The 461,373-nt window shown below is 41.9% G+C and carries 423 protein-coding genes, 23 tRNA genes, 11 rRNA genes, 1 other RNA gene, 1 pseudogene and 1 other annotated feature (2 of these 460 running past the window's edge); of the genes and pseudogenes, 221 read left to right on the forward strand and 238 right to left on the reverse strand.

Going from position 1 to position 461,373, the window contains the following annotated elements:
• Positions 1-1,192: the 5' portion of a ribonuclease E gene (rne, locus tag ACJ7Z2_RS00305; protein WP_409500412.1), read on the reverse strand. It extends 1,751 nt beyond the left edge of the window; 1,192 of the gene's 2,943 nt are visible here — the first part of the coding sequence; the start codon lies at positions 1,190-1,192; its stop codon lies beyond the left edge, outside the window.
• 450 nt (positions 1,193-1,642) lie between these two features.
• Entirely contained in the window at positions 1,643-2,488 is an 846-nt protein-coding gene (locus ACJ7Z2_RS00310) for a cysteine hydrolase family protein (protein ID WP_409500413.1), read from the reverse strand.
• 126 nt (positions 2,489-2,614) lie between these two features.
• Here ACJ7Z2_RS00310 and ACJ7Z2_RS00315 point away from each other — a divergent pair, with 126 nt between their 5' ends.
• Complete coding sequence (locus tag ACJ7Z2_RS00315; RefSeq protein ID WP_409500414.1) at positions 2,615-3,439, forward strand: helix-turn-helix domain-containing protein; 825 nt, start codon at positions 2,615-2,617, stop codon at positions 3,437-3,439.
• A gap of 84 nt (positions 3,440-3,523) precedes the next feature.
• On the opposite strand, the gene ubiD is transcribed toward ACJ7Z2_RS00315, so the two are convergent.
• A complete protein-coding gene (ubiD, locus tag ACJ7Z2_RS00320) occupies positions 3,524-4,987 on the reverse strand; it encodes a 4-hydroxy-3-polyprenylbenzoate decarboxylase (RefSeq protein ID WP_409500415.1) in 1,464 nt (487 codons plus the stop codon).
• 131 nt (positions 4,988-5,118) lie between these two features.
• On the opposite strand from ubiD, the gene znuA reads away from it, so the two are divergent.
• Positions 5,119-6,102 carry a zinc ABC transporter substrate-binding protein ZnuA gene (gene znuA / locus ACJ7Z2_RS00325; RefSeq protein WP_409500416.1) on the forward strand — a complete coding sequence of 328 codons (984 nt, stop codon included), beginning with the start codon at positions 5,119-5,121 and terminating at the stop codon, positions 6,100-6,102.
• Between the two features lie 46 nt (positions 6,103-6,148).
• On the opposite strand, the gene ACJ7Z2_RS00330 is transcribed toward znuA, so the two are convergent.
• Together ACJ7Z2_RS00330 and ACJ7Z2_RS00335 are read right to left on the reverse strand one after the other, a co-directional pair.
• Positions 6,149-6,652: a hypothetical protein gene (locus tag ACJ7Z2_RS00330; protein ID WP_409500417.1), complete on the reverse strand. Its 504-nt coding sequence runs from the start codon at positions 6,650-6,652 to the stop codon at positions 6,149-6,151.
• Positions 6,653-6,723: 71 nt separating this feature from the next.
• The gene (locus ACJ7Z2_RS00335; RefSeq protein WP_409500418.1) at positions 6,724-7,044 is read right to left on the reverse strand and encodes a zinc ribbon domain-containing protein YjdM; all 321 of its coding nucleotides are present in this window, start codon (positions 7,042-7,044) and stop codon (positions 6,724-6,726) included.
• Positions 7,045-7,184: 140 nt separating this feature from the next.
• On the opposite strand from ACJ7Z2_RS00335, the gene rnr reads away from it, so the two are divergent.
• From rnr to recN, 19 genes are all read left to right on the forward strand, one after another.
• The gene (gene rnr / locus ACJ7Z2_RS00340) at positions 7,185-9,548 is read left to right on the forward strand and encodes a ribonuclease R (RefSeq protein ID WP_409500419.1); all 2,364 of its coding nucleotides are present in this window, start codon (positions 7,185-7,187) and stop codon (positions 9,546-9,548) included.
• Positions 9,549-9,551: 3 nt separating this feature from the next.
• Complete coding sequence (locus ACJ7Z2_RS00345) at positions 9,552-9,818, forward strand: hypothetical protein (protein WP_409500420.1); 267 nt, start codon at positions 9,552-9,554, stop codon at positions 9,816-9,818.
• A gap of 222 nt (positions 9,819-10,040) precedes the next feature.
• Positions 10,041-10,499, forward strand: coding sequence for a division/cell wall cluster transcriptional repressor MraZ (gene mraZ / locus ACJ7Z2_RS00350; protein ID WP_409500421.1), 459 nt, complete (start codon positions 10,041-10,043; stop codon positions 10,497-10,499).
• Between the two features lie 15 nt (positions 10,500-10,514).
• Positions 10,515-11,453, forward strand: a complete 939-nt coding sequence (gene rsmH / locus ACJ7Z2_RS00355; protein WP_409500422.1) for a 16S rRNA (cytosine(1402)-N(4))-methyltransferase RsmH — start codon at positions 10,515-10,517, stop codon at positions 11,451-11,453.
• Positions 11,454-11,471: 18 nt separating this feature from the next.
• Positions 11,472-11,783, forward strand: a complete 312-nt coding sequence (gene ftsL / locus ACJ7Z2_RS00360) for a cell division protein FtsL (protein WP_006249737.1) — start codon at positions 11,472-11,474, stop codon at positions 11,781-11,783.
• 3 nt (positions 11,784-11,786) lie between these two features.
• Complete coding sequence (locus ACJ7Z2_RS00365) at positions 11,787-13,847, forward strand: penicillin-binding transpeptidase domain-containing protein (RefSeq protein WP_409500423.1); 2,061 nt, start codon at positions 11,787-11,789, stop codon at positions 13,845-13,847.
• 8 nt (positions 13,848-13,855) lie between these two features.
• Positions 13,856-15,346, forward strand: a complete 1,491-nt coding sequence (gene murE, locus ACJ7Z2_RS00370) for a UDP-N-acetylmuramoyl-L-alanyl-D-glutamate--2,6-diaminopimelate ligase (RefSeq protein WP_409500424.1) — start codon at positions 13,856-13,858, stop codon at positions 15,344-15,346.
• A 546-nt stretch (positions 15,347-15,892) separates the two neighbouring features.
• Positions 15,893-17,287: a UDP-N-acetylmuramoyl-tripeptide--D-alanyl-D-alanine ligase gene (gene murF, locus ACJ7Z2_RS00375; RefSeq protein WP_409500425.1), complete on the forward strand. Its 1,395-nt coding sequence runs from the start codon at positions 15,893-15,895 to the stop codon at positions 17,285-17,287.
• A 20-nt stretch (positions 17,288-17,307) separates the two neighbouring features.
• Complete coding sequence (gene mraY, locus ACJ7Z2_RS00380) at positions 17,308-18,390, forward strand: phospho-N-acetylmuramoyl-pentapeptide-transferase (RefSeq protein ID WP_126301076.1); 1,083 nt, start codon at positions 17,308-17,310, stop codon at positions 18,388-18,390.
• Between the two features lie 276 nt (positions 18,391-18,666).
• Complete coding sequence (gene murD / locus ACJ7Z2_RS00385) at positions 18,667-19,968, forward strand: UDP-N-acetylmuramoyl-L-alanine--D-glutamate ligase (RefSeq protein WP_409500426.1); 1,302 nt, start codon at positions 18,667-18,669, stop codon at positions 19,966-19,968.
• Positions 19,968-21,146 (forward strand): putative lipid II flippase FtsW, encoded by a 1,179-nt coding sequence (gene ftsW, locus ACJ7Z2_RS00390; protein WP_126301078.1) that lies wholly within the window; start codon positions 19,968-19,970, stop codon positions 21,144-21,146. The genes murD and ftsW overlap by 1 nt, the downstream gene beginning before the upstream one ends.
• A 120-nt stretch (positions 21,147-21,266) precedes the next feature.
• Complete coding sequence (gene murG / locus ACJ7Z2_RS00395) at positions 21,267-22,322, forward strand: undecaprenyldiphospho-muramoylpentapeptide beta-N-acetylglucosaminyltransferase (protein WP_409500427.1); 1,056 nt, start codon at positions 21,267-21,269, stop codon at positions 22,320-22,322.
• 76 nt (positions 22,323-22,398) lie between these two features.
• Positions 22,399-23,826, forward strand: a complete 1,428-nt coding sequence (murC, locus tag ACJ7Z2_RS00400; protein ID WP_409500428.1) for a UDP-N-acetylmuramate--L-alanine ligase — start codon at positions 22,399-22,401, stop codon at positions 23,824-23,826.
• Positions 23,827-23,915: 89 nt separating this feature from the next.
• The gene (locus tag ACJ7Z2_RS00405) at positions 23,916-24,827 is read left to right on the forward strand and encodes a D-alanine--D-alanine ligase (protein ID WP_040080614.1); all 912 of its coding nucleotides are present in this window, start codon (positions 23,916-23,918) and stop codon (positions 24,825-24,827) included.
• Positions 24,827-25,618 carry a cell division protein FtsQ/DivIB gene (locus tag ACJ7Z2_RS00410; RefSeq protein ID WP_021279753.1) on the forward strand — a complete coding sequence of 264 codons (792 nt, stop codon included), beginning with the start codon at positions 24,827-24,829 and terminating at the stop codon, positions 25,616-25,618. The genes ACJ7Z2_RS00405 and ACJ7Z2_RS00410 overlap by 1 nt, the downstream gene beginning before the upstream one ends.
• A gap of 23 nt (positions 25,619-25,641) precedes the next feature.
• Entirely contained in the window at positions 25,642-26,913 is a 1,272-nt protein-coding gene (gene ftsA / locus ACJ7Z2_RS00415; protein WP_126301083.1) for a cell division protein FtsA, read from the forward strand.
• A gap of 32 nt (positions 26,914-26,945) precedes the next feature.
• Positions 26,946-28,193, forward strand: a complete 1,248-nt coding sequence (gene ftsZ, locus ACJ7Z2_RS00420; protein ID WP_409500429.1) for a cell division protein FtsZ — start codon at positions 26,946-26,948, stop codon at positions 28,191-28,193.
• Between the two features lie 31 nt (positions 28,194-28,224).
• Positions 28,225-29,145, forward strand: coding sequence for a UDP-3-O-acyl-N-acetylglucosamine deacetylase (gene lpxC, locus ACJ7Z2_RS00425; protein ID WP_006249725.1), 921 nt, complete (start codon positions 28,225-28,227; stop codon positions 29,143-29,145).
• Positions 29,146-29,317: 172 nt separating this feature from the next.
• Positions 29,318-31,000 (forward strand): DNA repair protein RecN, encoded by a 1,683-nt coding sequence (gene recN / locus ACJ7Z2_RS00430; RefSeq protein ID WP_409500430.1) that lies wholly within the window; start codon positions 29,318-29,320, stop codon positions 30,998-31,000.
• Between the two features lie 46 nt (positions 31,001-31,046).
• Here the strand turns inward: recN and ACJ7Z2_RS00435 are convergent.
• Both ACJ7Z2_RS00435 and gltX read right to left on the reverse strand, forming a co-directional pair.
• A tRNA-Ala gene (locus ACJ7Z2_RS00435) sits at positions 31,047-31,122 on the reverse strand.
• 79 nt (positions 31,123-31,201) lie between these two features.
• Positions 31,202-32,641, reverse strand: a complete 1,440-nt coding sequence (gltX, locus tag ACJ7Z2_RS00440; RefSeq protein ID WP_409500431.1) for a glutamate--tRNA ligase — start codon at positions 32,639-32,641, stop codon at positions 31,202-31,204.
• A gap of 174 nt (positions 32,642-32,815) precedes the next feature.
• On the opposite strand from gltX, the gene ACJ7Z2_RS00445 reads away from it, so the two are divergent.
• The 4 genes from ACJ7Z2_RS00445 (at position 32,816) to ACJ7Z2_RS00460 (ending at position 33,267) form a co-directional block, all read left to right on the forward strand.
• A tRNA-Val gene (locus tag ACJ7Z2_RS00445) sits at positions 32,816-32,891 on the forward strand.
• 48 nt (positions 32,892-32,939) lie between these two features.
• Positions 32,940-33,015, forward strand: a tRNA-Val gene (locus ACJ7Z2_RS00450).
• A 52-nt stretch (positions 33,016-33,067) separates the two neighbouring features.
• A tRNA-Val gene (locus ACJ7Z2_RS00455) sits at positions 33,068-33,143 on the forward strand.
• Positions 33,144-33,191: 48 nt separating this feature from the next.
• Positions 33,192-33,267 (forward strand) — tRNA-Val (locus ACJ7Z2_RS00460).
• 153 nt (positions 33,268-33,420) lie between these two features.
• Here ACJ7Z2_RS00460 and mltF read toward each other — a convergent pair.
• From mltF to ACJ7Z2_RS00485, 5 genes are all read right to left on the reverse strand, one after another.
• The gene (gene mltF / locus ACJ7Z2_RS00465) at positions 33,421-34,914 is read right to left on the reverse strand and encodes a membrane-bound lytic murein transglycosylase MltF (protein ID WP_409500432.1); all 1,494 of its coding nucleotides are present in this window, start codon (positions 34,912-34,914) and stop codon (positions 33,421-33,423) included.
• Between the two features lie 129 nt (positions 34,915-35,043).
• Positions 35,044-35,120, reverse strand: a tRNA-Arg gene (locus ACJ7Z2_RS00470).
• A 71-nt stretch (positions 35,121-35,191) separates the two neighbouring features.
• Positions 35,192-35,268, reverse strand: a tRNA-Arg gene (locus ACJ7Z2_RS00475).
• A gap of 13 nt (positions 35,269-35,281) precedes the next feature.
• Positions 35,282-35,376: transfer RNA gene (locus ACJ7Z2_RS00480), tRNA-Ser, on the reverse strand.
• Positions 35,377-35,584: 208 nt separating this feature from the next.
• Positions 35,585-36,136, reverse strand: coding sequence for a hypothetical protein (locus ACJ7Z2_RS00485; RefSeq protein ID WP_021280149.1), 552 nt, complete (start codon positions 36,134-36,136; stop codon positions 35,585-35,587).
• Between the two features lie 92 nt (positions 36,137-36,228).
• Between ACJ7Z2_RS00485 and ACJ7Z2_RS00490 the strand changes: the two genes are divergently transcribed.
• Positions 36,229-37,080, forward strand: a complete 852-nt coding sequence (locus tag ACJ7Z2_RS00490) for a thymidylate synthase (protein WP_006249565.1) — start codon at positions 36,229-36,231, stop codon at positions 37,078-37,080.
• 53 nt (positions 37,081-37,133) lie between these two features.
• Here ACJ7Z2_RS00490 and lysM read toward each other — a convergent pair whose 3' ends face one another.
• Positions 37,134-37,577, reverse strand: a complete 444-nt coding sequence (lysM, locus tag ACJ7Z2_RS00495; protein ID WP_006249564.1) for a peptidoglycan-binding protein LysM — start codon at positions 37,575-37,577, stop codon at positions 37,134-37,136.
• Between the two features lie 238 nt (positions 37,578-37,815).
• On the opposite strand from lysM, the gene ACJ7Z2_RS00500 reads away from it, so the two are divergent.
• From ACJ7Z2_RS00500 to ACJ7Z2_RS00540, 9 genes are all read left to right on the forward strand, one after another.
• On the forward strand, positions 37,816-38,253 hold the full coding sequence (locus ACJ7Z2_RS00500; RefSeq protein ID WP_409500433.1) for a DNA polymerase III subunit chi: 438 nt from the start codon (positions 37,816-37,818) through the stop codon (positions 38,251-38,253).
• The gene (locus ACJ7Z2_RS00505) at positions 38,247-38,690 is read left to right on the forward strand and encodes a GNAT family N-acetyltransferase (protein WP_409500434.1); all 444 of its coding nucleotides are present in this window, start codon (positions 38,247-38,249) and stop codon (positions 38,688-38,690) included. The genes ACJ7Z2_RS00500 and ACJ7Z2_RS00505 overlap by 7 nt, the downstream gene beginning before the upstream one ends.
• A complete protein-coding gene (locus tag ACJ7Z2_RS00510) occupies positions 38,687-39,427 on the forward strand; it encodes a Fic family protein (protein ID WP_409500435.1) in 741 nt (246 codons plus the stop codon). Before ACJ7Z2_RS00505 ends, ACJ7Z2_RS00510 begins: the two co-directional genes overlap by 4 nt.
• A gap of 1 nt (position 39,428) precedes the next feature.
• A complete protein-coding gene (locus ACJ7Z2_RS00515) occupies positions 39,429-39,599 on the forward strand; it encodes a hypothetical protein (protein ID WP_409500436.1) in 171 nt (56 codons plus the stop codon).
• Positions 39,589-40,182, forward strand: a complete 594-nt coding sequence (locus tag ACJ7Z2_RS00520) for a zeta toxin family protein (RefSeq protein ID WP_409500437.1) — start codon at positions 39,589-39,591, stop codon at positions 40,180-40,182. The genes ACJ7Z2_RS00515 and ACJ7Z2_RS00520 overlap by 11 nt, the downstream gene beginning before the upstream one ends.
• 148 nt (positions 40,183-40,330) lie before the next feature.
• Positions 40,331-40,513 (forward strand): hypothetical protein, encoded by a 183-nt coding sequence (locus tag ACJ7Z2_RS00525; RefSeq protein WP_409500438.1) that lies wholly within the window; start codon positions 40,331-40,333, stop codon positions 40,511-40,513.
• The gene (locus ACJ7Z2_RS00530) at positions 40,479-40,916 is read left to right on the forward strand and encodes a hypothetical protein (RefSeq protein ID WP_409500439.1); all 438 of its coding nucleotides are present in this window, start codon (positions 40,479-40,481) and stop codon (positions 40,914-40,916) included. Before ACJ7Z2_RS00525 ends, ACJ7Z2_RS00530 begins: the two co-directional genes overlap by 35 nt.
• A 223-nt stretch (positions 40,917-41,139) precedes the next feature.
• Positions 41,140-41,718, forward strand: a complete 579-nt coding sequence (locus ACJ7Z2_RS00535; RefSeq protein ID WP_409500440.1) for a hypothetical protein — start codon at positions 41,140-41,142, stop codon at positions 41,716-41,718.
• Positions 41,719-41,733: 15 nt separating this feature from the next.
• Positions 41,734-44,598 (forward strand): valine--tRNA ligase, encoded by a 2,865-nt coding sequence (locus ACJ7Z2_RS00540; RefSeq protein ID WP_409500441.1) that lies wholly within the window; start codon positions 41,734-41,736, stop codon positions 44,596-44,598.
• Positions 44,599-44,667: 69 nt separating this feature from the next.
• Here ACJ7Z2_RS00540 and ACJ7Z2_RS00545 read toward each other — a convergent pair whose 3' ends face one another.
• The 9 genes from ACJ7Z2_RS00545 to nudE form a co-directional block, all read right to left on the reverse strand.
• Positions 44,668-45,261, reverse strand: coding sequence for an SGNH/GDSL hydrolase family protein (locus ACJ7Z2_RS00545; protein ID WP_409500442.1), 594 nt, complete (start codon positions 45,259-45,261; stop codon positions 44,668-44,670).
• A gap of 58 nt (positions 45,262-45,319) precedes the next feature.
• On the reverse strand, positions 45,320-46,774 hold the full coding sequence (gene gnd / locus ACJ7Z2_RS00550; RefSeq protein WP_409500443.1) for a decarboxylating NADP(+)-dependent phosphogluconate dehydrogenase: 1,455 nt from the start codon (positions 46,772-46,774) through the stop codon (positions 45,320-45,322).
• A 78-nt stretch (positions 46,775-46,852) separates the two neighbouring features.
• A complete protein-coding gene (locus tag ACJ7Z2_RS00555; protein WP_409500444.1) occupies positions 46,853-47,545 on the reverse strand; it encodes an aspartate/glutamate racemase family protein in 693 nt (230 codons plus the stop codon).
• Positions 47,546-47,550: 5 nt separating this feature from the next.
• Entirely contained in the window at positions 47,551-47,889 is a 339-nt protein-coding gene (locus ACJ7Z2_RS00560) for a n-acetylglutamate synthase (protein WP_126301098.1), read from the reverse strand.
• Between the two features lie 27 nt (positions 47,890-47,916).
• Complete coding sequence (locus ACJ7Z2_RS00565; RefSeq protein ID WP_126301099.1) at positions 47,917-48,468, reverse strand: hypothetical protein; 552 nt, start codon at positions 48,466-48,468, stop codon at positions 47,917-47,919.
• A 44-nt stretch (positions 48,469-48,512) separates the two neighbouring features.
• Positions 48,513-49,211, reverse strand: coding sequence for a 6-phosphogluconolactonase (gene pgl, locus ACJ7Z2_RS00570; protein WP_409500445.1), 699 nt, complete (start codon positions 49,209-49,211; stop codon positions 48,513-48,515).
• Positions 49,212-49,411: 200 nt separating this feature from the next.
• A complete protein-coding gene (gene zwf, locus ACJ7Z2_RS00575) occupies positions 49,412-50,899 on the reverse strand; it encodes a glucose-6-phosphate dehydrogenase (RefSeq protein WP_409500446.1) in 1,488 nt (495 codons plus the stop codon).
• A 78-nt stretch (positions 50,900-50,977) separates the two neighbouring features.
• Positions 50,978-51,796 carry a 3'(2'),5'-bisphosphate nucleotidase CysQ gene (cysQ, locus tag ACJ7Z2_RS00580; protein ID WP_409500447.1) on the reverse strand — a complete coding sequence of 273 codons (819 nt, stop codon included), beginning with the start codon at positions 51,794-51,796 and terminating at the stop codon, positions 50,978-50,980.
• A 13-nt stretch (positions 51,797-51,809) separates the two neighbouring features.
• Positions 51,810-52,352 (reverse strand): ADP compounds hydrolase NudE, encoded by a 543-nt coding sequence (gene nudE / locus ACJ7Z2_RS00585; protein WP_409500448.1) that lies wholly within the window; start codon positions 52,350-52,352, stop codon positions 51,810-51,812.
• Positions 52,353-52,488: 136 nt separating this feature from the next.
• On the opposite strand from nudE, the gene ACJ7Z2_RS00590 reads away from it, so the two are divergent.
• The 3 genes from ACJ7Z2_RS00590 to hslO all read left to right on the forward strand — a co-directional run bounded on the left by ACJ7Z2_RS00590 (position 52,489) and on the right by hslO (position 55,006).
• Positions 52,489-53,463 (forward strand): hypothetical protein, encoded by a 975-nt coding sequence (locus ACJ7Z2_RS00590; protein ID WP_409500449.1) that lies wholly within the window; start codon positions 52,489-52,491, stop codon positions 53,461-53,463.
• Positions 53,453-53,869 (forward strand): ribosome-associated heat shock protein Hsp15, encoded by a 417-nt coding sequence (gene hslR / locus ACJ7Z2_RS00595; protein ID WP_409501090.1) that lies wholly within the window; start codon positions 53,453-53,455, stop codon positions 53,867-53,869. Before ACJ7Z2_RS00590 ends, hslR begins: the two co-directional genes overlap by 11 nt.
• Positions 53,870-54,112: 243 nt before the next feature.
• The gene (gene hslO / locus ACJ7Z2_RS00600; RefSeq protein ID WP_409500450.1) at positions 54,113-55,006 is read left to right on the forward strand and encodes an Hsp33 family molecular chaperone HslO; all 894 of its coding nucleotides are present in this window, start codon (positions 54,113-54,115) and stop codon (positions 55,004-55,006) included.
• A 73-nt stretch (positions 55,007-55,079) separates the two neighbouring features.
• Here the strand turns inward: hslO and hisIE are convergent, their stop codons facing one another.
• From hisIE to rsmC, 12 genes are all read right to left on the reverse strand, one after another.
• Positions 55,080-55,733, reverse strand: coding sequence for a bifunctional phosphoribosyl-AMP cyclohydrolase/phosphoribosyl-ATP diphosphatase HisIE (gene hisIE, locus ACJ7Z2_RS00605; protein WP_409500451.1), 654 nt, complete (start codon positions 55,731-55,733; stop codon positions 55,080-55,082).
• Positions 55,734-56,405: 672 nt separating this feature from the next.
• The gene (gene hisF, locus ACJ7Z2_RS00610; protein ID WP_154703402.1) at positions 56,406-57,179 is read right to left on the reverse strand and encodes an imidazole glycerol phosphate synthase subunit HisF; all 774 of its coding nucleotides are present in this window, start codon (positions 57,177-57,179) and stop codon (positions 56,406-56,408) included.
• Complete coding sequence (hisA, locus tag ACJ7Z2_RS00615; RefSeq protein WP_409500452.1) at positions 57,161-57,910, reverse strand: 1-(5-phosphoribosyl)-5-[(5-phosphoribosylamino)methylideneamino]imidazole-4-carboxamide isomerase; 750 nt, start codon at positions 57,908-57,910, stop codon at positions 57,161-57,163. Before hisA ends, hisF begins: the two co-directional genes overlap by 19 nt.
• A 12-nt stretch (positions 57,911-57,922) precedes the next feature.
• Positions 57,923-58,405, reverse strand: coding sequence for an endonuclease domain-containing protein (locus tag ACJ7Z2_RS00620; protein WP_409500453.1), 483 nt, complete (start codon positions 58,403-58,405; stop codon positions 57,923-57,925).
• Positions 58,406-58,480: 75 nt separating this feature from the next.
• On the reverse strand, positions 58,481-59,326 hold the full coding sequence (locus tag ACJ7Z2_RS00625; protein WP_154703404.1) for a BRO family protein: 846 nt from the start codon (positions 59,324-59,326) through the stop codon (positions 58,481-58,483).
• Positions 59,327-59,424: 98 nt separating this feature from the next.
• Positions 59,425-60,015 (reverse strand): imidazole glycerol phosphate synthase subunit HisH, encoded by a 591-nt coding sequence (gene hisH / locus ACJ7Z2_RS00630; RefSeq protein WP_409500454.1) that lies wholly within the window; start codon positions 60,013-60,015, stop codon positions 59,425-59,427.
• Positions 60,016-60,038: 23 nt separating this feature from the next.
• Positions 60,039-60,653: a DUF6904 family protein gene (locus ACJ7Z2_RS00635; protein ID WP_409500455.1), complete on the reverse strand. Its 615-nt coding sequence runs from the start codon at positions 60,651-60,653 to the stop codon at positions 60,039-60,041.
• Positions 60,654-60,750: 97 nt separating this feature from the next.
• Entirely contained in the window at positions 60,751-61,839 is a 1,089-nt protein-coding gene (hisB, locus tag ACJ7Z2_RS00640; RefSeq protein ID WP_409500456.1) for a bifunctional histidinol-phosphatase/imidazoleglycerol-phosphate dehydratase HisB, read from the reverse strand.
• Between the two features lie 101 nt (positions 61,840-61,940).
• Positions 61,941-63,008 (reverse strand): histidinol-phosphate transaminase, encoded by a 1,068-nt coding sequence (gene hisC / locus ACJ7Z2_RS00645; protein WP_409500457.1) that lies wholly within the window; start codon positions 63,006-63,008, stop codon positions 61,941-61,943.
• A gap of 29 nt (positions 63,009-63,037) precedes the next feature.
• Positions 63,038-63,478 (reverse strand): GNAT family N-acetyltransferase, encoded by a 441-nt coding sequence (locus ACJ7Z2_RS00650; protein WP_409500458.1) that lies wholly within the window; start codon positions 63,476-63,478, stop codon positions 63,038-63,040.
• An 11-nt stretch (positions 63,479-63,489) separates the two neighbouring features.
• Complete coding sequence (gene rhuM, locus ACJ7Z2_RS00655; RefSeq protein WP_409500459.1) at positions 63,490-64,482, reverse strand: RhuM family protein; 993 nt, start codon at positions 64,480-64,482, stop codon at positions 63,490-63,492.
• A 21-nt stretch (positions 64,483-64,503) separates the two neighbouring features.
• Positions 64,504-64,625: a sequence feature (His leader region), on the reverse strand.
• A 129-nt stretch (positions 64,626-64,754) separates the two neighbouring features.
• Positions 64,755-65,744 (reverse strand): 16S rRNA (guanine(1207)-N(2))-methyltransferase RsmC, encoded by a 990-nt coding sequence (gene rsmC, locus ACJ7Z2_RS00660; protein ID WP_409500460.1) that lies wholly within the window; start codon positions 65,742-65,744, stop codon positions 64,755-64,757.
• Positions 65,745-65,873: 129 nt separating this feature from the next.
• Between rsmC and ACJ7Z2_RS00665 the strand changes: the two genes are divergently transcribed.
• Both ACJ7Z2_RS00665 and rimI read left to right on the forward strand, forming a co-directional pair.
• The gene (locus tag ACJ7Z2_RS00665; protein WP_409500461.1) at positions 65,874-66,296 is read left to right on the forward strand and encodes a DNA polymerase III subunit psi; all 423 of its coding nucleotides are present in this window, start codon (positions 65,874-65,876) and stop codon (positions 66,294-66,296) included.
• Complete coding sequence (rimI, locus tag ACJ7Z2_RS00670) at positions 66,289-66,726, forward strand: ribosomal protein S18-alanine N-acetyltransferase (protein ID WP_409500462.1); 438 nt, start codon at positions 66,289-66,291, stop codon at positions 66,724-66,726. Before ACJ7Z2_RS00665 ends, rimI begins: the two co-directional genes overlap by 8 nt.
• 48 nt (positions 66,727-66,774) lie before the next feature.
• Here the strand turns inward: rimI and typA are convergent, their stop codons facing one another.
• Positions 66,775-68,622 carry a translational GTPase TypA gene (typA, locus tag ACJ7Z2_RS00675; protein ID WP_409500463.1) on the reverse strand — a complete coding sequence of 616 codons (1,848 nt, stop codon included), beginning with the start codon at positions 68,620-68,622 and terminating at the stop codon, positions 66,775-66,777.
• Between the two features lie 190 nt (positions 68,623-68,812).
• Complete coding sequence (locus tag ACJ7Z2_RS00680; protein ID WP_409500464.1) at positions 68,813-69,496, reverse strand: YggS family pyridoxal phosphate-dependent enzyme; 684 nt, start codon at positions 69,494-69,496, stop codon at positions 68,813-68,815.
• Between the two features lie 70 nt (positions 69,497-69,566).
• Here ACJ7Z2_RS00680 and ACJ7Z2_RS00685 point away from each other — a divergent pair, with 70 nt between their 5' ends.
• Positions 69,567-70,106, forward strand: coding sequence for a KdsC family phosphatase (locus ACJ7Z2_RS00685; RefSeq protein ID WP_409500465.1), 540 nt, complete (start codon positions 69,567-69,569; stop codon positions 70,104-70,106).
• 76 nt (positions 70,107-70,182) lie between these two features.
• Here the strand turns inward: ACJ7Z2_RS00685 and ACJ7Z2_RS00690 are convergent, their stop codons facing one another.
• Together ACJ7Z2_RS00690 and rpoH are read right to left on the reverse strand one after the other, a co-directional pair.
• Positions 70,183-70,491 carry a DUF3144 domain-containing protein gene (locus tag ACJ7Z2_RS00690; RefSeq protein ID WP_154703417.1) on the reverse strand — a complete coding sequence of 103 codons (309 nt, stop codon included), beginning with the start codon at positions 70,489-70,491 and terminating at the stop codon, positions 70,183-70,185.
• Positions 70,492-70,631: 140 nt separating this feature from the next.
• Positions 70,632-71,591, reverse strand: coding sequence for an RNA polymerase sigma factor RpoH (rpoH, locus tag ACJ7Z2_RS00695; RefSeq protein ID WP_409500466.1), 960 nt, complete (start codon positions 71,589-71,591; stop codon positions 70,632-70,634).
• Between the two features lie 165 nt (positions 71,592-71,756).
• Here rpoH and ssrA point away from each other — a divergent pair.
• Positions 71,757-72,123: a transfer-messenger RNA gene (ssrA, locus tag ACJ7Z2_RS00700) on the forward strand.
• A gap of 119 nt (positions 72,124-72,242) precedes the next feature.
• Here the strand turns inward: ssrA and ACJ7Z2_RS00705 are convergent.
• From ACJ7Z2_RS00705 to ACJ7Z2_RS00770, 14 genes are all read right to left on the reverse strand, one after another.
• On the reverse strand, positions 72,243-76,556 hold the full coding sequence (locus tag ACJ7Z2_RS00705) for a S6 family peptidase (RefSeq protein ID WP_409500467.1): 4,314 nt from the start codon (positions 76,554-76,556) through the stop codon (positions 72,243-72,245).
• Positions 76,557-76,797: 241 nt separating this feature from the next.
• Positions 76,798-77,613 carry a serine O-acetyltransferase gene (gene cysE, locus ACJ7Z2_RS00710; protein WP_006250292.1) on the reverse strand — a complete coding sequence of 272 codons (816 nt, stop codon included), beginning with the start codon at positions 77,611-77,613 and terminating at the stop codon, positions 76,798-76,800.
• Between the two features lie 30 nt (positions 77,614-77,643).
• Positions 77,644-78,654, reverse strand: coding sequence for an NAD(P)H-dependent glycerol-3-phosphate dehydrogenase (gpsA, locus tag ACJ7Z2_RS00715; RefSeq protein WP_126301127.1), 1,011 nt, complete (start codon positions 78,652-78,654; stop codon positions 77,644-77,646).
• Between the two features lie 105 nt (positions 78,655-78,759).
• The gene (gene secB, locus ACJ7Z2_RS00720; RefSeq protein ID WP_006250294.1) at positions 78,760-79,260 is read right to left on the reverse strand and encodes a protein-export chaperone SecB; all 501 of its coding nucleotides are present in this window, start codon (positions 79,258-79,260) and stop codon (positions 78,760-78,762) included.
• Positions 79,261-79,280: 20 nt separating this feature from the next.
• A complete protein-coding gene (locus ACJ7Z2_RS00725) occupies positions 79,281-79,733 on the reverse strand; it encodes a rhodanese-like domain-containing protein (RefSeq protein ID WP_126301128.1) in 453 nt (150 codons plus the stop codon).
• A 101-nt stretch (positions 79,734-79,834) separates the two neighbouring features.
• A complete protein-coding gene (gene tig / locus ACJ7Z2_RS00730) occupies positions 79,835-81,133 on the reverse strand; it encodes a trigger factor (protein ID WP_409500468.1) in 1,299 nt (432 codons plus the stop codon).
• A 288-nt stretch (positions 81,134-81,421) separates the two neighbouring features.
• Positions 81,422-82,606, reverse strand: coding sequence for an elongation factor Tu (tuf, locus tag ACJ7Z2_RS00735; RefSeq protein ID WP_006249832.1), 1,185 nt, complete (start codon positions 82,604-82,606; stop codon positions 81,422-81,424).
• 59 nt (positions 82,607-82,665) lie between these two features.
• Positions 82,666-84,768: an elongation factor G gene (gene fusA, locus ACJ7Z2_RS00740; RefSeq protein ID WP_126301130.1), complete on the reverse strand. Its 2,103-nt coding sequence runs from the start codon at positions 84,766-84,768 to the stop codon at positions 82,666-82,668.
• 101 nt (positions 84,769-84,869) lie between these two features.
• Positions 84,870-85,340: a 30S ribosomal protein S7 gene (gene rpsG / locus ACJ7Z2_RS00745; protein WP_006251653.1), complete on the reverse strand. Its 471-nt coding sequence runs from the start codon at positions 85,338-85,340 to the stop codon at positions 84,870-84,872.
• A 130-nt stretch (positions 85,341-85,470) separates the two neighbouring features.
• Entirely contained in the window at positions 85,471-85,845 is a 375-nt protein-coding gene (rpsL, locus tag ACJ7Z2_RS00750; protein WP_005543325.1) for a 30S ribosomal protein S12, read from the reverse strand.
• A 120-nt stretch (positions 85,846-85,965) separates the two neighbouring features.
• The gene (gene rfaC / locus ACJ7Z2_RS00755; protein ID WP_409500469.1) at positions 85,966-86,925 is read right to left on the reverse strand and encodes a lipopolysaccharide heptosyltransferase RfaC; all 960 of its coding nucleotides are present in this window, start codon (positions 86,923-86,925) and stop codon (positions 85,966-85,968) included.
• Between the two features lie 67 nt (positions 86,926-86,992).
• Positions 86,993-88,030, reverse strand: coding sequence for a lipopolysaccharide heptosyltransferase II (gene waaF, locus ACJ7Z2_RS00760; RefSeq protein ID WP_409500470.1), 1,038 nt, complete (start codon positions 88,028-88,030; stop codon positions 86,993-86,995).
• Between the two features lie 110 nt (positions 88,031-88,140).
• Positions 88,141-88,557 (reverse strand): MliC family protein, encoded by a 417-nt coding sequence (locus tag ACJ7Z2_RS00765; protein WP_020824267.1) that lies wholly within the window; start codon positions 88,555-88,557, stop codon positions 88,141-88,143.
• 63 nt (positions 88,558-88,620) lie between these two features.
• Positions 88,621-89,949: a LysM-like peptidoglycan-binding domain-containing protein gene (locus ACJ7Z2_RS00770; protein WP_409500471.1), complete on the reverse strand. Its 1,329-nt coding sequence runs from the start codon at positions 89,947-89,949 to the stop codon at positions 88,621-88,623.
• 292 nt (positions 89,950-90,241) lie between these two features.
• On the opposite strand from ACJ7Z2_RS00770, the gene ACJ7Z2_RS00775 reads away from it, so the two are divergent.
• From ACJ7Z2_RS00775 to ACJ7Z2_RS00805, 7 genes are all read left to right on the forward strand, one after another.
• Positions 90,242-90,580, forward strand: coding sequence for a ComEA family DNA-binding protein (locus ACJ7Z2_RS00775; protein ID WP_409500472.1), 339 nt, complete (start codon positions 90,242-90,244; stop codon positions 90,578-90,580).
• Positions 90,581-90,743: 163 nt separating this feature from the next.
• Entirely contained in the window at positions 90,744-91,634 is an 891-nt protein-coding gene (gene asd, locus ACJ7Z2_RS00780) for an archaetidylserine decarboxylase (RefSeq protein ID WP_409500473.1), read from the forward strand.
• 168 nt (positions 91,635-91,802) lie between these two features.
• Positions 91,803-94,079 carry a bifunctional glutamate--cysteine ligase GshA/glutathione synthetase GshB gene (gene gshAB / locus ACJ7Z2_RS00785; protein WP_409501091.1) on the forward strand — a complete coding sequence of 759 codons (2,277 nt, stop codon included), beginning with the start codon at positions 91,803-91,805 and terminating at the stop codon, positions 94,077-94,079.
• A 320-nt stretch (positions 94,080-94,399) separates the two neighbouring features.
• Entirely contained in the window at positions 94,400-95,377 is a 978-nt protein-coding gene (gene manX, locus ACJ7Z2_RS00790) for a PTS mannose transporter subunit IIAB (RefSeq protein ID WP_006251954.1), read from the forward strand.
• An 11-nt stretch (positions 95,378-95,388) separates the two neighbouring features.
• Positions 95,389-96,189, forward strand: a complete 801-nt coding sequence (locus ACJ7Z2_RS00795; protein WP_409500474.1) for a PTS mannose/fructose/sorbose transporter subunit IIC — start codon at positions 95,389-95,391, stop codon at positions 96,187-96,189.
• Between the two features lie 13 nt (positions 96,190-96,202).
• Positions 96,203-97,039, forward strand: coding sequence for a PTS mannose transporter subunit IID (locus ACJ7Z2_RS00800; RefSeq protein ID WP_154703429.1), 837 nt, complete (start codon positions 96,203-96,205; stop codon positions 97,037-97,039).
• Positions 97,040-97,131: 92 nt separating this feature from the next.
• Positions 97,132-97,617, forward strand: a complete 486-nt coding sequence (locus tag ACJ7Z2_RS00805; protein WP_409500475.1) for a DUF986 family protein — start codon at positions 97,132-97,134, stop codon at positions 97,615-97,617.
• An 84-nt stretch (positions 97,618-97,701) separates the two neighbouring features.
• On the opposite strand, the gene tpiA is transcribed toward ACJ7Z2_RS00805, so the two are convergent.
• Complete coding sequence (gene tpiA / locus ACJ7Z2_RS00810; protein WP_154703431.1) at positions 97,702-98,493, reverse strand: triose-phosphate isomerase; 792 nt, start codon at positions 98,491-98,493, stop codon at positions 97,702-97,704.
• A 158-nt stretch (positions 98,494-98,651) separates the two neighbouring features.
• On the opposite strand from tpiA, the gene truD reads away from it, so the two are divergent.
• The 8 genes from truD to ACJ7Z2_RS00850 all read left to right on the forward strand — a co-directional run bounded on the left by truD (position 98,652) and on the right by ACJ7Z2_RS00850 (position 104,215).
• Positions 98,652-99,671 (forward strand): tRNA pseudouridine(13) synthase TruD, encoded by a 1,020-nt coding sequence (gene truD, locus ACJ7Z2_RS00815; RefSeq protein WP_409500476.1) that lies wholly within the window; start codon positions 98,652-98,654, stop codon positions 99,669-99,671.
• Positions 99,672-99,840: 169 nt separating this feature from the next.
• Positions 99,841-100,629: a 5'/3'-nucleotidase SurE gene (gene surE, locus ACJ7Z2_RS00820; RefSeq protein ID WP_409500477.1), complete on the forward strand. Its 789-nt coding sequence runs from the start codon at positions 99,841-99,843 to the stop codon at positions 100,627-100,629.
• Entirely contained in the window at positions 100,616-101,200 is a 585-nt protein-coding gene (locus tag ACJ7Z2_RS00825; protein WP_409500478.1) for a YqaA family protein, read from the forward strand. Before surE ends, ACJ7Z2_RS00825 begins: the two co-directional genes overlap by 14 nt.
• Before the next feature lie 17 nt (positions 101,201-101,217).
• On the forward strand, positions 101,218-101,712 hold the full coding sequence (locus tag ACJ7Z2_RS00830; protein WP_409500479.1) for a LysM peptidoglycan-binding domain-containing protein: 495 nt from the start codon (positions 101,218-101,220) through the stop codon (positions 101,710-101,712).
• 12 nt (positions 101,713-101,724) lie between these two features.
• Entirely contained in the window at positions 101,725-101,925 is a 201-nt protein-coding gene (locus ACJ7Z2_RS00835) for a hypothetical protein (protein ID WP_006249474.1), read from the forward strand.
• Between the two features lie 18 nt (positions 101,926-101,943).
• Complete coding sequence (locus tag ACJ7Z2_RS00840) at positions 101,944-103,224, forward strand: peptidoglycan DD-metalloendopeptidase family protein (protein ID WP_126301143.1); 1,281 nt, start codon at positions 101,944-101,946, stop codon at positions 103,222-103,224.
• Positions 103,225-103,287: 63 nt separating this feature from the next.
• Positions 103,288-103,656, forward strand: coding sequence for a hypothetical protein (locus tag ACJ7Z2_RS00845; protein ID WP_409500480.1), 369 nt, complete (start codon positions 103,288-103,290; stop codon positions 103,654-103,656).
• On the forward strand, positions 103,649-104,215 hold the full coding sequence (locus tag ACJ7Z2_RS00850) for a DNA-3-methyladenine glycosylase I (protein ID WP_409500481.1): 567 nt from the start codon (positions 103,649-103,651) through the stop codon (positions 104,213-104,215). Before ACJ7Z2_RS00845 ends, ACJ7Z2_RS00850 begins: the two co-directional genes overlap by 8 nt.
• A 47-nt stretch (positions 104,216-104,262) precedes the next feature.
• Here ACJ7Z2_RS00850 and acpP read toward each other — a convergent pair whose 3' ends face one another.
• Positions 104,263-104,493 (reverse strand): acyl carrier protein, encoded by a 231-nt coding sequence (gene acpP / locus ACJ7Z2_RS00855; RefSeq protein ID WP_006249478.1) that lies wholly within the window; start codon positions 104,491-104,493, stop codon positions 104,263-104,265.
• A gap of 186 nt (positions 104,494-104,679) precedes the next feature.
• A complete protein-coding gene (gene rpe, locus ACJ7Z2_RS00860; protein ID WP_409500482.1) occupies positions 104,680-105,357 on the reverse strand; it encodes a ribulose-phosphate 3-epimerase in 678 nt (225 codons plus the stop codon).
• 193 nt (positions 105,358-105,550) lie between these two features.
• Between rpe and ACJ7Z2_RS00865 the strand changes: the two genes are divergently transcribed.
• The 5 genes from ACJ7Z2_RS00865 (at position 105,551) to ACJ7Z2_RS00885 (ending at position 108,471) form a co-directional block, all read left to right on the forward strand.
• On the forward strand, positions 105,551-105,823 hold the full coding sequence (locus tag ACJ7Z2_RS00865; RefSeq protein ID WP_006249480.1) for a type B 50S ribosomal protein L31: 273 nt from the start codon (positions 105,551-105,553) through the stop codon (positions 105,821-105,823).
• 8 nt (positions 105,824-105,831) lie between these two features.
• Positions 105,832-105,957, forward strand: coding sequence for a type B 50S ribosomal protein L36 (ykgO, locus tag ACJ7Z2_RS00870; protein ID WP_006249481.1), 126 nt, complete (start codon positions 105,832-105,834; stop codon positions 105,955-105,957).
• A 179-nt stretch (positions 105,958-106,136) separates the two neighbouring features.
• Complete coding sequence (locus tag ACJ7Z2_RS00875; RefSeq protein WP_006249482.1) at positions 106,137-106,910, forward strand: amino acid ABC transporter substrate-binding protein; 774 nt, start codon at positions 106,137-106,139, stop codon at positions 106,908-106,910.
• Positions 106,911-106,992: 82 nt separating this feature from the next.
• Complete coding sequence (locus ACJ7Z2_RS00880) at positions 106,993-107,709, forward strand: amino acid ABC transporter permease (protein ID WP_006249483.1); 717 nt, start codon at positions 106,993-106,995, stop codon at positions 107,707-107,709.
• 9 nt (positions 107,710-107,718) lie between these two features.
• Positions 107,719-108,471, forward strand: coding sequence for an amino acid ABC transporter ATP-binding protein (locus tag ACJ7Z2_RS00885; protein WP_006249484.1), 753 nt, complete (start codon positions 107,719-107,721; stop codon positions 108,469-108,471).
• A 215-nt stretch (positions 108,472-108,686) separates the two neighbouring features.
• Here the strand turns inward: ACJ7Z2_RS00885 and ACJ7Z2_RS00890 are convergent, their stop codons facing one another.
• From ACJ7Z2_RS00890 to ubiE, 12 genes are all read right to left on the reverse strand, one after another.
• A complete protein-coding gene (locus ACJ7Z2_RS00890) occupies positions 108,687-109,220 on the reverse strand; it encodes a YggT family protein (RefSeq protein WP_006249485.1) in 534 nt (177 codons plus the stop codon).
• A gap of 106 nt (positions 109,221-109,326) precedes the next feature.
• Entirely contained in the window at positions 109,327-109,668 is a 342-nt protein-coding gene (locus ACJ7Z2_RS00895) for a YggL family protein (protein ID WP_409500483.1), read from the reverse strand.
• A gap of 23 nt (positions 109,669-109,691) precedes the next feature.
• Positions 109,692-110,441 carry a tRNA (guanosine(46)-N7)-methyltransferase TrmB gene (gene trmB / locus ACJ7Z2_RS00900; protein ID WP_154703442.1) on the reverse strand — a complete coding sequence of 250 codons (750 nt, stop codon included), beginning with the start codon at positions 110,439-110,441 and terminating at the stop codon, positions 109,692-109,694.
• 9 nt (positions 110,442-110,450) lie between these two features.
• Positions 110,451-111,401 carry a beta-ketoacyl-ACP synthase III gene (locus ACJ7Z2_RS00905; protein ID WP_409500484.1) on the reverse strand — a complete coding sequence of 317 codons (951 nt, stop codon included), beginning with the start codon at positions 111,399-111,401 and terminating at the stop codon, positions 110,451-110,453.
• 145 nt (positions 111,402-111,546) lie between these two features.
• Complete coding sequence (gene hemB / locus ACJ7Z2_RS00910) at positions 111,547-112,566, reverse strand: porphobilinogen synthase (RefSeq protein WP_409500485.1); 1,020 nt, start codon at positions 112,564-112,566, stop codon at positions 111,547-111,549.
• Between the two features lie 80 nt (positions 112,567-112,646).
• A complete protein-coding gene (tatC, locus tag ACJ7Z2_RS00915) occupies positions 112,647-113,402 on the reverse strand; it encodes a twin-arginine translocase subunit TatC (RefSeq protein WP_409501092.1) in 756 nt (251 codons plus the stop codon).
• Complete coding sequence (gene tatB, locus ACJ7Z2_RS00920; RefSeq protein ID WP_409500486.1) at positions 113,389-114,018, reverse strand: Sec-independent protein translocase protein TatB; 630 nt, start codon at positions 114,016-114,018, stop codon at positions 113,389-113,391. The genes tatC and tatB overlap by 14 nt, the downstream gene beginning before the upstream one ends.
• A gap of 3 nt (positions 114,019-114,021) precedes the next feature.
• A complete protein-coding gene (gene tatA, locus ACJ7Z2_RS00925; protein ID WP_409500487.1) occupies positions 114,022-114,270 on the reverse strand; it encodes a Sec-independent protein translocase subunit TatA in 249 nt (82 codons plus the stop codon).
• A gap of 110 nt (positions 114,271-114,380) precedes the next feature.
• The gene (ubiB, locus tag ACJ7Z2_RS00930) at positions 114,381-116,018 is read right to left on the reverse strand and encodes a ubiquinone biosynthesis regulatory protein kinase UbiB (protein WP_409500488.1); all 1,638 of its coding nucleotides are present in this window, start codon (positions 116,016-116,018) and stop codon (positions 114,381-114,383) included.
• A gap of 70 nt (positions 116,019-116,088) precedes the next feature.
• On the reverse strand, positions 116,089-117,099 hold the full coding sequence (locus tag ACJ7Z2_RS00935) for a YhcG family protein (RefSeq protein WP_409500489.1): 1,011 nt from the start codon (positions 117,097-117,099) through the stop codon (positions 116,089-116,091).
• A gap of 85 nt (positions 117,100-117,184) precedes the next feature.
• A complete protein-coding gene (locus tag ACJ7Z2_RS00940; RefSeq protein WP_409500490.1) occupies positions 117,185-117,817 on the reverse strand; it encodes an SCP2 domain-containing protein in 633 nt (210 codons plus the stop codon).
• Positions 117,818-117,964: 147 nt separating this feature from the next.
• Positions 117,965-118,765: a bifunctional demethylmenaquinone methyltransferase/2-methoxy-6-polyprenyl-1,4-benzoquinol methylase UbiE gene (gene ubiE, locus ACJ7Z2_RS00945; protein ID WP_409500491.1), complete on the reverse strand. Its 801-nt coding sequence runs from the start codon at positions 118,763-118,765 to the stop codon at positions 117,965-117,967.
• Between the two features lie 296 nt (positions 118,766-119,061).
• On the opposite strand from ubiE, the gene corA reads away from it, so the two are divergent.
• A complete protein-coding gene (gene corA / locus ACJ7Z2_RS00950; RefSeq protein ID WP_409500492.1) occupies positions 119,062-120,015 on the forward strand; it encodes a magnesium/cobalt transporter CorA in 954 nt (317 codons plus the stop codon).
• Between the two features lie 148 nt (positions 120,016-120,163).
• Positions 120,164-121,969: a DUF4153 domain-containing protein gene (locus ACJ7Z2_RS00955; protein ID WP_409500493.1), complete on the forward strand. Its 1,806-nt coding sequence runs from the start codon at positions 120,164-120,166 to the stop codon at positions 121,967-121,969.
• 44 nt (positions 121,970-122,013) lie between these two features.
• On the opposite strand, the gene ACJ7Z2_RS00960 is transcribed toward ACJ7Z2_RS00955, so the two are convergent.
• Positions 122,014-125,031, reverse strand: a complete 3,018-nt coding sequence (locus tag ACJ7Z2_RS00960) for a glycoside hydrolase family 2 TIM barrel-domain containing protein (RefSeq protein ID WP_409500494.1) — start codon at positions 125,029-125,031, stop codon at positions 122,014-122,016.
• 175 nt (positions 125,032-125,206) lie between these two features.
• Here ACJ7Z2_RS00960 and menB point away from each other — a divergent pair, with 175 nt between their 5' ends.
• The 4 genes from menB (at position 125,207) to ACJ7Z2_RS00980 (ending at position 129,999) form a co-directional block, all read left to right on the forward strand.
• Positions 125,207-126,064, forward strand: a complete 858-nt coding sequence (menB, locus tag ACJ7Z2_RS00965; protein ID WP_006249501.1) for a 1,4-dihydroxy-2-naphthoyl-CoA synthase — start codon at positions 125,207-125,209, stop codon at positions 126,062-126,064.
• Between the two features lie 82 nt (positions 126,065-126,146).
• Entirely contained in the window at positions 126,147-128,549 is a 2,403-nt protein-coding gene (mrcB, locus tag ACJ7Z2_RS00970) for a penicillin-binding protein 1B (RefSeq protein WP_409500495.1), read from the forward strand.
• A 171-nt stretch (positions 128,550-128,720) separates the two neighbouring features.
• Positions 128,721-129,227 carry a Dps family protein gene (locus tag ACJ7Z2_RS00975; RefSeq protein WP_409500496.1) on the forward strand — a complete coding sequence of 169 codons (507 nt, stop codon included), beginning with the start codon at positions 128,721-128,723 and terminating at the stop codon, positions 129,225-129,227.
• 58 nt (positions 129,228-129,285) lie between these two features.
• Positions 129,286-129,999 (forward strand): tRNA1(Val) (adenine(37)-N6)-methyltransferase, encoded by a 714-nt coding sequence (locus tag ACJ7Z2_RS00980; RefSeq protein WP_409500497.1) that lies wholly within the window; start codon positions 129,286-129,288, stop codon positions 129,997-129,999.
• 110 nt (positions 130,000-130,109) lie between these two features.
• Here the strand turns inward: ACJ7Z2_RS00980 and ACJ7Z2_RS00985 are convergent, their stop codons facing one another.
• Positions 130,110-131,114: an ornithine carbamoyltransferase gene (locus tag ACJ7Z2_RS00985; protein WP_409500498.1), complete on the reverse strand. Its 1,005-nt coding sequence runs from the start codon at positions 131,112-131,114 to the stop codon at positions 130,110-130,112.
• A gap of 284 nt (positions 131,115-131,398) precedes the next feature.
• Here ACJ7Z2_RS00985 and ACJ7Z2_RS00990 point away from each other — a divergent pair, with 284 nt between their 5' ends.
• Complete coding sequence (locus ACJ7Z2_RS00990) at positions 131,399-132,733, forward strand: anaerobic C4-dicarboxylate transporter (protein WP_409500499.1); 1,335 nt, start codon at positions 131,399-131,401, stop codon at positions 132,731-132,733.
• An 80-nt stretch (positions 132,734-132,813) separates the two neighbouring features.
• Here the strand turns inward: ACJ7Z2_RS00990 and ACJ7Z2_RS00995 are convergent, their stop codons facing one another.
• A complete protein-coding gene (locus ACJ7Z2_RS00995) occupies positions 132,814-133,224 on the reverse strand; it encodes a DoxX family protein (RefSeq protein ID WP_021279633.1) in 411 nt (136 codons plus the stop codon).
• Positions 133,225-133,346: 122 nt separating this feature from the next.
• A complete protein-coding gene (locus tag ACJ7Z2_RS01000; RefSeq protein WP_126301165.1) occupies positions 133,347-134,024 on the reverse strand; it encodes a phosphoribosyltransferase family protein in 678 nt (225 codons plus the stop codon).
• 116 nt (positions 134,025-134,140) lie between these two features.
• Between ACJ7Z2_RS01000 and ACJ7Z2_RS01005 the strand changes: the two genes are divergently transcribed.
• Entirely contained in the window at positions 134,141-134,953 is an 813-nt protein-coding gene (locus tag ACJ7Z2_RS01005; protein WP_409500500.1) for a Cof-type HAD-IIB family hydrolase, read from the forward strand.
• A gap of 47 nt (positions 134,954-135,000) precedes the next feature.
• Here the strand turns inward: ACJ7Z2_RS01005 and ACJ7Z2_RS01010 are convergent, their stop codons facing one another.
• The 3 genes from ACJ7Z2_RS01010 to rplU form a co-directional block, all read right to left on the reverse strand.
• Positions 135,001-135,921, reverse strand: coding sequence for a DMT family transporter (locus tag ACJ7Z2_RS01010; protein ID WP_409500501.1), 921 nt, complete (start codon positions 135,919-135,921; stop codon positions 135,001-135,003).
• A gap of 100 nt (positions 135,922-136,021) precedes the next feature.
• Complete coding sequence (gene rpmA / locus ACJ7Z2_RS01015) at positions 136,022-136,279, reverse strand: 50S ribosomal protein L27 (RefSeq protein ID WP_006249511.1); 258 nt, start codon at positions 136,277-136,279, stop codon at positions 136,022-136,024.
• A 20-nt stretch (positions 136,280-136,299) separates the two neighbouring features.
• Complete coding sequence (rplU, locus tag ACJ7Z2_RS01020) at positions 136,300-136,611, reverse strand: 50S ribosomal protein L21 (protein WP_006251992.1); 312 nt, start codon at positions 136,609-136,611, stop codon at positions 136,300-136,302.
• Positions 136,612-136,888: 277 nt separating this feature from the next.
• On the opposite strand from rplU, the gene ispB reads away from it, so the two are divergent.
• The 7 genes from ispB to mutM all read left to right on the forward strand — a co-directional run bounded on the left by ispB (position 136,889) and on the right by mutM (position 143,722).
• The gene (gene ispB, locus ACJ7Z2_RS01025; RefSeq protein WP_409500502.1) at positions 136,889-137,884 is read left to right on the forward strand and encodes an octaprenyl diphosphate synthase; all 996 of its coding nucleotides are present in this window, start codon (positions 136,889-136,891) and stop codon (positions 137,882-137,884) included.
• Positions 137,885-138,090: 206 nt separating this feature from the next.
• Positions 138,091-138,825, forward strand: coding sequence for an epoxyqueuosine reductase QueH (locus ACJ7Z2_RS01030; protein ID WP_409500503.1), 735 nt, complete (start codon positions 138,091-138,093; stop codon positions 138,823-138,825).
• 455 nt (positions 138,826-139,280) lie between these two features.
• Positions 139,281-140,216, forward strand: a complete 936-nt coding sequence (gene fabD / locus ACJ7Z2_RS01035) for an ACP S-malonyltransferase (RefSeq protein WP_409500504.1) — start codon at positions 139,281-139,283, stop codon at positions 140,214-140,216.
• Between the two features lie 16 nt (positions 140,217-140,232).
• Positions 140,233-140,697, forward strand: a complete 465-nt coding sequence (locus ACJ7Z2_RS01040; RefSeq protein WP_409500505.1) for a hypothetical protein — start codon at positions 140,233-140,235, stop codon at positions 140,695-140,697.
• A gap of 20 nt (positions 140,698-140,717) precedes the next feature.
• Positions 140,718-141,440 (forward strand): 3-oxoacyl-ACP reductase FabG, encoded by a 723-nt coding sequence (gene fabG, locus ACJ7Z2_RS01045; protein WP_409500506.1) that lies wholly within the window; start codon positions 140,718-140,720, stop codon positions 141,438-141,440.
• Between the two features lie 112 nt (positions 141,441-141,552).
• Positions 141,553-142,848, forward strand: coding sequence for a branched-chain amino acid transport system II carrier protein (gene brnQ / locus ACJ7Z2_RS01050; RefSeq protein ID WP_409500507.1), 1,296 nt, complete (start codon positions 141,553-141,555; stop codon positions 142,846-142,848).
• 49 nt (positions 142,849-142,897) lie between these two features.
• Positions 142,898-143,722: a bifunctional DNA-formamidopyrimidine glycosylase/DNA-(apurinic or apyrimidinic site) lyase gene (gene mutM, locus ACJ7Z2_RS01055; RefSeq protein ID WP_409500508.1), complete on the forward strand. Its 825-nt coding sequence runs from the start codon at positions 142,898-142,900 to the stop codon at positions 143,720-143,722.
• Positions 143,723-143,757: 35 nt separating this feature from the next.
• Here mutM and dtd read toward each other — a convergent pair whose 3' ends face one another.
• Genes dtd through proA form a run of 3 tightly spaced genes read right to left on the reverse strand, consistent with a single transcriptional unit; the run spans position 143,758 to position 146,252 of the window.
• Positions 143,758-144,192 carry a D-aminoacyl-tRNA deacylase gene (gene dtd / locus ACJ7Z2_RS01060; protein ID WP_126301174.1) on the reverse strand — a complete coding sequence of 145 codons (435 nt, stop codon included), beginning with the start codon at positions 144,190-144,192 and terminating at the stop codon, positions 143,758-143,760.
• Complete coding sequence (locus tag ACJ7Z2_RS01065; protein ID WP_006251985.1) at positions 144,167-145,012, reverse strand: virulence factor BrkB family protein; 846 nt, start codon at positions 145,010-145,012, stop codon at positions 144,167-144,169. The genes dtd and ACJ7Z2_RS01065 overlap by 26 nt, the downstream gene beginning before the upstream one ends.
• 1 nt (position 145,013) lies before the next feature.
• Positions 145,014-146,252 carry a glutamate-5-semialdehyde dehydrogenase gene (gene proA / locus ACJ7Z2_RS01070; protein ID WP_409500509.1) on the reverse strand — a complete coding sequence of 413 codons (1,239 nt, stop codon included), beginning with the start codon at positions 146,250-146,252 and terminating at the stop codon, positions 145,014-145,016.
• Between the two features lie 305 nt (positions 146,253-146,557).
• Here proA and mutL point away from each other — a divergent pair, with 305 nt between their 5' ends.
• The 6 genes from mutL to hflX all read left to right on the forward strand — a co-directional run bounded on the left by mutL (position 146,558) and on the right by hflX (position 151,912).
• Positions 146,558-148,471: a DNA mismatch repair endonuclease MutL gene (gene mutL, locus ACJ7Z2_RS01075; RefSeq protein ID WP_409500510.1), complete on the forward strand. Its 1,914-nt coding sequence runs from the start codon at positions 146,558-146,560 to the stop codon at positions 148,469-148,471.
• Between the two features lie 41 nt (positions 148,472-148,512).
• Complete coding sequence (locus ACJ7Z2_RS01080) at positions 148,513-148,803, forward strand: nucleotidyltransferase family protein (protein WP_409500511.1); 291 nt, start codon at positions 148,513-148,515, stop codon at positions 148,801-148,803.
• Positions 148,803-149,162: a DUF86 domain-containing protein gene (locus tag ACJ7Z2_RS01085; protein ID WP_409500512.1), complete on the forward strand. Its 360-nt coding sequence runs from the start codon at positions 148,803-148,805 to the stop codon at positions 149,160-149,162. The genes ACJ7Z2_RS01080 and ACJ7Z2_RS01085 overlap by 1 nt, the downstream gene beginning before the upstream one ends.
• Before the next feature lie 50 nt (positions 149,163-149,212).
• Entirely contained in the window at positions 149,213-150,166 is a 954-nt protein-coding gene (gene miaA / locus ACJ7Z2_RS01090; RefSeq protein ID WP_154703465.1) for a tRNA (adenosine(37)-N6)-dimethylallyltransferase MiaA, read from the forward strand.
• 68 nt (positions 150,167-150,234) lie between these two features.
• Positions 150,235-150,507: an RNA chaperone Hfq gene (gene hfq, locus ACJ7Z2_RS01095; RefSeq protein ID WP_126301178.1), complete on the forward strand. Its 273-nt coding sequence runs from the start codon at positions 150,235-150,237 to the stop codon at positions 150,505-150,507.
• A gap of 19 nt (positions 150,508-150,526) precedes the next feature.
• A complete protein-coding gene (gene hflX, locus ACJ7Z2_RS01100) occupies positions 150,527-151,912 on the forward strand; it encodes a ribosome rescue GTPase HflX (protein WP_154703466.1) in 1,386 nt (461 codons plus the stop codon).
• A gap of 220 nt (positions 151,913-152,132) precedes the next feature.
• On the opposite strand, the gene ACJ7Z2_RS01105 is transcribed toward hflX, so the two are convergent.
• From ACJ7Z2_RS01105 to ACJ7Z2_RS01120, 4 genes are all read right to left on the reverse strand, one after another.
• A complete protein-coding gene (locus ACJ7Z2_RS01105) occupies positions 152,133-165,827 on the reverse strand; it encodes a YadA-like family protein (protein WP_409500513.1) in 13,695 nt (4,564 codons plus the stop codon).
• A 506-nt stretch (positions 165,828-166,333) separates the two neighbouring features.
• The gene (locus ACJ7Z2_RS01110; protein ID WP_126301180.1) at positions 166,334-166,564 is read right to left on the reverse strand and encodes a hypothetical protein; all 231 of its coding nucleotides are present in this window, start codon (positions 166,562-166,564) and stop codon (positions 166,334-166,336) included.
• 7 nt (positions 166,565-166,571) lie between these two features.
• On the reverse strand, positions 166,572-167,315 hold the full coding sequence (locus ACJ7Z2_RS01115) for a hypothetical protein (protein ID WP_126301181.1): 744 nt from the start codon (positions 167,313-167,315) through the stop codon (positions 166,572-166,574).
• A gap of 171 nt (positions 167,316-167,486) precedes the next feature.
• Positions 167,487-167,825 carry a P-II family nitrogen regulator gene (locus tag ACJ7Z2_RS01120; protein WP_126301182.1) on the reverse strand — a complete coding sequence of 113 codons (339 nt, stop codon included), beginning with the start codon at positions 167,823-167,825 and terminating at the stop codon, positions 167,487-167,489.
• A 283-nt stretch (positions 167,826-168,108) separates the two neighbouring features.
• Between ACJ7Z2_RS01120 and dnaK the strand changes: the two genes are divergently transcribed.
• The 4 genes from dnaK (at position 168,109) to ACJ7Z2_RS01140 (ending at position 173,550) form a co-directional block, all read left to right on the forward strand.
• Entirely contained in the window at positions 168,109-170,007 is a 1,899-nt protein-coding gene (gene dnaK / locus ACJ7Z2_RS01125) for a molecular chaperone DnaK (protein WP_409500514.1), read from the forward strand.
• Between the two features lie 139 nt (positions 170,008-170,146).
• Positions 170,147-170,449, forward strand: coding sequence for a hypothetical protein (locus ACJ7Z2_RS01130; protein ID WP_409500515.1), 303 nt, complete (start codon positions 170,147-170,149; stop codon positions 170,447-170,449).
• Between the two features lie 165 nt (positions 170,450-170,614).
• The gene (gene dnaJ, locus ACJ7Z2_RS01135) at positions 170,615-171,754 is read left to right on the forward strand and encodes a molecular chaperone DnaJ (RefSeq protein WP_409500516.1); all 1,140 of its coding nucleotides are present in this window, start codon (positions 170,615-170,617) and stop codon (positions 171,752-171,754) included.
• Between the two features lie 287 nt (positions 171,755-172,041).
• Positions 172,042-173,550 carry a catalase gene (locus ACJ7Z2_RS01140; protein ID WP_409500517.1) on the forward strand — a complete coding sequence of 503 codons (1,509 nt, stop codon included), beginning with the start codon at positions 172,042-172,044 and terminating at the stop codon, positions 173,548-173,550.
• Positions 173,551-173,612: 62 nt separating this feature from the next.
• On the opposite strand, the gene ACJ7Z2_RS01145 is transcribed toward ACJ7Z2_RS01140, so the two are convergent.
• The 7 genes from ACJ7Z2_RS01145 to rluC form a co-directional block, all read right to left on the reverse strand.
• A complete protein-coding gene (locus ACJ7Z2_RS01145) occupies positions 173,613-173,834 on the reverse strand; it encodes a sulfurtransferase TusA family protein (protein WP_006248546.1) in 222 nt (73 codons plus the stop codon).
• 20 nt (positions 173,835-173,854) lie between these two features.
• Positions 173,855-174,883: a YeeE/YedE thiosulfate transporter family protein gene (locus tag ACJ7Z2_RS01150; RefSeq protein WP_409500518.1), complete on the reverse strand. Its 1,029-nt coding sequence runs from the start codon at positions 174,881-174,883 to the stop codon at positions 173,855-173,857.
• 108 nt (positions 174,884-174,991) lie between these two features.
• Positions 174,992-176,326 carry a cation:proton antiporter gene (locus ACJ7Z2_RS01155; protein WP_409500519.1) on the reverse strand — a complete coding sequence of 445 codons (1,335 nt, stop codon included), beginning with the start codon at positions 176,324-176,326 and terminating at the stop codon, positions 174,992-174,994.
• A 110-nt stretch (positions 176,327-176,436) separates the two neighbouring features.
• The gene (gene dapE / locus ACJ7Z2_RS01160) at positions 176,437-177,585 is read right to left on the reverse strand and encodes a succinyl-diaminopimelate desuccinylase (RefSeq protein ID WP_409500520.1); all 1,149 of its coding nucleotides are present in this window, start codon (positions 177,583-177,585) and stop codon (positions 176,437-176,439) included.
• Positions 177,586-177,672: 87 nt separating this feature from the next.
• Complete coding sequence (locus ACJ7Z2_RS01165) at positions 177,673-178,023, reverse strand: ArsC family reductase (protein ID WP_409500521.1); 351 nt, start codon at positions 178,021-178,023, stop codon at positions 177,673-177,675.
• Entirely contained in the window at positions 178,023-178,880 is an 858-nt protein-coding gene (gene folP / locus ACJ7Z2_RS01170) for a dihydropteroate synthase (protein ID WP_409500522.1), read from the reverse strand. The genes ACJ7Z2_RS01165 and folP overlap by 1 nt, the downstream gene beginning before the upstream one ends.
• A 109-nt stretch (positions 178,881-178,989) precedes the next feature.
• Positions 178,990-179,952, reverse strand: a complete 963-nt coding sequence (gene rluC, locus ACJ7Z2_RS01175) for a 23S rRNA pseudouridine(955/2504/2580) synthase RluC (protein ID WP_409500523.1) — start codon at positions 179,950-179,952, stop codon at positions 178,990-178,992.
• 108 nt (positions 179,953-180,060) lie between these two features.
• Between rluC and ACJ7Z2_RS01180 the strand changes: the two genes are divergently transcribed.
• On the forward strand, positions 180,061-180,963 hold the full coding sequence (locus ACJ7Z2_RS01180) for a mechanosensitive ion channel family protein (protein ID WP_134916436.1): 903 nt from the start codon (positions 180,061-180,063) through the stop codon (positions 180,961-180,963).
• A 97-nt stretch (positions 180,964-181,060) separates the two neighbouring features.
• Positions 181,061-181,558 carry a ribonuclease E activity regulator RraA gene (gene rraA, locus ACJ7Z2_RS01185; RefSeq protein ID WP_021279661.1) on the forward strand — a complete coding sequence of 166 codons (498 nt, stop codon included), beginning with the start codon at positions 181,061-181,063 and terminating at the stop codon, positions 181,556-181,558.
• 47 nt (positions 181,559-181,605) lie between these two features.
• Here rraA and ACJ7Z2_RS01190 read toward each other — a convergent pair whose 3' ends face one another.
• Positions 181,606-182,967, reverse strand: a complete 1,362-nt coding sequence (locus ACJ7Z2_RS01190) for a patatin-like phospholipase family protein (protein WP_409500524.1) — start codon at positions 182,965-182,967, stop codon at positions 181,606-181,608.
• Between the two features lie 199 nt (positions 182,968-183,166).
• Here ACJ7Z2_RS01190 and ACJ7Z2_RS01195 point away from each other — a divergent pair, with 199 nt between their 5' ends.
• Complete coding sequence (locus tag ACJ7Z2_RS01195; RefSeq protein ID WP_409500525.1) at positions 183,167-183,718, forward strand: NADPH-dependent FMN reductase; 552 nt, start codon at positions 183,167-183,169, stop codon at positions 183,716-183,718.
• Positions 183,719-183,787: 69 nt separating this feature from the next.
• On the opposite strand, the gene ACJ7Z2_RS01200 is transcribed toward ACJ7Z2_RS01195, so the two are convergent.
• On the reverse strand, positions 183,788-184,696 hold the full coding sequence (locus tag ACJ7Z2_RS01200; RefSeq protein ID WP_126301235.1) for a LysR family transcriptional regulator: 909 nt from the start codon (positions 184,694-184,696) through the stop codon (positions 183,788-183,790).
• A gap of 90 nt (positions 184,697-184,786) precedes the next feature.
• On the opposite strand from ACJ7Z2_RS01200, the gene ACJ7Z2_RS01205 reads away from it, so the two are divergent.
• From ACJ7Z2_RS01205 to ACJ7Z2_RS01225, 5 genes are all read left to right on the forward strand, one after another.
• Positions 184,787-185,848, forward strand: coding sequence for an NADH:flavin oxidoreductase/NADH oxidase (locus ACJ7Z2_RS01205; RefSeq protein ID WP_409500526.1), 1,062 nt, complete (start codon positions 184,787-184,789; stop codon positions 185,846-185,848).
• A 183-nt stretch (positions 185,849-186,031) separates the two neighbouring features.
• Positions 186,032-186,691, forward strand: coding sequence for an NAD(P)H-dependent oxidoreductase (locus tag ACJ7Z2_RS01210; RefSeq protein WP_409500527.1), 660 nt, complete (start codon positions 186,032-186,034; stop codon positions 186,689-186,691).
• A 135-nt stretch (positions 186,692-186,826) separates the two neighbouring features.
• Positions 186,827-187,744: a DMT family transporter gene (locus ACJ7Z2_RS01215; RefSeq protein ID WP_409500528.1), complete on the forward strand. Its 918-nt coding sequence runs from the start codon at positions 186,827-186,829 to the stop codon at positions 187,742-187,744.
• 180 nt (positions 187,745-187,924) lie between these two features.
• Positions 187,925-188,842 carry a lysophospholipase gene (locus tag ACJ7Z2_RS01220; protein ID WP_409500529.1) on the forward strand — a complete coding sequence of 306 codons (918 nt, stop codon included), beginning with the start codon at positions 187,925-187,927 and terminating at the stop codon, positions 188,840-188,842.
• 10 nt (positions 188,843-188,852) lie between these two features.
• Positions 188,853-190,211, forward strand: a complete 1,359-nt coding sequence (locus ACJ7Z2_RS01225; RefSeq protein ID WP_409500530.1) for an NtaA/DmoA family FMN-dependent monooxygenase — start codon at positions 188,853-188,855, stop codon at positions 190,209-190,211.
• A gap of 71 nt (positions 190,212-190,282) precedes the next feature.
• On the opposite strand, the gene ACJ7Z2_RS01230 is transcribed toward ACJ7Z2_RS01225, so the two are convergent.
• Positions 190,283-191,215, reverse strand: a complete 933-nt coding sequence (locus ACJ7Z2_RS01230) for a LysR substrate-binding domain-containing protein (protein ID WP_409500531.1) — start codon at positions 191,213-191,215, stop codon at positions 190,283-190,285.
• 126 nt (positions 191,216-191,341) lie between these two features.
• Between ACJ7Z2_RS01230 and ACJ7Z2_RS01235 the strand changes: the two genes are divergently transcribed.
• From ACJ7Z2_RS01235 to ACJ7Z2_RS01265, 7 genes are all read left to right on the forward strand, one after another.
• Entirely contained in the window at positions 191,342-192,358 is a 1,017-nt protein-coding gene (locus tag ACJ7Z2_RS01235) for an MBL fold metallo-hydrolase (protein ID WP_409500532.1), read from the forward strand.
• Between the two features lie 190 nt (positions 192,359-192,548).
• Positions 192,549-193,691: an NADH-dependent flavin oxidoreductase gene (locus tag ACJ7Z2_RS01240; protein ID WP_409500533.1), complete on the forward strand. Its 1,143-nt coding sequence runs from the start codon at positions 192,549-192,551 to the stop codon at positions 193,689-193,691.
• A gap of 11 nt (positions 193,692-193,702) precedes the next feature.
• A complete protein-coding gene (locus tag ACJ7Z2_RS01245; RefSeq protein WP_409500534.1) occupies positions 193,703-194,380 on the forward strand; it encodes an alpha/beta hydrolase in 678 nt (225 codons plus the stop codon).
• Positions 194,381-194,424: 44 nt separating this feature from the next.
• Complete coding sequence (locus ACJ7Z2_RS01250; RefSeq protein ID WP_409500535.1) at positions 194,425-194,565, forward strand: hypothetical protein; 141 nt, start codon at positions 194,425-194,427, stop codon at positions 194,563-194,565.
• Positions 194,565-194,909, forward strand: coding sequence for a phenylpyruvate tautomerase MIF-related protein (locus ACJ7Z2_RS01255; RefSeq protein WP_409500536.1), 345 nt, complete (start codon positions 194,565-194,567; stop codon positions 194,907-194,909). The genes ACJ7Z2_RS01250 and ACJ7Z2_RS01255 overlap by 1 nt, the downstream gene beginning before the upstream one ends.
• Complete coding sequence (locus ACJ7Z2_RS01260; protein ID WP_409500537.1) at positions 194,896-195,753, forward strand: DsbA family protein; 858 nt, start codon at positions 194,896-194,898, stop codon at positions 195,751-195,753. The genes ACJ7Z2_RS01255 and ACJ7Z2_RS01260 overlap by 14 nt, the downstream gene beginning before the upstream one ends.
• A 114-nt stretch (positions 195,754-195,867) precedes the next feature.
• A complete protein-coding gene (locus ACJ7Z2_RS01265; protein ID WP_409500538.1) occupies positions 195,868-196,851 on the forward strand; it encodes an NAD(P)H-dependent flavin oxidoreductase in 984 nt (327 codons plus the stop codon).
• Between the two features lie 83 nt (positions 196,852-196,934).
• On the opposite strand, the gene ACJ7Z2_RS01270 is transcribed toward ACJ7Z2_RS01265, so the two are convergent.
• Complete coding sequence (locus ACJ7Z2_RS01270) at positions 196,935-197,483, reverse strand: TetR/AcrR family transcriptional regulator (RefSeq protein WP_409500539.1); 549 nt, start codon at positions 197,481-197,483, stop codon at positions 196,935-196,937.
• Between the two features lie 271 nt (positions 197,484-197,754).
• Between ACJ7Z2_RS01270 and ACJ7Z2_RS01275 the strand changes: the two genes are divergently transcribed.
• Both ACJ7Z2_RS01275 and ACJ7Z2_RS01280 read left to right on the forward strand, forming a co-directional pair.
• On the forward strand, positions 197,755-198,756 hold the full coding sequence (locus ACJ7Z2_RS01275; RefSeq protein ID WP_409500540.1) for a lipocalin family protein: 1,002 nt from the start codon (positions 197,755-197,757) through the stop codon (positions 198,754-198,756).
• Positions 198,757-198,818: 62 nt separating this feature from the next.
• A complete protein-coding gene (locus ACJ7Z2_RS01280) occupies positions 198,819-199,670 on the forward strand; it encodes an aldo/keto reductase (RefSeq protein WP_409500541.1) in 852 nt (283 codons plus the stop codon).
• A gap of 10 nt (positions 199,671-199,680) precedes the next feature.
• Here ACJ7Z2_RS01280 and ACJ7Z2_RS01285 read toward each other — a convergent pair whose 3' ends face one another.
• The gene (locus ACJ7Z2_RS01285; protein WP_409500542.1) at positions 199,681-199,887 is read right to left on the reverse strand and encodes a helix-turn-helix transcriptional regulator; all 207 of its coding nucleotides are present in this window, start codon (positions 199,885-199,887) and stop codon (positions 199,681-199,683) included.
• On the opposite strand from ACJ7Z2_RS01285, the gene ACJ7Z2_RS01290 reads away from it, so the two are divergent.
• Positions 199,870-200,193, forward strand: coding sequence for an antibiotic biosynthesis monooxygenase family protein (locus tag ACJ7Z2_RS01290; protein ID WP_409500543.1), 324 nt, complete (start codon positions 199,870-199,872; stop codon positions 200,191-200,193). The two genes, ACJ7Z2_RS01285 and ACJ7Z2_RS01290, sit on opposite strands and share 18 nt — an antisense overlap.
• A 172-nt stretch (positions 200,194-200,365) precedes the next feature.
• Positions 200,366-201,355: a zinc-dependent alcohol dehydrogenase family protein gene (locus ACJ7Z2_RS01295; RefSeq protein WP_409500544.1), complete on the forward strand. Its 990-nt coding sequence runs from the start codon at positions 200,366-200,368 to the stop codon at positions 201,353-201,355.
• A 60-nt stretch (positions 201,356-201,415) separates the two neighbouring features.
• On the opposite strand, the gene ACJ7Z2_RS01300 is transcribed toward ACJ7Z2_RS01295, so the two are convergent.
• A complete protein-coding gene (locus tag ACJ7Z2_RS01300) occupies positions 201,416-201,967 on the reverse strand; it encodes a TetR/AcrR family transcriptional regulator (RefSeq protein ID WP_409500545.1) in 552 nt (183 codons plus the stop codon).
• Between the two features lie 131 nt (positions 201,968-202,098).
• Here ACJ7Z2_RS01300 and ACJ7Z2_RS01305 point away from each other — a divergent pair, with 131 nt between their 5' ends.
• The 4 genes from ACJ7Z2_RS01305 to ACJ7Z2_RS01320 all read left to right on the forward strand — a co-directional run bounded on the left by ACJ7Z2_RS01305 (position 202,099) and on the right by ACJ7Z2_RS01320 (position 205,741).
• Positions 202,099-202,941 (forward strand): N-acyl homoserine lactonase family protein, encoded by an 843-nt coding sequence (locus ACJ7Z2_RS01305; protein ID WP_409500546.1) that lies wholly within the window; start codon positions 202,099-202,101, stop codon positions 202,939-202,941.
• Positions 202,942-203,375: 434 nt separating this feature from the next.
• Positions 203,376-204,020, forward strand: a complete 645-nt coding sequence (locus ACJ7Z2_RS01310; protein ID WP_409500547.1) for an NAD(P)-dependent alcohol dehydrogenase — start codon at positions 203,376-203,378, stop codon at positions 204,018-204,020.
• A 147-nt stretch (positions 204,021-204,167) separates the two neighbouring features.
• Positions 204,168-204,785, forward strand: a complete 618-nt coding sequence (locus tag ACJ7Z2_RS01315; RefSeq protein WP_409500548.1) for a hypothetical protein — start codon at positions 204,168-204,170, stop codon at positions 204,783-204,785.
• Positions 204,786-204,787: 2 nt separating this feature from the next.
• Complete coding sequence (locus tag ACJ7Z2_RS01320) at positions 204,788-205,741, forward strand: hypothetical protein (RefSeq protein ID WP_409500549.1); 954 nt, start codon at positions 204,788-204,790, stop codon at positions 205,739-205,741.
• Between the two features lie 128 nt (positions 205,742-205,869).
• Here ACJ7Z2_RS01320 and ACJ7Z2_RS01325 read toward each other — a convergent pair whose 3' ends face one another.
• Complete coding sequence (locus tag ACJ7Z2_RS01325; RefSeq protein ID WP_409500550.1) at positions 205,870-206,853, reverse strand: GlxA family transcriptional regulator; 984 nt, start codon at positions 206,851-206,853, stop codon at positions 205,870-205,872.
• 99 nt (positions 206,854-206,952) lie between these two features.
• On the opposite strand from ACJ7Z2_RS01325, the gene ACJ7Z2_RS01330 reads away from it, so the two are divergent.
• Positions 206,953-207,801, forward strand: a complete 849-nt coding sequence (locus tag ACJ7Z2_RS01330; RefSeq protein ID WP_409500551.1) for an MBL fold metallo-hydrolase — start codon at positions 206,953-206,955, stop codon at positions 207,799-207,801.
• A 14-nt stretch (positions 207,802-207,815) separates the two neighbouring features.
• Positions 207,816-208,316 (forward strand): isochorismatase family protein, encoded by a 501-nt coding sequence (locus ACJ7Z2_RS01335; RefSeq protein WP_409500552.1) that lies wholly within the window; start codon positions 207,816-207,818, stop codon positions 208,314-208,316.
• 101 nt (positions 208,317-208,417) lie between these two features.
• Here the strand turns inward: ACJ7Z2_RS01335 and ACJ7Z2_RS01340 are convergent, their stop codons facing one another.
• Positions 208,418-209,329: a LysR family transcriptional regulator gene (locus tag ACJ7Z2_RS01340; RefSeq protein ID WP_409500553.1), complete on the reverse strand. Its 912-nt coding sequence runs from the start codon at positions 209,327-209,329 to the stop codon at positions 208,418-208,420.
• Between the two features lie 108 nt (positions 209,330-209,437).
• Here ACJ7Z2_RS01340 and ACJ7Z2_RS01345 point away from each other — a divergent pair.
• The 4 genes and pseudogenes from ACJ7Z2_RS01345 to ACJ7Z2_RS01360 all read left to right on the forward strand — a co-directional run.
• Positions 209,438-209,602, forward strand: a pseudogene (locus ACJ7Z2_RS01345) (SDR family NAD(P)-dependent oxidoreductase); the annotation flags it as partial.
• A 198-nt stretch (positions 209,603-209,800) separates the two neighbouring features.
• On the forward strand, positions 209,801-210,295 hold the full coding sequence (locus ACJ7Z2_RS01350) for an NAD(P)H-dependent oxidoreductase (protein ID WP_409500554.1): 495 nt from the start codon (positions 209,801-209,803) through the stop codon (positions 210,293-210,295).
• Positions 210,296-210,361: 66 nt separating this feature from the next.
• Complete coding sequence (locus ACJ7Z2_RS01355) at positions 210,362-210,634, forward strand: YciI family protein (RefSeq protein WP_409500555.1); 273 nt, start codon at positions 210,362-210,364, stop codon at positions 210,632-210,634.
• A 115-nt stretch (positions 210,635-210,749) separates the two neighbouring features.
• On the forward strand, positions 210,750-211,313 hold the full coding sequence (locus ACJ7Z2_RS01360) for a flavin reductase family protein (protein ID WP_409500556.1): 564 nt from the start codon (positions 210,750-210,752) through the stop codon (positions 211,311-211,313).
• Positions 211,314-211,392: 79 nt separating this feature from the next.
• On the opposite strand, the gene ACJ7Z2_RS01365 is transcribed toward ACJ7Z2_RS01360, so the two are convergent.
• Positions 211,393-212,124: a GNAT family N-acetyltransferase gene (locus ACJ7Z2_RS01365; RefSeq protein ID WP_409500557.1), complete on the reverse strand. Its 732-nt coding sequence runs from the start codon at positions 212,122-212,124 to the stop codon at positions 211,393-211,395.
• A 209-nt stretch (positions 212,125-212,333) separates the two neighbouring features.
• On the opposite strand from ACJ7Z2_RS01365, the gene ACJ7Z2_RS01370 reads away from it, so the two are divergent.
• From ACJ7Z2_RS01370 to ACJ7Z2_RS01395, 6 genes are all read left to right on the forward strand, one after another.
• Entirely contained in the window at positions 212,334-212,654 is a 321-nt protein-coding gene (locus ACJ7Z2_RS01370) for an ArsR/SmtB family transcription factor (RefSeq protein ID WP_409500558.1), read from the forward strand.
• 80 nt (positions 212,655-212,734) lie between these two features.
• The gene (locus tag ACJ7Z2_RS01375; RefSeq protein ID WP_409500559.1) at positions 212,735-213,946 is read left to right on the forward strand and encodes an NADH:flavin oxidoreductase/NADH oxidase family protein; all 1,212 of its coding nucleotides are present in this window, start codon (positions 212,735-212,737) and stop codon (positions 213,944-213,946) included.
• A gap of 114 nt (positions 213,947-214,060) precedes the next feature.
• Positions 214,061-215,173 carry an S-(hydroxymethyl)glutathione dehydrogenase/class III alcohol dehydrogenase gene (locus tag ACJ7Z2_RS01380; RefSeq protein ID WP_409501093.1) on the forward strand — a complete coding sequence of 371 codons (1,113 nt, stop codon included), beginning with the start codon at positions 214,061-214,063 and terminating at the stop codon, positions 215,171-215,173.
• Between the two features lie 212 nt (positions 215,174-215,385).
• A complete protein-coding gene (locus ACJ7Z2_RS01385) occupies positions 215,386-216,444 on the forward strand; it encodes an NAD(P)-dependent alcohol dehydrogenase (RefSeq protein ID WP_409500560.1) in 1,059 nt (352 codons plus the stop codon).
• A gap of 79 nt (positions 216,445-216,523) precedes the next feature.
• Complete coding sequence (fghA, locus tag ACJ7Z2_RS01390) at positions 216,524-217,354, forward strand: S-formylglutathione hydrolase (protein WP_126301260.1); 831 nt, start codon at positions 216,524-216,526, stop codon at positions 217,352-217,354.
• A 252-nt stretch (positions 217,355-217,606) separates the two neighbouring features.
• Positions 217,607-218,326, forward strand: a complete 720-nt coding sequence (locus ACJ7Z2_RS01395; RefSeq protein ID WP_172595337.1) for a hypothetical protein — start codon at positions 217,607-217,609, stop codon at positions 218,324-218,326.
• 53 nt (positions 218,327-218,379) lie between these two features.
• On the opposite strand, the gene lldD is transcribed toward ACJ7Z2_RS01395, so the two are convergent.
• Positions 218,380-219,525: an FMN-dependent L-lactate dehydrogenase LldD gene (lldD, locus tag ACJ7Z2_RS01400; RefSeq protein WP_409500561.1), complete on the reverse strand. Its 1,146-nt coding sequence runs from the start codon at positions 219,523-219,525 to the stop codon at positions 218,380-218,382.
• 610 nt (positions 219,526-220,135) lie between these two features.
• On the opposite strand from lldD, the gene rppH reads away from it, so the two are divergent.
• The 5 genes from rppH to trpS all read left to right on the forward strand — a co-directional run bounded on the left by rppH (position 220,136) and on the right by trpS (position 224,198).
• Positions 220,136-220,783 (forward strand): RNA pyrophosphohydrolase, encoded by a 648-nt coding sequence (gene rppH, locus ACJ7Z2_RS01405; RefSeq protein WP_409500562.1) that lies wholly within the window; start codon positions 220,136-220,138, stop codon positions 220,781-220,783.
• Position 220,784: 1 nt separating this feature from the next.
• Entirely contained in the window at positions 220,785-221,573 is a 789-nt protein-coding gene (locus tag ACJ7Z2_RS01410; RefSeq protein ID WP_409500563.1) for a sulfite exporter TauE/SafE family protein, read from the forward strand.
• Positions 221,574-221,580: 7 nt separating this feature from the next.
• On the forward strand, positions 221,581-222,378 hold the full coding sequence (lgt, locus tag ACJ7Z2_RS01415; protein ID WP_409500564.1) for a prolipoprotein diacylglyceryl transferase: 798 nt from the start codon (positions 221,581-221,583) through the stop codon (positions 222,376-222,378).
• A gap of 65 nt (positions 222,379-222,443) precedes the next feature.
• Complete coding sequence (locus ACJ7Z2_RS01420; RefSeq protein ID WP_409500565.1) at positions 222,444-223,112, forward strand: phosphoglycolate phosphatase; 669 nt, start codon at positions 222,444-222,446, stop codon at positions 223,110-223,112.
• 54 nt (positions 223,113-223,166) lie between these two features.
• A complete protein-coding gene (gene trpS, locus ACJ7Z2_RS01425) occupies positions 223,167-224,198 on the forward strand; it encodes a tryptophan--tRNA ligase (protein WP_409500566.1) in 1,032 nt (343 codons plus the stop codon).
• Positions 224,199-224,263: 65 nt separating this feature from the next.
• Here the strand turns inward: trpS and ACJ7Z2_RS01430 are convergent, their stop codons facing one another.
• Positions 224,264-225,019: a M48 family metallopeptidase gene (locus ACJ7Z2_RS01430; RefSeq protein WP_006248513.1), complete on the reverse strand. Its 756-nt coding sequence runs from the start codon at positions 225,017-225,019 to the stop codon at positions 224,264-224,266.
• 55 nt (positions 225,020-225,074) lie between these two features.
• On the reverse strand, positions 225,075-225,602 hold the full coding sequence (gene ppa, locus ACJ7Z2_RS01435; RefSeq protein WP_006248512.1) for an inorganic diphosphatase: 528 nt from the start codon (positions 225,600-225,602) through the stop codon (positions 225,075-225,077).
• A gap of 216 nt (positions 225,603-225,818) precedes the next feature.
• Here ppa and ACJ7Z2_RS01440 point away from each other — a divergent pair.
• The 12 genes from ACJ7Z2_RS01440 (at position 225,819) to ACJ7Z2_RS01495 (ending at position 232,349) form a co-directional block, all read left to right on the forward strand.
• Positions 225,819-225,894, forward strand: a tRNA-Lys gene (locus ACJ7Z2_RS01440).
• Positions 225,895-225,916: 22 nt separating this feature from the next.
• A tRNA-Lys gene (locus ACJ7Z2_RS01445) sits at positions 225,917-225,992 on the forward strand.
• A gap of 20 nt (positions 225,993-226,012) precedes the next feature.
• Positions 226,013-226,088 (forward strand) — tRNA-Lys (locus ACJ7Z2_RS01450).
• 93 nt (positions 226,089-226,181) lie between these two features.
• Positions 226,182-227,216 carry an endolytic transglycosylase MltG gene (gene mltG / locus ACJ7Z2_RS01455; RefSeq protein ID WP_409500567.1) on the forward strand — a complete coding sequence of 345 codons (1,035 nt, stop codon included), beginning with the start codon at positions 226,182-226,184 and terminating at the stop codon, positions 227,214-227,216.
• A gap of 10 nt (positions 227,217-227,226) precedes the next feature.
• The gene (tmk, locus tag ACJ7Z2_RS01460; protein ID WP_409500568.1) at positions 227,227-227,847 is read left to right on the forward strand and encodes a dTMP kinase; all 621 of its coding nucleotides are present in this window, start codon (positions 227,227-227,229) and stop codon (positions 227,845-227,847) included.
• On the forward strand, positions 227,847-228,824 hold the full coding sequence (locus ACJ7Z2_RS01465; RefSeq protein ID WP_409500569.1) for a DNA polymerase III subunit delta': 978 nt from the start codon (positions 227,847-227,849) through the stop codon (positions 228,822-228,824). The genes tmk and ACJ7Z2_RS01465 overlap by 1 nt, the downstream gene beginning before the upstream one ends.
• Positions 228,825-228,941: 117 nt before the next feature.
• Positions 228,942-229,178, forward strand: a complete 237-nt coding sequence (locus ACJ7Z2_RS01470; protein ID WP_126301270.1) for a type II toxin-antitoxin system ParD family antitoxin — start codon at positions 228,942-228,944, stop codon at positions 229,176-229,178.
• Complete coding sequence (locus tag ACJ7Z2_RS01475) at positions 229,179-229,361, forward strand: type II toxin-antitoxin system RelE/ParE family toxin (RefSeq protein ID WP_409500570.1); 183 nt, start codon at positions 229,179-229,181, stop codon at positions 229,359-229,361.
• Between the two features lie 104 nt (positions 229,362-229,465).
• Positions 229,466-230,254: a TatD family hydrolase gene (locus ACJ7Z2_RS01480; protein ID WP_409500571.1), complete on the forward strand. Its 789-nt coding sequence runs from the start codon at positions 229,466-229,468 to the stop codon at positions 230,252-230,254.
• 9 nt (positions 230,255-230,263) lie between these two features.
• Complete coding sequence (locus ACJ7Z2_RS01485; RefSeq protein WP_409500572.1) at positions 230,264-230,785, forward strand: DUF1523 family protein; 522 nt, start codon at positions 230,264-230,266, stop codon at positions 230,783-230,785.
• A 74-nt stretch (positions 230,786-230,859) separates the two neighbouring features.
• Entirely contained in the window at positions 230,860-231,561 is a 702-nt protein-coding gene (lpxH, locus tag ACJ7Z2_RS01490) for a UDP-2,3-diacylglucosamine diphosphatase (protein ID WP_154703511.1), read from the forward strand.
• Positions 231,558-232,349 carry a glycosyltransferase family 2 protein gene (locus ACJ7Z2_RS01495; protein ID WP_154703512.1) on the forward strand — a complete coding sequence of 264 codons (792 nt, stop codon included), beginning with the start codon at positions 231,558-231,560 and terminating at the stop codon, positions 232,347-232,349. Before lpxH ends, ACJ7Z2_RS01495 begins: the two co-directional genes overlap by 4 nt.
• Positions 232,350-232,571: 222 nt before the next feature.
• Here ACJ7Z2_RS01495 and rrf (ACJ7Z2_RS01500) read toward each other — a convergent pair.
• From rrf (ACJ7Z2_RS01500) to ACJ7Z2_RS01550, 11 genes are all read right to left on the reverse strand, one after another.
• A 5S ribosomal RNA gene (gene rrf / locus ACJ7Z2_RS01500) occupies positions 232,572-232,687 on the reverse strand.
• Between the two features lie 123 nt (positions 232,688-232,810).
• Positions 232,811-235,708 (reverse strand): 23S ribosomal RNA (locus ACJ7Z2_RS01505).
• Between the two features lie 324 nt (positions 235,709-236,032).
• A tRNA-Ala gene (locus tag ACJ7Z2_RS01510) sits at positions 236,033-236,108 on the reverse strand.
• Between the two features lie 56 nt (positions 236,109-236,164).
• Positions 236,165-236,241, reverse strand: a tRNA-Ile gene (locus ACJ7Z2_RS01515).
• A gap of 75 nt (positions 236,242-236,316) precedes the next feature.
• Positions 236,317-237,856: ribosomal RNA gene (locus ACJ7Z2_RS01520) — 16S ribosomal RNA — on the reverse strand.
• Together the 16S, 23S and 5S rRNA genes with 5 tRNA genes alongside form the textbook arrangement of a ribosomal RNA operon.
• Positions 237,857-238,057: 201 nt before the next feature.
• Positions 238,058-238,134: transfer RNA gene (locus tag ACJ7Z2_RS01525), tRNA-Pro, on the reverse strand.
• A gap of 24 nt (positions 238,135-238,158) precedes the next feature.
• Positions 238,159-238,234: transfer RNA gene (locus tag ACJ7Z2_RS01530), tRNA-His, on the reverse strand.
• A gap of 29 nt (positions 238,235-238,263) precedes the next feature.
• Positions 238,264-238,340 (reverse strand) — tRNA-Arg (locus ACJ7Z2_RS01535).
• A 158-nt stretch (positions 238,341-238,498) separates the two neighbouring features.
• Entirely contained in the window at positions 238,499-239,221 is a 723-nt protein-coding gene (gene wecG / locus ACJ7Z2_RS01540) for a lipopolysaccharide N-acetylmannosaminouronosyltransferase (protein WP_409500573.1), read from the reverse strand.
• Positions 239,211-240,479, reverse strand: a complete 1,269-nt coding sequence (locus ACJ7Z2_RS01545) for a WzyE family oligosaccharide polymerase (protein ID WP_409500574.1) — start codon at positions 240,477-240,479, stop codon at positions 239,211-239,213. Before ACJ7Z2_RS01545 ends, wecG begins: the two co-directional genes overlap by 11 nt.
• Positions 240,472-241,542: a TDP-N-acetylfucosamine:lipid II N-acetylfucosaminyltransferase gene (locus ACJ7Z2_RS01550; protein ID WP_409501094.1), complete on the reverse strand. Its 1,071-nt coding sequence runs from the start codon at positions 241,540-241,542 to the stop codon at positions 240,472-240,474. The genes ACJ7Z2_RS01545 and ACJ7Z2_RS01550 overlap by 8 nt, the downstream gene beginning before the upstream one ends.
• 186 nt (positions 241,543-241,728) lie before the next feature.
• Between ACJ7Z2_RS01550 and glnA the strand changes: the two genes are divergently transcribed.
• Positions 241,729-243,150, forward strand: a complete 1,422-nt coding sequence (gene glnA, locus ACJ7Z2_RS01555) for a type I glutamate--ammonia ligase (RefSeq protein WP_409500575.1) — start codon at positions 241,729-241,731, stop codon at positions 243,148-243,150.
• 43 nt (positions 243,151-243,193) lie between these two features.
• On the opposite strand, the gene rffA is transcribed toward glnA, so the two are convergent.
• From rffA to wecA, 5 genes are read right to left on the reverse strand one after another with little or no spacing between them, the layout of a single operon-like run.
• A complete protein-coding gene (rffA, locus tag ACJ7Z2_RS01560) occupies positions 243,194-244,339 on the reverse strand; it encodes a dTDP-4-amino-4,6-dideoxygalactose transaminase (RefSeq protein ID WP_409501095.1) in 1,146 nt (381 codons plus the stop codon).
• Entirely contained in the window at positions 244,326-244,970 is a 645-nt protein-coding gene (rffC, locus tag ACJ7Z2_RS01565) for a dTDP-4-amino-4,6-dideoxy-D-galactose acyltransferase (RefSeq protein WP_409501096.1), read from the reverse strand. Before rffC ends, rffA begins: the two co-directional genes overlap by 14 nt.
• The gene (gene wecC / locus ACJ7Z2_RS01570) at positions 244,967-246,214 is read right to left on the reverse strand and encodes a UDP-N-acetyl-D-mannosamine dehydrogenase (protein ID WP_409500576.1); all 1,248 of its coding nucleotides are present in this window, start codon (positions 246,212-246,214) and stop codon (positions 244,967-244,969) included. The genes rffC and wecC overlap by 4 nt, the downstream gene beginning before the upstream one ends.
• A gap of 45 nt (positions 246,215-246,259) precedes the next feature.
• Complete coding sequence (locus tag ACJ7Z2_RS01575) at positions 246,260-247,066, reverse strand: LPS chain length-determining protein (protein WP_409500577.1); 807 nt, start codon at positions 247,064-247,066, stop codon at positions 246,260-246,262.
• A gap of 10 nt (positions 247,067-247,076) precedes the next feature.
• On the reverse strand, positions 247,077-248,141 hold the full coding sequence (gene wecA / locus ACJ7Z2_RS01580) for a UDP-N-acetylglucosamine--undecaprenyl-phosphate N-acetylglucosaminephosphotransferase (protein WP_126301282.1): 1,065 nt from the start codon (positions 248,139-248,141) through the stop codon (positions 247,077-247,079).
• A gap of 141 nt (positions 248,142-248,282) precedes the next feature.
• Between wecA and hemL the strand changes: the two genes are divergently transcribed.
• The 4 genes from hemL to ACJ7Z2_RS01600 all read left to right on the forward strand — a co-directional run bounded on the left by hemL (position 248,283) and on the right by ACJ7Z2_RS01600 (position 251,780).
• Entirely contained in the window at positions 248,283-249,563 is a 1,281-nt protein-coding gene (gene hemL / locus ACJ7Z2_RS01585) for a glutamate-1-semialdehyde 2,1-aminomutase (RefSeq protein ID WP_409500578.1), read from the forward strand.
• 251 nt (positions 249,564-249,814) lie between these two features.
• Positions 249,815-250,093, forward strand: a complete 279-nt coding sequence (locus ACJ7Z2_RS01590; RefSeq protein WP_409500579.1) for a type II toxin-antitoxin system RelE/ParE family toxin — start codon at positions 249,815-249,817, stop codon at positions 250,091-250,093.
• A 9-nt stretch (positions 250,094-250,102) separates the two neighbouring features.
• Positions 250,103-250,393 carry a HigA family addiction module antitoxin gene (locus ACJ7Z2_RS01595; RefSeq protein ID WP_409500580.1) on the forward strand — a complete coding sequence of 97 codons (291 nt, stop codon included), beginning with the start codon at positions 250,103-250,105 and terminating at the stop codon, positions 250,391-250,393.
• A gap of 187 nt (positions 250,394-250,580) precedes the next feature.
• Positions 250,581-251,780, forward strand: a complete 1,200-nt coding sequence (locus ACJ7Z2_RS01600; protein ID WP_409500581.1) for a hypothetical protein — start codon at positions 250,581-250,583, stop codon at positions 251,778-251,780.
• Positions 251,781-251,849: 69 nt separating this feature from the next.
• On the opposite strand, the gene rpoC is transcribed toward ACJ7Z2_RS01600, so the two are convergent.
• The 8 genes from rpoC to fkpA form a co-directional block, all read right to left on the reverse strand.
• A complete protein-coding gene (rpoC, locus tag ACJ7Z2_RS01605) occupies positions 251,850-256,133 on the reverse strand; it encodes a DNA-directed RNA polymerase subunit beta' (RefSeq protein WP_409500582.1) in 4,284 nt (1,427 codons plus the stop codon).
• 327 nt (positions 256,134-256,460) lie between these two features.
• Positions 256,461-260,486, reverse strand: a complete 4,026-nt coding sequence (rpoB, locus tag ACJ7Z2_RS01610; protein ID WP_409500583.1) for a DNA-directed RNA polymerase subunit beta — start codon at positions 260,484-260,486, stop codon at positions 256,461-256,463.
• 349 nt (positions 260,487-260,835) lie between these two features.
• Positions 260,836-261,780, reverse strand: coding sequence for a hypothetical protein (locus ACJ7Z2_RS01615; protein ID WP_409500584.1), 945 nt, complete (start codon positions 261,778-261,780; stop codon positions 260,836-260,838).
• A 70-nt stretch (positions 261,781-261,850) separates the two neighbouring features.
• Complete coding sequence (tusB, locus tag ACJ7Z2_RS01620; RefSeq protein WP_409500585.1) at positions 261,851-262,126, reverse strand: sulfurtransferase complex subunit TusB; 276 nt, start codon at positions 262,124-262,126, stop codon at positions 261,851-261,853.
• Positions 262,127-262,135: 9 nt separating this feature from the next.
• Complete coding sequence (tusC, locus tag ACJ7Z2_RS01625) at positions 262,136-262,507, reverse strand: sulfurtransferase complex subunit TusC (protein ID WP_409500586.1); 372 nt, start codon at positions 262,505-262,507, stop codon at positions 262,136-262,138.
• A gap of 1 nt (position 262,508) precedes the next feature.
• Positions 262,509-262,886 (reverse strand): sulfurtransferase complex subunit TusD, encoded by a 378-nt coding sequence (gene tusD, locus ACJ7Z2_RS01630; protein ID WP_154703523.1) that lies wholly within the window; start codon positions 262,884-262,886, stop codon positions 262,509-262,511.
• A complete protein-coding gene (locus tag ACJ7Z2_RS01635; protein ID WP_409500587.1) occupies positions 262,886-263,542 on the reverse strand; it encodes a transcriptional regulator in 657 nt (218 codons plus the stop codon). The genes tusD and ACJ7Z2_RS01635 overlap by 1 nt, the downstream gene beginning before the upstream one ends.
• Before the next feature lie 96 nt (positions 263,543-263,638).
• On the reverse strand, positions 263,639-264,364 hold the full coding sequence (fkpA, locus tag ACJ7Z2_RS01640; RefSeq protein ID WP_006248451.1) for an FKBP-type peptidyl-prolyl cis-trans isomerase: 726 nt from the start codon (positions 264,362-264,364) through the stop codon (positions 263,639-263,641).
• Between the two features lie 87 nt (positions 264,365-264,451).
• Here fkpA and ACJ7Z2_RS01645 point away from each other — a divergent pair, with 87 nt between their 5' ends.
• The 4 genes from ACJ7Z2_RS01645 to ACJ7Z2_RS01660 all read left to right on the forward strand — a co-directional run bounded on the left by ACJ7Z2_RS01645 (position 264,452) and on the right by ACJ7Z2_RS01660 (position 268,961).
• On the forward strand, positions 264,452-264,673 hold the full coding sequence (locus ACJ7Z2_RS01645; protein ID WP_006248450.1) for a SlyX family protein: 222 nt from the start codon (positions 264,452-264,454) through the stop codon (positions 264,671-264,673).
• A 57-nt stretch (positions 264,674-264,730) separates the two neighbouring features.
• Positions 264,731-265,423: a 5'-methylthioadenosine/S-adenosylhomocysteine nucleosidase gene (mtnN, locus tag ACJ7Z2_RS01650; protein WP_126301292.1), complete on the forward strand. Its 693-nt coding sequence runs from the start codon at positions 264,731-264,733 to the stop codon at positions 265,421-265,423.
• A gap of 154 nt (positions 265,424-265,577) precedes the next feature.
• On the forward strand, positions 265,578-266,915 hold the full coding sequence (rimO, locus tag ACJ7Z2_RS01655) for a 30S ribosomal protein S12 methylthiotransferase RimO (protein WP_409500588.1): 1,338 nt from the start codon (positions 265,578-265,580) through the stop codon (positions 266,913-266,915).
• Positions 266,916-266,924: 9 nt separating this feature from the next.
• Positions 266,925-268,961, forward strand: coding sequence for an adhesin (locus tag ACJ7Z2_RS01660; RefSeq protein WP_409500589.1), 2,037 nt, complete (start codon positions 266,925-266,927; stop codon positions 268,959-268,961).
• Positions 268,962-269,039: 78 nt separating this feature from the next.
• Here the strand turns inward: ACJ7Z2_RS01660 and ACJ7Z2_RS01665 are convergent, their stop codons facing one another.
• Genes ACJ7Z2_RS01665 through ACJ7Z2_RS01675 form a run of 3 tightly spaced genes read right to left on the reverse strand, consistent with a single transcriptional unit; the run spans position 269,040 to position 272,641 of the window.
• Positions 269,040-270,296 carry a NupC/NupG family nucleoside CNT transporter gene (locus ACJ7Z2_RS01665; protein ID WP_409500590.1) on the reverse strand — a complete coding sequence of 419 codons (1,257 nt, stop codon included), beginning with the start codon at positions 270,294-270,296 and terminating at the stop codon, positions 269,040-269,042.
• A 12-nt stretch (positions 270,297-270,308) separates the two neighbouring features.
• Positions 270,309-271,097: a 4Fe-4S cluster-binding domain-containing protein gene (locus ACJ7Z2_RS01670; RefSeq protein ID WP_409500591.1), complete on the reverse strand. Its 789-nt coding sequence runs from the start codon at positions 271,095-271,097 to the stop codon at positions 270,309-270,311.
• 2 nt (positions 271,098-271,099) lie between these two features.
• A complete protein-coding gene (locus ACJ7Z2_RS01675) occupies positions 271,100-272,641 on the reverse strand; it encodes a YjjI family glycine radical enzyme (protein ID WP_409500592.1) in 1,542 nt (513 codons plus the stop codon).
• A 225-nt stretch (positions 272,642-272,866) separates the two neighbouring features.
• On the opposite strand from ACJ7Z2_RS01675, the gene ACJ7Z2_RS01680 reads away from it, so the two are divergent.
• Positions 272,867-273,697, forward strand: a complete 831-nt coding sequence (locus ACJ7Z2_RS01680; RefSeq protein WP_409500593.1) for an alpha/beta hydrolase — start codon at positions 272,867-272,869, stop codon at positions 273,695-273,697.
• A 106-nt stretch (positions 273,698-273,803) separates the two neighbouring features.
• On the opposite strand, the gene rplL is transcribed toward ACJ7Z2_RS01680, so the two are convergent.
• From rplL to ACJ7Z2_RS01715, 7 genes are all read right to left on the reverse strand, one after another.
• Entirely contained in the window at positions 273,804-274,172 is a 369-nt protein-coding gene (gene rplL, locus ACJ7Z2_RS01685; RefSeq protein WP_006248748.1) for a 50S ribosomal protein L7/L12, read from the reverse strand.
• A 58-nt stretch (positions 274,173-274,230) separates the two neighbouring features.
• Entirely contained in the window at positions 274,231-274,722 is a 492-nt protein-coding gene (gene rplJ / locus ACJ7Z2_RS01690; protein ID WP_025235143.1) for a 50S ribosomal protein L10, read from the reverse strand.
• A gap of 285 nt (positions 274,723-275,007) precedes the next feature.
• A complete protein-coding gene (gene rplA, locus ACJ7Z2_RS01695) occupies positions 275,008-275,697 on the reverse strand; it encodes a 50S ribosomal protein L1 (protein WP_025218160.1) in 690 nt (229 codons plus the stop codon).
• A gap of 4 nt (positions 275,698-275,701) precedes the next feature.
• Complete coding sequence (rplK, locus tag ACJ7Z2_RS01700) at positions 275,702-276,130, reverse strand: 50S ribosomal protein L11 (RefSeq protein ID WP_006248758.1); 429 nt, start codon at positions 276,128-276,130, stop codon at positions 275,702-275,704.
• A gap of 234 nt (positions 276,131-276,364) precedes the next feature.
• Entirely contained in the window at positions 276,365-276,928 is a 564-nt protein-coding gene (nusG, locus tag ACJ7Z2_RS01705) for a transcription termination/antitermination protein NusG (protein WP_006248760.1), read from the reverse strand.
• A gap of 1 nt (position 276,929) precedes the next feature.
• Positions 276,930-277,343: a preprotein translocase subunit SecE gene (gene secE, locus ACJ7Z2_RS01710; RefSeq protein ID WP_006248761.1), complete on the reverse strand. Its 414-nt coding sequence runs from the start codon at positions 277,341-277,343 to the stop codon at positions 276,930-276,932.
• A 113-nt stretch (positions 277,344-277,456) separates the two neighbouring features.
• Positions 277,457-278,479 carry a LacI family DNA-binding transcriptional regulator gene (locus ACJ7Z2_RS01715; RefSeq protein ID WP_409500594.1) on the reverse strand — a complete coding sequence of 341 codons (1,023 nt, stop codon included), beginning with the start codon at positions 278,477-278,479 and terminating at the stop codon, positions 277,457-277,459.
• Between the two features lie 230 nt (positions 278,480-278,709).
• Between ACJ7Z2_RS01715 and ACJ7Z2_RS01720 the strand changes: the two genes are divergently transcribed.
• Positions 278,710-278,979, forward strand: coding sequence for a PTS sugar transporter subunit IIB (locus ACJ7Z2_RS01720; RefSeq protein ID WP_409500595.1), 270 nt, complete (start codon positions 278,710-278,712; stop codon positions 278,977-278,979).
• Positions 278,980-278,991: 12 nt separating this feature from the next.
• Positions 278,992-280,347: a PTS ascorbate transporter subunit IIC gene (locus ACJ7Z2_RS01725; RefSeq protein ID WP_409500596.1), complete on the forward strand. Its 1,356-nt coding sequence runs from the start codon at positions 278,992-278,994 to the stop codon at positions 280,345-280,347.
• Positions 280,348-280,441: 94 nt separating this feature from the next.
• Here the strand turns inward: ACJ7Z2_RS01725 and dprA are convergent, their stop codons facing one another.
• Positions 280,442-281,590 (reverse strand): DNA-processing protein DprA, encoded by a 1,149-nt coding sequence (gene dprA, locus ACJ7Z2_RS01730; RefSeq protein ID WP_409500597.1) that lies wholly within the window; start codon positions 281,588-281,590, stop codon positions 280,442-280,444.
• An 88-nt stretch (positions 281,591-281,678) separates the two neighbouring features.
• On the opposite strand from dprA, the gene def reads away from it, so the two are divergent.
• Entirely contained in the window at positions 281,679-282,191 is a 513-nt protein-coding gene (gene def, locus ACJ7Z2_RS01735; RefSeq protein ID WP_409500598.1) for a peptide deformylase, read from the forward strand.
• Positions 282,192-282,284: 93 nt separating this feature from the next.
• Positions 282,285-283,211: an ADP-glyceromanno-heptose 6-epimerase gene (gene rfaD / locus ACJ7Z2_RS01740; protein ID WP_006248766.1), complete on the forward strand. Its 927-nt coding sequence runs from the start codon at positions 282,285-282,287 to the stop codon at positions 283,209-283,211.
• Positions 283,212-283,278: 67 nt separating this feature from the next.
• Here the strand turns inward: rfaD and fabA are convergent, their stop codons facing one another.
• Positions 283,279-283,809, reverse strand: a complete 531-nt coding sequence (fabA, locus tag ACJ7Z2_RS01745) for a bifunctional 3-hydroxydecanoyl-ACP dehydratase/trans-2-decenoyl-ACP isomerase (protein ID WP_126301301.1) — start codon at positions 283,807-283,809, stop codon at positions 283,279-283,281.
• Between the two features lie 112 nt (positions 283,810-283,921).
• Positions 283,922-285,559: an AAA family ATPase gene (locus ACJ7Z2_RS01750; RefSeq protein WP_154703535.1), complete on the reverse strand. Its 1,638-nt coding sequence runs from the start codon at positions 285,557-285,559 to the stop codon at positions 283,922-283,924.
• A 92-nt stretch (positions 285,560-285,651) separates the two neighbouring features.
• Between ACJ7Z2_RS01750 and matP the strand changes: the two genes are divergently transcribed.
• Complete coding sequence (matP, locus tag ACJ7Z2_RS01755; protein WP_126301303.1) at positions 285,652-286,098, forward strand: macrodomain Ter protein MatP; 447 nt, start codon at positions 285,652-285,654, stop codon at positions 286,096-286,098.
• 65 nt (positions 286,099-286,163) lie between these two features.
• On the opposite strand, the gene ompA is transcribed toward matP, so the two are convergent.
• Positions 286,164-287,267, reverse strand: coding sequence for a porin OmpA (gene ompA, locus ACJ7Z2_RS01760; protein ID WP_409500599.1), 1,104 nt, complete (start codon positions 287,265-287,267; stop codon positions 286,164-286,166).
• A 421-nt stretch (positions 287,268-287,688) separates the two neighbouring features.
• Between ompA and ACJ7Z2_RS01765 the strand changes: the two genes are divergently transcribed.
• The 12 genes from ACJ7Z2_RS01765 (at position 287,689) to ACJ7Z2_RS01820 (ending at position 302,433) form a co-directional block, all read left to right on the forward strand.
• Positions 287,689-290,781, forward strand: coding sequence for an FAD-binding and (Fe-S)-binding domain-containing protein (locus tag ACJ7Z2_RS01765; RefSeq protein WP_409500600.1), 3,093 nt, complete (start codon positions 287,689-287,691; stop codon positions 290,779-290,781).
• Between the two features lie 328 nt (positions 290,782-291,109).
• The gene (locus tag ACJ7Z2_RS01770) at positions 291,110-291,535 is read left to right on the forward strand and encodes a hotdog fold thioesterase (protein WP_409500601.1); all 426 of its coding nucleotides are present in this window, start codon (positions 291,110-291,112) and stop codon (positions 291,533-291,535) included.
• A 152-nt stretch (positions 291,536-291,687) separates the two neighbouring features.
• Positions 291,688-293,313 carry a membrane protein insertase YidC gene (gene yidC, locus ACJ7Z2_RS01775; RefSeq protein ID WP_409500602.1) on the forward strand — a complete coding sequence of 542 codons (1,626 nt, stop codon included), beginning with the start codon at positions 291,688-291,690 and terminating at the stop codon, positions 293,311-293,313.
• Between the two features lie 208 nt (positions 293,314-293,521).
• The gene (locus ACJ7Z2_RS01780) at positions 293,522-294,535 is read left to right on the forward strand and encodes a TRAP transporter substrate-binding protein (RefSeq protein WP_409500603.1); all 1,014 of its coding nucleotides are present in this window, start codon (positions 293,522-293,524) and stop codon (positions 294,533-294,535) included.
• Positions 294,536-294,560: 25 nt separating this feature from the next.
• The gene (locus ACJ7Z2_RS01785; protein WP_409500604.1) at positions 294,561-295,070 is read left to right on the forward strand and encodes a TRAP transporter small permease; all 510 of its coding nucleotides are present in this window, start codon (positions 294,561-294,563) and stop codon (positions 295,068-295,070) included.
• A gap of 9 nt (positions 295,071-295,079) precedes the next feature.
• A complete protein-coding gene (locus ACJ7Z2_RS01790; RefSeq protein WP_409500605.1) occupies positions 295,080-296,360 on the forward strand; it encodes a TRAP transporter large permease in 1,281 nt (426 codons plus the stop codon).
• A gap of 12 nt (positions 296,361-296,372) precedes the next feature.
• Positions 296,373-297,392, forward strand: a complete 1,020-nt coding sequence (locus ACJ7Z2_RS01795; RefSeq protein WP_409500606.1) for a zinc-binding alcohol dehydrogenase family protein — start codon at positions 296,373-296,375, stop codon at positions 297,390-297,392.
• 10 nt (positions 297,393-297,402) lie between these two features.
• The gene (gene uxuA, locus ACJ7Z2_RS01800; RefSeq protein WP_409500607.1) at positions 297,403-298,476 is read left to right on the forward strand and encodes a mannonate dehydratase; all 1,074 of its coding nucleotides are present in this window, start codon (positions 297,403-297,405) and stop codon (positions 298,474-298,476) included.
• Positions 298,476-300,077: a mannitol dehydrogenase family protein gene (locus ACJ7Z2_RS01805; RefSeq protein WP_409500608.1), complete on the forward strand. Its 1,602-nt coding sequence runs from the start codon at positions 298,476-298,478 to the stop codon at positions 300,075-300,077. The genes uxuA (ACJ7Z2_RS01800) and ACJ7Z2_RS01805 overlap by 1 nt, the downstream gene beginning before the upstream one ends.
• 9 nt (positions 300,078-300,086) lie before the next feature.
• Complete coding sequence (locus tag ACJ7Z2_RS01810; RefSeq protein WP_409500609.1) at positions 300,087-300,767, forward strand: GntR family transcriptional regulator; 681 nt, start codon at positions 300,087-300,089, stop codon at positions 300,765-300,767.
• Complete coding sequence (locus tag ACJ7Z2_RS01815) at positions 300,768-301,715, forward strand: sugar kinase (RefSeq protein WP_409500610.1); 948 nt, start codon at positions 300,768-300,770, stop codon at positions 301,713-301,715.
• Between the two features lie 76 nt (positions 301,716-301,791).
• Entirely contained in the window at positions 301,792-302,433 is a 642-nt protein-coding gene (locus ACJ7Z2_RS01820; RefSeq protein WP_409500611.1) for a bifunctional 4-hydroxy-2-oxoglutarate aldolase/2-dehydro-3-deoxy-phosphogluconate aldolase, read from the forward strand.
• A gap of 81 nt (positions 302,434-302,514) precedes the next feature.
• On the opposite strand, the gene tpx is transcribed toward ACJ7Z2_RS01820, so the two are convergent.
• A complete protein-coding gene (gene tpx, locus ACJ7Z2_RS01825; protein ID WP_409500612.1) occupies positions 302,515-303,012 on the reverse strand; it encodes a thiol peroxidase in 498 nt (165 codons plus the stop codon).
• A 146-nt stretch (positions 303,013-303,158) separates the two neighbouring features.
• On the opposite strand from tpx, the gene ACJ7Z2_RS01830 reads away from it, so the two are divergent.
• From ACJ7Z2_RS01830 to accA, 3 genes are read left to right on the forward strand one after another with little or no spacing between them, the layout of a single operon-like run.
• Complete coding sequence (locus ACJ7Z2_RS01830) at positions 303,159-303,893, forward strand: 1-acylglycerol-3-phosphate O-acyltransferase (RefSeq protein WP_409500613.1); 735 nt, start codon at positions 303,159-303,161, stop codon at positions 303,891-303,893.
• 1 nt (position 303,894) lies between these two features.
• Positions 303,895-305,319: a multicopper oxidase domain-containing protein gene (locus ACJ7Z2_RS01835; RefSeq protein WP_409500614.1), complete on the forward strand. Its 1,425-nt coding sequence runs from the start codon at positions 303,895-303,897 to the stop codon at positions 305,317-305,319.
• 53 nt (positions 305,320-305,372) lie between these two features.
• Entirely contained in the window at positions 305,373-306,326 is a 954-nt protein-coding gene (gene accA / locus ACJ7Z2_RS01840) for an acetyl-CoA carboxylase carboxyl transferase subunit alpha (protein ID WP_409500615.1), read from the forward strand.
• A gap of 95 nt (positions 306,327-306,421) precedes the next feature.
• Here the strand turns inward: accA and ACJ7Z2_RS01845 are convergent.
• Positions 306,422-306,497 (reverse strand) — tRNA-Thr (locus tag ACJ7Z2_RS01845).
• Positions 306,498-306,615: 118 nt separating this feature from the next.
• Between ACJ7Z2_RS01845 and pdxY the strand changes: the two genes are divergently transcribed.
• Positions 306,616-307,476 (forward strand): pyridoxal kinase PdxY, encoded by an 861-nt coding sequence (gene pdxY / locus ACJ7Z2_RS01850; protein WP_409500616.1) that lies wholly within the window; start codon positions 306,616-306,618, stop codon positions 307,474-307,476.
• Positions 307,477-307,562: 86 nt separating this feature from the next.
• On the opposite strand, the gene ACJ7Z2_RS01855 is transcribed toward pdxY, so the two are convergent.
• The 5 genes from ACJ7Z2_RS01855 to ulaG form a co-directional block, all read right to left on the reverse strand.
• On the reverse strand, positions 307,563-310,889 hold the full coding sequence (locus ACJ7Z2_RS01855) for an autotransporter domain-containing protein (protein WP_409500617.1): 3,327 nt from the start codon (positions 310,887-310,889) through the stop codon (positions 307,563-307,565).
• A gap of 244 nt (positions 310,890-311,133) precedes the next feature.
• On the reverse strand, positions 311,134-311,853 hold the full coding sequence (locus ACJ7Z2_RS01860; RefSeq protein ID WP_409500618.1) for an L-ribulose-5-phosphate 4-epimerase: 720 nt from the start codon (positions 311,851-311,853) through the stop codon (positions 311,134-311,136).
• Positions 311,850-312,710 carry an L-ribulose-5-phosphate 3-epimerase gene (locus ACJ7Z2_RS01865; protein WP_409500619.1) on the reverse strand — a complete coding sequence of 287 codons (861 nt, stop codon included), beginning with the start codon at positions 312,708-312,710 and terminating at the stop codon, positions 311,850-311,852. Before ACJ7Z2_RS01865 ends, ACJ7Z2_RS01860 begins: the two co-directional genes overlap by 4 nt.
• Positions 312,711-312,767: 57 nt before the next feature.
• Positions 312,768-313,514 (reverse strand): HTH-type transcriptional regulator UlaR, encoded by a 747-nt coding sequence (ulaR, locus tag ACJ7Z2_RS01870; protein ID WP_409500620.1) that lies wholly within the window; start codon positions 313,512-313,514, stop codon positions 312,768-312,770.
• Between the two features lie 83 nt (positions 313,515-313,597).
• Positions 313,598-314,689 carry an L-ascorbate 6-phosphate lactonase gene (gene ulaG, locus ACJ7Z2_RS01875; RefSeq protein WP_006253601.1) on the reverse strand — a complete coding sequence of 364 codons (1,092 nt, stop codon included), beginning with the start codon at positions 314,687-314,689 and terminating at the stop codon, positions 313,598-313,600.
• A gap of 382 nt (positions 314,690-315,071) precedes the next feature.
• Between ulaG and ACJ7Z2_RS01880 the strand changes: the two genes are divergently transcribed.
• The 4 genes from ACJ7Z2_RS01880 (at position 315,072) to ACJ7Z2_RS01895 (ending at position 319,849) form a co-directional block, all read left to right on the forward strand.
• On the forward strand, positions 315,072-316,868 hold the full coding sequence (locus ACJ7Z2_RS01880) for a PTS ascorbate-specific subunit IIBC (protein WP_040080535.1): 1,797 nt from the start codon (positions 315,072-315,074) through the stop codon (positions 316,866-316,868).
• A gap of 79 nt (positions 316,869-316,947) precedes the next feature.
• Entirely contained in the window at positions 316,948-318,609 is a 1,662-nt protein-coding gene (locus ACJ7Z2_RS01885) for a bifunctional metallophosphatase/5'-nucleotidase (RefSeq protein ID WP_409500621.1), read from the forward strand.
• A 15-nt stretch (positions 318,610-318,624) separates the two neighbouring features.
• Positions 318,625-319,092 carry a PTS sugar transporter subunit IIA gene (locus ACJ7Z2_RS01890; RefSeq protein ID WP_409500622.1) on the forward strand — a complete coding sequence of 156 codons (468 nt, stop codon included), beginning with the start codon at positions 318,625-318,627 and terminating at the stop codon, positions 319,090-319,092.
• A gap of 76 nt (positions 319,093-319,168) precedes the next feature.
• Positions 319,169-319,849 carry a 3-keto-L-gulonate-6-phosphate decarboxylase UlaD gene (locus tag ACJ7Z2_RS01895; RefSeq protein ID WP_409500623.1) on the forward strand — a complete coding sequence of 227 codons (681 nt, stop codon included), beginning with the start codon at positions 319,169-319,171 and terminating at the stop codon, positions 319,847-319,849.
• 62 nt (positions 319,850-319,911) lie between these two features.
• On the opposite strand, the gene ACJ7Z2_RS01900 is transcribed toward ACJ7Z2_RS01895, so the two are convergent.
• The 6 genes from ACJ7Z2_RS01900 to ACJ7Z2_RS01925 form a co-directional block, all read right to left on the reverse strand.
• Positions 319,912-321,054 carry a glycerate kinase gene (locus ACJ7Z2_RS01900; RefSeq protein WP_409500624.1) on the reverse strand — a complete coding sequence of 381 codons (1,143 nt, stop codon included), beginning with the start codon at positions 321,052-321,054 and terminating at the stop codon, positions 319,912-319,914.
• A gap of 9 nt (positions 321,055-321,063) precedes the next feature.
• Entirely contained in the window at positions 321,064-322,443 is a 1,380-nt protein-coding gene (locus ACJ7Z2_RS01905; protein WP_409500625.1) for a GntP family permease, read from the reverse strand.
• 121 nt (positions 322,444-322,564) lie between these two features.
• The gene (locus ACJ7Z2_RS01910) at positions 322,565-323,659 is read right to left on the reverse strand and encodes a CdaR family transcriptional regulator (protein WP_409500626.1); all 1,095 of its coding nucleotides are present in this window, start codon (positions 323,657-323,659) and stop codon (positions 322,565-322,567) included.
• Positions 323,660-323,774: 115 nt separating this feature from the next.
• Complete coding sequence (locus ACJ7Z2_RS01915) at positions 323,775-324,227, reverse strand: DUF302 domain-containing protein (protein WP_126301322.1); 453 nt, start codon at positions 324,225-324,227, stop codon at positions 323,775-323,777.
• A gap of 20 nt (positions 324,228-324,247) precedes the next feature.
• Complete coding sequence (locus ACJ7Z2_RS01920) at positions 324,248-325,000, reverse strand: esterase family protein (RefSeq protein ID WP_409500627.1); 753 nt, start codon at positions 324,998-325,000, stop codon at positions 324,248-324,250.
• A gap of 10 nt (positions 325,001-325,010) precedes the next feature.
• Positions 325,011-326,195, reverse strand: a complete 1,185-nt coding sequence (locus ACJ7Z2_RS01925) for an acetyl-CoA carboxylase biotin carboxylase subunit family protein (RefSeq protein WP_409500628.1) — start codon at positions 326,193-326,195, stop codon at positions 325,011-325,013.
• A gap of 292 nt (positions 326,196-326,487) precedes the next feature.
• Between ACJ7Z2_RS01925 and ACJ7Z2_RS01930 the strand changes: the two genes are divergently transcribed.
• Positions 326,488-326,919, forward strand: a complete 432-nt coding sequence (locus tag ACJ7Z2_RS01930; protein ID WP_409500629.1) for a PAS domain-containing protein — start codon at positions 326,488-326,490, stop codon at positions 326,917-326,919.
• A 70-nt stretch (positions 326,920-326,989) separates the two neighbouring features.
• The gene (locus tag ACJ7Z2_RS01935) at positions 326,990-328,546 is read left to right on the forward strand and encodes a sulfite reductase flavoprotein subunit alpha (RefSeq protein WP_409500630.1); all 1,557 of its coding nucleotides are present in this window, start codon (positions 326,990-326,992) and stop codon (positions 328,544-328,546) included.
• 57 nt (positions 328,547-328,603) lie between these two features.
• Here ACJ7Z2_RS01935 and rpsQ read toward each other — a convergent pair whose 3' ends face one another.
• Genes rpsQ through rpsJ form a run of 11 tightly spaced genes read right to left on the reverse strand, consistent with a single transcriptional unit; the run spans position 328,604 to position 333,579 of the window.
• Positions 328,604-328,861: a 30S ribosomal protein S17 gene (gene rpsQ / locus ACJ7Z2_RS01940; protein ID WP_006249356.1), complete on the reverse strand. Its 258-nt coding sequence runs from the start codon at positions 328,859-328,861 to the stop codon at positions 328,604-328,606.
• Positions 328,861-329,052: a 50S ribosomal protein L29 gene (gene rpmC / locus ACJ7Z2_RS01945; protein ID WP_005711179.1), complete on the reverse strand. Its 192-nt coding sequence runs from the start codon at positions 329,050-329,052 to the stop codon at positions 328,861-328,863. Before rpmC ends, rpsQ begins: the two co-directional genes overlap by 1 nt.
• Positions 329,052-329,462, reverse strand: a complete 411-nt coding sequence (gene rplP / locus ACJ7Z2_RS01950; protein WP_006249357.1) for a 50S ribosomal protein L16 — start codon at positions 329,460-329,462, stop codon at positions 329,052-329,054. Before rplP ends, rpmC begins: the two co-directional genes overlap by 1 nt.
• A gap of 13 nt (positions 329,463-329,475) precedes the next feature.
• Positions 329,476-330,183: a 30S ribosomal protein S3 gene (rpsC, locus tag ACJ7Z2_RS01955; protein WP_006249358.1), complete on the reverse strand. Its 708-nt coding sequence runs from the start codon at positions 330,181-330,183 to the stop codon at positions 329,476-329,478.
• Between the two features lie 20 nt (positions 330,184-330,203).
• Positions 330,204-330,536 (reverse strand): 50S ribosomal protein L22, encoded by a 333-nt coding sequence (gene rplV, locus ACJ7Z2_RS01960; protein WP_006249359.1) that lies wholly within the window; start codon positions 330,534-330,536, stop codon positions 330,204-330,206.
• A 10-nt stretch (positions 330,537-330,546) separates the two neighbouring features.
• Positions 330,547-330,822 carry a 30S ribosomal protein S19 gene (rpsS, locus tag ACJ7Z2_RS01965; protein ID WP_005539416.1) on the reverse strand — a complete coding sequence of 92 codons (276 nt, stop codon included), beginning with the start codon at positions 330,820-330,822 and terminating at the stop codon, positions 330,547-330,549.
• 30 nt (positions 330,823-330,852) lie between these two features.
• A complete protein-coding gene (gene rplB, locus ACJ7Z2_RS01970) occupies positions 330,853-331,674 on the reverse strand; it encodes a 50S ribosomal protein L2 (RefSeq protein ID WP_006249360.1) in 822 nt (273 codons plus the stop codon).
• An 18-nt stretch (positions 331,675-331,692) separates the two neighbouring features.
• On the reverse strand, positions 331,693-331,998 hold the full coding sequence (rplW, locus tag ACJ7Z2_RS01975) for a 50S ribosomal protein L23 (RefSeq protein WP_006249361.1): 306 nt from the start codon (positions 331,996-331,998) through the stop codon (positions 331,693-331,695).
• Positions 331,995-332,597 carry a 50S ribosomal protein L4 gene (rplD, locus tag ACJ7Z2_RS01980; protein ID WP_409500631.1) on the reverse strand — a complete coding sequence of 201 codons (603 nt, stop codon included), beginning with the start codon at positions 332,595-332,597 and terminating at the stop codon, positions 331,995-331,997. Before rplD ends, rplW begins: the two co-directional genes overlap by 4 nt.
• A 15-nt stretch (positions 332,598-332,612) precedes the next feature.
• Entirely contained in the window at positions 332,613-333,242 is a 630-nt protein-coding gene (gene rplC, locus ACJ7Z2_RS01985) for a 50S ribosomal protein L3 (RefSeq protein WP_006249363.1), read from the reverse strand.
• A 25-nt stretch (positions 333,243-333,267) separates the two neighbouring features.
• Entirely contained in the window at positions 333,268-333,579 is a 312-nt protein-coding gene (gene rpsJ / locus ACJ7Z2_RS01990) for a 30S ribosomal protein S10 (RefSeq protein WP_001181005.1), read from the reverse strand.
• Between the two features lie 443 nt (positions 333,580-334,022).
• On the opposite strand from rpsJ, the gene ACJ7Z2_RS01995 reads away from it, so the two are divergent.
• The 8 genes from ACJ7Z2_RS01995 (at position 334,023) to prmA (ending at position 341,173) form a co-directional block, all read left to right on the forward strand.
• Complete coding sequence (locus tag ACJ7Z2_RS01995; protein WP_021280505.1) at positions 334,023-334,664, forward strand: TfoX/Sxy family DNA transformation protein; 642 nt, start codon at positions 334,023-334,025, stop codon at positions 334,662-334,664.
• A 160-nt stretch (positions 334,665-334,824) separates the two neighbouring features.
• Positions 334,825-336,219: a class II fumarate hydratase gene (gene fumC / locus ACJ7Z2_RS02000; RefSeq protein ID WP_409500632.1), complete on the forward strand. Its 1,395-nt coding sequence runs from the start codon at positions 334,825-334,827 to the stop codon at positions 336,217-336,219.
• A gap of 125 nt (positions 336,220-336,344) precedes the next feature.
• Positions 336,345-336,455: an LPS translocon maturation chaperone LptM gene (gene lptM, locus ACJ7Z2_RS02005; RefSeq protein WP_006248213.1), complete on the forward strand. Its 111-nt coding sequence runs from the start codon at positions 336,345-336,347 to the stop codon at positions 336,453-336,455.
• Between the two features lie 105 nt (positions 336,456-336,560).
• Positions 336,561-337,811, forward strand: a complete 1,251-nt coding sequence (lysA, locus tag ACJ7Z2_RS02010) for a diaminopimelate decarboxylase (protein WP_409500633.1) — start codon at positions 336,561-336,563, stop codon at positions 337,809-337,811.
• A gap of 13 nt (positions 337,812-337,824) precedes the next feature.
• The gene (locus ACJ7Z2_RS02015; RefSeq protein WP_409500634.1) at positions 337,825-338,454 is read left to right on the forward strand and encodes a glutathione S-transferase family protein; all 630 of its coding nucleotides are present in this window, start codon (positions 337,825-337,827) and stop codon (positions 338,452-338,454) included.
• A gap of 70 nt (positions 338,455-338,524) precedes the next feature.
• On the forward strand, positions 338,525-339,970 hold the full coding sequence (gene tldD / locus ACJ7Z2_RS02020) for a metalloprotease TldD (protein ID WP_409500635.1): 1,446 nt from the start codon (positions 338,525-338,527) through the stop codon (positions 339,968-339,970).
• Complete coding sequence (locus ACJ7Z2_RS02025; protein WP_409500636.1) at positions 339,970-340,281, forward strand: hypothetical protein; 312 nt, start codon at positions 339,970-339,972, stop codon at positions 340,279-340,281. The genes tldD and ACJ7Z2_RS02025 overlap by 1 nt, the downstream gene beginning before the upstream one ends.
• 10 nt (positions 340,282-340,291) lie before the next feature.
• Entirely contained in the window at positions 340,292-341,173 is an 882-nt protein-coding gene (gene prmA / locus ACJ7Z2_RS02030; protein ID WP_126301330.1) for a 50S ribosomal protein L11 methyltransferase, read from the forward strand.
• 175 nt (positions 341,174-341,348) lie between these two features.
• Here the strand turns inward: prmA and ACJ7Z2_RS02035 are convergent.
• From ACJ7Z2_RS02035 to frdA, 12 genes are all read right to left on the reverse strand, one after another.
• Positions 341,349-341,424: transfer RNA gene (locus tag ACJ7Z2_RS02035), tRNA-Trp, on the reverse strand.
• A 64-nt stretch (positions 341,425-341,488) separates the two neighbouring features.
• Positions 341,489-341,565: transfer RNA gene (locus ACJ7Z2_RS02040), tRNA-Asp, on the reverse strand.
• 10 nt (positions 341,566-341,575) lie between these two features.
• Positions 341,576-341,691, reverse strand: a 5S ribosomal RNA gene (rrf, locus tag ACJ7Z2_RS02045).
• A gap of 76 nt (positions 341,692-341,767) precedes the next feature.
• A 5S ribosomal RNA gene (gene rrf / locus ACJ7Z2_RS02050) occupies positions 341,768-341,883 on the reverse strand.
• Positions 341,884-342,006: 123 nt separating this feature from the next.
• Positions 342,007-344,904: ribosomal RNA gene (locus tag ACJ7Z2_RS02055) — 23S ribosomal RNA — on the reverse strand.
• A 324-nt stretch (positions 344,905-345,228) separates the two neighbouring features.
• Positions 345,229-345,304, reverse strand: a tRNA-Ala gene (locus tag ACJ7Z2_RS02060).
• Between the two features lie 56 nt (positions 345,305-345,360).
• A tRNA-Ile gene (locus ACJ7Z2_RS02065) sits at positions 345,361-345,437 on the reverse strand.
• A 75-nt stretch (positions 345,438-345,512) separates the two neighbouring features.
• Positions 345,513-347,052: ribosomal RNA gene (locus tag ACJ7Z2_RS02070) — 16S ribosomal RNA — on the reverse strand.
• Between the two features lie 456 nt (positions 347,053-347,508).
• Positions 347,509-347,856 carry a fumarate reductase subunit FrdD gene (gene frdD / locus ACJ7Z2_RS02075; RefSeq protein WP_021280522.1) on the reverse strand — a complete coding sequence of 116 codons (348 nt, stop codon included), beginning with the start codon at positions 347,854-347,856 and terminating at the stop codon, positions 347,509-347,511.
• Positions 347,857-347,869: 13 nt separating this feature from the next.
• Complete coding sequence (gene frdC / locus ACJ7Z2_RS02080) at positions 347,870-348,262, reverse strand: fumarate reductase subunit FrdC (protein WP_409500637.1); 393 nt, start codon at positions 348,260-348,262, stop codon at positions 347,870-347,872.
• Between the two features lie 9 nt (positions 348,263-348,271).
• Positions 348,272-349,003 (reverse strand): succinate dehydrogenase/fumarate reductase iron-sulfur subunit, encoded by a 732-nt coding sequence (locus ACJ7Z2_RS02085; protein ID WP_409500638.1) that lies wholly within the window; start codon positions 349,001-349,003, stop codon positions 348,272-348,274.
• 15 nt (positions 349,004-349,018) lie between these two features.
• Positions 349,019-350,821 carry a fumarate reductase (quinol) flavoprotein subunit gene (gene frdA, locus ACJ7Z2_RS02090; RefSeq protein ID WP_126301331.1) on the reverse strand — a complete coding sequence of 601 codons (1,803 nt, stop codon included), beginning with the start codon at positions 350,819-350,821 and terminating at the stop codon, positions 349,019-349,021.
• A 332-nt stretch (positions 350,822-351,153) separates the two neighbouring features.
• On the opposite strand from frdA, the gene epmA reads away from it, so the two are divergent.
• Positions 351,154-352,137, forward strand: a complete 984-nt coding sequence (gene epmA, locus ACJ7Z2_RS02095; protein WP_006251156.1) for an elongation factor P--(R)-beta-lysine ligase — start codon at positions 351,154-351,156, stop codon at positions 352,135-352,137.
• Positions 352,138-352,222: 85 nt separating this feature from the next.
• Entirely contained in the window at positions 352,223-353,113 is an 891-nt protein-coding gene (gene rarD, locus ACJ7Z2_RS02100; protein WP_006253360.1) for an EamA family transporter RarD, read from the forward strand.
• A 10-nt stretch (positions 353,114-353,123) separates the two neighbouring features.
• Here the strand turns inward: rarD and ACJ7Z2_RS02105 are convergent, their stop codons facing one another.
• On the reverse strand, positions 353,124-354,248 hold the full coding sequence (locus tag ACJ7Z2_RS02105; RefSeq protein ID WP_409500639.1) for an MFS transporter: 1,125 nt from the start codon (positions 354,246-354,248) through the stop codon (positions 353,124-353,126).
• Positions 354,249-354,468: 220 nt separating this feature from the next.
• Between ACJ7Z2_RS02105 and ACJ7Z2_RS02110 the strand changes: the two genes are divergently transcribed.
• Entirely contained in the window at positions 354,469-356,478 is a 2,010-nt protein-coding gene (locus ACJ7Z2_RS02110) for a BCCT family transporter (protein ID WP_126301335.1), read from the forward strand.
• A 64-nt stretch (positions 356,479-356,542) separates the two neighbouring features.
• On the opposite strand, the gene ACJ7Z2_RS02115 is transcribed toward ACJ7Z2_RS02110, so the two are convergent.
• Positions 356,543-357,010 carry a methyltransferase family protein gene (locus tag ACJ7Z2_RS02115; protein WP_409500640.1) on the reverse strand — a complete coding sequence of 156 codons (468 nt, stop codon included), beginning with the start codon at positions 357,008-357,010 and terminating at the stop codon, positions 356,543-356,545.
• A 1-nt stretch (position 357,011) separates the two neighbouring features.
• A complete protein-coding gene (gene murJ / locus ACJ7Z2_RS02120) occupies positions 357,012-358,586 on the reverse strand; it encodes a murein biosynthesis integral membrane protein MurJ (protein WP_409500641.1) in 1,575 nt (524 codons plus the stop codon).
• Between the two features lie 263 nt (positions 358,587-358,849).
• On the opposite strand from murJ, the gene rpsT reads away from it, so the two are divergent.
• Positions 358,850-359,113: a 30S ribosomal protein S20 gene (gene rpsT / locus ACJ7Z2_RS02125; protein WP_006253359.1), complete on the forward strand. Its 264-nt coding sequence runs from the start codon at positions 358,850-358,852 to the stop codon at positions 359,111-359,113.
• A 113-nt stretch (positions 359,114-359,226) separates the two neighbouring features.
• Here the strand turns inward: rpsT and mscL are convergent, their stop codons facing one another.
• From mscL to ACJ7Z2_RS02145, 4 genes are all read right to left on the reverse strand, one after another.
• A complete protein-coding gene (mscL, locus tag ACJ7Z2_RS02130; RefSeq protein ID WP_006251148.1) occupies positions 359,227-359,622 on the reverse strand; it encodes a large-conductance mechanosensitive channel protein MscL in 396 nt (131 codons plus the stop codon).
• Positions 359,623-359,754: 132 nt separating this feature from the next.
• Positions 359,755-360,282, reverse strand: a complete 528-nt coding sequence (gene hemG / locus ACJ7Z2_RS02135) for a menaquinone-dependent protoporphyrinogen IX dehydrogenase (RefSeq protein WP_409500642.1) — start codon at positions 360,280-360,282, stop codon at positions 359,755-359,757.
• Positions 360,283-361,767 carry a TrkH family potassium uptake protein gene (locus ACJ7Z2_RS02140; RefSeq protein WP_409500643.1) on the reverse strand — a complete coding sequence of 495 codons (1,485 nt, stop codon included), beginning with the start codon at positions 361,765-361,767 and terminating at the stop codon, positions 360,283-360,285.
• Between the two features lie 3 nt (positions 361,768-361,770).
• On the reverse strand, positions 361,771-362,382 hold the full coding sequence (locus ACJ7Z2_RS02145; RefSeq protein ID WP_409500644.1) for a YigZ family protein: 612 nt from the start codon (positions 362,380-362,382) through the stop codon (positions 361,771-361,773).
• 364 nt (positions 362,383-362,746) lie between these two features.
• Here ACJ7Z2_RS02145 and fmt point away from each other — a divergent pair, with 364 nt between their 5' ends.
• From fmt to ACJ7Z2_RS02170, 5 genes are all read left to right on the forward strand, one after another.
• A complete protein-coding gene (gene fmt / locus ACJ7Z2_RS02150; protein ID WP_409500645.1) occupies positions 362,747-363,700 on the forward strand; it encodes a methionyl-tRNA formyltransferase in 954 nt (317 codons plus the stop codon).
• 12 nt (positions 363,701-363,712) lie between these two features.
• Positions 363,713-365,191, forward strand: a complete 1,479-nt coding sequence (modF, locus tag ACJ7Z2_RS02155) for a molybdate ABC transporter ATP-binding protein ModF (protein ID WP_409500646.1) — start codon at positions 363,713-363,715, stop codon at positions 365,189-365,191.
• On the forward strand, positions 365,192-365,782 hold the full coding sequence (locus ACJ7Z2_RS02160; RefSeq protein WP_409500647.1) for an ACP phosphodiesterase: 591 nt from the start codon (positions 365,192-365,194) through the stop codon (positions 365,780-365,782).
• An 88-nt stretch (positions 365,783-365,870) separates the two neighbouring features.
• Entirely contained in the window at positions 365,871-366,911 is a 1,041-nt protein-coding gene (locus tag ACJ7Z2_RS02165; RefSeq protein ID WP_409500648.1) for a FecCD family ABC transporter permease, read from the forward strand.
• 9 nt (positions 366,912-366,920) lie between these two features.
• The gene (locus ACJ7Z2_RS02170; protein WP_409500649.1) at positions 366,921-367,715 is read left to right on the forward strand and encodes an ABC transporter ATP-binding protein; all 795 of its coding nucleotides are present in this window, start codon (positions 366,921-366,923) and stop codon (positions 367,713-367,715) included.
• Between the two features lie 61 nt (positions 367,716-367,776).
• Here ACJ7Z2_RS02170 and ACJ7Z2_RS02175 read toward each other — a convergent pair whose 3' ends face one another.
• The 17 genes from ACJ7Z2_RS02175 to ACJ7Z2_RS02255 all read right to left on the reverse strand — a co-directional run bounded on the left by ACJ7Z2_RS02175 (position 367,777) and on the right by ACJ7Z2_RS02255 (position 385,466).
• Complete coding sequence (locus ACJ7Z2_RS02175; protein WP_409500650.1) at positions 367,777-368,883, reverse strand: ABC transporter substrate-binding protein; 1,107 nt, start codon at positions 368,881-368,883, stop codon at positions 367,777-367,779.
• A gap of 186 nt (positions 368,884-369,069) precedes the next feature.
• On the reverse strand, positions 369,070-370,077 hold the full coding sequence (gene lipA / locus ACJ7Z2_RS02180) for a lipoyl synthase (RefSeq protein WP_195913497.1): 1,008 nt from the start codon (positions 370,075-370,077) through the stop codon (positions 369,070-369,072).
• A 14-nt stretch (positions 370,078-370,091) separates the two neighbouring features.
• Positions 370,092-370,745 carry a lipoyl(octanoyl) transferase LipB gene (gene lipB, locus ACJ7Z2_RS02185; RefSeq protein ID WP_409500651.1) on the reverse strand — a complete coding sequence of 218 codons (654 nt, stop codon included), beginning with the start codon at positions 370,743-370,745 and terminating at the stop codon, positions 370,092-370,094.
• A 61-nt stretch (positions 370,746-370,806) separates the two neighbouring features.
• A complete protein-coding gene (gene ybeD, locus ACJ7Z2_RS02190) occupies positions 370,807-371,106 on the reverse strand; it encodes a DUF493 family protein YbeD (protein ID WP_154703577.1) in 300 nt (99 codons plus the stop codon).
• Positions 371,107-371,272: 166 nt separating this feature from the next.
• Complete coding sequence (locus ACJ7Z2_RS02195) at positions 371,273-372,451, reverse strand: serine hydrolase (RefSeq protein WP_154703578.1); 1,179 nt, start codon at positions 372,449-372,451, stop codon at positions 371,273-371,275.
• A 14-nt stretch (positions 372,452-372,465) separates the two neighbouring features.
• Positions 372,466-373,125 carry a septal ring lytic transglycosylase RlpA family protein gene (locus tag ACJ7Z2_RS02200; RefSeq protein ID WP_154703579.1) on the reverse strand — a complete coding sequence of 220 codons (660 nt, stop codon included), beginning with the start codon at positions 373,123-373,125 and terminating at the stop codon, positions 372,466-372,468.
• Positions 373,126-373,216: 91 nt separating this feature from the next.
• Positions 373,217-374,344, reverse strand: coding sequence for a rod shape-determining protein RodA (rodA, locus tag ACJ7Z2_RS02205; RefSeq protein ID WP_126301350.1), 1,128 nt, complete (start codon positions 374,342-374,344; stop codon positions 373,217-373,219).
• The gene (gene mrdA, locus ACJ7Z2_RS02210; RefSeq protein WP_154703581.1) at positions 374,337-376,286 is read right to left on the reverse strand and encodes a penicillin-binding protein 2; all 1,950 of its coding nucleotides are present in this window, start codon (positions 376,284-376,286) and stop codon (positions 374,337-374,339) included. Before mrdA ends, rodA begins: the two co-directional genes overlap by 8 nt.
• 24 nt (positions 376,287-376,310) lie before the next feature.
• A complete protein-coding gene (rlmH, locus tag ACJ7Z2_RS02215; RefSeq protein WP_006248233.1) occupies positions 376,311-376,778 on the reverse strand; it encodes a 23S rRNA (pseudouridine(1915)-N(3))-methyltransferase RlmH in 468 nt (155 codons plus the stop codon).
• A 77-nt stretch (positions 376,779-376,855) separates the two neighbouring features.
• Entirely contained in the window at positions 376,856-377,170 is a 315-nt protein-coding gene (gene rsfS, locus ACJ7Z2_RS02220; protein ID WP_409500652.1) for a ribosome silencing factor, read from the reverse strand.
• A 171-nt stretch (positions 377,171-377,341) separates the two neighbouring features.
• On the reverse strand, positions 377,342-378,211 hold the full coding sequence (locus ACJ7Z2_RS02225) for a DMT family transporter (RefSeq protein WP_409500653.1): 870 nt from the start codon (positions 378,209-378,211) through the stop codon (positions 377,342-377,344).
• Positions 378,212-378,259: 48 nt separating this feature from the next.
• A complete protein-coding gene (locus tag ACJ7Z2_RS02230; protein ID WP_409500654.1) occupies positions 378,260-379,204 on the reverse strand; it encodes a hypothetical protein in 945 nt (314 codons plus the stop codon).
• Positions 379,205-379,298: 94 nt separating this feature from the next.
• The gene (gene uxuA, locus ACJ7Z2_RS02235) at positions 379,299-380,483 is read right to left on the reverse strand and encodes a mannonate dehydratase (protein WP_409500655.1); all 1,185 of its coding nucleotides are present in this window, start codon (positions 380,481-380,483) and stop codon (positions 379,299-379,301) included.
• Between the two features lie 18 nt (positions 380,484-380,501).
• Positions 380,502-381,251, reverse strand: coding sequence for an FCD domain-containing protein (locus tag ACJ7Z2_RS02240; protein WP_006251132.1), 750 nt, complete (start codon positions 381,249-381,251; stop codon positions 380,502-380,504).
• A gap of 11 nt (positions 381,252-381,262) precedes the next feature.
• A complete protein-coding gene (locus ACJ7Z2_RS02245) occupies positions 381,263-383,641 on the reverse strand; it encodes a TIM-barrel domain-containing protein (RefSeq protein WP_409500656.1) in 2,379 nt (792 codons plus the stop codon).
• Between the two features lie 15 nt (positions 383,642-383,656).
• Positions 383,657-384,958 (reverse strand): TRAP transporter large permease, encoded by a 1,302-nt coding sequence (locus ACJ7Z2_RS02250; RefSeq protein WP_006251130.1) that lies wholly within the window; start codon positions 384,956-384,958, stop codon positions 383,657-383,659.
• A gap of 16 nt (positions 384,959-384,974) precedes the next feature.
• Positions 384,975-385,466, reverse strand: a complete 492-nt coding sequence (locus ACJ7Z2_RS02255) for a TRAP transporter small permease (RefSeq protein ID WP_032848867.1) — start codon at positions 385,464-385,466, stop codon at positions 384,975-384,977.
• 225 nt (positions 385,467-385,691) lie between these two features.
• Between ACJ7Z2_RS02255 and ACJ7Z2_RS02260 the strand changes: the two genes are divergently transcribed.
• From ACJ7Z2_RS02260 to ACJ7Z2_RS02285, 6 genes are all read left to right on the forward strand, one after another.
• A complete protein-coding gene (locus ACJ7Z2_RS02260; RefSeq protein ID WP_006251128.1) occupies positions 385,692-386,690 on the forward strand; it encodes a TRAP transporter substrate-binding protein in 999 nt (332 codons plus the stop codon).
• 72 nt (positions 386,691-386,762) lie between these two features.
• Positions 386,763-387,608, forward strand: coding sequence for an SDR family oxidoreductase (locus ACJ7Z2_RS02265; RefSeq protein WP_409500657.1), 846 nt, complete (start codon positions 386,763-386,765; stop codon positions 387,606-387,608).
• A gap of 14 nt (positions 387,609-387,622) precedes the next feature.
• Positions 387,623-389,026, forward strand: a complete 1,404-nt coding sequence (gene uxaC / locus ACJ7Z2_RS02270) for a glucuronate isomerase (protein WP_154703589.1) — start codon at positions 387,623-387,625, stop codon at positions 389,024-389,026.
• A gap of 9 nt (positions 389,027-389,035) precedes the next feature.
• Positions 389,036-389,983 (forward strand): sugar kinase, encoded by a 948-nt coding sequence (locus tag ACJ7Z2_RS02275; protein ID WP_409500658.1) that lies wholly within the window; start codon positions 389,036-389,038, stop codon positions 389,981-389,983.
• A gap of 76 nt (positions 389,984-390,059) precedes the next feature.
• Positions 390,060-390,698: a bifunctional 4-hydroxy-2-oxoglutarate aldolase/2-dehydro-3-deoxy-phosphogluconate aldolase gene (locus ACJ7Z2_RS02280; RefSeq protein WP_409500659.1), complete on the forward strand. Its 639-nt coding sequence runs from the start codon at positions 390,060-390,062 to the stop codon at positions 390,696-390,698.
• 225 nt (positions 390,699-390,923) lie between these two features.
• On the forward strand, positions 390,924-392,375 hold the full coding sequence (locus ACJ7Z2_RS02285; protein ID WP_409500660.1) for a surface lipoprotein assembly modifier: 1,452 nt from the start codon (positions 390,924-390,926) through the stop codon (positions 392,373-392,375).
• A gap of 204 nt (positions 392,376-392,579) precedes the next feature.
• On the opposite strand, the gene mutS is transcribed toward ACJ7Z2_RS02285, so the two are convergent.
• Positions 392,580-395,183: a DNA mismatch repair protein MutS gene (gene mutS, locus ACJ7Z2_RS02290; RefSeq protein ID WP_409501097.1), complete on the reverse strand. Its 2,604-nt coding sequence runs from the start codon at positions 395,181-395,183 to the stop codon at positions 392,580-392,582.
• Positions 395,184-395,332: 149 nt separating this feature from the next.
• On the opposite strand from mutS, the gene ACJ7Z2_RS02295 reads away from it, so the two are divergent.
• The 4 genes from ACJ7Z2_RS02295 (at position 395,333) to ACJ7Z2_RS02310 (ending at position 398,061) form a co-directional block, all read left to right on the forward strand.
• Positions 395,333-395,899, forward strand: a complete 567-nt coding sequence (locus ACJ7Z2_RS02295) for a DUF5358 domain-containing protein (protein ID WP_126301365.1) — start codon at positions 395,333-395,335, stop codon at positions 395,897-395,899.
• 135 nt (positions 395,900-396,034) lie between these two features.
• A complete protein-coding gene (locus tag ACJ7Z2_RS02300; protein ID WP_232019682.1) occupies positions 396,035-396,703 on the forward strand; it encodes a ComEA family DNA-binding protein in 669 nt (222 codons plus the stop codon).
• A 147-nt stretch (positions 396,704-396,850) separates the two neighbouring features.
• Positions 396,851-397,480, forward strand: coding sequence for an FKBP-type peptidyl-prolyl cis-trans isomerase (locus tag ACJ7Z2_RS02305; RefSeq protein WP_126301366.1), 630 nt, complete (start codon positions 396,851-396,853; stop codon positions 397,478-397,480).
• 65 nt (positions 397,481-397,545) lie between these two features.
• A complete protein-coding gene (locus ACJ7Z2_RS02310) occupies positions 397,546-398,061 on the forward strand; it encodes a protein disulfide oxidoreductase (RefSeq protein ID WP_409500661.1) in 516 nt (171 codons plus the stop codon).
• Positions 398,062-398,107: 46 nt separating this feature from the next.
• Here the strand turns inward: ACJ7Z2_RS02310 and ACJ7Z2_RS02315 are convergent, their stop codons facing one another.
• The gene (locus ACJ7Z2_RS02315) at positions 398,108-399,172 is read right to left on the reverse strand and encodes an MFS transporter (RefSeq protein ID WP_409500662.1); all 1,065 of its coding nucleotides are present in this window, start codon (positions 399,170-399,172) and stop codon (positions 398,108-398,110) included.
• A gap of 196 nt (positions 399,173-399,368) precedes the next feature.
• Between ACJ7Z2_RS02315 and mnmE the strand changes: the two genes are divergently transcribed.
• The gene (gene mnmE / locus ACJ7Z2_RS02320) at positions 399,369-400,727 is read left to right on the forward strand and encodes a tRNA uridine-5-carboxymethylaminomethyl(34) synthesis GTPase MnmE (RefSeq protein ID WP_409500663.1); all 1,359 of its coding nucleotides are present in this window, start codon (positions 399,369-399,371) and stop codon (positions 400,725-400,727) included.
• Positions 400,728-401,993, forward strand: a complete 1,266-nt coding sequence (gene tilS / locus ACJ7Z2_RS02325; protein WP_409500664.1) for a tRNA lysidine(34) synthetase TilS — start codon at positions 400,728-400,730, stop codon at positions 401,991-401,993. It abuts the gene before it with no gap.
• Here the strand turns inward: tilS and xerD are convergent.
• The 8 genes from xerD to murI all read right to left on the reverse strand — a co-directional run bounded on the left by xerD (position 401,983) and on the right by murI (position 409,577).
• Positions 401,983-402,876 carry a site-specific tyrosine recombinase XerD gene (gene xerD / locus ACJ7Z2_RS02330; protein ID WP_154703601.1) on the reverse strand — a complete coding sequence of 298 codons (894 nt, stop codon included), beginning with the start codon at positions 402,874-402,876 and terminating at the stop codon, positions 401,983-401,985. The two genes, tilS and xerD, sit on opposite strands and share 11 nt — an antisense overlap.
• A gap of 116 nt (positions 402,877-402,992) precedes the next feature.
• Positions 402,993-403,069, reverse strand: a tRNA-Asp gene (locus ACJ7Z2_RS02335).
• A 10-nt stretch (positions 403,070-403,079) separates the two neighbouring features.
• Positions 403,080-403,195, reverse strand: a 5S ribosomal RNA gene (gene rrf, locus ACJ7Z2_RS02340).
• Positions 403,196-403,271: 76 nt separating this feature from the next.
• Positions 403,272-403,387 (reverse strand): 5S ribosomal RNA (gene rrf, locus ACJ7Z2_RS02345).
• 123 nt (positions 403,388-403,510) lie between these two features.
• Positions 403,511-406,408: ribosomal RNA gene (locus ACJ7Z2_RS02350) — 23S ribosomal RNA — on the reverse strand.
• Positions 406,409-406,657: 249 nt separating this feature from the next.
• Positions 406,658-406,733: transfer RNA gene (locus tag ACJ7Z2_RS02355), tRNA-Glu, on the reverse strand.
• A 168-nt stretch (positions 406,734-406,901) separates the two neighbouring features.
• Positions 406,902-408,441 (reverse strand): 16S ribosomal RNA (locus tag ACJ7Z2_RS02360).
• A gap of 344 nt (positions 408,442-408,785) precedes the next feature.
• A complete protein-coding gene (gene murI / locus ACJ7Z2_RS02365; protein WP_409500665.1) occupies positions 408,786-409,577 on the reverse strand; it encodes a glutamate racemase in 792 nt (263 codons plus the stop codon).
• Between the two features lie 129 nt (positions 409,578-409,706).
• On the opposite strand from murI, the gene ACJ7Z2_RS02370 reads away from it, so the two are divergent.
• On the forward strand, positions 409,707-410,576 hold the full coding sequence (locus ACJ7Z2_RS02370) for an NAD(P)-dependent oxidoreductase (RefSeq protein WP_409500666.1): 870 nt from the start codon (positions 409,707-409,709) through the stop codon (positions 410,574-410,576).
• A 37-nt stretch (positions 410,577-410,613) separates the two neighbouring features.
• On the opposite strand, the gene ACJ7Z2_RS02375 is transcribed toward ACJ7Z2_RS02370, so the two are convergent.
• From ACJ7Z2_RS02375 to htpG, 6 genes are all read right to left on the reverse strand, one after another.
• Positions 410,614-411,105 carry a chorismate--pyruvate lyase family protein gene (locus ACJ7Z2_RS02375; RefSeq protein WP_409500667.1) on the reverse strand — a complete coding sequence of 164 codons (492 nt, stop codon included), beginning with the start codon at positions 411,103-411,105 and terminating at the stop codon, positions 410,614-410,616.
• A 60-nt stretch (positions 411,106-411,165) separates the two neighbouring features.
• Positions 411,166-411,927 carry a uridine phosphorylase gene (udp, locus tag ACJ7Z2_RS02380; protein ID WP_006248264.1) on the reverse strand — a complete coding sequence of 254 codons (762 nt, stop codon included), beginning with the start codon at positions 411,925-411,927 and terminating at the stop codon, positions 411,166-411,168.
• A gap of 181 nt (positions 411,928-412,108) precedes the next feature.
• Complete coding sequence (gene aphA / locus ACJ7Z2_RS02385) at positions 412,109-412,825, reverse strand: acid phosphatase AphA (protein ID WP_126301377.1); 717 nt, start codon at positions 412,823-412,825, stop codon at positions 412,109-412,111.
• A 113-nt stretch (positions 412,826-412,938) separates the two neighbouring features.
• The gene (locus ACJ7Z2_RS02390) at positions 412,939-413,841 is read right to left on the reverse strand and encodes a glycosyltransferase (RefSeq protein WP_409500668.1); all 903 of its coding nucleotides are present in this window, start codon (positions 413,839-413,841) and stop codon (positions 412,939-412,941) included.
• A 107-nt stretch (positions 413,842-413,948) separates the two neighbouring features.
• Entirely contained in the window at positions 413,949-415,664 is a 1,716-nt protein-coding gene (proS, locus tag ACJ7Z2_RS02395; RefSeq protein WP_409500669.1) for a proline--tRNA ligase, read from the reverse strand.
• 136 nt (positions 415,665-415,800) lie between these two features.
• Positions 415,801-417,684 carry a molecular chaperone HtpG gene (gene htpG, locus ACJ7Z2_RS02400; RefSeq protein ID WP_409500670.1) on the reverse strand — a complete coding sequence of 628 codons (1,884 nt, stop codon included), beginning with the start codon at positions 417,682-417,684 and terminating at the stop codon, positions 415,801-415,803.
• Positions 417,685-417,847: 163 nt separating this feature from the next.
• Here htpG and ACJ7Z2_RS02405 point away from each other — a divergent pair, with 163 nt between their 5' ends.
• The 3 genes from ACJ7Z2_RS02405 to recG are packed head-to-tail and all read left to right on the forward strand — an operon-like array spanning position 417,848 to position 420,648.
• Entirely contained in the window at positions 417,848-418,135 is a 288-nt protein-coding gene (locus ACJ7Z2_RS02405; RefSeq protein WP_409500671.1) for a type II toxin-antitoxin system Phd/YefM family antitoxin, read from the forward strand.
• Positions 418,135-418,563, forward strand: a complete 429-nt coding sequence (locus tag ACJ7Z2_RS02410; protein ID WP_409500672.1) for a type II toxin-antitoxin system VapC family toxin — start codon at positions 418,135-418,137, stop codon at positions 418,561-418,563. Before ACJ7Z2_RS02405 ends, ACJ7Z2_RS02410 begins: the two co-directional genes overlap by 1 nt.
• Positions 418,564-418,566: 3 nt before the next feature.
• Positions 418,567-420,648, forward strand: a complete 2,082-nt coding sequence (recG, locus tag ACJ7Z2_RS02415; protein WP_409500673.1) for an ATP-dependent DNA helicase RecG — start codon at positions 418,567-418,569, stop codon at positions 420,646-420,648.
• A 21-nt stretch (positions 420,649-420,669) separates the two neighbouring features.
• Here recG and ACJ7Z2_RS02420 read toward each other — a convergent pair whose 3' ends face one another.
• From ACJ7Z2_RS02420 to ACJ7Z2_RS02465, 10 genes are all read right to left on the reverse strand, one after another.
• Positions 420,670-421,602 (reverse strand): nucleoside hydrolase, encoded by a 933-nt coding sequence (locus ACJ7Z2_RS02420; RefSeq protein ID WP_154703613.1) that lies wholly within the window; start codon positions 421,600-421,602, stop codon positions 420,670-420,672.
• 52 nt (positions 421,603-421,654) lie between these two features.
• Positions 421,655-423,307 (reverse strand): phospho-sugar mutase, encoded by a 1,653-nt coding sequence (locus tag ACJ7Z2_RS02425; RefSeq protein ID WP_409500674.1) that lies wholly within the window; start codon positions 423,305-423,307, stop codon positions 421,655-421,657.
• 219 nt (positions 423,308-423,526) lie between these two features.
• Positions 423,527-424,744 carry a capsule biosynthesis protein gene (locus ACJ7Z2_RS02430; RefSeq protein ID WP_126301385.1) on the reverse strand — a complete coding sequence of 406 codons (1,218 nt, stop codon included), beginning with the start codon at positions 424,742-424,744 and terminating at the stop codon, positions 423,527-423,529.
• An 18-nt stretch (positions 424,745-424,762) separates the two neighbouring features.
• Positions 424,763-426,853 carry a capsular polysaccharide biosynthesis protein gene (locus ACJ7Z2_RS02435; RefSeq protein ID WP_126301386.1) on the reverse strand — a complete coding sequence of 697 codons (2,091 nt, stop codon included), beginning with the start codon at positions 426,851-426,853 and terminating at the stop codon, positions 424,763-424,765.
• A 25-nt stretch (positions 426,854-426,878) separates the two neighbouring features.
• The gene (gene glf, locus ACJ7Z2_RS02440) at positions 426,879-428,030 is read right to left on the reverse strand and encodes a UDP-galactopyranose mutase (protein WP_126301387.1); all 1,152 of its coding nucleotides are present in this window, start codon (positions 428,028-428,030) and stop codon (positions 426,879-426,881) included.
• Between the two features lie 49 nt (positions 428,031-428,079).
• Positions 428,080-429,009, reverse strand: coding sequence for a glycosyltransferase (locus ACJ7Z2_RS02445; RefSeq protein ID WP_126301388.1), 930 nt, complete (start codon positions 429,007-429,009; stop codon positions 428,080-428,082).
• Between the two features lie 6 nt (positions 429,010-429,015).
• Complete coding sequence (locus ACJ7Z2_RS02450) at positions 429,016-429,738, reverse strand: hypothetical protein (protein ID WP_126301389.1); 723 nt, start codon at positions 429,736-429,738, stop codon at positions 429,016-429,018.
• A 30-nt stretch (positions 429,739-429,768) separates the two neighbouring features.
• Positions 429,769-430,494, reverse strand: coding sequence for a hypothetical protein (locus ACJ7Z2_RS02455; RefSeq protein ID WP_154703615.1), 726 nt, complete (start codon positions 430,492-430,494; stop codon positions 429,769-429,771).
• A gap of 17 nt (positions 430,495-430,511) precedes the next feature.
• The gene (locus tag ACJ7Z2_RS02460) at positions 430,512-431,252 is read right to left on the reverse strand and encodes a hypothetical protein (RefSeq protein WP_409500675.1); all 741 of its coding nucleotides are present in this window, start codon (positions 431,250-431,252) and stop codon (positions 430,512-430,514) included.
• Positions 431,253-431,358: 106 nt separating this feature from the next.
• Positions 431,359-433,119, reverse strand: a complete 1,761-nt coding sequence (locus ACJ7Z2_RS02465; protein ID WP_126301392.1) for a glycosyltransferase — start codon at positions 433,117-433,119, stop codon at positions 431,359-431,361.
• 294 nt (positions 433,120-433,413) lie between these two features.
• Between ACJ7Z2_RS02465 and ACJ7Z2_RS02470 the strand changes: the two genes are divergently transcribed.
• The 4 genes from ACJ7Z2_RS02470 (at position 433,414) to ACJ7Z2_RS02485 (ending at position 437,209) form a co-directional block, all read left to right on the forward strand.
• Positions 433,414-434,592 (forward strand): polysaccharide biosynthesis/export family protein, encoded by a 1,179-nt coding sequence (locus ACJ7Z2_RS02470; RefSeq protein WP_126302699.1) that lies wholly within the window; start codon positions 433,414-433,416, stop codon positions 434,590-434,592.
• Positions 434,593-434,664: 72 nt separating this feature from the next.
• The gene (locus ACJ7Z2_RS02475) at positions 434,665-435,768 is read left to right on the forward strand and encodes a capsule biosynthesis protein (RefSeq protein WP_126301393.1); all 1,104 of its coding nucleotides are present in this window, start codon (positions 434,665-434,667) and stop codon (positions 435,766-435,768) included.
• Entirely contained in the window at positions 435,768-436,565 is a 798-nt protein-coding gene (locus ACJ7Z2_RS02480) for an ABC transporter permease (protein ID WP_126301394.1), read from the forward strand. Before ACJ7Z2_RS02475 ends, ACJ7Z2_RS02480 begins: the two co-directional genes overlap by 1 nt.
• Positions 436,562-437,209: an ABC transporter ATP-binding protein gene (locus tag ACJ7Z2_RS02485; protein WP_409500676.1), complete on the forward strand. Its 648-nt coding sequence runs from the start codon at positions 436,562-436,564 to the stop codon at positions 437,207-437,209. The genes ACJ7Z2_RS02480 and ACJ7Z2_RS02485 overlap by 4 nt, the downstream gene beginning before the upstream one ends.
• Positions 437,210-437,296: 87 nt before the next feature.
• Here the strand turns inward: ACJ7Z2_RS02485 and ACJ7Z2_RS02490 are convergent, their stop codons facing one another.
• A complete protein-coding gene (locus ACJ7Z2_RS02490; RefSeq protein WP_126301396.1) occupies positions 437,297-437,926 on the reverse strand; it encodes a tellurite resistance TerB family protein in 630 nt (209 codons plus the stop codon).
• 74 nt (positions 437,927-438,000) lie between these two features.
• On the reverse strand, positions 438,001-438,462 hold the full coding sequence (locus ACJ7Z2_RS02495) for a YchJ family protein (protein WP_409500677.1): 462 nt from the start codon (positions 438,460-438,462) through the stop codon (positions 438,001-438,003).
• A gap of 452 nt (positions 438,463-438,914) precedes the next feature.
• Between ACJ7Z2_RS02495 and mnmG the strand changes: the two genes are divergently transcribed.
• The 5 genes from mnmG to ACJ7Z2_RS02520 all read left to right on the forward strand — a co-directional run bounded on the left by mnmG (position 438,915) and on the right by ACJ7Z2_RS02520 (position 446,076).
• Positions 438,915-440,807: a tRNA uridine-5-carboxymethylaminomethyl(34) synthesis enzyme MnmG gene (gene mnmG, locus ACJ7Z2_RS02500; RefSeq protein WP_409500678.1), complete on the forward strand. Its 1,893-nt coding sequence runs from the start codon at positions 438,915-438,917 to the stop codon at positions 440,805-440,807.
• A 229-nt stretch (positions 440,808-441,036) separates the two neighbouring features.
• Positions 441,037-441,651: a 16S rRNA (guanine(527)-N(7))-methyltransferase RsmG gene (rsmG, locus tag ACJ7Z2_RS02505; protein ID WP_409500679.1), complete on the forward strand. Its 615-nt coding sequence runs from the start codon at positions 441,037-441,039 to the stop codon at positions 441,649-441,651.
• Positions 441,652-441,917: 266 nt separating this feature from the next.
• On the forward strand, positions 441,918-443,366 hold the full coding sequence (locus ACJ7Z2_RS02510; RefSeq protein ID WP_409500680.1) for an MFS transporter: 1,449 nt from the start codon (positions 441,918-441,920) through the stop codon (positions 443,364-443,366).
• A 22-nt stretch (positions 443,367-443,388) separates the two neighbouring features.
• Positions 443,389-445,077, forward strand: a complete 1,689-nt coding sequence (locus ACJ7Z2_RS02515) for a glycoside hydrolase family 43 protein (protein WP_409500681.1) — start codon at positions 443,389-443,391, stop codon at positions 445,075-445,077.
• A gap of 18 nt (positions 445,078-445,095) precedes the next feature.
• On the forward strand, positions 445,096-446,076 hold the full coding sequence (locus ACJ7Z2_RS02520) for an aldo/keto reductase (RefSeq protein WP_409500682.1): 981 nt from the start codon (positions 445,096-445,098) through the stop codon (positions 446,074-446,076).
• Between the two features lie 61 nt (positions 446,077-446,137).
• On the opposite strand, the gene pgtP is transcribed toward ACJ7Z2_RS02520, so the two are convergent.
• The 3 genes from pgtP to glpT all read right to left on the reverse strand — a co-directional run bounded on the left by pgtP (position 446,138) and on the right by glpT (position 450,254).
• A complete protein-coding gene (gene pgtP / locus ACJ7Z2_RS02525) occupies positions 446,138-447,478 on the reverse strand; it encodes a phosphoglycerate transporter protein PgtP (RefSeq protein ID WP_409500683.1) in 1,341 nt (446 codons plus the stop codon).
• Between the two features lie 187 nt (positions 447,479-447,665).
• A complete protein-coding gene (gene glpQ / locus ACJ7Z2_RS02530; protein WP_409500684.1) occupies positions 447,666-448,739 on the reverse strand; it encodes a glycerophosphodiester phosphodiesterase in 1,074 nt (357 codons plus the stop codon).
• A gap of 69 nt (positions 448,740-448,808) precedes the next feature.
• The gene (gene glpT, locus ACJ7Z2_RS02535) at positions 448,809-450,254 is read right to left on the reverse strand and encodes a glycerol-3-phosphate transporter (RefSeq protein WP_409500685.1); all 1,446 of its coding nucleotides are present in this window, start codon (positions 450,252-450,254) and stop codon (positions 448,809-448,811) included.
• Between the two features lie 359 nt (positions 450,255-450,613).
• Between glpT and ACJ7Z2_RS02540 the strand changes: the two genes are divergently transcribed.
• Positions 450,614-452,209 carry an FAD-dependent oxidoreductase gene (locus ACJ7Z2_RS02540; protein WP_409500686.1) on the forward strand — a complete coding sequence of 532 codons (1,596 nt, stop codon included), beginning with the start codon at positions 450,614-450,616 and terminating at the stop codon, positions 452,207-452,209.
• Between the two features lie 64 nt (positions 452,210-452,273).
• On the opposite strand, the gene ACJ7Z2_RS02545 is transcribed toward ACJ7Z2_RS02540, so the two are convergent.
• The 9 genes from ACJ7Z2_RS02545 to yiaK form a co-directional block, all read right to left on the reverse strand.
• Positions 452,274-452,588 (reverse strand): hypothetical protein, encoded by a 315-nt coding sequence (locus tag ACJ7Z2_RS02545; RefSeq protein WP_409500687.1) that lies wholly within the window; start codon positions 452,586-452,588, stop codon positions 452,274-452,276.
• 1 nt (position 452,589) lies between these two features.
• Positions 452,590-452,985, reverse strand: coding sequence for a phage holin family protein (locus ACJ7Z2_RS02550; protein WP_409500688.1), 396 nt, complete (start codon positions 452,983-452,985; stop codon positions 452,590-452,592).
• A 79-nt stretch (positions 452,986-453,064) separates the two neighbouring features.
• Entirely contained in the window at positions 453,065-453,376 is a 312-nt protein-coding gene (locus tag ACJ7Z2_RS02555; protein WP_006249005.1) for a YqjD family protein, read from the reverse strand.
• A 209-nt stretch (positions 453,377-453,585) separates the two neighbouring features.
• Positions 453,586-455,043: an FGGY-family carbohydrate kinase gene (locus ACJ7Z2_RS02560; protein WP_409500689.1), complete on the reverse strand. Its 1,458-nt coding sequence runs from the start codon at positions 455,041-455,043 to the stop codon at positions 453,586-453,588.
• Between the two features lie 124 nt (positions 455,044-455,167).
• On the reverse strand, positions 455,168-456,154 hold the full coding sequence (locus tag ACJ7Z2_RS02565) for a TRAP transporter substrate-binding protein (RefSeq protein ID WP_409500690.1): 987 nt from the start codon (positions 456,152-456,154) through the stop codon (positions 455,168-455,170).
• A 103-nt stretch (positions 456,155-456,257) separates the two neighbouring features.
• A complete protein-coding gene (locus ACJ7Z2_RS02570) occupies positions 456,258-457,535 on the reverse strand; it encodes a TRAP transporter large permease subunit (RefSeq protein ID WP_409500691.1) in 1,278 nt (425 codons plus the stop codon).
• Positions 457,536-458,015, reverse strand: a complete 480-nt coding sequence (locus ACJ7Z2_RS02575; RefSeq protein ID WP_409500692.1) for a TRAP transporter small permease — start codon at positions 458,013-458,015, stop codon at positions 457,536-457,538. It lies immediately after the preceding gene.
• The gene (locus ACJ7Z2_RS02580; protein WP_409500693.1) at positions 458,012-458,485 is read right to left on the reverse strand and encodes a YhcH/YjgK/YiaL family protein; all 474 of its coding nucleotides are present in this window, start codon (positions 458,483-458,485) and stop codon (positions 458,012-458,014) included. Before ACJ7Z2_RS02580 ends, ACJ7Z2_RS02575 begins: the two co-directional genes overlap by 4 nt.
• A gap of 129 nt (positions 458,486-458,614) precedes the next feature.
• A complete protein-coding gene (gene yiaK, locus ACJ7Z2_RS02585) occupies positions 458,615-459,613 on the reverse strand; it encodes a 3-dehydro-L-gulonate 2-dehydrogenase (protein ID WP_409501098.1) in 999 nt (332 codons plus the stop codon).
• Between the two features lie 385 nt (positions 459,614-459,998).
• Between yiaK and ACJ7Z2_RS02590 the strand changes: the two genes are divergently transcribed.
• Together ACJ7Z2_RS02590 and araG are read left to right on the forward strand one after the other, a co-directional pair.
• Entirely contained in the window at positions 459,999-461,012 is a 1,014-nt protein-coding gene (locus tag ACJ7Z2_RS02590; protein WP_409500694.1) for an arabinose ABC transporter substrate-binding protein, read from the forward strand.
• Positions 461,013-461,041: 29 nt separating this feature from the next.
• Positions 461,042-461,373, forward strand: the beginning of a protein-coding gene (araG, locus tag ACJ7Z2_RS02595) for an L-arabinose ABC transporter ATP-binding protein AraG (RefSeq protein WP_409500695.1). It continues 1,159 nt past the right edge of the window; the window shows 332 of its 1,491 coding nt (coding positions 1-332); it begins with the start codon at positions 461,042-461,044; its stop codon lies beyond the right edge, outside the window.

Below are 461,373 nucleotides of genomic sequence, written 5' to 3' on the forward strand. Positions count from 1 at the left end.
CCTCACTTAATGATGGGCTTAAACGCTGACGGCTCATTTCTAACAAACCGAAACGGGAAATACGGGCAAATTGGATTCTCGCACGGTCTTGGCGTGTCGCTTCACGAATACGGTTTTCCACTTCACGTTGGTGGCGAACCGGCGTCATATCAATAAAGTCGATCACAATCAAACCGCCTAAGTCACGTAAACGTAACTGACGGGCAATTTCATCAGCCGCTTCTAAGTTGGTGTTAAGAGCGGTTTCTTCAATATCGCCGCCACGGGTTGAACGTGAGGAGTTAATATCAATTGCTGTTAATGCTTCTGTGACATCAATAACGATAGAGCCACCGGAAGGTAAACGCACTTCACGTTGGAATGCCGATTCGATTTGCGATTCAATTTGATAATGACTAAATAGCGGTACTTCGCCTTCGTATAATTTCACACGGTTGATGAAATCCGGGCGAACAAGGCGAATGTGGTTTTTGGCTTTCTCGAACACTTTTTTGTTGTCGATTAAGATTTCGCCAATATCACGGCGTAGATAGTCACGAATTGCACGCACAATCACGTCACTTTCTTGGTGAATTAAGAACGGAGCAGGGCGAGATTCCGCCGCCTTTTTAATTGCTTCCCAGTGGTGTAACAAGACTTTTAAGTCCCATTGTAACTCTTCCGGTGATTTACCCACACCGGCGGTACGCACGATTAAGCCGACATCTTCCGGCACATCTAAGCAGTCTAATGCCTCTTTGAGTTCTAAACGCTCATCGCCTTCAATACGGCGGGAAATACCACCGGCACGAGGGTTGTTCGGCATTAAAACTAAGTAACTACCCGCAAGCGAAATAAAGGTGGTTAAGGCTGCTCCTTTGTTACCACGCTCTTCTTTGCTGACTTGAACAATCACTTCTTGCCCTTCTTGAATAATATCTTTGATATTCGGGCGACCGTTAAACACATAGTCTGACGGGAAGTATTCTCGGGAAATTTCTTTTAAAGGTAGGAAGCCGTGGCGTTCTGCACCGTAATCCACGAATGCAGCTTCAAGGCTTGGTTCGACACGGGTAATTTTACCCTTGTAGATATTGGATTTTTTCTGTTCGTGACCCGGGCTTTCGATGTCCAAGTCAAATAAGCGTTGCCCATCAACGAGGGCAACACGCAACTCTTCTTTTTGAGTTGCATTGATTAACATTCTTTTCATTGTGTTTTCTCATTATTTTGTTTTTTCTTACACGGTCATTTTGACCATTAATAAGGGAATGGTTTTAGTGTCTATCTCACGACTGTCTTCATTCCCGATAGTGTATTGATGGTTGTCTTACGTTTACTTTGTCTTGTCTTAAAGAAACTGCAAAATCAATTACTTAAGGCTTGTTTATCTCTATTACAAGCGGTTATTTTTGCTTTATTTTTTGCAATTTTCTATTGCTTTTTCAAGCCAAAAATAACGAGCCATTATCGCATTTTAACCCTGAAAAAGGCAAGGTAATTGTTGTATGGTAGCTGTTATTTGTGGAGATGAATATAATGAAAATGAATGGGTGATAAGGAAAAATAATGAGATTTAGTGTGAGTGCTGGAGATAAGCGTGAAATCCAAGCGGTTAAATTTGCAAAAAAAGAGCTAAATTTAACCGCTTGTAAAGCGAATATTATGCTTTTGCCATCATTTTTTTCACTGCTTCTTCAGTGGTCCAGAGGTCATTTGCGATAATACGGTAGTTGGTTAATGCTGCAAGGTAGCCGTCACCTTCAGGAATACGAGGCCCTGCGGTTGCATCTTTCACCACTGTTACTTCAAAACCTTGTTCGATTAATTCACGCAAGTGTGAATCAATACATAAGTTGGCGGCCATACCGGCTAAAATCACTTGGTCGATTTTACGTTTGCGTAATTGCAACACTAAGTCATTGGTTTCTGGGCCAAAAACTTTATGTGGTGAAGCAATTACTGTTTTGCCATCAAAAATGTATGGTTTGTACTCAGGCATAAAGTCCGCACCTGAATTTTCAAAGCCTTCCATGGTGTATTGACCTTTTCTCGCAAACATTCCGCTGTCGTGCATAAAGTGTTCGCCCGGTGAACCAAATTCCCATTTGTGATCGGTAGGGTAGTAATAGTGTGGCGAAACAAAGGTTGGCATATCCACTGCTTTTGCTGCTTTAAATAAACTTTCAATGTTAGCTACAGTGTTGTTTTCTTTGATTGAGTCACCTAACACACCCCACATCACACCTTTCGGGCTTAGGAAGTCAATTTGTGGATCAACTACCACTAATGCCACACGTTTTGGATCAATGGTCATTCCATGGCGTTTTAAACCATATTGCTCCGGCTCAGCATAAGGTGATTTTTCTGTGCCGGCTTGTTTTGCATTTGCTGTTGATGCAATACCTAATGCACCTAATACACTGGCTGCCATTGCAATACGAGAGCCGTGGTTAAGGGCTTGACGGCGTTCTTGGTTGATTTCTTCAAATTGTTCTTGTGACATCATTTTATCCTCATTAATAGATATACAAATTGTAACGATAACTTGCGTTACCGAACGGTTTGCTATTATAGTGACTCTCTTCCGCTTGTTTTAACCGTTCGTCTCAATTGTTTACCCAAGGAGCTTAATGTGGATAGTTTGACTCATCTTTTTAGCCAATTTCAGTTTCGTACGGATTTATTTCATCTAGGTCAGTTGTGCCAAATTGGGACTTTTAATGAAGAGAATAAAGGCTATTTACATTTTGTTCGCCAAGGACGTTTTATTTTAAATCAGGCTGCTGAACGCCCGATTACGATTGAACGCCCAGCGATTATTTTTTCACCGACCAATATTTTGCACAGTTTGCACCCGTTAGATGATAGTGGGTTAGATATCTTCTGCATTAATTTTGATTTTGGCAAAGGGATTCGCAACCCATTAACGCATACCTTGCACAATATTGTGATCTTAGAGTTGGCACAGTATCCGGAATTGGGGGTATTAGCCGATCAAATTTTTAGTGAAGTCAATCAGAAAGGGTGTGGTTATCAGGCAATGATCCACCATTTATGTGCCTATTTTACCTTGAAGGTTGCCCGCCAATGTTTAGAAAAAGGGTACATTCAAACAGGTTTGTTAAAAGGCTTGGCAGATAAGCAACTGGGGAAAGTGCTGTTAGCTATTCATAATGCACCGGAGCGAGATTGGAATGTAGAGGAGTTAGCAAATATGGCATTAATGTCTCGCTCACGCTTTGCGGCTTATTTTAAACAAACGATGGGGGTTTCGCCGATGGATTATCTCACTAACTGGCGATTAGCGGTTGCCCAACATTTATTACAAAAAGGTATGTCGGTGGCATTGGTGGCAGAGCAGGTCGGCTATAGCCACAATGCTGCACTCAGCCGTGTTTTTATGCGGGAATTAGGGGTTTCACCTACCGAATGGTTAGCTCAAAATAAAGAATCGTAACCTGATTGGCAACAAAAAGCAGAATGGTAAAAAGATCAAAAAATTTAACCGCTTGTTATGTTGCACAAGCGGTTAAATGTTGTCTTAGATGCCAAGAGAATCCCAAATTTCATCAATGCGTTTCACCACATTGTCATCTTTTTTGATTGGCGTTCCCCACTCTCTTGAGGTTTCACCCACCCATTTATTGGTGGCATCAATCCCCATTTTCGAGCCAAGCCCTGCAATCGGTGAGGCAAAATCAAGATAATCAATCGGGGTATTTTCGATTAGCGTTGTATCTCGTGCAGGATCGCAACGGGTGGTGATTGCCCAAATCACGTCTTTCCAATCTCGAGCGTTCACATCGTCATCGCACACAATCACAAACTTAGTGTACATAAATTGACGCAGGAACGACCAAACCCCCATCATCACCCGTTTGGCGTGTCCGGCATATTGTTTTTTCATCGTCACCACCGCTAAACGGTAAGAACAGCCTTCAGGTGGCAAGTAGAAATCGACAATTTCCGGAAATTGTTTCTGCAAAATCGGAATAAAGACTTCATTTAACGCCTCGCCTAACACTGCCGGTTCATCAGGTGGTCTGCCGGTGTAGGTGGAGTGATAAATCGCATCTTTTCGCATCGTAATATGGGTAACGGTAAATACCGGAAAATACTCTTGCTCGTTGTAGTAGCCGGTGTGGTCGCCATAAGGGCCTTCCAAAGCAGTTTCTTCAAGGTCGATATAGCCCTCGAGTACGATTTCGCTACTTGCCGGCACTTCTAACTCGTTAGAAACAGATTTAACCACTTCGGTTTTATGCCCTCGCAACAGCCCGGCAAACGCATATTCTGAAAGTGTATCCGGCACAGGGGTGACTGCTGCTAAAATAGTGGCCGGATCGGCACCAATCGCAACCGATACCGGAAACGGTTTACCCGGGTTTTCGGCTTTCCACTCTTGGAAGTCTAACGCACCGCCTCGGTGAGAAAGCCAACGCATAATCAGTTTATTTTTGCCGATAAGTTGCTGACGATAGATGCCTAAATTCTGGCGTTTTTTGTAAGGCCCTTGCGTAATGGTCAGCCCCCAAGTGACCAGCGGAGCGACATCGCCCGGCCAGCAGTGCATAATCGGTAATTTATAGAGATCAACCTCATCACCCGAAATCACCACTTGCTGACAATCTGCTTTGCTCAGTACCTTAGGCGGCATATTTAAAATTTGCTTCCATTGTGGCAGTTGCCCGATCAAATCTTTAAACCCTTTCGGTGGCTCAGGCTCTTTTAAAAAGGCGAGTAACTTACCCAGCTCACGCAGTGCTTTGGTATCTTCTTGCCCCATTCCCAGAGCTACCCGTTTGGGTGTGCCGAATAAATTACACAACACCGGCATTTGATAGCCTTTCGGGTTTTCAAACAGTAATGCCGGCCCGCCTTTGCGTAAAGTGCGGTCGGCAATTTCGGTCATTTCTAAATAAGGATCGATTTCTTGCTGAATGCGGACTAATTCGCCTTGAGTCTCAAGAAAATCAAGAAATTCACGGAGGTTTTTATACTTCATAGCGGTCATATTTTTCGATTTTTTTGCAAGTATATAGAAAAACGCAGATGAAAAATACCCATAAAAAATTTATAGAATTTTTATTTGATTTTGTTAGAATAGTCCAACTTGACTATATAAAAGGAGATATTATGTTTAAGAAAACTTTACTCAGCCTTGCCGTTTTAGGGGCAGGCGTTGCCCAAGCCGATGTGCTAACCAGTGTTAAACCGCTAGGCTTTATTGCTAGTGCCATTACCGAAGGGGTAACTGAAACTAAAGTATTATTACCGGTAACCGCTTCTCCGCACGATTACAGCTTAAAACCTTCAGATGTTACTCAATTACAATCTGCTCAATTAGTGGTTTGGGTTGGTGACGGCTTAGAAGGCTTTTTAGAGAAAAGCATTGAAAAGTTACCGAAAGAAAAAGTGTTGACGCTTGAAGATGTTGATGCGATTGATGAAATTGTTGAGAAAGCAAGCAAAAAAGAACACAAAGACGATGATCACGATCATAAACATAAAGATGAACACGCCCATAAACATGAGCATAAGCACGAACACAAGCATGAGCATAAACACGAAGGGCATGACCACGATCATCACGGGCATAGCCATGATGAAGATTGGCATATCTGGTTCTCAGCTGAAGCAAGTGAGCTAGCAGCAGAGCAAATTGCGGCACGTTTAAGCGAACAAATGCCGGAACAAAAAGCGAAAATTGCGGAAAACCTTGCAAAATTTAAAGCAAATTTAACCGCTAAAAAAGCAGACATTGCGAAGCAATTAGAGCCGGTAAAAGCCAAAGGTTACTACACATTCCACGATGCTTATAGCTATTTTGAAAGAGAGTATGGTTTAAATTCATTGGGTTCATTTACCATTAACCCAACCGTTGCACCGGGTGCGAAAACCATTGCTTCTATCAAGAAAAATATTGAAAAGCACAAAGCACAATGTTTATTTGCCGAGCCTCAATTCACGCCAAAAGTGATTGAAACCTTAGCAAAAGAAACTAAAGTAAATGTTGGCCAGTTAGACCCACTGGGTGCAAAAGTTCAGTTAAGTGCGACCGCTTACCCTGAATTTTTACAGTCGATGGCAGATGAATTTAGCCAATGCTTATCTAAGTAAGCGAGTAAAAACCCCGTTTAATGGCTAAACGGGGTTTTATTTTTAATTACTGCTTAACGATAATTTTTTTACCGTTGGTAAAATCAATTTGTTTGGCAACAGTCAAGTGTCCGACCGGTGTTTCAAGCTTACCAAATACCGCTTTTGCATTTTCCGGTAATTTATCAAAAGGTAAAATCACCGTAATGTTTTCTTTCTTTTTCGCTGAAATGGCTTTCTCAAGTTGTGTTTGAACTTCTTGGAAGAAGAACGCTTGGTCGTTAAGCGTAAATGCAGATATCCAATTTACGTTCTTAATTTTACTTTTACCTACATTGCTAACTTCATAGGTTAATACCACTACATTTTGCTCATTTTGTACGGCGTTTGCTCTTTGTATTAATTGAATTCTTACATTTTGGTTAAATGCGGCTAAATTTGGATCTTCTTTCGCTTTTTGGGTTGTTGCTTGAGGTGTTGCAGCTTTATTATTGGTATTTTCAGCCGCTTGAACATTCAATGCCAGTAGCGAGATGACCGGAAGTGTGAATAACATTTTCTTGATAGACATAATATTCCCTCTTTAGGTTAATTTGCAAAATTTTGAGTAAATTCGACCGCTTGTAACGGGCTAGATTCGGTTTAGGCTTTTTTCAAAAATTCTGATTTCAGCATAATTTTACCGCAATCAACATTATGATCACCGTTAACTAAGCGGATTCCTTTAAATTTTGTGCCTTTTTTCAGCACTTCAGAAGAGCCTTTTAATTTTAAATCTTTGATTAATAATACATCGTCCCCGTCAGATAATAAATTGCCATTACTGTCTTTTACAATCAGCACATCATCATCTTGAGCCGCTTCTTCGCCCGTCCACTCATACGCACAATCCGGGCAAACAAATTGAATCGAGTCGTGGTAAGTATTTTCGCTTTTACATTCAGGGCAAGTTGGGTAAGTCATTTTAACTCCTCAAATCAAATAAAAAGTTAATTATATAACGGAATCAAGCAAAACGCTAAGCGGTCATATTTTGTTGATTTTTTACTAATCAAGCTAAAAGTCAGTTAGAATAGCCTTAATTACACAAAAAGGAGGATACTATGATAGTCGATCCGAATTATCAGCAAGAATTAGAAAAATACGAAAATCCGGTACCAAGCCGAGAGTTTATTTTAAATACAATTCGTGAACATAACGCCCCAATGAGCCGTGATGAATTATTGTCGGCTTTTCATATTGACGATGAAGAAAGAATAGAAGGCATTCGCCGCCGTCTGCGTGCGATGGAAAATGACGGTGAATTGGTATTCACCAAAGGCAAACGCTATGCGTTGCCGGAAAAGATGGATTTAATCAAAGGCACGGTTATCGGCCATCGTGACGGTTACGGTTTTTTGCAAGTGGAAGGACACGAAAAAGGGGCGACTAAAAGCGAAGATTGGTTTATTCCCAACGCCCAAATGGTAAAGGTAATGCATGGTGACTTTGTGCTGGCACAACCAAACGGCACAGACCGCAGAGGTCGGAAAGAAGTTCGCATTGTGCGAGTGTTGGAAGCCCGTAAGAAACAGATTGTCGGGCGTTTTTTCCTTGAAAGTGGCATCGGCTTTGTTGTGCCTGATGACAGCCGCATTAACCAAGATATTCTCATTCCCGATGAACACCGTATGGGGACGAGAATGGGGCAAGTTGTGGTGGTGGAATTACAGGAAAGAAAAGCGAGTTTTAGCCGCCCGGTGGGAATTATCACTGAAATTCTAGGCGATAATTTAGCGCCGGGAATGGAAATTGAAATTGCCCTACGCAATCACGATATTCCGCACATTTGGCCGGAAGGGGTAGAAAAACAAATCCGCCAATTTAGCAGCGAAGAAGTGCCGGAAGAAGCTAAGCAAGGGCGGGTGGATTTGCGAGATCTGCCACTGATTACCATTGACGGCGAAGATGCCCGAGATTTCGATGATGCCGTATTTGCCAAAAAAGAGGGCAACGGCTGGCGGTTATGGGTAGCGATTGCCGATGTGAGTTATTATGTTCGCCCGAAAACTGCACTGGATTTGGAAGCCCTAAATCGTGGTAACTCGGTCTATTTCCCGAATCGGGTTGTGCCAATGTTGCCGGAAGTGCTTTCCAATGGCTTGTGTTCACTCAATCCACAGGTTGACAGGCTCTGCTTGGTGGCGGAAATGTCGGTTTCCAGCAAAGGGGAATTACAAGATTATCAATTCTACGAAGCGGTAATGAACTCCCACGCCCGTTTAACTTACACTAAAGTGTGGAAAATCTTGGAAGGTGATGAAGCTTTGCGTGAACGCTATGCTCCATTAGTGCCACATATCGAAGAACTCTATGCGATGTTCCAAACTTTAATGAAAGCCCGCCATAAACGAGGGGCGATTGAATTTGAAACCATTGAAAATCAATTTATTTTCAACCCACAAGGGCGAATTGAGCGAATTGAGCCGTTAATCCGCAACGATGCGCATAAATTGATTGAAGAGTGTATGATCTTAGCCAATATTGCTGCCGCTCGTTTTGTGGAAAAAGCGAACGAACCGGCGTTATATCGGATTCATGACAAGCCTAGCGAAGAAAAATTGCTTAGTTTCAAATCCTTTGTGCGTGAGTGCGGCTTGACGTGGGACGTAGGACTCGATCCACAGCCTAAGGATTATGGTGTACTACTGGAGCAAATTGCCGAACGTGCCGATAAAGAGTTAATTCAAACAATGTTGCTTCGCTCGTTGAAACAAGCGGTGTATGCGGCGGACAATATCGGGCATTTCGGCTTGGCATTAACCGAGTATGCTCACTTTACCTCGCCGATTCGCCGTTACCCAGATTTGCTGTTACACCGTGCAATTAAATATCTGATTGAAAAAGGCAAAGGCAACACTCGCCACTATACCGATGGCGGTGGTTATCACTACAAGGTAGATGATATGGACGAATTTGGCGACAAATGTTCTGCCACCGAACGCCGAGCCGATGAGGCAACCCGAGAAGTGGCAGATTGGCTGAAATGCGAATTTATGCAGGATCATCTTGGCGAAGAGTTCGATGGCGTGATTTCGAGTGTTACCGGCTTTGGCTTATTTGTGAAACTTAATGAGCTTTTAATTGACGGATTGGTTCATATTTCAACGCTGGATAACGATTATTACCACTATGATGCTGACCGACAACGTTTAGTTGGCGGTAGCGGGATCATTTATCGTTTAGGCGATGCAGTTAGAGTAAAAGTAATCAATGTGAATTTAGACGAGAAAAAAATTGATTTTGAGTTGCTCACCGGTAATAAGAAAACCGGCAAAACCGCCAAGAAAAAAGCAAAAGCGACAGAGGCTCCGGTTTTTAAAGAGCCTAAAACGGTGAAAAAAGCGAAAAAAGTCGCTGAGAAAAAGCCGGCAAAATCTGCAAAAAAACGGACAAAAACGACCGCTAGTAAGTCTCGGAAGAAGTAACAAATGGATTACAAAAAACAGATTTTATTCAGCATTTTATTTGCTTTGGTCATCGCCACTATCAGTTATTTTGTGTTCAGCTATATTCCGTTTGACTGTAGCGATCTGAGCAAACTTAACGATTCACAACGTTTAGAGTGCCGCACTGCGGAAGTATTGGGCGTTTACTACTGGCTACCGCACACTACCACGCTATTTTTCGGCTCGGTGCTACTGTATTGGGCAGGTTATGCTGTGATTTCGCTGGTAAAAGCCATTATTAAACGTTAACAAGCGGTCAGATTTTCGCAAAAATTTGCAAATTCGCTCACACCCCATCTGCAATTATCAAGGTCTATCACGAAAATGATAGACCTTTGTTTTGTAAAGAAACTAAAACTCCTTGATAGATCTACAACTAACCTATAAAATTCCGTCAATTAAGTGGGAAAAAGTGGTGAATAGTGGAACTTTTCCTTAAATTTAACCTCATTTAACTAGGGCAATAACCAAATGTTTCGTGGTGCAAGTTCAATCAGCATTGATAGCAAAGGGCGGATCGCCATTCCGACCCGTTATCGTGCCGAACTTTTGGAAAAGCATCACGGAGTATTAGTTTGCACCGTAGATATCCGCCAGCCTTGTTTATTGCTTTACCCGCTTCACGAATGGGAAGTGGTAGAGCAAAAATTATTGGCTCTGTCTAATTTTGATCCGGTTCAACGTCGTATTCAGCGGGTAATGCAAGGCTTTGCCACCGAATGCGAAATGGATTCGGCAGGACGAATACTGCTTAGCCCTGCACTTCGCCAACATGCACAATTAGAACAACAGATTATGCTGGTTGGGCAATTAAATAAATTTGAGATTTGGCAAGATAAACAATGGCAAGCACAAATTGCCGAAGATCTTGCTTTTGGCAGTTCGGCAGAAATTTTAGACTGCGAAGCATTGAAAAACCTATCTCTCTAGTAATTGGAAATTGAGATGAGCGAGAACCCAAAACATATTACAGTATTATTGCACGAGGCGGTTGATGGTTTGGCTATTAAACCAAACGGCATTTATATTGACGGCACTTTCGGGCGTGGAGGGCATTCTCGCTTGATTTTATCCAAACTAGGTGAAAGTGGACGCTTAATCGCAACTGATCGTGACCCACGAGCGATAGCCGAAGCCCAAACGATCAGTGACCCTCGTTTTCAAATTGAACATACGGCATTTTCTGCTATTCCGGAAATTTGTGAACGAATGGGGCTGGTTGGGAAAATTGACGGTATTTTATTGGATTTAGGTGTGTCTTCGCCTCAACTTGATGAGGCCGAGCGTGGCTTTAGTTTTATGCGTGACGGGCCGCTTGATATGCGAATGGATACTACCAAAGGTTTATCGGCAGCCGAGTGGCTTGCCCAAGTTTCGGTGGAAGATTTAGCTTGGGTATTGAAAGAATTTGGCGAAGAGCGTTTTGCCAAACGGATTGCACAAGCGGTCGTTTCTTATAATAAATCTGCAACTGAAAAAATCAGCCGCACTTTACAGCTTGCTCAAATTATTGCAGATAGCGTGCCGTTTAAAGATAAGCACAAACACCCGGCAACTCGTTCGTTCCAAGCTATTCGCATTTTTATTAATAGTGAATTGGACGAGCTGGAAAAAGCACTCAATTCTGCACTTACAGTATTATCTCCACAAGGACGTTTGTCGATTATCAGTTTCCATTCTCTTGAAGACCGAATGGTGAAACAGTTTATGCGTAAACACAGTAAAGGTATGGAAGTACCGCGTGGTTTACCGATTTTAGAAGCGGAGCTAACCAAAAACATTCCGCTGAAAACCATTGGCAAAGCGATTATGCCGAGCGAAGCCGAAATTGAAGCAAATGCCCGCTCACGCAGTGCGGTATTGCGGATTGCCGAAAAACGCTAACAGTAAATAGGGAAGAATATGTCGAACGAACGTTATCCGTTACATCAAATCATCATTGATGATATTTTTAGCCATAACAAAGTGGCTCTTTTATTGTTGATTGGTGTAGTGATTTCAGCAGTGGCTACGATTTGGATAACCCACCAGACTCGTTTATCGGTGAGCGAACAAGGGCAACTGATTCAAGCAAACCAAAAGTTGGAAAGCCAATATACTAATCTGCAATTAGAAGAAAACAGCAGAAGCAGTCGGGCAAGAGTTGATGCCGCCGCTAAATCGTTCGGATTACAGCCGATTAAAAAAGAGCAAGAAATTATTTTAGTTGAATAAAAAATGGTTAAATCAGTTAAATTAAAACGTAAGCAAGAAGCCCCTGTCGCAAAAGCAGAGCCTCAACAAGCAGAAGGTAAAAAAACACCGAGTTTTTTACCTACTCGCTTTAGAGTGGTTGTGTTTTTTATGCTATTAATGGTTGGTGGCTTACTAGCACAAACCGCCTATATTCAGCTTTTTGACTCTGAAAGATTAATTAAAGAGGCTAATAACCGCTCACTTCGTACTAAAGAACTCCAATTTACCCGTGGACGTATTTTAGATCGTAACGGGCGTTTTCTCTCTATTAGTGTGCCAATGTACTCATTAACACTTGACCCGAGAGAATACTTTGATACTAAGCTGCGTCGTTCTAACGAAAGCTGGCGTGCCTTAGCGATTGAAATGGAAACATCAAAAGGTAAAATTGAGGCAAACGTTAATAAATTTATTGAAAAGAAAAATTTTTCAAAAGAAAAAGTAGATTTTGATCCACGTTCTATTTTAAATACTAAAAGCGAAGGCTATTGGACTCAGCTTGCCCAAGTTACAGGCTTGGATTACAACAGTTTAGTAGAAAAAGTACGGAATAACCCTAGTTCGGCTTTTTTACGTTTAGATAACGAAAATTTAGTAAGAGAACGCCAGAAATTCCAAGCATTAAGCAAAGAAATCGGCCGTTCCTATAATGACATAATGGACGAGCTTTATAGCAAAAACCGCCAGCGATTCCTTTATTTATCTCGTCATCAATCTGAAGCTATTAGCGAATATGCAAAAGAACTAGATATTGATGCATTAGTGATTAAAGTCGAATCACGCCGTTTTTACCCGCTGGCAGAGGAATCTTCACAGTTGATCGGCTTTACTGACAAAGATGATATGCACGGTTCAGAAGGGCTGGAGCGTAGTTTTGATTCCTTACTGATCGGCAAAAACGGTAAACAAATTATCCGAAAAGATGCCAAAGGCAACATTGTGGAAAATATCCGTTCGGAGAAACAGTACGATCCGCAAGATGTTATGCTAAGCATTGATGAAGAATTGCAGTCTATGGTGTACGGTGAAATCAAAAAAGCGGTACAGGAAAATAATGCGGAATCAGGTACTGCAGTTTTGGTTGATGTGCAAACCGGCGAAATTTTGGCAATGGCAAATGCCCCATCATTCAACCCAAATAAGCGGGATAGCTTTAAGCCCGAATTAATGCGTAACCGTGCGATTACCGATACCTTTGAACCGGGTTCAACGGTGAAACCTTTTACGGTATTAACTGCATTACAAAATGGGGTAACTTATCGTGATGAGGTAATCAGTACACGCCCTTTTGTTGTCAATGGACATACAATTAAAGACGTTGCACCAAGAGATAGCCTGACGCTTACTGGCATCTTACAAAAATCCAGTAATATCGGGGTAAGTAAATTAGCCTTAAGAATGCCTGCCAATGCGTTAGTAGATACTTATACTAAAGTCGGCTTTGGTAAAGATACCGGCTTAGGCTTAGGCGAACAGCGAGGAACAAACGGTGATCGTAAACGCTGGGCAGACATTGAACGGGCGACCCTTTCCTATGGATACGGTTTAAATGTTACGCCACTTCAGCTTGCTCGTGCTTATGCGACTTTAGGAAGTTTTGGGCTATATCGTCCGCTTTCAATTACCAAAGTCGATCCGCCGGTGATTGGCGAACGGGTTCTACCGGAAAAAACCACCCGAGACGTAGTGCATATGATGGAAAGCGTTGCAGCTAAAGGCGAAGGCGGACACCGTGCAGCGGTAGACGGCTACCGTGTAGCCATCAAAACCGGTACAGCACGCAAATTAGAAAAAGGCAAATATGTTGAAAAATACATTGCTTATACCGCAGGGCTTGCCCCGGCAAGCGATCCCCGCTTTGCATTAGTGGTATTAATCAACGAACCTAAAGCAGGCAACTACTATGGTGGCTTTGTTTCTGCACCATTGTTCTCACGTATTATGGGTTACACGTTAAAACAACGTAATATTAAGCCGGATAACTTAACTGAAAATACCCAAAGTGCCGTGCGTGAAATTAAATTAGAACGCCCTATCAATTAAGGTTAGCTATGAAACGTTTACTCCCTTTTCTGACAGAACTTGATGCTTGGGTGGAAGAACTCACCGAGCTAAAACAAATGACACTTGACAGCCGACAAGTAAAGCCCGGCGATCTTTTTGTTGCCTTGAAAGGGCATCAAGTAGATGGCAGAAAATTTATTCCGAATGCGATAGAACAAGGGGCTGCAATTATTTTGGCTGAGGCTGATGAAGATCAACCGGAAATTGAGCTTGATCCGAAATTTGCAAAATTTAATCTAGATCGTACCGCTTGTTGCAAGGTTGTTTCAGTACCGAATTTGCCAAAATTGCTATCTGAAATTGCAGGGGCTTTTTACCATAACCCGTCACACAAGCTGACTTTAGCAGGCATTACCGGTACGAACGGTAAAACGACTACCGCTCAATTATTGGCACAATGGCATAATTTATTGGGTGGAAAATCGGCAGTTATGGGTACTATCGGCAACGGTTTGTACGGACAAGTGCAAGAAGCGGTAAATACCACCGGCTCCGCCATTGAAATTCAGCGTAATCTTGCCAACTTTGTTGAACTTGGAGCGGATTTTTGTGCGATGGAAGTCAGCTCTCACGGTTTGGCTCAATTTAGAGCGGAAGCCTTAGATTTTGATTTGGCGATCTTTACGAATTTAAGCCGAGATCATCTCGATTACCACAACACGATGGAAGAGTATGCCCAAGCCAAATTCCGTCTCTTCAACGAATTAAGCACTAAAGCTCAGGTGATTAACGCCGATGATGAAATCGGGCGTGAATGGCTGACACAATTACCGAATGCGGTTGCAGTAAGTACTGCTCCAGAGTTTGATAGCAATCATCGCTTTGTCAAAGCCACGGCAGTGAAATTTACCCTACAAGGAGCAAGCATTGCGTTTGAATCAAGCTGGGGCAATGGCGAGCTACACAGCCGTTTAATTGGGGCTTTCAATGTAAATAATCTGCTTACCGCCTTTGCCGGACTTTTAGCTCTTGGCTTTGATATTCAAGAACTAGTTAAAACCGCCCCGAATTTAGTTGGCGTAGCAGGCAGAATGGAATGTATCACCGCTCCAAATAAACCAATGGTGATTGTGGACTATGCTCACACCCCGGATGCTCTCGAAAAAGCCCTACAAGCGGCTCGTTTACATTGCGAAGGCGAACTTTGGTGCATTTTCGGCTGTGGCGGCGACCGTGACGCCGGCAAACGCCCATTAATGGCAACGATTGCGGAGAAATTAGCCGATAAAGTGATTGCTACAGACGACAACCCTCGCACCGAAGATAATCAAAGGATTATGGCGGATATTGTTAAAGGCTTTAGTAAACCACAACAAATTATCCACAACCGTGAAGAGGCAATCAAAACCGCCATTGAGCAAGCTAAAGCCACAGATGTGATTTTAATCGCCGGCAAAGGACACGAAGATTATCAGATTATTGGCACAGAGAAGTTACATTTTTCGGATCAGGAAACAGCAAGGAAATATCTATTTTAATGTTACTTTCTTTGCTTCGCCAAAGAAAGTAACCAAAGAAAGGCGACCCTACTTCACCGCTGTCTTCGCTTGGTTTGAATTTGCTTAACGAAAAAATTCCAAACTCGCAGCTTTGCTGCTCAAACAAGGAATTTTTCCTACAAATTCAAAGTCGATCAGGCGGTTCAGAAGGGAACCCGGCAGAGCATCATTTTGCAAAATTTTTCAAAAAAATCACCGCTTGTATGGTCGGATCGGGTTCCCTTCTGAGTTGCCCGAACGACTTGAAATTTTTAGGAAAATAACCCGAGCGAGAGCGAAGCGAACATCAGGGTTATTTTTCGTTAAGAAAATTTCAACCAAGTGAGGACAAACGCTTTAGCGTTTGAGCGTTGGCTTCGCCAACGACCCCGAAGGGGCGAGCAAGTAAGCTATGCGAACTTGCGAGTAGTGCAACGAAGCAGGGTGTACTTTCTTTTGGTTACTTTTCTTTGCACAAGCAAAGAAAAGTGACAGTGACAAATACAAAATGCTCGTAATTAATTTTATAAAGAAAAAGATAAATCAATGATAAAACTAACCACCCAACAAATCGCTCAAATCCTAAATGCCAAATTGGTCGGCAATGGCGATATTAGCGTTGAAACAACCAGCACCGACACCCGACAAGCGGTCGAAAACGGCTTATTTTTTGCATTAAAGGGCGAGAACTTTGATGCTCATCACTATCTTAAAAATGCCGTTAATCAAGGCTGTGTGGCAGTTGTGGTAGAGCGTGAATGTGAGATTAATGTGCCACAAATTGTAGTAGCAGATACTCGTCTTGCGTTGGGTGAATTAGCGAAATGGTTAAAAGCCAAGCTGAACCCGAAAACCGTGGCGATGACAGGCTCTTCCGGTAAAACAACCGTCAAAGAGATGACGGCAAAAATTCTGCAAAAAATGACCGCTTGTGAACAGGAAGTGCTTTATACTTTTGGTAACTTAAACAATGACTTAGGTGTACCGATGACCTTGCTTCGCTTAACCGAACAGCATAAATATGCGGTGATTGAGTTGGGGGCAAATCATATCGGTGAAATCGCTTATACCACTGCTATCGCTCAGCCTGATGCCTGTTTGGTGAATAATGTAGCTGCGGCACATTTAGAAGGTTTTGGTTCATTAGAAGGTGTAGCTCAAGCCAAAGGCGAAATTTATCGTGGTCTGAAAGAGAATGGCAAAGCGATTGTCAATTTAGCGTTTTATTATCCGCAATGGCAGAAAGAGATTGGCTCACGAGAAATGCAATCTTTCTCTTATATCGATTCAGATTCGGATTCTTACGCTGATTACTGGGCGGAAGATGTCGAGCTACATTTAAGCGGTTCACGCTTTACGCTACATACCCCACAAGGTGAAATTACCATTGATCTGCCTTATTTGGGCAAACATAACGTGAGCAATGCCTTAGCGGCAACTTCATTGGCGATGTCTGTCGGGGCAACGCTAGAGGCAGTCAAAGCAGGGCTTGAGCAACGTTCAATGGTAAAAGGGCGTTTGTATCCGGTGCAAATTAATGACCACTGCTTATTTATTGATGACACCTACAATGCCAATGTAGATTCAATGAAATCGGCGATTTCTGTTTTGGAAAATTATCCAGCTTACCGTATTTTTGCAGTGGGCGATATGGCGGAATTGGGCGAAGAAAGTGGCAAATGCCACCAAGAAGTAGCTGATTTTGCCCAAAATGCAGCGTTAGATTTAATAGTGAGTTTCGGTAAAGAGAGTGCGGTAATCAGCCAACAGGCAGCACATCATTTTACCGATAAACAGCAAATGGTTGATTTCCTACTGCCGATTATTTTGCAAAAAATCGAACAAAAACAACCGCTTGTATTATTAGCAAAAGGCTCTCGTAGCCAGAAAATGGAAACGCTGATTTCCGAATTGTGTAAACCATTTAACCTAAATTTCTAATTATTTTTAAGGACTAAGCAATGTTAGTTTGGCTTGCAGAACTATTGGTTCAATATAACACAGCGTTTAACGTTGTTTCTTATATTACTTTCCGTGCCATTATGGCGTTATTAACTGCAATGGGGATCGGGCTTTGGATCGGGCCGAAAGTGATCCGCCGTTTGCAGATCTTAAAATTTGGTCAGGAAGTGCGTAATGACGGGCCGGAAAGCCATTTCAAAAAACGTGGTACGCCAACAATGGGCGGTGTGATGATTCTCGCAGCAATTGGCGTGAGTGCGTTACTTTGGGCGGATCTGCGTAATTCCTATGTTTGGTTCACACTATTTGTGCTATTTGGCTACGGTGCAGTAGGTTTTGTGGATGATTATCGCAAAATTGCCCGCAAAAATACCGATGGTTTGATTGCTCGTTGGAAATATTTTTGGTTATCTGCCATTGCATTAGTGGCGGTGTTTGGTATGTATGCAGTGGGGAAAGATACCGCAGCAACTCAATTAGTGGTGCCGTTTTTTAAAGACGTGATGCCACAGCTTGGTTTATTTTACATTGTGTTAGCCTATTTCGTGATTGTCGGCACCAGTAATGCAGTAAACCTAACGGACGGCTTAGACGGGCTTGCGATTGTGCCAACTATTATGGTCGCATCTGCCTTTGCGTTAATTGCGTGGGCAACCGGTAACTTTAACTTTGCACAATATTTACATATTCCTTTTATTCCAAATGCCGGCGAATTGGTAATTTTATGTACCGCCATTGTGGGAGCAGGTTTAGGGTTCTTATGGTATAACACTTACCCTGCACAGGTGTTTATGGGCGATGTTGGCTCACTTTCGCTCGGCGGTGCATTAGGTGTGATTGCAGTATTGGTTCGCCAAGAATTATTATTGGTGGTAATGGGTGGAGTGTTTGTAGTTGAAGCTCTCTCGGTGATTTTACAAGTGGGTTCATACAAATTACGCCAAAAACGTATTTTCCGAATGGCACCAATTCACCACCATTTTGAACTCAAAGGCTGGCCTGAACCACGCGTTATCGTGCGTTTCTGGATTATCACGCTAATGCTGGTGTTAGTCGGCTTAGTAACATTGAAATTACGTTAATTGATTGAATAAGGTGCATTTAGATAATGTGCCTTATGTTATTTTTAAATTACAGAAGAAATGAATGGGATAGAAGAGCGGGTTCCCTTCTGAGTTGCCCGAACGATTTGAAATTTTTAGGAAAATAACCCGAAAGAGAGCGAAGCGAACATCAGGGTTATTTTTCGTTAAGAAAATTTCAACCAAGTGAGGCTGGCAACGAAGCAGGATGTGCTTTCTTTTGGTTCTTTTCTTTGCACAAGCAAAGAAAAGTGACATAAATTTAGAGAATAAAGTATGCAAAAACAATACGAAAACAAAACCGTTACTATTATCGGCTTAGGCACAACAGGGTTATCTTGTGTGGATTTCTTTAAGAAAAAAAATGCCAATATCCAAGTGATTGACACCCGAGCAAACCCTACCGGAGCGGATAAATTAGACGCAACGATTCCGTTGCATACTGGTGGGCTAAATAGTGAATGGTTGCTGAAATCTGATCTTATTGTAATTAGCCCGGGCTTAGCCGTTGCGACACCTGAAATTCAGCAAGCTATTCAAGCAGGTGTTGAAGTGGTCGGTGATGTTGAACTGTTTTGTCGTGAGGCAAAAGCCCCGATTATTGCGATCACCGGTTCAAACGGCAAAAGTACCGTAACGACTTTAACCACCGAAATGGCAAAGCAAGCGGGGATTAAAGTGGGAATGGGCGGTAACATCGGTGTGCCGGTATTAAGTTTGCTGGAAGGGGATTATGAACTTTTTGTGCTTGAGTTATCCAGTTTCCAGCTTGAGACCACTTATTCACTGAAAGCAAAAGCTGCTACCATTTTAAATATCAGTGAAGATCATATGGATCGTTATGATTCGATTGCCGACTACCGCCAAGCTAAATTGCGGATTTACGATAATGCGGAAAATATCATCGTAAACGGTGAAGATGCTCAAACTTACCCGATACAAGCGGTCAAAAAAATGATTCGTTTTGCAGAACAAAATGCGGAATATAGCCTACGCAACCAAATGCTTTATTCAGGTGATGATGCGATTATCCAGACCAAACAGATGCTGATTAGCGGTCGTCATAATGAAATGAATGCGTTAGCTGCAATGGCACTGGCAGAGGCGGCGAATGTTCCGCGTGAAGGTATTGTGAAAGCTCTGCAAATTTATGGCGGTTTGCCACACCGTTTCCAAGCAGTGGCAACTAACGATGGTGTACGTTGGGTAAATGATTCCAAAGCCACCAATGTGGGCAGCACAGTTGCAGCTCTAAACGGCTTGAATGTTGCCGGTACACTTTATTTACTTTTAGGTGGAGACGGCAAGGCTGCTGATTTTTCCGAACTCAAACCATTAATTAATAAGCCAAATATTGTCTGCTATTGTTTCGGGCAAGATGGAGCGGCATTGGCAGAATTAAGTGAACAAAGTGTGTTGGTTGAAACGATGCAAAAAGCGGTTGAAGCAATCCGCTCACAACTGAAAAAAGGCGATATGGTACTGCTTTCTCCGGCTTGTGCCAGTTTAGATCAGTTTAAAAATTTTGAGCAACGTGGTGAGATATTTATGGCATTAGCACAAGGACAGCACGCATAATGTTAGAAAGAATTAAGTCGGAATGGGATAAATGGGTCAGATTAACCCCTTCTAATTCACTTTATGATAGAACTCTGATTTGGTTGTTTTTAGGCCTGCTGATTATTGGTTTTGTGATGGTAACATCTGCTTCACTCCCAGTTAGCACAAGGTTGAATAACGATCCATTTTATTTTGCGATTCGAGATGGGCTGTATATTATTGCTTCAATTATCTTTTGTTATGTTTTTGTACAAATCCCAATTGAAAAATGGGAAAAGCATAACTTGGCACTGTTTTTTATTTCAATCGGTTTTTTAATCGCCGTACTCATTTTTGGTCGCTCAATTAATGGTGCAGTGCGTTGGATTCCGTTGGGTATTCTCAACTTTCAGCCGGCAGAATTAGCGAAATTGGCGGTAATTTGCTATTTTGCCAGTTTCTATGTGCGCAAATATGATGAAATTCGTAAGGAAAAAGCCAGTTTCTGGCGACCGGCAGTGATTTTATTCTTATTCGGCTTCTTGCTGATTTTGCAGCCGGATTTAGGCAGTACCTTTGTGTTATTTGTCCTTACTTTCTCAATGTTGTTTATTGTAGGGGCGAAAATTATGCAATTTATGTTCTTAGGTGTTGTTGGAGCGGTGCTATTTGCTGTACTTATTTTAACCTCTGAATACCGTTTAAAACGTGTTACCTCCTTTATGGATCCGTTTGCTGATGCTTATGGAGATGGATTCCAATTATCTAATTCTCAAATGGCATTTGGACAAGGTGAATTTTGGGGGCAAGGCTTAGGTAATTCGGTACAAAAGCTAGAATATTTACCTGAAGCCCATACTGACTTTGTAATGGCGGTTATTGGTGAAGAATTTGGTTTCTTTGGTATTGCTTGCATCGTACTTTTACTTATTCTATTAACGGTGAGAGCCTTAAAAATCAGTAAAGAATCTTTGGTGTTGGAAGAGCGTTTTAAAGGCTATATGGCATTTGGGATTGCGATTTGGGTGTTCCTACAAGGCTTCGTAAACTTAGGAGTAGCATCAGGTTTGCTGCCAACTAAGGGTTTAACCTTCCCATTAGTGAGTTATGGCGGTTCGAGTTTGGTAATTATGTCGATTGCGATTGCGGTCTTGCTTCGAATTGACCACGAAAACCGTGCCGAGCGAATCGGGCACGCAAAAATTAAAACCATCTAGCCGAGCGGTCTGCAACGTTACAATTTGCAAATTTTTACAAAAATGAGACCGCTTGTATTAGCTGGAAAGCATAAAAATTCAGTAAAATAACACCTTTGTTGAGATGAAAAAGAGTTAAATATGACAAAAAAATTATTAGTGATGGCAGGCGGAACTGGCGGTCACGTTTTCCCTGCAATCGCAGTGGCTCGAGAATTACAAAAACAAGGCTGGCAAATTCGCTGGCTAGGAACGAAAGACCGAATGGAGGCTATCCTTGTGCCGAAACACGGCATTGAGATTGATTTTATTGAAATCTCAGGCTTGCGGGGCAAAGGCGTTGCTGCATTATTGAAAGCGCCGTTTGCTATTTTTAAAGCGGTGATGCAGGCCCGTAAAATTATTAAAAATTATCAGCCTGATGCGGTGTTGGGAATGGGCGGTTATGTGTCCGGCCCGGGTGGCATTGCCGCTAAATTATGTGGCGTACCGGTGATTTTACACGAGCAAAACGCCGTTGCCGGCTTAACCAATGTGTGGCTATCTAAAATTGCCCGTAAAGTGCTACAGGCTTTCCCGACTGCTTTTAAAGAGGCTGAAGTGGTAGGTAATCCTGTGCGTGAAGATTTATCTGCTCTTCCGTTACCGAATGAACGTTTCGCCGAACGAGGCTACCCGATTAACATTTTAGTAATGGGTGGCAGCCAAGGGGCAAGAGTGATTAACCAAACCGTGCCTGAAGTGGCAAAAGTGTTAGGAAATAATGTATTTATCAGCCATCAAGTCGGTAAAGGTAATTTAGCCGGTATCGAAGAAGTCTATCAACAAACCGGCAATGGGATTGCTTCCGAGTTTATTGATGATATGAAAGCGGCCTATGAGTGGGCGGATTTGGTGATTTGCCGCTCCGGTGCATTAACGGTGTGTGAAATTGCCGCCGTAGGCTTGCCGGCTGTGTTTGTGCCGTTCCAACATAAAGACAGACAACAATTTTTAAACGCTCACTATTTGGCGGAAGATGGTGCTGCGGTGATTATTGAGCAAAGTGATTTTACGCCAGAGGCTTTACTAAAAACGTTAGAGCCGTTAATTGCTAATCGCCAACTCTTATTGGATATGGCGATGCGAGCCAGAGCAAAATCCACCCCAACGGCAGCAAAACGAGTGGCGGAAGTGATTATTCAAGAAGCGAATTAACTTACTACAAGCGGTCATTTTTGGTAAAAATTTTGCAAAATTTAACCGCTTGCGAATAGATAGAAAAGGACAATAGATGAAAAATTTCCAAGATAAAGTCAAAAAATTAGTGCCTGAAATGCGTCGTGTCAGCCAAATCCATTTTATCGGGATTGGCGGAGCCGGTATGAGCGGTATTGCGGAAGTGTTATTAAATGAGGGATACCAAATTTCAGGCTCGGATATTGCAGACGGTGCGGTTACACAGCGTTTATCTTCAGCCGGGGCAAAAGTCTTTATCGGACACCAAGCAGAAAATATTGCAGGAGCGAGTGTGGTGGTGGTTTCTACTGCGATTGATGAAACTAACCCTGAAATTATTGCGGCTCGTGAAGCAAGAATCCCGGTGATTCGCCGAGCGGAAATGCTTGCCGAGATTATGCGTTTTCGCCACGGCATTGCGATTGCCGGCACACACGGTAAAACCACTACAACCGCAATGATTTCAATGATCTACACCGAAGCAAAATTAGATCCGACTTTCGTGAATGGTGGTTTGGTCAAATCTGCCGGCAAAAACGCCCATTTGGGGGCAAGTCGTTATTTAATTGCCGAAGCCGATGAAAGTGATGCTTCTTTCTTACACTTGCAGCCAATGGTGTCGGTAGTAACCAACATTGAGCCTGACCATATGGATACCTATGGCGGCGATTTCGAGAAAATGAAAGAGACTTACGTGCGATTTTTGCGTAACTTACCTTTCTACGGCTTAGCGGTAATGTGTGCCGATGATGAAACGGTCATGGAAATTGCCCCACGTGTCGGCAGACAAGTGATTACCTATGGTTTTAGCGAAAATGCGGATTACCGAATTGAAGATTATCAGCAAACAGGCTTCCAAGGACATTACACCGTAGTTTGCCCAAGTGGTGAGCGAATTGATGTACTGTTGAACGTGCCGGGTATGCACAATGCCTTAAATGCAACCGCTGCGTTAGCGGTGGCAAAAGAAGAAGGGATTGGTAATGAGGCGATTCTAGCTGCCCTAGCTGATTTCCAAGGGGCAGGACGCCGTTTTGACCAATTAGGTTCATTCATTCGCCCGAATGGCAAAATTATGTTAGTTGATGACTACGGTCACCACCCAACAGAGGTTGATGTAACCATTCAAGCCGCTCGTTCAGGCTGGGAGGGCAAACGTGTGGTGATGATTTTCCAACCGCACCGCTATTCGCGTACCCGTGATTTATTCGATGAATTTGTGCAAGTGCTGTCTAAAGTCGATGCCCTGATTTTATTAGATGTGTACGCTGCCGGCGAAGCACCGATTGTGGGAGCCGACAGTAAAGCCTTAGCCCGTTCAATCCGTAATTTAGGTAAGGTCGATCCGATTTTGGTTTCAGATACCGATCAACTTGGCGAGGTATTAGATCAAATTATTCAAGACGGTGATTTAATTTTGGCACAAGGTGCGGGCAGTGTAAGCCGCATTTCTCGTGGCTTGGCTGAGAGCTGGAAAAATTAAATACTCTCTCCCCTTGCGGGAGAGAGACCGAAAAATACTTCGTTCAGAAGTATTTTTCAGAGAGAGGGTATATATTTAAAGGATTTCAAATGAGTATTAAAAACGAAAAAATTGCCGTCTTATTCGGTGGCGTTTCGCAAGAGCGTGAAGTTTCACTGAATTCTGGTGCAGCGGTAACAGCTGCATTAAAAAGTTTAGGCTATAACGTAGAAGGCATTGATACTAAAGAATTCCCGATTGAAAAATTAAAAGAAAAAGGGATTCAGCGTGTATTTAATATTTTACACGGCGGTATTGGCGAAAATGGCGTACTGCAAGGTGCGTTAGAGCAAATGGGGATTCCTTACACCGGTTGTGGCGTAATGGCATCAGCAGTGACGCTGGATAAATTCCGGACTAAATTATTATGGAATGCAGTAGGTTTACCAACAGCGGATATGGTGGTGGTTCAGCGTGGACAAGCGGTCGATTTTGACCAAATTATTGCAAAATTAGGCTTGCCGGTATTTGTGAAGCCTTCGTGTGAAGGCTCAAGTGTGGGTGTATTCAAAGTAAAAACCAAAGAAGAATTGGCACCGGCAATTCACGAGGCATTAAAGTTTGATTCCATTGTGTTGGTGGAAGAATTTTTAGCCGGTAATGAATATTCTGTACCGGTATTAGACGGACAAGTTCTACCGGCGGTACAAGTAATTCCGGACGGCGAATTTTATGACTACCACGCAAAATATGTGTCGGATAACACCCAATATGTAGTACCGGCATTAAATGACGAACGCCAAGCAGAGGTCGCCAAATTAGTGAAAGCGGCTTACGATGTGGTTGGCTGTCGAGGTTGGAGCCGTATTGATGTGATGGAAGATGGCGAAGGAAAATTCCGCTTGGTTGAAGTAAATACCAACCCGGGAATGACCAGTCACAGTATTTTCCCAAAATCGGCAGCAACAGTTGGTATTTCCTTTGAAAAATTAGTTGAACGCGTATTGGAGTTAAGTGCTTAATGGGCATCTTCCGCAAGAAGAACAGCACAAATGTGCGTTTGAATGTTCTTAATCCAAAAACACCTGTTTCTCCACGTAAATGGCTAGTATTCATTAAGCCATTAATTGTGTTATTATGTACACTATTTATATTCGGTGTGTATAGTAATTGGCAAAATATACTCGAAAGTTGGGATAAAACACCGATTCGCGCTTATGCATTAACACATAAAACACAATTTACAACAAATGCAGATATTCGTGAAACTTTGTCTAAAGAACCTGCTCTAAAAGGATATTTCGGACAAAATATTCAAGAGGTCAAAGATAAGCTTTTATCTATACCTTGGGTTAAAGATGTGGCTGTTCGTAAACTTTATCCCGACCGATTAAGTATTACTTTGCTAGAACATAAACCCGTTGCAATTTGGAATGATACTAACTTTGTCTCAGAACAAGGAACCGTCTTTAGTTTACCGAAAGACAGAATCGATAAAAATGGACTTCCATTACTCTATGGTCCAGATACGGAAGGAAAAAGTGTATTAGAGGCATGGAATAAAATCCGAGCTGATCTAAATGCCCGCAACTTGGATTTAACCTCCGTTTCTGTAGATAATCGAGGTTCTTGGACAATTAGGCTTTCTAATCAAGTAGAATTAAGATTAGGAAGAGGGGAATGGACTTCTAAAATTGATCGTTTTGTAACAATCTTTCCTGAAATTCATATACCTGAAGGTAATAGATTAGCTTATGTTGATTTACGTTATCCACATGGCGCGGCGGTTGGATTTAGTCCTATAAAAAATTAAACTCAGTGAACACAAAAAATATTATGACAAAAGCAGTAGAATCAAAAATTATCGTTGGTCTTGACATTGGGACATCAAAGGTTGTTGCCGTCGTTGGTGAAGTATTACCTGATGGTGTAATTAATGTTATGGGAGCTGGCGTTTGCCCTTCTAAAGGAGTCGATCGAGGTGGCGTTATTGATCTTGACGCTGCCGTTAATTCTATTCAAAGAGCCATTGAGCAGGCAGAATCTATTGCCGATTGTCAAATTATGGGTGTAACACTGGCGATCTCAGGTCAGCATATTGTTGGTTTAAATGAAGCAGGATCATCAACATTATCTGGAGGTATTGTTACCCAAGATAACATTGAAAGTGCTGTGGATATGGCAAAGGCAATTAAATTACAAGATGGCTTAGAAACATTACACATGATTCCACAAGAATATCACGTAGATAGATTGCCTGCGACTAAAAATCCAATTGGCTTATCGGGTATGCGTTTACAAGTTCAAGCACACTTAATTGCTTGCCATCAAGCTTGGTTAAAAAACTTAAAAAATGCGGTTGAACATGCTAAATTAAAAGTCGATCAAGTTGTATTTTCAGGTCTTGCCTCTAGCTATTCTGTTTTAACTGAAGATGAAAAAGAACTGGGTGTTTGCTTAATTGATATTGGTGGCGGTACGATGGATGTACTAGTTTATACCGATGGTGCATTAAGATACAGTAAAGTCATTCCATTTGCAGGTAATAACATTACTGATTATTTGGCTCGTGTATTTACGACATCTCGCCCTGAAGCTGAAAGCCTTAAAGTAGGTTATGGTAGCGCAATTTCACCTCCAACCCATAATTCAGATAAAAAAATTGAGGTGGCAGGACTAGGTGGACGGATGGCAAGAACCTTTACTCGCGCGCAAGTAGCAACCGTTACATCGCAATGTTATAGCGATTTGTTAAAAGTTGTTGAAGAGGAATTAACCCAATTGCGCCATGAACTTTTCCAAAAAGGCATAAAACAAGAGTTAATTGCCGGTGTAGTCATTACTGGTGGTGGCTCACAAATTGAAGATATTGTAGAATGTGCTAAATCAATTTTTGGTTCACAAGTTCGTGTTGGATATCCACTCAATATTACTGGCTTAACCGATTATGTGAATAAACCACAATATGCAACAGCATTAGGGCTTTTACAATATAGCCACTATAATTATACTGAACAAGGTACAAGTACAGATTCTAATGAAGATATCTTTGCTCCTATTGGTCGTGGAACCAAGAAAATCATTGACTTCTTCAAATCAAAATTTTAATAGTGTTAAAATAAACACGCAGGGAGATAAAAATGTTTGAACCTATTATTGAACAAACGCAAGATGCTATCATTAAGGTAGTGGGTGTTGGTGGCGGTGGCGGTAATGCCGTAGATAGAATGTCTCGCTCTGCCGATGATATTAAAGGTGTTGAATTCTTTGATGTAAATACTGATGCTCAAGTTTTAAGAAAAAGAACCACACGCCAAACTATCCAAATTGGAGCAAGTACAACTAAAGGTTTAGGTGCAGGTGCTGATCCAATGGTAGGAAAACAAGCTGCCGAAGAAGATCGTGAGGCTATCGCTAATGCATTAAAAGGTGCAAATATGACCTTTATTGCTGTTGGTATGGGTGGAGGTACCGGTACCGGAGCAGCCCCTGTTGTTGCTCAAATTGCTAAAGAGCAAGGCTCACTAACTGTAGGCGTTGTAACAAAACCTTTCCGCTTCGAAGGTCCTCGCCGTATGCGCTTTGCAGACCAAGGCATTAAAGAGCTTTCTCAATATGTTGATTCTCTTATTATCATTCCTAATGATAAATTACGTGGTTTAGGTAAGCAAACAACAGCAGTAGATGCATTTGCCGCAGCAAATGATGTTTTAAGTAACTGTGTGCTTGGTATTACCAATATGATTACCAGCTCGGGCGGTTCTACCGGTGCAGATATTAACGTAGACTTCGCTGATGTTCGTACAGTAATGTCTGGTAAGGGACACGCTATGATTGGTACAGGTTTTGCTGAAGGTGAAGTCGGTGAAGGACGAGCGGAAAAAGCGATGAATGATGCTATTTCTAGCCCATTACTTGAAAATGTGGATATTTCAGGTGCAAGTGGTATGCTCATCAACATCAGTGCTGGGACCGATTTCTTATTAGAAGAAGTTTATGCTATGATGGACTTAATTTATGGCTTTGCAACAGAAGATGCTGCAATTGTATTTGGTTGTAACTATTACCCTGAAATGGATGGAAAAGTAAGTGTAACACTTGTTGCAACAGGAATAGGTCAACCTGAGGAAGCTCTACATATGCCACATAAGGCTCAGCCGGTATATGCACAGCAAGGAAATCATGTTCAAGCTACACAGCCTACTCAGCCAAACCATGTGGTACAACAACCAAACTTTACTCAACCGTCAAGTTATGGTCAGCCAAATCAATTTAGTGGTCAACCACAACCACTACAACAACCTGTGGCTCCAAAACCACAATCAGTTGATACAGCACAAATTTTTAACCCAAATTCAATTCCGGGTTTTATGAGAAATAGTCAATAACTTCCACTCATTTCGGAAGTAAGGACAAAATATGACTAAACAAAGAACATTAAAACAAGCAGCAAAAGTAACAGGTATTGGCTTACATAGCGGCAAAAAAGTAACCTTAACGTTACGCCCTGCGCCGGCAAATACTGGGGTTATTTATGCCCGTACCGATTTAGAGCCTGTCGTTTATTTCCCTGCAAGCGCAGACTCTATTCGTGATACACAATTATGCACATGTATGGTAAATGATGATGGTGTTCGTATTTCAACAGTAGAACATTTAAACGCAGCAATGTCAGCATTAGGCTTAGATAATGTTATTGTTGAAGTAGATGCACCTGAAATTCCGATTATGGACGGTAGTTCAAGCCCATTTATCTATCTTTTATTAGATGCTGGAATCGAAGAACAAGATGCACCGAAGAAATTTATTCGCATTAAAGAAACAGTACGCGTTGAAGAAGGCGATAAATGGGCCGAATTAAAACCATACAATAAAGGTTTTAAATTGAACTTCACTATTGACTTTGAGCACCCATTAATCCCCAAAAATGTAGGGAGCTATTCCATTGATTTTTCTGCTGAGAACTTTATTCAGCAACTAAGTCGAGCGAGAACCTTTACATTTATGAAGGATGTAGAATACTTGCAATCTATTGGTCTTGCATTAGGTGGAAGCCTTGATAATGCTATTGTATTAGATGATTACCGAATTCTAAATGAAGACGGTTTACGATTTAAAGATGAACTGGTTCGCCATAAAATGCTGGATTCGATAGGTGACTTATATATGTGTGGTTATAATATCCTAGGTGAATTTAGTGCATATAAATCAGGTCATGGCGTTAATAATAAATTATTAAGAGCTGTATTGGAAAATAAAAACGCTTGGGAGTTTGTTACCTTTGAAGATAAAGCAGAAGTCCCACAAGGTTACCAAGTACAACAAGAAATTTTTATTTAGTCTAAATGGCTTAAAAGACGAACAGAAATGTTCGTCTTTTATTTTGCAAATTTTTTCTAATATTTAACCGCTTGCAACCCGCCTCATTAGCGATTTTTTCGCCCTTATCTATTTACTGTTTAAAAAAACAGTTGTACTATATACCCATACAGTTAATCTTGTGTGGTGTATTATGCTTACTCAACTTACTATTAATAATTTTGCGATTGTTCGCCATCTTATTCTTGAATTAAATGAAGGTATGTCTGTTATTACCGGTGAAACCGGTGCCGGGAAATCAATCGCTATTGATGCCTTAGGGCTATGCTTGGGTTATCGTTCTGAAAGTGGGATGATTAGAAACGGTTCGGACAAAGCAGATATAAGTGCAACCTTTACTATGCAGCCACATAGCCCTGCTTATTTATGGCTACAAGAGCATGAACTGCTTGATGAAGATAATCCTCAAGAGTGTATCTTACGCCGTATGATTAATATTGATGGACGCTCAAAAGCCTTTGTAAATAACCGATCATTACCTGTTTCACAACTTCGAGAGTTGGGGCAATATCTTATTCATTTAAATGGGCAACACGCACCACAATTACTCCTAAAAAACGAATATCAACTTGAAATAGTCGATCATTATGCCACGTTACAGCCTCTATTGATGAAGATGGCAAAGCAATATGGGAATTGGAAAGAACTGAATAAGCAGGTAAAAAATTTCCAAAAACAGTGCCAAGAAAATGAAGCTCGCAAACAGCTATTAGAATATCAAGTTGAGGAATTAGATGAATTTGCAATTAAAGCAAACGAATTTGAAGAAATGGAAGAGAAATACAATATCTTGTCTTCTTCCGAGGAGCTTACTGAGCTTTCAGATGAAATCATACGCTTATTAAGTGATGATGAAATCAATGCAAACAGTCTGATTTATAAAGCGTTACGCAATGCAGAAAACTTGGCTGAGGTTGATAGCCAATATCAGGGCATTTTAGATATGCTTAATGAGGCCCTGATTCAGATTCAAGAAGCAAGCTCCGAAGTGGCTCAATTAGCCAGTAAAATTGAACAAGATCCGGAATTACTACAGGAGCTGGATAATAGAATTGCACAAACTATATCGTTAGCACGCAAACACCATATTCAACCGAATGAATTATGGCAATATCACGCGACATTAAAAGCAGAACTACAGGAATTACTGGATTTTGAAGATAATGAAGAACAACTCATTCAAAATGAAAAACAAGCTTACCAAGAGTGTATAACATTAGCAGAAGAAATTTACCAAAAACGTCTAGATGCCGCACATAAGCTCTCTGAACAAGTAACAAAACAAATTAAACACTTAGCAATGGAAAACGGTGAGTTCTTTATTCATATAGAACATAATCTTGAAAAAATGTCTGCAAATGGTGCTGACTATGTCGAGTTTAATTTACGCAGCAATTTAGGGCAACAAGCCCAACCACTGGCAAAAATTGCTTCTGGTGGTGAGCTGTCTCGCATTTCTCTGGCGGTACAAGTGCTTACCGCAAATAAACTTTCTACACCAACCATTATTTTTGATGAAGTTGATGTTGGGATTAGTGGTTCAGCTGCAACTACGGTCGGAAAATTACTTCGTAAACTAGGAGAAAAATGCCAAGTATTATGTGTAACCCATTTACCTCAAGTGGCAAGTTACGGAAACCGCCATTTTAACGTACAAAAATATGTGGAAAATAATCAAACTGAAACGCAAATGACGTTACTCACAGAAGAAGAGCGTATTCAAGCCTTAGCTCGATTATTAGGTGGGAGTGAAATCACCGAAACGGTTTTAGCTAATGCAAAAGAAATGCTAAATTTAGCGAAAAATAACGAATAGCCAAAAAGAAAAATCGCATCAATGAATACTGATGCGATTATAAATTTGGTGGAGGTAAACGGGATCGAACCGATGACCTCTTGCATGCCATGCAAGCGCTCTCCCAACTGAGCTATACCCCCTTAATACAAGCGGAATAATATGCTTTCCGCTTGAAGATGTCAATGGCTTTAATCAAGCAAGGTGTTGATTGATTAAAAACTAGCTATTCGCCTGAATAAACTCAATCGCTTTTTGTAAGCGAGCTAAGGTTCTTTCTTTACCGACTAATTTGGCGGTGATATCCATTGACGGCGATTGCCCACTTCCTGTTACCGCTAAACGGAACGGCATACCGACTTTGCCCATACCGATTTCCAGCTCGGCAGCGGTTTGGTTCATTGCCTCGTGGATATTTTCCACCGTCCAGTCATTGCAAGCGGTCAATTTTTCCAATAATTTTGCAAGTGGAGCAACGGCTTCGGCTTTGAAGTTTTTAGCGGCAGCTTTTTCGTCGTAAGCCTTAAATTCTTGATAGAAATAGCGGCTGCTTTCGGCAAGCTCTTTTAAGGTTTTGCAACGTTCGCCCAGTACAGGGATAATTTCTTCCAATTTTGGACCGCTTGTGAAATCAATGCCTTGAGTTTGCATATGCCATTCAAGATGTTTTGCCACATAACTTGGGGCAAGACTGCGGATATAGTGCTGGTTCAGCCACTGCAATTTTTCGGTATTGAAGGCACTTGCCGATTTGCTTACAGAATGAATGTCGAAAAGCTCAATCATCTCGTCACGAGTGAAAATTTCTTGGTCGCCGTGTCCCCAACCTAAACGCACGAGGTAGTTAATCAGCGCCTCAGGCAGATAGCCGTCATCACGATACTGCATTACGCTCACTGCGCCGTGGCGTTTGGAGAGTTTTTGCCCGTCATCGCCGTTGATCATTGAAACGTGCGCATAGGTCGGAATTGGCGCACCTAAGGCTTTCAAAATGTTGATTTGGCGAGGGGTGTTGTTGATGTGGTCTTCGCCCCGCACAACGTGGGTGATGCCCATATCCCAGTCGTCCACTACTACACAGAAATTGTAGGTTGGTGAACCGTCTGTACGGCGGATAATTAAGTCATCCAATTCGCTGTTGGCGATTTCAATTCGTCCACGCACCGCATCTTCAAACACCACCGAACCGAGCGCTGGGTTTTTAAAACGTACAACGTGTGGCTGGCTTGGGTCGTTTTGTGGATTGTGTAAGCAGTGCTGATCGTATTTCGCTTTCTCTTTATTTGCTTCTTGCTCTGCACGCACTTCGTCTAAACGCTCTTTCGAGCAGTAGCAACGGTATGCCGTGCCAGCTTCTAACATTTGGTCGATCACTTGGTTATAGCGGTCGAAACGCTTGGTTTGGAAGTATGGGCCGTGTTCCCACGCTAAACCCAGCCATTCCATACCTTCTAAAATAGCAGCGGTTGCCTCAGGGGTTGAGCGTTCAAGATCGGTATCTTCAATACGTAACACAAATTCACCATCATTATGCTTAGCATATAACCAAGAGTAGAGAGCGGTTCTCGCCCCTCCTACGTGCAAGTAGCCGGTTGGGCTAGGTGCAAAACGGGTACGGACTTTTACATTCGGATCTAAGGGGAAAAGGGTTTCAATTTTCATTTTATATTGCCTAATTGATGATTCTTAAGAAAAACTTGTCTATTTTACTATGCTTAAGGGTGAATCATAGTAAAAAATTAAATTTGTGGGGTAAAAAATCAGCAAACGGGGTGAAAAGAATAAAAAGGGTTTGACGAAACAGCAAAAATCTCTATAATTCACTTCCACAACAACGGGCGATTAGCTCAGTTGGGAGAGCACCTCCCTTACAAGGAGGGGGTCACTGGTTCGAGACCGGTATCGCCCACCACTTCAACTTAAGTGTTTCGTTGTTGTATCACAATCTAATTTTGAAAACGGGCGATTAGCTCAGTTGGGAGAGCACCTCCCTTACAAGGAGGGGGTCACTGGTTCGAGACCGGTATCGCCCACCACTTCAACTTAAGTGTTTCGTTTTCAAATTCCCTTTGATTTTAAGTCTCAAGTGGGCGATTAGCTCAGTTGGGAGAGCACCTCCCTTACAAGGAGGGGGTCACTGGTTCGAGACCGGTATCGCCCACCACTTAAGACTAAAATCACAAACTTCAAATGACGATTTTTCGTATCTGAAGGGCGATTAGCTCAGTTGGGAGAGCACCTCCCTTACAAGGAGGGGGTCACTGGTTCGAGACCGGTATCGCCCACCATCTATTTAGTATCAAAGCCTAAAACTTATATCATAATCTAATAATCCCTTTAAAGTCATAACTAAAAAGGGAAAATAAATTCAGATGGCCTGTTGCATCTGCATAAATGCCTTTCTACGTGCAGAAATTAATCTTTTTCTATCTTTAATTTGCTTAATTTGACGCAGGCGTAATTTCCTTGTCGGTAGGGATTTCTTTTTCTTCAATTTTCTCATAATAAGAATTCTCCTGTTTTATTTGACCATCTGATAAATTTTCTTGTTCTTGCATCTTTTGCTCTTCAACTCGTTGATAATTAATAATACTACCATAATAACGCCGTATATTTTCAACATACTGTAATGCTTCATATCCTCGAGCATAGCCGTATTTTAGATTAGCATAATAACGTTTTTCCGCAAGCAATGGCAGATTCTTTTTAACATCAAGCCAATTATCCGGATCACCACCAAGTTGTTTTGTTAATCGACGAAGATCCAACAAGTGACCCAATCCCATATTATACGCTGCTAGGCTATACCAAATTCTATCTGCTTGAGGAATAGTTTCCGGCATTTGTCTCATTAGCATATGTAAATATTCAGATCCCGCTTTGATACTTTGTGCAGGGTTAGTCCTATCAGAAATTTTCATTCTATCTGCCGTATCTTTTGTCAGCATCATAATTCCCCTCACTCCGGTTGGAGAAGTTGCATTAGGATCCCAATGAGACTCCTGATAGGCGATAGCCGCCAGCATTTGCCATTCTAATTCACCTTTATGTGCCCGAAAAAGGGGTTCATATTTAGGTAAAATAGTTTTAATTGCATTCAAATAGCTCTGAATATCAACATAATCAAACTTAGCTAAATGATTAAAATATTTCTCTTCTATTCTTGATATCAGCCCAGTTTCCATAGAATAAGACATAAAATCCAGCAGCACAGATTGCAGTTCACTATAAGAACTATTTGCTAAATACCATAACACTGGGTTTTCATCAGTTAAATCAAACCCTACGGCTAAATTAGGATTAATATGCTGTGCAGCAGAAATATCAACCGACATTGCAATTGTATGTGAAATTTCACCTTGTGCGACTTTTAACAATAGCTCTTCTTGTGTAAATTTATCCGAGATCTGCCATTTTAGTTCCGGATTATCCACCTTAAGCTGATTTAATATTGGAATTACCGCAGAACCGGCTGGAATAATCACATTTTCCCGCAAATCGGAAAGTCGATATGGTCTAGCACTTCCCTTTTTATAAACAAGCTGCCAAGAAGCCGAATAATAGGAAGGACCTATCTGAAATTCATCGTTTAATTCAGAATGGTAAAGCAGCCCAGCGGCAGCAATATCAACATCATTATTTCTTAAGGCCTCAAACAATTTCTCGCTACTATCATAAGTTTTAATATCAAGATTGACCTTTAAATATTGAGCAAAGGCTGTTGCTAAATCATATTCAATGCCACTTTTTCCTTCAGGACCAACAAAGTAAGAAAGTGGATGGTTGATCATTCCAACCTTTAACGTTTTGCTTTGCTGAATTTGTGTATAATGATTTGCTTCTGAATGAATGATTTTTTGCCAAGGAAAAATCATATCCCAAGCCCACAGTAACAATGCTACGGCAATAAAAAGGCGAGCAATTAATCCTTTCAATTTAAAATCCTCATTATTTCAAGCTAAGCATTAAGCCTATCTGAAATTACAAATTAACGGAATAATACTTTATAGTTTAATTATTTATTAAAAAAATAAAATGGGAATATAATGGATATAATATAGAAATGGCGCACCCGAGAGGATTCGAACCTCTGACCGCTCGGTTCGTAGCCGAGTACTCTATCCAGCTGAGCTACGGGTGCGTATATTTGAATTGTAAGTTTATTTAATTTTATCAGCAACCATTTTAATTTGAATAGAGTAAAAATTAAAATGGCGCACCCGAGAGGATTCGAACCTCTGACCGCTCGGTTCGTAGCCGAGTACTCTATCCAGCTGAGCTACGGGTGCGTGATAAAGTAAATGGCGGTGAGAGAGGGATTCGAACCCTCGATAGAGCTTTTTAACCCTATACTCCCTTAGCAGGGGAGCGCCTTCAGCCTGCTCGGCCATCTCACCACTCACTGTGTCTGTGGGCGCCATATTACTAGAATTTAAAAAGATGTCAAATTCTTTTTCCTGAAAATTGAAAAATCCCGAGTGTTTGCCTATTGAATAAACAAAACGCTGTTTTTTTAAGTTTCATAGAATAAATATTAAACATTTCATACAGTTATAAAAAAGCGGTAAAATTTTTTAAAAATTTTACCGCTTGTCATAGCTTAACTTATTTATGCTTTTTGGTTTTACCTTTAGATTGCGATTTATTTTCATCTTCAGCAATCGTTTTTACACAAAGGTGCAATATTTGCTCAACCCCATTTTTGATATACTCATCTCCACGAACTTTGTTCTTCTGTAAATCTAACATCGCATCGTGAATGCCCTGGGTCATACTCGCTGGTTGAACAAGCCCCCAACAATTAGGATCTAAATGATTGAAATTTGCCTGCAAATCTGCGGCATAAATCACACCACTATAATAAGCATACACATTATGGTCTAACATTCGATTAATCGTTATTGCTCTAATTTGCTCAATTGGCAATGTAACCTTTTTAGTGTACCAATCATTTACCCCATTCATAAAGGAATTGATATCATAGCTTTCATTTACTCTATCCGCATAAGTCTGAGCCGTTGCACCATAAGCAATAGCATAAGATTTCTGATCAACATCATTATCATTTAAACGTGTCCAACCGCTTTTATTCGATGAACAAGCTGCTAAAAAAACAGCGGTGGAAAAAACCAGAATGGATTTCATTATACCTTTCATATCCATAACTCCTTATTGTGTTGTGTCATAAAGTTTTAGCTATTTTACCGAATAAATGGCAAAATTACCTAAAATTTTTTATGAGGTAAATAATGAAACAGTATTTAGACTTATGTAACCGCATCGTTAGCGAAGGCAAATGGGTTGCAAATGAACGTACAGGCAAACACTGCCTCACAGTCATTAATGCTGACTTAACTTATGACGTAGAAAAAGGAGAATTTCCTTTAGTTACCACTCGCCGTAGTTATTGGAAAGCTGCGATTGCCGAACTTTTAGGCTATATTCGAGGCTATAGTAATGCTGCTGATTTCCGTCAATTAGGCACAAAATCGTGGGACGCTAATGCAAATGAAAATGCACAATGGCTTGCTAATCCCTATCGAAAAGGGGAAGATGATATGGGCTTGGTTTACGGCGCAGTAGGGCGTAATTTCCCGAAACCAGACGGTGGCTCAGTCGATTTATTGCGACAAATTGTGGACGATTTGAAAAAAGGAATTGATAACCGTGGTGAAATTTATACCTTCTACCACCCCGGCGCTTTCCATATGGGCTGCTTACGTCCTTGTTTACACAGCCATCATTTTTCTCTACTTGATGGCACGCTTTACCTGAATAGTACTCAGCGTTCGGCAGATGTACCGCTTGGGTTAAATTGGAATATGATTCAATGCTATACCTTTTTAGCTTTAATGGCTCAAATTACAGGGCATAAGGCAGGACAAGCGTTCCATAAAATTGTCAATGCGCATATTTATGAAGATCAACTAGAATTAATGCGTGATGTTCAACTTAAGCGAGAACCACTCAATGCACCTAAATTAATCATTAATCCTGATATAAAATCCTTAGAAGATTTAGAAACTTGGGTGAGCTTAGATGATTTCAAAGTTGAAGGTTATGAATACCACCCTGCCATTCAATATCCATTTTCAGTCTAACACCACCTACAAAAAGAGCTAAACTTTCGACCAGCTTAGCTCTTTCAATTTGATTATAAACCTTTCGGGATACGAATTTTTTGCCCTGGGAAGATTTTATTTTCGTCTTTAATAACTTCTTTATTTGCTTCTACAATCGCTTTATATTTTGCACCGTTACCATAAGCTTTTGTGGCGATTTCCCACAACGTATCCCCTTTTTGGATAACATAAAGCTCATCATCACTTGCAAGTTGCACGTCATCAGGCAAGGTCACTTCATCAATATTTACCTCAGTGATACCAGCCACATTACCCGCCATCAATACCGCTTTCTCAACAGCTGCTGCGGTTGAAGCAATGCCTGAAATTTTCGCTACCCCGTTTTCAACCGTTACGTTTACATTTTCAACGCCCGGATTGTCTTCCGCCAAATGCTCTGTAACCGCTTTTGAAGCATCTTCTTCTTTATTAAATAATTTACGACCAATGTCGCCAACAAAATCAAATAAGCCCATAGTAAGTTCCTTATAAAATAGCTAAATGAAGTGGGTATTCTACACAATTTCCAACTATTGAAATAGTGCATTGTTCTCTTAGAACGTCTAAAAGCTAATTAGTTCCTCAAGGCAACGCAACACAAGTGGTCATTTTTCCTCAATTTTTTGCAAAAACAAACGCTTAGATTTTATATTTTACTCATTTTCAGCTAGAATATTAAGTTTAAATATCTGATTGAATTTCTGGGAACATTCTGTGAAACAAGTACAATTTTATCTATTAAGCCAAGCTGACTCAGTCGAGCTTTCCGCCGCTGAAATGCAAGCCTGCGAACTTGCGGCTCAAGCGTGGCGATTAGGTAAACGGGTACTGATTGTGTGCGAAACCGAGCAACAGGCACACAATATCGATGAAGCCCTTTGGGCAAGAGATCCGGATTCGTTCGTGCCACACAATTTATCGGGAGAAATCACCACTTACCCAACGCCTATCGAGATTGCGTGGAAAGGCCAACGCAACGCCCAACGTCGGGATTTATTGATTTCGCTCCAAACCGAACTCCCTGAATTTATCGGCAGTTTTACCCAGATTATTGATTTCGTGCCGGTGGAAGAAACTGCCAAAGCACAGGCTCGGGAACGCTATAAACAATACCGCCAACTCGGTTGGCAACTGGAAACGATACAATGCTAAAAAACCTCTCTTGGTACGCAAAATGCTTTGACGAACTCTCTACCCAAGATCTGTTTGAGATTTACTACGCCCGCACAGCGGTATTTGTGGTTGAACAAAATTGTGCTTACCAAGAAGTGGATAACAAAGACTTACAAGCGGTACATTTCTTTGCAAAAAATGCAGAAAATCTGACCGCTTACTGCCGTTTAATTCCAGCTGATGACGGTGTACATATAGGTAGAGTGCTGGTGACGAAAGAAAATCGTGGTTCAGGCTTAGCAAGGGAATTAGTACAAAAAGCGATAGATTATTGCGCTGAGAATTTCCCCACTCAACCCATTCACGCCCAAGCCCAAAGTTACCTGCAAGCGTTCTATGAAAGCTTTGGTTTTAAAACGGTTTCAGCGGTGTATTTGGAAGATGGGATACCGCATTTGGATATGGTGTTAGAATGAATAAATTAGCTAAAATCGAGCAATTAAAAACGGCACTTTTACAACGCCGTCCATTATCTGAAAGCGAAGTTCAACGACTGCGGGAAGAGTTTATAATTGAAAGCAGTTATAATTCCAATGCAATTGAAGGCAATACCATTACTTTGCGTGAAACCGTGCTCATTTTAAAAGAGGGAATGACGATTGCCGAAAAGCCGATTCGAGAGCATTTAGATATTATCGGTTTTAAAGATGCGTTTAACTATATTTATGAATTAGTCGCCAATAAAGAACCATTAAGCGAACGAGCGATTAAAGATATTCATTCGCTAGTGTTAATGAGCAGTGCAGAAAGCCGTGGGATTTATCGCAAAATTCCGGTGCGGATTTTAGGGGCAGAAAATGAACCGACAGCTCCTTATTTAATTGCCGAAGAAATACAGTCGTTGATTGAAAAATATCAACAAAAACTGACCGCACTTCACCCGATTGAAGCAATTAGCTGGTTACATTTAGCCTTTGAAAGTATTCACCCATTTATTGATGGCAACGGACGAACAGGGCGATTACTGATTAATTTTGAATTATTAAAACAGGGCTATTTACCGATTGATATTAAATTTACCAATCGAGCCCAATATTACCAATGTTTTGATGATTTCCATAAAAATCAGCAAGATATAAGCAGTTTAGTTGAGTTGATTAGCCAATATGAAATTACAGAATTAGAACGATATTTGGCGATTTTGGAGAAATAAAATGACCAAAATAGAACAAATAAAAGAACATCAACGCCAATTACAACTTCAATTTAAAGCGTGGATGGACGATAAGAAAAAACGTGAAGTGCTGACGTTTATGCGACCGAATGGGAATATTGTTCGCCATTATCCAGACGGACACGAAGAAATCATTGAATATGCAAAATAATTTAGCGATTTTCTATTGTGGTACAAACGGCGCAGGAAAAACGACTTTGCGTGGATTTAATCAAGATACAGTGCAGATTGTGATTGACTCCGATCATATTGCAATGGAAATCAACCCACAAAATCCACGGTTAGCTGATTTAGAAGCAGGTAGAAAAGCGGTTGAATTATTTCAATTTGCACTTAAAAATCAGATTTCTTTTTCAATGGAATCTACCCTTTCGGGAAAATCTATATTAAACCGAATGAAACAGGCAAAAGAAAAAGGTTTTTATACTCGGTTAAATTATATCGGTGTAGATAAAGTTTCTATTAACTTAGATCGTGTTAAAGCCAGAGTAAAAGCGGGCGGACATTTTATTGATGAACAAACAATCCGCCAACGGTTTAAAATGAGCCGAAAAAATTTAATTACCGCACTTTCATTTTGCGATGAAGTCTTAATTTACGACAACTCTGCTGAAATACCCGAAGTGGTTTTTCATATTGAGAATAAACAAATCACGCAAATTGCGAATAATTTAGTCAGTTGGTGTGAAAATTTGCGTGATGAATTGGTAGGATTAGGGTTTAAGCTCACCTAGCACGAGCCGTGCTAGGCTCTATAATCCAGCGTCTTTGGAGCTATCACTTATAGCCACAAAGTGGCTCGGCTATGCGTCACCCCACACGGCTCGTGTGGGGTGACAAGCGGTTAAATTTAGGTAAAACTTTAAATCGGAGGGATTTGTGATGACAAAACCAGTTAATGCCGAATATATTAAAGAAATTATTGATAAAACGAATAATCTTGGTTATTTAGATATTCAAGGAAAAACCTTGAAAGAAAAACAAGGCAATTTTAAATCTTTAATTCAGGAAAAATTAAAGGAATATCATAATGACAGTCGAAAAAATAGTTATCACCGAAGCTAAGGTTCACGAGCTTTTTGTTGAAATTAGCAAAGAGTTAGGATTTAGTGATGAGGATATTTTATGCCATTCACAAAATATTCTTGAACTGATTGATATGTGGTCTGAACAAAAGTTTGTTGAAATTTATCGAGAAAATACAGATCGAGTTTTTGGCAGAGCAAAAGATAGCAGTCTTACACAAGGAGCAGTGCCATACTATCTAGGCATTTATCACGCCAGACAAGGTGAAAATGATCCCTTGATCGTTTTAACATTCAGATCGGAAAGAGAAGATAACATCGCTGAAATCCGCTTTATGGCAACACATGATATTTTATTTGGCACGGTTTCCGATAAATTATTTATGCAACGAATGAAAGCAATTCGTCAAAGAATTGATCTTTTAGTCCAAAAAGGGAATTAACTTGCAAGAGCCACAAAGTGGCTCGGCTATGTTTAACCCCACACGGCTCGTGTGGGGTGACAAAACGGTTGGATTTAAGAAAAATTTTGCAAAAAAATTACCTAAAATAAGCCATTTGTAAAGTGCAAAATAATGGTATTTATTTCTTATCGAGTTCCGAAATAGCTGTACACTAATTCATTGATGAGCTTACTACATATTAAATAGGGAAAATGTGTATAATATGAAAGAAAATATTAATTTAATGTTATCTTGGAAATATCTACCGATCACCACAATTTCTGTATTTCTAGTGATTGTGATTTTTTTCGTTGGAATCTCTCTTTGTAAACTTTTTAAGCATGTTGAAAAGGGAAAAATATTAGGATTTATTATTGTATTTCTATTATTGGTTTCACAGTTCCTTGTGTTAAATAATTTATTGGCTTGTGAACAAATATATAAAGAAGCTATTTTATATTTCTCAAGCATAATTTCTATACCTATTATGATAATATTATTTTCCACAAGAGATAAAACTAAAAATAATGATTTTATTGCTATAATTGGTATATCTATATTCATGCAGGCAATTATATCAATGATGGTTTCATCAAGTAATGATTATTCTTTTAACATAAAATTCATACATGGAGCTTGGTATATATCATTGCCTGCTTTTTTAATATATGAAGTATCAAATCATAAGAAAGATTTTTCAGAAATACTAACTAAGTTAGATTTTATTGGAAAAAATTTAAAAACAAATCCTAATAAATCATTTAAGAAATTAAGTAAACACAAATGTAAATTTTTCAAATAAGAGAAAACAAACCCAATGACCAAACAATTCACAATGGAAGACCGTTTTAACCCTTCCGCCGTAGAGCAAGCGCTCTACCAACACTGGGAATCGCAAGGCTATTTTAAGCCGAGCGAAGATATTAATGCACCGAGCTACTGTATCGCTATTCCGCCGCCGAATGTGACGGGGAGTTTGCATATGGGGCACGCTTTCCAGCAGACCTTGATGGATACGCTGATCCGCTTTCACCGTATGGAGGGGCATAACACTCTGTGGCAGTCGGGGACTGACCACGCGGGGATTGCCACTCAAATGGTGGTAGAGCGTAAAATCGCTGCGGAAGAAGGCAAAACCCGCCACGATTATGGACGTGAAGCCTTTATCAACAAAATCTGGGATTGGAAAGCCTATTCAGGCGGCACAATCAGCCAGCAAATGCGCCGCTTAGGCAACTCGATTGACTGGGATCGTGAGCGTTTTACAATGGACGAAGGCTTGTCGAATGCAGTGAAAGAGGTGTTCGTTCGCTTACACGAAGAGGGCTTGATTTACCGTGGCAAACGCCTTGTAAACTGGGATCCGAAACTGCATACTGCGATTTCTGATTTGGAAGTGGAAAACAAAGAGAGCAAAGGCTCTCTGTGGCATTTCCGCTATCCACTCGCCAACGGTGCGAAAACCGCAGACGGCTTGGATTACTTAGTAGTAGCAACAACCCGTCCTGAAACGATGTTGGGCGATACTGCGGTGGCGGTTCACCCTGAAGATGAGCGTTATCAAGCCTTGATTGGTAAGAGCGTAATCCTACCGCTTGCCAACCGTGAAATCCCGATTATTGCCGATGAGTATGTGGATCGTGAGTTCGGTACGGGTGTGGTAAAAATCACCCCTGCCCACGATTTCAACGACTACGAAGTGGGCAAACGCCACGGCTTGCCGATGGTGAATGTGATGACCTTAAATGCCGATATTCGTGCAGAAGCGGAAATTATCGGCACAGACGGCAAACCACTTGCCGACTATGCTGCGCCAATTCCTGCCGACTATCAAGGCTTAGAGCGTTTTGCCGCTCGTAAGAAAATTGTGGCGGATTTTGAAGCTCTTGGTCTGTTAGATCAAATCAAACCGCACGACTTAAAAGTGCCGTATGGCGACCGTGGTGGCGTGCCGATTGAGCCAATGCTGACCGACCAATGGTATGTGTCTGTCAAACCTTTGGCGGAAGTGGCAACCAAAGCGGTGGAAGACGGCGAAATCCAATTCGTGCCGAAACAGTATGAAAACCTGTATTTCTCTTGGATGCGTGATATTCAAGACTGGTGTATCTCTCGCCAACTTTGGTGGGGACACCGCATTCCGGCGTGGTATGACGAGCAAGGCAATGTGTATGTCGCTCGAGATGAAGCAGAAGTGCGTACAAAACACAACTTACCTGCGGACTTACCATTAAAACAAGATGAAGATGTGCTAGATACTTGGTTCTCATCAGGCTTATGGACGTTCTCAACGCTTGGTTGGCCTGAAAACACCAAAGAGCTGAAAATGTTCCACCCGACCGATGTGCTGATTACCGGTTTTGACATCATCTTCTTCTGGGTCGCTCGTATGATTATGTTCACAATGCACTTCATCAAAGATGAAAACGGTAAACCGCAAGTGCCGTTTAAAACCGTGTATGTAACGGGCTTGATCCGTGATGAGCAAGGGCAGAAAATGTCAAAATCGAAAGGCAATGTGTTAGACCCGATTGATATGATTGACGGTATTTCCCTTGATGAGCTGCTCGAAAAACGCACCGGTAATATGATGCAGCCGCAACTGGCGGAAAAAATTGCCAAGGCAACTCGCAAAGAGTTTGCCGAAGGTATTGTGGCACACGGCACAGACGCTCTGCGTTTCACCCTCACCGCCCTTGCCAGCAACGGTCGTGACATCAACTGGGATATGAAACGTTTAGAAGGCTACCGCAACTTCTGCAACAAACTGTGGAATGCCAGCCGTTATGTACTGACTAACGACAAGTTGGATTTAAGCGAAGGCGAGATGGAATTTAGCCTTGCAGATCGTTGGATTGAAAGCCAATTCAACCGCACGGTGGAAACTTTCCGCACCGCACTCAGCCAATACCGTTTCGACTTGGTGGCGAATGCGATCTACGAATTTACTTGGGATCAATTCTGCGACTGGTATTTAGAGCTGACTAAGCCGATTTTCTTCAAAGGCACAGACGCACAACGCCGTGGTGCAAGCCGCACACTGGTGAATGTGTTGGAAAAACTCCTGCGTTTAATCCACCCGGTAATGCCGTTCATCACCGAAGAAATCTGGCAGAAAGTGAAAGTCTTTGTGGGTATTAAAGCGGATACCATTATGTTGCAAAAATTCCCACAATTTGACCCGCTTGCGATTGATGAAACCGCTGAAAATCAAATTAACTTTATCAAAGAAGTGATTGTGGCAGTTAGAAACATTCGTGCGGAAAGCAATATTGCCCCAAGCAAAGGCTTAGATTTAATCGCTCGTAATTTCTCTGCGGACGAAGTCTCTATTCTCAATGCTAACGAAGTGTTGCTCAAATCGATGGCAAAACTGGATAGCGTGAAAGTGCTTGAAAATGGCGAAAATGCACCGCTATCGGTAGCGAAACTGGTCGCAAATGGTGAGATCTTGATCCCAATGGCAGGCTTTATCAACAAAGAAGCTGAGCTGGCTCGCCTCACCAAAGAGATGGATAAACTTAAAGGTGAAGTGGCTCGCATTGAAGGCAAACTTTCAAACGAAGCCTTTGTCGCCAAAGCCCCAGAGCAAGTCATCGCCAAAGAGCGTGAAAAAATGCAAGAGTACCTGAGTGGATTAGAGAAATTGCAGGTGCAGTATCAAGAGATTGAAGCACTGTAATTAACTAACAAGCGGTCAGGATTTGGAAATTTTTTGCTAATTCAGACCGCTTGCTATTGAAGCTTTTCATTATAAATGTTTGGTTAAAATCGCCTCTAGGCGATCATAGCCGGCTTGGGTGAAATGTAGCCCGTCGTGGCATAAAGTTAGATCTAAATTCCCTTCTTCGTCTGCAAAATATTCCCACGTTTTTACATAAGTTAAATCAGACGGAATATTTGCCTCAAAATACGCATTAAGCTCTTTTATTGCAGCATTATTAGTGGTGGTAATATTATTAACCGGTGTAGCTTCCAATAGAAAAAATTTAGCATTCGGGTTAATTTTACGAAGGGAAGTCACAATTTCTCCAATCCACTCAAGAACTTGTTTTGGTGAGTAATCAGGCTCTTTCACAATGTCATTAACGCCTAGAAAAATAAATACATTATCGCCAACGTGTTGAATTCGCCCCTGTCGGGTAATCACATCTAAATATTGGCGAGTGCTAGTGCCTGACAAGCCTAAATTAGCAACGGTTTTTCCGGCTAAATTTGGTGTGCCGTTTTCCATATTGCCCCACATATCAAACAGGGAATGCCCAACTAGGGAAATATCTGCTTGTTTTTCAAATTCTGATTTTTTTGTTTGGTAGCGATTAAAAATATCTTGATCGGTAAGCATTCTATCTCCTTAAATAAAGAAAAACCACCCAATTCATAGGGTGGTTTTTAAAGTCTAGTTAAACATCATAAGTGGTCGATGCAGTATTACCGCCACGTCCTGTCCAGTTGGTGTGGAAGAATTCACCACGAGGCTTATCTGTACGCTCGTAAGTATGAGCACCGAAGTAGTCACGTTGGGCTTGGAGTAAGTTTGCTGGTAAACGTGCTGAGGTGTAGCCGTCTAAGAAAGTGATGGCTGATGCCATACAAGGTACCGGTAAACCGATTTCTACCGATTTCGCCACCACTTTACGCCAATCTGCCAAGCAGTTTTCCAAAATATCTTTGAAGTATGGGTCTGAGCCTAAGAAGACCAAATATGGGTTGGCTTCGTACGCATCACGAATGTTGCCTAAGAAGCGGCTGCGGATAATACAACCTTCACGCCATAATAGGGCGGTGTTGCCGTAGTTGATGTCCCAACCGAATTGCTCAGAAGCCTCACGAATCAGCATAAAGCCTTGTGCATAAGAGATGATTTTAGAAGCAAGTAACGCACGGCGAACCGCTTCTACCCACACTTTTTTGTCGCCGTCAACTTTGCCGATTTCTTTGTTAAACAGTCTTGAAGCCGCAATACGTTGGTCTTTAAATGCAGACACGCAACGGGCGAATACTGACTCAGTAATCAAGGTGAGTGGAATCCCGAAATCAAGGGCGTTGATCCCCGTCCATTTACCTGTTCCTTTTTGACCGGCAGTGTCGAGAATTTTCTCTACCAGCGGTTCGCCGTCTTCGTCTTTGTACGCCAAAATATCCGTAGTAATATCCACCAAATAGCTGTCTAATTCGGTGTTTTTCCACTCTTTAAAGATTTCGTGCATTTCATCATAGCTTAAACCTAAACCATCTTTTAAGAATTGGTAGGCTTCACAAATTAACTGCATATCGCCATATTCGATGCCGTTGTGAACCATTTTCACAAAATGCCCTGCTCCGTCACGACCAACCCAGTCACAGCAAGGCTCACCTTGTTCTGTTTTGGCTGAAATGGCTTGGAAAATCGGCTTCACATATTGCCACGCAGATTCATCACCCCCCGGCATAATTGAAGGTCCGTGTCTTGCACCTTCTTCACCGCCCGACACCCCTGAACCGATAAAGCGAATGCCTTTTTCCGCTAAGGCTTTCACACGGCGGTTGGTGTCAGGATAGTTTGAGTTACCGCCATCAATGATGATGTCACCTTCTTCTAAATGTGGCAGTAACGCATCAATAAACTGATCCACCACCTCGCCGGCACGCACCATCAGCATCACTTTACGCGGTTTTTCCAACTTCGCTGCTAAATCTTCTAACGAGTAAGCACCGATAATGTTAGTGCCTTTCGCTGCACCTTCTAAGAACTCGTCCACTTTTGAAGTGGTGCGGTTGTACGCCACCACTTTAAAGCCGTTGTCGTTCATATTCAAAATTAAATTTTGACCCATTACGGCGAGTCCAATCACGCCGATATCGCCTTTTTGTGACATTGTTTGCTCCTATTGTTTTTGATTCTATGCAAGCGGTCGAATTGGTAACATTTTTTGCAAATTTGACCGCTTGTAAATTTATTGACCTAAAATAAACTCCACCGCCATTTGGCTGTGTAATGCTGCTGTATCGAAAAACGGTAACGGGCTGTCGTTTTGGTTAATCAGCAACCCGATTTCGGTACAACCTAAAATCACACCTTCTGCACCTTGCTCACGAAGCTGTTGAATAGTCTGAAGATAAAATGCTTTGGCACTTTCAGTAATCTTACCTAAACAGAGCTCTTCAAAAATAATCCGATGAATTTCTTGCTGTGTTTCTTCATTCGGAACAATGGGCGTGATACCACGCTCCAATAAACCGTCTTTGTAAAAATTATCGCTCATTGTAAATTGTGTGCCAAGCAAAGCGACTTTCGTAATGCCTTTTGCCTGAATAACTGCCGCCACGCAATCTAAAATATGCAAAAACGGCACGGAAATGTTATCCGTAATCTGCTTCGCCACCTTGTGCATTGTGTTCGTTGCCAACAAAATTCCGTCAGCTCCAGCTTGCTCTAATAAACGAGCTTGTTCAGCTAGAATATCCGCCGCTCCTTGCCAATTTCCCTGTTTTTGGCACTGCACGATTTCTTCAAAATTCACGCTAGACATTAAAATCTTCGCACTGGCATTTCCACCCAACGCCTGATTTACCGCACGGTTGATATTCAAATAATAAGAAACCGTACTTTCTGGGCTCATTCCACCTAAAATGCCGAGGGTTTTCATAAATGCTACTCTGTTACCTCAATAATTTGTGATTGCCCGACCTCTAAAGTATCAAGCCACTGCCAGATTTCTCGACCAAGCAATTTTTCATTTTCTAAAGTAAATGTGGTGACACATCGCCCAAGACGGTTTTCTAATTGTTGATTTAAATGTTGGTAAGTGAACTCAATTTGACAATCTGAAATCCATTTACCAATTAAAAATCCTTTTAAAATCTCGCCACCTTGATAGTCCGCCCATATCATTTTCTCTTGTTGAAAATAGTAGAAGCGAGTTTGGTCATTCACTTCGCCATCTTCACTATTTTGCACGGCAGTAAAGATTTTATTGTTAAGGTTAAACATAGATTATACCAATGATAACATGCTTATTTATCTGTCCCTCTGTAATTCATTTGGATCTGACAAATTCATACTAATCAAATCTAGAGGTTTTAATTTCTTATCATCATGTCCTAAATCTTTTCTAATAGCCTTATATACATTATCTATTTTCTTTAATGCCAAAAACGGATCATTTATATCATTTGATCCAGTACTTGTTCTAAAATCAATCCAAGCTTTTATAACTTCATCAGATGCCCAAAGGATAAAATTCTCAGTTAATTTGTGCATTTTATCCTGAAGCATCTCATCATTAGGATCAATTTCTATATTCCTCTTATGATTGTTTTGAAATAAATTAATAAGCTCAAAAAAACTTCTATATGTTTCTATTTTCGCTATTCTATGACTTTCTCTAATATCTCTAGATTTTGAGTTGTATTGAGTGTATATCACGCCAATGAAACCGATAGTCGCCGTTATTAATGGGATGGCTATTGTCGTATTATTTGGAATCCATAAGAAAATAAAATAATATAAAGAATAGATAATCAATGCTATCAGTATCAAACCTAGAATTAATTCAAATATCTTCTTCATTTTTATTTTCCTAATTGTAAATCCTATTGATATACTTCTTTACACTAAAGTAATTCAGCAGAATCACTATCCAAATACCACTCCGTTATCCCATCTTTCGCTTTAATTTTAGCAGCAGGATATGGCAATGCTTCCGCGGGCGTGGTTTGGATTTCTTTTAGAATTTCCGCTTTGCTTGCACCTGTGACCAAGTAAGTGATCCGTTTGGCTTTTTCAATTAAAGAAGCTGTTTTGGAAATGCGGATCTGCCCTGTTTCTGGGTGTTTGGCAATTACGGCAACGTTCTGATCATTAAAATCCGTTTGATGTGGGAAAAGTGATGCGGTATGTCCGTCTGTTCCCATTCCTAAAATAATCCAATCAAACGCCAAGTTCGGCACACAAGCGGTCAATTCTGCCGAAAATCTTGCAAGTTCTTGTTCTACATTCTCTTCACCACGAATACGGTGAATATTTTCGCTTGGAATGTCGATGTGATCGAACAGTAATTTCTGCACTTCGCCGTAGTTACTTTCGGGATCGGTTGGGGCAACCATTCGATCATCACCCCACCAGAAATGCAAGTTTTGCCATTGAATTTCGGTATTAAATGGTGCTTGAGCTAAGGTTTTGAATAATAATTTGGGGGTCGAACCACCGGAAAGAGAAATATGCACCGGGCGGTTTTGACGGCTGTATTCAATAAACTCTTTAGCAATTTGTTCTACCGCAGCTTGGGCGGTGGGGAAAATAACTTTATTCATAATTTGCCTCGTTAGATCATCCCTCTTTAGAAAAGAGGGGAGGGGGAGATTTGATTACGATTTCAATATTTCGTATGAGCGTATATAACTTCTGCCACAAACGCTTGCGTTTGAACATCAGCTTTGCTGATGGCACGAAGTGTGAGCGTAGCGAATAAATCTCCCCTAACCCCTCGTGGCTCAAAGAGGGGAACTGAAATTTACACTTTCTTCTTCATTGTACCGGACGGTTTTCGCCATACTTTGCCGTGTCTGGCGATTAATTTATCTGCCTCGGTTGGCCCCCAAGTGCCGGATTCATATTCATAAACACGTCCACGATTAGCTTTGTAGTCTAAAATCGGTTGCACAAATTTCCAACAAGCGTGTACAGCATCAGTACGGGCAAATAAGGTTGCATCACCTTTAAGTGCGTCTAATAGTAAGCGTTCATAAGCGGTGAGTAAGCTTGATGATGAACTTAAATCGGAATAGCGGAAATCCATTGAGACTTCTTTCGCCTCAAAGCCTGCTCCCGGTTTTTTCAAGCCGAAACGCATTGAAATGCCTTCGTCCGGTTGCACACGGATAATCAGTTTATTCTCTGGGGCATTTTGGCTAAATACCGGGTGTGGTGTAGTTTTAAAATGAATTACGATTTCCGTCACACGGGTTGGTAAGCGTTTACCGGTTCGCACATAGAACGGCACACCTGCCCAACGCCAGTTATCGATTTCACATTTTACCGCCATAAAGGTTTCAGTGTTGGAATCAGCCGGCACGCCTTTTTCTTCCAAGTAAGCCGGCACTTCTTTGCCGTCCACCGTGCCACGAGCATACTGACCTAACACCACATTGTGTTTAACGTCTTCTTCTGACAGCGGATGCAAGCAATATAGCACTTTTGCAACTTCATCACGCATTGAATTAGCATTAATAATTGCCGGTGGCTCCATTGCAACCATGGCTAATACTTGCAATAAGTGGTTTTGGAACATATCACGCATTGCCCCTGAGCCATCATAGTAACCGCCACGATCTTCAACGCCGATGGATTCTGCCCCGGTAATTTCCACATAATCAATAAAATTACGGTTCCAAAGCGGTTCAAATAAGCCGTTAGAAAAACGTAAAACGAGTAAGTTTTGTACCGTTTCTTTGCCTAAATAGTGGTCGATACGGTAGATTTGATGCTCTTCAAAGCATTTGTGGATTTGTACGTCTAATTTTTTGGCGGTTTCGATATCGTAGCCGAATGGTTTTTCAACAATAATCCGTTTCCAGCCAAACTCTTCGGTAGTTAAGCCGTGAGCGGCTAAACATTCCGGAATCACGCCATATAAACTTGGTGGCGTAGAGAGGTAATAAAGCGTGTTACCAGCTGTTTGATATTTATCGTGTAGCTCATCAAGACGAGGCAGCAACTTGGCATAATCCACTGCATCAGAGGTATTTACAGCTTGGTAATAAAGATGTTCGCAAAATTTATCTAATTCTTTACCGCTTGCTTTTTCAAATTTGACTAACGCATCACGCATTTTTTGGCGGAAGGATTCATCGGTTAATTCTGAACGAGAAACACCCAATACAGAAAAATGCTCGCCTAATCTGCCAATCTTATATAAGTTATAAAGAGCAGGAATTAATTTACGAAAAGTTAAGTCACCGGAAGCACCAAAAATGACGATACAGCTATTTTCAGCATTCATTTATTTATCCTATGTATTGCTAATTGTTAAAATTTTGTTGGGTGCAAGATTATCATAAAAATTGCTAATCGGAACTACCTATTTGAATAAAAATATTTTATCCCAATCTGTCGAGCCGTCAGCCACCATCACAAAATAAGGATTAATCAAACTTTCTCGCTGATTATAAGTTAGCGGCGAAAAATGAAAATCAAAAATTTTTCCTCCCATTTCGTTTAGCAATACCTCCGCCACGGCGGTGTCCCATTCGCCTGTGTCACCAAAACGAATATAGCAATCAGCTTTCCCTTCTGCCACCAAACCGGCTTTTAGGCTACCCGAACCATATTTTATACATTCAATTTGTGAGACTGAAATTGCCTTTCTGGCTTGTTCTGCGTGCAAATCGCTGCCTACGGTGACAATCAGCGGGGAATTTTCGGCACGTTTCGGTTTGACAAGCGGTCGAATTTCTCCATTTTCTTGCAAAAAGCTACCGCCCCCTTCCATACTAAAATAGGTTTTGTTTAAGACCGGGGCGTGGATCACTCCCAGCACCGGCTGATTTCTGCCCTCACGTTTTTGCACTAACGCAATTACCACTGAAAATTGACCGGTGCGGTTAATAAACTGTTGTGTGCCGTCAATCGGGTCGATAATCCAATATTCTTGCCATTGCTGGCGTTCGGCAAACGGAATATCGCAAAACTCTTCCGATAGCACAGGAATGTTCGGTGTGAGCTGTTTCAAGCGTTCAGTTAAAAATTGGCTGATAATCAGATCCGCTTCTGTCACCGGTGTGCAATCGGCTTTGATTTTAATTGCCACCGAGCGAGCATAGAGCTGTTTTAACTGCTCACCGGCTTCTTTGGCAATGGCGATAATATTATCGAGTAGTGGTTGAGTTAGCGTTTGCATAATAGCTCCTTGCCTATTTTTTTAAGTATTCTCGTAGCATAAATAGAGCGGACAAATTCCGTGCTTCGGCAAAATCAGGATCTGCCAATAATTGATCAATTTTATCCAATGGATAACGCACAATTTCCAGCGGTTCAGGCTCATCGCCCTCCAATTTTGATGGGTACAGATCTTGTGCTACAAACAGGTGCATTAAGCCGTACATGTGACTTGGCGAGCTGTAAAGCGACCGCAGAAAATCTAATTTTTTCGCCCCAAAACCGATCTCTTCCTGTAATTCACGGTTCGCACTCTCAATCGGCTCTTCGTCTGCATCAACAATGCCTTTTGGAAAACCCAATTCATAACGCTCCGGCCCGACTGCATATTCTTTCACAAAAATCAGCTCGTTGTTTTGAATCGGAATCACCATGACCGAAGAACGGCGATTTGGCGTAAGCCGTTCGTAAGTTCGCTCTTCGCCGTTGGAAAAACGTAAATCGACCGCTTGCACCTCAAAAATGCGAGATTTCGCCACCGTTTCAATGTTTAAAATTTCAGGAAGTTGTTTTGTCATTTTATCTCCCTTTTTATCATTATCTAATATGCTAAAGATACCACATTTCATCAAATCCGGTTTGCTCTTTTTTTACATATTGATATGATAATGTTCGCTTAATACGGTTACTAAGAGAACATAAAAAGGATTTCTGATGACTTACAATCCATCTGAAACATCGTTAGTCATTGATGATGCCCATATCGCAAAAACTGAATTTTCCGAGATGCCTGAACTTATCACTTATAAATTTCGGGCTAACTATGATAAAAAACTGGCTGAAATGCAGATTCCGACAAAGCTGAATTCGATTATCGCTCAGATGAAATCGATAGAAGGCATTAAAGGGCTGGTAAAAGGGAGCTTCAATCGTATTCGCAATAATCAAAGTGATGAGATTGAAGTGACTTATCTTGAAAGTGCCTTCGATTCATTTTGGTTTATTGACGTTGAACGCCACTTAAAATATGAATGCGATGAAACCTACAGCTGTGAGGTATTCAATCATCATTCAAAAAATGTACGTCTGCTTAGCAATGGTAACGCCTTTTCAAGCTGTGAGGTAAAAAACGGTAAAATTCAGTTTGAGGTAACAGAACATTGCGAAACCACCAAAAACTATCGTCATTATCTCAGCAATGGCAGTGGTCATATTGATGACAATCTTGCAACGGTGTATTTAGGTAAAAATAAATTTCCGCACACAAAAATCAATAAAAACAACGTCAATACCGATAAAGTGCTGAAGTTTAAGTTATCCCCCGAGCGGTTAATTACCGACTCTGTTTTACATTTATTAAGCGAGAAGATCAAAGCCGAACGCATTATCCGTGATCATCTCTCTTTTAAAGAAGCAAAGTTATACCTTGTACCGATTCATTTTTTCAGCTACTCCAATCCGTTAAAAGGGGTCTTTAATAGCTTAGTGAAATTTAATGCGGTAACCGGTGATTGCGAAATGATGAATCAAACAAAATACCCAACGCTTATTAGCAAAGAAGATTTACCGACTATTATCTCCGAGCTTGTGGTTGAAACCGCAAACTATATGTTGCCGCTTTCAGGCACGATCACCAAGCTCGTTATCGACAATGCAAGAAAACACCAAACTCATTATGATGAAAAATAGACACGAAAAAGTGGAAAACGAAGTCGAAGTTCGGCTAGATAAATGGCTTTGGGCGGCTCGTTTTTATAAAACCCGCTCGATTGCCAAAGCAATGATTGAAGGGGGCAAAGTCCATTATAACGGGCAGCGGGCCAAAGTCAGTAAAGCGGTGGAAATCGGAGCAATCATTAAACTTCGCCAAGGCAACGAAGAAAAAGAGGTGGAAGTGTTAGCCCTCAGTGATCAACGCCGAGGAGCTCCGGAAGCCCAACTGCTCTACAACGAAACCGAAAAAAGTATTAAACACCGTGAGGCAATGGCATTTGCCCGAAAAGCGAATGCTCTTTCAATGCCACATCCTGATCGCCGTCCAAACAAAAAAGAACGGCGGGATTTAATCAAATTCAAAGAGCAAGAATTTAACTAAGCCCTTGCAATCGAAAAAATAATCCCTATATTGAATATCCTAAGTAGGGGCGAAACATTTTTCGCCCCTATATAATTATTTCGGGCGAATATTGATTTGCCCCTACAGCGTTCGATTTGCACATTTTTAGCCACAAAACACATTGCGTTTTGAACGTTGGCTTTGCCAACTGCTCCGTAGGAGCGAACAAAATTAGAAATAATTTTGTGAGTAATAATCGACCGCTTGCAACGAGGAATCAAAATGAATTACACCAAAGACAATGACAAACTCTACCGCTATTTATTCAAAGACCGAGCGGTACGGGGCGAATGGGTGCGTTTAAACAACACCTTTACCGAAACCTTAAACACCCACCACTACCCTAAAGCGGTACAAAATTTACTCGGCGAAATGTTAGTTGCAACCAGTTTGCTGACTGCAACAATGAAATTTAACGGCAACATCACTGTGCAGATTCAAGGTGACGGCCCGTTAAAATTAGCGGTTGTGAACGGTAACGACCAGCAGCAACTCCGTGCCTTAGCCCGTGTTCAGGCAGATATTGCAGACACCGCCTCGTTAGCGGAAATGATCGGCAATGGTGTATTAGTGATTTCTATTATCCCGACCGATGGTGAACGTTATCAAGGGGTGATTGCTCTCGATAAACCAACCATTCGTGAATGCTTAGAAGATTACTTCGCCCGCTCCGAGCAATTACAAACCCACCTCGTTATCCGCACAGGCGAATTTGAAGGCAAAGCAGTGGCAGGCGGTATGTTGCTACAAATTATGCCGGACGGCACAGGCTCAAGAGATGACTTCGAGCATCTAGCCACGCTCACTGAAACCGTAAAAGATGAAGAGTTATTTGGTTTAGAGGCAGAAGAATTGCTCTATCGCCTCTACCACGAAGAGAAAGTAGAAGTTTACCCGCCACAAGATACCGAATTTAAATGTGGCTGCTCAAGAGAGCGTTCAGGCTCCGCATTATTACTGGTGCCCGCAGAAGAAATCGAAGAAATGTTGGCGGAAAAACAAGGCGTGATCGATATGCAATGCGAATGTTGTGGTACACAATATTTTTTCGACAAAGCAGCGATTGAAGGCTTTAAGGAAGAGACTGAAAAATTAAGTAAGTTAGGGTTAAATTAAGCTAAACAAGCGGTCAAATTTCTTGTCTTTTTTGCAATTTGTAAAAAAATGATGAAATTTGACCGCTTGCATTTTACTTATTTGAACCTTCTGGGTGTAACCCAATCCCTTTGTGGCGTTCTTTTAGTTTAGCATTGACCGCTGCCCAAGATAAATCAGCATTGTGCAGCAACACAGTTAAATGATACACCAAATCTGCCACTTCAGAAACTAATTCTTCCCGATCATTTTTCATTGCCGCAATTACACTTTCTACTGCCTCTTCCCCCACTTTTTGAGCGATTTTTGGCGTGCCTTTGGCGTAAAGTTTCGCTGTATAAGAACTTCCCGGATCGGCATTTTTACGCTCTGCGATCATTCGTTCTAATTTGCTGAAAAAGATCCAATCCGGCTGTTCTTGTTCAAACTGATGAAAACAGCTCTCCGCCCCTGTGTGGCAGGTTTCGCCGATGGGATTAGCGAGGATTAACAGGGTGTCGTTATCGCAATCCAAACTCATATCCACCACGTTTAGGAAATTGCCCGAGGTTTCGCCTTTCGTCCATAGCCGTTGTTTGGTACGGGAGTAAAAAGTCACTCGCTTTTCAGCCAGCGTTTTTTCGAGGGCTTGTTGGTTCATATAGCCTAACATCAGCACTTCGCAGGTTTGGGCGTTTTGGACGATAACGGGGAGCAGATTATCAACTTTCTGCCAATCTATTTTTGAGATCAATTCTGGCTTTTGCATATTTTTTCCTTTAGTTAGTGTTTGCTAGATTTTATTCATTCACTAAAGCTAAAAATTTAACTTTATGTAAATTTTCTTAATACTTTAATACGACTATATCGTCATATTTTACAACTGAACCTAATGTAGAAATTCGTTTCTTAATTAAGATCTCAGAATTTGTCTGAGTATTATGATAAAGTTCGCTGCATTCCAAATTTTCATCGAAATATTCAGATTTTACATAGACATGATAATGTTTTCCCCTACCTGAACTTTTATAACGTTCATAAACTGTAGCTTGATATTGAATATCTTCACCATAGAGATCGTTATAAATATAGATAATAGGGGCTGACAAAAAGATCGTTAGTAAGGACGGAGAAAACATAACCCATAACAAATTTCTTACAGGGGAAAATTTTTTATCGTCTTTTTCTTTATTCTTATGGTATTTCCTCAAAGATTTAATATAGAGTGGAATCGTAATAGGAAGTAAAATTCCATAAGAGATAAGAATAGCCTCAATAAGAAAATAATTTTCAACATCATAATAAATATGAATATAGAGAGAAAATATATATAATAACCCCTAATATTGCATAGAGCATAATCATATATCCCCAAAATCTTTTTTGCATAAATTCTCCAATGTTGAAAGTTATTTATTAGATGCTGGTAACCACTCTGTAATTATTTACGAACTTCAATATTCTCTTTCGCCAAATATTCCTTTAACTCCCCAATATTGATAATCTGTTTATGAAACACACTTGCTGCCAACGCACCGTCCACATTTGCCTCAATAAAGGCATCACGGAAATGCACCATTTCGCCTGCGCCGCCTGAGGCAATCAAAGGCACATTGCAAACTTCACGCACTTTTTTCAGTTGCACTAAATCGTAGCCGTTGCGTACGCCGTCTTGGTTCATCATATTCAGCACGATTTCGCCCGCTCCTCGCTTTTGCACTTCCGCAACCCAATCCAACAACTGCCATTCGGTTTGGCGGGTGCGTTTTTCATCGCCGGTATATTGATTGACCCAATATTTGCCGGTTTCTACCTCAAACCAGCTATCAATACCAACCACTACCGCCTGCACACCAAAGCGATCTGCCAGTTGAGTAATCAGCTCGGGGTTGGCAAGGGCTGGGGAATTGATGGAGATTTTGTCCGCTCCGAAAGCGAAAATCTGCTCCGCATCGGCAATGGTTTTGATTCCGCCTGCCACACAGAACGGAATATCAATCACCTGTGCCACACGTTCCACCCAGCTTTTATCCACCGTTCTGCCGTCACTTGAGGCGGTAATATCGTAAAACACCAACTCATCCGCCCCCTCTTGGGCATAACGCTGGGCGAGTGGCACAATGTCGCCGATGATTTCGTGATTGCGGAACTGCACGCCTTTCACAACTTGCCCGTCACGCACATCTAAACAAGGAATTATCCGTTTTGCCAACATTCGATTGCCTCCGCTACATTAAATTTACCTTCCAACAATGCACGACCGACAATCACGCCCGCCACGCCCGTGCCTTTCAAGGCGGCAATATCCGCAAGCGAGCCGATACCGCCTGAGGACTGAAATTGAATCTCCGGGTATTTGGTACAGATTTCTCGATAGAGATCCACATTTGAACCTGCCAGCGTGCCGTCTCGGGAAATATCGGTGCATAAAACGTGTTTCAAGCCCACGGTTTGATAATCTTCAATCAACTCCTCGAGCGACACACCACTTGCCTCTTGCCAGCCGCTAATCGCAATGATTTTTTGACCGATTGCATCAATGTTCACATCAAGTGCCAGCACAAATTTCTCTGCACCGTATTTTTTGAACCAGCCTTTAACCGTTTCACGCTCTTTCACCGCAGTCGAACCAATCACCACACGGTTTGCCCCCACCGCCAACAAATCTGCCACGTCTTGCTCGGTACGGATACCGCCGCCCACTTGGATTTTGCAGTGGGTTTCACGAATAATCTTGCCGATAAGTGCGGTCTGTCTTTGAGCGGGATTTTTCGCCCCTGTAAGATCGACCAAATGTAACTGCTCCGCCCCTTGGGAAAGATAATCGGCAAATTGGGTAATCGGGTTACCACTATAAGTCGTCTGTTTCGCATAATCGCCCTGATGCAGACGAACTACTTGCCCATCGATAAGATCAAGGGCAGGGATAATTTGAGAGTGTTTCATATTGTTTTCCTGTTATATATTCCCCTCGCCCGCTCGGGACAAATGCTTGCATTTGAACGTTGGCTTTGCCAACGGCTCCGAAGGAGCGAGCGTAGCGAGTATTGGGTGGAGAAAATCCGTAGGATTTTCGGAGGGAAAGGGGATATTTTCGTGAATAGCCGCAAATATCACCTCTAATACCATATTGATATGTCTCAATACCTCGTCATTCCAAAAACGAATTACAGTAAATTGCTGCTCTTCTAAATAAGTTGTCCGAATACGATCATATTCTATTTGCTCGGCGTGTTGAGAACCGTCCAGCTCAATAATTAATCTAGGATTTAATGAGAGAAAATCTGCAATATAATTTCCCACGATTTTTTGTCGATAAAATTTGATTCCACAAAAACGCTTTGCTCGCAAGTGATACCATAAAACTCGCTCAGCTTCTGTCATATTGGAACGTAAAGTTTTGGCATTCCGTCGTAAATTTAGGGTTTCTGTTTTTCTCATATTATTCCCCTCTCCCTCCGCAAATCTTAGATTTGCTCCTCCCTCTCCCGTAAACGGGAGAGGGGAAATAGATGTTTATTTCTTCACCTGTTTCACCACTTGTTCAATCACCGCAGCGAAATCAATCGCATTTTGCTGAGTAATTACCGGTTTGCCGGTCTCTGCTTCCAAACTTTCTCTAGCCACTTTTGCAACATTTCCGCCCCGTTTGGCAACGGTTTTATTTTCTTCCAAGCCCTGTGGGTGGCTGATTTGAGCGATATCTTTGGTAGCCGCCTCCGCAAGCATATTCAGCACCAACTCGGTGGTGGTCATATTGTCTCGTAGGCTTTCTTTTTTCAGCCCTTTGAAATCCTTATATTGGCGAGTAGTCATACCGCTCCACGCCTGTGTGATTTCATTCGTGAGAATCGCAAATTCTCTGCCCGCTTGCACACCATGATCTTGCCAAGTATCCGTCAGCTCTTTTCGCACCTGAATGGCTTGCAAGCGTTGGTTAATCCACTCACGGGAATAACCCTTTTTCAAGTAAGTAGCCAAGGCTCGGTCAATGGTCAATTCAGGATCGATAATCTCATCAATCCGCTCTTTGCCGACTTCCGCCAACCACATTTTCAATGGCTCGGCTTTCGGGCTTGGCACAGACTGAATAATACGGAAAATGCCTTGTAAATCCGTGGCATCGGTTTCCCGCATTTTTCCGTCTGGGGCTTTTAATTTCAACTGTACGATTTTTTCGTACAGTTCAATTCCGCCCTCTTCGTCCTTGATTTTCCGCTTTAAATCACTCCAATAACGGCGTGGATTGCTACTTTGCGTCAGCACTTCGATGATGTCTACCACCGAGAAAAACCACTCTTCTTTTTCGCTATCCCACACCGAGCGGATTTGGCTGTTTTCAAATAGTTTAATTTCGTTCATTTCTCACCTTCTTTTACTGGTTAAATTAACAGTGATTTTGTCGAAATAAAGCGAGAAATCAAGCCCTATTTTCAAACTTTGCGATCAAGATCGCAAAATCAGACATTCTCCACAAAATTCCTGAGCAACTTCGCCCCAGCCTCGCCTGAACGCTCGGGGTGGAACTGTACGCCGTAGAAGTTTTGGCTGGCAATGGCAGCGGAAAACGGCACGCCGTAGTCACAGGTGGCGATGGTGTTTTCATTCGGTAGCACGCCGTAGCTATGCACAAAATAGAAATGGCTGCCTTGCTCAATGCCGTGAAACAGCGGGTGGTCAGCTTGGTACTGCACCTTGTTCCAGCCCATATGCGGCAACGGCAAACCGCATTCAGGCAAGCGTTCGGTTTTGCCACGCATCAGGTTCAACGTGGCTACATCGCCTTCGTGGGAAAATTCGGTCATTAACTGCATACCCAAACAGATGCCAAGCATTGGCTGAGTAGCGTTGCGAATGGTGTCAATAAGTCGGCGATCGTGCAAAATCGCCATCGCCGCCGCTGCCGTTCCCACACCGGGGAGTAGCAATTTATCGGCAGATTGGATTTTACCGAGATCTCGGGAGATCTCAGCCCGAATGCCAAGACGGTCAAAAGCAAATTTGACCGAAGACAGGTTGGCACAGCCTGTGTCGATGATGATGAGTTGCATATTTAGTCTCTATTATTTATATCTTACCATTCCCATTCAAAATCAATAGGATATTCATCAATTGAAAAATCTAATTTAGGATTTTTATAGTAAGGAAGAAAACTCTTTAACACAGGAAGTAAAAACTTCTCTTTTTCCTTTACTGTTTTTAATGTTAAGAAAAAATAATTTCTACTTGGTAATTTTTCAAACAAAATTTCTTGATTTAAAGAAGCAATTACAGGTAACAACTCTATTATCTCCTCGCAATCCTTAGGAAAATACTTTCTTAACTGCTTCTCAAGTTGAAATTCTAATGCATACATTATTGATAATTCGTATTTGTCATTATTATTAAATGACATAGAGTTTCTCATCATAGATACTAAAATTAGAAATAGTATCAGCAAGCATTCTGAACCATATAGATAATATTCATTATCTTGAAAATCCAGGTGCTTTTCTATATGTCTATGACCTTCATAAGACTTCCTTATTTCATAAGGAATACTGTAAAGTTGATCAATAAATCTTTGATGTTTAAAAAAGTTACTTTCTTCTAATAATTTCCCCATCAGCTCTCTTAGAGACATTAAATCATTTGTGTTTCCCCAAACAGAAAATCCCGATAAATTTTTCGTAATCTGCAAATATAACATTAAGGTTACCTCATAAATACAAGCGGTCAAAATCCCCAAAAACTTTGCAAATTTCAACCGCACTTTCGGGCGGGCACAGGACCCGCCCCTATGGTGATTATAAAACTCCCTTACTACTCGGCAACTCATTCCCTTCAATACGAATACACTGTCTGAGCGTTCTGCCGAAGACTTTGAACAGGCTTTCGATTTTGTGGTGGTCGTTGTCGCCTTTTGCCTTGATGTGTAGGGTGGCGAGCATCGTGAAGGCGATGGATTGGAAGAAGTGTTCGGTCAGTTCGGTGCTGAAATCGCCCACTTTGTCACGTTTGAAATCGGCTTTGAACTTGATGAAGGGTCTGCCAGATAAGTCCATTGCACATTCCGCACGGCTTTCGTCCATCGGCAACACGAAGCCGAAACGGGCGATGCCGCGTTTGTCGCCAATCGCTTGTTTTAATGCGGTGCCGAGGGCGAGGGCGGTGTCTTCCACCGTGTGATGTTCGTCAATCCACAAATCGCCTTTGGTGGTGATGTTCATTCTAAAACCGCCGTGGGTGGCGATTTGGTCAAGCATATGGTCGAAAAAGCCCACGCCGGTGCTGATTTCGTTGTTGCCCGTTTCGTCCAGCCACACTTGCACTTTGATGTCGGTTTCTTTGGTTTTACGGATAACTTCGGCAAAGCGCTTTGGTCGCTCGCCAATGTTGGTCACGGCTTCGCTCAGCAGTTTTTCGGCAATCAAATCCCAGTTCAGTTTTTCAGGGTGATATTGTAACGCCCGAATACCAAGGTTTTCCGCCAGTTGCACATCGGTGGCACGATCGCCAATCACAAAGCTGTTGTCTGGGTCGAATAGTTGGCGGTCGATATATTTTTGTAGCAGTTTGGTGTGCGGTTTGCGGCAATCGCAGCCATCTTCCGGCTTGTGCGGACAAATCAGCACATCATCAAATTCAATCCCTTGCGAGTTGAACAACGCCATCATCGCATTGTGCGGTTTATCGAAATCTGCCTGTGGGAATGAACTGGTTCCCAAGCCGTCTTGGTTCGAGACCATCACAAAACGGTATTTGCCCTTGAGTTTGAGCAGAGCAGGAATCACGTTTTTCTCGAATTTCAGCTTTTCAAGGCTGTCGATTTGAAAATCGGTTTTCGGCTCATCAATCAAGGTGCCGTCACGGTCGATAAAAAGGGTGGGTTGCATGTTTTTCTCCTGTATTCATTGTATCAGTCGCAAAGCGACTGGGGTTTATCGAGCCTAGGACGGCTCGTCCTAGGCACCCCGTACGAGCCGTACGGGGTTCTTTAATCCGAGCTACTCCGTAGCTCTGCAATACGTTTAATTACCCTCAAATTCTCCTCTCTCGTCCCCACCGTAATCCGAATGCAATTTTGCAATCCTAACGCTTTGTGTTGATCACGCAAAATAATGCCTTGCTCCCAAAGCGCTTTGAAGACTTTTTGTCCGTCTTGGCATTTGAATAGGAGGTAGTTGGCTTCGCTGTCAAAAACTTGTTCTACAAGCGGTAAGTTTTCTAGATTTTTTTGCAATTCGGCACGTAGGGTGATGACTTCCGCCACACGGGTTTTCATTTGCTCAATGCCTTGTGGCGAAAGGGCTTGGGCGGCGATGTCGGAAACAGGCACAGGCAGTGGATACGGGGCAATCACTTTTTGTAACACGCCAATCAGTTCCGCATTGGCAAGGGTGAAACCACAACGCAAGCCCGCTAAGGCAAAGGCTTTGGAAAGGGTGCGGATAATCGCCAGATGTGGGAAGTTCGCCAATTCGCCGACTAAACTCGCTTCAGGGCAAAATTCGATGTAGGCTTCGTCCACCACCACAATCGCTTTGCCTGCGGTGATTTGCAAAAGTTCGAGCAAATCCGACCGCTTGATCAGGTTGCCTGTCGGGTTGTTCGGGCTGCACACAAACACCACTTTCACGCCCTCGAGATTGGCTTTGATTTGGGCTAAATCCAGCTGGAAATCGGCGGTTAAAGGCACGGTTTTGGTGGCAATGCCACAGGTATCGGCACTCACAGCGTACATTCCATAGGTCGGTGAGCAGTAGAGAATACTGTCGTTCGCCTCGCAAAAGGCACGGATAATCAGCTCAATGCTCTCATCGCCCCCACGAGACACCAGCACATTTTCAGGCGCAACGCCTGCATATCGGGCGTAACCTTCAACCACCGCCTGCGGTTGAGGCTCAGGGTAGCGGTTAAAAGTGCGGTCGGTTAAATCAAAGTTCGGCGAAAGGGCATATTCATTGGCGTTCAGCCACACATCGCCACTGCCCCCTAAACGACGTGCCGATTGGTAAGGTGTGAGGGCTTGAATGTTTTTGCGGGAAAGTTGTGAAATTGTCATATTGTGTTCCTGTATAATTTATACATAGTTTAGAAATTTTTTCGATATTGAATAATACCGCTATCATTAGCTAATTTATTATAAAGCTGTTGTGCTTGATGATTGTTTTTATCTGTTACCCAATATACTCGGTTATATCCTTTTTCCTGTGCATATCGATAAATATATTCAATTAATTCTTTTCCTATGCCTTGGTTGCGATATTCAGGTAAAACAAATAAATCTTCCAAATAACAGCATTCAGTTAAATTCCAAGTATTTGGGTGAATCACAATATGAACAAAACCAACCATTCTGTTATCAACAAAAGCCCCAAATCCCTTTACATTTTCACTCTCTGAAACTTTCTGCCAAGTTGATTGAATAATATCATCTGCTAAATTCACTTGATAAAAATCTAAATATTGTTGCCACAATAGTTTCCATTCAGTGAGATTTTTGGAGACTAACGGCGAAATATTAATACTCATATTTTTTCCTGTTATGCTTTTAATAAAATAAAGTGTTCAATCAGTTTAATCATCAGTTCTTTTTGTTCAGGCAAACTTTCTGCCACCAACAAGGCTAAGGCAACCAGTGTATTGTCGTTAATCATTTGTTCCACCGGTTTAGCCAGTAAATACTGGTTCAGGCGTAAATACCATAAAAATAAAAATGAGCCAGTGCGTTTGTTGCCATCGGTGAGTGGGTGATTTTTAATTACGAAATAGAGCAAATTGGCGGCACGGCTGGCGACATTCGGGTAAAACAACTCGTCACCAAAACCTTGTTCAATCGTCGCCACCGCTGAAGCCAAGCCCTCATTACGAGGATTGCCGAAAAGTTCGGTTGCCTCGCCTTTTTCGATAAGGGTTTGTTTTAATTGTGCAATCGCTGCCCAAACTTGTGCCATATCGAGAGAAATCATCTCCGTTTGTTTTTGGTGATTATTTTGCAAACTCTGCTCGTCATAGGCTTGGAGCAAACTCCAACTGCGTGCGTAATCTTGCACAACGTTCAATACAGCCTGCCCGTCTGCCGTCACCAACGCTTGATTGGCAAGGGTTTGACTGAGCAAGCCAATTACCTGTTCAAACTCAATACCTCGTTCCTGCAAACGGCGTTCGTTGAGAGCATAGCCTTTTACCAGATAGTCTTTTAGGCGAGCAGTTGCCCAGATACGAAACTGAGTGCCAGCTTTGGAATTCACCCGATAGCCAACAGAAATAATCGCATCTAGATTATAAAATTCCACTTGGCGAACGACTTCTCTAGCACCTTCAATTTGAACTGTTGCATTTTTTGCAACAGTTGCCTCACGCTCCAGTTCGCCTTCTTGGTAGATATTTCGTAAGTGCCGAGAAATAACAGACTTGTCTCGTCCAAAAATATCTGCCATTTGCTGTAAACTTAGCCATACCGTTTCCTTGTCAAACTGCACGGAAACTTGGGTTTTGCCGTCTTGGCTTTGGTAAATTTCAATTGGGTTGGTCATATCTACCCCTAAATTTTATCTATAAAAAATCTCTCGAAAGTTGCCTTCCGAGAGATATTTATTGATTGCTACACTTGCTCGGAAGAGTTATCTTCCGCACACACCAAATGCCCGAAAGATATCAGGTTAAAGTGTGGTGGTGATGTAAAGTGTAGTTTAAATTCATTGCATTACTCCAAAATAGTATGAACAGAATTTACGTCAAGCCTGCAGAAATAGCAAGCACTTTTTTAAGCAAATATCGGCTTTTTTATAACCGTTTGTTCCGCCTATTATGCTCTTGCGGAATACACCTTAAACTTGGTGGATTTTGCCAGCACGTCGTGTTTGCCGAAGGCTTTATCGAGCAAATCAGGGTAAGGTAAGAATGCGTTTGCAACAATCCGCAGTTCACCGCCTTTGGTTAGGTGATTTTTAGCTTGGAAAATCAACTCCTCCACTGCACGATAAGCAGTATCGACCCCATCGTGGAATGGTGGGTTGGAGACAATTAAATCAAACCGCTCATTAATGTGGGAGAACACATCACTTGCTATCACTTCCCCCTCTAACTGATTTTCCGCCAAAGTACGTCTGCCAGATTCCAACGCCATTGCGTGAATATCGCTCATCGTCAGTTTGATTTTCGGAAATTGTTGTTTGAGTGTTGCCCCAATCACACCAGCCCCACAGCCTAAATCTAGCACTTTGCCTTTTAGTCTGTCTGCTTTGTCAAAGGTCGAAAGCAATAATTTTGTGCCGTTATCCAGCTCCGCCGAGCTAAAAACTGCCGGCAGAGCGAATACATCTAAGTCTTGCAAGCGGTAGTATTTCCAGAATTTTTTGCAATTGAATGTCGGCACGGTTTGCAGTTCAAAGTGGTATAAACCGCAACGGCGGGCGGAGTCGATTTTGGCGATACTGCCGAACGGTTCGAGCAGTTTTTCTACCGAACGAACACCAGCTCGGTTTTCGCCGATAATTAACATTTCTTGCCCCGCTTGGCACTGAGACAGCCATTGTAGCAGTTGGAATTGGCATTCCTGCTTGTTCTTCGTCCAATAAAACACCGCTAACTCGGCACTCAAACCACATTCTAAGCCAAATTCAACCTCACTATGGTGGCGTGCGTAATCAAAATAGCTACTGAATACCGCAACCTTTTCCGCACGAGATTGCAGCTGGCGGGCGAAATCATCTCGCACATCACCAAATAATAACACCGACTTTTTTTCAAATAACGCCAAATGGCGTTCAAGTACTTCGCTTTCTAAAGAGAGCATTTTCTTACCTTATCTAAAAAATTTAGCGTGAATATACCGAATTTAAGTACAGAAATCTTGAATTTTTTGAAAAAAGTTTCTGTTCAAGCGGAGTTTTGATACTATTTGCAAAATTTGATGAGGTTTTAGATGAATCGTCGTGATTTACTGTTACAGGAAATGGGGATTTCGCAATGGGTGCTAACCAAGCCCCAAGTGCTAAAAGGTGATGCCCAAATTCGCCTAAACAATGCGGTAAAATTGGTGGTGGTGTGTGAGGAAGATCACCAACACAGCCGGCTCTTTGCCGATATTCTGCGTGCTTTAAAGTTAAAAAACAGCGAATATCAATGGCTTACTGGCGAACAATCGCAACGTTTGGTATTCGAGCATTCGCCGATCTTTTGGCTGATTCAAGCTGAAGAACAAGCGGTCAAAATTGCAAAAAATTTTACTAATCAGACCGCTTGGAAAAACAAAGACTGGCAAGATTTAGCCGACTCTACGCACAAACGCCAACTTTGGCAACAAATGGATACCTTTTCAGCACAATTTGGAGAACAGCGTGATTGAACCAATTCAAGCAGAAGATTTCAAGCGGTTATTTGAAATTGAGCAACAAGCCCATTTAGTGCCGTGGTCAAAGGGGACATTGTTAAATAATCAGGGCGAAAAATACCTGAATTTAAAAGTAGTAGAGCAAAACCAAATTGTGGCTTTTGCCATTAGCCATATCGTGCTAGATGAGGCAACCTTATTTAACATTGCGGTTGCTCCTGATTTTCAAGGCAAAGGCATTGGCAAGCGGTTACTTTCCGAATTAATTTTGCAACTGCAACAAAGGGAACTCACTACCCTGTGGCTCGAAGTGCGAGAATCCAACCATTCTGCCCGAACACTCTACGATTCACTCGGTTTTAATGAGGTTACCATTCGCAAAAACTATTACCCGACCCCAAACGGTGGCAAAGAAAACGCGGTGGTGATGGCGTTGTATTTATAGGAAGAATTTAAAAGCAAAAGAGCGACCTAAGTCGCTCTTTTTCGTTAATTAGTGCGTGCTAGTACTGGTTGTAGTACGGCTTGCACGTTTACGGTCGTTTTCAGTTAATAAACGTTTACGAATACGCACCGATTGTGGTGTTACTTCCACTAATTCATCGTCGTCAATAAACTCTAATGCTTGTTCTAACGAGAAACGAACCGGTGTGGTTAACACGATGGCATCGTCTTTACCGGATGCACGCATATTGGTTAATTTCTTGCCTTGTAAGCAGTTTACGGTTAAGTCGTTTGAACGGCTGTGAATACCGATAATTTGCCCTTCATAGACATCAACACCGTGGTCAATCATTAATTTTCCACGCTCTTGTAAGCCGAATAAAGCATAGGCTAACGCTTTACCCGTTGCGTTAGAAATTAACACACCGTTTTTACGCTGACCGATTTCACCTGGTTTAACATCGTCATAGTGGCTGAAAGTTGAATAGAGTAAGCCGGTTCCTGACGTCATTGTCATAAATTCATTACGGAAACCGATTAAACCACGGCTTGGAATCACATATTCTAAACGGGTACGTCCTTTGCCGTCTGGGATCATATCACGCACTTCACCTTTACGAATACCGAGTGCTTCCATCACTGAGCCTTGATGTTGCTCTTCAATATCAATGGTTACTTGTTCAAACGGTTCTTGCTTTTTACCGTTTTCTTCACGGTAAATTACTTTCGGACGAGAAACTGCAAGCTCATAGCCTTCACGACGCATATTCTCGATTAACACTGATAAATGCAATTCGCCACGACCGGAAACACGGAATTCGTCCGGGTTTGGGGTTTCTTCTACACGAAGTGCCACGTTGTGAACTAACTCTTTGTTTAAACGCTCAAGAATTTGGCGAGAGGTGACAAATTTACCCTCCTGACCGCAGAATGGCGAGGTATTTACACAGAAGAACATCGTTACCGTTGGCTCATCTACGCTTAATGCAGGTAAGGCTTCCACCGCATTAATATCACAAATCGTATCTGAAATATTTAATTCGCCTAAACCGGTAATCGCTACGATATCGCCGGCAAATGCCTCTGTTGCTTCAAAACGTTGTAAACCTAAATGCCCTAATACCTGACCGATACGTCCTTGGCGGGTTTTACCTTCGCTATCGACAATGGTAACCGCTTGGTTAGGTTTTACCGAACCACGTTTGATACGACCGATACCGATAACGCCTACATAGTTGTTATAGTCTAATTGCGAGATCTGCATTTGGAACGGAGCGTCTAATTCCACTTGTGGCGGCTGAACGTGCTTCACAATCGCTTCATAAAGCGGGGTCATATCTTCTGCCAACTCTTCGTGTTCTAAACCAGCCACGCCGTTTAACGCAGAAGCGTAAATGATTGGGAAATCTAATTGCTCGTCTGTTGCACCTAAATTTACGAAGAGATCGAACACTTGATCAACCACCCAGTCAGGACGAGCACCCGGACGGTCAACTTTGTTAATCACTACGATTGGCTTTAAGCCGTGAGCAAAGGCTTTTTGGGTAACGAAACGGGTTTGTGGCATCGGACCGTCAAAGGCATCTACCACTAAAAGCACCGAATCGACCATTGAAAGTACACGCTCAACTTCACCACCGAAATCAGCGTGTCCCGGAGTATCTACGATATTGATATGATAGCCGTTCCAGTTAATCGCTGTGTTTTTGGCAAGAATGGTAATACCACGCTCTTTTTCCAAATCGTTGGAGTCCATTACACGCTCATCAACGTCGCCTCTTGTTTCGCCAAATGTGCCTGATTGTTGTAAAAGTTTATCAACCAGCGTAGTTTTACCGTGGTCAACGTGAGCAATAATTGCAATGTTACGCAATTTATTAATATCTACATTTTGCATTGGAATATCTTTTTTTATTGAGTGAAAATAAAAACTCTCGCCCATCAAAACCGGCGAGAGTCTAGAAATTGGAGGTCGAATTATACAGAGTTTTTCAGAATTTGGCTACAAAACAAGCGGTCTAAATTTGCAAAAATTTTACAATTTAAAACTGCTTGCCAGAATCATTCCTTTGTTATGCCGATAAATTTTAGCCATAATCCCTCGCCCCAAAAATCGCCGTGCCGATTCTCACCATCGTAGAACCGCATTCAATGGCGGCTTGCATATCGTCAGACATTCCCATTGAAAGGGTGTCAATGCCCTCAAATTCTGCTTGCAAGCGGTGAAAAAGTTGCTGCATTTTGCAAAAAGCGATTTTTTGTTGCTCTGGCTCACTTTCCGGTTTTGGGATTGCCATTAAACCACGCAATTTCAAATTCGGTAATTGAGAAATCGCTTGGGCTAAAGATAACATTTCGTCCGGCTCAATACCTGATTTTGAGGCTTCATCGCTGATATTAATTTGAATCAATACATTAAGCGGTGCTTTTCCTATCGGGCGTTGTTCGCTTAAACGCTCGGCAATTTTGAGCCTATCCACCGTTTGAATCCAATCAAAATGAGTAGCAACCAGCTTGGTTTTATTCGATTGTAACGGACCAATAAAGTGCCATTCCAAGTCTGAACGATTTGCAAAAAATTCGATTTTTTCGACCGCTTCCTGCACATAATTCTCACCAAATGCACGCTGACCGCCCTCTATCGCCTCTTGAATGGCTTCTACCGGCTTGGTTTTCGAGACGGCAAGTAGCCGCACATTATCACGTTGGTGTTGTTGGGAAATTTGCTGAATTTGTTGTTGGATTTGCGATAAATTCTCGGCAATCGACATTTCGGTTCCTTTGGTAAACGGAGGTAAAAAAGCTATAATGGCAAAATCATACCATATTTGAGGCAAAAAAATGTTAGATCTCACCAAGATTAAATTAGTGATTACCGATGTGGACGGCGTGCTAACCGATGGCGGAATGTACTACACCGACCAAGGCGAAGTAATGAAACGTTTCCACGTTCACGATGGTTTAGGCGTTAAGATGTTACAAAGTTGTGGCATTAAGGTGGCTGTACTCTCGGGCGGCGATACGACTTTGCTCCGTAAACGGTTAGAAGTGCTGAAAATCGATCTCGCGTTGTTAGGCAAAATGGAAAAACGCTCCGCCTGCTTTGAGCTAATGCAGCAAGCCGGTGTTACCCCTGAGCAAACGGCTTACATTGGTGATGACACCTTAGATTTACCGGCTTTTGAGGTGTGTGGCATTGCGATTGCAACCCGTAACGCCCACGATTACATCAAAGAAAAAGCGGATTGGGTGTTACAAAAAGCCGGTGGTGAAGGGGCGTTTCGTGAAGTCTCCGACCAAATTTTGGAGGCTCAAGGATTCGGTGAAATTTTTAAAACAGCAGATGGTTTTTTAGCCATTGCACAGAAAATGGCTCAGTAGCATTCCCCCTCTCTCTGAAAAATACGTCTTAACGACCTATTTTTCGGTCTCTCTCCCACAAGGGAGAGAGATTCCATTAATCCGCCTTTTTTCCTTCAATATATCGCTCAAAATTTTGGATATACTCTTCTAAATTTGCCGTGAGCATTTCTTTGTATTGCTCCACAAAATACTGAATAACCTCATCTTTGGAATCAACCAACTGCTGTTTATATTCCGCTTTGCTGGCAGCAACATAGGCGTTAAATCTGGCACAGCCAAATAACATCGCATTGCTGACTTGGTTTGGAGCAATGTTTTTTAAATGTGCGTTGGCAACATTAATAAAGCCATCTGCTCGCTGGTAGAATGTTGGATCAATTTGTTTATCGGTAATGTTAATCATCGTATCCTCATTTTTAGTCAAAATACAAGCGGTGCTTTTTGCGTAAAATTTTGCACAAACGCTTGCGTTTGAACCTCGGCTCTGCCGACGGCACGAAGTGCGAGCGTAGCGAGTAAAAAAGTCACCGCTTGTAGGTGTTTCTAGTCGTCTAATGAAATCGCTTCTTTGATTTTCTTCAATGCAGCATTTTCAAGCTGTCTTACCCGCTCTGCCGAGATGTTATATTTATCGGCTAAATCTTGCAGTGTGGCTTTATTGTCATCTAACCAGCGGGTTTTGATGATGTCTTGGCTACGCTCATCAAGGGTGGCTAACGCATAGGCAAGTTGAGCGGTTGCCTGCCCATTATGTTGTTCGTCTTCCAAGTCATCAGCGAAATTGGAGCTACTATCTTCAATATACATAGAAGGAGCGTAGCTGTCTTCATCGTCATCACCGGCAGGCAGGTCAAAACCTAAATCTTGCCCGGTCATTCGAGACTCCATTTCTCGCACTTCTTCTACCGAAACACCTAAATCATCGGCAACTTTTTTGATCTCTTCTTCATTAAACCACGCCAAGCGGTTTTTATTTTTGCGTAAATTAAAAAATAATTTACGTTGAGCCTTAGTGGTTGCGACTTTCACAATTCGCCAGTTTTTCAGCACATATTCGTGAATTTCCGCTTTCACCCAATGCACTGCAAAAGAAACCAAACGCACGCCGACATTTGGGTCAAACCGTTTTACCGCTTTCATCAAGCCGATATTACCCTCTTGGATCAGATCTGCCAGCGGTAAACCATAGCCTAAATAGCCACGAGCAATATGGATCACAAACCGCATATGTGAAAGGATCAGCTGTTTTGCCGCCTCAACGTCTTCATCATAATAATAACGCTCCGCCAGTTCTTTTTCTTGCTCGGCGGTGAGAATCGGATACTGATTTGCCATTCGGATGTAGCTATCCAAATTGCCCTGCGGCACAGGCATTGAGCCGGAAACCAAAGCCGGATGCATTGCTTCTACCAATGTTTCTTCTTCGTCTATCTCATCAACATCAATCGGCTCGGCATCTATAATTTCAGCATCTTCAATCTCGTTTTCGTTAAATTTTTTCATTCTATTTCTCTTCACTCTCAGCAAGGTTTACATTATAACAGCGTTAAATCTATCTGGTGTGGGATTTGTATGATTTTATTTCGAGCTATTCAATACCGCTAAGTTCCGCCACTTGCAAAACTTTTTGCAAATTCGACCGCTTTCCTTTAGAATAACGCTACTTTTGGGGCTGATTTTGGATTCGACGGGATTGGCGAAGCCCAAGGTGCATGTCGAGGTGCGGTAGGCCTCGTAAACAAACCGCAAAACAATAGTCGCAAACGACGAACAATACGCTTTAGCAGCTTAATAACCTGCTTTAAAGCCTTATCTCCTCAGCTTCCGCTCGTAAGACGAGGGCAAAGATAAGTCACCCAAAACGAGATCGTGTGGACGCCGCCGCTTTAGGATCGAAACACTAAATTAAATAAAGCTAGTTTATTCATTGCGTGTCTGTCCGCTGTGAATAAGCGAAATTAAAGACTAGACTAAACATGTAGTACTGAAGGTAGAGAAATTTCGGACGGGGGTTCAAATCCCCCCAGCTCCACCAAAACATAAACCTATAGCGTTCTATAGATACCTAAAAAGCCTTGAAAATCAATGTTTCAAGGCTTTTTTAGTAACATTATGTTTGAACCGATTCAAGTGTAGCTTCAGGTTACATAAAGCTTACCACTCATATCCAACTTTGAGTGAAATGAATTTTTGTTCTTGCAATGTATTTCCTTTTGTAAAGCCAGCATGTATCGAACTTGATACCCCTTTATAGTGGAGTGTAATCCCTACTTCTTGCTTAAAATAACGACCTATATTTTGATTTAAGGAAAATTCATTTAACTTAGTTTTAAGTGTTCCGTGGCTTGCATCAACAAAATAGCTTCCTAATTCAGGTTTTACCTTTAATTCATTAAATATAAAAGTTTTATTTAATGCTAAACCAGCTTGAATGGCCAAAAGATCTACCCTATCAGTCTCAAATTTTGTGTTCTCTAATTGGGCATTTGCAGATGTTAAATGATGATAGCGCATACCAAATGACGGTTGTAGGTTAAAACTTGCAACTTCCAACGTTTTACCTACCGTTAATCCTAAAGAATATACATTTCTGGCTAGTTTTATCGTCTGGCTTTGATGGCTTAATTTGTTATTCGCACGCCCAATGCTACCATCAACCCCTACATAAATGCCATTTTCCCATGTTTTCTTACCATAAAAAGAGAGCATAGTTAAATCCCCTTTACCATTATAGTAGTTCTGAAAATCATTATTCGCTCTGGATTGAGATAAGATAGTACCAATAACTAGGTTATGATCATCCAAATATTTCTCTGCTCCAACTTGTACCAAGCTGAAATCTTGTTTGAAAGCACTGTTTCCAGACTGATATTTTGTTGTTTGATACTCATATTTCGACCAAACATTAGCTCGCTCATCTTTATCTTTACGAACTAAAAGATCTAATGCAGAAGTCACACCTAAAACAGCATTAGTTTGTGCAGCAAGTTCTGAACTAAGAGATACAGCTCTAGCTTTTCCCGCTTCTTCTGCAGCTTTACGTGCAGCTTCTTCTTGCGCAAGGCGCGCTTTTTCTGCCTCTTCTGCAGCTTTGCGTGCAGCTTCTTCTTGCGCAAGACGGGCTTTTTCTGCCTCTTCTGCAGCTTTACGAGCGGCTTCTTCTTGCGCCAGACGAGCTTTTTCTGCCTCTTCTGCGGCTTTACGTGCAGCTTCTTCTTGTGCCAAACGAGCTTTTTCTGCCTCTTCTGCGGCTTTACGTGCAGCTTCTTCTTGCGCCAAACGAGCTTTTTCTGCCTCTTCTGCGGCTTTACGTGCTGCTTCTTCTTGCGCCAAACGAGCTTTTTCTGCCTCTTCTGCAGCTTTACGTGCTGCTTCTTCTTGCGCAAGACGGGCTTTTTCCGCCTCTTCTGCGGCTTTACGTGCAGCTTCTTCTTGCGCCAGACGAGCTTTTTCTGCCTCTTCTACGGCTTTACGTGCAGCTTCTTCTTGCGCCAGACGAGCTTTTTCTGCCTCTTCTGCAGCTTTACGTGCTGCTTCTTCTTGCGCAAGGCGTGCTTTTTCTGCCTCTTCTGCGGCTTTACGTGCAGCTTCTTCTTGCGCCAGACGAGCTTTTTCTGCCTCTTCTGCAGCTTTACGTGCTGCTTCTTCTTGCGCAAGGCGTGCTTTTTCTGCCTCTTCTGCGGCTTTACGTGCTGCTTCTTCTCTTGCTTTAGCCTCTTCTGTTTTTTCTGGGCTTAAATAGTAAGCTAGCCCCTCTTTTTTTAATGTATAACGAAAATCTCCCCTCACAATATCAGAGTCATCTAAAGTAAAATTAAAGTTATTCTCTGATTTCGCTTCTAATAATTTGATTTTCTGATCATTAGTAGGTGTACCAATTTGGGAAATTTTTGCCTTAAAAGCACCGCTTGCATGCTCTACATTTATCAAATCACTTATTGTTTGAGCAAAGTAAGTGATAAAGTTAATAACCCCGCTTCCGCTAAGGCTATTAATATTTAAAGTATTTGGCTCCCCCACATTATTGTCTAAAGTGATTGTCGCATTATCTACATTCAATTTATTGACATTGCTGTTTCCTGTCATTACCCAACTAGAACCATTTTGCAAGTTTATTTGGCTATCGCCATTGCTTTCAATTGTCCCAATAAGATCAGCCTTACTACCTAATTCAAAACGTGCATTCTGAGTTAATTTAATATCACTATTGACTGTAGTACGTTGCCAGCTATGTAAATCCTTATCAGATAACACAGATAAATTACAACTTGCTATGCCAGTACGATCTGAACGAATACACGATTGAGATTTCCCTTGTGTGAAACCTACTTGTGCTGTTGCATTGTCACTCAAATTAAAATTACCGTTTACTTCAACTACATTACGGCTAACTTCAATCTTCCCATTATCCTTAGCTTGAAAGCTTGTTGCGCTAAAGGTTCGATTAATCCATTCGCCTTCTTTTATAATTTCCTTATTAACTGTTTTTTTATTTTCATCAAGAACTTGGCGCGCATATGGAATCGGGCGACCGGATAAAATAATTTCAGCATCATTTTCTGCCGACAAAATCCCATCTAATGCGGTTCCCCCAGTTAAAAGAAGCTTCCCTCCTGCATTAATAGGCTTGAAGTGAATATTTAACTTTCCGTTCTCTCTGCTTGAGTCAGATTCGCCAAAATAGCCATTGTAAGCATAAAGTTGATTTTCTAGTGCTTTATTTTTCTTTTCAACGACATACTTTTTAGCATCATCATGATTCCAACTTATAAACTTCCACGCATTGTTCTCAAGCACAAAATAGGCGCCTTGGCTACGAAACAGATCAGCATTATAGCCTTCTCCAAAATTAATTGTACGAACATCATTATCTGTAAATACTTGGCCTACCAAAGAAATATTCGCAGCAACACCAGCATTATTATTAACAATTCTCGCTCCATCATCGACATTCTGGATCCGATTAAATGTTAAGCTGTTACCGTTTAAATCTAAACGACCGCCACGATAACCAAAATAAATACTGTTAGGATCTACTTGATCAGCGCTATTTAGAATTACAGTTGGTCGTCCACTAACGATCCCAACTTCACTAAATGCAGATTTTTCACCATTTTCGCCCGCTTGTTGGTTAAGAATCACTGTGCCATCTCCAACACTAATTGATCCTAAATTCTTGCCTTTACCAGAAACAGTTAGCGTTCCTTCTCCAATTTTAGATAATCTATCTCCCACCGGATTATGAACTTGCCATTCTACATTCTTATTTTTATCTACAGATATCCCAGCCCCAAGCCACGTTGTCATTTCATTAGCACCGGTTACAACCGCATTACCTGAAAAATATAGCGCTCCGGCTCCCTGATTAATATTATTAGCTAAATTAAGGGTATTTCCATCTCCGGAAATTTTAAGCGTTTTCCCATGGTGTAAAGATGGCTTATGTGGCTTACCTGTTGTTGGGTCAGGCAATGAGGTATCAGCTAAATCAACTACTAATTCAGCCGTGGCCCCCGTAATCTTGCTACTATTTCCAAGTGCAGTCCAAGTGAGAGTCTTTCCACTATCACTTATAGTACCTGCCGTATCTTCTTGCTCTAGTAAATCACCATATTCAGGATGGTTTACAACTGACACGGTAAAATCATCATTACCTGATTGTAATGTAGCAATATATACCCAACGATTCAGACGATTATCCCATGCAAACATGCCTGAGCCACTATCGCCTTGCTGTGGATGAGAGCTAAGAGGGCTGTAACTATCATCAAATACATTGCCTTTAAAAACAAAGGTATTAGCATTATTGCTCGTTAACTTTAATGTGGTTCCACCAATTAGGTAAGCATACGGATCCGCAAGTTTTTCCTTTACAGCATTCTTTTCAGCTAAAATGTATTGTGTACCTGAACCTGCACGAATAAACATTGGAAAAATACTTGCATCACGATACAGATCATAATTTTTCTCTTGGGATTGCTCTGCTGGTGCTGTTTCTGTTACTAGTTTATGCAAACGAGGCGTTTGATAGTCATTATGCGTAAATCCCTGAATGGCTTTACTCCCTTTTGGGTCATAATCATTGCGTGAAACCAATTGATAATTAAAATGGTGATTATCTGGGTTTTCACTACCAGAATCACCAAACTGCACTGTTCGATAGCCTCTGTTGTGCTCTACACTCACAATATATTGTGGTTTAGTCAGGGTTGCATAACCTCCCCCCCGTGTAATCACAGAGAAGTCAATCATGGGAATATTTTCTAAAGCAATACCTATCTTGTCACCTTGCTTATTAAATATTTCAACATTTTTCGCTCCGACATAAAATTTTCCTTTATTTTCCGCAAGATCTCGGAAATATTGGTAATCTATATCACCACGAACCGTAGAACTATAACTAAGCTGTGCCAATGACAGCCCTACGAATGCAGAAATTAAAGAGAGTTTAAAAGAGGCTGGTTTCATATATTTATCATCCAAAAAATAGAATTTGGCGAATTCTAGCACTAATTGATGACAAAATAAGCATTCAATTACAACGATAGGAAATACATAGCAAATAGTGAAAATAGTAAGCCCGCTTAAGAGCGGGCAAAACATTTGAATAAAGGTTAATTGCAATTAAGTACAAGTTGCCATTTCTTCTCAAAAATGGCAACTTGTACTTAGCAATGTCTCAATCATAAATTAAAGGAATAACTCTTACCTAAATCCCATCACCAAACAAACCTTGCTCATCTTCAAAGTATTGATTCATATCGAAAGCCGGTTTTTGTTCAGAGGATTTGCCGATAATGCGAGCCGGTACACCTGCTGCTGTGGCGTGATCAGGCACAGGTTGTAGCACCACTGAATTTGCCCCGATTTTAGAATAGCGTCCGATTTCAATATTACCGAGAATTTTTGCACCGGCTCCAATCATCACGCCTTCACGGATTTTCGGGTGGCGGTCGCCATTTTCTTTCCCTGTACCGCCTAGTGTTACACCTTGTAAAATCGAGACATCATTTTCGATCACAGAGGTTTCACCCACCACAATACCGGTGGCGTGGTCAAACATAATTCCGCAACCGACCTTTGCCGCAGGATGAATATCCACATCAAAGGCAACAGAAATTTCATTTTGTAAATAAACCGCTAATGCTTTCCTGCCTTGATTCCAAAGATAATGCGTCACCCGATAGCTTTGTAAAGCGTGGAAGCCTTTTAAGTACAGCAGAGGTGTACTCCATTTGTCCACCGCAGGATCTCTAGTTCTGACCGCATTAATATCACAAGCTGCACTAGCAATAATTTGTGGCTCTGCTCGATAAGCTTCCTCAATAATTTCTTTTAAGGCGATTGCCGGCATAATCGGGTTTTCTAACTTATTCGCCAAAATATAACTTAACGCATCGCCTAGATTATGGTGTTTTAAAATGGTAGCGTGGAAAAAACTTGCTAACATAGGTTCACAATTCGCCAGCTCTTTGGCTTCATCTCGAATTGCTTGCCAAATCTGATTAATTTCACTCTGCTGCATTTTATTCTCCTTTCCTTAATTCGCTTTTCCTTATTCGCCTTTCCGTTCACGGCCCAACAAGGTTTTCACCACATCTGAAGCCTGTTTGCCACAAAATAACATTTGATAGATTTGCTCTACAATCGGCATCTCCACCCCTTGCGTTTGGGCGAGCAAATAGGCTTCTTTGGTATTATAAAACCCTTCTACCACTTGACCGATTTCCGCAATCGCGACTTCTGCCGATTTTCCTTGCCCTAACGCCAAACCAAATCGGCGGTTTCGGGATTGGTTATCGGTACACGTCAGCACTAAATCTCCAAGCCCCGCCATTCCGGTAAAGGTTTTCGGATCAGCCCCGAGCGAAACACCCAAACGGCTAATCTCCGCCAGCCCTCGAGTAATCAAGGCGGTACGAGCATTCGCCCCGAATCCCATTCCGTCTGAAATACCGGCACCAATCGCAATCACATTTTTAATAGCCCCACCGAGTTGCACACCGATAATATCATTGTTGAGGTAAACTCGGAACGCTTTGGAACAGTGAATCCGTTGTTGCATTTGATCGGCGAAAACAGGATCGGTTGATGCAAGGGAAATGGCTGTCGGTAAGCCAGCTGCCAGTTCTTTGGCAAAAGTCGGACCGGAAAGCACCGCAAGCGGGTAAATTTCCCCCAAAATTTCCTTAGCTACCGTTTGCAACAAACGCCCGGTATCCCGCTCCAGCCCTTTGGTTGCCCACATTATACGGTGATCTTGGGACAAAAAAGGCTTGATTTGAGCCAATACTTCAGAGAATACATGACTTGGCACCACAATCAGCAGATCTTTCGATTTTTGTACCGCTGTAGCAAGATCTGCGACAATTTCTAAGGCTTCTGGGAATACAATATCAGGCAGAAAATCTTGGTTCATTCGCTCTGATGCCAAAACGGCCATTTTGTCGGGATTATGCCCCCATAAATAGGTTTTGTGACCATTTCGAGAAAGGGCAATGGCTAAAGCTGTTCCATAAGAACCTGCACCTAATACCGTGATTGGGGCAGAATAGATTTCACTCATATTTCCTCTGTTCGGCTTATTTAGAAAATTGCAAAAAATAGTAGAAAAATAACCGCTTGTAAAAAAATAGGTATGCCTTGCATACCTATTTTCTATCTAAAATGCTTAGTTCGCTAAAGCCGGCTCTTCTGCACTTTCTTCTTGGCGTTGGAGGTAATCCATAAATAACGCATCAAAGTTCACCGGTGAAAGATTTAATGCCGGGAAAGTACCACGATTCACAAGACTTGAGATTAGCTCACGAGCATAAGGATAAAGCACATTCGGGCATTGTGAAGCTAGGCAGTGAGCAAGTTGAATGCCTTCTAAACCTTTAATAGTGAACACACCTGCTTGTTTTACTTCACAAATGAAAGCGACATCATTACTGTCTTCTAACGTAGTTTGCACCGTAATGTGTAAGGTAACTTCGTATAGATCTTCACCAATTTCTTTGGTTTCAGTATCTAACTCAAAGCCTAATTGTGGTTTCCACTCTTGTTGGAAAATAGTCGGTAAATTTGGTGCTTCAAATGAAACATCTTTTACATAAATGCGTTGAATTTGAAGCTCAAAAGGGGTTTGTGTAGCTTCTTCTGTTGATGCAACTTGATTTTCTTCTGACATAAAATTTCCTTAATAATAGATTATTTATGTTTTTTAATAGTTGGTAGGCTTGCTGCACGCCAGCCGCCAATCCCTTCTTTTAATACATAAACTCTGCTAAAGCCTTGTTTAGCAAGATCTGCCGCAACACCACCTGAAGTGAAGCCATTAGTATCTACTACAATTACCGGGCGAGCTTTGTATTTATCAATCTGATTGATTTTAGCTGCTTTAATGTCTGACGGTAACATGTGAATGCTATCAATAATATGACCGGCACGGAACTCTTCATCAGAGCGCAAATCAATCACTACCGCATCTTCTTTATTGATTAGCTGTGTAGCTTGTGCGTTATCAACAATCTTATATTTTTGCGTTGCACTTTTATAAAAACTAAAAATCACCGCAATCAATAATGCGACCCAAGCAAAAACCATCAAGGTATGATTGGCAAAAAATTGCTCCAATTGTTGAGCAAAAGTCAGTTGTTCCATAATTCAATTTCCTTAAAATTAAAAATAAGCGATCTTTTTATGCAAATTTAACCGCTTGTAAAAGTAATAAAAGGTGAGCATTAGCCCACCTTATAAGGAAATTATTGAGCTTGTTGTGACATTACTTCGTCAAATGACATTGTTTTTTCAGTCACTTTTGCTTTCGCTAATACCGCATCAACCGCTTGCTCTTCTAATACCACATTGCGGATATTTTCAGTTAATTGACGGTTTTTCGCATAGTGAGCAACCACTTCAGCCGGTTGTTCGTAAGCAGAAGCGATATCTGCGATCATATCTTCAACACGTTTTTCATCTACTTTTAATTCATTAGAACCGATGATTGACGATAATAATAAACCTACTTGAACACGGCGTTTAGCTTCTGCTTCAAATAATTCAGCCGGTAATTGAGCAGCCATTTCAGGCTTACCACCAAAACGTTGCACCGCTTGTTGGCGTAACACGTTGATTTCTTCTTCAACCGCAGCAGCCGGTACTTCAACATCATTTTGAGCAATTAAGCCGTTGATTACTTGAGTTTTCACGCGTGAAGTTACCGCATTTTTAAGCTCACGTTGCATATTTTTCTTGATTTCTGCACGTAATTCTTCCACTGATTTTGCATTACCGAATTTTTTCACAAACTCTTCTGTTAATTCAGGTAATACCATCTCTTCTACTTTTTTCAAGGTAATTGCAAATTTAGCTGCTTTACCTTTTAAGTTTTCAGCGTGGTATTCTTCCGGGAAAGTTACATCAATGTCGAATTGCTCACCCGCTTTACGACCTACGATTCCGTCTTCGAAGCCTGGGATCATACGACCTTGACCCATAAATAATACGAAGTCTGATGCTTTACCGCCTTCAAATTCTTCGCCATCTACTGAACCAACGAAATCAATGGTTACACGAGATTCGGCTTTTGCAGCCTCTTGGCTTTCTGCCCAAGTCGCTTGTTGTTTGCGTAATACATCTACCATTTTGTCTAAATCAGCGTCTGCGATTTCAACAACCGGTTTTTCTACTTCGATATTCTCTAAACCTTTTAATTCCACTTCTGGGAAAACTTCAAATTCTGCAGTAAAGCTGAAATCTTGACCTGGCTGGTAGTTGTTTGGCGTGAAAGTAGGGCGACCTGCCAAGTTAATTTTTTCAGCAATAACTGCTTCAAAGAATGCACGTTGCATTTCATCAGATAACACATCTTGACGAGCTGCAATACCAAAACGTTGCTCGATAATTGAGTGTGGCACTTTACCTTTACGGAAGCCATCTACACGAGCATTTTTCGCATAGCCTTTTAATTGTTCTTTGTATGCTGCTTCGATTTTATCAGCTGGTACGTTAATAGTAACACGGCGTTTTAAGCCTTCTAATGTTTCAATTGAAAATGACATTCTTAAACCTCGGTTTAGGGATATAAAAAAGATATACAAATAGACGGTTATTGTAGCGTTCTATCAAGAAACTGTCGAGAAGAAACTCATTCGCAAATAAACAGTTTTGTAAAAAATCCCTAAAATCTGACAGTTTGTCAATGGGCTTGCCTACAAGCGGTCTTTTTTCACCGATTTTTTGCAAATGAAATGATATGGCTAGCTTAATCGGCATAAAAGCAAAAGAGGCATACCTTTCGATATGCCTCTTTCTTTGTGTTTAGCTTTTCGCTTATCAAACAATCTTAATTATTTGATGATTTTCGCTACAACGCCCGCACCTACTGTACGACCACCTTCACGAATCGCAAAACGTAAACCTTCGTCCATCGCGATTGGGTGAATTAGGCTAACAGTCATTTTGATGTTGTCGCCAGGCATTACCATCTCTACACCTTCCGGTAATTCGATTGTACCTGTTACGTCCGTTGTACGGAAGTAGAACTGTGGACGGTAACCTTTGAAGAATGGAGTGTGACGACCACCTTCTTCTTTTGATAATACGTAAACTTCTGATTCGAAGTCTGTGTGTGGAGTGATTGAACCCGGTTTCGCTAATACTTGACCACGTTCGATTTCTTCACGTTTAGTACCACGTAATAATGCACCTACGTTCTCACCCGCACGACCTTCGTCTAATAATTTACGGAACATCTCAACACCTGTTACGGTTGTTTTCGCTGTATCTTTGATACCTACGATTTCAACTTCATCACCAGTGCGGATGATACCACGCTCAACACGACCTGTTACTACTGTACCACGACCTGAAATTGAGAATACGTCTTCGATTGGTAATAAGAATGGTTTATCAATCGCACGCTCAGGCTCTGGAATGTATGTGTCTAAGTGGTTTGCTAATTCAAGGATTTTCTCTTCCCACTCTGCTACGCCGTTTAACGCTTGTAACGCTGAACCACGTACGATTGGAGTGTCATCACCCGGGAAGTCGTATTGTGAAAGAAGTTCACGCACTTCCATTTCAACTAATTCTAATAACTCTTCGTCATCAACCATATCGCATTTGTTTAAGAATACGATGATGTATGGAACGCCTACTTGGCGACCTAATAAGATGTGCTCACGAGTTTGTGGCATTGGACCGTCTGTTGCTGCTACTACTAAGATAGCACCATCCATTTGTGCCGCACCGGTAATCATGTTTTTAACATAGTCCGCGTGTCCCGGGCAGTCAACGTGTGCGTAGTGACGAGTTGCTGTATCGTACTCAACGTGTGAAGTGTTGATGGTGATACCACGTGCTTTTTCTTCCGGTGCATTGTCGATTTGGTCAAATGCACGAGCTGCACCACCGAAGTGTTTTGCTAATACGGTAGTGATTGCTGCTGTTAAAGTTGTTTTACCATGGTCAACGTGGCCGATTGTACCCACATTAACGTGCGGTTTTGTACGTTCAAATTTTTCTTTAGACACTTTAATATCTTCCTAAAAAATGAGCCATAGCCCTATTGCTATGGCTCAGGTTAAACAAATTATTTTCTACGAGCTTCAATAATTGCATCAGCAACGTTTTTCGGTGCTTCAGCATATTTTAAAGGTTCCATAGAGTATGATGCACGACCTTGAGTTTGTGAACGTAAGTCTGTTGCATAACCAAACATTTCTGAAAGTGGAACTTCAGCATTGATCTTAACAACGAACTCGTTCGCTTCTTGACCGTTAACCATTGCACGACGACGGCTTAAGTCACCGATTACATCGCCCACGTAATCCGGTGGAGTTTCAACTTCCACTTTCATGATTGGCTCAAGTAATACCGGGCTTGCTTTTGCGAACGCCGCTTTAAATGCTAATGATGCAGCAAGTTTAAACGCAAGTTCAGATGAGTCAACATCGTGGTATGAACCGAAGTGTAAACGCACACCTAAATCTACTACCGGGTAACCTGCTAACGGACCAGATTTAAGCTGTTCTTGGATACCTTTATCAACCGCAGGAATGTATTCACCAGGGATTACACCACCTTTGATTTCGTTCACGAACTCGTAGCCTGGACCTTCAGCATCTAATGGGTATAAGTCGATAACAACGTGACCGTACTGACCGCGACCACCAGATTGTTTTGCGTGTTTACCTTCAACATCGTTAACACGAGTGCGGATAGTTTCACGGTAAGATACTTGTGGTTTACCGATGTTTGCTTCCACTTTGAACTCACGTTTCATACGGTCAACGATGATGTCTAAGTGTAACTCACCCATACCTGAAATGATCGTTTCGCCAGATTCTTCATCGGTGTGAACACGGAATGAAGGGTCTTCTTGTGCTAAACGACCTAAAGCTAAGCCCATTTTTTCTTGGTCAGCTTTGGTTTTTGGTTCAACCGCAACAGAGATTACCGGCTCAGGGAATTCCATACGCTCAAGAATGATTGGTGCATCGATTGCACATAATGTGTCACCTGTACCAACATCTTTTAAACCGATTGCTGCAGCGATATCACCCGCACGAACTTCTTTGATCTCTTCACGTTTGTTTGCGTGCATCTGTACGATACGACCAAAACGTTCACGTTTTTGTTTTACTGAGTTGTAAACTGTATCACCAGAGTTAATTACACCAGAGTAAACACGGAAGAAGGTTAAGTTACCTACGAATGGGTCTGTTGCAATTTTGAATGCTAATGAAGCAAATGGCTCATCGTCGCTTGCGTGACGCTCGCCTTCAGTTTCATCTTCATTGATACCTTTAATTGCAGGAATATCAGTTGGTGCCGGTAAGTAATCAATTACCGCATCAAGCATTGCTTGTACACCTTTGTTTTTGAATGCAGAACCACAGCATACAGGGATTACTTCACCTGCTAATACGCGTTGGCGTAACGCTGCTTTGATTTCATCTTCAGTTAATTCTTCACCAGAGAAGAATTTTTCCATTAATTCTTCAGACGCTTCAGCTGCTGCTTCAACAAGCATTGCACGGTGTTCTTCACAAGCATCAAGCATCTCTGCAGGAATATCTTCGTAAGTGAAGGTCATACCTTGGTCAGCTTCATTCCAGTTGATTGCTTTCATTTTGATTAAATCAACAACACCTTTGAAGCTATCTTCTGCACCGATTGGAAGTTGTAATGCAACTGAGTTACCACCTAAACGGGTTTTGATTTGCTCAACAACACGTAGGAAGTTTGCACCTGTACGGTCCATTTTGTTTACGAACGCAATACGTGGTACTTTATATTTGTTAGCTTGACGCCATACAGTTTCAGATTGTGGTTGAACACCACCAACTGCACAGTAAACCATCACCGCACCATCAAGTACACGCATTGAACGTTCTACTTCGATAGTAAAGTCAACGTGTCCCGGAGTATCGATAACGTTGATACGGTGTTGTGGATATTGTTGTGACATACCAGACCAGAATGCTGTTGTTGCAGCAGATGTGATCGTGATACCACGCTCTTGTTCTTGTTCCATCCAGTCCATTGTTGCAGCACCATCGTGAACTTCACCGATTTTGTGACTTACACCTGTATAGAACAAGATACGCTCTGTAGTAGTTGTTTTACCCGCATCGATGTGCGCACTGATACCGATGTTACGGTAAAGTGAAATAGGGGTTGTACGAGCCATTTTTATTTATTACCTTGTTTGGGGTTTAAATTAAAATTCTTAATAAGGGTAAGGCTTCACCGCAAACTGAGATGAAGCCTTCTATAAGCTTACTTAAACGATTACCAACGGAAGTGAGCAAACGCTTTGTTAGCTTCAGCCATACGGTGAACGTCTTCACGTTTCTTCACTGCTGAACCTTTGTTGTCTGCTGCATCCGATAATTCGTTAGCTAAACGTAATGCCATTGATTTGTCACCACGTTTACGAGCGGCTTCTACGATCCAACGCATTGCTAAAGCATTACGACGGGTTGGGCGAACTTCTACAGGAACTTGGTAAGTAGAACCACCCACACGGCGAGATTTAACCTCAACAGTTGGACGTACGTTTTCTAATGCGATTTCGAAAGCTTCTAACGCTTCTTTACCAGAACGTTGTGCTAAAGTTTCTAATGCACCGTAAACGATTTTTTCTGCAGTAGATTTTTTACCATCTACCATTAACACGTTAATAAATTTTGCAAGTAATTCTGAACCGAACTTCGGATCTGGAAGAATTTTGCGTGGTTCAATACTACGACGACGTGGCATTGGAAATTTCTCCGTATATTAAATCTTCAGGATATCCAAAACTCATCTAATCTGCCTTAAGGCATCTTGACTGGAGTTTATGGTTTAAATATTAAAATTTAGACGTTTGGCCTTACTCAACGGAGAACCATTAAGCTTTAGGACGTTTAACGCCGTATTTAGAACGACCTTGTTTACGATCTTTAACGCCTGCACAGTCAAGTGCACCACGTACAGTATGGTAACGAACACCCGGTAAGTCTTTAACACGACCACCACGGATTAATACAACACTGTGTTCTTGAAGGTTGTGACCTTCACCACCGATGTATGAAGTTACTTCAAAGCCATTTGTTAAACGAATACGACATACTTTACGTAATGCTGAGTTCGGTTTTTTAGGTGTAGTAGTGTATACACGAGTACACACGCCACGTTTCTGCGGGCAAGCCTCTAATGCAGGAACGTTACTTTTTACAACCTTTTTCACACGCGGTTTGCGTACTAGCTGGTTGATAGTTGCCATTAAAAAAGCTCCAGTTAAAATTATTAAAAATAAAATTAAAAACATCCTTTCACACGAAAGGACGGCAAATTTTAAATTGAATGTGGATAAAAGTCAAGCACAGTAAGATAACAACAACGATCATTTGTTAATCAATGGAAGTAATTTTTCCAGCACTTGTGAAGAGGTAATATTTTCCATTTTATCTGCTTTTAGATAAAACTGATTTTGCCCGTAAGCCCCGATAAGTTTTGGATCGGTTGCCCCATATAAAATCACATTTGGCTTATCTAACGCAGCCGCCAAATGGCTCAAGCCGGTATCCACCGACACCACTGCCGCTGCTCCCGCAAGTTGAGTAGCAATATCGGTTAAGCTCATTTTTGGCAATACCTTAGCATTATTCGCCACACTCGCTAAACGCTCCGCCCGTTCTTTTTCGGCTTGGTTTCCCCAAGGCAATCTGACTGCCAGATTGTGCTTATCCAACGCTTGAATCAACTCCGCCCAATAGGCTTCTTGCCAATGTTTATCCGCTCGGGTAGTGGCGTGAATCAGCATAATGTAAGCGGTCGTTTTTTGAGGATTTTTTGCAAAATGTTGTGCAATGCAATAATCGCCCCGTTCGGTTGGCAAAGCATAACCTAATGATTTTGCACATAATTTTCTGATGCGTTCTACAGCGTGTTGTTGGTAAGGGATATCAAACTTTTCATCGTAAAATAGACTACTTAGGCCTTCACGAGCAGAGCTTTTATCATAACCCAACTTTTTGCCATTTGCTTGGCGAGTTACCAACACCGCACTTTTAATCAACCCTTGAGCATCAATCACCGCATCATACTGCTCACTTTTTAGTCTCTTTAAAAACTGCTGCCATTCTACCCAAGTCTGTCTTTGGCAAAGGTTTTTCCGCCAGCGGCGAATAGCCACTGGAATCACGTTGTTCACTGCTGAGTGCCACGCAGGAATTTCGGCAAAATTTTCTTCCACGACCCAATCTACTTTTACATCGGGAATGGCATTTTGCATATCGGTTAAAGCGGGAAGCGTATGCAATACATCGCCCATTGATGAGGTTTTAACAATTAAAATTTTCATCTTTTATAAACAAACAAGCGGTCTTTTTTTGCAAAAAATTGGCAAAATTCAACCGCTTGTAATCCATTTAAATTAACAGTTCAGCTAATTTTTCCATCACCATTTCAGGCTGAATATCAATTAAACTTTGGTGATAGCCTTCTGCCGCTTCGCCTTTGCGGATTTTGATCAATCCGCCTTCAATTAAGCGAATAATTACCGCATTGTGGGATAACGGTGGCGTATATTGTGGGCTGGTCGGTCCATATAAGGCGACCAACGGTTTATTTAGGGCAGCAGCAATATGCATTAAGCCGGAGTCATTGCTCACGACTGCATTACAATCTGCAATCAAATCTACCGCTTGGTTTAAATCGGTTTGCCCTGCTAAATTCAGGCAATAGCGTTGTAAATGTTCAGGCAATGCCAAGCGAATTTGCTCACCGACGGCTTCATCTTTTTTCGAGCCGAATAACCGTACCGAATAGCCTTGCTCAATCAACATTTTTGCCAACGTTGCATAATGGTAATGCGGCCAACGTTTTGCAGGTCCAAATTCAGCCCCCGGACAAAAGCCGATGGCAGGACGGTTTTCCGCATAAGCCAACTGTTTTTCAAATTTCGCTTTGGTCTGCTCAATGTGTTGACTATCTGTTGTTAGGTATGGGTAAGCAATCGGCAACTGTTGTGCAGTTGGAACAGTAGCCTTTTCAAACGCCAAGGCTACATAGCGTTGCACCATCATCGGGTAGTCGTTTTTATTACTGCGAAGATCATTTAAGAAAAAATATCTACTTTCCCCTTTCCAACCACGACGTCTCGCAATTTTCGCAAACAGTGGAATAAAGGCAGACTTTAATGAATTAGGCAATACAATCGCCATATCATATTGATTTCTCAGGGATTTTCCGAGTCGGTAGCGTTCACACAAACGAAATGAACCGTGTCCAATCGGCATTGAAATCGCATTACGCACCTCAGGCATACGGGCTAAAAGCGGACGACACCAATCGGGTGCCATTACATCAATTTGGCAATTCGGATACTGTATTTTAAGCTGTTGATAAAGTGCGTGCGACATCATCATATCGCCCACCCAAGACGGTCCTATAACTAAAATATTCATTTGCAAAATTCTCTTAAAAATTTATTCACAATCCTTGTAAGGATTGTTCACAGCTTCGCTGCCGTTGGCAAAGCCAACGTTCAAAAAGCGATGCTTTTTGTGTCCGCTTGTTACTGCTTTATACAATTTGCCGCTAACGTTTTTTTAGTGTTGTTATACAAAAATGCTTTACCACTACGGGTTTCATGCCAAGTCCAACGGATATTAGTGTATTTTTTACCATCTCTCGTTACAGAAGGTGAAAGCTGATGCGTTGTCCCTTGATAACTCACTGTGACTATTTCCTTTTTTAACGCTTTTTTTGTTCGTCCCTGGCGTTCAACTTCAACCTTCTTATCATTCTCACAACGATATAAACTCACTTTAGGTGCTTGCGCTATCAGTTTAGTCACTTTCTTTACTGGCTCTTTTTCCTTTTGTACTTGATGAATTTGCTCAACAGGGGTAACCACTGTACTACAAGCAACTAACATCGCTGAGCTTAGCGTTAAGTAGATAAGTTTGTAAGAGGGGCAAAATAAATTCATCCTTTATCTCCTTTTTAAATAAAAGAGCAACGTTTGTAGCGTTGCTCTTTTTCTTCATTTTATTTATTTAAAAGTATAGCTACCGTTTGCTTGACGGGTAAATTTGCCGCCTGAGCCAATGCTCATTTCAACCACACGGTTATTTTTATCTAAACGAACGGTTACTCGCTCGCCTACTTTTAAATTACTCACCACGTTATTGACTTTGCTCATCGCATTAACGTCTGAGATATTTAAGTTGTTATCACGGAACACTTGCATTAGTGATACACCTTTTGGCACAGTCATTGTTTTGGTTGCTACCGCATTTGCCGACTCGGCAGCCGGTGCTGCTTTTACCACTTCAGTTTTTGCCGGAGCTTTCTCAACCGGTTTAGCTGCTGTTTTTGCCGTTTCTTTTGCTGCCGGTGTAGCACGTTCGGTTTTCACTTCAGTTTTAGCAGGGGCTTTAGGCTGTTGTTTTACCGTTGCTTCAGGTTGGAACACCACGCTATTTTCCGTTTTAGGCTTAATCGCCGGTTGTGCAACAACCGGTTTATTTTCCACCGGTTTCACCGCAACAGGTTGCTCAACTACTGCTTGTGATTGTGTTTGCGACTGGCTATCTTGTGACGGTTTAGCCATTGTTTGCTCGGTTTGGGCTGGAGCAACTGTTACAGACTCTTGTTGAGCGGCTTGAGCTTGTTCTTGAGCTTTTGCAGCTTCAGCGGCTTCTTGTTCTGCACGAGCTTGTTCTTCCGCACGTTTCGCTTCAGCTTCATCAACCGGTCGGAATTCAATCGGCAAGCTACCACCTTGCTGAGATTGTAGCTCTTCGACAGTTTCCGGCGTACTTGGTTTTAACAAGAAAAACAGTACCAATAATGCTAACGCCAACAATGCCACTAATAATAAACGGCGGGTTTTAGGTGGCATTTTAGCTTTAATCTCTTTGGTTTTAGTGGCTGCAGCTGCCGCAGTGGCTGCTGCGGCAGCTGTTGCCGCATTTGGAATAATACGCTCAGTAGTGAAACTCTCGGGTGCAGGTTTAACCACTTCTTTTTCCACATTTTCTTGTGCTTCAACTGTGTTAAAAGATGCGGTTGATACACTTTCTTCAACCGAATGAATGGTATTATCCGGCTCTACTGCTTCTGTAGCTTCTGAACTTGGAGTAAATTGGAATTCTTTTGCCTGCTTAGCCGAAAAGACATCAGCCGTATGATCTTCTACTTTAGCATCAGGTCTTTTCATAATTGGGGTAAAGGTATGCCCCGGTGCTTTAGTTGAACGTAGCGAAACATAAGGGGCTTGAGTTGTAGCTGTGTTGGTTGTTTCAGCCTGTTCAGTCTCTTGAGCGGTGACGGAAGGTTCACCAAAAACCGGCTCTTTACGAAAGTTATTTTGTGTCATATTAATTCCAAATAATAGCGTTGTTAATGAGGATAAAAATGGCGATATTCTAAAGCAATTCAGCCGCTATTTGAATTTATTTAACTAAATTTACGCAACTAGCGGTCATTTTTGCCTAATTTTTTGCAAATCTATTTACTTTCATTGAATTTCAGACCAAATGCAAGTCTAGAAGTTTAGCCATTTTCTATTTTTTCGATCTGTGTCGAAAAATTTATTTTTGCCGGTTGAGTTCTATTTTATTCCCTATTAATCTTCCTTTCGACCTTTCAACAACTAATAAGGAAATCCTATGAAGAAAATCAAACAACTTGGTCTAACATTCTTGTTTGGCTTAAATGCAATGACTTTTGCCCAAACACCGCCAACTACAATGCCTGTTGAACAAAATGCAGTCACTCAACCCGTACAGCAAACACAAATCACCAACGCTAATGCGGTAAATATCAATACTGCTAGCGCTGCTGAATTGCAAGACAAGCTAGTAGGAATTGGGCAGAAAAAAGCTCAAGCGATTGTCGATTACCGTACTAAAAACGGCAATTTTAAAAACATTGAGCAACTTGCTGAAGTCTCCGGAATTGGGCAAGCAACGGTAGAAAAAAATCGAGCCAATATTATTTTAGAATAAGACAACCAAATTGTTGAAGTGGAATTCCTACAAAGCCCCTATCTGTTTTTTCTTTGTAGCCACTTCAACACCTTAAAGATTTTTTATCTATTTTGCATTGTATTTGCTATACTTCGCCCCCAATTAAACGCAAATTCTCGTTTTTAAATAAAAGGAAAACGCAATGCAATTAAAAAAACACCCTACGCCAACCTACTTCCAACGAGTAAAAATCGCTCTGCACTATTTACTGCCACAACTGGCAATTACCCGTGCAGCAGGTTGGTTAGCAGAGCAAAAATGGGGCGTAGTTACTCACCTTATCATCAAACTGTTTGCAAAACAGTATAAAGTCAATTTATCTGAAGCTAAAAAAACCGAGCCGTCAGATTATGCTACTTTTAATGAATTTTTTATCCGTGAATTAAAAGAAAACGCACGCCCGATTAATCAAGATCCAAATACACTTTGCTTACCGGCAGACGGTAAAGTCAGCGAATCAGGCGAAATTTCGGATAACCGTTTATTACAAGCAAAAGGTCATCACTTTACGTTAGAAACCTTATTGGCAAATGATGAAGAAATGGCGGCAAAATTTAAAGACGGCACATTTATTACCACCTACTTATCGCCAACTGATTACCATCGTGTACATATGCCGTGCGATGGAACATTGCGTAAAATGATTTATGTGCCGGGCGAATTGTTCTCCGTCAATCCGTTTTTAGCTGAACACGTTCCAAACTTATTCGCTCGCAATGAACGTGTGATTTGTGAATTTGACACTGCATTCGGACCAATGGTACAAATTTTGGTCGGTGCAACAGTTACCGCAAGTATGAGTACGGTTTGGGCTGGCGTAATTAATCCGCCACGAGCAGACGAAGTGGTGGTTTGGAATTACGAAACTGAAGGCGAAAAAGCCATCAAACTCCAAAAAGGCGAAGAAATGGGAGCTTTCCGTTTAGGCTCAACCGTGATTAACCTCTTCCCGAAAGGTAAAGTACATCTCAACCCTGCACTTATTGCAGGAATGCAAACCCGAATGGGGGAAGAGTTGGGAAGATTAAATTAAACCTGACTATTTGCTAAGCCCTTTAATCGCAGAATATCTGCTCAGTTAAAGGGCTTTCTTATAACCGAATCATCTACTTCATTCCAATAAACTAAAACCCACTATTTCACTAAGTCTTTCATTTGTGCTATTGTGCCGATACATTTTTTTGACTAAAAAGGATAGATGATGAAACTACAAAAACTTATCCGAGAAAATCATTTAGCATTGCTGTTTCAACAAGGCAATTTTGGGCTTGAGAAAGAGAGCCAACGGGTTGATCGCAACGGCAATATAGTTACTACTCCCCACCCAGCCGTATTCGGTAATCGCTCTTACCACCCTTATATTCAAACCGATTTTGCCGAAAGTCAGCTAGAGTTAATCACTCCACCGAATGCAAAATTAGAAGACAGCTTTCGTTGGCTGTCTGCCATTCACGAAGTAGTGCTACGTTCGTTGCCAGAAGAGGAATATATCTTCCCTCTCAGTATGCCGGCAGGCTTGCCGCCGGAAGAGCAAATTCAAGAAGCACAATTTGATAACCCTGAAGATGTGCAATATCGCCAACACCTTTCCAAAAACTATGGAAAATATAAGCAGATGGTAAGCGGCGTGCATTACAATTTCCAACTTTCAACGGAATTTGTCGAAAAAGCCTTTGCTTTACAAACGGAATATTCTGAGCTGAAAGCCTTCCAAAACGCACTTTATATGAAGTTAGCCAATAACTTTTTGCGTTATCAATGGATTTTGCTCTATTTATTGGCTGCCACGCCTACAGTGGAATCGCAATATTTTTATGAAAAATCACCGCTTGCGGGAGGGCAACTTGTCCGCAGTTTGCGTTCAAGCCCCTATGGTTATGTGAATTCGGAAAAAGTGGTGGTTAATCACGACAGCTTAGAAAGCTATGTTGAAAGCCTTGAAGCCAATGTTGCCAACGGATTATTAATTGCCGAGAAAGAATTCTATTCCAACGTGCGTTTACGCGGTGGCAAGAAAGCCCGTGAGCTATTGGAACAGGGCGTGAAATACGCCGAATTCCGCTTATTTGATTTAAACCCTTTCGCCCCTTACGGTATTGAACTGAATGATGCCAAATTTATCCATTACTTCTTACTCGGTATGCTTTGGCTGGAGGAAACAAGCGGTCAAAAAGAGGTGGAAATCGGCAAACAGAAACTTTACCAAGTCGCCCTTGAAGATCCAAGAACAGAAACCGCTTTCCGTGCCGAAGGTGAAGCGATCTTAAATCAACTTCTAGCGATGCTTGAAGAGTTGGCAGCCGGTCAGGAAAGCCTAGATCTGGTGCAAGAAAAATTAGCTCAATTTGCTGATCCAAACAAAACTTTGAACGGACGTTTAATTGCCGCAATAGAGGAAGCCGGCAGTTATAAAGCACTAGGTGCTAAACTGGCTCAAGCCTATAAGGCACAAGCCTTTGAGCGTTTTTATGCGTTATCGGCATTTGATAATATGGAACTTTCCACCCAAACCCTGTTTTTTGATTTGATCCAACAAGGGATTGAAGTGGAATTACTGGACGAAAACGATCAATTCCTCGCTCTGAAATTTGGCGATCATCTGGAATATGTGAAAAACGGCAATATGACCAGTCACGACCAATACATTTCACCCCTGATTATGGAAAACAAAGTGGTGACGAAAAAAGTATTGGCAAAAGCTGGCTTTAACGTCCCGAAAAGCGTTGAATTTACCAGCCTTGAACAGGCTGTGGCACATTATCCGCTATTTGAAGGCAAAGCGGTGGTGATTAAGCCGAAATCAACTAACTACGGTTTGGGTATTACCATCTTCCAACAAGCGGTCAAAAATCGGGAAGATTTTGCAAAAGCGGTTGAAATTGCGTTCCGTGAAGACAAAGAGGTGATGGTGGAAGACTATTTAGTCGGTACTGAATACCGCTTCTTTGTACTGGGTGATGAAACCCTTGCGGTGTTACTGCGTGTACCGGCGAATGTAGTGGGAGATGGCATTCACAGTGTAAAAGAGCTGGTGGAGCGTAAAAATGACGATCCGCTGCGTGGCGATGGCTCTCGTAGTCCGCTGAAAAAAATCGCATTAGGTGAAATTGAGCAGTTACAACTTAAAGAGCAAGGCTTAACCGTAGATTCCGTACCGGCGAAAGGTCAAACCGTTCAACTGCGTGCCAATTCCAATATCAGCACCGGTGGCGATTCGATTGATATGACCGACCAAATGCACGAAAGCTATAAACAAATTGCGGTGGGAATTGCTCAGGCAATGGGTGCTAAAGTGTGTGGGGTGGATTTGATCATTCCTGATCTCACCAAACCTGCCAAGCCAAATTTAAGCTCTTGGGGCGTAATTGAAGCGAACTTCAACCCAATGATGATGATGCATATTTTCCCTTATCAAGGCAAGTCCCGCCGTTTAACCAAAGCGGTGATCAAAATGCTGTTTCCTGAGATAGGCAATTAAATTTTCTCTCTATACCTCTTTTAAGGAGAATTTGCTCAAGAATTCTCCTTAATTTATTTCTAAAGTTTTACTCCAATTAAATTTCACTTTGCGCATAACGCTCCAAAAGGAGAATTTTTTGTATAATTAAAAACTTTCAAAAATATCTCCGTTAACAAAATGTTATAAAGAAAAGACATTTAGCCCAATTTATAGCCAAAAAAGCTTATTGTCTGTGATATAGATCACACTTTTGTAATTAATACATTGTGTGAAATAATTATCATATTAAAATCTCGCCCCAGTAAATAAACAACTTAAAAAACCGCAAGGAGTAACAAATGAGCATTGCTATTATCATAGCAACCCATGGTGTTGCTGCAGAGCAACTTCTCAAAACAACTGAGATGTTGATTGGTGAACAAGAAGATGTCGCTTACATTGACTTTGTTCCCGGCGAAAATGCAGAAACGATCATGGGCAAATATCAAGCATTGGTTGAAGGTCCACTATCACACTGTGACCAAGTGCTGTTTTTGGTGGATATGTGGGGAGGAAGCCCATTCAACGCCGCAAACCGATTCCAAGATGGAAAATCGGGTATGGATGTTGTTGCGGGTGTGAATATTCCTATGCTAGTGAACACCTGTATGGCTCGTGATGATGTGGAATCGTTGGAAGAATTGGTGGAAGTTGCATTAGAAGCCGGCTCAACCGGGATTCGTTCACTTAATCACCAACCTGAAGTGGCTGAGGTGCAAACCGCTACTCCGGCACAAGAAACTGCAGCTGTTCAACAGCCTGAAATTGTTGATGACGGACGTCGTATGACCATTGCCCTTGCCCGTATTGATGACCGCTTGATTCACGGTCAAGTTGCGACGGTTTGGACAAAAGAAAGTAAAGTCAATCGCATTATTGTGGTAAACGAAGGTGTAGCAAAAGACAGCGTGCGTACCACTATGCTAAAAAGTGTTGCTCCTCTTGGCGTAACGGCTCACGTTGTTGATGTACCTAAAATGATTCGTGTCTATAACAACCCTGAATATGCCGATGATCGTGTAATGTTACTCTTTACTAACCCAAGTGATGTCTTAGCCTTAATTGAAGGTGGTGTACCACTCAATAGCATTAACGTGGGCGGTATTTCGCATAAAGAAGGGAAACAAATGGTTAGCCACGCTGTTGCGGTTGATCAAAAAGATATTGATGCCTTCAAAGCAATTGATGCGAAAGGCGTTGAATTAGAAGTACGCAAAGTCTCAAGCGATAGCCGTCAATATATGATGGATTTATTGAAAAAACATAACTTAATCTAAAGGAAATTACTATGGAACTTTCAGCATTACAAATTGTGCTTTTATTCCTCGTTGCCTGTATCTCAGGTATGGGCTCAATTCTTGATGAATGGCAAACCCACCGTCCGTTAATTGCCTGTACGATGATAGGCTTAGTGCTTGGTGATGTGACTACCGGCGTTATTGTTGGTGGTTCATTAGAGTTATTAGCTTTAGGTTGGATGAACATCGGTGCCGCTGTTGCACCAGATGCGGCATTAGCCTCTATTGTCTCAACCATTTTAGTCATTGTAGGTCGTCAAGATATTTCAACTGGTATCGCCATCGCTATTCCGCTTGCAGCTGCCGGTCAAGTATTAACCTATGTTGTGCGTGCAATCACCGTAGGTTTCCAACACGCAGCAGATAAATCAATTGAAGACGGTAACTTAAGCCGTTTAGACTGGTTACATCGCGGTGCTTTATTGCTTCAAGCAATGCGTATTGCCATTCCTGCATTAATTGTGGCATTAACAGCAGGCACAGATGCGGTTCAAACAATGTTAAATGCCATTCCTGAAGTGGTTACAACCGGGCTGAAAATTGCCGGTGGCTTCATCGCCGTGGTGGGTTATGCGATGGTAATCAATATGATGCGTGCAGGTCATTTAATGCCGTTCTTCTTCGCAGGCTTTGTAATTGCAGGCTTTACCGATTTTAACCTTGTTGCCCTTGGGGTATTAGGTACGGTTATTGCAATGGTTTATATCCATATGCACCCTAAATATAACAAAAGCCAGCAGGTAGTAGTGGCAGCTACACCAAAAAATGATTTAGACAACCGTTTAGACTAAGAGGGCATTTAAAATGACAACTGAAATCAAAAAAGTAACAAAAAGCGATTTGAATGCCGTTGTACGTCGTTCAAACTTATTCCAAGGTTCGTGGAACTTTGAGCGTATGCAGGCTCTTGGTTTTGCGTATGCGATGGTACCGGTTATCAAACGTTTATATCCGGATCCAAATGACCCGGGTCGCAAAGAAGCGATTAAACGCCATTCTGAATTCTTTAATACTCAACCATTCGTAGCTGCACCGATTTTAGGGGTAACCATTGCGATGGAAGAAGAACGTGCCAACGGTAAAGAAATTGATAATGCTGCAATTAACGGTATTAAAGTTGGTTTAATGGGACCATTAGCCGGTGTGGGTGACCCAATTTTCTGGGGAACTGTTCGCCCTGTATTTGCCGCATTAGGAGCAGGCTTAGCCTTAAAAGGCGAGCTGTTAGGTCCAATCCTGTTTTTCGCCTTATTTAACATAGTGCGTTTAGCCGCACGCTATTATGGCGTAGTATATGGCTATAAAAAAGGCTTAGATGTTGTACAAGATATGAGTGGCGGTTTATTACAAAAATTAACCGAAGGTGCTTCAATTTTAGGTCTGTTTATTATGGGGGCATTGGTACAAAAATGGACAAGTATTAACGTTCCGCTTGTGCTTTCAACCATTCAAAAACAAGACGGTACCATCGAAGTTACCACAGTGCAAAGCATTCTCGACAGCTTAATGCCGGGCTTACTCCCATTATTATTAACCTTTGCTTGTATGTGGTTACTGCGTAATCGAGTAAATGCTATCTGGATTATCCTCGGTTTCTTTGTTATCGGTATCCTCGGCGCTGCAACCGGTGCATTAGCTTAATTGCAAAATTTTCTGTGAAAACGACCGCTTGAACTTGAACATTCAAGCGGTTTTTTATACGCTTTAGCCCAAATAAATTCACTTGTTTAATTATGACCAATACCATCCTTATTCTCTTTATTTTACTTGGCTTAGTATTCGCCATTTATGACCAAGTTTTTATGCACAAACTCAAAGGCACAACCTTACTGGAAATCCGCTTAAAAAAGCAAAAAACAATTGATACTTGGCTATTGATTGGTTTAATTATATTGTCAATTAGCTATGGCGTACAAAATCAAATCCAGCCCTTTACACTTTATCTACTGGCGACGTGCATTATTCTGTCGGTCTATCTCACCTTTTTCCGCTCCCCTCGCTTGTTATTAAAACAACACGGTTTTTTCTTTGCGAATGTCTTTTTTAATTACAACAAGATTTATCAAGTCAATATTGCAGAAGGAAAAGCAGATGAAAAAATTTTAGTCATTGATTTACATAGTGGAAGAAGACTACTTGCCTATGTTGAAAATGAGGAAGATATTCAACCGGTAGTAGATTTTTTTGGCGGTTATAAAAAGGAAAGTGAGCAGAAATAGTTTGCGAACAAAACACAAGCGGTCATTTTTCCCTTAAATTTTGCAAAAACTGAGGAAAAATGACCGCTTGTAAAATCGGTTAGATTAGGCTTTGGCAGCCGCTGCCGCTTTAACGATCACCGCAAAAGCAGGCGCTTTAAGTGAAGCACCGCCTACTAATGCACCGTCAATATCCGGTTGAGTGAATAACTCTGCTGCGTTAGCATCGTTTACAGAGCCACCGTATTGAATGATTACTTGATCTGCCACCGCTTGTGATTTAGCCGCAATATGGTCACGAATAAATTTATGCACCGCTTGTGCTTGTGCCGGAGTAGCTGATTTACCGGTACCGATTGCCCAAATTGGTTCGTAAGCAATAACTGCACCATTGAACGCTTCCACACCGTGTGCGTTGATTACCGCATCAATTTGTCTTGCACACACTTCTTCGGTTTTACCTGCTTCATTTTCAGCTTCAGATTCACCGATACATAATACAGGCACTAAGCCGGCATCTTTTAATACTTTGAATTTGTGAGCAATAAATTCATCGCTTTCTTTGTGGTAAGTACGGCGTTCTGAGTGACCGATAATAATGTACTTCGCACCAAACTCTTTTAACATTTCAGGCGAAATATCACCGGTGAATGCCCCTTTTACATTCACATCCACATTTTGTGAACCAAGTGCAATTAAGCCTTTGTCGCTACAACCACAGCCACAACCGGCAAGTGATGCTTCAGCGTGTGCCAAATACATCACCGGTGGAGCGATTGCCACATCACAGCCTTCAACGCCGTGTAATTCTGCTTTTAAATCTGCAATTAAGGTTTTAGTAAACGCTTTATCACCGTTTAATTTCCAGTTACCCATTACAAGTGGACGACGTGCCATTTTGTTTCTCCTATAAAGTTAAACTTAAATATAAACGTTGCGAACTATACCAAATTTTAATGCCGTTTTGTTGTTTTTATTTTGCTTTTTCTGATCTAGATCGAAAGGTTTAACGTATAATGCCGAAATCTTATTTTTTTATGTTATTCGAGAAATGAATGAAACTGAATTATTTATACTCTCCTCCTCAAGCCATCGGGCGTTTAAAAGCCGAATATGCCGATTTTATTGTGCGTGAAGAATTGGGCTACGAGTTAGCCGGTGAAGGGGAATTTGTGGCGGTTAAAATCCGCAAAACCAACGCCAACACACTGTTTGTGGGGGAAAAGTTAGCCAAATTTGTCGGCATTTCCGAGCGAGAAATGAGTTATGCGGGCTTAAAAGACCGCCATGCAGTGACTGAGCAATGGTTCTGCTTGCATTTAGCAGGCAAAGAAACGCCCGATTTCTCCGCCTTTGAATGCGAAGGCGTGGAAGTGCTAGAAGTAACCCGCCATAACCGCAAAATTCGTGTTGGTTCGCTCGCCGGCAATCATTTTGAATTATTGCTGCGTGATGTCACCGAGAGTGAAGACTTACTTCAGCGTTTGCAACAGTTGCAAGCGGTCGGATTTCCCAATTATTTTACCGAACAACGCTTTGGGCGAGACGGACATAATCTGACCCAAGCCCTGCGTTGGGCAAACGGGGAAATTAGCGTGAAAGATCGCAAAAAACGCAGTTTCTACCTTTCCGCTGCCCGCTCGGAAGTGTTTAATTTAGTGGTTTCACAGCGGATTAACGACGGCTTAACCCAAAAAATCTTGGAGAATGATTACGTTCAACTTGCCGGCTCCAACAGCTTTTTCTGCGTGAAATCGGACGAAATTGCCGAAACCCAAGCCCGTTTAGAACAGCAAGATCTACTTCTCACCGCCCCGCTGATAGGCGAGAGATCCCTTGAGATGGAATGCAATCCTGCTGAAAAAACTATCATCGAACAACACGCTCAACTGCTTGCCTTAATGCAAAAAGAGCGTATGGCAGCCGCTCGGCGAGCAATGCTTTGTAAGCCACAAAATCTGGAATGGCAATTTGAACAAGAAGGGCTACGGTTAAAATTCTTTTTAGATTCAGGCAGTTATGCCACTGCACTGGTGCGAGAGTTAATTCTGCTTGCCGAAGAGAGCGAAGCTTAGTCCATAACACATAACAAGCGGTAAGATTTTAATCATTTTTGCAATTTGCAAAACTTTAACAAAATCTTACCGCTTTTTGCACTTTTAGACTAAAAAAACTGTCGAAAAATTGTTAGAATTGCGATCTTTGTATTTAGAGTCTATCAAGATGTAAGATCTAAAGGAAATTATGCGAATTTTAATTAGTAATGACGATGGTTTTCACGCTGTCGGCATTCAAACTTTAGCCAAAGCCTTGCGAGATGCCGGGCATATCGTCACCATTATTGCACCGGATCGTAACCGCAGTGCAGCTTCAAGCTGCCTAACCTTAGTCGATCCACTTCGGGTGCATCGTTTTGATGAATATAATTATGCGGTGATCGCCGGCACACCTGCCGATTGCGTGCATTTAGCCTTAAACGGCTTGTTTGACGGCAAATTTGCAGAAAAATTTGATTTGGTGGTCTCCGGCATTAATCACGGGGCAAATTTAGGCGATGATGTGGTTTACTCCGGTACGGTAGCGGCAGCATTGGAAGGTCGCCACTTGCCATTACCAAGTATTGCAATATCACTGGTTGGGCGTAAACACTCTTCGTTTTTAGACGGTGAAAATCATTTTGGAACAGCAGCACAGGTAGTGTTAGATTTATTGGAAAAAATGGAAACGCAGAGTTTTCCATCAAACCACGTTCTCAATGTTAATGTGCCGAATTTACCTTATTCAGAGCTAAAAGGCACAATGATCACCCGCTTGGGGGCTCGTTCCACAGCTGCGGAAATTGTGAAGCAAAAAGATCCTCGCAATGCCGATGTTTACTGGATTGGCGTCACCGGTGATCCGATTGATGAAAGTTTTGGCACCGATTTTTATGCGTTAAACCGAGATTGTGTCTCTATTACCCCGATTCAAGTGGATATGACCGCTCATAAAACGATAGCAACCTTAAAAGGCATTTTTAATGAAACTGTTTGAAACAATTTATGACAAAACAATGCAGTGGTCTAAGCACCACTTCGCTGCCTTTTGGTTAAGTTTTGTCAGTTTTATCGAGGCGATCTTTTTCCCGATTCCACCGGATGTGATGTTGATTCCGATGTCGATGGCAAAACCGCAAAATGCGTTTAAATATGCAGTTTACACTACCCTTGCTTCGGTTGCCGGTGGTGTTATCGGTTATTTTATCGGCTTATATGCTACCGATTGGGTGCAAGGTGTCATCGCAAATTGGGGAATGCAAGCAAACTTTGATAAAGCGAAATCATGGTTTGAAACTTGGGGGGTCGCAGTTGTGTTTTTAGCTGGATTTTCACCTATTCCCTATAAGGTATTTACAATTTGTGCCGGTGTAATGCAGATGGCTTTCTTCCCGTTTGTGATTACTGCTGCGATTTCTCGCTTTGCCCGTTTTATTTTGGTAGCAAAACTCTCTGCTTGGGGTGGCAAAAAATATGAAGAAAAAATTCGCCGCTCTATCGAATTAATTGGTTGGGGAACAATCGTTATAGCCGTTGTTGCCTATGTAATTTATACATTAATGAAATAAATTTTAAGGATATAAAAATGAAAAAATCACTTTTTGTTTTATCTCTGATTTCTTTTGCTTTAGTGGGTTGTTCAAGCAATTCGGGGGAATCCACTTCTACGGTAGAAACAACAGAAGCAAATGCAACTTGGCAATCAGCAGATAGCATTCAAACTGCACCAATGCCTGCCTCAATGAATCAACCTATTGCAACTCAGCCAACCTATCAGCAGCCGACTTACTCTGCACCACAACCAATTTCGGCAGCACCAATGCCTGTTTCAAGTGGTAGTGATAGCTCTCAAGTTGAAACAGTAGGGAACTGTCAAGTGGTGCGTGATGCAAATAATGCCCCTATCTATTCACAAATTACCAAAGGCTGCTACACAGAAAGTCACTATACGGTAGGTAAAAGTGATACGCTTTATTTAATCGGTTATCTAACCGGCACCAATGCCAATCAAATTGCACAGCTAAATGGTTTAAATACCGGCTCTCCACTGAAAGTCGGGCAAGTCTTACGTGTTCGTTAATAGGCAGAGAAAATGAACAGAACCCTTTTGGCATTTGCAATTTCTTGTGCATTTTTGACCGCTTGTAGCTCGCCTACTCAGCCACAAGTTGAAGATCCAAATATGTTACCTGCAGGCACATTACAACCGATTGAAGGCTCAGGCGCAAGCCAAGACAGTTACAGTTGGCCGTCTGATATTCAATCAACGTCAATGCCTGACAGTATGAAATAATTTTAGGACAATCATTTAATGAAAAAACAATTTATTCTTCTCCCTTTAGTTTCTGCTGTTTTGGCAGCCTGTTCTTCAAACAATCCAGCACCGGTGGTGAATGCTTCCGGTAATAACGAATTAAGCCCGGGCGTGATGCAGCCTGTTGATGTGAGTGCAGGTGCAATTAATTCAAGCGGTGGCTGGCAGTCTGATATTCAATCTGCACCAATGCCAAGCTCGATGAATACCACTCCGGTGCAAACAATGCCCCAGCTGGTTTCAGTGCCACAACCTGTGGCGACTGTACCGCAGCCAATTACCAATCCGGTGATTACCGAGCAACCACCACAGCCGACCACCACGACTAAAATCGTGAAAAAAACGAAAACGGTCGAGAAAAAAGTGGATCAAAATTTTGAGATCCCGCGTGATGCCAACAATGCCCCAATGTACAACCAAATTCAAAAAGGGTTCTACGATGGCTCTACCTATACCGTACGCAAAGGCGACACAATGTTCTTGATTGCCTATATTGTGGGTAAAGATGTAAAAGAAATCGCCGCTCTTAATAATATGAGCGAACCTTACCAATTAAGCGTAGGGCAAAAACTCAAAACCGGCAAATCTGCAACGGAAACTATTACCGTGGAAGAAAAAGTCACCGTACCGGTTGAACCACAAATTACCTACCAACAAGGTGCAAACGGCACAACCTATGCTTCTGACGGTAATATTACTGGGCCGGTAAAAGCAGGCACAGCCAACGCTGATGTCACGCCGGTTAATAACGGTATTAAAGCAACAACTGCAACTGCTCCGGCAGTAACTGCTTCTGTCGGTACAGTAAATGCAACAGAGGACCGTACTGCCTCCACCATTCGTGCTACAGATGGCACAGCAGGTGGTGCCGTACAAAGTAGTAATACTGTTTCTGCACCAGCTTCATCAATTAAATGGCAATGGCCAACCAGCGGGCGTGTAATTTCAGGCTTCTCCTCAGCAGAAGGAGGTAATAAAGGCATTGATATTGCCGGCAATAAAGGACAAGATGTACGTGCTGCCGCCGCAGGTAAAGTGGTATATGCCGGTAATGCCTTGCAGGGTTACGGTAACTTAATCATCATCAAACATACCGATGATTTCTTAAGTGCTTATGCACACAACAATACTATTGAAGTTGACGAGCAAGAAACGGTGAAAGCCGGTCAGAAAATCGCGACTTTAGGTAGTACAGGAACCAATACGAATAAATTACATTTTGAAATTCGTTATAAAGGAAAATCTGTCGATCCGACTCGTTATTTACCAAGAAAATAAGAGTAACTTTTTAGCATAATCCGACCGCTTGTGTACTACAAGCGGTCAATTTTTAGGAAAACTATGCAAATGAAAAAATATATCGCACACATGATAAGTTCGTTACTGCTGATAGCCTGTTCGGACTACCGAGCAACACCAACTAGCCCAAGCGATGCTTACACTTGCTCTCCTCCTTTTCGCTACTCTTTCTTAAAAAAAACGTGCATACCTTTATTCAGTATAGCCGATATTCAATTATTGGATCCAACCGAGCCTTCACATCGCATTTATATTTTGTTATCTGAAGATCGATTTCAAGCCGAGGTCTTCTCAACGAAGCTCTCTGAATCTTCTATGTTATTGGAGGCGGTTAAAGGAGGCTATATTTCAAAAGACGGAAAAGTTCGTTTACTCAAAAAAGCTGAAGGTTGGAAAATTTACTATGAGTGAGACTAAAATACGTTGTGATTGGTGTAAAAGCAGTGAAATTTATATGAAATATCACGACGAAGAATGGGGAAAACCGGAGTTTGACAGCCTCAAACTGTTTGAGAAAATCTGCCTTGAAGGGCAACAAGCCGGACTTTCTTGGATTACGGTATTGAAAAAACGGGAAACCTACCGCCAAGCATTCCATCAGTTTAATCCTGAAAAAATTGCCAAAATGGGTGAAGAAGAAATTGATTTGTTGATGCAAAATGCTGGCTTAATCCGCCACCGAGCAAAGTTAGAAGCCATTATAAAAAATGCGAAAGCTTATATCACAATGCAGCAAAATGGCGAAGACTTCAGTCGGTTTATTTGGTCTTTTGTGAATTATCAGCCGCAAATTAATGATGTACCAACACTTGAAGCCGTTCCTGCTCACACAGAAACTTCAAAAGCAATGTCAAAAGCGTTGAAAAAACGTGGGTTTGTATTTGTAGGCGAGACCACTTGCTACGCTTTTATGCAGTCTATGGGGCTGGTTAACGACCATTTGAATAATTGTGCCTTCAAACATAAATAAAAACAAAAAAATTAGGCGACCATTCGGTCGCCTAACATTAATTCAGATTATTGATTGTTTTGAACGTAATCAATTGCTGATTGAACTGTCGTAATTTTTTCAGCTTCTTCATCTGGAATTTCGATATCGAATTCTTCTTCTAAAGCCATTACTAATTCAACAGTGTCTAAAGAATCTGCACCTAAATCTTCAATGAATGAAGCTTCTGGTTTTACATCTTCTGCTTTCGCGCCAAGTTGATCAACAATGATTTTTTTTACGCGTTCTTCAATGCTCATTTTGTTTTTCCTATAGTGAATATCGCATAAGTGCGAGAGTTAAATAGTGTAATCGAAATAAGTTTAAATACAACCTTTTATAAAAAGGTCAAACCAGACTATTCCTATACACCAGAATATATCTGTTTTTCCATTCTATCATTATGTTTATGTTTAATCTATAGAGATAAATCAAATTTCATTTGATTACCCTACTTTCCGTAATTCATCTCGCATTTGTGCAATTACTGTTTGATAATCTGGCTGGTCAAAAATCGCAGAACCTGCCACAAACATATCTGCTCCTGCGGCTGCAATGTCGGCAATGTTATTTATTTTCACACCACCATCAACTTCTAAGCGAATGTTATAACCGCTCTCATCAATACGACGACGGACTTCTTTCAATTTATCTAAGGTGGACGGAATAAATGATTGTCCGCCAAAGCCCGGATTCACAGACATCAATAAAACCACGTCAACTTTATCCATCACATAATCTAAATAGCTCAATGGCGTTGCCGGGTTAAACACCAAGCCTGATTTACAACCTAAATCACGGATAAGCTGTAAATTTCGATCTATATGTTCCGTTGCTTCAGGGTGGAATGTAATATAATCCGCTCCGGCTTTGGCAAAATCCGGAATCAAACGCTCAACTGGTTTTACCATTAAATGCACATCAATCGGGCATTGAATGCCGTAATCACGTAAGGCTTTGCAGATCGCCGGCCCGAAGGTCAAATTCGGCACGTAGTGGTTGTCCATTACATCAAAGTGAATTAAGTCTGCACCGGCTTTTAACACCTCTGCCACATCATCACCCAAGCGAGCTAAATCGGCAGATAAAATAGACGGTGCAATTAAATAAGGATTCTTACTCATATTTCCTCACTATCAAAAAATAAATCTACGTTAGATTACCATAATTTTAACAGCGAAAAGAGTCTCTCTTCCTAAAAATCCGTTTTTTTACAAAACACCATAAAAAAGTTATGGAATTGTATTTAAAGTTCGTATATTATGTATCCCATATTTTAATTATGGTTAATAACCTTATCTAAATTCTGGAGAAAATATGAAAAAAGGGATTCATCCTGAAAATTATCGTGAAGTGTTGTTCTATGATGCCTCAGTGCAACAAGGCTGGGTTATCCGTTCTTGTGCGGCAACCAACAAAACAATGGTATGGGAAGATGGCAAAGAATACCCACTTTACACCTTAGATACCTCATCGGCGTCTCACCCTGTTTACACAGGTAAACGCCGTGAAGTGAATACAGAAGGTCGTGCAAGTCAATTTAAAGATAGATTTAAAGGCTTTGCTTCAACGCTTTCAAATCAAAAATAGAGGATAAAATGAAAATCTTAAACTCACTTAAAACCGCAAAATCACGTCACCCGGATTGCCAAATTGTCAGACGCAAAGGCAAACTTTATGTGATTTGCAAAACCAACCCGAGATTTAAAGCTCGTCAGCGTTAAAAACCAGCACCTTAATAAGCTAATTTATTAAGGTGTTTTTTATTTCATCTTCTCAATATTACCTATTTTAACCACATCAACGATTTTATTATTTCTTATTCCATTTAGTTATTTGCAAGCGGTCAATTTTCCCCTTAAATTTGCAAAAAATTTATTTTACCAATTAAAAGGAAATGATTATGTTGAAAAAATTATCAATTGCTGCATTAGCTCTTACCCTTTCTGTTTCTGCATTTGCTAAAGAGAGCCTACTTGAGCGTATAAACAACAAAGGGACTATTACTGTGGGTACGGAAGGAACTTATGCCCCTTACACCTATCACGATGCGAGCGGTAAATTAACCGGTTACGATGTAGAAGTAACCCGTGCGGTGGCTGAAAAATTAGACGTAAAAGTGGAATTTAAAGAGACACAATGGGACGCTATGTTAGCCGGTTTAAAAGGTGAGCGTTTTGACTTAGTGGCAAACCAAGTGGCTTTAACCAGCCCGGAACGTCGAGCGACATTTGATAAATCCGAATCTTACAGCTGGGACGGTGCCGCCTTATTAGTGCGTGAAGATGAAACTAAAATCAAAACCCCTGCTGATGTAAAAGGCGTGAAAACTGCCCAAACCTTGAGCTCAAACTATGGCGAGATTGCCCGTGAAAACGGTGCAGACATCGTGCCAATTGACGGTATGGCTCAAGGCTTACTGTTAATTCAACAAAAACGCGCCGATGCAACTTTCAATAGCCACTTATCGCTATTAGATTACTTGAAAAAGAACCCGAATTCCGGCTTAAAAATTGTGTGGGAAAAAGAAGAAAAAGTGGGTGCAGGCTTAATTGCGAATAAAGGCAATGACGAAGCATTAGCGAAAATCAGCAAAGCAATCGTAGAATTACGTGAAGACGGCACGTTAAAAAAATTGGGCGAGCAGTTCTTCGGTAAAGATATTAGTGTACAATAATCCATATTGGATTAGGCTTGGGGCGAATTCGCCCCTTTTATTTTTAAATCTCCCTCAAAACGGGAGATTTTAGGTTTTTCAGATGTTAAACGATCTACTTCTCTCAATCCCCTTTATGACCCAAGCTCGGGTCGATTTAGTGCTAAGCGGTTTTTGGCCGATGGTACAAGCGGCATTTTTAGTCTCTATTCCGCTGGCAATCGCCTCATTTATTATCGGTATGTTAATTGCCGTTGCAGTTGCATTAGTGCGAATTAGCCCTGCAACAGGCTTTTTTCACCGCTTGCTACTGTGGCTGGTAAAAGGTTATATCTCGATTATTCGCGGCACGCCGATGTTGGTTCAGATCTGTATTGTGTTTTATGGTTTGCCTGCAATCGGCATTTTTATCGATCCGATTCCGGCGGCAATTATCGGGTTTTCACTCAATATCGGGGCTTATGGCTCGGAAACGATCCGTGCTGCGATCTCCTCCGTGCCAAAAGGACAATGGGAAGCCGGTTATACTATCGGTATGACTTATATGCAAACTTTTCGCCGTATCATTGCCCCGCAAGCGTTTCGAGTTGCTGTTCCGCCACTTAGCAACACCTTTATCGGTCTGTTTAAAGATACCTCTCTTGCCTCCGTTGTTACCGTAACCGAAATGTTCCGGGTTGCTCAACAGGTAGCGAATATGTCTTATGACTTCCTACCTGTTTATATTGAAGCCGGTTTGATTTATTGGTGCTTCTGCTGGGTGCTATTTTTAATTCAGGCGAGATTGGAAGTCCGCTTTAACCGATTTGTGGCGAAATAAGGAGGAATTGTGCTTAAAATTCGCAATATTCATAAAACCTTTGGCAACAACGCTATTCTACGCGGCATTGATTTAGATATTCAAAAAGGGCAAGTGGTAGTAATTTTAGGCCCTTCCGGTTCAGGCAAAACCACCTTTCTTCGTTGCTTAAATGCACTGGAAATGCCCGAGCAAGGCACATTGGAATTTAGTGGTAATGCTCCGCTGAAAATTGATTTTGCCGTAAAACAGAGCAAAAAAGAGATTTTAGCGCTACGCCGCAAATCCGGTATGGTGTTCCAAAACTACAACCTGTTCCCGCATAAAACCGCATTGGAAAATGTGATGGAAGGACCGGTATTTGTGCAACAACAAGCGGTCGAAATTGCTCAAAAAAATGCAAAAGCCCTGTTAGAAAAAGTCGGACTGGCGGATAAAGCAGAACTCTACCCGTTTCAACTGTCAGGCGGGCAACAGCAACGGGTTGGCATTGCACGAGCATTAGCAATTCAGCCGGAGCTGATGTTATTTGATGAACCAACTTCGGCACTTGATCCTGAGTTAGTGCAAGACGTGCTAAATACGATGAAAGAACTGGCAAATGAAGGCTGGACAATGGTCGTGGTTACTCACGAAATCAAATTTGCCCTTGATGTTGCCGATGTAGTGGTGGTAATGGACGGCGGTGAAATCGTTGAACAAGGCTCGCCACAGCAACTGTTTAACCACCCACAACACGAACGAACTAAACGTTTTTTAAATCAAATCAGAGCGGATAAATAAGAAACGATAGCGCTAGCGTCCACGCTAGTGCTATCTAATAAATGGTACAAGCGGTTAATTATGTATAAATTGTTATACTGTTTTGGCACGAGCGTGGACGCTCGCGCCATCGTACAGTAAAATCAGCTAACAAGGTTCCCCATAAAGGATAAATAAGACAAGGCTCCTTAATCTTTTAGATTAAGGAGCTTATTTTTAGATTTTAGAAATCCGATTTAAGCCGCAGCCCATAGTCCACCAAAAATTTGGTAGAACAAGCTATTTAGTAGCAATAAGCCGAAACCTAGCACCATTACCGAGAAATCTAACATTCCCGTTCTTGGCAGGAGCTTGCGGATAAAACCTAACACCGGTTCGGTAATTTGTGCTACCGTGTAGTCTAACGGGTGGTTGCCTTGAGTGACCCAGCTCATTAATGCACGAATCAAGGTGGTGAAAAATAGAATTTGTCCGAAGGTTTTGACCACACTTAATAAGCCGATTAATACTGCTCTGGGTAAATCTACGCCAAACAGAATAAACTGTAACGTTACCAAAGCGGCGGCAATTAATAGTGCCGGAAAGCAAATATTTTTAACGGTTGGAATCAGCTTGCCAACCGGTGAAACCATCGGTTCGGTAATTTTAAGTAAGGTTTGTGAAATCGGTAAACGAGGATCAACCCGACAAAATTGCAGCCAAGTTCTTAGCACCAGCACAAAACTTAAAAAGCCAACAATAAGCGAAATAACAGGAGCTAAAAATTCCATCTCTTTTTCTCTTTTCTATACAAAACAAGCGGTCGTTTTTTAGAAAAAATTTGCAAATTTTCAGTAAAATCTGACCGCTTGTATCTTATTAAATTAACTAGGCAAATTAAGCTTGTGCCGGGTAGCCCCACCAAATATCAAATAATTCGCTCACTTGAACCTCTTTTAAGCCGTTAGTTTCTAACCAAGTTTTCACTAATTGGCGGTGAGATTCATCACATTTGCCTAATTTTTCTAAGCAGACTAAACCTTCCCAGTTTAAGTAGCCGTTCGCTTCAAGGGCTAAACCGTTTGGTCGAATCACTTCATCAATAAAACGATCTACGGTTTCATCAATTTGGTCAATGCCTGTGCCTTCAGCAAAGGTGAATTTAATTAAGAAACCTAATTCTTGGTATTCACCTAAGTGCATTTTTTTACGTTGGCGTGCGTTACGTTGAATAGCCATTTTTTCTCTCCTCTATGAATAAATCATTTCTTTGTAAAATATAAATCCCACACCCCGTGTCCTAAACGATGCCCTCGCTCTTCAAATTTGGTTAGCGGGCGGAAATCCGGACGTGGAATAAAATCATTAGTTGCTGATGTATTTTGCAACTCGCTCTCAAATTGGCGTAATACTTCAAGCATATGTTCTGCGTAATTTTCCCAGTCGGTGGCAAAATGAATAAAGCCGTTAGGGCTTAATTTTCTGATCACACGGCTGATAAATTCAGGCTGCACAATACGGCGTTTATGGTGTTTTGCTTTTTGCCAAGGGTCCGGGAAGTAGAGCTGTAAGCCGCCTAATGCGCCGTCGGCAATACTGTCTCGCAAAATCTCGGTGGCATCGTGGCAAATCACTCTTAGATTCTTAACGCCTTTTTCTAACGCATAAGCGATACAAGCACCTACCCCCGGTGTGTGGACTTCAATACCGATATAGTTGCGATTCGGGTTTTGCTCTGCCATTTCCACCAGCGATTTTCCCATTCCGAAGCCGATTTCTAACACCACCGGGTTGTTGTTGCCAAAAATCTGCTCAAAATTAAACGGAGTTGGCTGGTAGTCTAAGCCTAAATTTGCCCAGTTGTTGTTCATCATATCACGTTGATAATCGCTCAAGCGACCGGTACGTAATACAAAACTCCGCACTTTTCGTAAATAACGCCCATCTTCGGTAAACTCCGCTTGCTCAACGGTTTTACGTTTTTTATCTGCAAAAGTCTGTTTTTCTGACATTTTCTTGCCTTAAAACTTCACTAATACCGAACCCCAAGTCCAGCCACCGCCGAATGCTTCAAGGAGTAGTAAGTGCCCACGTTGAATACGTCCGTCACGCACCGCTTCATCAAGTGCCACCGGCACGGTTGCTCCACTGGTATTGGCATATTTATCAAGGGTAACCACCACTTGATCCATTTCCATCTCTAATTTTTTCGCCGTTGCGGTGATAATGCGTAAATTCGCTTGGTGCGGAATCAACCAATCTAAATCGGATTTTTGCAGATTATTCGCTTCTAAGGTTTCTTCTACTACGCTTGAAAGTTGGTTTACCGCAATTTTAAAGGTCGCATTGCCTTGCATTTCAATAAAGCCGGAACGCTCTTCGCCACGTTTTTGGCTTCTTAAGGTTAAGTTATTTTCTAAATCCGGCGAGGCGTGTAAGTGGGTCGAAATAATACCCGGCTCTTCACTCGCTTCTAAAATCACCGCCCCTGCTCCGTCACCAAATAACACGACTGTGCTGCGGTCTGTTTCGTCCAGCATTCTGGAGTTGATGTCTGAACCAATCACCAATGCCTTTTTCACTTGCCCGTTACGCACGAACTGATCGGCGACAGTTAAAGCATACACAAAGCCGGTGCAAGCCGCCGCCACATCAAAAGCAATCGCATCTTCAATCTGAAGCAAGCCTTGAATTTGGCACGCTGCACTTGGGTAAGCGTGGGAGTTGGTGGTTGTTCCCACCACAATTAAATCAATGTCATTTGCCTCAATTCCTGCCATTTCCAGTGCTTGTTGAGCGGCCTTTGCCCCCATTGTTGCCACTGTTTCGTCAGGCTCGGCAATACGGCGTTCACGAATGCCGGAACGGGTTACGATCCATTCATCAGAGGTATCGACCATTTTTTCTAAATCAGCATTGGTACGCACCTTTGTCGGTAAATAGCTTCCCGTTGCTAAAATTCTACTATTCATATTTTTATTATTCTCAATCAATTAAATGATAATCCGTTATTATAGCTTGAAAACCAACAAATATATAGGCTTTACAAGCGGTCATTTTTAGCAAAAAAGTTGCATTCACGAACGATTTTGCACTAGAACCACCGCTTGCTAGTATTTATTTCGCTTGAGCCTCTTCGTATAGCCACTTCGCTACTCGCTTGGCGAAATAGGTTAGAATACCGTCTGCTCCTGCCCGTTTAAAGCAGAGTAAGCCTTCCATAATGCACTCACGCTCTTTCAGCCAGCCGTTTTGGATTGCCGCCATATGCATTGCATATTCGCCCGAAACTTGATAGGCAAAGGTCGGCACGCCAAAATTTTCTTTCACACGCCACACCATATCCAAATAAGGCATACCTGGTTTCACCATTACCATATCTGCCCCTTCTTGAATATCCATTGCCACTTCGTGCAAGCCTTCGTTGCCGTTAGCCGGATCGACTTGGTAAGTGTATTTATTGCCACCTTTTAAATTGCCGGCTGAACCTACCGCATCACGGAACGGGCCGTAATAATTAGAGGCATATTTAGCCGAATACGCCATAATTTGCGTGTTGATAAAGCCATTTTGCTCGAGAGCTTCACGAATTTTTCCGATTCGACCGTCCATCATATCGCTCGGGGCAACAATATCCGCCCCCGCTTCTGCGTGCGATAACGCCTGTTTTACCAACACCTCGGTAGTCACATCATTCAGTACATAGCCGGTTTCATCAATAATGCCGTCTTGCCCGTGCGTGGTAAACGGATCTAACGCCACATCGGTAATCACACCTAATTCGGGAAATTGAGCTTTTAAGGCTCGCACCGCACGCTGTGCCAACCCTTGCGGGTTATAGGCCTCTTCTGCCATCAGTGATTTTTTCGCATCGCCGACTACAGGGAAAAGAGCCACCGCAGGCACGCCATATTTCACAAGCTCTGCGGCTTCAACTAAAAGCTGGTCGATAGTTAAACGCTCTACACCCGGCATAGAAAGCACTTGTACTCGCTGATTTTCACCCTCGATGACAAAAACAGGGTAAATCAAATCATTGGCGGTAAGTTGATTTTCTGCCACTAAGCGACGGCTGAAATCGTGCTTGCGTAAACGACGCATACGGCGTAAAGGATATTGGGATTGAATTACTTGCATTTTTAATTTCCTAATTCTTAAAATACCTATTCTTGAAATAAGAAAGGCATAGCAAACAGGTGCTATGCCTTTTCAAAATATTACTGTGCAACCTGCTCTGATGGTTCATCATCATCTTTGGGGCGATAAAACCGAGCAAATAGCACACCAACTTCAAACAATAAACACATTGGAATTGCCAATAATGTTTGCGAGAAAATATCTGGTGGAGTGAGCAACATACCAATTACAAATGCTGCCACAATAATATAAGGGCGTTTTGCCTTTAAATCTTCAGGTGTGGTTACGCCTGCCCAACATAACAAGATAATCGCAACCGGCACTTCAAAGCAGATCCCGAATGCCATAAAAATGGTTAAAACGAAATCAAGATAGCTACTAATATCCGTTGCCATTGTTACCCCTTCCGGTGCGGTAGAGGTTAAAAAACCAAACACCAGCGGAAAAACCACATAATAAGCAAACGCCACACCGCAATAAAATAACAGCGTACTTGAAACCAATAATGGATAAACCAAGCGTTTTTCCTGTTTATACAACGCCGGGGCAACAAACGCCCAAATTTGGTACAAAATAAACGGAACCGATAAAAACACCGACACCACAATGGTTAATTTAATTGGGGTGAAAAACGGCGTTGCAACATTGGTTGCGATCATCGTTGCACCGGCAGGCAAATTTTCCGTGAGTGGCGTTGCCAGCAGGGTATAAATATCATTTGCCCAGTAAACCAAACCACAAAACACCACTAACACGCAAATAAAACTGCGTAATAGACGGTTTCTGAGTTCAATTAAATGCGAAATCAAGGGTTGCGATTCATCAACTTCTGACATCATTCCCCTCCGATTTTGAGACTGCTTCGGCAGGTGTAGCAAAATCATCGTCTGGTGGATAATACGCTTCTAGCGAAGCAAGAGACGATTCCATTTGCGCCTGAGCAGCAATTTCATCCGCAGAAAGTGGCGGTGTCGAATTAAGTTGCTCAGACAAATCATCAGCTGCAAGCGGTTGATTTTGTACATTTTTTTGCAATGCTTCGTTTTCTAACGCTTGGTTTTCCTGCTCGATTTTTTGCTGAATTTCAGAAACCTGCTCATCGCTTAACTTCGGCACGGTAGCAGCGGCAGCAGCATTTTGCTCAAACTCGCTTTTGGCAGAATTGAGCGAATCTTGCAACTGAGAGGCAGACATTTTCAAATCTTCCACTGTTTTGCTTAATTCAGGCGAAAGGGAACTTAAATTCAGTTCTTCTGCTTTCTTAATACTCTCTTTCAACTCTTGCAATTTCAGCTCTTGAGCCAGTTCATTTTGTACGTTTGCGGCTAAACCTCGAATAGTACTGACCCAGCCCATTACGGTACGAATCGCAATCGGCATACGTTTAGGGCCTAGGACTACCAAGCCCACAATCATAATCAGTACTAATTCAGAAAAACCTATATCAAACACGGGTTAAACCTGCTCTTTATCTTTTACTACTGTGGTTTGTTGCTCGGTTGTAACACGCTCTTTTACTTCAACCACCTCCACTTTTTCCGCATTGGCAAATCCGGCGTCTTTTTTCTCATCTGCCATTGCTTTTTTGAAGCCTTTTACCGACTCACCTAAATCTGAGCCTAAAGTGCGTAATTTTTTCGTGCCGAAAAGTAATACAATAATTGCAACCACAATCAGAAGTTGCCAGATACTAATACCACCCATAAAAACTCCTTTCATTTAATAGGGAATAGATAACGTAAAACGTTGGTTATTATATGTTACTTTGACATATAAAAAAGCGATTTTGCAAAAAATTTATTAAAAACGACCGCTTATTTGCGTTGGCTCAAAATCAAAATGAGCGGAAACACGGTTAATAATGGCACACTTAGCCATATCGGCAAAGATTCAAATTTCCAAAATGTGCCACAGATCACAATCGCCGAAATTGACAGCATAAGAAAACGGCTATTTGCGTTTGAATTCTGTGCTTTTAAACTTTCGTTAATTTCCGCTAAACGGAAATTAATTTGCTTTTGCTCTTGTAGGGCTTTAAACAACGCCTCCGGGAACTCCGCAAAATGCTCCCGATATTGCGGTAAGCGTTGCTTAATGTCCCGAACCATCGCTTTCACGCCCACTTGCTCATTCAGCCAGTTTTGTAAAAACGGTTTAGCGGTTTGCCATAAATCCAACTGCGGATAAACCTGCCTGCCTAAGCCTTCAATATAAAGAAGCGTTTTTTGTAATAACACCAACTGCGGTTGCACTTCCATATTAAATTCTCTTGCCACATTAAATAGGTTCAGCAAAACGTGCCCGAACGAAATTTCCGACAATGGCTTGGCAAAAATCGGCTCACATACCTCACGAAAGGCTTGCTCGAATTTATCAATATCAGTATCCGGCGGTGTCCAGCCCGACTCCACGTGCATTAACGCAACACGGCGATAATCTCGGTTGAAAAACGCGACAAAACTTTCGGCTAAATAGCGTTTATCATTGTGGTTCAGTGTGCCGACAATGCCGCAGTCAATGCCGATATATTGCGGATTTTCCGGGTGTTCTCTGTTCACAAAAATATTGCCGGCGTGCATATCGGCGTGGAAAAAGCTGTCACGGAATACTTGGGTAAAAAACACCTGCACGCCACGCTCTGCCAGCAATTTCATATCAGTGCCGTTTGCTTCCAACTCGGCAATGTTAGACACCGGAATGCCGTAAATCCGCTCCATCACAATCAAATTTTTATGGCAAAAATCTTGATACATTTCAGGCACATACAGCATTTCACTGTTTTCAAAATTCGCCCGAAGTCGAATTGCGTTGTGCATTTCTTTGCGTAAATCCAGCTCGTCTAAAATGGTTTTTTCATACTCTCGCACCACTTCAACCGCCCGTAGCCGTTTGCCGTCATTCGATAATTTCGGGATAAAGTGAGCAATTTCATACATCAATTCTAAATCCGCCTTAATCACCGGTTCAATGCCCGGGCGAATTACTTTTAACACCACATCTTTGCCTGCAAGCGGTTGATTTTGATTAAATTTTGCCGTGTGAACCTGTGCAATCGAGGCAGAAGCTAAGGCAGTTTCATCAAAGTTTTCAAACCAAGTTTCAAGCTTTCCGCCCAAAGCCTGCTCCATAATTTGACGAGCGATTTTACCGTCAAACGGCTCGACATTATCTTGTAACAACGCAAGTTGATCAGCAAGCTCCGGTGCAAACAGATCTCGTCGGGTGGCTAACATTTGCCCGAGCTTGATCCAAACCGGCCCAAGCTCTTGCAACGCCAAACGCAAACGCACTCCATAGAGTTTGTCTGAATGTTGATTCTTCACCCAAAACAGAGCTTTACGCCCCAATTTTATTTTGCGGGTAATCGGCAAATTCGGAATAGCTTCATCAATGCCATAGCGGAGAAAAGTACGGATAATATGATAAAAGCGGTTAAGATTTTTGATGTTCATTGAAATATTGATTTAAGAGTAATTAGCAAGATTTTAGCAAAATTCTGTAAAAATTTAACCGCTTGTTAGGCTACTGTGGGTATTTCTGCTCAAAATTCTCAATTTCTTTCTGCATTTCCGCAATCAGCGTTTGTTCAGAGGGGAGGTAAAGTTGGTATTGGCTGGCAAAAATTTTATTCTGATTTTCAGGTAGCGAAAATTTTACCACCGCATCATTTTTATCGGCACAAAGCAAAACACCAATAGTGGCATTTTCGTGCGGCAGTTTTTCAACTCGGTCAAAATAATTGACGTACATTTGTAGTTGCCCCAAATCTTGATGGGTGAGCTTGTGAGTTTTGATTTCAAAAATTACAAAACATTGAAGTAAACGGTTATAACAAATCAAATCGACAAAAAAATCATCACCGTCCAGGTGCAAACGCTTTTGGCGTGCAACAAACGAGAAACCGTTACCCAGCTCTAATAAAAAGTCTTGCAAATGGGTAATAATGGCTTGCTCTAAATCCTTTTCGTAATAGGCACTTTCCCGTTTTAGTCCTAGAAATTCCAACACCATCGGGTCTTTAATGATCTGTTTCGGATCAACCGGCTGCTGCTCATTTCTGGCAACAGCAAGCACACTTTCCTTATCATTACTGAGCAATAATCGCTCGTATAAACTGCTGTTAATTTGCCGTTCCAGCTGGCGTGAACTCCAGTTATTCTTACAACTTTCAGCCAAATAAAATTCCCGTTTGTCAGAATCGGAGATTTGAATTAGACGACGATATTGTGTCCAATTCAATTGCGACCGCAGTGCGGTCGCAATTGGAAACGCACGATAAAACTGGCGATAACGCTCTAATTGACGGCTACAAAAACCACTTCCAAATTCTGGCTCAAGCTCTTTTGCGAGCATTTTAATCAGGTATGTTCCATAATCAGCACGCTCCTGCCCTTGTTGCTCCTGTTCAAAAATCCGTTTTCCGATGTGCCAATACATCAGCACACGTTGGAAATCGACTGCCCGAACGGCATTTTCACGGGCTTGAGCAATAATTTGCTTAATGTCTTGGATCATTGTTGTTTCTATTAACATAAAAGCCTCCGTTTTGAATTAAGTTTATGCTTAATCTATACGGAGGCAATTTCTTTCACTCAACTTTTCGAGCCATATCACAATTTTATTTTGTTAAATTTAATTTTGAGAATTTTTGCTCTAATTTAACCGCTTGTTGGGCTAGTTCTTCAACTTGGTCGTAGAAATTCACTGCTTGCAGGCGATGCACCAACACCGGTCTTTCTTGGATTAAATTCTCAACCAAATGTTGATTATTTTGCTCAAATTGGGCTTTTATTTTGCCTAGCACTTTTTTGGCGAGATCGGTGCTAGTTTGAGCCACCACATCACCGACAAAAGGTGAAAGCAGCTCGGCAGGGTCTTTTTCGAGCTGTTCAAGTAATGCGGTGAAATGTTGCAACACTTGAATATCGCCCGTTAGCACCAATGATTTATCATTAATCAGCTCGGTTAATTTCTGTTTATCCGCCAGTTTCGGTAGGGTGTCAAATGCCAATTGTACTGCACAATCTGCCTCGCCCTCGTAGTTGCCAAGCCAATCGGTTCGGTTTTCGCTAAACAACACAAAAAAGTCGATTTTAGGCGAAGTTAGGGCAATTTTTAGTACCTTTCCGGACAATTTCTTCAAATTCAGCTCAATATGAGGCGAACGTTTAAGTAACGCATTAAAAGCGATTTCAATCAAGCCAAAGGTAAATTGTGGCAGCATTAATTGTTGTTTTAAATTATTTAACATTAGTACCTACTTACACTCTTCCCTTGTGGGAGAGAGGAATATTTGCAAAATATTGAATAAATATGACCGCTTGCCCTCTCTCTGCTTATTTCACTAGCTCATAAGCTGTCTCTCTCCCACAAGGGGAGAGAGTCATTTAAGAGAAAACTAAAATTTATAACCTCGATGTAGTGCCACAATACCGGCACTTAAGTTGTAGTAATTCACGCTTTCAAAACCGGCTTGCTCCATCATTGCTTTTAGCTCGTCTTGTTTCGGGTGCATTCGGATAGATTCAGCTAAATAGCGGTAACTTTCAGCATCATTCACTACCACTTCGCCCACTTTCGGCAAAATGTTAAAGGAGTAGAAATTATAAAGCTGGCTGATTGGGTCGATAATCGGTTTTGAGAACTCTAAAACAAGTAAGCGACCGCCCGGTTTTAACACTCTGAACATTGAACGCAACGCTTTGTCTTTATCGGTGACATTACGTAAACCAAAACTAATCACAATGCAATCAAAAGTGTTATCAGCAAAAGGCAAGCATTCGGCATTCGCTTGAACGTAGCTCACATTTCCAACCACGCCTAAATTGCGTAATTTTTCCCGCCCGACTTCCAACATTGAGCTGTTAATATCGGCTAAAATCACCTCACCACTTTCACCAACAATGCGAGAGAATTTTGCAGTAAAATCGCCCGTGCCACCGGCAAGATCCAGCACTTTTTGCCCTTTACGTACACCGCTACAATCAATAGTAAAGCGTTTCCACACCCGATGAATGCCAAAAGAAAGCAAATCGTTCATTAGGTCATATTTGCCTGCCACCGAGTGAAACACATTCGCTACAAGTTGCTGTTTTTCTTCTTTCGCTACGGTTTTAAAACCGAAGTGGGTAGTTTCTGCCGATTGTTGCACTTCTTGTTGCACTTCATCTTTAGGTGCTAATTGTTCTACATCGCTCATTTTCTTGTCTCTAGTTGCAAAATTTAGGCGTAACCATAGCAAAAAAGCGGTCGTTTTTCTTTAATTTTTTGCAAATTTTCTTAAGTAAATAACCGCTTTCTTGACTAGAAAAGCCAAATTCTGTAACATTCGCACACTATTTTTTCTTGAGGATTACACATTTTGGACAGTCATAGTCGATACTTACCCGTTTAACCTATCTTGTCTAACCTCAATGTTACCGACAAGGTCGGTAATGCTCGCCTAGTATCTTTGTTCCTTTTTGTTCCAAGCCTCCTAACTATTTGGAGCTAAACATGATCCGTGCTTTTGGACTAGATAACGCACGTTTAATCAGCGTTGATGAAACTAACCCAACTTTATTAAATGATGCGATTTGGATTGATCTCATCGATCCATCAGAAGCTGAACGAACCGTATTAGAAAACCGCTTAGACCAAACGCTCGCTGAAGAACGTGAATTGGAAGACTTAGAGGCGTCTGCCCGTTTTTTTGAAGATGAAGACGGTTTGCACCTGCATTCTTTCTTTTACTGTTTAGATGATGACGATTACGCTGATATCGCCACCGTTGCCTTCACTATTCGTGACGGGCGTTTGTTTACCTTGCGTGATCGGGATTTACCCGCATTTCGCTTGTATCGAATGCGTTCCCGCCGTGAGAAATTGATTGATAGCAACGCCTATGAACTCTTACTCGATTTATTTGAGACCAAAATCGAGCAGCTCGCAGACGTAATCGAAGAAGTTTATGCCGACTTAGAAAAATTAAGTCGGGTTATTCTAAACGGTCAGCAAGAAAATGAGAATTTCAATGATGCCCTTTCTCGCTTAACTGAATTTGAAGATGCAAGTTCAAAAGTGCGTTTATGTTTGATGGACACGCAACGGGCGTTAAGTTTCTTACTGCGTAAAACCCGTTTGCCGAATAATCAGCTAGAACAAGCCCGTGATATTATGCGAGATATTGAATCTCTGCAACCGCACAATGAATCCTTGTTCCAAAAAGTGAATTTTTTAATGCAAGCGGCAATGGGTTATATCAATATTGAGCAGAACCGAATTATGAAATTCTTCTCGGTGGTGTCAGTGATGTTCCTACCTGCTACGCTGGTTGCTTCTACTTACGGTATGAACTTTGAATTTATGCCGGAACTTCATTTCCAATATGGCTACCCAATGGCGATTGGTTTAATGATTGTTGCCGCCTCCGCTCCTTATCTTTATTTTAAACGTAAAGGTTGGTTATAATTTATTTTTAAAGCCTATAGTTGAATAACTTAGGCTTTCTTATTTTAATGAATATGTTCACCTCTAAAAACAAATAAAGATTAAAACTGTTTACCTATTATTTATTCACATATATACTGTGAGATATTCCTTTCATAGGAGATCTATTATGCTAAGTAAGCTACAACGCTTTACCTTAATGATAAAAAGCACCATCATTAAGCATCCATTGGAAATTTTATTCGTTACTTACGTCACGATTTTACTAATTAATAACGTAAGCGACTACGAATTAATTAGACACTTTCGAAATTTAATTGCACTTTCCCCTATTTGTTTTATTTTACTTTACCTTATACGCGATACCAAAGCTTATTGGTTATTCACCCCAATTCCAATAGCGACTGCCTTTTTCTTTGATCAAATTAATCTGACATTATTAGAAGATTCTCGTTATTGGGCTACCATAGTTTGTGCATTTCTTTGTTTGCTTAGTCAATATTGGCACAAAAACAACCATTATTTTGTAGCCGAAACCACTAATAAATTAGCCAACATTACCTTTGCTACCGTTTTATCTGGCATTATTTTTGCAACGTTGAGTGCTATTACCATAGCCATTATTGTATTATTTGATTTAAATAAACAAAACAGCTTTCATATTTTTGAAAAATTCGGCATTTTTTCTAGTTTTTGGGCATTCCCTGTTTTATTTTTAACTCTTGAACAACAGACTACCAATGATTCTAGATATCTAAACCGCATTAGTGAAATGTTACTAAACTGGATTTTGTCTCCGGCATTAATTATCTACACAGCAATTATTTATGCTTATGTCATTTTTATTGCGACTAAGGGTAAAATGCCTGATGGAATTGTTGCAAATGTCGCACTTCCCTATTTAGCTTTCGGCCTCGCTATACAAGCGGTACAATTATTACTAAAAAATGCAAAATGGCAGTGGTTTTATTCTCACTTTGCCTATTTAGCACTTTTGCCGTTAACATTAATTTGGTATGCCATCTATATTCGCTTCAGCCATTATGGCTTAACTGAAACCCGTATTTATTTAGTGATTGGTACAATAACCTTATCTATTTGCTATACCTTATTACTATTTAAGCAGTTGGCGCAATATCGTCTCTTTTCTGCAGTGTCGATAGCAATTATTTTAATTTCAGTGTTTATTTTAGATCCGAAAACAGTTGCGCTTAAAGATCAAACCAAGCGGTTGGACAACTATTTGCTAAAACACAAATTATTAGATGTAAATAACAAAATCAGCACAAAAGCTGTACTTAAATACCAAGAATCATTAAATGAAAACCGAGATGAAGCCGAATATTTTTATTCAATGCTCCACTATGTTGCCAGAGGAATGCCTGCTGCACAATTTAAAGAGAAATATGGCGTAAATTCAAGCTACGATTTAATGAGTGAAATAAGAGAAAGAAATACTGACCCACGTTATTTTGAAGCTACTAATTCTGAGCTGGTTCGCTTAACTAAAGCAGATATGGCAAATGCTCGTGAATATATTATATTTAGTAGCCAATTATATCGGCCTAATTCATTTTCCCATCAAAAAATAGAAAATAAGCTATGCCAAAAACTCCTTTCTCAAGGTTATCATTTTGAGGGGAATATATTAAATATTGAGTATCAATACACAGAAACAGCTCAAGAATGCTCTTCAATAACACAAGCCCCCACTGAATTTGTTATCTACTTTAAAGGACTTGGGGCTACTATTGAATTTAACATTAATGATATTTTGAAAAAGATCTTTGCCAAACATCATTTATCTATTACCCAGCAACACAAAACTGAGGTTTTAGAAAAGATTAAGGGCGATTTACTCAAAATGGATTTAGGAAATTCGGTACTTGGGCTTAGACATATTGAGTTAAAATTTGAAGACAATATCGGTTATATAGTAGAAAGTATTAATACACAATATATTATGCTCAAATAATAAAGGAGATGCTCGTTCAAATTTAATTGAACGAGCATTTTTCGTTAAAAACTCAATTTGAGCAGCCACTCAAAATTGGTTTCATTTAACCGATACTGCTCTTTCAAGCTCGGGCCGCAGGAATTTGAACCGATACCGCTCATTTTGTAATCCACACACAATATCGTTGAGCCACTTTCTTGTAACTCATAACTATGGGTTTTAGTGGTCAACTCTTCCTGAGTATAAGACGAAAGGTTAAAGCTAAACGGCTGTTCCGCCACAATAGCGAGATCTTGTGCTTTCACATAATGCGTGCCGAAATGGCTACCGTTTTCTTGCGGTTTGAGGTAATCCGTGTGGTTTTCTCTCGCATTGAGGCGATAAATGCCGAGCTTTGCCAAATGGTGTTTATCAATATAACTTTCCCGCTCGCCATAGCCAAAATATTCTACTTGGTTATTGGCTTTATTGAGGAAGAAACGCAAACCAAAGCGAGGCAAAAACGGTAAATGTGGCGGGCGTTGGGCTTTGACTTTTATCGTGATTTCGCCTGTGGGCGAGATATGATAAACCACTTCCAGCGTTAAAATGCGGCTTTGAGCGGTAGCTACAATGCTACATTCCGCCACAATGGTAACGCCGTTTTCATCTTGGGTAAGCTCAGAACGATAAGCCCGTGTGTAGCATTTATCGTAACCTGCTTTTTGCCAAAACTCTCGAATTAAACGGTCGTTATCGGTTGGGGCTCGCCAAATATTGAAATCCAACGGTTGCTCAATTACCGCCTCGCCGTTTTTCTCAATCCGGCTGAAAATGCCTTTGAGTTTATCGAAAGTGTAGCGATAGTCGCCGTGTTGAATCTGCCATTCATTTGCAAAATCTTGCACAAAAATGACCGCTTGCGGGCGTGGCTCAAGGGCTGGAGCAACCATCGCTTGATTCAGCGTGATTTGATCAAAGCCTAAGTGATGCCCTTTTTCCAACAGAGCCGTGCTTTCATTTAAAGAATAATCAAGGGTTAAAAGCTGTAATTTTCCGTTAGGCTCGGGCAGAGTTATCGGTAAACAAGCGGTCTGATTTGGCTGACAATTTACCAAACATTGCCCTTGCAGGGTGGTTTCGCCGTTTTCGCTGAAACAGTAATGTACGGTGAGATAATCAGCTAAATCGGTGAAATCCAACTGATTTTTCAGCCAAATTTTGCCCGCTTTTAATTCAGCTCGCACCGGGCGGTTCACATTTTTCACTTCTAACAAATTACTGTGTGGCACACGCTGTTGGGAAACTAAGCCGTCCATACAGAAATTGCCATCGTGCAAGGTTTCGCCGAAATCGCCGCCATAGCCGTATTTTTCGGCATTTGGCTCGGAACTTGGAAGCAGTGGAGCGTGGTCACACCATTCCCACACAAAGCCACCGCACGCACCGCTGTAGCGTTGAAAGGTTTGCCAATAATCTTCCATATCTCCACTTGAATTGCCCATTGCGTGAGAATATTCACACAAGATAAAAGGTTTGTGGTTGGCAGGGTCGGCAAAATATTCCTCTAACCGCTCGGTGCTTGGGTACATCTCGCTGTATAAATCGAGGTTTGATAGATCGTTTTGATGTGCCGAATGTTGGTAAATTGAGCCTTCGTAGTGAGTTAAGCGGCTCGGATCCCGCTGTTTTACCCAACAGGCTGCGGCTTCAAAATTTTCACCAAAGCCGGATTCATTACCAAGTGACCAAATAATGACCGAAGTGCGGTTTTTGTCTCTTTCTACATTGGCAATGTTGCGATCTAAAATCGCCTGTTTGAACAGCGGATCTCTTGCAAAATAACAGAAATTATCGACCGCTTGTTGGCGAATTTCTTCCTGCTTGTTCGGGTTTGGCACATTGAGAAAAATGCTGTTTTCCGGGCTTTCAATATACACCGCACTGGAGCCGTGCGATTCAACATCACTTTCGGCAATCAGGTAAAAACCGAGCTGATCGCACAATTCACTAAACCACGGAGCGTTCGGGTAATGGGCGGTGCGAATGGCGTTGATGTTATGGGCTTTCATTAAGCGTAAATCCGCCAGTGCTTGCTCACGGCTAATGCTGTAGCCGGTTTTCGGGTCGGAATCGTGGCGGTTTACCCCTTTAAATTTAATCGGGGTGTTGTTGAATAGTAGCACGCCATTTTCCACACGGATCTGACGAAAGCCGATTTTTTGCTCGATGATTTCGTTTTGGTAGCTCAAGCGTAGGCTGTAGAGTGTCGGATCTTCAGCATTCCACAACTGTAAATTGCAAATTTCTTGGCAAAAATCACCGCTTGTTTGCTCGCAGACTAAGCGGTTTTCAGGGTCGAAAAGTTGAAAATGCACGGCTTCGGTTCGGGCGGAAAATTGTGTTTCCACCTTGAGTTCTGCCTTTGAAAGATCGGTGTTTAACTGGTAGCGGATAAAGAAATCTTGCAGGTAGTTTTGCTCACGTTCCAAAATATAGACATCACGGAAAATGCCCGACATTCGGAATTTGTCTTGATCTTCCAAATAACTGCCATCACACCATTTTAGTACCACCACGACGAGGCTGTTTTTGCCCTGTTTAAGCTGTTGAGTGATGTCAAATTCATTGGTGCTGTGGCTGATTTGTCCGTAGCCGACAAATTTGCCGTTTAAATAGACAAACAGGCACGAATCCACGCCCTCAAAATTCAGCAAATAGCGTTTGTTGGATTTGGGGTTAAACGTAATCTCACGCTGATACACTCCGCAAGGGTTTTGGTGTGGGACATAAGGCGGATCAAACGGAATCGGGTAATTGATATTAGTGTATTGATGGGCATCAAAGCCTTGAGTTTGCCAGTTAGACGGCACGGGGATTGTATGAGCAAATGTAACGTTGAGGAAATCCTCAGGCAGATCGTGCAGGCTTGGATAGAAATTAAAATTCCAATCGCCATTTAGCAAAGTAAAGAGTTCAGATTGTTCCCGTTCCAACTGATTCGGTGTTTGCCCTTTGGCAAACGGAATAAAATAAGCGTGGTGTGGCGTGGTATTAAGGTGCAACACGCTCGGGTCTTGGTAGTAATTCAGTAACGACATAAAAGCCCTATGATCAAAAAGATATAAATACGAATACTTTAATTCTCTTATAAAATAGGGCAATTAACTATGTGAAAAATTGTGAGGCGGATCACAAAATAATTTCCTCACCTTTTTCCTCCGATTCCGTTATAATCACAAGAATTTTTTATGTCATTTTTCAAGGAATTTACCAATGTTATATCCAAGCGAAGAATTTTTATATGCACCGGTTGAGTGGGTTGATCACAGCGAAGGTTACACCGATATTCGTTACCATAAATCAAAAGACGGTATCGCTAAAATCACCATTAATCGTCCGGAAGTGCGTAATGCTTTCCGTCCGCAAACGGTAAAAGAGATGATTGAAGCCTTTTCTGATGCCCGTTTTGATGAAAAAATCGGCGTCATCGTATTAACCGGTGAAGGCGAATATGCGTTCTGTGCCGGCGGCGACCAAAAAGTGCGTGGCGATTACGGCGGCTACAAAGATGAAAGCGGTGTGCATCACTTAAATGTGTTGGATTTCCAACGTGATATTCGTACCTGCCCGAAACCGGTGGTGGCAATGGTTGCCGGCTATGCGATTGGTGGTGGACACGTTTTACATATGTTATGTGATTTAACCATTGCGGCAGATAACGCCAAATTCGGTCAAACCGGCCCGAAAGTGGGGTCATTTGACGGCGGTTGGGGTGCAAGCTATATGGCACGTTTAGTCGGTCAGAAAAAAGCGCGTGAAATTTGGTTCTTATGCCGTCAATATAATGCACAAGAAGCGTTAGATATGGGCTTAATCAATACCGTTGTGCCTTATGCTGATTTAGAAAAAGAGACTGTGCGTTGGTGTCGTGAAATGCTACAAAACAGCCCGATTGCCTTACGTTGCTTAAAAGCAGCATTGAATGCAGATTGTGATGGGCAAGCTGGTCTGCAAGAGCTTGCTGGTAATGCAACAATGTTGTTCTATATGACAGAAGAAGGGCAAGAAGGACGCAATGCGTTCAACGAGAAACGTGAGCCGGACTTCAGCAAATTCCGCCGCAATCCATAATTGACGGCAAATACAAGCGGTTCGATTTTGCAAAAAATTTGCAAAAATCGACCGCTTACCTTTTCTAATTTAAGTTAATTTTATGTCAGATGTTGAGTTAAACGAGCAGAGCGAGCAAGAGCCTGAGCAAAAACCGAAAAATCGAAACTATTTCCTTTCAACCTTATTCAAAATTGGGGTGATCGGTGCTTGCAGTATGGCTTTTTACGGCATTTATTTAGACGGTAAAATCCGCAGCAAAATGGATGGGCAGATATGGGAATTACCGGCTGAGGTGTATGCTCGTATTGAAAGCATTAAAATTGAAGATAACTTGACACTCGAGCAAACCAAGCAGGCTTTGCTGGATAACGGCTATCGCCAAGTTTCTCAAGTTGCGACACCGGGCGATTTTAAAATTGAAGAAAATCAGCTGGTGTTGCTACGCCGTGCTTTCCCGTTTCCAGAGACACCGGAATCGCAACGAGTGCTACGTTTAACTTTCAAACAAGATAAATTAACTTATATTGAAGATTTGGTGCAGGGTAAGTTGATCGAGGAGTTCCGCTTGGATCCGAAATTACTGGCGCTGCTGCATTCCGATAGTGATGAAGAACGTCAAGCATTACGCTTACAACAATACCCTCGCTTGTTAATTGAATCGCTGATTTTAACCGAAGATCGCCGCTTTTATCAGCACGATGGGATTAGCCCAATCGGTATTGCCCGTGCATTAATCACTAACTACCAAGCCGGCAGAACGGTGCAAGGTGGGAGTACCTTAACGCAACAGTTAGTGAAAAACTTGTTCTTAAGCAATGAAAGATCTTTGGTGCGTAAGGTAAATGAAGCCTTAATGTCGGTAATTTTGGACTTTCGCTATGATAAAAACCGCATTTTAGAAACCTATCTCAACGAAATTTATTTAGGGCAGAACGGTAGCTACCAAATTCACGGTTTTGCCTTGGCAAGCCAATTCTATTTTGGTCGTCCGATCCAAGAGATTAGCTTAGACCAAATTGCGTTATTGGTGGGAATGGTAAAAGGTCCATCACTGTATAACCCGTGGCGAAATCCGCAAGGTGCGGTAGAGCGACGTAATGTGGTGTTGCGATTATTGCTGGATCATCAAGTGATCAATCAAGAACTTTACGATCTGTTAAGCTCCCGCCCGCTTAATATTCGTGAAAAAGGCACGATTTACCGTGAGCAACCTGCCTTTATGCAGGCATTAACCATTGATTTGAAAAATGAGTTAGGCGAAATTAAGTCAGCTCAACTTTCCGGTACTAAAATTTTTACGACCCTTGACCGTAAACAGCAACGTTCAGCCGAACAAGCAGTGATTACCGGTTTGGAAGATCTGGAAAGTAAAAATAAAAAAGTCAGCGATTTGCAATCGGCGATTGTCGTGGCGGAATACCGCACAGGTAAAGTGAGGGCGATAGTAGGAGACCGCTTAACCCAATTTGCCGGCTTTAACCGTGCGATTCAGTCAAAACGCCAAATTGGTTCTTTAGTCAAACCATCGGTTTATGCAATTGCCTTGGCACAGCCTGAATTATTCCGTTTAAATACACCGATCCAAAATAAACAAATTTCAATTAAGGTTGGTTCAACCTACTGGACACCCCGTAACTACGACCGCAGTTTTAGTGGCTCGGTGATGTTAATGGACGCCTTAGTCCGCTCTCTGAATATTCCAACGGTGAATATTGGTATGAAAGTTGGCTTAAAAAAAGTCATTGCCAAACAAAAAGAGATGGGCTGGGATAATGCAGAAATTCCACCTTACCCATCAACCTTGCTGGGTTCATATTCGATTTCGCCTTACGATGTAACACGTTCTTACCAAGTCATTGCTAACGAAGGGCTGAAAACGCCATTAACTACGATAGAGGCGATTATTTCGCACAATGGCGAAATGTTCTATCAGCGAGATAGCGGCAAAGTGAGCGAGCAGGTGCTTCCACCGGAAGCTGCGGTGCAAACAATGTATGCGATGCAGCAGGTTGTGGAACGAGGCACGGCTCGTAGCCTACAAAACGATTTTGCAAAATTAAAATTAGCCGGCAAAACCGGTACAACCAATAACGCTCGAGACACTTGGTTTGTGGGAATTGATGGCGAACACGTCACGACCGTCTGGCTGGGTAAAGATAACAATGGGGATACCAACCTCACCGGTTCAAGTGGTGCATTGTATGTGTATAAGCAATATCTTGAGAGAGCCTTGCCTCAGGCGTATAGATTACCGAAACTTAATACGATGCAATGGGTGGGGATTAATAGCTATGGTAGCTGGAATTGCGATAGTGGCAGACAAATTCCAGTTTGGCGAGATAAAGGTCAGCGTTATTGCACCAGTGCTGGTAATGTAGTGGCTACAGAAAAACCGAGTGTTTGGGATGCACTGTCGCTGAAAAAAGAAAATATAGAGGCTAAAGCAGAAGAAGCTGAAGGGAAGCAACCAATCCCTACTGAAGAAGTTGCACCAATTGAATAAAAATAAATTTGATAGCCATTATCATTCAAGATGTATATGTTGATAGGTTTTACCTATAAAAAGTATATATTATAACCATTTGCTAGTTTTCATTTTGGATTGTAATATAGTAATAAATTAAATAAGCAGTATCTAAAATTTTTCAAGATTAACAATTAAGAGGAGCATATTATGGCAATGTCAAATATCGGTTTAGATAAAGAAGTCGCAAAAAAATTAGCAGATGAGTTAAATGGTTTATTAGCTACTTACCAAGTGTTTTACACTAATGTACGTGGCTACCATTGGAACGTACGTGGTGTGAACTTCTTTGAATTACATGCAAAATTTGAAGAAATCTACGATGATTTAGTGACAAAAGTAGATGAAATTGCAGAACGTATTTTAACCTTAGGTCACACACCTCAAAATGCGTTCAGCCAATATTTAACCCAGTCACAAATTCAAGAACATATTGGTGTTTCAGCTGCACAAGAATGTTTACGTGGTACTTTAAATGGCTTCAAAACATTACTAGGACAACAACGTGAAATTCTTGCTCTAGCAAATGATGCAAACGATGAAGGTACTGCCTCTCAAATGAGTGATTACATCAAAGAACAAGAAAAATTAGTATGGATGTTCACTGCAGCTTGTGCTGAATGTTCAGACTACGCACAAGGTTGTTCTTGTAACTAAGTTGCAATAATATAATTAACCCCTGATAATTAAAGATTATCAGGGGTTAATTATTTAGATGGATATGTCGCAAGGATTTCAATTTAAGCAGTTTTTTATTCAGCACGACAAATGTGCTATGAAGGTGAATACGGATGGTATTTTATTAGGGGCGATTGCTCACCTAAAAGATTGTCAGAATATTTTAGATCTGGGTACAGGTTCTGGTTTAGTAGCACTTATGCTTGCTCAGAGAACAGATGATTATTGTCACATTACTGCATTGGAGCTTGAACCAAATGCTTACCAACAAGCGGTCGAAAATGCCCAAAATTCTGCATGGGCAAATCGGATTTCTGTTTTGCAAGGTGATGTGATGCAGCAGGTATTTGAACAGAAATTTGATTTGATTGTTAGTAACCCGCCTTATTTTGCAGATTCACTTGCAACTCGAACCTCAGAAAGAGATTTAGCTCGCTCAATTAGCCATTACAGCCACTTGAATTGGCTAGCAAAAGCAAAATCATGGTTAGCAGAGAACGGGAAAATTACACTGATTTTACCTATAGCAGCTGCAGAAAAATTAGTTGACCAAAGTGAACAAATTGGACTGTATTGTGTTGAACAATGGTTAATTTTTACCAAGAGCGGCAAATTGGCTAAACGCAGTATAGTGAGTTTTAGTTTAAACAAGCAAAAGCGTGAACATAAAGAGCTGATCATCTATGATCTAGATAATTGTTACACTACTGAGTTTAAAAGACTTACCCAAGATTTTTATTTGAATTTTTAATTTACTCCCCGGGTTAGTGTTTTCCACAAATCTTCTTCAGCTACGATGATCTAACCTTAAGCTAAAAAGCAGATTACCACCCAAGATAATCCGCTTTTTAGACTTAGCTATTATGCCAAACTTGCTACCATTACCGCTTTAATAGTGTGCATTCGATTTTCTGCTTGCTCGAATGCCACATTCATTGGCGATTCAAACACCTCTTCCGTTACTTCAATGCCGTTTGCCAGTGCAGGATATTTTTCGGCGATCTCTTTGCCGACTTTAGTTTCACTATTGTGGAACGCCGGTAAGCAGTGCATAAATTTCACTTTCGGGTTGCCGGTTGCTTGCATTAATTCAGAGGTTACTCGATAAGGCATCAATAACTCAATTCGCTCCCCCCAGCTCTCTAACGGCTCACCCATTGAAACCCAGACATCCGTATGCACAAAATCTACACCTTTGATTGCAGTCTCAATATCTTCAGTTACCGTCATTCTTGCCCCAGATTCCGCTGCAAATTTTTCACACATTTTCACGAATGATTCTTCCGGTAATAAGGCTTTCGGGGCGCAAATCCGCACGTCCATACCCAATTTCGCTCCAATCAATAGTAGCGAATTACCCATATTATTGCGAGCATCGCCGATATAGACATAACTGATTTGGCTAAGCGGTTTTTCGCAGTTTTCGATCATAGTTAGCACGTCCGCCAACATTTGAGTTGGGTGGAATTCATCGGTTAAACCGTTAAACACCGGCACACCTGCATAATCGGCAAGCTCTTGTACTACCGATTGTTTAAAGCCACGATATTGAATTGCATCATACATTCTACCTAGCACTCGGGCAGTGTCTTTCATTGATTCTTTATGCCCGATTTGCGAGGAGGTTGGATCAATATAGGTAACGTGAGCGCCTTGATCGTAAGCTGCCACTTCAAAGGCACAGCGTGTCCGGGTCGAGGTTTTCTCAAAAATTAAAGCGATATTTTTACCTTTTAATTTTTGCTGTTCTGTACCTGCATATTTCGCACGCTTTAAATCACGAGCCAAGTCTAATAAAAAGCGGATTTCACGCTCGGTGTGATTTACTAAACTTAATAAATGTCTGTTTTTTAAGTTAAATGCCATTTTGTTTCTCCCTGTAAACATTAAAATTTATTTTATGCAAAATAATTGCATAAAAATTCACCCATAGCAAACAGAATTTGCTTTTTCTTAGCTAAGATAAATAAAACTACCCCTAAATATAACGAATTGAAATTTTAGCATCTTGAAACGTAATCTCAAAACGAGTAAATTTGCTCATACTCCCCTTTATAGTTATTTATTTTTGATTTATTTCAAAGTAATAAAAAATAGCTAGGAGTAAACTCACACCTAGTAAATATCTTTTAATTTTTAATGAGGTTCTTATGCTTTATGCAGAATTTTTACTTTTATTAGCCTTTTTATATGCAGGTAGCCGTTACGGTGGCATCGGTTTAGGGGTGGTTTCCGGTATCGGCTTATTCGTTGAAGTGTTCTTCTTAGGAATGCCACTTTCCGCTCCGCCAATTAGCGTAATGCTTGTGATTTTGGCTGTAGTCACTTGTGCCTCTATTTTAGAAGCCGCTGGCGGTTTGAAATTTATGTTGCAAGTTGCCGAACGCATTTTGCGTAGCAACCCAAAACGTATTACCTTTCTTGGCCCACTTGTCACTTATCTGATGACCTTAATGCTCGGCACAGGGCATTCGGTTTACTCTATTATGCCGATTATCGGTGATATTGCCTTAAAAAATAAAATTCGCCCGGAACGCCCGATGGCAGCAGCCTCTGTTGCTTCACAATTAGGTATTACCGGTAGCCCACTTTCTGCTGCAGTTGCCTATTACTTAACCGAAATCGTTAAATTACCAGGCTTTGAAGGGGTGACTTTATTGAATGTAGTCGGCGTAACCATCACCGCAACCTTCTGTGGTGTGATTGCGATGTCATTATATAGCTTACGTCGTGGTAAAGAGTTGGAAGACGATCCTGAGTATCAACGCCGTATGCAAGACCCTGAGCTACGCAAACAAATCGAGCAAACGAGTGCAACATCTTTAGACGAAAAACTACCATCAAGTGCGAAAAACTCGGTTTATCTATTCTTAGCTGCTATTGCAACCATTGTGATTATTGCAATGATTCCATCCATTAAGCCAACTGTCGCAGCTACAGGCAAAGTTGCCGGTATGGATCAAATCATTCAAATCGTGATGTTAACTTTCGGTGGTTTAATCTTAATTTTAACCAAAACCGACCCGAAAAAAGTACCAAACGGTATTGTATTCAAATCCGGTATGGTAGCAACCATTGCAATTTTCGGGATTGCTTGGATGAGCGATACTTACTTTACCCACGCGATGCCGGCGTTCAAAGAAGGGGTAACAGAAATGGTTCGAGCCCAACCTTGGACATTCGCCTTCGCCTTGTTTGCGGTATCTGTAGTAGTAAACAGCCAAGCCGTAACCGCAAAAATGTTATTACCGGTAGGCATTGCAATGGGCTTGCCTGCTCCATTATTAGTTGGTTTAATGCCGGCAACTTATGCTTACTTCTTTATTCCGAATTATCCGTCTGATATCGCAACCGTTAACTTTGACGTAACCGGTACAACTAAAATCGGTAAATATTACTTCAACCACAGCTTTATGGCTCCGGGTTTAGTTGGCGTAATTACTGCCTGTATTGTCGGCATCGCTGTTGCAAATGTGCTAATTTAATTTTAACAAAAAAACAAGCGGTCAGATTAAGTAAATTTTTTACCAAATCTGACCGCTTGCTTATTTATCAAAATAACGAATTAGGCTTTATTAAAGAGTTTTGCATCTAACGAGTATTTTCCGCCACCGATAAAAATATAGGTTAAGAATAATACCGAATACACGCCTGCTAATTCACCGCCGTTTAATAAAGGTAATAGTACATTGCCTTGAGCTCCGTGAACAATGAAGAACGCGTATGCCATCATACCTGAAAGGATAAACGCTGTTTGGCGGGTAAATAGACCTAAAATAAAGAAAATTCCGCCCACAATTTCCAAAATACCGCCTACACCATAAATGGAGGCAAGGGGTACGCTGCCGTTTCCGTTGGTCATCGACATTGGAAATTCAAAAAACTTCGCAGTGCCGTGTAATAAAAACATATAACCGGCAACAACACGGGTGATTAAAAACGCTAAAGGTTGTAAATTTGTTAAAGTAGAGTTCATTTGCTTTCCTTAAAATAAATTGTGATATAAAGGTCAATTGATTGAGGCAGGCATTCTATTTTAAAAACCTACACTTCACAATCCAGCCGTTATGAAATAGATTATTTACCATTAATAAACAATTAAGCCCTCGCCAACACCCAAACTTGAATTTCCACTACCCCTGCTTTTAATAACTCGGCACAAATTGCATTTAAAGTTGAGCCGGTGGTAAGCACATCATCAACAATCGCCACTCGTTTATAGGCTTTTAACGGTTGATAGCAAAACGCCCCACGTAGATTTTTCCGCCGTTCAGCAGCGGTCAATTCTCTTTGTGAGACGGTTGCTCTTATACGTTGCAAACTCTGTGTATCCAGCGGAATCTGTAACCACTTTGCCAGCCAATTACACAATAATTCACTTTGATTAAACCCTCTTTTCCAATGCCGTTGCCAAAAAAGTGGCACAGGCATAATTACTTCAGGCAAGCTCAGAACTTGTTCCCGTTGAGCTTGCTTAATTGCCAGTAGTAATTGTCGGGCGAGGGCTTGATCCCACCAATACTGTTGCTGAAATTTGAATTGATGTACCCAATGCGAAAGCGGCGGTCGGTATTCATTTACCCTCACTAACTTATGCCATTTCGGTTCATTTTTTAAACAATATCCACAACTATTTCGATACTCCACCGCACTCATTCCGCAATGACGGCAATAAGGCGTAGGCTTTAGCAGTTTTTGGCAATGGCTGCAAACACCTTGCACACCAATAGCGAGTGGATTATCACAACGAAAGCAACGAAACCCAAAGAGATTCACATTTCCTCCTTTTATTTGCAGATTATCAAATTTAGCCTTATTTTTTCCGGCTATTTTTGTGACATCGCTCGAAAAAAGAGTAAAATCTCCTCATTCACACATAAAAGGAAACCGAGATGAAATCCCTCCAAAAACCGATCAAAATTGTCTTTTTCGATATTGATGACACCCTCTATGTAAAACATAAAGCCTATATTCCAAAATCAATTACCGAGCAGGTGCTGCCTCGTTTAAAAGCTAAAGGCATTATTCCGGCTATTGCCACCGGCAGAAATCACGGCTGTTTCCCTGAAGCACTCAAACCTTATTTAAACCCTGAAACCGGCTTTGAGCTGTTTGTTACTATTAACGGGCAATATAATTTCTATAAAGATCAAATGATTAGTGATTATTCGTTAAGCCGTGAGCAAATTGAACGCATCATTGAAAAAGCCAATGCCTTGGGTATTCCGTATGCGTTTATTACGCCAATGACCGTTGCGGTTTCCGCCACAAATCCGATTGTGCACGAAGCAGTTTTACCGATCACACCGAATTATTTGATCGATCCACACTACTACGAAAAAGAGAAAATTGTGCAAATGTTGCTGTTCTACACCGAAGAGCAGAAACAAGCGGTCGAAAACAGCGGAATTTTTGCAAATGATTTAAAAGAGGCTCGCTGGCATTCGCATGCAGTAGATATTCTTAGAAAAGAGAACTCGAAAGCACGCGGTATTCAAGATGTATTGGCGACATTGAATATTGAGATTGAAAATGCGATGGCATTTGGCGATGGCATTAACGACTTGGAAATGCTTCCAACCGTAGGGGTTGGTGTGGCAATGGGTAATGGCGTGCCGGAATTAAAAGCGGTGGCAGATTTCATCACCAAGCCGATTGAGGAAGACGGCATTCTATACGCCCTTGAAACGCTTGGAGTGATTTAAAAGCAAGCGGTTGTAAATTTTTCTCCATTTACAACCGCTTGTAATTTTTATTTACGCCTAAATAACTTATCGCCTGCAATCGCTAAAATCGCCCCACTGACGACCACCAACGCCCCAAGATAACTGATCCAATTCATATCCGGCTTTGCAAAAATATGCGGATAACAATAGTGGCTAAGGTTGGAAAAGATCATGGTAAAAATTGGCAACATCGTGGTTACAATGCTTACCTTTGAGGTATCCCAATGATTCAACGCCTCACCGTATGAACCGTAGCCAATTAAGGTATTCAAACAGCAATAAATAAAGCAACCCCACAGAAAACTGCCTTCAAGATTGCCTAACTGTGCCGGAGTGGCAAATGGCAGCATCAGTAGTGAACAGCCAATGTAAATAATAAACAGCACTTGCTGAGAGTTAAATTTCGATAATAATAATTTTTGAGCCACGCCGTATAGCACCCAAATCAGGCTGGCTCCGGCACTCAATAAAACTCCGAGAGCGTAGGTGTTGAGCTGTAAAATTTCAGCAAATTTATCGTTAAAGAATGCGATAAGCCCGACTATCAATAATATAAAGCCGATCTTTTGAAACAAGCCGAACTTTTCTTTAAACAACAATACGCCTAATAGAATCATCGAAAATGGAGCTAACTGCCACAATACTTGATTGGTAGTGGGTGAAACATAGTGCAGAGCCTCTGCAAACAAAAAGAAATTTGCTGACAAACCGCACACCCCTAACAAAATTAAACCGAGTTCTTTTTTGCTACAAGCGGTCAATTTAGGTAAACGTTTTGCAAATCCTAGTATCAGCAACAGCCCTACTGATGCCACAATGAACCTGACCCAAACCAAGGTTTGGGCATCAATCACTTTCAATACTTGCTGGGCGGCAATCGGTAACGTTCCCCACGTCATTGCTGCGGTTAATGCAAGTGAAAAACCAAGTAAAGGGCGTTGTTTCATTGCTGAAATTCCTTTTTCTATTCTATGTTTTCTATATTTGGAAATCTTAAAATACAAAAAACCTCGCCATTGGCGAGGTCTCTTATTGATTTTGAAATGATTAGTCAGCGATGATGCTTACATATTTACGGCTTTTCTCGCCTTTCACTTCAAATTTAACTTTACCGTCAGCAGTTGCAAATAAAGTGTGGTCTTTACCCATACCTACATTGCTACCTGCGTGGAATTTAGTACCACGTTGACGAACGATAATGCTACCTGCTAATACAGATTCACCACCGAAACGTTTAACACCAAGGCGTTTAGCTTCAGAATCACGACCGTTACGAGTTGAACCACCAGCTTTTTTAGTTGCCATCTTCTAGATCTCCTCTGAAATTATGCTTGAATCCCAGTGATTTTCACTTCTGTGAACCACTGACGATGACCTTGTTGTTTACGGCTGTGTTTACGACGACGGAACTTAACGATTTTAACTTTCTCGCCACGACCTTGTGCGACAACTTCAGCCACTACTTTTGCACCTGCTACAACCGGTGCACCGATTTTAACATCTTCACCGTTAACGACCATTAACACTGAGTCAAATTCAACTTTCTCACCAGTTGCAAGTTCAAGTTTTTCTAAACGAACTACTTGACCTTCACTTACTCGGTGTTGTTTGCCGCCACTTTGGAAAACTGCGTACATATTTACTCCGCTATGTGCCAACTGCTTTTGCTTTTAGGCACTAAATTAATTCATAAAAATAGGGTTGCAATTCTACGGAAAAAGATTCGAAAGAGCAAGAGCGATTTTGAGAATTTTTTGAAATTTGCAAAAAATGGTAAAAATACTACCGCTTATTTCAACTGCGACTAAAAACAATAGACTGCTCCGATTTTACAACAAAATCGTAATTCTTTTTTGAACACGGACTAAATTAAGGTAGAATCTACCCAATTTTTGTCTTACTTTTATGGATTCGATGGCTGTGCAACTTTCATTAGAACAAATTCAAGCCCTTGCAAATGAAGATATGCAAGCGGTAAATGCAGAAATTTTGGCTCAACTTAATTCGGAAGTTTTACTGATTAATCAGCTCGGGCATTATATTATTGCCGGCGGCGGGAAACGTATTCGCCCGTTAATTGCGGTGCTTGCGGCTCGTGCGTTGGGTTATGGTGGTAAAAAACACATCACGGCGGCTGCTTTTATTGAATTTGTACATACTGCTACACTTTTGCATGATGATGTAGTCGATGAATCCGATATGCGTCGTGGCAGACCGACTGCAAACGCCCATTTTGGCAATGCAGCCAGTGTATTGGTAGGAGATTTTATCTACACCCGCTCGTTCCAGATGATGACGGATTTAGACTCCTTACGGGTGTTAAAAGTGATGTCTGCCGCCACCAATGCGTTGGCAGAAGGGGAAGTACAACAATTAATGAACGTGAACGACCCAAACACCACTGAAGCGAACTATATGCGGGTGATTTACAACAAAACCGCCCGCTTGTTTGAAGCTGCAACCCAATGCGTGGCGATTGCCGCTGAAGCAAGTGAAGAGATCGAAAATGGCTTAAAAGAGTACGGCTGCTATTTAGGCACAGCGTTCCAGCTGATTGATGATATTTTAGACTACTCCGCCCAAAGCGAAAATTTAGGCAAAAACGTAGGCGATGACTTCGTAGAAGGTAAACCAACCTTGCCATTGCTCCACGCAATGCACGCTGCCGATAAAGCAGGCAAAACCGCTCAAGCAGACCTTATTCGCAATGCGATTGAAAACGGTGGTGAATTGGAACAAATTCCACAAGTATTGGCGATTATGCAAGAACATCAATCTCTAGATTATGCAATGCAAAAAGCCCGTGAAGAAGCTCAAAAAGCGGTCGATTCATTAGCGGTTTTACCGGAAAGTGAGTATAAACAGGCATTGATTTCATTGGCGTATTTGTCGGTGGATAGATCCTATTAACCTGTTACTTTTCTTTGCTTGTGCAAAGAAAAGTAACCAAAAGAAAGCACACCCTGCTTCACCGCTAATCCTCGCTTTATTTGAATTTGCTTAACGTAAAAATTTATAACTCGCCAACTTCGTTGGCTCAAACACTAAATTTTTCCTACAAATTCAAAGTCGCTCAGGCGGTTCAGAAGGGAATAATAATTCATCAATAACAATATATGACCCAACCAATCGAACATATTGAAAGCGTGCGTGCCAGACGCAGAGCTCAAAATCAAAAAAAAGATCCGAATGCCCCCTTTGTGCGTGAGAAATTAACTCTCCCAAACGGGCATAACAAATTATTGTTACACTCTTGCTGCGCCCCTTGCTCGGGCGAGGTAATGGAGGCTATTCACGCCTCCGGCATTGAGTTTACGATCTACTTTTATAACCCGAACATTCACCCGCTGAAAGAGTATCTGATCCGCAAGGAAGAGAATATTCGCTTTGCCGAAAAGTGGGGCATTCCGTTTATTGATTTAGACGATGATTACGAAAACGACCGCAAAGAGTGGTTCAAAAAAGCCAAAGGAATGGAATGGGAGCCGGAGCGTGGCATTCGCTGCACAATGTGCTTTGATATGCGGTTTGAAAAAGCGGCGGAATACGCTCACAACAACGGCTTCCCTGTGTTTACCAGTTGCTTAGGCATTTCCCGCTGGAAAGATATGAACCAAATCAATGACTGCGGCCACCGTGCGGCAGCTAAGTTTGATGACGTGGTTTACTGGGACTACAACTGGCGTAAAGGCGGTGGCTCACAACGGATGATCGAAATCAGCAAACGTGAACGTTTCTACCAGCAAGAATACTGCGGTTGCGTCTATTCATTAAGAGATAGCAACAAATGGCGGTTGGAAACAGGGCGTGGGCGGATTGAAATCGGTAAGCTCTATTATTCACCGGACTAAGCCTTACTTTTCTTTGCTTGTGCAAAGAAAAGTAACAAAAGAAAACACACCCTGCTTCGCCGCTTTACTTCGCTTGGTTTGAATTTGCTTAACGGAAAAATTTAAAACTCGCCAACTTCGTTGGCTCAGACACTAAATTTTTCCTGCAAATTCAAAGTCGCTTAGGCGGCTTAGAAGGGAACCCGTTGGAGCGTTACAAGTGGTCAATTTGAATTAAAATTTTGCAAAAAATACTGAATAATAGACCGCTTGCCCCGTCTGAGCGACTTACGATTTCTAGGAAAATTTGTGCTGTTTGAGCGAAGCGAGTTTACAAATTTTCCGTGAAAGAAATCGTAACCAAGCGAAGTTCGGGTCGCCTTTCTTTTGGTTACTTTTCTTTGGCGAAGCAAAGAAAAGTAACGAGAACAACGCTCGATATTCGATTTCTACAAAATTTAAAAGAGGATAACAATATGTCAAAATTCGCTATGGTCTTCCCCGGTCAAGGTTCGCAAGCGGTTGGAATGCTTGCTGATCTTGCCCCTATTTACCCTGTGGTAGAGGAAACCTTCCAACAAGCCAGCCAAGTGCTGGGCTATGATTTATGGGATCTGGTGCAAAACGGCACAGCAGAAGATCTCGGTAAAACCGAACGCACTCAACCTGCGTTGCTTGCCTCAAGCGTGGCACTTTTCCGTATTTGGCAACAAAAATTCCCTGAGCAAAAACCAGCCGTGATGGCAGGGCATAGCTTGGGGGAATACTCAGCATTGGTGTGTGCCGGTGTGTTGGATTTCCAAGATGCGATTAAATTGGTCGAATTGCGTGGTCGTGCAATGCAAGAGGCTGTGCCGGCTGGTAGCGGTGCGATGTTTGCGATTATCGGTTTAGATAACGACAGCATTATCAAAGCCTGCGAGCAAGCAGCAAGCGAGACCGGTGAAATTGTCTCTGCGGTGAACTTTAACTCACCGGGACAAGTCGTGATTGCCGGAACGAAAACGGCTACGGAGCGTGCCGGAGAACTGTGCAAAGAAGCGGGGGCAAAACGTGCGTTACCATTAGCGGTAAGCGTGCCTTCACACTGTGCCTTAATGAAACCGGCGGCAGAAAAATTAGCCGATGCTTTGCAAAATATTGAGCTAAATCAACCGCTTGTTCCTGTTATCAACAACGTGGATGTGGCAGTAGAAACTGATGCACAAACCATTCGCAATGCCCTAGTTCGCCAGCTTTACAGCCCTGTTCGTTGGACGGAAACCGTTGAGAAAATGGCACAAGATGGCATCACTACTTTATACGAAATCGGTCCAAACAAAGTACTAACAGGTTTAACGAGCCGTATTGTGAAAGAATTATCAGCCAAAGCGGTAAACGATGTTGCCAGTTTTGAGGCAGTTGAGGCTTAATTTTCAGGAGCGTAGAATGAGCAAAGAAACCCTATTTATGCTAATAAGTGCATTGATTGCCTTAGTGATTTTACCTTTAGCTTATACTGTCGGTATCGCTAAAGAAACATTAGACGTAAATATGGGAATGTTAGCCATTGCTGCCGGTTGCTCATTTTTAGCCTATTTTTTAAGTCTAAACCCCAAAATCCGCCACGCCTTTATCGGTGGCTCGGCTATTACGGCTGCCGCTATTCAAGCTTGGGCATTATATGGTGTGCTGTTAAGCAATAGCGATCCAAAAGGGGCGGTGGTATTGTTCCAAATTTATCTGTTTAGTAGTTTAGGGCCACTGGTTTTTTCAGCCATTTGGGCATTTACTCGCCCTCGTTGGATTTATCCTAAACAAGGTAGTGCGGTGAAATATGCCTTATTTGGTGGCTTAACGACCGTGATAAACTACTTTATTACCCTTTTTATTTTTTATATTCTGACGTTATAACGTCATACTAAGGAGAATTTATGAGCAAAATCGCATTAGTCACGGGAGCAACCCGTGGAATCGGCAAAGCGATTGCCGAAGAATTGGTAGCAAAAGGCTACATCGTAGTCGGCACCGCAACCTCTGAAAAAGGAGCGGAATCCATTTCAGCTTATTTAGGTGAGAACGGCAAAGGCTTAGTGCTAAATGTTGCCGATGCAGAATCCATCGAGAGCGTATTAAAGCAGATCAAAGAGACCTTTGGCGATGTGGACGTGTTAGTCAATAACGCCGGCATCACACGTGATGGCTTATTAATGCGTATGAAAGATGACGATTGGTTCGACATCATTCAAACTAACTTAACTTCGGTTTATCGTTTATCCAAAGCGGTATTACGCCCGATGATGAAAAAAGGCGGACGCATTATCACGATCGGTTCGGTGGTCGGCTCAATGGGCAACCCAGGGCAAACCAACTACTGTGCTGCTAAAGCAGGCTTAGTTGGTTTTTCTAAATCTTTAGCGAAAGAAGTAGCAAGCCGCGGCATTACGGTAAACGTGGTCGCGCCGGGCTTTATTGCCACCGATATGACCGATGAATTAAACGAAGAACAACGCAATGCAATTCTTAGCCAAATCCCAGCCGGCGAACTCGGCTCTCCACAAGATATTGCTAAAGCAGTCGCTTTCTTAGCCAGCGATGATGCTCGTTATATCAATGGAGAAACCCTGCACGTTAATGGTGGCTTATATATGAGCTAATCCGCTACAAGCGGTCTTTTTTCAACCGAGCTTTGTAAATTCAGAGTTCGGTTTTGTTATTTGTTATTTTGTGTTATCACCTGCTTTATAGGTGAAAAAGTGTGAATATGTTATGACTAGAAATACATTAGTAGTAGGCTTTTTATTGTTTGCTATTTTCTTTGGTGCCGGCAATCTGATTTTCCCACCAAAATTAGGTTATGAAAGTAGTACAGAATTTTTCTCAGCCATTTCAGGCTTTGTTTTAACTGGAGTAGGGCTTCCTCTACTCGGTATTATCGTCAGTGCATTTTATAATGGAGGCTATAAATCTGCATTAGACAAAATCCATCCTTGGTTTTCTTTAGCATTCCTAACTTCTATCTATTTAGCGATCGGGCCATTCTTTGCCGGTCCACGCACGGCAGCAACTGCCTATGAAATGGCGATAATGCCGTTTTTAGGAGACTCCAGCCAAATATCAATGTTAATTTTTACCTTAATTTACTTTGCTCTTACCCTATGGTTAGCGCTAAATCCAAGTAAAATGGTTGATCGCATTGGTGCAATTCTTACTCCGATCTTGCTTATCACCATCATTGGATTAGTTATTCGAGCCGGCTTTATTTTAGATGCCGATCCACAAATCATTACGTCTAATACGAATGAACAATCTTACTTTTTTAAAGGTATGGTTGATGGCTATCTAACTATGGATGCACTTGCTTCGTTAGCCTATTCGGTAATTGTATTAAATGCTATTCGTGGGAAAGGGGTAAGCCAAGCCGCATTACAACGCCAAACAGTTGCTGCTGGCTTAGTTGCAGCAGTTGCTCTAGCCGTAATTTATATTTCATTAGGTTGGATTGGTAATAATATGCCAATTAGTGCAGACACACTTTCGATGTTATCAGAAAGAAAATTGGATCTAGGTACTTACATTCTTAACACTGTGACTACCCAAGCCTTCGGTGAACTCGGACGTAGTGTCTTAGGAGTGATTGTTTCACTTGCCTGTTTAACCACTGCTGTCGGTTTAGCCGTATCAGTCAGTGAATACTTTAATGAAATTTTCCCGAAAATTTCATATAAAGTTTATGCTATCTTATTTACTGTGATTAGTTTTACTGTTGCTAACCAAGGATTAAAAGAAGTTATTAGCAAATCCATTCCGGTATTATTAGTTCTCTACCCAATAGCAATGACTGTCATTTTAATGTTGCTGATTAATTTAGTGATTAAACTTCCGTTGTCTGCACAACGTCTATCACTCCTATTAGTGACAATTGTCGCGATAGCTTCAGTTGCCGGTGTCGGGTTTACCGAAAACTTGCCTCTAAAATCCTACTCGATGGAATGGCTACCTTTTGCCATCATTGGAGCTATTATTGGAGCAATCATCCATCCGCTTACCGGTCGAAAAGCATAAATAAAGTAAAGGCAGTGAGCATTCACTGCCTATTTTTTAGGAGAGAATAATGCCTGAATTACCCGAAGTGGAAACCAGCGTACGAGGCGTTGAGCCTTATTTAAAAGGGCAAACCATTAAGCAAATTATTATCCGCCAGCCAAAACTCCGCTGGGCGGTAAGTGCTGAATTATCGCAAATGGAAAATGCTAAAATCGAGGCAATCGAAAGACGGGCGAAATATCTGATTATCCGCACCGACAAAGGCGATATTTTGGTGCATCTGGGAATGTCCGGCTCGCTCGGGATTTTGCAAGAACGTCAACAAAACGAAATTGGCAAACACGACCACGTCGATCTTATTACCCCAAACGGCACAATTTTACGCTATAACGACCCTCGCAAATTCGGCTGTTGGCTATGGGCAGAAAAAGCAGAAGATCACGAACTGTTGCGTAAACTCGGGCCTGAACCGCTTTCAAACGATTTCACAGCAGATTACTTATTTGCAAAAAGCCGCAAAAAAACGACCGCTTGTAAAACCTTTATTATGACCAATGAAGTGGTTGTTGGGGTGGGGAATATCTATGCGTGCGAAAGTTTATTTATGGCAGGCATTCACCCTGAGCTTGCCGCCCAGAACTTAACCGAAAAACAGTGCGAACGCTTGGTAAAAGTGATTAAAGAAGTGCTGATCAAAGCGATAATTCAAGGCGGCACAACGCTGAAAGATTTTATTCAGCCGGACGGCAAACCGGGCTACTTCACCCAAGTGCTACAAGTTTACGGGCGCAAAGGTGAGGCGTGCAATGATTGTGGCAGCACGATTGAAGCCAAAGTGATCGGGCAACGTAACAGTTTTTTCTGTCCGAAGTGCCAAAAACTCCCGAAATAACTATATAAAAAAAGAGAGCCAAAGCTCTCTTTTAATTAAACCTGCAACCAAAAAGTCACCGGTCCGTCATTTTGTAGGCTAACTTGCATATCGGCTGCAAATTGTCCGGTTTGGGTGTGAATTTTAGTAGCGGCTTGTTGATGAAAGTAGGCATACAAACGCTCGGCATCAGCCGGGCTTGCCCCTTTTGAGAAACTAGGTCGCAAGCCTTTATTGGTATCCGCCGCAAGGGTAAACTGTGAAACCACTAATAAGCTGCCGCCGGCTTGCTGTACGTTTAAATTCATTTTCCCCTCGCTATCCGAAAACACCCGATAATTCAGCACTTTTTCCAGTAGCTTATCCGCTTTCGCTTCATCATCGTCTTTTTCCACACCGAGCAACACCAACAAACCGCTCGCAATTTCACCAACGGTTTGCCCTTCAACCTCCACTTTTGCGAATTTAACCCGCTGAATTAAGCCTATCATTAACGCTCCCCTTATCTGTTTCCATTTCGTCTAAAACCGCCGCAAATTGTCCGCCAAGTAATACCACCTGCCAACTTAACTGAATCCATAACAGCATAATCGGTAACACCGCTAATGCTCCATAAATTGCCTGATAAGACGGAAAAGCAGTAATATACCAAATAAAGGCTTTCTTCCCTAAGGTAAAGAAAATCGCTGCCATTAATGCCCCGATAGCAGCGTGTATAAATTTTACCTTTCTAATCGGAATAAATTTATACACTAAGGTAAAAAGTAACCAAATTAATAAAAACGGCGTCAATTCTAATAAATGCTGCCCGAGCGATAACGCCCCACTTCCATTAAAAATAGAAAGCGACATCACATAGGTGCTAATTGCAATACTCGCGCCGGCAAGCAGCGGCCCAAACAGCAAAATGAGAAAATAAAGCAAAAAAGAGAACCACATCGGGCGCTGACGATTATCGTGCCAAATGGTATTCAATGCCTCATCAATACTCTTAATCAGCATAATAGTAACCACAAATAAGCCGATAAAACTTACCAGCCCCATTTGTTTAGCATTACTGACAAACAACTCAATGTATTCCGACACCATCTCGCTCGCACTCGGGGCAAAGTTGTCATAAATGAACGCTTTTAACTGCTCGTTTGCTTCGTGGAAAATCGGAAAAAAGGTAAAAATGGAAAACAGCACGACAATAAACGGCACTATCGCCAGCATTGTGCTATAAGTGAGATAACCGGCTGAAATCGCAATGTTATTTTCATTATAACGCTTGGCAAAGAGCTTAATAAATCTCCACAGTCGATTTAACATCTTAACCTCTCACCAAATAATCGCCTTCACACACCCATTTGTAGGTGGTTAAGGCTTCTAATCCCATCGGGCCACGAGCGTGTAATTTTTGTGTGCTAACCGCCACTTCCGCACCTAACCCAAACTCACCACCATCGGTGAAACGGGTACTAGCATTAATATAAACCGCCGCTGCATCAACCTGTTGTACAAATTGACGGGCAAGTTGGTAGTCAGAGGTTAAAATCCCCTCTGAATGCTGCGAACCATAGTGGCGGATATGCTCTACCGCTTGTTGCAAGTCATTTACCACTACCACATTAAGATCAAGCGATAACCACTCTCGGCTCAATTTTTCCTGATCAAGCGGTTCAATTCCCTCAATTTTTTGTAAATCGTTACTGTGAATGGTGACGCCAAGCTGTTGCATTTTCGCGACCAATTTCGGCAAAAATTCCACCGCAATCGCTTTTTCCACCAACAACGTCTCTAGCGTATTGCAAGTACTTGGGCGTTGCGTTTTAGCATTGGCGATGAGCTCAAGAGATTTCTCCTGATCCGCCGTTTTTTCCACAAACAGATGGCAAACCCCAATGCCGCCCACAATTACCGGAATGGTCGAATTTTCTTTGCAGAATTGATGTAAACCTGCTCCACCTCGAGGGATCACCATATCAATGTAGCGATCCAATTTCAGTAACTCTAACAATAAGGCTCGATCCGGATCCGTCACCGCCTGCACTGCCAATTTCGGCAAGCCGGCTTTTTCTAACGCATCTTGCACTACATCAACCAACACAGCATTGGTAAATTTGGTCTCTTTACCGCCACGCAAAATCACCGCATTGCCGGTTTTGAGGCATAATGATGCCACATCAATCGTTACATTCGGGCGAGCTTCATAAATGGTTAAAATCACCCCGAGCGGCACACGCTGGCGTTCGATTTTCAAACCGCTGTTTAATACGCCACCGTCCATCACCTGCCCGACAGGATCCGCTAATTTGGCAACGTTTCGCACATCGTTGGCAATGCATTTCAGCCGATCTTCATTCAACAATAAACGGTCAATAATCGCCAATGAAATTCCTTGTGCCTGAGCAAATTCAACATCTTTGGCATTGGCGTATAAAATTTCTTCTGCCCGTTGCTCAAGGCTGTCAGCAATCGTGAGTAAGGCTTGGTTTTTCTGTAGGTTGCCAAATTGGGCCAGCTCAAAACTGGCTTGTTTGGCTTGCTGGGCAAGTTCTATCATCTGCATAAGTTTCTTCTCATTGATTAATTACGCCATAATCTAACACGTTCTTTTATATGAAGAAATATGCAAAAGCCAAGAAAATTGGATAAAATGGGGGAATTTGTGAGATAAGGGAAATTTACGCTCGATCCAGTTCCCCTCTTTAGCAAAGAGGGGTTAGGGGAGATTTGGCAGAGGTAATTTTACGCTCATACGAAACATTAATATCGTAATCAAATCTCCCCCTGCCCCTCTTTTCTAAAGAGGGGAGCAACTCAGGAACGAAAATCAACTTTATCTCGTCTCATATAATATAACTAGGCATAACAATGACACCCAACACTCCAACACAGCTAATCCACATTCTTCCGCCTCAACTGGCAAACCAAATTGCTGCCGGCGAGGTGGTAGAACGTCCTGCATCTGTCGTAAAGGAGCTGGTGGAAAACAGTTTAGATGCCGGAGCCAATACCATTCAAATCGATATCGAAAAAGGTGGCTCTCAGCTTATCCGCATTCGAGATAACGGCTGTGGTATCAGCAAGCAAGATTTACCGCTGGCACTCGCTCGCCACGCCACCAGTAAAATCAGTAGCCTAGAAGATTTAGAGTCGATTTTAAGCCTCGGCTTTCGGGGCGAAGCGTTAGCAAGTATCAGCTCGGTTTCACGTTTAACACTTACCTCTCGCACCGCAGAGCAAACCGAAGCGTGGCAAGCCTATGCACAAGGGCGGGAAATGGCGGTGGAAATTCAACCTGCCTCGCACCCGATTGGCACAACCATTGAAGTAGCAAATCTGTTTTTTAACACTCCTGCACGGCGTAAATTTTTACGCACCGATAAAACCGAGTTTGCTCATATTGACGAAGTGATTCGTCGCATTGCTCTGGCTAAGCCAAACGTGAGTTTTACCTTAAGCCACAATGGCAAAATCGTCCGCCAATATCGCAAAGTAGCGGACAATTCAGTTGAGCAACAACAAAAACGGGTTGCCGCCATTTGCGGTGATGAGTTTATTCAACATTCCACTTATATTGACTGGCAACACGGGGATCTACACCTGCACGGTTGGGTTGGCTCACCGGCTCTTGCCCGTCTACAAAACGACCTTTGCTACAGCTATGTGAACGGGCGAATGATGCGGGATAAAACCATCAACCACGCCATTCGCCAAGCCTACGGCGACAGCATTGCGAGTGGTTACTATCCGGCTTTTGTGATCTTTTTGGATTTAGACCCGACAATGGTTGATGTAAACGTTCATCCTGCCAAGCACGAAGTGCGTTTTCATCAAGGAAGACTGGTACATGACTTTATTTTGCAAGGCGTACTCAACAGCCTGCAACAAACCCAACCTACGTTTGAACTGCGAAATGAAGTGAACGAGCCGTTACCGAGCTATGTGCAAGATAGCTATATTCAAGATACTAATCGCCAAGCCGCAGGGCAAAATATTTTTGTGTCGCAAACCGTTCCACAAGCGGTCGAATTTACGCAAAAAAATGCAAATCGCCCAAGCTATACGCCTAAATTTGAAAGAAACTCCAGCGTGAGTTCATCTGCTCAAAAATGGTATAAGGAATTGGTGGGTGGCGATTTGCATGAGACAACACCAACCATCAAACCTCAAAATCCTATTATTGAGCCCAAAATAGAAGCCCAAACCGAGCTCCAAAAAGAGTCTCAGACAAAAGCAGAGGTTTCGCAAAAAATCACGCAAATTGCACCACTTGCAAGCCACCATTCACAAGCCTTGTCGATTGTAAAAAACCAAGCGGTGTTAATTAAAGAAGAGGAAGATTTTTATCTGCTTTCATTGGCAACATTAGCCGAGCTTAAACTCAAGCTACAACTGGAAAAAGGGCAATCTCAAGCGTTGTTGATCCCACTGAATCTCAGTTTAGATCACCAACAAACCGAACGCTGGCAACAGACCAAAGAAGATCTGACCACACTTGGCTTTTCGATCAGCGAAAAACAGTGGCAAGCCCAAACACGGCTCACAGTGCTTTCGGTGCCACAAGCCGTCCGAGAGCAAAATCTGCAACAGCTTTTATTTGCCCTGTTCAACCAAACACAAGCGGTCAATTTAGCCGAATTTTTTGCAAAAAAATGTGAAAAATCCACCGCTTGCACGCTTAGTGATGTGATTGCTTTGCTCTCAGAAATTGAGCTTTATGCAAATGGGAAAAAAGAGCTGGAGGGAATAAGGAAGGAAGTGGATTTTTCCTCTTTTCTATAGCATTATGATATACTTATTAGTGTTCATTCTAGGAGGGGAAAATGACTCCATCTCAACTATTAAAAATCAAGCAAAAGGAAATTATGGCAATTAGCCGACAATTTGCAGTGGAAAATTTGCGAGTATTTGGTTCTGTTGCTAAAGGATTAGATACCGAAAAAAGTGACTTAGATATTTTGGTAGATCCGACACCTAAAACCACAATGCTTGACCTATGTGGTTTGCAAATGGAGCTAGAAGAATTACTTGGCATTAGAGTCGATGTTTTAACTCCCCGTAGTTTGCCTGAAAAATTTCGCCAGCAAGTTTTAAATGAAGCAAGAGCCTTATAATGAGTGTTGAGTATCGTATTCCTGATTATCTCGAAAAAATTCATAGTTTATGTTTAGACATTCAAGCCTTTATTGATGGAGTATCACTTGAAGAGTTTTTAGACGATAAATGTATTGAAAACGCAGTTGCAATGAGTTTGATCGCAATGGGTGAGATAGTGACGGTAATTCATCATAAACACCCTGAATTTTTAGTAGAAAACAAGCATATACCTTGGAAATATATGCGTGGAATGCGTAATATTATTGCACACGGTTATTTTGAATTAGATTTTGAAGTGATCTACGAAACAGCAAGCGAATCCATTCCTGAATTATCAAAGCAAATTGAAGCATTAATTGAACAGTTAGAACATTAACCCAAAGCGAACCTTGTTGTTCGCTTTATTATTTCAAAATAAATAACACAATGACTCAAAAACCCCTTGCCCTTTTTTTAATGGGGCCGACTGCCTCCGGTAAAACCGATTTAGCCATTGCTTTACGCCAAGAATTGCCGGTTGAAGTAATCAGTGTCGATTCCGCCTTAATTTACAAAGGAATGGATATTGGCACGGCGAAGCCAAGCAAGGAAGAACTTGCCCTTGCACCGCATCGCTTGATTGATATTTTAGACCCAGCTGAGAGTTATTCGGCGATGAATTTCCACGCTGATGCGTTGCGTGAGATGGCAGATATTACCGCACAGGGTAAAATTCCGCTCTTGGTGGGAGGGACAATGCTTTATTACAAAGCATTGCTTGAAGGGTTATCTCCCCTGCCCTCTGCCGATCCAGCCATTCGGGCTGAAATCGAAAGCCGAGCGGCACAACACGGCTGGGCAACATTGCATCAAGAATTAGTGAAAATCGACCCGATTGCCGGTGCCAGAATTAACCCCAACGACAGCCAGCGGATCAACCGAGCGTTAGAAGTTTTTTACATTACCGGCAAAACGATGACCGAACTTACTGCTCAGCAAGGTGAGGCTCTACCTTATAATATCTTACAATTTGCAATCGCTCCTCAAGATCGTGCAGTTCTACACCAACGGATTGAACAACGCTTTCACAAAATGATTGAGCTAGGCTTTGAAGAGGAGGTCAAGCGGTTATTTTTACGCAAAGATTTGCATATTAATTTGCCCTCGATTCGCTGTGTGGGCTACCGCCAAATGTGGGAATATTTGCAAGGCGATATTTCGCTCGATGAGGCGATCTTTAAAGGCATTTGTGCCACCCGCCAGCTGGCAAAACGGCAGATTACTTGGCTGCGTGGCTGGCAAGGCGAACTGACTTGGTTAGATAGTTTAGCTCCGACCAGTTCTAAAGCAAAAATGGTGGAAAAGATCGATCATTATTTAAAGAATTGTGATAATATCTAAACGCCTTTGGCACTTATCGCATTATTTGGTGTCTTAAAAATCACACAACTATAAAAAGGAAAATAACAATGGCAAAAGGTCAATCTTTACAAGATCCATATTTGAATGCACTTCGTCGTGAGCGTATTCCTGTTTCAATTTATTTAGTTAACGGCATTAAATTACAAGGTCAGATCGAGTCGTTCGACCAATTTGTGATTTTATTAAAAAATACTGTAAGCCAAATGGTGTATAAACACGCTATTTCAACGGTTGTTCCTGCCCGTGCGTTATCGCATAACAATAACAACCAAACCCAACATGCTCAACCGGCTACTGACACGGCTGAACAAGCGGAATAACAACATTAGTACTCAACCAATGTTAAACGAATCATTGCCAAACTCAGAAGAAAATTCTGCGTTTGGCTTTGCTTTATCTGAAGCAAGCCAAACTACAGAAGCCGCCTCGCCTACCGATCCAGAAAATCAAGATAAAGCCATTTTGGTGCATCTCTATCTCGGGCAACATAAAGATGTTGAAAATTTGCTGGAATTTAAAACGCTGGCAGAATCTGCCGGTGTCGAAGTGCTGGCAACGCTTACCACCAGCCGCCAAAGTCCGCATATCAAATATTATGTGGGGCAAGGCAAAGCGGAGGAAATTGCCGAAGCGGTAGAACAACTCGGGGCAACAGTAGTGCTGGTGAACCATCAACTTAGCCCGGCTCAGACCCGTAATTTGCAATCGTTATGCGGCTGCCGTGTGGTGGATAGAACCGGCTTAATTTTGGATATTTTCGCTCAACGGGCAAGATCGCACGAGGGCAAACTACAAGTCGAGCTGGCACAACTTCGCCATTTATCGACCCGTTTGGTTCGCCGAGTTACTAATCAAGACCAACAAAAAGGCGGAGCAGTTGGCTTGCGTGGTCCAGGTGAAACACAGCTCGAAACCGATCGCCGTTTGATTAAAGTGAGAATCCAACAGTTACTCAACCGCTTGGAAAAAGTCAGCAAGCAACGCAATCAAAATCGAAAAACCAGACAAAAAGCCGATATTCCAACGGTATCCTTAGTGGGCTATACCAATGCCGGCAAATCTACCCTGTTTAATGCGATTACCCAAGCCGGCGTTTATGCTGCCGATCAACTTTTTGCGACCCTTGACCCGACTTTACGCCGGATTCAGGTGCAAGATGTCGGCACGACAATTCTTGCCGATACGGTAGGTTTTATCCGTTTTCTACCGCACGATTTAGTTTCAGCCTTTAAATCTACCCTGCAAGAAACCACCGAAGCTACTTTACTGCTCCACGTCATTGACGGCTCAGACGAACGCAAAAACGAAAATATTGATGCGGTAAATCAAGTGCTGGACGAAATCGGAGCGTTAGATATACCTACTTTATTAGTATTCAATAAAATCGATAAATTAGAGGGTGTAGAACCGCATATTGAACGCAATGCTGATGGTATGCCAGTTGCGGTGTATCTTTCCGCTCAAGAAAATAGCGGCGTTGAGTTGTTATTCCAAGCCATTCAAGAAAGGCTTCGCAGTAACTTAGTGTGTGAAAACTTGCTCCTCCCGGTTACTGCCGGTGCAATTTACGCACAATTTAAAGCGGAAAACTGCATTAAAACCGAGCATTTCAATGATTTTGGCGAACGGATTATCGCTATTGAAATTAACGAAGTGCAATGGAACAAATGGGTGAAACAATTTCCGGATCTAGCCGAATATATTGAACTGGCAAAATGGGGGTAATTAATCTCACTTCTGAGTAAGTTATATTTAAATTATGCAAGCGGTCAATTCTTTACGTTTTTTGGCAAAAAAGTGTAAAGAATTGACCGCTTGTTTTATCCATTAAATCCAATTTAGCCAATAAAAAATCCCTCAAATAAACCAGATTTCCCCGTTCTATTTGAAGGATTTTATTTATTCTTCCCCAAAAGTGGGGAAGAAAAGCTTAATCAAGCAGTTACTACCACTGATAACCTACGCTTGCAGCAGCACCTGTATCACCACGGCTGTTAGAGTTAACGCTGAATTTGATACCCACTTTACCATTATCTGATAAACGAGAATAACCTACAGCAATAGCTCCTTGACCACGGTAAGCACCTACACCGGCTGAAACCATCGATTTACCAGGTTGTGTTACGTGATATAAATTACCTGCGGCTAATGCACCTGCAATACCTGCACGTAAGTCTTTATCTACGTTACTGATACGATTGTTCAGACGATTTTCTGCACCTTTCAACTGATTCACATTAACAGCATCAGTGCCTTTCACACCCGGAGCAACATTGGTAATACGTGTTGGTGCATTGTTGCTACCTGCAACATTAAGCTCATTCACGCCATCTTTTGCTACCGTTGAGCTGATGGTTGTACCACCTACTTTCACGCTATCAAATTCCGGATTGCTTGAAGTTGCCACTTCAACGGTTGAACCTTTACGGGAAACAACCACGTTTTTACCACCTGAAACAGTCACTTTACCATTGTTATTAACACGTTGAGTACCTTGCTCTGAAGTTTCAGCAACGTTACCATCAACAGTAAGATCCCAACCTGCATTTTGGATAGCATTATGTAACTGGCTACCATTCACGGCATCTTTACTTGTTGCACTCACATCACCATCTTTCACGTTGGTAATCTTCGTACCTTTCGCATCAATACCGCCTTTGGTAACACTTGGGCCGTCTTTAATGGTTAAACCATTGTTATTTACGGTTGTGTCGCCAGTTGTTACAGAACCATCTTCAGTTAAATCAATTGCTTTCGCTAATTGTACCTCTAATGTGTCTGTACCATTCGCTTTCACATTGATGTTACCTGATGCTGACTTAAAGTTTTCAGAAGCTGTTTTATCTACACCTTCACCTTTCACTTTAACTTCAGTATTCAGTTTCTGACGGTTCTTCACATCTTCATTGTTACCAGAGAAGATTAATCCATCATTTAAGGTTGCAACTTGTTCTGTGACAGTTTTACCGTCTTTATCTTTGGTCTCATAAACGATACGAGTCTTACCGTTCTCACCCGGTAATCCATCTTTACCATTTGTACCATCAACACCTTCAGCACCATCTTTCACTGCAATATTTGCACTTGCACCCGGTTTACCGTCAGCGCCTTTCGGACCGGTTAAGCCGATAGAGCCATCTTTACCGTTTAATACAACAGAAGCGCCATCTTTACCAGTAGCTCCAATTGAACCATCAACACCGTCTTTACCATCGCGACCTGCAGTAATTGTGCCGTCACCTTTAATAGTTACGCCATCTTTACCGTCTTTGCCAGCAACGCCGATTTGACCGTCTTTACCATCTTTACCACCAATGGTTAAGTTGTTGTTCAAGCCGAAGGTCACGTTATTACCATCTTTAGTAATAATAATGTTACCGTCTTTGTTATTTAGATCAACTGTTGCACCTGGTTTAACGTTGCCTTTGTCTTTACCATTTGCTGTTAAGTTCCAACCTGCGTTAGCAACTTCTTGCACTTGATATAACTGGCTACCGTTTACCGCATCTTTGCTGGTTGCAGAAATTTCACCGTCTTGAACGTTAGTGATTTTCTTATCGCCTGCACTGATGCCGTCTTTAGTCACACTTGGGCCATCTTTGATAGTTAAACCATCTTTATTTACCGTAGTATCACCAATAGTTACAGAGCCTTCTTTAGTTAAGTCAATATCTTTAGCTAATTTAACCGTTAAAGTACCGTTGTTATTTACTACACCGATATTATTAGCATCAGATAGTTTAGTAGCATCTTTCTCACCACCAGTGATGCTTAAAGTTTCGTTTAGTTTCTTAGTAATGACTTTACCATCGTCACCAACGAATTTCAGGCCATCGTTTAAGGTTGCTACTTCTTCTTTAACAGGGTTGCCGTCTTTATCTTTAGTTTCATAAACGATACGAGTCTTCGTTTCGCCATCTTTACCATCAACACCCGGTTTACCTTGCTCGAAGGTCATAGTGCCATTCGAACCATCTTTACCGTTGATACCGATAGAACCATCTTTACCGTTTAAGGTTACACCTGTTTTACCATCTGCACCTTTCACACCGATTGCACCATCTTTACCTGGTTTTCCGTCTTTACCCGGACCGCCGATAGTTAAATCGTTATTTAATGCAAAGGTTACATTGTTGTCAGTCGTTTCTTTAGTAATGATGATATTACCGTCTTCATTATTAAATGAAACTTTACCTTTAGGACCAACATTGGTGCTGTTATTGCCATTTGCTGCAATATCCCAACCAGAGTTCGCTACATCATAAACCTGTTTTAACTGGTCTTCTGTTGCTGCTTGACCACTAGTAAAGTTATTTGGATCAAATGTCTTATTGGTTAAGCCACCGATTGTACCTTTATTACCGTCAACAGTAATCGAATTATCGCCACCTACTGTTAAGCTATCACCGGTTAATGCCGAATCACCTACACCAACAACATTCGTGTCAATATAAGTATCACCGATTGTTACCGAACCTTCGTCTGTTAAGTCAATGTTTCTTGCTAATTTCACCATTAACTTACCATCTTTATTCACAACGCCGATATTATCATCAGATAAATCATCTAAATCGGTATCGCCGCCTGAAATTTGTAAGGTTTCATTTAGCTTCTTATCGATAACTTTACCGTCATCACCTACGAATCTTAAGCCATCGTTCAGTGTTGCAACTTCCTCAGTTGTACCGTCTGGTTTCTCATAAACGATACGGGTTTTGCTTTCGCCATCTTTACCGTCGTTGCCGGCAAGACCTTTAGCACCGTCTTTTACAGAGATAGTTGCACTTGCACCATCTTTACCGTCTTGACCTTTAGGACCGGTTAATCCGATTGAGCCATCTTTTCCGTTTAAGGTCACACCAGCTGTACCATCGGCACCTTTAACACCAACCTTACCATCAACACCATCTTTACCGTCTTTACCCGGACCACCAATGGTTAAATTGTTGTTTAAGGCAAAGTCGATCGCATTATCGCTTACCGTTGTGATGATGTTTTTATCTTTAGAAGTGTAATTTACGGTTTCCCCTAATTTCACATTATCTTCTTTAGCACCATCTGCCAGTTCAGAATTATCCGCAGTAATGTTAAAGCCTTTGTTGATTAAGCTATCCGTTGCATTACGTACATCTTTAATGTTCGCTGCATTAGTACCTACTTTTTCTAGCTGCTCATCTGTTAAATCATTCACAGATTCAACAGCTTTACCATCTTTACCAGGCTGACCATTAATACCATCAATACCGCTCTTCACGTTAACAATTTGGTTGTTACCGTTATCTAAGCCATCTTGAGTTAACTTAACTGGTGCTTTCACTTCACCATCTGCTCCGTCCGCTGGTTTTGCCGGTGTAATAGTCATACCATTATTGGTAATCTCGGTTGATGGTTTAGTGTTGTCAACAACATCTTTACCACCATTTTCACCTGGCTTGTACTCAACAAATTTCGCACTTGTTAAATCTTTAAGATCACGGTTAAGTTGGATTTCAAGCTGATCTTTCTCATTAGCAACAACATTGATATTACCTGCTGCTGACTTGAAGTTCTCAGATGACTCTTTGTCATTAATTCCTTGTGCTACTTCACCAACGATGTTCACTACGCTATTTAGCTTGTGACGATTTAACTTATCATTGTTACCTGCAAAGATTAAACCATCGTTTAAGGTTGCAACAGTTTCAGGCTCACCTTGTGGGTTACCGTCTTTATCAGTCGGTTGGTAAACGATACGTGTTGTGCCGTTTTGACCCGGTAAGCCGTTTTCACCATCTTTACCATTAACACCTTGAGCACCATCTGCTGATTTAAATGTTAAGCCGTCTTTACCGTCTTTACCATTTAAGCCGATAGAACCATCTTTACCGTTAAGTACAACTGCTGAACCATCTTTACCGTTCACACCAACTTTACCGTCAATGCCGTTATCACCGTCTTTACCATCACGACCGACAGTGATTGTTGCTTCACCTGGTGTACCGTCTTGACCGTTATCACCCTTGATTGAAACATCGTCTTTACCATCTTGACCTTTAACGCCGATAGAGCCAGCTTTACCGTCTTTTCCACCTACATTGAGGTTATTCGCTAAGTCGAAGTCGATCTTGTTATCGTGTACCGTTGTAACGATGTTACCGCTTTCACTACGATACTCTACTGTTTGACCAAGCTCTACAGTATCTTCTTTTGCATCATCTGCAAGTTTAGAATTATCAGCAGTGATCTTGAAGCCCGTTTTCACTAGATCATCAGTAGCATTACGTACATCATTGATATTCGCTGCATTTGTGCCAACTTCTTTAAGCTGCTCTTCTGTTAAATCATTTACAGATTTAACTGGTTGACCATCTTGACCGTTAACACCATCGATACCGCTCTTCACGTTAACAATTTGGTTGTTACCGTTATCTAAACCTTTATCTGTTAATGATACTGGTTTAGCATCTGCGCCATTTTCACTACTAGCTGGTGTAATAGTGATACCTTTATTAGTAAGCTCTGTTGATGGTTTAGTATTATCAACAACCTCTTTACCATCATCACCTTGTTTGTACTCAACAAATTTCGCATTTGTTAAATCTTTAAGCTCACGGTTAAGTTGAATTTCAAGCTTATCTGTACCATCAGCTTTAACATTGATGTTACCTGCTGCTGATTTAAATACAGCTGATGCTGCTTTATCAACACCTTCACCCACAACATTAACTACTGTGTTTAGCTTATGACGATTTAACGTATCTGCATTGTTACCAGTAAAAATCAAGCCATCATTTAAGTTAGCAACTTGCTCTTCTTTATCGCCATTTTTGTAAACGATACGAGTTTCGCCGTTATCACCTGGTAAGCCATCTTTACCAGTGCCATCAACACCTTGTTTGCCATCTTTAACAGCAATATTTGTGCTTGCACCTGGCTGACCATCAGCACCTTTCGGGCCTGTTAAGCCGATAGAGCCATCTTTGCCGTTTAATACAACAGACGCACCGTCTTTACCATTTACGCCAACTTTACCGTCAATACCATCGGCACCATTACGACCTACAACAACTGATGCTTCGCCTGGTACGCCGTCTTTACCGTCATCACCTTTAATTGAAACACCATCTTTGCCGTCTTGGCCTTTAACGCCGATTGCACCAGCTTTACCGTCTTTACCAACACTTAAGTCGTTATTTAAACTTACTTCAAGTGCTTTCGTTGTTGTACCGTCCGGGTTTTGAACATCAACAACTTTCGTATTAATGTTGCTATCGCCAGTAATTTGAGCTGTAGTACCTAAGTTTTGTTTAAACTCATTACCTTCTTTATCTTTCAGACCAAAAGCATTTGTAGAAAGATTTTCTGCAGTATTTTTCAAGTCACCTACGTTAACAGCATTGTTAAGAACATCACCCGCTGCCTCAGAAAGTTTAACAGGTTGACCATCTTTGTCTTTTAAGCCGCTATCAACATTAGTGATTTGGTTACCGCCATTGCTTAAGCCATCTTCCGTTAAGGTAACGTTAGATTTAGTTGCATCGTTAGGATCTTTCTTAGCAATCGTCACACCATCTTTATTGATAACTGTAGAATCGCCATCTGTACCAAATGTTGCACTATTTAAGCCCGTTAGGTCTTTTGCTAATGCCACAGTAATTGTATTGCCCGCAATTTGCGTCATTACATTTTGACCGGCATCAAACTTAGTCCAATCGGTATTCCCTGCTGCACCTTTAACATCCACTTGCGTATTTAATTTTGCATTGTGAACTGTGCCATTGTTAGCACCGAATTTTAAGCCATCGTTAAGGGTTGCAACTTCTTCTTTCTCACCGTTTGGTTTTTCGTAAACGATACGAGTTTTGCTTTCGCCGTCTTTACCGTCGTTGCCTGCAATACCTGGTTGACCATCTTGAACGACTTTTAATGTCGTTGTTACGCCGTTAGTACCATCTGCACCTTTAGGGCCAGTAAAGCCGATAGAACCATCTTTACCGTTAAGTACAACTGCTGAACCGTCTTTGCCGTTCACACCAACTTTACCGTCAATGCCGTCATCACCGTCTTTACCATCACGACCGACAGTGATTGTTGCTTCACCTGGTGTACCGTCTTTACCGTCATCACCTTTGATTGAAACACCATCTTTTCCGTCTTGGCCTTTAACGCCGATTGTACCGGCTTCACCTGGCTGACCATCTTTACCGTCTTTACCAACAGATAACGTAGAATTTAAGCTAAATTGGATTTCATTATCTTTAACTGTTGTCACAATATTGCTGTCTGGATCGGTAAATTTAACTGTTTGACCTAACTTAACATTATCTTCTTTCGCACCAGCATCTAAACCAGAGTTATCGGCTGTAATGTTAAAGCCAGTTTTAACTAACTTATCAGCTACCGCATAAAGTTGTGAACCGTTGATCGCATCTGTTGAATCAGAAGTGATTCGACCTGCTGCTACATTTTGAATTTGGCGTTCTTTACCTGCGGAGCCTACTGATACCACATAGTTTGTGTTTTCATTAGCTCCCGCAAAACCAGTGTAAGTAATACCACCTACAGTTGCGTTACTTGTTGGCGTTGCTGCAGTTACAGTTGATTCGCTACCTAATGCTACAGAGCTTTCTAAGGTTGCTTGAGCCCCCATACCTACTGCAACAGCAAATGTTTTATTCGCAACAGATTGAGTACCTACTGCGACTGCTGATTGTGCGCTTGCAGTTGCATTTGTACCTACCGCTAATGCTGCTCGATCTTCAGCTCTTGAGCCTACACCTAAAGCAGTTGCTTTCTCTGCAGTTGCATTTGCATTAGAACCTACTGCTGTTGCATCACCAGCACTTGCTGTTGTTTCACGACCAATCGCTGTTGCACCATTTGCAGTTGCATTTGCTTGAGAACCTACCGCTGTTGCTTGGGTACCTGCTGCTTTTGAGTTTACACCTAAAGCTGCTGCAGCATTACCATTTGCATTTGAGTTTGTACCCAGTGCAATAGCACCTTGATCTACAGAGGTTGCATTCGGACCAATTGCAATAGAGTTAACACCTTTAGCACCATCATTTAATCTGTTTTCTGCAACCGTTGAATTTACAGAGAAGTATTTAACCGTAAATTTATCTACAGCTTCAGCACTCAGTTTAAAATCGATCTTATTGTCGCTTACCGTTGTAACGATATTTTTATCAGATGAAGTATAAGTAATAGTTTCACCTAATTGAACATTGTCTGGTTGACCAACGTCAGCTGTAATATTAAAACCTTGAGCTACTTTATTGCTTAAGTTGGTTACATTTTGGTTAGTTGCATAAAGCTGTGAACCATTAACTGCATCTTTAGAAGTTTCGCTTAAATCACCTTCTTTAACATTCGTGATTTTAACTGGCGCACCATTTACATCACCAACTTTAACGTTACCGCCTTCATTTGTGATTTTCGGACCATTGTTAATGGTAATACCTTCATTAGTAATGTTTGTGCCACCAATGGTTACAGAACCTGAATCAGTTAAGTTTAGGTTTTTCGCTAATTTAACAGTTAAATTACCATTGCCATCTGCAACAACATTAATATTGCCTGCTGCTGATTGGAAAGCGCCTGACTGTTCTTTATTTACACCCTCACCAATAATAGTAACTAAGCTGTTTAACTTATGTTTGTTCTCAACTTCGTTATTACCGGTAAAACGTAAACCATCGTTTAAGGTTGCAACTTCTTCTTTACCACCTGTTTCGTTTGTGTAAACGATACGAGTAGTTTGAGTACCATCTTTACCATCCTTGCCTTTAGCACCATCTAATCCAGGAGCGCCTTTCTCAACGGTCATGGTTGCATTTGCACCATCTTTACCGTTGATGCCAATTTTACCTGGAGCACCATCTTTGCCGACTACAACAGTGCCGTTACCATTGATAGTTACACCATCTTTGCCATCTGTACCTTTAACACCGATAGAGCCGTCTTTTCCGTCTTTACCACTTACAGATACATCACCGGCTAATGCAATTTCTAATGCTTTTTCAGCAACATTTGCGGTTACGGTTACACCATCTTTGCCTTTAACTTGAATCGTTTTACCTAAGTCTTGCTTAACTTCAGTATTCTTATCATCGCCAGTTAAACCAAAGCCACCCGTTGTTGCATTAGTTAGGTTATTAACTGTATCTTTTAAATCGCCTACGTTAACCGCATTGGTTGTCGTTGCATTGGCAAGATCAGTTTTTTCGCCATTTGCATTAGTTAAACCGCTTGATACATTGGTGATCTGTTTGTTACCAGCGCTAATACCTGTGTTAGTCACACTTGGACCATTAGCAATAGTTAATCCTGAATCATTTAAAGTTGTATTACCAATAGTTACCGAACCATCTTTGGTTAAGTTTACATCTTTAGATAATTTAACAACTAATCCATCATTAGTATTTACTACACCAATATTGTTATCAGCCAATTTGGTTAAATCAGCACCACCAGTTACATTTAAAGTTTGGTTTAGTTTCTTCGCGATAACCTTATTATCATCACCTACGAATTTTAAACCATCATTAAGTGTTGCAACTTCTTCCGGACCATCTTTGGTTTCATAAACAATACGTGTTTTAGTTGTACCATCTACGCCATCAACACCTGGTTTACCATTTTTAACAGTAATATTTGCATTAGCACCATCTTTACCGTTAATGCCAATTGAACCATCTTTACCATTTAAAGCAACACCAGTTGAACCATCAGCACCTTTAACACCGATAGAGCCGTCTTTACCATCAGCACCATTTTTACCTGGTCCACCAATAGTTAACTCATTATTTAATGCAAATGTTACATTATGGGCATCTTTAGTAATTTGAATGTTGCCATCTTTATTATTTAGATCAACCGTCTCTTTAGGCTTAACATTACTGCTATTCTGTCCTTCATTAATGGTTAAATTCCAACCTGCATTTGCAATTTCTTGTACAGTATATAACTGGCTTCCATTAACAGCATCTGTAGAAGTATTGTTTACATCACCCGCTTTCACGTTAGTAATTTTTGTTGGGCTTCCATCTTGATTAGCAACACTTACACTACCGTCTTTATTAGTGATTTTCGGGCCATTGTTAATGGTAATACCTTCATTAGTAATGTTTGTGCCACCAATAGTTACAGAGCCATCTTCAGTCAAGTTCACATTCTTCGCCAACGCAACAGTAATATTATTACCATTGATTTGCGTCATGATGTTTTTACCAGCGTCAAACTTATTCCACTCGGTATTGCCTTCAGCACCTTTTACATTCACTTGCGTATTTAATTTTGCATTGTGAACATCACCTGTGTTAGCGCCAAATTTTAAGCCATCGTTAAGGGTTGCAACTTCTTCTGTAACAGGATTACCATTTTTATCTTTGGTTTCATAAATGATACGAGTCTTACCATCCGCACCATCAACCCCTGGTTGACCATTCTTAACTGTCACATTTGCAGTTGCAGACTGACCATTTTCACCTTTAGGACCTGTTAAGCCGATAGAGCCATCTTTACCGTTTAATACTACCGCAGAACCGTCTTTACCATTTACACCAATAGTTCCGTCTTTACCATCAGCACCTGCTTTACCAATTGATAACGTGCTATTTAACGCAAAATCAATTTGATTATTTGTTACAGTAGTAATAATGTTTTTATCAGTTGAGGTATAAGTAATTTTCTCACCTAATTGAACATTATCTTCTTGGCCATTATCTGCAGTGATATTAAAGCCTTTTTTCACAAACTCATCTAACTTCGTTACATTATTTGAAACATTAGTTACATTTTGATTAGTTTCATGAAGTTGTGAACCATTTACAGCATCTTTGCTATCTGCACTGATTGTACCGTTTGATACATTAGTGATTTTCTTATCACCTGCATTGATACCAGTTTGAGTTACACTTGGGCCATTCGTAATATTCAAACCATCATTGTTAACTGTAGTATTACCAATAACAACAGAACCGTCATTTGTTAAATTCAAGTTTTTAGCTAACTGAACTTCTAAAATTGAATTACCGTCTGCTTTAACATTGATGTTACCTGTAGCAGATTCAAATGTTTTTGACTGCTCTTTAGTTACACCTTCACCTCTCACAGTTACTAAGCTATTAAGCTTATGTTTGTTTTCAGTGTCATCATCATTACCAGTAAAGCGTAAACCATCGTTTAAGTTAGCAACTTCTTCTTTCTCACCTTTTTCATTGGTGTAAACTATACGAGTAGTTTTCTCACCTGTTTTTCCGTCTTTACCAGAAGCACCGTCTAAGCCCGGGGCACCTTTTTCAACGGTCATGGTTGCATTTGCACCATCTTTACCGTTAATACCAATAGTGCCATCTTTACCATTAATGCCAATGCTACCTGGTTGACCATCTTTGCCAACAACAACTGTACCATTTCCATTAATAGTTACACCATTCTCACCGTCTTGCCCTTTAATACCAATAGAACCATCTTTTCCGTCTTTACCACCTACAGAAAGAGTTGAATTTAACGCAAATTTAATTTGGTTATCGCTTACCGTTGTAATAATATTTGCATCAGGATCAGTAAATTTAATTGTATCTCCTAATTTAACATTATCAGGAGTACCATTATCGGCTGTGATATTAAAGCCACCCTCAACTTTATTCGTTAAGTTTGTTACATTTTGGTTTGTTGCATATAATTGTGAACCATTAACAGCATCTTTAGAAGTAGCACTTACGTCCCCATCTGCTACGTTAGTGATTTTTTTGCTACCAGCGTCAATGCCGCTTTTAGTAACATTCGGCCCACCATTGATAGTTAAACCATTTTGATCAACTTTGGTGTCGCCAATAGTTACAGATCCACCCGTAGTCAAATCTAAGGTGTTATTTAAGTTAACTTTAACTTTGCCATCTGTAGCAGTTGTATTGATATTATTGTTACCACCAACTACTTCAACAGCTTCACCTAATTTTTTCTTAACTGTTTGACCGTCTTGAGCTGTTAAACCAAAACCTTTTTCTGTTGCTTCATTAACCGCTGTTGTAACCGTTTTGCTTAAGTCAATTTCAACTGTGCCACCATCGTTACGGGTTAAAGTTGCTTTTTTGCCATCTGCATCTGTTGCAGAAGTGGTTACAAAGTTATTTTTAATACCAGTAACCGCTGCGGTTGTACCATCATTTTTGTTTAACGTTGCAGTTGCATTACCTTGACTATCATAAACTACACTACCACCTGTTACATGCGTATCTTTAGTGAAGTCAGTAATCGCTTTCTCACTCAAGCTCACGATATAAGTACGATCGTCACCTTCACGTTTTTCCGTACCAGTAGTATGTTCGGTAACAGTAAGGTACTCGCTGTTTTTAGGGTTAGCAACTACACCTGTTTTGGTGTCATCATCTTTCTTAAACTCTGTAAGTGCTTTGTCTGTTAACTTAACTTCATAGTTAGTTTTGTTGGTTACAGGATCTTTTGCACCAGCAGTAACTGTTAAGTAGTCTTTTGAAGACTCTGCATGGCTTGCCGTAGTGCCATCAGCATTAATGGTATAGGTTGTAATGCCTGTTGTATCTTTCTTAGCATCTACAGAGGCAATATTCGTACCTTTTTCCACTTTTGCAGCAACAGCAGATAACTTACCTGTTGTTGCATCACGGGTAATAGTTGTGCCATCAACATTCACTGTAAAATCTAATGAATTTTCTTTATCAGCAAAATTTGGTGTAATCGTTACTGATTTATCGCTTGATTTAAAATCAACCACATCACCAAAGTTAACTTTGCTGTCTTTATTTGAGCCGCTTGCTTTTACAGTCCAGCTACCCTCTGTCATCACCGCATATAATTGAGAGCCGTTGATTGCATCGGTTGACGTATTAGAAATTTCACCTGGTGCAACAAATTTGATTTGGCGTTCGTTAGCATCAGAACCCACACTAACATAGTCACCTGCTACTACAGAATCATGACCAGCAAAGTTATAAGTTACGCCATTGATTTCTTTGCTTGCTACAGCTTTAGCTTCTGCAACTGTTGAATGATTACCTAAAATAACAGAACCATTTGTGTTAGCAGTAACATTAGACCCCAACACAAACGTGTCTGTACCGGAAACACGGTTATTTTGACCAAATGCACCTGAGTTATCGCCAGAAACAGTGGTGTTAGCACCTACTGCTAAAGAATAATTCCCACTTGCTTCCGATTTATAAGCCATTGCAGTTGAGTAGTTACCTTTCGCATTCGCTTCATAACCAACAGATGTACCACCTAAACCTTCAACTTTAGCATGTGAACCGATAGCAGTTGCATTATCCTTACTTACTGTTGAGTTATAACCCACAGTAACAGATTGGTTTCCTGAAGATTTTGCCGTTTCACCAATTGCGATACCACCTGCTTTTTCAGCAACAGAGTGAGAACCAATGCTAATTACTTTTTCTTCTTTTGCGGTAGCGTTCCAACCGATACTGATTGCATTTGCACCTGTCGCATTTGAAATATTACCGAATGCAATAGCTCCTGTACCATTTGATTTTGAATCCACACCAAATGCAATAGCACCATCACCCTTTGCAGTAGCATTAGTTGAGAAAGCTACTGTATCGTTAGATAATGCACGGGTATTTGTACCTAATGCATAAGCATTATTCGCTTTTTCAGAGCTATTAGCATTAACTACTGTTTTCAATTCAGGAATAGTGATAGTTGTACCGTTAGGCAAAATTACCTTACCTTCTGCATTTTCAACAAAACCACCCGCTTGTGCATTAGTACCAATTGCAAAGGCACTTTCACCATTAGTTTTTGCTTTAGTACCAATTGAGAACGCATCTGAACCTACGGCTAAAGTATTATTTTGACCATCATAAATAGAACGTCTATTTTCTGCACCTAAACTACCATCAACAGTCTGTGGTGTACCGCTACCAATTGCAAAAGAACGGTTGCCTAGCGCTGTAGCCGAAGCACCAATAGCAAAGCTGGCTTTTTGATTTGCCCAAGATGATGAACCTATAGCAGCAGAATAATCTGCAATTGCTGCAGATTGACGCATTGCTGCAAATGAGTTAAAGCCTTCTGCACGAGCCGAAGTACCTAATGCTACAGAACCAGTATCATTTGTACGAGAGAATGGGCCTATTGCAATAGATAATGCACCACCAGCATGAGAATAATCACCTATTGCAATACCAGAAGCTTTGCCTGCATTTTTATCTTCAGTAGCGTTAGCTTTATATCCTAATACAATTGATGAGGTAGTATTAGATTTATACAATAGTCTATTGGCATCACCACTCCCAGCTGCACCTGAGCCTTGAAGTTGATCTCTATTGTCATAAGATAAACTACCTGGGTTAAAATAGTTATATGGGTTGGTACTAGAGCTTGTTGGCACACTAGAATTTGTAGTTATTGTAGTAGCACCGCCTGTAGAACTAATACTCTCAATTACCACCGCCGCCTCTGCCGGTGTAGCAGAAAGCATAAATGCTGCCATTCCGCCGATAAGAGTAACTCCACCTAGAATGCCAGCCGCTGCTAATTTAATAGTACCGCGCTCATCAGTAGAAGAAGCAGCTTTACCTTGCGATCGAGCAAGTTCAGACACAACTTCCATTTTTTGCGTCGTTCGGTTAAAAATAACCTTAAATATTTTGTTCATAATTTTATACCTTTAGATATATAAAAAAGCTTATTTCTGATGTTAGAATTAACCTTAGAAATAAGCTTACTTCGTAAATAATTCGGCAATTACAACCCACCGAATAAACAACTTTACTGCTCTTTATAAGAGGACAGTCATCTCAATAATAGTAAGATTTTCACTTCAAAACCTCAACAAGCTTTTAACATCTTTACAATTCTCTTATTATCAAGATAATAAAATTAACAAACCCCCTTATAAATCAAACAAATACACAGCAAATATACTTAATTTACAAATAAATACCAAACGGAAAATTATTAACATTCTACCTATTTTTAATTAACCAATATGCAACAAAGCCATATTAATAATAAGGTTATCACTGGTTTTTATCCCTTATTTTTTATGAAAAATCTTATAATATTGAATATTTACTCCAGTTTTAATCGAGAATTATGTTCTTTTTTATTTTGTTATTCTCTTTAGGTATAAAAAAACCCGGTAAATACCGGGCTTTTATTTCAATGAGTTATCCAACTTGCTAGAGCGATTACCGCAATAAAAATAACTAACCAAATAAGTTGTAATTTTACGCTTTTGCGATTGATCTCCTGGTTGTGTAATCGGCGCTGTTCTAACTTTTGCCGATATATCACTAAATCGGCTTCTTTAAACGAGAAGCCACAATGTATGCAATGTTCTAAACTGTCACTAATACGCTTTCGACACTCCGGACAACGGTGTAATGCCATAATTACCTCAATTTATTACTTTGCATAATCGGCTATCCGTACATTGTTCAACATGAACATGGTAGTATTGATGAGTATCACGATTGAAAAACAAGAAAGATTGATTACCTCTTATTTTTGTTCCCATAATGTAGCCGTTATCACTATTGGTGGATAATATGTAGTATTTTTGATTCTCTATTTCGATGTAATCATAGGTAGTTCTTAGTCCGGCACGCAAATAACCAATATGCAATGAGAGCAAACTGAAATAGAGAAAAATAAAGATATTAAAGAACGCAAGGCTTCCTCCCAACAACATTTTCCTAAAATCCAGATCGAACTTGGTATTGTTCCATCTCTTACGGAAAAAGAATACGCTCACACCACTTACAAAAATATAGATAAAAGAGATATAAATGGGCACTATCCCGGTAAATAAGTAAAAAGTAAGAATAACAGGCACTGTAAACACAGAAACCAACACAATCACCCTTAACCAACCTAGATTTCGGAAATAATGCAGCTGAAAAACTTTATTTAGTAAACTATAACCTAGGGCATAACACAAGAATAAGATAACTGAAGTACCAAATACATAAGCTAAACTCCTCGCCATACTCCCATTGCCGATTTCGACATGCCACCAAGGGTAGCCATGAAATATGGCTTGTCCCCAACCGTAACAGTAGGCGGTAGCAAAGCTAATAAGTGTAAAAAATGCAAGAGAAAATGAAGAATTGATAATTTTACTAATGTGTTTATTTAGCATAACAAAAAAATGTCTACTTCCATTAAAACCTAACTATTTTTGATTACTATAATAACCCGTATTACACAAAAAACAAACATTTAATTCACACAAAATTAGAAAATTTGCTTTAGTAAGGTTGAAAATATAACTCTAAAACACGATAATAAAAAACTTCCCAGCTAGCAATAGCTAGACTGCTTCATCGTCAGTTTCCCCGGTACGGGTGCGGATAACTTGTTCAATATTCGCCACATAAATTTTGCCATCACCCACTTGCCCAGAATAGGACGCATTGAGAATGGCATTGATCACTTCATCGGCTTGGTAATTAGAAACCAATATCTCCACCTTAATTTTAGGACGAAAGTCAATGCGGCTCATTTGGCTAAGCTCCTGTTCGGTATGCCCATATTGGCGTCCAAAGCCTTTTACTTCGGTAATAGTCATTCCTTGAATACCGATTTCTGAAAGTGCATCTTGCACTTGGTCTAATTTTGAAGGTTGGATAATGGTAGTAATCAGTTTCATATTATATCCTTCTCTGTTTGAGTTGCCGTAAGTATAAAAAGCTATTGAGGGGTATGCAAGGTAGGAGGTATTTTCTCCGTGAAATATTCTGCCAAATTTCCTCCTCTTTGCTTCTGCCAAATCTCCCCCAGCATACAAGCGGTCACTTTTTTCAAAAATTTTGCACTTTTTTTATTTTTGCCCTTGAACAGCGCATTTTCGTCCCTATTTATGGTTTCGTCTGAACGGGAAATGCAATCCCGTTTCTTATTCAAACTGAATTTATTATTAGAGGAATCATAAAATGGGTAAAATCATTGGTATTGACTTAGGTACAACAAACTCTTGTGTTGCGGTAATGGACGGCGACAAACCTCGTGTAATTGAAAATGCAGAAGGGGCAAGAACAACGCCATCTATCATCGCTTACACCGATAAAGAAACCTTAGTTGGTCAGCCGGCAAAACGTCAGGCAATTACTAACCCAAAAAATACTTTATTTGCAATCAAGCGTTTAATCGGTCGCCGCTTTACTGATGCAGAAGTACAACGTGATATTGAAATTATGCCGTTTGAAATCAGCAAAGCAGACAACGGCGATGCGTGGGTAACAGTAAAAGGCGATAAATTAGCACCGCCACAAATCTCTGCTGAAATCTTGAAAAAAATGAAGAAAACCGCAGAAGATTTCTTAGGTGAGCCGGTAACCGAAGCGGTTATTACTGTACCTGCATACTTTAACGATGCACAACGTCAGGCAACCAAAGATGCCGGTCGTATTGCAGGTTTAGATGTAAAACGTATCATCAACGAACCGACAGCAGCAGCACTTGCTTATGGTTTAGATTCTAAGAAAGAGAACCAAACGATTGCTGTTTACGACTTAGGTGGTGGTACATTCGATATTTCGATTATCGAAATTGATAACTTTGACGGCGAGCAAACCTTTGAAGTGCGTGCAACCAACGGGGATACTCACTTAGGTGGTGAAGACTTCGACAACCGTGTCATCAACTACTTAGTGGAAGAGTTCAAAAAAGAACAAGCGGTTGATTTACGCAACGACCCAATGGCAATGCAACGTGTGAAAGAAGCGGCGGAAAAAGCGAAAATCGAACTTTCTTCTGCACAAGAAACCGAAGTGAACCTTCCGTACATCACCGCAGATGCAAGCGGCCCGAAACACTTAAACATTAAAGTAACTCGTGCGAAATTGGAATCTTTAGTTGAAGATTTAGTAAACCGTTCGTTAGAGCCGTTAAAAACTGCTTTAGCTGATGCCGGTTTATCAGTAGGCGACATCAACGATGTGATTTTAGTGGGCGGCCAAACCCGTATGCCGTTAGTACAGAAAAAAGTGGCAGACTTCTTCGGCAAAGAACCGCGTAAAGACGTTAACCCGGACGAAGCGGTGGCAATCGGTGCAGCAGTACAAGGTGGTGTATTAAGTGGTTCGGTAACAGACGTGTTGTTATTAGATGTTACTCCGCTTTCACTTGGTATCGAAACAATGGGTGGTGTGATGACGACCTTAATTGAGAAAAACACTACGATTCCAACCAAGAAATCACAAGTGTTCTCAACAGCAGAAGATAACCAATCTGCGGTAACTATCCATGTGTTACAAGGTGAGCGTAAACGTGCGGCGGATAATAAATCTTTAGGTCAATTCAACCTTGAAGGTATTAACCCTGCTCCACGCGGTATGCCACAAATTGAAGTAACCTTTGATATTGATGCTAACGGTATTATCAATGTGTCTGCAAAAGACAAAAACACCGGTAAAGAGCAACAAATCAAGATTCAAGCTTCTTCAGGCTTAAGTGATGAAGAAGTGGAACAAATGGTGCGTGATGCAGAAGCGAATGCGGAAGCAGACAAAAAATTTGAAGAGTTAGTTCAAGCCCGTAACCAAGCAGACGGTATTGCTCACGCAACCCGTAAGCAAATTACCGAAGCAGGCGATGCGTTAAACGCAGACGATAAAGCGAAGATCGAAGCGGCTATTTCTGAGTTAGAAACCGCAGCTAAAGGCGAAGATAAAGCCGAGATCGAAGCGAAAATCGAAGCGTTAATCAAAGCTTCAGAACCGTTAATGCAAGCAGCCCAAGCAAAAGCTCAAGGCGGTGAGCAACCACAACAATCTCAAAAAGATGACGGCGTGGTTGATGCGGAATTTGAAGAAGTGAAAGATAATAAATAATCTTCCGTAACTTGTAGGGGCGAAATATCTTTCGCCCCTTTTGTGTAGATATATACCACCTAGCTAGCCGTGCTAGGTTACGCATAATTCAGCCCCTTTGGGGCTGTGCAAGCGGTGCTTTTTAAAGGAAATTTTACAAATGCTAAATCTCTACCCTACAACGGAAAATGTACAGCCACCGTTTTATAAAATATACGATCATAAAAGTGGCGAAACGGTCATTGCCACAGAAACGGAAAACAGCAATACCCCGATTTTAATGGACGATTTTGTTTGGTTTGAGCAAATTCCAACTACCGAAGCTCTTTTGGCAGACACTTGGTCTGTGATTGAAAACCGTGCCAAACAAGGTTTGCTCAAACGAGCTTACACCAAAGATTTTGAAAAACATTTAGCCGACGGCAAAGTAGAAATTTATATTGCGGTGAATCCGCATTGTTAGGCTTTGATAGCGCAAGCGTCCACGCTTGTGCTTAACCATCAAATTTGGTACAAGCGTGGACGCTTGCACCATCTTGTCTAGAACCTATTTTACTATAAAACGCTCTCCCACAAGGGGCGAGGGCAAGCGGTCAAAAACAGAGAAAAATTTACAAACGGAACAACAATGGCAAAGAAAGATTATTACGAAGTCCTTGGACTGTCTAAAGGGGCAAGCGAGAAAGACATCAAACGAGCATATAAACGTTTGGCGGCAAAGCATCACCCGGATAAAAACCAAGGCAGTAAAGAGTCGGAAGAGAAATTTAAAGAGATTACCGAAGCCTATGAAGTGCTGACCGACAGCGAGAAAAAAGCGATGTACGACCAATACGGTCACGCTGCCTTTGAACAAGGTGGTGCGGGTGCCGGCGGATTCGGTGGCTTTGGCGGCGGTGGTTTCGGTGGTTTTGAAGACATCTTCAGCGAAATGTTTGGCGGTGGCTTTGGTGGCGCTGGTCGTCGCCAACGTGTGGTGCGTGGCGATGATTTGCGTTACGACATCGAGATCACCCTTGAAGAAGCCGTAAAAGGTTGCAAAAAAGATATTCGCATTCAAACCTTAGCTGAATGTGATACTTGTCATGGTACAGGGGCGGAAGCAGGGAGCAAAGTGGAAACCTGTTCGCATTGTCACGGCTCCGGCAGAGTTCGCCGTCAGCAAGGTTTCTTTGTGACTGAGGCAGTTTGTCCAAGTTGTCACGGTACAGGTAAACGCATTGAAAAACCGTGCCGTTCTTGCCACGGCGATGGACGTGTACAGAAAGCGAAAAACCTCTCTGTTACCATTCCGGCAGGTGTGGATACCGGTAATCAACTTCGCTTATCGGGAGAGGGAGCTGCAGGCGAAAATGGCGCACCGGCAGGCGATTTATATGTGGTGATTCACGTTAAAGAACACGATATTTTTGAGCGTGACGGCTCGAATTTATATTGCGAAGTGCCGATTAGCTTTACCCTTGCAGCCTTAGGCGGTGAAATTGAAGTGCCAACCCTAGACGGTAAATTAAAACTCAAAATTCCGGCAGAAACTCAAACCGGTAAACTATTCCGTGTGCGAGGCAAAGGGGTAACAAGCCCTCGTGGTGGCTACGCAGGGGATTTAATCTGCAAAGTGGTGGTCGAAACGCCTGTGAATTTAACCGAAGAACAGAAAGCACTATTACGACAATTTGAAGAGAGTTTAGAAGGACAAGGTAAACATCGTCCGAAACACGAAGGTTTCTTTGATGGTGTGAAGAAATTCTTTGATAACTTAGGCAAATAAAATCATAAAAAGTACATATTTCTTAAATATGTACTTTTTTATTATCTATTCTTTGTTGAAATCTACTTCTCGGCCGTTAGTTTTTACACCTACATACTGCAAAAAATAGTGGAAAAATGACCGCTTATCATCTTTCTCAGAATACTTGAAAATTAAAATCAGCTATTAAAAATTAATATTTAATAGCCATTAATTATCAAATTGATAGATTGAGAAAAAATCTACAACACCTATAATTCTCTTCGGATTAATTACCTATCTTATTTCTAATTTATGAGGATTCTATTATGTCTAAATGTCCTGTTACACATTTGACAATGAACAACGGTGCGCCTGTTGTTGATAACCAAAACAGCTTAACAGCGGGTCCACGTGGTCCATTATTAGCGCAAGATTTATGGTTAAATGAAAAATTAGCAAACTTCGTGCGTGAAGTCATTCCTGAGCGTCGTATGCACGCTAAAGGTTCCGGTGCGTTCGGTACTTTCACTGTAACTAACGACATCACTAAATACACTCGTGCGGCAATTTTCAGCCAAGTCGGTAAAAAAACTGAAATGTTTGCTCGTTTCACCACCGTTGCAGGTGAACGTGGTGCGGCAGATGCTGAGCGTGATATTCGTGGTTTCGCATTAAAATTCTATACCGAAGAAGGTAACTGGGATATGGTGGGTAACAACACCCCTGTGTTCTTCTTACGTGACCCACGTAAATTCCCGGATTTAAACAAAGCGGTTAAACGTGACCCACGCACGAATATGCGTTCTGCAACTAACAACTGGGATTTCTGGACATTATTACCAGAAGCATTTCACCAAGTGACTATTGTAATGAGTGAACGTGGTATTCCGGCTTCATATCGTCATATGCACGGTTATGGCTCACATACTTATAGCTTCATCAATGCAGCTAATGAGCGTTTCTGGGTGAAATTCCATTTCCATACACAACAAGGCATTAAAAACTTAACTAACGAAGAAGCAGCCGCTATTATCGCTAACGATCGTGAAAGTCACCAACGTGATTTATATGAAGCGATTGAGCGTGGCGATTTCCCGAAATGGAAAATGTTTGTTCAAATTATGCCTGAAACTGATGCAGACAAAGTACCATACCACCCGTTCGATTTAACTAAAGTATGGCCGAAATCAGACTACCCATTAATTGAAGTTGGTGAGTTTGAATTAAATCGTAATCCTGAAAACTTCTTTGCTGATGTTGAACAATCTGCATTCGCACCAAGCAACTTAGTGCCGGGTATCAGCGTGTCTCCGGACCGTATGTTACAAGCTCGTTTATTCAACTATGCGGACGCTCAACGCTACCGCTTAGGTGTGAACCACCACCAAATTCCTGTAAACGCACCACGTTGCCCGGTTCATAGCAACTCTCGTGACGGTCAAGGTCGTGTGGACGGTAACTACGGTAGCACCATTCACTACGAACCAAACAGCTTCGGCAAATGGCAAGAACAAGCTCAATATGCAGAGCCGCCACTGAAAATTAATGGTGATGCAGCCCACTGGAACTATCGTGAAGACGATGCTGACTACTTCAGCCAACCACGTGTATTGTTCAATATGATGAATGATGAACAAAAACAAGCATTATTCAATAATACTGCTGCAGGTATGGGCGATGCATTAGACTTCATTAAATACCGTCATATTCGTAACTGCTATGCCTGTGATCCGGCATACGGTGAAGGTGTGGCAAAAGCATTAGGTATGACGGTTGAAGATGCTATTGCTGCAAGAGCAACAGACCCAGCATTAGGTCAACCGGGTTTACTCTAATCCTTAGTGAATACAAAACTCAAAGCAAAAGCTCTACGAAAGTAGAGCTTTTTTACTGCTAATTATTTAACCACCGTAATTTCCCACAAGGCATCGCCAAGTTGTTGGTAATCGGTAACTTCATAGCCTTCCTCTTCCGCCCAATTTGGAATGGCTTCGGTTGCTTGAGTGCAGTCAAATTCAATCGTTAAGCTATCGCCTTTATTCAATTTTGCCATCGCCGCTTTGGCTTCGACTAATGGAAACGGGCAGACAAGCCCTGAGGCAGGTAAACGTACGTTCATCTTTATTACTCCTTAAAAAATTAACCTTTTAAACGCTGTGGGCGGATAATCATAAAATACGCTCCAACAAATGTACCGAGAATCATCATTGGTAATGAAAGCCAGCCTTGCCAAGAGAAGAAAGCTGTTTCAACTAATCCGTTCCCGATTGAACAACCACCGGCAAGGCTTGCACCGATTCCCATTAATGCACCGCCGCCTGCACTGCGTAACATTGTGGTCGCATCTGGCACTCTGAAACGGAATTCATTCGAGAACTTTGCAGCCACAAACGAGCCGATCAAAATCCCTAACACCAAAAATACCGCCCAGTTAATAAATTTAGCTTCACCGGTTACAAAATATTGAACCAAATTTGCACTTGGCGTAGTAATGCCTAAGCCGAAGTTTCTACCGGCAGCACTGCTAAGAGGCCAAGCAAGCAGTGCAATTAAGCCTACCAACACTGCCGTCACAAACGGGTGCCAACGTTTTTCAAACAGAATATGAGCTAAACCGGTTTTGCGTGGTTTTAACGTGATGGTTTTACCTCTCGGTTTTCTTAAATGATAGAAGGTTAATGCGAATGTAATTACACTCAGAATAAACACTAACACCCAAGGGGAAATACCAAATGTTTCATAAATCGTGCGGTGTTGAATTACATTACTTTTTAGCTCTTGATTAAGTGGGGCTAACACACCGGTTCGCATAGAAGCAGAAAACAGCCCATAAATAATCAGTGCAACCCAACTGCCGATTAAACCCTCACCGGCACGATACCACGTTCCTGTAGCACAACCGCCTGCATAAATAATGCCGATACCAAACAGAAATGCCCCAATGATCACCGCAAGCAAAGGCAAATCTTCCGCCGGAGAACTAAAAGAGCCGGCTTCATACAAAAGCCAAATCCCGATCGATTGCACCGTAATTGCAATTAAAAGTGCCACAAACATACGGCTATTCTTTGTTACATAGAGATCACGAAATGCTCCGGTAATACAAAAACGCCCTCTTTGCATCACAAACCCGAGTAGAAAGCCACATAATAATCCTGTCAATAACATAAAAAATACCTCTCAACAAATTAACGTGAGAGGTATTTAAATATAAAGCCGTCTAGATGGCTAATAATCTTTAGCAAAATGATATGTTATTCAGTTATATCAATGCTATTAAATATGCGGAATTACATCATCAGGTGCACCTAATTTATTGAGAGCCACTTTTCTTGGGTCAACCAACTTGGATTTCTTTATCATCGGCTCAACCGTTGAACCTTGTACTAAAATTGAGAAAGTTACTACCGCATAGGTCATTAACAAAATCAAATCACGCACATCAAGATTGCCTTCTGAACTCGATACCACCGCAGCACCTGCCGGTACGGAAAGTGCCATCGCAAGGGCTAATCCACCGCGTAATCCGCCCCAAGTCATAATGCGTAAGGTGTAAGGATTATAAGTGCGGAAGCGTTTTAACACTTGGTATGGAATCCACAGGCTGATGTAGCGTGCAAGCAAACAAATTGGAATTGCTGCCAACATTAACACCCCACCAATAAAGGTGAAATCAACTAACAGTGTGCTTAAACCGATAAGCAGGAATAACAGGTAGTTTAATGAATGGTCGATCATCTCCCAGAAGTGATCAAGATATTTTTGGCTCTGTTCGGAGAAACCGGAACGGCGAGTCCAGTTGCCAATCATAATACCGGCAACGACCATTGTTAATGCACCAGAAACGTGTAAGTAGTTCGCAATCACAAAGCCAACAGTTGGAATGGTTAAGGTGATTAAGATCTCAAGGCTTCCGTCATCGGTTGCAGAAATAAATTTATGTGCCACAAAACCGGTTAATAAGCCAAAAACAATACCGCCTACTGCTTCTTGTAAGAACAGCCCGGTAATGCCACTGAGTGTTGGAGCCTGTCCGCCAAAAGCCACCGCAAAGATAGTGGTAAAAATTACTAAGCCGATACCATCATTAAACAACGATTCCCCCTCAACGTGCATTGAAAGGCGTTTTGGAGCTTTCAAGCTTTTGATAATTGCCAATACGGCAATCGGGTCGGTTGGCGAAATCAATGAGCCGAACAACAAGCAATAAACAAAACCGATCTCCAAACCACATAGTTTTGCCACGCCATAAATCAAAGCACCGATTAAGAAAGTGGAAATTAAGGTAGAAAGTAAAGCATAAACTGCAATTTCTCGGCGTTGTTCTTTCATTAACGGTAGTTTAATTCCAAGTGAACCGGCAAACAGTAAGAAACCAAGCATTCCGTTTAGTAGGAAACTTTTAAAATCGAGCTGTTCAAAAATGGAAATGGCAAGTTTATCAACGTGAAACCAGCCAAGAGAACCGAAGGTAAGAATAAGAAGGGAGCCTATAAGGGCAGAGGCTGTAATAGCTATGGTGGTTTGAATATTTTCGTTTAATTTTCGGGTAAAAAACGAAATAAACATCGCAAGCCCAAACAGCAGGCAGATATACGAGTAGAGTTGCATAACATTTTCCTATAAATATAAAAACTGCTGCTAGTGTAAACGCTGTTTAACAGAATAGCTACATAAAAAATAGGCAGAATACAATTTGGTAACATTCTGCCTATTTTGGGTTATGCGGTTGCCAATAATTTTTCTAAAATTTGATAATAAATTTCGCCACAATGTGCTAAATCATCCACACTCACACACTCATTAACCTTATGAATGGTTGTGTTAAGTGGCCCAAACTCCACGACTTCAGCGCCCATTAACGCAATAAAACGCCCGTCTGAAGTACCGCCGCCGGTGTCTAAGCGAGGCGTAATTTTTGCCACATTTTCGACTACTTGTAACGCAGCTTCCACCAATTTCCCATTGCCGGCAAGGAACGGTTTACCCGACAAATTCCAACTAATTCGGTATTTCAAACCGTGTTTTTCGAGCATTTCCGCTACTTTGGTTTTGATGATTTCATCGGTCACTTCGGTGCAATAACGTAAGTTAAACTGCACATAAAGCTCGCCCGGAATCACATTATTACTGCCTGTACCAGCCTTAATGTTAGCTATTTGCAAACTAGTGGGCGGGAAAAATTCATTACCCTTATCCCACTGATAAGTGGTCAGCTCGGTTAAAAAGCCCAGTGAAGTATGCACCGGATTTTCCGCTAAATGCGGATAGGCAACATGACCTTGAACTCCCTCAATATAGAGATCAGCTGTGATTGAACCACGTCTGCCGTTTTTAATCACATCACCAAACACTTTACTACTAGACGGCTCACCCACTACCGCATAATGCACCGCCTCATTGCGAGCCATTAGAGTTTCCACCACTTTTACCGTGCCGTCTTTGGCTGCTGCCTCTTCATCGGAGGTAATCAATAATGCCACTTTGCCCTTATGGTTCGGGTAATGTTGCACGAAAGTTTCTGCCGCCACAACTAACGCCGAAAGCGATCCTTTCATATCCGCCGCCCCTCGCCCGTAAAGCATTCCATCTACAATTTCAGCCGAAAACGGCGGATAAGCCCATTGGCTTTCATCGCCTACTGGCACCACATCGGTATGCCCGGCAAACACAATGCAAGGCTCTGCTTTACCATTCTCCGTGCCGTGCGTTGCCCATAAATTCAAGGTGTCGCCAAACGGCAACCATTCAATATCAAAGCCCAGTTTTTCAAGACGTTGTGCAATTTCTTGCTGACAGCCTTTGTCTTGTGGGCTGATGGAATCACGGCGGATTAGGTTCTGTGCAAGGGAGATAATTTTATTTTTCATAGGTTACAAGCGGTTGTTTTGGGTGAATTTTTTGCAATGTTTCTAGTTCCCCCTCTTTAGCAAAGAGGGGAGCAGATCTCAGGTTAATTAAAGATTAAACGCAGCCACATACTCTTTCTCATTAAAGCCAATCAAAGCAATATCATCTTTAATCACAATCGGGCGTTTAATCAGAGTTGGCTGTTCGGTCAGCACTTTTAATGCCGACTCACGGTTAAGGTTGTTTTTAATTTCCTCATCAAGGTTTCGCCAAGTGGTGCTACGTTTATTAACTAAGTTTTCCCAACCGAATTTTGCTTCCATTTCCACTAACCAATCGGCATTTAAACCGTCCACACGGTAATCGTGCAGTTGTGGGTTTTGATTATGATCTTCGAGCCATTTCAAGGCTTTTTTTACTGTGTCGCAATTTTTAATGCCATAAACTAAGGTTGTCATTATTTCTCCTCATTATCTGATTCCAGCATTGCTTGCCAGATTTTTAACGCATCGGCGGTTTCTGCCACATCGTGCACCCGTAAAATTTTCGCCCCATTTTGGGCAGCTAATAATGCCCCTACCACAGAGCCAATCAGTCGTTGTTCTACCGGTTTGTCTAGCACCGCCCCAATCATTGATTTACGGGAAAGCCCGGCAAGCACAGGGAAGCCTGAATCCACAAAGGCTTTAAGATGTTTCAATAATTGGTAATTGTGCTTCACGCTTTTGCCAAAGCCAAAACCGGGGTCTAATATAATATGCTCTTTGGGAATGCCTGCGGTGATGCACTCGAAAATCCGTTGATTTAAGAAATCCGCCACCTCTTCCAATACATCATCATAGTGCGGATTTTGTTGCATTGTTTGCGGATTGCCTTGCATATGCATTAAACAAACCGGCAAGCCCAATTCTACTGCCGTTACTAACGCATTTGGCTCAGTTAAGGCTCGAATATCGTTAATCATATCCATACCGGCTTTTGCCGACTCTTTAAATACTTCCGCTTTGGAACTATCTACCGAAATCAAGCAATCAAAACGGCTGCGGATCGCCTCCACCACCGGCACAACACGCTCTAATTCTTGTTCTAAGCTCACAATCGCTGCATTCGGGCGGGTGGATTCGCCGCCAATATCAATAATGCTTGCCCCATCAGCTAACATTTTTTCCGCTTGGAACAGAGCTTTATCAAGGGAAAAAAACTTGCCCGAATCGGAAAATGAATCCGGCGTGAAGTTTAAGATCCCCATAATTTGCGGCGTGGTTAAATCTAACAAGCGGTCATTTTTTTGAAAATTTTTGAAATGGATTTGCATATTTTTGCTTATATTTTGCTGATGCAAGCGTCCACGCTTGTACCACTCTATGTTTGTTACAGCACAAGCGTGGACGCTTGCGCTATCTTATACTCTCTCATTACGTTATTTAGTAATTAGCCCTTAATTTCGCCAATACGCCTTTTAAGTTTTTATCCAACGGGGCGGTAATGACCATTTCTTCGCCGGTTTTTGGGTGTTCAAAACGAATAGCATAGGCGTGCAGAAATAAACGCTGTAAGCCCACTTCTTTCATTTTGCTGTCAAATTCCACATCACCATATTTGTCATCTAACGCAATCGGGTGTCCGGCATATTGGGTATGCACACGGATTTGGTGGGTTCTGCCGGTAATAGGCGAGGCTTTCACCAAAGTGGCATTGGCATAACGCTCTTCAATGCTGAAACGGGTTTCGGACGGTTTGCCCTCCTCACTCACTCGTACAATTCGTTCACCGCTGGCAAGTTCGTTTTTCAGCAACGGGGCTTTAATCACTTTAGTGTGAGCCTGCCATTGCCCTCGCACAAGGGCAAGATAGTCTTTTTGCACCACTTTCTCACGTAGTTGTTCGTGCAAGGAACGTAACGCCGAACGCTTTTTTGCCACCAGCAAAATGCCTGATGTATCACGGTCGATACGGTGTACCAATTCCAAGAAACGAGCCTGTGGACGTAACGCACGCAAAGCCTCAATCACACCAAAACTTAAACCACTGCCACCGTGTACAGCAATACCTGATGGTTTGTTAATTACTAGCATTGAGTCATCTTCATACAGAATTTGGCTTTCCAGCTCCGCCACTTTGTTTAATTTAGTCGAAATTGGGGCTTCATTTTTTTCCGCTACACGCACCGGTGGCACACGCACTAAATCATCGGGCTGTAATTTATATTCGGGCTTTATGCGCCCTTTATTCACCCGCACCTCGCCTTTTCGCACAATGCGGTAAATCAAACTTTTCGGCACGCCTTTGAGCTTTGCCAATAAAAAATTATCTAAACGCTGTCCGGCTTCATCTTCACTGATCGTAAAAAATTGAACACCGGCACTAATTACTTTTTCTGTTGTCATTATCTTGTCTTTTAGAGAAAATTTTGCTCTAAATTCTAGCACAAAACCGCTTAGCGAGTGAGGCAAATTCGCTAGGCTTATTTTTCATTTTAATTTTAAGGAAACAATATGACTGAAAAAGTCACCGAAACCGCCCCAAATATTGACGTGGTTGCCGAAACCGAAAAAGTAATTAACAAAGTCAGCACAATGGATTTTAATTCCGTATTAAACGAGTGGATTATCCCTTATGGCACCAAAATTTTACTAGCGATTGCGATTTTTGTAGTCGGGAAATTTCTTGCCCGCCTGATTAGCCGTTTACTCGGCAAAGCGGCATTAAAATCAACCAAAGATGAAATGCTGCAAAGTTTTATTGTCTCAATCAGCTATTTTTTACTGCTGTTAATTGTGGTGATTGCCTCGCTTTCACAAATCGGCATTAACACCAGCTCGCTGGTTGCATTAATCGGTGCGGCCGGTTTAGCCATCGGTTTATCATTACAAAACTCATTACAAAACTTTGCTGCCGGCGTGATGTTGTTAATCTTCAAGCCATTTCGCAAAGGGGATTTAATCGAAACCGGCGGAATGACCGGCGTGGTTGAACAAATGGGGCTTTTAGTGTTGGAACTTCGTACCGGCGATAACAAAACCGTGTTATTACCAAACGGCAAAGTGTTTTCTGACAGCATCATCAACTACTCTAACAACCCGACACGCCGTATTGATTTCACCTTTGATATTTCTTATGAATCTAACTTAAAAGAGGCGAAAGAGATTATCCAACGCATTTTAGACGCCAATACTTATGTATTAAAAGATCCGGCACCTGTAGTAGCAGTCGGCGCTTTAGCACCGCATAGTGTTCAACTTGTTGTTCGCCCTTGGGTTCAGACGCCAAATTACTGGGCAGCATATTGGGAAATTATCGAACAAGTAAAATTAGCCTTTGGTGAAGCAGGCATATCTATTCCTTACAACCAAATGGAATTGCATATTAAAAGCGGTTCACTAGAGAATAAAGCATAAGAAAAAAGCCTGTAAGCGGTCTTTTTTCGATAAAATTTTGCAAATTTTGGGCGAAGGTTTATACTTTAGCTAAATAATCTACGAACAGGAGCATATTATGCGTATTGATACCTCTGCACTTTGCGATCTTTATTCTGACCAAGTTGATGTGGTTGAACCAATTTTCTCAAGCTTTGGCGGTGCTTCTTCCTTCTTTGGGAAGATTACCACGGTTAAATGCTTTGAAAGCAACGGTTTAATTGCTGAGGTTTTGGAAGAAGAGGGTGAAGGGCGAGTGCTGTTAGTCGATGGTGGCGGTGCAGTTCGTCGTGCCTTAATTGACGCAGAGCTGGCTCAACTTGCTGTAGATAACGGCTGGGAAGGTATCATCGTTTATGGTGCGGTTCGCCAATTAGATATTTTGGAAAGATTAGATATCGGTATTCATGCTTTAGCGCCAATTCCAGTGGGAGCAGATAACACCGATATTGGAGAAGTGGACACACCGGTCAATTTCGGTGGCGTAACGTTCTTCCCTGAAGATTACATTTACGCTGATTTAACCGGCATTATTCTTTCGCAAGAGTTGTTGGATTTAAGCGATATTAGCGAATAAATATTTGCAAAAAAATACCAAAAACCGACCGCTTGGTCGGTTTTTTACTACTGCAATATTTTTAATGCCGCATTATATTCTTGAGATTGCTGTAATAAAACTCGAGCGGCTTCACGTAATTTATCTACATCGTCTTCCGGCAGATAAAATGATGTTGCAATATTTAGCACATCTCTTTTTAAATCACCATCAGGTAATTCTTTTAAACCTAAACTAACAAAATGCATTTCGATCTTCGATGGCTGTTTATTTGCATATTCATTCCAACCATCCGTAAACTGGCGGTAACGCTGTAAATTAATTTGTGTCGTTCTATCAATTGGCACGTTAACTATTGTATTCACTACATCAGCCACACCCGGCACATTTGCGGTCTTATCGATCTCGCTAGAGACTTCATTTTGCGCATTTACATTAATCACTACAATATTTTTCACCCCAAGCTGATGAATATACTGGTACATCTCTTCAATACCCATAACATCAGATATTTCCAGCACACTGGCAAGCCCTAAATTATCCGTTAATCCACCATCAACTAAATGGATAAAGGGGCGCTCTTTACTATCTTGATAAAGGCTGAGTATATGATTCGTTTCTTCAATATTTTTTGTAATTAGTCCATCAATTGCTTTTTCCCTAGCACTAAATTCTTGTGGCATACTAAAATGGCAATTTCCACCATTGTTATTCAGTGTAAGCGGCGCAAAAATCAGAGGAACAGAACTAGAAGCAGCAACAGCACGGGAAATTTCTAAATCATTCAAATTTAAACAAAGCCCATCAAAGGTTTCTTGCGTAAAGGTCAGTTTTTGACCAATATTCATGTCTGTTGCGCTAATCACAGCAAAAGGTCCTTTACGATTTTTCACTAAATCACCAAACTTTTTACCATGATAAAGGGCAAAATTTAAGCGTTCTTGCAATAAATCACCACGCCCATATTGAGGAGAACTTAAACGAGGAAGATTGGATAACGAAAACACCTCTGTAATAATATCTTTTTGAAAGTTCGCTTTTAAAAAACGGTCAGCAAATTTAGGAATGATATCCTTTCCTTCCAACGCAAAATAAGTGGCTAATATCGATCCACCTGATACGCCAAAGGCAATATCAATATTCTCTAATAAAGTATTACCTTTATTTGTTTCTTTCACCCTTACCTTTTTAAACTCTTCCAACACACCATAACCAAGCGCCGCCGCTCTTGTTCCACCACCTGAAAACATGATAACAACAATATTACCGTCTTTTGCACTTTCAGCGATCACATTTTTTTGTCGATAACCTCTTTCCACATTTACCTGTTTAATTGTTTCAACTGGCTTATAAACAACCAAACTACAAGCAGATAACACTAGCGTAAAGACGAAGATGAAAAGTTGTTTTATTTTGTTTAAAAAAAGCATAAAAAACCTAAATTAAGATCTATTTCTACAAATTATAACCTTTTTAGCTAAAGATAAAAGCGGTCAAATTTGGCCTAAAATTTGCAAAATTATTTAATATAAGTAAATAGTGCTTTTCATCATAAGCGCTTTATGAAACAAATTGAAAGGGATAAAATGCCTACATTCTCTATTTCTCTATGTACTAAGGAATTATAAAATGGCAAAACAAATTGCAGTATTAATTGGTAGCGGCAGCAAAACTTCATTTAGTCACTTGACTGTTCGTCACTTACAAAAAATGGCACCTGCAAGCATTCAATTAAACATTGTGGATATTGCAGACTTACCACTTTACGACCGTGATTTAGACGAAAACAGCCCGGCACAATACACTCGAGTGCGTGAAGCGATTGCTGTGGCAGATGGCGTGTTATTAGTCACTCCTGAGCATAATGCAAGCTTTTCTGCAATGCTTAAAAATGCGATTGACGTGGTTTCTCGCCCAATGGGGCAAAGCAAATGGATTGGCAAACCTGCAGGTATTGTAACCGTTGGTGCAAGCCCGGCAGGTGGTGTGCGTTCTGCTGATCAAGTGCGTACTATTACTTCAGGCTCATTTATCAATATGCCAACTTTACCTTTTGCATTAAACGTAGGTAACTTATTTGCAGGCGTATTTGATGAGCAGGGTGAAATTGCCTCTGAGGCATTAAAAAGTGCAATGCAAAACTTCATTAATGCCTATGCTCAGTTTGTAGAAAAATACTAATCTTATAATGCAAAAAAGCCGTTTATCTAAAAATATAAACGGCTTTTTTCGTAGTAAAAGAAAGGATAATTAAAGAGCCTGTTTAGGTTTGACCACACCCTGCAGTACTTCCCTTAACCACCGATGTGCCGTATCTTGTTCGGTTCTTTCGTGCCAAGCCATCATCATGGTGAAGCCTTCTACCTCTATGGGTGGAAGTTGTAAATAGACATTGGGTAGTGTTTTTGCCAAGCGTTCGGGTAATACTGCAACTAAGTCGGAGCCTTGCAATAACTGGGGCAGCAGTGAAATATGATTTACAGATACCATCACCTTGCGCTGTAGCCCAATCTTTTGTAATGCCAGATCTGTGGCACCGCTGAATTCTCCGCCATTGTAAGAAAGCATTGCAAACGGCAATTGGCTGAATTGTTGGGGTGAGAGCGGCTTGGCGACCATCGGGTGCGTTTTACTCATCGCACACACATAACGTTCCTCATATAACACGGTTTTGATGATGTCAGCGCTTAAATGTTGTTGGCTGACTAAAGCAAGATCAATCTTGTTTTGCTCAAATAAGGTTTTGATATTTTGCCCCTGCACTGGCAGCAAGGCAACTTTTACATTCGGAGCAAGCCGTCTTAAACGCAGAATCAGCGGCAAGGCAATGATTTGTTGTACATAATCCATCGCTGCAATACGCAAGGTCATATTCAGATGTTCCGGCTCCAATATGGGCGGTTGCAGCATGGAGCGGATATCTTGCAGAATGTTGCGTGCGGTCTGCCCCAGTTGCAACGCGCGGTCAGTGGGCTGCATACCGTGTTGTACCCGTACGAACAGCGGATCGTTAAAACTCTCCCGCAAGCGGTTTAAAATACCGCTCATCGCCGGTTGAGTAATGGATAATCGTTGTGCTGCTCGGCTAACATTGCATTCGTCCAGCAGTACCACAAAGGCTTTGAGCAAATTGAAATCCAGAGTTCTTATATCACTCATTATTATACCTAACTATCACAATAATCAATTTGAACAGATAATAGCACTGAATTATTATTCCGCCTAATCTATTTCATTAAGGAAGGCAACATGGCGAAATTTAGAAAATTATTTACTCCGTTTAACATTAAAAACTTGGCATTGAAAAACCGTGTGGTCATGCCACCAATGTGTCAATATTCAGCGACCGACGGCGTGCCGAACGATTGGCATTTCGTGCATTACACCAGCCGTGCGGTAGGTGGTGTAGGCTTGATTATTGTGGAGATGACCAATGTAACGCCAAACGGCAGAATTACGCCAAACTGCTTAGGCTTATGGAACGACGAACAACAACAGGCATTTAAAAAACTGGTAGACAGCGTTCATGCGCAAGGAGCAAAAATTGGCGTGCAAATCGCCCATGCCGGACGCAAAGCCCAAGATGAGCCGAATGCGGTGGCTCCAAGTGCGATTCACTATGGTGAGTTGGATTACGCTGGACAAAATCTGATTACACCTCGCGAGCTAACGACAGATGAAGTCAAAGCATTGGTTCAGGCCTTTAAGAATTCAGTCAAACGTGCAGTTGAGGCAGGCTTTGATACAATTGAAATCCACGGTGCACACGGTTATCTAATTCACCAATTCTATTCGCCGAAATCCAATCAGCGCAGTGATGAGTACGGCCAAGACAAAATGTTGTTTGGCGAGCAAGTGATTCAGGCAGCACGTGAAGTGATGCCGTCTGAAATGCCGTTAATTGTCCACATTTCTGCACAAGAATACGGTGAAAACGGCTTTGGCTTGGATTATGGTTTGCAGGTAGCGAAACGTTTTGCCGATGCAGGCGCAGATGTCTTAGACATCAGCGGTGGTGGCGACGGTGTGTTGCATGCAGGCAATCACCCCGAATTTTACGCAGGTTATCAAGTGGACTTTGCCCGTCAAGTGAAGCACGCTACAGGTAAGCCGGTAATTGCAGTGGGCATGTTGGATAATCCGGCGGTAGGCGACCATATTTTGGGTATGGGCGATGCGGATTTAGTGGCGGTGGGAAGAGCCTTATTGCGCGATCCGTACTGGGTATTGAATGCACAATATGACCAAAATGCAGCAGACAGCAGTGAAATGCAGTTTGTACCGAAGCAATATGAACGCGGATTTATGTAAACAACCAACGTGAAAGACCGTCTGAACATTCAGACGGTCTGTTTTTCTCATCACGTCAACTTATACCTAAATATCAAAATTATCAATTATTAAAAATAACTTAAATCTTTTATACTTATCCGTATTTCATCTAGACTTTTCAGACCGTCTGAAAAGACTGTTTTGCATTTTTAGGAGTGTTCCATGCAATTTTTCAACAAAGAAGACGTAATCAATGCCTTTCATTACCGTGCATCTACCCGTTCTTACGACGGTAACAGAAAAATTCCGGCTGAAGATTTCAACTATATTCTGGAACTCGGTCGTTTAAGTCCAAGTTCGGTAGGCTCAGAGCCTTGGCAGTTTTTAGTGTTGCAAAACCCTGAATTACGGCAAAAAATCAAACCTTACTGCTGGGGCATTCCAACTATGGAAACCTCAAGCCATATCGTAGTGATTTTAGCGAAGAAAAATGCCCGTTACGACAGCCAATATTTTTCTGAAATTATGGATAGACGAGGTTTGCAAGGCGAAGCGCGCGAAAAAGCCATGGCCGTGTATAAAAAATTCCAAGAGAAAGATATCGGCATTTTAGACAGCGAACGCAGCCTGTTTGACTGGGCAAGCAAACAAACCTATATCGCATTGGGCAACATGATGACAGGCGCAGCTTTGATTGGTGTAGATTCTTGTCCGATTGAAGGTTTCGCTTACCAAGAAGTCAACGATATTTTGGCAGCGGAAGGATTATTTGACCCAAGCGAATGGGGCGTATCGGTGATGTGTACCTTCGGTTACCGTGATAAAGAAATCCGCCAAAAAGCACGTAAAGATTTCGAAACCGTGGTGAAATTCATCGAATAAACCGGCTAGGCAAAACGGCTATTCAATATCAGGTAAACGCCGATACCAAACCTTAAGGCCGTCTGAATCCGCATTCAGACGGCATTTCTTTTCAACCACCACTCATTTTGAGGCGGCAATACAACCCAGTTAGTCATGACATTTATTATCGGTATTTTAGCCGGCGTGCTGATTGCATTTCAATCAGCCATCAACGCCCGTTTGCGTATGCACGTGGGTGCGGCATTTTTAACCTCGTTTGTCTCTTTCAGCGTAGGCCTCTTGTTTCTACTCGGACTCTCGCTCATCATGCAACAAACACCAGCATTTAGCCTCGACAATTTAGGCAACGTCCCCTTATGGGCATGGACGGGCGGATTACTCGGCATGGTTGGGCTAACGGCAAACGTACTGATCTTCCCCAAGCTCGGCGGCGTACAAACTGCGGTCATGCCGATTTTAAGCCAAGTGCTGATGGGCGTGCTGATCGACACTTTCGCTTGGCTTAACTCGCCTTACATAGCCTTCACGGCCAGCCGCCTGTTTGGCATTGGTTTAGTCTTATTCGGCGTATGGATTGCCGTGGTACTGCCCCATCTGTCCTGTCTAAAACGCAAAGAAAACGCAAATTTATGGCTGTGGCGCGCAGTCGGCATATTAGGCGGAACCGCATTAGCAACCCAAGCCGCCGTTAATGGCGAACTCGGCAGACAGCTCGGCTCATCACTCGGCGCAGCAACAGTCTCCTTCGGTGTCGGTGCCATCGGCTTATTACTGGTAGTGCTGTTTTATGAAAAAAGCCTGCCGAAACTCTGCCAGCCAACCGAAGGCAAACCGTTTTGGATATGGAGCGGCGGCATACTGGGCAGCCTGTTTATCCTCGCTGGCGTTTGGCTCGTCCCCCAAATCGGCACAGGCTCGGTGGTGATGCTCGTCCTCTCTGGCCTGATTTGCGGCAGCCTGCTGGTAGATAAATTCGGTCTGTTCGGCATTACACAAAAACCCATTCTACCGCTGCAGATCATCGGCGTTACCTTACTCTTAGCCGGCGTCGCATTTATCCGCTTACTGTAGCCAAGCTGACACCTCTTGCAAAATAACCCACAAAAACCACCGCTTGCATTTTAAATCCAAGCAGTGGTTTTATTGTTTATCTTTCCATTTATAAAAACGAACTTCCCAACAATCATCATTCTTCCACCGATTTTAAAAAAGTATAATATTCGCATGATAATTAACCACAAGAGGCTCCTTATGAAAACCTTATTCACATCAATTGCATTAGCCTTATCACTGGCTTCCCTGGCAAACGCCCACCCCTCTGCTCAAGCCGGTATCAGCCAGCCGCTCAAATCAAACATTAGCCAAATTCACACCCTTGACGGCCTAAACCTGCACCTACAAAAAGACCTTCCGAACAGTAAACCTAAAGCGGTGGTCGTGGTTTCGCACGGCTTGGCGAGCCATTCGGGGGTGTTTGGCGATTTTACCAAAACGATGAACCAAAACGGCATTGCCGTGTATCGCTTTGACCATCGTGGGCACGGCAAATCAGACGGACGAGACTCAATTCACATCAAAAGCTATTTTGAAATGGTGGAGGATTTGCGTTTGGTGGTAGAAAAAGCCAAAAAAGAAAATCCAAACACGCCTGTGTTTGTGCTGGGGCATTCAATGGGCGGACACATTGCCGCACTCTACGGCACCCAATACCCACAAGGGGCGGACGGCTTTATTTTGGCGGCAGGTGTGCTTCGCTATAACCAAATGAATTTTGGGCATTTGCCACGACCAGAACCCAAAGACAGTTTTGTCAGCGGTGCGGTGGCAATGACCACGCTCAATTTGCCCTTTAATGGCGAGGGTTTATCGCTGGGTGGCGACCCATTGATGTTAGACAAATTCTCCGTTTCATTCCCCAATAGTTTTAAAGAAGGCATACAGTATTTAAAAGACAATGACGACAAATTCACCGCCCCTGTACTTTTGATTAGCGGTAACAAAGATTTGTTTGTCGTACCCAAAGACGCTATTGATTTTTATAACGAAACCAACTCTACTGATAAAAGTTTGATTTTATATCCCAATTTTGGACATTTGTTGATGTTGGAAAACGGTGGGCAAAAAATTAATGATGATGTGGCAGAGTGGATAAATGAGAGAGTGAAATAAGGAGGATAAAATGACCGATTATCTTGATAATTCAAATAAAAAAATCAAACTCGCCCTGCAACTGGTTTCAGGTTATGGCGGGGAGTTTCAGTCTTGGCGGTTTGAAGAGAGTAACGAGCGAGCCTATACCGACATTGATTTTTATGTGGAAATGGCAAAAACGGCGGAACAAGGCAAAATCCACACCCTGTTTATTGCCGATACACCTTCGTTTGGTGGGGCTGGCGGTGGTACGGACATTGCCCGTCGTAGTCCTGCTTTTCCGCTTGAACCGATGGTAATGCTTTCCGCCGTTGCCTATGCCACGCAAAAAATCGGAATGGTGGCGACTTTTTCCACCACTTACAACTTGCCTTATAATTTGGCTCGCCAGCTCAAAACGCTGGACACCTTATCCAAAGGGCGTATGGGCTGGAATGCGGTTACCACAGGCACGCCTTTTACCGCTTACAATTTTGGCAATAAGCCCTTGCCTGACACCACCACTCGTTATGAGATGGCACACGAAATGGTAGAAGCGGTGCAAACGCTGTGGGGGACTTTTGGCGAAAATGCCTACATCACCGACAAAGTGTCAGGACAATTTGCCGATATGAGCCAAATCAAGCCTGCCAATTATCAAGGCAAGCATTATCAGGTCAAAGGGGCATTGCCGATTCCAGCCACACCACAAGGGCAACCGCCGATTTTTCAGGCAGGGCCAAGTCCTGAGGGTGTGGAGCTTGCCGGACGCTTTGCCAGTGGCGTGTATGCCAATCCGTTTAGCATTGATGAGGCAAGAGGTTACCGCACGGTGCTCAAACAAAGTGCCATTGCCCACAGCAGAAGTGCCGACGACATCAATATGTTTAGCGGCTTTATGTTTACCATTGGCGACAGTTATGAAGAAGCACTTGCCCGTCGTATGCAATTACTGGATTTTATGAGTGATGAGGAATTTAATGGGCAAATTCGCTATTTATCGGCAATGATTGGGGTGGATTTGACAGGGCGGGATGTGAATGAACCTTTGCCAGAATATCTACAAAATCAGGCAAGCCCACACCCCCACGACCCGCGTTCGCCAAGAGCGGTGGAACTGATTCAGCGTGGAATGTCGCCCAAAGAAGTGCTTGCCAATGGCGTGATTAACTATCACCCTGTGGTGGTGGGTACGGCAAGCGATGTGGCGGATTTTATGGAAGAATGGTTTAAGGCAGGGGCAACGGACGGCTTTTCGCTCGCCCCTGACAGCCAAAAAGGGGTAAGCGATTTTGTGGAAAAAGTCGTGCCGATTTTGCAGGAGCGGGGCATTTATCATCTTGATTATGAAGGAAATACCTTGCGTGAGCATTTGGGCGTGGGTTATCAGTATGGGCTAAAAGCATAGCCTTTATGTTTGAAAACAAACTGACCGTTTGCTACACGCAAGCGGTCTTTTTTCCTCAAAACTTTGCCAATTTAGACCGCACTTTCCACCTGCCAACACTTCCCACCATCTAATTTCTCGATAAAAAAATCCATCACCGCTTGCACATTCACTGGGCGATAGGTGCTTTGTGGGGTGAGCATTGAGATAAAAATCTCGCTCTCTTGGCTGGAAATCGGCTGATCGGGCAACACTTGTACCAGCGTGCCGTTGCGTAGCTCGTGATGCACCGCCCAATCCGGCATCATCAGCAAACCGCCACCGTTTACCGCCGTTTCAATCAAGCTGTTGGCGTTGTTGCTGATCAGCATCGGCTGTGCCTCAATCTGTTTTCCTTGTTTACCAAACCGCCAATGCAACACGCCCAACTGCCCTCGATAAAACAAGCCTTGATGTTGAGGCAAATCGCTCAACTGCTTGGGCGTGCCGTGTTGGGCGAGATAGCTCGGTGAGGCAAGCAGAAAATGGCGTTGCGGGGCAATGATCCGCAGTTTCAGATTGCTGTCCACCAATGCCGAGACCCGAAAAATCACGTCCGCCGTTTCACTATACGGTTCGATAAAATCATCGGTCTGAGTGAGCTGAATATGCAATTTCGGATAACGGCGGTGCAATTCCGCCAAGTGGGGAGCAATATGCTTCTGCCCGAAAAACACTGGTGCATTCAGGCGAATAATGCCGTGCGGCTCTTGGTTGCTCTGTTGAAGCTCCTCGTTCAGGCTTTGAAACTGGCTCAACATCGCTTGGGCGTGTTTGGCAAACTGTTCACCCGCTTGGGTTAGGCTCATCGCACGGGTGTTTCGGTAAAACAGCGTTTGCCCGAAATCGTCTTCAAGCTGTTTGATTTGCCGAGAAATCACCGAACTTGCCACATCGTATTGGCGAGCCACTTCGGAAAAGTTTTTCTCACGAGCTACGGCAAGGAAAATTTCTAAGGCGTGCAGGGTGGTGTTTTTAGGGTTCATTTGTGCTGATTTGGTAAAAGTGTTTTGTAATTGATGTGATTTTAACAAGCATTTCAACCAATTAAAATACACCTACTTTTACCGATGACTTATTGGTCATCATTTTTATATTTAATCAGGTGTTTTATGAACAAATTATCTCAAATCAGTACCGCATTATTGCTTACAGGCTCACTTTTCAGCTCGGTCGCTATGGCGCACACGCATCATTCCACAGCGATATATCAACCAAAAGAAAATGCCGTTGAACAAAAACGCACCCAAGTGGACGGTTACTACCGTATGATGTTGGGTGAATATGAAGTTACCGCATTGTATGATGGCTACTTATCTATCGGCGTGCCGGCGTATCAACAATTTACCAAGCTCACCAAACAACAGTTAGATGATTTAATTTCAGGGCAATTCCGCCCAATGTTGCCAGATGGTGGCGTGCAAACCGCTGTGACAGGCTATTTAATCAATACCGGCAAAAACTTGGTGCTTTTAGATGCCGGTTCAGGCGATGTATTTGATGACAAAGTGGGCAAATTAACGGATAGCCTAATCAAAGCAGGTTATCGTCCAGAGCAAATTGATACCATTATTCCAACCCATTTACACTTCGATCACTTCAGTGGCGTAACTCGTAATGGCAAAATGGAATTTCCTAATGCAACGGTTTATATCGCTAATCAAGAAAAGGAATTTTGGTTAGATACACCGATCAAAGAAATGCCTGAGCATACCCAAAAATATGCGCAGTGGACACGAGATGCGGTTGCCCCTTATGCTGCGGCAGGACGTGTGAAGTATTATAATTTGGGCGATGAGATTATCCCGAATTTCAAATCGGTGGCAACCACAGGGCATACCCCGGGGCATTCCAGCGTGGAAGTCACATCCAATGGCGAAAGCTTATTTGTATGGGGCGATTTATTGCACAATCATGCCCTGCAATTACCTGAACCTGAGGTCGCTGCGGAATTTGATGTCGATGCAAAAGGGGCAAGACAAGCTCGTTTAGACATTCTGCCACAATTAGCCGAGCGCAAAGTGTGGATTGCAGGCGCACACCTTCCGTTCCCCGGTTTAGGACATCTGCGCAAAGAAGCCAAAGGTTTCTCTTGGGTGCCGGTTGAATATAAACCGCTTGAATACTAATTTGGTATAAACAAAAACACCGTTTGTTGAAAAACAAGCGGTATTTTTTTTATCAGAAATCTGCCGATTTTCAGGCAGCCTGAAACCGAATTTATGCTAATTTTGCAAAGCTATTTCTCGATTTATGATGTTTTTCAGGTAAATCTATTCCTCTAAAATACGCCCATCTTTTGAATACAAGGAACAAGCAATGAACCCAAAATACCAACCCCTTTTTGAACCCTACCCCCTAAACAACGGCGTTACTATCAAAAACCGCCTTACTGTCGCCCCTTTGACCATTTACGACTCAGGGGCGGACGGCGAGATGACCGACGCAGGCAGAAATTTTTGGCACAACCGCTTTGACGGCTTTGGCTTATACATTATGCCCTTTACCAATGTCCACCCAAGCGGTATCGGCTTTGAGAGCCCCAACGCTTTTGACGAGCGTCATTTGCCGAATTTAAAAGAATATGCTGATCTCGCCCACGCACAAGGAGCCAAGGCGGTGGTGCAGATTGCCCATTCGGGACTGCGTGCCGACCCCACAATGACGCAAGGCTTTGATGTCGTTGCCCCAACCGGCGATGCTTACGGACGCTTTCGCACGATGAGCGAAGAGGAAGTGTGGGATATGGTGGCAAGCTATGCCAAATCTGCCGAACTGATTATGCAGGCAGGCTTTGACGGCGTGGAAATTCACGGGGCGAACGGCTGGCAGATTCAGCAGTTTGTCTCGGCAAGCACCAATTACCGAAGCGATTTTTGGGGTGGCAGTTTGGACAAACGCTTGAATTTTCCGCTACAAATCGTCAAGGCGATTGATGAGATGCGTACCAAACACAACCGCCCCGACTTTATCATCGGCTACCGTTTTTCCCCCGAAGAGCCGGGCGAGCGTGGCATTACGATGAAAGAAACGCTGACTTTGGTGGATAAATTGTTGGAGTTGCCGATTCAGTATCTGCACATCTCGCTGTGGGATTTTTATAAAAAAGTACGGCGTGGGGCGGATACCAACCTTACTCGTATGCAAGTCGTTCACGACCGTATTGCAGGGCGAGTACCGTTTTTGGGCAGTGGCAACCTTTACACCGCTGACGATATGTTACAGGCGTATCAAACCGGCTGGGTGGAGAGCGTATCCATTGGCAAAAGCATTATGCTCAATCCCAATTTGGTTGAGCTGATTGAGAGCGGACGGGAAGATGAAATCCAAACCACATTTGACTGGGACAAAGCCGACTTCTACCGCTATACCCCTGCAATGCTGCACGGCACAAGGGCGGGGCACGATTTTTATCCGCCGAGCAAACAGCTTGGCGTGCGGTATAAATCCGAGCATTTTTAAGGAGTGGCAAAATGCAAAAACTTGCCATAGCGACCCAAAGCGGTGCGGTGCTGGACGGTGTGTTATTTAGCCAGCCTGAAAAGCCCCAAGCCCGCACTGTGATGATTGCCGTTACGGGCATACACGGCAATTTTTATTCCAATCCGTTTTATGTCAATCTGGGGCAAACCTTATCGGCAAACGGCATTGATTTTGTCTATGCCCAAACCCGTAACGCCTTTAACCAAATCCCCATTGTCAATGCCAACACCGGGCTGCCTGAAACCATCGGTTCGTATAACGAAGACTTTGGCAAAGCACTAGAAGATGTCAAAGCCTATTTGGATTTTGCCCAAAAACAGGGCTATGGGCGGATTATTTTGGCAGGGCATTCTTTGGGGGCGAACAAGGTCATTCATTATCTGGCAAAGAGCCAAGATAAGCGGGTGGATAAATTTATCCTGCTGAGTCCTGCCAATGTTACCCATTTAACCAACCAAATCAGCGAGCCTGAACGGGCGTTTATCCGTAGCCAAGTACAAACTGGTAAGGGTCAAACAATGCTCCCTTTTGAGCTGTTCGGCTGGCTACCTTGCACTGCAGACACCGCTTATCAGTGGCTGTATTCGCCTGTTTTGAACAATGTGCACCAAGAAGCAGATGGCGATTTTTCGCAGATTGGGCAGATTACCCACACAGGGCGTTATTGATTGGCACGCTGGATAGGTTTACCTATGGAGATCCACAGGCGTTTTTGCAAAATATCAACCGCCATTTTCCCGGTGCCGAACAAAACACCCTGATTTTTATTGAAAACACCGGGCATACTTATCAGCAAAAAGAACAGGTAATGGCGGATAACGTGCTTAAAGTCATACAGGATTGGGGGCGGTGATGGCGTTTATCACCATACAAACCAATGTGGGTATCTCAAAAGAGGTGCAAAAAGAGATTTCAGACGGCATCGGCAAAGCAGTAAGCCTAATCCCGCACCAGTCGGCAGACAGCATTCTGATTGTGTTTGACGATAACAAAGCGATGTATTATCAAGGCGATGAGCCTGTGGCACTCATCACGGTGCGTGCTTTTGGCAATGAAAACCACATCGGCTACCGTGAGTTTTCCGCCCAAATCAATCAAATTTTGCACCGCACTTTACACATTGCAAGCGGTCGGATTTTTGTGGAATTTGCAGGCATCAACGCCTTTGGCGTGGGGGCGTTTTATGCCGAGTCTTAAGCAAGTCAAAATCTATAACTTTACCGACCCGATGATGGGGCTGTCTTATGAAAGCGAGCCGTTTTTCAGACGGCTTGACACCCATTTTGGCAGGCAAGTGGCACTTCAATTTGTGATGGGCGGGCTGGTGCGTGATGTCGCCGATTTTATGACGCCTGATGATTTTAAAGACGGCAAAGAACGAGCCTTTCAACGCTACAACGCCCGTCTTGCCAAAATTTATGAAGCCGAACAAGTCATTAGCGGAATGCCGATTAAAATGGATAGGCTGGCGTTGTTTGATGAGACGCACACATCGTCCCTGCCTTTAAATCTGGCGTTTAAAGCGGTAGAAATCATCAGCCCGCACCTTGCCGAGCCGTTTTTATACCGCCTGCGTTTTGCCACCATTGTTGAGCAGGCAATGACCACCGATGAGCGTGTGCTTGCCGATGTTGCCGTTCAAACGGGCATAGCAAAAGAGGCGTTTTTTAAGGCGTATCACAGCGATTCGGTCAAACACGCCTTGCAAAATGACTTTGACCTGCGGGCAAAATGGGGCATTCGTGCCTTGCCTGCCTATCTGTTTTGTTATGGCGACAAGCAGATTTTAAAAACAGGCGTGCTGGATTTTGACGGTTTTGCAAGCGTGATTAAGCAGATTTCAGACGGACAGATTGTGCCAACCAAGCCCACGCTAAACACCGCCACTTTGCAATATTTTTTGCAAAAACGAGAGCTTGTTTCGCTCACCGAAATCCGCCACGCCTTTGATTTGGCGGACAACCAGGCAGTACGGGAATGGCTTGGAAAAATAGAGCAAAACTGGCGGTGGCTTGATGAGGAGTTTTTACTTCAAAATTAGTAAAGATACCATTTATGCAAAATCTGCAAAACTCTTTTTTAATTTATGTAATTTTTAAAATAAATCCATTCCGCTAGAATAAGCTTATCTTTTTTAGTTATAGAGAGTATTCTTATGAACAATCGCATTTGCCAAATTTTAAATATTGAAAAACCCATTATCCAAGCCCCTTTGTCGTGGCTCACAGACGCACGCCTTGTGGCTGCTGTGGGCAATGCTGGCGGTATGGGCGTTTTAGGGCCAAACGCTGGCTTAACCGCACAAACTGCCGTTTCCACCCCAGAGGAAACCGCCCAAAAAATGCGTGAAGAAATCCAAAAAGTCAAAGCCTTAACCGATAAGCCCTTTGGCGTGAATTTAATCCCAATGGCAGAAAACGACATTTGGACTGCCCCAATGGTAGCCGTTATCAAAGAGGAAAAAGTCCCTGCGGTGGTCTATACCGGCTATGGCGAGGGGACGATTAAGCCAGAACTGTTTGCCGAATTAAAACAGGCAGGCATCAAAATCATCTACCGTGATTTGAACCCAACGCCAGAAAATACTCGCCTTGCCGAGCAGGCAGGAGCAGATATTATTGTCGCCACAGGCTTTGATGAGGGCGGGACTTTGCCAGCAGTGGCTTTGGGGACTTTTTCGATTGTGCCACTGATTGCCGATAGCACCGATTTGCCAGTGATGGCGGCTGGTGGTATTGTGGATAGACGCACCGCCAAAGCGGCATTGGCACTGGGGGCAGAGGGCGTGTTTGCAGGCTCGCTGTTTTTGTCAAGCATCGAGAGTCGTATGCACCAAGCGGTCAAAGAGCGTTTGGTTCAATCAAATGGTTTGGATTTACAGCTCTTTCGCACAATGCCAGCCTATTATCGTTCACTTTCAGGCAAATTGGCGGATAAACTTGTGGCAATGGATAAAGCAGGGGCAAGCAATGAGGAGCTTGGCAAAACAATGGGCGGACTACGTGGCTTGCGTTTGGGAATGCTGGAAAACAACAGCGATGAGGGCTATATTTCGCTTGGAACGGGCATTGGGGCGATTAAAGCGGTTCGCTCGGTGGCAGAGATTGTTGATGAGTTGATGGTGGGGATTAAGGGCTGATTGGTTTTAAACACCGTTTATCGTGATGATAAGCGGTGTTTTTGTTTTTAAATTTCGCAAAACAAACTTTCAGGCAGCCCAAACTACCCCTTTTCAAGTAACTGGCTGATTTGGCGTAAATGTAGGCTGATTTGGGTTAGCGAAATATTGTCTTGATTGGCAAAGGCGTAATCAAAAGCGGTTAAGGCGATGTTGGCAAACAATAACGCCTGCAAACGGTTGGCTTGGCTGTCGTCAAGTGCCAAATGCTGTAGATACAGGGTTTGCAAATGTGCCAAAACATCGTCTTCAAAATGATGACGGCGGTTTTTTACCATTCGCAAGGCGTTGATGATGTGCCGTTTTTCAAACATCATTTGGGCGGTGGTATGCAAAGACTGGGCAAATCCCTGTTTGTCCAATCCCAAAAGCAAGGCATTACGCTCGTTTTGAATGTCGGCAATGATTTCGTCCAAAACATCGGTTTTACTGGTGTAGTGGCGGTAAAAAGTGGCTCGGTTAATCATTGCCTGACGCACAATGTCTTGCACGCTGATGTTTTCATAGTCTTTTTGGTATATGAGTTCAATCAAGGCATTGTGAATGGCAAGCCGTGTTTTGACTATTCTTAAATCTTTGGCAGGTTCGCTCATCGGATTGATTTTTTGCTTCAAAAAGTTGCGACAATTTTAGCACATTGTGTGCTGATATGCGACACTCTGTTGCAAAAATGGTGCTTGTGCGACAGTTTGGTAAATCGTTGTGGCTCGTCAAAACGGGGGAGGATTTTTTAAAATATACGCATTCGTCAGGCAGTGAAAATAACCGTTAATAGCTTGTTATTTATCACTATTTGATGAGTGTGGTTTTATTTTTTAATCTTGGCGTATCCTAAAATACGCCCTTATCCCAAAAGGTATCGTTATGAAACAGACAACTTTGCTCAACCATTTAAACCGCCCGACGCAAGGCGTTCCGTCTTATGTTAAGCTGGAAGAGGCATTTTATCCGCAAAATGCCACGGTGGATTCTTGGTTTTATACCGGCAATCATAAGGCAGACGGCATTTACATCAGCTTTTTGCTTCATTTTATTGAAATGGACAGCGAAAACGGTCGTGTGATTAAAACCTGCTTTTCTGTTACCGACCATTTGACGGGCGAATATGTGGCGAACGATACCGTCATCACTGCCAAAGACAACATCTTCACCCAAGACGGTCAATTAACCATTCAATCAGACACTTACAAAGCGGTGGGTAATTTGAACGAAATCCGCCTGACAGGTCAATTTGAACAATCGTCCATTGATTTGGTACTCAAACCACAAGGGGCGGTCATCAACAACGGTGGTAGCGGTTATTATCCGATTGTGATGAACATCAAAGAAAATACGCATTTTTCCATTCCCTATATGGCGATGACAGGCAACATTACCTTAAACGGCAAATCGCACGCGGTGTCCGGTAATTGCTGGCTTGACCGCCAATATCAAGATTTTACGCTGGGCTTTACAGGGGGCGAACCTGTCCACCCCGGTGCGTGGGCGTGGCTGGGCATTGCAATGGAGGACGGCACGGCAATCAGCATTTGGGATTATCCGATTGACGGCATCAATTACACTTTTGCCAGCCTTGTGTTTGCAAATGGTCGTCAGGCGGTGATTGAAATTGATTCGATTACCAAAAATGCCAAAGAGATTTGGGTCAGCCCGCAAACAGGACGGCGTTATCCGACACATTGGGTGGTTAATATCCCAGAATTTGACATCGCTTTGGACATCAACGCCAATCCCAAAGGTCAGGAGATTGTGGCAAGCTATGAGACAATGCACAAATACGAAGGGTCAAGTGCGGTGGTTGGTGTCATCAAGGGCAAAGCGGTTGAGGGGCATTGTATGATTGAATTGTCGGGCCCTTGGTTGTGATTTAAATGAGATGAAACAATGAATTGCTCGCCATTACGGGCAATTCATTGTTGGGAAAAATAATGATGAAAAACATTGCGTTAAACGAAAAAATCCCAATGCCCTTATTGGGATTTGGGGTGTTTCAAATTGCCCAAGACGATTGTCAGGCGGTGGTGCTAAATGCCCTAGATGCAGGTTATCGGCTGATTGACACCGCCGCCCGTTATCAAAATGAACAGGCGGTCGGTCAAGCCATTGCTACGCACGGCATTGAGCGTCAGGAACTTTTTTTGACGACAAAATTATGGATACAAGATACCCACTATGCAGGGGCAAAAGCCCAAGTGGAACGCTCGCTGAATGAATTGCAGACCGATTATTTGGATTTGTTTTTGATTCATCAGCCTTTTGGTGATGTGTTTGGGGCGTGGCGTGCTTTGCAGGAGTTGTATCACGAAGGCAAAATTCGGGCGATTGGTGTATCTAATTTTTATCCAGACCGCTTGGCGGATTTGTCGGCTTTTGTGGATATTAAGCCAATGCTGAATCAAATTGAAGTCAATCCTTTTTATCAAAGAGCTGATGAACTAGCTTGGTTTGCCCAAAAAGGCGTGGCGGTGCAGGCGTGGTCGCCTTTTGCCGAAGGGAAAAATAACTTGTTTTTGCACCCGACATTGCCCCAAATCGCCCAAACGCACGGCAAAAGCGTGGCACAAGTGGTTTTGCGTTGGCTTTACCAGCAAGGCATCGCCAGTCTTGCCAAAACGGTAAATCCTGCCCGTATGCGTGAAAATTTGGCGATTTTTGATTTTGAATTGTCTGCTCTGCAAATGGCACAAATTCAAGCATTGGATACAGGGGTAAGTCCCATTTTGTCGCACAAAGACCCTAAAATGGTGGAAATTTTAACCAAATTGCCAACAAGAGGCTAAGTGTTTTGGCTTATTTTGCTGTTTTTGTGCTTGGGCTTACCCCAAACGCCCGTTTGTACTCACGGCTAAATTGGCTCACGCTTTCATAGCCGATTTCTTGGGCTATCCAAGTAATGCTTTTGTGTGGGTCGTTCAGTAGCGTTTGGGCATAGCTTAAACGGTGTATTTTTTGGTATTGCAGGGGGCTAAGTCCTGTCAAATGGCGGGCAAAAGCCATCAAAATCCGCCCAATAGTGTGGTGCTGATTAACGCTTTTGAAGTCCCCAAAGGCAAAGAAGCCGAAGCGTTGGCATCGTGGCAAAAATCGGCAGACTTTTTAAAAACCCAAGACGGCTACATCAGCACTCGTTTGCACCAAAACCTTGACCCCAATGGAAAATTTCATTTGGTGAATGTGGCGGTATGGCGTTCGGCAGACGATTTTAAACGAGCAACCGCCAAAATGCGTGAAACAATGCCTGACAATCAGGTAGAAGGCGTGAAATTTACGCCCAGCTTGTTTAGAGTGATTAAAAGCGATTGATTTTTAAAGTAAAACACCGTTTGAACTTTGGGTTTGAGCGGTGTTCTTGTTTTCAGGCTGCCTGAAAAATCATTTATGCCAATCCAGCAAAAGTGTTTTGCAATTGATGTTATTTTTAAAATAAATTGATTGCATTAAAATACGCCCATTATTTTCACAAAAGGTCAAAACAATGAGCAAACAAATCCAATTTACAAAAACAGGTTCGCCTGATGTCTTGCAAATCGTTGATGTAGCAATTCCTACACCAAAAGCACACGAAGTAAAAATCCAAATCCAAGCCATCGGCTTAAACCGTGCCGAAATGATGTACCGAGAAGGGGCGTATGTGATTGACCCTGTGTTCCCTGCGACTTTGGGCTATGAAGGGGCTGGCGTGGTAACAGCGATTGGCGAGGGTGTGAGCGAAGTTGCCATTGGCGATAAGGTCAGCATTATTCCGTCCTTTATGTTTACCGAATACGGCACTTATGGCGAAATCGTCAATATGCCCAAGCACGCAGTCGTTAAGCACCCTGATAATTTATCAATGGAACAAGCGGCGGCAAGCTGGATGCAGTTTGTTACCGCTTATGGTGGATTGATTGAGTTTGGCAAAGTACAAAAAGGCGATGTGGTGGTGTTGGGCGGTGCGACCAGCTCAGTTGGTTTAGCCAGTATCCAAATCGCCAAAATGCAGGGGGCAACCGTGATTGCCTTATCTCGCACCCACGCCAAAGGCGATGTGCTTTTGGAAAAAGGGGCGGATTTTGTGATTGCCACAAGCGAAGACGATGTAACCGCCACACTTCTTAAAATCACAAACGGCAAAGGCGTGAATGTGGTGTTTGACCCTGTGGGCGGACAAGAGGCGGCAAAAATTTTTCACGCAATGGCACAAGACGGTCGTTACATCATTTATGGGGCATTAAGCCACGATGATATTGCTGTGCCAGTCTTTCCGATTTTGGGCAAGCATTTGACCGTGCGAGGTTATGAGCTGTTTGAAATCACCACCGTGCCTGAAAAATTGGCAATGGCGAAACAATTTGTCTATGACGGCTTGGCAAGCGGTCAGTTACGCCCTGAAATTGACAAAATCTTTGCCTTTGATGAAATGGCTAAAGCTCACGAATATATGGCAAGCAATCAGCAGATTGGTAAGATTGTGGTTAAGGTTTAATGATTTGAAAGCGCCGCTTTTTTGATGAAAGCGGTGTTTTTTTATGGAAAATTTTACCAGTTACTCTTGAACGCTTTTCAACACCTGCACCATTTCTATCCACGCCTCAAACACCTGTGGAATGGGCAAAAGTTTGCCTTGTTCAAAATAATATTTATGGCTTTCAAGGGCAATGGTGGCAAAAATATGAGCTTGGTAATCCCAATTTTTCTCTGATTTTTGAACCGTTTTGGCGTGGGCGATAAAGGCGTTTTTTAACAGCGAGTGCATATCGTCATACAAATGATGGCGAGGGGTTTTGATTTGCCAAAGTGCCAAAATCAGCCGTCTTTTTTCCAATAAGCGGTTGCCAATGGTTTGCATAAATCGCAGCAAATTATCGCTTTCAAAACGCTTTTTGAGCAGGTCTTGATACTCTGCTTTCACTTCTTTTATCAATTTGCCGACCAAATCGCTTTTGCCCGAATAATAACGATAAAAAGTGGTGCGGTTAATCAAGGCTTTTTCAATGATTTCTTGGACTTGCACTTTTTCAAACAGCTTTTCATCTAATAATTCAATCAAAGCGTTTTGGATTGCTAGATGGGTTTTGATTACTCTTAAATCGTTCATCTTTTTTCAAAATAAGCATACATTTTTGTAATTTTATCTGCATATCCAGCCAAATACGAGCTTTTTAATGTTTGTGAAAAGTTACCGCACTTTCTACAATATGCCCACGATTTTTTAATGAGAACACAAAAATGATTAAAGTGCATTGTCTGACAACAGGTTGGGTACAAATCAAAATTCATCATCAAGTGGCACGCTTTTTTGCCCGTCCTGCCCGTGTGCTTGATGTGCTGACCGATAAAAAATGGTCGCCCAAACTGCCAATTGGTTGCTGGCTGATTGAACACGATGAGGGTTTGATTTTGGTGGATACGGGCGAAAGCTCTTCCGCCAACGACAAGGGTTATCAACCGTGGTGGCACCCATTTATGCAGTTTTGCGAACGGCGTGGGGTCAAAAAACACGAAGAAGTGGGCGAAATTTTAAAAGCAAACGGCTTTGACCCTTTACGCATTGACACGGTGGTCATGACCCATATGCACGGCGACCACGCAGGCGGCATTGCCCATTTCCCAAATAGCCGATTTGTGATGAGCCAAGCTGAAAAGCAGGCAATCAATGCCCCAAATGCGGTAATGAACGGCTATTTGACAATGCACTATCCTGGTTGGTTTAATCCTGATGGCATCTATTTTAATGATGGGGCGTTTGAAAGTTTTGAGCAAAGTCATAAATTGACCAAAGACGGCAAAATCCGCCTTGTGCCAACCGCAGGACATACGCTGGGGCATTTGGCAGTGGTGGTGGATATGGGCGAGCATTATATTTTGATTGGCGGAGATGCCTCTTACTCTGAACAAGATATGCTTGCTGGCAACATTGACGGCGTGTGCATTGACGGACATTTGCACCAACAAAGCACCGCCAAAATGTGTCAGCTTTGCCAAAGAAAACCGACCATTACCCAATTTGCCCACGATGAAAAAAGTGAATATCGCCTGAAAAATAAGGTGTTTACGGTGGTAAAAAATTAAGGGGGAATGACCACTTGTGATCGGCAAGCGGTCATTTTTATTGGAAATTTTGCAAACTTTCAGCCAGCTTAAAAGCTTCTATTTATGCTTATTCAGCAAAACACTTTCTCAATTTATCCCATTAGGCGTGAAACATTTGGCACTCAATTTAAAACCCACTCAGCGTCCTGCTGATGAAGTGCTTACAGAATTGGCAAAGTATGCTTTGACACAATTTTGATGAAAAAACACCGCTTTTGTGATGAGGGTGGTGTTTTTCTTTTTAAAATGGGCAAAATAATTTTTCAGTCAGTCTGAAAACCCCCAATTATCATTTTAACTGATACCGATTTATCAAAAATCTTGATTTTCAATAATAAATCATCGGCACTTATGGCGGTATTGACCGCTTTGATGGCACACCAACACAAGGCGATTACAGTACAGGCGTGGTGGTGAGCGAAGATTTTGTGTTAAAAGTCTCTGAAAAATTGGAAACCAAAGCGGTTGCCCCTCTTTTGTGTGCAGGCATTACCACCTATTCGCCCCTTAGACATTGGAATGTCAAAGCCGGCTCAAAAGTCGCTGTTGTGGGGCTTGGGGGATTGGGACATATGGCGGTGAAACTTGCCAAAGCGATGGGGGCAGAAGTAACCTTGTTCACTCGTTCACTGGGCAAAGCCGATGATGCTTACCGTTTGGGGGCAAGCCGTGTGGTGCTTTCTACCGATGAGGGTCAGATGAAAGAAGTCGCCAATACCTTTGATTTGATTATTGACACCGTGCCATACACCCACGATTTAAAACCTCATATGCCAACATTGGCGTTGGACGGCACGCTGGTGCTGGTGGGACTGGTGGGCGAACTTAAAGAAACCATCAACACCGTGCCGATGATTGTCTGTCGCCGCAGTATTTCTGCTTCTGTGATTGGTGGTATTAAAGAGACGCAAGAAATGCTGGACTTTTGTGCTAAGCATAACATCGTGCCAGATGTGGAAATGATTGATATGCAAAATATCAATGATGCCTATGAAAGAATGCTCAAATCCGATGTGAAATATCGCTTTGTGATTGATATCGGGAGTTTGAAGGGGTAATTTAGGGATAGGGGAAACACCGTTTTCAGGATTGGGGACTGTGTTTTGTTTAAAAATCAACTTTAATGGTGCCTGAAAGGGAAATTTTTGGTTAAAAATGATATAATATTAACTGTAAATTTTTAATTCACAGCCTTATCGCCAAACATGATGAATGATTTTATAAAATTTTCAACCAACCCCATAATTTCAACATTAGATGTTGCAAAATCTATAGGCAAGGTTATTGAAACCAATTATTTTGATACGGTACAAACTTTAATACCTAAAATAGCAGAAAAAGAATACAAAAATAGTTATAGTGGAAATTATGGGTTAGGCGAATTTCCATTTCATACAGATATGGCTCATTGGTATATTCCGCCTAAGTATCTTTTATTGAGATGTATTGTTCCTGCCCCCAATGTACCTACCAATTTGATTAACTTATATAGTATCTTTCAGGAGATTGATTTCAATTATGATTTAGCTCACTTTGTTCCTAGAAAAAAACTTGAATCAAAAACATCTATACTTCACTTATACAAGAATGGGATTTGTCGCTGGGATATACTATTTCTCAAGCCATTTAATCAATATGCACGAAATTTAGAGTTAATCATTACTGATAAAATTTCAAATTATTCATATAAGCAAATACAGCTTAAACAAGCAGGAGATTGTATATTGATTAATAATTGGAAGATGATTCATAGTCGTAGTGCGGTTGATGAATTATCATTAAATAGATGTTATGAAAGAGTGTATTTAAGCGAGGTGTTTTAATTATGAATCAAGTTATTTCTAAAACTGCACATGAATGGTCATCAGATCAACTATTTGCAAAAGCCCAAAATTACATCTTGATTATGCATGAAAAATCTCATGATGATTGGCAATTTGGATTATGGTCTAGTCTTAGTCTTGAGTTTTTGATTAGAGCAACTCTTGCTCATAAATCAATTACATTGATTGCAGATTTAAAAGATTATAATAATCTAATGTATGCATTAGGTATTAATGTAAATCAATCAAAATTTACACCGAAATCAGCCAATATTACTGATATTCTAAATAGAATAAATCAAATTTTTCCAAATTTCACAGATGAGATGAAACGATTTTGCTTAATGCATATTAATAGGAGAAATTCAGAGCTTCATACAGGAAACTCAGAATTTCAGGGTTTATCTATATCATCATGGTTGCCTAAATTTTATTGGGTGTGCAAAGAATTATGTGTTTGCATGGAAAAAGAATTGAAAGATTTGCTATCAATAGAAAATGTAATTGAAGCAGAAAGTTTGATTAATGAATTGAATGATAAGAGTGCAGAGCAAATCAAAGGTTTAATATCGGCACATAAAACTATGTGGGACAATAAAACAGAGGAAGATAAAAAAAATTTAACTCAGCAATCTATCGTATTAATGACTAGACATACAGGGCATAGAGTAATTTGTCCTTCATGTAAAAATACAGCTCTAGTAATTGGTGAGGCTATTGGTGAACCAATTAAGATATTCAAAGATAATGATATTGTAGAGAAGATTAATAAAAAGCCAAGTCAATTTGAGTGTATTGCATGTGGTCTGAAAATATCTGGTTATTCAAAATTACTTCATTGTAATTTAGGAGATACCTATACAACTACAAGTACATATACTCCTGAGGAATATTTTGATTTTGAGCCTGAGCAGTATTCTGAAATGGGATACTTTGATGATAATAACGAGTTTTAATTTATTGTTGCAATTTTTTTACCAATAACCATTAGGAAACCCAAATCCTAATGGTTTAATTTATTTAATCCACAATGAAACCTTTATTGAAAAAACTCCTAAAATTCACCCTAGCCACTTTGGTGTATTTACCCTGTAGTGGTTTTGCTTGTTAAATCAACACTCCCAAACCCTCTCCGCCACACCTGCGGGCTGATCCCAAACCGTGCTTTAAACTGTGTTCTTAGATTGCTTGCGGTGCCGAAGCCTGATTTTTGGGCGATGGTTTCGATGCTGTCATCGCTGCTTTCCAATAATTCCTGCACCTTTGCCAAGCGTTTGGCGGTGAGCCATTCGGAGAGGGTGAGGTTGGTGGCGTTTTTAAAATAACGGGCGAAGCTGCGTTTGGATAAATGCACGCTGTCCGCCAAGTCGTCCAGTTTGTGCGGTTTATCCAAATTGTTGCCTAGAAATTGCAATAAGGCATTGATTTTGCTGTCTTTGGCGTGGCTGATGGGGGCGACTTGGCTAAACTGTGCCTGACCGCCTTCACGGTGCGGAGCGGAAACAAGCATTCGTGCCAAACTGTTTGCGATGTTTGCGCCATAAAGACTGCGGATAAAATACAAACAGCAGTCCATACCGGCCAATGCACCGGCGGAGGTCAAAATATTGCCGTCATCAATATACAGGCGGTTGCTGTCGAGGCGAATATGCGGAAAGCGGGCTTTTAATTCCGCCTCGCCCGCCCAGTGCGTAACCAGCGTTTTATCCGTGGCAATGCCAGCATAGGCAAGGGCGTAAGTGCCATAACATAAGGCAATGATTTTCTTATTGTTTTGATGGTGGGCTTGCAGTTTTTGCATAAAGGTTTCAGACGGCATTTCCCCCACCCAGCCGGCAATCACAATAATATCCGCCCAGTCCATCTGCTCCAAATGCCCGTCTAACTGTACCTTCGCACCCAATGCGGTTTGCACCGATTTTCCCTTATCCCCAAACACTTTCATATCAAACAACCGCTCGCCCTGATGCGCCATCTGAAACAGTGAAAAAGGCAGGTTAAACACAAAATCATTACAGCCGTTTTGGGCATAAAGGGCGAGTTTGGGAGCGTGAGGTTTCATTTTCATTTTGGCAATATCCTTGCGATAAATGGCAATGTTGCCTATTTTAGCACAGGGGAGAAACCACTAAAATATGCTTATCTTTTCGTTATTTGGAGTTTGAAAATGTTTAAAAAACTTACCCTTACCGCTCTGGCATTGACTATCAGTGCATCTGCCTTCGCCCTTGACAGATATCAACATATCCGCAATGCCACTGCCAAAATTGAATATGCCGGGCAGACCTTTTTGGTCGATCCGTTTTTTGCCAAAAAAGATTCAATGAAAGGCTTTGAAGGCACGTTTAACAGCCATTTACGCTCGCCAATGGTGGAATTGCCGATGCCTGTCAGTGAGATTATCAAAGGCGTGGATGCGGTGATTGTTACCCACACCCACGAGGATCATTGGGACGAAGCCGCTCAAAAAGCGTTACCGAAAGACTTGCCGATTTTTACCCAACACGAAGACGATGCCAAACTCATTCGTTCACAAGGCTTTAAAAATGTGCAAGTGTTGCACGAAAAAGCGGTCTTTAATGGTGTAGAACTGCACAAAACAGGCGGTAGCCACGGCACAGAGGCGATGTACGCTAATCCAACCTTTGCCAAACTATTGGGCGAGGCGATGGGCGTAGTCATCAAAAAAGACGGACACAAAACCGCCTATATCGTGGGTGATACGGTGTGGACGGCGGATGTGAATAAGGCTTTGCACAAATATCAGCCTGAGTTTTTGGTGATGAACACCGGCTACGCCCGCATTAACGGCATTGCCGACAGCATTATTATGGGGACGGCAGATGTATTAAAGGCAAGCCAAATCGCCCCAAACGCCAAGCTTATCACCGTGCATATGGATACCACCAATCATAATGCGGTAAGCCGTGAAGATATGCGTAAATTTGTGATTGGCGAGAAACTCACCGATAAAGTGATTATTCCGGCTGATGGTGAAGTGATTGAATTAAAATAATTTTGGAGAACAATATGAAAACCGCACTTTTAGTGATTGATGTACAAAACGAATACTTTGCTTCCGCAGGCGGCAAATTTGACCAATTTAATGTGGATAAAGTCGCCCAAGAGATTGCCGATTATGCCCAAACTGCCGTACAAAACGGAGAGCTTGTGATCGGCGTTCAGCACCTGATGGCAGAGGATTATCCTTTATTTGCCAAAGGTTCGCACGGTGCAGAACTGCACTCCTCAGTAGCAAGCATTTTGGCGGATAAACCTTTGGTACAAAAAGCCCACGCCGACAGTTTTTTAAACACTAATTTGCTTGAAATCTTAAAACAACACGGCATTGAACAAATCGACATCTGCGGGATTATGACCCAAAACTGCGTAACCCATACCGCACTTTCGCCGTTTGCCAAGGATTACAAAGTTCGGGTTCTGTCAAACCTTTGCACTGCACCGACTGAGTTAATCCACCAAATCGCATTGGGGGCGTTGGCGGATCGAGAGTGGATTGAGGTAGTCTAAATTTGATGAAACACCGCTTGGATTGAGGTTCAAGCGGTGTTTTTTGAGGGAGTGTTGCAAATGGTTTTCAGACGGCCTTATGCTGAAAACAGCTAAGCTTGTTATGGCTTGCCGTTTTCATCCAACTTTTGGCTTAAAAAGTCAATCAGCACCTGAATGCGTTTGGCTTTTTGGCTGTGTTGCGGATAGTAAAGATAGACCGGCGGATAGTGTTTCCAATACTCTTGCAGCACAGGGATGAACCGTTCGCTGTCCGGCAACAAGCAGTGGATTGGGGTGAAAATTCTGCCAATGCCCAAGCCGGCACGCACGCCGTCTGCCATTACGTCAATATCGTTGGCAATCAAGCGGCTTTCCATTTCCACCGTTAAATCCTGCCCGTTTTGTTGGAGGATCAGCGGCAAAATGCGGTTGGCGGTAATAAAGCGGTAGCCGATCAAACAATGGTTCGGCAGTTCTTGCGGTGTGTGCGGAATGCCGTATTGTGCGGCATAATCCGGCGACAAATACAAGCCTTCTGCAAAGGGGGCAAGCAATTTGCGAGCCACCATATTCGGCTCTACTTTGTCGCCAAAACGAATCCCCAAATCAAAGCCCTGTTGCAGAATATCGACCGTGCCGTCATAGAGGGAAATTTCCAGCTGAATATGCGGATAGAGTCGGCAAAATTCGGCAAAGTGCGGTTTCAAAATCAGCTGATAGGCAAAGCGGGAAAGGGTAATCCGCACCGTGCCGGTCGGTACTTCGCCTAAATCCTGCACGCTTTCCACCGCATATTCTAAGGATTGAACCAGCTGTTTGGTGCTGTCGAGCAAGCGTTGCCCTGCCTCGGTAAGTTCCATTTTGCGTGTGGTGCGGTGAAACAACGGCAAGCCGATGTGCTGTTCCAGCAATTTCAGCGACTTGCTCACCGAAGGCGGGGCGGTTTCCAATTTGCGGCTTGCCGCTGCAATGCCGCCTTGTTCGGCAATGGCGTGAAAAACGATGAGATAACCGTAGATGGAGCTGTTCATTTTTAGTCTCATTATTCGTTTTTAGCTAATAATGGATTATAGATTACCATTCTTATCTTTTCAAATCAGCCCGTTATAATGGTTTCACTTTTTAATGAGGAGCGCATTATGCAAAATATTCAAAACAAAGTGGTGATTATCACCGGTGCATCATCATGTATTGGTGAGGCAACCGCCTATAAACTGGCAGAAAACGGGGCGAAGTTGGTGCTTGCCGCCCGCCGTGAAGACAAATTGAAAGCGATTGTGGCAAACATTGAGGCCAAAGGCGGTACTTTGATGAACAAAGGCAGAATGCACTTTTTAGCACAATAACACAGCACACAAGCGGTCGAATTTTGCCAAAAATCCGCACATTCAGACGGCCTGTATTATTAGCTTAAAACTTATTATCAGTTAAGCATTACCCTGCTTATCATTTTTAATCGAAGCCCTATAATAGCCATATTCCCAATGCAATAAGGACAAACAATGAAAAACGTATTGATTATTTCCGGACACCCGAATTTAAACAACTCTGTGGCAACAGCTACGATTATGGAAGAGTTAGCAATACAGTTACCACAAGCAGAAATCCGCAAATTAGACGAGCTGCATCAGCATTATGAATTTGATATTCAGGCAGAGCAAAAAGCGATTGAACAAGCAGATGTGATTGTTTGGCAAGTGCCGTTTTATTGGTATGCAATGCCGGCATTGATGAAAAAATGGCTAGATGATGTGTTTCATCACGGCTTTGCCCACGGCTCCACCGCTAAAATCGGCGGCAAAAAACTGCTGGTTTCCCTCACCACTGGCGCCCCTGCGGAGCTTTACCAAAAAGAAGGCTTTTTCCGGCACGAAATGGGCGAGTATTTGGTCGGCTTTGAAACCACCGCCACCCTTTGCCAACTGGATTACCAAGGGGCGATGTGGCTCAATGGCGTGAGTTATGTCGGACGTGATGAAGCCAAAACCCAACAATAGCAAGCAGAGGCTCGCCAATACGCCTGCCGGCTTGCCGAAAAAATTCAATCACTTTAAGGAGCAACCGTGTATATCATCAACATCGCATTAAAAATGGACAAAATCGAGCAAGCCGAATCGATGCTTAACGCCCACCGTGCGTGGTTTGCTCAGTATTTTGAACAAGGCAATTTTTTAATGTTAGGCCCTTACCTCGACCAAGACCACGCCGGTGTGATTATCGCCCAAACCGAAAACCGTGAGGCGTTAGACACTGTCCTTGCCGAAGATGTCTATTTCCCCGATTTAGCTGATTATGAAGTGCGTGAATTTAAAGATGCAATGAGCAAATTAGCGTAATTTCGGCAAAAAACCACCGCTTGTGGTCTGCAAGCGCTGGATTTTGTTGAAAAATCTGCAAATATTTATCCGATGTTTATAATAAGTGAAATGTCAATTAATGCTGGAGTTTACGATGATAAAGCCTGTACCTTTGGATAAATTTTACTGCCTCATCAATCACGGTGTTACCGCACTGATTAGCGGCAAGCACGGCGATGATGCCAATGTGATGACCGCATCGTGGGTGTGTCCGCTGGATTTTTCGCCCAATGCCAAGCTCACGGTGGTGCTGGATAAATCTACCTACACACGCAGCTTGATAGAACAAAGCGGCTATTTTGCCGTGCAAGTGCCGGTATTATCGCAGCTTGACTGGGTGGTTAAACTGGGTTCTATCAGCAAAAAAGACCACCCAAACAAACTGGACGGACTGCCCCTGTTTTACCAAGACGGCTACGATGTGCCTTTGGTGTCGGGCTGCGCAGGGTGGATTGTGTGTCGGCTTATCCGCAATCTTGAGAACCAACAAAATCACGACCTGTTTATCGGCGAAGTGCTATCGGCGTGGGCAGATAGCCGTATTTTTGATAACGGGCGTTGGAAGTTTGATGAGATGGGCGATGAATGGCGCACATTGCACTATATCGCCGGCGGGCAATTTTATCTGACCGGCAAAAGTGTGGTGATGGACGAGTGAGCAAAACACCGCTTGGATTGAGGTTCAAGCGGTGGTTTTCTTTCTAAATTTTGCAAATGGCTTTCAGACTGTATCATCGTTAAAACGACTGTAACGTGCGTCGTTGCTTGCCGTTTTCATCAAAATTGCTTGCTTCAAGCCAGCGTTCAAATTTGGGTTTCATCGCCTGCCATTCGTTTGGCAACATGGAAAACCACGCCGTGTCTCGGTTTCTGCCTTTGTAAACCACGGCGTTACGGAAAATGCCTTCAAAAACAAAGCCTAACCGCTTGGCGGCATTGATAGAAGGCTGGTTTAAACTGTCGCATTTCCATTCATAACGGCGGTATTGCAAAGTATCAAACACATAGTTCATCACCAAAAATTGGGCTTCGGTGGCAATGCGTGAACGCTTTAATTCAGGCGAATAAATCACCCAGCCCATTTCCGCCACTCGATTGGCAGGGTCGATACGCATTAAGGCAAAAGTACCAACTGCCTTGTTGCGTTGTTTGTCGATGATGCTGAAATAGTAAGGATCGGCAGAGCGTTCCCATTCGCTCAGCCATTGCTTGACGGCGGCTTCATCACCGGCGGCTTCGCAAGGCAGATAAGTCCACATTTCTGCCGGACTATCGCTACCGTAAAGTGCGATTAAGTCAGCCAAATGTTTTTCGACAGACAGTTTTTCCAAGCGGCAATACTGCCCTTCCAGCACTTGCAAATTCGGCAGTTCGCCTGCACAAAAGTCCGGCAAAGGCTCGCCAATCGCTTGATTAAATAAATTAAACCACATCGTTTGCTCCTGTTTGCTGATCTGTGATGAAATCACAGTATAAATCTCCGTCTCAAAAATACAATCAAGCATTTAACTCGGGTGAGGGTAATCGCTTATTTGTGGTGGCAAGCGGTATTTTTTATCTAAAATAAGCAATTTTAACGGGGAAAGTGTGTTTTATGCCGTCTGAAATCATTTAACCGATTTGACAGACTCGCTTTTTGCATTATAATTCGTTCACATTTTTAAACCTATAAGCCGATATGAACGAACAAGCCTATGCGATGCAGTTGATGAAAGATTGCATTCCGATTTTTACGGTGCTGTCTGATGAAAACCGTCATCTGATTTTGAAACTGTTGCTCGATCATGGGGCGATGAATGTCAATCAAATTACAGAACAGCTACATCTTTCCCGCCCTGCGGTGTCGCATCATCTGAAAATCATGTTGCAAGCGAATGCGGTAAGCGTGGAGCAAATCGGCAAAGAGCGTTTTTATCGCTTGGCGATGAAAGAAGAAATTGAAAAAATGGGAAAGCTAGTTGAGTTGATGAGGCAGTATTGCCCAAGCCAATCCGCATAGTATTACGGGTGCAGCCATTGCACCTTTTATTTTGAGAAACGAGTTTACATTTTTAAACCTATAAACATTAAGGAATCGCAATGTTATTTCAACCCTTTATTTTCCACAACGGGCAAACCGCCAAAAACCGTTTTTTTAAATCGGCGATGGAAGAGCAACTCGCTCAAAGCGACAAGCCTACGCAAAACTTGGTCAATCTCTACCGCACTTGGGCGCAGGGCGGTGCCGGCGTGCTGGTGACGGGCAATGTGATGATTAACCCACAGGGCAAAGGTTCGGCGGGTGATGTGGTGGTATCAGATGAACGTGATTTGCCGATGCTGAAAGCGTGGGCGGCGGCAGGCAAAACGGACGGCACATTGATGATTATGCAAATCAACCACGCCGGCAAGCAGTCGCCGAAAGCTCTCAACCCTGTGCCGGTGGCTCCGAGTGCCGTGCCACTGGTGGGAATGGACGGTTTTATCAATCCGCCCCGTGCCTTACAAGCGGTCGAAATTCAACAAATTATTGCAGAATTTGTCCGCACCGCTCAAATCGCCGAACAAGCCGGATTTAGTGGCGTGCAAATCCACGCAGCCCACGGCTATTTGATCAGCCAATTTTTATCGCCCCACCACAACCGCCGAGGCGATGAATACGGCGGCAGTTTGGCAAACCGTATGCGTTTTTTAATCGAGGTCTATCAAGGCATTCGGGCAACGGTCGGCAAGGATTTTCTGGTGGGGGTAAAACTCAATTCTGCCGATTTCCAAAAAGGCGGTTTTGATGAACAAGACAGCTTGCAGGTGGTGGCAACATTATCGCAACTGGGCATTGATTTTATTGAAATTTCCGGCGGTAATTATGAAAGCCCGGCGATGTTGGTGGAAAAGGCAAGCACCCGCAACCGTGAAGCCTTTTTCATTGATTATGCCGATAAAGCAAGACAAGTCAGCCAAGCACCACTGATTATCACCGGCGGATTTAGAAGCGAACAGGCGATGAATGAGGCGCTTACAAAAGGGCATCTGGATTTAGTCGGCATCGCCCGCCCGTTTGCCCTGATACCGGATTTGCCGAAACAGATCCAAACCGGTGCATACCAAACCCTCATCACACAGCGCATTCAAACCGGCTTTGCGCCGTTGGATAAAAAAGTCGGTGCCATACTGGAAATGAACTGGTATATGGCACAAATGGCACGGATCGGGCAAGGCAAATCGCCCAACCTGAGATTATCAACGTGGAAAGTGCTGCTAAAAACCTTGTGGGAGAACGGCAAGGCAGGGTTGAAAACGGGGCGGGGATAATACATCACTTCAACTTATACCTGATTATCATAATTATCAATTACAGAGAATAACTAAACCAAACTATAATAGTGCTTTGTTTTGCTATTGAGATAACGTTAAAAAATGAACACAATCAAATCCCGTGCAGCGGTGGCATTTGCCGCGAACGAGCCGTTAAAAATCGTTGAAATCGATGTCGAACGCCCGAAAAAGGGCGAAGTCTTGGTCAAAATCACCCATACCGGAGTATGCCATACTGATGCCTTTACCCTGTCGGGGGCTGATCCGGAAGGGATCTTCCCAGTGGTGCTAGGACATGAAGGCGCCGGCGTGGTGGTAGAAGTGGGTGAGGGAGTAACGTCTGTAGCGGTGGGCGACCACGTAATTCCGCTCTATACCGCCGAATGCCATGAGTGTGATTTCTGCAAATCCGGCAAGAGCAATTTATGCATTGCCGTGCGTGAAACCCAAGGCAAAGGCTTGATGCCGGACGGAACTACACGCTTTTCTTACGAAGGCAAGCCGATTTATCACTATATGGGCTGTTCCACTTTTAGCGAATACACCGTTGTGGCGGAAGTATCGCTTGCCAAAATCAACCCCGAAGCCAATCCGGAAGAAGTCTGCCTACTCGGCTGCGGTGTAACCACCGGCATTGGGGCGGTACACAATACCGCCAAAGTGCAAGAGGGTGACTCGGTGGCGGTATTTGGCTTAGGCGGAATCGGTTTAGCCGTTATTCAAGGCGCAAAACAGGCGAAAGCCGGGCGGATTTTTGCGATTGATACCAATCCGGAAAAATTCGCCTTAGCAAAAGAGTTTGGTGCAACCGACTGCCTAAACCCAAACGATTTTGATAAGCCGATTCAGCAGGTGATTATCGAACAGACCAAATGGGGCGTTGATCATACCTTTGAATGTATCGGCAACGTGAATGTGATGCGTGCTGCCCTTGAATCTGCACATCGAGGCTGGGGGCAATCTATCATCATCGGTGTAGCGGGTGCAGGACAGGAAATTTCCACCCGACCGTTCCAACTGGTTACTGGCAGAACGTGGAAAGGCACGGCATTCGGCGGTGTGAAAGGCCGCACTCAGTTACCGCAAATGGTGGAAGATGCAATGAAAGGGATTATCCGCCTACGTCCATTTGTTACGCACACCATGGGCTTGGAGCAAATCAACGACGCCTTTGATTTAATGGACGAGGGCAAGTCGATCCGTTCGGTAATTCATTACGCATAATACCAGACAAGCGGTTATTTTTTTGCACTTAGATTGTAAATTCAAGGCAGAAAAATGGCCGCTTGTTTATTTTGCACCAACGAGCTATTGAGATGTTTCCAACAGCCTAAAATTATCATGAAAAATGATACCTACCTATCAGAATTATCAATTTCTCGTAATAATCCAAGCCCTTTATAATATTCACAGTTTTAACCATTTGGGAGCAGAATATGACTTATCCAGTAAAATCCTATGCCGCATTTAGTGCCACCACACCACTTGCCCCACACAGTTTTGAACGCCGTGAATTGCGTGAAGACGATGTTTTGATTGATATTTTGTACTGTGGCGTGTGCCATTCAGACTTGCATATGGCTCGCAATGATTGGGGCTGGACGCAAAGCTATCCGCTTGTACCGGGGCATGAAATCATTGGTCGTATTGCCAAAGTCGGTAAAAATGCCAAAAAATTCCAAATTGGCGATTTGGTCGGTGTCGGCTGTATGGTGGATTCCTGCCGTGAATGCAGTCCTTGCCAGCACGGTTTGGAGCAATACTGCGAAGTGGGCAACATCGGCACTTATGGCGGTATTGACCGCTTTGACGGCACACCAACACAAGGCGGTTACAGTACAGGTGTGGTGGTGAGCGAAGATTTTGTGTTAAAAGTTTCCGAAAATTTGGACACCAAAGCGGTTGCCCCACTTCTTTGTGCAGGCATTACCACCTATTCGCCCCTTAGACATTGGAATGTCAAAGCCGGCTCAAAAGTCGCTGTTGTCGGGCTTGGCGGACTTGGGCATATGGCGGTGAAACTTGCCAAAGCGATGGGGGCGGAGGTTACGCTGTTTACCCGCTCACTGGGCAAAGCCGATGATGCCTACCGCTTGGGGGCAAGCCGTGTGGTGCTGTCTACCGATGAAAACCAGATGAAAGAGGTCGCTAACACCTTTGATTTGATTATTGACACCGTGCCATACACCCACGATTTAAAACCTTATATGCCAACTTTGGCGTTGGACGGCACGCTGGTACTGGTAGGACTGGTGGGCGAACTTAAAGAAACCATCAACACCGTACCGATGATTGTCGGTCGCCGCAGTATTTCTGCTTCTGTGATTGGTGGCATTGCCGAGACCCAAGAAATGCTGGACTTTTGTGCTAAGCATAACATCGTGCCAGATGTGGAAATGATTGATATGCAAAATATCAATGATGCGTATGAACGAATGCTGAAATCAGACGTAAAATATCGGTTTGTGATTGATATGGGAAGTTTGAAGGGTTGATATTACAATATAAAGGCGGTGAGTCCCGCCTTTATTTTTGCAAAAAATCAGCGGAATTAAACCGCTTGTAAGGAATATTATGCAACAATTTGAAAACTACCGCTGTTTTAGCGGTGAACAACAGGTTTGGCAACATTTCTCAGCCAGCCTAAACTGTGAAATGAAATTTGCTATTTATCTGCCGCAATCTGCTAAAACACAAAAGCTATCCGTACTATATTGGCTTTCTGGTTTAACCTGTACCGAGCAGAACTTCATCACTAAATCTGGCTTTCAACGTTATGCCGATGAACATCATCTGATTGTGGTCGCACCGGATACCAGCCCTCGTGGAGTAAATGTCGCTAATGACGGGGCTTATGATTTAGGTCAGGGTGCCGGATTTTACCTAAATGCTACGCAAGGCGAATGGACAACACATTACCAAATGTATGATTACATTGTCAGCGAACTGCCAACATTAATTAATGCTCATTTCCCGACTAACGGTAAACAATCAATTTTTGGGCATTCAATGGGCGGACATGGTGCCTTAACCATTGCATTTAAAAATCCGGGGCAATATCAAAGTGTATCGGCATTTGCACCGATTGTCGCCCCAACCCAAGTTCCTTGGGGGCAAAAAGCATTTTTAGCATATTTAGGAGAAGATCAGACCGCTTGGAAGGCGTATGATAGCGTGGCATTGCTGGAAAAATATCGCCCAAGCTTGCCAATTCTAATCGATCAAGGTAGCCAAGATAGTTTTTTGCGCGAGCAACTGAAGCCGGAAATCTTCTGTGAAACCGCAGATAGACTTGGAATACCCTACCAATTCAATTTACGTGATGGTTACGATCACAGCTACTATTTCATTAGTAGCTTTATCGGTGAACATATAGCCTTTCATGCAAAACATTTAAAAGGCTAAAGACAGTAAATTATCGAAACATGCTTTATCATTTTTATCATGTTTCGATATATTCAGAGTGCATTACAAGCGGTCAGTTTACGATCATTTTTTACAAAATGCTGGTTTTTTGTAAAAACAAAGGTTTGAAATACAACAAAAGCCATGCTTTAATAAAGCTCTCCTCTAAACAAAGGAGTTGGGTGGAAGCTAAACTCAGTCTGCTTTCTTGTGTTTCATCTTTAACTAAGTAGGTGCAATCTATTTACTGTTATGACTAATCAGAAATTCAACAAATTCATCAACTCTTCTCTTACTCTCGCTTTCTTTACTTTAATCTCTTTTTCTACCGCTTACTGTTATGCTTGGGGTATTGCTGCTTTTCATGGCTACCCGTGGTGGCATGTTGAGGTTGGTAATGCCGGTATAGCTCGCGCACTAGCCTACGTTTTTGGCACATTTTTAACTATCTTTCTTTTTTATTTGATAGGATACGCTTTAGTTAATAAAGTTTTTAAGCTGCATTACTTTAAATACCTTGGCTGGCTACGGGTGAGTGTTCTTGTTACTATTTTTAGCTTGCCTGTAATGATCAGTTTCTATCTGTTTATTGGCAAAGTGCCAATGTATTTACACCTACTCTATCTAGGGACAACTACCCTATCAGTATTATTATTTCACAAACATTGGGATCACCGCGTATTCCACTTAGATATTCAAAAAATGTTAAGCGAAGAACGCTTTGGTTTTTTCTATATTTTTATTTTTATCTATTTTAGCTTACTTTCTTTGAGCATTGGCTACATTCGCCCTGAGCTGAGAACAACGTATGATTATCTTGAAATTGAAAATAAGCGATATTATGTCTTATCTATTCATTGCAATAACATTTATGTGCTAGGCGAAAAAACTAAAGATAACGATGAATTCCTCTTTTTTAACCAAGATACACTGAAATATCACCGCATTAATATTACCAAAATGCCAAATTAGCCTATCTAAAATAACAATCCGCACCTAGAACGTGCGGATTGTGACTATTTGAGCTAAAGCTTACTTAAATCCACCAAAGCATCTCTGCTAATATCACTGATATTCGCGTTGCTGGTGAGGGTCATTGCGACTTTCATCTCTTTCAGGAAGATGTCGAGCAAGTTTTCCACACCGGCTTGACCGGCAGCACCAAGAGCGTAAACAAAGGAACGCCCGATCATTGTGCAATCTGCACCGAGTGCCAGCATTCTCACTACGTCTAAGCCGTTACGGATACCGGAGTCGGCGAGGATTTTGATCTCCCCTTTGACCGCATCGGCAATGCTTGGTAGGGCTTTGGCGGAAGAAAGTACCCCATCGAGCTGGCGGCCGCCGTGGTTGGACACGATAATACCGTCCGCACCAAATCTTACCGCATCTTTGGCATCTTCAGGGTCGAGAATGCCTTTGATCACCATCGGACCGTCCCAAAATTCACGAATCCACTCTAAATCTTTCCACGAAATAGACGGGTCGAAATTATCGGTCAGCCAGCCGATGTAGTTGTTCAGATCAATCGGCTTACCCATATATTTTGACACATTACCCAGCGTATGTGGTTTACCTTGAATACCGACGTCCCATGCCCAGAATGGGTGAACCATTGCTTGCAACACGCGGCGAATATCTTTGTATGGGCCGCTCATTCCAGAGTGCATATCACGATAGCGTGCACCGGGAGTCGGCATATCTACGGTAAACACCAGCGTGGAGCAACCGGCAGCTTTGGCACGCTCTAATGCATTTTTCATAAAGCCCCGATCTTTGAGTACATAGAGCTGGAACCACATCGGGCGTTTGATTGCCGGCACGACCTCTTCAATCGGGCAGATTGAGACGGTGGAGAGGGTAAAGGGAATACCTTTGTTATCTGCGGCTTTGGCGGCTTGCACCTCACCACGGCGAGCATACATTCCCAGTGCACCAACAGGGGCAAGTGTTACCGGCATTGACAATTTTTCATCGAACAGCTCGATGCCGGTGTCCAGTTGCGACATATCTTTTAACACACGTTGACGTAGGGCAATGTCTTCCAAATCGCTCACATTACGGCGTAAGGTCTGTTCGGCGTAAGAACCGCCGTCCGCATAGTGGAACATAAAAGGGGGAACACGACGTTTTGCCGCACGGCGGTAATCGTTTGCAGATGAAATGATCATTTAAAACCTCATAAATCATTAAGAAAAAGTGCGGTTATTCTACTTTAAAATAAAAATAAGAATTACTATTATTTACAAAATATGAGAAATAGATCACATTTTTGTTACAAACCAACCAGCACAAAAATATGAGAGAACAAAAAGTAACCAACAAAATAATCGATTATTCACAGAGAGAAAAATTACTATTAACTCTTTGATTTAATTAGCATTTATAAAAATAACAAAAGGCTAATTTGAGTTATTCACGCCTAATTTTAAAAACTATCACATCTTTATCCACAAATGGTGGGGATAACTCTGCTTTATTTATTAAGCAAACATGGCTCTGTTTATGCATTTTAAAATTTAAACTTATTTTGACGAGAAAAAACTCAACAACTTGATCTTTATCCAGATCATTGCTTAAGAAAAAGATCGCATTTTTAGATCTGATTAATTGCTCTGTTTTACAACGTTCAGCCTGTTTATCCTCAACTTATACCGCTTATATTCAATAGTTATCCACAAGTTTATTCACAAGCGGTCATATTTTATGGTTTTTTTGCAAATCAACCCAAAGTATGAAACAATTCTCCCATTCTAGAATTTTTATCAATTAGGTGGTCGAGTGATCGATTTCGATGGCTACCGCCCAAATGTTGGAATCGTTATCTGTAATAAGCACGGGCAAGTTCTGTGGGCAAAACGGTTTGGTCAAAACTCTTGGCAATTTCCGCAAGGTGGAATTAACGAGGGGGAAAACATTGAAACAGCAATGTACCGTGAGCTTTATGAAGAGGTCGGCTTAAGTAAAAAAGATGTGCGATTGCTTTGGGCGTCTAAATATTGGCTAAAATATAAACTGCCAAAACGCTTGGTACGCAATGAAGGTTCAGGCCCTATCTGTATCGGGCAAAAACAGCGTTGGTTTTTACTACAATTAATCGGCGATGAAAGCCTGATTAACTTGAAAACGACGAAAAATCCGGAGTTTGACGGCTGGCGTTGGGTCAGCTTTTGGTATCCTGTCCGCCAAGTGGTCTCTTTTAAACGAGATGTTTATCGCAAAGCGATGAAAGAATTTGCACAGGTGGTTTTACAAAACCATATTCAAAAAGCAGCTGACGATAAAACTGGTGAGAAACCACGCATTGAGCGTGGCGAAGCTTCGCTCCATACTCATAAAAAAACCTCTCAGGATTCTGCAAAAGCCTATAAACGAGAAGCTCGTAAGCCTTATCGTCCTTGGCATCAACATAATCAAAAAGGAAAATAAGATGACTATTTTATTAAGCTGCCTTTTTTTAGGGGTATTTGTCGGCTTTTTAGCCGGTTTGTTCGGCATTGGTGGTGGGTTAATTATCGTGCCGAGTTTGGTCTTCCTACTACCAATGGCCGGTGTGCCACCGGAATATATAATGTCCACCGCACTCGGCACATCATTTTCAACCATTATTATTACCGCCTTTGCATCGGCACAACGCCATCACAAGTTAGGCAATGTCGATATCCAAACCAGTAAATATTTTATTCCAGCGTTGATGGTTTCGGTTTTTCTATCCGGCTTGGTGGTAAGCCGCCTCGATCCGCAACTGATGTCTAGAATTTTTGCGGTAATGGTACTTTACCTTGCAGGTAAAATGATTTTTTCAATAAAAAGAGCACCGAAAAATAAACCACTTACCGTTCAAACGACGATAATCGGAGGTTCAGTCATCGGTGCATTAGCCAGTATGGCAGGGATCGCAGGTGGAGCCTTTATTGTACCATTTTTAAACGATCGGGGCTTAGAAATGAAACGTGCCATCGGCACTTCTTCATTTTGTGGGGCATTTTTAGGTTTATCCGGCACAATCAGCTTTATTGTAAGTGGCTGGGGCTTAGAAGGAATGCCTGATTATTCTCTCGGTTATGTTTATTTACCGGCTCTGTTTGGTATTACGGCAACTTCATTTTTCACCTCAAAAATGGGGGCAAGTGCCGCCAACGCTCTACCTGTGCCGATGCTGAAAAAAGCCTTTGCGGTGCTTTTGGTCTGTATCGCCATCAATATGTTTTTAAAATAAGGACACTATGAACGAACAATTTATCCAATTTCCACAAATTAGCCCGATTGTGTTTGAAATCGGTCCGATTGCCCTGCGTTGGTATGGGCTAATGTATTTAGCCGGCTTTGCCTTTGCCTACTGGCTGGGAATGAGACGGGCGAAAAATTCCAATGGAGTTTGGACAACCGAGCAAGTGGATAGCTTAGTCTATACTTGCTTCTGGGGCGTAGTATTAGGTGGGCGTATCGGCGATGTGTTCTTTTATAGCTTCGACCGTTTCTTACAAGATCCGCTCTACCTCTTTCGCATTTGGGAAGGCGGAATGTCCTTTCACGGCGGTTTAATCGGCGTCATTGTAGCAATGATTTGGGTTTCCTACCGCCAAAAACGCAGTTTCTGGCAGACAGCAGATTTTATCGCACCTCTAGTACCGTTCGGGCTAGGTATGGGGCGTATCGGCAATTTCATTAACGATGAACTTTGGGGGCGTGTAACCGATGTGCCTTGGGCGGTGTTATTTCCAAGCGGTGGCTATCTTCCCCGCCACCCGTCACAGCTTTATGAAGCCTTTTTAGAGGGTGTGGTGTTACTCTTTATCCTCAACTACTTTATCCAAAAGCCTCGCCCGGCAGGTGCGGTTTCCGGATTGTTCTTAATCGGCTACGGCACATTCCGCTTTATTGTGGAATACTTCAGAGAAATCGACCATAACGTCAATACCACCGCAGATTTAATCACTCGTGGGCAACTGCTCTCTTTACCGATGATTATCGGCGGCATACTGATTATGACGTGGGCGTATAAAGTAAACAAAGTAAAATAAGAACAAGCGGTCGAAAATTGCAAAAAATTTGCAGAAAACGACCGCTTGTGTTTGAAGGATATACTATGAGTAAAAAATACAAAGTCATCGGTTTCGACTTGGACGGAACGCTAATCAACACCCTCCCTGATCTTACCCTTGTCGCTAATTCCATGTTTTTAGAAGCCGGTTTGCCAACGGTTACACAAGAAAAAGTGCTGACTTGGATCGGTAAAGGGGCAGATATTTTTTTCCAAAATGCGGTTGCTCACACCGGCAGAATTTTCCAAGCCGATGAGTTGGTGAAAATGCGAGTGAGCTTTGATAAATACTACGCCACCTATGTTTGTGAAGAAAGCACCCTGTTCCCAAATGTGAAAGAAACCTTAGAAAGCCTCAAAGCAAACGACTACCCGCTGGTAGTAATTACCAACAAACCGACCAAATTAGTCGAGCCGGTGCTTTCCGCTTTCGGCATTTATCATTTATTCGATGAAACCCTTGGCGGGCAATCGCTCCCGAAAATCAAACCGCACCCTGATCCGATGTTTTTTATCTGCGAAAAATTCGGCATCACACCATCAGAATTACTCTTTGTCGGCGACTCCGAAAATGATGTGATTGCCGCCAAAGCCGCCGGTTGTGATGTGGTTGGACTAACTTACGGCTATAACTACAATGTGCCAATTGAACAATCTAACCCGACTTTTGTGACATCTGAATTTAAAGATGTGTTGAAAATTGTAGGCGAATAAGGTGACAAGCGGTATAATTTCTAGAATTTTTTGCAATTAAAACGAGAAGATAAAATGAGCAAACCTATTGTATTTAGTGGCGTGCAGCCCTCAGGTGAATTAACGATTGGCAACTACTTAGGGGCATTACGCAACTGGGTGAAAATGCAAGATGATTATGATTGCGTGTATTGTATTGTCGATCAACACGCCATTACCGTTCGCCAAGATCCGGAATCGCTACGCAAATCAACCTTAGATGTGTTAGCCCTGTATTTGGCTTGTGGCATTGACCCAAACAAAAGCACCATTTTTATTCAATCCCATGTGCCGGAACACGCCCAATTAGCTTGGGTGCTGAACTGCTACACCTATTTCGGTGAAATGGGGCGTATGACACAATTTAAAGATAAATCGGCACGCTATGAAGAGAATGTTAATGTAGGCTTATTTACTTATCCGGTATTAATGGCGGCAGATATTCTGCTTTACCAAGCCAACCAAGTGCCGGTGGGCGATGACCAAAAGCAGCACTTGGAAATCACCCGTGATATTGCCAACCGTTTCAATGCGTTATACGGCAAAAAAGATGCCGAAGGCAACCTAATTGAGCCAGTTTTTGCAGTGCCGGAAGTCTTTATTGCGAAATCCGGGGCAAGAGTGATGTCACTGCTTGAGCCGACTAAGAAAATGTCAAAATCGGACGATAATCGCAACAATGTGATTGGACTATTGGAAGATCCGAAAGCGGTAGCGAAGAAAATCAAACGGGCAATGACCGATGGCGATGAACCGCCTGTAGTGCGTTATGACGTACAGAATAAAGCCGGAGTCTCGAATTTATTGGATATTCTCTCCGCCATTACCGGCAAAACTATTGCCGAATTAGAAACCGAATTTGACGGTAAAATGTACGGTCATTTAAAAACGGAAGTGGCAGATAAAGTTTCCGAACTATTAACCAATCTGCAAGAACGTTACCATCACTACCGCCAAGATGAAGCGTTATTGGAAAAAATCTATCGTGAAGGTGCGGAGAAAGCTCGAGCCAGAGCCAAAGCAACATTAGATAAGGTATATGAGTTAGTGGGTTTTGTGCGTTACTAACTCTTAACGAAAAATGCTCTTGAATACTCAAGAGCATTTTTTTGCGAAAAACGACCGATAGTCAATTATTTGCGGGCGTTATAAATCTTCATTGCTTCCGGCACTAGGCGGGCTAAGTTTTCTTGACGGTCAGCATTTGATGGGTGAGTCGAGAAAATGGATAAACCCGAATCGCCATTGGCTTTGCTCATTTTTACCCAAACATTCGGCGCTGCTGATGGGTTGTAGCCTGATTCTGCCATTAAAATTAACCCAACTTCGTCCGCCTCAGTCTCTTGGCTGCGAGAGAATGGCTTGGTGGCAATCAAATCCACGCCAGTGCTGAGTAAACCTTCGGTACTTACGCCTGTTGAGGCAGTCACAGCCACATCTGCAATAGCACCTACAATACTGGTAATAGCGCTAACCGTACGGTCTGATTTACCGTGTTCTTTCAGTGCGTGAGCCATCTCGTGTCCCATTACCACTGCAATTTCATCGTTCGATAAATTAAGTCTTTCCACTAACCCCGTGTAAAACGCCATTTTACCGCCCGGCATCGCCCACGCATTGAGTTCATCCGATTTCAATACGGTAATTTCCCAATGAAAAGGTACACCAGTCTGGTTGGCTCTTTCCGCATAAGGCTTCATTTTATGAAAAACAGTGTGAATCCGCTTAGCGGTGGCAGACGAATTGTCAATCGCATTTTGCTGACGAGCTTGGGTTTTCACTTGAGCATAACTTTGAGCCGCTTCTTGGTTAATGCTTTCTGTTGTGGCACAAGCGGTAATCACTGTTGCTAAAAAAACTGAATAACTTAATTTTTTGATGAATTTCATTTTATATCCCACAAAAAATGCCAAACAAATTTGCTTGGCATTCAAAAATAAATAATTATTTCTTAGCACGCTCGAATGATTCTAAGATTTCTTGGCGAGCTTCGTTTACATCGCCCCAACCTTCTACTTTCACCCATTTGCCCGCTTCTAATGCTTTATAGCTTTCGAAGAAGTGCTGGATTTGTGCTTTTAATAACGCCGGTAAGTCACCTACATCTTTGATGTGGTCATACTCTTTACTTAATTTGGTGTGTGGAACAGCAACCACTTTTGCATCACCGCCGGCTTCATCGGTCATTTTTAACACGCCAACAGGACGGCAACGAATCACCGAACCCGGTTGTAACGGATATGGTGTTGGCACTAATACATCAACCGGGTCACCGTCTGATGATAAGGTGTTATTCACATAACCATAGTTTGCCGGATAAAACATTGCGGTTGCCATAAAGCGATCCACAAATAATGCCCCGGTTTCTTTGTCCACTTCATATTTGATTGGATCAGAGTTTGCCGGAATTTCAATTACAACATAAATATCGTCCGGTAATTCTTTACCGGCAGGAACTAATTCTAAGCCCATTTTGGTTTCCTTCTATAATAGGTTAAATAAACGGCGTGATTATAGCTTATTTTCAGAAAAAGATAAAAGCCCGTTTCTCTTTTCATTTTCCGCCAACAAATCCGGCTAATTTTTTGCTAAATTGCTTACAAACCGCACACTCAACCATTTTTCGATAAAAAAAACTTGCCAAAGTTTTAAAAATCCGTAAGATATGCCCTCGTTACGCAAGATTATGGGTCATTAGCTCAGTCGGTAGAGCAGCGGACTTTTAATCCGTTGGTCGAAGGTTCGAATCCTTCATGACCCACCATTAATCTTCAAAACACCTCTAAGGGTCATTAGCTCAGTCGGTAGAGCAGCGGACTTTTAATCCGTTGGTCGAAGGTTCGAATCCTTCATGACCCACCATTAATTTCAAAACTCCCCTGGGGTCATTAGCTCAGTCGGTAGAGCAGCGGACTTTTAATCCGTTGGTCGAAGGTTCGAATCCTTCATGACCCACCATTTACTCAAATCTCATTTGCAAATTTTTCTGAAAAAACAACCGCTTTATAGTAGAATTCAGTCAATTTTTATCACTTTTATTTTATTCATCCAATGCTAAAAAAAATCCTTATTGCGTTAGGTTTAGCCGGCGTTATTGCTTGCGGTGGGCTGTTTTACGGCTACCAAAAACTCACCTCTTTAGCCGAACACCCAATCACGGTTCAGCCGAATCAACTTTTCGTATTGGAAAAAGGCGTTTCCAGCCAAAAATTAGCTGCTCTGTTAGAAGAGCAAGGCATTGTCACCCACGATGATGCCGATCTTATCCCTTATTTAATGCGATTATACCCTGAGTTAAGCAAATTCAAGGCAGGTGCTTATTCACTCGCAGGCTTAACGACAGTAAAAGATTTGCTCGCTCATTTAAGCTCAGGCAAAGAAGTACAACTTAATGTGCAATTTATTGAGGGCAAAACCTTTAAAATTTGGCGGGAACAACTAGCGAAAGCCGATTATTTACAGCATACCCTACAGGGTAAATCGGAGAAAGAAATCGCTGACTTACTCGGCATTCCACACGAAAAAATCGAAGGTTGGATAGCCCCGGATACTTACAACTACACGCCCAATTCCACCGATTTAGCCTTGCTTAAACGGGCTTATCAAAAGCAGAAAACGGCGTTGGAACAGGCTTGGCAAAATAGAGCGGAAAATCTACCGCTTGCAACACCATACGAAATGCTGATTCTTGCCTCGATTGTGGAAAAAGAGACCGGCATTGCGACCGAACGCCCACAAGTGGCATCGGTCTTTATTAACCGTTTACGCAACAATATGCGACTGCAAACCGACCCAACCGTCATTTACGGAATGGGCGATCGTTATAACGGCAATATCCGCCGCAAAGATTTAGAAGAGGTAACGCCATACAATACTTACCAGATTGACGGCTTACCTCCAACGCCGATTGCAATGCCGAGCGAAGCCTCAATTAAAGCGGTTGCCAACCCGGATAATACACCCTACCTCTATTTTGTGGCAGACGGTACTGGCGGTCATAAATTCAGCAAAACACTGAATGAGCATAATAAAGCGGTGGCAGAATGGATTCAAATTGAACGTAAACGCAAAAATGAACAAAAATAGTGAGAACAATATGCGTGGAAAATTTATTGTAATTGAAGGCTTAGAGGGCGCAGGCAAAACCACTGCTCACCAAGTGATTCTCAAAGAGCTGGAACAAGCCGGTATTACTGACGTAGTAATGACCCGAGAACCCGGCGGCACCCCCCTTGCCGAAAAACTCCGCCATTTAATTAAACACGAAACCGAAGAACCTGTGAGCGACAAAGCAGAGCTGCTAATGCTCTACGCTGCCCGTGTTCAATTAGTCGAAAATGTGATCAAACCTGCCCTTGCCGAAGGCAAATGGGTGCTAGGCGACCGCCACGATATGTCTTCGCAAGCCTATCAAGGCGGTGGACGAAAATTGGATCGCCACTTGCTCGAAACCTTAAAAGAATCGGTGCTTGGCACATTCGAGCCTGATTTAACGATTTATCTGGATCTCGATCCGGTGATTGGTTTAGAACGAGCCAGAGGCAGAGGCGAATTAGATCGCATCGAACAGCAAAGCCTTGACTTCTTCTACCGCACACGAGAGCGTTATTTAGAATTAACCCAACACAACGATAAAGCCGTGATCATCAACGCCGAACAACCCATCGAACAGGTGACTGCGGATATTCAACAAGCAATTAGAAACTGGCTGAAATAATGTATCCTTGGCTTGAAAGTACTTATCAACAACTTACCGATTCATTTTTACAAGGGCGAGGTCATCATGCCTTGCTGTTCAAAACAGATGTCGGTCTTGGCACAGACACCTTAATCTACAAGGTGGCTGAATGGTTGCTTTGTAGCCAAAAAATCCGCCATCAACCTTGTCTTGAATGCAAAAGTTGCCTACTGATGCAGAGCAACAACCACCCCGATTTCCACATTCTCGAGCCGATCGAGGGCAAAGATATTGGTATCGACCAAGTGCGTGAGCTGATTTATAAACTCCAGAATTTCGCCCAACAAGGGGGAAATACTGTCGTTTATATTCGAGGAGTTGATCGCTTAACCGAAGCAAGCAGTAATGCCCTGCTCAAAACATTGGAAGAGCCTCGTGAAAACGTCTATTTCTTGCTTGAGGCACCACTTCAAGCAACGGTTTTAGCCACTATTCAAAGTCGCAGCCAAACTTGGGTACTTTACGCCCCACAAGCCTCAGAAGTAATGGCTTGGCTACAAACACAATTTCCGGCAATCTCAACCGACGACTTAGAGATTGCACTCCGCCTTTGCCACTCACGCCCACTAATTTGCAAAAATTTTATCGAAAATGACCGCTTGCAACAGCGAAAAACCTTTTTGCAAACCTTCTGGCGTTTCTACAAAAGCCACGATGTATTCTTGTTATTCCAAGCCTTCGCCCAAGAAAAAGAGCTGATTTTACAGCAACTCGAATGGCTGGAAAGTTTCTTTAGCGATGCCCTAAAAGCCAAAATGGCAATCAGCTACGGTTGGCTAAACCCGGATCTCCAAAACGGCATTATCCCTTTTAGCCAACAACTCACCACCCACGGCTTACTCAAAGGACATCAAATTCTCCAACAAACCCAGCGGGATTTAACCGAAATCAACGCCGTCAACCCGGAATTGATGTTGCTAGATTGCCTGACAAAGTTAGTTTTGGTGTTTGAGTAAAAGCCCTCCCTCATAGAATGGCCGTAAAAAGAGGCTTCTAGCCCTGTAATATAGTTTATAACTTGCAAAATTATTTATCTTTGTTATTGTATGAATAATTCACACAAGGAGAATATTATGGCAAGAACAACCAGCGTGACTTTAGGCGAACCTCTAAATGATTTTGTGAATGAAATGGTGGCAAGTGGGCGTTATGGCTCTACCAGTGAAGTAGTGAGAACGGCTTTACGAATGCTCGAGGAAAAAGAACAATATTTGGCTCAGTTACGATATGCGATTCAAGAAGGTATTGATAGCGGAGAATGCGATGATACTTTTGATGAAATTGTCGCTCAGGCAAGGGAGCATTTATAAATGTATAAATTCTCAGCCAAAGCCAAAAAAGATTTATTATCCATTACTCAATATACTACCGAGCAATTTGGGCTGAAGCAATCAAATGAATATTTACGATCCTTAAAAGAAACTTTAGATAAAATATCAATATTTCCTCGAATGGGGCGGCTCAGAAATGATGATAGGCATAAATATTTTTAGCTTCGTCTGTAAGTCGCATACTATTTATTATCAGCAAAAACAAAATTACCTTTTTATTATCCGTATTTTAAATAACCGCATGGATCATCAAAAATATCTCTAAAATGAAAGACTTATTTATCATAGACTCACATTGTCATCTGGACTCACTAGACTACGAAACTCGCCACAAAAACGTGGACGAAGTGATTGAAAATGCCAAAGCCCGAGGGGTGCATCATTTTATCTCGGTTTGTACCACAGTCGGGCGTTTTGAGGCAATGAAAAACTTAACCGCTCATCGTAATGATGTCTCGCTTTCTTGTGGCATTCACCCGCTGAATGTGGAAGATGAACCTTTCGATTACAACAAATTATTTCAGTTCGCCCAAGATCCGAAAGTGGTTGCGATTGGAGAAACCGGTTTGGATTATCACTACACACCGGAAACCAAAGCGTTGCAACAATCGCTTTTCGTTCAGCAAATTGAAATTGCAAACAAACTCAATAAGCCACTCATTATCCACTCTCGCTCGGCACGCCAAGATACGATGGATATGTTGGAACAACATAATGCCGAAAAATGCGGTGGGGTGTTGCATTGCTTTACCGAAGATTGGGTAATGGCAAAAAGGGCTTTAGATATCGGCTTTTATATCTCAATTTCAGGCATTATTACTTTCCGCAATGCAGAAGAACTCCGAGAGGTGGTGCGAAAAGTGCCGTTAGATCGCTTATTGGTAGAAACCGATTCGCCTTATCTTGCTCCAATTCCTTATCGTGGCAAGCCGAATCAGCCGGCGTATGTGCGAGAAACTTGTGAATATGTGGCGACATTAAAAGGCGTTTCAACTGAAGAATTAGCTCGCATTACAACCGAAAATGTGCAACACTTATTCAACATTCAATTATAAGGAAAACCTATGAGAACAATGCTTAAATTTTTCTTAATTTTAGTCTCGCTTGCCTTTTTTATTGTTTTGGGCGGAGCGGTCAATTATGCAATGCCGAGCTATGAAGACACTGTCGTCACCGGTATGGAAGTTCGCCGAATGGATAAAGACGGCGTGATCAGCAAATCTAACCCTGCTGATGGCGAGGTGCGTGATGTTTATTTCCTATTCACCGAAGAGCCGGGCACTAAAAAAGTAATGGTTTATCGCAATGAAGATACCGGTTGGGGCTTCCCACCTTATTTCAAATTCGGCTCTGCCGACATTCAAGCCAAAGCTCAAGCCTACGCTAACGAAAAACAACGCGTGCAAATTAAATATTACGGCTGGAGAATCAACTGGTTAAACGAATTTAGAAATATTGTTTCTATCAAGCCATTAGAAGAAGCAGAAACGGTCAGCAAGCCTATTATCAGCTATGTACTTTATGCTGTACTAGCATTCTTATTCTTCCTCTCAGTGCAATTTATTCGTGGCATTTTTAAAGATTAATCCCGATTACCCTTTGACAAACGGTTCGATTTTGTAAAAAATTGAACCGTTTTCTTTTTTATCAACAATATCAAATGACGTACTATTTTATTGCCGATCTCCACTTAAATGAAAATCAGCCTGAAATTACCCACCTCTTTTTGCAATTTATGCAAGAAAAAGCACTACTTGCAGAAGCGGTTTATATCTTAGGTGATCTGTTTGATTTCTGGATTGGCGATGATGAGCAGTCTGAACTCATTTCAACCGTTAAACAGGCAATCAAAACCCTCACTACAAGCGGTACAAAATGCTATTTTATTTGCGGAAATCGTGATTTTTTAATTGGCAAACGATTCAGCGAACAAACGGGTATGGTTATTTTGCCTGATTATCACGTTATAGATTTATTCGGCACATCTACCTTGCTTTGCCACGGCGATACGCTTTGTACTGATGATGTGAAATATCAACAATTTCGGCGAAAAGTACACCAAAAATGGCGACAGGCTTTCTTTCTTTGCTTACCACTATCGTGGCGGATTCGTATTGCTCAAAAAATTAGGGCAAAAAGCAAACAAGAAAAAGGCGAGAAACCGGCAGAAATTATGGATGTAAACCCTGAATTTACTGCCAATATTGTCGAACAATTTAAGGTCTCAAGGCTGATCCACGGGCATACACATCGACAAGCTATTCACATGGAAGAAAAATTTACCCGTATTGTGTTAGGCGATTGGAAGAGCGATTATGCTTCTATTTTAAAAGTGACTGAGCAAGAAGCTAAATTTATATGATTGATGTGATTATTCCTTGCTATAACGCCGAAGAAACTCTGGTTCGAGCGGTGCAAAGCGTGCTAAACCAACCGGAACTAGACACATTGTGGATTGTAGATGATGGCTCAACTGATAATACCTTTTTGCTGGCTAAACAACTCCAATCGCAAGTACCGGATAAAATCAGAGTAGAACAAATGCCACAAAATGGTGGTGTGGCAAAAGCTCGTAATTGGGGAGCAATGCAAAGTGAAGCGGTATTGATTGCCTTCTTAGATGCCGATGATGCCTACGAAAACAGAGCGTTACAAGTTGCAGCAAAGATCTTTGAATTCAAACCAGAAACCTGTTTGGTTCGGTTAGCTTTAAAACCGGTAAACTTAGAGCAACGCTACAGTTCTCACCCTAATTTTGAGTTAGCTTGGCAATATATGCAAATGACTGGTGCAGGCAACACTGTATTTCGGCGTAGTTTCTTCCTCGCTTGTGGCGGCTTTCCACAACATCAGCTCTTCCAAGAATTAGGTGGAGAAGATGGTGCTTTAGGCATAGCCACTACACAAATTAGCTCTGTAGCTACTGCATTTAATGATGTCGGTGTTTTACATTACTGCCGAGAGGGTATGCACGCAGAAAGATTATTAAATGCGATTTTATTCAACGAAAAAGATCCCAATGTTACTGAAGAAAAAGTTAAACAAGCCAACCTAATTACCGAAAATATTGTTAATAATATTAGAAATCTACAAGACTGTCTTAATAGTGAAGGGATTGGTATTAAGCCTTATACGCTTGAATGGAGCTAAAAAAGCATTTGCAGATTTTCCCTAAAAAACAACCGCTTGTATTCTTGAGCCTTCTTTCCTCTCCGATAACAAGCGGTCATTTTCCGTGCGTTTTTTACCTTTACCACCACAACAAAAAACCGCCTGTATCTCTACAGGCGGCTCTTCTTTTTATTTACTTCTTCTTTGCGCTTCGCTTTTGATTAAGTTTTCGCTTTCACTCAATCTCGCTTAAAATTAAAACCCCGACGATGCTCTACTCTCACATGGCGAATCACCACACTACCATCGACGTCACTGCGTTTTACTTCTGAGTTCGGTATGGGGTCAGGTAGGACCACAGCACTCTTGTCGTCGGGAAAATTCTTTTCTATCTTCAGTTTCAGTTAATTATGCCATTAACTTCACTTTGATTCATTTCTTCTCTATTTTCGTTCTTTCTTCTCAATACAAAAACAAGCCTAAAAACATTTGAGCGTTGTATAGTTAAGCCTCTCGGGCAATTAGTACTGGTTAGCTCAATGTCTCACAACACTTACACACCCAGCCTATCTACGTCGTAGTCTCCAACAACCCTTACACACTTATTGTGTGGGAGAACTCATCTCGAGGCAAGTTTCGTGCTTAGATGCTTTCAGCACTTATCTCTTCCGCATGTAGCTACCCAGCAATGCCTCTGGCGAGACAACTGGAACACCAGTGATGCGTCCACTCCGGTCCTCTCGTACTAGGAGCAGCCCCTCTCAATTCTCCAACGCCCACGGCAGATAGGGACCGAACTGTCTCACGACGTTCTAAACCCAGCTCGCGTACCACTTTAAATGGCGAACAGCCATACCCTTGGGACCTACTTCAGCCCCAGGATGTGATGAGCCGACATCGAGGTGCCAAACACCGCCGTCGATATGAACTCTTGGGCGGTATCAGCCTGTTATCCCCGGAGTACCTTTTATCCGTTGAGCGATGGCCCTTCCATTCAGAACCACCGGATCACTATGACCTGCTTTCGCACCTGCTCGACTTGTCTGTCTCGCAGTTAAGCTTGCTTATACCATTGCACTAACCTCACGATGTCCGACCGTGATTAGCAAACCTTCGTGCTCCTCCGTTACTCTTTGGGAGGAGACCGCCCCAGTCAAACTACCCACCAGACACTGTCCGAGACCACGTTTCGTAATCTTCGTTAGAACATCAAACGTTAAAGGGTGGTATTTCAAGGACGCCTCCACAATCACTGGCGTGACTGCTTCTAAGGCTCCCACCTATCCTACACATCAAAATTCAATGTTCAGTGTCAAGCTATAGTAAAGGTTCACGGGGTCTTTCCGTCTAGCCGCGGGTACACCGCATCTTCACGGCGATTTCAATTTCACTGAGTCTCGGGTGGAGACAGCCTGGCCATCATTATGCCATTCGTGCAGGTCGGAACTTACCCGACAAGGAATTTCGCTACCTTAGGACCGTTATAGTTACGGCCGCCGTTTACTGGGGCTTCGATCAGGAGCTTCTCTTTCGATAACACCATCAATTAACCTTCCAGCACCGGGCAGGCATCACACCCTATACGTCCACTTTCGTGTTTGCAGAGTGCTGTGTTTTTAATAAACAGTTGCAGCCAGCTGGTATCTTCGACCGGTTCAACCTTCACCCGCGAGGGGTTACAATCTACGCCGGCGCACCTTCTCCCGAAGTTACGGTGCTATTTTGCCTAGTTCCTTCACCCGAGTTCTCTCAAGCGCCTGAGTATTCTCTACCTGACCACCTGTGTCGGTTTATAGTACGGTTTATAATAACCTGAAGCTTAGTGGCTTTTCCTGGAAGCGTGGTATCAGTTACTTCATCTCCGTAGAGACTCGTCATCACTTCTCGGTGTTAAGGAAGACCGGATTTGCCTAATCTTCCCACCTACCGGCTTAAACAGACATCCAACAGTCTGCTAACCTAACCTTCTCCGTCCCCACATCGCAGTTATTACAAGTACGGGAATATTAACCCGTTTCCCATCGACTACGCTTTTCAGCCTCGCCTTAGGGGCCGACTCACCCTGCCCCGATTAACGTTGGACAGGAACCCTTGGTCTTCCGGCGAACGAGTTTTTCACTCGTTTTATCGTTACTTATGTCAGCATTCGCACTCGTGATACGTCCAGCAGACTTCTCAATCCACCTTCTTCCGCTTACACGACGCTCCCCTACCCAACAGACTTTCGTCTGATGCCGCAGCTTCGGTGCTATATTTGAGCCCCGTTACATCTTCCGCGCAGGCCGACTCGACTAGTGAGCTATTACGCTTTCTTTAAATGGTGGCTGCTTCTAAGCCAACATCCTAGCTGTCTAAGCCTTCCCACTTCGTTTCCCACTTAATATAGACTTTGGGACCTTAGCTGGCGGTCTGGGTTGTTTCCCTCTCCACGATGGACGTTAGCACCCACCGTGTGTCTCCTGAGTATCACTCTTCGGTATTCGCAGTTTGCATCGGGTTGGTAATCCGGGATGGACCCCTAGCCGAAACAGTGCTCTACCCCCGAAGGTGTCCGCTCAAGGCTCTACCTAAATAGATTTCGGGGAGAACCAGCTATCTCCCGGTTTGATTGGCCTTTCACCCCCAGCCACAAGTCATCCGCTAATTTTTCAACATTAGTCGGTTCGGTCCTCCAGTTAGTGTTACCCAACCTTCAACCTGCCCATGGCTAGATCACCGGGTTTCGGGTCTATACCTTGCAACTAGACGCCCAGTTAAGACTCGGTTTCCCTTCGGCTCCCTTATTCAGTTAACCTTGCTACAAAATATAAGTCGCTGACCCATTATACAAAAGGTACGCAGTCACAGAATAAATCTGCTCCCACTGCTTGTACGCACAAGGTTTCAGGTTCTATTTCACTCCCCTCACCGGGGTTCTTTTCGCCTTTCCTTCACAGTACTGGTTCACTATCGGTCAATCAGGAGTATTTAGCCTTGGAGGATGGTCCCCCCATCTTCAAACAGGATATCACGTGTCCCGCCCTACTTGTTGTTAGCCTAGTATCACAATAAGGTTTTAAGGTACGGGATTATCACCCTCTACGATTGTCCTTCCCAGAACATTCCCCTAACTTCACTGCTATCACTAACTGGCTCTTTCGCGTTCGCTCGCCGCTACTAACGAAATCTCGGTTGATTTCTTTTCCTCGGGGTACTTAGATGTTTCAGTTCTCCCGGTTTGCCTCACACAGCTATGTATTCACTGGGTGATAGTAGGTTCTTCACCTACTGGGTTTCCCCATTCGGACATCTTGGATTAAACGCCTCTTATCGACTCATCCAAGCTTTTCGCAGATTAGCACGTCCTTCATCGCCTCTGATTGCCAAGGCATCCACCTTGTGCGCTTAGTCACTTAACTATACAACCTCAAATGTTTTCTAACACTTCTAAAAAATTAAAAGTAAAAAGTAAAAAACTATGAAGTCAGTTTACAACTAAACACTTGACTGCTTTTGTTCAGTCAAGATTTTTTACTACTCAGACTTTCAATTTATTCGTTATCACTTATGTATAATTACTTATGCGTAACGAACTTGAAATATCTCTCAGTTTTTCAGCTTGTTTCTATATTGTTAAAGAACAAAGATTATGGCTTTCGCCTATCATCATACCTAAAATTGCAAAACATTCGGCATTTTTAACCGCTTGTAATCTTAGGTATGATGACTAAAGTCATGATGATTGGTGGAGATAAGCGGGATCGAACCGCTGACCTCCTGCGTGCAAGGCAGGCGCTCTCCCAGCTGAGCTATATCCCCATTTCATCTTCCGTTTTCTTCACTCATAGTCGCTTCGCTTTCGCTTGCCTTCTGAGTGGTGGGTCTGAGTGGACTTGAACCACCGACCTCACCCTTATCAGGGGTGCGCTCTAACCACCTGAGCTACAGACCCAACGGATGACCTTCGGTTTTGTCTTCTTTTATCAAACAATCTGTGTGAACACTTGCTGTCGTTCTTGATTATCGGTAAGGAGGTGATCCAACCGCAGGTTCCCCTACGGTTACCTTGTTACGACTTCACCCCAGTCATGAATCATACCGTGGTAAACGCCCCCCTTTCGGTTAAGCTATCTACTTCTGGTACAACCCACTCCCATGGTGTGACGGGCGGTGTGTACAAGGCCCGGGAACGTATTCACCGCAACATTCTGATTTGCGATTACTAGCGATTCCGACTTCATGGAGTCGAGTTGCAGACTCCAATCCGGACTTAGACGTACTTTCTGAGATTCGCTCCCCATCGCTGGCTCGCCGCCCTCTGTATACGCCATTGTAGCACGTGTGTAGCCCTACTCGTAAGGGCCATGATGACTTGACGTCATCCCCACCTTCCTCCGGTTTATCACCGGCAGTCTCCTTTGAGTTCCCGACCGTATCGCTGGCAACAAAGGATAAGGGTTGCGCTCGTTGCGGGACTTAACCCAACATTTCACAACACGAGCTGACGACAGCCATGCAGCACCTGTCTCATGGTTCCCGAAGGCACTCTCATATCTCTACAAGATTCCATGGATGTCAAGAGTAGGTAAGGTTCTTCGCGTTGCATCGAATTAAACCACATGCTCCACCGCTTGTGCGGGCCCCCGTCAATTCATTTGAGTTTTAACCTTGCGGCCGTACTCCCCAGGCGGTCGATTTATCACGTTAGCTACGGGCACCAAGCTTAAAGCCCAATCCCCAAATCGACAGCGTTTACGGCGTGGACTACCAGGGTATCTAATCCTGTTTGCTCCCCACGCTTTCGCACATGAGCGTCAGTACATTCCCAAGGGGCTGCCTTCGCCTTCGGTATTCCTCCACATCTCTACGCATTTCACCGCTACACGTGGAATTCTACCCCTCCCTAAAGTACTCTAGTTGTCCAGTCTGAAATGCAATTCCCAGGTTAAGCCCGGGGCTTTCACACCTCACTTAAACAACCGCCTGCGTGCCCTTTACGCCCAGTTATTCCGATTAACGCTCGCACCCCCCGTATTACCGCGGCTGCTGGCACGGAGTTAGCCGGTGCTTCTTCTGTGATTAACGTCAATCGACTGTTCTATTAAAACAATCGCCTTCCTCGTCACCGAAAGAACTTTACAACCCGAAGGCCTTCTTCATTCACGCGGCATGGCTGCATCAGGGTTCCCCCCATTGTGCAATATTCCCCACTGCTGCCTCCCGTAGGAGTCTGGACCGTGTCTCAGTTCCAGTGTGGCTGGTCATCCTCTCAGACCAGCTAGAGATCGCGGGCTTGGTGAGCCTTTACCTCACCAACTACCTAATCCCACTTGGGCTCATCTTATGGCAGGTGGCCAAATGGTCCCACCCTTTAGTCCTAAGACATTACGCGGTATTAGCTACCGTTTCCAGTAGTTATCCCCCTCCATAAGCCAGATTCCCAAGCATTACTCACCCGTCCGCCACTCGTCAGCAAAGAAGCAAGCTTCTTCCTGCTACCGTTCGACTTGCATGTGTTAAGCCTGCCGCCAGCGTTCAATCTGAGCCATGATCAAACTCTTCAATTCAAAAAGTTTAATCGCTCAATACTGCTGACATAAAATCGCACTTTCAAATTTAAACCTAATTAAAATCAGGTTAAAAGAAAGTAATGAATTTCTAGTTAGCACCTACTAAGACTTCAAAATTAAAAAAATATTTTCAATCAAGTCAATCAACAAGTGCCCACACAGATTGTCTGATAAATTGTTAAAGAACAAAAAATAAATTGGTCGGCGAGATAGGATTTGAACCTACGACCCACTGGTCCCAAACCAGTTGCGCTACCAAGCTGCGCTACTCGCCGTCTGATACTCACAAGAGTATTGAATGGGGTGGCTAATGGGATTCGAACCCACGACAACTGGAATCACAATCCAGGGCTCTACCAACTGAGCTATAGCCACCATTGTGTTGATAGTGCCGCATTGACATCTGGCGCGCTCGACAAGATTCGAACTTGCGACCTTTGGCTCCGGAGGCCAACGCTCTATCCAACTGAGCTACGAACGCTTCGATTTACATCAATTCAACTTAATGCGTCGCAACGGAGGCGTATATTATAGATTTCATTTTCCCTTGTCTAGCACTTTTTAAAAAAAATGTAAAAAAATGTATTGTTTGGTCTTATTTTATTCAAAACGTTTAATAAATGTCAAAAAATGCGTTTTTTAGAGCTGATTTGTCAGATAGTAATAGGCATATTTTAGTAAATTTAATTGCCTTTGCCAGCGGGTTGGCTGTTTCAATAGTCGATAAAGCCATTCCAACCCCAAATTTTGCCACATTTTAGGAGCTCGTTTCACTTTACCGGCAAACACATCGTAAGTTCCCCCAACTCCCATATATAACGCTTGTGGATATTGTTGTTGTAACTGTTGGATAAAAAGTTCCTGTTTTGGAGTTCCCATTGCCACACTAATAAACTTCGCGCCACTTGCTTTAATTTGCTGTATAACGTCCTGTTCTTGCTCCGCCTTAAAATAGCCATTCTGCCTACCGACAATATTCACCTTCCATTGTGCCAATTTTGCTTCCACCTTCGTTAGGGTATCCGCAGAGCTTCCAACCAAAAACACCGGCACATTTAACGCTCCGGCTCTTTGCATTAAGGTTTCCCATAAATCGGCTCCGGCAATTCGTTCAATGTTGCAGTTCGGATATTTTTTTCGAATCGATTGAACAACACTGATGCCGTCTGCATAGTTGAACTCGGCTTCATCTATCACCCGGCGTAACAACGGATTTTTTTCCGACAGAATCACTTTCTCAGCATTAATTGCCACTAATCTTCCGAAATGAATCCGGTTTTCATTCATCAGCCAATTTGCAAAAATTTCCCGATTTTTGACCGCTTGTAACGCAATGCCCCGAATAATAACCCTATCGAACATTATTTTTCCCCATTGAAACGATTTTCGCCAGCAAATAGCAAGCCACAAATATCAGCGTGAAAAAACAAAAACGGGAAACAAAAGCATCGATGCCCTCTCGTACTAATACGATCAAATTGAATAAATTGCCGAAGCAGTAGGCTTGCAGCAAGGCGGAATTGCACGCTTTGGCGTAAGCGAATAGGTTATCTAGGGCTTTAATCATCACTGCTACTACGCCCATTCCCAACGCCATAGCACTAAATCCGCCCACAATATAGAAAGAGCCAAGCAAAGTAGGTGAAATTGCCAACCCTGATTGATTGCCTAAAATCACTTTGGTGAAATAATTTGCCGTGTTCCAGACGATCTCAGGGCGTTCTTGCCATAAAGATTGTGGAATATACACATAAAAATCCCGCACAATCGGCATTAAACCTTGATATTCCACCTCATTAGAAAATAGACGGGCTAAATTTTCCCAAGGCGAAAAAGTATCTCGGCTTAAATATAAGAAGGTGTAAATCATCTCGCTACCGGAAAGGGTAAGTTTGTAACGGGCTAATGCAAGGAAAAACATCGCCACCACGCCGATTAGGCTTACGCCAATCACTTTTGATAATGAGAGATAGCCTTGCTGTAGCCCAATCAATAAGAAAAAGCCGACCGCCAGTGCCAAATTTGCCCGTGTGCCACCTACCGCCACATAGCTTAATATGCCGAATGCCCCACCAACAATTAGTAACGACCACCACGCTGTTTTATTCTTATATAGGAAGCAAAAAATTAACAACGCCGGCAATAAAAAGTAGAAAAATCGTTTTAATGCCGAAAGTATGACCCTATCTTTGGCAAACAGTTGGCTATATTTTTCGAGTTTGAAAAGCAGGAATCCGTTTAAATAAAGGAAATATAGCAGAGCAACAACTGCCACACCGGCAAGAATACAAGCGGTCGTTTTTGCCTGAAAATTTGCAACAAGAGCAGTTGGTTGCGACAAAGCACTCCAAAGGCGTGAATAGACAGCATAATAAATCAAATAGCCAACACCTGCGGTTACAAAAACCTGCCATTGTGTTTTCAACTCCGGCAGCGGGTAATCAAAGCCAAATGCCATCGCTAACGAAAACGGAAAACCGGCGTAAAAAGTAACAAAATAGAGCAAGCTAAACAGTAAATGGAAAGAAAGTCCCGATTTCTGATAAAGCCGACAGAGTAAGGTGAAAAATAGCCCGACAGAAACAAGATAAAATCCGCCGAGTGGTATTAAATTATTCATTCTGCATTAATTCGATTAATCGCTGTTGCCATAGTTTAGTGTAGCCCGGAGCAAAAAACGCAATGCGGTTTTTATCGATGCTCTTCAGTTGTTGTTTGGTTGTTTGAATGTATGCAAGAGTCAAGTTTTCCGCCAACAAATAAGGTACTTTTTCTGCCTGTAGATCCAACCCAAACGGATTGGCTGAATGTAACACACAAGGCACATTATGGCGAATCAACAGGCTGATCGTGCCAATGCCTTGCTGGCGTTTAAAATTGAAATAGCCGAGATCACAATGGCTCAATAACGTAACATACTCTTCAAAGCTCAGCTTCTGCCGCAAAATTTGCAAATTTTCCGTCAAAAATAACCGCTTGCCATAGGTTTCCACCTGCCGAATATAGTTTTCATTATTTTCCGGATAGCCCATTGGCATAATAATCTGCACATCGTTCCCAAGCCGTTGATGAATCTCGCTTAAGGCTTGAATATGATCGTTAGCCGGATCGCCTGAATTGCCGAGCAATATCGTCAAGCGATCATTTTGTGTGGGGCTAATTTTTATTTGATCACCTAATTTCGTGGGGAAATAGATTAAATGATCCTGTTCTGATCTTGCCCGCACATTTCGCCACAAATGATCCAGATCGCCCCTCGTTGCCCAAACCTGTAAGATTTTTTGTTGGGCAATACGCCTAAGCGGATAAAACAGCTTGAATTTCCACGAAGTTGCCATTTCATATAAATCTGCCCCCCAAATATGCCAAATCAGGTTGGTGGTCGGCAATCTGCCTAAGGCTATCGCCAGCCAAATCCAAGGGTTAAACTGCCCGTGCAACAGAAAACAAGCGGTCGGATTTTGCCGTTTTTTTGCAATTAAGGCGTTCGCAATCGCTTTTTGTGAAGAGAACTGCTCAATTCGCAAATGAGGAAAAGCAGTTTGCAGTGAAAGCTTGCCTACCACATAGAAAAAATGTTCGGAGTCCGGCAGTAAAGGCAACAGCTCTTGCTGAAAAAAGGTTAAAACCCGTTGGTTATGATGCTCAATCTCGGAGCCTAGAATATGATAAATCGGCAACATTACACGCTTTTCTCCCCCCACCATACAAACAATATGCAAGCGGTAGGATTTTAGCAAAAATTTGCAACATTACTGCAACTTCTTTTAGCTTTGAAACACTAAAAAACATCACACGCTTGATTAAAAAATGCTATGATAACCGAGCTTTTTTATTATTCATTTATCCCAACGAGGACTTATTTTACTATGTCAAACGCAATCGCTAATGTATCTAAACTGATTCAAGACAATGATATTAAATTTGTCTTATTAAAATTTACTGATATTAAAGGTAAAGAACACGGGGTTTCGCTCCCTGTCAGCTTAGTTGCCAACGATTTGGAAGACTTATTCGAGGAAGGCAAAATGTTCGACGGTTCGTCCGTAGAAGGTTGGAAGGCAATTAACAAAGCAGATATGTTGTTAATGCCGATTGCTGAAACCGCTGTAGTTGACCCTTTCGCCCGTATTCCTACCCTTTCTATTCGTTGTTCCATTTACGATCCAAACACAATGCAGTCTTATGACCGCGACCCTCGCTCTATTGCAATCCGTGCCGAAAACTACTTGAAATCCACCGGTATTGCCGATAGTGTCATGTTTGGGCCGGAGCCTGAATTTTTCTTGTTCGATGATGTACGTTTTAGCACCGAAATGAACAATGTGTCATATCGCATTGACGATGTAGAAGCGGCTTGGAATACCAACCGTAAATTTGAAGAAGGCAACAACGCCTATCGTCCGTTGAAAAAAGGCGGCTACTGTGCGGTTGCACCGATTGATACCGCCCACGACATTCGTTCTGAAATGTGTTTATTAATGGAAGAGATGGGCTTGGTGATTGAAGCTCACCACCACGAAGTAGCTACCGCAGGGCAAAATGAGATCGCAACCCGATTCAACAGCCTGACCTTAAAAGCCGATGAAACGCAAATCTACAAATACATCGTGCAAAATGTTGCTGTAGAACACGGCAAAACTGCCTGCTTTATGCCAAAACCATTCGCTGGCGATAACGGCTCGGGAATGCACTGTAATATGTCATTAAGCAAAGACGGCAAAAATGTGTTTATGGGCGATAAATACGCCGGCTTGTCGGAAACCGCCCTCTATTATATCGGCGGCATCATTAAACACGCGAAAGCATTAAATGCCTTTACCAACCCAACAACGAACTCTTATAAACGTTTAGTGCCGGGTTTTGAAGCACCGGTGTTATTGGCTTACTCTGCAAGTAACCGTTCTGCTTCTATCCGTATTCCGGCTGTGACCAGCCCGAAAGCGACCCGTGTAGAAGCACGTTTCCCGGATCCAATGGCAAACCCATATCTTTGCTTTGCCGCCCTGTTAATGGCTGGCTTAGACGGCGTGATCAACAAAATCCACCCGGGCGATGCAATGGATAAAAACTTATACGACTTACCGCCGGAAGAGTTAAAGGATATCCCAACGGTTGCTTCTTCTTTAGAATCCGCCCTTGATGCATTAAGCAATGATTTTGAGTTCTTAACACAAGGTGGCGTGTTCACGAAAGACTTTATTGATGCTTATATCGGTATTCGCCGCAAAGAGGTTGAACGTGTGAATATGACCCCACATCCGGTAGAATTTGAACTTTACTATTCATAGTAACAACATATAGCAAAAAACGGCTGAAACACTCAGCCGTTTTTTATTGATTAAAGAAAGCAAGCACCGCTTGAATGACCCGCTCTTGATCCTGCTTAGTCAAATTATAAAACAGAGGCAATCTTACCAACCTTTCGCTCTCTAAGGTAGTAAAGCGATCATCGCCTGCTAATCGCCCCAATTTCTGCCCTGCCGGACTGATGTGCAACGGCACATAATGAAACACGGTTAAGATATTCTGTGCCTTCATAAAATCAATAAAAGCGGTTCTCTGCTTCAAGTCACTTAGCTTTAAGTAGAACAAATGCCCGTTATGGCGACAATATTCGCCAATGCGAGGAAGCTCGCACTTAGCTGTTTGGGCAAGTGGCAAAAAGGCTTGGTAGTAATTATGCCAAAGGGTTAAACGCTGTTGGTTGATTTTCCCTGCTTCTATAAGCTGAGCATACAAATAAGCCGCTTGAATTTCCGACATTAAAAAACTTGAACCAATATCCTGCCAGCGATATTTATCTACCTCACCCCGAAAAAATTGGCTACGGTTAGTGCCTTTCTCTCTGATGATTTCCGCTCTTTTGAGCAAATTCGGCTCATTAATCACGATCGCCCCACCTTCACCGCCTGCGGTATAGTTTTTGGTTTCGTGAAAACTATAGCAACCAATATGCCCGATTGAGCCTAATGCCTTGCCCTTATAAAACGAATTGACTGCCTGTGCCGCATCTTCCACCACATAAAGCCCATATTTTTCGGCGGTTGCCATTATTGAATCCATTTCACAGGCAATTCCGGCATAATGCACCGGCACAATCACTTTAGTTTTTGGGGTAATAGCTTGCTCAATTTTGCGTTCATCAATATTCATCGTATCCGGTCGAATATCCACAAACACTATGTTTGCCCCACGCAACGCAAACGCATTTGCAGTAGAGACAAAAGTATAGCTTGGCATAATCACTTCATCGTTCGGCTGAATATCCAGCAGTATTGCCGCCATCTCTAACGCAGCCGTGCAAGAAGGGGTAAGCAACACTTTGCTATGGGTCAGGTTTTCAAGCCATTGCTCACATAAAAGGGTAAATTTACCTCCTCCCGAAAGCTGCCCTGTTGCCATCGCCTGTTCTATATAGGCTTGCTCCGCCCCCACAATCGGGGGTTGGTTAAACGGAATAAAATCAGGATTGTTCATCATCGTATTTTTCCAAAGCAGGGTAAAACCAATAATACACCGCCTTAATGCTTGCCCCAAATGCTTGATAAAAACGAATCGCTTTCTGGTTACTCAGCTGAGTGGTAATCATCAGTTTTTTCGCATTTTGCTGTTTCGCCCACGCTATTGCAGCATTTAACAATTCCGTACCGATACCTTGTTGTTGGCAATCAGGCTTTACCGCTAACAAACCGATTTTCGCTTGCTGTTGGGCAAGTAAGCGAACCGTTACCGCTCCTTGAATTTGCCCGTCAGCATTGCATTTAACCAAGCCAATATCATCAAACTCGCCTTTTACCGCATTTTCAATCCAAGTTCGATAAAAGCGTTGATTCTCTTCCCTTGAAAAATAGGGTGGACGAAACCGGCTGTCGGGAAATGCCGAGCCAAACAATAAGCTCAAGTCGGGCAAATCTGCCATATCTGCCGGGCGACAAGCGGTCATATTTTCAGAAAATGTTGCAAGTGTCAGCTCAAATTCCAATTCGCCCTCCACAAGTACAAAACCTTGTTTTTGTAGCTGGTCGATTTGCGTAAAATCATCGGCTGCTACTTTTACTTGCACAATCTCTCTACCGAAAAAATCGGACAGCCATTTATCCGGCTTCATCTTATCCACACTCCTCGACAATCAATAATATGCCGTTGCCTTATCTGTTCCCTTGAAATTTGTTTAAACGAAGTGTGATCCACCAACAAGACTAAAATGTCTGCCTGCGAAAGAGCGGTATTGAGATCGACCAAAGTGATGTTTTCGCCAGCCAGCTGTTGAATATTTGGCTCAACCGCCAACAGGCTACCCTGATGCCAACTGGAAAGTTGCCGGGTAATCGCTAACGCCGGGCTTTCCCGTAAATCATCAATATTCGGCTTGAAAGCTAACCCTAAACAAGCGATGGTTAGCTCACTTGGCTTACAATTTTGCTCCATTGCACAGTCTGCGACCGCTGTTTTCACTTGCTCGATTACCCATTGCGGTTTGCTGTCATTCACTTCTCGTGCCGTGCGAATAAGGCGAGACTGTTGGGGCGATGTGGAGACAATAAACCACGGGTCAACCGCCAAACAATGTCCGCCTACCCCGGCTCCGGGCTGGAGAATATTTACTCTCGGGTGAAGATTTGCCAATTCAATTAGCTCCCACACATTGATCTTCAACGAATCACAAATCATTGAAATTTCATTGGCAAAGGCAATGTTCACATCACGAAAGCTGTTTTCCACCAACTTGCACATCTCCGCTGTGCGGGCTGTGGTGGTGACACAACGTCCTTTTGCAAAAATTTGGTATAAATCGACCGCTTGTTGGCTGCATTGTTCGCTTAATCCACCGATAATGCGGTCATTTTCAACCAATTCCGTCATTATATTTCCCGGCAAAACACGCTCAGGGCAGTAGGCAATAGACACATCGGCTGGAAAGGCTAAATCAGGGCGAGCTTGGCTTAGCCATTCGGCTAATTTTTCTGTTGTACCAACAGGCGAAGTGGACTCCAGCACCACCAAATTTCCTTTACGCAAACAAGGGGCAATCATAGCGGCGGCATTTTGAATATAAGTGAGATCGGGCTGCTTACCGCAAAGTGGGGTTGGCACGGCAATGATAAAAACATCGGCAGGTTGCGGTTTGGCACTTGCAAAAAAATTGCCTTTTTTGACCGCTTGTGTGAAAGCAGTTTGTAAATCCGGCTCAATAATATGAATTGTGCCTTGATTGAGGCTTTCCACCACTTGCGGCTTAATATCCACCCCAATTACTTGCTTGCCGGCATTGGCAAAAGCAACTGCGGTCGGCAATCCGATATAGCCTAAACCCAAAATACAAATAGTGTTAAATTCAGTTTTACTCATCATCAGTTACAAAGAGAAATGGCACACTAAATTGTGTGCCATTTTAGATTAAAGTTCCGCAGGCTGAGCTTTCGCTTTCACCGCAAAGCTAAGCATAAAGCCCAGCAGTAAGCCACTTAATGCCCCAATCATTAGCCAAAACAAACGGTCTGGCGATTCTGACTTTAACGGAACAGAGGGCGATTTAACCAAGCGATAAGCTGTGAGCTGGTTGTCTAACGGCTGAACAGAACGCATCATTTGCAGTTTAGCTGCCCAATCTTGCGAGCCTTGCTTGCCGTTAATATTCAACTCCGAGGCAGTTTTAATTTGCTGGAACAAGACTTTCCATTTCGCAATTAAATCGGCGTTTAATTTATCTCGGGCTTGGGTGTTTACCAGCGGAATAAAATCGGCTAATAATTTTTGAGCCTCTTCCGCATTTTCTGCAATTAAGCTGACATTATCTGCCGAAGTTGCCATATCTTTTTCAAAACGGAATTGTTCAACCAATTCAGCCGCCACCACCGCCGGTGATTTCTTTTCAACCTGAGCTTTTAATTTCATCGCTTCTGTTTGTAGCAAATAGGCTTGGAGCAAATCCGCGGACGTGAGGTTGCGTTTAAATTCCGCATAAACCTGCTCACTTGCCTGTTGCTGTGCCGTTTGGCTATTCGCCTCTTGGTTATTACTATTCAAAAAATGGTAGGTGGAAAGTAACGAGTAGTAATTGCCTAAATCGGGAATAGTTGGTTGCTCAAACTGAGCGGTCACTTTCCATTTTTCAGGCTGAGTATAACTTAAACCATAACCGGCACCTGCCCCGATAGCAGTAAATAAAATTAGCACTAAAAGTCGATAAAATAAGGTTTTCACAACATATCCTTTAAAGTTGTTTGCTACGTTTTGCACGGCGTTTTAAACGGCGGATAAAACGGGTTACACGCCAAGCGTGGGTAATGGAATAGGCATATAGGAAAAACAGCCCGATAAACATCAGCATCATCACCCACTGATTCCAATAATACACCTCGCCTAATACCCCAATGGCGGCACAAAATCCCGCCCAGAGGGTAATCACCAATAATGCTTGGCGAGAGGTAAGCCCTGCTCGCATCATTAAATGATGTAAGTGCAAGCGGTCTGGTTTGAACGGACTTTTACCTTTTTTCAAGCGGCGGATAATCACCGCAACCATATCAATTAACGGCACGGCAATCAGCCACAAACCGGTAATCGGACTAATTGGCGAGCCTTGACCTTGGGTGCTTAACAGTAAAATCCAAATAATGGTAAAGCCAATTAACATACTCCCTGAGTCGCCCATAAACACTTTCCATTTCGCCCCAAACAGGCTCAAATTAAACATTGCATACGGCAACAACACAAAGATAAGGGCAAAGCACCAGTAGCCCAAACTTGGTTCGCCATTAATGAACATTAAAGTACCAAGACCAGCAAAACTGACGCTGGAAAGCCCTGCCAATAGGCCGTCAATCCCATCAACCATATTAAACGCATTAATGACACCAATGGTGATAAACACGGTAAAGAAAATACCGAGCCAACCTAACTCAATACTAAAAGGCGCAATAATTTGCCCTAAACTGCTAAGTGACAAACCGCTCGCCACCATAGCTCCGGCAAGTGCCGCTTGAATTCCGGCACGCAGTAACGGGCTAATGTCAAACCTATCGTCTAACACACCGATGATCAGCAAAATAGTTACCGCTGTCAGATAAAGCTCGGGCAGTCGCATATCTTGCCACTGCATAAAATAGAAGGTGAGATTGCCGATAAATAATGCAATACCACCGATTAAAGGAATCAACCCCTGATGGCGTTTACGGAAGTTCGGTTTATCAACCAAGCCAACAAATTCCGCCACCGGACGCATCACAATCAGGGCTAAAAAAGAAACAATAAATACGGTTAAAAAAGTAAGCCACATACAGGGGTTGCCTCAAAAAATGAGTCATAAAATAGAAATGAAGAATAGCATAAGGCAACAAAATCGTAAATTTTTTTAGCGAAAACAAGGGCTTTTCAGTACAATAACAGGCAAATTTTACATCAAAAGAAAGGAATTGATATGTCTATTTCAGAACAACTGTTTGAACAAGCCCAAAAAGTGATTCCGGGCGGTGTGAACTCCCCTGTGCGTGCATTTAAAGGCGTGGGCGGCATACCTGTTTTTATTGAAAAAGCCGAAGGAGCTTATATTACCGACAGCGATGGCAAACAATATATCGACTATGTCGGCTCTTGGGGCCCGATGGTGCTAGGGCATAACCACCCGGCAATTATTGATGCGGTGCTAAAAGCCGTGCCAAAAGGCTTAAGTTTCGGTGCCCCAACGGCGGCAGAAATCACGCTTGCCGAATTAGTGTGCAAATTAGTACCTTCTATTGAAATGGTGAGAATGGTGAGCAGCGGCACAGAGGCAACAATGTCTGCCATTCGTTTGGCTCGTGGCTATACCAACCGAGATAAAATCATCAAATTTGAGGGCTGCTACCACGGGCATTCCGATTCTCTACTGGTAAAAGCCGGTTCAGGTGCTTTAACCCTTGGTCAGCCAAGCGGTCCGGGCGTACCCGCTGATTTCGCCAAGCATACGCTCACTTGCACTTATAATGATTTAGATTCAGTAAAAGCGGCATTTGAGCAATACCCAAATGAGATCGCTTGTTTAATTGTTGAGCCTGTTGCCGGCAATATGAACTGTATTCCGCCACAAAAAGGCTTTTTACAAGGCTTGCGTGAGCTTTGCACACAATATGGTGCGGTATTTATTATTGATGAAGTGATGACCGGCTTCCGTGTCGCACTCGGTGGGGCACAATCTTACTACGGCGTAACACCGGATTTAACCACGCTCGGCAAAATTATCGGCGGCGGAATGCCGGTGGGCGCATTTGGCGGTAAAAAAGAGATTATGGAATACATTGCCCCAACCGGTCCTGTTTACCAAGCAGGCACACTCTCAGGTAACCCAATTGCAATGGCAGCCGGTTTAGCTTGCTTAACTGAATTATCAAAAGCGGGTAATGAAAGCATTTTAGCGGAAAAAACCAAAACCCTCGCTGAAGGCTTTAAAGCTCTTGCAGATAAGCACAATGTACCGCTTACGGTACAATATGTCGGCGGAATGTTCGGCTTATTCTTCACCGAACAAAAAGCAGTAAACAACTTCCAAGAAGTCATGAAATGCGATGCCGCCAAATTCAACCGATTCTTCCACCTAATGTTAGAACAAGGCGTGTATTTAGCCCCATCTGCATTTGAGGCTGGGTTTATGTCTTTAGCTCATAGTGATGAAGATATTGCTCGCACGTTGGAAGCGACCGATAAGGCATTTGCTCAGCTTTAGAAGAATGACAAGCGGTTGGGTTTACTCAATAATTTGCAAGTTTTTGAGGGAATTTGACCGCTTGTGTAGTTATCAGATGGCACAAGCATGGACGTTTTGCTATCTAGAGTAAACCTAGGTTTACCTTTATTTTTGCGATTTACTTCGAAAATATCAATATTATCACTCGCCATTTTCCTTCATCTAATTTAATAATAATCACATATCAACTTGTATTTTGTAGTGTATGACACTACAATTTAGGAGATGTAATGATTATTTCATTTAAACATAAAGGTCTTAAGCAATTTTATCTAACAGGCAATACATCAGGGATTGTGGTTGCTCATAGTGCAAAACTCAAGCGAATTTTAGCTAGATTAGATAGTGCCAAAACACCACAAGATATGAATATTCCCGGCTGGAATTTGCACCCACTTTCAGGGGAGTTAAAAGATCATTGGTCTGTAAAAGTAAATGGCAACTGGCGAGTTACTTTTAAAATAACAAATTATCACGCCGAAATTGTTGATTATCAAGACTACCATTAGGAGAGAATTATGCGTATGCACGCCCCTCCGCACCCAGCGGAAATTTTACGGGAAGATATTTTACCTGCACTTGGCATTAGTGTAACAGAAGCCGCAAAACAGCTAGGCATAAATCGAGTCACGCTTTCACGTTTACTTAATGAAAAATCCAGTATCAGTGCAGAAATGGCATTGCGTTTACACGCTTGGCTTGGCAAAGATAGCCCTAGTCCTGAAAGTTGGCTACATCAACAAGCTAATTATGATCTATGGCAGGCAAAGCAGAAGTCAATATTCTTAGAAGGTGTGATTTTAAGATAATAGCAAGCGGTTAAATTCTTCTAAACTTTTGTAAATTTTTCAGGGAATTTGACCGCTTGTGTAGTAAAGAGAAATATACCTGATTATACAAATGTCAACGCTTTCGACACCAGAAAATTGCTTTTAAAGACTACTAATACATAGTTCTGGTCCTCATCAAACATAAACTATATTAAGAGGAAAACTGATGAAACTCAAAGAAACAATTCAACTTCTACTAGGTAATATATATAGCACTAAATTGACAGAAAGAAGAAAAGCATCTAAAACTTGGTTTCATGAGGAACAAGCATATCATGTCAATGATTTTATACTCCATCATAGTAACATTATAAAGATTTATAGTGAAAATAAAGACGTTACTATGCGATTTTCTCTAGAAACCATATATAAATACATAGAAAACATCTTACTTAAAATTAAAATAGAGAATCTTCCAATTCCAGAATCTAATAATGAGTTATTTAATGATCTTTTAAAAATTCAGCCTGAAAATATTTTTGTATATGCTCCTATATCTGGAATATACTTGAATAATAAAAGGGAGTTAAAATTATCTATATTCAAATTTGGCTATTTCAGCGATCTACCAGACTATACACCTATAGATGCAGAAATTTATGTAAGTATAGAAATACCTGATAGTTACGATAATATCCTCGCTATAGAAAAAGCAGAATCTGTATTTGTTGATATGATAAGGCTGATAACTTTATTTGTTGGAACACAAGATAAGACAGTTATGATAAAGACAGGGCTCCCTATTTATCGAGATGTCTCTGCCACTCAATTTATAACATCCTCTAGTTCATATAAAATCCTAGCTAATGATGATACTTTAAAATTTTCCACATTTAGCAATCACATCTTTAATAAAATACCTATTGATCATGATTTTTTTATAAAAAATAGCCCTCTAATTAAGCTCTGGGACATTTTTGAAAGAAAATATTTAAAACAAAAAATGTCTGATCTCGAATCTCGTATTATCAATGCTTCCCTATATCTAGGAGAATCAATGAAAACTACCGATACCAGAAATTCAATTATATACACCTGTATGGCTATTGAATCTCTATTTTTATATGATGAAGGAAGTCTATTTCAAAGAAGTATTGGAGAAAAATTAGCAGATATGTTCGCTTTCATAGCAGGAGAAAATTTAGAGTCTAGGTTAGATATTAGTAAAAAATTCAAGGCAGTATATGCTATGCGTTCTGCTATTGTACATGGTGGAGAAAAATCTGTTGCTGTAGATAATTTGTTAATTAACCAACTCCTTATTAAAGTTATATCTGAGTTGCTTAATAATGGTAAGTTTATAAATATTAAGCATATATCTGAGTTATATAACCAACTAAAATTAGCTCAATATTCTTATAACTAAAAAGCCACTTAGGACGTTTGTTCCTAAGTGGCTTTTTTTTATCTATAAGAAGAAAGACTTCTTCACAAACTACTCCTCATCACCCGCATTTAACAACGCTGCTAAACTTTGGGTTGCATCGTCTGCAACAAACTCAAATTCAGCTTCGATGTCTGCATCGGTAACGAATGAATTGGCTTTAGCTGCCGGTGCTTCAAATTCAGGGGCAACTGAAATGCCTGCTTCCATTTGGGCACGTTTTTTAGCACGATTTTGGTGGTAAGCAAAGCCGGTACCTGCTGGAATTAAGCGACCAACGATTACGTTCTCTTTCAAGCCACGCAATTCATCTTGTTTACCTGCCACTGCTGCTTCAGTAAGCACTCGAGTGGTTTCTTGGAACGAGGCTGCAGAAATAAAGCTTTCCGTTGCAAGAGATGCTTTGGTAATACCAAGCAATTCACGTTCAAACTCAACAAGTGGTTTGCCTTCTGCTGCACGTTTGCGGTTAACAATTTTCACACGTGCCACTTCAACTTGCTCACCCTCTAAGAATTCAGAGTCGTAAGCGTTGGTAATCACTGCTTTACGCAACATTTGACGAACAATCACTTCGATGTGCTTGTCGTTAATTTTTACCCCTTGTAAGCGGTAAACTTCTTGCACTTCGTTTACGATGTAGTCGGTTACAGCGTGAACACCACGTAAGCGTAAGATGTCGTGTGGAGTTTCTGCACCGTCTGAGATCACATCACCACGTTGTACCATCTCGCCTTCGAATACGTTGAGCTGACGCCATTTTGGAATCATCTCTTCAAACGCCTCGCCTTCCGCCGGTGTAATTACCAAGCGGCGTTTACCTTTGGTTTCTTTACCGAATGACACGATACCTGAAATTTCCGCCAAAATTGCCGGCTCTTTCGGTTTACGAGCTTCAAATAAGTCTGCTACGCGTGGAAGACCACCGGTAATATCTTTCGTCCCCACAGATTCTTGTGGAATACGGGCTAAGGCTTCACCGACTTCGATTTCTGCACCATCGTCTAAGGTTACGATTGCTTTACCCGGTAAGAAGTATTGTGCTGCAACGTCTGTACCCGGAATTAAGATATCTTTGCCGTTGCTATCAACTAAGCGTAATGCTGGACGTAAATCTTTACCTGCAGTTGCACGTTCACCCACATCTTGCACCACAATAGATGATAAACCGGTTAATTCATCGGTTTGACGAGTAACGGTTAAGCCATCTACGATATCGCTAAATTGGATACGACCTGATACCTCTGAGATAACCGGCATTGTGTGCGGATCCCAGTTCGCAACCACTTCACCTACAGCTACTTCTGCACCGTCGTTTTTAGAAAGCACCGCACCGTAAGGCACTTTATAGTTTTCTTTGGTACGACCGAAGGTGTCGATTACAGTTAATTCGGTATTACGAGAAGTTAATACGATTTTGCCTTCTTTGTTGGTTACAAATTTAGCGTTAGTTAATTTAATCGTACCTGCGTTTTTCACTTGGATGCTAGATTCTTTTGCTGCCGCAGAAGCCGCACCACCGATGTGGAACGTACGCATCGTTAACTGTGTACCCGGCTCACCGATAGATTGTGCCGCAATAACACCCACTGCTTCACCTTGGTTGATTAAGTGACCACGAGCCAAGTCACGTCCGTAACATTTCGCACACACACCGAAGTCTGTATCACAAGTTACTACCGAACGTACTTTGATCACATCGACAGATTCACGATCTACCACATCACACCATTTTTCATCTAATAAGGTGTTGCGTGGAATTAATACTTCATCTGTACCCGGTTTTAACACGTCTTCTGCCACCACACGACCTAATACACGATCACGCAGGGCTTCTTTCACATCACCACCTTCGATAAGTGGTGTCATCACGATACCTTCGTGCGTACCACAATCATCTTCAATGATAACTAAATCTTGTGCCACATCAACTAAACGACGGGTTAAGTAACCAGAGTTCGCTGTTTTTAATGCCGTATCGGCAAGACCTTTACGTGCACCGTGGGTTGAAATAAAGTACTGTAATACGTTCAAACCTTCACGGAAGTTTGCCGTGATTGGGGTTTCGATAATCGAGCCGTCCGGACGAGCCATCAAGCCACGCATACCCGCTAACTGACGAATCTGTGCCGCAGAACCACGAGCACCGGAGTCCGCCATCATAAAGATACTGTTAAATGAGGCTTGTTTTTCCGGATTACCTTCACGGTTGATCACTTCTTCCGTTGAAAGGTTTTCCATCATCGCTTTCGCAACACGTTCGTTTGCTGCTGCCCAAATATCGATCACTTTGTTATAACGCTCACCAGCTGTTACTAAACCGCCGTTGAATTGTTCTTGGATCTCAGCGACTTCCGCTTCTGCCGCTTCGATGATTGCGTATTTTTGCTCCGGAATTACCATATCGTCGATACCTACTGAGGCACCTGAACGAGCCGCATAAGCAAAACCGGTGTACATAATTTGGTCAGCTAAAACCACAGATTCTTTTAAACCTAAACGGCGATAGCTCTCGTTAATTAATTTCGAGATCGCTTTTTTACCTAAGGTTTGGTTGAATAAACTAAACGGCATACCTTTTGGTGCAATCATCCATAAGATTGAACGACCAATGGTGGTATCCACTAATGATGTTTTTGCTTCAAATTCGCCTGCTTCGTTTTTCTCATATTCTGTTACACGCACTTTAACACGAGAGTGTAATTCAGCCTGACCGGTACGGTATGCTTTTTCCGCTTCACGAGGGTCAAGGAAGTACATTCCCTCACCTTTACCGTTTACTTTCTCACGGGTCATATAGTAAAGACCGAGTACAACGTCCTGAGATGGTACGATAATAGGATCACCACTTGCCGGTGAAAGTACGTTGTTGGTTGACATCATTAACGCACGAGCTTCTAACTGTGCTTCCAGTGTTAATGGAACGTGAACCGCCATTTGGTCACCGTCGAAGTCCGCGTTGAACGCCGCACACACAAGCGGGTGTAACTGAATCGCTTTACCTTCAATCAATAACGGCTCAAACGCTTGGATACCTAAACGGTGAAGTGTTGGTGCACGGTTAAGTAGAATCGGGTGTTCACGAATGACTTCAGCAAGAATATCCCATACGATTGGATCTTCACGTTCTACCATTTTCTTAGCGGCTTTAATGGTTGAAGCAATGCCACGGTTTTCTAATTTTGAATAGATAAACGGACGGAATAATTCCAATGCCATTTTCTTCGGTAAACCACATTGGTGTAAGCGTAAGTATGGACCTACGGTAATTACCGAACGACCTGAGTAATCTACACGTTTACCTAATAAGTTTTGACGGAAACGACCTTGTTTACCTTTGATCATATCTGCCAACGATTTTAACGGACGTTTGTTCGAACCGGTAATCGCACGACCACGGCGACCGTTGTCTAATAACGCATCAACCGACTCTTGTAACATACGTTTTTCGTTACGCACGATGATGTCCGGTGCAACTAAATCTAACAAACGTTTTAAACGGTTGTTACGGTTGATTACACGGCGGTATAAATCGTTTAAGTCAGAAGTTGCAAAACGTCCACCATCAAGCGGTACTAACGGACGTAAATCCGGTGGAAGTACCGGTAATACCGTCATTACCATCCATTCCGGTTTGTTGCCAGATTGTAAGAATGCTTCTAAGGTTTTTAAACGCTTAGTGATTTTTTTACGCTTGGTTTCTGAATTGGTTTCTTGTAACTCTTCACGCAAGGTTTCGCATTGGTGTTCTAAATCTAAATCACGAAGTAATGCTTGGATACCTTCTGCACCCATTTTCGCTTCAAATTCATCACCCCAACGCTCTTCAGCGTCCATAAATTGTTCTTCGGTTAATAACTGATTTTTCTCTAAATCGGTCATTCCCGGTTCAGTAACCACATAAGATTCAAAATAAAGCACACGTTCAATATCACGCAACGGCATATCTAAGATTAAACCGATACGGGACGGTAGTGATTTTAAGAACCAAATGTGTGCGACAGGGCAAGCTAATTCAATGTGTCCCATACGCTCACGACGTACTTTGGTTTGGGTTACTTCAACACCACATTTTTCACAAATTACGCCACGGTGTTTTAAACGTTTGTATTTCCCACACAAGCACTCGTAATCTTTTACCGGCCCGAAAATACGTGCACAGAATAAACCGTCACGCTCCGGTTTGAAGGTACGATAGTTAATGGTTTCCGGTTTTTTCACTTCACCAAAAGACCAAGAACGGATCTTGTCCGGTGATGCTAAACCAATTTTAATCACATCAAAATCTTCGTTCGATTTTGTTTGTGCTTTTAAAAACTTCACTAAGTCTTTCACTTTTTTGCCCCTAGGGTAGGTTTTTAAGTTCGCCCCGCTATCAGCCGAGCGAGTAAATTTTGAGTACAAGCGGTTGGATTTTACGAAAAATTTGCAAATTTTTTGCTATTTTTGACCGCTTGTTTTGCTTCTTCTCCTAATTGATCCCCCTCTTTGAGCTGCGAGGGGTTAGGGGAGATTTGGCAGGAGGCTTTACCGAAGTGAGAGAATAAATAATGCTGAACTTAAATCCGCTCTTATCACTTATTTTCTCCGTTTTCACTTCTGTCAAATCTCCCCCTTCCCCTCTTTTCTAAAGAGGGGAGTTTATCGAGGGAAAATCAACAATTACGCTTCGTCCAGCTCCATATCAATCGCTAGTGCACGAATCTCTTTGGTAATTACGTTAAAGGATTCAGGAATACCCGGCTCCATATAATGTGTACCATCTACGATGTTTTTATACATCTTCGTACGACCGTTCACATCGTCCGATTTCACTGTAAGCATTTCTTGAAGAGTATAAGCTGCACCGTATGCTTCTAATGCCCAAACCTCCATCTCACCGAAACGCTGACCACCGAATTGAGCTTTACCACCCAATGGTTGTTGAGTAACAAGGCTATAAGAACCGGTTGAACGAGCGTGCATTTTGTCATCAACCAAGTGGTTCAATTTGAGCATATACATATAACCAACGGTTACCGGACGCTCAAATTTCTCACCGGTACGACCATCATAAAGTGTGATCTGACCTGAAGTCGGCAAGCCGCCTAACTCTAATAGGCCTTTGATTTCGCTTTCGTGTGCACCATCGAATACCGGAGTAGCAAGTGGTAAACCTTTACGTAAGTTTTGGGCTAAACGCATCACTTCTTCATCAGAGAATGTGCTTAAATCTACAGATTGTGCACCGTGACCTAAATCGTAGGCTTTTTGCATATATTCACGTAATTTAGCCACTTCTTGTTGCTGTTTGATCATCTTATCAATCTGATCACCGATACCACGAGCCGCTAAGCCTAAGTGAGTTTCTAAGATCTGACCGATGTTCATACGAGACGGTACGCCCAGCGGGTTCAATACGATTTCAACCGGCTGACCGTTTTCATCGTATGGCATATCTTCTACAGGGTTGATTTTCGAGATAACCCCTTTGTTACCGTGACGACCCGCCATCTTATCACCCGGCTGGATTTGGCGTTTCACCGCAAGGTAAACTTTCACCACTTTTAACACACCCGGTGCTAAATCGTCGCCTTGGATAATCTTGTTGCGTTTGATCTCAAGTTTACGTTCAAATTCTTTGCGTAACTCTTCGTGCTGTTCCGCTAACTGTTCTAATTGATTTTGCTTCGCTTCGTCTTCAAGGGTTTGTTCTAACCATTTTTCACGAGCCACGCCATCTAATGCAGACTCTTTAATGCCGCCTTCAATTAATAGGTTACGAACACGAGTAAATAAACCGGCTTCTAAGATTTCCAACTCTTCCGCTAAGTCTTTCTTCGCTTCACGCAGTTGCATCTCTTCGATTTCTTTCGCACGTTTATCTTTCTCTACGCCATCACGGGTAAATACTTGAACATCGATAACCGTACCTGAAGTGCCGTTTGGTACACGCAGTGATGAATCTTTCACATCAGAGGCTTTTTCGCCGAAGATCGCACGTAATAGTTTTTCTTCCGGTGTTAATTGGGTTTCACCTTTAGGGGTTACTTTACCTACTAAGATGTCGCCACCTTTCACTTCCGCACCGATGTAAACGATACCTGATTCATCTAATTTGCTTAATGCAGATTCACCCACGTTTGGAATATCAGCAGTGATCTCTTCTGCACCTAATTTGGTATCACGTGCCACACAAGATAATTCTTGAATATGGATAGTGGTAAAGCGATCTTCTTGTACCACACGCTCAGAAACTAACATTGAGTCTTCGAAGTTATAACCGTTCCAAGGCATAAATGCCACACGGATATTTTGACCTAATGCCAATTCACCTAAGTCTGTTGAAGGACCGTCCGCTAAGATTTCACCACGAGCAACCGGCTCACCCAAGTTCACACAAGGCACTTGGTTGATACAGGTGTTTTGGTTTGAACGGGTGTATTTGATTAAGTTATAAATATCGATACCCGCTTCGCCCGGAATGGTTTCATCTTCATTCACTTTCACCACAATGCGTGACGCATCAACATACTGAACCGTACCACCACGTTTTGCGACAATCGCTACACCTGAGTCAAGAGCGATAGGTTTTTCCATACCGGTACCCACTAATGGTTTGTCCGCACGTAATGTCGGAACAGCCTGACGTTGCATGTTCGCACCCATTAACGCACGGTTCGCATCGTCGTGCTCAAGGAACGGAATTAACGCCGCAGCCACAGAAACCACTTGTTGGGTTGAGATGTCCATATATTGAACTTCTTCCGGTTTGAATAAGCCCGATTCGCCTTGCTGACGGCAAGTTACATAAGTATCGGTAAAACGGAAGTTCTCATCTAAGTTTGAGTTCGCCTGTGCAATGATATTGTTGCTTTCTTCAATCGCAGATAAATACTCGATCTCTTCGGTTACTTGACCATTCACCACTTTACGGAATGGGGTTTCTAAGAAACCGTAGTTATTGGTACGAGCATACACCGAAAGTGAGTTAATCAAACCGATATTCGGACCTTCAGGCGTTTCAATCGGACATAAACGACCATAGTGAGTCGGGTGTACGTCACGCACTTCAAAGCCTGCACGTTCACGGGTTAAACCGCCCGGACCTAATGCCGAAATACGGCGTTTATGCGTTACCTCTGAAAGCGGGTTGTTTTGGTCCATAAATTGCGAAAGCTGTGATGAACCAAAGAACTCTTTCACTGCTGCTGAAATTGGTTTAGCGTTGATTAAATCTTGTGGCGTTACACCATCTAAATCGCCTAAAGATAAACGCTCACGCACCGCACGTTCTACACGCACCAAACCAATACGGAATTGGTTTTCCGCCATTTCACCAACGCTGCGGATACGACGGTTACCTAAGTGGTCAATATCGTCAACTTCACCACGACCGTTACGGATTTCGATTAATTTCTTCATCACACCGATGATGTCATCGTGGCTTAAAATACCACTGCCCACACCTTCAGGAATATCTAATGAGCGGTTAAACTTCATACGACCTACCGCAGATAAATCGTAACGCTCCGCTGAGAAGAACATATTATCGAATAATGCTTCTGCTGCTTCTTTTGTTGGTGGCTCACCCGGACGCATCATACGGTAAATTTCAACCAACGCACTCAAACGGTCGTAAGTTGGATCAACGCGTAAGGTTTCAGAAATATAAGAACCGTGGTCTAAATCGTTGGTAAATAATACTTCAATCTCTTTATAGCCGGCTTGCGATAAGTTCGCCAACATTTCCATTGAGATTTCCATATTCGCCGGGCAAATCACTTCACCTGAAGATAAATCAACGTAATCTTGAGCCGCAACTTTGCCGACAATATATTCCACCGGCACTTCAATTTGAGTGATATTGTCTTTTTCTAATGCACGAATATGACGAGCAGTAATACGGCGACCCATTTCAACATATACTTTACCGTTTGCTGAAATGTCAAATGATGCAGTCTCGCCTCTTAAACGCTCAGGCACTAACGTCATTAATAATTTGTTATCAACTACTTCAAATTTAATTTTCTCGAAGAATAAATTTAAGATTTCTTCGGTGGTGTAGCCTAATGCACGCAGAATAATGGTTGCCGGCAATTTACGACGACGGTCGATACGGGCAAATAAGTTATCTTTCGGGTCGAACTCGAAATCTAACCAAGAACCACGGTAAGGAATAATACGTGCGTTATAAAGCACTTTACCTGAAGAGTGGGTTTTACCTTTGTCAGAATCGAAGAACACACCCGGGCTACGGTGTAATTGAGAAACGATAACACGTTCGGTACCGTTAATCACGAAAGTACCGTTGTCAGTCATTAATGGGATTTCGCCCATATACACGTTTTGCTCTTTAATGTCTTTTACCGTACCGGCTGCGGCTTCACGGTCATAAGATACTAAACGCAATTTCACGCGTAATGGTGCAGCGTAGGTTGTACCACGAATTTGGCATTCACGCACGTCAAACACCGGCTCGCCTAATTCGTAAGAAACGTATTGTAATTCTGTCGCCCCATTGTTGCTCACAATCGGGAAAACAGAACGGAATGCCGCTTCTAAACCTTGTTGCCCTTCAGGATCTTTTTCGATAAATTTTTCAAAAGAATCAAGCTGAATTGTTAATAGATAAGGTACGTTCAGAACTTGTGGGCGTTTGCCGAAGCTCTTACGGATACGCTTTTTCTCGGAATATGAATATGCCATTTTTTAAGATAGCCTCTGAAATATATTTTGGTTGAGATTACACAATCCGACACGAAAGACTCGGTTGGAAGTGGCATTATAAAAAACTGTACGAGATGTCATTTTCCAATCGCCAATCAAGCAGTCAAAAATCACTACTGCAAGCGGTCAAATTGGGCAGGAAATTTGCAAATGTTGCTGATTAAAATGACAAAATCAGCCCTTGCGTTCAAGCACAAAAGGCTGACCGGTCAAGCCGTCAGCCAATTTTTGCTAAAAATGGTTAGGAATTATAGCGGATTTTGCAGATTTTGGCAAGAAATTGACCGCTTGCAAAAACAGCCCCAAGATTCTACTTGGGGCTTAATAGCTAGAAGATAGCCTCTAAACGTACAAATGTCTGAATAAAGTGCTTACGATCTTTATCTTTGTCGTTATAAAAACTGATTTCCGGTTGGATAAAGAGCCAGTTGCGCCAGATTGGTTGACGATAGGAGACAAATGGACCCCAATAGTTAAATTTTGATAACTCTTTATCTAAACGCCCCCCCATACTGATACCATAGCTGATGTGAGAGAGTGGTTTGAAGTTATGTTGCCGATATAAACTATTTCCCCAACTTCTTTCTTCATCTACATCATGGCGATATTCAAAATTGGTGTGGTTCATAATAAAGGTGGTATCCGTTTCGGTATATTTATTTTCAAAGTTAGTACGTAAATAGTGCTTACTCTCTGAACCGTAACGATAAATCTGCTCTAGGCGGGTACTGAACTGGTCGGTGATTTTCCAATCTTTGCTAATACGTAAACGTCCGAAAATATCGCTTCCCGAACGAATACCAGCATCTAAATCGGTCTCAATCCCTAAAGCCTTAATGCCATCAGACCAACGTAAACCAATAGAAGAGTTCGAATCTCTCGCTTCACGAGAGTTATAGCGTTTATTTGGATTAACGTTTTTATACAATTTTCCAGCATGATTTTTATCGGTAAGCTCATTATCCAGTTCGTCATCACCAAATACGACATTCAGACGCTTTTTCAAGATAGGGAGTTTGATTTTACCGCGAACACGGGGCTTATAAGTAAATTTATCATGTTTATCCCAACGGCTATCTAACATTACCCGTAAAGAAGCCGTTCCTGGTTTATCAGGGTCTGCATCACCTAGCCAACTGTTAATATTATTCGCCCAACGATCTAAGGTGGTGCTTATTGTTTCATGTTTCTTGTCTACCCAAGTGTCATTTTCTTCTGCCATCACCATAACAGGTGTAAGTGCTAGTAACGGAATAAGACATTTTGTTTTCATAATATTCTCCTTTTTAGGAATCACATCATAATCTAAATTATCTAGTATTACAAAAAATATCCTCTCTAGGTTACAGTGCAACCTGGGGAAAATAAACCGCTGTTAATTTGACTAATTCGGATAATGAAATGCACTGAAATGCAGTGAGCTTCTCTTGCAATCCTCGAGCTTGCACATCTTGTGCCAATAAATAGCAACGGGGCAATTTTGCAAAAAATTGCGGATTTTTGACCGCTTGGAGCACGCCATCTTGCCACAGAACAACCGCATCATTCTCACTAAGATGTGAGAAAAAGAAGTTTAAGGTTTCTTCATCATAATTCGCTTTGGAAAGGGTATAAAGCATAAATATTCCTTAAAACGTCATTACTTTTTCAGCTTGATTGAGCAATACAAGCATCTCGGCGTGAGTTTTAAATTGAAGACTTGGTAGTAACCAATCTACATTATCTAGTCCTCGTAAACTTACGCTTTCTTGGCAAATAAAACATTCGGTTAAGTCATACAATTCCAATAATTTGAAGGTAGAAATATGGTCTTTTTGTAAGAGTTTTTCTGGTTGTTGATCGGCAATGAGATTAAATACACCATCATTAATAAAGCAGATAGCTATCTCTTGCTCGTCACAAAAAGCACTAGCTGCAAGCAGAGCATCTAGCCCTTCTCGGCTAACTGCGGAACCAAAAGGTGGCTGGGTAAATAAAAAGGCAAGTTTATATTTCTTCATCTTAAAAAGTTAGTAATCGATCCGCTTTTAATACTGCTTGGCTAAATTCGCCTAGCCCGGCTAGGGTAAACCCTTCAGCTAAATTATATGTTGCACTGGCTGAGATTTGCTCATCAACCACCCCTCTACGCTGGGCAGCAGCTATACACAAATGCAAGGGCACGCGGTGCAATTCAGCTAATTTTTTCCACATCTCAACTAAATTCACTTCATCGCTTGCCGGATTCACGAAGGCATTAGCATTACTCACCCCTTCTTGAAAAAAGAAAACTTGGCGAATGCAGTGATTTTCCTTCAACAATACCTCAGCTACCTGATAGGCAAGGAACGCTCCTTGTGAACCATAAACCGGTGATTTTATCGCTAACACATAATCCATTAATCATTATCCTGCTTGATTTGACGAATATAGAGATACACAGTATGGCGTGAAATATCTAGCTTCTCTGCTACTTGGTTAATCGCATCTTTAATATCAAAAATCCCTTTCTCAAATAATGAAATCACAATCTGACGATTTTTATTATTGTTAGAAATTTGACGATCTGCCATCACATCATCAATCGTCGTTTGAATCGTTTGTGAAACCAAATCTTCTACTGAACTGGCAAATGTGACTTCTGAAGCGGTATCTACAGGGGCAATAAAAGAATTGAGAAACTGTGAGGTAGGAACTTCCAAATTAATATTAATGCACAGTAACCCGATAACGTGCTGCTTACCATTACGAATCGCAATAGTGATAGACTTCATTAAAACGCCACCTTTTGCCTTGGTAAAATAAGGTTTGGAGACGCTATCAGTTGCCATATGATGCAACGATTTCAATGCACGGTCAGTAATCGGAGAACCGATTTTACGGTTAGTATTGTGTCCGTTAGCAATATAAATTGCTGAATGTTCCAGAAACTCTAACGAATGCAATACAATTTCGCAATGCTCACCAATCAGTGCCGCAATCCCATCTACCATCGGAAAGTAAGAAGCAAGAATGGCGTGATCTTCGTCAGAAAAAGGCGTGAATTTTTTGGTCATAATACAAATTACAAGCGGTTAGTTTTATCACATTTTTTGCAAATATTATAATAAATCTAACCGCTTACGTATCTTCAATAATTAAGGAATAACGAATTATTTCTTAGCATCTGCTGCTTTAAAATCTAATAATTCAATTTCAAATTTCAAGGTTGAATTTGCTGGAATTTTGCCTGCGGCACGATCACCATAAGCTAATGCAGGTGGCACTACAATTTCCATCTTACCGCCTTTTTTCAACATAGGAATCGCTTCAATCCAACCCGGAATTAATTGATTTAACTGAAATTCAATCGGCTCACCACGGTCGTAAGAGCTGTCAAATACCGTGCCATCAGTCAGAGTGCCTTTGTAATGCACCTTCACAGTATCTTCCGCTTTTGGTGAATTGCCTTCACCTGCTTTTTCAATTTTATATAACAGGCCTGAAGCCGTTTCTTTTACGCCAGACTGTTTTTTATAATCAGCACGGAATTTATCGCCTGCAGCTACCGTTGCCTTGGTTTTTTCTTCGTTAATCTTTGCTTCTTTCGCAGATAAATAGGCATCTAACGATTTTAACTGCTTTTGCAAATCTTCATCGGTTAATTTACCGGTTTTCTTTAAGGTGTCCTGAACACCGGCTAAGATTTTATCCTGGTTATAGGTAAAAATATCCTTTTGTGACTCAATCACACCATTAATATTTTTACCCATTAATACACCCACGGCATAAGAGGAATCATCCACAAATTTAGGATCTGCTTTTTCTTCTGCCATCACATTTGTACTAAAAAGTGTGCCAACAATAAGAGTAAATAATGATAATTTGGTTTTTAACATAATTTTTCCTTATAAAAATAACTGTTAAGAAAATTTAAGATAGGGTAAAGTGTAATTCCTTTTCACACAACCTTTTTTTAGTAAAAAATGGATAATAATTATACATTATCGGCAAAAATTACCGAATTGGAGACTAAAGTTGCTTTCCAAGAGCTGATTATTGAAGAGTTAAATCAAGCACTTATTGAGCAACAATTTGCAATTGATAAGTTACAAACTCAGATTCGCCATATTGCTGAGAAATTGAAAGGGGCTCAACTAAGCCAAGTTGCTTCACAAGCAGAAGAAACACCCCCTCCTCACTATTAATGCTGTTAAAATAGCGTTTTTTTCAAAAAATAAACAATACATTAGAGAAGGAAAGTAATGAAAATTGGTATTATTGGTGCGATGGCACAAGAAATTGAGATTTTACGCCAAGTAATGGTTGAACCTAAAGTCACTGAATTAGCAGGTTGTAAAATTTTTGAAGGCAAAATTAACAATACCCGTGTGGCATTATTACAATCGGGTATCGGCAAAGTTGCTGCCGCCATCGGCACTACCTTACTGATACAGCTCACCCAGCCGGATATGATTATTAATACAGGCTCTGCCGGTGGATTAGATCCAGATTTAAACGTAGGTGATATTTTGATTTCAACCGAAGTTCGTCATCACGATGTTGATGTGACCGCCTTTGGTTATGAAATCGGGCAACTACCGGCAAACCCGCCAGCATTTTCGCCAAACGAGCAATTAGTCGAATTAGCTCAAAAGGAAGCGAAAAAAGCCGGTTACAATGTGGTTTCAGGCTTAATCTGTAGCGGCGATGCCTTTATTAACGGTAATGATAAGATTAATCAAATTCGTCAGAATTTCCCGAATGTCGTTGCGGTCGAAATGGAAGCTGCAGCCATTGCGCAGGTTTGTCACGGTTTTAACCTTCCATTTGTAATCGTAAGAGCAGTATCGGATGTAGCGGACAAAGAATCCCACCTTTCTTTTGAAGAATTTCTGCCATTGGCCGCAGAAAAATCTTCCACGATTGTATTAGCAATGCTAAATAATATCGATTAATTTTAATTGTTAGCGAAATTTCAAGTTTGTAAATGTTTATTAAAAATTGACCGCTTGTTATCGCTATTTTGGGCAAGATTTTGTAGAATCTTGTTAGTTTTTTGCCTACAGACAAAAATTGTAGGCATTTTTCTTTTTAGTTATTGAGAGTTATATGAGTGCTTCACCAAATATTGGTTTTATCAGCTTAGGCTGCCCTAAAAATTTAGTTGATTCCGAACGTATTTTGACCGAACTGCGTGCGGATGGTTATAACATCATCCCTAGTTATGAAAATGCGGATCTTGTGATTGTAAACACCTGCGGTTTTATTGATTCCGCAGTACAAGAATCTCTTGAAAGCATTGGTGAAGCGTTAGAAGCTAACGGAAAAGTGATTGTCACCGGCTGTTTAGGGGCAAAAGAAAACCAAATTCGTGAGGTACACCCTAAAGTATTGGAAATTACAGGGCCACATAGCTATGAGGCGGTAATGAACCACGTCCATAAATATGTGCCAAAACCGGAATTTAACCCTTACACCAGCTTAGTGCCAAAACAAGGGATTAAATTAACACCGAAGCATTACGCTTATTTGAAAATTTCCGAAGGCTGCGATCATCGCTGTACTTTCTGCATTATTCCTTCAATGCGTGGCGATTTAGCAAGCCGTTCTATCGTGCAAGTATTAGATGAAGCAAAACGCCTAGTTGATGCCGGGGTAAAAGAGCTGTTAATCGTCTCACAAGACACCTCTGCCTATTCGTTAGATCGCAAAAAAGAAGAAGCAACCAAAACCGTTTTCTGGAACGGTATGCCGATTAAAAGTAACTTAATTACGCTATGTGAGCAATTAGGCTCAATGGGCGTTTGGGTACGTTTGCACTATGTTTACCCATACCCACACGTGGACGATTTAATTCCATTAATGGCTGCCGGCAAAATCTTGCCGTATTTGGATATTCCACTCCAACACGCCAGCCCGAAAATCTTAAAAGCGATGAAACGCCCGGGTTCAATCGAAAGAACCTTAGAACGCATTAAAAAATGGCGTGAAATTTGCCCTGAATTAACTCTGCGTTCTACCTTTATTGTCGGCTTCCCGGGGGAAACAGAAGAAGATTTCCAACTATTACTCGATTTCTTAAAAGAAGCACAATTAGATCGTGTTGGTTGCTTTAAATTCAGCCCAGTGGAAGGTGCTGTTGCTACCGATATGCCGGATCAAGTGCCGGAAGAAGTAAAAGAGGAACGTTTCCACCGTTTTATGCAACTACAACAAGAAATTTCCGCTGCTCGCTTACAAGCAAAAATCGGCAAAACCGTACAAGTAATTATTGATGACATTGACGAAGAAGGCATTATCGGTCGCTCAATGGCAGATGCACCGGAAATTGACGGTGTAGTCTATATAGATAATCCTGCAAACCAATTAGTGACAGTAGGGCAAATTATTTCAGTAACCATTACACATGCAGATGAGTATGATCTGTGGGGAATTTTAAACAACTAAGGATACATTATGTCAGCAGAAAATATGCCTAGCGTCATCCGTTTTGAGCAGGCGGTCGCGAAAAAAGATTATGAATCGGCTTGTACCGAGCTACTGTCTATCCTTTCAAAATTAGATAGTAATTTTGGTGGCATTTCCAATATTGAATTGAATATGCCAGAGCAGATTGAAAATTTAGAAAATGATAAAGCTATCTATTTCTGTACTCGAATGGCGGTAGCGATTACTCGCTTGTTTGAAGATCCTGCATTAGAGATCTCCGAACACGGCGCTATGCGTTTTCTGACATTACAACGCTGGATAGCATTAATTTTTGCTAGTTCTCCATACGTAAACGCAGACCATATCTTGCGTACTTACAATAGAAATAAAGAACCTGCTAATCCAAATACGGTTGATTTAGATGCCACATTACAAGCACTAATTAAGTTCTGTATTTTATACTTACCAGAATCTAATATTTTATTGAATCTAGATGCTGCATGGAATGCTTCATCAGATCTCACCGCATCACTTTGTTTTGCACTCCAATCACCTAGATTTATTGGTACATCCTCTGCTTTTGCAAAACGTTCGGCTATTTTGCAGTGGTTCCCAGAAAAATTAGCGCAAATTGAAAACTTAAACAAGCTACCGAGCGCCATTTCACACGATGTTTATATGCATTGCAGTTATGATATTGAAGCAAATAAACATAATGTAAAACGGTCGTTAAATGCTGTAATTCGTCGTCATTTACTTTCTGTCGGTTGGGAAGATAGAAAAATTGAACAGCTTGGCACCAGAAATAATAAACCTGTCATGGTAGTATTATTGGAGCATTTCCATTCATCACATTCTATTTATCGTACTCATTCAACCTCAATGGTTGCTGCACGCGAACATTTCCATCTTATTGGGCTAGGCAGTGATGCTGTAGATGAAATGGGGCGACAAGTATTCGACGAATTTCATTTATTACCACAAGATGGTTCACTATTTGATCGCTTAAGCTTTTTAAAAGATATCTGTGATAAAAATAATCCAGCCGTATTCTATATGCCGAGCATTGGAATGGATTTAACCACTATTTTCGCTAGTAACACTCGCCTAGCACCAATTCAAGCTGTTGCGCTAGGTCATCCGGCAACTACACACTCTGATTTTATTGAATATGTCATCGTAGAAGATGACTATGTTGGTTCCGAAAGCTGCTTTAGTGAGCAATTATTACGTCTTCCAAAAGATGCGCTACCCTATGTGCCTTCCGCATTAGCGCCTAAAAATGTGGTCTATAACCTACGTGAAAATCCAGAGGTTATCCATATCGGAATTGCATCAACCACTATGAAATTAAACCCATATTTCTTAGAGGCATTGAAAGCCATTCGTGATAGGGCGAAGGTAAAAACTCATTTCCATTTTGCATTAGGGCAATCTAGTGGAATTACGCATCCTTATGTGGAACGTTTTATCAAAAGCTATTTAGGAAATGATGCAACCGCACACCCACATTCGCCATATGATGAATATCTAAATATTCTACATAATTGCGATATGATGCTAAATCCATTCCCATTTGGAAATACAAACGGCATTATCGATATGGTTACGCTTGGTTTAGTTGGTGTCTGTAAAACAGGCCCTGAAGTTCATGAACATATTGATGAAGGTTTATTTAAGCGCCTCGGGCTACCTAATTGGTTAATTACCCAAACAGCAGAGGAATACGTTACTCAAGCTATTCGTTTAGCGGAAAACCACGAAGAACGCTTAGCAATTAGACGCGACATTATTGAAAATAATAAATTACAAACATTATTTTCTGGCGATCCTCGCCCGATGGGACAAATATTCTTAGCTAAAGTGCAGGCATGGTTAGCGGATAAAAACCCTAAAAATGCGGAAGTAGAAGTTAAAACAAAGAGAGTAAGAAAAGCAGCTACTGCTAGCCAATCCGCAAAAAAACAGACAACTTCGAAAACACAGACAGCCAAAGCAGAAAAGGATAACACAGCAAAAAAAACGACTAGAAAAAGGACAGCAAAAACCGAAACTAAGAGCTAGTTCATTAAACAAAGCCCAAGTAGTCATTTGACTTACTTGGGCTTTTTGCAAAAAAGTGAGTCAATTTAACCGCTTGTATCAGCCTAATGCGGCACCACTTAAACCAATAAAGAAACCAGCAATAGTTGCACTCATTAAATTAGCCAAAGTTCCGCCAATCACTGCTTTTAAACCTAAACGAGCAATATCTGAACGCCGACTTGGTGCCATACTTCCGATACCTCCAATCAATACCGCAATTGCACTAAAGTTTGCAAAACCACATAAAGCAAAAGTAATGATTGCCTTAGTTTTATCGCTTAATTGCACCACAGCATCAGGCTGTAAATATTTAGCAAACTCAAGATATCCGACAAATTCATTAACAGCAAGTTTCATACCTATCATTTGACCTGCAATATCGGCATCTTGCCACGGCACACCGATTAAGAAAGCAAGTGGTTGGAATAAATAACCTAATAAAATTTGCAAGGTTAGCCCCTCATAACCAAACCAATTACCAATGCCACCAATAAAGCCATTTAATAAAGCGATCACTGCAATAAATGCTATTAACATAGCACCGACATTAATAGCCAAAGTAACACCTGCACTAGCACCATTAGCTAGGGCCTCAACCACGTTATTTGGCTTTTCAACTTCAATATTGTCATCTGCTTTACTTTCCAAGGTTTCCGTTTGAGGATACATTAATTTAGCAAATAGTAACCCAGCCGGTGCAGCCATAAAGGAGGCCGCAATAAGATAAGTTAAAGGAACCCCCATTCCGGCATAACCAGCCATAACGGAACCAGCAATTGAAGCAGTTCCACCAACCATAATGGCAAATAATTCTGACTCTGTCATACGGCTAATGTATGGTTTTACAACTAGAGGAGCTTCTGTCTGACCAACAAAAATATTAGCTGCCGCTGACATTGATTCTGCTTTGGAAGTGCCTAGCGTTTTTTGTAATGCTCCACCAATAATTTTAATCACCCATTGCATCACACCAAGGTAGTAAAGCATTGAAATTAACGCAGAGAAGAAGATAATAATAGGCAATACTTTAACAGCAAACACAAAACCAATGCTGCTATTACTCGGATCCGCTAAATTGCCAAACACAAAGCTAATACCTTCGTTACCATAATTAATAATATTGCTCACACAATTTGCAGTAGCTAGCAATGCATTTCTTCCCGCTGGAAAGTAAAGAATAAGAGCGGCAAAACCAATTTGAATCGCCAAAGCGCCCAAAATTGTGCGAAATTTAATGGCTTTGCGATTATTTGATAATAAAACACCTAAGCCTAATAACACAAAAACACCAATTATGCTAATTAGTATATCCATCGTAAGTCTCCATTAGTAAATAGTAATAACTTTTTGAATACCGTGCCGTTTTGCAAATGCTGCCAGTTCATCGGTTTGCTCGATAGTGGGTACAAAACGAGCCAAGCCTGTTTCATCTCTCGCTCCTTTGGTGTGTGCCCGAATAATTTTAAGTAGTACATCTGGGTAAGGTTTAAGTAGGTCAGCCACTTTTTCGAGCAAATGGTGGGCGTTATAAAACTCATTGAGGTAAACCAAACGTACTTCTTCCACCTTATTAAGCGGTAATAATTTGGCTAAATTTTGCAAATTGCGAGCCAAGTTTTCAGGTTTAATATGATTCACGTTTGGAAGAGCCTGTTCAGGCACTTTGCCGGCTTGGTTTTTCCGATCAAAGCATAGCGTTTGTAAGCCCGCCCCATCTCCTTTGAGATCGAACAGAAATTTATCGGTAACATTAATTAACGGCTCTGTTGCCTCAAAATCAAAAAAGCCGCTGCTGTCTAAATAACAGGTTAGCCCTTGCTCACGCAACGCCTCGAACAGTGGCACTAATTTTTTATGATGAATGGTTGGCTCTCCACCGGAAATAGTGACGCCTCGAATAAAGGGAACTGCCTCCATCACTTGATCGTACAAGTATTGCAAGCTAACCTGTTTTGCCTCCTTGCTATAACGTGGAATGGTTTCCGGGTTATGGCAATACAGGCAATTCAGCTTGCAACCTTGTAGAAAAATGCTGGTACGATTGCCCTGCCCTTCTACATTCGAGAAGGGGATAATGCGGTGTAACGGCACAAAAATCTCAGAAAGTGCAGCCATTTTTACCCTGCATTCACATTTTCTTCATCACGCAGCTGGCGGTCGAACACTTTCGCACAATCATCGGTGCCTGAACCATACCAAGTGGTATCACGCAATACCGCTTCGCCTTTGCGATAACGTTCAACCTCGCTTTTTTTCACTAAATAGCCGGTCACTCGAATCAAATCGGTATTTTTCAGGTAAGTGGTAATGTAGCGATAACCTTGGGCGAACGAACCATCAATAATATCCACCACCGCATCTAAATGGTCGGTGTAGGTTTGATCAAACGCAAATAAGTCACCGGTGCCGGACGGGAAATATTTATGGAAAGGGGCAGACTGTTTTAAGTGTGCCAATAAGGTTGGCTCTTCGCCCACACGAATGCGATGTGCCGGCGTGTTCATTTTGTCTTCAGCGTGGTTATTTGCCCCTACTTGAGCGTGTAACAGATATTGGTTATTGGTTCGTTCAACATACAGCCCTTTATGAGCGTCATTTACTGCTTGAAGCTTATCCATAATCAGCATCGCAATTTCATCGCCACGTTTGCTTTGCCCAAAGGTTTCATTTAAACCTTCTTGCTTGAGTAAATGATTCACCGCATCGGCAAGACCTACAATCGCAATCATACTTGTGAAGTTAATACGTTTGATAAAGCCCTCCTGAACCAAGAAGCTACTTTCAAAGAAATTGCTTTCTTCCACCAAGAATTTATGCCGTTTATCCATCGTGGAAAGGGCGAGTTTTGCCACTTTTGGCAACATCTCATTGACCATTTGATCAACACTCGCACAAGCTCGCCCGATAGTGCCTAAACGCAAGCGGGTCAGAGTGTAAGCACCGCCACATTCCGGTAAGGCGTTATAACAGCTTGCAATTCCGTATTCTTCGCCTAAATCTTGAATGTAGTAGGCATCATTAGCAAAAGACGGTTTGGACACCAACAAGCACGCTTTCGCCGCCAGTTCGGCAAATTCACGCGAGGTTTTGGTTTTGTCATAACGAATCGTCATATTCGGCGTGGTATTTTCAAGCTCAATCACCGCTTTTAAGATTAAACGACCGGCTTTGGTGTCATACGGCCCGATGTTAGCGTGGCAGAAAGAATCGGAAATGGTTTTATCGATATGATTTAAGAAACGCTTGATTTTAATATAATCTTGCTCTTCATCGGTTATAAACGGCTCTAACAGCTCATCTAAACGCCCGATATACACCGGAAAAGTAGTAATGGACGGAATGTGTGAATACAGAATTAACAAGCCGTCTAAGGCTTCATCTAAATTGGTTGGCGGAGGTAAATCTAAAAATTGGCAGCCCTTTTGCATATACACATTATAATCAGGCAAAATATAACGTGGGCGATAAATCGCATAGCCTTCATTTAAATCGCAAATCATCTGATTTTCAATGTGTTCCCACTCTTCTTCGGTATAACTAAGTAGTTCAATCGGGTTAAATAACCGCTCGGCAATATTGCCCAAACTCATCAGTTTTTGCTGATAAGTGAGATTTTTTGCTTTTACTACCTCAAGAATATCTTGTAATGAAGCCTGCATAACATTTTCCTCTCTATTAAGTGATAGTTCGGATTTTAGCCAAGCCAAATTAAAATTACTGTGACCTAGATCACAGTTTCTCTTTTACATTCCCCAAAAGCATAAGGCAACCGATTGCTTTAGATAAACACGATTTGCAAATTTTTGGCTTTTTCTGACCGCTTGTTTTAACTCAGACTGATTAAGGTGTAAAATACGCCACAATTTAAGCAAAAGGACAGACTGATGGTACAAAAACCACTTAATCACTATTTAGAAATGCAGGAACATTTTTTATATGTGCCTTATTTACACCATCACCGCCGCATTCGGGTGCTGCTGCCAAAGGATTATCATAATGAAGGCTGGGAACGTTATCCGGTGTTATATATGCACGATGGGCAAAATGTGTTTTACAGCAAAGAGTCTTATTCGGGGCATTCTTGGAAAATTATTCCAACCATTAAATCACACCAAGAATTACCGAAGATGATTATTGTCGGCATTGATAACGCAGGAGTTAATCGCTTAAATGAATACGGTCCGTGGAAAACAACCACCGGCTCAACCCCTGAAACCCGAAATGCCGGAGGCTTAGGGGAGGAATATGCCAAATGGGTGGTGGAAACGGTTAAACCCTTTATTGATATTCACTATCGCACCAAGCCTCAGCGAGAACATACCTTATTGGCAGGCAGTTCAATGGGGGGCATTATCACCGCTTATATGGGCAGCCGCTACCCACATATTTTTGGGCATTTAGGGGTGTTTTCGCTTGCCTCTTGGTTTAGTGAGCCGGATTTTCTGCGTTTTACACACCAATATCCGTTGCAGCCAAATACCAAGGTATTTATTCAGGTTGGCACGAATGAAGGCGATGAAATCGATTCACACTTTATCTCCAATATGAACCAAACCTATATTGATTGTTCGCTCAATTACTACCAAGCACTGATTCGGATTGGTGTACCGTTAGATAATATCCGCCTGCGGATTATGGCGAATGAAATCCACCACGAAATGCACTGGGCAGATCACTTTGTGGAATTTTTACATTTTGCACTGCTGCGCAAGTAATGGATAAAGGTAATCATATCTACATTACACAATTCTGAAAAAACAAAACCCCGATGTTTCCATCGGGGTTGATTGAACTTGAAGTCCGGAAAAGTTAAATCAAAAATTATTTGATTTCTACTTTTGCACCAGCTTCTTCTAATTCTTTCTTAAGTGCTTCAGCTTCTGCTTTAGAGATGCCTTCTTTTAATGCAGCTGGAGCTGATTCTACTAAGTCTTTAGCTTCTTTTAAACCTAAACCTGTTGCACCACGTACTGCTTTGATTACAGCAACTTTATTTGCACCAGCTTCTGCTAATACTACATCAAACTCAGTTTTCTCTTCTGCTGCCGCTGCGCCTGCTGCTGGAGCTGCTGCTACTGCTGCCGCTGCTGAAACACCGAATTTTTCTTCCATCGCAGTGATTAATTCAACGATTTCTGATACTGATTTAGAAGCAATCGCTTCAATGATTTGTTCGTTAGTTAATGACATAACAATCGATTCCTAAAGTAAAATAAGTTGTTAAACGAATAAAGAAGAGTGCTTAAAATTAAGCTGCTGCTTCCATTTGATCGCGTAATGCTGCAAGAGTGCGAACAAGTTTGCCTGCCGCAGCTTCTTTCATTGTGCCCATTAAACGTGCAATTGCTTCTTCGTAAGTTGGTAAGGTTGCTAAGAATGCAACATCTTGTCTTTTACCTTCAAAGGCTGCACCTTTAAGTTCAAACTCTTTGTTTGTTTTCGCAAATTCAGTGAATAAACGTGCTGCTGCACCTGGGTGTTCATTTGAGAATGCGATAAGAGTCGGACCGGTAAACGTATCTGTTAAGCACTCGAACTCGGTGCCTTCCACTGCACGACGTAATAAAGTATTACGTACAACTTGCATTGTCACACCAGCTTCACGAGCTGCTTTACGTAACTCAGTCATTTTTTCAACTGTTACACCGCGAGAATCCGCAACAACAGCTGAAAGTGCACCTTTGGCAGCTTCGTTTACTTCAGCAACAATCGCTTGTTTGTCTTGAAGATTTAATGCCATTGGTTTTAGCTCCTGATACACTCTGCTTTTTCAAGCAGAATTTACAAAAAATCCCAAAAATATTACCGCTTGCATTGTTGCAAACTGCAATCTTCTTTGAGCCTAAGGTGTCCAGAAGCAGAGAATTCTGTCTGTTCACCATCTATGTAGGATTATTAAGTTTTCACCCCTACAGTCTTAGACGGGGCTTAGATAGGCTAAGCACCATCAGCTTGCTCTCGCAAGTTAAGGTCGCAAATTATACAGATAATCTGCGACCCTGTAAAGTTTAACTTCTGTTAGAAATTAAAGTGATGCTTGATCAACTGCAACACCAGCACCCATTGTAGTAGAGATGCTTACTTTCTTGATGAAGATACCTTTTGCTGTTGTTGGTTTTGCTTTTGTTAAAGCAGCTAACAATGCGTTTAAGTTATCTTTTAATTGTTCAGCTGAGAAGTCTGCTTTACCGATAGTAGTGTGGATAATACCGTTTTTGTCGTTACGGTAGCGGATCTGGCCAGATTTAGCATTTTTAACCGCTTCTGCAACGTTTGGTGTTACTGTACCTACTTTCGGGTTTGGCATTAAGCCACGTGGGCCTAATACTTGACCTAATTGACCAACTACACGCATTGCATCTGGAGAAGCGATAACAACATCAAAGTTCATTTCGCCTTTCTTGATTTGCTCTGCAAGATCTTCCATACCCACTAAGTCAGCACCCGCTGCTTTTGCTGCTTCTGCGTTTGCACCTTGTGTAAACACAGCAACACGAGCTGTACGGCCTGTACCGTGTGGAAGTACAGTTGCACCACGCACGTTTTGGTCTGATTTACGAGGGTCAATCCCTAAGTTTACTGCAACATCAACGCTTTCAACGAATTTAGCGGTTGCGAATTTTTTTAACACTTCAACTGCTTCGTTGATGTCATAAGCTTTAGTAGAATCTACGCCAGCTTTAATTGCTTTCATTTTTTTAGTCAATTTAGCCATTGTATTATTCCTCTACGATTAAGCCCATTGAGCGAGCTGTACCAGCGATTGATTTCATTTTGGTTTCGATAGTCGCACCTGTCATATCTGCTGCTTTAGTTTCAGCGATTTGACGGATTTGCTCTTGAGTTACTGTACCCACTTTATCTTTATTCGGTTTACCAGAACCAGATTTGATACCTACCGCTTTTTTCAGTAATACTGCTGCCGGTGGAGTTTTGGTAACGAATGTGAAAGATTTATCAGCGTAAACTGTGATAACAACCGGAATCGGTAAACCTTTCTCTAAGCTCTCAGTACGAGCGTTGAATGCTTTACAGAATTCCATAATGTTAACACCTTGTTGACCTAATGCAGGACCAACTGGTGGTGATGGGTTAGCCATACCTGCTGCAACTTGCAGTTTAACGTAGGCTTGGACTTTTTTTGCCATTTTAATTTTCCTCTAAATGGGTGATAACGCTGAAAATCAGCTCCCCTGTTACATAAAAAATACGAGTCAGCAGGCTGGCTCGTAATAGGTCGCAAATTTTAAAGAATTTGCGACTATTTTTCAAGCAAAACTTTCGCTTTGTTGAATAAATCTTGTTACAAGCGGTCTTTTTTCCGCTGAATTTTGCAAAAAATTGAGAAAAAAATAACCGCTTGTATGTGAAATTAATTGAAATTAGCTCTGTTTTTCCACTTGACTGAATTCTAATTCTACCGGTGTTGCACGACCAAAAATCGACACCGATACTTTTAAGCGACCTTTTTCGTAATCCACTTCTTCGACCGTACCGGAGAAATCTGCAAACGGACCTTCTGTAACCAAAATGCTTTCGCCCGGTTGGAATTCTTTTCTGTGGCGTGGTTTTTCCGCCGTTTCTTGTACACGGTTTAAAATGCGGTCTGCTTCACGTTTGGTAATTGGTGCGGGGCGATCTGCCGTACCACCAATAAAGCCCATTACACGAGGCACACTTTTCACTAAATGCCAAGTATCGTCATTCATTTCCATTTCAACCAATACATAACCTGGGAAGAATTTACGCTCGGTTTTACGGCGTTTACCGCCCACATTTTCAACGACTTCTTCGGTTGGCACTAATACTTCACCAAACTGCTCTTCCATTTTGTGAAGCTTAATGTATTCACGCAATGTTACTGCCACACGGTTTTCAAAGCCTGAAAACGCCTGTAATACATACCAGCGTTTTGAGCCATTTTCTTTCACTTCTACTTCACTCATTTTAGAACCTTAAACTTGTTACAAATGTAATTAATGCGACGATGATTGAGTCAATACCCCATAAAACCAAGGAAACTACTACGCACATTGCCAATACAATCAAGGTGGTTTGTGTTGCTTCAGGGCGTGTCGGCCAAATAATTTTGCGTAGTTCGGTTCGAGACTCTTTAATAAAATGAATTGCCTTTTGCCCCTGATTTGTAATTGCCGCTAGTGCAACAGCACCAACTAGCAACACCACCAATAAAAGCACTCGAACAATTAATGAAAAATGAGATGAAAAATAGGCATTACCTACCGCAGCAACTGCTAAAAATACAATCGCAACCAGCCATAATGCTGTATTTGCACCTTTGCTTTTCCCCCCTTTTTGTTCGACTTGCTCGGGGGTTTTTGTTTTAATCTCAGTAGCCATATATAACCTAAAAAAATGAATAAAAAAATCAGAAATTATTTTAAAGCGTTAAATTCTATCATTTTCTACAAGACTTGCCACGATCTTTTATAGATTTTTATGCAAAATCAATATTATGCGGTGCTATCACGAATCACTAGCTTAGTCGGTAATTTAACAATCATCTCTTCTGCTGATAAGGTTTTACCACTCAAAAGAGTAAGTAGTTGTTTACCTGCCATTTTTCCCATTTGCTCGTAAGGGATCGCAATGGTTGTCAATTTAGGGTAGGAAATACTCCCCACTTCTAAACCACCTAAACCGGCAATCGCAAGATCTTTTGGAATGCTCATATGTCGGCGTAATGCTTCATATAATGCTCCGCAAGCTAATTCATCGGATAAAAAAACCAATGCATCTATTGCTTCCCAATTTAGAAGGGCTTCAGTCAACAAAGTTGCTCCTGCCGAAAACGAAATATCCTCTACTACGTGGTGGATTTTTAAAGGAGCAATATGATGTGCAAATAAAGTCGTATGCCAACTTTCTAAATATTGTTTGAAGATGGATAAATCTTGCTTCGCCGATAACAATCCAATCTCTCGATAGCCCTTTTTCACCAAAAAATGGATCATTTTCTCCATTGCTTCGTGGCTATCAATTCCAACACTGAGATGAATCGGTTCTTTTTTTATCGCACCTATTTCTACGGTAGGGATATTGCTGTTTTTAATCCACTCACGGGCATTAGGAGGGCAATCTAAATTCAAAAACACTATCGCTTGAGGAGCATGATTAATCAGTTCTTGAAACCAAGATTCTTGATCAGCGATCAAAATCACCATTTGCAATGCGGAATCCGCCAAGCTTTTGCGTAATGCCGATAAAATTAAGGTATTTTCCGTTGAGCTAATCGACGTCGTCACAATGACCAAATTATGTGATTCTGCAGAAGCTAATTGCCGAGCAGAGAAATGCGGAATATATCCTAGTTCAATGATTGCCTCTTCAATCCGTTTGCGTAGTGGCTCCGACACCATTTCTGGTGTACGCAAAGCACGAGATACTGTCATCTGTCCAACACCAACAACTTTAGCTACATCAGCTAAAGTGACTCTGCCCGAAGATTTTCGATTTCTACTTGTTCCATTTGCCATACTATTTTCCTGATTGGGCCATATTATATGGCTAAATCCTTAATTTTCCTATTTAGAAAGATCAGAACAAAATACCAACTAATTATTTTTTATCCAATTAAATACTAAAAATGTTAACGCTATCACATTTTTAATATTTTCTGTTTGGTAGCGTTAACATTTCTATTTTATAGTATTTCTGCAGTTCAAAATTCAGACAACCATTCATTCACCTTTAATGGAGATTTACTATGAAAATTATGGCAGTATGTGGTTCCGGCTTAGGTAGCAGCTTTATGATGGAAATGAACATTAAAAAAGTATTGGCAAAACTCGGTGTCGAAGCGGAAGTGAGTCATACCGACCTTTCCTCTGTTGTTGCTGATGATGCTGATTTATTTGTGATGGCAAAAGATATTGCCGCAAGCAGCAATGTGCCGAAAGAAAAACTCATCGAGGTAAAAAACATTGTTGGATTAGCAGAATTTGAAGAAAAATTGACCGCTTACTTTAACCAATAACGGGGATGTTATATGGAATCGCTACTCTTTTTTATATTAGATATTCTCAAAGTGCCTTCCGTTCTAGTGGGTTTAATTGCCCTGGTCGGTTTAGTTGCACAGAAAAAATCGGTATCCGATATTGTTAAAGGAACCATTAAAACTATTTTAGGCTTCTTAGTATTAAGCGGTGGTGCAACAGTACTTTTAAGCTCCCTAAATCCTTTGGGCGGTATGTTTGAGCACGCTTTCAACGTGCAAGGCATTATCCCTAATAACGAAGCGATTGTATCTATGGCAATCGAAAAATATGGTACGGCGACTGCGCTAATTATGGCATTCGGTATGGTAGCCAATATTTTAATTGCACGTTTTACCCGCCTAAAATTCATTTTCTTAACCGGACACCATACTTTCTATATGGCGTGTATGATAGGCGTAATCCTAACCGTTGCCGGCTTTGAAGGTATTCAACTCGTCTTTGTCGGGGCATTAACCCTAGGGTTAATTATGGCATTTTTCCCGACTATCGCTCACTTCTATATGAAAAAAGTAACCGGTAGCAATGATGTTGCCTTAGGTCATTTCGGCACATTAGGCTACGTGCTCGCTGGCGCAATCGGACAATTGGTAGGAAAAGGCTCTAAATCTACCGAAGAAATGGATTTACCTAAAAACCTAGGCTTCTTACGTGATAGTTCCATTTCTATTTCACTCACGATGATGGCGATTTACTATATTCTCGCCATTGCTTCGGGCAGTGAATATGTTTCTACATTAAGCGGCGGACAACATTATTTAGTGTATGCCACCATTCAAGCTATTACTTTTGCTGCCGGCGTTTATGTCATTTTGCAAGGGGTTCGTTTAATTCTAGCCGAGATCGTCCCGGCATTTACCGGCTTCTCCGAAAAATTAGTACCTGATGCGAAACCGGCTCTCGACTGCCCGATTGTGTTCCCTTACGCCCCCAATGCGGTATTAGTCGGGTTTCTTGCCAGTTTCTTAGGTGGGATTTTAAGCTTAGCGATTTTAGGACAACTTAATTGGGTGTTAATTTTACCGGGCGTAGTGCCGCACTTCTTCTGTGGGGCAACTGCCGGCGTATTTGGGAACGCCACCGGCGGGCGTCGTGGTGCAATTATCGGGGCTTTTATTCACGGTATATTAATTACTTTCTTACCGGTATTCTTATTACCTGTACTAGGTTCATTAGGCTTTGCTAACACTACTTTCTCTGACTCAGACTTCGGTGGTATTGGGATTGTGTTAGGCTATATGGCTCAATACTTCGACAAGAATATCATTACGCTCATTATTGTCGGCTTATTCGCTCTGTTGGTAGCCTATAATTATTTGGCGAAAAAACCGGCAGAGCTGAAAGCCTAATTAAAATCAGATGTTATTTGCTACCTGCGAGGAATCTTCCCTACCATTTATTGATGGTAGGGAATTTTGTTTAGTTAAACGACAACGCTCTTGTTCAATACCCATTATCCATCACATACCCCCCACTCACTTGTTTAATCACACCGGCTAATTCCAGCCCCAGCAATTCGACCAGTAATGTTTCAATCGTCAAGCTTGTGGCTTTGGCTAAATCATCAATCGCCATCGGCTCTAAGCTGATATGCTGATAAATTTGCTGCTGGCAAGCGGTCAGATTTGGCGGATTTTTTGCAAATTTTTCGCTACTTTTGACCGCTTGTAAAGATGTGCTTACTATTGGCTTAGGCTCATCAAACAAAGGGATTTGTTGAGGTTGATATTGAGAGGCGACCGCCTCTAAAATATCTTCCACCCCCTCCACAAGCAACGCCCCTTCTTTAATTAGCTTGTGGCAACCTTGTGCGTAAGGGTTTTGCACCGCATTCGGTAACGCAAATACTTCCCGACCTTGTTCAAGGGCATAGCGAGCGGTAATTAAAGAACCACTATTGATGGTTGCTTCAATAACCAAAGTGCCGAGCGATAAACCGCTGATTATGCGGTTTCGACGTGGGAAATTTTCAGCAATCGGGGGCTGATTAGGCGAAAATTCAGACACCAACGCACCGCCTAAATCGACAATTTGCTCTGCCAGTTTTTGATGGCGGGCAGGATAAATCCGGTTTAATCCGCTGCCTAACACGGCAATCGTAACACCTTGATTCTCCACTACTTTTTTATGTGCAAAACCGTCAATGCCAATCGCTAAACCGCTGGTCACTGCCATATTATGTTTCACCAAGTCAGCGGCAAATTGCCCCGCCCAATATTCACCATAGGGCGAATAATCCCGACTGCCGACAATCGCAATTTGCGGTAAAGCAAGGCTTTCGACATTCCCCTTTACAAATAAAATCGGCGGAGCGGTGGAAATTTGCCGTAACAAGAAAGGATAAGCTTTATCAAATAAACTCAGGATTTGCTGATTCGGCTGCTCCGCCCAAGTTAGTGCCTGCTCAATCCAATTTTTATCCGGATTAAACCAACGCTGAATCTGCTTTTCATTCCACCCTATCTGCCTTAACTGTGCTTTATCATAGGAACAAAATTCGGCAAAATCCAACTCTGCCAATAACCGTCCGATTCGCTGCGGACCAATTTGCGGAACCTGCAACAAACGCAATAAATCATACTGATATGCCATTTTTTCACCCTCAAAATTTCCCTAATAATAAGAAAACGTTTAGAATAGCCAAACGAATTTTTTAAACTTTTCGAGAGAGATCACAAAAATGGCAATATTAGACGTTGTGCTTTACCCGGACGAAGGATTAGCAACAGTGTGTGAACCGGTGAAACAGGTGGATGATGAGCTAAACCGTTTTATCGATGATATGTTTGAAACAATGTACGAACACGAAGGCATTGGCTTAGCTGCACCGCAAGTGGGCGTGCTGAAGCGTGTTATCACTATTGATATTGAGGGCGATAAAACCAATCAAGTGGTGTTAATTAACCCCGAAATTCTAGAAAGCAGCGGTGAAACCGGCATTGAAGAGGGCTGCCTCTCCATTCCCGGACATCGTGCGTTAGTACCACGCAAAGAGAAAGTGAAAGTCAAAGCGCTTAATCGACAAGGCGAAGAAATTATCATTGAGGCTGATGATTTATTTGCGATTTGTATTCAACACGAAATCGACCATTTAAACGGCGTACTTTTTGTTGACCACATCTCCAATTTAAAACGCCAACGCATCAAAGAAAAAATGCAAAAATTGAAAAAGCAAATTGCACGAGCGAAATAACCAGGCACAAGCGGTTAAAATGGCTTAAAAATTTGCAAATTAAGTGTGATGACACGATAATAACCACAGTTCAACTTTAGAAAGGATAAAAATATGATTATCGTCACCGGCGGCGCAGGTATGATTGGCAGTAACATTGTTAAAGCCTTAAATGAAATCGGTCGCAAAGATATTTTAGTAGTAGATAACCTCAAAAACGGGGAAAAATTTATCAACTTAGTGGACTTAGATATTGCGGATTATTGCGATAAAGAGGATTTCATCGCCTCTATTATCGCTGGCGATGATTTTGGTGAGATTGATGCGGTTTTCCATCAAGGAGCTTGCTCGGCAACCACCGAATGGGACGGCAAATACTTAATGCAAAATAACTACGAATATTCAAAAGAGTTATTGCATTTTTGTTTAGATCGCCAAATTCCTTTCTTCTATGCCTCAAGTGCGGCAACCTATGGCGGACGCTCGGATAATTTTATCGAGAAACGGGAGTTTGAAGGCCCATTAAATGCTTATGGCTACTCTAAATTCCTATTTGATGAATATGTCCGCCGTATTTTGCCTGAGGCAGAATCGCCAGTTTGTGGTTTTAAATATTTCAATGTATATGGCCCTCGTGAGCAACACAAAGGTTCAATGGCAAGCGTGGCATTCCACTTAAACAACCAAATGTTGAAAGGGGAAAATCCAAAACTATTTGCCGGTTCAGAGCAGTTCTTGCGTGATTTTGTTTATGTGGAAGATGTGGCAAAAGTGAATCTTTGGGCGTGGCAAAACAGCATTTCTGGCATTTTCAACCTCGGCACCGGAAAAGCGGAATCTTTCCAAGAAGTTGCGAATGCGGTTATCAAATACCACGGCAAAGGCGAAATTGAAACCATCCCATTCCCGGATCATTTAAAATCCCGCTACCAAACGTTCACTCAAGCGGACTTAACCAACCTAAGAGCCGCTGGCTACACAGGCACATTTAAAACCGTTGCTGAAGGAACAGCGGAATATATGGCGTGGTTGAATCGCTAATCAAACGTTGTTAAAAAAGCAGAAAGAGCTACGAAATGTAGCTCTTTTTGTTATAAGGTTATAAGGATTAGAATGCTGTCGTATCTTGGAATAAGCCTACTTTTAAATCAGTAGCAGTATAGATCACTCGCCCGTCCACTTCGACTTCACCATCAGCAACCCCCATCACTAACTTACGATTGACCACACGTTTCATATGGATACGGTAAGTGACTTTTTTTGCTGTCGGTAAAATTTGCCCGGTGAATTTTACTTCACCTACGCCCAATGCACGTCCTTTGCCTTCGCCACCAATCCAGCCGAGATAAAAACCAACCAGTTGCCACATCGCATCTAAGCCTAAGCAACCCGGCATTACAGGATCGTTAATAAAATGACAGTTAAAAAACCATAAATCCGGTTTAATATCAAACTCAGCTTCAATATATCCTTTTTCAAAATTGCCTTTTTCTTGGCTCATTTCAATGATTCGATCCATCATTAACATTGGTGGAGCCGGTAATTGAGGCCCTTTTTCACCGAATAATTGACCTTTGCCTGATAGCAAAAGCTCTTCGTAAGTATAGCTTGGTTTGATAATTGGTGTACAACTGTTCATTATTTTTAAAATCCTGTAAAGTGAAAAAAGCCTGTTATATCAATAACTGATAAATCAGGTTGATAGTAACAGACTTTTAATTCAGTGAACAGTTGTAAGCTGACTTGTCGGATCAGTCTAGCTTTATCTTTTTGCAAATTTTGCTTAAAAATGAACCGCTTGTTTCTTCACTTTCCCGCTCATCTAGATTCTGGTGAATCAAGGTAAATAATGCTGTTTGGGCTGAGTTAGGGGCTTTCTCATCATCATAAAAATCCCGCTCAAACAGAATCGCTATGGCATCAAACACATTTTCCACCGTCCAAATTTTAAATAGACCTTGCTCCACTGCCTCAACAACTTTTGAACTTAAACTCAAATGGCTAACACAGGCTGCTGGAATAATCACACCTTGTTTCCCCGTTAATTGGCGAGCGTGACAAATATTAAAGAAGCCTTCAATTTTCTGATTTACCCCGCCCACGCTTAGCACATTCCCAAATTGATCGATAGCACCTGTCACCGCAATAGATTGTGGCAAGCCAACTTTAGCTAAGGCACTCACTAGTACATTGAAAATCGCAAGAGAAGAACTATCCCCATCAATTTCACCATAGGATTGTTCAAAAGCAATCGAAGCTGAAAACGGTAACTGGGTTGGTAGTTCTAACAGATTCGCTAAACAAGATTGGGCGATAATAATACCTTTGGAGTGGATATTTCCCCCTAGCTCCACTTTACGCTCAATATCTGTAATTTCGCCATCACCATATTGTATATTACAACTTATGCGTAAAGGCTCGCCAAAACTATGCGGAATGCCTTCAAACTCAATGACCGATAAGCCATTGATCTGCCCAATTTCCTCTCCTTCGGTTTCAATATAAATTTGATTAGTCAGAATATCACCCACCGTATATTGATTTAATATCGATGATTGCTGTTCTAAATAATCAAAATAACCTTTTACCTCGTCAATTTCGGTCACATTTGGGTAAAAATTTTGAATTCCTAATAAATGTTTTCTCAATAATGTAGGGGAAATAGACACCAACTCTCGGCTTTCACTTTCACGTATATAGGCCTGTAAAAATTGATTAAGCGCTGTGGAAGTGAATCGCTTACTGATGAGCTTTTGAGCATAATTCTGAACATAACCTCCCCATTGCTCCACATTACCCGATAATGATAAGTAGGATTTGATTTCGGTATATTGCCCAAATTGATACAACCCATCATCATAAGCAGATAAAGTAGAAATATCTTCTCTTTCCCCTACTAAAATCAATTTAAATGTTGATTTCTCTTTAGCCGATAAATAGGGTGAGTGATTAACAGAATTTGGCTCATATTCACCAAATAATAATGCCTGTTTTAGCTTATCCCATTGGGTAATATCCAATAAGAGCGAACGGATATTAACAATTAAAATTCCCTTATCTGCCTCGTGAATTGCACCTTTAACATATTCTGTTTTCAGCTCTCTTTCCAAAAACACAGAATAACCAAATAGACTATTTTTATTGAAATCCATTTTGCTAATAATCGGCAGATCTACACTAGATTTTTTCAGATATTCCGTGATTTCATTGATAAACTCCGGAAAAAGCTCAGATTTTAAGACTAATAAAGCACCAGACTGAGATTGTAAAAATTGATTTAACGCTTGTTTTGCTTGAGGTTGAAAATCTAAAAAATTCAATTTCTCATCTAAACGAGAGAAATCATTTTGCATTACTAATTTTTGGCTACTAAGTAAAGAAAGGGTCACAAATCTGCCTCATTATTGAAAATTTGGTTTATTATACAAAATTCCGCTATACTTGCTAAATATAGCTTACTTTTTCCTATCATATTCAGATTATGCGATATCAGAAACTCATCACCCAAGAAACAACTTGGAAATGGCAATATCTCCTAAAAAAACATCGTGAAGGAGAAAATATTACTAAGCATGAAGAACAAAGCTTGATCGATTTAAAAGTTCAGTTCCTCTCTACTTTGCAAGACTCTCCGGACGAAGTGGAAAAATGGATTAAATCGGAAATGACACCTGAGCAACGTAAGAAAATGCGCCAATCAGTACGCGCCAAACGCAAACGCTTCTTTAATGCTGAAAAGCAAACAACCAAGAAAAAATCCATTGATTTAGAGTATTCGAGCTGGTTAAGGCTCTCTAAATATGCAAAAAGCCAAAAACTAACGCTTTCTGAAGCTATTGTCAAATTAACCGATGAACTCGAAAATAAACAACTTTACTTAGAGCAAGTTGCTAAAATGAAATCAAGTTTAAAAGATTTACTGAAATAAAAAAAGAAAAAAGCCCACTAACAAGCGGGCTTTTTTTGATTCAATTTTTCAACTGAATAACTATATTACATAGTTACTTCTTTTGAACCTTGAACTTGGATTTCAACACGACGATCTGGTGCTAAGCAAGCGATTAATGCTTTACGACCCTTAACTGCATCACATGTATGACCAGTTACTGGGTTTGCTTCACCGTAACCTACAGCTGTTACATTAGCTGGGTTAGTACCTTTAGAAACGATGTAGTTAGCTACTGTTTCAGCACGACGTTGTGAAAGTTTTAAGTTAGATGCTTCTTTACCGATACGGTCTGTGTAACCATTAACTTGGATAGCTGGGTTTGCTAAGCCTAAGTTGCTGATTTCAGCGTGTGCTGCATCTAAAGAAGTTGCTGCTGCCGGTTTTAAGCTTGATTTACCGAAATCAAATAAAACATCAGAGCTGAATGCGAAGTTTTTAGTTACAACTTCTGGTGCTTCAACTGGTGCTGCACCTTGACCGAAACGGTATGATAAACCTGCAGATACAGAGTGGATATCTGGGCTGTATTGGAAGTTTGTACCCTCGATATTAGCTGTTTTACGAGCTGCCTTATCTAAGTTACCAACACGGTTTAAGTATTGATATTCAACACGAGCAGCTAATTCAGGAGTAATTGCATACTCAAGACCAGCACCTAATAATAGAGAAGGTTTTAAGTTGTGAGCTTTAATGCGTGAATCTTTAGCTACATTTTGTTGTACGTAGTAATCGTTACGAACTAATGCAACACCTACTTTACCGTAAACATCTAAGTTAGGAACAACTTCGTAGCTTGGTTTTAAGCTTAAGTGCGCACCGTGAGCTGAATGTTTAGCCGCAGTTTTTTCTTTATCATCACCAGCAAATGTAGTGTTACCACGAACACGACCAAAGTAGTCATAACCTAATTCTGTCGCTAAACCAAAGTTGTTTTGGTTTAAGATTTGGTAACCACCGAATACACCGTAAGTTACAGAGTTACGGTTAATACCGAATTCACCACCATCTTTGTGGTCAAATTGAGTTAAACCGTCGTGGAATGATGCCCACCCAGCTTTAGCACCTGCGTAGAAAGTGTTAGCTTGTGGAGCTGCTTGAGCTACTGCAGCTGCTGATAATACTGCTAATGCAACTAATGTTTTTTTCATTTTGATGATCCTCTTAAATATTGTCATCGATTAAAATAAATTCTTAATACCCACAAAAAGTATTAAAACTTTAACTTTATGCTTCAACATTATAATAAGAAGCAAGATAGCTAATGTCAGAAGCTATTATACAAAGATTTATCTAAAAACAGAACTTTTTTGTATAAAATTTATCTTCTGAGTAACATTCTTGTTCTAATTTAGATTGAGCAAGAATATTGTCATTATGTGGTTTCATTTTCGAAAAATCAATCGTTTTTTCCTAATGAAATGTATAGAAATGTATAAATTTGAATATTTTTTGCACAAATAATTGGTTTTTGAACATATTTTAATCAACCCTCCTTCCATTCCCAATTTCCCTAAATCTTGCTAAGATAAACAAAATTTAATGCTTTCATTATAAAAACTAAACACAACTATGATACCTAGACTTTCTGAAGTACCGCAACTGGATAAAACCACCCAATCCTATTTAACCGAACTCGTCAATCAGCATTTTAGTGGGGAAATCGCATCACATTATGCAGATAGACTTTCGCTCGCAACAGACAACAGTGTATATCAGCAAATTCCACAGGCTATTCTGTTTCCGAAATCCGTTTCCGATGTCATCATTTTGACCAAACTTGCCCAAAAGCCGACATATCAACATTTAACCTTTACTCCAAGAGGTGGCGGTACAGGAACTAACGGGCAGTCTCTTAACAATAATATTATTGTTGATCTCTCCCGCCATATGAATCAAATTTTGGAACTGAATGTGGAAGAACGTTGGGTACGGGTGCAAGCAGGTGTGGTGAAAGATCAACTCAATCAATTTTTAAAACCACACGGACTTTTCTTTTCCCCCGAACTTTCTACCAGTAACCGAGCGACTTTAGGCGGAATGATCAACACCGATGCCTCTGGGCAAGGTTCTTTGCAATATGGCAAAACATCTGATCATATTCTCGCCATCAAATCTGTGCTTATTAACGGCGATATTTTAGAGACACAAGCGGTCAAATCTGCCGATTTTTTTGCAAACATCGAAGAATTGAACCTCTCCGCTCTCGGCAAAACCTTGCACCGTGAAATTTTCAAACGTTGCAAAACATTACGCCCCAAAGTGCTGAGCGAACTGCCACAGCTTAACCGTTTTATTACCGGCTATGATTTAAAAAATGTGTTCAATAATGATGAAAGCGAATTTAACCTTACCCGTATCTTAACCGGTTCGGAAGGCTCACTTGCCTTTATTTGCGAAGCCAAATTGAATTTACTTCCGATTCCTAAATATCGCACCTTAATTAACATTAAATATAATTCCTTTGATGCCGCCCTCCGCTCCGCCCCTTTTATGTTAGAGGCAAAAGCCTTATCGGTGGAAACGGTAGATTCCAAAGTGCTCAACCTTGCCAAACAAGATATTGTCTGGCATTCGGTGTCAGATTTATTAACCGAAGACCCCGCCAACCCGATTTTAGGGATTAACATTGTTGAATACGCCTCAAGCGATCAGGCTCAAATTGAAGCTCAAGTCAAAGCACTCTGCCAAAGCCTTGATCAAAAAATGGCAAATAATGAAGCAGGGATTATCGGCTATCAACTCACAAGCGATGTGAATTCTATTGATAAAATCTACGCAATGCGGAAAAAAGCCGTGGGCTTGCTCGGCAATGCCAAAGGCTGGGCAAAGCCGATTGCCTTTGTGGAAGACACCGCCGTGCCGCCGGAAAATCTTGCTGATTACATTGCGGAATTTCGAGCCTTATTAGATCGCTATAATCTGCCTTACGGAATGTTCGGCCACGTTGATGCCGGCGTGCTACACGTTCGCCCTGCTCTTGATTTATGCGACAAAGCCCAAGTGGAAACCTTTAAGCAAATTTCCGACCAAGTGGTCGAACTCACCGCTAAATACGGTGGCTTGATTTGGGGTGAACACGGCAAAGGGATGCGTTCTTACTACGGCGAACGTTTCTTTGGTGAAACTTTGTGGCAAGAACTCCGTTACATCAAAACCTTATTTGACCCGCACAACCGCTTGAACCCGGGTAAAATTTGTACACCATTAGAAAGCAAAGCCTCACTCTACCCGATTGATTCACAAATGCGAGCCGATTTTGACCGCCAAATTCCAATCCAAGTGCGAGAAGAATTTAAAGGAGCAATGAATTGTAACGGCAACGGGCTATGTTTTAACTTTGATGTACACAGCACGATGTGCCCCTCAATGAAAGTCTCGGGCAATCGTCTTTACTCACCGAAAGGGCGGGCAACACTTGTGCGTGAATGGCTCAGATTACTTGCCGAACAAAACGTTTCGCCAGACGATTTGATCTTCAAACCTCGCAAACAAGCGGTCAAATTAGCTGATTTTGTTGCAAAAATTCGCAACACGCTCAATAAAAACAAAGAGTATGATTTTTCACACGAAGTCAAAGCGGCGATGGACACCTGCCTTGCCTGCAAAGCCTGTGCCAGCCAATGCCCGATCAAAATTGACGTACCGACGTTCAGATCGCAATTTAACGAGCTTTACCACAGCCGATATTTGCGACCACTGAAAGATTATGTGGTCTCAAACTTAGAATTTATCGCCCCTTTAATGGCGAAACAACCACGTTTTTTTAACTTTTTCAGCACCTCAACTTTTGCCGAAAAAGCTGCAAACAAAACCATTGGAATGACCTATTTGCCAGCATTGTCAGTGCCAAATCTGCAACATCAGTTGGTGGAAGTCGGCTACCAAGGCGAGAGCTTAGAAAGCCTTGAACAACAAGCTACAAGCGGTGATTTTTCTGCAAAAAATTGCAAAACCTTGTTTATTGTGCAAGATCCGTTTACCTCTTACTACGATGCCAAAGTGGTGGCAGACTTTATCGCTCTCATTAAAAAATTAGGCTTTAAGCCGATTGTGTTGCCATTCAAGCCAAGCGGTAAAGCACAACACGTTAAAGGCTTTTTGCATAAATTTGCGAAAACAGCGAAAAACCAAGCCGATTTTTTAAACCGTGTGGCGAAATTGGGGCTACCGATGGTGGCTGTCGATCCTGCCTTAACTTTGCTTTATCGTGAAGAATACAAAGAGATCCTCAAAGAATCTCGGGGCGATTTCAAAGTCTTATTGGCACACGAATGGTTAAGGGAAATGATTAAAAAGGGCGAGCTGGAAAATTGCAAAAAATCGGCAAATTCCGACCGCTTGCCGTGGTATTTATTTGCTCACTGCACCGAATCCACCGCCTTGCCAAGCTCAATGAAAGAGTGGCAAGCCATTTTCGCTCATTTTGGTGAAACCTTACTCAATGAAAATGTCGGTTGCTGTGGAATGGCTGGCACGTTCGGACACGAGACCAAACATCTTGCGATGTCAAAAGCGATTTACGAGCAGTCGTGGCAACAAAAAATCCACGGCAAACCGCTTGAACGCTGTTTAGCCACAGGCTACTCTTGCCGCTCTCAAGTCAAACGATTTGAACAACAAGCCATTAAGCACCCTGTTCAGGCATTGCTGGAAGTGATTTAAGGTTGAAATGTAACCTAAAAGGACTTAGAATAAAAAGTGAGGCAGGTAACCAGCCTGCCTCTGTCTGATTTTAGGTTATCTTGCGAATAACCGAACTAGCACATCGAGTATGCTGAGTACTTTAATGCTAGTGGACGTTACTATTAAAAATAGTAACGCAACCAGAAATAAAATTTCTGATTTTTTCACATAAATCACCTCCTTAGTGCTATTTGACTTAAGGTAATATGGGCGACCAAACAATGTACTATTGGCGTAGTATGTTTCGCTCAAAGAGATAATGAAAGCTGTCTAAATAGACAGCTTTTTTATTAGACAGGAAATAATAATGACCATTTGGAAACAAACAGCAACTTGTGAACAATTAAACTCCCTGAGCCAAAAATCGGCGGTGTCACACTTAGGGATTGAATTTACCGCTATCGGTGAAGATTGGATTGAAGCACAGCTTCGGGTGGACGAACGCACTCAACAGCCGTTTGGCGTATTGCACGGCGGTGTATCGGCAGCACTCGCGGAAACTACTGCCAATGCAGGGGCGTTAATGGTGTGTGAAGCTCATCAAATTGCGGTGGGAATGGAGCTAAACATCAGCCATTTAAAATCAATTCCGGCAGGCACAAAAGCGATTGCCAAAGCCTTCCCGCTAAAATTAGGGCGTGAAGTACAGGTCTGGAATATCGACATTAAAGACGAACAAGGCAACTTGTGTGCCGTGGCTCGCCTTTCTACCAAAACTTTAGATAAACGCTAGTTTCTTATTCACTGCAAGCGGTCAGATTTGATCAAACTTTTGCAAAAAAGTCTGAAAATCCGACCGCTTGTTCATAAAAGGCGTTTGGAAAACAAGCTAACCTATTATAAAATACCTTTCTTTTTATCCATTACTAACAAGAGAATTTCAACATGAATAATCGTGGCTTACTGCTAATGGGTTTACTTCTTGTGTCTATTTTGATTTTTACGCAATGGCAACAAGATTTCGATCCTGAAATTCAAGCTCAAAAACAAGCTCAAGTGGCAGCTCAAACCCAACAAGCGGGTGATGTTCCCTCTGCTTCCAATGCCAATAATCCAATCGCAGACAGCATCACACAAGGTAAAACCATTACCGTGGAAAGCGATGTATTACGCCTGACTATTGATACCTTAGGCGGTGATGTTATCGGTTCAGATTTGTTAAAACACAATGCTGAATTACACTCTCACACCCCATTTAAACTGTTACAGCAAGAGGGGGGTAAAATCTACGTTGCTCAAAGCGGTTTAGTGGGTAAAAACGGAATTGATACCAATGCCGGTCGCCCACAATATGCGGTAACGGCTGATAGCTTCAAATTAGCTGAAGGTCAAAACGAAATTTCTGTTCCGTTAACCTTTGAAAAAGAGGGTGTGGTTTACACTAAAACTTTCACACTGAAACGTGGTAGCTACGATGTTGGGGTAAACTTCAATATCAAAAATAACACTGCACAATCGATTGAAGTTCAGCCTTACGGGCAATTAAAACACTCTGTGGTTGAAAGTTCAGGTAGTTTAACCATGCCAACTTATACAGGCGGTGCTTACTCTTCTTCAGAAACCAACTACAAAAAATACAGCTTCCAAGATATGGAGAAAGCCAACTTAAGCATCGATACCAAAGCAGGTTGGGTTGCAGTATTACAACACTATTTCGTGTCTGCTTGGGTGCCAAACCAAGATGCGGAAAACGATCTTTACTCACGCACCAATAATGGTGTAGCGACTATCGGGTATCGTGGTCCGTTAACCACCGTTGCCCCGAACTCAGAAGCGAATCTAAGCAGCAAACTTTGGACAGGTTCTAAAGATCAGAAAGAGATGGAAGAAGCCGCAAATCACTTAGACTTAACCGTAGATTACGGCTGGGCGTGGTTTATTGCTAAACCGCTATTCTGGTTACTGACCGCAATCCAAAAAATCGTCAGCAACTGGGGCTTGGCAATTATTGGCGTAACCATTGTAGTAAAAACCCTTCTTTACCCGTTAACCAAAGCACAGTATACCTCAATGGCTAAAATGCGTATGTTACAGCCTCGCATTACTGAAATGCGTGAACGTTTCGGCGATGACCGCCAACGTATGAGCCAAGAGATGATGAAGCTCTACAAAGAAGAAAAAGTAAACCCAATGGGCGGTTGCTTACCGATTCTAATCCAAATGCCGATTTTCATCGCTTTATATTGGACATTTATGGAAGCGGTAGAATTACGCCACGCACCGTTCTTCGGCTGGATTCAAGACTTATCCGCACAAGACCCGTACTACATTCTGCCTTTATTAATGGGTGGTTCGATGTTCTTGTTACAAAAAATGTCACCAACACCGGTGGCTGACCCAGTACAACAAAAAGTAATGACCTTTATGCCGGTTATCTTTACCGTGTTCTTCTTATGGTTCCCATCAGGGCTGGTGCTTTACTGGTTAACCTCAAACTTAATTACGATTGCACAGCAATGGTTGATTTACCGTAACCTTGAGAAAAAAGGCTTACACTCTCGTAAGAAATAATCACTAAAAACAAAGCCCGTTGAATTGAATCAACGGGCTTTTTTATGCTCTCAAAATTTAATAAATTCACAAAAAAGATTTCTAACTATTTTTATAACTTTCGCTCAAATTTGTGATCTTCCTCTCATTTTTCTATTGAATTTTTTGTTATATTCACCACATGAAATACTTGTATACTAGAATTCTTTAAACCAAAAGGAACATTCATATGAAAAAGAGAACTTTCTTAAAATCATTACTTGCAAGTGCCATGTTATTTTCTGTAGCTGCCTGTGATGATAAAGCCTCATCTGACAGCACTCAAACTAAAGTGGTTAAAGTTTCGTCTGTTGTAGCTGCAACTCATCCTTCAACTATTGCGTTAAAAGAAGTATTTAAACCGATGATTGAAAGTAAAACTAATGGTAAATATCAAATCGATATTTATGATTCAGGTCAATTAGGTGACGAAAAACAGTCCTTTGACTATACCCGACAAGGCATTATTGATATGTCGGTACTGGGTACTGTGATGTGGTCTGAAGTGCCTAAAATGTCTGTACCAGATTTCCCATTCTTATTCAAAGATGTGCCTCACGCACGCAAAGTTTACCAAGGCGAAGTCGGCGATGAAATTGCCAAAAGTTTTGAAGAAAACCAGCCGATCAAATTCCTAGCTTGGATGCCAAATGGAGCTCGCGTATTTTCATCGAGCAAACCATTAACCTCTCCTGATCAATTTAAAGGGCAAAAAATGCGTATGCCTAACAACCCGATTCACGTCAAAGTAGCAGAATTGTTAGGAGCAAATGTAGCAATTATGGGTTTAGGTGAAGTATTTACAGCATTAGAGCAAGGTGTCGTAGACGGGCAAGATAATCCATTATCAACATTTGTTCAACAAGGTTTCTACTCTGTAAATAAAAATATCTATGAAACCAATCATATGATCTCATCATTAGAATTATTAGCCAACGCAAACTTCTGGAATAGTTTGAACGATGAAGAAAAAGCTATTTTTAACGAGGCTGCAAAAGCAACTTCTGATAAGAGCTGGGATTTATATCAAGCCAGCATTGATGCAGATAAAAAACTGGTTCAGGAAAAAGGCGGCACAGTTACCGTGCCAACAGATGCCGATAAGCAATTATTAGTGGAGAAAATGCAACCTCTTTATGCTGATTTATATAAAAAATATGATTGGGCTGAGGCATTAGTAAATAAAGTACGTAACATCCAATAATCTTATCTTTCTAAGTGGTGAAGTGATGAAAACATTTACCGATAAACTATTTAATGGCATTCAAATTTTACTTGGCTTAATGCTTGCCATCATGATTGCATTAGTCTTTTTGAATGTCATTCTCCGATTCTTTTTCAATTCGGGATTAGTCTGGTCAGAAGAGGTTTCAAGATACGTATTCGTTTATGTTATCTATCTCGGAGCTATTGTGGCAATGAAAGAAAATGCTCATTTGGGCGTAGATACATTCATCAAAAACTGTCCTGAAAAGCTGAAATGGGTGCTTTTTGTCATTGGACGAATCATCATTATTACGGTTATGGCTATCTTATTTAAGGGTAGCCTTGCTATGGTGATTCAATCTTCCACCGCAAAAGCAGCTGCAACAGGTCTACCTTTATCTATTGTATACGGAATCGGATTATTAACAGGAGCCGCAATTATTCTGATTGCATTATTGAATATTATTGATGTGATTAGAAATCCAAAATCTGTTCATAAAGCAGCCTTAATGAGTGAAGCAGATTCTGACTAGGAGAACAATATGACTATTCTTATTTTCTTAGCGAGCCTTATAGGTGGTATCGTCATCGGTATTCCTATCGCATTTTCCCTGCTATTTTCAGGTATGATGCTGATGTTTTACCTTGATGGCTTTAACTCACAAATCCTTTCTCAGAACCTCTTTAACGGTGCTGATAGCTTCTCAATGATGGCAATTCCATTTTTTGTGGTCGCAGGTGACTTAATGAACCGTGGAGGCCTAACCAACAAAATTGTTGATGCCGCAACTGCTTTGGTTGGGCATATTCGCGGTGGTTTAGGCTATGTCGCTATTATTGCAATTCTATTATTCGCGAGTTTGGTAGGAAGTGCGGTTGCCTCAACTGCAGCATTGGGAGCCATTTTAATTCCAATGATGGCAACCATCGGCTATAACCGAGATCGTGCAACAGCACTTATTGGTGCAGGTAATATCCTCTCTCCGATTATGCCACCGTCCGTTCCTATGATTATCTTTGGTGTCAGTGCCGGTGTTTCTGTGACTGATTTATTTATGGGTGGTATTGCACCAGCCATTTATATCACCATTGCACTATGTCTGATTTGGTCATTGGTTTCCCGCCAAGATTCTGCCGTTCCATTACCGAAAAGAACGTGCCGCGAAGTTTTCACCGCCTGCCGTAAAGCAATTTGGGCAATTTTTATGCCGATAGGCATTTTACTCGGTCTACGTAGTGGTGTGTTTACGCCAACAGAGGCTGGTGTTGTTGCTGTTGTTTATGCTCTGATTATCGGTTTGTTTGTTTATCGTGAATTAACTTTCCAAGCTATCAAGGAATGCTTTATTTCTTCCGCCAAAGCCAGTGCAGCGATTATGTTCTTAGCTTCTGCAGCAATGGTTTCATCTTGGCTTATGACCATCGGTAATATTCCTCGCATTGTTACTGAGTTACTGGCTCCATTTATTGATTCACCAACACTATTGATGTTAGTGATCGCAGGGCTCGTGTTATTAGTAGGTACTTCTATGGATGTTGTACCTACCATCTTAATTCTAACACCTGTTTTAATGCCTGCAGTTAAGCAAGCCGGAATCAATCCTGTCTATTTTGGCGTGGTGTTTATTATTACCTGTGTATTTGGATTACTCACACCACCCGTAGGTACGGTACTTAATGTTGCTGCCAGCACCGGAAAAATCAATATGGAACGTATTGTGAAGAAGATTTGGCCGTTCTTACTTGCCATTATTGCAGTACTACTTATGTTGATTTTATTCCCTAGTACCTTTATGGAACCATTAAAATTCTTTACTAAATAAGGACTTAATAAAATGAAAGCTGTGATTGTACATAAACCGTTTGAATTAAAAATCGAAGATATCCCAATCCCGGAAATAGAAAATGATACAGATGTTGTCATCAAAGTTACGTTCGGCGGAATCTGTGGATCAGATATCGGCATTTATACCGGTGGCAACTCTTTAGCACAATATCCGATGGTTATCGGTCATGAATTTGTTGGCACAGTAGAAAAAGTGGGGAACGCAGTGACTCATGTTAAAGTCGGCGATTTTGTGGTTAGTGATATCGTAAATAGTTGTGGTCATTGCTACCCTTGCCGAACAGGTCATCACAATGTATGTAGCAATTTAAAAGTCACCGGTGTTCATCAACAAGGGGGCTTTGCACAATATGCTAAAAGCAGAGCTGACAATGTGTATAAAGTCAACACCGATAAAATTGCTCATAAAACTGCCGTGTTAATTGAACCTTATGCAGTAGGTGTGGAAATTAATACCAGAGCAAATGTGGCTCAAGGCGATAAAGTTGTGGTATTCGGCTCTGGTCCTGCCGGGCTTGCTGCAATGCAAGTCGCAATCGCTCGAGGTGCAGAAGTCCTAATTACAGACATCTTTGAAGAACGTTTAAGCCTTGCTCGTGAAATGGGAGCAACCAAAGCGATTAACGTGAAAGATATCGATCTAAAACAAGCAGTTGCAGAGTTTACCGATAACGAAGGAGCTCACGTTGTGATTGATGCGGTATGTTCTCCACAAAGCATTTTAGATGCGTTGGATATTGTTGCACCAAGCGGTCGTTTTGTTGTGCTTGGTACAGGAGCAACACCATCTGAAATTCCACAGGTAGCCTTCACCAAAAAAGGCATTAACGTATTTGGCACACGTTTAAATAATAAACGTTTTCCTGAAGTTATTGCGTTATTTGAATCCGGCAAAGTAACGCCTGAAAAAATGATTACTCACACCTATAAATTTGAAGACATCGAGAAAGCATTTGATGTAATCAAAAATGAAAAAAACACTGTATGCAAAGTATTATTAGAATGGTAAGGATAACAAAATGAAAACAACATTTAGATGGTATGGATTAGGAAACGACACAATTCCACTTGCTCATATTAAACAAATCCCAAGTATGACTGGGGTTGTTTGGGCATTGCACGATGTTCCGGCAGGTGAAATTTGGACAGAAGCACGTATTGCAGAAGTAAAAAGCCAAGTGGAACCTTATGGCTTAAACATTGATGTAGTAGAGAGCGTAAACATTCACGAAAGCATTAAATTAGGCTCTCCTGAACGTGAAACCTATATTGAAAATTACAAAACAACCTTACGCAACTTAGGTAAATACGGCGTAAAAGTGGTTTGTTATAACTTTATGCCTGTCTTTGACTGGATTCGTACCGATTTATTCAAAGAAACGGAAGACGGTTCAACCGCACTTTTCTATGAACACGCCAAAATTGACGGTATCGATCCAAAAGTGTTAGTGAAGCAATTTATGGAAAATTCAAAAGAGTTGACTTTACCGGGATGGGAACCTGAACGCTTAAAACATTTGGATACATTATTTGATTTATACAAAGGGATGACCGAAGATAAACTAAGAGAAAACCTCAAGTATTTCTTAGAACAAATCATTCCGGTAGCAGAAGAAGTCGGTATCAAAATGGCAATTCATCCGGACGATCCGCCATTCTCCGTATTTGGCTTACCACGCATTGTGAAATGCCATGACGACTTACAAAAAATCATTGAAATGGTAGATAGCCCTGCTAACGGAATTACCTTATGTAGCGGTGCATTAGGACCGAATTTAAACAATGATATTCCGAGAATGGTACGCACCTTCCACGAACGCATTCCATTTGCTCATATCCGCAACATTAAAGTCTTTGATAATGGCGATTTCTTAGAAACCTCACACTTAAGCAGTGACGGCTCATTAGATATTGCTGAAATCGTGAAAGCATTTAATGATGTTAATTATCAAGGTTACTATCGCCCGGATCACGGTCGCCATATTTGGGACGAAAAATGCCGACCGGGTTATGGTTTATATGACCGTGCATTAGGGATTATGTATATCCAAGGTGTTTGGGACGCTTGTGAGAAAGCAAAAGGAGCAAAATAATGAAATTATCCTATCAATCGTTAAAATCACCGGAATGGCAGGAAAAGGGGTATCAATTACCCCAATTCAACCTAGAAGAAATTGCAAAAAATACCCAAAAATCGCCCGCTTGGTTACACCTAGGAGCAGGCAATATTTTCCGTGCTTTTTTAGCTAATTTACAACAACGCCTATTAAACAGTGGTGAAGCTCAACAAGGGATCATTGTCGCCGAAGGCTTTGATTATGAAATTATTGAAAAAGCATACCGCCCTTATGATAATCTCTCTGTATTCGCTAAGCTGAAAAACGACCATTCTGTAGATAAAATTGTGATTGGCAGCATTGTCGAAAGCCTCAGAATGGATCCTGCATTTCAAGAAGATTTTGCTCGCTTAAAAGCCATTTTCCAAGCTCCTAGCTTGCAAATGGTGAGCCTGACAATTACTGAAAAAGGCTATTTGATTAAAAACCAACAAGGTGAATATTATCCTGCCGTACAAGCTGATTTTGAGCAAGGCCTGGCTGCCCCCCAAAGCTATATCGGTAAAATTGTTGCCTTATTAGTGGAACGCTTTAATCAAGGTGCATTACCTTTAGCTTTAGTCAGTATGGATAATATGTCTGAAAATGGAGCTAAGCTACAAAAAGTGATTTTAGAATTTGCCGAACAATGGCAAAAGAGCGGTCATATTTCGCAAGATTTTATCAATTATCTTCACTCCGATAAAATCAGCTTTCCTTGGTCAATGATTGATAAAATCACGCCTCGCCCTGATGCTGAAGTACAAAAACAACTGCAAAATGAAGGGATAGAAGATTTGGAACCTGTGGTTACATCTAAAAACACTTACGTTGCTCCATTTGTGAATGCGGAAGAATTGGAATATTTGGCAATAGAAGATAACTTCCCCAACGGTCGCCCGGCATTAGAAAAAGTTGGCGTGATTTTAACTGATCGTGCCACCGTCAATAAAATTGAAACCATGAAAGTGACAACTTGCTTAAATCCATTGCATACCGCATTAGCAATTTTTGGTTGTCTATTAGGTTTTACTAAAATTTCTGATGAAGTCAGAGATAGTGATTTACTCGCTCTTATTCAAAAACTGGGTTATCAAGAAGGTCTCCCTGTAGTGATTAATCCAAAACTTATCAATCCGAAACAGTTTATTGATGAAGTGATCAATATCCGTTTATCAAACGATTTTATTCCGGATACACCTCAACGCATTGCAACCGATACCTCCCAAAAACTGGCTATTCGTTTTGGAGAAACCATTAAATCTTACATAAAATCAGGTAAACCTGTTGATGAGCTGGTGACAATTCCTCTCGTTTTTGCAGGCTGGTTACGTTACTTACTCGCAATTGATGACCAAGGTAAACCATTTGAAAATAGTCCTGATCCACGTTTAAATGAGCTAAAAGATAAACTGGCTTATGTTAAACTAGGCGATCATCTATCTGTAGATCAATTACGCTCTATTTTGTCCGATAACACCATTTTTGGCGTGGATCTTAATGAGGTCGGTTTAGCAGATAAAGTCGTACACTGTTTCAATGAATTACTTATGGGAACCGGTGCTGTAAGACGGACTTTACATAAGTATGTAAGTTAAGGTAATAAAATGGTCGAGCCAAAACATCGAGAAAGTTCCCGCGATTATGCTTATCGCCTAATCAGAGAAATGATCATCAATATGGAATTAATCCCCGGTAGCAAAGTGAGTGAAACCGAGCTTGCTGAACTGCTTGGGATCAGCCGAACACCTGTAAGGGAAGCATTAATTGATCTTGCCCGAAACAAGGTAGTGACTATCCAACCCCAAAAAGGGACTTTTATTTCATTAATTGATCCTTTGCTTGTTGAAGAGGCTCGCTTTTTACGCCTAACTGTCGAGAAAGAGGTTGTTGCATTACTATGCGAAGAACAATACCAATCTGATATCAACATACTTGATGAATGTATTGCATTACAGGAATTTTATCTTAACCAAAAAAATTACGAAAAGTTTTTGGAACTGGATAATCAACTTCATCAACTCTTTTTCAAATTAACCGATAAGAATAATATTTATGAGCTTATGAAAGGGCTTAATATTCATTTTGATAGAGCAAGAACCTTTATTTTTAAGCATAAACCCTCAATGAAAACCGTTGAGGAACATAAAGAGATTCTATCTGCTATCCGCCATCAAGATAAAGAACGAGCGAAGCAATGTATTGAACAACATTTACATCAATACATTTTAGATAAAGAGCAGTTTGAAAAAGAATATAGCTACTATTTTAATAAAAGTGAGGGCTAAATGAAAAAACTCGCCATTCTCGGTGAATGTATGATTGAGTTAAACGGGGAGCCTTTTGGGGAGATGCACCAAACCTACGGTGGGGATTCGCTCAACACCGCTACCTATTTGGCTCGGGTGAGTTCGCCTGAACAGATTGAGGTGCGTTATATTTCCGCTCTCGGCACGGATAAACTCAGCCAAGGCATGTTGGCGGCGTGGCAGGCGGATAATATCAACACCGATTTTGTGTTGCGTGACGAGCACCGCCAGCCGGGGCTGTATCTGATTCAGTTGGATAAACAGGGCGAGCGGACATTCCTGTATTGGCGAAATCAATCTGCCGCCCGTTATTTGTTGCAACACCCCAACTATCCCAAAGCACTCTCGGCGTTACGCGAGGTGGATATGGTTTACTTGAGCGGTATCAGCCTCGCCATCTTGCCGGAAAACGACCGCACTTTGCTGATTGCACAGTTGCGTGAGCTGAAAACCCAAGGGGTGAAAATCGCCTTTGACAGCAATTATCGCCCGAAACTGTGGGAAAGTCAGGCGGCTGCCCAAGCTCAGTATGCTGAGTTGTTGCAATTAGTCGATTTAGCTCTCGTTACCTTTGATGACGAACAACTGCTTTGGGGGGATGTGAATGAACAAGCCACTTTTGACCGTCTGGCTCAATATGGCATTCATACCATTGTGGTGAAACAAGGCTCGCTGGGGGCAACGGTGTTGGAAAACGGGGAGCGGACTTTTGTGCCGACCGTTGCAGTAGAAAACGTGGTCGATACTACTTCCGCCGGTGATTCCTTTAATGCCGGTTTTCTTAACGGTTACTTATTGGGTAAAGATGTCGTCACCTGTTGCCAACAAGGAAATGCCGTTGCCGGTATCGTCATTCAGCACAAAGGGGCGATTATTGCCAAATCCGCCACCGCTCATCTGAAATCGCAGTTTGTACAATCAATGTAAATAACAGACAAGCGGTTCAATTTGCAACATTTTTTACAAAAGCAACCGCTTGCAATACAACATAGTGAGGCTAGAAATGCGTTATACCACCGAACAAATCATTGAAAAATTAAGACAACTTAAAGTTGTTCCCGTGATTGCTTTGGATAAAGCAGAAGATATTTTACCACTGGCGAAAACCCTTTCCGAAAACGGTTTACCGGTGGTGGAAATCACTTTCCGCTCGGAAGCTGCCGAAGAGGCGATTAAATTAGTGAAAGCCAACTATCCGGAAGTATTGATTGCAGCAGGCACAGTGCTGACCAAAGAGCAAGTCTTAACTGCCAAAAACGCTGGAGCGGATTGCATTGTGACTCCGGGGTTTAATCCGACTATCGTCAAATATTGCCAAGCGTTAGGTTTGCCTGTTACACCGGGCGTGAATAACCCGATGGCGATTGAAGCCGCCCTCGAACTCGGCATACAAGCGGTCAAATTTTTCCCTGCTGAAGCAAGCGGCGGCGTGAAAATGATTAAAGCCCTGCTCGGTCCTTACTGCAACTTACAAATTATGCCGACAGGCGGCATCTCTCCACAAAACATCAACGACTACCTTGCGATTCCAAATGTGGTCGCCTGCGGCGGCTCTTGGTTTGTGGAGAAGTCGCTGATTAAAGCGCAGAAGTGGGAGGAGATTGGGAAATTGGTAAGAGAGATTGTTGAGCTAGTTAATAGCTAAGTATCAGAAAACGTACATTCAAATAATGTAAACTAGGGGTTAAAGTGCTAACCCCTATACAACTGAAATACAACTCTTAAATTAAAGTACCGCTAACGCAGCATCATAATCCGGCTCTTGTTTAATTTCCGGCACTAATTCGCTGTGTAATACCTTGTTGTTTTCATCTAACACAATTACTGAACGTGAGGTTAAGCCTGCCAACGGACCTGAAATAATATCTACCCCCAGTTTGTTGTGTAAATCACGATGACGGAAACTGGATAATACTTTGGCATTTTCAATTCCTTCTGCTCCACAGAAACGTGCTTGGGCAAAAGGTAAATCCGCTGAAATGCAAAGGACAACCGTATTCGCTACATCAGCCGCTTTTTGATTAAACACACGCACAGAAGTGGCACAAATGCCGGTGTCAATACTTGGGAAAATATTTAACACTTTACGTTTACCGTTAAAATCGGAAAGCGAAACATCACTTAAATCACTGTTGACTAAGGTAAAATCGGCAACCACATCGCCTTTTTGTGGAAATGTGCCTGCAACATCAATCGGGCTTCCTGCTAAAGTCACTTTACTCATTTTTTTCTCCTTATCAAATAAACAAGCGGTTTAAATATACCGATTTTTTGCAAAATAGGAAACTATCAATTTAATGTGGATAGCCTTTAGAAAATAACCTTATTTTGCTATACTCCTAGACAATTTATTTTTAAGGTTATTCCATTATGTTAAAAATTTTTCGTATTTTAATTGTTGCCCTTGCCGCTATTTTCATTTCTATTTTTGGCACTATTTATGCGTTACTGCGTTTACGTCACCCAAGTAGCGTGGGTGTGGTAGCTCGTTGGTTTGGTGCTTTGCATAAATTAGTCGGGCTGAAATTAATTACCCGCAAAAAGCCGGAAATTAATTATCCGGTTGTCTATATCGGCAATCATCAAAACAATTACGATATGGTGACGATTTCCTCAATGGTGGCAGAAAATACGGTCAGTATCGGCAAAAAAAGCCTGATTTGGATTCCGTTTTTCGGTTTAGTTTACTGGGCAACTGGCAATATTTTTATTCACCGTGAAAAGCGTTCCAGTGCGATTGAAACAATGAATAAAGCAGGGCAAATCGTGAAAGAACGCAATGTGTCGGTGTGGATGTTCCCGGAAGGTACTCGTAGCCGTGGGCGTGGTTTACTGCCATTTAAAACCGGTGCATTCCATTTAGCCATTTCTGCCGGCGTGCCGATTGTGCCGGTAGTTTGCTCTAATTTACACAATAAAGTGGATTTGAACCGTTCAAATAACGGCACAGTAATCTGTGAAATGCTTGATCCGATTGATACTTCAGGCTATTCCCGTGAAAACGTCAAAGAACTGATGGAAAAGTGTCATCAAATTATGTTGGCAAAATTTGAACAACTTAATCAAGAAGTCGAACAGTTAGAAAACACTGAAAAAAACGCCTAATATGAAAAAACAGATCACCCGACGCCAATTTTTACAAGGTTCTGCCCTTGCGACTGCATTTGCAACAATGCCAACACCGCTATTAGCAGCAGATCGCCCGCAACTTAAAATTCCGCCGTTAATGGATATTGGGCGAGGTAAGCCGGTTCGGTTAGATTTACGCCCTGCACAAACCCAATTTGATAAAGGCAAATTGGTTGATGTATGGGGAGTGAACGGGCAATATCTTGCCCCAACCGTGCGGGTAAAATCGGGCGATTTCGTCAAATTAACCTACCTTAATAACCTGCCGCAAAAAATCTCGATGAATATTCAGGGGCTGCAAGCCTCAAGTGAGATTATCGGCACAGTACACCGCTCGCTGGAGCCAAAAAGCAGTTGGTCGCCGATTGTTTCTATTAACCAACCGGCTTGTACTTGTTGGTATCATGCCGATACGATGCTCAACTCAGCATTCCAAGTATATCGGGGCCTAGCCGGTTTATGGCTGATTGAAGATGAACAGAGCAAAAAAGCTGCTTTACCCAATAAATATGGCGTAAACGATATTCCCTTAATTCTACAAGACCAACTTCTAAATAAAGAAGGTGTGCAGGTATTAGATAAAAACACCCCACAATTTTTCGGTAAGCGATTATTTGTTAATGGGCAGGAATCGCCTTATTTTAACGTGCCTCGTGGCTGGGTCAGATTGCGGATCGTCAATGCCTCACTTTCCCGTGCTTATGAATTACGCTTAGATAACGAGCAGCCGTTGTACCTAATCGCCACCGGCTTAGGAATGCTGGCAGAGCCACTTGAAACCGAATCGGTTCAACTTGCACCGAGTGAAAGGGTGGAAGTGTTGGTCGATTTAAGCGAAGGGAAAGCGGTATCGCTGATAAGCGGTCAAAAAAGAGATATTTTTTACAAAATCGGGCAGGTCTTTGCCAATAACGATGAATTAAATGATAACGTGATTTTAGAGCTTCGCCCTGAAGGAATGGCAGCGGTATTGAATAATAAACCGAGTTTACCGGCTTTCAACTTAGAGGAATTTAACCTGAAAATCAGCCAAGAGAGACGTTTTGCCATTCGTCCGGTTGATTATTTAATCAACCAAAAGCGGTTTGACCCCAAACGCATTGATTTTACCGCGCAAAAAGGCAGCGTTGAGCGTTGGTATTTACATAGCACACAAGCGGTCGGATTTACGCTACAAGGTGCAAAATTCATTATTGAAACCCAAAACCGCAAGCAATACCCTATCAAACAACTTGCGTGGCGGGACACCGTTTGGCTTGAGGCGGAGCAAGAAATCACGCTGTTGGTTCGCTTTGATAATACTGCCCCCGAGCAACTGCCATTTACCTTTGGTGTGAGCGATTTTATGCTGCGTGATAGAGGTACGATGGGTCAATTTAGCGTAATTGAAAATGGACAATAACTGGCTGATAAGCGATAATGCCCCATAATTTTGCCCATAAAAAGGAAAATAGAATGAGCCAAGAATTTTTAGATTTTGAATTGCCGATTGCTGAACTGGAAGCCAAAATCGAGTCTTTAAGAGCAGTCAGCGAGCAAGACGACAAAATTAATCTTGATGATGAAATCAAGCGTTTACAAAAGAAAAGCGAAGAATTAACCAAGAAAACCTTTGCTAATTTAGATGCGTGGCAAATTTCCCGTATGGCTCGCCACCCAAATCGTCCCTACACCTTAGATTATATTGAGCATATTTTTACCGAATTTGACGAACTGGCAGGCGACCGTGCCTTTGCCGATGATAAAGCGATTGTCGGTGGTATTGCCCGTCTGGACGGACGTCCGGTGATGGTTATTGGTCATCAGAAAGGTCGTACCGTAAAAGAGAAAGTGAAACGTAACTTTGGTATGCCCGCTCCTGAAGGCTATCGCAAAGCGTTACGTTTAATGGAAATGGCAGAACGCTTTAATATGCCAATCATCACCTTTATCGACACACCGGGAGCTTATCCGGGCATTGGTGCGGAAGAGCGTGGTCAGTCAGAAGCGATTGCCCGTAACCTGCGTGAAATGTCACAGCTTTCAGTGCCGGTAATCTGTACCGTAATTGGCGAAGGTGGCTCGGGCGGTGCATTAGCGATCGGTGTAGGCGATAAGGTCAATATGTTGCAATATTCAACTTACTCGGTAATTTCACCTGAGGGCTGTGCTTCTATTCTGTGGAAAAGTGCTGATAAAGCCTCCACGGCAGCAGAAGTAATGGGCTTAACCGCTCCTCGTTTAAAAGAGCTTGAGCTGATTGATAACATTGTGCCGGAACCATTAGGCGGTGCTCATCGCAACGTTGAGCAAATCGCCCAAAGCCTCAAACAACGGATTGTAGAAGATTTGACAGAGTTAGATCAACTCAATAAAGAAGAGTTACTAGAACGGCGTTATCAACGCTTAATGAATTACGGTTACGTCTAATAATTTGATACCCTACAAGCGGTAAGATTTTTGTAAAAATTTGCAAAATCTTGCCGTTTTATATTAAAGGGGACTCATCAGAAAATAAAAAGTGATGGTGCCGACTACCGGAATCGAACTGGTGACCTACTGATTACAAGTCAGTTGCTCTACCTACTGAGCTAAGTCGGCATATTGAATGGGGAATAGAATGAAGCGGAATTATAGAGATTTCTTAGTACGCTTCAAGTCCTTACAACTTCAAATGACTAAAAAACAACACATATTGAAATTTTAAAGGAGTTAATGAATGAAAAACATACTATCCATACAATCGCATGTTGTCTACGGCTATGCCGGCAATAAGGCTGCAACTTTTCCTATGCAGCTGTTAGGTATTGATGTATGGGCGTTAAATACCGTACAGTTTTCCAACCATACCCAATATGGAAAATGGGGCGGTATGGTGATGCCAAAAGAACAAATCGGTAGCATTGTTGATGGCATTCACAATATCGGTGAACTGCATCGTTGCGATGCCGTACTCTCTGGCTATATCGGCTCGGCAGAACAAGTCGCCGAAATCATTCAGGCATTTCATAAAGTGAAAGCGGAAAACCCAAACGCAATTTATGTATGCGACCCGGTAATGGGACACCCAGATAAGGGCTGCATTGTGGCAGATGGGGTAAAAGAGGGATTGATCAATCTAGCTATGGCACAAGCCGATATTATCACCCCAAATTTAGTGGAATTAAGAGAATTAACCGGCTTAACAGTAGAAAATTTTGAGCAAGCTGTCGAGGCAGTGAAAGTGATTTTAACCAAAGGTCCGAAAAAAGTATTGGTTAAACATTTAAGCCGAGTCGGAAAAGATAGCAACAAATTTGAAATGCTGTTCGCCAACCAAGACGGAATTTGGCACATCAGCCGCCCACTCTATCAATTTGCTAAAGAACCTGTGGGTGTAGGCGATTTAACCGCAGGGCTATTTGTGGCGAACTTATTAAATGGAAAATCCGATCTAGAAGCCTTTGAACATACTGCAAATGCGGTCAATGAGGTAATGGAACAAACCGCTAGATCAGGGCTTTATGAGTTACAAATTATTGCTTCACGCGATCTGATTGTTAATCCACAGTGTAGTTACCAAGCTGTAAAGATTGCCTAATTAAATGAAGTATAAAATAACATTATTATCTCTATAACTATAAAAAAACGGGCGTATGAACGCCCGTTTTGTTTAAAAAGATTCAGTTAGAAATTAATTCTAATCCCAGCAGTCACAACGTTGTTGTGACCACTATTTTTTGCGAGTTTAAGGTCGTAATTCACATATAAGGAAGTATTTTTATTTACTTCCGCCAATGCACCAATCCCTACCCACGTTTTATGTTTTGCAAGCCCAATACCTTTTACGTCGAATTTTGCATCTTGTAAACCTGTATAACTTGCTTTAAAGCTAAGATCTTCTCGATTAAACGCTTTTTGATGATTTACATAGCCTTGGAAAGTCGTTTTCATCCCAGCTAAATTCACCTCTAAAGATGTTCGTAAACCAATCAATCCGCTTGTTTGTTTATAGGTTGCTTTGTCCGCGGTGAGACCAAATTGACTGTTTTGTTCACTGAATGCGCCACGTCTGACAACATCATGACTAAAACCGACAAATGGAGTTAACGCAAAGCGACCTTGCTTGAAGTCATAGCCTGATTCGACATAAGCAGAAAACACTCTGTCTCGGTGGTTGATTTTTGCTGTACTTGCGTTATTATCCGCCAAAATAATATGACGCTCTACATCTGAATCAACACTGCCATAACCGGCTCGACCTTGTAAATACCAAGGTGTTTTATGCTTATTGCCTATACGGGCATATAATGATGCACCTATTCCATCTGCTTTTGAACTACCGCCATAACGATCGAAGTTCACTTTTGCTTTAGAATAATTAAGTGCCGCACCTAAAATCACATGGTCTGTAACTGGCTTATCAAAACCTATTTGGCCAGCATAGGTATTGGTTTTACCTTCACCAAACCCTATTTCTTTTAGAGTACCATTCCCATAAATACCCGTTACCCACACACCAGCAGTCTCACCTACATTATCCAGCGTTCCTAACATTACAAGACGGTTAGAGAGATCTTTATTCACTGTTTCTGAATTTTCAAAAGTAAGCGCTTGCGCAGACGCATAAATTTGACCAGATAAGCTATCTAAAACCACACTTTGCGTATTGATGTTTGCAATACTGTTTTGTAAAGTAGCCGCTTGTTGTGCGAATTCATCATTTGTAGCATTTGTAGAACCATTATTTCCTTCAATTTGGTTATCCAATGCCGAAAATGAGCTCTCTAAAGCAGTCGCGACATTTTTCCACATTGCATCACCAGAGGTGTTTTCGTTTACATAGTCTGCTACATTTTTCCGGCTAACTGTTGCTTTTACTTCATTCTCATTGGTTTTTTCCGCCGTCGCAGTTAATAACCCTGAGGTTTCTATTGCAGCAAAGTTACCCTTAATTGCGGAATCAGAAGTAATAGCACTCATTGATAAACCTTTTTGGGTCACATACTGAGCTTTACCCTCTTTTACCGCAGCTAGTGATAAAGTAGAGCCGTTTAAGTCAACTTCTCCTTTTACATTTAAGTTTGAACCTAAATCTGACACTAGCGTACTTTGTGCTGAAGCAACGTAAGCTCTCTTAATCGTAGAATAACCCTGGTTGACAACTGTACCCTCGTTATTTACGCCATTTTCTAACGTGGTATTATTGACAACCAATGTACCACTTGGAGATACGTTTACTTTAGACACATATTTTTTACCGTTAATAGTGACAGCACCTTCATTGAGTGTTGTATCCCCTTCAAAAGTACTAGCACCCGATAAAATTAATTCGCCTTGGCCATTTTTCACCAAGCCTGCATCACCGTTAATATTATTGGAAAACTCATAGCTTCCATTTGGAATATTTACAGTCACGTTATCGGCTAAAGCGAGTCGTTTATCAAAACGCGCAGGGCCATTAGTGGCTTTTTCAATATTAAGTAAACCCCATCCATATACATCATCAACTCCAGGAGCGCCGATATCGGTTGCCGTCGAGAGAATAGATTGTTTGATAAGGTTACCATCCATCCAAGGATATTTTTGTTTCACGAGAGCTGCTGTACCCGTAACGGCTGGAGCTGCAAAGGATGAACCACTAGCAATAATGTTTCTACCTCCTAAATTAAAGATGTAGTCACCCATTGCGGTAACGGTCCAATTTTTTGCCACACCGGCTTGAGAATATGGCAATAAATTGCTCCATTCAAAGTTACCCAATCCCTGATTAGTTCTGGTTGCTACCGCAACAACAGAAATCCAACCTTTTTCCAAGTCAGCTTCATAATGAGGTAAACCAGCTTGGAGTGATGGATCAAGATCACCACGGTTATTCCCCGCAGCCCAGACAAATAAGCCCCCCTCTTTTACTTTATCCTTATAGAATTGCAACACATTACCATCAAATTGGTGTAAATAGTAATAGCTAGAATTTCTATTGTTATTAAAATAAGTAAGAGGCTTTGGAATACCGTATGATTGGTTAAAAATACGGGCTCCCCTATTCCATAAGTCATAATAAATTGGAGCTGTTGCGGATAATCCTGTACCCGCATTTGTTGTTTTGGTAATATCCGCAAGTAATAACGTTGACTTAGACGCTACTCCATTGCGAGAGTTCCCTCCCCCAACCATTTCTGCGACCTCAATACCATGTGTCGCAGAAGCCGGGGCAGTGCGGCCTGTTTCAATAATAACAGCGCGATTACCAAATTTTTTGAGTATATCGTCCTGCATTAAATAGTTTTTAAAACCACTATCTAAAATACCGACCTTAACGCCCTCACCTGTTAACTTAACATTTTGTTTGTTATTAGGATCATCAATGTTGTAACCACGAGAGCGGTCATTCCATCGAATACCTACATTGGGTACACCAACGGCTACAGGTTCAGGATGAAGATTTACCGGTGTTGTAGGCCTAATGATAACTGGACGGGTGTCATAAATTGGCGATTCAATGACAGGTTTGTTATCTGTAATTGGATTAGGCTGTGTATCAGTGATGGGTCTATTATCAACTATTGGTTGGACTGGCGGATCCATAATTGGGTTGGCATCAATAACCGGTTGAGTTGGCGTATCTACAACGGGTTTATTGGCAATCGGTGTCGGTTTATTTACAATTGGTTTGTTCACAGCAGGAGCATAAGTGGTACGAACGGTTGTTCTCCCATTATGCGTTGTATAAACTTTTGTAACTGTAATGCCATTAACTGTTGTCGAAACAGTTCTGGTTGTTACACCTGCATTGCTACCTGGATAATACCACGACGAATAACCATTACGGCTATTCGATGTATAGTAGCCCGAATAAATCGGTGCATATTTATAGTAACTATAATAACTATCCGTGGCGGAAGGATAATATCTTGTTCTACTTGCAAGCTGATCTGAAAGTTCAGTTGCGTTAACCTCTGGCGATAAGGCTAATATTGTTGCTATTGCAACAAAATAATTTCTGTTTTTCACCTTTTGGTTTCCTTCTAATAAATACAAAGATACTCTTGTTTATTTCAAATCTACTACGGATCCTTAATAGACTTGTAAAAACAAGAGGCAGAGATTAGAACAAAAATCAAAATTAAAATCAAGAAAAGGAAAATGGTAATTATTTGTGAATTTATCTATAAACTTAGATAGACTGAGGGGCTATCCTAATATAAAAAGCCCCTCAAAAGCTGTTGATAATTTGGAAAATGATTTTTAAGGTTAACTATTGCCCATAATACGCATTTGCGCCATGCTTACGCAGATAGTGCTTATCTAATAATTCCTGTTGCATTGGGCCAATTTGTGGACGAATTTGATGGCTAATAAAATTCATATAAGCCACCTCTTCTAATACTACAGAATTATGCACCGCATCGTGTCCATCTTTTCCCCAAGTAAATGGACCGTGTGAATGTACCAACACACCTGGAACTGCTTTAGGCTCAATGCCTCGAGTTCGGAAAGTTTCGACAATCACCTTTCCGGTTTCCAGCTCATAACTGCCGGCAATTTCCTCTGCGGTCATTTTGCGAGTGCAAGGAATCGCACCGTAGAAATAGTCGCCTTGAGTCGTACCAAGTGCCAATAAATCACATCCGGCTTGCGCCCAACCCACAGCATTGCGAGAGTGGGTATGCACCACGCCGCCAATATCTGCAAATTGACGATACAATTCAAGGTGGGTATCGGTATCGGAAGAAGGTTTTTTATCTCCGTAAACTCGATTACCTTGTAAATCAACCAATACAATGTCTTCCACCGTCATCGCATCGTATTCTACGCCGGAAGGTTTGATGGCGACCAAACCGGTCTCACGGTCGATTTCACTTACGTTACCCCAAGTGAAAGTTACCAAGCCATACTTCGGTAATTCTAAATTGGCTTTTAACACACGCTCTCTTAAGGCTTGTAATGCAGGGGTTAATTCAGTTAATTGCGTCATAGGGTAAATCCTCCTTCTTGCATTTTTTGTTCGATCCAACGGCGGGCGTTGATGATTTCAGTAATCGGCTCTTCGGCTTTTTCCGTCCACATTTCAATTAAGAATGCGCCACGGTAATTCAGTTCGGCAAGGGTTTTAAAACAAGCGGCGAAATCGACGCAACCATCACCAAATGGCACGTCACGGAACTGCCCTTTGCAGGTTTCAGTCACTTTGTAAGTGTCTTTTAAGTGAATGGCAGAGATTTTGTCGATGCCGAGTTTCAGCTCTTCCGCCACATTGTCGTTCCACGCTGAGAGGTTGCCTAAATCCGGATACACGGTAAACCACGGTGATTTGATGATCTCGTCCCATTTTTTCCAGCGGGAAATCGAACTCATAAATTGGGTATCCATAATTTCCACCGCAATGGTGACTTGGTTGCTTGCTGCCAGCTCCACCGCCCATTCTAAGCCTTGTTGGAAGCGTTGGATTGTGCCTTCGTCCTGCTCTTCGTAATAGACGTCATAACCGGCAAGCTGAATGGTGCGAATGCCGAGATCGACCGCCAGTTGAATCGCTTTTTCCATAATTTCATAGGCTTTTTGGCGGGTGGCTTCATCACGGGAACCAAACGGGAAACGGCGATGACCGGACAAGCACATTGACGGAATGGTCACGCCGGTGTTGATGATGGTTTTCACCAGCTTGGTACGTTCTTTTTTGCTCCAATCAAGGCGGGCTAAGCGTTCATCCGTTTCGTCAATCGACATTTCCACAAAGTCAAAACCGCAGACTTTGGCGATAGAAAGGCGGTCTTGCCACGAAATGTTTTTCGGCAAGGCTTTTTCGTAAATACCAAGTTTATGTTTTCTCATAGTTTTCCCTTGAACATCATAAGTAAAATTTTGATTAAATTTGACCGCTTGCACAGGCTAAGCCAAGATAATATCCAGGCCTTTGTTTCTTAATGCTTGGATAATAGTCGGATCCGCCTCTTTGCCGGTAATCAATAAATCAATTTTATCGAACTCTTTAAACAGCATACCGACTTTTTTGCCGAGCTTGGTGCTATCCAATAACACCACATAACGTTCTGCGTGCTTGGCCATTTGTTGCTCGGCATTGGCAATAATCATATCGGTTTTAAATAATCCTTCGGAGGTTAAGCCTTTGCCACTGGTAAACATGGTGGTAGCAGCATAAGTCATCTCATTTTGTATGTTGAGCGAGAGCATCACTTTCTTATGTTTATTATATTGCCCGCCCATAATCACTACATCATCGTGGCAACCTGCAATCAACTGGTTTGCAAGCGGTAGATAATTGGTAATAATTTGCAATTTTCTACCACATAATACTTCACCGAGCATTTCCATTGTGGAACCACACGTCAGAATAAGACTTTCCCCATCTTTACATAAACGACCGGCAGCTTCCGCTATTCTACGTTTCTCCTGCGCATTGTTAGTTATTTTGTATGCTGTAAAAACTGTAGGAGCCAGAATTGCTTCTGCTCCGTTTCTAACCTTTTTTAATTTACCTTGACCATCTAATTTACTGATATCACGTCTTGCTGTTGCCGGAGAAATATTTAACAGCTGCATAATATCTGCTGTTGAAAGTGCTTTCCGCTCTTCCAACAGGGCTAATAACTCTTTGTGTCTATAACTTTCGTTCACTACTTTATCCCATTACTAATCACTACTGCTCCATAATGAACTTGCTAAAACGCCACTCTCCAGTGAGAGTGGCGACTGCTCACCTATAGCATGGATTTAAATTGAATATTTGGCTCTTGCTCGAAGCAGTCATCAAAGCCGCGAGGGTGATGATATTCAATTAAGTCTTTATCACGTGGGTAAACATATTTGCCGCCCACTTCCCAAATAAATGGGTGGAATTGGTATTGTAAGCGATCTTTACGCATACGCCATAAATCAATAATTTCTTGCGTACTTGCCATAAAGTTTGTCCAAATATCATGGTGAACTGGAATAATCACTTTACAGCGTAAGCATTCCGCCATACGTAATAAATCAACTGAAGTCATTTTATCCGCAATACCAACCGGGTTTTCGCCATAGTTATTCAGTGCTACGTCAATATCAAATTGCTTACCGTGTTTAGCGAATTGGATTGAGTAGTGAGAATCCGCACCGTGATAAATCGTACCGCCCGGGGTTTTGAACACATAGTTCACCGCTTTGCGTCCCATTTCTTCATCTGATGGGCATAAGCCTGCAAGTTCTCCGCCACGTTCTTCTGCACCTTCTACCGGTAAGGTCACTAAACAAGTACGGTCAAATGAATCTAGGGCGTGAATTTCTACATCTTTTAATTTCACTACATCGCCCGGTTTTACCACAATGATACGCTCTTCCGGCACGCCCCATTTTTTCCATAATTCTGCACAGTGCCACGGGCCGACAAATTTAACGTGGTCTAATTTCGGGTTATTGCAAATAGCCGCTGCCACGTTTACATCAATATGGTCTGAGTGATAGTGAGAAGCGAGAATGAAGTCCACTTCGTTAATCGCAAACGGATCTAACACCATCGGTTGAGCCCGCAAATTAGGCTGGAGCTTACGCACCCCTGCCATATTTGCCATTTGATGACCACGCACCATATCTTTTACTTTCTTGGTGGATTTACCACGACCGCACCATAAATCCATACAGATATTCGCACCAGCTGGGGTTTTAATCCACACACCGACACAGCCTAGCCACCACATTGCAAAATTGCCTTCCGGTACAACTTCTTCTTCAATTTCTTCATTCAACCAAGTACCCCATTCAGGGAAAGTTGAAAGGATCCAGCTTTCACGAGTGATTTCTTGAATTTTGCTCATAATAGTCTCCTGATTTACGCTAAAATAAGAACAATATAATCAAAACCAATCATAAACAATCACAAAAATTTGTACATCTTTTTTATTCAAAAATGTGATCTATGTCTAATTTTTTATGCTTCACTGGTAAAAATTTATTTTAATAAATTGATTAAAATACCATTTATTTAGCATATATGAGCTAATTTAAAGAATAATCTTTAATAATCACGAATAAATATATTTTTCTGCCCCCATGACGAGATTATAAAAATAAAATGTGATCTCGCTCACAAATAATTAAAAATAATCTTTTTTAATCTTTTTCTAGCGTTTATCATTAATTCCGACAACTTCTCTGAAGTTTTTTAGTTCTATTAATCTCTCAACAAAGAGGCCCCCTATGGACTTTTTAACCGAAATTCTCCTTTTCTTAAAGGATCAAGTGCTGAATAAAGCACCCTTCTTACTAGGTATCGTAGCTTGCTTAGGTTACATTCTTCTTAAAAAAGACACTTCTACGATTATTAAAGGAACAATTAAAACAATTGTCGGTTTTATGATTGTACAAGCCGGTTCAGGTTTCTTAGTAACCAACTTTAAGCCGGTTATTGATGGCTTAGCTAAATATCACCAACTTACCGGTGCAGTAATTGACCCTTACACCAGTATGCAATCGACCATTCAAACAATGGGCGAGAACTACGCTTGGGTCGGTTATGCCGTAATCGGAGCGTTGTTCCTCAATATTCTATTAGTGGTATTCCGCCGTTTAACCGGTATCCGCACCATTATGCTCACCGGTCACATTATGTTCCAACAAGCAGGCTTGGTAGCGGTGTTCTATATGATCATCGGAGCGTCAATGTGGGAGACCATTATCTACACCTCAGTATTGATGGCTCTTTATTGGGGTATTTCGTCTAACATTATGTATAAACCAACCCAAGCGGTAACAGGCGGTGCAGGCTTCTCAATTGGTCACCAACAACAAATTGCTTCTTGGATTGCAGTCAAACTCGCACCAAAACTTGGCGATAAAGACGATACTGTAGATAAAATGAAATTGCCTAACTGGCTCAATATTTTCCACGACAGTATTTCTGCAACCGCATTAGTAATGACCATCTTCTTTGGAATCATCTTACTTTCATTCGGTTTAGATAACCTCAAAGAACTTGCCGGCAAAACCAACTGGTTTATGTACATTTTAGAAATGGGCTTGAAATTTGCGGTGGCAATTCAAATCATCGTAACCGGCGTACGTATGTTTGTAGCTGAGCTTTCAGAAGCCTTCAAAGGTATTGCTGAACGCTTAATTCCAAACTCAGTATTAGCGATTGACTGTGCCGCTATCTACGCTTTCTCGCCAAATGCGATGGTATTCGGCTTTATGTGGGGGGCTATCGGTCAATTTGTGGCAGTAGGCGGCTTGCTTGCAGTAGGCTCACCAGTGCTTATTATTCCGGGCTTTATCCCGATGTTCTTCTCTAACGCAACCATTGGTGTTTTTGCAAACCAATTTGGTGGTTGGAAAGCAGTAATGAAAATCTGTTTTGTGATGGGTATTATTGAAGTGCTTGGCTCAGCTTGGGTTATTCAAATGCTTGCTTCACAAGGCACAACCTTTAACGGTTGGATGGGTATGGCTGACTGGGCATTGTTCTTCCCACCAATCCTACAAGGTATTATCAGCATTCCGGGCTTCTTCTTTGTAATTGTGGCAGCAGCAATGGTTTATATGTTCTTCGCATCTAAACAACTTCGTGCCGAAGAAGCAGAAGCGGCAGCTCGTGGCATTACACTTGAACAATTAGACGGCTACGGCTTAGATGAAGTAAAAGCAGAACCAAAAGCGGAGGCAGTAGTACAACAAGCGGTCGAAAATGCCGAAAATTCTGCAAACCCAATCCGCATTCTAGCGGTGTGTGGCTCAGGTCAAGGCTCATCAATGATGATGAAAATGAAGATCAAAGGCTATCTCGACAAACGTGGTATTCCGAATATTATGGATTCCTGTGCGGTAACTGATTACAAAGGCAAATTAAGCGAGGTTGATATTATTGTCTCCAGCAAACATTTAGCCAACGAAATCGAAGTACCGGAAGGCAAAGCGGTATTAGGTGTACAAAATATGCTAAATCCAAACTCATTTGGTGATGAATTAGTTGAGCTAATCAATCAGCATAATGCAAAATAAGTAAGTTTAGGGGTGAATAATCACCCCTATCTATGCTAAAGATTGTAAAAACTCACTTCATCAAACGAGGAATTATCCAATGAAAAAAATCTTATCCACCCTGTTTATGCTCTCTGCGGTTAGCGTTGCCGTTGCCAAAGAGGTAAACATTAAACTGCTTGGTACCTCAGACGTTCACGGGCGGATTGTACCGTGGAGCTATGGGGCAGACGTGGAAGACAAATCCGGCTCGTTCGCCCAAATCGCAACCTATGTTAAAGAGGTGCGAGCCAACCACAAAAACGTGTTGCTGTTTGATATTGGCGATGCCATTCAAGACAACCAAGTCGAAGAGTTCGCTAAAACCTTAGACAAAGCGAAAAACAACCCAGTACCGAAAGTACTGAATGCAATGAATTACGACATCTTCATTCTCGGTAACCACGAATTTAACTTCGGAATGCCGAATTTAGATGCAATTTTAAAAGACATCAACGCCAAAGTCCTCACCGCCAACTTCTACCACAAAGATGGCAAACGCTACGTTGAGCCAACCACCATCATTGAGCGTGAAGGCGTAAAACTTGGGATTATCGGCTTAACCACCCCAATGTCGGCGATTTTTGAGAAAGATACCGGTCATTTAGACGCAATGAAGTTCACCTCTCCGATTGAAGAGGCGAAAACCCAAATCGCCGACCTCAAAGCCAAAGGTGTAGATGCCATTATCGTGCTGGCACATATGGGGATTGAGAACGAAAACAACATTCCCGACACCGGCGTGGCGGATTTAGTAAATGCAGTGGACGGTATAGATGTGATTATCGCCGGCCATATGCACAAAGATGTGCCGAGTGAAACCATCAAAAACACCCTGATTACCGAACCGCACCGCTACGGCACAGTGGTTTCCGAAGTTGATCTTGCCTTTGATGTGAACGACAAAGGCGAAGTGAAACTACTTTCTAAAACCGCCAAAACCGTACCGGTGAAGAAACTCGCAAGCGATCCGGAAATCGAAAAAATTTACCAACCGTATCACGATGAACTGCGTGCCTTAAACAACGTCAAAATCGGTGAAACTGCACAAGATTTAATCCCACAGGGCAAAAATCACGGTGTTTCGATTGCTTTCTCACAAGACACCGGAATGTCCTCACTGATCCACGATGTGCAACAACATTACAGCGGTGCAGACGTAGTGAGTTTTGCATTTGACTACGAAACCGTGCGTTTAGACAAAGGCGACATCAAGAAAAAAGACATCATCTACAACTACCGCTATGCCGGTGGCGATGTGAGCGTGTATGAGCTAAGCGGCAAACAGCTGAAACAGTATATGGAATGGTCAGCGGACTACTTCGATACCATTCAAGCCGGTGACAAAGACTACCGCTACAACGAAGTGCGGGGTAAATCTAAATACGTCACCTTCGACCTATTCGGCGGCGTAAGCTACAACATCGACCTCCGCAATCCAAGCGGTAGCAAAATTGTCGATCTAAAACTGGCGAACGGCAGCCCAATCACCGATGACGGCAAATACAAAGTGGGAATGAACTCCTACCGCTTTGGTCAGCTCACCAAAAAAGGCGGCATCTGGGAAGGACAACAGATCCCCGTGATTTGGGAATCCAAAGTCGCCATGGGGGCTGAAAAAGGCACAATCCAAAATATGCTGATTGACTACATCACCAACGTCAAAGGCGGAAAAATCGAAGGCAAATCTCATAACCGCTGGGCGATTATCGGCTTAAATTAACGAAAGGGAAACACTATGAACTTAAAACAATCTCTTATTGAAAATAACTCTATTTTGCTCAATCAATCGGCGGCAAATTGGGAAGAGGCAATCAAAATCGGCACTGATTTATTGGTCAAAGCCGGTACGATTGAACCACGCTATTACGATAATATTGTAAGCAAAATCAAAGAGATGGGGCCTTATATTATTCTGGCACCGGGCTTGGCAATGCCTCACGCTCGTCCGGAAGAAGGCGTGATTAAGACCTCTTTCGCTTTAGTGACTTTTGACACTCCGATTTATTTTGAGGGCGAAGATGACCCGGTTCATGTAATGCTGACCCTTGCCGGGAGTGATTCTGATCAACATATGCAAGGTTTGGTGGAAATCACTCAAGTGCTAGACGACCCTGATAGCGACACCGGTGTTGACTTAGATAAAATCCGTCGCTGTAAAACCGCTGAAGACGTGTATGCGGTGATCGATCAGGCATTAGCCTAATATTGGTTGGGTATTTTACCCAACCTCTGCAAGCGGTTCAAAAACATCAATATTTTGCAAATAGAGGAATACCATTATGTCTAAACCATTACTACAAATCGCCCTTGATTCTCTTTCACTGGAAAAAGCGGTGGCTGATGCAAAACAAGCGGAAAACCAAGTCGAAATTATTGAATGCGGTACTATTCTTGCTTTTGCTGAAGGTATGAAAGCTGTTTCCACCTTGCGTGCATTGCACCCAAATCACATTATTGTGTGCGACTTAAAAACCACCGATGGCGGTGCCATTTTAGCTAAAATGGCATTTGAGGCAGGAGCTGACTGGCTCACGGTTTCGGCTGCGGCTCACCCTGCAACCAAAGCGGCCTGCAAAAAAGTAGCGGACGAATTTAACGCTGCTCACCCGGAGCTAAAAGTGAAAAAAGAGATTCAAATTGAAATCTACGGCAACTGGACGGTGGAAAAAGATGCCAAAGAGTGGGTAGAATTAGGGGTAACCCAAGCGATTTACCACCGCTCGCGTGATGCCGAGCTTGCGGGTAAAGGTTGGACAGCGGAAGATGTTGAGTTAATGAAACAGCTTTCTGACTTAGGCATTGAATTATCTATCACTGGCGGTATCGTACCGGAAGATATTCACCTGTTCAAAGAGATCAAAAACGCCAAAGCCTTTATTGCAGGCCGTGCTTTAGTTGGTGAAAAAGGCAAACAAACTGCCGAAGCCATTCGTGCGGAGATTGATAAATACTGGAACTAATCCGGAACTCAAATCCAATAAAAATGGCGTTCTCTCAACCGGAACGCCATTTTTTATTTCTTCTATTCTTGGGAAGCTGATATTCTCCACAATCTCGCCACATTTTCAGAGGTTGAAATCAGGTTCTCTTTGCCTGATTTTAACACTGCATCTAAATTACTGACTTGTCGAATAATCGGAAATACCGCATCAATGCCGTGTTGGTACACCACAGGGTAATCCTCTTTCAATGAGCCAACTATTGCAATCACCGGCTTGCCAAATTGCTTAGCGATTTTCGCCACTCCAATCGGGGTTTTGCCGGCGATAGATTGAGCGTCCATTCGCCCTTCTCCTGTCACCACCAAATCCGCATTGGCAAGTTTCTCGGCAAGATCGGTTGCCTCAAGAATAATTTGCACGCCGGAACGTAACGTTACGTTAGGCAGTAGCTGTAAACCACCTCCCATTCCACCGGCTGCACCGGCACCGGCTTTCTCGGCAATCTCAATGCCTAATTGGGATTTTACGGTTTCGGCAAAATGCAATAGGGCGTGGTCGAGCGTTTTCACCATCTCCGGTGTAGCTCCTTTCTGTGGCCCAAAAATTGCCGAAGCCCCTCGCTCACCGCACAACGGATTATCTACATCGCAAGCGACCTCAAATTCCACTTGGCTTAAGCGTGAATCCAAACCGCTTAAATCAATCTGCTGAATTTGGCTTAATGCCTCGCCACCAAAGCCGATTTCCCGCTGTTCGGCATTTAGAAATTTCGCCCCTAAGGCTTGTAGCATTCCGACCCCGCCATCGTTAGTCGCACTGCCGCCAATGCCGAGAATGATTTTTTCCACCCCTAAATCCAAGGCGGCTTTAATTAACTGCCCCGTGCCGTAGCTGGTGGTAACCAGCGGATTTCGTTGCTCCATTGGCACTAAATGCAAGCCACTTGCCGCCGCCATTTCAATAAAGGCGGTTTTTTGATCCCCCGACAAGCCGAAAAAGGCTTCGACCTCATTTACAAGCGGTGCAATTACGCTGATTTTTTGCAAACTGCCGTGAGTGGCATCAATCAGCGACTGTACCGAGCCTTCGCCACCGTCTGCCATCGGCACAAGCTGATACTCCGCTTCAGGAAAAACACGGGCAAATCCCTGTTGAATTGCTTGAGCCACCTCTAATGCGGTTAAGCTCTCTTTAAATGAATCTGGTGCGATCACAATTTTCATCGTCAATCCTTACAGTAAAATCAATGAAAGTAGATAAACCGTGAGCATTCCCGTCACGCCCATAATGAAAGTGAGGGTAGTTTGCGTACGGTAGCCTTGTTGCGGAGTCAGTTTAGTAAAGTTTGTTACCACCCAGTAGTAGCTGTCATTGGCGTGGGAAACACACATTGAGCCAGCCGCAATCGCCATTACGGTTAAGGCTGCCGCCATTTCACTGGTTAGCCCTAAGGCATTCATTAATGAGTCCGGTGCGTTGAACATTCCCATAATGGAGGCGGTGGTGATAATTGCCACCGTTGAGCTGCCTTGTGCGGTTTTTAAAATCGCCGAAATCAGGAATGGGAAGAAAATTCCCGCTGTGCTGATAATATGAGCGTTTTGCTTGATGTAATCCACAAAGCCGGCTTGGGTAATCACATTGCCTAGCACGCCACCGGCAGCAGTAATAAAGAGAATTGGGCCGACTAATTTCAGGGTATCATTGGTTAAGCTGTCAAATTCCGCCATTTTACCGCTCGAAACCAGTAGGAAAATAGCGAAGATCACCCCAATTGCTAACGCAATAATCGGGTTGCCGACAAATTGTAGGAATACGCCGAAATCGCCACTTACGCCGGCAATTTTGGCAATCGAGCCGATAGCCATTAAGATAATCGGCATAAAAATCGGGGCAAGGCTTAAAAAACCGCTCGGTAATTTGCCGTATTGTTTGATCAGATCTTCATAGCTTTGGCTGATTACTTGATCCGCTTGAGCTTCTTCCGCCACGCTGACTTGTTTGCCGATATATTTGGCAAAGAAGTAACTGGCAATCAACACAGGAATGGAGACCACAAAGCCCATTCCGATGACAAGCAGGAGATTATGGCTTAAACCAACAGCACCGGCTGCTGCAATCGGGCCCGGTGTCGGCGGAATAAAGACGTGGGAGGCATATAAACCGGCACTTAATGCCACTGCCATTCCCACCGGATTGGCAAGAATTTTTTTGCGAATGGCTTCACGAATTGGGTTTAACACCACAAAGCCGCTGTCGCAGAACACCGGAATACCAACCACCCAGCCCATAATCAACATTGCCAGTTCAGGGCGTTTTTGCCCCACCACTTTTACCACCATATCGGCTAATTTGAGGGCTGCACCGGTTTTTTCTAAAATCGTGCCGATAATCGCCCCAAAAATAATCACGATACCAATGCTTTTGAAGGTATTACTAAAACCTTCTCCCACAATGGTTGGGATTTTGGCAAGCGGTAAACCTGCCACTAATGCAAGGGCTATCGAAATCGACATCAAGGCTAAGAACGGGTGAACTTTCCACTTCGCAATCATATAAATCATAATGATGATGGCGACCAGAAAGGTCAGAATAAGTGCAATACCTGACATAATAAGTCTCCTCATTGTAGAAAAATCAACCTATTATTCGGTATTTATCGGTAAAAATCTTTAGAGAAATTTGCAAAAAATTTGTTAAAAATGACCGCTTGTTTGTATATTTCTACAATTTTTAAGACAGAACTGCTCCAAGATACAACACAAATTTTTGCTCTATATTATTGAAAGATAAGCCGGTTATCTGCTCGATCTTCTCTAAACGATAACGTAGCGTATTTGGGTGAATGAACAATTTCTTGGCAGCGTGATCCAGATCACAATTTGCGAAAAAATAGTAACGCAGACTTTTCAGCAACACCTGTTTTTTGTCGGAAACCAGCAAGGTTTGGAACGGCGAAAGCAAGGTTTTCGCTTCCCAAGAATGACTAAAACGATGCAAGAGAGCCGGCAGTTTGAAATCCTCAAAATGAATAATCTGCTTACGGCTTTGGATCTGCTCGGCATAATTGAGGGTATGGCAGGCGGTTTGGTAGGAAATATGGGTTTGCGATAAATTTTCGACAGCCAGCCCGACTACGGTTTTGAAGGAAATATCCGAATCGTTAAGTTTGTTTAGGGTATTGCGGATTAACGATCTTTCGTTGGATAAATGGTTCAGCAAGGCAATTTTATCTAACCCAATCACGGCGGTGAGTAGGCTCGGAAAATGGTGGTCGAAAAAATCAATCAGGCGTTGGAGTTTTTCCGCAGTAGAGCTGTGAATTTTAATCACCATTACCGACAGCGGTTTTGCAAAATCTTGCCCGAAAAAGACCGCCTGTTGCCGGATTTCCGCTGAGTTTAGGCTACCTTTGAGCAAAGCACGCACAAACTCTTCCCGATAGCGGCGTTGCCAACGCTCCTGCTCCAACTCAAACGCTTGTTGCATAATCAGCTCCGCCGCCATTTTCACCAGTTGAGCATATTGGCGAACTTGTTGCGGCTGCCCTGAAATCCCAACTACACCAATGGTTGAGCCTAAATAGTGAAGCGGTAAGTTAATGCCCACTTTCACTTCATCACACCACTGTTTTGCAAGATTTTCATCAATTTCGACCGCTTGATCGTTGCGTAACGCAATCACCGCTCCTGTGTGTCGTTGTCCGATACGAGCGACATCACCGGAGGCAATAATCACGCCTTCGTTATCCATCACATTAACGGAGTTGGGAATAATCTGCATTGTGCGTTTAACGATACGCTCGGCAATAGCTTGGTTAAGTTTCATTATATGATTCCTACTCATTAGCTAAGTATCACCCAATACTATGAAAAATCCCTCTCTCGAGGGATTTGCAAATTATCTACGCTTCCACTTCCTGAGAATAGATCATAGCGTGAAGTTATTTTGCCACAGTCGCTTGAATCAGTTTTTCCGCTTTGGCAAGGTTGTTTTCTACATCGGCATAATCGGTATTAGCGTGAGCCACCACTTGATCGGCACGATTTAACATTACTTCTACCTTGCCCTTGTTCGGTTCGGTAATTAACACTTTTAATGGCAATTGTAATGCTAACATCGGATCTTTCACCATTAATGGCGTGCCGGCTTTCGGCGTGCCATAAACCAGCACGGTTGCCGGTTGCATTTCTAAGCCGGCTTGTTTCGCAGCCGCTTGGTGATCGATTTCGGCAAAAATCGTCATTCCTTTTTCTTTTAAAGTGTTAGATAAGGTGGTCACTGTGGTTTCGAAATCAAACTTGCTTTCAAATACCATTGGTTTAACGTCAGCAATATCTGCCATTGCCACGCTGCTCATTGCTAATGCAGAAACTGCGACTGCTTTTAAGTTCATTTCTTTTCTCCTCAAATAGATTAAATAATCCCTTGTTCTTCCAACTTGCCTAAGAAATAAGGCATTTGTTTACGCCAAGTCGGCCAGTCGTGGTCAATATCAAAGCCCCAATAATCGAACCACGCCTCAATACCTTTTGCGTTGAAAGCCTCTTGTAATCGGCGGGTGTCTTCAATGTGCTGTTCTTCCCACGCACCTTGTCCGACGGCAATCACATAGTGGTTTTGGCGGTAGCGGTCTAAGAACCAATCGTCATTCTGACCCCACACATAATCAATCGGCGAGTTAAAATAAACCGCTTTATCACCATAAAACTCACCGCTGAAAAAGCGGGCATCATAAACACCACTTAGGGCGATAGCAATATCAAACAGATCCGGGTGACGTAAGGCAAAGTTTATCGTATGGAATGCCCCCATACTGCAACCGGTGGCAATCATGGTGCCGTTCCATTGTGATTCGTGGCGGATTAACGGCACTAGCTCGTGAATAATATAACGATCGTAAGCATTATGAGCTAATGCCATATCGTGTCCGGATTTATGTTTGGATAACCAAGATTCCGCATCGTAAGAATCAGGGGTGTAGAATTTGATTAAGCCTCGTTCAATAAAGGAACGGCACGCCTCAATCATTCCAAAGTTGCCATATTCATTTTCGTTGCCACCGGAAGACGGAAAAACAATAACCGGTTTACCTGCGTGTCCGTAAACGTTGAACGACATTTCACGACCTAATTCGCCACTCCAGTGGCTTCTTTTTTCAAAATGCATTTTTCACCTCTTACTGTTTAGCTTGTGCGAATTGTGCGATTTCACGCATTTGTTCCATTGTTTCGGTACGGGCTAAAATACCTTGCTCGCCCATTACTTTGGCAAATACGCCCGGCACGCTTTGCACGCTGATAATATTGCCGGCAAATTTCTCACAAACGGCATCAATCGAATTTACATAATTTTGGTTTGCCTTACGGGAGATATAAACCACGTTCCAAGGGTGCTGAATATCAGCATAGAATTTGTTTTCTTTCACAATATTGGCAAACTCACGGAACACATCGAAATCGTTGGCGTAGTTCCACATATCAATGGTTAAGCCACCCGGCGGACGGCAGTTGATCTCAAGTGGTAACAACTCTTCTTTTTTGCTCCCTTTAACACGGAAGAACTCAAAATGGAAGAAACGCTCTTTTACGTTAAAAGCTTTCACACATTGTTTACCCATTTCGACTAATTTTGGCGAAATTTCACGTGGAACGTAGTAGAACATATCGCCGTCTTTTGAAACGGTATCCAATACCGCTTCTGAATATTCAAGGCTGGAGTAGAAAACGATATTGCCCTCTTTATCGGTTAAACCGTCAAAGGTGATAATATCGCCATCAATAAACTCTTCCATAATATATTCAACTGTTGGCGTTTTATAACCAAAGAAAGCTTCTAACTCTTCCGCAGTTTTAATTTTGTAAGTATCGCTCGCCCCAACCCCTGAATTTGGCTTGATAATCACCGGGAATTTTAGCTGTTTCGCTAATTTACGAGCATCTTCATCACCTTTAAATACTCGCCCTTGTGCCACTTTCAAACCGGTTTTGCGGAATACCTCTTTCATTTGAGCTTTGGTTTTAATGGAGAGCATATCATCGTTCTTATAACCAAACACATTGAAATCGGTACGCAATTTCGCATCTAATTCAAGCCAATATTCATTGTGCGATTCAATGCGGTCAATTCGCCCGTATTTATGGGCAAAGTAAGCGACTGCACGGTAAACCTGCTCATAATCTTCCATATTATCCACACGATAATATTCAGTTAAAGAGTTGCGAAGCGTTTCGCTAAGTGATTCATAAGGGGCATCGGCAACTCCCAATGTATTAAAACCGGCTTCACGCAAACGTACTGCAAAGGTTTCAAAATTAGTGGGGAAGTGAGGGGAAATCATCACAAAATTAAGTGGTCTAGACATAGTTCTTCCTTTATAAAGTTTGCATATTATTAAAATGATTAGAATAGATTTTAGGCTAAATTTATTAATTTTCAAAATGTATTCACACAAGCAATAATTTTTACAATAAATTAACTTTTATAAAAACTCAATTTAACATCAGAATAAATCGTATAAATTTAGTCAGGTATTTTTACAAAAAAACCATATTTATGATTTACATTAATATTTCCATCTATTATCCTAAATATGTTGTCAGTATTTATACTGATAAACACATAACAAAATTCATTTATATTAATGGAGATTCAACATGGCTGAACAAATTGTTCCTTCAAATGAAGCTGTTTTAAAAGCAGTCCACGATACTTTAGTTATTTCAACAACTGATTTACAAGGTGTTATTACTTACGCTAACGACCTTTTCTGCAAATTAACCGGTTTTACCCGTGAAGAATTAATTGGACAACCGCATAATATCGTACGCCACCCAGCTGTACCAAAAGAAGTTTATAAAGATATGTGGGATACAATCCAAGCCGGTAAAATCTGGACAGGTATCGTACCAAACTGCGGTAAAGGCGGTGTAGTTTATGTGGTTGATACCACCGTTCAACCAATGTTTGATGAAACAGGCAAAATTACAGGCTATATCAGCGTTCGCCGTGTAATTAATGATTTAATGACCAACTTTGAAGCAGTAGAATCAGCAAAAGAAATCTTTGATGACTTCTACGGTGAATAATTAAAAAACAATGATTGCGTGTAAAAGATGATCTCTTTTACACGCAATTTTTTATTTTCGAGGAGTTTGTATGTCTCTCATTCCCCATATCCACATTGCTTATGGTTCGGAGTCTGGTAACGCAGAAAAGCTTGCCCAACAATTAGCTATCCAACCCTTTTTACTTCCCTACTCACCCACACTTTCTACATTAAACGAAACCGATTTAAGCCAATTATCTACCGAGAGTTTATTGCTTATTGTAACCAGCTCCTTTGGTGATGGCGAACCACCTGAAAACGCCGATGAATTTGCAGAAAAATTGGAAAATTTGACCGCTTGTAATCTGCAATATGCGATATTCGGGCTGGGTGATATTACTTATGATAAATTCTGTGGCTATAGCAAACAACTAGATTCATTATTACAACAAAAACAAGCTAAAGCTGTGATTGCAAGGGTTGATGCCGATTTAAACTATCAAGAAATTTTTAAACAATGGCTACCCCTAGTGGAGCAGGCATTACATTCAACAAACAAAGAAACGATCCAACATTCCCTTTCTGTTCAAGCTTACGGCGAGGAAATGGCATACCAAGCAGAAGTGTTGGAAATTAAGCATTTGGCAAACTCAAGCCCTGCGGTGTATCACATTCGTTTATCATTAAAAGAGAGCGGTATTTTCTATCAAGCAGGGGATTTAATTTATGTCAAAGTGCAGCAACCGGACAGACTATTAAACGAATACGCAGAATGGTTTAACGATCAAAATGCAGTTGCATTACTACGCCATAAAGAACTCCGACTACTAAGTAAAAATGTACTGCGTGATATTCAAAAAATTTGCGGCAGTAATGAACTCAAAGATTTAACTAAAATTTCCAATAAAAAAGCATTGGAACAATATGTCTATGGGCGGGATTTATTAGACGTATTACGCGATTTTGACCCAAACAAAAGCGTGACATTAGCCGATTTAGAGCCAATTTTATCTAACTTAGCCGCACGAGCCTATTCAATTAGCTCTTGCGGTAAAACTCACCCTGATTATGTTGATTTATGTATCCGCCACGTTTCGTATCATTTAAACGGTAGAGATTATCAAGGGACTGCAAGTGGGTATTTATCCGAATTACAAGCGGGCGATTTTGTCTCGATTTTTGCAAATGCCAATCCGAATTTCCGTTTACCCGAAACATTAACAGCCCCGGTGGTGATGATTGGCTCAGGTACTGGCATTGCTCCGCATATCGCATTTTTACAAGCGTTAGAGCAGCAATATCAGGGGGTTGAAAGCTATTTATTCTTCGGCGAGCGTTATCGTGATAAAGATTTTCTGTATCAAACGGAACTGGAAAATTACTTAGCAAAAGGCACCTTAACTCAGCTGTTTACTGCTTTTTCACGTGATCAGGCAGAGAAGTTTTATGTGCAAGATGCCCTATCGCAACAAGCAGAGTTAGTTTGGCATTTAATTCAGCAAGAGGCTTATTTCTATATTTGTGGCAGTAAAGCAATGAGTAAAGCGATAGATGCGGAACTCATCAAAATTGCAGATCAAATCGGAGGAGAGCCTTATGTTGATGATTTCAATAATATTATTGCAAAATTGGTCGCGGAAGGCCGATTAATGCGAGATGTATATTAGAAAATGACAAAAACTAAAAACCCAGCAAAAGCTGGGTTTTTATTTAATCATAGTTCATTAAGCAACAACTGCTTTCTCAACTACACGAACTAAAGTCCAAGATTTAGTTTTTGAAATAGGACGACATTCCTTAATTTCAACAACATCACCTAATTTAGCTTCGTTGTTTTCATCGTGTACATGAAGTTTAGTAGTACGACGGATAAACTTACCGTATAACGGATGTTTAACTGTACGTTCGATAGCAACAACAAATGATTTATCCATTTTGTCGCTAACCACTTTACCTTGTACTGTACGAATTTTATCAGTCATTATTCACCCGCCTTTTCGGTTAATACAGTTTTAACTTGTGCAATACTACGACGCACTTGTTTTAACTGGTGGGTTTGTTGAAGCTGACCGGTGGCTGCTTGCATACGCAATTTGAATTGTTCACCTAAAAGGTTCACTAACTCACCATTCAGCTCTTCAACACTTTTATTACGTAGTTCTTGAGCTTTCATTACATCACCGTCTTAGTTACAAATGTGGTTTTGAACGGAAGTTTAGCTGCCGCCAATGCAAACGCATTGCGTGCAACTTCTTCAGAAACACCATCCATTTCATAGAGAACTTTACCCGGTTGGATTAAGGCTACCCAGTACTCAACGTTACCTTTACCTTTACCCATACGGACTTCTAATGGTTTTTCAGTAATTGGTTTGTCTGGGAACACACGGATCCAGATTTTACCTTGACGTTTAACCGCACGGCTCATCGCACGACGAGCTGCTTCAATTTGACGAGCTGTTAAACGACCACGGCCAATAGCTTTTAAACCAAATGAACCGAAGCTCACTTCTGTGCCACCCGCGATACCACGATTACGGCCTTTGTGTACTTTACGGAATTTTGTGCGTTTTGGTTGTAACATTCAGTGATTCTCCTTATTTACGACCTTTGCCACGTGGCGCCTTTTTAGGCTGTGCCGCTGGTTCTTTTTCAGATTCAATCACTGCAGCCATTCCACCAAGAATTTCACCTTTGAAGATCCACACTTTTACGCCGATTACGCCGTAAGTAGTGTGAGCTTCAGCAGTACTATAATCGATGTCTGCACGAAGCGTATGTAGAGGTACACGACCTTCACGATACCATTCTGAGCGAGCAATTTCTGCACCACCTAAACGACCGCTAACTTCAACTTTGATACCTTTAGCACCTAATTTCATCGCGTTTTGAACTGCTTTTTTCATTGCACGACGGAACATCACACGACGTTCAAGTTGAGAAGCGATGCTATCTGCGACTAATTTCGCATCTAGCTCTGGTTTTTTCACTTCAGCGATGTTGATTTGAGCTGGAACGCCAGCGATTTTCGCAACTGCGTTGCGTAATTTTTCAACATCTTCACCTTTTTTACCGATAACGATACCCGGGCGAGCTGTGTGAATAGTTACACGAATGCTTTTTGCAGGACGCTCAATAGTGATGCGTGATACAGAAGCGTTCGCTAACTCTTTGTTTAAAAATTTACGTACTTTGAAGTCGCCGTCTAAGTTATCAGCGAAATCTTGTGTATTCGCGAACCAAGTAGAGTTCCAAGGTTTAACAATACCTAGGCGAATACCATTAGGATGTACTTTCTGACCCATTTTGTTATTCTCCTACTTAATTAACGATCTGACACAACCACAGTGATGTGGCTTGTACGTTTTAAAATACGATCTGCACGACCTTTTGCACGTGGCATTACACGTTTCATGCTTGGACCTTCATCAACGAAGATTTTAGCAACTTTAAGATCATCGACATCTGCACCGTCATTATGCTCTGCGTTTGCAATAGCTGACTCTAATACTTTCTTAACAAGCGTCGCTGCTTTTTTGTTAGTGAAAGTTAAGATTTCTAATGCTACAGAAACTTTTTTACCGCGAATTAAATCAGCAACTAAGCGAGCTTTTTGGGCAGAAGTACGAGCGTAACGATGTTTAGCAATAGTTTCCATCTTTTACCTCTTATTTCTTAGCTTTCTTATCTGCGGCGTGACCGCGGTATGTACGAGTCGGTGCAAATTCACCTAATTTATGACCGATCATTTCGTCGGAAACATAAACAGGAACGTGCTGACGACCATTATGGACTGCGATGGTCAAACCAATCATTGATGGAATGATCATTGAACGACGGGACCAAGTTTTAATTGGTTTTTTATCCCCGCTTTCCACCGCCTTCTCTACCTTCTTCAACAAGTGTAGGTCAAGGAAAGGACCTTTCTTGAGGGAACGTGGCATTGGTGTTTACCTTTTAGTTAATGAATTAAATTATTTGCCACGACGACGTACGATGAATTTATCAGTACGTTTGTTGTGACGAGTTTTCTTACCTTTGGTTTGAACGCCCCAAGGTGTAACAGGGTGTTTACCGAAGTTACGACCTTCACCACCACCGTGTGGGTGATCTACTGGGTTCATTGCAGTACCACGAACGGTTGGACGAATACCTCTCCAACGGTTTGCACCTGCTTTACCAAGAACGCGAAGCATATGCTCTGAGTTACCTACTTCACCAATGGTTGCAGTACATTCAGCTAATACTTTACGCATTTCGCCTGAACGAAGACGTAAAGTTACATAGTTACCTTCACGGGCAATGATTTGAACGTAAGCACCAGCAGAACGTGCAATTTGACCACCTTTACCAGGTTTTAATTCAACGTTGTGTACAGTTGTACCTACTGGGATGTTACGCATTGGTAATGCGTTACCTACTTTAATCGGAGCTGAAGCACCCGCTTGAATTTGATCACCAGCAGTTAAACCTTTTGGTGCTAAAATATAGCGACGTTCACCATCTTTATAAAGTACTAATGCGATATTCGCAGAACGATTTGGATCGTATTCTAAACGCTCAACAACACCCGGAATGTCTAATTTATTACGTTTAAAATCAATTAAACGGTAGTGTTGTTTGTGACCGCCACCAATGTGACGAGTTGTGATACGACCTAAGTTGTTACGACCACCAGTTTTAGATTTAGTATCTAAAAGTGCTGCAAAAGGTTTACCTTTGTGAAGCTCAGCGTTTACAACTTTAACAACGTGACGACGACCAGCGGAGGTCGGCTTACATTTAACGATAGCCATTTATTTTATCTCCTCTGATTACTCTGCCGCACCTTCAACGAAGTCAAGTGATTGACCTTCTTGAAGAGTTACATAAGCTTTTTTCCAGTCACTACGACGACCAACTTTAGCACCACGGCGTTTAGTTTTACCTTTAACTACTACGGTACGAACAGAATCAACTTTTACTTCAAACAGTTCTTCAACTGCATTTGCAATCTCAACTTTGTTTGCATCTAATGCAACTTTGAATACGATTGTATTGCCTTTTTCTGCGTTGTTTGTCGCTTTTTCAGAGATATGTGGTGCTTTAAGCACGTTTAGCAAACGTTCTTGTTGAATCATGCTAACATCTCCTCAATTTGTTTTACTGCATCTACGGTTACAACCACTTTATCGAAAGCAATTAAGCTAACTGGGTCAATACCTTGCACATCACGCACATCAACTTTATATAAGTTGCGTGCTGCTAAGAATAAATTCTCATCTACGTTTGCAGTAATGATAAGAGCGTCATTTAACGCCATATCTTTTAATTTTTGTGCTAATACTTTAGTTTTTGGTGCATCGATCTCGAATTTCTCAACAACCACTAAACGGTCTTGACGAACTAATTCAGAAAGAATGCTTTTGATTGCACCACGGTACATTTTTTTGTTCACTTTTTGGCTGTAATCTTGTGGTTTCGCAGCAAAAGTTACACCACCCGAACGCCAAATTGGTGATTTAATATCACCAGAACGCGCACGGCCTGTACCTTTTTGACGCCAAGGTTTTTTACCTGAACCAGACACTTCAGCACGAGTTTTTTGAGCACGAGATCCTTGACGAGCACCTGCTGCATAAGCAACAACTACTTGGTGGATTAATGCTTCATTGAACTCACGTCCGAAGGTAGTTTCAGAAACAGTTAGTGCGTTTGCACCTACAACTTGTAATTCCATCTCTATCTCCTAGACTTATGCTTTAACTGCCGGTTTTACGATAACATCACCATTAGTTGCACCAGGAACGGCACCTTTAACTAATAATAATTTACGCTCAACATCTACACGAACAACTTCAAGTGATTGAACGGTTACACGCTCTGCACCTAAGTGTCCTGCCATTTTTTTACCTTTAAACACACGACCTGGAGTTTGGTTTTGACCAATAGAACCAAGTACACGATGTGATAAAGAGTTACCGTGAGTTGCATCTTGAGTACGGAAGTTCCAACGTTTAACACCACCTTGGAAGCCTTTACCTTTTGATGTACCAGTAACATCGACTTTTTTAACATCAGTAAAGATGTCAACATTGATTTCTTGACCTAAAGTGAATTCTTCACCTTCAGTAGTACGAAATTCCCATAAACCGCGTCCAGCTTCAACACCTGCTTTCACGAAATGACCTGCTTCTGGTTTAGTTACACGGCTAGCTTTTTTAGAGCCAGTAGTAACTTGAATTGCAGAGTAGCCATCGTTTTCAAGGGTTTTAACTTGAGTAACACGGTTGGCTTCGATTTCGATAACGGTAACTGGAATAGACACGCCGTCTTCAGTGAAAACGCGGGTCATACCAACTTTACGACCGATTAAACCAATCATTGTAATAACCTCTTAAAATTCCCAATTAACCTAGACTAATCTGAACGTCAACGCCAGCAGCTAGATCTAAACGCATTAATGCATCAACAGTTTTTTCTGTTGGTTCAACAATATCAACTAAACGTTTGTGAGTACGGATTTCATATTGGTCACGTGCATCTTTATTCACGTGTGGAGAAATCAATACAGTGAAACGTTCTTTACGAGTTGGTAAAGGAATTGGACCACGAACTTGTGCACCAGTACGTTTAGCTGTTTCTACGATCTCCGCAGTAGATTGATCAATTAAACGATGATCAAATGCTTTTAAGCGGATACGGATTCTTTGGTTCTGCATTAGACCAGAGCTCCAATTAAAAAATTTAGCTAATAAAAAAACCAAACTACCACTTAACAAATTAGTTAAGGGAGCTCAGTTAAACCTATATAGTTCCAAAATTAGGAACATTGTATACACTACAATATCTGTAGTGCCATTTGATAAATGATTACATCAAATGTCTTTAGATACCTAAAGCTTTGCTATCATACTCGTTTCATTTCCCTTATGCAAGTAATTTTTGTTTTTTATATTGACAATAATTTGATTCGATAAAACTTCTAAAGATACACAATATTTCCAACACTTCATTTGAAGTGGCTCAAATAAATTGTATTTATGCATTTTTTTATTCAAACTTTTCGAGCCACTTCACAAATCTAAAAAATCCTAGTTGAAATTTAATCCATAAGAGTATTTATTATTAAATAAGTTTCATGACCTTACATCGGAGTACATATATGCAAACAATCAATGAAATTAAAGAAGAAATCTACCCTATATTTGAGCCTATCATTGGAACAATTCGGCTAAAAACCTACTTTTCCTACTACGCAGTTTTTAAGGATGGATTGATGATTGCATTGTATCAAAATGGAGCAACTTATTTACGTATTGCGAAAAAAGATATTGAATACATTCGTCAGTATCCTAAAACCTGTATCTTATGCGATGAAAAAATTGGTATACAAAGTAGAAAATTTCATTATATTCCGCAAGTTCTCATAGATGATACACCAAAATTTAGCTCGCTACTCTTTGGAATTATAGAGGAACTCCGAACGGAGAAGTACAAAATAAGCCAAAAGCGAGCTACACAAATCCGAAACCTACCAAATATGAATTTAAAGTTAGAAAGAATGTTGAAAAAAATAGGGATTCATTCCATTCATGATTTTACTCAAGAAGGGTATATGTCAACTTTTATCAAACTGATTCTCCAGGGCTTTGATGTTACCGAAGACTTACTGTTTAAGCTAAACGGGGCCTTAAATCACCAATATATTTATACCTTCACAGATCAACAAAAAAGGGAACTAATGCAAGAAGCAAATCAAGCGCTATATAATTCAGGCCTAAGAAAAAGATTTAACGCCCTGTAGTTAAATAATATGATCCAAATCATAAAATATAAAAAAACCAATAAGGAATTGCAATTCGCAGTTCCTTTCTTTTTCTTTTATATGCTAGTATCACCTTATACCTCTAAATTATTAGTGCCTACTGATTTTCAATTAATCCAACAATTTAGGAGAGCGAATCATGGAATTCCGTATCGAAAAAGACACAATGGGCGAAGTGCAAGTTCCTGCCGATAAATACTGGGCGGCGCAAACCGAGCGTTCACGCAATAACTTTAAAATCGGGCCGGAGGCATCAATGCCGGCGGAAATTATCGAGGCGTTTGGCTATCTGAAAAAAGCGGCTGCCTATGCTAATCACGATTTGGGTGTGCTAGCGGTCGAAAAACGGGATTTAATTGCAAAAGCCTGCGATGAGATTTTGGCGAATAAGCTGGACGATCAATTCCCGCTGGTGATTTGGCAAACCGGATCGGGTACACAATCAAATATGAACGTGAATGAAGTAGTAGCGAACCGTGCGCACGTTTTAAACGGCGGTAAGCTAGGCGAAAAATCGATTATTCACCCGAACGATGATGTGAATAAATCCCAATCTTCCAACGACACCTACCCGACCGCAATGCACATCGCTGCTTACAAAAAAGTGGTGGAACATACCCTGCCTTGTGTGAAACGCTTGCAAAAAACCTTAGCGGAAAAAGCCGAAGCCTTTAAAGATGTGGTCAAAATCGGGCGTACTCACTTAATGGACGCCACTCCGCTCACTCTCGGTCAAGAGTTCTCTGCCTATGCAGCACAGTTAGCGTTCGGCATTAAAGCATTGGAAAACACCCTGCCACACCTGCGTGAGCTGGCTCTCGGCGGCACAGCAGTCGGCACCGGCTTGAATACCCCGAAAGGTTACGATGTGAAAGTGGCGGAATACATTGCGAAATTCACCGGTTTACCGTTCGTTACTGCCCAAAACAAATTTGAGGCACTTGCGACTCACGATGCGATTGTCGAAACCCACGGGGCATTAAAACAACTTGCGGTGTCGCTCTACAAAATTGCCAACGATGTCCGTTTATTAGCCTCCGGTCCTCGTTCAGGCATTGGCGAAATTCTGATTCCGGAAAACGAGCCGGGTTCATCAATTATGCCGGGCAAAGTAAATCCAACCCAATGCGAAGCGATGACAATGGTCTGCGCCCAAGTATTAGGCAACGATGTCACTATATCCTTTGCCGGTACGCAAGGGCATTTCCAACTGAATGTCTATAAACCGGTGATGGCGTACAACTTCTTACAATCCGCCCAGTTACTCGGCGATGCGTGTGTGTCGTTTGATGAACATTGTGCGGTCGGTATTGAGCCAAACTACCCACGCATTAAACAGCAGCTCGACCAATCGCTGATGTTAGTGACCGCATTAAATACTCACATTGGTTATGAAAATGCAGCGAAAATCGCCAAAACTGCCCACAAAAACGGCACAACATTAAAAGAAGAAGCGATTAACTTAGGCTTAGTTACGGCAGAACAGTTTGATGAATGGGTTCGTCCGGAAGATATGGTAGGCAGTTTGAAATAAGCCAATTTTTCGCTTGTAGCCTAATTTACACCTCAATCTACCAGTAAGATTGAGGTGTAATTTTTTATAGCGAGGGTACTAATTTTGTTTTAGAATGAAGCATCATTTTTTAAGCGGAAAAACCTATGAAAAAACTCATTTTAATCGCATTAGTAACTACTTTAGGCTTAAGTGCTTGCGGGGTCAAAGGCCCACTCTACTTCCCTGAGCAAGCCCCTAAACACGAACAAAAATAAGCATTGCAAGCGGTCTGTTTTTGCTAAAATTTTGCAAATTTTTGTGAAAAAGCGACCGCTTGTTGCCTCTTTTTCTTTCAAAATCCCAAACACAACGGACTTTCAATGAACCATTTTGAATATAAAAATAACCAACTTTTTGCCGAAGAAGTCGCTATTGCCGATATTATCGAGCAATACGGCACGCCGGCTTATGTTTACTCCAGAGCCACCCTTGAACGCCACTGGCACGCATTCAATAATGCGTTCGGCTCGCACCCACACCTTGTTTGCTTTGCAGTCAAATCTAACTCTAACATTGCCCTATTAAATGTAATGGCTCGTCTCGGTTCAGGCTTTGATATTGTCTCTCAAGGCGAGTTGGAGCGAGTTCTAGCAGCTGGTGGCGAAGCCTCTAAAGTTGTCTTTTCCGGCGTGGCAAAATCGCACAGCGAAATCAAGCGAGCGTTGGAAGTCGGGATTCGTTGCTTTAACATTGAATCTATTTCCGAACTTCACCGCATTAACCAAGTTGCCGGTGAGCTAGGCAAAATCGCACCAATTTCACTGCGAGTAAACCCGGATGTGGACGCCCACACTCACCCCTACATTTCCACCGGTTTAAAAGAAAACAAATTCGGCGTGAGCGTTACTCAAGCCCGTGAAGTGTATCGCTTAGCCAAAACCTTGCCGAATGTGAGAATTACCGGTATGGATTGCCACATCGGCTCGCAATTAACCGAATTGCAACCGTTTTTAGATGCAACCGATCGCTTAATCGTCTTAATGGAGCAACTGCGTGAAGATGGCATTGAGCTACACCACTTAGACTTAGGCGGTGGTTTAGGCGTACCTTACAACGGCGAAGAGCCTCCGCACCCGACTGAGTATGCCAAAGCCTTGCTGGAAAAGCTCAAAGGCTATGAAAACCTAGAAATCGTTATTGAACCGGGGCGTGCTATTACCGCAAATGCCGGCATTTTAGTGACGAAAGTGGAATATTTGAAACAAAATGAAGATCGCAATTTTGCGATTGTCGATACCGGTATGAACGATATGATTCGCCCGGCTCTGTATGAAGCCTATATGCAAATTACGGAAGTGGATAAAACCTTAAACCGTGACAAAGCTGTTTACGATGTGGTCGGTCCGATTTGCGAAACTTCAGATTTCTTAGGCAAACAAAGAGAACTGGCGATTGCTGAAGGGGATTTAATCGCTATGCGTTCTGCCGGAGCTTATGGTGCGGCAATGTCTTCAACCTACAACTCTCGCCCACAAGCGGCAGAAATTATGGTTGATGGCAACCAAGCCCATTTAATTAAAGCCCGAGCCACTTTTGCCGATTTATGGCGTTTAGAAAAATTATTACCTTAATGAGGAAGAAAAGATGAAATTATATGGATTAACCGGTGCTTGTTCATTTGTGCCACACGTTGCCCTAGAGTGGGTGAAATTGCGTGCCAATCAAGATTATGCGTTTCAAGCTGTCAGCCGTGAATTTATTAAATCGGCGGAATATCTGGCGTTAAACCCTCGTGGCAACGTACCATTGTTGGTTGATGGCGACTTGGCCCTCACGCAAAACCAAGCTATTGTCCACTATTTAGACGAGCTTTATCCGGAAGCTAAATTATTCGGCAGCAAAACCGCTCGTGATAAAGCCAAAGCGGCTCGTTGGTTAGCTTTTTTCAATTCAGATGTGCATAAATCATTCGTGCCACTGTTCCGCTTACCAAGTTATGCGGAAGGTAATGAAACGCTCACCAAAACCATTCGCCAACAAGCGGCTGAGCAAATTTTAGAACAACTGGCTTTTGCCAATGCTTATTTAGAAAATCATATTTTCTTTGGTGAAGAAATTTCGGTTGCCGATGCGTATCTCTACATTATGCTCAACTGGTGTCGCCTACTAGGGTTGGATTTCTCTCACCTTTCCCAACTTTCCGCCTTTATGCAACGAGTGGAGGCAGACCAAGGTGTGGATAATGTGCGTGAACAAGAAGGCTTAAAAGGTTAATTCACCATTGTTCACTTAAGACGGTAGATTTTATGTTAGAATCTACCGTCTTTTATTTTTAGGAATCACCATGCTAAATCAGGTTTCAAACAGCTTACTTGCTCCAAGTGGGCTTGAATTATCGCACTTAACTCAAGTGTTAGATCACTTCTCCGGCCGTCATATTGATTATGCCGATCTCTACTTCCAACTCAGCCAAGACGAAAGCTGGAGCTTGGAAGATAGCATCATCAAAGAAGGCGGTTTTTATATCGACCGAGGGTTCGGTGTGCGTGCTATATCAGGCGAAAAAACCGGCTTTGCCTATGCCGATCAAATCACATTAAAACAGCTTGAACAATGTGCCGCTGCCGCACGCTCAATCAGCCCAACAAGCGGTCAATTATCGGTAAAAAATTTCAAAAAAACGACCGCTTGTTCTCGCTACCCGGCAATCAACCCGCTAGAGACAATCAGCCGTGAACAAAAGGTCGAATTGCTCCATTTAGTGGATCAAACCGCTCGAACGGCAGACCCGAGAGTGATTCAAGTGAATGCGAATCTCTCAGCGGTATATGAAGAAATGTTAGTGGCAGCGACTGACGGCACACTGGCTGCGGATATTCGTCCGTTAGTGCGTTTATCTGTGTCGGTACTGGTGGAACAAAATGGCAAACGGGAACGAGGTTCAGCCGGAGCCGGTGGTCGCTTTGGTTTAGACTGGTTCTTAGCAGCAAGCGAAACCGGCTTTAGCCGTGCGGAATCGCTTGCCAAAGAAGCCGTTCGCCAAGCCCTTGTGAATCTCACTGCCATTCCTGCACCGGCAGGCACAATGCCGATTGTTCTCGGTGCCGGCTGGCCAGGCATTTTGCTCCACGAAGCAGTTGGTCACGGCTTGGAGGGGGATTTTAACCGTAAGGAATCTTCACTCTTTAGCGGTAAAATTGGGCAAATGGTCACCTCTGAGCTTTGCACCATTGTTGATGACGGCACAGTGCCGAATATGCGAGGCTCAATCACGGTAGATGACGAAGGCGTGCCTTCGCAACGTAATGTGTTAATTGAAAACGGCATTCTAAAAGGCTATATGCAAGACAAACTCAATGCCCGCCTGATGGGGGTTGCCCCAACAGGCAACGGCAGACGCGAATCTTACGCTCATTTGCCAATGCCACGAATGACCAACACCTACCTCACCGAAGGCAATCACGAATTTGAAGAGATGATTGAATCGGTCGAATACGGTTTATATGCTCCACACTTCAGCGGCGGGCAAGTGGATATTACCTCCGGCAAATTTGTGTTCTCCACCGCCGAAGCCTACTTAATCGAAAAAGGCAAAATCACCAAACCTGTCACAGGAGCAACCCTGATCGGCAGTGGTATTGAAGCAATGCAACAAGTTTCAATGGTCGGTAAAAAAATGGAACTCGACCCCGGCATCGGCACTTGCGGCAAAGAAGGGCAATCCGTACCGGTCGGCGTAGGACAACCTACGGTGAAGCTGGATAAAATCACGGTGGGGGGAAGAGGGTAATGGAAAAACCAATGGTTTCATATTGGAAAGAAGATACAATAGAAATTTATATTGATGAAGATGGAGATGGAGATGGAGATGGAGAGCAAGTTATTATTTTAGGCACATATGATCACAAAAACTCAGGAAATCCTCAATTAGCTATTGGCATTCATTGGAGAAATTATCCAAACTCTCGAGGGTATCTCTCCCCTTGTGTTCTTTCTACAAAAAATGCAACAGCATTATTAAATGGTTTGCTACTTGGGGAGCAAGATAAAAAGAAAATAGATATCCTACAAAAGGCCCTCTTACGAATTAATAAACAATAGGAAAATCAAAATGGCTTGGGTACAAATTCGTTTAAACAGTACAGATAAACAGGCTGAGGAAATCAGCGATTTTTTAACCGAGATTGGAGCGGTGTCGGTGACTTTTATGGATAGTCAAGATACCCCAATTTTTGAACCTCTTCCGGGGGAAACCCGTCTTTGGGGAAATACCGATGTAGTTGGGCTTTTTGATGCGGAAACTGATATGAATCTCATCGTAGAAGCACTAAAAACCAGCAAATTAGTGGACGAAAACTTTGCTCACAAAATCGAGCAAATCGAAGACAAAGACTGGGAACGGGAGTGGATGGATAATTTCCACCCAATGCAGTTTGGCAAGCGTTTATGGATCTGCCCAAGCTGGCGTGAAGTGCCTGACCCGAATGCAGTTAATGTGATGCTCGACCCCGGGCTTGCATTTGGCACCGGCACACACCCAACAACCTCGCTCTGCTTACAATGGTTAGATAGCTTAGATTTAGAAGGCAAAACGGTTATCGACTTCGGCTGTGGTTCAGGTATTTTAGCTATCGCTGCACTTAAACTCGGTGCAAAACAAGCCATCGGGATTGATATCGACCCACAGGCGATTTTAGCTAGTCAAAACAACGCCGAGGCGAACGGCGTAGCAGAGAAACTACAACTTTTCTTAGCCAAAGATCAGCCAAAAGAGTTACAAGCCGATGTTGTTGTTGCGAATATTCTAGCCGGCCCACTCAAAGAGTTAGCACCAAATATTATCACACTGGTTAAACCAAACGGAGATTTAGGCTTATCTGGTATTCTTACTACTCAGGCTGAAAGTGTGTGTGAGGCTTACACCGAAGCCTTTACGCTAGACCCTGTTGTAGAAAAAGAAGAATGGTGTCGTATTACAGGTCAAAAAATCTAATAAAAGCCCTGTTTAAAACAGGGCTTACGTTTTTTTAAATACTACGACTTACTACTCCCCTATCTTAGCAACTATCTCCCGGACACTAACTAACACAAGCGGGAGAAATAACAGAAAAATTTACAAATTATATAAATGAAAAAACCGACTGAAATTTCAGTCGGTTTCTAATATCTGGCAGGGGCGGAGAGGCTCGAACTCCCAACACCCGGTTTTGGAGACCGGTGCTCTACCAATTGAACTACGCCCCTATTGATAGCTATTTATTTTGTACTTATAGGGGCAAATAATTATTTGCCCCTATGTTTAAATTATTGGCGGAACGGACGGGACTCGAACCCGCGACCCCCTGCGTGACAGGCAGGTATTCTAACCAGCTGAACTACCGCTCCTAAATTAATAGATTGATAATGCCCTACTCTCACATGGCGAATCACCACACTACCATCGGCGTTACTGCGTTTTACTTCTGAGTTCGGGATGGAGTCAGGTAGAGCCACAGCACTCTGGTTATCAATCAAATTCGTTCTATTTAGTCAGTTTACTAATTGTTGTTTGTTTACTTATTAATAAACTCACTAAATAAATTAAAACCCCCGACGATGCTCTACTCTCACATGGCGAATCACCACACTACCATCGACGTCACTGCGTTTTACTTCTGAGTTCGGTATGGGGTCAGGTAGGACCACAGCACTCTTGTCGTCGGGAAAATTCTTTTCTATCTTCAGTTTCAGTTAATTATGCCATTAACTTCACTTTGATTCATTTCTTCTCTATTTTCGTTCTTTCTTCTCAATACAAAAACAAGCCTAAAAACATTTGAGCGTTGTATAGTTAAGCCTCTCGGGCAATTAGTACTGGTTAGCTCAATGTCTCACAACACTTACACACCCAGCCTATCTACGTCGTAGTCTCCAACAACCCTTACACACTTATTGTGTGGGAGAACTCATCTCGAGGCAAGTTTCGTGCTTAGATGCTTTCAGCACTTATCTCTTCCGCATGTAGCTACCCAGCAATGCCTCTGGCGAGACAACTGGAACACCAGTGATGCGTCCACTCCGGTCCTCTCGTACTAGGAGCAGCCCCTCTCAATTCTCCAACGCCCACGGCAGATAGGGACCGAACTGTCTCACGACGTTCTAAACCCAGCTCGCGTACCACTTTAAATGGCGAACAGCCATACCCTTGGGACCTACTTCAGCCCCAGGATGTGATGAGCCGACATCGAGGTGCCAAACACCGCCGTCGATATGAACTCTTGGGCGGTATCAGCCTGTTATCCCCGGAGTACCTTTTATCCGTTGAGCGATGGCCCTTCCATTCAGAACCACCGGATCACTATGACCTGCTTTCGCACCTGCTCGACTTGTCTGTCTCGCAGTTAAGCTTGCTTATACCATTGCACTAACCTCACGATGTCCGACCGTGATTAGCAAACCTTCGTGCTCCTCCGTTACTCTTTGGGAGGAGACCGCCCCAGTCAAACTACCCACCAGACACTGTCCGAGACCACGTTTCGTAATCTTCGTTAGAACATCAAACGTTAAAGGGTGGTATTTCAAGGACGCCTCCACAATCACTGGCGTGACTGCTTCTAAGGCTCCCACCTATCCTACACATCAAAATTCAATGTTCAGTGTCAAGCTATAGTAAAGGTTCACGGGGTCTTTCCGTCTAGCCGCGGGTACACCGCATCTTCACGGCGATTTCAATTTCACTGAGTCTCGGGTGGAGACAGCCTGGCCATCATTATGCCATTCGTGCAGGTCGGAACTTACCCGACAAGGAATTTCGCTACCTTAGGACCGTTATAGTTACGGCCGCCGTTTACTGGGGCTTCGATCAGGAGCTTCTCTTTCGATAACACCATCAATTAACCTTCCAGCACCGGGCAGGCATCACACCCTATACGTCCACTTTCGTGTTTGCAGAGTGCTGTGTTTTTAATAAACAGTTGCAGCCAGCTGGTATCTTCGACCGGTTCAACCTTCACCCGCGAGGGGTTACAATCTACGCCGGCGCACCTTCTCCCGAAGTTACGGTGCTATTTTGCCTAGTTCCTTCACCCGAGTTCTCTCAAGCGCCTGAGTATTCTCTACCTGACCACCTGTGTCGGTTTATAGTACGGTTTATAATAACCTGAAGCTTAGTGGCTTTTCCTGGAAGCGTGGTATCAGTTACTTCATCTCCGTAGAGACTCGTCATCACTTCTCGGTGTTAAGGAAGACCGGATTTGCCTAATCTTCCCACCTACCGGCTTAAACAGACATCCAACAGTCTGCTAACCTAACCTTCTCCGTCCCCACATCGCAGTTATTACAAGTACGGGAATATTAACCCGTTTCCCATCGACTACGCTTTTCAGCCTCGCCTTAGGGGCCGACTCACCCTGCCCCGATTAACGTTGGACAGGAACCCTTGGTCTTCCGGCGAACGAGTTTTTCACTCGTTTTATCGTTACTTATGTCAGCATTCGCACTCGTGATACGTCCAGCAGACTTCTCAATCCACCTTCTTCCGCTTACACGACGCTCCCCTACCCAACAGACTTTCGTCTGATGCCGCAGCTTCGGTGCTATATTTGAGCCCCGTTACATCTTCCGCGCAGGCCGACTCGACTAGTGAGCTATTACGCTTTCTTTAAATGGTGGCTGCTTCTAAGCCAACATCCTAGCTGTCTAAGCCTTCCCACTTCGTTTCCCACTTAATATAGACTTTGGGACCTTAGCTGGCGGTCTGGGTTGTTTCCCTCTCCACGATGGACGTTAGCACCCACCGTGTGTCTCCTGAGTATCACTCTTCGGTATTCGCAGTTTGCATCGGGTTGGTAATCCGGGATGGACCCCTAGCCGAAACAGTGCTCTACCCCCGAAGGTGTCCGCTCAAGGCTCTACCTAAATAGATTTCGGGGAGAACCAGCTATCTCCCGGTTTGATTGGCCTTTCACCCCCAGCCACAAGTCATCCGCTAATTTTTCAACATTAGTCGGTTCGGTCCTCCAGTTAGTGTTACCCAACCTTCAACCTGCCCATGGCTAGATCACCGGGTTTCGGGTCTATACCTTGCAACTAGACGCCCAGTTAAGACTCGGTTTCCCTTCGGCTCCCTTATTCAGTTAACCTTGCTACAAAATATAAGTCGCTGACCCATTATACAAAAGGTACGCAGTCACAGAATAAATCTGCTCCCACTGCTTGTACGCACAAGGTTTCAGGTTCTATTTCACTCCCCTCACCGGGGTTCTTTTCGCCTTTCCTTCACAGTACTGGTTCACTATCGGTCAATCAGGAGTATTTAGCCTTGGAGGATGGTCCCCCCATCTTCAAACAGGATATCACGTGTCCCGCCCTACTTGTTGTTAGCCTAGTATCACAATAAGGTTTTAAGGTACGGGATTATCACCCTCTACGATTGTCCTTCCCAGAACATTCCCCTAACTTCACTGCTATCACTAACTGGCTCTTTCGCGTTCGCTCGCCGCTACTAACGAAATCTCGGTTGATTTCTTTTCCTCGGGGTACTTAGATGTTTCAGTTCTCCCGGTTTGCCTCACACAGCTATGTATTCACTGGGTGATAGTAGGTTCTTCACCTACTGGGTTTCCCCATTCGGACATCTTGGATTAAACGCCTCTTATCGACTCATCCAAGCTTTTCGCAGATTAGCACGTCCTTCATCGCCTCTGATTGCCAAGGCATCCACCTTGTGCGCTTAGTCACTTAACTATACAACCTCAAATGTTTTCTAACACTTCTAAAAAATTAAAAGTAAAAAGTAAAAAACTATGAAGTCAGTTTACAACTAAACACTTGACTGCTTTTGTTCAGTCAAGATTTTTTACTACTCAGACTTTCAATTTATTCGTTATCACTTATGTATAATTACTTATGCGTAACGAACTTGAAATATCTCTCAGTTTTTCAGCTTGTTTCTATATTGTTAAAGAACAAAGATTATGGCTTTCGCCTATCATCATACCTAAAATTGCAAAACATTCGGCATTTTTAACCGCTTGTAATCTTAGGTATGATGACTAAAGTCATGATGATTGGTGGAGATAAGCGGGATCGAACCGCTGACCTCCTGCGTGCAAGGCAGGCGCTCTCCCAGCTGAGCTATATCCCCATTTCATCTTCCGTTTTCTTCACTCATAGTCGCTTCGCTTTCGCTTGCCTTCTGAGTGGTGGGTCTGAGTGGACTTGAACCACCGACCTCACCCTTATCAGGGGTGCGCTCTAACCACCTGAGCTACAGACCCAACGGATGACCTTCGGTTTTGTCTTCTTTTATCAAACAATCTGTGTGAACACTTGCTGTCGTTCTTGATTATCGGTAAGGAGGTGATCCAACCGCAGGTTCCCCTACGGTTACCTTGTTACGACTTCACCCCAGTCATGAATCATACCGTGGTAAACGCCCCCCTTTCGGTTAAGCTATCTACTTCTGGTACAACCCACTCCCATGGTGTGACGGGCGGTGTGTACAAGGCCCGGGAACGTATTCACCGCAACATTCTGATTTGCGATTACTAGCGATTCCGACTTCATGGAGTCGAGTTGCAGACTCCAATCCGGACTTAGACGTACTTTCTGAGATTCGCTCCCCATCGCTGGCTCGCCGCCCTCTGTATACGCCATTGTAGCACGTGTGTAGCCCTACTCGTAAGGGCCATGATGACTTGACGTCATCCCCACCTTCCTCCGGTTTATCACCGGCAGTCTCCTTTGAGTTCCCGACCGTATCGCTGGCAACAAAGGATAAGGGTTGCGCTCGTTGCGGGACTTAACCCAACATTTCACAACACGAGCTGACGACAGCCATGCAGCACCTGTCTCATGGTTCCCGAAGGCACTCTCATATCTCTACAAGATTCCATGGATGTCAAGAGTAGGTAAGGTTCTTCGCGTTGCATCGAATTAAACCACATGCTCCACCGCTTGTGCGGGCCCCCGTCAATTCATTTGAGTTTTAACCTTGCGGCCGTACTCCCCAGGCGGTCGATTTATCACGTTAGCTACGGGCACCAAGCTTAAAGCCCAATCCCCAAATCGACAGCGTTTACGGCGTGGACTACCAGGGTATCTAATCCTGTTTGCTCCCCACGCTTTCGCACATGAGCGTCAGTACATTCCCAAGGGGCTGCCTTCGCCTTCGGTATTCCTCCACATCTCTACGCATTTCACCGCTACACGTGGAATTCTACCCCTCCCTAAAGTACTCTAGTTGTCCAGTCTGAAATGCAATTCCCAGGTTAAGCCCGGGGCTTTCACACCTCACTTAAACAACCGCCTGCGTGCCCTTTACGCCCAGTTATTCCGATTAACGCTCGCACCCCCCGTATTACCGCGGCTGCTGGCACGGAGTTAGCCGGTGCTTCTTCTGTGATTAACGTCAATCGACTGTTCTATTAAAACAATCGCCTTCCTCGTCACCGAAAGAACTTTACAACCCGAAGGCCTTCTTCATTCACGCGGCATGGCTGCATCAGGGTTCCCCCCATTGTGCAATATTCCCCACTGCTGCCTCCCGTAGGAGTCTGGACCGTGTCTCAGTTCCAGTGTGGCTGGTCATCCTCTCAGACCAGCTAGAGATCGCGGGCTTGGTGAGCCTTTACCTCACCAACTACCTAATCCCACTTGGGCTCATCTTATGGCAGGTGGCCAAATGGTCCCACCCTTTAGTCCTAAGACATTACGCGGTATTAGCTACCGTTTCCAGTAGTTATCCCCCTCCATAAGCCAGATTCCCAAGCATTACTCACCCGTCCGCCACTCGTCAGCAAAGAAGCAAGCTTCTTCCTGCTACCGTTCGACTTGCATGTGTTAAGCCTGCCGCCAGCGTTCAATCTGAGCCATGATCAAACTCTTCAATTCAAAAAGTTTAATCGCTCAATACTGCTGACATAAAATCGCACTTTCAAATTTAAACCTAATTAAAATCAGGTTAAAAGAAAGTAATGAATTTCTAGTTAGCACCTACTAAGACTTCAAAATTAAAAAATATTTTTAAATCAAGTCAATCAACAAGTGCCCACACAGATTGTCTGATAAATTGTTAAAGAACAAAAAGAAACGACGCACTGGAAATCAATTTTAAATCGTTCACAACAGTGCGTCGTTGTGTGCTGCGTATTATAGGGAAAAACAAAAACAACGCAAGTGGTTTTTGTAAAAAATTTGAAAAAAGATCTTTTTTGCAGATATTTAATACAAAACGATCGTTTTATCGGCAAAATTTCTAATATTTGCAAATTTTCTTATAAATTCGACCGCTTGTTAGCATATAAAAATGAAAAGACCATCTGCTTTATACAAGATGGTCTTTCTCATTTAAATCTGCACGACTGCGATAATTACTAGAATTGTGTATAAGATAGACAATCCGTAGAAAATCACATTACCTGCTGGCGTGTGAACTTTCAGGTCGTGTAATCCATGATGGATACGGTGCATTCCTGCCCACATAGGGAAAATCGCTAATACCATAATAGCGAGCTTGCCGATCCAAGTATGGGCAAAGGCAATAATATTATCTGGTGATACTAACCCGAATGGCAGTAATAAACCGATAATAAAGATTACCACAGGGAAAAATAATGCACTTACCATTCCCCCAGCACTAAAAAGCAACCATACCGGCGGTTCATTCGAACGTTTTGGGTTTTGATCAAGACTCATTTTCTTCCCCTTCTTAAATATAAACCAAGATTAATGCAATTACGCTAATTACGCCTGTTGCTGCCCAAAGAATATTTCTTCCAACCGAGACTGGTAAGTGTTTACCTTTAACCATCACGGACATGACGGCAGGTGTCATCACAAAAAGTGTTGCCGCATGATATAACATTGCTGCCAATGAAATTATGTTTAGGATAACAACTAACGGATTTTGTAAGAAATCTACAAAATCGGTGGCGAATGTGCCTTTACTTAACGCAACTGCTCCATAAAAGAGCACAATGCAGAACCAAACCGTTGGAAGACAGGTTAATTCTCTTACCATATACATTTTATAGAAGTCGAGTTTTTTCCACCAACTGGCTTTCATTCCTCTTACATAAGGTCTACGTTTTGTTGCTGACATTTGTTCCTCCTATCTCGGTTTGATCATTGAGATAACATAATCTTTTGCACTTTCAAGCTTGCCTTGGTTCACGGCTGTTGCCGGCCCAACGTGTTTCGGGCAAACTTCGGAGCAATAGCCCACAAAAGTACAGCTCCAAACACCGTTTTTGCTGCTGAGTAGCTTCATACGCTCTTCTCGTCCGTTATCACGGTTATCCAAGTTGTAACGGTGTGCCAATGTAATCGCAGCAGGCCCGATGAATTCAGGGTTTAAACCAAATTGTGGACAAGCCGCATAGCATAAACCACAGTTAATGCACATTGAGAATTGACGATATTTCTCTAATTGTGCCGGCGTTTGTTTAGTACGTTGCCCTTCCGGTGCTTTATTATCAATAATATAAGGTTTAATTGCCTCGATGCTATCAATAAAGTGGCTTAAATCCACTACTAAGTCACGCTCAATCGGGAAGTTCGCCAGCGGCTCAATTCGCATAAAACCGCTGTAATCACGCAGGAATGTTTTACAAGCTAACTTCGGCTTACCGTTTACCATCATTCCGCAAGAACCACAAATCGCCATACGGCAAGACCAGCGATAAGAAAGTTCCGGTTCTAATTCGTCTTTAATAAAGCCCAATGCATCTAAAAGTGAAGTTTGGCTGTCATACGGCACTTCATATCTGTCTAAATGTGGCTCGCTATCTGATTCAGGGTTGTAGCGTAGCACTTCGATGGTCATTTTATCTAAATTTGCCATTTTACTGCTCCTTCTCTATTGTTGTGCTTGAGCTTCTGCTGCTTTTTTGGCTTTTTCTTGGGCTTCAGCCTCTGCACCATACACACGTTTAGCCGGTTGTGATTTGGTGATTTTCACATCGCTGTATTTAATCGTCGGTGTACCGTCTGCATTATAGTACGCTTGTGTGTGTTTTAAGTAGTTTACATCATCACGCTCAACATAGTCTAAACGCTGGTGAGCCCCACGAGATTCTTTACGCTCTACCGCAGAGCAAGCAATGGATTGAGCCACATCTAAAATAAAGCCTAATTCAATTTTGTAGAGTAAATCGGTGTTAAACACGCTGGATTTATCTTTTACGCTAATTTTTTTATAACGCTCTTTTAGCTCTTGGATTTTGTTTACAGTGGCTTCCATACTTTCTTGTGTACGGTAAATACCACAGCCTTCTTCCATCGCATCACCCATTTGGTTACGGATATCCGACCAAGATTCATTACCCTCTTGGTTCGCTAATGCGTGCAAGCGAGCCACCACATCTTTTGCTTGTGCATCAATTTGTGGCTGGTTGCGAGCAGTCACTTCTAACGCACGGCGAGCCGCATTTTCACCGGCAACTTTACCGAACACCACAAGCTCTGCTAATGAGTTAGAACCCAAACGGTTCGCACCGTGCAAGCCTGATGAAGCACATTCACCTACTGCGAATAAGCCTTTAATTGAGGTTTCCGCATTCATATCCACTTCAATACCACCCATCGTGTAGTGAACCACCGGGCGAACAGGAATCGGTGCTTTAGCCGGATCGACCCCTTCATAGGCTTTCGCTAATTCACAAATAAATGGTAAACGCTCAAGTAAATATTTTTCACCTAAATGGCGTAAATCTAAGTGAACTACATCCACGCCTTTTGCAGTTTTTAAGGTGTTCCCTTTACGCCATTCTTGCCAGAATGCTTGTGAAACCTTATCACGAGGACCTAATTCCATATATTTATTTTCCGGTTTGCCGATTGGTGTTTCCGGTCCTAAACCATAATCTTGTAGATAACGGTAGCCATCTTTATTAACTAAAATACCACCTTCACCACGACAACCCTCTGTCATCAAAATACCGGTATTTGGCAAACCGGTTGGGTGATATTGTACGAACTCCATATCACGTAAAGCCACGCCGTGACGATACGCCATTGATAAACCGTCGCCGGTTACAATACCGCCGTTAGTGTTAAAGCGATAAGTACGGCAGCCGCCACCGGTTGCAATCACAACTGCATTTGCGTTGATTTGAACAAGCGTACCTTCCATCATATTCATTGCCACACAACCACGAGCTTCGCCATTGTCGGTGAGAATATCCAGCACAAAATGCTCATCAAAACGCACAATATTCGGATATTTAATCGAAGTTTGGAACAAAGTATGCAAAATGTGGAAACCAGTTTTATCCGCCGCAAACCAAGTACGCTCGATTTTCATTCCTCCAAAACGGCGAACATTCACTTCACCGTCTTCACGACGACTCCAAGGGCAACCCCAGCGTTCTAATTGTGTCATTTCAATCGGTGAATGCTCAACGAAATACTCCACAATATCTTGCTCGCATAACCAGTCGCCACCGCCTACTGTATCGTTAAAGTGATTATCAAAAGAATCGGTATCTTTAATTACCGCCGCTGAACCACCTTCTGCTGCAACCGTATGGCTACGCATTGGGTAAACTTTTGAAATTAAAGCAATTTTTAGATTTGGATTTGCTTCAGCCGCCGCAATAGCAGCACGCAAGCCACCACCACCGGCACCTATAATCGCGACATCAAAATTAACACTTTGCATAATGCACTCCGAAAGTTAAATAACTTAATTCATTAAAAAGTAATCATATTGTGCCACTATTTGAGCAATGAGATAACCTATTTTTACAAATTTGTAACATAAAAAATGTAATTTTGTGATCTACCTCAAAAAAGGTAATAAAGCTTCATAAAGGTATTGAGAATGGCTCTTAATTGGACAGTGATAGAAAGAAAATTTCTAATGTTTAAAATGAGAAAATTTAATTTGTTGCAAAAAAGTTAAAACCCTCTCTTTATTTTTCTTGATCGGTAACTAGGGCAACTCACTTTTTTAGGCTAAAATAGCCTCACATTTTCAAGCGGTCATTTTTTATGAACAATTTACAACTCGATAATATTGATTGGCAACCAACAGCCTCTATTCCTCACCTGATCCAACGTTCAAAAATCATTACGGAAATCCGCAAGTTCTTTACCGATCGAGGGCTTTTAGAGGTAGAAACCCCGATTTTAAGCGAATTTTCGGTGACAGACGTTCACCTTTCGACTTTCAATACACAGTTTCAATCGCCTTTTTCCCCCGAGGCGAAAACACTCCATCTGATGACCAGCCCGGAATATCATATGAAGCGACTACTTGCGGCAGGCAGTGGACCGATTTTCCAACTGTGTAAAGTATTTCGCAACGAGGAAGCCGGTAAGCGACACAACCCTGAATTTACGATGCTGGAGTGGTATCGCCCGCATTTTGATATGTATCGCTTAATCAATGAAGTGGATGATTTACTGCAACAAATTTTGGACTGCGAGCCGGCAGAATCATTCAGCTATCAATTTGTGTTCCAAACCTATGTCGGATTAGATCCGCTTTCTGCCACCAAAGCACAACTTGTGGAAAAAGCCCGAAAACACGGCTTGCAATGTGACGATGATGAACAGCGTGATACCTTGTTACAATTTTTATTCAGCGAGGTTGTCGAAGCCAATATCGGGCAAGAAAGACCAACGGCAGTTTATCATTTCCCTTCCACCCAAGCGGCATTAGCCCAAATCAGCTCGGAAGATCACCGTGTTGCCGAACGTTTTGAGTTTTACTACAAAGGCCTGGAACTCTGTAACGGCTTCCACGAATTAGACGATGCCGATGAGCAAATTCATCGCTTCGAGCAAGATAATCTGCAACGTGAAAAAATGGGGCTGGAGCCACAGCAGCTAGATGTACGTTTTCTTGCTGCCCTCAAAGCCGGTTTTCCAAACTGTTCAGGTGTCGCCCTTGGGGTTGATAGGCTGTTAATGCTGGCAATGGATGCGGAAAAAATTGAAGAGGTTATTTCTTTCGGCATTGAAAAAGCCTAATTTTTTATGCCGTTTTGTGATTTGCAATTTGCAAAAAAATCGACAAATATGACCGCTTGTACACTCGTTCGTTTAGGAAAGCAAAATGAATATTTCAGGCAAATTACAGGGTTGGCACTATGCCCTACTGTGCTACTTAACTTGGGGAACCTTTCCGATTTATTGGTATCCGATCAACCAATCGGGAATGCCTGCCGAGCAAATTTTGGCTCAACGGGTGCTTTGGTCTGCCCTATTTGCTGTGTTTCTGCTGCTGATTTTCCAACAAGGACGAGCGGTTATTAATGCCTTTAAACAGCCAAAGGTACTCGGGCTGTTCGTGCTTTCTTCTTTTATGATTGGCGTGAACTGGCTGGTTTACTTATGGGCAATCGTCAATGAGCATATTTTAGATGCCAGTTTAGGTTATTTTATCAACCCCATTTTCAACGTGTTTGTCGGTAGGCTTATTCTAAAAGAGCAGCTGAATAAAGCCCAATTATTGGCTCTGCTGTTTGCAATTAGCGGCATTTTATGGCTTGCCATTCCTGCCGGACAAATTCCGTGGGTCGCATTGATTCTAGCCGCCAGTTTCTGTATTTACGGGCTGATTCGTAAACTTGCCCCAATGGAACCTTTGTCTGGTTTGGCGTTAGAAACTTTGCTGATGTCGCCTTTTGCCATCACCTATCTCTGCTTTTGTTACCACCAAAACATTTTGGTATTCAGCGAACTCAATCCTTTACAAATGGCAGTGCTACTCTGCTCCGGCATTGCCACCACCTTACCATTGCTATGGTTTGCAATGGGTGCAAGACGCATTTCAATGTCGCTACTCGGTATGCTGCAATATATTTCGCCTACCCTGCAATTTTTATGCGGTGTGCTGATTTTTAACGAGACACTTTCCGCCGAACGTGCTGTAGGCTACATTCTGGTTTGGATTGGGGTGGGGGTTTTCTTATTGGGTATGAAAAAAGCTGGTGTCAAACGCTAAAAATAAAACGTTAAATATTTCGTTTTGGTAGCCCTAATGCAGCAAAACCAAGTAGTGGCAAATAGGCACAGGCTTTAAAAATACTCTCCAAGCCATATTCATCCGCAAAAAAACCCAATACGGCGGCACTTAAGCCGCCAATACCAAACATTAAACCGAACATTAAACCGAACATTGTGCCGGAAATCAGCCCTACTCTGCCTGGTACGGCTTCTTGAGCATAAACCACCATAGCGGAGAACGCTGATGACATAATAAAACCGGCAAAAATCGCACACACAATCGTCCAAAAGAGATCTGCGTGAGGCAACAACAAAGCAAAAGGTGCCATACCTAAGAAAGAGAACCAAATCACCGCATTTCGTCCAATCTTATCGCCAATCGGCCCGCCGACAAAAGTGCCTAAAGCAACTGCACCTAAAAAGGTAAATAGAGATAGCTGTGCCGTTGCCATATTGAGTTGAAATTTTTCCATTAAATAAAAGGTGAAATAGTTACTGAGGCTCGCAATATAAATAAATTTCGCTAACATCAATAAAGCGATAATTAATAATGCTCTGGCTAATAATTTACCGTGTAAGCGTTGTTGAATATGGTTTGGTGAAACAATGAGCGGTTTGGCTTCATATTTCACCCAACAGCTTACTTTATATAAAACCCATAATGCCAATAATACAAATGCAACAACCCAAATCACCGCACTTTGCCCTAACGCCGATCCACTGTTTCCGCCCACTTGGAAAAGCGACTGAGCTGTACCAAATTTACCGCCCGATGCCATTCGAGCCACCCGAGAGGCTTCAGGGTGAAAAATGGCAGAGCCTATCCCCATTAACGCAGCGGCTATCAGTAACACGCCAAAATTCGGCGAAAAGGCAAGTAAAATTACGGAAAGAAGCGTAATCAGCATACTGACGGGCAATAAATTCGGTTTTGGGTATTTATCGGTATAAAGCCCAATACCCGGCTGAATAATAGATGCGGTAATTTGATAAATGAGTGAAATCATACCAATTTGAGCAAAACTCAGTTGGTAATTTTCTTTTAGCATTGGATAGATCGAAACCATTACTGCTTGAACTAAATCATTCAACAAATGAGAAAGGGAAATCAGCAGTAAAATGGGCAAAACCATTTTTTAAGCGTTATGTTGTGTGTGCATTCTTTATTCGTTTTTTATAAATGAAAAATATTCTACTCGCAAATAATGAATGTGCAAGAGCGGTCAAATTTCCCGATTTTTTTACCAAACCCATTAGGTTGCAATATTATTACCAATACGTCTTAAATTTGTTATTTTTATATCTTTTTGCTATATTCAAGCCTCTAACCATTCAAAAATAGAGGAAATAGCATTGGATTTAATCAAAAAATTAAACACAGGAAGTACCTTTAGGGCACCGATTTTCCTACCGAGTTTACTCTTTGTCAGCTTTGTTGCTGTTTTCTGCATCATCTTTCCACAGCAAGCACAAACCTCACTTGATACCATCAAAAATAGTCTTTTCCAACATTTTAGCTGGTTCTATATTTTTGCAGGCTCTATCTTTTTCCTGTTTCTAATTTTTCTCTCTTTCAGCCGATTGGGTGATATTAAATTAGGGGCAGATACCGATGAGCCTGAATTTGGTTTTGGCTCTTGGATTGCGATGTTATTCGCCGCCGGAATGGGGATCGGGTTAATGTATTTTGGGGTAGCAGAACCTATTTTGCATTACCTTAAACCCGTCCAACAAAATTTAACTGAGCCGGAGCGTATGAAAGAAGCGATGATGACAACGTTCTATCATTGGGGTATTCACGCTTGGGCAATTTATGGTGTGATTGCCTTAGCTCTTGCTTATTTTGGCTTCAGATATAAGTTAGCACTAACTATTCGTTCCGGATTTTATCCCTTACTAAAACATCGTATTTCAGGCTTCTGGGGGCATTTAATTGATATTATTGCCCTTTGTAGCACAATTTTTGGTCTAACTACTACGCTTGGCTTTGGGGTGATGCAGGTCAGTGCCGGCTTTAACAATCTAGGTTTAATAGAACAAAGCAATTTTACTGTTCTTGCGGTTATCGTAACAGTAGCAATGGCTCTTGCCGTGTTATCTGCCGTTTCGGGCGTAGGCAAAGGGGTTAAAATCTTAAGTGAAATCAATCTCACATTAGCCGGATTGCTACTTATTTTTGTGATAATCACCGGCCCAACTCTATTACTTTTCTCAAGCTTCACCGAAAATTTAGGCTATTATTTTAGCTCGCTGCTTGAGATGAGTTTCCGTACCTTCGCTTATGAACCGGAACATCAAGGCTGGCTAAGCGGCTGGACGGTGCTTTATTGGGCATGGTGGGCATCTTGGGCGCCATTTGTTGGTTTGTTTATTGCCAAGATCTCTAAAGGCAGAACCATTCGTGAATTTATTTTAGGGGTGTTATTTGTTCCATCGCTGTTTAACATTTTATGGATGACCAGCTTCGGCAGCTCTGCCATTTGGTTCGATCAACAAACTGCCGGTGCTTTAGCTGAAGTCAGCGGCAATACCGAACAACTGTTATTTACCTTTTTTGAGCAATTACCGTTTGGCTCTATTGCCTCTTTCGTTGCCGTCATTGTTATCAGTATTTTCTTTATCACCTCTGCCGACTCAGGGATTTTTGTTCTCAACAGTATTGCTTCACAAGGCGAAGAAAATGCACCGAAATGGCAAAGCGTGCTTTGGGGAGCATTATTAGCCATCTTAGCACTATCGCTACTCTATTCAGGTGGCTTGGCTTCTCTGCAAACAATGACACTGATTATCGCCTTACCATTTACCTTCATTATGCTGATTCTCTGTATCGGCTTGTGGAAAGGATTAATGGTAGATAACCAATACTTCAACAAAAAATTCTCGCAAGGTAGCCAACATTGGGCTGGTAAAGATTGGAAACAACGCTTGGAGAAAATCATCAACCCAAGCAATAAGCAAGATGTCCGTCACTTCTTTATTAAAGTTGCCAGACCGGCATTTTTAGAACTTATCGAGGAATTTGAAAGCTATGGCTTAATCGCTAAAATGAATTTCACCAACGAACAAAACCCGAAATTAGAGTTTGAAGTGGTGAAAGAAAATTTACGCAATTTCATTTACGGCATTGAAAGTGTGCCACGGGAATTATCGGATTTGGTGGTAGGTGACGACAACCTACCGAACATTGAGCAAAATACCATTTACGAGCCGATTACTTATTTCTTAGACGGGCGGAAAGGTTATGATGTGCAATATATGACCAAAGAAGAGTTGATTGCCGACGTGCTGCAACAGTATGAACGCTTTATCAATTTAGCGATGGACAACTCGCACGACTTAATGACGGCTGATTTCAATCACTAACCCCACAAGCGGTGAGATTTTCGGAAAAATTTGCAAATTTCCCGTAAAATCTCATCGCTTGCATTTAAAGCCAACGCCTTACTTGGGTGCAATACTCAGCATAATGCGTGCCGAATTTTTGGGCTAAAATTTGCTCTTCCGGCTTGATTTGGAAATAGGTTATCAACCATACAAACAGCGGTAAAACCAGCCACGCCAACATTGAACCTAGCCATAATGCCCACGCAATCAAACCTAACAGTAACGAAAGATACATTGGGTTTCGGCTTTTGCGATAAATGCCCCAAGTGACCAATTTAGCGGTATGTTGTGGTCGAAAAGGACTGTGTGTCGTTTTCGCTTGGTGTATGACCCAAAGTGCCGAGACGGCAACCGCTCCGCCAATTATCGCCACAGCTAAACCGCTAAAAAATATGGCTGTATGCTGATAATTCGGCAAGCTCGCCGGCACATATTGAGCCACCAGCCACATTAAAGTGGCACAAAACAAGAACCAAGCCGGTGGTGGTATTTTCAATTTTAATGCAGTCATACTACTCCGAGCGGAAATCTTTTTTACGAATGCCTAATAGCAAAATAGAGGCAAAATAACTACCGGCAGCTAAGATCATCAGCCAAATCAACCAATACACTTTCTGCCACATTGTCATCAATGCCCAAAGTTCAATCTCAGGCGTGAAATAGGCAACCAACGCCCCCATTACACAAGCGGCGATGAATAGTTTCAACACAAAAAGTACGGTTTTACGGCTTACTTTATAGTAACCATTTTTTGAGAGATTCACATACAGCAAGCTCACATTCACTAATGCCGAACACGCAGAAGCTAATGCTAAACCAATGTATCCCAAAAACGGAGCAAACGCCAAGCCAAAGCAAATATTACTTAAGGCGGCAATAATCCCAACTTTTACCGGTGTTTTGGTGTTTTGGTTGGCATAAAAACCGTTTGCCAGCACGCTAATCAACATATAGCTGTTTAACCCCAAGCACATTACCCAAAGTGGATAAGAGGTTGCCAGCACATCTTCAAAACCAAATTTACCCCGCATAAACATTGTCATAATAATCGGCTGAGCCAGCACTGCCATACCGATCATTGCCGGAATACCAAGCAACAGCACCATTCTCACCCCCCAATCCATTGTGTTTTGAAAGTGTTCTCCACGTTGGATTTCAGTGAGTTCTTTGTTTTTCGCAATACAGGAAAGGCTTGGCAGCACGACGGTGGAAATCGCAATTCCAAATAAACCGAGCGGAAATTCAATTAAACGGTCGGCATAATACATCCAACTAATCGAGCCGGTAATCAAAAACGAGGCTATCACTTGGTTTAGCAGTAAATTTAGCTGGGTAACGGAAACGCCAAATAATGCCGGAATCATTAATTTACGGACTTTAGTGACACCTTCGTCTTTCCACGCCCATTTTGGCTTAACCAGTAAGCCCTCTTTTTTCATAAACGGAATTTGGAATAAAAATTGCAACAAGCCGCCTAAAAATACCCCCCACGCTAAGGCAATATCCGGGGAATCGAAATAATCTCTGCCCCATAACGCTACCGCAATAATCGCCACATTCAGCAACACCGGGGAAAATGCCATCACCCCAAACTTACCGATGGTATTTAACACCGCACCGGATAACGCCACAAAGGTAATAAACCACAAATAAGGGAAAGTGATTTTGAGCAAAAAAGAGGCTTGGGTGAATTTTTCGGCATTTGGTCCGTCGTAAAGCCAATCTAAAAACCAACCAGTACCGAAAAGAGCAGCAACCACAGGTGAAGCAATCATTGCCACAAGGGTCACAACAGTTACCAAACCTCCTAATGTACCCGATACTTTGGCAATAAATTCTCTCGTTTTGTTTGGATCGTTATCCGCATTATATTCCGCCAACACCGGTACAAAGGCTTTAGAAAATGCCCCTTCGGCAAACAAACGGCGAAGAAAATTGGGAATACGGTTGGCAAACAGGAAAATATCGGCACTCACGCCTGTGCCTAAAATGGTCGCCACCACAATGTCTCGAATCAAGCCGAGTATGCGGGAAATTAAGGTCATAAAGCTTACGATCATTCCTGATCTTAAAAGTTTTTTGCTCATAATAAAGAGTAATATTAGTAAAATTATTGAAAAATCAGACCGCTTGTAGTCTGATCCTAAAAATCGATCATAATTTTAGCAGTTTGTTATAGGAAAATCAGAAAAAAACTGTTAAAATCTCGCCCTATCGTTTTCTATCAGAAAAACGGTGTTATTTTCAAGCACGTGTCTCGTTGAAAATGAATTAAAAACTATCGATAGGCAATATAAACAACGATTTTGTTTATATCTAATTTTTACACAGATATTTTAGGAGTTTGACCTTGGCTAATATCAAGTCAGCAAAAAAACGTGCGGTTCAATCTGAAAAACGCCGCCAACACAACGCAAGCCAACGCTCAATGATGCGTACATTCATCAAAAAAGTATATGCAGCAGTAGCAGCAGGCGATAAAGCAGCAGCTCAAACGGCTTTCGTTGAAATGCAAAAAGTTGTAGACCGTATGGCGTCTAAAAACTTAATCCACGCTAACAAAGCGGCTAACCACAAATCTAAATTAGCAGCGCAAATCAAAAAATTAGCGTAATATCGAACAGATATGAAAAAAACCGACTTTATGTCGGTTTTTTTTCTTTTTAACCATAACACAAAGGGCTATTCTAGATATTCTAAAATAGCCTTTGTTTCAAAATCAGTTAATTATTTTTTCAATAAATCACGGATTTCAGTTAATAATTTCTCTTCCGCTGTTGGCTCTGCAGGAGCTTCTTCTACAACTGGAGCTTTTTTCAGTGAGTTAATCACTTTCACCATACCGAATACCGCAAGTGCGATAATTAAGAAATCAAATACGTTTTGAATAAATGCACCGTATTTTAACATCACTGCTTCCGCACCTTCTTTTGCCGGGGCGATTTCAATGGCTAAATCTTTGAAATCCACGCCACCGATTAACCAACCGATAGGTGGCATTACAACATCGCTAACTAATGAAGAAACAATTTTACCGAATGCACCGCCGATAATCACACCGACAGCCATATCAACAACATTACCTTTTACCGCAAATTCACGGAACTCTTTTAAAATACTCATAGGGGGCTTTCCTTTCATTCAATGATTAAACACGATCTTCGCAAGAACGTGGGCTGGCGATTATAATCAAAATCTTTAAAATTTATACAACATTTAAATAAATTTACATTTTTTTGATTTAGATCAGTTTGATTATAACTGATTGGCTAATAATTTGCCAAAATTCTCTACCTGTTGCCAATCGGTGTACTCATATTCTTTAGAGGTATCGGTTTCGCCTTTGGTAATTTTCATAATAAAGCGAATCATCACTCGATCGAATATCTTATAACGTGGGTAAAGTAATGCCCCGGCAATCACCTCAATGTGGGTTGGCTTCCACTTCACTTTGGCTAAAAATTTCCGCACATAAGTGTTGGTTTCAGGCGTGTTGCGATTGTCTTTACGAGCGGTTAAATTCACGCCGTAAAAGGCGGTTTTCTTTGCATTTAACGCCAAATAATGCTGTTCCACAAACTGATAAACCAACGGGTTAAAATGCCCATAGCGAATTGAAGCACCGATGACAATTTGGTCTGCATTTGCAATTTTTTCGGCAAAATCGACCGCTTGATCTTTTAGCGAAATCAGCTCGACTTCGTGGGTAATCACGCTCGCCAATCGTTCGGCAATTTTTTTAGTTTGACCATCAGTCGTAAAATAGAGAATTAAGGTTTTCATTTAATCTTTCCAAAAAACAGGGCTTAAAATCACCAGCAAGGTGAACACTTCCAAACGTCCGCATACCATCGCAAAAGTCAGCACCAATTTGGCACTGTCCGGCACTTGGGTGAAATTACTGCTCACGCTACCTAACGCCGGGCCTAGATTATTCAGGGTGGCAATCACCGCATTTAGGGCATCAAAGGTTTCCATTCCACAGGCGATTGAGGCAAGCCAGCAGATCACGAACACGAAAAAGTACGCCGAGAAAAACGCCCAAATACCATCAACTACCCGTTCCGATAAAACGTGGTTGCCTAATTTAATCGGTTGAATCACGTTGGGGTGAATGTAGCGGTGGATTTCACGTTTACTTTGTAAATAAAGTAACAACACCCGAATCACTTTCAAGCCGCCACCGGTTGAACCGGCACAACCACCGATAAAGGAAGACAATACCAACAGCGTAGGTAAAAACGAACTCCAATGGCTAAAATCATTAGTAGTAAAGCCGGCAGTAGTGGAAATTGATACCGATTGAAACAATGCTTGCTCAATGGTAACAGAGGTGTTATCGAAATAGCCGTAGCCCACTAACACCAAGGTACAGACCAAGAAAAGCCCTAACTGCACCATTAAGAAAAAGCGAAATTCGTAATCACCCCAATACAAGCGGCTTAAAATACCACCTTTTTTGCGAGTCTGAATATCACGCAACCGGTCGATCACCGCAAAATGCAATGCAAAGTTGCAGGCAGAAAGTAGCAGGAAAAACACGGTAATATAACTAATTGCCGCATTATTAAAATAACCGATGCTAGCATCGTGGGTGGAAAATCCGCCAATCGAAACGGTAGAAAAGCTATGCGAAATGGCATCAAACGCCGTCATTCCGGCGAGCCAAAATGCGACCGCACACAGAATCGTCAGGCTGAGATAAATCAGCCACAACGCTTTTGCCGTTTCCGCAATACGAGGTCGCATTTTCTGTTCTTTGAGCGGGCCGGGCATTTCCGCACGGTAAAGCTGCATTCCACCAATGCCTAACAGCGGAATAATCGCAACCGCTAATACGATGATCCCCATTCCCCCCAACCATTGCAGAAATTGGCGATAGAATAAAATCGCTTTAGGCAGACTGTCTAGGCCAGTGATAACGGTTGCCCCTGTAGTGGTTAAGCCGGAAAAGGACTCAAAAATGGATTCCGCCACGTTTAAATCGGGGTTTTCCAAAATAATAAAAGGCACAGCCCCGAGCAAACCCAACACCACCCAAAACAGCACTACAATTAAAAAGCCCTCGCGGGAACGTAGCTCGTTTTTGTTGTCACGGCACAGCCACCAAAGCAACGTACCAACCATAAAATTCAGGGCAAAGGCTTCTAAAAACGCCCGCCCACCGCCATCGCCATAAATGAGGGCAACTATTGCCGGCACAAGCATTGTGAATGAAAAACACATCACCAAAATGCCAACAATTCGGATAATCGAAAAAAATTGCATAGACTAGGTTTCTTCTTTTATTAATGCGAGCTTGCCCGAAAAGCGTTGGGTTAATTCATCCGTAAACGCTTCAACCTCGCTCGGGTTAAATGCCAGCAACAGATCGACTTTATCGCTAAAAAGTTGCTCGACAATCACAATATCTTTCTCACTAATGAGATGAGAAATGGTATTAAATTGCTCATATTCACACTGCAAGCGGTAGTTTTTTCGCAAAACTTTGCGAATCCGCTCCAACTGCAATAACGCCTGTTGCACGCCATTGCCATAGGCTTTCACCAAGCCGCCGGTGCCAAGCTGGATACCGCCATAGTAGCGAACTACCACCGCCGTAATTTCCCCCAAGCCTGAACCAAGCAAATAATTGAGCATTGGCTTACCGGCTGTGCCGGACGGTTCTCCATCATCCGAAAAGCCGTATTGTTGCGAGTCATTCGGCAAGCCTGCCACCGTTGCCCAACACCAATGGCGTGCGTGCGGGTGCTGCATTTTCAGCTCCTGCCAAAATGCCTTGGCTTGCTCCATCCCTTCAGTGTGGCGAAGGTAGGTGATGAAGCGGCTTTTTTTAATCTCTTCTTCAAAAATTGTATCCGCTTTGGGGATAAAAAATTCCATTGTTTGATTCTCTTATCTTGAATGTGGCAATGATACCATATTCAAGCCACTTTTTATTTCTACGGTTTAGTGGTTTAATAGGGTTTTAATGTGATTGTGAATTTCTGTTTTACGCTCGATCCAGTCCCCCTCTTTAGCAAAGAGGGGTTAGGGGAGATTTATTCGCTACGCTCACACTTCGTGCCATCAGCAAAGCCGATGTTCAAACGCAAGCGTTTGTGGCAGACGTAAATTACGCTCATACGGAATTTGAGTATCGCTATCAAATCTCCCCCTGCCCCTCTTTTCTAAAGAGGGGAGCTTGTCCATCTGAGTCTTAAAATATGAAGTTCTTCCAAAATTCTTTTACCCATAGAACTTAACAATGTCAAAACTCAATATTATTTTTGCCGGCACGCCTGATTTTGCCGCTCAACATTTACAAGCCTTATTAGATTCCGAGCATAACGTGATTGCGGTTTATACCCAGCCGGATAAACCTGCTGGGCGAGGGAAAAAACTGCAAGCCAGCCCGGTGAAACAACTTGCTGAGGCTCACAACATTCGGGTTTTTCAACCTAAATCTCTGCGTAAGGAAGAGGCTCAAGCTGAACTGAAAGCCTTAAATGCCGATGTAATGGTGGTGGTAGCTTACGGCTTAATTCTACCTGAAGCAGTATTGAATGCTCCTAAATATGGTTGCCTAAACGTACACGGTTCGCTACTACCTTGCTGGCGTGGAGCAGCTCCGATTCAGCGTTCGATTTGGGCGGGCGATAGTGAAACCGGTGTAACCATTATGCAAATGGACGTTGGCTTAGACACCGGTGATATGTTACATAAAGTCACAACCCCGATTGAGCCGAATGAAACCTCTACTTCACTTTATGCCAAACTGGCAGAACTCGCCCCTCCTGCATTACTTGAGGTATTAAACGGCTTAGAAACCCAAGCCTTCAAAGCTGAAAAGCAAGATGAAAGCCAAGCTAACTATGCGGAAAAATTATCAAAAGAAGAGGCAAAATTGGATTGGCAACTCCCCGCTGTTCAACTGGAACGCAATATCCGAGCTTTTAACCCTTGGCCGTTTAGTTTTTTAACCTTAACTGTTGATGGCGTTGAGCAAAGTATCAAAATTCACCAAGCCACGGTGTTACCTCACCAAGAAAAAGCAGCCGGCACGGTAATTAATGTGGATAAAACCGGGATTCAAATCGCCACTCAACAGGGCGTGCTGAATATTACCCAACTTCAACCGGCGGGTAAAAAACCAATGTCGGTGCAAGATTTCTTAAACGGTCGAGCGGATTGGTTCGTCAGTGGCACACAACTAAGTTAAAACGGGAAATATATGCAAACACAACCATCACTTACAATAACCAATGCCCGATTTTCACTGGTTAAACAACATAAACTCACGATTGACGCCTTACAGATCCAACCCAATGACTTTTGGGTGGTCGTAGGCGGAAACGGTTCGGGGAAAACGGCTTTTTCACTGGCTTTACAGGGTAAAATTTCGCTCTATTACGGCGACTATGACAATTCGTTCCAACATATTCAGCTCCTATCTTTCGAGCAACAACAAAAAATGTTGGAGCAGATTTTCAAAGCTCGCAACAATGACAGTGTCTCACCCGATGATTTCGGCTTAACCGCCCGACAAGTGATTTTAAATGGTAGTCAAAAAGCGGCGTTATGTGAGGAATATGCCCACAAATTGCATATTCCACATCTGCTTGAACGCCCGTTTATGCACCTTTCCACTGGAGAAAGTCGCAAAGTGCTGTTTTGCCAAATGTTAGTGAGCGAGCCGGATTTACTCATTTTAGATGAGCCGTTTGAAGGGCTGGATCAGCAGTCGGTGCAATATTGGCAGCAACTGATTGCCGAGTTACAAAGCAAAATGGCATTGGTGCTGATTGTAAACCGTTTTAATGATATTCCTGATGCTGCCAATCATATTGCGTTATTAGATAATTTATCGTTAATTCTGCAAGGAGAGCGAGCAGAAATTGAACAACAAGCGGTCTATTCTCAGCTAAAATTTGCAGAACAGAATGTGAACGTTCCTTTGCCTGAAAGTGCCGCTCCGCTGAACAGTCTGCCCGAAAACATCAATCCGTTTGAGTTGGAAAAGGTGACTATCCAATACGGAGAAAAGAAAATTTTAGACAATCTCAGTTGGACGGTTGAGCCAAAACAACATTGGTGGATTAAAGGCCCGAATGGAGCAGGGAAATCCACCTTGCTGTCGATTATCACCGGCGACCACCCCCAATCTTACGCCAACAAAGTACGATTATTCGGTCGCCAGCGTGGGTCAGGCGAAACCATTTGGGATATTAAGAAAAACATCGGTTATGTAAGCAGCCAATTACATATGGATTATCGGGTAAACTGTTCGGCAATGGAGGTGATTCTTTCAGGATTTTTTGACAGTATCGGCGTGTATCAGCAAGTGCCAAACGCTCTGCAATTAAAAGCGATGGAATGGCTGGAGCGTTTAAACCTAGCAACATTTGCTAAAAAACCGTTCCGTTCACTTTCTTGGGGGCAGCAACGCCTGCTACTGATTACCCGAGCAATGGTAAAACACCCACCAATTTTGATTTTAGATGAGCCGCTGCAAGGCCTAGATGGTGTAAACCGCAAATTAGTGAAACAATTTATCGAGCAATTAGTGAGCAATAGCCAAACCCAACTGCTGTTTGTTTCACACCAAGACAGCGATGCCCCAAATTGCATCACGCATTTGTTTGAGTTTGTACCGAAAGGGGAAACCAACGAATTTGGGTATGAGTATCAGCAAACGGAACTTGGAGCATAAATGAATTTTCTGGCTCACTCGCTGATTTCACTTGAAATTGATACAAAAACTAATCAACAAACTTTATATGGCAACTTTGCCGGTGATTTCTATAAAGGCTTAATTCAAAACCTCGATTTAGCTGATGATTTAAAAGGCGGTGTTATATTACACCGCTTGATTGATAAAATTTGCGACAGACAAGATAGTTTTACCACTGAATTGCTGCGAAATAACTTCGGGCGTTATAAAGGCATTGTGTCAGATATTATGATCGATCATTTCTTAGCTAAACATTTTCAAGCCTTATTTGGCAAAGATTTGAATGCCGTTCAAAGAAGGATTTTTCAACAGATCAATCAACATCGAGCAATTTTTCCTGAAAACTTTATACCAATGTTTAATTGGCTTGAATCTCGTAATGCGTTAAGTAGTTATGCAGATTTGGAGTTCCTAGAGAGAGTATTCATCGGAATGTCCTCAAGAGTTAAGAAAGGCGAGATTTTAAGAAATGCTGTAACCGAAATTTGGCAGAATTATACTCTTTTAGAAGAAGCCGCTATTCAGGAGTTTTTTACTGTAAAAGACAGGGCTACTCGAGAACTTAGTTGAATACTTTAGTCGGTATCTTGGATATTCTTGAATTTATCGATCTTTTCTCTTATCCTGTCTGATAATAATTCTCAAACATTACATTTTTATGCAAACAACGCTCTCTCCCCAACAAATAGCTAAAAAGCACCGAACTATTGAAAAGAAACGCAGTTTTTTATTACTCTTTTTCTTACTCATTTGTTTACTCAGCCTCATTTTCGATATTATGACAGGCCCTTCCCTGCTTCCGTTTAATGAAGTTTGGAAAGCCTTATTCCAATTAGGCGAAATTGAAGAAACCACCAAAGTGATTGTCTATGAGCTACGCTTACCAATGGCAATAATGGCATTGGTGGTCGGAGCAGCTCTTGGTGTCGGAGGAGCGGAAATTCAAACTTTGCTTAATAATCCGATGGCAAGCCCTTATACACTGGGTTTAGCGGCTGCAGCTGGTTTTGGTGCTTCGATTGTTATTGCCTTTGGTGGTTTTAGTTTACCCACCGAAATTTCTGTACCTGTCGGGGCTTTTGTGATGACACTATTTTCTTCCGCCATTTTATTTGCCTTTTCCTCTTTAGGACGTTTTAGCTCGGCAATATTAGTGCTGGTAGGAATTGCCTTATTGTTTTTATTTCAGTCTTTACTGTCATTGGTGCAATTTATTTCTGCACCTGAGGTATCCCAACAAATTCTGTTTTGGCTATTCGGTAATTTAACTAAAGCCACTTGGCCGACTATCTCAATTGCCTTTGGCGTAACTACAGCCTGTATTTTATTATTACTCAAAGATGCGTGGAAATTAACTGCCTTGCGTTTGGGCGAAGCTCGAGCATTGAGCTTAGGTATTAACTTAACTTGGTTACGAATGAAAACATTGCTGATTGTGTCTGTAATGACGGCCACCTGCATTAGCTTTGTAGGCATTATCGGCTTTATTGGCTTAGTTGCCCCGCATATTGCCCGAATGTTGCTAGGCGAAGACCAACGCTTTTTCCTGCCCGGTTCAATGTTAGTGGGTGCGGCATTTTTATCGATGTCCTCAGTGCTATCAAAAAGCCTTGTGCCGGGAGCATTATTTCCGGTTGGTATTATTACAGCGTTAGTCGGCGTACCGTTCTTTTTCTGGATTGTGTTGGCGAAACGATAAGGATTTTCTATGCTCAACTTAAACGATGTGACTATTAAGCGTGGAAACTTAGTGGTGGCTGATAAAATCAATCTACATTTTGAACAAGGCAAGATCTATACTTTACTTGGCCCAAATGGTGCAGGGAAATCTTCTCTACTTAAAACCCTATTTGGAGAAATTGCTCATCAAGGGGCGATTGATTTTGATGGTAATAAATTAACTTCAAGCAACTTGCATAGTTGGCGTAAACAAATTGGCTATATGCCACAAGATACACAGGTGGAAGCCTCACTAAGTGCCTTAGAAGTCATCTTATTAGGGCAACTTGATAGCCTGAATATGTATATTAGCGATGAATTACTCAATGAAGCTGTTAATATTATGGATAAACTCAGCATTTCGCATTTAGCTCATCAAGATATCATGCGGCTGAGTGGTGGGCAACGGCAGATGGTGATGTTCGCACAAGTATTGCTACGTAAACCACACATTCTGCTGCTAGATGAGCCTGTCAGTGCGTTGGATATGTATCATCAAATCAACTTACTTGAATATGTGAATGCCTACACTCGAGCGAATAACCTAATTACAATTATGGTGCTGCACGATTTAAGCCTTGCGGCTCAATTTTCGGATAGTGTGATGCTATTAAGCGAGGGGAAAATTCAAGCACAAGGCAGAGCTTGTGATGTGTTGGAATGCGATATTATTCGGAGACTCTATAATGTCAATATTGAGATTTTATATGATGGAAACGGCTCGCCGATTATCCGCCCGCTTCGCAAATGTTTAAATATTGATTGCTGTTTGAACCGCAAATAGTAAAAGTAAATACAAGCGGTCATTTTGCAAAATAAATCTGCAAAATGACCGCTTGTTGTTTTTATTTCAGTTGCATAAAGAATGTGCCTTTTGGCGTAATTGGTAAGTAGTTGTTGTGGAAATCCAAATACGTTTTTTCAGGATCGATATCTTTAAACAATTCAGGATAAAGCGCTTTCGCCATAAATTGAGAGCTCGCTAAATCTGAAATCGAGCGAGACGCTGTATGATATAAACCATAAACACGCCCTGATTTTACCGCAGGTAAATCTTTCCAACCTGTACGCTCCATAAAGCCTTTCAAACGTTTTTGAGCATCGGCTTCTTCAATATTAATCCCCATCGACATAACCTCAGGATTAGTGTCATTGCCTAGTTCCGTACCTGAGATCATAATCACATCAGGTTTAGAAACTAACACCTGTTCAGGGTTAATCTGCCCCCAATTTTCTACAAACGGGGCACTAATGTTATCGCCTCGCACCGTTTCGGCAATCGCTCCCCACATATTTTTACCAAAGGTAAAACTATGCTCTTTCGGGCCTTTATTACCAAATTCAACATAGATTTTCGGCTTACTTACTTTTGCATTATCAATACGGCTCTGAATATCAGCAATGCCCTCTTCATACTCTTTGGCAATTTTCTCCGCTCTCTCTTCCGTACCTGTAAGCTGACCGAAAACTCTCACGCTTTTTGTATGGTTTTCAACAGTTTGCTTGTTGAAATCTACTACAACAACAGGAATACCAGCTTGCTCAATGCGTGGAATCTCACTGGCTAACGCTTGATATTGAATTTCAGGTAGCACTAACACATCAGGTTTTAATGCAATAGTTTTTTCTGTTGAAAAAGTGCCACTATTCACATAGCCAAGATCGGCAATGTTTTTTAGATTTGGCATTTTTTCTGCAAATAATGCCCAACTACCTGGGTTGAACTTTTCCCAAAACTCTCGTGAAATCCCTACTACCTTATCGAAATTTTCAACACCGGTTACCGCAATATAGTCAGGATAATAGAAAGTCAGTGCAACACGTTTAGCAGGCACATCAACTTTGACCTCACGCCCTAATACATCAGTGATGGTTTTAATTTCGGCATTGGCAGTTGCACCAAAAGCAAGCAATATGGCAGCAAATACGCTGTTTAATAGTAATTTTTTCATTGGAACTCCAAAAAGAAATGGAAAGTTGAATTGTAACTTTCTATAACAAATAGTCAATGAAAATAATTCGCAACAACGAAATTATCTATAGAAGAGTAAATTAGAAGAGATTACAAGCGGTTTAATTTTGCTAAAACTTTGCAAACCACAAAAACAAAGGGCGAATAATATTCGCCCTTATCGATTTTATTTCACCAATTCGCCTTTCGCTTGTAAATCCGCATGGTAAGAAGAACGCACGAACGGTCCGCAGGCTGCGTGTTCAAAGCCCATTTTTTCGGCTTCCTCACGGAACATATCAAACTCTGCCGGTGGTACATAGCGTTCCACTTTTAGGTGATGGCGACTCGGTTGTAAATATTGCCCGATAGTGAGCATTGTTACACCGTGATCGCGTAAATCTTGCATCACTTCCAAGATTTCTTCGTTGGTTTCACCTAAGCCTACCATTAAGCCGGATTTGGTCGGAATATTCGGGAATTCTTGCTTGAAGATTTTCAATAATTCCAACGACCATTTGTAATCCGCCCCCGGGCGAACTTCACGATAGAGACGTGGCACATTTTCTAAGTTGTGGTTAAAGACATCAGGTGGATTTTCTTTGAGAATTGCCACCGCTTGCTCCACACGTCCACGGAAATCCGGCACAAGAATTTCCACTTTGCAATGCGGATTTAAGGCTTTGATTTCACGCACTGTTGCCGAGAAATGAGCAGCTCCACGGTCAGGTAAATCATCACGATCCACTGAGGTAATCACCACATATTTGAGTTTCATATCTTGCACCGTTTCTGCCACTTTGCGAGGTTCGTCCGGGTCAAGCGGAAGCGGTTTGCCGTGTGCCACATCACAGAACGGGCAACGACGGGTACAGATTGCCCCCATAATCATAAAGGTTGCAGTGCCGTGATTAAAACATTCGTGTAAATTCGGGCAAGAGGCTTCCTCGCACACCGAGTGCAACCCGTGGCGACGCATACCGTTTTTAATGCTGTCAATTTTCGCTGAGTTTGCCGGCAGTTTGATTTTCATCCACTCCGGTTTTTTTAAGAGTTCTTGATCCGGGTCGATATTACGCACCTGAATCACAGAGGTTTTGGCGGCATCACGATATTTCACCCCTTTTTCCATTTTGAAAGGGCTCATTTTTTTCACTGTAGCAGTTGCCGTCGTTTGAGCTGTCGATGTAGCCATTACTGTGTTTTATCCTAATTGTTAATAATTTGTTGGTTATTATAGCCTAAAATTGTGCTGAAATGAGCCACTAATTTTGGGGCAACCTCTTCGCAACTTAAATCAGGGCGATCAACCAGTTCGCTTAATTGACACATTTCCAGCCCGGCATAACCGCACGGATTGATGTTGCGAAAAGGCATTAAATCCATATTGATATTTAACGCCAAGCCGTGGAAAGAGCAACCTTTGCGAATCCGCAAACCGAGTGAGCAGATTTTCCTGCCGTCCACATATACCCCCGGTGCATCAGCTTTTGGGTAACTTTCTATGCCGTACTCTGCCAACGTTTGTACCACTGTTTGCTCAAGGGCGGTGACTAAATCCCGAACCGACACTTCTTTCCCCAAGGATTTCAAGCGTTTAATATCAATCAGCACATACATAATTTGCTGCCCTTCGCCGTGGTAAGTAATTTGCCCGCCACGGTCGCTTTGTACCACCGGAATATTGGTTGGGTTTAACAAATGCTCCGGTTTGCCTGCCGATCCTTGTGTAAACACAGCCGGGTGCTGAACCAGCCAGATCTCATCGTCAGTGTTCTCATCACGGCTATCTGTGAAAGATTGCATTTGGTGCCAAATCTCTTCATACGGCTGAATGCCTAGTTGGCGAATTATTAATTTCATTTTCTATTTTCCAACATTGTTTTATTGAAAAATTGAGGGCGAATGTCATTCGCCCCTCGCATTATAATACCATTCTCACACCGGCAATTTTAGCCAATTCAGTGTAAAGGGTTTCTACTTGCTCAATATTTTCCGCCACAATATCAATCGAAACGGAATTATAGGTACCTTTTGAGCTTTTTTGCTGACGTGGGTTGTAGTCGCCTTTGGCATATTTTTGAGTGACTACTACCACATCATCAACTAAATCTTCTCGGTTGGTTCCCACCACTTTGAACGTAAAATGACATGGGAACTCTAACAGATCCTTTAATTTAGCTTGAGGCAAATCTTGTAAGTTTATCGCTTTTGGTTGAGACATTTTCGATCCTTCTTCTATTCTTTCTTCGGGGGCGAAAGATTTTTTGCCCCTACATTTTTTATACATTCATATCTAAAACGGTAAGCGGTGAAATTTTGCAAATTTTTTGCAAAATCACACCGCTTGCATTGCTCCCTAGATGGGGATAAAAAGGCAAATAACAAGATTAATCGAACAAGCTCTTCACAGTAAGGGCAATCCAATCCCACGCTTTGCCGAAAATACCGGCTTCCGGTACGTCTTGTAATACTTGTAAGTTAGTGCTTGCAACATCTTTGCCGTCAAGTTGGTAGATCATTTTACCCACTACCTGCCCTTTTGCTAAAGGAGCTTCGAGGTTTTTCTTCTCTAACTCATAACGGGCTTTCAAATCCGCCGAGCGACCTTTCGGGATAGTCACAAAGCTATCTTGCACCGAGCCTAATTGCACCTTATTCACTTCACCGTAATAGACACTTTGCTCGGCAACCGATTGAGCTGCCGGAATGGATTTGATGGTTTCAAAATTGGCAAAGCCCCATTGCAGTAATTTCTTACTTTCCACTTCACGGCCTTTATAAGTTGGCACGCCCATCACTACAGAAATTAAACGTGTATTCGGGTTAATTGCTGATGCGACTAAGTTATAGCCGGCTTTATCAGTATGCCCCGTTTTCATACCATCAACTTGAATGGTTTTATCCCACAATAACCCGTTGCGGTTTGGTTGTGGTTTTTTAATGTTATATTGGAACTCTTTTTCCGCATAAATTTTATACTCTTCCGGCTGATCACGAATAATATGCGAGCCGATAATCGCCATATCACGAGCAGAAGAATATTGTTCCGGATCGTCTAAACCGTGCACGGTGGTAAAGTGAGTATTCTTTAAACCAAACTGTTGGGCGTATTTGTTCATTTCATTCACAAAAGCCACTTGTGAGCCGGAAACGTGTTCAGCTAATGCAACAGAAGCATCATTACCGGAGACGATAATCAGCCCTTTCATCAACTCACCTACAGAGACTTTGCTGTTTAAATCTAAAAACATTAATGAAGAACCAGGGAATTTTTGCGCCCACGAGTTTTCGGTGACGGTCACCATATCGCTGTTTTGCACTTTCCCTGATTTTAAGGCTTCACCCACCACATAACTAGTCATCATTTTGGTTAATGATGCAGGATATTGACGCTGATCTGGGTTCAAACTCACCAAAACTTCACCGGAGTTGTAATCCATCAAAATATAGGTTTGTGCGTTGATCTGGGGTGCAGATAAATTGAAGTTGGTGTTTAAATCTGCATAGGCAATGCTTGAAACCGCAAGACCTACCACGCTCATCGCTTTCACTAATGTTTTTTTCATATTTCCTCTTAAAATTAATTCATTACATATAACTGATTAGTCGATCCCAATTTTGACTTATCAACAATCGCAATTTTCACTCTTGCCGTCCCCGAATGGTGCATACCGATTTTTTTCGCTGCGGCTGATGATAAATCCAAGACCCGTGCATGAGCATAAGGTCCACGATCATTCACACGAACCACCACAGAACGCCCGTTTCGTAAATTCGTCACTTCAATTAAAGTACCAAATGGTAAAGTTCGATGTGCAGCCGTCATTTTAGCGTTGTTGAAAGTCTCCCCATTAGCGGTTCGGCGACCATTAAATTGATTTGCATAATAACTAGCAACACCGGTTTGAAAATGTTTTTTAACCAGTAGCTTATGTTGCCCCTTTACCAATTTTTTCTTAGCAGTTACCGTTTTCTTAACAACCTTGCGAGCCAACTTTTTTTTAGATTTAATCGCCTTAGTTGTAACAGTAGAAATGGTTTTCTTTTTTGTGGCTTTAGCTACTACTTCTTTTTTCTTAACTTTAGAAGTACCTACTTTTTTTATTGCTTTAGAAGTTGCTTGCTTCTTGGTTGAAATACTTGATTTAGCTTTTGTATTCTTTGTCGCAGCCAAAGAATTTAATGAGCTAAAAGTCAGAAATCCAGCTAACAACAGGGTTACAATTTTACCTAATCTCATATAAGTTTTTTCCTCTATGTGGATGTCGTTATTGTTTGTAACGATGATCGTTTCACTGCTTTTTGATACCGCAAAAAAGCAAAAGTTTAATTTATTTCAGTTTATCATAAGGATTATTACTGCCTACGCGCTTACGGTGAACATAGGTTGACATCATCAAACCAAATGCCGCCATCAGCGTCACATAGGAAGTTCCACCGTAACTGAAAAGCGGTAATGGTACACCGACTACTGGTAAAATACCACTTACCATACCAATATTTACAAAAACGTAAACAAAGAATAAAAGGGCTGTGCCGCCCGATAAAATACGCCCAAAAGCAGAATCTGATTTTGTACCAATCACTAAACCTCGAGCAATAATAAACAAATAAATCGCTAATAAAATCAGCACGCCTATCATACCATGTTCTTCGCTTAACACCGCAAAAATAAAATCCGTATGCGGTTCAGGCAAAAATTCAAGCTGGGATTGTGTGCCTTCCATCCAACCTTTGCCGTTAATACCTCCTGAGCCTATCGCAATTTTAGATTGAATAATATGATAGCCAGCACCCAACGGGTCTTTATTAGGATCAATTAACGTCATCACTCGGGTTTTTTGATAATCGTGCATTAAGAAAAACCACATTATCGGGATAAATCCGGCTAAAAACACCACACCCGCCCCAATTAATTTCCAACTGAGTCCCGCCAAAAACAGCACAAAAATCCCAGCAGAACAAACTAAAATTGCAGTCCCTAAATCGGGCTGAATTGCCACTAATAAAGTTGGCATAATAATAATGGCGAGTGCGATAAAGGTATCTTTAAAACTCGGAGGAAGCGGTCGCTTACCCAAATAAGTTGCCACCATCAGCGGCACAGCGAGCTTGGCAATTTCAGAGGGTTGAAAGCGAACAAAGCCTAAATTCAACCAACGCTGTGCCCCTTTACTGGTTTCGCCTACTAAATCGACTAAAATCAATAAAACCAAGCAAAAAACATACAGATAAGGCGATACTTTTTGATAAAAACGAGGAGGCACCATTGCCATTATCAACATTAACCCAAGCCCGAGTGACACCTGAATCAGCCTGCTGGTAAACATTCGCTCATTTGCACCGCTTGCACTGTATAACACTAATAAGCCGTAGCCGGTAATCGCCAACAGCCCTGCCAATAACAGAAGATCGAGCGAAAAAATTTTCCAGAAAAGTTTTTTAAAGCCACTATTCATGATTTTCCTCTGTAACAAGCGGTCGATTTTGCTCAGAATTTTGCGAATCCGGCTGTTCGCCAACACCTTTTCTTAAAACATAATCCATAATCTGACGAGCCACCGGTGCCGCAGCACTACCGCCCCCCCCTGCATTTTCTAAAATTAACGCCACCACCATTTTCGGCTGTTCATAAGGGGCATAGCCAATAAACCACGCGTGGTCGTGTAGCTCTTTTTTAATCGCATTTTTATCGTAATTCTTACCGTTTAAGTTAAACACCTGCGCTGTACCGGTTTTCCCCGCTGCGTGATAAAACGCACCGGCAAACACTTTGCGAGCTGTACCGTTGGCAGCGTGAGCCACATTAAACATTCCCTGTTTCGCCAAGTTCCAGTAAGCACTCGGCACGTCTTTAATATCTTCATACAACAGTGGATCTTGATATGGCGTCACCGAATTACTGCTTTGTACTTCCAGCATTAAATGCGGCGTGTTGACTCGCCCGTTGTTGATTAACACTGCGGTCGCTTTCGCCAACTGCAACGGGGTCGAAATCCAATAGCCTTGCCCGATACCAACCGGAATCGTATCGCCCTGCACCCAAGGTTTTTTATAACGTTTTTGTTTCCATTCACGTGTCGGCATTACCCCTGCCGATTCCTCAAAAATATCAATGCCGGTTTTCACCCCAAAACCAAATTTTTTCATCCAATCCGACATTTTATCAATCCCCATTTTATAGGCTAATTGATAGAAAAAGGTATCAGAGGATTCGGTAATGGCCTTATTCACATTGGTTGCACCGTGTCCACTACGTTTCCAATCTCGATAACGTTGCGTCGTGCCGGGCAAAATCCAATAGCCGGGGTCTGAAATAGTGGTTGAAGGCGTAATCATTCCCTCTTCCAAGCCCGCAACCGCCATAAACGGTTTAATGGTGGAAGCCGGTGGGTAAGTGCCTTGTGTAGTACGGCTATAAAGTGGTCGGGTTGGATCGTCCAATAATGCTTTATAATCCTGCCCTGAAATACCGCCCACAAATAAATTATTGTCATAACTTGGGTTTGAGACCATCGCTAAAATACTGCTATCACGAGGGTCAAGCACCACCACCGCCCCTTTATGCTTAGCAATTAACGACATCACATATTGCTGTAATTCCACATCAATACTCAAGCGAATACTGCTACCGGCAACCCCTGCTTGGTCACGCAATTTGCGGATCACTTTCCCTCGGTTATTAATTTCTACCTCTTCAAAACCGGTTACACCGTGAAGTTGGTCTTCATAGAATTTCTCAATACCCAATTTGCCCATATCGTGCGAACCGGCATAATTACCGAATTTACCCTCTTCTTGTAGCTTTTTCTTGTCATTTTCGTTAATTTTCGCCACATAACCGATAATATGGGTTAAAAGTTCGCCGTAAGGATAATTCCGTTTGTAATAAGCCTGCACATCTAAACTCGGAAAACGGTATTGGTTCACGGCAAAACGAGCCATCTGAGTCTCATTCAAATTGCCTTTGAGCATAATCGGGGTATAGCGAGAACTGCGTTTTTTCTCTTTATGATAGTTCTCGATATCTTCGTCCGTCAGCCCAACAATATCCTTCAACTCGGTTAAAGTTTGCTCAATATTTTCCGTCTTTTCAGGCACAATAAACAACCCGAAATAGGTTAAATTTTCCGCCAATACTTTACCATTACGGTCATAAATTAAGCCTCGAGCCGGTGGCACAGGCAACAATTTAATGCGGTTACCGTTTGAACGGGTTTGGTAGTCCTCATAATTCACCACTTGTAAGTGATACAAATTGGTTAATAAAACACCACTTAACGCCAACACCCCCAGAAACGCAACTAAGGCACGGCGGGCATACAGATTGCTTTCTGCCTGCCCGTCTCGCACCTTTTCTCTCTGGTTTGATGCTGTGAATTTTGCTAATTTACCAAACATATAACACTATCTAAAAATGACTCGCTACTCTCGATGATAAGGGTGATTAATGGTAACCGACCACGCCCGATACAAACTCTCCGCTACCACCACCCGCACCAGTGGGTGTGGTAAGGTTAAAGGCGACAACGACCAACTCTGCTCGGCAGCGGCTTTGCATTCCGGCGATAATCCTTCTGGGCCGCCAATCAATAACGCTACATCTCGCCCATCGTTTTTCCAGCCCTCTAACTGAGTGGCTAACTGCTCGGTTGTCCACGCTTTTCCCGGAATATCCAAAGTCACGATTTTTGCCTTGCCCGCTGCCGCCAACATTGCTTTGCCTTCAAGCTCAAGAATGCGTTTAGTATCAGCATTCTTGCCCCGTTTTCCTGCCGGAATTTCCACCAACTCAAACGGCATCTCTTTCGGAAAACGGCGTTGATACTCTTCAAACCCTGTCGTTACCCACGCCGGCATTTTAGTGCCAACCGCAATTAATTGAATTTTCATCTCTCTTTCACTTACAAGCAGTTTAATTTGCAAAAAATGTTATAAAAATCACCGCTTGTCGTTCCTTATTGAACTGACTACGCCCAAAGTTTTTCTAATTGATACATCTCACGGCTATCGGATTGCAACAAGTGAACGATCGCCTGTCCGAAATCCACCACAATCCAATCGGCAACCGCTTTACCTTCATCTCCAAACACCTCGAACCCAGCCTGTTTTGCTTCCGTAATTAAACGCTCTGCCGTTGAAGCAACGTGACGGCTCGATGTGCCGGTGGCTAAAATCATTGTATCGGTAATGCTGGATTTCCCTTTCACATCAATGGCTAAAATATCTTTTGCTTTTAAATCATCTAAGGTATTGGTTAAAAATTCGACTAAATTCTGTTCCACGTTTATTTTCTCATTCTATCTTGTAAAAGCGTTGGATTTTAACACAGATTGGACAGATAAAAGAAAGAAAGCGGTCATTTTTGCAAGATTTTTTGCAAAAATGACCGCTTGTTACTTACTCTAAAATGCCTAACTGCTTCCAATACTATGGCATATTTGCTTTTGTTTTACCTATTTTTTGAGTCGTAGAATAGGGAGTCGATAAATAATCAATGCTATCAAAATCAAGCTGCAACCTAGCCATTTTGTCGCACTAAGTTGTTCCCCCAATAACATCACGCTCAATAACAATGTCCAAACCGGCTCAAGTAACATAATGAGTGCAGAAGTACCAATATGGCAATATTTTTGCCCCAGTGTTTGCATTAAAAAACGTAAATTTGTCGCAATCAATACACTTGCGGCAAACCAGAACCACACTTCAGTGGGAATCGGGAAATGCCAAGTTTCCATAAAATAGGAATACAAGCTACAGACCGCACCAACCATCGCCAATTGAATGGTAATTAAAGGAAACAATGGGACTTGTTTGGCATATTGATTATTTAACACAAAATATAACGCCCCAAACACTGATGACACCAGAAAAATCGTACTGCCTAGGGAAAAATGAAAGATGCCTTTCTCGGCAGAAAGAAAGTAAAGCCCACTTAATGCAATGGGTAAGGCTAACCAAAAAATCTTCGGTGGCGTATGTTTGAATATCAACCAAGAGAGCAAAGGAGCAATCAGCATCGCAAGGCTCACCAAAAAAGCCCCTTCACCAAACACTGTACTAAAAGCCAGCCCCAATACCCAAAAAATAGTATAAATTCCGTAAGTAAGACCAGTAATCACCGAATATTTAACTTGAACCTTATCTAAACAATACAGCTCTCGATAAGAAAAAGGCAGAAGAATCAAAGAGGCTAATATAAAACGTCCTCCCATAAAACCAATAGGCGGTAATCCCACCAAAGCATGCTTAGAGAAAAACCAACCCGCTGCAGCAATAAAGGTAACGAGAAAAAGGATTATTTCGCCGAAATATTTTTTGAACATAAAGAATCCTGAAAACAAAGGCTAGCAATAAACTAGCCTTTATTTTAGCTATTTTGAGCGATAAATTAATACTGCTCTATCGTCAAAAGTGTAATTCCCTTTGGCTACACCCTTAGTTGAAGGGTTATCTATTCTTAATGGATCTGTTTTTAACTGATATTCTAGTGCTTTTTCATATGCTTCGATAGAGACTTCTTCTGGATAAGTCTCATAGCCATCTGAAGAAAGCTCGATAACTTTTGGTGTCTTATCAAATTTCCAAACTTTTAAAGCCTCTTTCGGAATTTCAAACCCATCTATCGCCCAGTATTGGAATGCTTTAGGTGCATTAGGGTTATTTTGAAATTCAGATTGGCGAGTTAATAACGGCATAATATAGAAACGCCCGATATCATTTTCTTCAATCTGTTCATTAGAGAGCTTTAAATCTTTTAAAATCTTGACACGTAAAGCACTATTTAATTCATCAACATATTTTCCTTCATCATTGTATTTCACATTGTCAATACGTGCTTTTGAATCACCAATTGCAACTAACTCATTTTGAGTAAAATCATACCAAATTAATGTTGCTGTTGGTCGAAAGTGAGGAGTATTTTTAAAATCCACATCCGGATTTTTTGCATAAAACTCGCTAAATTTCTCATTAATCAATGCTAAAATTTTTTCTTTATCTGTTCCGGCAGGCAAAGATTGGAATACTTCTTGGATGATATCTCTGCTAACTCTACCTCCTTTTTTACCGTCATATTTCTTGCCCGATTTATCCGTAGCACCATCAAAGACAGCTAGATAATGATCATTGAAAAATAATCCATCTTCACAAATTTGATTATTTTTCTCACCAGCTCCACCTTTTCCTTGAATAAAATATTCAAGGTTTCCCTTTTCCAAATTGTGTAAAACCGGCTTATCATAAGTCAGGTTATCCGCAGCCAATGCAGGTAATGACATTATAGAAAGTAATGATAATAACTGATACGATTTCTTCATAAGAATCTCCTTTTAATTAAATATTATTCGCTATCGGTATAGCCCCAAAATAAAAGGTATTAAGACAATATATCTTAATACCTCTATACTTTAATTAATCATCAAAATACACTCTTTTTAACGCCAACTCCAATCCTCGGAACTCCGCTAATCCTCTTAAACGACCAATCGCAGAATAGCCCGGGTTGGTTTTTTTCTTCAGATCATCGAGCATTTGATGGCCGTGATCCGGACGCATTGGAATTAAGCGGTGATCGCCATTTGCCTTACGGCGATATTCTTCGGTAAGTAACGCTTTCACCACGCCAAACATATCGACATCTCCGGCAAGATGATCCGCCTCGTGGAAGCTTTGTGGATTTTCTTCACGTTGGGTGGCTCGTAAGTGGGCAAAATAAATACGATCTGCAAACTGCTCTGCCATTTTAACCAAATCATTCTCAGCTAATACACCGTATGAACCGGTACAGAACGTGAAACCATTGGCTGCAAGCGGTTGAGTTTCCACAAACCATTGCATATCCTCTATGGTTGAAACAATGCGTGGCAGGCCTAAAATCGAGCGTGGTGGATCGTCAGGGTGAATTGCCATACGAATGCCCACTTCTTGTGCAACCGGCACAATCTCATTTAAGAAATAAGCTAAATGTGTGCGGAATTTTTCAGCCGAGATCCCTTTATAGCGGTCAAGCTGTGCTTGGAATTCCTCGAGCGTATAACCTTCCTCAGACCCCGGCAAACCGGCAATGATATTTTTGGTTAATTTTGCAATATCAGCTTCGCTCATCTGCTCAAAATAGGCTTTGGCTTCGGCTTGTTCTGCTGATGAGTAAGTTGCGTCCGCTCCCGGACGTTTTAAGATATATAACTCAAACGCGGCAAAAGCCACTTGGTCAAAACGTAATGCTTTTGAGCCGTCAGGCATTTCATACTCCAGATCGGTACGAGTCCAATCTAGCACCGGCATAAAGTTATAGCAAACCGTATCAATCCCACAGCTTGCCAAATTACGCAAGGTTTGCTTATAGTTATCAATCCATTGCTGATAGTTGCCTGTTTGAGTTTTGATTTCTTCGTGAACAGGCACACTTTCTACCACCGACCAAACCAGCCCTTTTTCAGCTAATAATGCCTTACGTTTATTAATTTCCTCAACCGACCACACCTGCCCGTTGGGAATATGGTGCAACGCTGTCACAATCCCCGTTGCCCCTGCTTGTCTTACATCATCTAAAGATACTGGATCATTTGGTCCATACCAACGCCATGCTTGTTCCATCGTAAACTCCTTATCTAATTAAAAATTGACAGCCAAAGGGCTAACATTAAACAGATAACCATCAAAATTCGGATCATCTAAATCCGATAATTCAAACAGTTTTTGTTTCACATTTTCCAAATGCTGCCACATCATTTTTCGTGCCAATACAGGATCTTTACGCTGTATTGCCGCAATAATATTTTCGTGATCTTTTAACCATAACGTGCGGTAACTTTGATCGGGAATATGTGAATGTAACCCTTTCCACATCGGGCTATTGGTTCGATACTCCCATAAATCTTTTTGCATACGGATAATCACTTCATTTTGCGTTATTTCAGCAATCGCTTTATGAAAATCTTCATCTGCAACATAATCTTCATCACCGTGTTCTAAGGTTCTGCGTTCACGCTCTAAAATCTCTTTTAAGTGTAAAACATCTGCCCGAGTGGCTTGAATAGCAGCGAACTCGGCAATACTACTTTCCAATAGCTGCCTTGCTTGCAACAGTTCAAAAGGACCAACATCAGGCAACTCTTCCGTTTCCTCAGCATTTGATTTGGGTAAATTAATCACATAAACACCTGAGCCTTTACGCACTTCAATTAAATTTTCCAGCTCAAGCATAATCAGTGCTTCACGAATAACGGTACGGCTGACATTAAAGTAATTAGATAAATCACGCTCTGGCGGTAATTTATCCCCTACTTTGTATGCACCACTTAATAATTCTGCTTTTAATTCTTGCCCGATTTTTTTATAAGAGCGTAGATCTTCCGCTGCCATAATGCCTTCTATTAAATATCTGTAATGGGTAATACATAGCCATCTTCAACAGGTTTACCGTTTATGATTAATCGGCGTTGTTCCTTATGAGGCAATCTAAAGACCCATTCTTTATACTGTGGCTCATAATGACCTGTTTTGGTTAAATTGATTTGAATCGTTTGATTGGTACAAATTAACTCAATGTCTAAGGTTAAATGTTTACCGCTTAAATAATCAAAACTGACACCATCATCATCAAAAATAGAGAGGTTGGTTTTGCCTTGATCAATAAACGGCATAATTAATAATTCACGATAATCATCGGTTAATGTATTGGCTCGCCCTTTTAAACCTAGTGGGATAATAGAACCTGCTCTTAGGAATAAAGGAATACGTTCCAACGGTGCATCAACCGTCACGTTCTCACCGCCATAGTACCATTGGTGAGTATAAAAATCATACCAACCCGTATAATTACAAGGTAAATAGACCTCACGTTTACGTTGCCCAGCCTCCACCACAGAAGCCACTAATAAATCTCTGCCGAATAAGTAATCATCATTTTCAGCAAAGGTGTTTGCATCATTTTCGTGATCTAAAAAGGTTGGGCGTAGCATTGGTTCTGCGTGTTTATGTGCTAACCATAATAAGTTATAGATATATGGCATTAAGCGATAACGTAGCTGAATCGTATCTCGGATAATATTCGTCACCTCAGGATACATCCAAGGCTCATTCACCGTTTTATCATCGTTCCAAGAGTGGATAGTAAAACGAGGGTGCATTACTCCATTTTGAACCCAACGAACAAATAATTCTGGATCAGGCTTATTACCGGAAAAACCGCCTACATCGTGTCCAACGTTATAAAGGGCTGACAAACTCATTCCTAAGCCCATTTTGATATTATATTTTAAGGTATGCCAGCTGGTACGGTTGTCACCTGACCACGTCTGTACATAGCGATTCATTCCGGTTGAACCCGAACGAGAAATCAAATAAGGGCGAGTATTCGGTGCAAACTCTTGTTGAGCTTCAAAAGAGGCTTTCATCATCAGCAAGGGTTGAAGTGGACGAATTAACTTCACCGGCAACCCTTTACCGAAGAAATGGCATTTAGCATAATCGTCCCAAACCTCAAACTCGTTATTATCATTCCAAGTTGAGCTAATGCCCATTTCCAGCAACTGTGATTTCACATTGGCTTTCCACCACGCCACTGTTGCCGGATTAGTGAAATCTAAGTGCGAGCCTTCATCGTCCCAAAACATTGAACGTTCCGGGTTATCAGATTCCGAATCCTGAATAAACAAGCTTTTCTCGGCAACTTCATCGTAGCGAGGGTGATCTTGCAACAAACAAGGTTTTATATTGGCAGCTAAGTGCATTCCTGCATCAGAAAAATACTGACTCATTAATTTTGGCTGCGGCACTTTGTCGTAATTCCAGTTAAACACATAGCGTTTACCGTTAATCGAAGTATAGCCGGAGGATAACTGGAATGAATCACACGGAATATTATGTTCACGACATAAATCCACAAATTTTTTCAGCTGTTCTTGTGCATCTGGTGCATCGGTATAGCTCATTGTTGAACCGCTATAACCTAAACTCCAACGAGGTCCGAAAATAGTACCACCGGTAAGTTGAGTATATTTTTTAGTCACATCAAGGATTTGAGGACCTAAAATCATATAGTAATCTAGGTCTCCATCTTCTGCTTTGTAATTTCGGTAATAAGCGTGGTAGTTATCAATTTCGCTACCCAGCACAAACCAACACGGAGCTAAGTTATCATAATAAATACCGTAGCTAACCTCTTCTGCGTGCGTGATATAAAACGGAATATGCTTATAAAGCGGATCCATAGACTCTGCGTTATATCCCATTGCATCAATATTACGCATTTCAAAGCGGCGACCGTGGCGGTTTAAGTTACCCGTTTTTTCGCCTAAACCATAATACTGTTCATTAAGATGGCGATTTAAATAGTGGGTCACATTAGTGTTAGAAATCCCAAATAAATAAGCACCGGTTTTGCGATCTGATGCAAAGGTTTTCCATTCATTATCTGCCTTATATTGCCATTCCAAATAAAGCGGTTGATGAACAATCACTTTTAAACAAGCGGTCGAAATTTCCAAAAAATTTGCAAAGGCTTTAATTTCATAATCGGGTAAAGCAAAACCGTCCACAGACCATTTGTTCCGCCCTTCCCATTGGATATCCGCCTGATTAGGGCTAATTGCCCAGGTTGCAGGCACTTTAAATTCGTTATTACGAGTAAAAGCCACTCGAAACATACCCTGTTCTAAGACAAAAATATGTAATCCAACACCTCGCTCACACTGAATATCTATTCGGTTATTTTCGTTTTTAATAAACTGCCAATTTTTTAATGTTTTCACGTGAAATCCCTCGATTTAATAACCCAATAAAAGTTGTGGCAAGGCAAGACTTAATGAAGGAACATAAGTCACTAATAGCAATGCTAAGATTAATGCAGTATAGAAAGGTAATAACGGTTTAATCACTTGATTAATTTTCACACCGCCTACGGAGCAACCAATAAATAAGGCACTACCAACCGGAGGAGTACAAATACCGATGGATAAGTTGAACGCCATTAAAATCCCGAAATGTACCGGATCCATACCTAAATCAGTCACAATAGGGAAGAAAATCGGGGTAAAGATAAGCAGTGCCGGTGTCATATCCATAAATACACCAACAATAAGTAAAATAATGTTGATGATTAATAAAATCACAATGGGATTATCTGAAATGGCAAGTAGGCCGTCACTGATCGTATAAGGAATATCGGCATTTGCCATCACCCAAGACATTCCCATTGAGGTGCCAATTAAAAGTAGTACGATTGCGGTAGTTACAACCGAATCTAAAATCACTTTCGGCAATTCTTTAATGGAGACTTCTCGATAAATCAGCACCGCCAGAACTAAGGTATAAACAACCGCAAATGCCGAAGCTTCAGTAGCAGTGAAAATACCGCCGATAATACCCCCCATAATCACCACGATTAACCCGAGGCTAGGCAAGGCGTCTAACGTTTTCTTAATCACTTCTGATTTTGTGGGTTTTGGCGACACCGGATAATTCCGTTTCTTAGCGATATAACCGATGATAAGCATAATGGATAGCCCCATTAAAATGCCCGGTATATAACCTGCCAAGAATAAAGCCCCTATTGATGTTCCTCCCGTGACCAATGAATACACAATAAATGTATTACTCGGCGGAATAAGCAAACCCGTTGGGCAAGAGGCAATGTTTACCGCAGCAGAAAACGCAGGATCGTAACCTTCCTTTCTTTGCAATGGTGACATAATACCGCCCATTGCCGCCCCTGATGCCACTGCCGAGCCTGAGATGGAACCAAACATCATATTTGCCAGCACATTAACGTGAGCCAGTGAACCGGGTAAACGACCGCCAATCACTTTTGCAAATTCAATCAAACGTAATGCAATCCCACCTCTATTCATAATATTGCCGGCAAGAATAAAGAATGGAATGGCAAGTAGAGAGAAGCTATCTAAACCTGATGCCATTTTTTGCGTAATAACGGTAATTGCCGCATCAAACGGAATTGACATCATCACCGTCAGTAGAGAGGCTAAGCCAATCGAAAAAGAAATTGGTACACCAATGAATAGAAAAAGGAAGAAGGTGGTACAAAGTACAAGAACGACAGACCATTCCATAATACGTTCTCCTAAATTAATGTAATGAAGGGACAGGTTTTGCTATCGCAAATAAGTCACGAATAACATAAACCAACATAAAAAAGCCGCTTAATGGAATAGCACTATAAATCAACCCCATCTGTACACCTAAAACAGGCGAGACCTGACCGGCATTGATAGTATCATTCACTAACTTCACACCGCCATAGCACATAATCAGCACAATAAAACATAAACTGATCAGATTAACGACAAAATGTAAGCGTTTTAATTTATCCGGTGAGGATTCCAATTTCGTTGCCAACAAATCGATGGCTAAATGCTTTTTCTGACCAAACGCATAAGCAGCACCAATCAAACCTACCCAAATAAATGAAAAACGTGCCAGCTCATCGGTATATACGCTTGGTGCTTTTAAAATAAAGCGAGAAAAGACCTGCCATACCACGCAACCTACAAGCAAAATGCTAATGACAACGCATAACGTAGATAAAATTTTATCAATTTTTAAAACAAAACTATCCATACGACCTCTCTTTTGAAACAGAAAAACCTAAATTGGTGAACCAATTCTGCTGTTTTCTGGCTTTTTTAGCAATAATTCTTTGTTGATTTTGTGATCTGGTTCACAAATTTAGCAAAATTGGTTTGATATGTTCAAGATCGCTTTGTATGATAAGTCAACAATTCAGTCAATGCAGTAACAATGAATTGCAGGTTCCACATTTCCAACTTAGTAAGGAGAACATATATGTTCACGAGAAAAACCCTTCTTTCAGCTTCATTAGCCACCGCATTATCTCTGGGATTAGCCTTTTCTGCCTCAGCAAAAACCACGTTAAAGCTAAATCACAATAACGACAAAACACACCCTGTTCATATTTCAATGCAAAAAATGGCGGATGAAGTCAAAGAATTAACCAATGGAGAAGTCGTCATTCGTGTTTATCCGAACAGCCAATTAGGTACTCAACGTGAATCGATTGAATTACTACAAGCAGGTTCGCTCGATATGGCAAAATCAAACGCCAGTGAAATGGAATCATTTGAACCGACTTATGGTGCATTTAACATTCCTTATCTATTCCAAAATGTCGATCACTACTACACAGCATTAAAAGATCCGGAAGTCGGTCAAAAAATCTTGGAAGCCTCTAAAGGAAAAGGATTTATCGGTTTAACCTACTATGATGGTGGCGCCCGTAGTTTCTACGCCAATAAAGCGATTAAAACACCGGCAGACTTAAAAGGCTTAAAAGTGCGTGTTCAGCCAAGCCCAAGTGCAGTCAAGATGATGGAACTTCTTGGTGGTTCAGCAACCCCACTAGCCTATGGCGAACTCTACACCGCATTACAACAAAAAGTGGTTGATGCAGCAGAAAACAATGAAACCGCATTAACATTGGCTCGTCACGGTGAAGTATCAAAAATCTTCAGCCAAGATGAACATACAATGATTCCTGATGTGCTACTCATTAGTGAAAAGACTTGGGCTAAATTAACACCTGAACAACAAAAAGCCCTTAAAACGGCCGCAGATAATTCAATGATGTCTCATAAAGAGTTATGGGCAAAAATGATTGCCGAAGAGAAGAAAAAAGCACAAGAGCAAATGGGCGTTGAATTTATCACCGTTGAAAAACAACCATTTATTGATGCAACCAAACCGATGAAAGATGAAGCAAAAGCCAATCCGGTCATTGGTGGATTGGTTGAAAAAATCGATGCACTTGCTCCTGCCGCAAAATAGTGGTCAATCAATCGTTCTATTGCTACCTGTGGGTAGCAATAGATCTTTATAACCAGATAGAAAGGACAGATTATGGATATTGCAAAAAATCACAACTTACAAGATAAAGTCATTGTTGTTACCGGTGCCGGTGGTGTTTTGTGTGCATTCTTAGCCAAAGAATTAGCGAAAACTAAAGCAAAAGTGGCATTACTTGATCTTAATTTAGACTCTGCACAAAAAGTCGCTGATGAAATCAACGCACAAGGCGGTACAGCCAAAGCCTACCAAACGAATGTCTTAGAATTAGATAACATTAAAGCAGTACGAGACCAAATTGCAGCAGATTTCGGCACTTGCGATATTTTAATTAATGGTGCCGGTGGTAATAGCCCTAAAGCAACCACTGATAATGAATTTCACACTTTAGATTTAGCCGACAGCACAAAATCGTTCTTTGAATTAGATAAATCCGGTATTGAATTTGTATTTAATCTCAACTACTTAGGCACATTATTACCAACCCAAGTTTTCGCAAAAGATATGATTGGTAAAGCAGGCGCAAATATTGTCAATATTTCAAGTATGAACGCCTACACACCGCTAACAAAAATTCCTGCCTATTCCGGAGCTAAAGCCGCCATCAGCAACTTTACCCAATGGCTTGCGGTTTACTTCTCTAAAGTCGGTATTCGCTGTAATGCTATTGCCCCCGGTTTCTTAGTCAGCAACCAAAATCGAGGCTTACTCTTTGACAGCGAAGGCAATCCAACGGCTCGTGCCAATAAAATTCTCACTAATACTCCGATGGGACGTTTTGGTGAACCGGAAGAATTACTTGGTGCATTGCTCTTCTTAGTGGATAGCCAATACTCCAGTTTCGTAAACGGTGTGATTGTGCCTGTAGATGGTGGTTTCTCTGCTTATAGTGGTGTATAGCCTAAGAGGTTGGTATGAAACAATTTTTATGTGAAGACTTTTTACTCTCAACCCCAACGGCACAAAAGCTCTATCACGACTATGCCAAAGATCAGCCGATTTTTGACTACCACTGCCATTTAAACCCAAAAGAAATTGCAGAAAATCGCCAATTTAACGATTTAGCCGAAATCTGGCTGGAAGGTGATCACTACAAATGGCGGGCAATGCGTTCTGCCGGTGTGGAAGAGCGTTTGATTACGGGTGATGCCGATAAATACAGCAAATACTTAGCCTTTGCACAAACTATGCCAAAATGTATCGGCAACCCGATTTACCATTGGACACATTTAGAACTTCGCCGTCCGTTTGGGATTACCAACACGTTATTTTCACCAGAAACCGCAGAAAAAATTTGGCATCAAGGCAAAGCATTACTGCAACAGCCTGAGTTTTCCGCCCGCGGCATTATGAAACAGATGAATGTGAAATTAGTCGGCACCACTGATGACCCGATTGATTCTTTGGAATACCACAAAGCGATTGCAGAAGATAACACCTTTGACATTGAGGTTGTGCCAAGTTTCCGACCTGACAGAGCATTTAAAATCGAACTGCCGCTGTTTAATGACTACGTTGAGCAACTTGGTAAAGTCGCTGATATTGACATCAACACTTTCGATAAATTAAAGCAGGCACTACTAAAACGCATTGAACATTTCGATCAGCAGGGGTGTAAATCCGCCGATCACGGCATTGAAATCGTGCGTTTTGCTTCCATTCCTGATGAAACAAAACTTACCCATATTTTGCAAAAAAGATTGCAAAATCAACCGCTTGCAGAAGAGGAAATCGCACAATTCAGTACGGCGTTGTTAGTCTGGTTAGGCACGGAATACCACAAACGCAACTGGGTGATGCAAATGCACATTGGGGCAATCCGCAATAACAACAGCCGTATGTTTAAGCTGCTCGGGGCAGACAGCGGATTTGATTCCATTGGCGACCGCACTTTTGCCGAACCGCTCTCCCGTTTATTAGACAGTATGGATCAAACCGATCAACTTCCAAAAACCATTTTATATTGCTTAAATCCGCGTGATAACGAAATGCTCGGCAGTATGATCGGAAATTTCCAAACCGGCGGCATTGCTGGCAAAATCCAATTTGGCTCAGGCTGGTGGTTCAATGATCAGAAAGACGGAATGGAACGCCAACTGCAACAACTGTCACAATTAGGCTTGCTCAGTCAATTTGTTGGAATGCTCACCGATTCCCGTAGCTTCTTATCTTACACCCGCCACGAATACTTCCGCCGTATTCTTTGCGAAATGATTGGTGGCTGGGTTGAGCGGGGTGAGGCACCAAACGATCTCAACTTACTGGGCAATATGGTGAAAAATATTTGCTATGACAATGCCAAAGGTTATTTCAAATAGGAGATAGCTATGAAAAAACTCGCCATTCTTGGTGAATGTATGATTGAGTTAAATGGAGAGCCGTTTGGGGAGATGTACCAGACCTATGGTGGGGATTCGCTCAACACCGCTACCTATTTGGCTCGGGTGAGTTCGCCTGAACAAATTGAGGTGCGTTATCTCTCCGCTCTCGGCACGGATAAGCTCAGTCAGGGAATGTTAGCGGCGTGGCAGGCGGATAATATCAACACGGATTTTGTGTTGCGTGACGAGCACCGTCAGCCGGGGCTGTATCTGATTCAGTTGGATAAGCAGGGCGAGCGGACGTTCCTCTATTGGCGAAATCAATCTGCCGCCCGTTATTTGTTGCAACACCCCGACTATCCAAAAGCACTCTCGGCGTTACACGGGGTGGATATGGTTTACTTGAGCGGTATCAGCCTCGCCATCTTGCCGGAAAACGACCGCACTTTGCTGATTGCACAGTTGCGTGAGCTGAAAACCCAAGGGGTGAAAATCGCCTTTGACAGCAATTATCGCCCGAAACTGTGGGAAAGTGTGGCTGCTGCCCAAGCTCACTATGCCGAGCTGTTGCAATTAGTCGATTTAGCTCTCGTTACATTTGATGATGAGCAGCTCCTTTGGGGTGATATGAATGAGCAAGCCACCTTTGACCGTCTAGCTCAATATGGCATTCACACCATTGTGGTGAAACAAGGCTCGCTGGGGGCAACGGTGTTGCAAAACGGGAAGCAGACTTTTGTGCCGACCGTTGCGGTAGAGAAGGTGGTCGATACCACTTCCGCCGGCGATTCCTTTAATGCCGGCTTCCTTAACGGTTACTTATTGGGTAAAGATGTCGTTACCTGTTGCCAACAAGGAAATGCCGTTGCCGGTATCGTCATTCAGCACAAAGGGGCGATTATTGCCAAATCCGCCACTGCTCATCTAAAACTGCAGTTTGAACAATCAATGTAAATAACAGACAAGCGGTTAAATTTGCAAAATTTTTTACAAAAGCGGCCGCTTGCAATAGAACATAGTGAGGCTAGAAATGCGTTATACCACCGAACAAATCATCGAAAAATTAAGACAACTGAAAGTTGTTCCCGTGATTGCACTGGATAAAGCAGAAGATATCTTACCGCTGGCGAAAACCCTTTCCGAAAACGGCTTGCCGGTGGTGGAAATCACTTTCCGCTCGGAAGCCGCCGAAGAGGCGATTAAGCTGGTTCACCAACACTATCCGGAAGTGTTAATCGCTGCCGGCACGGTGCTAACCAAAGAGCAAGTCCTTGCTGCCAAAAACGCAGGGGCTGATTGCATTGTGACCCCGGGGTTTAATCCTACTATCGTCAAATATTGCCAAGAGTTAGGTTTACCTGTTACACCGGGCGTGAATAACCCGATGGCGATTGAAGCTGCCCTCGAACTCGGCATACAAGCGGTCAAATTTTTCCCTGCTGAAGCAAGCGGCGGCGTGAAAATGATTAAAGCCCTGCTCGGCCCTTACGGCAACTTACAGATTATGCCGACCGGCGGTATTTCACCGCAAAACATCAACGACTACCTTGCGATTCCAAATGTGGTCGCCTGCGGCGGCTCTTGGTTTGTGGATAAATCCCTGATTAAAGCGCAGAAATGGGCGGAGATTGGGAAATTGACGAAGGAAGTGGTTGAGTTGGTGAAATAACCATTTAAAGTTCCAAGCAATGAGCTATTTTCTACCCAAAATGGATCTCTTTCCTCTTATTTACAAAGCATAACAAATATTGCATACTTTATTTAGTAGCATATAGTAGGTATATTTAAAGCTATATATATTTAACTTAATGAAAAATATAGCAAAACAACCTCAAAACTCTTCACTAAAGGCTATTGAAAAATAGCCTTTTCTATTCAAATAAAAGATAGCTTTATGAAAAAAATAGTCTCAACGCTTTTAATCCTTACCTCAAACCTGGCATTTGCGGAAACCACACCGGCTCAACTTCAAGAAAAAATGGATAACCAGCGAATGCAGGAAAACCCTAAATTAGAAAAACCTGAACCTCAAGCCAAACCACAAGCGGTTAATGCACAGGCTCACCGGCAATCGATCTCTATTTCAAGCCAACAGCTGCTTCAACAGCCTGAGTTGCTCAACTCGGCAATGCTAACTGCGTTGGTCACTAACCACACTGAGAATGTTCAATTCTTACTGCCTATTTATCAACAATTACCCGCCAGTGAACAAAACAGCGAAGTTGTACAATGGGCGGAGGCAGTCAGTGCTAAAGCAAAACAAAATTATTCAGAGGCAATAAAAGGCTACCGTCAGTTATTGGCAAAATATCCTGAAAATCAGCCAATTCGTATGCAATTAGCGGTTGCATTGTTTGAAAATCGGGAGAATGAGGCAGCAGAGGCTCAATTTTATAAGTTACAAGCGGACAAATTACCGCAAGAAATTGCAAATGCGGTCAATAGCTATTTGGAGGTGATTGGCAAGCAAGATCAATGGAGTTTTCAAGGCGGCTTAACCTATTTGAATGACCCGAATATCAACAATGCCCCAAATGCAGGCACAACCTATGGCAACTGGACTGCACCGAAAAAAGAATCTGCCCAAGGGGTCGGATTTTACCTTGAGGCGGATAAAAAGTGGTCTTGGGGTAATGGTTTCTTCCACGAGTTTCGTTTAAACGGAAACGGCAAATATTACTGGAACAACAAAAAATATAACGAATATTCGCTCAGAGAAAGCCTCGGCTTGGGTTATCAAAATGCAAAACAAAAAATCACTTTGTTGCCGTTTTTTGAACAGACGTGGTATGCAGGCGGCTCAAGCCAAACCGAAAGTACCAAACGTTACTCCAACGCAGGTGGTGTGAATGCCCGTTGGCAATATTGGATTACCCCGCAGTGGCAATCCGCTATTACTTATGAATATGCGGAACAGCGTTATACCCGCCGCCAACATTTAGACGGCAACTATCATTTTATCTCACCAAGCCTCTATTTTTACCCGAACAGTCAGCAATATTGGTTTGTGGGGGCGAATTTTAATCGCACCAGCACCCGTGATTTAGATGATAGCTTTATTCGCCGAGGCGTTTCTATTGGTTGGGGACAAGAGTGGAAGAACGGGCTTTCTACCCAATTAAGTGCCAGCTACGCCCGTAAACAATACCGTGCACCCATGCCGATTTTCCAAATTACGCAACATAACCGTGAATATGGCGTGCAAGCCAGCATCTGGCACAGAGCCTTGCATTTTAAAGGCATCACCCCTCGCTTAACGTGGCAATATAATAAGGTAAAAAGCAATCATAGCTTCTATAGTTATGACAAAAACCGTGTCTATATTGAGTTTTCACATACGTTCTAAACAAAATAGCCCCTGTTTTAAAAGGTAAGGTTGTCAGGTTCTAAAAACAAGGAATAATGCTTGTGTGTAGGGACGCCACGCTGGCGTCCGCAACGATGTCAATTCCAACAATTAAGCGTGAATGACGTTCCGCACGGACGCCAGCGTGGCGTCCCTACATTTAGAACCTGATAAGCCTGGTTTTAAGGGGTGATTGTTTCACACTCAACTACTTAACAACTTCTTCAACCGATACAATTCATCTAATGCCTGTCTTGGGGTAAGTTCATCAGGCTGAAGGGCTTTTAAGGCTTTCTCGACTTCACTTTCTACTGCTACAAGCGGTTGAATTGCTTCATTTTTTTGCAAATCAAAACCATCGGAAAACAGTAAATCCGCTTGTGGGTGTTCGTTTGCTTGTTTGGTTTGGTGGGAGATTTCCTCCAAATGTGCCAAACGCTGTTTTGCCAGTTGAATCACTTGCTTTGGTACGCCCGCCAATGCCGCCACCGCCAAGCCGTAACTTTTGCTTGCAGCCCCTTCTTGTACCGAGTGCATAAAGGCGATAGTGTCATTATGTTCTCTCGCATCTAAATGCACATTTGCCACACCTTTAAGCTGATTTGGCAGTCCTGTTAGCTCAAAGTAATGCGTGGCGAATAGCGTTAGAGATTGCGTTTTCTTCGCCAGCCATTCGGCACACGCCCACGCCAGTGATAAGCCGTCATAGGTAGAAGTGCCTCGCCCGATTTCATCAATCAGCACAAGGCTGTTTTCGGTGGCTTGATGCAGAATATTCGCCATTTCGGTCATTTCCACCATAAAGGTTGAGCGACCAGAGGCTAAATCATCGCTTGCCCCAATACGGGTGAAAATGCGGTCAATCGGGCCGATTTCCGCACTTTCTGCCGACACAAAACTGCCGATATAAGCCATCAGCGTAATCAGGGCAATTTGTCGCATATAGGTGCTTTTACCGCCCATATTCGGGCCGGTTACAATCAATAAATGTCGTTGAGAGTTCAGAAATACAGGATTGGCAATAAACGGTTCGGTTAAAACCTGCTCCACCACCGGGTGTCTGCCGCCTTTGATATTCACCATTCGCATCGGGCTAAAGCTCGGGCAAACATAGCCTAAACTATCAGCTCGCTCGGCAAGGTTGGTTAAGACATCAAGTTCAGACAGCACCATCGCCGCTAATTGCAATTCGCCTAAGCGAGGCATTAACACATCAAACAGTTCATCATAAAGCTGTTTTTCAAGGGCGAGCGATGCCCCTTTTGCTTTCAGCACTTTGTCTTCGTAAGTTTTCAGCTCAGGGATAATATACCGCTCCGCATTTTTGAGCGTTTGGCGGCGAACATAGTGAATCGGGGCTTTGTGTGCTTGCCCTTGGCTGATCTGAATGTAATAGCCGTGAACCGCATTAAAGCCGATTTTCAGCGAATCAATGCCGGTGCTTTCACGTTCTCTGATCTCCAAATTTTCCAGATATTGCGTTGCCCCGTCCGAAAGTTGCCGCCATTCGTCAAGCTCAGCATTGTAACCTTCTGCGATCACACCACCATCACGAATGAGTTGTGGTGGGTTTTCGATAATCGCCCGCTCCAGCAAATCGTGCAACTGGCTGAAATCCGCCAGTTGAGCCAAAAGCTGATCGATACTAGCGGTCAGATTTTGTGAATTTTTTGCAATTTCCGGTAATTGAGCCAATGCCGTGCGTAGTCGGGTGAGATCACGAGGGCGAGCCGTACGCAACGCTACTCGAGCAAGGATTCGCTCCATATCGCCAACTTGTTGCAACAATGGCTGTAAATCCGGCATTCTCTCATATTGTATCAATGCTGCTATCGCTTGTTGTCTGGCTTGCAATTTGCCACAATCCCGAATCGGCTGATGAATCCAACGCTTGAGCAGGCGACTTCCCATTGGGGTCACACATTTATCTAGCACCGCCGCAAGTGTGTTTTCCGTGCCACCCGCTAAGTTTTGGGTCAATTCTAAATTACGACGGGTGGCAGCATCGAGCAAAATAGTATCGCTATGTTGTGCCAAATGAATTGCGTTAATGTGCGGTAAAGCGGTGCGTTGCGTTTCTTGGGCATAATGCAAGACACAGCCGGCAGCACAAAGTGCCACTACCGCTTTTTCCACCCCAAATCCGGCAAGTGTTTGCGTGCCGAATTGGCGATTTAGCAGCTGAATCGCCGTTACCAGCTCAAATTCCCACACCGGACGGCGGCGTAACCCTTTGTAATTCGTTAAAATTGAGGCAGCGGAAAAATCTTCCGCATACAGAATTTCTGCCGGTTGTACACGTTGTAACTCGGCGGATAGCGCCTCTTTGCTGGCAAGTTCACTGATTAAAAACCGCCCGGAGGTCATATCTAGCGTAGCAATCGCAAAGGTGCCTTTTTCTTCGTAAACTGCCGCCACAAAGTTATCTTGGCGTTCGGGTAACAATGCCTCATCGCTAACTGTTCCCGGCGTAACAATCCGTACCACTTTGCGTTCTACCGGCCCTTTTGAGGTTGCTGGGTCGCCAATCTGTTCACAAATTGCTACCGATTCCCCCAACGCCACCAATTTCGCCAAATAGCCCTCCACGGCGTGATAAGGCACACCCGCCATCGGAATCGGCTCACCGGCAGATTGCCCTCGCTTAGTGAGCGAAATATCCAATAACGCTGCCGCTCGTTTCGCATCATCATAAAACAGCTCATAAAAATCCCCCATTCGGTAAAACAACAGAATGTCCGGATTTTGAGCTTTGAGTTGTAAATACTGTTGCATCATTGGCGTGTGGATGGAGAAATCTTGTGTCATCAGTCTATTCATTGTGAGAAATCATTACCGTTAGTTTAACAGATTCAACCAAGGGATAAAAACAAGCGGTCATTTTTCGCTGAAAATTTGCAATGGTCAGCCGCTGTTTTTTTGCTACAATGCACAAAAATTTTAAGACAGAGGTCAGAATGTTAAGAAAAATAGCATTACTTTCTACAGGCTTGGTTTTAGCCGCTTGCGGTTCCAACGCCAATGAAAATCCAACACAAACAACTTTCCCGGGCGAATTTGCGAATGCCGATTATGTGCTTTCAGAAGAAAATGCTCAAAAATGGGTGATTGCCAGCGAACAGGCAAAACAGTGTATCTACCCCAATTTAACCCGTATTCAGCAAGAGCATTTTTCCAAAGAAGATTCTTATATTTTCTCGCAATATGTGTTTTTCTATCCGCTTGAAGAGATTATCGGCGAGCAGTATGTAAAAATCATTCAAAATGATGAAAAATCAATGGGTTATGCTCAGTATTTATTCAAAAAATTGAAAAATAACGAAGCAGTTGAAGCATTACCGAAAAAACAATGTGCGACCCTACGCACTAATGCGAAAAATGATTTAGCAGTGGTAAAAGGGCAGTATCAAAGCGGTATGATTGAAGATGCAAACAACCAAACCAAATCAGGCGATAAAGTTGCTACCAATGATAATAAATTCTTCTTCGATATTATCAAATGGGGCAGTATGTTACTTCTCTAGTGAGCATCAATACTCGGTTGTTTTAATAACAACCGAGCTATTTACGCCCTACCGATTGAACTTTTATCTAAAGCATCAGTCTTAAAATACAGTTTTTTTCAATTATTTTCCCTCTTTTATATTTAAGGATTTTCAATGAAAGCATTAAAAACATTATTAGCATTGGGCGTAGCAATGGCTGTTTCAGCTACTTCATTTGCACAAACTACTCAACCTACTGCGGCTGAACAAATGAACGCAGTTAAAGCCTCTGTTGCCGAAAAAGCAACTGCGGCTAAAGAAGCAACGAAAGAGAAAGCGGCAGAGTTAAAAGTCGGTTCTGCGGAAAAAATGGAGGCAGCAAAAGCCAAAACCGAATCAATCAAAAATTCCGCCAAAAATAAAATGGACACAGTAAAAGCTACCACAGCAGAAAAAACCGATATGATCAAAGCGAAAGCGGCTTCGGCAAGCGACACAATGAAAGTGAAAGCTCAGGAAGCAAAAGCCGCCACCGCAGAGAAAGCTGCAACTGCTCGTGAAACCTTAAATTCAGCCAAAACCGCAACCGCTGAAAAAGCAGCCTCAATGAAAGCAGCTGCAACAGAAAAAATGTCAGCAGTGAAAAAATCACAAAAAGTGAATATCAACACTGCCAACGAAGAGCAATTACAATCGCTTACCGGCATTGGTGAAGCAAAAGCCAAAGCGATTGTAGAATACCGCAAAAAACACGGTAAAATCAAAAATGCAGCAGAACTGGCTAACATTCCCGGCATTGGCGATGCAACCATTGAGAAAGTTGCTCCATATTTAACTTTCTAATGTTCTGCAAGCGGTTATTTTGTTGCAAAATTTTGCAGAAAAATAACCGCTTGTTCATTTCACACCTTGTATTCTTAAATTTCACCCCCATTAAGTGAATCGTATTTCTTTCAATACAGTATTCAATAAACTCAAAAGGAACAGAAAATGGCATTAGATTTCAATTCAGTTGGATTAGATTCAGTAGAAGCAAAAGGCGGTTACGGTATCGGTTTACAAATTGGTCAGCAACTTTTAGGCAGCGGAATGGACGTAAACTCAGAAGCCGTTGCCCGTGGTATTTATGATGTATTAAACAACAATGAGCCGGCAATCGACATCAATGAAGTGACCGCAGCATTACAAGAATTAGGTCAGCGTGCGGAAGCAGCTCAAGCTGAAGCTTTCAAAGCGATTGATGCCGAAAACAAAGCGTTCTTGGAAGAGAATAAAAAAGCAAGCGGTGTAATCGTTACCGACAGCGGTTTACAATATGAAATTTTAACCGAAGGCACAGGCGAAAAACCGACTGCGACTTCAACCGTGCGTGTTCACTACACCGGTTCATTAATTGACGGCACCGTGTTTGACAGCTCGGTAAAACGTGGTCAGCCGGCAGAATTCCCGGTAAACGGCGTGATTCGTGGTTGGACAGAAGCATTGCAATTAATGCCGGTTGGCTCAAAATGGCGTTTAACCATTCCACAAGAATTAGCCTACGGCGAACGTGGTGCAGGTGCATCAATTCCACCATTTGCGACCTTAGTGTTTGAAGTGGAATTGCTTGATATTCTCTAATCAAACTCAAATAAAAAACCTGTGAAGGCATTTCACAGGTTTTTGCTATTTAAGATAACTATATTATGCAGAAAAAATCACTCCTGTCTCGCTTAGTTAAAAATATTTTCCTCTACGGCAGCCTGTTTATCATTATTAGCTTGGTGGTTGATTGGTATCGCTCGCCCTCCGCTCCGGCACAATTTGAGCAAACCGTGCATTATGATATTCAACACCAGCCGAAAGTAATCGCCCAATTAAGCCACGAGAAGCCGATGCTACTCTATTTTTGGGGAAGTTGGTGCCACTATTGCCAAGTGGTTTCGCCGAATATCCAACAATTAGCGAATGACGGCACGGAAGTTTTAGGTGTTGCCCTGAAATCCGGCGATGAAAATGAAGTACAAGCCTATCTCAATGAAAACGGCTACACTTTTGCTACTCTGAATGACCCAAGTGGTGATTTCTCTCGAGGTTGGAATATTCAAGCCACCCCAACCATCTTGATTATTAAAGACGGCAAAATCGCCCACCACACCACCGGTTATACCAGCTATTTGAGCTTAAAATTCAGACTATGGCTGGCAGACGTGTTGTATTAAACGATTCCTTTCATTTGCAAAAAATCCACTAAATCCGACCGCTTGTTTATATCAAAAAGACAAGCGGTACTAAATTCATCGTCATCATTGTAGTGATCGATAAAATCAGCCTTGATGAGCCAAAAATAAAGCCTCGGTTTTTGCCGTTGTCAAATTTCACCAGCAAATTTGCCATTGCCGTGAGGGCGTACACTTCCACCACCGTAAAAATCACAGTGTAAATATAGGCAGCGGTCAGAGTTGCGACTTTTACTGCAATAAACCAAGGGGCAATAATCGCCACCGCTAATAACGGCGAAATCCAAATTAATTGCAGTTTGGTGAGGTTGATTTTACGAGAAAAAGTCGATTGCAAACTGACGGTTAAAACACCGTTGATGAATAACGCAATCGGCGAATGCTCCGGTGCGTGCAGGACATTGTCGAATAAATACGGAAAAATAATAAAATAGGACGATGCCACACTCAGCGGCACAAATAGCATTAAGTGAGCGAACAAAAACTCTTTGTTGATGATTTCCTTAATTTGTGCGAAACGAAATTTCACGCCGCCATTCACGCCTTCCACCGAATAGAAAGGTTTCACCATAAACACAAACAAACCGGCTTCCAAAATAAAGCAGATCCAAATCAGCGTTTCAATCATCTCAAACCGAATAAACGGAATAATAATCAGCGGGGCAAGCATTGAAGACATACTGGTCACTTTTAGATATTTGCCTTGCAAACGGGTTTTGGCGGCATATTCATCACCGGCAATCGCCAATAAACAGGCTCTGGCATTGGTGCCGAATAAGCAACTTCCCAACCCAAAGCAAGTGGTTGCCAGCAATAAAATAAAGTAATTATCCGCCGCCAAAAACAGCATATAGGCAACCACATCTAATAAACAGCCCAATAACATCATTTTTGCCAAGCCGTAGCGATCACCCCAAATGCCGGCTAAAATTGCCAACGCCTGATTACAAAACAACAGCAACGAAAGGGAAAAAGCAATTTGGGCGTTATCTAACCCTTTCTCTTTTAAATAAAAGAAAAACACGCTTTGCATTGAAAAAAAGGCGGTAGTGGAAATAAATCGACGAAGAAGTAACAGTTTTTCTAAAGACATTCAGAATGGTTGAATTGGTTAAATAAAGAGCAGCTATTCTACCTTTTAAGCCAGCCCCAATCAATCGGCTTTTGTTTTACCTTTGGTGTGGGTTTCGGTATGATAAGCGATATGTAGTAGCGGGTCCTGTGCCCGCCTAAATACCAATGATAACTTGCGGGCGAGCACAGGACTCGCCCCTACGATAAACAAGAAAATGAAAGACACCATTGTTGCCCAAGCAACACCGATTGGCAGAGGCGGTGTGGGGATTCTGCGAGTTTCCGGTCCGCTTGCCGAAACCGTTGCTCAAGCCGTATTAGGCAAAACATTGCCACCCCGTATCGCAAATTATTTGCCGTTTAAAGACGAAGACGGCACTGTGTTGGATCAAGGCATTGCCTTATTCTTTAAAGCTCCCAACTCCTTTACCGGCGAAGATGTGCTTGAACTTCAAGGACACGGCGGGCAGGTTATTTTAGATTTACTGCTCAAACGCATTTTACAAGTTAAGGGGCTACGCATTGCCCGAGCCGGTGAATTTTCCGAACAGGCATTTTTAAACGATAAGCTCGACCTTGCCCAAGCTGAAGCGATTGCGGATTTAATTGACGCCACCAGCGAGCAAGCCGCTCGTTCAGCCCTAAAATCACTACAGGGTGAATTTTCTGATAAAATCAATGCGTTAGTTGATTCAGTAATTTATTTACGCACTTATGTGGAAGCGGCGATTGACTTCCCCGATGAGGAAATTGACTTTCTGGCAGACGGTAAAATCGAGGCAAAATTAAATGAGATTATCGCTCAATTAGACGGTGTTCGCCGTGAAGCGAAACAAGGCTCGATTCTGCGTGAAGGAATGAAAGTAGTGATTGCCGGTCGCCCGAATGCGGGGAAATCCAGCTTGCTTAACGCCTTAGCCGGGCGAGAGGCGGCGATTGTAACCAATATTGCCGGCACAACCCGTGATGTGTTGCGTGAACATATTCATATTGACGGAATGCCGTTGCATATTATCGACACAGCCGGTCTCCGTGATGCCAGTGATGAGGTGGAACGTATCGGCATTCAACGTGCTTGGGAAGAAATCGCCCAAGCCGACCACGTTTTATTAATGATTGACAGCACCGAGCAACAAGCCGATCAGTTCCGACAAGAATGGGCGGAATTTTTAGCCAAACTGCCGGCAAATATGCCGGTAACTGTGATTCGTAACAAAGTCGATTTATCCGGCGAGCAGGAAGGCTTAATCCAAGTGGACGATTTCACGATGATTCGCCTCTCTGCCCAAACCAAAGTCGGGGTTGATTTATTGCGTGAACACTTGAAGAAATCAATGGGCTATCAAAGTTCTACGGAAGGTGGATTCTTGGCTCGCCGCCGTCATTTGCAAGCATTGGAAACCGCTGCCGAGCATTTAGAGCGAGGGCATATTCAGCTTACCCAATTCTTAGCCGGTGAATTATTGGCAGAAGAGTTGCGTATGGTGCAAAATGCCTTAAGTGAAATTACCGGTCAATTCACCTCTGATGACCTATTAGGCAACATTTTCAGCTCATTTTGCATCGGTAAATAAATGGCACTTTTTAACCTCTTTCAAACCCAGTGTGCAACGCATTTGCCTAACCAAACCGCCTTTTTAGTCGGCTTAAGCGGTGGCGTGGATTCGGTGGTACTACTCCATCTTTTTGCCCGTACCTCATTTAATGTCAGGGCAATTTATGTCCACCACGGGCTAAGCCCAAATGCGGACGACTGGGCAACATTTTGCGAGCAATATTGCAAGCGGTTAAATATTCCCTTTATTTTGCAAAAGGTTAGAGTGGATAGCTCTAACGGCGTTGAGAACGGGGCGAGAGAAGCTCGTTACCAAGCCATTCAACAACAACTCAAGCCCAATGAAGTATTCGCCACCGCCCACCATTTAGATGACCAAGCCGAAACTTTTTTGCTCGCCCTCAAACGAGGTAGCGGGGTCAACGGATTATCGGCAATGCAAGCGGTCACTTTCTTGCAAAATTTTACCGTTTTTCGACCGCTACTCACTTTCACTAAGTCAGATTTGATGGGTTATGCCGTTCAACATCAGCTAGGTTGGATTGAGGACGAAAGCAATGCCGATAACCGTTACGACCGTAATTTCCTTCGCAATAGCATCTTGCCACTACTCAACCAACGTTGGCAGCACTTCAGCCAAATGGTTGCCCGTTCCGCTCAGCATTGTGCAGAACAACAAGCCTTGATAGAAGAGCTATTAAGCGATGAACTCAATTCACGAATGGGGGAAAAACAACAGCTCAACATTAACGGCTTTGAGCAATTTTCGCTTGTCAAGCAACAGCAACTTGTCCGCCTTTGGTTGGAACAAAACGGTGTGAAAATGCCAAGCCAAGCCCAGCTACAAGCGGTCATTTCTGAACTGATTTTTGCAAAAGCAGATAAAAACCCGCAGGTTAAACTCGGTGAGAATATCATCAGACGCTATCAACAAGCTATTTACGTCACTGAAGAAATCGCCGACATTCCTCCGTTTGAGATAGCACTTACCACTGAAAGCAAAGTGGAATTACCTTATCAGCTCGGTACCATTATTCGCCAACAACAAGAGATCATTTGCAAAAAAAACGGGAAAAATCACCGCTTGCAACTTCCTCAAGAGCTAGCTCAATCAACTATATCCATTAAAATCGGTCAACGAGGCAAAGTAAAATGCTATGGCAAAACGCAGCGGGAAGAAATGAAAAAGATTTGGCAAAACCACGGCATACCCGTTTGGGAACGCAATCGTACACCGCTGATTTTTTGGCAAGACGAATTAGTGGGCTTATTGCCTATCCTCTAGGGTGAAATTGCTGATGCAGCGATTTCAAACGGGTTTTCGCCACTTGAGTGTAAATCTGGGTAGTCGATAAATCACTATGCCCCAACAACATCTGTACCACTCGCAAATCAGCCCCGTGATTGACCAAATGGGTCGCAAAGGCGTGGCGAAGCACGTGAGGCGAAAGTTTATCCGCATCAATACCGGCAAGCACGGCATAGTGCTTAATCCGATGCCAAAAGGTCTGCCTTGTCATCTGCTGCCCTCGCCGACTCGGAAATACCACATCAGACTGCTGATTATTCAGCAAAATAGGACGACCGTATTGGAAAAATTCCTGTATCCAATAATTCGCCTCCTCGCCCAATGGCACTAACCGCTCTTTATCCCCTTTACCGATAATTCTCACTACCCCTTGTTTGAGGCTGATATTATCCATCGAAAGCGAAACCAGCTCCGTTACCCGCAACCCGGTGGCATACAGCAGCTCCAGCATTGCTTTATCCCGTAACTCTATCGGATCTAACGTATTCGGGGCATCTAACAAATCCATCACCTGATCTTCACTTAAGGATTTGGGTAAAGAAGCACCCCGTTTAGGGGAAGAAAGGGTTAAAGTCGGGTCATGTTGGCGATAATGCTCAAGGCATAAAAAACGGAAAAATTTCCTTAAACAACTCAACATTCGAGCAGAACTTGTCGCCTTATAGCCTTGCTCCAAACGCTCGCCGAGAAAACCTTGTAAGTCGATATGATCGAGAGACAGAAATGCTTTAGGTTCAGAAAAATAATCAGAAAAACGCTCTAAGTCAGAACGATAAGAGGCAACAGTATTTTCAGACAAACCGTGTTCTTGCCATAGGGTATCAAGAAATTGTTCAATAATCGGGTCAAGCTCAGCCATACAAGCGGGTATTTTTTCAAGAAATTTTGCAAATTTTAACAGAATTAAATCTATAAAAATACAAAAGCGATAGAAACGAAAAAACCGATTAGCTTATGCTAATCGGTTTAAATTATTGGCGGAACGGACGGGACTCGAACCCGCGACCCCCTGCGTGACAGGCAGGTATTCTAACCAGCTGAACTACCGCTCCTAAATTAATAGATTGATAATGCCCTACTCTCACATGGCGAATCACCACACTACCATCGGCGTTACTGCGTTTTACTTCTGAGTTCGGGATGGAGTCAGGTAGAGCCACAGCACTCTGGTTATCAATCAAATTCGTTCTATTTAGTCAGTTTACTAATTGTTGTTTGTTTACTTATTAATAAACTCACTAAATAAATTAAAACCCCCGACGATGCTCTACTCTCACATGGCGAATCACCACACTACCATCGACGTCACTGCGTTTTACTTCTGAGTTCGGTATGGGGTCAGGTAGGACCACAGCACTCTTGTCGTCGGGAAAATTCTTTTCTATCTTCAGTTTCAGTTAATTATGCCATTAACTTCACTTTGATTCATTTCTTCTCTATTTTCGTTCTTTCTTCTCAATACAAAAACAAGCCTAAAAACATTTGAGCGTTGTATAGTTAAGCCTCTCGGGCAATTAGTACTGGTTAGCTCAATGTCTCACAACACTTACACACCCAGCCTATCTACGTCGTAGTCTCCAACAACCCTTACACACTTATTGTGTGGGAGAACTCATCTCGAGGCAAGTTTCGTGCTTAGATGCTTTCAGCACTTATCTCTTCCGCATGTAGCTACCCAGCAATGCCTCTGGCGAGACAACTGGAACACCAGTGATGCGTCCACTCCGGTCCTCTCGTACTAGGAGCAGCCCCTCTCAATTCTCCAACGCCCACGGCAGATAGGGACCGAACTGTCTCACGACGTTCTAAACCCAGCTCGCGTACCACTTTAAATGGCGAACAGCCATACCCTTGGGACCTACTTCAGCCCCAGGATGTGATGAGCCGACATCGAGGTGCCAAACACCGCCGTCGATATGAACTCTTGGGCGGTATCAGCCTGTTATCCCCGGAGTACCTTTTATCCGTTGAGCGATGGCCCTTCCATTCAGAACCACCGGATCACTATGACCTGCTTTCGCACCTGCTCGACTTGTCTGTCTCGCAGTTAAGCTTGCTTATACCATTGCACTAACCTCACGATGTCCGACCGTGATTAGCAAACCTTCGTGCTCCTCCGTTACTCTTTGGGAGGAGACCGCCCCAGTCAAACTACCCACCAGACACTGTCCGAGACCACGTTTCGTAATCTTCGTTAGAACATCAAACGTTAAAGGGTGGTATTTCAAGGACGCCTCCACAATCACTGGCGTGACTGCTTCTAAGGCTCCCACCTATCCTACACATCAAAATTCAATGTTCAGTGTCAAGCTATAGTAAAGGTTCACGGGGTCTTTCCGTCTAGCCGCGGGTACACCGCATCTTCACGGCGATTTCAATTTCACTGAGTCTCGGGTGGAGACAGCCTGGCCATCATTATGCCATTCGTGCAGGTCGGAACTTACCCGACAAGGAATTTCGCTACCTTAGGACCGTTATAGTTACGGCCGCCGTTTACTGGGGCTTCGATCAGGAGCTTCTCTTTCGATAACACCATCAATTAACCTTCCAGCACCGGGCAGGCATCACACCCTATACGTCCACTTTCGTGTTTGCAGAGTGCTGTGTTTTTAATAAACAGTTGCAGCCAGCTGGTATCTTCGACCGGTTCAACCTTCACCCGCGAGGGGTTACAATCTACGCCGGCGCACCTTCTCCCGAAGTTACGGTGCTATTTTGCCTAGTTCCTTCACCCGAGTTCTCTCAAGCGCCTGAGTATTCTCTACCTGACCACCTGTGTCGGTTTATAGTACGGTTTATAATAACCTGAAGCTTAGTGGCTTTTCCTGGAAGCGTGGTATCAGTTACTTCATCTCCGTAGAGACTCGTCATCACTTCTCGGTGTTAAGGAAGACCGGATTTGCCTAATCTTCCCACCTACCGGCTTAAACAGACATCCAACAGTCTGCTAACCTAACCTTCTCCGTCCCCACATCGCAGTTATTACAAGTACGGGAATATTAACCCGTTTCCCATCGACTACGCTTTTCAGCCTCGCCTTAGGGGCCGACTCACCCTGCCCCGATTAACGTTGGACAGGAACCCTTGGTCTTCCGGCGAACGAGTTTTTCACTCGTTTTATCGTTACTTATGTCAGCATTCGCACTCGTGATACGTCCAGCAGACTTCTCAATCCACCTTCTTCCGCTTACACGACGCTCCCCTACCCAACAGACTTTCGTCTGATGCCGCAGCTTCGGTGCTATATTTGAGCCCCGTTACATCTTCCGCGCAGGCCGACTCGACTAGTGAGCTATTACGCTTTCTTTAAATGGTGGCTGCTTCTAAGCCAACATCCTAGCTGTCTAAGCCTTCCCACTTCGTTTCCCACTTAATATAGACTTTGGGACCTTAGCTGGCGGTCTGGGTTGTTTCCCTCTCCACGATGGACGTTAGCACCCACCGTGTGTCTCCTGAGTATCACTCTTCGGTATTCGCAGTTTGCATCGGGTTGGTAATCCGGGATGGACCCCTAGCCGAAACAGTGCTCTACCCCCGAAGGTGTCCGCTCAAGGCTCTACCTAAATAGATTTCGGGGAGAACCAGCTATCTCCCGGTTTGATTGGCCTTTCACCCCCAGCCACAAGTCATCCGCTAATTTTTCAACATTAGTCGGTTCGGTCCTCCAGTTAGTGTTACCCAACCTTCAACCTGCCCATGGCTAGATCACCGGGTTTCGGGTCTATACCTTGCAACTAGACGCCCAGTTAAGACTCGGTTTCCCTTCGGCTCCCTTATTCAGTTAACCTTGCTACAAAATATAAGTCGCTGACCCATTATACAAAAGGTACGCAGTCACAGAATAAATCTGCTCCCACTGCTTGTACGCACAAGGTTTCAGGTTCTATTTCACTCCCCTCACCGGGGTTCTTTTCGCCTTTCCTTCACAGTACTGGTTCACTATCGGTCAATCAGGAGTATTTAGCCTTGGAGGATGGTCCCCCCATCTTCAAACAGGATATCACGTGTCCCGCCCTACTTGTTGTTAGCCTAGTATCACAATAAGGTTTTAAGGTACGGGATTATCACCCTCTACGATTGTCCTTCCCAGAACATTCCCCTAACTTCACTGCTATCACTAACTGGCTCTTTCGCGTTCGCTCGCCGCTACTAACGAAATCTCGGTTGATTTCTTTTCCTCGGGGTACTTAGATGTTTCAGTTCTCCCGGTTTGCCTCACACAGCTATGTATTCACTGGGTGATAGTAGGTTCTTCACCTACTGGGTTTCCCCATTCGGACATCTTGGATTAAACGCCTCTTATCGACTCATCCAAGCTTTTCGCAGATTAGCACGTCCTTCATCGCCTCTGATTGCCAAGGCATCCACCTTGTGCGCTTAGTCACTTAACTATACAACCTCAAATGTTTTCTAACACTTCTAAAAAATTAAAAGTAAAAAGTAAAAAACTATGAAGTCAGTTTACAACTAAACACTTGACTGCTTTTGTTCAGTCAAGATTTTTTACTACTCAGACTTTCAATTTATTCGTTATCACTTATGTATAATTACTTATGCGTAACGAACTTGAAATATCTCTCAGTTTTTCAGCTTGTTTCTATATTGTTAAAGAACAGAAGACAATAAAAATCATCTTTAAATGGCGTCCCCACGGGGATTCGAACCCCGGTTACCGCCGTGAAAGGGCGATGTCCTAGGCCTCTAGACGATGGGGACAACATTTAAAGATGCTTTCCACTTTGCCATTTGTGAGTGGAATATTTTAGCCAATTTTGCAAAAATCTTCAAGATTTTTACCGCTTGAATGACTATCTTTCACTCATCTTCTCTCATTCATCTATCAAACAATCTGTGTGAACACTTGCTGTCGTTCTTGATTATCGGTAAGGAGGTGATCCAACCGCAGGTTCCCCTACGGTTACCTTGTTACGACTTCACCCCAGTCATGAATCATACCGTGGTAAACGCCCCCCTTTCGGTTAAGCTATCTACTTCTGGTACAACCCACTCCCATGGTGTGACGGGCGGTGTGTACAAGGCCCGGGAACGTATTCACCGCAACATTCTGATTTGCGATTACTAGCGATTCCGACTTCATGGAGTCGAGTTGCAGACTCCAATCCGGACTTAGACGTACTTTCTGAGATTCGCTCCCCATCGCTGGCTCGCCGCCCTCTGTATACGCCATTGTAGCACGTGTGTAGCCCTACTCGTAAGGGCCATGATGACTTGACGTCATCCCCACCTTCCTCCGGTTTATCACCGGCAGTCTCCTTTGAGTTCCCGACCGTATCGCTGGCAACAAAGGATAAGGGTTGCGCTCGTTGCGGGACTTAACCCAACATTTCACAACACGAGCTGACGACAGCCATGCAGCACCTGTCTCATGGTTCCCGAAGGCACTCTCATATCTCTACAAGATTCCATGGATGTCAAGAGTAGGTAAGGTTCTTCGCGTTGCATCGAATTAAACCACATGCTCCACCGCTTGTGCGGGCCCCCGTCAATTCATTTGAGTTTTAACCTTGCGGCCGTACTCCCCAGGCGGTCGATTTATCACGTTAGCTACGGGCACCAAGCTTAAAGCCCAATCCCCAAATCGACAGCGTTTACGGCGTGGACTACCAGGGTATCTAATCCTGTTTGCTCCCCACGCTTTCGCACATGAGCGTCAGTACATTCCCAAGGGGCTGCCTTCGCCTTCGGTATTCCTCCACATCTCTACGCATTTCACCGCTACACGTGGAATTCTACCCCTCCCTAAAGTACTCTAGTTGTCCAGTCTGAAATGCAATTCCCAGGTTAAGCCCGGGGCTTTCACACCTCACTTAAACAACCGCCTGCGTGCCCTTTACGCCCAGTTATTCCGATTAACGCTCGCACCCCCCGTATTACCGCGGCTGCTGGCACGGAGTTAGCCGGTGCTTCTTCTGTGATTAACGTCAATCGACTGTTCTATTAAAACAATCGCCTTCCTCGTCACCGAAAGAACTTTACAACCCGAAGGCCTTCTTCATTCACGCGGCATGGCTGCATCAGGGTTCCCCCCATTGTGCAATATTCCCCACTGCTGCCTCCCGTAGGAGTCTGGACCGTGTCTCAGTTCCAGTGTGGCTGGTCATCCTCTCAGACCAGCTAGAGATCGCGGGCTTGGTGAGCCTTTACCTCACCAACTACCTAATCCCACTTGGGCTCATCTTATGGCAGGTGGCCAAATGGTCCCACCCTTTAGTCCTAAGACATTACGCGGTATTAGCTACCGTTTCCAGTAGTTATCCCCCTCCATAAGCCAGATTCCCAAGCATTACTCACCCGTCCGCCACTCGTCAGCAAAGAAGCAAGCTTCTTCCTGCTACCGTTCGACTTGCATGTGTTAAGCCTGCCGCCAGCGTTCAATCTGAGCCATGATCAAACTCTTCAATTCAAAAAGTTTAATCGCTCAATACTGCTGACATAAAATCGCACTTTCAAATTTAAACCTAATTAAAATCAGGTTAAAAGAAAGTAATGAATTTCTAGTTAGCACCTACTAAGACTTCAAAATTAAAAAATATTTTTAAATCAAGTCAATCAACAAGTGCCCACACAGATTGTCTGATAAATTGTTAAAGAACAAAAAGAAACGACGCACTGGAAATCAATTTTAAATCGTTCACAACAGCGCGTCGTTGTGTGCTGCGTATTATAGGGATTTTAAAATTGAGTGCAAGCCCTTTTTTAAAGTTTTTGCTCAACTGAACCTTTTTTCATCAAAACAGATTGTTTTGTTTAAATGTCAATCACCGAAAGATTATTAAATCCCCAATTCTGCATAACGTCTTGTTTGATATTAAATGCAGAACTTTGTTTAGTGCAGAATGCTTGATTTTCAAAATCGGCTTTTTGTTGAAATTTGCGTTCTTCCAAAAGGCTTAGCACCCGTTTAGCAATACCTACACCCGGATCAACAAAATATTTCACATCGGGCAATAATTGCTGTAATTCAGCTTTGACTAAGGGAAAATGGGTACAACCGAGTATAACCGTATCCAATTCCGGCTTACCTTGCCAAGCCTCGACCACTTTTTGTAGTCGGTTCATATCCACTTTACCGGTTCGTTGTTTTTCTTCAACAATTTCAACCAAATCGGTTGTGCCAATTTTTTCTACGGTGCAATCTTGTGCATATTTTGCAATCAATTCATTAACATAAGGGCGAGCAACCGTGCCTTTAGTGGCGAGCAAGCCGATGAGTTTAGTTTCGGAAATTGCCGCTGCCGGTTTAATTGCCGGTACAGTTCCTACTATCGGAAAATTAAAATGCTCACGCAATGCCGGCAGAACCACTGTGCTTGCCGTATTACAAGCAACAACAACCATATCAAGCGGTTGTTTTTCTGCAAATTTTTGCACAATTTTGACCGCTCGCTCAATTAAAACTGCTTCCGACTTCTCGGAATATGGGAAAAAAGCGTTATCAAAGCAATATAAATAGTGAGCGTGCGGTAACACTTTTCGGATTTCATCGTAAATCGTCAATCCGCCCATTCCGGAATCGTATAAAAGAATTGTTGGTTTCATTGGTATTGTTCAAAAAAGTAAGTGCTAAAATGCTACTCTTTTCCATTGCTATATTCAAGTTCTCTCTATTTGACTTGATGAGGGAAAATCGCAATAATCAACTTGCTTTATTCAGTAAGGAGAAAAATAATGAAAAACATTAATACACAAGCAGTCGGTTGGATTGGTTTAGGGCAAATGGGCGAACCAATGGCTAAACATTTGCTTAATAGTGGGGTAAAAGTAGGCGTTTACAACCGCAACCCGGCGAAAGCAGAAAAGGTAGTTGAAGCAGGTGGCACATTATATCCTTCCGTATTGGAATTGGTGAAAGCCTACGATGTGATTTTCTTGATGATTGCAGACTATGCTGCCGTACAACAGGTATTAAGCGATGAAGTGTTGGCTGAATTAAACTGCAAAGTGGTGGTGAATATGAGTACCATTTCACCAAGCCAAAACCAAGCGATAGAAGCTCTACTAGCCCAACACGGTGCGGAATTTGTTGAAGCTCCGGTTTCCGGTTCAAGTAAAGTGGCAGAAGCAGGTAAACTATTGGTGCTGGCTGCCGGTAAAGAAGAAACCGTTGAGTTGCTCAAACCGCTTTTCGCTGCCTTTAGTACCACCACTTTCTATTATGGTGAAGTGGGTAAAGCCGGTGGGATTAAATTGATGATCAACTCGCTACTGGGCATCTTCATTCAAGCCTATGGCGAGGCGTTAAACTTCGCCGACCAATATGGCATTCCGAAAGAGAAAGTAATCGAAATGATTTCAGGCTCGTTTATGAACAGCCCGATCTTCCAAGCAAAAGTGCCGATGTACCAAGCTAATGAATTTCCGCCCGCGTTTATGATGAAACATATGACCAAAGATTTTAATTTGGCGAGCGAAGAAATTGCGAAATTAGGCAAATCTTACCCGCTTATTGAGCAAGCGACTAAAACCTACAATCAAGCCAATGATTCAGGCTTAAGCGAAGTGGATATGGCTGCAATTTATCAGTTCTTGGCAAAATAAGATGAAAATCGGTTGGTGTCATTACCAACCGATTTTTTTATAAATAAGGAAAGGTTTCTAAAAAAAGCTCTCGAATTTCCAGAGAATATCCTCTAATTTCATACACCCCACGCCGAGCGAATAAACCGTTCTCCGTTTGTGTCCATTCTAATTTGGTTCTAGTCGGATTTTGAGAAAATAGCCATAAACCAATCGGCTGATTGCCCAATTCCAACACGTTTTGAGCGATATTTTCGATTGTTGATCTTGGCACAAGAGTTTGGGCAAAAATCCAATTTTTTTCACCATCTTTCAGTAACACTTCTCGCGACCAAACATCTTCATTACAAGCGGTCGTTTTTTCACTGTTTTTTGCAATCCACTTTTCTTGCACCACTTCCACGTTGAAATTAGTTGCGACCTCAAGGAGTTTTTGGGTAAGCGACCCTTCGTGCAAAAGCCATTCTTGTTGGGAAGAGGATAGATAGAGGCAGTCGGTTTCCAAATGCCAAACAGATTCGGAAAGAATTTTTCGATAATTAATAAACATAAAACAAAAAGGTAAATTGTAACAAAGACAATTTACCTTTTTTGCTTTTAAATTTAAAGATTAGCCTTTAATTAATTTTCTTGCTGCTTCCACAACTACCGAAACGGCTTTATGTTCAGTGTCGTGAATGGTTGCTTCATTCGGAATCTCTTGTTGAGTGCGGTTTACAATTACACCGGCAACCATACCTGCTCGCAAGCCTAATGCCGAACACATCGTAAAGAGAGTGGCGGATTCCATTTCAAAATTCATAACATTGAGATCTTGCCACTGTTTTAATGAACCTTGGAAATGACGATAGATCTTGCCGGTGAAAGTGTCGTAACGTTCTTGCCCCGGGTAGAAAGTGTCTGATGAAGCTGTAATCCCCACATAAGGTGTAACGCCTGATTCCACTGCTGCTGCATAAAGAGCATTAGTACATTCAAAATTCGCTACTGCAGGATATTCCATTGGTGCAAAATGTTGGCTCGCACCATCTAAACGCACCGCTCCGGTGGTAATTAAAATATCGCCTACATTAATATGCTCTTGAATTGCACCTGTTGTGCCAATGCGTAAGAATGTGCGAACACCTAACTGTGCTAACTCTTCCACACAAATCGACACCGACGGTCCGCCAATACCGGTTGAACAAACCACCACCGGTTCGCCATCTAAATAACCTAACCAAGAGGTAAATTCACGGGTTGAGGCTAAAAACTCTGGGTTGTCCATTTTTTTGGCAATACGTTCACTTCTAGCCGGATCGCCCGGAACGATTGCAATTTTTGCACCTTTGAGCATGGCTTTGGTTAAACCTAAATGAAATACTTCAGACATTTGTTGTCTCCTATCTATCTAACTGAATATAAACCATTCTATCTTAGCAAGCGGTTAATTTACGACAATTTTTTGCAAGCAAAGTTTGATTTTGTGAACTAGATCAAAGGTAAACGATTTCGTTATTATATAAATAAAAAATGATGGCCACTCAATGGTGGCCATATTTCAGACTAAGAAATTAATAACTTGAATTGACAACAACTTCTTCACCATATCCTCCAGCCTGAGGGAATGGCGTATAATTAGAATTTGCTGCACGAAGTATACGAATACCTCGAATACCGGCTTCACGGGCAGCTAAGATATCATCATCACTGTCACCATAGTGAATTTGCACCTTATGTTCAATAATCGCAGGGGTTTTATCATATTTTGTTGAATGTGCTTTCCCCCCCATAAAATTTACCGGTTGCATATTTTTAATACCAAGATACTTTTGCATAATCGTTGTAACTTGTTCATTTTTACCTGCGGTACGCCCCGTAATTAAATAAACTTGATCACCCCGTTCTTGGTGCATTTTTATTAAATTAATAGCAACTTGCTTTGGCAAAGAATATTTATCACAGCCAGCATTAATTTCGTCCCAAAAATCTTGATTTTTTAAGTAGCTGAAATCGTCTGGTGAATATTTTTGCTTTCCGTAGTGGAAGCAACCGCTAGTTGCAGCAACAGTATCATCAATGTCAAAACTTACCGCCATAGGGGGTAAATCTTTGATGCTTTCTTTAATTTGCTCAATAGATACCCAATGAATTGGCGCTTGCTGTGCTTCATGTGTTCGCATATCAATTCCCGGCTGGGTATAAGCTACTTTTGGTCCGCCTGCTTGTGCTGAAAAAGCAATAAGAGATGCAAACATTGTCGCTGCCGTCATTTTTAATGTAAATTTCATAAAATACCTCCATATGATTAACCATACCTATTTTAATCTTATTAGGCACTCTTAGCTAATACAAAAACCTTATTTTGTGAATGTGATCACAAGCAAACGATTACGCTTAACGGTTATGAGTCATGGTTCTGTTCCCAAATCAAGCAACCTCCCCAAGCTTTAAGGCTTTCTTCTGAATGAAATTTAATCACCTCATTCGTAAATTGATAGGCATCATATTCGCTTAATAAAAATGGCTCCTCTAATAATTCATTAAATACTGATCCATAATATTTACGTGTATCAAGAGTATAATTAACCGTAACTTTCTTTGTACAATTTCCTTTTAGTGCCAATTCTTGTAATTTTTTATATACATTTCTATCATTATGAATACCTGTGTACCAAGCCGTACTGATAAGGCGAGCTATCTCACTACGAATAAAATAGCAATTCGTATCAATATGCTGACTATCATTCAGATTTATTGATAAAACACCTTTAACACCACCTAATTGATAATTACATTCTAATGGTTCTTGATAAGCACAATGATATTCTCCCAATGATTCAATCGTATCAATGCACAGAAACTCACCATCTAAATCATAAAAATTGCGTAAAGAGTAAGCATAATCAGATTGCATTTCGAGTAAAGTATGCACACCAGATTCAACGTGAGTAGGTTCAAACCAATTATCATCATCCAGATAACAAATAATATCTTCTTTCACTAAAAATGGTGCAATCGCATTAATGCTACTATTTACCCAACCATCAGCCCCGGTATTCATTGGAAGATAAGTAACAATAACATTTGGAAAGTTCTTTAAAATATCAGCCGCTTGTTGGTGATATTTCTCTCCATCAACAAAAACATAATGTTTACACGGATAAGTCTGATTTTGTACGCTCAAAACCGCTCTTTCTAATTCAGGACGACCAATTGTTGAACTGATAACAGCTACAGTTGGTTGGTTGGTTGGTTGGTTGGTTGGTTGGTTGGTTGGTTGGTTGGTTGGTTGGTTGACACACATTCTATTTCCTATATTCTAAAAATAATAGAGTATTTTATACTTTAGTTAAATACTCGCTACTTTATATTAAAGGGCGTATTTTATACGCCCAATTTTGTTATTTATAATTAAGCTTTCACATTCGCTTTTAAGAACGCAAGCAAGTTCTCTTTGGCGATCATTTGTTTTTCACCGCTGCGACGGTTTTTGTATTCAATTTCGCCATTCTCAAGGTTTTTCTCACCAATGACCACCATATGCGGCACACCGATAAGCTCCATATCCGCAAACATCACGCCCGGGCGTTCTTTACGATCATCAAAAATCACCTCAACGCCTTGAGCTTTTAAGGTAGCGTATAACTCTTCAGCGAATGCCTGCACTTTTTCCGATTTGTGCATATTCATCGGCACAATCGCCACCGTAAATGGAGCCATTTCATCACAAGGCCAGATAATACCACGATCATCATAATGTTGTTCAATCGCAGCTGCCACCACACGGGTAACGCCGATACCGTAACAACCCATTGTCATCACTAGCGGTTTACCATCTTCGCCTTGCACAGTGGCTTTCATTGCTTCTGAGTATTTTTTACCTAATTGGAAAATATGCCCTACTTCAATACCTCGTTTGATTTGAAGTGTGCCTTTACCGTCCGGGCTTGGGTCACCTTCCACCACATTGCGTAAATCTGCAATTTCCGGCACAGCAACATCACGCTCCCAGTTCACGTTAAAGTAGTGTTTGCCATCAATATTCGCCCCACAGCCGAAATCTGACATCAACGCCACTGAGCGGTCAATAATCACCGGAATCGGCATATTCACCACACCTAACGAGCCAACACCAGCACCGATTTTGGCTTTAATTTCTGCTTCATCAGCAAACTCAAGCGGATCAGCCACCAACGGGTGTTTTTGAGCTTTAATTTCGTTTAACTCGTGGTCGCCACGAATCACTAACGCAATTAACGGTTGCTCTTCGGTTGCCCCTTTCACCACCAAGGTTTTCACCGTTTTTTCAATGGCTAAACCGTGATTTGCCACTAATTCATTGATGGTTTTCGCATTTGGTGTATCCACTAGCTGCATTTCTGCCGTTGGTGCTTGGCGTTCACCCACCGCAACCGCTTCGGCTAATTCAATATTGGCAGCAAAATCTGATTCGGTTGAAAATACCACATCATCTTCACCGCTTGAGGCTAACACTTGGAACTCGTGAGAGGCTGAACCACCGATAGAGCCAGTATCTGCCTGCACCGCACGGAAATCTAAGCCCAAACGGGTGAAAATATTGCTGTAAACCTGATACATCACATCATAGGTTTCTTGTAAGCTCTCTTGCGTGGTGTGGAAAGAATAGGCGTCTTTCATCACAAATTCACGCGAACGCATTACCCCGAAACGAGGGCGGACTTCATCACGGAATTTGGTTTGAATTTGGTATAAATTCAGCGGAAGTTGTTTGTATGAAGACACTTCACGGCGAACCAAGTCGGTAATCACTTCTTCGTGGGTCGGGCCAAGTACGAAATCACGTTCACCACGATCTTTAAAGCGTAATAATTCCGGGCCGTAATCATTCCAACGACCAGACTCCACCCATAATTCCGCAGGCTGAACCACCGGCATTAATACCTCGATAGCCCCGCCTTTGTTCATCTCTTCACGAATAATATTTTCGACTTTTTTCAACACTTTGATCCCGGTCGGCAACCAGTTGTATAAACCTGATGCCATCGGGCGAATCATTCCGGCACGCAACATTAATTGATGGCTAACTACTTGTGCATCATTTGGTGTTTCTTTAAGGGTTGAAAATAAATATTGACTTGTACGCATTGCTATTCCTATTCTTTTTAAACTTTGAAACCTGAAAAAATCTGCTTATTTTAAAACAAAGCGGTCAAATTTTCAGGAAATTTTGCAAAATCCTATAAAAAAATAACCGCTTGTAAGCGGTTATTTTGTTGCACATTTAACTTAATAGCTTATTCACCCGTTTAATAAAGGCGGTCGGGTTTTCTAATGTGCCACGTTCGGCAAGCAGGGCTTGTTCAAACAGCAGTTCAATCCAATCGGCGAACTCGGCTTCATCGGTAAGATCAACCACTTTTTTCACCATTGGGTGATCCGGGTTCAGCTCAAAAGTATATTTCACTTCCGGTGCTTGTTGCCCCATTGCCGCAAACAGTTTTGCCATTTGGGTGGTCATTTCATCGCTGTCGGTGGAAACCACTGCCGGTGTGTCGGTTAAGCGGTGAGTCAGCACCACATTTTTAACCCGTTCGCCAAAGTAGCCTTTCGCTCGTTCTAAGAACGAACCAAACTCCGCCTGTTGGGCTTTTTGGCTCTCTTCTTCCTGCTTGTCGGCAAGTTCGCCTAAGTCTAAATCCGACTTGGTAATGCTTTGTAGCGGTTTGCCGTCAAACTCAGTGAGATGGCTAACCAACCATTCATCAATGCGGTCGGAAAGCAGTAGCACCTCAATGCCTTTTTTGTGGAACAGCTCTAAGTGCGGGCTGTTTTTAGCTGCTTGGTAGCTGTCGGCGGTTAAGAAGTAGATCGCTTTCTGCCCCTCTTTCATTCTTGCAATATAATCGGCAAAACTGACCGCTTGTTCGCTGTCATCACGCTGGGTAGAGGCAAAACGGAGTAAGCCGGCAACCTGTTGTTTGTTAGCGAAATCTTCACCCACGCCCTCTTTCAGCACCACGCCGAACGCTTGCCAGAATTGGGCATATTTTTCAGCATCGTCTTTCGCCAATTTTTCCAGCAGTTGCAACGCACGCTTGGTTAAAGCGGAACGGAGCGATTGAGTCACTTTGTTCTCTTGCAGAATTTCACGGCTGACGTTGAGTGGTAGGTCGTTGGTGTCGAGCAAGCCACGCATAAAACGCAGGTAGTTCGGCATAAAGACTTCCGCATCGTCCATAATAAACACACGCTGAACGTAGAGTTTTAAACCGTGTTTTTGCTCACGTTGGAACAGATCCCACGGGGCTTTGCTCGGCACATACAGCAAGCTGGTGTACTCCTGCTTGCCCTCGACTTTATTGTGCGACCAAATCAGCGGGTCGGCAAAATCGTGGCTGAGGTGTTTGTAAAATTCGGTGTATTCCTCGTCACTAATCTCATTTTTTGAGCGTGTCCAAAGGGCTTGGGCTTTGTTAATTTTTTCCCATTTTTGACCGCTTACTTTGCCCTCGTCATCGTATTCGTTGGTCTGAATTTCCACCGCCAAACCGATATGGTCGGAGTATTTGCCGATAATCTCACGCAAACGCCATTCGCTTAAAAACTCTTTTTCGTCCTCACGCAAGTGAAGAATGATTTCCGTGCCACGCTCTTTTTTCTCCAGATCGGCAACGGTGTAATCGCCCTCACCGGCGGATTCCCAAATCACACCTTGCTCGGCAGGCACACCGGCAGCACGGGTTTTGACCGTAACCTTATCCGCCACAATGAAAGAAGAGTAAAAGCCCACACCGAACTGCCCGATAAGCTGGCTGTCTTTGGCTTGGTCTGTGCCGAGAGCATTCAAAAATTCTTTGGTACCAGATTTTGCAATCGTACCCAGATGGTCGATCACCTGCTCACGAGTCATACCGATACCGTTATCGGCAATCGTAATGGTGCCAAGTGTTTCATCCATAGACACACGCACACGCAGTTCGCCATCGCCCTCATACAAAGCCGGCTCGGAAAGGGCTTTAAACCGCAATTTATCGGCGGCGTCAGAGGCGTTGGAAATCAGCTCACGCAGGAAAATTTCTTTGTTGGAGTAAAGCGAGTGGATCATCAGTTGCAATAACTGTTTCACTTCCGACTGGAAGCCACGGGTTTCTTGATTATTTGCCATTGTGTATTCCTTTATTCATTAAAAAACAGAGAATAGATGGGGCAAGCGGTCAAATTTTCAAGATTTTTTGCAAAATATCTGTTGCCAAATGGCGAATTAATTGAAAGATATTACTACATTTCATAAAATACACTCATCTTTTTACTACATTTTGGAGATCGATATGGCAATAACCATTACATCCAGAGAATTTAATCAAAATGCCAGCAAAGTGTTAAAAATGGCAGAAAAAGAGCCGGTATTTATCACCAAATGGGGCAAGGTGGTGAATGTGGTGTCGAGTTATATGGATTATCAGCAAAAAAAGCCTAGCGAGCCGAGCTTTGAAGAACTATTTGCCTCTTCCGGAAACGAGGATGTGAGCGATGAATTTTGGCAAGAGTTTGAACAAACATTGGTTGAAATCCGCAAAAGCAATAAACCAAGACCTGTTGATTTTGGAGATGAGTAATGTATCGCTACCTTTTTGATACCAATGTGGTTTCCGAGCTTTATAAGTTAAGAAACGACAAGATGGATGTCAATGTTCGCCAGTGGCTGAGAGGGGTTAATCCTAGCCAGACCAATATCAGCTGTATTACGTTATCTGAAATCAAAACAGGTATTTTGCTGAAAGCCCGCAAAGACAAAGAACAATCAGACCGATTAAATGAGTGGTTTGAAAATAATGTATTAAAGGCTTATCAAACAAAAGCGTTTGTGGTGAATAACGACATTGCTCTATTGGCATCAGAGTACCATATTCCCAATAAAATGGATTTAAATGATGCTTATATTGCGGCAACTGCCAAATACCATAATCTGATTTTAGTCACCCGCAACACCAAAGATTTTATCCGTTGTGATGTGCGTTTATTTAACCCATTTGAAACCGCATAAATAATGAGTGAACAATTATTAGACGGCGTGCTATTAACCGCACTTTCAGGTGTAGGAGCGGCGATTTCCGAAAAGTTAAGTCGAATCGGCATTAATAATGTGCAGGATTTACTGTTTCATCTGCCAATGCGGTATGAAGATCGCACCCGTATTACCCCGATTGCTGATGTTCGCCCGGAAAGCTTTGCCACCATTGAAGGCTATGTACAACTTACCGAAGTTCAGTTTGGTAAACGCCCGATTTTATCGGTCACGCTCTCCGACAGCACCAGCAAAATTATGCTTAAATTCTTCAATTTCAATGTCGGAATGAAAAATAGCCTCGCTACTGGCGTTCGGGTAAAAGCCTTTGGGGAAATTAAGCGTGGGCGATTTATGGCGGAAATTCACCACCCTGAATATCAAATTATTCGGGATAATCAACCGCTTGTACTGGCTGAAACCCTGACGCCGATTTACTCCACCACAGAGGGGTTAAAACAAGCCTCACTGCGGAAATTAACCGAGCAAGCCCTCGCTTTATTAGAGAAAGTAAAAGTCGCCGAGCTGTTGCCTGATGAATACAATCCGCACAAATACAGCCTAAAAGAAGCGTTGCAGTTATTGCACCGCCCACCGCCGACGATTTCTGCCGAAGTATTGGAAAAAGGCGACCACCCTGCTCAAAAAAGGCTGATATTTGAAGAACTGCTGGCACACAATTTGGCGATGCAGCAACTCCGTTTAGGGGTAAAACTGCAATATGCAGAGGCACTTACTTATCAAACCGATATAAAACAGCGTTTTCTCGACAGTTTGCCTTTTAAGCCTACCCACGCACAAAGCCGAGTCACGGCAGATATTGAGCAAGATCTTGCCAAACCACACCCGATGATGCGACTGGTACAAGGCGATGTTGGCTCGGGCAAAACCTTAGTGGCCGCCTTGGCAGCATTATTAGCGATTGATAACGGCAAACAGGTAGCATTAATGGCACCGACCGAAATTCTTGCCGAACAGCACGCCAATAATTTTGCTAACTGGCTTAATCCCTTTGGGATTGAGGTTGGCTGGCTTGCCGGTAAAGTGAAAGGCAAGGCGAGAGCTGCACAACTTGAGGCAATCAAAAACGGTGATGTGCAGATGATTATCGGCACTCACGCCCTGTTCCAAGAAAATGTGGAATTTCACAATTTAGCACTGGTGATTATTGATGAACAACACCGTTTTGGCGTACACCAACGGCTGACCTTGCGGGAAAAAGGAGCGAAAGAAAATAACTATCCGCATCAGCTTATTATGACGGCGACCCCCATTCCGAGAACACTGGCAATGACGGTCTATGCCGACCTCGACACCTCCATTATTGACGAACTTCCACCGGGTAGAACGCCAATCACGACTGTGGTGATTTCTGAAGATCGGAGAGCAGAAATCGTTCAGCGAGTGTACCAAGCCTGTAAACAAGAACACCGCCAAGCCTATTGGGTCTGTACTCTAATTGATGAGAGCGAAGTGTTGGAGGCTCAAGCCGCAGCAGCGATTGCCGAAGATTTACAGCGAGCCTTGCCGGATTTACGCATCGGGTTAGTACACGGACGACTAAAACCACAGGAAAAGCAAGCGATTATGGCGGAATTTAAGGCAGCGAATTTAGATTTGCTGGTTGCAACTACCGTGATTGAAGTGGGCGTGGACGTGCCGAATGCCAGCCTGATGATTATCGAAAATTCCGAACGACTCGGACTGGCTCAACTCCACCAGTTACGTGGACGGGTTGGGCGAGGAGCAACTGCCTCGCATTGCGTATTAATGTACAAACCACCGCTCGGGAAAATTTCCAGCAAGCGGTTACAAGTAATGCGTGATAGCCAAGACGGTTTCTACATTGCCGAAAAAGATTTGGAAATTCGAGGCACAGGTGAAATTCTTGGTACTAAACAGACCGGAATGGCAGAATTTAAGGTAGCGGATTTAATGCGAGACCGCAAAATGATTCCGCTGGTGCAACGTTACGCCAAGCAAATTATTAGCGAAAATCAACCGCTTGCAGAGGCGTTAATTAAGCGTTGGTTAGACAACAAGGCGGAATATACCAACGCTTAACCGGCAAGTGGGTTATTTAAATTACGGCAGGTTTTTTACCGACTCAATCACCAAATCCCAAAAGCGGGATTTGTCTAATTTTTTTGCTACCCAAGTATTACACTGTTTTGGCGGGTAGCGGAAATCCGCCACCGTCATACCCAATGTGTGCGTGCCGGTTAACTCAATATTGACCGGCACTTGCTGAACTTCAATCAGGCTTGGGTCAATCACATATGCCACCGCACAGGCATCGTGAACCGGTGGGGCATCAAAGCCTTGAGCTTGTTTATACATTTTGGCGAAGAACGCCAACAATTCCACCACAAACTGCCCCGATTGGCTGTTTAATGCCTTAAAGCGTTCAACCACATCAGGGGTGGCAAGTGCTTGGTGAGTTAAGTCTAAGCCGACCATCGTCACCTTCCAACCGGCATTAAACACAATATGAGCAGCTTCCGGGTCAATTTTAATATTAAATTCTGCCACCGCACTCCAGTTGCCGGTGTGATAACCTCCGCCCATCAGCACCACTTCTTTCACTCTTTCAATAATACGAGGCTCAAGGCGGGCAGCTAAAGCAATATTGGTTAGCCCTCCGGTCGGCACTAAGGTAATGCTTTTCTCCGGGTGCGACATTATCAAATCAATAATTAATTGAGCGGCGTGTTTTTCCTCAAATTGTCGGGTAGATTCAGGGAGTACAGGTCCATCCATTCCCGAATCACCGTGAATATCCGGGGCATTTTCCACTTCACGCACCAGCGGTCTGGCACAACCTTTGGCAAAAGGAACGTTGCAAATATGAGCAATTTCCGCAACCGCCAACGCATTACGCGATACTTTTTCTAAGGTTTGATTACCTACCACTGTGGTAACTGCCAACAAATCAATATTCGGATTCCCCCAAGCGAGCATCATTGCAATAGCATCGTCATGCCCCGGGTCACAATCTAAAATAATTTTTTGAGCCATTATTGTCTCCTTTAAAAAAGGGAGAGCCTAAGCTCCCCCTCAATTAATGCCATTAGCAATCTTGTTTGCCGTATTCTTCTTGGCGAAGCAGCGAACGCACACTTTCGTCAAACTGAGCCAGCACTTGCTCTGCGTTTTCAGCGTCTGTGCCACGAGCATCTAAATAGAATTTAATTTTCGGTTCAGTACCTGAAGGGCGAGCAATCAAGCGGCTGCCATTTTCCAACACAAACACTAAAATATCATTTTTGCGTGTGGTTTTGGTATGGTCGATAAACTCAGCCACTTTAAAGCCACCAATTTCGCTTGGCGGATTGTTGCGTAACGCCGTCATTAATTTGCCGATTTCGGCTAAATCGCAAACTCTTATCGAAATTTGACCGCTTACATAAGCCCCAAATTCTTGCACAAATTCGGCGGTGTAATCCGCAAGGGTTTTGCCTTCTTGTTTGAGGCTGCACACTAAGTCTAAGAACATAATGGCAGCGGAAATGCCGTCTTTATCACGCACTTTGTCCGGATCGACCAAGTAACCTAAGGCTTCTTCAAAGCCAAATAATAGGTTTTCGACTTTACCGATATATTTAAAGCCGGTTAAGGTTTCTTCCGAGCTTAAACCATATTTTTTCGCAATTTCAGCTAACGCCGGAGAGGATACTAACGAGCAAGCCAACACGCCTTGTTTACCTTGTGCGTGGAATTGTTTGGCTAAATACCAGCCTAAGAAGCAACCGATCACATTGCCGTGCAGTGGTTTCCAGTTGCCTTGTGCATCAGGCACAGCTACCGCTAAACGGTCAGCATCTGGGTCATTGGCGATAATAAATTCGGCATTTTTCTCTTTCGCCAGTTTAATCGCTAAATCTAACGCCCCTTTCTCTTCCGGGTTCGGGAAATTAACCGTTGGGAACGAACCGTCCGGCTGAATCTGCTCACTAACTAAATGCGCTTGCGGTAAGCCGGCTTTTTCTAACGTTTTGCTTAACACTTCATAGCCCACACCGTGCATTGCGGTATAAACATAGTTAATCTCGGCTTTTGGCTGTTTGGCTAGTGAGGCGGTTTTCTCAATATAAGCATTTACCACTTCATCGTCTAACACCGTGAAATCTTGGCTACGAGGTAAATCACGAATATCGCCTGCTGCTACTTTATCAATCAGAGCAGCAATTTCTTTATCTGCCGGCGAAACAATTTGTCCACCACCGTTGGCTTTACCTAAATAAACTTTATAGCCGTTATCTTCCGGTGGGTTGTGGCTTGCTGTTACCATCACACCGGCTGTGGTATCAAAATATTGAATCGCATAGGCAAGCACTGGTGTTGGCAATTTGCGAGGAAGCAGGTACGTTTTAATGCCTGCCGCTGCCATAATTTCAGCGGTGTCACGGGCAAACACATCGGAATTTTTACGACCGTCATAACCAATCACAATTGACGGTTCTTTATCATAACCTTTAATAAACTCAGCTAAACCACCGGCAGCTTGTGCCACTAAAACACGGTTCATTCCCATTGAGCCGGCTTGTAAGCGACCACGTAAACCCGCCGTACCAAACTGCAGACGTCCGTCAAAACGAGCGGTTAATTCTGCTTTTGCTTTCTCATCCGATTCTGCCGCTTGAATTAACTGCTCTAATTCCGCACGGGTTTCCGCATCGGGGTCTTGGGCAAGCCAGTTTTGGGCAACGTCAAAAATAGTCATTTTTTTACTCCTATGTAATTTAATTATCCTGTTTAGATTAGACTAAAGTGCCTTGATTTAAAAGGCTCTCTTTGCTTTTTTGTGATCTAGTTATCAAATAAAAAACAAGCAAACGGTTGCTATTTCTATTTTAGATGATAAAAAAGAACAAGCGGTCATATTTCACAAGTTTTTCGCAAAAAACTCTCAAAATATAACCGCTTGTATAACCTTGTATCGTTATGATTTATTGTAAGGATATCGAAGAATCACTTTATTATAAAAATTACCGTTAATGTGTGTTTTATGTAAATGATATTGCCTATATCCTTTAAAAACCTCAGTATTTGGTGGTTGTGGATTGATCCAAAAAGCAGCTAAGTCTTGTTGATCTGTTAAGCCATCAAAATCATAGTTAGCTCTACCTAAGGTTTTCACCGGCATATTGTGTAACAATGCGGAAAGGCCACTTGTTGAATTCAATGTCACCATACCTTTTCCATGTCGTAAAAATACCGGTAAAGGAACATCGTGAATATAAAAAACTCTGCCGTTTAATTGAGGATATTTTTCCAAGAATTCATAAATCACTATTTTATAATCTATAAACCCTCTATCCATTGGGTGATGTTTAATAATTAAATTCAAATGTGTTGGTGCGAACTTAGCAAAGGAATTTAATACTTCTCTTAAAAAAACCTCAACGCTTTTTTGGTCACAATGTACTCTCACTTGAGTATCATCATAAACCTGTAATGGCACGATGAAAAATTCACCGAACTCGCCTTGCTCAACCCGCTTTGCAAAACCACTATCATGTACCCAGTAACGAAGTCTCTTAATAGCCGATCTTGTCCACAAATTAACGTAATATCCTATATTGATAAAACGGTGATGTTGATATTTAGAGTAAATTTTTCGCTTTTTATAGGCATTCCAATAATAGAATATTGCTTTGCTTGCCATCTTTTTAAAACCTTTAGACACTTTTTCAGGCTCATTTAACTTAGGTAATGTCGAATAAGGCAAAAAGAAAGATGAATTTCTTTGTAGAGGAGAAAATGCGTTTACACCCCATTTTTCAAGTGTAATATATTCGGGGCGGAAATATCCTTCTTCAAACGCCCAGAAAATAATATCCAATTTTTGGCAAACATTTTTAGCTACCTTATGGTAATAACGATTATCGCCAAAACATAATATATTATCTATTTGATGCTTTTTACAAAAATCAATTAAATAATCTTCAAAACTATCTAAGTTTTCATAATAAGGAAATGTATTAGCTTTATTATTTGGATAAAAATACTCATCTCCACCATTAAAATTTAATTTGAATACCGTTTTTTTCTCACTTTCTAGCCAAAGTGCAAAATCAGTAAAAAAAGAACCTATTGGGCCTTGCAATAATAAAATACGCTGACTATTATTAATTAGCTCATCTAAATAATGTTCCATTCCAAATTCCTTGCACGGCTATTTAGTATTAGATGTATATTTAAACGCTCGATAAAGATGTTGTAGCTTCCCATACTGTTTACTTACCCAAGAACGTTTAATTTCTTGATTCACTAGATTATTTTTTTGTTTTTCCAATAAATTTATTGCTTGATTGGCATCAATAAATCTTCCTTGTATCGGATCAACATACAGAGGATAATATATTAATGTTGCTGCAATTAACTGTGGTAATGTTAAAGATTTACCCCTGCGTTCCAACTTCAATAAATCTTCCGTCAATCCCCAACCTGCATAGAACGGTAACCCATAACAATATACTTTTTTACCTCTTAATAGTGCCTCAAAACCGGCTAAAGAAGTCATTGTATGTACTTCATCAACTTTAAGAATACAATCTAAAATATTGGCGTTATCTATAATTTGATCAGCAAACTGAAGTGTTTCCTTCGTTACAATTTGGCCAACCCGATTACCACTTACGACATCAGGATGAGGCTTATAAATAATATACGCATCCGGATTCAATTCCCTGACTTTTCTCAGTAAATCCGCATTTTTCTTAATTTGTGGAGAGCCTGATTTGATCGAAGCGTCATCTTCTACCTGCCCCGGTACAAGAATTATTTTTTTACCTTGAGCATTAAATTTTACATCGCCACCGCCCACATTATATTTTCCAATATGGCTAACCACTAATTTCTGCCTTAATGTTTCAGCATAAGACAAATCAGTTTCAGAAAAATGCTCTGCACTCAATAAAATTTGTTCTAATCGTGAAGTGTTCTCTGCATTAAAATAAATGCCTAAATCATCGACTACTAAAGAAAGCGGTGCAACTAAATTAGCGCCTAGTCCGACAGAGCGAATGAATCCATCTTCCATTCTTAACAATGGAATATTATTCTGCTGTGCAAATTGCAAGACATCCGCTTTACCATTGCTCCAAACTAAAATTTTTGCATTATCTGCAAGCGGTCGTTTTTTTAAAGAATTTAGCGAACGAACAAAATGTAATCGACATTGTGGCAAATTAAAAAACGGCTTAATTACCGCCTGTTTCCATAGCGACATACCAATACAGTATAGATTCCCACTTAAGCGCTGATTTAATCTTTTGGCTTTATATAGATAATCGATGACATCAAAAATAGAGCCTTTCTCACCGGTATTCGGATTAATATAACGGCTGTAATCAAAATACGCCGCATAAAAAAGTTGCAGTAATGAACGATCTTTCCGTCTATTTTGTTGAACTAATAGTTGAACAGCTTCGTTACGATCATCTGTTACCCCCCAACCGGCAAACCAAGGCACACCAAAGGTAATCACTTTTTTGCCTAAGAGTAACGCTTCAAACCCCATTTGCGAAGTTACGCAATAGACTTTCTCACACCATTTAATCAAACTTGCAGGATTCACATCTTCGGTGATAATACGGACTCTCTCAGCATATTGTGACAAATCGGTCAAGTAGCCTTTTTTCTTGCCACTTAATACATCAGGGTGGGTTTTTACCCAAATTTGAGCCCCTGGATTTTCACGGATTGCCGCTTCCAACATTTTATTGAAATCAACTTCACTTGCCTGACCATATTTCACCGCCATATCTCCAAAGGTTTGGTCAATAACTAACACAATTTTTTCTTTGGCAGAGGGGATTTCACTAAAATCTAATGCGTGATTATATTTAGAAAGCTGATAAGTTAAGATTTGGTACAAAGCTTTCTCTGCAAGCTTAATTTGCTCTTGATCCTGCAAAGGTTGTTCAAGCAGGAATTTTTCTAAACGGGAAGGACGAGTAGTATCGTAATAAATCCCAATATCGTCATACACTAAAGAAAAAGGCGGATAGCCTTTTACACCTAATCCTAATGAGCGTAAAAAGCCGTCCTCTAATGCGACATAGGGAATGTGGTGTTTTTTTGCATAATCCCTTGCTTTTACCGTTGAAGGGCGAAGCCCCCAGCCGATGATTTGATCTACTTTAGTTTTAGAAATAAACTTAACAGTAAAATAAGATTTTTGGATTAGAATGCTTTCAGGTAAAAAACTCTGCAAAAAAGGGATTTTAAAAATCCCTTGAGAAAAGATAAAAGAATGATACATTTTCAATGTAAATAATTCAGGTAATTTAAATATCCATATTCACATAGAACGGTTCAAAAGCTTTATTTTCTTTAATAGAATCTTTAATTTTGTCTGCTGTTTCTAAAGCTTCTTTAATTGTTACATCCATATCCAAATAACGATAAGTGCCCAAGCGTCCAACAAATGTTACTTGGGTTTCGTCATTTGCTTTTTCTACATATTGACTTAATAAAGCTTTGTCTTTCACTAAACGAATAGGGTAATAAGGAATGTCTTTTTCTTCACAGAAACGACTATACTCTTTATAACAAATAGTCTTTTTGTGTTGTTCCCAAGGAGCAAAATGCTTATGCTCAGAAATTCGAGTATATGGAACTTCTTCATCTCCATAATTGATTACTGCATTACCCTGATAATCTCCTTCTGTTCTGAATACCTCAAAGTCTAATGTTCTATAACCTAAACGACCAAGCTCAAAATCAAAATAAGCATCAAGTGGTCCAGACCAAAAAATATGATCAAATTCAGTTTTCATTTTTGAGTTGAAAGGAGTATTAAGACGAATTTGAATATTTTCATGTTTTAAAATGTTTTCTACGATTGCTGTATATCCATCTTTTGGCATACCTTGGAATTTATGAGCAAAATAATTATCATCATAGTTAAAACGAACAGGTAAACGTTTTAGAATACTTGCTGGTAATTCCTTTGGTTCTACACCCCACTGTTTTTTGGTATATCCATAGAAAAAAGCCTTATACAGATCTTTACCAACAAAACGCATCGCTTGCTCTTCAAAGGTTTGAGGATCTTCAATAGATAAATCAGCTTGGCTCTCAATTAAGGATTTCGCCTCTATTGGAGAACAAGTTTTACCAAAAAATTGATTAATTGTGTGCAAATTAATTGGAAGGGAATAAACAGCTCCTTGGCTAATCGTTTTTACTCGATTAACAAATGGCATCCACTCACCAAACTTATTAACGTAATTCCAAACTCGCTCATTATCAGTATGGAAAATGTGAGGACCATAAATATGCACCATTACATTTGTTTCAGAATCACGTTCAGAATAGCAATTTCCAGCTATATGATCTCGTTGATCAATGACAGTAACTTGGTAACCTTGCTCTGCTAGTTCTCTCGCAATGACTGCATTTGAAAAACCAGCTCCAACTAATAAAAATGTTTTCATCAGAACCTTACCTCTAAAATAATTAACTCTTTGATATGAAAAAATAGAATTACAATAGAATCCTATTCAAAAATTTTAAATCATTTTTCATTATACCTAATATCCCAAAGGAAGAAGATATTAAGTAATTGTAACATCCTCTAAAATCCAAATTTCTATGAATTAGATAAAAAAACATATAATTTATGGATTCTATAAAAATTTTTCTTATTCTTTTAAAACCTTTAAGATTTGTTCTATACATATAGAATTTATTTCTAATAGAAAAGAAATTCTTAATTTTATTATCTATATGATAAAACACGTTATTACCAACTTTATATCTTTCATTTAAAGATGTTGGATGACATACATAATTTTCTGTTATTACTCCTAATTTAAACCCATACTTAATAATTCTTTTCTTATATTCAACTTCATCACCTCGAATAAAAAATATAGGGTTGGGATAACCAATAGTCTTGATTACGTTACAATCAAATAATGAACCATTAAATAATTTCAAGTCATCTCTAATGAGTTTATGTTTTTTGATCTCATTTAAATCACTATATTTTATTCCTTCTATATTATAAAGAAATGCTGTTTTACTCCGGTTTTTAATGTCAACAACAATAGGAGCAATAACATCTAAATCATACTCAATTTTCTTATTCAGTAATATTTTTATAAAATCATCACTTTCTAATACTGCATCATCATCTAAAGTAATTACGAAATCACTGGAGATATTTATTGCCTCTTGTAACCCTATATTAAAACCACCTGCTCCACCAATATTTTCTTTGGCTACATGTAAAGTAATTTTTAGAATTGTAATATAGTTATTAATAATTGCTACTGTTTGATCGGTACTCGCAGTATCAACTATTATAACATTATTAGCTTTAACACTTTGCGATAATATACGTTCCAGTAATCTACCGATAACACTCTCAGAATTATGGGTTACTATAACAATAGATATATTTTTTCCCATTTTTTATTATCTACAAGTCCTTGGGCGAGGTTTGCCTGTTTTTAAAATAACATCAGGAGCATATCCTAAATGCTCATATAATTCTCGATGTTTAGGTATTCTCATCTTTAGCATTCCCTCTATATTATTAATATGATTATATACAATCTCTTGAGATTTAATATAATCAAGATGATGATCATCATTTTTTCTAACAAAGCGAGGAGCACTAATTGGGTTATTATTTGAATCTATTAATGCATATAAGCAATTAATGGTTGGAATAATCTCTGAAATTCTATTTGCAAAATCTAACATCAAATTTCCTCTTACTTTGTATGGTAAAGGAGGATAATCCCAGTAACCATCTTTAAGACCTGTTGGGGGGGCTGTGAAAACAGCAAAAATATTATAAAATCCCATATTATTCAAGAATTTCTTCAGTTCTAATAGTCCTTCACACATTTCATTTAAAAAAAGAGGAATATCATAATAATGTTGATGATACATTTTATAAGGTAAATTAAAATCAATATCTACATTACCAAAATGAAGAAATATATTTGTGTCTTTAGAAAGACTTTTAAGATAAGGAATATAAGGCTCCATATCTTTATTAGATTTTTTCAAATTTCTTAATCCTCTTGCACTCCAACCAGATGCCCAAAATGGGTAATATTGAGGATTATTCCCAAATATATAATCAAACACTTCGGAGGAAGATGAACCAAAAACAATAATATTACGCATAATTAATCTAAATGATACCTTTTAATAACATTATCTACAAGTCCGTATTCTAGGAGAATTATCCCTTAAAATAGATTTAATATGCTTAGGCACATGTACATACAATTCAGTATGTTTAGGACTCCTTTGTTCTAAAATCCCATCAATTTCTAATAAATTAGAATAAATTACATCTTGTGCTTTTACATAATCAATATGGTGATCATTCTTATTTCTAAAAAATGAATAAGCACAAACAGGATTATCTACCGATTCAATTAAAGAATAAAAACAATCAATCATAGGAATAGACTGAGATAAAATTTTTACAAAATTTAAGTATAAATTTCCTCTTGTTTTATGAGGTAGAGAAGGATATGCCCAATATACATCAGGTAATCTTATAGGAGCTATAGGAAGAGCCGCATATATATTTGAAAAACCTAATTTATTCAGGTAATCTCTCAATGCTAAAATACCTTCACACATTTCCTCTATAAATTTAGGAAAGTTATAAAATCTTTGATTATGGATTTTATAAGGTAGATTAAAATCTAAATCTACATCTCCAAAGCACAGGATTATATTTGCATCTTTTGATATTTTTGATAAGTAAGGAATATAAGGCTTCATTATATTATTAGACTCTTTTACTTCTCTCAATCCTCTTGCACTCCAGCCAGATGCCCAGAACGGATAATAACTAGGATTGTCACCAAAAATATAATCGAATACCTCAGCTGATGATGTTCCAAAAACTACTAATTCTTTATACATAAATAATCCAACTTAATTTATCTACAGGTATTTTCCCTTGGTTTCTGCTCTTTTCTTACAGTATCAATCCCGACATTTTTATGAATATAATGTACTGTATGTTTAGGATTTCTTTGTGACAGCATACCTTCTAATTCAGATAAGGCAGAATAAATAAGGTCTTGAGCCTCAATAAAATCAATATGGTGGCTAACTCTAGCTCTAGTATAATCAGGCGAACAAACAGGATTTTTATATGATACTATCAGTTTATCTAAGCAATTAATACTAGTTGTCAATTTGCTTACTTCACTCGCAAAATCTAACAACATCTGCCCTCTTATTTTTAGTGGGAAAGGCTTAAACTTAAAACAATTTTCCCAATGGCTATTAGATAACCAAATAGGAGGAGAAGTAAATATAGGATATATATTTTTAAAACCATAATTATCTTGTAAAAATGATTTAAAAATAATTATGCCATTAATCATTTCTTTTAAAAAAAGAGGGAGATTATAAAATCCAGTATCTCTTGCTAGTATCGGCAAGCCAAATTCTATATCTGTCATACCAAAATGAAGTAGTATAATAGTATCTTTAGGTAACCCTTCTAGAGTAGAAGCATAAGGCTTAATATCTATATCAGAATGTTTAATTTGGTTTAAGCTTCTCGCACTCCAACCCGATGCCCAAAATGGGTAATAGTTTTTATTCTTTCCAAAAATATAATCAAATATTTCTGCGGAAGAGTCTCCAAAAACAACTAGTGGTTTTTCCATTAATATATTCCTTCTTACTAGCGTATAAATTTTTGAAATCATAGCATCTATAGTTTATTGCTATTAAATATACATCCTACTATAAATAATAGAATGTATATAGGCATTATGAAAATATAGTCTTCCAGAAACTAAATTCCTTATATTCGCTGATTTTACTCCAATTATTTTCTTTAATTGCATTAATATAAGTTTTTCTTGCCTTTAATATTTCTGAAAGTAATTGACGGAAAGTTTCCTTATCAGGTGAATATAGGTATAAATAGCTTTGGATTCCATTAGTCTTAATATAAGGTTTGCAGGAAACATTTTGAGGAGCAACATCTCTATCCCATAAATGTTTAGCTTTATGTTTAGAAAAATCATTCATATAGAGTAACATTGTCTGTTTGGCGAAATTAATTCTCCGCTCTGTCGAAATCCATTTTGGCTTTAATTCATTGTTACTAGTTGGATTAAATACTGTGCTTTCTAAACTTACTGGAGCAAATTTTTTGGCTATATCACTAACCTTTTTATGAATTTCATTCGATGGAACATCAAATAATGCAGTTCCTTTAGCAAAATCATTAATAGCCTCTAAAATTAATTTAACAGACTGATAATCATGGCATAATAAAAGATTATAAATTTTTAAGAATAATTTATTCACATTTTCACTTTTTAATTGCTCATAGCTACTTGTTAAAATCATTCTATTTCTAAAATCATAATAAGTTTGCCAGCCCCCTATTTTGGCATAGAATGGTTCGTGCCATAAAGCAACTCCAGGCAAACCGACAGTTTCTACACCACTATTTTTTAATCGCAATCCATACTCTAAGTCATCACCACGAATAAAAATTGGAGCTGGAAGATTAATTTCTGCTATTTTCTTAGTAGGAATCATACAGAACCACCAAGCATTATAATCAATCTTTGTTACTTTATTGAATAGATGAAAATTCGCCATATCAGCAACATCTAAATTATGAAAAATTGCTTTTATATTGCCATTATCATCTAATTTTCCACCATATTCGTGCATAAAGTTAGGTCTTAATAGGTCTAACATTTGTCCACCGACTGCGATTTCTTTTTTAGATAGACTTGCAAAACAAAATGCTGTTTTGATGACATTTGCATCAAGTATGATGTCATCGTCCATTAACAAATGGAGATCAGATATCTCATTTTGAGAGGCTTCATACAATGTTCTAGTAAATCCTCCTGCTCCACCTAAATTATCTTGTTTATAGACTTGAATTAGGGTTGGATTAGACTCTATTAATTTAACTAGCTTCTTATTGGAAAATAGATTTCCTTGGTTAACAATAATAATCTTACTTAAGTTTGGAAGCTTTTTAGAAAGATCTAATAATGACTCTAAATTCTGACACAAGAAATCTTCCTTATTAAAAGTACATAATCCAATACTTAATTTTTTCTCAATAGTATCAGGAATACAAAATTCAATAGATTCAATTTCAGTATTAGTATTTCTAGAATCTATATCAATAAAGATGCGACCAGTATCAGGAATTAAATCATCCAAAGATAAATTCAACTCTATTGTTTTCATTTCAGATGAAATCAAATGCGAGTCTAATAGTAGGTAGCATCCATTCATAGGGCTATCTCTATAAATAGATACAACACAATCGCCTTTAAATTTTACAGATAGGATAACCGATGAAAGAGTAGTATATTGCTTCCAATAACTTTCATAAAAAGAATTTAAGTAACTATTAAAAGATACTTTTGAGTTAGGATGTAAAATCAAAGAAGAATTGAGCAAATCATAACGACCATATAGAAGATTTAAATATAATTTTTTAACCTTTTCTAAATTAGATCTAGGAAATTGTAAAGATTGAATAGAAAACATAATAACCCTAATAAAAATTTAGACTTAATGAAAATACTAGTTAACAATATCTTCAATTAGAATTTAGCTACAATTTTATCTTGTAAAAAAGATATTACTAAATATCTAGTTTGTAGATAAGACAATGTTATACCATATTATCCCTCAAAGAAACATACTTTAAAATCCCTTGAAATATTGATAAATCGACCTTACCTTTTATGGATGGATTTAATATCAATATGTTCCCTAGAATAAAAAGATATATGGTATACTATTCATACTCATACCTCAATAGTAGTTAAAATTATGCATATGAATATTAACAAAATAACCTCTATTTTAGTAATGATAACCTTACTTTCTGCTTGTTCTAGCTTACCTACCTCGGGTCCAAGTTATAGTGAAGTCTTATCAAGTAATGAAAATACATCTGAAACACAGTTGCCTGAAGTCAATTTAATCAAGTTAGATAACATCACCGTACAAAACTTATACCAAGCTCAACAATCTCAACGTTTTTCCGGCTTTGATGGAACAATGGGTGTAGGAGGTTATGCCGGAACAGTGAATGTCGGTGATGTGTTGGAAATATCAATTTGGGAAGCTCCACCTGCCGTGCTATTTGGTGGAACATTTAGTGCTGAAGGGCAAGGTAACGGGCATTTAACCCAATTACCACAGCAAATGGTAAATAAAAACGGAACAGTTACAGTGCCTTTTATCGGTAACATTAAAGTGGCAGGGAAAACACCTGAAGCAATTCAGAACCAAATTGTCGGAACATTGAGCCGTAAAGCCAATCAGCCTCAAGCATTAGTTCGTATTGCGAATAACTTATCGTCTGATGTTACGGTTATCCGCCAAGGAAATAGCATTCGTATGCCATTAAGTGCCAATAATGAGCGTATTTTAGATGCAGTTGCGGCAGTAGGCGGTACAAGCGAAAATATTGAAGATGTAACAGTTCGTTTAACACGTGGAAATAAAGTGCGTTCAATGGCGTTCGAAACATTAATTGCCGACCCCTCACAAAATATTACATTACGTTCAGGTGATGTTGTAGCCTTAATGAATACCCCTTATAGCTTTACCGGATTAGGTGCTGTAGGTAATAATCAACAAATGCGTTTTTCAAGTAAGGGGATAACGCTTGCCGAAGCTATTGGTAAAATGGGGGGATTAATTGATGAACGTTCAGACCCTCGAGGTGTTTTTGTATTCCGCCATATTCCATTTACGCAATTAGATTATAACGATCAATCTTTATGGCGTGAAAAAGGTTATACAGAAGGAATGGATGTGCCAACCGTTTATCAGGTGAATTTATTAGAACCACAATCAATGTTTTTATTACAGCGTTTCCCAATTCAGGATAAAGATATTGTTTATGTATCAAATGCACCTTTGTCTGAATTCCAAAAATTCTTAAGAATGATTTTTTCGATTACATCACCTATTACAGGTACAGCAAATACGATCAGAACTTTTTAATCATTGATTAAAAATATATTTGCAAAAAAGCCTAAAAAAATAACCGCTTGTAATCTATTTATTGAGGACATTATGTCAAAAAAGAAAAAAAGTTTTTTAGCCAATCCATTACTTTGGCTAACAGTAATTATTCCAACAGCTTGTGCGAGTATCTATTACACGTTATTTGCTTCTGATATTTATATTTCAGAATCAAGTTTTGTTGTGCGTTCTCCTCGTAATCAATCTAGCTTAACCGGTGTGGGGGCAATATTACAAAACTCAGGCTTTGCCCGTTCACAAGATGATACTTATTCTGTACAGGAATATATGCGTTCGCGTACAGCTTTGGAGCAGCTTGAAACAGAATTACCTGTAAAAAGCTTTTATAGCACACAAGGTGATATTCTAAGCCGTTTTAATGGCTTGGGTTTAAATGATTCGCAAGAGGCATTTTATCGTTATTTTAGAGAGCGTCTTAATATTGATGTTGATGCAATTTCCGGTATTGCTACTTTACGTGTGAGAGCCTTTAATGCTGAAGAAGGGCAACAAATTAATGAAAATCTTCTCAGACAAGGTGAAGATCTGATTAATCGTCTGAACGAGCGAGCCAGAAAGGATACTGTTGAGTTTGCCGAGCATTCAGTTCAAGAAGCTGAAAAAAATGTAGGTGATACAGCTCTCGCATTAAGCCAGTACCGTACAAAAAATAAAATTTATGACTTACCTGCTCAGTCAGGTGTTCAACTTTCGTTAATTTCAACTTTAAAAAGTGAATTAATTCGTGTTGAAACTCAGTTAGCACAACTGCAATCTATTACGCCGGATAATCCTCAGGTAGCCGCACTACAAACAAGACAAAAGAGCTTAAGAAAAGAAATTGATGAGCAATCAAAACAGCTTTCGGGTGGAAGTACATCTGTTGCTACGCAAACCGCTGAATATCAACGTTTAGTATTGGCAAATGAGCTTGCTCAGCAACAACTTGCAGCCGCAATGACTTCATTACAAAATACGCGTAGTGAAGCTGATCGCCAGCAGCTTTATTTAGAGGTGATTGGTAAACCAAGCAAGCCGGATTGGGCATTGGAACCCTACAGAATTTATAATATTATATCAACTTTTTTTATCGGCTTAATTCTATTTGGAGTATTAAGTTTGTTAATAGCAAGTATCAGAGAGCATAAAAACTAATGAGATATGGTGATAATACAACCTTTAAACGTTCCTGTGTGATTCAAAAACGGGTGATTCACGCTCTTTTAATGAGGGAGTTAATTACTCGTTATGGGCGTAAAAATATTGGTTTTTTGTGGCTTTTTGTTGAACCTCTACTATTAACTTTACTTATTGCATTATTATGGACATATAGCAAAGCCGATCAATTTTCTACTCTAAATATAATTGCTTTTATGATTACGGGATACCCTATTACTATGATGTGGAGAAATGCATCTAATCGAGCCAAAGGAGCTATTGAGGCAAATATTAGTCTTCTGTATCATCGAAATGTAAGAGTATTAGATACTATTTTTTCTCGTGTTTTACTGGAGATAGCAGGTGCAACAGTCGCACAAATTTTCATAATAATAGCATTTATTATCCTAGATTGGATTGAGCCTCCTAACGATGTTTTCTATATGCTAGTAGCTTGGATATTAATGGCATTTTTTGCCTTTGGATTAGGATTGATTATTTGTGCTATTACATATTATGTCGAAGCTTTCGGTAAAATATGGGGAATTTTGAGTTTTGTGTTGTTTCCTCTATCTGGTGCAATGTTTTTTGTCCATAATCTCCCCCCTAAAGTACAAGAAATAGCTCTTTGGTTTCCTATGATTCATGGTACAGAAATGTTCCGTAACGGTTATTTTGGAGAAACAGTAATCACTTATGAAAATATTAGCTTTATTATTGTTAGTGATATTATTTTTATTTTCTTGGGATTATTACTAGTGAGGAATTTTAGTAAAGGAATTGAACCAAGATGATTAGTGTTAAAAATGTAAGTAAGCAATATCGAACTAATAATGGTTGGAAAACAGTACTGAAAGATATTAACTTTGACTTACAAAAAGGCGAAAAAGTGGGGATTTTAGGAAGAAATGGCGCGGGAAAATCAACCTTAATTCGTTTAATGAGCGGAGTAGAGCCACCATCAACAGGATCGATAGAACGCAAAATGTCTATTTCTTGGCCCCTGGCATTTAGTGGAGCTTTCCAAGGAAGTTTAACCGGTATGGATAATCTACGGTTTGTAAGTAGAATTTATGGCGCAGACTTCGATTATGTAAAATCCTTTACTGAAGAATTTTCTGAGCTAGGAGAATACTTATATGAGCCGGTCAAAAGCTATTCTTCCGGTATGAAAGCTAGACTTGCTTTTGCCTTATCGCTTTCTATTGAATTTGATTGTTATTTAATTGATGAAATAATAGCTGTTGGAGATGCCCGATTTGCAGCAAAATGTAAGTATGAGCTGTTTGAAAAACGCAAAGACCGATCATTGATATTGGTTTCCCACAGTCCGACATCTATTAAAGAGTATTGCGATTCCGCAATGGTGCTTGAAGAAGGGATAATGCATACCTTTGATTCCATTGAAAGTTCGTATAATTTCTACAACAAAAAGTAAAAAAAACAAGCGGTTATATTTTGAGAGTTTTTTGCAAAAAACTCTCAAAATATAACCGCTTGTCGCTAAAAATTATGTCGAATAAAATTAGAAACCTGCATCTTTTTCTAATTGTTCAACTAATGCCTCTGCTAACCCTAGAGCTTCAGCTAGATTAGCTAAGAAAACTATTTCTTTGCGTTCTAAATTGGTACATACTGCCCGGGCAGCTAAGTACACTTGAGTAGCCAATGCTTGATCATTACCTACTTGACGGGCAATCTCTTCAACTGTAGCCGGAGTGTTCATTTCTTGACGAATCCACTCAATGACTTCTACATCATCTCCAACTTGAGAAACGATAGCCGCTTTTTCATCTTCAGTAATAAGGCCATCAGCGGCAGCGGCTGCAATCATGGCTTGTAAAATCACTTTACTTGCTACATTTTGATCAACATTCTCAAAACTATTTTGGCTTAACTCTGATGCTGATGCATTTTGTGCTTGGTATTTTTGATATGCCTGATAAGCAAGGCTACCTAAAGCAGCTAAAGAGCCTAATTTAGCTAAGCTCGAACCACCATTGCGTCCAAAAAGCATTGAAATTAAACCAATGGCTGCTGCACCACCACCAATTTTAGCAATTTGATCATTTTTTGAATTACCTTTAATTAATCCGTTTGTAGCGGCATCTTTTGCTGTATCCAACACTTGGCTTAAAATCTTACTGAAATCCATTTTTTGGTTCCTCTTGGTAAGTGAATAAAATCTATTCACTTAGTCCTTACAACGCAAGAAGAGTTCAATTCAAATTAAAGATAATTGCCACAACAATGTTTAAATTTCTTTCCTGAGCCACACACACAAGGTTGTTTTTGATTGGGTAACTGTACCGTTGGGTCAACAAAATACCATTTTTCATTGATGTTCACAAAAAGAGAGCTTTCGTGGTGAACTTGCTTGCCTTCTTCTGTTTCAAAATAGGCTTTAAACTCCACTAAGCTGTGTATTTTCGATAGATTAGGCAGATGTTTGATAATGTCTAAACCCACCCAGTTTGTATTTTCTGCCCACTTTTTCATTGCTGTTTTTTTAAGCAACCCCTGCTGACTAGGTACAGTCGTTTCTACAATGTAAGGAATGTTAACTAAAGTATAAGCACAGTAACGGGAACGCATAAGTTGCTCTGCGGTTTCCGGTATTCTGGCTTTTAAATAAAAAGGTTCACAACATTCGGTATAGTTTTTGCCTGATTGGCAGTAACAAGCGGTCATTTTTACTTACTTTTTTGCATCTCAAATTGGCGTAAAATTTTAGCGTAGAAATAAGAGAAAAGGAATGAGCTCTAAAAAACGTGACACACCCTTTGTGGATAACTTATGAAAAAAGTGTTGCATTTTTTGGGGGTTATTCTGTTTGTAATGTATTTATTTTGCCCTATGTGGATAACTTTAGATTTTATCCACAGGTTAATGGATTGAATTATTGATAGTATTCACCTATTTAAATTTTGCTAACTCATTGTTTTAAAATAAAAAGATCTTTTATCCCCTGTTATTTTAGGATCTAATAAGAGTAAGAATAAAGATCTTTATATAGATCTATATTATATTTAGTGTCGCTTTTAGATCTTAACCTCTCTAAAAATCTATTTCCCAGATGATCCCTTTTTACGCTAAAATATGCGTTTATTTTTCAGCAGAATTTGTAAGATAGTAGAAGAGATATGATTTACAACCAAATTTACGATGTTATCGTGGTCGGCGGTGGTCACGCCGGCACAGAAGCGGCCCTAGCACCGGCACGAATGGGCTTAAAAACCCTGCTTTTAACCCATAATGTAGATACCTTAGGGCAAATGTCGTGTAACCCTGCCATCGGTGGGATCGGCAAAGGCCATCTGGTTAAAGAGATCGATGCAATGGGCGGTTTAATGGCAAAAGCGACTGACGTTGCCGGGATCCAATTCCGTACCCTAAACAGCTCGAAAGGGCCTGCGGTGCGTGCTACTCGAGCACAGGCAGACCGTGTGCTTTACCGTAATGCAGTGCGTGCAGCATTAGAAAATCAACCGAATTTAGATATTTTCCAGCAAGAAGTGGTCGATATTTTGGTGGAAAACAACCGTGCAGTGGGTGCAGTCACCAAAATGGGCTTAACCTTTAAAGCCCGTGCGGTAGTTTTAACCGCTGGTACGTTCTTAGCGGGTAAGATCCACATCGGTTTAGATAACTATGCAGGAGGTCGTGCCGGCGATCCTGCTGCAACAATGTTAGCAGATCGTCTGCGTGATCTTAATTTGCGTGTTGATCGCCTTAAAACCGGCACACCACCTCGCCTCGATGCCCGTACCATCAACTTTGACGTACTTGCCAAACAGCACGGTGATGAGGTGTTACCGGTATTCTCTTTTATGGGTGATGTCTCACAGCACCCACGCCAAATTCCGTGCTACATCACCCACACTAACGATCAAACTCACGATTTAATTCGCAACAGTCTTGATCGTAGCCCAATGTACACCGGTATTATCGAAGGGGTTGGCCCACGTTATTGCCCATCAATTGAAGATAAAGTAATGCGTTTTGCGGAGAGAAATTCGCACCAAATCTACTTAGAGCCGGAAGGTTTAAATACGATTGAAGTTTACCCGAACGGAATATCCACCAGCTTGCCGTTTGATGTGCAAATGGGGATCGTCAACTCAATGAAAGGCTTGGAAAACACCCGTATCATCAAACCGGGCTATGCGATTGAGTACGACTACTTCGACCCGCGTGACTTAAAACCGACCCTTGAAACCAAAGCGATTGACGGCTTATTCTTTGCCGGACAAATTAACGGTACGACCGGCTATGAAGAGGCTGGCGCACAAGGCTTGCTGGCTGGGATTAACGCTGGTTTACAGGTTCAAGGCAAAGAAGCGTGGTTCCCAACGCGTGATCAAGCCTATACCGGCGTACTGGTGGACGACCTCTGCACACTAGGCACTAAGGAACCGTACCGTGTCTTTACCTCCCGTGCTGAATACCGCCTGTTACTGCGTGAAGACAATGCTGATATCCGCTTAACGCCAAAAGCCCACGAACTTGGTTTGATTGATGAAGCTCGTTGGGCAAGATTTAATCAAAAAATGGAAGCGATTGAGCAAGAAAGAGCCCGTTTGAAATCCACTTGGGCACATTTGCAAATGCCAAATTTGGACGAATTGAACTCGTTATTGGCTAACCCTTTAGCCCGTGAAGCAAGCGGTGAAGATTTAATCCGCCGTCCGGAAATGAGTTATGAAAAACTGACCCAAATCGCCCCATTTGCCCCTGCTATTGAAGACAAGCAAGCGGCAGAACAGGTGGAAATTGCGATTAAATATCAAGGCTATATTGAGCATCAATACAACGAAATCGAACGCCATAAACGCCACGAAAACACCCAAATTCCGCCGGAATTTGATTATGACAAAGTAGATAGTCTATCGAATGAAGTTCGTGCAAAATTAATGCAACATAAGCCTGTTTCCATCGGACAAGCCAGCCGTATTTCAGGTATTACACCTGCTGCGATTTCCATTCTACTGGTGAATTTGAAAAAGCAGGGAATGTTAAAACGGGGTGAGTTGTAAACACTACAAGCGGTCTGTTTTCAAAAATTGACCGTTTGTATTAATAAATTAAAGTGCATAAACTCGACTTTTCTCAGTTCGATCACCAAATGTTTGCTCAACATTCGTGGTATTTGCGCCTATAGAGTATTTGATAATGTTTCTTGAAAATTTATTATTGGAAAAAAGTCATTCGCTAAGTAATCTGGCATTGCGTATAAATGAAAAGAATGATTAAGGAATTTGCAAAATGTTAGAAAAATTAGACCGCTTGCTTGCTCAAGCTGAAATAAATTTGACCGATCAACAAAAAGAGCAGTTAGTCGGTTTTGTGCGATTATTGGATAAATGGAATAAGGCGTATAACCTCACTTCTGTTCGCAACCCTGATGAAATGTTGGTTAAACACATTTTAGATAGTCTTGTGGTTAGCCGCCATTTACAGGGCGAAACGTTTATTGATGTGGGAACCGGTCCGGGCTTACCGGGGATTCCGCTCGCAATCGCGAATCCGGATAAACAATTTGTATTGCTTGACAGCCTTGGCAAACGGATTACTTTTATTAAAAACGCGTTGCGTGAGCTTGGGATTAAGAACGTTACCCCGGTGCAAAGTCGAGTGGAAGAATACAGCGAAAGCCAATTTGACGGCGTATTAAGCCGAGCTTTTGCCTCACTTAATGATATGGTGAGCTGGTGCTACCATTTACCGACTGAAAACGGAAAATTTTATGCGTTAAAAGGCGTGTATGACGAGCAGGAAACAGCTGAAATTAAACAGCCTATTCAGTTGGTGGAAGTGATTAAGCTTGAAGTACCTGAGTTGGTAGGAGAAAGGCATTTAGTAGTGTTGAAAAAGCCCTAATACCTTGGAAGTTTAATGATACAAGCGGTCGAATTTGTAAATTTTTTTGCAAATCTGACTGCTTGTGTTAACTATTTTTCATAAAGCATACCTGGTTAATAAGGTGTGCTTTTTTATAACCTATTATTTCATCTGATTTATTTCTATTTTGTGATGTGCTTCACAAAAACAAAAAAACATAATGTAGTAAAAAATATTCGTAATTGAAGCCCTTATTTCTTTACCTGAAAATAAGCGAACTTAATTATATAACGAGGAGGTTCGTAATGAACAGGGTAACAAATAAGGCAGATGAGTTTGCTAAACTCAGTACGTTTGAACGTATTGCTTATGGTAGTGGCGACTTAGCCCAAAATTTAGTTTTTGGTACAGTTGGTGGCTTCTTACTCACTTACTTAACTACTGTAAACGGCATTTCTGCCGCAGCAGGAGCAACGATTTTCTTAATTGTAAAATGGGGAAATGTGTTTTGGGATCCGTTTGTCGGTGCCTTTATTGATAAAAGCAAGCCCTCAGCACAGGGTAAATACCGCCCGTATTTACTGAAATTTGGGATTCCTCTTGTGGTTTTAGCTTCACTACTATTTCTTCCTCTTGAATCAGTACGTGGCTCAGTGATTTATGCTTTCCTTTCTTATTTTGCCACTGCGATGGTTTATTCTTTTGTTAATATTCCTTATGGCTCGCTTTCTGCTTCTCTTACTCGAGACACAGACGAAATTGCTAAATTAACCACAACCCGTATGACAATGGCAAATATCGCTAATTTGTTTGTTTATACCTTATTCCCACTTTTTGTGCAGTTACTTGCACCACACGCCGAATTAAAAAACACCGGCTTTTTCGGTATTGAGCTCTATTTAGGTGATTATATGTCTGCTGCTGCAGGCCCTGCTTGGTTTAAGGTTTATGCGGTCTATATGGTAATTGGATTTGTGGCGTTAATGCTCTCTTATTTTGGTACTAAAGAGCGGATTATTCCAACAGCGGAAGAAACAGATAAAGTCAAGTATTCAGATTTAGTTAATGAACTCAAACGCAATCGTCCATTACAGATTTTAGGGTTATTCTTCTTAATAGGTTTTACTTTTATGTTCTTCGGAAATACGGTGTGGCCTTTTTACCTAAAATATAATATTGGGCATTCTGAGTGGATTGCCTCCGTCGGTTTATTAGGCTCTATCCCTGGGATTTTCCTTGTATTCTTATGGCCGAAACTACGTCGCACTATCGGTAAAAAGAACTTTTTCTATCTATTTTTAGGGATTTTCGTTCTAGGGCAACTTTGTCTATGGGCATGGCAATTTGACTCCTTCAAAGACTCTCCAACCTTAGGCTATATCGGTCGTTTCTTACAACAATGGGGATTAACTTCTGCTACCGGTTTTATGTGGGCGTTAGTGCCTGAGGTTGTTACCTTTGGAGAGTTTAAGTCGAAAAAACGTGTAGCAGGTATTATTAATGCGTTAATGGGCTTGTTCTTTAAAATCGGCTTGGCATTAGGCGGTATTATTCCGGGTTATATTAATGCGGTTTATGGTTTTAACGGCTCGCTTTTGGCTCAAACCGAAGAGGCTTTATTTGGCATCAATCTTTCAATGATTTGGGCTCCAATTATTTTAGCGATTATTGCAGGATTTGTGATGAGTCGCTATCCGTTAAGCGATACTGATATTGATCATATCAACGAAAAAATTACTGCTTATTCCAAATAATTTGAGTATAGGAGAATAGATTATGCAAATTCAAAATCCAGTTTTACCCGGTTTCAATCCAGATCCATCTATTGTGCGTGTGGGAGATACTTATTACATTGCAACTTCCACTTTTGAATGGTTTCCGGGGGTGAGAATTCACGAGTCGAAAGATTTAGTGCATTGGAATTTAGTGAAAAATGTCTTAGATACAACCACCTTGTTGGATATGCGAGGCAATCCCTCTTCAGGTGGTATCTGGGCTCCCGATCTCTCTTATGCTGATAGCAAATTTTGGTTGGTTTATACCGATGTAAAAATTACTGACGGTGCATTCAAAGATATGACCAACTACCTCACTACAGCTAAAGATATTCAAGGACCTTGGTCAGATCCGATTAAATTAAACGGTGTGGGATTTGATGCTTCTTTGTTCCACGATGATGATGGGCGAAAATATTTAGTGCAACAGACTTGGGATCACCGTGAATATCATCACCCCTTTGACGGTATTACGTTAACGGAATTTGATGTTGCCACAATGAAACTCAAACCTGAAACCCAGCGTACGATTTTTGAAGGTACAGAAGTTAAATTGGTGGAAGGTCCACATATTTATAAAATTAATGGCGAATATTATCTGTTTGCGGCGGAAGGCGGCACAGTATTTACGCATCAAGAAGTAGTGGCTCGTTCTAAAACATTGGAGGCTCACTCTTTCCAACTGGCTCCAAATACACCGTTTATTACTAATTTTGATACACCTAATTCTTACCTACAAAAACAAGGGCACGGTTCATTAGTTGATACCCCAAGTGGTGAATGGTATTACGCTTCCCTCACAGCAAGACCTTGGAATCATGCAACGGAATCCGCAACCGATCCTCGTGGTTGGTCAACATTAGGGCGTGAAACCGCCATTCAAAAAGTAGAATTTGATCAAGACGGCTTGCCTTATATTGTGGGTGGACACGGTGGAAAAACCTTTGTAGAAGCCCCAAAAGATGCAATTTTTACCGAAGCTCCTGTTGATCATTCTCAACACGATGAGTTTGATAGCTCAACGTTAGATATTAACTGGAACACGTTAAGAGTGCCTTTTAGTAAAGAGATGGGCGAAGTCGGTAATGGTGTTTTAAAATTGATTGGTCGAGGCTCTCTTGCAAATACACACGATTTATCGCTAATCGCACGCCGTTGGCAAGCCTTCTATTTTGATGCGGAAACCAAAGTGAAATTTACACCGTTTTCTTATCAATCTATGGCAGGTTTAACCAACTATTACAATCACTCACACTGGTCTTGGATTTTCATCACCAAAAATGATCAAGGACAACAGGTTATTGAAGTTGCAGAAAATAAAGGTGGACTCAGAAATGGGCAATATACTTCTTACCTTAAAGATAAAGCAATTATCATTCCTGATGGAACGGAGTATGTTTGGTTTAAGACTAAAGTTCGGAAAGAAACTTACCGTTACGAATATTCATTCGATGGCAAACAATGGCACACTATTCCGGTTGAATTAGATGCGGCAGTGCTTTCAGATGATTATGTGTTACGCAGTTATGGCGGTTTCTTCACAGGCGCTTTTGTCGGGCTGGCTGCAGTGGATTACTCCGGTTATGAATCTACAGCGGAATTTAGCTACTTTGACTATAAAGAGTTAGGCGATAAGCAACTTACAGACGGCTCATACTCTTGGGAAAAATCTGAAAGTCGCTTTGGCTAAAATGAGGAGAATATCACAATGAAACAACGCAGATTTGGTAAAACCAACAAAATGGTTTCAGAAATTGGGTTAGGCACTTGGCAGCTTGGGACCAAATGGGGTGAACCGTTCAATCATCAAGAGGCGATGGCAATTTTAGAAACCGCTTATGAGCAAGGCATCAATTTTATTGATACCGCTGATGTGTATAACAACGGGCAAAGCGAGAAAGCCATTGGTGATATTTTGAAAAAATACCCTGACTTTTTCTATGTCGTTACCAAATGTGGACGTGCGTTAAACCCGCATACTGCTGAAATGTACACGCCACAGGCAATCGAAAAATTTGTTGATGGTAGTTTAAGCCATCTTGGCACGGAAAAGTTGGATATGATTTTGCTCCACTGCCCGCCAACGCCGGTTTATCGCAATGATGAGATTTTTACGAAATTGGAACAGCTTAAAGCCGGCGGAAAATTAATAGACTACGGTGTGAGTATCGAAACGGTAGAGGAAGGCTTGTTGGCAATGGAGTATGACATTGCGGCAATGGAAGTTATCTTCAATATGTTCCGCTTAAAGCCGTTAGAGCAGCTCTTCCCAACCGCTCAGCAAAAAGATGTGGGTATTATTGCCCGTGTACCGTTGGCAAGTGGTTTGCTTACAGGCAGATATAATACCAACACCCAATTTGGCAAAGACGACCACCGTACATTTAACCGCAATGGCGAAGCCTTTGACAAAGGCGAAACTTTTTCGGGCGTGGATTATCAACTTGGTTTACAAGCGGTGGAAGAATTGAAAGCCCTATTCGGCACGGAAGATTTAATTCCTTACTCCCTACGTTGGGTATTGATGAATGAAGCTGTGAGTACAGTAATCCCGGGAGCAAGTAAGGTTTCACAAGTAATTACTAACGCAGCGGTGGATAATTTCCCTCCACTAACTGAAAATGAAATGCAAAAAGTGGAAGATATTTACAACCGCTTAATTCGCCCAAGTGTGCATCATTTGTGGTAATTTATCCAACGCTATAAAAAATGGAACTCTAACTTGAGTTCCATTTTTGTCAATTTTAGCCTTAAACCTCTAACTGTTTAGAGGTTTTTTTAAACAGAGTCAATGCAATAAACGCAAAGGCTAAGAAACAGGAAAGGATCAGGGCATAGAAACCACCGTCCCAGCCGAACATATCCACCAGTTTACCCATCACATAACCGGCGCTGGCCGAGCCTAACAGATAGCCGAATAAACCGGTTAAACCTGTTGCGGTGCCGGTGGCAACGCGTGGCACTAAATCAGCCGCTTGTAAACCGATCATCATCACCGGGCCGTAGATTAAGAAACCAATAGCCACTAAGCAGATATTGTCGATTAACGGGTTACCAGCAGGGTTTTTCCAGTAAACCACAATCGCAATCAGTACACCGGCAAGGAATAATAACATCGGTGGCGCACGGTGTCCTTTGAACACTTTGTCACTTAGATAACCGCTTGCAAGCATACCGAAGATACCGGCATATTCATACAAGAAGTACGCCCAGCTTTGTTTATCCACTGAGAAGTGTTTCACTTCTTTGAGGTAAGTCGGCGCCCAGTCGATAATCCCGTAGCGAATGAAGTACACAAACACGTTCGCAATCGCAATCGCCCAGAGGAATTTGTTGTTTAAAATGTATTTATAGAAAATGTCTTTTGAAGAAAGGGTGTGTGCGGATTCCACTTTTTCAACGATTTTCTCCCCTTTCCATTGATCAACCGGTGGTAAACCTTGTGACTCTGGCGTATCACGCATTAAATAGAACATCACAAATGCCAACACAATTGCAATCAGCGCAGGTAGATAGAACAGTGATTGCCACACACCAAAAATCGACAAGCCTAAAATCGCCAACGGCCCGATTAAACCACCGCCCAAGTTGTGCGATACGTTCCACCAGCTCCACCAAACACCACGTTCAGAGGTCGAGAACCAGTTAGTCATTGTTTTCGCACCCGGTGGATAGCCCATACCTTGGAACCAGCCGTTCAAGGCAGAGAGTAAAATCATCAACGGAATGGAGGCAAGTACGCCCGGTACTAAGCCGAAAATCAGGCTGACAATCGCTGAACCAAGTAAGCCGATAGTGATAAAGTATTTCGGGTTAGAACGGTCGGAAACGTTACCCATAATAAATTTACTGAACCCGTAAGCAAGCGATAACGCTACACCAACTGTCCCTAAATCGGCTTTGGTAAAGCCATATTCATCAATCAAATACGGCATTGCCAACGAGAAGTTTTTACGAATTAAATAATATGCCGCATAGCCGATAAACACACCGGCAAACACTTGCCAACGTAATTTGTGATACTCTGCATCAACTCTGCTTGATTCCACTTTTTGTTCTGCCGGTGGAGAGGCTCTTAGGAAGGAAAACATCTTATTACTCCTTAACAATGAAATCCTATGCTCAATTTAGCACTTCATTTGGAGTATAAAAAGCAGATTTTTTCAAATTTGTGAGCAAGATCAAAAATTTTTTGAGCGAAAGCGAAAAGCGGTTGAATTTCTCTCATTTTTCGCAAAAAATTTGAGAAAGCCAACCGCTTGTCAGGTTAAAAAGAGACTATTTCTGTTTTTTCAAAAACGCTACACCGGTATCAGGGAAATCGGTAAAGACGCCGGTTGCGCCCGCTTTGTTCAGCAACGCATCGTACATTTCATCAACATTCTGGAAAAAGTCCGGCAGTGCATCTTTACGCACAGTGTATGGGTGAAGTTCCATTTTGTACTTCGCCAACTCTTTCACCAACGGTGTGTAAACAATGTTGCCGACTTTGGATTTTTCTTTATCAACCAACATATACCAGCCCGGACCGACACCATCGGCATATTTGGCGACTTCTGCCATCGCACCGTCTTTGAACATCCAGTCGTAGTCGTAATTAACCCAGTTGCCGTTTTTATCTTTCTCTTCGGTTTCGTGCCAATCGGTGTAGGCAACTAACTGCACCAATTTTACGTCCATTCCCAATTTAGGCAGTAATTCGGTTTTGATCCGTTTCAGCTCGTTGAAATCGAAGGTTTGTAGATAAACCGGTGAGGTTTTACTGTCGTAGCCGTATTTTTTTAACACTTTTAGGGTTTCAAGTGCAATGTCTTTGCCCTCTTTATGGTGCAACCACGGCGCTTTGATTTCAGGGTAGATCCCGACTTTTTTGCCGGTCGATTTTTCCAACCCTTGAATAAATTCCAGCTCCTCTTCCAAAGTGTGAATGGTGAAATGGGACTGCCACATCGGGAAACGGTTCGGGTAAACCTGTGCCTGCTTGCCGTCTTTCATCTCAAAATTCTCGGTCATTTCTAAACTTTTGATCTCATCAAGCGTGAAATCAATCACATAATAGCGACCGTCTGCACGTTTACGATCAGGGAATTTTTTCGCGACATCAGTTAAGCCGTCTAAAAAGTGGTCGTGGATCACAATCAGGCGGTTATCTTTGGTCATTGCAAGATCTTGCTCTAAATAGTCTGCTTGTTGCCCGAATGCTAAGGCTTTGGATTCCAGCGTATGCTCAGGTAAATAACCGCTTGCACCACGGTGGGCAATCACTAATTTATCTGATTGTTGTGCATAAGCACTCAATGTAATAGTTGACAATGTTAATGCAGCAACCAATGTTTTGAATTTAAATTTCATAGAATTACCTCATATAGTGTAAAAAATAAAAGGAAGAACAAAATGTCCTTCCTTTTGATAAGTTACGTATTATTTACCATAGCGATCTTCTAATTTCGCTTTATGTTTGCCTTCTTCAACCATTACGATGAAGGTTAAGAGAATGGCTAATACACCGCCGCCGATCATTACATAGAAACCGCCGTCCCAACCGAAGGTATCGGCTGCCCAGCCAACAACTGCTGAGGCTGCAACTGTACCGCCTAAGTAACCGAATAAACCGGTGAAACCTGCTGCTGTACCTGCTGCTTTTTTCGGTGCAAGTTCAAGGGCGTGTAAACCAATTAACATTACCGGGCCATAGATTAAGAAACCGATGGTGGTCATCAAAATGAAGTCCATTAATTGATACGGGTTTTCATACCAAGCATGGCCTGCATATTGTGCAATTTCAGATTCCGGTGTTGCTGGGTTGAGCCAGAACGCAACCACGGCTGCGGTGGTGAGGATCATAAAGATGAAACCGGTTAAACCACGTTTACCTTTGAACACTTTGTCAGATACCCAACCACAGAGTAATGTACCCGGAATCGCAGCTAATTCGTAAATGGTGTATGCCCACGCTGTACCTTTGATGTTGAAGTGTTTCACTTCACCTAAGTAAACCGGAGACCATTTCAATACTCCATAGCGGATTAAGTAAACGAATACGTTAGCAATTGCGATGTACCATAACAATTTGTTTTTAAACACATATTTCACAAAAATTTCTTTAGTAGTTAAATCGTGTTCGTAAGTTTTTTCGTTATAGTCGTCTGGGTAGTCGTTACGCCATTTTTCAACCGGCGGTAAACCGCAAGATTGTGGGGTATCTTTCATTACAAGGTAGATTGGAATAGCTGCGATCATCGCTGCAATACCCGGGAAGTAAAGGGCTTGTTGCCAAATATCTTTCGCTTTCGCCTCAACACCAAACTCGCTGAAATAGAGCGCACTCGCTAATAGCACCATTGCACCCGGCACCATACCACCTAAGTTGTGAGCGGTATTCCAGATAGAAACGATTGTGCCACGTTCAGATTTAGACCACCAGTGAACCATTGTCCGTCCGCACGGTGGCCAGCCCATACCTTGGAACCAACCGTTTAAGAAGATCATCACCCACATTACCAGAATGCTAGATGTTGCCCAAGGCATTAAGCCCATTAGAGTCATACATAAACCGGAAAGTAATAAACCAAACGGTAAGAATACTTTCGGGTTAGAGCGGTCAGACATACCTGCCATCACGAATTTTGATAAACCGTAAGCCAGACCGGCAGCCGTACCAATGACACCAAGATCGGTTTTGGTGTACATACCGGCTTCAATCAAACCTTTTTGTGCTAAGTCGAAGTTAGCACGCACGAAATAGTAAGCGGCGTAGCCGAAGAAAATCCCTGCAAACACTTGCCAACGCAAGAATTTATATCTTGCATCAACTTTGTCCGCCGGAAGTTCCGCAATATGCGGAGCGGGTTTAAATGGACCAAACATAGTATTCTCCAATATTACTTAGTAAAACCTCTGAATAATTCCTTTTTAGGAAATTAGGGAAGCAATAATAAATGAAAATAAAAAATGACAAAGTTATTTTTTATAAAAATGTGATTCATTTCACAAAAAATTTACCTTAAGTTATAAAAAAATGATTGAAAAAGAAAATTAAATATCAGCCTCTCTAGCGATAAAATGTTCTTCCTATGTGAAGAGGAATAGCCATAAAAAGCACAATATAGAAATATTTTGTGACATAGATCTAATTTTTAAACAAATGTCTTTGAAGTCATTTTGTTTTCGTTTATGCTAATTAAGTAATGATTAAATGTTCTAATTCGAGCAAAAGGAGCAAAAAAATGCAAAGACATGAACAGCTAGCTCAAGTGCAACAAACGCAAAAATGGGATTTTATTATTATTGGTGGTGGTGCAAGTGGTTTAGGAATTGCGGTAGATACTGCTTCACGTGGTTATAAAACCTTATTATTAGAAAGCCATGACTTTGCGAAAGGTACATCGAGCCGAAGCACAAAATTAGTCCACGGTGGCGTTCGCTATCTTGCAAATGGCGATGTTGCACTCGTGAGAGAAGCATTGCGTGAACGCGGTCGCTTAGCTAAAAATGCCGCTCACTTATTTAAAAACCAAAGCTTTATTATTCCAAACTACAAATTTAAGGACTGTGTAATGTATCGCGTTGGTTTGGGCTTATACGATATGCTTTCAGGCAACCTGAGTTTAGGAAAGACTGAAAACATCAGTAAAACTGAAGCAAAAAGACGTTTACCAACCTTAAATGATACTGGTTTACGTACAGGCACTGTTTATCAAGATGGGCAATTTGATGATTCACGGCTTGCAGTGAATATGGCACAAACGGTAGTAGAGCACGGCGGTACAGTACTAAATCACGCCAAAGTGACTTCACTGCACAAAACGCCACAAGGCAAAATTGATGGGGTGACTTTCTACGATGAACTCAATCAACAAGAACATACTGTTTTCGGCACTGCGGTGATTAACGCAACCGGCGTATTTATGAATGATATTTTAAGTATGGATCACGGTAGCACGAAAAAATTTGTCGTACCAAGCCAAGGGATTCACTTAGTATTAGATAAATCATTCTTACCAAGTAATGATGCGTTAATGATTCCAAAAACCTCTGACGGACGAGTGTTATTTGCTGTACCTTGGCACGAAGTGTTAGTCGTAGGGACAACAGATACTCTGATTGAAAATCCTTCTTATGAGCCAATTCCATTGGAACAAGAGGTGAACTTTATTTTAGAGACAGCCGCACAATATCTGACAAAAAAACCAACTCGTGATGATGTAAGAGCAGTCTTTGCCGGTCAACGTCCACTTGCGGCACCGGAAAAAGAAGGTCAAAGCACTAAAGAAGTATCTCGTAGCCACAAAGTTCTCACCGATGCAACCAGCGGTTTGATTACGATTACAGGTGGTAAATGGACAACTTATCGTCAAATGGCGGAAGATACCGTAGAAGAAGCGTTAAAAGTCCACTCTGAACTAGGCAATAAACCTTGTGTGACCGTCAACTTACCTATTCACGGTAATATTCCGGCAACACAAGTGAATCTACAAGATCATCTATATGTATATGGTTCAGATATTCCACAGTTACGCGCCTTAATGACTGAGACCCCGGAATATGCACAAAAAATCCATCCGAGACTAGATTATACCGTTGCAGAAGTGATCTGGGCAGTTCGCCACGAAATGGCACAAACGGTTGAGGATGTATTAGCTCGCCGTGTTCGTTTGCTCTTCACTGATGCGAGAGCGGCGATTGATAGTGCAGCAAAAGTGGCTGCCATTATGGCAAAAGAATTAGGTAAAGATGAAGTATGGCAACAACAGCAAGTAACACAATTCCTTGATGTCGCCAGAAACTACTTATTAGTAGATTATCAGCCACAAGCAATCTAAATTGTGCTAACTAACAAGCGGTTAAAATCGATAAAAATATTGCAATTACATCATTTGCAACTTTTTAAACCATTTTAACCGCTTGTATATGAGCTATCATCTCTTTTATGTTTCTGTTTCTGTTGTATAAAAAGAATGCTGTTAACCCCAATACAGAAAAGCTAATTCCTTTCATACTCAATAATCTTTTTACCAAAAAATCTAATGCAATGGTTTTAACTGCCGGTGAATTGACCAGTGCAAGCCCTGTTTGTTTCACTTGTTTAAAAGGCTGCATAATCTCGTTTTTGGTTTTATTGGTTTCCGCTTTAAATCGCATTCTAAGTGCATTACCTTTTAGAATTAGAAGTTCCTTTTCGGTTAATTTAAGCTCTTCCATTTTAATGTTCTCCATTCTGTTTCAAAGTTAAAGCACTCTTAAATGCGGCAATATCTAATTTTAGCTCGGTTAATGTACTTTGCATAAAATGGCGTTGTTTTTTCAAGGCAGAAAGTATCATCACTCCGCAAATAATCACAGCAATAAACATAATAATGGCAATAGAAAAGAATACTTTAACTTTCTGTTCGGGTAACAAATAATTATCTAAACCAAATAATAAACTAACAAAAGAAACTAATAAAAATATAAAAGCCAATAAGATAAATATAAGCACTGAAATTAATTGATTTTTTTGCTCATTAATTTCAATTCTTGCCATCTCACCACGCACTTGAGCTATTTCCAATAATGTAATGAGACTATTTTTAAATCCGGATTTAATATTATCTAACATTATAACCATTCCTTATATTAAATAATAAGCCACACCATATATGGCGTGGCTTAATGACTTAATGACGAATTACAGATAATTATCTTCTAGAAATTAAAACACCTAATAATAACCCGACCACACCGGCAACTGTAATTGCTTTATACGGGTTATCTTGAACTAAGGTATCAGTTTGTTTAACTACAGTTCTTGCACTATCAACGGTATCATCTTTTAATGTTGCAAAACGATCTTTTACATCATCAAACTGTTTTGCTAATTTATCTTTTAACTTTTTATATTCTTCCGTAGAAGAATCAGATGTTTCATTAAATAATTCCTCTGCATTTTTCAAAATATCGCGAATCTCGTTTGTTAACTCTTCACGTTTTGCATCTAAGCTTTTAGCCATAACTGCTCTCCTTATTTAATTAAACGTAATCTATAAAAATAAAACATAATTGATTTATGTTTCATTATTAAAATACAGCCCACATTTAATAATGTCAACCTTTAATTTGAAGATTATTTAATTAAATTCATAAATTAAATAAACAAAAAAGCAGTAATTTTTGCAAAAAAGTAACCAAATATTACCGCTTGTAAAAGCATAAATTCAGGTTAAATCATTGTATTTAATGCTTCAGTTAATTTTTGGTAACGCTGATATTTCGTCTGATAAGCCGCATAATTTTCCGGATTTGGCTCAAACACCTGCATTTCATTATTTAGGGCTTGAATTTGGCTTATATCCAGCCCAACCCCTTGCATTGCCATTAATGCCGCACCCAAGCAGCCGGTTTCTTCCACTTGTGGAACTTCAAGCCGCATTCCGGTTAAATCGGCCAACATTTGCATCCAAACTTTAGATTTCACCGGTCCACCGGTAACTCGCAACACATCAGCCTTTGGAAAGCGGATAAACATACGGTTTAAATGGGTCATCAAGCTAAACAACACGCCTTCGTAAATTGCCTGCAAGAGATGGGCTTGGGTATGGTGGGCTTGCATACCATAGAAACCGGCTTGCATTCCTAAGCCTGCATTTGAGCCATACAGAAACGGCACAAACAGCACCGAGCTTGCCGCCGGCGGTAATTTAGCAATCTCTTGGTTAATTTCTGCATAATCGAGTTTCCACTGCTTCATAAACCACTCTAAATTACCGGCAGAAGTCGGGCTTGCCTCGTGGACGATAAATTTCCCCGCCTCTGCATAACGCCCATAAACAAAAGGTAACTCTTGGCTTGCATCAATATTATCGGTAATGCCGCTCACCACTGACCAAGTTCCCAGCACCGCATTGAGTTTGGTTTCATCATCTAAATTGGCACAACGAGCGGTAGAAACCACATCGAATAACCCACCCACCACCGGAGTACCTACCGCTAAACCGGTTAATTTGGCAGCATCTTCAGTCACATATCCTGCAATTTTATTTGGCTCAATCACCGATGGTAATTTCTCCAACACATCCGGCATTCCCAATAAATCGGCTAACTGTTGGTCGTATTCGCCTTTTTCCATATTGTAAAGATTGCTTTCGGAAATGTTGGTCTCTTCGCAATGCAACTCACCGGTTAAGCAAAAACGCAAATAGTCGTGCGACATCAAGACTGCCCCTGTTTGTGCATAACGCTCCGGCTCGTTTTGTTGCACCCACTTCAAGATAGAAACCGGGTGACCTGTCCATAAGGTTTGGCGGGTAATCGGGTAAAGTTTTTGCGGAATGCCTTCAGTCTGCCACTGTTTAACAATCTCAAGCGAGCGTTGGTCGGAAGATAAAATCGCCCGGCCAAGCGGCTGATTCTGCTTATCTAACAAAAACGCCCCTTTGCCTTGTGCAGAAATGCCCACCCCCTTGATATCAGAAGGGCTAACACCGCTTTTTTCAATCGTTAGCCGCACTACTTCCGCACACACCGCCCACAGCTGCGACATATCACGCTCGGCATAACCAGCATGTTCGCTGATTACCGAAACATTTTCACGATGAAGGGCTTGAATATTACCTTGTGTATCAAAAAGAGCGGCTTTGATAAAAGTCCCGCCACAGTCAATGCCGAGAGTGTAGTTCATTTTTATTTTCCTTTAGCAGTTTAAAGGTAACAAGCGGTCTGATTTTGCAAAAAAATTGCAATTTCTTACCGCTTGCCAGATTTATTGACAAACCCCTACACAAGGGGCTTCGATTAACAATAGATTACTGTGCTAACGCATCTACTTTTTTCAATAATTCATCGCCGTGTTTTTCCACGAAGGCTTTACGGACTTCCGCTTCAATCGCCGCTTTGAACGGGGCGTTATCGACTTGTTCGATCACTTCGATACCTTGTTTGCGTAATTTTTCGATGATCTCTTTTTCGTTTTTCACGTTGAGATCACGTTGGAATTGGCCGGCTTCTTTTGCTGCTTCAACCAATGCGGTTTGTAATTCAGGAGCTAAGCCGTCAAACTTGGCTTTGTTCATCACCACGATTAACGGGGTGTAGCCGTGGTTGGTTAAACTTAAATGTTTTTGTACTTCAAACAGTTTTGCCGACCAGAAAATGCCGATTGGGTGTTCTTGGGCATCAACGGCACGGGTTTCTAATGCGGTGTAAAGCTCAGAAAGTGGCATTGGCACTGGGTTGCCGCCTAGTAAGGTGAAGGCTTGAATGTACATCGGGTTTTGGTTGGTGCGGACTTTTAAACCTTTGATGTCTTCCGGCTTGGTTACAGGGTGTTTTGAGTTGGAGAAAGCACGGAAGCCAACGTCCCAGAAGGCTAAACCTTTTAAGCCTTGAGCCTCTAAATCTTTTAATAAGCCTTGACCAACTTCGCCGTCTAATACTTTGTAAACGTGTTCACGATCTTTAAAAATAAACGGAATATCAATCACATTCAGTTTTGGCTCTAAGCCAGTGAAGTTTGGTGAGCCGGACATTTCAATGTCGATGGTGCCGCCACGCACACCGCTGATCATCGTTTGAGCATTACCTAAGGTGCTGTCCGGAAACAGTTTTAATTTAATTTCACCTTTGGTTTTTGCTGCCAATAATTCATCGAATTTTTTGGCGGCGATGTGTTGGGTATCGGAACGTGGGGCTTCATAACCGAAACGTAGCGAGGTTTCTGCCATTGCAGAGCCACTCATGACTGCCACGCCTGCCACTAATGCTGCTAAGGTTTTTAAATTAAATAATTTCATAGGGTTCTCCTGTGATTAAAAATTGAGTTGCAAGCGGTCTGTTTTGCCAAAAAAAATTTGCAAATTTTTGCGTCAATTTGACCGCTTGTTTCGGTTCAAACCATTACTGCATCCAGCTTAACGGCACTAACACCAGTGACGGGAAGAACACGAACAACAGTAGTAAACAAATCATCATTACGAGGTAAGGCATTACGCCCTTAGCCGCTTGGTCGAACGGCAATTTTGATACGCCGGTAATCACGTTTAGCACGTTGCCGACCGGTGGTGTAATCAAGCCGATAGAGGTGTTAAGGATAAACAGCACACCGAAGTAAACCGGGTCAATGCCTGCCTCTTCCACCAACGGCATCAGTACCGGAGTTAAAATCAGCACGGTTGGGGTTAAGTCCATCACCATTCCGATAATAAACACCGCTAACATAATTACTAATAAGAGTGTGGTCGGGCTTTCAATTAACGGTTCTAACAGCTCGGTGAGCATCATCGGTAATTCCGCTACGGTAATCAGCCAGCCGGTTACATTTGCCGCTGCCACTAAGAACATCACTACTGCCGTGGTTTTCGCTGCCGCCAACACGACTTTGTATAAATCTTTGAACTTCATTTCACGGTAAACGAACAGTGAAACAATCAAGGCATAGAAAGTTGCGACCGCACCCGCTTCGGTTGGGGTGAACATTCCCGAGCGGAAACCACCGATAATAATGACAGGCAACAATAACGCCCAAATGCTGTTTTTAAATGAAATGCAAAGTTCTTGTTTGGTTGCTTTGGAGAAGGTCATTAAATCCAAACGTTTTGCCTGCCACCACCAAAGGGCTGCCAAGCAGATCCCCATAATAATGCCCGGGAAAATACCGGCTAGGAACAGTTTGGTAATGGACACGCCACTAGCCACACCAAAGACGATAAACGGAATGCTTGGCGGAATGATTGGGGCGATAATCCCTGCCGTACCGATTAAACCGGCAGAGCGGTCAATCGGATAGCCGGTGGTTTTCATCATCGGTAGTAGCATTGCGGCTACCGCTGCGGTATCCGCCACCGCCGAACCGGAAAGGCTTGCCATAATCATCGCCGCTAAAATTGCTACAAAACCCAAACCGCCCCGTTTATGACCGACTAATTTCATTGGTAGGTCGATAATCCGTTTGGAAAGACCGCCCTCGTTCATAATTTCACCGGCAAGAATGAAGAACGGAATTGCCATCAGCGAGAAACTATCTGCACCGCTCACAATTTGTTGTGCCAAAATTTGGGCATCAAACAGGTCTAAATGTAACATTAACGCTACACCACACACCAACAGGGCGAAGGCTACCGGAATGCCCAATAAAATCGAGCCAAGCAACACGGAAAGAAAAATTACCACAGTCATCTATTTTTCTCCTTTTGCAATCACGCCAACCGTTGCCACAATGCGGGCAATAATTAACAAGCCGATTAATACCCCTGCTACCGTGCTGGCAAGGAAAGTGATGCCTTGCGGTAAGCCTGAAATCGGGGCAAAGTTATTCAGGTTGAGGTTAAATTGAATCCAGCTACCGTCCACAATTAAGTAACAGCAGAACAACATCGCTAAATCGGTTACGATGCTGAGTAAGTTTCTGGCAATCGGTGAGAGTTTATCGGTTAGCATAGTAACTCGAACGTGTTGATTTTCGCTAAATGCCAACACTGCCCCTAAAAACGCCAACCAAACAAACATATAGCGAGAGACCTCTTCGGTGACGCTAATGCTACTGTTAAAACCGTAACGCAGTACCACATTGACGAACACCAAAATCGACATTGCAGATAAAATCACTACTACAAGCAGTTCTAACAGTTTGCCGACTAATTGAGCTAAGGCTTTCATAGTTGCTCCTCAATTTCGCTCATCGCAATTTTCACCACCACTTTGCGAATGGTTTCTGTGCCGTCAAAAATCGCCGTTCTGTGGCAATCTTCGGGGAAAAACACCGCAAAATTGCCTTCAACGCAGCGAAATTTATTTTCGTTGGCAACGGATTGATAATATTGAATATCCCGCTCAGGGTTGTATTCCACCGCAATCGGATTGGTGCCGGTATCCACCGCCGCAGCCATTATCTCTTTGCCTCGGTGTAGATACTGCACATCGAGGTAATTGCGATGCACTTCCGGCTGAAATTCGTGTTTCGATTTGGTGTTCAAATCCAACACCTGCACATAAATTTGTCTGCCTTTGAGTTCGTAAACCCCTGCTTCCATCGCATCAAAATCGGTATTTTTTAAATACTCCAAAGCAAACTGAATGGCTTTTGGATACTGCTTAGGGTTGTAATTTGAAATATGACCGAAAAACATTTTTTGCTCCGTTTTTGCAAAAAAACTTTAAAATTTGACCGCTTGCATTGTTTTAAAATGATGGCGCAAGCGTCTTCGCTTGTGCCAAATTCTTAGCACCAGCGTGGACGCTGGCGCTATCAACAATACCTATAACGCTTGTAATTTCGCCCAAACGGTGTCGTCCACCGGAATGCCGTTGGCTTTGTTGTCGGCAAGAATTTGGGTGAACTCGTGGCCCGGTAAACGCACTGCGACATCAGGGTCGGCACGCTCTGCGGTTTTCACATATTCCATAATACGGTTGAGTTTTTCGTCTTTGGTTTTGCCGTCAATTAAGCGATCCACTTCAATAGCGATATAGACTTGCGACACGCAATATTCATCGTCTTTATCTTCTGTCACCGCAGCGGTGGATTCACCGTTAGAGAGCAAGGTGGCGATCATATCTAACACAATCGACAAGCCTGAACCTTTCCAGAAGCCCATCGGCATTAGACGGCGGTTTTTCTCGACCGTTGCCGGATCACGGGTTGGGTTGCCCTCATCATCAAAACCGGCATCGACAAAAGTTTGACGACCAGCAAGGCGATGCACTTCCAACATTCCGTATGAGTACATTGAGCAAGACATATCCACCATCGTGATTGGTTTAGTCGGCACCGCAATGATTAACGGGTTCGTCCCGATACGGCACTCTTTCGCCCCCCAAGGTGGCATTACCGCAAGGGCGTTCGTCCAGCAGATCCCGATATAGCCTTTCTCTGCCGCTTGCCAGCCGTAAGAACCACCACGCATCCAGTGGTTTGCATTACGCAACGCCACTACGCCAATGCCGTTTTCAGATGCAAGCTCCATCGCTCTGTCCATCATTTTTTTTGCGGTTAAGTTACCAATGGCTTGGTGAGCGTCCCACTGCTCAATCGCCCCCAGTGAAAGCACTTTAGTCGGCACGGCTTCCGGCACAATATCGCCGTTCTCTAACTGTTGAATAAAGCGTGGAAAACGGTTTACCCCGTGTGAATAAGCACCCGCTTGGGTGGTGTCGGCAAACACGGTGGCACACTCTTCGGCAATCTCTTCACGCACATTGCGAGCCAACAGAACACGTTTAAATTGAGCTTTTAATTCTTCATAGGAAACTCGAATAGTCATCTTGAATACCTCAATATTTCAAATAGTAAAATCACGTTTCATAAGTTACTCTTAAGACAAATTAAAGTCAATTAAAGCAAAAATATAAAAAACTTTTTAAATCAATGGGTTATAAACTTTTTTGTAAATTTGAGAGGTAGATCACACTTTAGAAATGGTCATTTTTTATGTTTAAGGCTATGTGGATTACTTTCTTGTTATTCATTTTCTGAGATTTATAAGGACTTAATTGTCAAATATATGGATTTTTTTGCTATAAATTTAGAATGTGAAATAGATCACATATCTTGCTGCAAGATATAGGTAATATGAAGCTGCTTAAGTTGTAGCTCTCTTAGCTTTTAATTCAATACTAAAGTTTCACTTTAAGGAGTTTCCTATGAAAACGAGCAAAAGACATTTTTTAAAATCAATTTTAGCTGTCTCTGTTCTTGCTGTAACTGGATTATGTTCAAATATCACTTATGCAAAAGATGCTGACACAATCAAATTAGGCTTCTTAGTAAAACAGCCTGAAGAACCTTGGTTTCAAACGGAATGGCGTTTTGCCGATAAAGCGGCTCAAGATTTAGGTGGTGTTGAAATCATTAAAATTGCTGTACCGGATGGTGAGAAAACGTTGAATGCTATAGATAATTTAGCTGCTAATGGTGCCAAAGGTTTTGTTATTTGTACGCCTGATCCAAAACTTGGTCCGGCAATTATGGCAAAAGCCCGTTCTTACAATCTGAAAGTAGTGACGGTTGATGATCAATTCCTAAATGCAGCCGGTGAACCAATGACAAATGTACCGTTAATTATGATGGCAGCGAAAGAAATTGGCGAACGTCAAGGGCAAGAATTGTATAAAGAAATGCAAAAACGTAATTGGGATGTAAAAGATACGGCTGTGCTTGCGATTACTGCTGATGAGTTAGATACCGCCCGTCGCCGTACTGAAGGCTCAATTGATGCATTAATTAAATCCGGTTTCCCTGCAGAAAAAATTTATAAATCACCAACGAAAAGTAATGATATTCCCGGAGCTTTAGATGCCGCAAATTCAATGCTTGTTCAGCATCCTGAAGTTAAAAACTGGTTAATTGTGGGAATGAATGACAATACCGTTTTAGGCGGTGTACGAGCCACAGAAGGTCAAGGCTTTAAGCCTGAGAATGTAATAGGGATTGGTATAAATGGTACAGATGCTGTAAATGAGCTTTCTAAACCAAGTGCAACCGGCTTTGTCGGATCTTTATTGCCAAGTCCAGATGTGCACGGCTACCGCAGTACCGAAATGCTGTATAAATGGGTGAAAGAAGGGATCGAACCGCCAAAATTTACACCGATTGGTGATCCGGTATTACTTACCCGTGATAATTTTAAAGCCGAACTTGAGAAAAAAGGGCTTTAATTAATCAATGAATTCAGTAAGGAGGATATATGGTCGCATATTTAGAATTCGATAATATTCATAAAGAATTCCCCGGCGTGAAAGCTTTACAAGGTGTTTCATTTAAATGTTATGAAGGTAAGGTTCATGCATTAATGGGTGAAAATGGGGCAGGAAAATCCACCTTATTGAAGATTTTAAGTGGCAACTACCCTGCTACAAAAGGAAAACTACATATTGGCGGAAGAACCGTTAATTTCCGTAATACGAAAGATGCTTTATTAGCAGGTGTTGCCATTATTTATCAAGAGTTGAATATTGTGCCTGAAATGACGGTTGCTGAAAATTTATGTTTAGGGCAATTTCCACATTCGTTTGGTGT

It is taken from the genome of Mannheimia glucosida, assembly GCF_046267875.1.
Taxonomy (GTDB): domain Bacteria; phylum Pseudomonadota; class Gammaproteobacteria; order Enterobacterales; family Pasteurellaceae; genus Mannheimia; species Mannheimia glucosida.

What these genes read in the sequence shown, in the direction of transcription:
- ACJ7Z2_RS01790 (WP_409500605.1), top strand. Translation starts at nt 295,080, where the DNA reads ATGACTATTCTTATTTTCTTAGCGAGCCTTATAGGTGGTATCGTCATC.
- manX (WP_006251954.1), top strand. Translation starts at nt 94,400, where the DNA reads ATGAGCATTGCTATTATCATAGCAACCCATGGTGTTGCTGCAGAGCAA.
- mscL (WP_006251148.1), bottom strand. Translation starts at nt 359,622, where the DNA reads ATGAGTATTTTAAAAGAGTTCCGTGAATTTGCGGTAAAAGGTAATGTT.
- ACJ7Z2_RS02370 (WP_409500666.1), top strand. Translation starts at nt 409,707, where the DNA reads ATGAAAAACATTAATACACAAGCAGTCGGTTGGATTGGTTTAGGGCAA.
- rpmC (WP_005711179.1), bottom strand. Translation starts at nt 329,052, where the DNA reads ATGAAAGCTCAAGAACTACGTAATAAAAGTGTTGAAGAGCTGAATGGT.
- fghA (WP_126301260.1), top strand. Translation starts at nt 216,524, where the DNA reads ATGCAACAATTTGAAAACTACCGCTGTTTTAGCGGTGAACAACAGGTT.
- cysE (WP_006250292.1), bottom strand. Translation starts at nt 77,613, where the DNA reads ATGCAGCAGAGTGAAATTAATCAGATTTGGCAAGCAATTCGAGATGAA.
- ACJ7Z2_RS02160 (WP_409500647.1), top strand. Translation starts at nt 365,192, where the DNA reads ATGAATTTTCTGGCTCACTCGCTGATTTCACTTGAAATTGATACAAAA.
- ACJ7Z2_RS02425 (WP_409500674.1), bottom strand. Translation starts at nt 423,307, where the DNA reads ATGACTATTTTTGACGTTGCCCAAAACTGGCTTGCCCAAGACCCCGAT.
- mraY (WP_126301076.1), top strand. Translation starts at nt 17,308, where the DNA reads ATGTTAGTTTGGCTTGCAGAACTATTGGTTCAATATAACACAGCGTTT.
- ubiB (WP_409500488.1), bottom strand. Translation starts at nt 116,018, where the DNA reads ATGAACATCAAAAATCTTAACCGCTTTTATCATATTATCCGTACTTTT.
- ACJ7Z2_RS02420 (WP_154703613.1), bottom strand. Translation starts at nt 421,602, where the DNA reads ATGGCTCAAAAAATTATTTTAGATTGTGACCCGGGGCATGACGATGCT.
- ACJ7Z2_RS00535 (WP_409500440.1), top strand. Translation starts at nt 41,140, where the DNA reads ATGAAAGAAAATATTAATTTAATGTTATCTTGGAAATATCTACCGATC.
- ACJ7Z2_RS01395 (WP_172595337.1), top strand. Translation starts at nt 217,607, where the DNA reads ATGACTAATCAGAAATTCAACAAATTCATCAACTCTTCTCTTACTCTC.
- proA (WP_409500509.1), bottom strand. Translation starts at nt 146,252, where the DNA reads ATGCAGATGATAGAACTTGCCCAGCAAGCCAAACAAGCCAGTTTTGAG.
- ACJ7Z2_RS01915 (WP_126301322.1), bottom strand. Translation starts at nt 324,227, where the DNA reads ATGAACTTAAAAGCAGTCGCAGTTTCTGCATTAGCAATGAGCAGCGTG.
- prmA (WP_126301330.1), top strand. Translation starts at nt 340,292, where the DNA reads ATGGCTTGGGTACAAATTCGTTTAAACAGTACAGATAAACAGGCTGAG.
- ACJ7Z2_RS01320 (WP_409500549.1), top strand. Translation starts at nt 204,788, where the DNA reads ATGAATCAAGTTATTTCTAAAACTGCACATGAATGGTCATCAGATCAA.
- rplB (WP_006249360.1), bottom strand. Translation starts at nt 331,674, where the DNA reads ATGGCTATCGTTAAATGTAAGCCGACCTCCGCTGGTCGTCGTCACGTT.
- xerD (WP_154703601.1), bottom strand. Translation starts at nt 402,876, where the DNA reads ATGGCTGAGCTTGACCCGATTATTGAACAATTTCTTGATACCCTATGG.
- fabG (WP_409500506.1), top strand. Translation starts at nt 140,718, where the DNA reads ATGAGCAAAATCGCATTAGTCACGGGAGCAACCCGTGGAATCGGCAAA.
- ACJ7Z2_RS01330 (WP_409500551.1), top strand. Translation starts at nt 206,953, where the DNA reads ATGTTTAAAAAACTTACCCTTACCGCTCTGGCATTGACTATCAGTGCA.
- corA (WP_409500492.1), top strand. Translation starts at nt 119,062, where the DNA reads ATGATCCGTGCTTTTGGACTAGATAACGCACGTTTAATCAGCGTTGAT.
- ACJ7Z2_RS00770 (WP_409500471.1), bottom strand. Translation starts at nt 89,949, where the DNA reads ATGACACAAAATAACTTTCGTAAAGAGCCGGTTTTTGGTGAACCTTCC.
- gpsA (WP_126301127.1), bottom strand. Translation starts at nt 78,654, where the DNA reads ATGAGTGAAATCTATTCTGCCCCAATCACGGTATTAGGTGCAGGTTCT.
- lipB (WP_409500651.1), bottom strand. Translation starts at nt 370,745, where the DNA reads ATGAAATTAATAATTCGCCAACTAGGCATTCAGCCGTATGAAGAGATT.
- ACJ7Z2_RS01665 (WP_409500590.1), bottom strand. Translation starts at nt 270,296, where the DNA reads ATGGATATACTAATTAGCATAATTGGTGTTTTTGTGTTATTAGGCTTA.
- ACJ7Z2_RS02450 (WP_126301389.1), bottom strand. Translation starts at nt 429,738, where the DNA reads ATGCGTAATATTATTGTTTTTGGTTCATCTTCCTCCGAAGTGTTTGAT.
- folP (WP_409500522.1), bottom strand. Translation starts at nt 178,880, where the DNA reads ATGCAAATCCATTTCAAAAATTTTCAAAAAAATGACCGCTTGTTAGAT.
- ACJ7Z2_RS00410 (WP_021279753.1), top strand. Translation starts at nt 24,827, where the DNA reads ATGGGCATCTTCCGCAAGAAGAACAGCACAAATGTGCGTTTGAATGTT.
- hisF (WP_154703402.1), bottom strand. Translation starts at nt 57,179, where the DNA reads ATGTTGGCAAAACGGATAATTCCTTGTTTAGATGTGCGTGACGGGCAA.
- secB (WP_006250294.1), bottom strand. Translation starts at nt 79,260, where the DNA reads ATGTCAGAAGAAAATCAAGTTGCATCAACAGAAGAAGCTACACAAACC.
- hemG (WP_409500642.1), bottom strand. Translation starts at nt 360,282, where the DNA reads ATGAAAACCTTAATTCTCTATTTTACGACTGATGGTCAAACTAAAAAA.
- ACJ7Z2_RS01130 (WP_409500515.1), top strand. Translation starts at nt 170,147, where the DNA reads ATGCTAAATCTCTACCCTACAACGGAAAATGTACAGCCACCGTTTTAT.
- ACJ7Z2_RS00510 (WP_409500435.1), top strand. Translation starts at nt 38,687, where the DNA reads ATGAATAAATTAGCTAAAATCGAGCAATTAAAAACGGCACTTTTACAA.
- murF (WP_409500425.1), top strand. Translation starts at nt 15,893, where the DNA reads ATGATAAAACTAACCACCCAACAAATCGCTCAAATCCTAAATGCCAAA.
- ppa (WP_006248512.1), bottom strand. Translation starts at nt 225,602, where the DNA reads ATGGGCTTAGAATTAGTTCCTGCCGGTAAAGAATTACCGGACGATATT.
- mtnN (WP_126301292.1), top strand. Translation starts at nt 264,731, where the DNA reads ATGAAAATTGGTATTATTGGTGCGATGGCACAAGAAATTGAGATTTTA.
- ACJ7Z2_RS01080 (WP_409500511.1), top strand. Translation starts at nt 148,513, where the DNA reads ATGACTCCATCTCAACTATTAAAAATCAAGCAAAAGGAAATTATGGCA.
- def (WP_409500598.1), top strand. Translation starts at nt 281,679, where the DNA reads ATGGCAATATTAGACGTTGTGCTTTACCCGGACGAAGGATTAGCAACA.
- trmB (WP_154703442.1), bottom strand. Translation starts at nt 110,441, where the DNA reads ATGTCAGAAAAACAGACTTTTGCAGATAAAAAACGTAAAACCGTTGAG.
- ACJ7Z2_RS01370 (WP_409500558.1), top strand. Translation starts at nt 212,334, where the DNA reads ATGAACGAACAAGCCTATGCGATGCAGTTGATGAAAGATTGCATTCCG.
- ACJ7Z2_RS01905 (WP_409500625.1), bottom strand. Translation starts at nt 322,443, where the DNA reads ATGTCAGGTATTGCACTTATTCTGACCTTTCTGGTCGCCATCATCATT.
- ACJ7Z2_RS02200 (WP_154703579.1), bottom strand. Translation starts at nt 373,125, where the DNA reads ATGAGATTAGGTAAAATTGTAACCCTGTTGTTAGCTGGATTTCTGACT.
- hisB (WP_409500456.1), bottom strand. Translation starts at nt 61,839, where the DNA reads ATGCAACCCACCCTTTTTATCGACCGTGACGGCACCTTGATTGATGAG.
- ACJ7Z2_RS00525 (WP_409500438.1), top strand. Translation starts at nt 40,331, where the DNA reads ATGACAAAACCAGTTAATGCCGAATATATTAAAGAAATTATTGATAAA.
- ACJ7Z2_RS02435 (WP_126301386.1), bottom strand. Translation starts at nt 426,853, where the DNA reads ATGTATCATTCTTTTATCTTTTCTCAAGGGATTTTTAAAATCCCTTTT.
- fabA (WP_126301301.1), bottom strand. Translation starts at nt 283,809, where the DNA reads ATGAACAGTTGTACACCAATTATCAAACCAAGCTATACTTACGAAGAG.
- ACJ7Z2_RS01230 (WP_409500531.1), bottom strand. Translation starts at nt 191,215, where the DNA reads ATGAACCCTAAAAACACCACCCTGCACGCCTTAGAAATTTTCCTTGCC.
- hslO (WP_409500450.1), top strand. Translation starts at nt 54,113, where the DNA reads ATGAATTACACCAAAGACAATGACAAACTCTACCGCTATTTATTCAAA.
- ACJ7Z2_RS02460 (WP_409500675.1), bottom strand. Translation starts at nt 431,252, where the DNA reads ATGGAAAAACCACTAGTTGTTTTTGGAGACTCTTCCGCAGAAATATTT.
- ACJ7Z2_RS01030 (WP_409500503.1), top strand. Translation starts at nt 138,091, where the DNA reads ATGACCCAACCAATCGAACATATTGAAAGCGTGCGTGCCAGACGCAGA.
- ACJ7Z2_RS00490 (WP_006249565.1), top strand. Translation starts at nt 36,229, where the DNA reads ATGAAACAGTATTTAGACTTATGTAACCGCATCGTTAGCGAAGGCAAA.
- ACJ7Z2_RS00800 (WP_154703429.1), top strand. Translation starts at nt 96,203, where the DNA reads ATGACAACTGAAATCAAAAAAGTAACAAAAAGCGATTTGAATGCCGTT.
- ACJ7Z2_RS01115 (WP_126301181.1), bottom strand. Translation starts at nt 167,315, where the DNA reads ATGCTAAATAAACACATTAGTAAAATTATCAATTCTTCATTTTCTCTT.
- ACJ7Z2_RS02405 (WP_409500671.1), top strand. Translation starts at nt 417,848, where the DNA reads ATGGCAATAACCATTACATCCAGAGAATTTAATCAAAATGCCAGCAAA.
- ACJ7Z2_RS00345 (WP_409500420.1), top strand. Translation starts at nt 9,552, where the DNA reads ATGGATTACAAAAAACAGATTTTATTCAGCATTTTATTTGCTTTGGTC.
- dnaJ (WP_409500516.1), top strand. Translation starts at nt 170,615, where the DNA reads ATGGCAAAGAAAGATTATTACGAAGTCCTTGGACTGTCTAAAGGGGCA.
- ACJ7Z2_RS00725 (WP_126301128.1), bottom strand. Translation starts at nt 79,733, where the DNA reads ATGGAACAACTGACTTTTGCTCAACAATTGGAGCAATTTTTTGCCAAT.
- lgt (WP_409500564.1), top strand. Translation starts at nt 221,581, where the DNA reads ATGAACGAACAATTTATCCAATTTCCACAAATTAGCCCGATTGTGTTT.
- rplJ (WP_025235143.1), bottom strand. Translation starts at nt 274,722, where the DNA reads ATGGCATTAAATCTTCAAGACAAACAAGCGATTGTTGCTGAAGTAAAC.
- secE (WP_006248761.1), bottom strand. Translation starts at nt 277,343, where the DNA reads ATGGCTACTGAGATTAAAACAAAAACCCCCGAGCAAGTCGAACAAAAA.
- ubiD (WP_409500415.1), bottom strand. Translation starts at nt 4,987, where the DNA reads ATGAAGTATAAAAACCTCCGTGAATTTCTTGATTTTCTTGAGACTCAA.
- ACJ7Z2_RS00705 (WP_409500467.1), bottom strand. Translation starts at nt 76,556, where the DNA reads ATGAAACCAGCCTCTTTTAAACTCTCTTTAATTTCTGCATTCGTAGGG.
- hflX (WP_154703466.1), top strand. Translation starts at nt 150,527, where the DNA reads ATGTTAAACGAATCATTGCCAAACTCAGAAGAAAATTCTGCGTTTGGC.
- ACJ7Z2_RS02310 (WP_409500661.1), top strand. Translation starts at nt 397,546, where the DNA reads ATGCAGAAAAAATCACTCCTGTCTCGCTTAGTTAAAAATATTTTCCTC.
- ACJ7Z2_RS02565 (WP_409500690.1), bottom strand. Translation starts at nt 456,154, where the DNA reads ATGAAATTATTTAATTTAAAAACCTTAGCAGCATTAGTGGCAGGCGTG.
- ftsW (WP_126301078.1), top strand. Translation starts at nt 19,968, where the DNA reads ATGTTAGAAAGAATTAAGTCGGAATGGGATAAATGGGTCAGATTAACC.
- rplV (WP_006249359.1), bottom strand. Translation starts at nt 330,536, where the DNA reads ATGGAAACTATTGCTAAACATCGTTACGCTCGTACTTCTGCCCAAAAA.
- ACJ7Z2_RS01205 (WP_409500526.1), top strand. Translation starts at nt 184,787, where the DNA reads ATGGCGAAATTTAGAAAATTATTTACTCCGTTTAACATTAAAAACTTG.
- pgl (WP_409500445.1), bottom strand. Translation starts at nt 49,211, where the DNA reads ATGAATAAAGTTATTTTCCCCACCGCCCAAGCTGCGGTAGAACAAATT.
- ACJ7Z2_RS01920 (WP_409500627.1), bottom strand. Translation starts at nt 325,000, where the DNA reads ATGCATTTTGAAAAAAGAAGCCACTGGAGTGGCGAATTAGGTCGTGAA.
- rplA (WP_025218160.1), bottom strand. Translation starts at nt 275,697, where the DNA reads ATGGCTAAATTGACTAAAAAAATGAAAGCAATTAAAGCTGGCGTAGAT.
- ACJ7Z2_RS01240 (WP_409500533.1), top strand. Translation starts at nt 192,549, where the DNA reads ATGAACCCAAAATACCAACCCCTTTTTGAACCCTACCCCCTAAACAAC.
- tilS (WP_409500664.1), top strand. Translation starts at nt 400,728, where the DNA reads ATGGCACTTTTTAACCTCTTTCAAACCCAGTGTGCAACGCATTTGCCT.
- ACJ7Z2_RS01225 (WP_409500530.1), top strand. Translation starts at nt 188,853, where the DNA reads ATGACCGATTATCTTGATAATTCAAATAAAAAAATCAAACTCGCCCTG.
- lldD (WP_409500561.1), bottom strand. Translation starts at nt 219,525, where the DNA reads ATGATCATTTCATCTGCAAACGATTACCGCCGTGCGGCAAAACGTCGT.
- rluC (WP_409500523.1), bottom strand. Translation starts at nt 179,952, where the DNA reads ATGACAACAGAAAAAGTAATTAGTGCCGGTGTTCAATTTTTTACGATC.
- ACJ7Z2_RS01290 (WP_409500543.1), top strand. Translation starts at nt 199,870, where the DNA reads ATGGCGGGCAAAAGCCATCAAAATCCGCCCAATAGTGTGGTGCTGATT.
- ACJ7Z2_RS00880 (WP_006249483.1), top strand. Translation starts at nt 106,993, where the DNA reads ATGTTAAACGATCTACTTCTCTCAATCCCCTTTATGACCCAAGCTCGG.
- ACJ7Z2_RS00330 (WP_409500417.1), bottom strand. Translation starts at nt 6,652, where the DNA reads ATGTCTATCAAGAAAATGTTATTCACACTTCCGGTCATCTCGCTACTG.
- ACJ7Z2_RS01635 (WP_409500587.1), bottom strand. Translation starts at nt 263,542, where the DNA reads ATGACCAAAAAATTCACGCCTTTTTCTGACGAAGATCACGCCATTCTT.
- wecA (WP_126301282.1), bottom strand. Translation starts at nt 248,141, where the DNA reads ATGTGGCTTACTTTTTTAACCGTATTTATTGTTTCTTTTTTAGCCCTG.
- gshAB (WP_409501091.1), top strand. Translation starts at nt 91,803, where the DNA reads ATGAAACTACAAAAACTTATCCGAGAAAATCATTTAGCATTGCTGTTT.
- ACJ7Z2_RS01270 (WP_409500539.1), bottom strand. Translation starts at nt 197,483, where the DNA reads ATGAGCGAACCTGCCAAAGATTTAAGAATAGTCAAAACACGGCTTGCC.
- rpsJ (WP_001181005.1), bottom strand. Translation starts at nt 333,579, where the DNA reads ATGCAGAACCAAAGAATCCGTATCCGCTTAAAAGCATTTGATCATCGT.
- rfaC (WP_409500469.1), bottom strand. Translation starts at nt 86,925, where the DNA reads ATGAAAATTTTAATTGTTAAAACCTCATCAATGGGCGATGTATTGCAT.
- ispB (WP_409500502.1), top strand. Translation starts at nt 136,889, where the DNA reads ATGGCTGTGCAACTTTCATTAGAACAAATTCAAGCCCTTGCAAATGAA.
- uxuA (WP_409500607.1), top strand. Translation starts at nt 297,403, where the DNA reads ATGAAAACAACATTTAGATGGTATGGATTAGGAAACGACACAATTCCA.
- wecC (WP_409500576.1), bottom strand. Translation starts at nt 246,214, where the DNA reads ATGATGAGTAAAACTGAATTTAACACTATTTGTATTTTGGGTTTAGGC.
- tpx (WP_409500612.1), bottom strand. Translation starts at nt 303,012, where the DNA reads ATGAGTAAAGTGACTTTAGCAGGAAGCCCGATTGATGTTGCAGGCACA.
- ACJ7Z2_RS00405 (WP_040080614.1), top strand. Translation starts at nt 23,916, where the DNA reads ATGAGTATTAAAAACGAAAAAATTGCCGTCTTATTCGGTGGCGTTTCG.
- ACJ7Z2_RS01910 (WP_409500626.1), bottom strand. Translation starts at nt 323,659, where the DNA reads ATGAAACTTAACCAAGCTATTGCCGAGCGTATCGTTAAACGCACAATG.
- murC (WP_409500428.1), top strand. Translation starts at nt 22,399, where the DNA reads ATGAAAAATTTCCAAGATAAAGTCAAAAAATTAGTGCCTGAAATGCGT.
- ACJ7Z2_RS00890 (WP_006249485.1), bottom strand. Translation starts at nt 109,220, where the DNA reads ATGGAATTTTTAGCTCCTGTTATTTCGCTTATTGTTGGCTTTTTAAGT.
- ACJ7Z2_RS00905 (WP_409500484.1), bottom strand. Translation starts at nt 111,401, where the DNA reads ATGAATAGTAGAATTTTAGCAACGGGAAGCTATTTACCGACAAAGGTG.
- ACJ7Z2_RS01040 (WP_409500505.1), top strand. Translation starts at nt 140,233, where the DNA reads ATGAGCAAAGAAACCCTATTTATGCTAATAAGTGCATTGATTGCCTTA.
- tmk (WP_409500568.1), top strand. Translation starts at nt 227,227, where the DNA reads ATGCGTGGAAAATTTATTGTAATTGAAGGCTTAGAGGGCGCAGGCAAA.
- ACJ7Z2_RS01005 (WP_409500500.1), top strand. Translation starts at nt 134,141, where the DNA reads ATGAAATCCCTCCAAAAACCGATCAAAATTGTCTTTTTCGATATTGAT.
- ACJ7Z2_RS00620 (WP_409500453.1), bottom strand. Translation starts at nt 58,405, where the DNA reads ATGAGAAAAACAGAAACCCTAAATTTACGACGGAATGCCAAAACTTTA.
- ACJ7Z2_RS02275 (WP_409500658.1), top strand. Translation starts at nt 389,036, where the DNA reads ATGAAAAAACTCGCCATTCTTGGTGAATGTATGATTGAGTTAAATGGA.
- ACJ7Z2_RS02025 (WP_409500636.1), top strand. Translation starts at nt 339,970, where the DNA reads ATGGAAAAACCAATGGTTTCATATTGGAAAGAAGATACAATAGAAATT.
- ACJ7Z2_RS01935 (WP_409500630.1), top strand. Translation starts at nt 326,990, where the DNA reads ATGTCTCTCATTCCCCATATCCACATTGCTTATGGTTCGGAGTCTGGT.
- ACJ7Z2_RS01300 (WP_409500545.1), bottom strand. Translation starts at nt 201,967, where the DNA reads ATGAACGATTTAAGAGTAATCAAAACCCATCTAGCAATCCAAAACGCT.
- ACJ7Z2_RS02280 (WP_409500659.1), top strand. Translation starts at nt 390,060, where the DNA reads ATGCGTTATACCACCGAACAAATCATCGAAAAATTAAGACAACTGAAA.
- ACJ7Z2_RS01145 (WP_006248546.1), bottom strand. Translation starts at nt 173,834, where the DNA reads ATGAACGTACGTTTACCTGCCTCAGGGCTTGTCTGCCCGTTTCCATTA.
- mnmE (WP_409500663.1), top strand. Translation starts at nt 399,369, where the DNA reads ATGAAAGACACCATTGTTGCCCAAGCAACACCGATTGGCAGAGGCGGT.
- ACJ7Z2_RS00835 (WP_006249474.1), top strand. Translation starts at nt 101,725, where the DNA reads ATGAACAGAACCCTTTTGGCATTTGCAATTTCTTGTGCATTTTTGACC.
- rplP (WP_006249357.1), bottom strand. Translation starts at nt 329,462, where the DNA reads ATGTTACAACCAAAACGCACAAAATTCCGTAAAGTACACAAAGGCCGT.
- ACJ7Z2_RS02410 (WP_409500672.1), top strand. Translation starts at nt 418,135, where the DNA reads ATGTATCGCTACCTTTTTGATACCAATGTGGTTTCCGAGCTTTATAAG.
- dnaK (WP_409500514.1), top strand. Translation starts at nt 168,109, where the DNA reads ATGGGTAAAATCATTGGTATTGACTTAGGTACAACAAACTCTTGTGTT.
- rpsC (WP_006249358.1), bottom strand. Translation starts at nt 330,183, where the DNA reads ATGGGTCAGAAAGTACATCCTAATGGTATTCGCCTAGGTATTGTTAAA.
- ACJ7Z2_RS02115 (WP_409500640.1), bottom strand. Translation starts at nt 357,010, where the DNA reads ATGACTGCATTAAAATTGAAAATACCACCACCGGCTTGGTTCTTGTTT.
- typA (WP_409500463.1), bottom strand. Translation starts at nt 68,622, where the DNA reads ATGCAAAATGTAGATATTAATAAATTGCGTAACATTGCAATTATTGCT.
- ACJ7Z2_RS01220 (WP_409500529.1), top strand. Translation starts at nt 187,925, where the DNA reads ATGAAAACCTTATTCACATCAATTGCATTAGCCTTATCACTGGCTTCC.
- ACJ7Z2_RS01350 (WP_409500554.1), top strand. Translation starts at nt 209,801, where the DNA reads ATGAAAAACGTATTGATTATTTCCGGACACCCGAATTTAAACAACTCT.
- yidC (WP_409500602.1), top strand. Translation starts at nt 291,688, where the DNA reads ATGAATAATCGTGGCTTACTGCTAATGGGTTTACTTCTTGTGTCTATT.
- ACJ7Z2_RS01010 (WP_409500501.1), bottom strand. Translation starts at nt 135,921, where the DNA reads ATGAAACAACGCCCTTTACTTGGTTTTTCACTTGCATTAACCGCAGCA.
- mutS (WP_409501097.1), bottom strand. Translation starts at nt 395,183, where the DNA reads ATGACACAAGATTTCTCCATCCACACGCCAATGATGCAACAGTATTTA.
- ACJ7Z2_RS01660 (WP_409500589.1), top strand. Translation starts at nt 266,925, where the DNA reads ATGTCAGCAGAAAATATGCCTAGCGTCATCCGTTTTGAGCAGGCGGTC.
- ACJ7Z2_RS01860 (WP_409500618.1), bottom strand. Translation starts at nt 311,853, where the DNA reads ATGACGCAATTAACTGAATTAACCCCTGCATTACAAGCCTTAAGAGAG.
- ACJ7Z2_RS02480 (WP_126301394.1), top strand. Translation starts at nt 435,768, where the DNA reads ATGAGATATGGTGATAATACAACCTTTAAACGTTCCTGTGTGATTCAA.
- ACJ7Z2_RS01725 (WP_409500596.1), top strand. Translation starts at nt 278,992, where the DNA reads ATGGAATCGCTACTCTTTTTTATATTAGATATTCTCAAAGTGCCTTCC.
- ACJ7Z2_RS02240 (WP_006251132.1), bottom strand. Translation starts at nt 381,251, where the DNA reads ATGGCAGCGGAAGATCTACGCTCTTATAAAAAAATCGGGCAAGAATTA.
- ACJ7Z2_RS01085 (WP_409500512.1), top strand. Translation starts at nt 148,803, where the DNA reads ATGAGTGTTGAGTATCGTATTCCTGATTATCTCGAAAAAATTCATAGT.
- ACJ7Z2_RS01255 (WP_409500536.1), top strand. Translation starts at nt 194,565, where the DNA reads ATGGCGTTTATCACCATACAAACCAATGTGGGTATCTCAAAAGAGGTG.
- lpxC (WP_006249725.1), top strand. Translation starts at nt 28,225, where the DNA reads ATGACTAAACAAAGAACATTAAAACAAGCAGCAAAAGTAACAGGTATT.
- rpsQ (WP_006249356.1), bottom strand. Translation starts at nt 328,861, where the DNA reads ATGACTGATAAAATTCGTACAGTACAAGGTAAAGTGGTTAGCGACAAA.
- ACJ7Z2_RS02225 (WP_409500653.1), bottom strand. Translation starts at nt 378,211, where the DNA reads ATGTTCAAAAAATATTTCGGCGAAATAATCCTTTTTCTCGTTACCTTT.
- ACJ7Z2_RS02545 (WP_409500687.1), bottom strand. Translation starts at nt 452,588, where the DNA reads ATGGAAGAGCTTAAATTAACCGAAAAGGAACTTCTAATTCTAAAAGGT.
- rpoB (WP_409500583.1), bottom strand. Translation starts at nt 260,486, where the DNA reads ATGGCATATTCATATTCCGAGAAAAAGCGTATCCGTAAGAGCTTCGGC.
- ACJ7Z2_RS01770 (WP_409500601.1), top strand. Translation starts at nt 291,110, where the DNA reads ATGACCATTTGGAAACAAACAGCAACTTGTGAACAATTAAACTCCCTG.
- ACJ7Z2_RS00680 (WP_409500464.1), bottom strand. Translation starts at nt 69,496, where the DNA reads ATGTCGATTGCCGAGAATTTATCGCAAATCCAACAACAAATTCAGCAA.
- ACJ7Z2_RS02390 (WP_409500668.1), bottom strand. Translation starts at nt 413,841, where the DNA reads ATGTGTGTCAACCAACCAACCAACCAACCAACCAACCAACCAACCAAC.
- ACJ7Z2_RS00995 (WP_021279633.1), bottom strand. Translation starts at nt 133,224, where the DNA reads ATGAACTCTACTTTAACAAATTTACAACCTTTAGCGTTTTTAATCACC.
- ACJ7Z2_RS01680 (WP_409500593.1), top strand. Translation starts at nt 272,867, where the DNA reads ATGGTACAAAAACCACTTAATCACTATTTAGAAATGCAGGAACATTTT.
- lpxH (WP_154703511.1), top strand. Translation starts at nt 230,860, where the DNA reads ATGACGTACTATTTTATTGCCGATCTCCACTTAAATGAAAATCAGCCT.
- rnr (WP_409500419.1), top strand. Translation starts at nt 7,185, where the DNA reads ATGATAGTCGATCCGAATTATCAGCAAGAATTAGAAAAATACGAAAAT.
- ACJ7Z2_RS01265 (WP_409500538.1), top strand. Translation starts at nt 195,868, where the DNA reads ATGAACAATCGCATTTGCCAAATTTTAAATATTGAAAAACCCATTATC.
- tpiA (WP_154703431.1), bottom strand. Translation starts at nt 98,493, where the DNA reads ATGGCACGTCGTCCACTTGTAATGGGTAACTGGAAATTAAACGGTGAT.
- mraZ (WP_409500421.1), top strand. Translation starts at nt 10,041, where the DNA reads ATGTTTCGTGGTGCAAGTTCAATCAGCATTGATAGCAAAGGGCGGATC.
- ACJ7Z2_RS01765 (WP_409500600.1), top strand. Translation starts at nt 287,689, where the DNA reads ATGATACCTAGACTTTCTGAAGTACCGCAACTGGATAAAACCACCCAA.
- ACJ7Z2_RS02475 (WP_126301393.1), top strand. Translation starts at nt 434,665, where the DNA reads ATGTCAAAAAAGAAAAAAAGTTTTTTAGCCAATCCATTACTTTGGCTA.
- recG (WP_409500673.1), top strand. Translation starts at nt 418,567, where the DNA reads ATGAGTGAACAATTATTAGACGGCGTGCTATTAACCGCACTTTCAGGT.
- ftsZ (WP_409500429.1), top strand. Translation starts at nt 26,946, where the DNA reads ATGTTTGAACCTATTATTGAACAAACGCAAGATGCTATCATTAAGGTA.
- ACJ7Z2_RS02140 (WP_409500643.1), bottom strand. Translation starts at nt 361,767, where the DNA reads ATGCAATTTTTTTCGATTATCCGAATTGTTGGCATTTTGGTGATGTGT.
- ACJ7Z2_RS00565 (WP_126301099.1), bottom strand. Translation starts at nt 48,468, where the DNA reads ATGAAGAAGATATTTGAATTAATTCTAGGTTTGATACTGATAGCATTG.
- ACJ7Z2_RS01200 (WP_126301235.1), bottom strand. Translation starts at nt 184,696, where the DNA reads ATGAGTGATATAAGAACTCTGGATTTCAATTTGCTCAAAGCCTTTGTG.
- uxaC (WP_154703589.1), top strand. Translation starts at nt 387,623, where the DNA reads ATGAAACAATTTTTATGTGAAGACTTTTTACTCTCAACCCCAACGGCA.
- ACJ7Z2_RS00515 (WP_409500436.1), top strand. Translation starts at nt 39,429, where the DNA reads ATGACCAAAATAGAACAAATAAAAGAACATCAACGCCAATTACAACTT.
- pgtP (WP_409500683.1), bottom strand. Translation starts at nt 447,478, where the DNA reads ATGTTTTCCTTCCTAAGAGCCTCTCCACCGGCAGAACAAAAAGTGGAA.
- glf (WP_126301387.1), bottom strand. Translation starts at nt 428,030, where the DNA reads ATGAAAACATTTTTATTAGTTGGAGCTGGTTTTTCAAATGCAGTCATT.
- nudE (WP_409500448.1), bottom strand. Translation starts at nt 52,352, where the DNA reads ATGACAAAACAACTTCCTGAAATTTTAAACATTGAAACGGTGGCGAAA.
- ACJ7Z2_RS01165 (WP_409500521.1), bottom strand. Translation starts at nt 178,023, where the DNA reads ATGACAACCTTAGTTTATGGCATTAAAAATTGCGACACAGTAAAAAAA.
- hfq (WP_126301178.1), top strand. Translation starts at nt 150,235, where the DNA reads ATGGCAAAAGGTCAATCTTTACAAGATCCATATTTGAATGCACTTCGT.
- ACJ7Z2_RS01820 (WP_409500611.1), top strand. Translation starts at nt 301,792, where the DNA reads ATGCGTTATACCACCGAACAAATCATTGAAAAATTAAGACAACTTAAA.
- ACJ7Z2_RS01895 (WP_409500623.1), top strand. Translation starts at nt 319,169, where the DNA reads ATGTCTAAACCATTACTACAAATCGCCCTTGATTCTCTTTCACTGGAA.
- ACJ7Z2_RS01865 (WP_409500619.1), bottom strand. Translation starts at nt 312,710, where the DNA reads ATGAGAAAACATAAACTTGGTATTTACGAAAAAGCCTTGCCGAAAAAC.
- hisIE (WP_409500451.1), bottom strand. Translation starts at nt 55,733, where the DNA reads ATGCAAAAGCCAGAATTGATCTCAAAAATAGATTGGCAGAAAGTTGAT.
- ACJ7Z2_RS00845 (WP_409500480.1), top strand. Translation starts at nt 103,288, where the DNA reads ATGCAAATGAAAAAATATATCGCACACATGATAAGTTCGTTACTGCTG.
- hisH (WP_409500454.1), bottom strand. Translation starts at nt 60,015, where the DNA reads ATGCAACTCATCATCATCGACACAGGCTGTGCCAACCTGTCTTCGGTC.
- ACJ7Z2_RS01900 (WP_409500624.1), bottom strand. Translation starts at nt 321,054, where the DNA reads ATGAAAATTGTGATCGCACCAGATTCATTTAAAGAGAGCTTAACCGCA.
- cysQ (WP_409500447.1), bottom strand. Translation starts at nt 51,796, where the DNA reads ATGCAAACGCTAACTCAACCACTACTCGATAATATTATCGCCATTGCC.
- ACJ7Z2_RS01600 (WP_409500581.1), top strand. Translation starts at nt 250,581, where the DNA reads ATGAAACTCAAAGAAACAATTCAACTTCTACTAGGTAATATATATAGC.
- ACJ7Z2_RS02295 (WP_126301365.1), top strand. Translation starts at nt 395,333, where the DNA reads ATGTTAAGAAAAATAGCATTACTTTCTACAGGCTTGGTTTTAGCCGCT.
- lipA (WP_195913497.1), bottom strand. Translation starts at nt 370,077, where the DNA reads ATGGCTACATCGACAGCTCAAACGACGGCAACTGCTACAGTGAAAAAA.
- ACJ7Z2_RS01930 (WP_409500629.1), top strand. Translation starts at nt 326,488, where the DNA reads ATGGCTGAACAAATTGTTCCTTCAAATGAAGCTGTTTTAAAAGCAGTC.
- rplC (WP_006249363.1), bottom strand. Translation starts at nt 333,242, where the DNA reads ATGATTGGTTTAATCGGTCGTAAAGTTGGTATGACCCGCGTTTTCACT.
- ACJ7Z2_RS00520 (WP_409500437.1), top strand. Translation starts at nt 39,589, where the DNA reads ATGCAAAATAATTTAGCGATTTTCTATTGTGGTACAAACGGCGCAGGA.
- ACJ7Z2_RS02520 (WP_409500682.1), top strand. Translation starts at nt 445,096, where the DNA reads ATGAAACAACGCAGATTTGGTAAAACCAACAAAATGGTTTCAGAAATT.
- ACJ7Z2_RS00975 (WP_409500496.1), top strand. Translation starts at nt 128,721, where the DNA reads ATGGCAATGTCAAATATCGGTTTAGATAAAGAAGTCGCAAAAAAATTA.
- ACJ7Z2_RS01190 (WP_409500524.1), bottom strand. Translation starts at nt 182,967, where the DNA reads ATGCTTTTTTTAAACAAAATAAAACAACTTTTCATCTTCGTCTTTACG.
- frdA (WP_126301331.1), bottom strand. Translation starts at nt 350,821, where the DNA reads ATGCAAAGTGTTAATTTTGATGTCGCGATTATAGGTGCCGGTGGTGGT.
- ACJ7Z2_RS01550 (WP_409501094.1), bottom strand. Translation starts at nt 241,542, where the DNA reads ATGTTGCCGATTTATCATATTCTAGGCTCCGAGATTGAGCATCATAAC.
- dtd (WP_126301174.1), bottom strand. Translation starts at nt 144,192, where the DNA reads ATGATAGGCTTAATTCAGCGGGTTAAATTCGCAAAAGTGGAGGTTGAA.
- ACJ7Z2_RS02465 (WP_126301392.1), bottom strand. Translation starts at nt 433,119, where the DNA reads ATGTTTTCTATTCAATCTTTACAATTTCCTAGATCTAATTTAGAAAAG.
- fabD (WP_409500504.1), top strand. Translation starts at nt 139,281, where the DNA reads ATGTCAAAATTCGCTATGGTCTTCCCCGGTCAAGGTTCGCAAGCGGTT.
- rarD (WP_006253360.1), top strand. Translation starts at nt 352,223, where the DNA reads ATGAATATTTCAGGCAAATTACAGGGTTGGCACTATGCCCTACTGTGC.
- ACJ7Z2_RS02170 (WP_409500649.1), top strand. Translation starts at nt 366,921, where the DNA reads ATGCTCAACTTAAACGATGTGACTATTAAGCGTGGAAACTTAGTGGTG.
- ACJ7Z2_RS02445 (WP_126301388.1), bottom strand. Translation starts at nt 429,009, where the DNA reads ATGGGAAAAAATATATCTATTGTTATAGTAACCCATAATTCTGAGAGT.
- tig (WP_409500468.1), bottom strand. Translation starts at nt 81,133, where the DNA reads ATGTCATTTTCAATTGAAACATTAGAAGGCTTAAAACGCCGTGTTACT.
- glnA (WP_409500575.1), top strand. Translation starts at nt 241,729, where the DNA reads ATGTCAAACGCAATCGCTAATGTATCTAAACTGATTCAAGACAATGAT.
- ACJ7Z2_RS01785 (WP_409500604.1), top strand. Translation starts at nt 294,561, where the DNA reads ATGAAAACATTTACCGATAAACTATTTAATGGCATTCAAATTTTACTT.
- menB (WP_006249501.1), top strand. Translation starts at nt 125,207, where the DNA reads ATGTTATATCCAAGCGAAGAATTTTTATATGCACCGGTTGAGTGGGTT.
- ACJ7Z2_RS00830 (WP_409500479.1), top strand. Translation starts at nt 101,218, where the DNA reads ATGAAAAAATCACTTTTTGTTTTATCTCTGATTTCTTTTGCTTTAGTG.
- ACJ7Z2_RS00980 (WP_409500497.1), top strand. Translation starts at nt 129,286, where the DNA reads ATGGATATGTCGCAAGGATTTCAATTTAAGCAGTTTTTTATTCAGCAC.
- rpoH (WP_409500466.1), bottom strand. Translation starts at nt 71,591, where the DNA reads ATGAAAAAATTTAACGAAAACGAGATTGAAGATGCTGAAATTATAGAT.
- rplU (WP_006251992.1), bottom strand. Translation starts at nt 136,611, where the DNA reads ATGTACGCAGTTTTCCAAAGTGGCGGCAAACAACACCGAGTAAGTGAA.
- waaF (WP_409500470.1), bottom strand. Translation starts at nt 88,030, where the DNA reads ATGAATATTTTAGTTATAGGACCGTCTTGGGTGGGCGATATGATGATG.
- ACJ7Z2_RS00775 (WP_409500472.1), top strand. Translation starts at nt 90,242, where the DNA reads ATGAAGAAAATCAAACAACTTGGTCTAACATTCTTGTTTGGCTTAAAT.
- ACJ7Z2_RS01835 (WP_409500614.1), top strand. Translation starts at nt 303,895, where the DNA reads ATGAAAAAACAGATCACCCGACGCCAATTTTTACAAGGTTCTGCCCTT.
- rplK (WP_006248758.1), bottom strand. Translation starts at nt 276,130, where the DNA reads ATGGCAAAAAAAGTCCAAGCCTACGTTAAACTGCAAGTTGCAGCAGGT.
- ACJ7Z2_RS01715 (WP_409500594.1), bottom strand. Translation starts at nt 278,479, where the DNA reads ATGGCAAATGGAACAAGTAGAAATCGAAAATCTTCGGGCAGAGTCACT.
- ACJ7Z2_RS02560 (WP_409500689.1), bottom strand. Translation starts at nt 455,043, where the DNA reads ATGAACTACACTCTCGGCATTGACTGTGGCGGGACTTTTATCAAAGCC.
- ACJ7Z2_RS02085 (WP_409500638.1), bottom strand. Translation starts at nt 349,003, where the DNA reads ATGGCAAATTTAGATAAAATGACCATCGAAGTGCTACGCTACAACCCT.
- tusC (WP_409500586.1), bottom strand. Translation starts at nt 262,507, where the DNA reads ATGAAGAAATATAAACTTGCCTTTTTATTTACCCAGCCACCTTTTGGT.
- rpsG (WP_006251653.1), bottom strand. Translation starts at nt 85,340, where the DNA reads ATGCCACGTCGTCGTAGTATTGAACCACGCAAAATTCTTCCAGATCCG.
- ubiE (WP_409500491.1), bottom strand. Translation starts at nt 118,765, where the DNA reads ATGAGCGATGTAGAACAATTAGCACCTAAAGATGAAGTGCAACAAGAA.
- nusG (WP_006248760.1), bottom strand. Translation starts at nt 276,928, where the DNA reads ATGAGTGAAGTAGAAGTGAAAGAAAATGGCTCAAAACGCTGGTATGTA.
- mnmG (WP_409500678.1), top strand. Translation starts at nt 438,915, where the DNA reads ATGATTTACAACCAAATTTACGATGTTATCGTGGTCGGCGGTGGTCAC.
- ACJ7Z2_RS01305 (WP_409500546.1), top strand. Translation starts at nt 202,099, where the DNA reads ATGATTAAAGTGCATTGTCTGACAACAGGTTGGGTACAAATCAAAATT.
- ykgO (WP_006249481.1), top strand. Translation starts at nt 105,832, where the DNA reads ATGAAAATCTTAAACTCACTTAAAACCGCAAAATCACGTCACCCGGAT.
- ACJ7Z2_RS01815 (WP_409500610.1), top strand. Translation starts at nt 300,768, where the DNA reads ATGAAAAAACTCGCCATTCTCGGTGAATGTATGATTGAGTTAAACGGG.
- ACJ7Z2_RS02555 (WP_006249005.1), bottom strand. Translation starts at nt 453,376, where the DNA reads ATGGCTAAAAGCTTAGATGCAAAACGTGAAGAGTTAACAAACGAGATT.
- truD (WP_409500476.1), top strand. Translation starts at nt 98,652, where the DNA reads ATGAAACTGAATTATTTATACTCTCCTCCTCAAGCCATCGGGCGTTTA.
- ACJ7Z2_RS02015 (WP_409500634.1), top strand. Translation starts at nt 337,825, where the DNA reads ATGAAATTATATGGATTAACCGGTGCTTGTTCATTTGTGCCACACGTT.
- ACJ7Z2_RS01495 (WP_154703512.1), top strand. Translation starts at nt 231,558, where the DNA reads ATGATTGATGTGATTATTCCTTGCTATAACGCCGAAGAAACTCTGGTT.
- ACJ7Z2_RS00650 (WP_409500458.1), bottom strand. Translation starts at nt 63,478, where the DNA reads ATGAGTATTAATATTTCGCCGTTAGTCTCCAAAAATCTCACTGAATGG.
- rffC (WP_409501096.1), bottom strand. Translation starts at nt 244,970, where the DNA reads ATGAAGCCGGATAAATGGCTGTCCGATTTTTTCGGTAGAGAGATTGTG.
- ACJ7Z2_RS01295 (WP_409500544.1), top strand. Translation starts at nt 200,366, where the DNA reads ATGAGCAAACAAATCCAATTTACAAAAACAGGTTCGCCTGATGTCTTG.
- fkpA (WP_006248451.1), bottom strand. Translation starts at nt 264,364, where the DNA reads ATGTTAAAAACCAAATTATCATTATTTACTCTTATTGTTGGCACACTT.
- rsmG (WP_409500679.1), top strand. Translation starts at nt 441,037, where the DNA reads ATGTTAGAAAAATTAGACCGCTTGCTTGCTCAAGCTGAAATAAATTTG.
- dprA (WP_409500597.1), bottom strand. Translation starts at nt 281,590, where the DNA reads ATGGCATATCAGTATGATTTATTGCGTTTGTTGCAGGTTCCGCAAATT.
- ftsA (WP_126301083.1), top strand. Translation starts at nt 25,642, where the DNA reads ATGACAAAAGCAGTAGAATCAAAAATTATCGTTGGTCTTGACATTGGG.
- ACJ7Z2_RS01470 (WP_126301270.1), top strand. Translation starts at nt 228,942, where the DNA reads ATGGCAAGAACAACCAGCGTGACTTTAGGCGAACCTCTAAATGATTTT.
- rpe (WP_409500482.1), bottom strand. Translation starts at nt 105,357, where the DNA reads ATGAGTAAGAATCCTTATTTAATTGCACCGTCTATTTTATCTGCCGAT.
- glpT (WP_409500685.1), bottom strand. Translation starts at nt 450,254, where the DNA reads ATGTTTGGTCCATTTAAACCCGCTCCGCATATTGCGGAACTTCCGGCG.
- ACJ7Z2_RS00505 (WP_409500434.1), top strand. Translation starts at nt 38,247, where the DNA reads ATGCTAAAAAACCTCTCTTGGTACGCAAAATGCTTTGACGAACTCTCT.
- rodA (WP_126301350.1), bottom strand. Translation starts at nt 374,344, where the DNA reads ATGAATAGTGGCTTTAAAAAACTTTTCTGGAAAATTTTTTCGCTCGAT.
- ACJ7Z2_RS02230 (WP_409500654.1), bottom strand. Translation starts at nt 379,204, where the DNA reads ATGAAGAAATCGTATCAGTTATTATCATTACTTTCTATAATGTCATTA.
- brnQ (WP_409500507.1), top strand. Translation starts at nt 141,553, where the DNA reads ATGACTAGAAATACATTAGTAGTAGGCTTTTTATTGTTTGCTATTTTC.
- ACJ7Z2_RS01475 (WP_409500570.1), top strand. Translation starts at nt 229,179, where the DNA reads ATGTATAAATTCTCAGCCAAAGCCAAAAAAGATTTATTATCCATTACT.
- ACJ7Z2_RS01110 (WP_126301180.1), bottom strand. Translation starts at nt 166,564, where the DNA reads ATGGCATTACACCGTTGTCCGGAGTGTCGAAAGCGTATTAGTGACAGT.
- ACJ7Z2_RS00990 (WP_409500499.1), top strand. Translation starts at nt 131,399, where the DNA reads ATGCTTTATGCAGAATTTTTACTTTTATTAGCCTTTTTATATGCAGGT.
- ACJ7Z2_RS00795 (WP_409500474.1), top strand. Translation starts at nt 95,389, where the DNA reads ATGGAACTTTCAGCATTACAAATTGTGCTTTTATTCCTCGTTGCCTGT.
- ACJ7Z2_RS02455 (WP_154703615.1), bottom strand. Translation starts at nt 430,494, where the DNA reads ATGTATAAAGAATTAGTAGTTTTTGGAACATCATCAGCTGAGGTATTC.
- rffA (WP_409501095.1), bottom strand. Translation starts at nt 244,339, where the DNA reads ATGAACAATCCTGATTTTATTCCGTTTAACCAACCCCCGATTGTGGGG.
- ACJ7Z2_RS02490 (WP_126301396.1), bottom strand. Translation starts at nt 437,926, where the DNA reads ATGGATTTCAGTAAGATTTTAAGCCAAGTGTTGGATACAGCAAAAGAT.
- ACJ7Z2_RS00940 (WP_409500490.1), bottom strand. Translation starts at nt 117,817, where the DNA reads ATGTTAAATAATTTAAAACAACAATTAATGCTGCCACAATTTACCTTT.
- murJ (WP_409500641.1), bottom strand. Translation starts at nt 358,586, where the DNA reads ATGAGCAAAAAACTTTTAAGATCAGGAATGATCGTAAGCTTTATGACC.
- ACJ7Z2_RS02590 (WP_409500694.1), top strand. Translation starts at nt 459,999, where the DNA reads ATGAAAACGAGCAAAAGACATTTTTTAAAATCAATTTTAGCTGTCTCT.
- ACJ7Z2_RS01720 (WP_409500595.1), top strand. Translation starts at nt 278,710, where the DNA reads ATGAAAATTATGGCAGTATGTGGTTCCGGCTTAGGTAGCAGCTTTATG.
- ACJ7Z2_RS02145 (WP_409500644.1), bottom strand. Translation starts at nt 362,382, where the DNA reads ATGGAATTTTTTATCCCCAAAGCGGATACAATTTTTGAAGAAGAGATT.
- ACJ7Z2_RS01830 (WP_409500613.1), top strand. Translation starts at nt 303,159, where the DNA reads ATGTTAAAAATTTTTCGTATTTTAATTGTTGCCCTTGCCGCTATTTTC.
- ACJ7Z2_RS02430 (WP_126301385.1), bottom strand. Translation starts at nt 424,744, where the DNA reads ATGGAACATTATTTAGATGAGCTAATTAATAATAGTCAGCGTATTTTA.
- epmA (WP_006251156.1), top strand. Translation starts at nt 351,154, where the DNA reads ATGAACAATTTACAACTCGATAATATTGATTGGCAACCAACAGCCTCT.
- tatA (WP_409500487.1), bottom strand. Translation starts at nt 114,270, where the DNA reads ATGGGTGGTATTAGTATCTGGCAACTTCTGATTGTGGTTGCAATTATT.
- ACJ7Z2_RS01140 (WP_409500517.1), top strand. Translation starts at nt 172,042, where the DNA reads ATGTCTAAATGTCCTGTTACACATTTGACAATGAACAACGGTGCGCCT.
- rhuM (WP_409500459.1), bottom strand. Translation starts at nt 64,482, where the DNA reads ATGACCAACCCAATTGAAATTTACCAAAGCCAAGACGGCAAAACCCAA.
- rlmH (WP_006248233.1), bottom strand. Translation starts at nt 376,778, where the DNA reads ATGAAAATTCAATTAATTGCGGTTGGCACTAAAATGCCGGCGTGGGTA.
- murE (WP_409500424.1), top strand. Translation starts at nt 13,856, where the DNA reads ATGAAACGTTTACTCCCTTTTCTGACAGAACTTGATGCTTGGGTGGAA.
- ACJ7Z2_RS01385 (WP_409500560.1), top strand. Translation starts at nt 215,386, where the DNA reads ATGACTTATCCAGTAAAATCCTATGCCGCATTTAGTGCCACCACACCA.
- ACJ7Z2_RS01335 (WP_409500552.1), top strand. Translation starts at nt 207,816, where the DNA reads ATGAAAACCGCACTTTTAGTGATTGATGTACAAAACGAATACTTTGCT.
- ACJ7Z2_RS02165 (WP_409500648.1), top strand. Translation starts at nt 365,871, where the DNA reads ATGCAAACAACGCTCTCTCCCCAACAAATAGCTAAAAAGCACCGAACT.
- ACJ7Z2_RS00590 (WP_409500449.1), top strand. Translation starts at nt 52,489, where the DNA reads ATGACTTACAATCCATCTGAAACATCGTTAGTCATTGATGATGCCCAT.
- ACJ7Z2_RS01670 (WP_409500591.1), bottom strand. Translation starts at nt 271,097, where the DNA reads ATGGCTGCACTTTCTGAGATTTTTGTGCCGTTACACCGCATTATCCCC.
- ACJ7Z2_RS02470 (WP_126302699.1), top strand. Translation starts at nt 433,414, where the DNA reads ATGAATATTAACAAAATAACCTCTATTTTAGTAATGATAACCTTACTT.
- zwf (WP_409500446.1), bottom strand. Translation starts at nt 50,899, where the DNA reads ATGAATGCTGAAAATAGCTGTATCGTCATTTTTGGTGCTTCCGGTGAC.
- ACJ7Z2_RS02265 (WP_409500657.1), top strand. Translation starts at nt 386,763, where the DNA reads ATGGATATTGCAAAAAATCACAACTTACAAGATAAAGTCATTGTTGTT.
- ACJ7Z2_RS00960 (WP_409500494.1), bottom strand. Translation starts at nt 125,031, where the DNA reads ATGTCGTTACTGAATTACTACCAAGACCCGAGCGTGTTGCACCTTAAT.
- ybeD (WP_154703577.1), bottom strand. Translation starts at nt 371,106, where the DNA reads ATGTCTCAACCAAAAGCGATAAACTTACAAGATTTGCCTCAAGCTAAA.
- fumC (WP_409500632.1), top strand. Translation starts at nt 334,825, where the DNA reads ATGGAATTCCGTATCGAAAAAGACACAATGGGCGAAGTGCAAGTTCCT.
- hemB (WP_409500485.1), bottom strand. Translation starts at nt 112,566, where the DNA reads ATGCAAGTAATTCAATCCCAATATCCTTTACGCCGTATGCGTCGTTTA.
- ACJ7Z2_RS00865 (WP_006249480.1), top strand. Translation starts at nt 105,551, where the DNA reads ATGAAAAAAGGGATTCATCCTGAAAATTATCGTGAAGTGTTGTTCTAT.
- ACJ7Z2_RS00335 (WP_409500418.1), bottom strand. Translation starts at nt 7,044, where the DNA reads ATGACTTACCCAACTTGCCCTGAATGTAAAAGCGAAAATACTTACCAC.
- ACJ7Z2_RS02550 (WP_409500688.1), bottom strand. Translation starts at nt 452,985, where the DNA reads ATGTTAGATAATATTAAATCCGGATTTAAAAATAGTCTCATTACATTA.
- ACJ7Z2_RS02105 (WP_409500639.1), bottom strand. Translation starts at nt 354,248, where the DNA reads ATGGTTTTGCCCATTTTACTGCTGATTTCCCTTTCTCATTTGTTGAAT.
- ulaG (WP_006253601.1), bottom strand. Translation starts at nt 314,689, where the DNA reads ATGAGCAAAATTCAAGAAATCACTCGTGAAAGCTGGATCCTTTCAACT.
- hisC (WP_409500457.1), bottom strand. Translation starts at nt 63,008, where the DNA reads ATGACAATTTCACAACTTTCCCGCAAAAACATTCAAGCCCTCACACCT.
- glpQ (WP_409500684.1), bottom strand. Translation starts at nt 448,739, where the DNA reads ATGAAATTTAAATTCAAAACATTGGTTGCTGCATTAACATTGTCAACT.
- ACJ7Z2_RS00485 (WP_021280149.1), bottom strand. Translation starts at nt 36,136, where the DNA reads ATGAAAGGTATAATGAAATCCATTCTGGTTTTTTCCACCGCTGTTTTT.
- ACJ7Z2_RS01360 (WP_409500556.1), top strand. Translation starts at nt 210,750, where the DNA reads ATGATAAAGCCTGTACCTTTGGATAAATTTTACTGCCTCATCAATCAC.
- rimO (WP_409500588.1), top strand. Translation starts at nt 265,578, where the DNA reads ATGAGTGCTTCACCAAATATTGGTTTTATCAGCTTAGGCTGCCCTAAA.
- ACJ7Z2_RS00365 (WP_409500423.1), top strand. Translation starts at nt 11,787, where the DNA reads ATGGTTAAATCAGTTAAATTAAAACGTAAGCAAGAAGCCCCTGTCGCA.
- rplL (WP_006248748.1), bottom strand. Translation starts at nt 274,172, where the DNA reads ATGTCATTAACTAACGAACAAATCATTGAAGCGATTGCTTCTAAATCA.
- ACJ7Z2_RS01545 (WP_409500574.1), bottom strand. Translation starts at nt 240,479, where the DNA reads ATGAATAATTTAATACCACTCGGCGGATTTTATCTTGTTTCTGTCGGG.
- matP (WP_126301303.1), top strand. Translation starts at nt 285,652, where the DNA reads ATGCGATATCAGAAACTCATCACCCAAGAAACAACTTGGAAATGGCAA.
- ACJ7Z2_RS00765 (WP_020824267.1), bottom strand. Translation starts at nt 88,557, where the DNA reads ATGAATTTATTTTGCCCCTCTTACAAACTTATCTACTTAACGCTAAGC.
- ACJ7Z2_RS01795 (WP_409500606.1), top strand. Translation starts at nt 296,373, where the DNA reads ATGAAAGCTGTGATTGTACATAAACCGTTTGAATTAAAAATCGAAGAT.
- recN (WP_409500430.1), top strand. Translation starts at nt 29,318, where the DNA reads ATGCTTACTCAACTTACTATTAATAATTTTGCGATTGTTCGCCATCTT.
- modF (WP_409500646.1), top strand. Translation starts at nt 363,713, where the DNA reads ATGCAAACACAACCATCACTTACAATAACCAATGCCCGATTTTCACTG.
- ACJ7Z2_RS01925 (WP_409500628.1), bottom strand. Translation starts at nt 326,195, where the DNA reads ATGTCTAGACCACTTAATTTTGTGATGATTTCCCCTCACTTCCCCACT.
- ACJ7Z2_RS01645 (WP_006248450.1), top strand. Translation starts at nt 264,452, where the DNA reads ATGGATAATAATTATACATTATCGGCAAAAATTACCGAATTGGAGACT.
- ACJ7Z2_RS00935 (WP_409500489.1), bottom strand. Translation starts at nt 117,099, where the DNA reads ATGTTAATAGAAACAACAATGATCCAAGACATTAAGCAAATTATTGCT.
- rplW (WP_006249361.1), bottom strand. Translation starts at nt 331,998, where the DNA reads ATGATTCAACAAGAACGTTTGCTAAACGTGCTTAAAGCACCACATATC.
- ACJ7Z2_RS00955 (WP_409500493.1), top strand. Translation starts at nt 120,164, where the DNA reads ATGCTAAGTAAGCTACAACGCTTTACCTTAATGATAAAAAGCACCATC.
- fusA (WP_126301130.1), bottom strand. Translation starts at nt 84,768, where the DNA reads ATGGCTCGTACAACCCCTATTTCACTTTACCGTAACATCGGTATCAGT.
- asd (WP_409500473.1), top strand. Translation starts at nt 90,744, where the DNA reads ATGCAATTAAAAAAACACCCTACGCCAACCTACTTCCAACGAGTAAAA.
- ACJ7Z2_RS02255 (WP_032848867.1), bottom strand. Translation starts at nt 385,466, where the DNA reads ATGGATAGTTTTGTTTTAAAAATTGATAAAATTTTATCTACGTTATGC.
- ACJ7Z2_RS02285 (WP_409500660.1), top strand. Translation starts at nt 390,924, where the DNA reads ATGAAAAAAATAGTCTCAACGCTTTTAATCCTTACCTCAAACCTGGCA.
- dapE (WP_409500520.1), bottom strand. Translation starts at nt 177,585, where the DNA reads ATGAAAAATAAAATTATCTCCCTTGCACAGAACCTAATCCGCCGTGAT.
- mltG (WP_409500567.1), top strand. Translation starts at nt 226,182, where the DNA reads ATGCTAAAAAAAATCCTTATTGCGTTAGGTTTAGCCGGCGTTATTGCT.
- ACJ7Z2_RS02570 (WP_409500691.1), bottom strand. Translation starts at nt 457,535, where the DNA reads ATGACTGTGGTAATTTTTCTTTCCGTGTTGCTTGGCTCGATTTTATTG.
- ACJ7Z2_RS00625 (WP_154703404.1), bottom strand. Translation starts at nt 59,326, where the DNA reads ATGAACGAAATTAAACTATTTGAAAACAGCCAAATCCGCTCGGTGTGG.
- ACJ7Z2_RS01480 (WP_409500571.1), top strand. Translation starts at nt 229,466, where the DNA reads ATGAAAGACTTATTTATCATAGACTCACATTGTCATCTGGACTCACTA.
- murG (WP_409500427.1), top strand. Translation starts at nt 21,267, where the DNA reads ATGACAAAAAAATTATTAGTGATGGCAGGCGGAACTGGCGGTCACGTT.
- ACJ7Z2_RS01485 (WP_409500572.1), top strand. Translation starts at nt 230,264, where the DNA reads ATGAGAACAATGCTTAAATTTTTCTTAATTTTAGTCTCGCTTGCCTTT.
- ACJ7Z2_RS00825 (WP_409500478.1), top strand. Translation starts at nt 100,616, where the DNA reads ATGAAACTGTTTGAAACAATTTATGACAAAACAATGCAGTGGTCTAAG.
- ACJ7Z2_RS01430 (WP_006248513.1), bottom strand. Translation starts at nt 225,019, where the DNA reads ATGAAATTCATCAAAAAATTAAGTTATTCAGTTTTTTTAGCAACAGTG.
- ACJ7Z2_RS01780 (WP_409500603.1), top strand. Translation starts at nt 293,522, where the DNA reads ATGAAAAAGAGAACTTTCTTAAAATCATTACTTGCAAGTGCCATGTTA.
- ACJ7Z2_RS01375 (WP_409500559.1), top strand. Translation starts at nt 212,735, where the DNA reads ATGTTATTTCAACCCTTTATTTTCCACAACGGGCAAACCGCCAAAAAC.
- ACJ7Z2_RS01420 (WP_409500565.1), top strand. Translation starts at nt 222,444, where the DNA reads ATGAGTAAAAAATACAAAGTCATCGGTTTCGACTTGGACGGAACGCTA.
- fmt (WP_409500645.1), top strand. Translation starts at nt 362,747, where the DNA reads ATGTCAAAACTCAATATTATTTTTGCCGGCACGCCTGATTTTGCCGCT.
- ACJ7Z2_RS00555 (WP_409500444.1), bottom strand. Translation starts at nt 47,545, where the DNA reads ATGAAAACCCTCGGCATTTTAGGTGGAATGAGCCCAGAAAGTACGGTT.
- ACJ7Z2_RS01105 (WP_409500513.1), bottom strand. Translation starts at nt 165,827, where the DNA reads ATGAACAAAATATTTAAGGTTATTTTTAACCGAACGACGCAAAAAATG.
- tatC (WP_409501092.1), bottom strand. Translation starts at nt 113,402, where the DNA reads ATGTCAGAAGTTGATGAATCGCAACCCTTGATTTCGCATTTAATTGAA.
- ACJ7Z2_RS01120 (WP_126301182.1), bottom strand. Translation starts at nt 167,825, where the DNA reads ATGAAACTGATTACTACCATTATCCAACCTTCAAAATTAGACCAAGTG.
- hisA (WP_409500452.1), bottom strand. Translation starts at nt 57,910, where the DNA reads ATGAAACACTCTCAAATTATCCCTGCCCTTGATCTTATCGATGGGCAA.
- ACJ7Z2_RS02540 (WP_409500686.1), top strand. Translation starts at nt 450,614, where the DNA reads ATGCAAAGACATGAACAGCTAGCTCAAGTGCAACAAACGCAAAAATGG.
- ACJ7Z2_RS00530 (WP_409500439.1), top strand. Translation starts at nt 40,479, where the DNA reads ATGACAGTCGAAAAAATAGTTATCACCGAAGCTAAGGTTCACGAGCTT.
- gnd (WP_409500443.1), bottom strand. Translation starts at nt 46,774, where the DNA reads ATGTCACAAAAAGGCGATATCGGCGTGATTGGACTCGCCGTAATGGGT.
- mutM (WP_409500508.1), top strand. Translation starts at nt 142,898, where the DNA reads ATGCCTGAATTACCCGAAGTGGAAACCAGCGTACGAGGCGTTGAGCCT.
- ACJ7Z2_RS02195 (WP_154703578.1), bottom strand. Translation starts at nt 372,451, where the DNA reads ATGAAAAAAACATTAGTGAAAGCGATGAGCGTGGTAGGTCTTGCGGTT.
- rsmC (WP_409500460.1), bottom strand. Translation starts at nt 65,744, where the DNA reads ATGCTCTCTTTAGAAAGCGAAGTACTTGAACGCCATTTGGCGTTATTT.
- trpS (WP_409500566.1), top strand. Translation starts at nt 223,167, where the DNA reads ATGAGCAAACCTATTGTATTTAGTGGCGTGCAGCCCTCAGGTGAATTA.
- ACJ7Z2_RS02260 (WP_006251128.1), top strand. Translation starts at nt 385,692, where the DNA reads ATGTTCACGAGAAAAACCCTTCTTTCAGCTTCATTAGCCACCGCATTA.
- miaA (WP_154703465.1), top strand. Translation starts at nt 149,213, where the DNA reads ATGACTCAAAAACCCCTTGCCCTTTTTTTAATGGGGCCGACTGCCTCC.
- ACJ7Z2_RS01275 (WP_409500540.1), top strand. Translation starts at nt 197,755, where the DNA reads ATGAAACAGACAACTTTGCTCAACCATTTAAACCGCCCGACGCAAGGC.
- ACJ7Z2_RS01595 (WP_409500580.1), top strand. Translation starts at nt 250,103, where the DNA reads ATGCGTATGCACGCCCCTCCGCACCCAGCGGAAATTTTACGGGAAGAT.
- aphA (WP_126301377.1), bottom strand. Translation starts at nt 412,825, where the DNA reads ATGAAATTTACATTAAAAATGACGGCAGCGACAATGTTTGCATCTCTT.
- ACJ7Z2_RS01805 (WP_409500608.1), top strand. Translation starts at nt 298,476, where the DNA reads ATGAAATTATCCTATCAATCGTTAAAATCACCGGAATGGCAGGAAAAG.
- ACJ7Z2_RS02305 (WP_126301366.1), top strand. Translation starts at nt 396,851, where the DNA reads ATGGCATTAGATTTCAATTCAGTTGGATTAGATTCAGTAGAAGCAAAA.
- rfaD (WP_006248766.1), top strand. Translation starts at nt 282,285, where the DNA reads ATGATTATCGTCACCGGCGGCGCAGGTATGATTGGCAGTAACATTGTT.
- ACJ7Z2_RS02515 (WP_409500681.1), top strand. Translation starts at nt 443,389, where the DNA reads ATGCAAATTCAAAATCCAGTTTTACCCGGTTTCAATCCAGATCCATCT.
- ACJ7Z2_RS01810 (WP_409500609.1), top strand. Translation starts at nt 300,087, where the DNA reads ATGGTCGAGCCAAAACATCGAGAAAGTTCCCGCGATTATGCTTATCGC.
- frdD (WP_021280522.1), bottom strand. Translation starts at nt 347,856, where the DNA reads ATGAGTCTTGATCAAAACCCAAAACGTTCGAATGAACCGCCGGTATGG.
- tusD (WP_154703523.1), bottom strand. Translation starts at nt 262,886, where the DNA reads ATGGATTATGTGTTAGCGATAAAATCACCGGTTTATGGTTCACAAGGA.
- ACJ7Z2_RS02580 (WP_409500693.1), bottom strand. Translation starts at nt 458,485, where the DNA reads ATGTTTTTCGGTCATATTTCAAATTACAACCCTAAGCAGTATCCAAAA.
- acpP (WP_006249478.1), bottom strand. Translation starts at nt 104,493, where the DNA reads ATGAGCATTGAAGAACGCGTAAAAAAAATCATTGTTGATCAACTTGGC.
- ACJ7Z2_RS01880 (WP_040080535.1), top strand. Translation starts at nt 315,072, where the DNA reads ATGGACTTTTTAACCGAAATTCTCCTTTTCTTAAAGGATCAAGTGCTG.
- ACJ7Z2_RS02575 (WP_409500692.1), bottom strand. Translation starts at nt 458,015, where the DNA reads ATGAAAGCCTTAGCTCAATTAGTCGGCAAACTGTTAGAACTGCTTGTA.
- ACJ7Z2_RS01315 (WP_409500548.1), top strand. Translation starts at nt 204,168, where the DNA reads ATGATGAATGATTTTATAAAATTTTCAACCAACCCCATAATTTCAACA.
- rpsS (WP_005539416.1), bottom strand. Translation starts at nt 330,822, where the DNA reads ATGCCACGTTCCCTCAAGAAAGGTCCTTTCCTTGACCTACACTTGTTG.
- ACJ7Z2_RS01195 (WP_409500525.1), top strand. Translation starts at nt 183,167, where the DNA reads ATGGCAAAACAAATTGCAGTATTAATTGGTAGCGGCAGCAAAACTTCA.
- ACJ7Z2_RS02315 (WP_409500662.1), bottom strand. Translation starts at nt 399,172, where the DNA reads ATGTCTTTAGAAAAACTGTTACTTCTTCGTCGATTTATTTCCACTACC.
- murD (WP_409500426.1), top strand. Translation starts at nt 18,667, where the DNA reads ATGCAAAAACAATACGAAAACAAAACCGTTACTATTATCGGCTTAGGC.
- ACJ7Z2_RS00540 (WP_409500441.1), top strand. Translation starts at nt 41,734, where the DNA reads ATGACCAAACAATTCACAATGGAAGACCGTTTTAACCCTTCCGCCGTA.
- ACJ7Z2_RS01465 (WP_409500569.1), top strand. Translation starts at nt 227,847, where the DNA reads ATGTATCCTTGGCTTGAAAGTACTTATCAACAACTTACCGATTCATTT.
- ACJ7Z2_RS00690 (WP_154703417.1), bottom strand. Translation starts at nt 70,491, where the DNA reads ATGATTAACATTACCGATAAACAAATTGATCCAACATTCTACCAGCGA.
- murI (WP_409500665.1), bottom strand. Translation starts at nt 409,577, where the DNA reads ATGAAACCAACAATTCTTTTATACGATTCCGGAATGGGCGGATTGACG.
- tldD (WP_409500635.1), top strand. Translation starts at nt 338,525, where the DNA reads ATGCTAAATCAGGTTTCAAACAGCTTACTTGCTCCAAGTGGGCTTGAA.
- ACJ7Z2_RS00665 (WP_409500461.1), top strand. Translation starts at nt 65,874, where the DNA reads ATGAATCGTCGTGATTTACTGTTACAGGAAATGGGGATTTCGCAATGG.
- rplD (WP_409500631.1), bottom strand. Translation starts at nt 332,597, where the DNA reads ATGGAATTACAAGTTGTAGGTGCAAACGCACTAACTGTTTCTGAAACT.
- surE (WP_409500477.1), top strand. Translation starts at nt 99,841, where the DNA reads ATGCGAATTTTAATTAGTAATGACGATGGTTTTCACGCTGTCGGCATT.
- htpG (WP_409500670.1), bottom strand. Translation starts at nt 417,684, where the DNA reads ATGGCAAATAATCAAGAAACCCGTGGCTTCCAGTCGGAAGTGAAACAG.
- ACJ7Z2_RS00895 (WP_409500483.1), bottom strand. Translation starts at nt 109,668, where the DNA reads ATGGCTATTCAACGTAACGCACGCCAACGTAAAAAAATGCACTTAGGT.
- ACJ7Z2_RS00985 (WP_409500498.1), bottom strand. Translation starts at nt 131,114, where the DNA reads ATGGCATTTAACTTAAAAAACAGACATTTATTAAGTTTAGTAAATCAC.
- ACJ7Z2_RS01260 (WP_409500537.1), top strand. Translation starts at nt 194,896, where the DNA reads ATGCCGAGTCTTAAGCAAGTCAAAATCTATAACTTTACCGACCCGATG.
- ACJ7Z2_RS00560 (WP_126301098.1), bottom strand. Translation starts at nt 47,889, where the DNA reads ATGTTTAACCTTAACAATAAAATCTTTACTGCCGTGCAAAATAGTGAA.
- ACJ7Z2_RS02250 (WP_006251130.1), bottom strand. Translation starts at nt 384,958, where the DNA reads ATGGAATGGTCTGTCGTTCTTGTACTTTGTACCACCTTCTTCCTTTTT.
- gltX (WP_409500431.1), bottom strand. Translation starts at nt 32,641, where the DNA reads ATGAAAATTGAAACCCTTTTCCCCTTAGATCCGAATGTAAAAGTCCGT.
- ACJ7Z2_RS00840 (WP_126301143.1), top strand. Translation starts at nt 101,944, where the DNA reads ATGAAAAAACAATTTATTCTTCTCCCTTTAGTTTCTGCTGTTTTGGCA.
- rpmA (WP_006249511.1), bottom strand. Translation starts at nt 136,279, where the DNA reads ATGGCAACTAAAAAAGCTGGTGGTTCAACTCGTAACGGTCGTGATTCT.
- ACJ7Z2_RS01235 (WP_409500532.1), top strand. Translation starts at nt 191,342, where the DNA reads ATGAACAAATTATCTCAAATCAGTACCGCATTATTGCTTACAGGCTCA.
- ACJ7Z2_RS01215 (WP_409500528.1), top strand. Translation starts at nt 186,827, where the DNA reads ATGACATTTATTATCGGTATTTTAGCCGGCGTGCTGATTGCATTTCAA.
- ACJ7Z2_RS01180 (WP_134916436.1), top strand. Translation starts at nt 180,061, where the DNA reads ATGACTGAAAAAGTCACCGAAACCGCCCCAAATATTGACGTGGTTGCC.
- ACJ7Z2_RS01245 (WP_409500534.1), top strand. Translation starts at nt 193,703, where the DNA reads ATGCAAAAACTTGCCATAGCGACCCAAAGCGGTGCGGTGCTGGACGGT.
- ftsL (WP_006249737.1), top strand. Translation starts at nt 11,472, where the DNA reads ATGTCGAACGAACGTTATCCGTTACATCAAATCATCATTGATGATATT.
- rpsL (WP_005543325.1), bottom strand. Translation starts at nt 85,845, where the DNA reads ATGGCAACTATCAACCAGCTAGTACGCAAACCGCGTGTGAAAAAGGTT.
- ACJ7Z2_RS02485 (WP_409500676.1), top strand. Translation starts at nt 436,562, where the DNA reads ATGATTAGTGTTAAAAATGTAAGTAAGCAATATCGAACTAATAATGGT.
- ACJ7Z2_RS01280 (WP_409500541.1), top strand. Translation starts at nt 198,819, where the DNA reads ATGATGAAAAACATTGCGTTAAACGAAAAAATCCCAATGCCCTTATTG.
- ACJ7Z2_RS02300 (WP_232019682.1), top strand. Translation starts at nt 396,035, where the DNA reads ATGAAAGCATTAAAAACATTATTAGCATTGGGCGTAGCAATGGCTGTT.
- ACJ7Z2_RS02175 (WP_409500650.1), bottom strand. Translation starts at nt 368,883, where the DNA reads ATGAAAAAATTACTATTAAACAGCGTATTTGCTGCCATATTGCTTGCT.
- udp (WP_006248264.1), bottom strand. Translation starts at nt 411,927, where the DNA reads ATGTCTGAAGTATTTCATTTAGGTTTAACCAAAGCCATGCTCAAAGGT.
- mutL (WP_409500510.1), top strand. Translation starts at nt 146,558, where the DNA reads ATGACACCCAACACTCCAACACAGCTAATCCACATTCTTCCGCCTCAA.
- ACJ7Z2_RS01285 (WP_409500542.1), bottom strand. Translation starts at nt 199,887, where the DNA reads ATGGCTTTTGCCCGCCATTTGACAGGACTTAGCCCCCTGCAATACCAA.
- ACJ7Z2_RS00635 (WP_409500455.1), bottom strand. Translation starts at nt 60,653, where the DNA reads ATGTTATATTTGCAGATTACGAAAAATTTATCGGGATTTTCTGTTTGG.
- ACJ7Z2_RS01150 (WP_409500518.1), bottom strand. Translation starts at nt 174,883, where the DNA reads ATGTTATTGACAGGATTATTATGTGGCTTTCTACTCGGGTTTGTGATG.
- ACJ7Z2_RS00310 (WP_409500413.1), bottom strand. Translation starts at nt 2,488, where the DNA reads ATGATGTCACAAGAACAATTTGAAGAAATCAACCAAGAACGCCGTCAA.
- znuA (WP_409500416.1), top strand. Translation starts at nt 5,119, where the DNA reads ATGTTTAAGAAAACTTTACTCAGCCTTGCCGTTTTAGGGGCAGGCGTT.
- hemL (WP_409500578.1), top strand. Translation starts at nt 248,283, where the DNA reads ATGTCTATTTCAGAACAACTGTTTGAACAAGCCCAAAAAGTGATTCCG.
- uxuA (WP_409500655.1), bottom strand. Translation starts at nt 380,483, where the DNA reads ATGGAACAAGCATGGCGTTGGTATGGACCAAATGATCCAGTATCTTTA.
- ACJ7Z2_RS00685 (WP_409500465.1), top strand. Translation starts at nt 69,567, where the DNA reads ATGTTAGATCTCACCAAGATTAAATTAGTGATTACCGATGTGGACGGC.
- ACJ7Z2_RS01410 (WP_409500563.1), top strand. Translation starts at nt 220,785, where the DNA reads ATGACTATTTTATTAAGCTGCCTTTTTTTAGGGGTATTTGTCGGCTTT.
- ACJ7Z2_RS00805 (WP_409500475.1), top strand. Translation starts at nt 97,132, where the DNA reads ATGACCAATACCATCCTTATTCTCTTTATTTTACTTGGCTTAGTATTC.
- ACJ7Z2_RS02495 (WP_409500677.1), bottom strand. Translation starts at nt 438,462, where the DNA reads ATGACCGCTTGTTACTGCCAATCAGGCAAAAACTATACCGAATGTTGT.
- ACJ7Z2_RS01325 (WP_409500550.1), bottom strand. Translation starts at nt 206,853, where the DNA reads ATGAAAATGAAACCTCACGCTCCCAAACTCGCCCTTTATGCCCAAAAC.
- ACJ7Z2_RS00850 (WP_409500481.1), top strand. Translation starts at nt 103,649, where the DNA reads ATGAGTGAGACTAAAATACGTTGTGATTGGTGTAAAAGCAGTGAAATT.
- ACJ7Z2_RS02375 (WP_409500667.1), bottom strand. Translation starts at nt 411,105, where the DNA reads ATGTTTATTAATTATCGAAAAATTCTTTCCGAATCTGTTTGGCATTTG.
- rraA (WP_021279661.1), top strand. Translation starts at nt 181,061, where the DNA reads ATGCGTATTGATACCTCTGCACTTTGCGATCTTTATTCTGACCAAGTT.
- lptM (WP_006248213.1), top strand. Translation starts at nt 336,345, where the DNA reads ATGAAAAAACTCATTTTAATCGCATTAGTAACTACTTTAGGCTTAAGT.
- ACJ7Z2_RS01615 (WP_409500584.1), bottom strand. Translation starts at nt 261,780, where the DNA reads ATGAAAACAAAATGTCTTATTCCGTTACTAGCACTTACACCTGTTATG.
- wecG (WP_409500573.1), bottom strand. Translation starts at nt 239,221, where the DNA reads ATGTTCGATAGGGTTATTATTCGGGGCATTGCGTTACAAGCGGTCAAA.
- ACJ7Z2_RS00545 (WP_409500442.1), bottom strand. Translation starts at nt 45,261, where the DNA reads ATGCTTACCGATCAAGATATTTTTAATCGCTACCAAACAAAAAAATCA.
- ACJ7Z2_RS01590 (WP_409500579.1), top strand. Translation starts at nt 249,815, where the DNA reads ATGATTATTTCATTTAAACATAAAGGTCTTAAGCAATTTTATCTAACA.
- ACJ7Z2_RS01065 (WP_006251985.1), bottom strand. Translation starts at nt 145,012, where the DNA reads ATGTTAAATCGACTGTGGAGATTTATTAAGCTCTTTGCCAAGCGTTAT.
- ACJ7Z2_RS01155 (WP_409500519.1), bottom strand. Translation starts at nt 176,326, where the DNA reads ATGCAACTCTACTCGTATATCTGCCTGCTGTTTGGGCTTGCGATGTTT.
- ompA (WP_409500599.1), bottom strand. Translation starts at nt 287,267, where the DNA reads ATGAAAAAAACATTAGTTGCATTAGCAGTATTATCAGCAGCTGCAGTA.
- ACJ7Z2_RS01210 (WP_409500527.1), top strand. Translation starts at nt 186,032, where the DNA reads ATGCAATTTTTCAACAAAGAAGACGTAATCAATGCCTTTCATTACCGT.
- tusB (WP_409500585.1), bottom strand. Translation starts at nt 262,126, where the DNA reads ATGCTTTATACCCTTTCCAAAGCGAATTATGATGAAGAAACCTTAAAC.
- rsmH (WP_409500422.1), top strand. Translation starts at nt 10,515, where the DNA reads ATGAGCGAGAACCCAAAACATATTACAGTATTATTGCACGAGGCGGTT.
- ACJ7Z2_RS01675 (WP_409500592.1), bottom strand. Translation starts at nt 272,641, where the DNA reads ATGCAGGCTTCATTACAAGATATTCTTGAGGTAGTAAAAGCAAAAAAT.
- proS (WP_409500669.1), bottom strand. Translation starts at nt 415,664, where the DNA reads ATGCGTACAAGTCAATATTTATTTTCAACCCTTAAAGAAACACCAAAT.
- lysM (WP_006249564.1), bottom strand. Translation starts at nt 37,577, where the DNA reads ATGGGCTTATTTGATTTTGTTGGCGACATTGGTCGTAAATTATTTAAT.
- accA (WP_409500615.1), top strand. Translation starts at nt 305,373, where the DNA reads ATGAGCCAAGAATTTTTAGATTTTGAATTGCCGATTGCTGAACTGGAA.
- hslR (WP_409501090.1), top strand. Translation starts at nt 53,453, where the DNA reads ATGAAAAATAGACACGAAAAAGTGGAAAACGAAGTCGAAGTTCGGCTA.
- lysA (WP_409500633.1), top strand. Translation starts at nt 336,561, where the DNA reads ATGAACCATTTTGAATATAAAAATAACCAACTTTTTGCCGAAGAAGTC.
- mrdA (WP_154703581.1), bottom strand. Translation starts at nt 376,286, where the DNA reads ATGTTTGGTAAATTAGCAAAATTCACAGCATCAAACCAGAGAGAAAAG.
- ACJ7Z2_RS01995 (WP_021280505.1), top strand. Translation starts at nt 334,023, where the DNA reads ATGCAAACAATCAATGAAATTAAAGAAGAAATCTACCCTATATTTGAG.
- frdC (WP_409500637.1), bottom strand. Translation starts at nt 348,262, where the DNA reads ATGTCAGCAACAAAACGTAGACCTTATGTAAGAGGAATGAAAGCCAGT.
- ACJ7Z2_RS01890 (WP_409500622.1), top strand. Translation starts at nt 318,625, where the DNA reads ATGAACTTAAAACAATCTCTTATTGAAAATAACTCTATTTTGCTCAAT.
- ACJ7Z2_RS00875 (WP_006249482.1), top strand. Translation starts at nt 106,137, where the DNA reads ATGTTGAAAAAATTATCAATTGCTGCATTAGCTCTTACCCTTTCTGTT.
- ACJ7Z2_RS02510 (WP_409500680.1), top strand. Translation starts at nt 441,918, where the DNA reads ATGAACAGGGTAACAAATAAGGCAGATGAGTTTGCTAAACTCAGTACG.
- ACJ7Z2_RS01340 (WP_409500553.1), bottom strand. Translation starts at nt 209,329, where the DNA reads ATGAACAGCTCCATCTACGGTTATCTCATCGTTTTTCACGCCATTGCC.
- mrcB (WP_409500495.1), top strand. Translation starts at nt 126,147, where the DNA reads ATGTCAGATGTTGAGTTAAACGAGCAGAGCGAGCAAGAGCCTGAGCAA.
- pdxY (WP_409500616.1), top strand. Translation starts at nt 306,616, where the DNA reads ATGAAAAACATACTATCCATACAATCGCATGTTGTCTACGGCTATGCC.
- ACJ7Z2_RS01885 (WP_409500621.1), top strand. Translation starts at nt 316,948, where the DNA reads ATGAAAAAAATCTTATCCACCCTGTTTATGCTCTCTGCGGTTAGCGTT.